Annotated in this window: 431 protein-coding genes, 4 tRNA genes, 4 pseudogenes and 2 riboswitches (2 of these 441 running past the window's edge); of the genes and pseudogenes, 158 read left to right on the top strand and 281 right to left on the bottom strand. The window is 72.7% G+C overall.

Translation table 11 applies throughout. From position 1 onward, the window contains the following. The 4 genes in view from ABIH81_RS12685 to fdxA are tightly spaced (at most 5 nt apart) and all read right to left on the bottom strand, a layout consistent with a single transcriptional unit that may run on beyond the window. Window positions 1-362, bottom strand: the 5' portion of a protein-coding gene (locus ABIH81_RS12685; protein ID WP_349880433.1) for an SIMPL domain-containing protein. The gene continues 280 nt to the left of window position 1, outside the view; only the first 362 of its 642 coding nucleotides appear in the window; the start codon lies at window positions 360-362; its stop codon lies beyond the left edge, outside the window. A 5-nt stretch (window positions 363-367) separates the two neighbouring features. Continuing rightward, window positions 368-1,417 carry a prephenate dehydrogenase/arogenate dehydrogenase family protein gene (locus ABIH81_RS12680; RefSeq protein ID WP_349880432.1) on the bottom strand — a complete coding sequence of 350 codons (1,050 nt, stop codon included), beginning with the start codon at window positions 1,415-1,417 and terminating at the stop codon, window positions 368-370. Then, on the bottom strand, window positions 1,386-2,495 hold the full coding sequence (dapC, locus tag ABIH81_RS12675; protein ID WP_349881081.1) for a succinyldiaminopimelate transaminase: 1,110 nt from the start codon (window positions 2,493-2,495) through the stop codon (window positions 1,386-1,388). The genes ABIH81_RS12680 and dapC overlap by 32 nt, the downstream gene beginning before the upstream one ends. Beyond that, window positions 2,492-2,818 (bottom strand): ferredoxin, encoded by a 327-nt coding sequence (gene fdxA, locus ABIH81_RS12670; protein WP_007464872.1) that lies wholly within the window; start codon window positions 2,816-2,818, stop codon window positions 2,492-2,494. Before fdxA ends, dapC begins: the two co-directional genes overlap by 4 nt. 79 nt (window positions 2,819-2,897) lie before the next feature. Between fdxA and ABIH81_RS12665 the strand changes: the two genes are divergently transcribed. Next, entirely contained in the window at window positions 2,898-3,899 is a 1,002-nt protein-coding gene (locus tag ABIH81_RS12665) for a GNAT family N-acetyltransferase (protein WP_349880431.1), read from the top strand. A gap of 12 nt (window positions 3,900-3,911) precedes the next feature. Here the strand turns inward: ABIH81_RS12665 and ABIH81_RS12660 are convergent, their stop codons facing one another. The 3 genes from ABIH81_RS12660 to mshB all read right to left on the bottom strand — a co-directional run bounded on the left by ABIH81_RS12660 (window position 3,912) and on the right by mshB (window position 5,877). After that, window positions 3,912-4,376 carry a hypothetical protein gene (locus ABIH81_RS12660; RefSeq protein WP_349880430.1) on the bottom strand — a complete coding sequence of 155 codons (465 nt, stop codon included), beginning with the start codon at window positions 4,374-4,376 and terminating at the stop codon, window positions 3,912-3,914. Between the two features lie 86 nt (window positions 4,377-4,462). Next, window positions 4,463-4,957, bottom strand: a complete 495-nt coding sequence (locus tag ABIH81_RS12655) for a hypothetical protein (protein ID WP_349880429.1) — start codon at window positions 4,955-4,957, stop codon at window positions 4,463-4,465. After that, window positions 4,954-5,877, bottom strand: a complete 924-nt coding sequence (gene mshB / locus ABIH81_RS12650; protein ID WP_349880428.1) for an N-acetyl-1-D-myo-inositol-2-amino-2-deoxy-alpha-D-glucopyranoside deacetylase — start codon at window positions 5,875-5,877, stop codon at window positions 4,954-4,956. Before mshB ends, ABIH81_RS12655 begins: the two co-directional genes overlap by 4 nt. Before the next feature lie 85 nt (window positions 5,878-5,962). Here mshB and ABIH81_RS12645 point away from each other — a divergent pair, with 85 nt between their 5' ends. After that, entirely contained in the window at window positions 5,963-8,107 is a 2,145-nt protein-coding gene (locus ABIH81_RS12645; protein ID WP_349880427.1) for a prolyl oligopeptidase family serine peptidase, read from the top strand. Between the two features lie 88 nt (window positions 8,108-8,195). Here the strand turns inward: ABIH81_RS12645 and ABIH81_RS12640 are convergent, their stop codons facing one another. From ABIH81_RS12640 to ABIH81_RS12620, 5 genes are all read right to left on the bottom strand, one after another. Further along, window positions 8,196-9,938 carry an ABC transporter substrate-binding protein gene (locus ABIH81_RS12640; RefSeq protein WP_349880426.1) on the bottom strand — a complete coding sequence of 581 codons (1,743 nt, stop codon included), beginning with the start codon at window positions 9,936-9,938 and terminating at the stop codon, window positions 8,196-8,198. A 108-nt stretch (window positions 9,939-10,046) separates the two neighbouring features. Next, window positions 10,047-11,033, bottom strand: coding sequence for an ABC transporter permease (locus ABIH81_RS12635; RefSeq protein WP_013288442.1), 987 nt, complete (start codon window positions 11,031-11,033; stop codon window positions 10,047-10,049). A gap of 11 nt (window positions 11,034-11,044) precedes the next feature. Then, entirely contained in the window at window positions 11,045-12,052 is a 1,008-nt protein-coding gene (locus ABIH81_RS12630) for an ABC transporter permease (RefSeq protein WP_349880425.1), read from the bottom strand. After that, entirely contained in the window at window positions 12,049-13,071 is a 1,023-nt protein-coding gene (locus ABIH81_RS12625; protein ID WP_349880424.1) for a dipeptide ABC transporter ATP-binding protein, read from the bottom strand. The genes ABIH81_RS12630 and ABIH81_RS12625 overlap by 4 nt, the downstream gene beginning before the upstream one ends. Then, window positions 13,068-14,168 (bottom strand): ABC transporter ATP-binding protein, encoded by a 1,101-nt coding sequence (locus ABIH81_RS12620; RefSeq protein ID WP_349880423.1) that lies wholly within the window; start codon window positions 14,166-14,168, stop codon window positions 13,068-13,070. The genes ABIH81_RS12625 and ABIH81_RS12620 overlap by 4 nt, the downstream gene beginning before the upstream one ends. 240 nt (window positions 14,169-14,408) lie before the next feature. On the opposite strand from ABIH81_RS12620, the gene ABIH81_RS12615 reads away from it, so the two are divergent. The 6 genes from ABIH81_RS12615 (at window position 14,409) to ABIH81_RS12590 (ending at window position 21,968) form a co-directional block, all read left to right on the top strand. Next, window positions 14,409-14,957: a Uma2 family endonuclease gene (locus tag ABIH81_RS12615; protein ID WP_349880422.1), complete on the top strand. Its 549-nt coding sequence runs from the start codon at window positions 14,409-14,411 to the stop codon at window positions 14,955-14,957. 68 nt (window positions 14,958-15,025) lie between these two features. Next, window positions 15,026-16,462: a TldD/PmbA family protein gene (locus tag ABIH81_RS12610; RefSeq protein ID WP_349880421.1), complete on the top strand. Its 1,437-nt coding sequence runs from the start codon at window positions 15,026-15,028 to the stop codon at window positions 16,460-16,462. Then, complete coding sequence (locus tag ABIH81_RS12605; protein ID WP_349880420.1) at window positions 16,459-17,889, top strand: metallopeptidase TldD-related protein; 1,431 nt, start codon at window positions 16,459-16,461, stop codon at window positions 17,887-17,889. Before ABIH81_RS12610 ends, ABIH81_RS12605 begins: the two co-directional genes overlap by 4 nt. Before the next feature lie 227 nt (window positions 17,890-18,116). Further along, a complete protein-coding gene (locus ABIH81_RS12600; protein ID WP_349880419.1) occupies window positions 18,117-18,938 on the top strand; it encodes a hypothetical protein in 822 nt (273 codons plus the stop codon). Between the two features lie 10 nt (window positions 18,939-18,948). Next, a complete protein-coding gene (locus ABIH81_RS12595; protein ID WP_349880418.1) occupies window positions 18,949-20,862 on the top strand; it encodes a fumarate reductase/succinate dehydrogenase flavoprotein subunit in 1,914 nt (637 codons plus the stop codon). Next, entirely contained in the window at window positions 20,862-21,968 is a 1,107-nt protein-coding gene (locus ABIH81_RS12590) for a succinate dehydrogenase/fumarate reductase iron-sulfur subunit (RefSeq protein ID WP_349880417.1), read from the top strand. The genes ABIH81_RS12595 and ABIH81_RS12590 overlap by 1 nt, the downstream gene beginning before the upstream one ends. Before the next feature lie 107 nt (window positions 21,969-22,075). On the opposite strand, the gene ABIH81_RS12585 is transcribed toward ABIH81_RS12590, so the two are convergent. Next, window positions 22,076-22,516, bottom strand: a complete 441-nt coding sequence (locus tag ABIH81_RS12585) for a (deoxy)nucleoside triphosphate pyrophosphohydrolase (RefSeq protein ID WP_349880416.1) — start codon at window positions 22,514-22,516, stop codon at window positions 22,076-22,078. Window positions 22,517-22,700: 184 nt separating this feature from the next. Between ABIH81_RS12585 and ABIH81_RS12580 the strand changes: the two genes are divergently transcribed. The 7 genes from ABIH81_RS12580 (at window position 22,701) to ABIH81_RS12550 (ending at window position 27,182) form a co-directional block, all read left to right on the top strand. After that, window positions 22,701-23,009, top strand: a complete 309-nt coding sequence (locus tag ABIH81_RS12580; protein WP_018784696.1) for a 4a-hydroxytetrahydrobiopterin dehydratase — start codon at window positions 22,701-22,703, stop codon at window positions 23,007-23,009. 32 nt (window positions 23,010-23,041) lie between these two features. Then, entirely contained in the window at window positions 23,042-23,404 is a 363-nt protein-coding gene (locus ABIH81_RS12575; protein ID WP_334467291.1) for a PH domain-containing protein, read from the top strand. A gap of 22 nt (window positions 23,405-23,426) precedes the next feature. Then, window positions 23,427-24,140: an ElyC/SanA/YdcF family protein gene (locus tag ABIH81_RS12570; RefSeq protein ID WP_349880415.1), complete on the top strand. Its 714-nt coding sequence runs from the start codon at window positions 23,427-23,429 to the stop codon at window positions 24,138-24,140. A gap of 207 nt (window positions 24,141-24,347) precedes the next feature. Further along, a complete protein-coding gene (locus tag ABIH81_RS12565; RefSeq protein WP_349880414.1) occupies window positions 24,348-25,079 on the top strand; it encodes a class I SAM-dependent methyltransferase in 732 nt (243 codons plus the stop codon). Between the two features lie 176 nt (window positions 25,080-25,255). Beyond that, window positions 25,256-25,615, top strand: coding sequence for a GntR family transcriptional regulator (locus ABIH81_RS12560; protein WP_349880413.1), 360 nt, complete (start codon window positions 25,256-25,258; stop codon window positions 25,613-25,615). Beyond that, window positions 25,612-26,490 carry an ABC transporter ATP-binding protein gene (locus ABIH81_RS12555; protein ID WP_349880412.1) on the top strand — a complete coding sequence of 293 codons (879 nt, stop codon included), beginning with the start codon at window positions 25,612-25,614 and terminating at the stop codon, window positions 26,488-26,490. The genes ABIH81_RS12560 and ABIH81_RS12555 overlap by 4 nt, the downstream gene beginning before the upstream one ends. Next, the gene (locus ABIH81_RS12550; RefSeq protein ID WP_349880411.1) at window positions 26,487-27,182 is read left to right on the top strand and encodes an ABC transporter permease; all 696 of its coding nucleotides are present in this window, start codon (window positions 26,487-26,489) and stop codon (window positions 27,180-27,182) included. Before ABIH81_RS12555 ends, ABIH81_RS12550 begins: the two co-directional genes overlap by 4 nt. 72 nt (window positions 27,183-27,254) lie before the next feature. Here the strand turns inward: ABIH81_RS12550 and ABIH81_RS12545 are convergent, their stop codons facing one another. Continuing rightward, window positions 27,255-27,818: a dihydrofolate reductase family protein gene (locus tag ABIH81_RS12545; protein ID WP_349880410.1), complete on the bottom strand. Its 564-nt coding sequence runs from the start codon at window positions 27,816-27,818 to the stop codon at window positions 27,255-27,257. 65 nt (window positions 27,819-27,883) lie between these two features. Continuing rightward, window positions 27,884-28,147: a hypothetical protein gene (locus tag ABIH81_RS12540; RefSeq protein WP_349880409.1), complete on the bottom strand. Its 264-nt coding sequence runs from the start codon at window positions 28,145-28,147 to the stop codon at window positions 27,884-27,886. 295 nt (window positions 28,148-28,442) lie between these two features. Between ABIH81_RS12540 and ABIH81_RS12535 the strand changes: the two genes are divergently transcribed. Then, window positions 28,443-28,838 (top strand): hypothetical protein, encoded by a 396-nt coding sequence (locus tag ABIH81_RS12535; RefSeq protein WP_349880408.1) that lies wholly within the window; start codon window positions 28,443-28,445, stop codon window positions 28,836-28,838. A gap of 21 nt (window positions 28,839-28,859) precedes the next feature. Here ABIH81_RS12535 and ychF read toward each other — a convergent pair whose 3' ends face one another. From ychF to ABIH81_RS12520, 3 genes are all read right to left on the bottom strand, one after another. Next, window positions 28,860-29,945 (bottom strand): redox-regulated ATPase YchF, encoded by a 1,086-nt coding sequence (ychF, locus tag ABIH81_RS12530; RefSeq protein WP_349880407.1) that lies wholly within the window; start codon window positions 29,943-29,945, stop codon window positions 28,860-28,862. Window positions 29,946-30,006: 61 nt separating this feature from the next. Beyond that, complete coding sequence (locus tag ABIH81_RS12525; protein WP_349880406.1) at window positions 30,007-30,750, bottom strand: peptidase E; 744 nt, start codon at window positions 30,748-30,750, stop codon at window positions 30,007-30,009. Between the two features lie 30 nt (window positions 30,751-30,780). Further along, the gene (locus ABIH81_RS12520; protein ID WP_349880405.1) at window positions 30,781-31,293 is read right to left on the bottom strand and encodes a MarR family transcriptional regulator; all 513 of its coding nucleotides are present in this window, start codon (window positions 31,291-31,293) and stop codon (window positions 30,781-30,783) included. Between the two features lie 92 nt (window positions 31,294-31,385). On the opposite strand from ABIH81_RS12520, the pseudogene ABIH81_RS12515 reads away from it, so the two are divergent. Continuing rightward, window positions 31,386-32,159, top strand: a pseudogene (locus tag ABIH81_RS12515) (EamA family transporter); the annotation flags it as partial. 140 nt (window positions 32,160-32,299) lie between these two features. On the opposite strand, the gene ABIH81_RS12510 reads toward ABIH81_RS12515, so the two are convergent. Next, a complete protein-coding gene (locus tag ABIH81_RS12510) occupies window positions 32,300-32,764 on the bottom strand; it encodes a hypothetical protein (RefSeq protein WP_262015854.1) in 465 nt (154 codons plus the stop codon). Between the two features lie 242 nt (window positions 32,765-33,006). Here ABIH81_RS12510 and ABIH81_RS12505 point away from each other — a divergent pair, with 242 nt between their 5' ends. The 5 genes from ABIH81_RS12505 (at window position 33,007) to valS (ending at window position 41,525) form a co-directional block, all read left to right on the top strand. Beyond that, window positions 33,007-34,458 carry an AlkA N-terminal domain-containing protein gene (locus ABIH81_RS12505; RefSeq protein ID WP_349880404.1) on the top strand — a complete coding sequence of 484 codons (1,452 nt, stop codon included), beginning with the start codon at window positions 33,007-33,009 and terminating at the stop codon, window positions 34,456-34,458. Beyond that, window positions 34,455-34,967 (top strand): methylated-DNA--[protein]-cysteine S-methyltransferase, encoded by a 513-nt coding sequence (locus tag ABIH81_RS12500; protein ID WP_349880403.1) that lies wholly within the window; start codon window positions 34,455-34,457, stop codon window positions 34,965-34,967. Before ABIH81_RS12505 ends, ABIH81_RS12500 begins: the two co-directional genes overlap by 4 nt. A 37-nt stretch (window positions 34,968-35,004) precedes the next feature. Next, window positions 35,005-36,825, top strand: a complete 1,821-nt coding sequence (locus ABIH81_RS12495; RefSeq protein ID WP_349880402.1) for an ABC transporter ATP-binding protein — start codon at window positions 35,005-35,007, stop codon at window positions 36,823-36,825. Between the two features lie 155 nt (window positions 36,826-36,980). Further along, a complete protein-coding gene (locus tag ABIH81_RS12490) occupies window positions 36,981-38,813 on the top strand; it encodes an ABC transporter ATP-binding protein (RefSeq protein ID WP_349881080.1) in 1,833 nt (610 codons plus the stop codon). Window positions 38,814-38,960: 147 nt separating this feature from the next. Then, window positions 38,961-41,525, top strand: a complete 2,565-nt coding sequence (valS, locus tag ABIH81_RS12485) for a valine--tRNA ligase (RefSeq protein ID WP_349880401.1) — start codon at window positions 38,961-38,963, stop codon at window positions 41,523-41,525. A 117-nt stretch (window positions 41,526-41,642) separates the two neighbouring features. Here valS and ABIH81_RS12480 read toward each other — a convergent pair whose 3' ends face one another. From ABIH81_RS12480 to ABIH81_RS12460, 5 genes are all read right to left on the bottom strand, one after another. Continuing rightward, entirely contained in the window at window positions 41,643-42,080 is a 438-nt protein-coding gene (locus ABIH81_RS12480) for a hypothetical protein (protein ID WP_349881079.1), read from the bottom strand. A 150-nt stretch (window positions 42,081-42,230) separates the two neighbouring features. Further along, complete coding sequence (locus ABIH81_RS12475; protein ID WP_013288490.1) at window positions 42,231-42,941, bottom strand: ABC transporter permease; 711 nt, start codon at window positions 42,939-42,941, stop codon at window positions 42,231-42,233. Then, window positions 42,941-43,900 carry an ABC transporter ATP-binding protein gene (locus ABIH81_RS12470; protein ID WP_349880400.1) on the bottom strand — a complete coding sequence of 320 codons (960 nt, stop codon included), beginning with the start codon at window positions 43,898-43,900 and terminating at the stop codon, window positions 42,941-42,943. Before ABIH81_RS12470 ends, ABIH81_RS12475 begins: the two co-directional genes overlap by 1 nt. Beyond that, window positions 43,897-44,775: an ABC transporter permease subunit gene (locus tag ABIH81_RS12465; RefSeq protein ID WP_349880399.1), complete on the bottom strand. Its 879-nt coding sequence runs from the start codon at window positions 44,773-44,775 to the stop codon at window positions 43,897-43,899. The genes ABIH81_RS12470 and ABIH81_RS12465 overlap by 4 nt, the downstream gene beginning before the upstream one ends. Next, window positions 44,768-45,682, bottom strand: a complete 915-nt coding sequence (locus tag ABIH81_RS12460) for an ABC transporter ATP-binding protein (RefSeq protein ID WP_349880398.1) — start codon at window positions 45,680-45,682, stop codon at window positions 44,768-44,770. Before ABIH81_RS12460 ends, ABIH81_RS12465 begins: the two co-directional genes overlap by 8 nt. A 329-nt stretch (window positions 45,683-46,011) precedes the next feature. On the opposite strand from ABIH81_RS12460, the gene cysC reads away from it, so the two are divergent. The 3 genes from cysC to galT all read left to right on the top strand — a co-directional run bounded on the left by cysC (window position 46,012) and on the right by galT (window position 49,570). Then, entirely contained in the window at window positions 46,012-47,541 is a 1,530-nt protein-coding gene (cysC, locus tag ABIH81_RS12455) for an adenylyl-sulfate kinase (RefSeq protein ID WP_349880397.1), read from the top strand. A 170-nt stretch (window positions 47,542-47,711) separates the two neighbouring features. Next, entirely contained in the window at window positions 47,712-48,500 is a 789-nt protein-coding gene (locus tag ABIH81_RS12450; RefSeq protein ID WP_349880396.1) for a DeoR/GlpR family DNA-binding transcription regulator, read from the top strand. Beyond that, the gene (galT, locus tag ABIH81_RS12445; protein ID WP_349880395.1) at window positions 48,497-49,570 is read left to right on the top strand and encodes a galactose-1-phosphate uridylyltransferase; all 1,074 of its coding nucleotides are present in this window, start codon (window positions 48,497-48,499) and stop codon (window positions 49,568-49,570) included. The genes ABIH81_RS12450 and galT overlap by 4 nt, the downstream gene beginning before the upstream one ends. A gap of 312 nt (window positions 49,571-49,882) precedes the next feature. Here galT and ABIH81_RS12440 read toward each other — a convergent pair whose 3' ends face one another. Next, complete coding sequence (locus ABIH81_RS12440) at window positions 49,883-51,100, bottom strand: NADP-dependent isocitrate dehydrogenase (RefSeq protein WP_120573189.1); 1,218 nt, start codon at window positions 51,098-51,100, stop codon at window positions 49,883-49,885. A gap of 139 nt (window positions 51,101-51,239) precedes the next feature. On the opposite strand from ABIH81_RS12440, the gene ABIH81_RS12435 reads away from it, so the two are divergent. After that, window positions 51,240-52,049: an MBL fold metallo-hydrolase gene (locus ABIH81_RS12435; RefSeq protein ID WP_349880394.1), complete on the top strand. Its 810-nt coding sequence runs from the start codon at window positions 51,240-51,242 to the stop codon at window positions 52,047-52,049. Window positions 52,050-52,098: 49 nt separating this feature from the next. On the opposite strand, the gene mdh is transcribed toward ABIH81_RS12435, so the two are convergent. Next, window positions 52,099-53,049: a malate dehydrogenase gene (gene mdh / locus ABIH81_RS12430; RefSeq protein WP_349880393.1), complete on the bottom strand. Its 951-nt coding sequence runs from the start codon at window positions 53,047-53,049 to the stop codon at window positions 52,099-52,101. 98 nt (window positions 53,050-53,147) lie between these two features. Then, window positions 53,148-54,011 (bottom strand): bifunctional methylenetetrahydrofolate dehydrogenase/methenyltetrahydrofolate cyclohydrolase, encoded by an 864-nt coding sequence (locus ABIH81_RS12425; RefSeq protein ID WP_349880392.1) that lies wholly within the window; start codon window positions 54,009-54,011, stop codon window positions 53,148-53,150. 391 nt (window positions 54,012-54,402) lie between these two features. Here ABIH81_RS12425 and ABIH81_RS12420 point away from each other — a divergent pair, with 391 nt between their 5' ends. The 5 genes from ABIH81_RS12420 to ABIH81_RS12400 all read left to right on the top strand — a co-directional run bounded on the left by ABIH81_RS12420 (window position 54,403) and on the right by ABIH81_RS12400 (window position 60,123). After that, window positions 54,403-56,001 carry an ABC transporter substrate-binding protein gene (locus ABIH81_RS12420; protein WP_349880391.1) on the top strand — a complete coding sequence of 533 codons (1,599 nt, stop codon included), beginning with the start codon at window positions 54,403-54,405 and terminating at the stop codon, window positions 55,999-56,001. Between the two features lie 89 nt (window positions 56,002-56,090). Further along, on the top strand, window positions 56,091-57,029 hold the full coding sequence (locus ABIH81_RS12415; RefSeq protein WP_349880390.1) for an ABC transporter permease: 939 nt from the start codon (window positions 56,091-56,093) through the stop codon (window positions 57,027-57,029). Window positions 57,030-57,047: 18 nt separating this feature from the next. Next, window positions 57,048-58,004, top strand: a complete 957-nt coding sequence (locus ABIH81_RS12410) for an ABC transporter permease (protein ID WP_349880389.1) — start codon at window positions 57,048-57,050, stop codon at window positions 58,002-58,004. Window positions 58,005-58,073: 69 nt separating this feature from the next. Then, a complete protein-coding gene (locus ABIH81_RS12405) occupies window positions 58,074-59,111 on the top strand; it encodes an ABC transporter ATP-binding protein (RefSeq protein WP_349880388.1) in 1,038 nt (345 codons plus the stop codon). Continuing rightward, a complete protein-coding gene (locus tag ABIH81_RS12400; protein WP_349880387.1) occupies window positions 59,095-60,123 on the top strand; it encodes a dipeptide ABC transporter ATP-binding protein in 1,029 nt (342 codons plus the stop codon). Before ABIH81_RS12405 ends, ABIH81_RS12400 begins: the two co-directional genes overlap by 17 nt. Window positions 60,124-60,344: 221 nt before the next feature. Here the strand turns inward: ABIH81_RS12400 and ABIH81_RS12395 are convergent, their stop codons facing one another. From ABIH81_RS12395 to purN, 3 genes are all read right to left on the bottom strand, one after another. Next, window positions 60,345-60,731, bottom strand: coding sequence for a hypothetical protein (locus tag ABIH81_RS12395; protein WP_349880386.1), 387 nt, complete (start codon window positions 60,729-60,731; stop codon window positions 60,345-60,347). Between the two features lie 144 nt (window positions 60,732-60,875). After that, on the bottom strand, window positions 60,876-62,450 hold the full coding sequence (purH, locus tag ABIH81_RS12390; protein WP_349880385.1) for a bifunctional phosphoribosylaminoimidazolecarboxamide formyltransferase/IMP cyclohydrolase: 1,575 nt from the start codon (window positions 62,448-62,450) through the stop codon (window positions 60,876-60,878). Then, window positions 62,447-63,067, bottom strand: coding sequence for a phosphoribosylglycinamide formyltransferase (gene purN / locus ABIH81_RS12385; protein WP_349880384.1), 621 nt, complete (start codon window positions 63,065-63,067; stop codon window positions 62,447-62,449). Before purN ends, purH begins: the two co-directional genes overlap by 4 nt. A 180-nt stretch (window positions 63,068-63,247) precedes the next feature. Between purN and ABIH81_RS12380 the strand changes: the two genes are divergently transcribed. Together ABIH81_RS12380 and ABIH81_RS12375 are read left to right on the top strand one after the other, a co-directional pair. Continuing rightward, window positions 63,248-63,544, top strand: a complete 297-nt coding sequence (locus tag ABIH81_RS12380; RefSeq protein ID WP_349880383.1) for a CD225/dispanin family protein — start codon at window positions 63,248-63,250, stop codon at window positions 63,542-63,544. Between the two features lie 35 nt (window positions 63,545-63,579). Next, window positions 63,580-64,134 (top strand): hypothetical protein, encoded by a 555-nt coding sequence (locus tag ABIH81_RS12375; RefSeq protein WP_349880382.1) that lies wholly within the window; start codon window positions 63,580-63,582, stop codon window positions 64,132-64,134. Between the two features lie 72 nt (window positions 64,135-64,206). Here the strand turns inward: ABIH81_RS12375 and ABIH81_RS12370 are convergent, their stop codons facing one another. Then, complete coding sequence (locus ABIH81_RS12370; RefSeq protein ID WP_349880381.1) at window positions 64,207-65,493, bottom strand: DUF6350 family protein; 1,287 nt, start codon at window positions 65,491-65,493, stop codon at window positions 64,207-64,209. Between the two features lie 158 nt (window positions 65,494-65,651). Here ABIH81_RS12370 and ABIH81_RS12365 point away from each other — a divergent pair, with 158 nt between their 5' ends. After that, the gene (locus ABIH81_RS12365) at window positions 65,652-65,921 is read left to right on the top strand and encodes a DUF4190 domain-containing protein (RefSeq protein WP_349880380.1); all 270 of its coding nucleotides are present in this window, start codon (window positions 65,652-65,654) and stop codon (window positions 65,919-65,921) included. A 56-nt stretch (window positions 65,922-65,977) separates the two neighbouring features. On the opposite strand, the gene sucD is transcribed toward ABIH81_RS12365, so the two are convergent. From sucD to ABIH81_RS12350, 3 genes are all read right to left on the bottom strand, one after another. Continuing rightward, entirely contained in the window at window positions 65,978-66,865 is an 888-nt protein-coding gene (sucD, locus tag ABIH81_RS12360; protein ID WP_349880379.1) for a succinate--CoA ligase subunit alpha, read from the bottom strand. Between the two features lie 2 nt (window positions 66,866-66,867). Then, on the bottom strand, window positions 66,868-68,046 hold the full coding sequence (sucC, locus tag ABIH81_RS12355) for an ADP-forming succinate--CoA ligase subunit beta (protein WP_349880378.1): 1,179 nt from the start codon (window positions 68,044-68,046) through the stop codon (window positions 66,868-66,870). A 442-nt stretch (window positions 68,047-68,488) separates the two neighbouring features. Next, on the bottom strand, window positions 68,489-68,893 hold the full coding sequence (locus ABIH81_RS12350) for a cobalamin B12-binding domain-containing protein (protein WP_349880377.1): 405 nt from the start codon (window positions 68,891-68,893) through the stop codon (window positions 68,489-68,491). 400 nt (window positions 68,894-69,293) lie between these two features. On the opposite strand from ABIH81_RS12350, the gene ABIH81_RS12345 reads away from it, so the two are divergent. Both ABIH81_RS12345 and ABIH81_RS12340 read left to right on the top strand, forming a co-directional pair. After that, on the top strand, window positions 69,294-70,004 hold the full coding sequence (locus tag ABIH81_RS12345) for a M23 family metallopeptidase (protein WP_349880376.1): 711 nt from the start codon (window positions 69,294-69,296) through the stop codon (window positions 70,002-70,004). 251 nt (window positions 70,005-70,255) lie between these two features. Beyond that, window positions 70,256-71,023, top strand: a complete 768-nt coding sequence (locus ABIH81_RS12340; protein WP_349880375.1) for a M23 family metallopeptidase — start codon at window positions 70,256-70,258, stop codon at window positions 71,021-71,023. Window positions 71,024-71,076: 53 nt separating this feature from the next. On the opposite strand, the gene ABIH81_RS12335 is transcribed toward ABIH81_RS12340, so the two are convergent. The 3 genes from ABIH81_RS12335 to pcrA all read right to left on the bottom strand — a co-directional run bounded on the left by ABIH81_RS12335 (window position 71,077) and on the right by pcrA (window position 75,577). After that, window positions 71,077-72,516 (bottom strand): hypothetical protein, encoded by a 1,440-nt coding sequence (locus tag ABIH81_RS12335; RefSeq protein WP_349880374.1) that lies wholly within the window; start codon window positions 72,514-72,516, stop codon window positions 71,077-71,079. Next, window positions 72,513-73,043 carry a SigE family RNA polymerase sigma factor gene (locus tag ABIH81_RS12330; protein WP_233586163.1) on the bottom strand — a complete coding sequence of 177 codons (531 nt, stop codon included), beginning with the start codon at window positions 73,041-73,043 and terminating at the stop codon, window positions 72,513-72,515. The genes ABIH81_RS12335 and ABIH81_RS12330 overlap by 4 nt, the downstream gene beginning before the upstream one ends. Before the next feature lie 104 nt (window positions 73,044-73,147). Continuing rightward, entirely contained in the window at window positions 73,148-75,577 is a 2,430-nt protein-coding gene (gene pcrA, locus ABIH81_RS12325; protein WP_349880372.1) for a DNA helicase PcrA, read from the bottom strand. A 289-nt stretch (window positions 75,578-75,866) separates the two neighbouring features. On the opposite strand from pcrA, the gene ABIH81_RS12320 reads away from it, so the two are divergent. Further along, complete coding sequence (locus ABIH81_RS12320; RefSeq protein WP_349880371.1) at window positions 75,867-76,220, top strand: chorismate mutase; 354 nt, start codon at window positions 75,867-75,869, stop codon at window positions 76,218-76,220. Between the two features lie 84 nt (window positions 76,221-76,304). On the opposite strand, the gene ABIH81_RS12315 is transcribed toward ABIH81_RS12320, so the two are convergent. The 7 genes from ABIH81_RS12315 to ABIH81_RS12285 all read right to left on the bottom strand — a co-directional run bounded on the left by ABIH81_RS12315 (window position 76,305) and on the right by ABIH81_RS12285 (window position 84,658). Continuing rightward, window positions 76,305-77,321 (bottom strand): dipeptide ABC transporter ATP-binding protein, encoded by a 1,017-nt coding sequence (locus ABIH81_RS12315; RefSeq protein ID WP_349880370.1) that lies wholly within the window; start codon window positions 77,319-77,321, stop codon window positions 76,305-76,307. Next, entirely contained in the window at window positions 77,314-78,342 is a 1,029-nt protein-coding gene (locus ABIH81_RS12310) for an ABC transporter ATP-binding protein (RefSeq protein ID WP_349881078.1), read from the bottom strand. Before ABIH81_RS12310 ends, ABIH81_RS12315 begins: the two co-directional genes overlap by 8 nt. A 25-nt stretch (window positions 78,343-78,367) precedes the next feature. Then, window positions 78,368-79,351 carry an ABC transporter permease gene (locus ABIH81_RS12305; protein WP_349880369.1) on the bottom strand — a complete coding sequence of 328 codons (984 nt, stop codon included), beginning with the start codon at window positions 79,349-79,351 and terminating at the stop codon, window positions 78,368-78,370. Window positions 79,352-79,426: 75 nt separating this feature from the next. Further along, on the bottom strand, window positions 79,427-80,353 hold the full coding sequence (locus ABIH81_RS12300) for an ABC transporter permease (RefSeq protein WP_252449641.1): 927 nt from the start codon (window positions 80,351-80,353) through the stop codon (window positions 79,427-79,429). A gap of 144 nt (window positions 80,354-80,497) precedes the next feature. Then, window positions 80,498-82,141: an ABC transporter substrate-binding protein gene (locus ABIH81_RS12295; protein WP_349880368.1), complete on the bottom strand. Its 1,644-nt coding sequence runs from the start codon at window positions 82,139-82,141 to the stop codon at window positions 80,498-80,500. A 587-nt stretch (window positions 82,142-82,728) separates the two neighbouring features. Next, window positions 82,729-83,406 (bottom strand): response regulator transcription factor, encoded by a 678-nt coding sequence (locus ABIH81_RS12290; protein ID WP_302905363.1) that lies wholly within the window; start codon window positions 83,404-83,406, stop codon window positions 82,729-82,731. 1 nt (window position 83,407) lies between these two features. Then, complete coding sequence (locus ABIH81_RS12285) at window positions 83,408-84,658, bottom strand: PspC domain-containing protein (RefSeq protein WP_349881077.1); 1,251 nt, start codon at window positions 84,656-84,658, stop codon at window positions 83,408-83,410. Window positions 84,659-84,834: 176 nt separating this feature from the next. Here ABIH81_RS12285 and ABIH81_RS12280 point away from each other — a divergent pair, with 176 nt between their 5' ends. From ABIH81_RS12280 to ABIH81_RS12270, 3 genes are all read left to right on the top strand, one after another. Then, on the top strand, window positions 84,835-86,676 hold the full coding sequence (locus ABIH81_RS12280; protein ID WP_349880367.1) for a PspC domain-containing protein: 1,842 nt from the start codon (window positions 84,835-84,837) through the stop codon (window positions 86,674-86,676). Beyond that, window positions 86,673-87,110 carry a hypothetical protein gene (locus ABIH81_RS12275; RefSeq protein WP_349881287.1) on the top strand — a complete coding sequence of 146 codons (438 nt, stop codon included), beginning with the start codon at window positions 86,673-86,675 and terminating at the stop codon, window positions 87,108-87,110. Before ABIH81_RS12280 ends, ABIH81_RS12275 begins: the two co-directional genes overlap by 4 nt. A gap of 154 nt (window positions 87,111-87,264) precedes the next feature. Then, a complete protein-coding gene (locus tag ABIH81_RS12270; protein ID WP_349880366.1) occupies window positions 87,265-88,512 on the top strand; it encodes a phosphatidylserine decarboxylase in 1,248 nt (415 codons plus the stop codon). A gap of 57 nt (window positions 88,513-88,569) precedes the next feature. Here the strand turns inward: ABIH81_RS12270 and ABIH81_RS12265 are convergent, their stop codons facing one another. From ABIH81_RS12265 to ABIH81_RS12255, 3 genes are all read right to left on the bottom strand, one after another. Then, complete coding sequence (locus ABIH81_RS12265; protein WP_349880365.1) at window positions 88,570-89,484, bottom strand: CDP-alcohol phosphatidyltransferase family protein; 915 nt, start codon at window positions 89,482-89,484, stop codon at window positions 88,570-88,572. A gap of 345 nt (window positions 89,485-89,829) precedes the next feature. Continuing rightward, window positions 89,830-90,741 (bottom strand): NUDIX hydrolase, encoded by a 912-nt coding sequence (locus ABIH81_RS12260; RefSeq protein WP_349880364.1) that lies wholly within the window; start codon window positions 90,739-90,741, stop codon window positions 89,830-89,832. A 144-nt stretch (window positions 90,742-90,885) separates the two neighbouring features. Beyond that, window positions 90,886-91,833, bottom strand: a complete 948-nt coding sequence (locus ABIH81_RS12255) for an NUDIX domain-containing protein (protein WP_349880363.1) — start codon at window positions 91,831-91,833, stop codon at window positions 90,886-90,888. A gap of 144 nt (window positions 91,834-91,977) precedes the next feature. Here ABIH81_RS12255 and ABIH81_RS12250 point away from each other — a divergent pair, with 144 nt between their 5' ends. Further along, window positions 91,978-92,343: a PspC domain-containing protein gene (locus ABIH81_RS12250; protein ID WP_349880362.1), complete on the top strand. Its 366-nt coding sequence runs from the start codon at window positions 91,978-91,980 to the stop codon at window positions 92,341-92,343. A 6-nt stretch (window positions 92,344-92,349) separates the two neighbouring features. Here the strand turns inward: ABIH81_RS12250 and guaA are convergent, their stop codons facing one another. Both guaA and ABIH81_RS12240 read right to left on the bottom strand, forming a co-directional pair. Further along, complete coding sequence (guaA, locus tag ABIH81_RS12245; protein ID WP_349880361.1) at window positions 92,350-93,906, bottom strand: glutamine-hydrolyzing GMP synthase; 1,557 nt, start codon at window positions 93,904-93,906, stop codon at window positions 92,350-92,352. 119 nt (window positions 93,907-94,025) lie between these two features. Then, the gene (locus ABIH81_RS12240) at window positions 94,026-95,708 is read right to left on the bottom strand and encodes a GMC family oxidoreductase (RefSeq protein WP_349880360.1); all 1,683 of its coding nucleotides are present in this window, start codon (window positions 95,706-95,708) and stop codon (window positions 94,026-94,028) included. 141 nt (window positions 95,709-95,849) lie between these two features. On the opposite strand from ABIH81_RS12240, the gene ABIH81_RS12235 reads away from it, so the two are divergent. Next, window positions 95,850-96,950, top strand: a complete 1,101-nt coding sequence (locus ABIH81_RS12235) for an LCP family protein (protein WP_349880359.1) — start codon at window positions 95,850-95,852, stop codon at window positions 96,948-96,950. Window positions 96,951-96,954: 4 nt separating this feature from the next. On the opposite strand, the gene ABIH81_RS12230 is transcribed toward ABIH81_RS12235, so the two are convergent. The 4 genes from ABIH81_RS12230 to guaB form a co-directional block, all read right to left on the bottom strand. Continuing rightward, the gene (locus ABIH81_RS12230; protein WP_349880358.1) at window positions 96,955-98,412 is read right to left on the bottom strand and encodes a M1 family metallopeptidase; all 1,458 of its coding nucleotides are present in this window, start codon (window positions 98,410-98,412) and stop codon (window positions 96,955-96,957) included. A gap of 89 nt (window positions 98,413-98,501) precedes the next feature. Further along, the gene (locus tag ABIH81_RS12225; RefSeq protein ID WP_349880357.1) at window positions 98,502-99,896 is read right to left on the bottom strand and encodes a M1 family metallopeptidase; all 1,395 of its coding nucleotides are present in this window, start codon (window positions 99,894-99,896) and stop codon (window positions 98,502-98,504) included. 97 nt (window positions 99,897-99,993) lie between these two features. Further along, window positions 99,994-101,112 carry a GuaB3 family IMP dehydrogenase-related protein gene (locus ABIH81_RS12220; RefSeq protein WP_013288539.1) on the bottom strand — a complete coding sequence of 373 codons (1,119 nt, stop codon included), beginning with the start codon at window positions 101,110-101,112 and terminating at the stop codon, window positions 99,994-99,996. Window positions 101,113-101,141: 29 nt separating this feature from the next. Then, complete coding sequence (gene guaB / locus ABIH81_RS12215; RefSeq protein WP_349880356.1) at window positions 101,142-102,704, bottom strand: IMP dehydrogenase; 1,563 nt, start codon at window positions 102,702-102,704, stop codon at window positions 101,142-101,144. 197 nt (window positions 102,705-102,901) lie between these two features. Between guaB and ABIH81_RS12210 the strand changes: the two genes are divergently transcribed. After that, on the top strand, window positions 102,902-103,306 hold the full coding sequence (locus tag ABIH81_RS12210) for a DUF5319 domain-containing protein (RefSeq protein ID WP_349880355.1): 405 nt from the start codon (window positions 102,902-102,904) through the stop codon (window positions 103,304-103,306). Between the two features lie 12 nt (window positions 103,307-103,318). On the opposite strand, the gene ABIH81_RS12205 is transcribed toward ABIH81_RS12210, so the two are convergent. After that, on the bottom strand, window positions 103,319-104,137 hold the full coding sequence (locus tag ABIH81_RS12205) for a response regulator transcription factor (protein WP_349880354.1): 819 nt from the start codon (window positions 104,135-104,137) through the stop codon (window positions 103,319-103,321). 252 nt (window positions 104,138-104,389) lie between these two features. Between ABIH81_RS12205 and ABIH81_RS12200 the strand changes: the two genes are divergently transcribed. Beyond that, on the top strand, window positions 104,390-104,773 hold the full coding sequence (locus ABIH81_RS12200; RefSeq protein WP_120574131.1) for a WhiB family transcriptional regulator: 384 nt from the start codon (window positions 104,390-104,392) through the stop codon (window positions 104,771-104,773). Between the two features lie 158 nt (window positions 104,774-104,931). On the opposite strand, the gene ABIH81_RS12195 is transcribed toward ABIH81_RS12200, so the two are convergent. From ABIH81_RS12195 to groES, 3 genes are all read right to left on the bottom strand, one after another. Beyond that, a complete protein-coding gene (locus tag ABIH81_RS12195; RefSeq protein WP_349880353.1) occupies window positions 104,932-106,614 on the bottom strand; it encodes a sulfite oxidase in 1,683 nt (560 codons plus the stop codon). Window positions 106,615-106,737: 123 nt separating this feature from the next. Further along, a complete protein-coding gene (gene groL, locus ABIH81_RS12190) occupies window positions 106,738-108,384 on the bottom strand; it encodes a chaperonin GroEL (protein ID WP_349880352.1) in 1,647 nt (548 codons plus the stop codon). A 70-nt stretch (window positions 108,385-108,454) separates the two neighbouring features. Further along, window positions 108,455-108,769 (bottom strand): co-chaperone GroES, encoded by a 315-nt coding sequence (gene groES, locus ABIH81_RS12185; protein ID WP_018222648.1) that lies wholly within the window; start codon window positions 108,767-108,769, stop codon window positions 108,455-108,457. A gap of 254 nt (window positions 108,770-109,023) precedes the next feature. Between groES and ABIH81_RS12180 the strand changes: the two genes are divergently transcribed. The 6 genes from ABIH81_RS12180 to ABIH81_RS12155 all read left to right on the top strand — a co-directional run bounded on the left by ABIH81_RS12180 (window position 109,024) and on the right by ABIH81_RS12155 (window position 115,449). After that, window positions 109,024-110,223 carry a methyltransferase domain-containing protein gene (locus ABIH81_RS12180; protein ID WP_349880351.1) on the top strand — a complete coding sequence of 400 codons (1,200 nt, stop codon included), beginning with the start codon at window positions 109,024-109,026 and terminating at the stop codon, window positions 110,221-110,223. A gap of 55 nt (window positions 110,224-110,278) precedes the next feature. Next, window positions 110,279-110,758, top strand: coding sequence for a Cys-tRNA(Pro) deacylase (gene ybaK / locus ABIH81_RS12175; protein ID WP_349880350.1), 480 nt, complete (start codon window positions 110,279-110,281; stop codon window positions 110,756-110,758). Between the two features lie 205 nt (window positions 110,759-110,963). Further along, window positions 110,964-112,067: a substrate-binding domain-containing protein gene (locus tag ABIH81_RS12170; RefSeq protein WP_349880349.1), complete on the top strand. Its 1,104-nt coding sequence runs from the start codon at window positions 110,964-110,966 to the stop codon at window positions 112,065-112,067. Window positions 112,068-112,169: 102 nt separating this feature from the next. After that, entirely contained in the window at window positions 112,170-112,979 is an 810-nt protein-coding gene (locus tag ABIH81_RS12165) for an ATP-binding cassette domain-containing protein (protein WP_349880348.1), read from the top strand. Further along, window positions 112,976-114,235: an ABC transporter permease gene (locus ABIH81_RS12160; RefSeq protein ID WP_349880347.1), complete on the top strand. Its 1,260-nt coding sequence runs from the start codon at window positions 112,976-112,978 to the stop codon at window positions 114,233-114,235. The genes ABIH81_RS12165 and ABIH81_RS12160 overlap by 4 nt, the downstream gene beginning before the upstream one ends. Window positions 114,236-114,264: 29 nt before the next feature. Beyond that, window positions 114,265-115,449 carry an ROK family protein gene (locus ABIH81_RS12155; protein ID WP_349881076.1) on the top strand — a complete coding sequence of 395 codons (1,185 nt, stop codon included), beginning with the start codon at window positions 114,265-114,267 and terminating at the stop codon, window positions 115,447-115,449. 51 nt (window positions 115,450-115,500) lie between these two features. On the opposite strand, the gene ABIH81_RS12150 is transcribed toward ABIH81_RS12155, so the two are convergent. Next, window positions 115,501-115,824: a hypothetical protein gene (locus ABIH81_RS12150; protein ID WP_349880346.1), complete on the bottom strand. Its 324-nt coding sequence runs from the start codon at window positions 115,822-115,824 to the stop codon at window positions 115,501-115,503. 160 nt (window positions 115,825-115,984) lie between these two features. Next, a complete protein-coding gene (locus tag ABIH81_RS12145; protein ID WP_349881075.1) occupies window positions 115,985-116,764 on the bottom strand; it encodes a transposase family protein in 780 nt (259 codons plus the stop codon). Window positions 116,765-117,149: 385 nt separating this feature from the next. Here ABIH81_RS12145 and ABIH81_RS12140 point away from each other — a divergent pair, with 385 nt between their 5' ends. Further along, window positions 117,150-117,887: a DUF4142 domain-containing protein gene (locus ABIH81_RS12140; RefSeq protein ID WP_349880345.1), complete on the top strand. Its 738-nt coding sequence runs from the start codon at window positions 117,150-117,152 to the stop codon at window positions 117,885-117,887. Window positions 117,888-117,937: 50 nt separating this feature from the next. Here ABIH81_RS12140 and ABIH81_RS12135 read toward each other — a convergent pair whose 3' ends face one another. The 6 genes from ABIH81_RS12135 to tsaB form a co-directional block, all read right to left on the bottom strand. Then, entirely contained in the window at window positions 117,938-119,707 is a 1,770-nt protein-coding gene (locus tag ABIH81_RS12135; protein ID WP_349880344.1) for an ABC transporter ATP-binding protein, read from the bottom strand. After that, a complete protein-coding gene (locus tag ABIH81_RS12130) occupies window positions 119,704-121,410 on the bottom strand; it encodes an ABC transporter ATP-binding protein (RefSeq protein WP_349880343.1) in 1,707 nt (568 codons plus the stop codon). Before ABIH81_RS12130 ends, ABIH81_RS12135 begins: the two co-directional genes overlap by 4 nt. A 70-nt stretch (window positions 121,411-121,480) precedes the next feature. Next, window positions 121,481-121,735, bottom strand: a complete 255-nt coding sequence (locus ABIH81_RS12125; RefSeq protein WP_349880342.1) for a hypothetical protein — start codon at window positions 121,733-121,735, stop codon at window positions 121,481-121,483. A gap of 17 nt (window positions 121,736-121,752) precedes the next feature. Then, window positions 121,753-122,799 carry a tRNA (adenosine(37)-N6)-threonylcarbamoyltransferase complex transferase subunit TsaD gene (gene tsaD, locus ABIH81_RS12120; RefSeq protein ID WP_349880341.1) on the bottom strand — a complete coding sequence of 349 codons (1,047 nt, stop codon included), beginning with the start codon at window positions 122,797-122,799 and terminating at the stop codon, window positions 121,753-121,755. A gap of 5 nt (window positions 122,800-122,804) precedes the next feature. Beyond that, window positions 122,805-123,248, bottom strand: coding sequence for a ribosomal protein S18-alanine N-acetyltransferase (gene rimI, locus ABIH81_RS12115; RefSeq protein ID WP_349880340.1), 444 nt, complete (start codon window positions 123,246-123,248; stop codon window positions 122,805-122,807). After that, entirely contained in the window at window positions 123,245-123,922 is a 678-nt protein-coding gene (gene tsaB / locus ABIH81_RS12110; RefSeq protein WP_349880339.1) for a tRNA (adenosine(37)-N6)-threonylcarbamoyltransferase complex dimerization subunit type 1 TsaB, read from the bottom strand. The genes rimI and tsaB overlap by 4 nt, the downstream gene beginning before the upstream one ends. 171 nt (window positions 123,923-124,093) lie before the next feature. Between tsaB and ABIH81_RS12105 the strand changes: the two genes are divergently transcribed. Then, window positions 124,094-124,819: a helix-turn-helix domain-containing protein gene (locus ABIH81_RS12105; protein WP_349880338.1), complete on the top strand. Its 726-nt coding sequence runs from the start codon at window positions 124,094-124,096 to the stop codon at window positions 124,817-124,819. Here ABIH81_RS12105 and ung read toward each other — a convergent pair. The 5 genes from ung to ABIH81_RS12080 all read right to left on the bottom strand — a co-directional run bounded on the left by ung (window position 124,808) and on the right by ABIH81_RS12080 (window position 129,796). Then, on the bottom strand, window positions 124,808-125,509 hold the full coding sequence (gene ung, locus ABIH81_RS12100; RefSeq protein WP_349880337.1) for a uracil-DNA glycosylase: 702 nt from the start codon (window positions 125,507-125,509) through the stop codon (window positions 124,808-124,810). The genes ABIH81_RS12105 and ung overlap by 12 nt on opposite strands. 53 nt (window positions 125,510-125,562) lie before the next feature. Then, window positions 125,563-126,045, bottom strand: coding sequence for a tRNA (adenosine(37)-N6)-threonylcarbamoyltransferase complex ATPase subunit type 1 TsaE (gene tsaE, locus ABIH81_RS12095; protein WP_349880335.1), 483 nt, complete (start codon window positions 126,043-126,045; stop codon window positions 125,563-125,565). Beyond that, window positions 126,042-127,127 carry an alpha/beta hydrolase gene (locus tag ABIH81_RS12090; protein ID WP_349880334.1) on the bottom strand — a complete coding sequence of 362 codons (1,086 nt, stop codon included), beginning with the start codon at window positions 127,125-127,127 and terminating at the stop codon, window positions 126,042-126,044. The genes tsaE and ABIH81_RS12090 overlap by 4 nt, the downstream gene beginning before the upstream one ends. After that, complete coding sequence (alr, locus tag ABIH81_RS12085) at window positions 127,124-128,242, bottom strand: alanine racemase (RefSeq protein ID WP_349880333.1); 1,119 nt, start codon at window positions 128,240-128,242, stop codon at window positions 127,124-127,126. The genes ABIH81_RS12090 and alr overlap by 4 nt, the downstream gene beginning before the upstream one ends. A gap of 84 nt (window positions 128,243-128,326) precedes the next feature. Continuing rightward, entirely contained in the window at window positions 128,327-129,796 is a 1,470-nt protein-coding gene (locus ABIH81_RS12080; RefSeq protein ID WP_349880332.1) for an NAD(P)H-hydrate dehydratase, read from the bottom strand. 216 nt (window positions 129,797-130,012) lie between these two features. Between ABIH81_RS12080 and ABIH81_RS12075 the strand changes: the two genes are divergently transcribed. Both ABIH81_RS12075 and ABIH81_RS12070 read left to right on the top strand, forming a co-directional pair. After that, on the top strand, window positions 130,013-130,315 hold the full coding sequence (locus ABIH81_RS12075) for a type VII secretion target (protein WP_349880331.1): 303 nt from the start codon (window positions 130,013-130,015) through the stop codon (window positions 130,313-130,315). Beyond that, a complete protein-coding gene (locus tag ABIH81_RS12070; RefSeq protein ID WP_349880330.1) occupies window positions 130,312-131,934 on the top strand; it encodes an alpha/beta hydrolase in 1,623 nt (540 codons plus the stop codon). Before ABIH81_RS12075 ends, ABIH81_RS12070 begins: the two co-directional genes overlap by 4 nt. Window positions 131,935-132,064: 130 nt before the next feature. Here ABIH81_RS12070 and glmS read toward each other — a convergent pair whose 3' ends face one another. Then, window positions 132,065-133,978, bottom strand: coding sequence for a glutamine--fructose-6-phosphate transaminase (isomerizing) (gene glmS / locus ABIH81_RS12065; RefSeq protein WP_349880329.1), 1,914 nt, complete (start codon window positions 133,976-133,978; stop codon window positions 132,065-132,067). 272 nt (window positions 133,979-134,250) lie between these two features. Between glmS and ABIH81_RS12060 the strand changes: the two genes are divergently transcribed. Genes ABIH81_RS12060 through ABIH81_RS12050 form a run of 3 tightly spaced genes read left to right on the top strand, consistent with a single transcriptional unit; the run spans window position 134,251 to window position 137,556 of the window. Further along, on the top strand, window positions 134,251-135,234 hold the full coding sequence (locus ABIH81_RS12060; protein ID WP_349880328.1) for an MmpS family transport accessory protein: 984 nt from the start codon (window positions 134,251-134,253) through the stop codon (window positions 135,232-135,234). A 31-nt stretch (window positions 135,235-135,265) separates the two neighbouring features. Next, window positions 135,266-136,453, top strand: a complete 1,188-nt coding sequence (locus ABIH81_RS12055) for a pyridoxal phosphate-dependent aminotransferase (RefSeq protein WP_349880327.1) — start codon at window positions 135,266-135,268, stop codon at window positions 136,451-136,453. Further along, entirely contained in the window at window positions 136,450-137,556 is a 1,107-nt protein-coding gene (locus ABIH81_RS12050; RefSeq protein ID WP_349880326.1) for a beta-eliminating lyase-related protein, read from the top strand. The genes ABIH81_RS12055 and ABIH81_RS12050 overlap by 4 nt, the downstream gene beginning before the upstream one ends. 40 nt (window positions 137,557-137,596) lie before the next feature. Here ABIH81_RS12050 and ABIH81_RS12045 read toward each other — a convergent pair whose 3' ends face one another. Then, complete coding sequence (locus ABIH81_RS12045) at window positions 137,597-138,202, bottom strand: PadR family transcriptional regulator (protein WP_349880325.1); 606 nt, start codon at window positions 138,200-138,202, stop codon at window positions 137,597-137,599. Between the two features lie 98 nt (window positions 138,203-138,300). Here ABIH81_RS12045 and ABIH81_RS12040 point away from each other — a divergent pair, with 98 nt between their 5' ends. Genes ABIH81_RS12040 through ABIH81_RS12030 form a run of 3 tightly spaced genes read left to right on the top strand, consistent with a single transcriptional unit; the run spans window position 138,301 to window position 144,724 of the window. Continuing rightward, entirely contained in the window at window positions 138,301-141,135 is a 2,835-nt protein-coding gene (locus ABIH81_RS12040; protein WP_349880323.1) for an FtsX-like permease family protein, read from the top strand. 2 nt (window positions 141,136-141,137) lie between these two features. Beyond that, a complete protein-coding gene (locus ABIH81_RS12035) occupies window positions 141,138-141,884 on the top strand; it encodes an ABC transporter ATP-binding protein (protein ID WP_349880321.1) in 747 nt (248 codons plus the stop codon). Between the two features lie 14 nt (window positions 141,885-141,898). Then, window positions 141,899-144,724, top strand: a complete 2,826-nt coding sequence (locus tag ABIH81_RS12030; RefSeq protein ID WP_349880319.1) for an FtsX-like permease family protein — start codon at window positions 141,899-141,901, stop codon at window positions 144,722-144,724. 65 nt (window positions 144,725-144,789) lie between these two features. Here the strand turns inward: ABIH81_RS12030 and glmM are convergent, their stop codons facing one another. From glmM to ABIH81_RS11995, 7 genes are all read right to left on the bottom strand, one after another. After that, window positions 144,790-146,145, bottom strand: coding sequence for a phosphoglucosamine mutase (gene glmM / locus ABIH81_RS12025; protein WP_349880318.1), 1,356 nt, complete (start codon window positions 146,143-146,145; stop codon window positions 144,790-144,792). A gap of 115 nt (window positions 146,146-146,260) precedes the next feature. After that, a complete protein-coding gene (gene rpsI / locus ABIH81_RS12020; RefSeq protein ID WP_018784602.1) occupies window positions 146,261-146,725 on the bottom strand; it encodes a 30S ribosomal protein S9 in 465 nt (154 codons plus the stop codon). 20 nt (window positions 146,726-146,745) lie between these two features. Continuing rightward, entirely contained in the window at window positions 146,746-147,189 is a 444-nt protein-coding gene (gene rplM / locus ABIH81_RS12015) for a 50S ribosomal protein L13 (RefSeq protein WP_018784601.1), read from the bottom strand. A gap of 209 nt (window positions 147,190-147,398) precedes the next feature. Then, window positions 147,399-148,766, bottom strand: coding sequence for a nitrate/nitrite transporter (locus ABIH81_RS12010; protein WP_349880317.1), 1,368 nt, complete (start codon window positions 148,764-148,766; stop codon window positions 147,399-147,401). 123 nt (window positions 148,767-148,889) lie between these two features. Beyond that, window positions 148,890-149,183: a type II toxin-antitoxin system PemK/MazF family toxin gene (locus tag ABIH81_RS12005; protein WP_030269379.1), complete on the bottom strand. Its 294-nt coding sequence runs from the start codon at window positions 149,181-149,183 to the stop codon at window positions 148,890-148,892. Continuing rightward, window positions 149,173-149,430 carry a DUF6364 family protein gene (locus ABIH81_RS12000; protein WP_349880316.1) on the bottom strand — a complete coding sequence of 86 codons (258 nt, stop codon included), beginning with the start codon at window positions 149,428-149,430 and terminating at the stop codon, window positions 149,173-149,175. The genes ABIH81_RS12005 and ABIH81_RS12000 overlap by 11 nt, the downstream gene beginning before the upstream one ends. Window positions 149,431-149,504: 74 nt before the next feature. Beyond that, entirely contained in the window at window positions 149,505-150,200 is a 696-nt protein-coding gene (locus ABIH81_RS11995) for a class I SAM-dependent methyltransferase (protein ID WP_349880315.1), read from the bottom strand. Between the two features lie 147 nt (window positions 150,201-150,347). On the opposite strand from ABIH81_RS11995, the gene ABIH81_RS11990 reads away from it, so the two are divergent. Genes ABIH81_RS11990 through ABIH81_RS11970 form a run of 5 tightly spaced genes read left to right on the top strand, consistent with a single transcriptional unit; the run spans window position 150,348 to window position 157,870 of the window. Then, on the top strand, window positions 150,348-152,456 hold the full coding sequence (locus ABIH81_RS11990; protein ID WP_349880314.1) for a molybdopterin oxidoreductase family protein: 2,109 nt from the start codon (window positions 150,348-150,350) through the stop codon (window positions 152,454-152,456). Next, on the top strand, window positions 152,453-153,925 hold the full coding sequence (locus ABIH81_RS11985) for an FAD-dependent oxidoreductase (RefSeq protein WP_349880313.1): 1,473 nt from the start codon (window positions 152,453-152,455) through the stop codon (window positions 153,923-153,925). The genes ABIH81_RS11990 and ABIH81_RS11985 overlap by 4 nt, the downstream gene beginning before the upstream one ends. Continuing rightward, on the top strand, window positions 153,922-156,438 hold the full coding sequence (gene nirB, locus ABIH81_RS11980; RefSeq protein ID WP_349880312.1) for a nitrite reductase large subunit NirB: 2,517 nt from the start codon (window positions 153,922-153,924) through the stop codon (window positions 156,436-156,438). The genes ABIH81_RS11985 and nirB overlap by 4 nt, the downstream gene beginning before the upstream one ends. Next, entirely contained in the window at window positions 156,435-156,782 is a 348-nt protein-coding gene (nirD, locus tag ABIH81_RS11975; RefSeq protein ID WP_349880311.1) for a nitrite reductase small subunit NirD, read from the top strand. The genes nirB and nirD overlap by 4 nt, the downstream gene beginning before the upstream one ends. Next, window positions 156,782-157,870, top strand: a complete 1,089-nt coding sequence (locus ABIH81_RS11970; RefSeq protein ID WP_349880310.1) for a uroporphyrinogen-III synthase — start codon at window positions 156,782-156,784, stop codon at window positions 157,868-157,870. Before nirD ends, ABIH81_RS11970 begins: the two co-directional genes overlap by 1 nt. Before the next feature lie 12 nt (window positions 157,871-157,882). Here the strand turns inward: ABIH81_RS11970 and ABIH81_RS11965 are convergent, their stop codons facing one another. The 4 genes from ABIH81_RS11965 to ABIH81_RS11950 form a co-directional block, all read right to left on the bottom strand. Further along, a complete protein-coding gene (locus ABIH81_RS11965) occupies window positions 157,883-158,500 on the bottom strand; it encodes an ATP/GTP-binding protein (protein ID WP_349880309.1) in 618 nt (205 codons plus the stop codon). Further along, a complete protein-coding gene (locus ABIH81_RS11960; RefSeq protein WP_030501578.1) occupies window positions 158,481-158,843 on the bottom strand; it encodes a DUF742 domain-containing protein in 363 nt (120 codons plus the stop codon). The genes ABIH81_RS11965 and ABIH81_RS11960 overlap by 20 nt, the downstream gene beginning before the upstream one ends. A 62-nt stretch (window positions 158,844-158,905) precedes the next feature. Beyond that, window positions 158,906-159,313: a roadblock/LC7 domain-containing protein gene (locus tag ABIH81_RS11955; RefSeq protein WP_013288588.1), complete on the bottom strand. Its 408-nt coding sequence runs from the start codon at window positions 159,311-159,313 to the stop codon at window positions 158,906-158,908. Next, window positions 159,310-162,336 carry a sensor histidine kinase gene (locus tag ABIH81_RS11950; RefSeq protein ID WP_349880308.1) on the bottom strand — a complete coding sequence of 1,009 codons (3,027 nt, stop codon included), beginning with the start codon at window positions 162,334-162,336 and terminating at the stop codon, window positions 159,310-159,312. Before ABIH81_RS11950 ends, ABIH81_RS11955 begins: the two co-directional genes overlap by 4 nt. Before the next feature lie 447 nt (window positions 162,337-162,783). Between ABIH81_RS11950 and ABIH81_RS11945 the strand changes: the two genes are divergently transcribed. Continuing rightward, complete coding sequence (locus ABIH81_RS11945; protein ID WP_349880307.1) at window positions 162,784-163,965, top strand: ABC transporter substrate-binding protein; 1,182 nt, start codon at window positions 162,784-162,786, stop codon at window positions 163,963-163,965. Between the two features lie 168 nt (window positions 163,966-164,133). On the opposite strand, the gene ABIH81_RS11940 is transcribed toward ABIH81_RS11945, so the two are convergent. Further along, window positions 164,134-164,916, bottom strand: coding sequence for an ABC transporter permease (locus tag ABIH81_RS11940; RefSeq protein ID WP_349881074.1), 783 nt, complete (start codon window positions 164,914-164,916; stop codon window positions 164,134-164,136). Between the two features lie 151 nt (window positions 164,917-165,067). Further along, on the bottom strand, window positions 165,068-166,096 hold the full coding sequence (locus tag ABIH81_RS11935) for an ABC transporter substrate-binding protein (RefSeq protein ID WP_349880306.1): 1,029 nt from the start codon (window positions 166,094-166,096) through the stop codon (window positions 165,068-165,070). 284 nt (window positions 166,097-166,380) lie between these two features. Here ABIH81_RS11935 and ABIH81_RS11930 point away from each other — a divergent pair, with 284 nt between their 5' ends. From ABIH81_RS11930 to ABIH81_RS11915, 4 genes are all read left to right on the top strand, one after another. After that, window positions 166,381-167,163 (top strand): ABC transporter ATP-binding protein, encoded by a 783-nt coding sequence (locus tag ABIH81_RS11930; protein ID WP_349880305.1) that lies wholly within the window; start codon window positions 166,381-166,383, stop codon window positions 167,161-167,163. Window positions 167,164-167,165: 2 nt separating this feature from the next. Further along, on the top strand, window positions 167,166-168,116 hold the full coding sequence (locus tag ABIH81_RS11925; protein ID WP_349880304.1) for an LLM class F420-dependent oxidoreductase: 951 nt from the start codon (window positions 167,166-167,168) through the stop codon (window positions 168,114-168,116). Next, entirely contained in the window at window positions 168,113-168,421 is a 309-nt protein-coding gene (locus ABIH81_RS11920) for a cupin (RefSeq protein WP_128137578.1), read from the top strand. The genes ABIH81_RS11925 and ABIH81_RS11920 overlap by 4 nt, the downstream gene beginning before the upstream one ends. A 74-nt stretch (window positions 168,422-168,495) precedes the next feature. Then, the gene (locus tag ABIH81_RS11915) at window positions 168,496-171,087 is read left to right on the top strand and encodes a hypothetical protein (RefSeq protein ID WP_349880303.1); all 2,592 of its coding nucleotides are present in this window, start codon (window positions 168,496-168,498) and stop codon (window positions 171,085-171,087) included. A gap of 46 nt (window positions 171,088-171,133) precedes the next feature. On the opposite strand, the gene thiC is transcribed toward ABIH81_RS11915, so the two are convergent. The 7 genes from thiC to thiE all read right to left on the bottom strand — a co-directional run bounded on the left by thiC (window position 171,134) and on the right by thiE (window position 177,063). Continuing rightward, entirely contained in the window at window positions 171,134-172,726 is a 1,593-nt protein-coding gene (gene thiC / locus ABIH81_RS11910) for a phosphomethylpyrimidine synthase ThiC (RefSeq protein ID WP_349880302.1), read from the bottom strand. Between the two features lie 17 nt (window positions 172,727-172,743). Next, on the bottom strand, window positions 172,744-173,532 hold the full coding sequence (gene thiD, locus ABIH81_RS11905) for a bifunctional hydroxymethylpyrimidine kinase/phosphomethylpyrimidine kinase (protein WP_349880301.1): 789 nt from the start codon (window positions 173,530-173,532) through the stop codon (window positions 172,744-172,746). An 82-nt stretch (window positions 173,533-173,614) separates the two neighbouring features. Beyond that, window positions 173,615-174,280, bottom strand: coding sequence for a thiamine phosphate synthase (locus ABIH81_RS11900; RefSeq protein WP_349881073.1), 666 nt, complete (start codon window positions 174,278-174,280; stop codon window positions 173,615-173,617). A 62-nt stretch (window positions 174,281-174,342) separates the two neighbouring features. After that, window positions 174,343-175,116 carry a thiazole synthase gene (locus tag ABIH81_RS11895; protein ID WP_349880300.1) on the bottom strand — a complete coding sequence of 258 codons (774 nt, stop codon included), beginning with the start codon at window positions 175,114-175,116 and terminating at the stop codon, window positions 174,343-174,345. 5 nt (window positions 175,117-175,121) lie between these two features. Then, entirely contained in the window at window positions 175,122-175,322 is a 201-nt protein-coding gene (thiS, locus tag ABIH81_RS11890) for a sulfur carrier protein ThiS (RefSeq protein WP_349880299.1), read from the bottom strand. Continuing rightward, entirely contained in the window at window positions 175,313-176,443 is a 1,131-nt protein-coding gene (thiO, locus tag ABIH81_RS11885) for a glycine oxidase ThiO (RefSeq protein ID WP_349880298.1), read from the bottom strand. The genes thiS and thiO overlap by 10 nt, the downstream gene beginning before the upstream one ends. Further along, the gene (gene thiE / locus ABIH81_RS11880) at window positions 176,437-177,063 is read right to left on the bottom strand and encodes a thiamine phosphate synthase (RefSeq protein WP_349880297.1); all 627 of its coding nucleotides are present in this window, start codon (window positions 177,061-177,063) and stop codon (window positions 176,437-176,439) included. Before thiE ends, thiO begins: the two co-directional genes overlap by 7 nt. Then, window positions 177,058-177,169: riboswitch (TPP riboswitch) on the bottom strand. It overlaps the preceding gene by 6 nt. A 118-nt stretch (window positions 177,170-177,287) precedes the next feature. Between thiE and ABIH81_RS11875 the strand changes: the two genes are divergently transcribed. Next, window positions 177,288-178,199, top strand: coding sequence for a DUF559 domain-containing protein (locus ABIH81_RS11875; protein ID WP_349880296.1), 912 nt, complete (start codon window positions 177,288-177,290; stop codon window positions 178,197-178,199). A gap of 272 nt (window positions 178,200-178,471) precedes the next feature. Here ABIH81_RS11875 and ABIH81_RS11870 read toward each other — a convergent pair whose 3' ends face one another. The 4 genes from ABIH81_RS11870 to ABIH81_RS11855 are packed head-to-tail and all read right to left on the bottom strand — an operon-like array spanning window position 178,472 to window position 182,602. Continuing rightward, window positions 178,472-179,443, bottom strand: a complete 972-nt coding sequence (locus ABIH81_RS11870) for an aldo/keto reductase (protein WP_349880295.1) — start codon at window positions 179,441-179,443, stop codon at window positions 178,472-178,474. 38 nt (window positions 179,444-179,481) lie between these two features. Further along, window positions 179,482-180,279, bottom strand: coding sequence for a nucleotidyltransferase domain-containing protein (locus ABIH81_RS11865; protein ID WP_349880294.1), 798 nt, complete (start codon window positions 180,277-180,279; stop codon window positions 179,482-179,484). Beyond that, window positions 180,276-181,955, bottom strand: coding sequence for an ATP-binding cassette domain-containing protein (locus ABIH81_RS11860; protein WP_349880293.1), 1,680 nt, complete (start codon window positions 181,953-181,955; stop codon window positions 180,276-180,278). The genes ABIH81_RS11865 and ABIH81_RS11860 overlap by 4 nt, the downstream gene beginning before the upstream one ends. A 41-nt stretch (window positions 181,956-181,996) precedes the next feature. Beyond that, the gene (locus ABIH81_RS11855; protein WP_349880292.1) at window positions 181,997-182,602 is read right to left on the bottom strand and encodes a methyltransferase; all 606 of its coding nucleotides are present in this window, start codon (window positions 182,600-182,602) and stop codon (window positions 181,997-181,999) included. 125 nt (window positions 182,603-182,727) lie between these two features. Between ABIH81_RS11855 and ABIH81_RS11850 the strand changes: the two genes are divergently transcribed. Beyond that, window positions 182,728-183,951: a hypothetical protein gene (locus ABIH81_RS11850; protein WP_349880291.1), complete on the top strand. Its 1,224-nt coding sequence runs from the start codon at window positions 182,728-182,730 to the stop codon at window positions 183,949-183,951. A gap of 7 nt (window positions 183,952-183,958) precedes the next feature. Here the strand turns inward: ABIH81_RS11850 and truA are convergent, their stop codons facing one another. The 62 genes from truA to ABIH81_RS11540 all read right to left on the bottom strand — a co-directional run bounded on the left by truA (window position 183,959) and on the right by ABIH81_RS11540 (window position 230,306). Continuing rightward, window positions 183,959-184,792, bottom strand: coding sequence for a tRNA pseudouridine(38-40) synthase TruA (gene truA / locus ABIH81_RS11845; RefSeq protein WP_349880290.1), 834 nt, complete (start codon window positions 184,790-184,792; stop codon window positions 183,959-183,961). Between the two features lie 70 nt (window positions 184,793-184,862). Further along, window positions 184,863-185,423, bottom strand: a complete 561-nt coding sequence (gene rplQ, locus ABIH81_RS11840; RefSeq protein WP_349880289.1) for a 50S ribosomal protein L17 — start codon at window positions 185,421-185,423, stop codon at window positions 184,863-184,865. Window positions 185,424-185,457: 34 nt separating this feature from the next. Continuing rightward, on the bottom strand, window positions 185,458-186,480 hold the full coding sequence (locus tag ABIH81_RS11835; protein WP_013735931.1) for a DNA-directed RNA polymerase subunit alpha: 1,023 nt from the start codon (window positions 186,478-186,480) through the stop codon (window positions 185,458-185,460). Between the two features lie 92 nt (window positions 186,481-186,572). Then, window positions 186,573-187,199, bottom strand: coding sequence for a 30S ribosomal protein S4 (rpsD, locus tag ABIH81_RS11830; RefSeq protein ID WP_120573092.1), 627 nt, complete (start codon window positions 187,197-187,199; stop codon window positions 186,573-186,575). A 14-nt stretch (window positions 187,200-187,213) separates the two neighbouring features. Continuing rightward, window positions 187,214-187,621: a 30S ribosomal protein S11 gene (gene rpsK / locus ABIH81_RS11825; protein WP_013288613.1), complete on the bottom strand. Its 408-nt coding sequence runs from the start codon at window positions 187,619-187,621 to the stop codon at window positions 187,214-187,216. A gap of 18 nt (window positions 187,622-187,639) precedes the next feature. Then, window positions 187,640-188,020 (bottom strand): 30S ribosomal protein S13, encoded by a 381-nt coding sequence (gene rpsM, locus ABIH81_RS11820; RefSeq protein ID WP_013288614.1) that lies wholly within the window; start codon window positions 188,018-188,020, stop codon window positions 187,640-187,642. 211 nt (window positions 188,021-188,231) lie between these two features. Next, entirely contained in the window at window positions 188,232-188,345 is a 114-nt protein-coding gene (rpmJ, locus tag ABIH81_RS11815; RefSeq protein WP_012184307.1) for a 50S ribosomal protein L36, read from the bottom strand. Between the two features lie 90 nt (window positions 188,346-188,435). Continuing rightward, window positions 188,436-188,657, bottom strand: coding sequence for a translation initiation factor IF-1 (gene infA, locus ABIH81_RS11810; RefSeq protein ID WP_007073013.1), 222 nt, complete (start codon window positions 188,655-188,657; stop codon window positions 188,436-188,438). A 231-nt stretch (window positions 188,658-188,888) separates the two neighbouring features. After that, complete coding sequence (locus tag ABIH81_RS11805) at window positions 188,889-189,413, bottom strand: DUF1707 domain-containing protein (RefSeq protein WP_349881072.1); 525 nt, start codon at window positions 189,411-189,413, stop codon at window positions 188,889-188,891. A 92-nt stretch (window positions 189,414-189,505) separates the two neighbouring features. After that, entirely contained in the window at window positions 189,506-190,357 is an 852-nt protein-coding gene (map, locus tag ABIH81_RS11800) for a type I methionyl aminopeptidase (protein WP_349880288.1), read from the bottom strand. 96 nt (window positions 190,358-190,453) lie between these two features. Then, entirely contained in the window at window positions 190,454-191,107 is a 654-nt protein-coding gene (locus tag ABIH81_RS11795; RefSeq protein WP_128137052.1) for an adenylate kinase, read from the bottom strand. After that, window positions 191,108-192,436 (bottom strand): preprotein translocase subunit SecY, encoded by a 1,329-nt coding sequence (secY, locus tag ABIH81_RS11790; RefSeq protein WP_349880287.1) that lies wholly within the window; start codon window positions 192,434-192,436, stop codon window positions 191,108-191,110. It lies immediately after the preceding gene. A gap of 236 nt (window positions 192,437-192,672) precedes the next feature. Further along, the gene (gene rplO / locus ABIH81_RS11785; protein WP_018784561.1) at window positions 192,673-193,116 is read right to left on the bottom strand and encodes a 50S ribosomal protein L15; all 444 of its coding nucleotides are present in this window, start codon (window positions 193,114-193,116) and stop codon (window positions 192,673-192,675) included. Further along, entirely contained in the window at window positions 193,116-193,298 is a 183-nt protein-coding gene (gene rpmD / locus ABIH81_RS11780) for a 50S ribosomal protein L30 (protein WP_013473693.1), read from the bottom strand. Before rpmD ends, rplO begins: the two co-directional genes overlap by 1 nt. Beyond that, entirely contained in the window at window positions 193,298-193,912 is a 615-nt protein-coding gene (rpsE, locus tag ABIH81_RS11775; RefSeq protein ID WP_088987583.1) for a 30S ribosomal protein S5, read from the bottom strand. Before rpsE ends, rpmD begins: the two co-directional genes overlap by 1 nt. 33 nt (window positions 193,913-193,945) lie before the next feature. Then, on the bottom strand, window positions 193,946-194,335 hold the full coding sequence (gene rplR, locus ABIH81_RS11770) for a 50S ribosomal protein L18 (protein WP_013288622.1): 390 nt from the start codon (window positions 194,333-194,335) through the stop codon (window positions 193,946-193,948). Beyond that, window positions 194,332-194,874 carry a 50S ribosomal protein L6 gene (rplF, locus tag ABIH81_RS11765; RefSeq protein WP_013288623.1) on the bottom strand — a complete coding sequence of 181 codons (543 nt, stop codon included), beginning with the start codon at window positions 194,872-194,874 and terminating at the stop codon, window positions 194,332-194,334. Before rplF ends, rplR begins: the two co-directional genes overlap by 4 nt. Before the next feature lie 16 nt (window positions 194,875-194,890). After that, window positions 194,891-195,298, bottom strand: a complete 408-nt coding sequence (rpsH, locus tag ABIH81_RS11760; protein WP_013288624.1) for a 30S ribosomal protein S8 — start codon at window positions 195,296-195,298, stop codon at window positions 194,891-194,893. A 98-nt stretch (window positions 195,299-195,396) separates the two neighbouring features. Then, entirely contained in the window at window positions 195,397-195,582 is a 186-nt protein-coding gene (locus tag ABIH81_RS11755) for a type Z 30S ribosomal protein S14 (RefSeq protein WP_007465272.1), read from the bottom strand. 1 nt (window position 195,583) lies between these two features. Beyond that, window positions 195,584-196,153: a 50S ribosomal protein L5 gene (gene rplE, locus ABIH81_RS11750; protein WP_018784556.1), complete on the bottom strand. Its 570-nt coding sequence runs from the start codon at window positions 196,151-196,153 to the stop codon at window positions 195,584-195,586. Next, window positions 196,153-196,473 (bottom strand): 50S ribosomal protein L24, encoded by a 321-nt coding sequence (gene rplX, locus ABIH81_RS11745; protein WP_013288626.1) that lies wholly within the window; start codon window positions 196,471-196,473, stop codon window positions 196,153-196,155. Before rplX ends, rplE begins: the two co-directional genes overlap by 1 nt. Beyond that, complete coding sequence (gene rplN / locus ABIH81_RS11740) at window positions 196,470-196,838, bottom strand: 50S ribosomal protein L14 (protein ID WP_007073026.1); 369 nt, start codon at window positions 196,836-196,838, stop codon at window positions 196,470-196,472. The genes rplX and rplN overlap by 4 nt, the downstream gene beginning before the upstream one ends. Before the next feature lie 98 nt (window positions 196,839-196,936). Continuing rightward, complete coding sequence (gene rpsQ, locus ABIH81_RS11735) at window positions 196,937-197,212, bottom strand: 30S ribosomal protein S17 (protein ID WP_030501606.1); 276 nt, start codon at window positions 197,210-197,212, stop codon at window positions 196,937-196,939. Continuing rightward, window positions 197,209-197,445 carry a 50S ribosomal protein L29 gene (rpmC, locus tag ABIH81_RS11730; protein WP_013288628.1) on the bottom strand — a complete coding sequence of 79 codons (237 nt, stop codon included), beginning with the start codon at window positions 197,443-197,445 and terminating at the stop codon, window positions 197,209-197,211. The genes rpsQ and rpmC overlap by 4 nt, the downstream gene beginning before the upstream one ends. Beyond that, on the bottom strand, window positions 197,445-197,870 hold the full coding sequence (gene rplP, locus ABIH81_RS11725; protein WP_007465292.1) for a 50S ribosomal protein L16: 426 nt from the start codon (window positions 197,868-197,870) through the stop codon (window positions 197,445-197,447). Before rplP ends, rpmC begins: the two co-directional genes overlap by 1 nt. Before the next feature lie 3 nt (window positions 197,871-197,873). Then, window positions 197,874-198,761 carry a 30S ribosomal protein S3 gene (rpsC, locus tag ABIH81_RS11720; protein ID WP_013288629.1) on the bottom strand — a complete coding sequence of 296 codons (888 nt, stop codon included), beginning with the start codon at window positions 198,759-198,761 and terminating at the stop codon, window positions 197,874-197,876. Continuing rightward, window positions 198,761-199,210, bottom strand: a complete 450-nt coding sequence (rplV, locus tag ABIH81_RS11715) for a 50S ribosomal protein L22 (protein ID WP_018784552.1) — start codon at window positions 199,208-199,210, stop codon at window positions 198,761-198,763. The genes rpsC and rplV overlap by 1 nt, the downstream gene beginning before the upstream one ends. Window positions 199,211-199,250: 40 nt before the next feature. Continuing rightward, window positions 199,251-199,532: a 30S ribosomal protein S19 gene (gene rpsS / locus ABIH81_RS11710; protein ID WP_007073032.1), complete on the bottom strand. Its 282-nt coding sequence runs from the start codon at window positions 199,530-199,532 to the stop codon at window positions 199,251-199,253. A 12-nt stretch (window positions 199,533-199,544) separates the two neighbouring features. Continuing rightward, a complete protein-coding gene (rplB, locus tag ABIH81_RS11705) occupies window positions 199,545-200,384 on the bottom strand; it encodes a 50S ribosomal protein L2 (RefSeq protein ID WP_013288631.1) in 840 nt (279 codons plus the stop codon). 12 nt (window positions 200,385-200,396) lie between these two features. Next, complete coding sequence (rplW, locus tag ABIH81_RS11700; RefSeq protein WP_013288632.1) at window positions 200,397-200,699, bottom strand: 50S ribosomal protein L23; 303 nt, start codon at window positions 200,697-200,699, stop codon at window positions 200,397-200,399. Then, on the bottom strand, window positions 200,696-201,361 hold the full coding sequence (gene rplD / locus ABIH81_RS11695; RefSeq protein WP_349880286.1) for a 50S ribosomal protein L4: 666 nt from the start codon (window positions 201,359-201,361) through the stop codon (window positions 200,696-200,698). The genes rplW and rplD overlap by 4 nt, the downstream gene beginning before the upstream one ends. Further along, window positions 201,358-202,023, bottom strand: a complete 666-nt coding sequence (gene rplC / locus ABIH81_RS11690) for a 50S ribosomal protein L3 (RefSeq protein ID WP_120573086.1) — start codon at window positions 202,021-202,023, stop codon at window positions 201,358-201,360. Before rplC ends, rplD begins: the two co-directional genes overlap by 4 nt. A gap of 11 nt (window positions 202,024-202,034) precedes the next feature. Beyond that, window positions 202,035-202,343, bottom strand: a complete 309-nt coding sequence (gene rpsJ, locus ABIH81_RS11685) for a 30S ribosomal protein S10 (protein WP_007073037.1) — start codon at window positions 202,341-202,343, stop codon at window positions 202,035-202,037. 355 nt (window positions 202,344-202,698) lie between these two features. Continuing rightward, window positions 202,699-203,892, bottom strand: a complete 1,194-nt coding sequence (gene tuf / locus ABIH81_RS11680; RefSeq protein WP_282311368.1) for an elongation factor Tu — start codon at window positions 203,890-203,892, stop codon at window positions 202,699-202,701. A gap of 223 nt (window positions 203,893-204,115) precedes the next feature. Next, complete coding sequence (gene fusA / locus ABIH81_RS11675) at window positions 204,116-206,212, bottom strand: elongation factor G (protein ID WP_128137685.1); 2,097 nt, start codon at window positions 206,210-206,212, stop codon at window positions 204,116-204,118. A 75-nt stretch (window positions 206,213-206,287) separates the two neighbouring features. Then, on the bottom strand, window positions 206,288-206,758 hold the full coding sequence (gene rpsG, locus ABIH81_RS11670; RefSeq protein WP_013288637.1) for a 30S ribosomal protein S7: 471 nt from the start codon (window positions 206,756-206,758) through the stop codon (window positions 206,288-206,290). Between the two features lies 1 nt (window position 206,759). Continuing rightward, on the bottom strand, window positions 206,760-207,134 hold the full coding sequence (gene rpsL, locus ABIH81_RS11665; protein WP_007465318.1) for a 30S ribosomal protein S12: 375 nt from the start codon (window positions 207,132-207,134) through the stop codon (window positions 206,760-206,762). 499 nt (window positions 207,135-207,633) lie between these two features. Next, window positions 207,634-208,005, bottom strand: a complete 372-nt coding sequence (locus ABIH81_RS11660; RefSeq protein WP_349881071.1) for a hypothetical protein — start codon at window positions 208,003-208,005, stop codon at window positions 207,634-207,636. A 350-nt stretch (window positions 208,006-208,355) separates the two neighbouring features. Next, window positions 208,356-208,724: a hypothetical protein gene (locus ABIH81_RS11655; protein WP_349880285.1), complete on the bottom strand. Its 369-nt coding sequence runs from the start codon at window positions 208,722-208,724 to the stop codon at window positions 208,356-208,358. Between the two features lie 97 nt (window positions 208,725-208,821). Continuing rightward, window positions 208,822-212,709, bottom strand: a complete 3,888-nt coding sequence (locus ABIH81_RS11650; RefSeq protein WP_349880284.1) for a DNA-directed RNA polymerase subunit beta' — start codon at window positions 212,707-212,709, stop codon at window positions 208,822-208,824. Between the two features lie 80 nt (window positions 212,710-212,789). Continuing rightward, on the bottom strand, window positions 212,790-216,221 hold the full coding sequence (locus ABIH81_RS11645; RefSeq protein WP_120573083.1) for a DNA-directed RNA polymerase subunit beta: 3,432 nt from the start codon (window positions 216,219-216,221) through the stop codon (window positions 212,790-212,792). 576 nt (window positions 216,222-216,797) lie between these two features. Further along, entirely contained in the window at window positions 216,798-217,184 is a 387-nt protein-coding gene (gene rplL / locus ABIH81_RS11640) for a 50S ribosomal protein L7/L12 (protein WP_135242078.1), read from the bottom strand. A gap of 53 nt (window positions 217,185-217,237) precedes the next feature. Next, window positions 217,238-217,783, bottom strand: coding sequence for a 50S ribosomal protein L10 (gene rplJ / locus ABIH81_RS11635; RefSeq protein WP_018784544.1), 546 nt, complete (start codon window positions 217,781-217,783; stop codon window positions 217,238-217,240). A 316-nt stretch (window positions 217,784-218,099) separates the two neighbouring features. Next, window positions 218,100-218,789 carry a hypothetical protein gene (locus ABIH81_RS11630; protein WP_349880283.1) on the bottom strand — a complete coding sequence of 230 codons (690 nt, stop codon included), beginning with the start codon at window positions 218,787-218,789 and terminating at the stop codon, window positions 218,100-218,102. After that, the gene (locus tag ABIH81_RS11625; RefSeq protein ID WP_349880282.1) at window positions 218,786-219,562 is read right to left on the bottom strand and encodes an ABC transporter ATP-binding protein; all 777 of its coding nucleotides are present in this window, start codon (window positions 219,560-219,562) and stop codon (window positions 218,786-218,788) included. Before ABIH81_RS11625 ends, ABIH81_RS11630 begins: the two co-directional genes overlap by 4 nt. A gap of 82 nt (window positions 219,563-219,644) precedes the next feature. After that, window positions 219,645-220,361 carry a 50S ribosomal protein L1 gene (gene rplA / locus ABIH81_RS11620; protein ID WP_349880281.1) on the bottom strand — a complete coding sequence of 239 codons (717 nt, stop codon included), beginning with the start codon at window positions 220,359-220,361 and terminating at the stop codon, window positions 219,645-219,647. Between the two features lie 83 nt (window positions 220,362-220,444). Beyond that, entirely contained in the window at window positions 220,445-220,876 is a 432-nt protein-coding gene (gene rplK, locus ABIH81_RS11615; protein WP_013288647.1) for a 50S ribosomal protein L11, read from the bottom strand. 185 nt (window positions 220,877-221,061) lie between these two features. Further along, entirely contained in the window at window positions 221,062-221,784 is a 723-nt protein-coding gene (gene nusG, locus ABIH81_RS11610; RefSeq protein WP_073828961.1) for a transcription termination/antitermination protein NusG, read from the bottom strand. A gap of 35 nt (window positions 221,785-221,819) precedes the next feature. After that, window positions 221,820-222,212: a preprotein translocase subunit SecE gene (secE, locus tag ABIH81_RS11605; RefSeq protein WP_349880280.1), complete on the bottom strand. Its 393-nt coding sequence runs from the start codon at window positions 222,210-222,212 to the stop codon at window positions 221,820-221,822. Between the two features lie 214 nt (window positions 222,213-222,426). After that, window positions 222,427-222,499 (bottom strand) — tRNA-Trp (locus ABIH81_RS11600). Window positions 222,500-222,626: 127 nt separating this feature from the next. Then, window positions 222,627-223,019: a MaoC family dehydratase gene (locus ABIH81_RS11595; RefSeq protein ID WP_349880279.1), complete on the bottom strand. Its 393-nt coding sequence runs from the start codon at window positions 223,017-223,019 to the stop codon at window positions 222,627-222,629. A gap of 4 nt (window positions 223,020-223,023) precedes the next feature. Next, window positions 223,024-223,470 (bottom strand): MaoC family dehydratase N-terminal domain-containing protein, encoded by a 447-nt coding sequence (locus ABIH81_RS11590; protein ID WP_282311378.1) that lies wholly within the window; start codon window positions 223,468-223,470, stop codon window positions 223,024-223,026. Window positions 223,471-223,589: 119 nt separating this feature from the next. Continuing rightward, complete coding sequence (gene rpmG / locus ABIH81_RS11585) at window positions 223,590-223,757, bottom strand: 50S ribosomal protein L33 (protein ID WP_013288652.1); 168 nt, start codon at window positions 223,755-223,757, stop codon at window positions 223,590-223,592. A 130-nt stretch (window positions 223,758-223,887) separates the two neighbouring features. Continuing rightward, window positions 223,888-223,960 (bottom strand) — tRNA-Met (locus ABIH81_RS11580). 25 nt (window positions 223,961-223,985) lie between these two features. Next, window positions 223,986-224,058, bottom strand: a tRNA-Thr gene (locus ABIH81_RS11575). 97 nt (window positions 224,059-224,155) lie between these two features. Then, on the bottom strand, window positions 224,156-226,678 hold the full coding sequence (locus tag ABIH81_RS11570) for a bifunctional diguanylate cyclase/phosphodiesterase (RefSeq protein ID WP_349880278.1): 2,523 nt from the start codon (window positions 226,676-226,678) through the stop codon (window positions 224,156-224,158). Window positions 226,679-226,728: 50 nt separating this feature from the next. Further along, window positions 226,729-226,866, bottom strand: a complete 138-nt coding sequence (locus tag ABIH81_RS11565) for a hypothetical protein (protein ID WP_162959301.1) — start codon at window positions 226,864-226,866, stop codon at window positions 226,729-226,731. An 867-nt stretch (window positions 226,867-227,733) separates the two neighbouring features. Continuing rightward, on the bottom strand, window positions 227,734-228,270 hold the full coding sequence (locus tag ABIH81_RS11560; protein WP_349880277.1) for an HNH endonuclease signature motif containing protein: 537 nt from the start codon (window positions 228,268-228,270) through the stop codon (window positions 227,734-227,736). Between the two features lie 377 nt (window positions 228,271-228,647). Beyond that, a complete protein-coding gene (locus ABIH81_RS11555) occupies window positions 228,648-228,965 on the bottom strand; it encodes a hypothetical protein (protein ID WP_349880276.1) in 318 nt (105 codons plus the stop codon). A gap of 80 nt (window positions 228,966-229,045) precedes the next feature. Further along, window positions 229,046-229,891 carry a DUF6338 family protein gene (locus tag ABIH81_RS11550; RefSeq protein WP_349880275.1) on the bottom strand — a complete coding sequence of 282 codons (846 nt, stop codon included), beginning with the start codon at window positions 229,889-229,891 and terminating at the stop codon, window positions 229,046-229,048. Window positions 229,892-229,927: 36 nt separating this feature from the next. Continuing rightward, entirely contained in the window at window positions 229,928-230,101 is a 174-nt protein-coding gene (locus ABIH81_RS11545) for a hypothetical protein (RefSeq protein ID WP_349880274.1), read from the bottom strand. A 121-nt stretch (window positions 230,102-230,222) separates the two neighbouring features. Then, window positions 230,223-230,306: transfer RNA gene (locus ABIH81_RS11540), tRNA-Tyr, on the bottom strand. Between the two features lie 147 nt (window positions 230,307-230,453). Between ABIH81_RS11540 and ABIH81_RS11535 the strand changes: the two genes are divergently transcribed. Beyond that, window positions 230,454-230,948: a YajQ family cyclic di-GMP-binding protein gene (locus ABIH81_RS11535; protein ID WP_349880273.1), complete on the top strand. Its 495-nt coding sequence runs from the start codon at window positions 230,454-230,456 to the stop codon at window positions 230,946-230,948. A gap of 52 nt (window positions 230,949-231,000) precedes the next feature. Here ABIH81_RS11535 and ABIH81_RS11530 read toward each other — a convergent pair whose 3' ends face one another. Then, on the bottom strand, window positions 231,001-232,194 hold the full coding sequence (locus ABIH81_RS11530; RefSeq protein ID WP_349880272.1) for an epoxide hydrolase family protein: 1,194 nt from the start codon (window positions 232,192-232,194) through the stop codon (window positions 231,001-231,003). Between the two features lie 180 nt (window positions 232,195-232,374). Between ABIH81_RS11530 and ABIH81_RS11525 the strand changes: the two genes are divergently transcribed. After that, entirely contained in the window at window positions 232,375-233,754 is a 1,380-nt protein-coding gene (locus ABIH81_RS11525) for an MFS transporter (RefSeq protein ID WP_349880271.1), read from the top strand. Between the two features lie 77 nt (window positions 233,755-233,831). On the opposite strand, the gene ABIH81_RS11520 is transcribed toward ABIH81_RS11525, so the two are convergent. The 8 genes from ABIH81_RS11520 to ABIH81_RS11485 form a co-directional block, all read right to left on the bottom strand. Beyond that, window positions 233,832-235,091: an MFS transporter gene (locus ABIH81_RS11520; protein ID WP_349880270.1), complete on the bottom strand. Its 1,260-nt coding sequence runs from the start codon at window positions 235,089-235,091 to the stop codon at window positions 233,832-233,834. A gap of 137 nt (window positions 235,092-235,228) precedes the next feature. After that, complete coding sequence (gene htpX / locus ABIH81_RS11515) at window positions 235,229-236,107, bottom strand: zinc metalloprotease HtpX (RefSeq protein ID WP_349880269.1); 879 nt, start codon at window positions 236,105-236,107, stop codon at window positions 235,229-235,231. A 148-nt stretch (window positions 236,108-236,255) separates the two neighbouring features. Next, window positions 236,256-237,722 (bottom strand): NADH-quinone oxidoreductase subunit N, encoded by a 1,467-nt coding sequence (locus tag ABIH81_RS11510; protein WP_349880268.1) that lies wholly within the window; start codon window positions 237,720-237,722, stop codon window positions 236,256-236,258. Then, window positions 237,719-239,224, bottom strand: a complete 1,506-nt coding sequence (locus tag ABIH81_RS11505) for an NADH-quinone oxidoreductase subunit M (RefSeq protein WP_349880267.1) — start codon at window positions 239,222-239,224, stop codon at window positions 237,719-237,721. The genes ABIH81_RS11510 and ABIH81_RS11505 overlap by 4 nt, the downstream gene beginning before the upstream one ends. Continuing rightward, entirely contained in the window at window positions 239,221-241,146 is a 1,926-nt protein-coding gene (locus ABIH81_RS11500) for an NADH-quinone oxidoreductase subunit L (protein ID WP_349880266.1), read from the bottom strand. Before ABIH81_RS11500 ends, ABIH81_RS11505 begins: the two co-directional genes overlap by 4 nt. Next, the gene (gene nuoK, locus ABIH81_RS11495) at window positions 241,143-241,511 is read right to left on the bottom strand and encodes an NADH-quinone oxidoreductase subunit NuoK (RefSeq protein ID WP_349880265.1); all 369 of its coding nucleotides are present in this window, start codon (window positions 241,509-241,511) and stop codon (window positions 241,143-241,145) included. The genes ABIH81_RS11500 and nuoK overlap by 4 nt, the downstream gene beginning before the upstream one ends. Continuing rightward, a complete protein-coding gene (locus tag ABIH81_RS11490; protein WP_349880264.1) occupies window positions 241,508-242,032 on the bottom strand; it encodes an NADH-quinone oxidoreductase subunit J in 525 nt (174 codons plus the stop codon). Before ABIH81_RS11490 ends, nuoK begins: the two co-directional genes overlap by 4 nt. Then, window positions 242,029-242,619, bottom strand: coding sequence for an NADH-quinone oxidoreductase subunit I (locus ABIH81_RS11485; RefSeq protein WP_349880263.1), 591 nt, complete (start codon window positions 242,617-242,619; stop codon window positions 242,029-242,031). The genes ABIH81_RS11490 and ABIH81_RS11485 overlap by 4 nt, the downstream gene beginning before the upstream one ends. A 104-nt stretch (window positions 242,620-242,723) precedes the next feature. Here ABIH81_RS11485 and ABIH81_RS11480 point away from each other — a divergent pair, with 104 nt between their 5' ends. Then, a complete protein-coding gene (locus tag ABIH81_RS11480; RefSeq protein WP_349880262.1) occupies window positions 242,724-243,299 on the top strand; it encodes a Uma2 family endonuclease in 576 nt (191 codons plus the stop codon). On the opposite strand, the gene ABIH81_RS11475 is transcribed toward ABIH81_RS11480, so the two are convergent. Then, window positions 243,280-243,702 (bottom strand): ester cyclase, encoded by a 423-nt coding sequence (locus tag ABIH81_RS11475; protein ID WP_349880261.1) that lies wholly within the window; start codon window positions 243,700-243,702, stop codon window positions 243,280-243,282. The genes ABIH81_RS11480 and ABIH81_RS11475 overlap by 20 nt on opposite strands. A gap of 118 nt (window positions 243,703-243,820) precedes the next feature. Between ABIH81_RS11475 and ABIH81_RS11470 the strand changes: the two genes are divergently transcribed. After that, on the top strand, window positions 243,821-244,858 hold the full coding sequence (locus ABIH81_RS11470) for a glutathione S-transferase C-terminal domain-containing protein (protein WP_349880260.1): 1,038 nt from the start codon (window positions 243,821-243,823) through the stop codon (window positions 244,856-244,858). A 34-nt stretch (window positions 244,859-244,892) separates the two neighbouring features. On the opposite strand, the gene nuoH is transcribed toward ABIH81_RS11470, so the two are convergent. Both nuoH and ABIH81_RS11460 read right to left on the bottom strand, forming a co-directional pair. After that, complete coding sequence (gene nuoH / locus ABIH81_RS11465; protein WP_013288672.1) at window positions 244,893-245,855, bottom strand: NADH-quinone oxidoreductase subunit NuoH; 963 nt, start codon at window positions 245,853-245,855, stop codon at window positions 244,893-244,895. 371 nt (window positions 245,856-246,226) lie between these two features. After that, window positions 246,227-246,793 (bottom strand): annotated as a pseudogene (locus ABIH81_RS11460) (NADH-quinone oxidoreductase subunit C); the annotation flags it as partial. Between the two features lie 103 nt (window positions 246,794-246,896). On the opposite strand from ABIH81_RS11460, the gene ABIH81_RS11455 reads away from it, so the two are divergent. Continuing rightward, entirely contained in the window at window positions 246,897-247,943 is a 1,047-nt protein-coding gene (locus tag ABIH81_RS11455) for a glucose 1-dehydrogenase (RefSeq protein ID WP_349880259.1), read from the top strand. An 18-nt stretch (window positions 247,944-247,961) separates the two neighbouring features. Here the strand turns inward: ABIH81_RS11455 and ABIH81_RS11450 are convergent, their stop codons facing one another. Together ABIH81_RS11450 and ABIH81_RS11445 are read right to left on the bottom strand one after the other, a co-directional pair. Next, a complete protein-coding gene (locus tag ABIH81_RS11450; protein WP_349880258.1) occupies window positions 247,962-249,278 on the bottom strand; it encodes a DUF2252 domain-containing protein in 1,317 nt (438 codons plus the stop codon). Between the two features lie 36 nt (window positions 249,279-249,314). Further along, window positions 249,315-249,875 (bottom strand): NADH-quinone oxidoreductase subunit B, encoded by a 561-nt coding sequence (locus tag ABIH81_RS11445; RefSeq protein WP_091426500.1) that lies wholly within the window; start codon window positions 249,873-249,875, stop codon window positions 249,315-249,317. 177 nt (window positions 249,876-250,052) lie between these two features. On the opposite strand from ABIH81_RS11445, the gene ABIH81_RS11440 reads away from it, so the two are divergent. Then, the gene (locus ABIH81_RS11440) at window positions 250,053-250,979 is read left to right on the top strand and encodes a hypothetical protein (RefSeq protein ID WP_349880257.1); all 927 of its coding nucleotides are present in this window, start codon (window positions 250,053-250,055) and stop codon (window positions 250,977-250,979) included. Between the two features lie 56 nt (window positions 250,980-251,035). Here the strand turns inward: ABIH81_RS11440 and ABIH81_RS11435 are convergent, their stop codons facing one another. The 3 genes from ABIH81_RS11435 to ABIH81_RS11425 form a co-directional block, all read right to left on the bottom strand. Further along, a complete protein-coding gene (locus ABIH81_RS11435) occupies window positions 251,036-252,613 on the bottom strand; it encodes a D-glucuronyl C5-epimerase family protein (protein ID WP_349880256.1) in 1,578 nt (525 codons plus the stop codon). Between the two features lie 105 nt (window positions 252,614-252,718). Further along, window positions 252,719-254,197, bottom strand: coding sequence for an aspartate aminotransferase family protein (locus ABIH81_RS11430; protein WP_349880255.1), 1,479 nt, complete (start codon window positions 254,195-254,197; stop codon window positions 252,719-252,721). Between the two features lie 44 nt (window positions 254,198-254,241). Further along, window positions 254,242-255,666, bottom strand: coding sequence for an MFS transporter (locus ABIH81_RS11425; RefSeq protein WP_349880254.1), 1,425 nt, complete (start codon window positions 255,664-255,666; stop codon window positions 254,242-254,244). Window positions 255,667-255,788: 122 nt separating this feature from the next. Here ABIH81_RS11425 and ABIH81_RS11420 point away from each other — a divergent pair, with 122 nt between their 5' ends. Together ABIH81_RS11420 and ABIH81_RS11415 are read left to right on the top strand one after the other, a co-directional pair. Further along, window positions 255,789-256,145, top strand: a complete 357-nt coding sequence (locus tag ABIH81_RS11420) for a hypothetical protein (RefSeq protein WP_349880253.1) — start codon at window positions 255,789-255,791, stop codon at window positions 256,143-256,145. After that, window positions 256,145-256,801: a nucleotidyl transferase AbiEii/AbiGii toxin family protein gene (locus ABIH81_RS11415; RefSeq protein WP_349880252.1), complete on the top strand. Its 657-nt coding sequence runs from the start codon at window positions 256,145-256,147 to the stop codon at window positions 256,799-256,801. The genes ABIH81_RS11420 and ABIH81_RS11415 overlap by 1 nt, the downstream gene beginning before the upstream one ends. A gap of 57 nt (window positions 256,802-256,858) precedes the next feature. Here ABIH81_RS11415 and ABIH81_RS11410 read toward each other — a convergent pair whose 3' ends face one another. After that, complete coding sequence (locus ABIH81_RS11410; protein WP_349880251.1) at window positions 256,859-257,170, bottom strand: MGMT family protein; 312 nt, start codon at window positions 257,168-257,170, stop codon at window positions 256,859-256,861. 13 nt (window positions 257,171-257,183) lie between these two features. Here ABIH81_RS11410 and proB point away from each other — a divergent pair, with 13 nt between their 5' ends. After that, complete coding sequence (gene proB, locus ABIH81_RS11405) at window positions 257,184-258,341, top strand: glutamate 5-kinase (protein ID WP_349880250.1); 1,158 nt, start codon at window positions 257,184-257,186, stop codon at window positions 258,339-258,341. 74 nt (window positions 258,342-258,415) lie between these two features. Then, entirely contained in the window at window positions 258,416-259,657 is a 1,242-nt protein-coding gene (locus ABIH81_RS11400; RefSeq protein WP_349880249.1) for a glutamate-5-semialdehyde dehydrogenase, read from the top strand. A gap of 30 nt (window positions 259,658-259,687) precedes the next feature. On the opposite strand, the gene ABIH81_RS11395 is transcribed toward ABIH81_RS11400, so the two are convergent. The 6 genes from ABIH81_RS11395 to ABIH81_RS11370 form a co-directional block, all read right to left on the bottom strand. Then, window positions 259,688-260,947: a hypothetical protein gene (locus ABIH81_RS11395; protein ID WP_349880248.1), complete on the bottom strand. Its 1,260-nt coding sequence runs from the start codon at window positions 260,945-260,947 to the stop codon at window positions 259,688-259,690. 181 nt (window positions 260,948-261,128) lie between these two features. After that, window positions 261,129-262,376, bottom strand: a complete 1,248-nt coding sequence (gene moeZ / locus ABIH81_RS11390) for an adenylyltransferase/sulfurtransferase MoeZ (RefSeq protein ID WP_349880247.1) — start codon at window positions 262,374-262,376, stop codon at window positions 261,129-261,131. Between the two features lie 41 nt (window positions 262,377-262,417). Next, window positions 262,418-263,239 carry a DUF3152 domain-containing protein gene (locus ABIH81_RS11385; protein WP_349880246.1) on the bottom strand — a complete coding sequence of 274 codons (822 nt, stop codon included), beginning with the start codon at window positions 263,237-263,239 and terminating at the stop codon, window positions 262,418-262,420. Between the two features lie 78 nt (window positions 263,240-263,317). Further along, window positions 263,318-264,181 (bottom strand): DUF3152 domain-containing protein, encoded by an 864-nt coding sequence (locus ABIH81_RS11380; protein WP_349880245.1) that lies wholly within the window; start codon window positions 264,179-264,181, stop codon window positions 263,318-263,320. Window positions 264,182-264,186: 5 nt separating this feature from the next. Continuing rightward, entirely contained in the window at window positions 264,187-265,185 is a 999-nt protein-coding gene (locus ABIH81_RS11375; protein WP_349880244.1) for an alpha/beta hydrolase, read from the bottom strand. 40 nt (window positions 265,186-265,225) lie between these two features. Then, window positions 265,226-268,069, bottom strand: a complete 2,844-nt coding sequence (locus ABIH81_RS11370; protein WP_349880243.1) for a hypothetical protein — start codon at window positions 268,067-268,069, stop codon at window positions 265,226-265,228. A 149-nt stretch (window positions 268,070-268,218) separates the two neighbouring features. On the opposite strand from ABIH81_RS11370, the gene ABIH81_RS11365 reads away from it, so the two are divergent. Next, the gene (locus ABIH81_RS11365) at window positions 268,219-268,857 is read left to right on the top strand and encodes a TetR/AcrR family transcriptional regulator (RefSeq protein ID WP_216929952.1); all 639 of its coding nucleotides are present in this window, start codon (window positions 268,219-268,221) and stop codon (window positions 268,855-268,857) included. A gap of 65 nt (window positions 268,858-268,922) precedes the next feature. Then, entirely contained in the window at window positions 268,923-269,150 is a 228-nt protein-coding gene (locus ABIH81_RS11360) for a DUF3107 domain-containing protein (protein WP_013288692.1), read from the top strand. 45 nt (window positions 269,151-269,195) lie between these two features. On the opposite strand, the gene ABIH81_RS11355 is transcribed toward ABIH81_RS11360, so the two are convergent. Beyond that, window positions 269,196-269,852, bottom strand: coding sequence for a ferritin-like fold-containing protein (locus ABIH81_RS11355; protein ID WP_349880242.1), 657 nt, complete (start codon window positions 269,850-269,852; stop codon window positions 269,196-269,198). Window positions 269,853-270,135: 283 nt separating this feature from the next. Here ABIH81_RS11355 and ABIH81_RS11350 point away from each other — a divergent pair, with 283 nt between their 5' ends. Together ABIH81_RS11350 and ABIH81_RS11345 are read left to right on the top strand one after the other, a co-directional pair. After that, window positions 270,136-271,794, top strand: a complete 1,659-nt coding sequence (locus ABIH81_RS11350; RefSeq protein ID WP_349880241.1) for a DEAD/DEAH box helicase — start codon at window positions 270,136-270,138, stop codon at window positions 271,792-271,794. Window positions 271,795-271,985: 191 nt separating this feature from the next. Next, window positions 271,986-273,134, top strand: a complete 1,149-nt coding sequence (locus tag ABIH81_RS11345) for an SAM-dependent methyltransferase (RefSeq protein WP_349880240.1) — start codon at window positions 271,986-271,988, stop codon at window positions 273,132-273,134. Window positions 273,135-273,146: 12 nt separating this feature from the next. Here ABIH81_RS11345 and ABIH81_RS11340 read toward each other — a convergent pair whose 3' ends face one another. Further along, window positions 273,147-273,578, bottom strand: a complete 432-nt coding sequence (locus ABIH81_RS11340) for a hypothetical protein (protein WP_349880239.1) — start codon at window positions 273,576-273,578, stop codon at window positions 273,147-273,149. A gap of 180 nt (window positions 273,579-273,758) precedes the next feature. Here ABIH81_RS11340 and ABIH81_RS11335 point away from each other — a divergent pair, with 180 nt between their 5' ends. After that, a complete protein-coding gene (locus tag ABIH81_RS11335; RefSeq protein WP_349880238.1) occupies window positions 273,759-274,178 on the top strand; it encodes a helix-turn-helix transcriptional regulator in 420 nt (139 codons plus the stop codon). 29 nt (window positions 274,179-274,207) lie between these two features. Here the strand turns inward: ABIH81_RS11335 and ABIH81_RS11330 are convergent, their stop codons facing one another. The 4 genes from ABIH81_RS11330 to ABIH81_RS11315 all read right to left on the bottom strand — a co-directional run bounded on the left by ABIH81_RS11330 (window position 274,208) and on the right by ABIH81_RS11315 (window position 279,577). Beyond that, entirely contained in the window at window positions 274,208-275,329 is a 1,122-nt protein-coding gene (locus ABIH81_RS11330) for a hypothetical protein (protein WP_349880237.1), read from the bottom strand. After that, complete coding sequence (locus ABIH81_RS11325; RefSeq protein WP_349880236.1) at window positions 275,322-275,552, bottom strand: heavy-metal-associated domain-containing protein; 231 nt, start codon at window positions 275,550-275,552, stop codon at window positions 275,322-275,324. Before ABIH81_RS11325 ends, ABIH81_RS11330 begins: the two co-directional genes overlap by 8 nt. A gap of 108 nt (window positions 275,553-275,660) precedes the next feature. Continuing rightward, window positions 275,661-277,781, bottom strand: a complete 2,121-nt coding sequence (locus tag ABIH81_RS11320) for a DEAD/DEAH box helicase (RefSeq protein WP_349880235.1) — start codon at window positions 277,779-277,781, stop codon at window positions 275,661-275,663. Then, window positions 277,778-279,577: a BTAD domain-containing putative transcriptional regulator gene (locus ABIH81_RS11315; RefSeq protein WP_349880234.1), complete on the bottom strand. Its 1,800-nt coding sequence runs from the start codon at window positions 279,575-279,577 to the stop codon at window positions 277,778-277,780. Before ABIH81_RS11315 ends, ABIH81_RS11320 begins: the two co-directional genes overlap by 4 nt. Window positions 279,578-279,718: 141 nt before the next feature. Here ABIH81_RS11315 and ABIH81_RS11310 point away from each other — a divergent pair, with 141 nt between their 5' ends. Continuing rightward, the gene (locus ABIH81_RS11310; protein ID WP_349880233.1) at window positions 279,719-280,546 is read left to right on the top strand and encodes a hypothetical protein; all 828 of its coding nucleotides are present in this window, start codon (window positions 279,719-279,721) and stop codon (window positions 280,544-280,546) included. A 58-nt stretch (window positions 280,547-280,604) separates the two neighbouring features. Here the strand turns inward: ABIH81_RS11310 and ABIH81_RS11305 are convergent, their stop codons facing one another. The 8 genes from ABIH81_RS11305 to ABIH81_RS11270 form a co-directional block, all read right to left on the bottom strand. Further along, complete coding sequence (locus ABIH81_RS11305) at window positions 280,605-281,357, bottom strand: SDR family oxidoreductase (protein ID WP_349880232.1); 753 nt, start codon at window positions 281,355-281,357, stop codon at window positions 280,605-280,607. 134 nt (window positions 281,358-281,491) lie between these two features. Further along, window positions 281,492-282,601 carry a branched-chain amino acid ABC transporter permease gene (locus tag ABIH81_RS11300; RefSeq protein ID WP_349880231.1) on the bottom strand — a complete coding sequence of 370 codons (1,110 nt, stop codon included), beginning with the start codon at window positions 282,599-282,601 and terminating at the stop codon, window positions 281,492-281,494. Continuing rightward, window positions 282,598-283,488, bottom strand: a complete 891-nt coding sequence (locus ABIH81_RS11295; protein ID WP_013288704.1) for a branched-chain amino acid ABC transporter permease — start codon at window positions 283,486-283,488, stop codon at window positions 282,598-282,600. The genes ABIH81_RS11300 and ABIH81_RS11295 overlap by 4 nt, the downstream gene beginning before the upstream one ends. Beyond that, complete coding sequence (locus ABIH81_RS11290) at window positions 283,485-284,219, bottom strand: ABC transporter ATP-binding protein (RefSeq protein WP_349880230.1); 735 nt, start codon at window positions 284,217-284,219, stop codon at window positions 283,485-283,487. Before ABIH81_RS11290 ends, ABIH81_RS11295 begins: the two co-directional genes overlap by 4 nt. Beyond that, window positions 284,216-284,959, bottom strand: a complete 744-nt coding sequence (locus ABIH81_RS11285; protein ID WP_349880229.1) for an ABC transporter ATP-binding protein — start codon at window positions 284,957-284,959, stop codon at window positions 284,216-284,218. The genes ABIH81_RS11290 and ABIH81_RS11285 overlap by 4 nt, the downstream gene beginning before the upstream one ends. A 3-nt stretch (window positions 284,960-284,962) precedes the next feature. Continuing rightward, the gene (locus tag ABIH81_RS11280; RefSeq protein WP_349880228.1) at window positions 284,963-286,165 is read right to left on the bottom strand and encodes a substrate-binding domain-containing protein; all 1,203 of its coding nucleotides are present in this window, start codon (window positions 286,163-286,165) and stop codon (window positions 284,963-284,965) included. A gap of 216 nt (window positions 286,166-286,381) precedes the next feature. Next, window positions 286,382-286,627, bottom strand: a complete 246-nt coding sequence (locus ABIH81_RS11275) for a hypothetical protein (RefSeq protein ID WP_128136765.1) — start codon at window positions 286,625-286,627, stop codon at window positions 286,382-286,384. Beyond that, the gene (locus ABIH81_RS11270) at window positions 286,624-286,926 is read right to left on the bottom strand and encodes a DivIVA domain-containing protein (RefSeq protein WP_349880227.1); all 303 of its coding nucleotides are present in this window, start codon (window positions 286,924-286,926) and stop codon (window positions 286,624-286,626) included. Before ABIH81_RS11270 ends, ABIH81_RS11275 begins: the two co-directional genes overlap by 4 nt. Before the next feature lie 283 nt (window positions 286,927-287,209). Between ABIH81_RS11270 and ABIH81_RS11265 the strand changes: the two genes are divergently transcribed. Beyond that, window positions 287,210-287,437 carry a winged helix-turn-helix domain-containing protein gene (locus tag ABIH81_RS11265; RefSeq protein ID WP_013288708.1) on the top strand — a complete coding sequence of 76 codons (228 nt, stop codon included), beginning with the start codon at window positions 287,210-287,212 and terminating at the stop codon, window positions 287,435-287,437. Between the two features lie 340 nt (window positions 287,438-287,777). Here the strand turns inward: ABIH81_RS11265 and ABIH81_RS11260 are convergent, their stop codons facing one another. Further along, the gene (locus ABIH81_RS11260) at window positions 287,778-288,896 is read right to left on the bottom strand and encodes a glycerophosphodiester phosphodiesterase (RefSeq protein ID WP_349880226.1); all 1,119 of its coding nucleotides are present in this window, start codon (window positions 288,894-288,896) and stop codon (window positions 287,778-287,780) included. A 106-nt stretch (window positions 288,897-289,002) separates the two neighbouring features. On the opposite strand from ABIH81_RS11260, the gene ABIH81_RS11255 reads away from it, so the two are divergent. After that, window positions 289,003-290,337, top strand: coding sequence for a potassium transporter TrkG (locus tag ABIH81_RS11255; protein ID WP_349880225.1), 1,335 nt, complete (start codon window positions 289,003-289,005; stop codon window positions 290,335-290,337). Next, window positions 290,327-290,995, top strand: a complete 669-nt coding sequence (locus ABIH81_RS11250) for a TrkA family potassium uptake protein (RefSeq protein ID WP_349880224.1) — start codon at window positions 290,327-290,329, stop codon at window positions 290,993-290,995. Before ABIH81_RS11255 ends, ABIH81_RS11250 begins: the two co-directional genes overlap by 11 nt. A gap of 98 nt (window positions 290,996-291,093) precedes the next feature. On the opposite strand, the gene ABIH81_RS11245 is transcribed toward ABIH81_RS11250, so the two are convergent. The 7 genes from ABIH81_RS11245 to ABIH81_RS11215 all read right to left on the bottom strand — a co-directional run bounded on the left by ABIH81_RS11245 (window position 291,094) and on the right by ABIH81_RS11215 (window position 299,861). Next, window positions 291,094-292,716, bottom strand: a complete 1,623-nt coding sequence (locus tag ABIH81_RS11245; RefSeq protein WP_349880223.1) for a serine/threonine-protein kinase — start codon at window positions 292,714-292,716, stop codon at window positions 291,094-291,096. 71 nt (window positions 292,717-292,787) lie between these two features. Further along, complete coding sequence (locus ABIH81_RS11240) at window positions 292,788-294,320, bottom strand: fused MFS/spermidine synthase (protein ID WP_349881070.1); 1,533 nt, start codon at window positions 294,318-294,320, stop codon at window positions 292,788-292,790. Between the two features lie 60 nt (window positions 294,321-294,380). Beyond that, complete coding sequence (locus tag ABIH81_RS11235) at window positions 294,381-295,418, bottom strand: hypothetical protein (protein ID WP_349880222.1); 1,038 nt, start codon at window positions 295,416-295,418, stop codon at window positions 294,381-294,383. Window positions 295,419-295,602: 184 nt separating this feature from the next. Continuing rightward, on the bottom strand, window positions 295,603-296,412 hold the full coding sequence (locus tag ABIH81_RS11230) for an inositol monophosphatase family protein (protein ID WP_349880221.1): 810 nt from the start codon (window positions 296,410-296,412) through the stop codon (window positions 295,603-295,605). Further along, window positions 296,405-296,857: a response regulator gene (locus ABIH81_RS11225; protein ID WP_349880220.1), complete on the bottom strand. Its 453-nt coding sequence runs from the start codon at window positions 296,855-296,857 to the stop codon at window positions 296,405-296,407. The genes ABIH81_RS11230 and ABIH81_RS11225 overlap by 8 nt, the downstream gene beginning before the upstream one ends. Beyond that, window positions 296,854-298,605: an ATP-binding protein gene (locus ABIH81_RS11220; RefSeq protein ID WP_349881069.1), complete on the bottom strand. Its 1,752-nt coding sequence runs from the start codon at window positions 298,603-298,605 to the stop codon at window positions 296,854-296,856. The genes ABIH81_RS11225 and ABIH81_RS11220 overlap by 4 nt, the downstream gene beginning before the upstream one ends. A gap of 62 nt (window positions 298,606-298,667) precedes the next feature. Further along, a complete protein-coding gene (locus tag ABIH81_RS11215) occupies window positions 298,668-299,861 on the bottom strand; it encodes a fused response regulator/phosphatase (RefSeq protein ID WP_349880219.1) in 1,194 nt (397 codons plus the stop codon). Between the two features lie 310 nt (window positions 299,862-300,171). Between ABIH81_RS11215 and ABIH81_RS11210 the strand changes: the two genes are divergently transcribed. From ABIH81_RS11210 to ABIH81_RS11200, 3 genes are all read left to right on the top strand, one after another. Next, window positions 300,172-302,550: a M28 family peptidase gene (locus tag ABIH81_RS11210; RefSeq protein WP_349880218.1), complete on the top strand. Its 2,379-nt coding sequence runs from the start codon at window positions 300,172-300,174 to the stop codon at window positions 302,548-302,550. A gap of 114 nt (window positions 302,551-302,664) precedes the next feature. After that, window positions 302,665-303,375, top strand: a complete 711-nt coding sequence (locus ABIH81_RS11205; protein ID WP_349880217.1) for a hypothetical protein — start codon at window positions 302,665-302,667, stop codon at window positions 303,373-303,375. A 447-nt stretch (window positions 303,376-303,822) separates the two neighbouring features. Further along, entirely contained in the window at window positions 303,823-305,055 is a 1,233-nt protein-coding gene (locus ABIH81_RS11200) for an IS701 family transposase (RefSeq protein ID WP_349880216.1), read from the top strand. A gap of 113 nt (window positions 305,056-305,168) precedes the next feature. Here ABIH81_RS11200 and ABIH81_RS11195 read toward each other — a convergent pair whose 3' ends face one another. Further along, window positions 305,169-305,585, bottom strand: a complete 417-nt coding sequence (locus tag ABIH81_RS11195; RefSeq protein ID WP_349880215.1) for a hypothetical protein — start codon at window positions 305,583-305,585, stop codon at window positions 305,169-305,171. Between the two features lie 933 nt (window positions 305,586-306,518). Here ABIH81_RS11195 and ABIH81_RS11190 point away from each other — a divergent pair. Next, complete coding sequence (locus tag ABIH81_RS11190; protein WP_349880214.1) at window positions 306,519-307,421, top strand: hypothetical protein; 903 nt, start codon at window positions 306,519-306,521, stop codon at window positions 307,419-307,421. Between the two features lie 54 nt (window positions 307,422-307,475). On the opposite strand, the gene tcmP is transcribed toward ABIH81_RS11190, so the two are convergent. Both tcmP and ABIH81_RS11180 read right to left on the bottom strand, forming a co-directional pair. Further along, window positions 307,476-308,591, bottom strand: coding sequence for a three-Cys-motif partner protein TcmP (gene tcmP, locus ABIH81_RS11185; RefSeq protein ID WP_349880213.1), 1,116 nt, complete (start codon window positions 308,589-308,591; stop codon window positions 307,476-307,478). 69 nt (window positions 308,592-308,660) lie between these two features. After that, a complete protein-coding gene (locus ABIH81_RS11180; RefSeq protein ID WP_349880212.1) occupies window positions 308,661-309,419 on the bottom strand; it encodes a phage Gp37/Gp68 family protein in 759 nt (252 codons plus the stop codon). A 2,951-nt stretch (window positions 309,420-312,370) separates the two neighbouring features. Here ABIH81_RS11180 and ABIH81_RS11175 point away from each other — a divergent pair. Beyond that, window positions 312,371-312,757: a hypothetical protein gene (locus tag ABIH81_RS11175; protein ID WP_349880211.1), complete on the top strand. Its 387-nt coding sequence runs from the start codon at window positions 312,371-312,373 to the stop codon at window positions 312,755-312,757. A 252-nt stretch (window positions 312,758-313,009) separates the two neighbouring features. Here ABIH81_RS11175 and ABIH81_RS11170 read toward each other — a convergent pair whose 3' ends face one another. From ABIH81_RS11170 to ABIH81_RS11160, 3 genes are all read right to left on the bottom strand, one after another. Further along, a complete protein-coding gene (locus ABIH81_RS11170; protein ID WP_013288724.1) occupies window positions 313,010-313,264 on the bottom strand; it encodes a Smr/MutS family protein in 255 nt (84 codons plus the stop codon). 59 nt (window positions 313,265-313,323) lie between these two features. Continuing rightward, window positions 313,324-313,686, bottom strand: coding sequence for a tetratricopeptide repeat protein (locus ABIH81_RS11165; RefSeq protein ID WP_018787684.1), 363 nt, complete (start codon window positions 313,684-313,686; stop codon window positions 313,324-313,326). Window positions 313,687-313,773: 87 nt separating this feature from the next. After that, window positions 313,774-314,544, bottom strand: coding sequence for an ROK family protein (locus ABIH81_RS11160; RefSeq protein WP_349880210.1), 771 nt, complete (start codon window positions 314,542-314,544; stop codon window positions 313,774-313,776). Between the two features lie 85 nt (window positions 314,545-314,629). On the opposite strand from ABIH81_RS11160, the gene ABIH81_RS11155 reads away from it, so the two are divergent. The 3 genes from ABIH81_RS11155 (at window position 314,630) to ABIH81_RS11145 (ending at window position 317,854) form a co-directional block, all read left to right on the top strand. After that, the gene (locus tag ABIH81_RS11155; RefSeq protein WP_349880209.1) at window positions 314,630-316,267 is read left to right on the top strand and encodes an ABC-F family ATP-binding cassette domain-containing protein; all 1,638 of its coding nucleotides are present in this window, start codon (window positions 314,630-314,632) and stop codon (window positions 316,265-316,267) included. Window positions 316,268-316,305: 38 nt separating this feature from the next. Beyond that, on the top strand, window positions 316,306-316,623 hold the full coding sequence (locus ABIH81_RS11150) for a hypothetical protein (RefSeq protein WP_349880208.1): 318 nt from the start codon (window positions 316,306-316,308) through the stop codon (window positions 316,621-316,623). A 505-nt stretch (window positions 316,624-317,128) separates the two neighbouring features. Continuing rightward, on the top strand, window positions 317,129-317,854 hold the full coding sequence (locus ABIH81_RS11145; RefSeq protein WP_349880207.1) for a methyltransferase domain-containing protein: 726 nt from the start codon (window positions 317,129-317,131) through the stop codon (window positions 317,852-317,854). A 90-nt stretch (window positions 317,855-317,944) separates the two neighbouring features. On the opposite strand, the gene ABIH81_RS11140 is transcribed toward ABIH81_RS11145, so the two are convergent. Continuing rightward, entirely contained in the window at window positions 317,945-318,955 is a 1,011-nt protein-coding gene (locus ABIH81_RS11140) for a LacI family DNA-binding transcriptional regulator (RefSeq protein ID WP_349880206.1), read from the bottom strand. A 150-nt stretch (window positions 318,956-319,105) separates the two neighbouring features. On the opposite strand from ABIH81_RS11140, the gene ABIH81_RS11135 reads away from it, so the two are divergent. Genes ABIH81_RS11135 through ABIH81_RS11120 form a run of 4 tightly spaced genes read left to right on the top strand, consistent with a single transcriptional unit; the run spans window position 319,106 to window position 323,790 of the window. Then, on the top strand, window positions 319,106-320,617 hold the full coding sequence (locus ABIH81_RS11135) for an alpha-N-arabinofuranosidase (RefSeq protein ID WP_349880205.1): 1,512 nt from the start codon (window positions 319,106-319,108) through the stop codon (window positions 320,615-320,617). Between the two features lie 37 nt (window positions 320,618-320,654). After that, entirely contained in the window at window positions 320,655-321,986 is a 1,332-nt protein-coding gene (locus tag ABIH81_RS11130) for an ABC transporter substrate-binding protein (protein ID WP_349880204.1), read from the top strand. 6 nt (window positions 321,987-321,992) lie between these two features. Beyond that, complete coding sequence (locus ABIH81_RS11125) at window positions 321,993-322,955, top strand: sugar ABC transporter permease (protein WP_349880203.1); 963 nt, start codon at window positions 321,993-321,995, stop codon at window positions 322,953-322,955. Window positions 322,956-322,965: 10 nt separating this feature from the next. Further along, on the top strand, window positions 322,966-323,790 hold the full coding sequence (locus ABIH81_RS11120; protein ID WP_252448425.1) for a carbohydrate ABC transporter permease: 825 nt from the start codon (window positions 322,966-322,968) through the stop codon (window positions 323,788-323,790). Window positions 323,791-323,888: 98 nt separating this feature from the next. Here ABIH81_RS11120 and ABIH81_RS11115 read toward each other — a convergent pair whose 3' ends face one another. After that, window positions 323,889-325,382, bottom strand: coding sequence for an amino acid permease (locus ABIH81_RS11115; RefSeq protein ID WP_349880202.1), 1,494 nt, complete (start codon window positions 325,380-325,382; stop codon window positions 323,889-323,891). Window positions 325,383-325,652: 270 nt separating this feature from the next. Here ABIH81_RS11115 and ABIH81_RS11110 point away from each other — a divergent pair, with 270 nt between their 5' ends. Both ABIH81_RS11110 and ABIH81_RS11105 read left to right on the top strand, forming a co-directional pair. After that, entirely contained in the window at window positions 325,653-327,317 is a 1,665-nt protein-coding gene (locus ABIH81_RS11110; RefSeq protein WP_349880201.1) for a family 10 glycosylhydrolase, read from the top strand. A 160-nt stretch (window positions 327,318-327,477) separates the two neighbouring features. Then, window positions 327,478-328,020 (top strand): phospholipase, encoded by a 543-nt coding sequence (locus ABIH81_RS11105; RefSeq protein WP_349880200.1) that lies wholly within the window; start codon window positions 327,478-327,480, stop codon window positions 328,018-328,020. Between the two features lie 154 nt (window positions 328,021-328,174). On the opposite strand, the pseudogene ABIH81_RS11100 reads toward ABIH81_RS11105, so the two are convergent. Together ABIH81_RS11100 and ABIH81_RS11095 are read right to left on the bottom strand one after the other, a co-directional pair. Further along, a pseudogene (locus ABIH81_RS11100) lies at window positions 328,175-330,934 on the bottom strand (adenylate/guanylate cyclase domain-containing protein); the annotation flags it as partial. A 155-nt stretch (window positions 330,935-331,089) separates the two neighbouring features. After that, window positions 331,090-331,305: a zinc ribbon domain-containing protein gene (locus ABIH81_RS11095; protein WP_013288739.1), complete on the bottom strand. Its 216-nt coding sequence runs from the start codon at window positions 331,303-331,305 to the stop codon at window positions 331,090-331,092. Between the two features lie 38 nt (window positions 331,306-331,343). Here ABIH81_RS11095 and ABIH81_RS11090 point away from each other — a divergent pair, with 38 nt between their 5' ends. The 3 genes from ABIH81_RS11090 to ABIH81_RS11080 all read left to right on the top strand — a co-directional run bounded on the left by ABIH81_RS11090 (window position 331,344) and on the right by ABIH81_RS11080 (window position 336,902). Further along, window positions 331,344-332,453: a murein transglycosylase gene (locus ABIH81_RS11090; protein ID WP_349880199.1), complete on the top strand. Its 1,110-nt coding sequence runs from the start codon at window positions 331,344-331,346 to the stop codon at window positions 332,451-332,453. A 67-nt stretch (window positions 332,454-332,520) separates the two neighbouring features. Then, window positions 332,521-333,537 (top strand): GNAT family N-acetyltransferase, encoded by a 1,017-nt coding sequence (locus ABIH81_RS11085; RefSeq protein WP_349881068.1) that lies wholly within the window; start codon window positions 332,521-332,523, stop codon window positions 333,535-333,537. 92 nt (window positions 333,538-333,629) lie between these two features. Beyond that, window positions 333,630-336,902 carry a lamin tail domain-containing protein gene (locus ABIH81_RS11080; protein WP_349880198.1) on the top strand — a complete coding sequence of 1,091 codons (3,273 nt, stop codon included), beginning with the start codon at window positions 333,630-333,632 and terminating at the stop codon, window positions 336,900-336,902. 32 nt (window positions 336,903-336,934) lie between these two features. On the opposite strand, the gene ABIH81_RS11075 is transcribed toward ABIH81_RS11080, so the two are convergent. The 6 genes from ABIH81_RS11075 to ABIH81_RS11050 form a co-directional block, all read right to left on the bottom strand. Further along, entirely contained in the window at window positions 336,935-337,573 is a 639-nt protein-coding gene (locus tag ABIH81_RS11075) for a helix-turn-helix transcriptional regulator (RefSeq protein WP_349880197.1), read from the bottom strand. 451 nt (window positions 337,574-338,024) lie between these two features. Beyond that, a complete protein-coding gene (hemB, locus tag ABIH81_RS11070) occupies window positions 338,025-339,008 on the bottom strand; it encodes a porphobilinogen synthase (protein WP_349880196.1) in 984 nt (327 codons plus the stop codon). Between the two features lie 13 nt (window positions 339,009-339,021). Then, window positions 339,022-340,602, bottom strand: a complete 1,581-nt coding sequence (locus ABIH81_RS11065; RefSeq protein ID WP_349880195.1) for a uroporphyrinogen-III synthase — start codon at window positions 340,600-340,602, stop codon at window positions 339,022-339,024. Further along, window positions 340,599-341,585 carry a hydroxymethylbilane synthase gene (hemC, locus tag ABIH81_RS11060; protein WP_349880194.1) on the bottom strand — a complete coding sequence of 329 codons (987 nt, stop codon included), beginning with the start codon at window positions 341,583-341,585 and terminating at the stop codon, window positions 340,599-340,601. The genes ABIH81_RS11065 and hemC overlap by 4 nt, the downstream gene beginning before the upstream one ends. Next, the gene (locus ABIH81_RS11055) at window positions 341,582-342,955 is read right to left on the bottom strand and encodes a glutamyl-tRNA reductase (protein ID WP_349880193.1); all 1,374 of its coding nucleotides are present in this window, start codon (window positions 342,953-342,955) and stop codon (window positions 341,582-341,584) included. The genes hemC and ABIH81_RS11055 overlap by 4 nt, the downstream gene beginning before the upstream one ends. Further along, on the bottom strand, window positions 342,952-343,722 hold the full coding sequence (locus tag ABIH81_RS11050) for a redox-sensing transcriptional repressor Rex (RefSeq protein ID WP_349880192.1): 771 nt from the start codon (window positions 343,720-343,722) through the stop codon (window positions 342,952-342,954). The genes ABIH81_RS11055 and ABIH81_RS11050 overlap by 4 nt, the downstream gene beginning before the upstream one ends. 389 nt (window positions 343,723-344,111) lie before the next feature. Between ABIH81_RS11050 and ABIH81_RS11045 the strand changes: the two genes are divergently transcribed. Both ABIH81_RS11045 and ABIH81_RS11040 read left to right on the top strand, forming a co-directional pair. Beyond that, the gene (locus ABIH81_RS11045) at window positions 344,112-345,416 is read left to right on the top strand and encodes a sensor histidine kinase (protein WP_349880191.1); all 1,305 of its coding nucleotides are present in this window, start codon (window positions 344,112-344,114) and stop codon (window positions 345,414-345,416) included. A 102-nt stretch (window positions 345,417-345,518) separates the two neighbouring features. Then, complete coding sequence (locus ABIH81_RS11040; protein ID WP_349880190.1) at window positions 345,519-346,175, top strand: response regulator transcription factor; 657 nt, start codon at window positions 345,519-345,521, stop codon at window positions 346,173-346,175. A 9-nt stretch (window positions 346,176-346,184) separates the two neighbouring features. On the opposite strand, the gene ABIH81_RS11035 is transcribed toward ABIH81_RS11040, so the two are convergent. The 3 genes from ABIH81_RS11035 to ABIH81_RS11025 are packed head-to-tail and all read right to left on the bottom strand — an operon-like array spanning window position 346,185 to window position 348,771. After that, window positions 346,185-346,826 carry an HAD hydrolase-like protein gene (locus tag ABIH81_RS11035; RefSeq protein ID WP_349880189.1) on the bottom strand — a complete coding sequence of 214 codons (642 nt, stop codon included), beginning with the start codon at window positions 346,824-346,826 and terminating at the stop codon, window positions 346,185-346,187. Window positions 346,827-346,850: 24 nt separating this feature from the next. Continuing rightward, window positions 346,851-347,105: a glutaredoxin family protein gene (locus ABIH81_RS11030; protein ID WP_013288752.1), complete on the bottom strand. Its 255-nt coding sequence runs from the start codon at window positions 347,103-347,105 to the stop codon at window positions 346,851-346,853. Further along, window positions 347,095-348,771 (bottom strand): AMP-binding protein, encoded by a 1,677-nt coding sequence (locus ABIH81_RS11025; RefSeq protein WP_349880188.1) that lies wholly within the window; start codon window positions 348,769-348,771, stop codon window positions 347,095-347,097. Before ABIH81_RS11025 ends, ABIH81_RS11030 begins: the two co-directional genes overlap by 11 nt. A gap of 495 nt (window positions 348,772-349,266) precedes the next feature. Between ABIH81_RS11025 and ABIH81_RS11020 the strand changes: the two genes are divergently transcribed. The 3 genes from ABIH81_RS11020 (at window position 349,267) to ABIH81_RS11010 (ending at window position 352,377) form a co-directional block, all read left to right on the top strand. Further along, window positions 349,267-350,238 carry an ECF subfamily RNA polymerase sigma factor, BldN family gene (locus tag ABIH81_RS11020; protein ID WP_349880187.1) on the top strand — a complete coding sequence of 324 codons (972 nt, stop codon included), beginning with the start codon at window positions 349,267-349,269 and terminating at the stop codon, window positions 350,236-350,238. 290 nt (window positions 350,239-350,528) lie between these two features. Beyond that, complete coding sequence (locus ABIH81_RS11015; RefSeq protein WP_349880186.1) at window positions 350,529-351,386, top strand: DUF5667 domain-containing protein; 858 nt, start codon at window positions 350,529-350,531, stop codon at window positions 351,384-351,386. A gap of 112 nt (window positions 351,387-351,498) precedes the next feature. Continuing rightward, window positions 351,499-352,377 (top strand): HAD-IB family hydrolase, encoded by an 879-nt coding sequence (locus tag ABIH81_RS11010; RefSeq protein ID WP_349880185.1) that lies wholly within the window; start codon window positions 351,499-351,501, stop codon window positions 352,375-352,377. A gap of 6 nt (window positions 352,378-352,383) precedes the next feature. On the opposite strand, the gene ABIH81_RS11005 is transcribed toward ABIH81_RS11010, so the two are convergent. From ABIH81_RS11005 to ABIH81_RS10960, 10 genes are all read right to left on the bottom strand, one after another. Then, window positions 352,384-353,241 carry a lysophospholipid acyltransferase family protein gene (locus tag ABIH81_RS11005; RefSeq protein ID WP_120574119.1) on the bottom strand — a complete coding sequence of 286 codons (858 nt, stop codon included), beginning with the start codon at window positions 353,239-353,241 and terminating at the stop codon, window positions 352,384-352,386. A gap of 326 nt (window positions 353,242-353,567) precedes the next feature. Then, window positions 353,568-354,641, bottom strand: a complete 1,074-nt coding sequence (locus ABIH81_RS11000; RefSeq protein ID WP_349880184.1) for an NAD-dependent epimerase/dehydratase family protein — start codon at window positions 354,639-354,641, stop codon at window positions 353,568-353,570. A gap of 121 nt (window positions 354,642-354,762) precedes the next feature. Then, window positions 354,763-354,864: an AURKAIP1/COX24 domain-containing protein gene (locus ABIH81_RS10995; protein WP_007465623.1), complete on the bottom strand. Its 102-nt coding sequence runs from the start codon at window positions 354,862-354,864 to the stop codon at window positions 354,763-354,765. A gap of 221 nt (window positions 354,865-355,085) precedes the next feature. Then, a complete protein-coding gene (locus ABIH81_RS10990; protein ID WP_013288759.1) occupies window positions 355,086-355,295 on the bottom strand; it encodes a helix-turn-helix domain-containing protein in 210 nt (69 codons plus the stop codon). Between the two features lie 215 nt (window positions 355,296-355,510). After that, window positions 355,511-356,695, bottom strand: coding sequence for an ABC transporter permease (locus ABIH81_RS10985; RefSeq protein WP_349880183.1), 1,185 nt, complete (start codon window positions 356,693-356,695; stop codon window positions 355,511-355,513). Continuing rightward, a complete protein-coding gene (locus tag ABIH81_RS10980; protein WP_349880182.1) occupies window positions 356,692-357,585 on the bottom strand; it encodes an ABC transporter ATP-binding protein in 894 nt (297 codons plus the stop codon). Before ABIH81_RS10980 ends, ABIH81_RS10985 begins: the two co-directional genes overlap by 4 nt. Further along, window positions 357,582-358,976: an efflux RND transporter periplasmic adaptor subunit gene (locus ABIH81_RS10975; protein ID WP_349880181.1), complete on the bottom strand. Its 1,395-nt coding sequence runs from the start codon at window positions 358,974-358,976 to the stop codon at window positions 357,582-357,584. The genes ABIH81_RS10980 and ABIH81_RS10975 overlap by 4 nt, the downstream gene beginning before the upstream one ends. Before the next feature lie 29 nt (window positions 358,977-359,005). Next, entirely contained in the window at window positions 359,006-360,712 is a 1,707-nt protein-coding gene (locus ABIH81_RS10970) for a hypothetical protein (protein WP_349880180.1), read from the bottom strand. A 175-nt stretch (window positions 360,713-360,887) separates the two neighbouring features. Next, on the bottom strand, window positions 360,888-361,457 hold the full coding sequence (locus ABIH81_RS10965; protein WP_349880179.1) for a TetR-like C-terminal domain-containing protein: 570 nt from the start codon (window positions 361,455-361,457) through the stop codon (window positions 360,888-360,890). Continuing rightward, a complete protein-coding gene (locus ABIH81_RS10960; protein WP_349880178.1) occupies window positions 361,450-362,244 on the bottom strand; it encodes an alpha/beta hydrolase in 795 nt (264 codons plus the stop codon). Before ABIH81_RS10960 ends, ABIH81_RS10965 begins: the two co-directional genes overlap by 8 nt. A gap of 76 nt (window positions 362,245-362,320) precedes the next feature. On the opposite strand from ABIH81_RS10960, the gene ABIH81_RS10955 reads away from it, so the two are divergent. Continuing rightward, on the top strand, window positions 362,321-362,725 hold the full coding sequence (locus ABIH81_RS10955) for a VOC family protein (protein WP_349880177.1): 405 nt from the start codon (window positions 362,321-362,323) through the stop codon (window positions 362,723-362,725). A 1-nt stretch (window position 362,726) separates the two neighbouring features. Here ABIH81_RS10955 and ABIH81_RS10950 read toward each other — a convergent pair whose 3' ends face one another. Further along, complete coding sequence (locus tag ABIH81_RS10950; protein WP_318335822.1) at window positions 362,727-363,647, bottom strand: proline dehydrogenase family protein; 921 nt, start codon at window positions 363,645-363,647, stop codon at window positions 362,727-362,729. 117 nt (window positions 363,648-363,764) lie between these two features. Between ABIH81_RS10950 and ABIH81_RS10945 the strand changes: the two genes are divergently transcribed. The 3 genes from ABIH81_RS10945 to ABIH81_RS10935 are packed head-to-tail and all read left to right on the top strand — an operon-like array spanning window position 363,765 to window position 365,794. Beyond that, window positions 363,765-364,040, top strand: coding sequence for a hypothetical protein (locus tag ABIH81_RS10945; protein WP_349880176.1), 276 nt, complete (start codon window positions 363,765-363,767; stop codon window positions 364,038-364,040). Window position 364,041: 1 nt separating this feature from the next. Next, on the top strand, window positions 364,042-365,208 hold the full coding sequence (locus tag ABIH81_RS10940; RefSeq protein ID WP_349880175.1) for a glutathionylspermidine synthase family protein: 1,167 nt from the start codon (window positions 364,042-364,044) through the stop codon (window positions 365,206-365,208). 19 nt (window positions 365,209-365,227) lie between these two features. Next, a complete protein-coding gene (locus ABIH81_RS10935; RefSeq protein ID WP_135242188.1) occupies window positions 365,228-365,794 on the top strand; it encodes a CGNR zinc finger domain-containing protein in 567 nt (188 codons plus the stop codon). A gap of 52 nt (window positions 365,795-365,846) precedes the next feature. Here ABIH81_RS10935 and ABIH81_RS10930 read toward each other — a convergent pair whose 3' ends face one another. Together ABIH81_RS10930 and ABIH81_RS10925 are read right to left on the bottom strand one after the other, a co-directional pair. Next, window positions 365,847-366,653, bottom strand: coding sequence for a sugar phosphate isomerase/epimerase (locus ABIH81_RS10930; RefSeq protein WP_349880174.1), 807 nt, complete (start codon window positions 366,651-366,653; stop codon window positions 365,847-365,849). A gap of 75 nt (window positions 366,654-366,728) precedes the next feature. Continuing rightward, complete coding sequence (locus tag ABIH81_RS10925) at window positions 366,729-367,673, bottom strand: Ppx/GppA phosphatase family protein (RefSeq protein WP_349880173.1); 945 nt, start codon at window positions 367,671-367,673, stop codon at window positions 366,729-366,731. A gap of 74 nt (window positions 367,674-367,747) precedes the next feature. Here ABIH81_RS10925 and ABIH81_RS10920 point away from each other — a divergent pair, with 74 nt between their 5' ends. Further along, entirely contained in the window at window positions 367,748-368,554 is an 807-nt protein-coding gene (locus ABIH81_RS10920; RefSeq protein WP_349880172.1) for a hypothetical protein, read from the top strand. Between the two features lie 54 nt (window positions 368,555-368,608). Here ABIH81_RS10920 and ABIH81_RS10915 read toward each other — a convergent pair whose 3' ends face one another. The 3 genes from ABIH81_RS10915 to ABIH81_RS10905 form a co-directional block, all read right to left on the bottom strand. Beyond that, window positions 368,609-369,184, bottom strand: a complete 576-nt coding sequence (locus ABIH81_RS10915; RefSeq protein WP_349878857.1) for a hypothetical protein — start codon at window positions 369,182-369,184, stop codon at window positions 368,609-368,611. Window positions 369,185-370,334: 1,150 nt separating this feature from the next. Next, entirely contained in the window at window positions 370,335-371,018 is a 684-nt protein-coding gene (locus ABIH81_RS10910; protein WP_030272198.1) for a response regulator transcription factor, read from the bottom strand. 21 nt (window positions 371,019-371,039) lie between these two features. Then, the gene (locus ABIH81_RS10905; RefSeq protein ID WP_349881067.1) at window positions 371,040-372,212 is read right to left on the bottom strand and encodes an ATP-binding protein; all 1,173 of its coding nucleotides are present in this window, start codon (window positions 372,210-372,212) and stop codon (window positions 371,040-371,042) included. 320 nt (window positions 372,213-372,532) lie between these two features. Here ABIH81_RS10905 and phoU point away from each other — a divergent pair, with 320 nt between their 5' ends. Beyond that, entirely contained in the window at window positions 372,533-373,177 is a 645-nt protein-coding gene (gene phoU, locus ABIH81_RS10900; RefSeq protein WP_349880171.1) for a phosphate signaling complex protein PhoU, read from the top strand. 106 nt (window positions 373,178-373,283) lie between these two features. On the opposite strand, the gene ABIH81_RS10895 is transcribed toward phoU, so the two are convergent. Next, on the bottom strand, window positions 373,284-374,051 hold the full coding sequence (locus ABIH81_RS10895) for a phosphoglyceromutase (RefSeq protein ID WP_349880170.1): 768 nt from the start codon (window positions 374,049-374,051) through the stop codon (window positions 373,284-373,286). A gap of 152 nt (window positions 374,052-374,203) precedes the next feature. Between ABIH81_RS10895 and ABIH81_RS10890 the strand changes: the two genes are divergently transcribed. Both ABIH81_RS10890 and ABIH81_RS10885 read left to right on the top strand, forming a co-directional pair. Further along, window positions 374,204-375,529: an MFS transporter gene (locus ABIH81_RS10890; protein ID WP_349880169.1), complete on the top strand. Its 1,326-nt coding sequence runs from the start codon at window positions 374,204-374,206 to the stop codon at window positions 375,527-375,529. Window positions 375,530-375,609: 80 nt separating this feature from the next. Continuing rightward, window positions 375,610-376,860 carry an MFS transporter gene (locus ABIH81_RS10885; RefSeq protein ID WP_349880168.1) on the top strand — a complete coding sequence of 417 codons (1,251 nt, stop codon included), beginning with the start codon at window positions 375,610-375,612 and terminating at the stop codon, window positions 376,858-376,860. A 380-nt stretch (window positions 376,861-377,240) separates the two neighbouring features. Here ABIH81_RS10885 and ABIH81_RS10880 read toward each other — a convergent pair. Further along, a pseudogene (locus ABIH81_RS10880) lies at window positions 377,241-377,600 on the bottom strand (hypothetical protein); the annotation flags it as partial. On the opposite strand from ABIH81_RS10880, the gene ABIH81_RS10875 reads away from it, so the two are divergent. Beyond that, window positions 377,512-378,345, top strand: coding sequence for a hypothetical protein (locus tag ABIH81_RS10875; protein ID WP_349881286.1), 834 nt, complete (start codon window positions 377,512-377,514; stop codon window positions 378,343-378,345). The pseudogene ABIH81_RS10880 and the gene ABIH81_RS10875 sit on opposite strands and share 89 nt — an antisense overlap. Window positions 378,346-378,487: 142 nt before the next feature. On the opposite strand, the gene ABIH81_RS10870 is transcribed toward ABIH81_RS10875, so the two are convergent. Both ABIH81_RS10870 and mshA read right to left on the bottom strand, forming a co-directional pair. Further along, window positions 378,488-379,021, bottom strand: a complete 534-nt coding sequence (locus tag ABIH81_RS10870) for a YbjN domain-containing protein (protein ID WP_349880167.1) — start codon at window positions 379,019-379,021, stop codon at window positions 378,488-378,490. 45 nt (window positions 379,022-379,066) lie between these two features. Continuing rightward, window positions 379,067-380,428 carry a D-inositol-3-phosphate glycosyltransferase gene (gene mshA, locus ABIH81_RS10865; protein ID WP_349880166.1) on the bottom strand — a complete coding sequence of 454 codons (1,362 nt, stop codon included), beginning with the start codon at window positions 380,426-380,428 and terminating at the stop codon, window positions 379,067-379,069. 171 nt (window positions 380,429-380,599) lie between these two features. Between mshA and ABIH81_RS10860 the strand changes: the two genes are divergently transcribed. Together ABIH81_RS10860 and ABIH81_RS10855 are read left to right on the top strand one after the other, a co-directional pair. Beyond that, on the top strand, window positions 380,600-381,364 hold the full coding sequence (locus ABIH81_RS10860) for an SDR family oxidoreductase (RefSeq protein WP_349880165.1): 765 nt from the start codon (window positions 380,600-380,602) through the stop codon (window positions 381,362-381,364). A 56-nt stretch (window positions 381,365-381,420) separates the two neighbouring features. Further along, on the top strand, window positions 381,421-382,203 hold the full coding sequence (locus ABIH81_RS10855; RefSeq protein ID WP_349880164.1) for a class I SAM-dependent methyltransferase: 783 nt from the start codon (window positions 381,421-381,423) through the stop codon (window positions 382,201-382,203). A gap of 489 nt (window positions 382,204-382,692) precedes the next feature. Here the strand turns inward: ABIH81_RS10855 and ABIH81_RS10850 are convergent, their stop codons facing one another. Then, complete coding sequence (locus tag ABIH81_RS10850; RefSeq protein ID WP_349880163.1) at window positions 382,693-383,784, bottom strand: UDP-N-acetylmuramate dehydrogenase; 1,092 nt, start codon at window positions 383,782-383,784, stop codon at window positions 382,693-382,695. Between the two features lie 70 nt (window positions 383,785-383,854). On the opposite strand from ABIH81_RS10850, the gene ABIH81_RS10845 reads away from it, so the two are divergent. The 7 genes from ABIH81_RS10845 to ABIH81_RS10815 all read left to right on the top strand — a co-directional run bounded on the left by ABIH81_RS10845 (window position 383,855) and on the right by ABIH81_RS10815 (window position 391,413). Continuing rightward, window positions 383,855-384,610, top strand: coding sequence for a maleylpyruvate isomerase family mycothiol-dependent enzyme (locus tag ABIH81_RS10845; protein ID WP_349880162.1), 756 nt, complete (start codon window positions 383,855-383,857; stop codon window positions 384,608-384,610). A 178-nt stretch (window positions 384,611-384,788) separates the two neighbouring features. Continuing rightward, window positions 384,789-386,096 (top strand): extracellular solute-binding protein, encoded by a 1,308-nt coding sequence (locus ABIH81_RS10840; RefSeq protein ID WP_349880161.1) that lies wholly within the window; start codon window positions 384,789-384,791, stop codon window positions 386,094-386,096. A 70-nt stretch (window positions 386,097-386,166) separates the two neighbouring features. Further along, window positions 386,167-387,156: a sugar ABC transporter permease gene (locus ABIH81_RS10835; protein WP_349880160.1), complete on the top strand. Its 990-nt coding sequence runs from the start codon at window positions 386,167-386,169 to the stop codon at window positions 387,154-387,156. Further along, complete coding sequence (locus tag ABIH81_RS10830; protein ID WP_121683310.1) at window positions 387,153-387,986, top strand: carbohydrate ABC transporter permease; 834 nt, start codon at window positions 387,153-387,155, stop codon at window positions 387,984-387,986. Before ABIH81_RS10835 ends, ABIH81_RS10830 begins: the two co-directional genes overlap by 4 nt. Further along, on the top strand, window positions 387,983-389,356 hold the full coding sequence (locus ABIH81_RS10825) for a GH1 family beta-glucosidase (protein ID WP_349880159.1): 1,374 nt from the start codon (window positions 387,983-387,985) through the stop codon (window positions 389,354-389,356). The genes ABIH81_RS10830 and ABIH81_RS10825 overlap by 4 nt, the downstream gene beginning before the upstream one ends. A 19-nt stretch (window positions 389,357-389,375) precedes the next feature. Then, a complete protein-coding gene (locus tag ABIH81_RS10820) occupies window positions 389,376-390,383 on the top strand; it encodes a LacI family DNA-binding transcriptional regulator (RefSeq protein WP_349880158.1) in 1,008 nt (335 codons plus the stop codon). Window positions 390,384-390,507: 124 nt separating this feature from the next. Next, window positions 390,508-391,413: a GNAT family N-acetyltransferase gene (locus tag ABIH81_RS10815; RefSeq protein ID WP_349880157.1), complete on the top strand. Its 906-nt coding sequence runs from the start codon at window positions 390,508-390,510 to the stop codon at window positions 391,411-391,413. Here the strand turns inward: ABIH81_RS10815 and ABIH81_RS10810 are convergent. Next, the gene (locus ABIH81_RS10810; protein ID WP_252448369.1) at window positions 391,406-391,924 is read right to left on the bottom strand and encodes an O-acetyl-ADP-ribose deacetylase; all 519 of its coding nucleotides are present in this window, start codon (window positions 391,922-391,924) and stop codon (window positions 391,406-391,408) included. The two genes, ABIH81_RS10815 and ABIH81_RS10810, sit on opposite strands and share 8 nt — an antisense overlap. Before the next feature lies 1 nt (window position 391,925). Further along, window positions 391,926-392,717 carry an EI24 domain-containing protein gene (locus ABIH81_RS10805; RefSeq protein ID WP_349880156.1) on the bottom strand — a complete coding sequence of 264 codons (792 nt, stop codon included), beginning with the start codon at window positions 392,715-392,717 and terminating at the stop codon, window positions 391,926-391,928. Between the two features lie 103 nt (window positions 392,718-392,820). On the opposite strand from ABIH81_RS10805, the gene ABIH81_RS10800 reads away from it, so the two are divergent. Next, the gene (locus ABIH81_RS10800) at window positions 392,821-393,810 is read left to right on the top strand and encodes a YafY family protein (protein ID WP_349880155.1); all 990 of its coding nucleotides are present in this window, start codon (window positions 392,821-392,823) and stop codon (window positions 393,808-393,810) included. On the opposite strand, the gene ABIH81_RS10795 is transcribed toward ABIH81_RS10800, so the two are convergent. Further along, the gene (locus tag ABIH81_RS10795; protein ID WP_349880154.1) at window positions 393,801-394,715 is read right to left on the bottom strand and encodes an SDR family oxidoreductase; all 915 of its coding nucleotides are present in this window, start codon (window positions 394,713-394,715) and stop codon (window positions 393,801-393,803) included. The two genes, ABIH81_RS10800 and ABIH81_RS10795, sit on opposite strands and share 10 nt — an antisense overlap. A gap of 76 nt (window positions 394,716-394,791) precedes the next feature. Here ABIH81_RS10795 and ABIH81_RS10790 point away from each other — a divergent pair, with 76 nt between their 5' ends. Then, window positions 394,792-395,463 (top strand): nucleotidyltransferase domain-containing protein, encoded by a 672-nt coding sequence (locus ABIH81_RS10790; RefSeq protein WP_349880153.1) that lies wholly within the window; start codon window positions 394,792-394,794, stop codon window positions 395,461-395,463. 9 nt (window positions 395,464-395,472) lie between these two features. Here the strand turns inward: ABIH81_RS10790 and ABIH81_RS10785 are convergent, their stop codons facing one another. The 5 genes from ABIH81_RS10785 to ABIH81_RS10765 form a co-directional block, all read right to left on the bottom strand. After that, window positions 395,473-396,210, bottom strand: a complete 738-nt coding sequence (locus tag ABIH81_RS10785) for an alanyl-tRNA editing protein (protein WP_349880152.1) — start codon at window positions 396,208-396,210, stop codon at window positions 395,473-395,475. 11 nt (window positions 396,211-396,221) lie between these two features. Beyond that, window positions 396,222-397,109 (bottom strand): alpha/beta hydrolase, encoded by an 888-nt coding sequence (locus ABIH81_RS10780; protein ID WP_349880151.1) that lies wholly within the window; start codon window positions 397,107-397,109, stop codon window positions 396,222-396,224. Further along, window positions 397,106-397,420, bottom strand: coding sequence for a DUF2516 family protein (locus ABIH81_RS10775; RefSeq protein ID WP_013288803.1), 315 nt, complete (start codon window positions 397,418-397,420; stop codon window positions 397,106-397,108). Before ABIH81_RS10775 ends, ABIH81_RS10780 begins: the two co-directional genes overlap by 4 nt. A gap of 72 nt (window positions 397,421-397,492) precedes the next feature. Further along, the gene (locus ABIH81_RS10770; protein WP_349880150.1) at window positions 397,493-398,203 is read right to left on the bottom strand and encodes a hypothetical protein; all 711 of its coding nucleotides are present in this window, start codon (window positions 398,201-398,203) and stop codon (window positions 397,493-397,495) included. Then, the gene (locus ABIH81_RS10765) at window positions 398,200-398,817 is read right to left on the bottom strand and encodes a helix-turn-helix transcriptional regulator (protein WP_349880149.1); all 618 of its coding nucleotides are present in this window, start codon (window positions 398,815-398,817) and stop codon (window positions 398,200-398,202) included. The genes ABIH81_RS10770 and ABIH81_RS10765 overlap by 4 nt, the downstream gene beginning before the upstream one ends. A gap of 113 nt (window positions 398,818-398,930) precedes the next feature. Between ABIH81_RS10765 and ABIH81_RS10760 the strand changes: the two genes are divergently transcribed. After that, window positions 398,931-399,728 carry an alpha/beta hydrolase gene (locus ABIH81_RS10760; protein ID WP_349880148.1) on the top strand — a complete coding sequence of 266 codons (798 nt, stop codon included), beginning with the start codon at window positions 398,931-398,933 and terminating at the stop codon, window positions 399,726-399,728. A gap of 26 nt (window positions 399,729-399,754) precedes the next feature. Here ABIH81_RS10760 and ABIH81_RS10755 read toward each other — a convergent pair whose 3' ends face one another. The 4 genes from ABIH81_RS10755 to ABIH81_RS10740 form a co-directional block, all read right to left on the bottom strand. Next, window positions 399,755-400,714, bottom strand: a complete 960-nt coding sequence (locus tag ABIH81_RS10755; RefSeq protein WP_349880147.1) for an asparaginase — start codon at window positions 400,712-400,714, stop codon at window positions 399,755-399,757. 94 nt (window positions 400,715-400,808) lie between these two features. After that, window positions 400,809-401,651, bottom strand: a complete 843-nt coding sequence (locus ABIH81_RS10750) for a 3-keto-5-aminohexanoate cleavage protein (RefSeq protein ID WP_349880146.1) — start codon at window positions 401,649-401,651, stop codon at window positions 400,809-400,811. A gap of 112 nt (window positions 401,652-401,763) precedes the next feature. Beyond that, window positions 401,764-402,873: a folate-binding protein gene (locus ABIH81_RS10745; protein WP_349880145.1), complete on the bottom strand. Its 1,110-nt coding sequence runs from the start codon at window positions 402,871-402,873 to the stop codon at window positions 401,764-401,766. Then, complete coding sequence (locus ABIH81_RS10740; protein ID WP_128137825.1) at window positions 402,870-403,277, bottom strand: Fur family transcriptional regulator; 408 nt, start codon at window positions 403,275-403,277, stop codon at window positions 402,870-402,872. Before ABIH81_RS10740 ends, ABIH81_RS10745 begins: the two co-directional genes overlap by 4 nt. Window positions 403,278-403,368: 91 nt before the next feature. Between ABIH81_RS10740 and ABIH81_RS10735 the strand changes: the two genes are divergently transcribed. Beyond that, a complete protein-coding gene (locus tag ABIH81_RS10735; protein ID WP_349880144.1) occupies window positions 403,369-404,232 on the top strand; it encodes an aminotransferase class IV in 864 nt (287 codons plus the stop codon). Window positions 404,233-404,315: 83 nt separating this feature from the next. On the opposite strand, the gene ABIH81_RS10730 is transcribed toward ABIH81_RS10735, so the two are convergent. Then, window positions 404,316-404,906 carry an FABP family protein gene (locus ABIH81_RS10730; protein WP_120572922.1) on the bottom strand — a complete coding sequence of 197 codons (591 nt, stop codon included), beginning with the start codon at window positions 404,904-404,906 and terminating at the stop codon, window positions 404,316-404,318. Between the two features lie 55 nt (window positions 404,907-404,961). After that, window positions 404,962-405,066 carry a small membrane protein MtfM gene (mtfM, locus tag ABIH81_RS10725; protein WP_013288813.1) on the bottom strand — a complete coding sequence of 35 codons (105 nt, stop codon included), beginning with the start codon at window positions 405,064-405,066 and terminating at the stop codon, window positions 404,962-404,964. Between the two features lie 23 nt (window positions 405,067-405,089). Between mtfM and ABIH81_RS10720 the strand changes: the two genes are divergently transcribed. The 3 genes from ABIH81_RS10720 to ABIH81_RS10710 all read left to right on the top strand — a co-directional run bounded on the left by ABIH81_RS10720 (window position 405,090) and on the right by ABIH81_RS10710 (window position 407,990). Further along, on the top strand, window positions 405,090-405,452 hold the full coding sequence (locus ABIH81_RS10720) for a DsrE family protein (RefSeq protein ID WP_349880143.1): 363 nt from the start codon (window positions 405,090-405,092) through the stop codon (window positions 405,450-405,452). 79 nt (window positions 405,453-405,531) lie between these two features. Continuing rightward, window positions 405,532-405,915 (top strand): SCP2 sterol-binding domain-containing protein, encoded by a 384-nt coding sequence (locus ABIH81_RS10715; protein WP_349880142.1) that lies wholly within the window; start codon window positions 405,532-405,534, stop codon window positions 405,913-405,915. Further along, complete coding sequence (locus tag ABIH81_RS10710; protein ID WP_349880141.1) at window positions 405,912-407,990, top strand: glycogen debranching N-terminal domain-containing protein; 2,079 nt, start codon at window positions 405,912-405,914, stop codon at window positions 407,988-407,990. The genes ABIH81_RS10715 and ABIH81_RS10710 overlap by 4 nt, the downstream gene beginning before the upstream one ends. A 2-nt stretch (window positions 407,991-407,992) precedes the next feature. Here ABIH81_RS10710 and ABIH81_RS10705 read toward each other — a convergent pair whose 3' ends face one another. From ABIH81_RS10705 to ABIH81_RS10675, 7 genes are all read right to left on the bottom strand, one after another. After that, window positions 407,993-408,844 carry a hypothetical protein gene (locus ABIH81_RS10705; RefSeq protein ID WP_349880140.1) on the bottom strand — a complete coding sequence of 284 codons (852 nt, stop codon included), beginning with the start codon at window positions 408,842-408,844 and terminating at the stop codon, window positions 407,993-407,995. Between the two features lie 54 nt (window positions 408,845-408,898). Further along, the gene (locus tag ABIH81_RS10700; RefSeq protein ID WP_349880139.1) at window positions 408,899-409,951 is read right to left on the bottom strand and encodes a hypothetical protein; all 1,053 of its coding nucleotides are present in this window, start codon (window positions 409,949-409,951) and stop codon (window positions 408,899-408,901) included. Between the two features lie 130 nt (window positions 409,952-410,081). Further along, complete coding sequence (locus ABIH81_RS10695) at window positions 410,082-410,420, bottom strand: DUF1416 domain-containing protein (protein ID WP_349880138.1); 339 nt, start codon at window positions 410,418-410,420, stop codon at window positions 410,082-410,084. After that, on the bottom strand, window positions 410,420-411,268 hold the full coding sequence (locus ABIH81_RS10690; protein WP_349880137.1) for a sulfurtransferase: 849 nt from the start codon (window positions 411,266-411,268) through the stop codon (window positions 410,420-410,422). Before ABIH81_RS10690 ends, ABIH81_RS10695 begins: the two co-directional genes overlap by 1 nt. 206 nt (window positions 411,269-411,474) lie before the next feature. Beyond that, window positions 411,475-411,552, bottom strand: a complete 78-nt coding sequence (locus ABIH81_RS10685; RefSeq protein WP_310503780.1) for an Ms5788A family Cys-rich leader peptide — start codon at window positions 411,550-411,552, stop codon at window positions 411,475-411,477. Window positions 411,553-411,655: 103 nt separating this feature from the next. Continuing rightward, complete coding sequence (locus ABIH81_RS10680; protein ID WP_349880136.1) at window positions 411,656-412,438, bottom strand: DUF2993 domain-containing protein; 783 nt, start codon at window positions 412,436-412,438, stop codon at window positions 411,656-411,658. Between the two features lie 79 nt (window positions 412,439-412,517). Continuing rightward, window positions 412,518-413,567, bottom strand: coding sequence for a hypothetical protein (locus ABIH81_RS10675; protein WP_349880135.1), 1,050 nt, complete (start codon window positions 413,565-413,567; stop codon window positions 412,518-412,520). A gap of 246 nt (window positions 413,568-413,813) precedes the next feature. On the opposite strand from ABIH81_RS10675, the gene ABIH81_RS10670 reads away from it, so the two are divergent. The 7 genes from ABIH81_RS10670 (at window position 413,814) to pstB (ending at window position 420,890) form a co-directional block, all read left to right on the top strand. Then, window positions 413,814-414,533, top strand: coding sequence for a response regulator transcription factor (locus ABIH81_RS10670; RefSeq protein ID WP_349880134.1), 720 nt, complete (start codon window positions 413,814-413,816; stop codon window positions 414,531-414,533). Window positions 414,534-414,683: 150 nt separating this feature from the next. Further along, the gene (locus tag ABIH81_RS10665; protein ID WP_349881066.1) at window positions 414,684-415,538 is read left to right on the top strand and encodes a polysaccharide deacetylase family protein; all 855 of its coding nucleotides are present in this window, start codon (window positions 414,684-414,686) and stop codon (window positions 415,536-415,538) included. A gap of 67 nt (window positions 415,539-415,605) precedes the next feature. Further along, window positions 415,606-416,544 (top strand): mycothiol synthase, encoded by a 939-nt coding sequence (mshD, locus tag ABIH81_RS10660; protein ID WP_349880133.1) that lies wholly within the window; start codon window positions 415,606-415,608, stop codon window positions 416,542-416,544. 233 nt (window positions 416,545-416,777) lie between these two features. Then, complete coding sequence (pstS, locus tag ABIH81_RS10655) at window positions 416,778-417,881, top strand: phosphate ABC transporter substrate-binding protein PstS (protein ID WP_349880132.1); 1,104 nt, start codon at window positions 416,778-416,780, stop codon at window positions 417,879-417,881. 41 nt (window positions 417,882-417,922) lie between these two features. Further along, on the top strand, window positions 417,923-419,008 hold the full coding sequence (gene pstC, locus ABIH81_RS10650; RefSeq protein WP_349880131.1) for a phosphate ABC transporter permease subunit PstC: 1,086 nt from the start codon (window positions 417,923-417,925) through the stop codon (window positions 419,006-419,008). Next, complete coding sequence (gene pstA, locus ABIH81_RS10645; RefSeq protein ID WP_349880130.1) at window positions 419,005-420,093, top strand: phosphate ABC transporter permease PstA; 1,089 nt, start codon at window positions 419,005-419,007, stop codon at window positions 420,091-420,093. Before pstC ends, pstA begins: the two co-directional genes overlap by 4 nt. A gap of 20 nt (window positions 420,094-420,113) precedes the next feature. Then, window positions 420,114-420,890, top strand: coding sequence for a phosphate ABC transporter ATP-binding protein PstB (gene pstB, locus ABIH81_RS10640; RefSeq protein ID WP_349880129.1), 777 nt, complete (start codon window positions 420,114-420,116; stop codon window positions 420,888-420,890). Window positions 420,891-420,964: 74 nt separating this feature from the next. On the opposite strand, the gene ABIH81_RS10635 is transcribed toward pstB, so the two are convergent. Then, on the bottom strand, window positions 420,965-421,792 hold the full coding sequence (locus ABIH81_RS10635) for an NUDIX hydrolase (protein WP_349880128.1): 828 nt from the start codon (window positions 421,790-421,792) through the stop codon (window positions 420,965-420,967). A gap of 149 nt (window positions 421,793-421,941) precedes the next feature. Between ABIH81_RS10635 and ABIH81_RS10630 the strand changes: the two genes are divergently transcribed. Beyond that, complete coding sequence (locus ABIH81_RS10630; protein ID WP_349880127.1) at window positions 421,942-422,529, top strand: DinB family protein; 588 nt, start codon at window positions 421,942-421,944, stop codon at window positions 422,527-422,529. Window positions 422,530-422,590: 61 nt separating this feature from the next. Next, window positions 422,591-423,559: a Gfo/Idh/MocA family oxidoreductase gene (locus ABIH81_RS10625; protein ID WP_349880126.1), complete on the top strand. Its 969-nt coding sequence runs from the start codon at window positions 422,591-422,593 to the stop codon at window positions 423,557-423,559. Window positions 423,560-423,607: 48 nt separating this feature from the next. Here ABIH81_RS10625 and ABIH81_RS10620 read toward each other — a convergent pair whose 3' ends face one another. The 3 genes from ABIH81_RS10620 to ABIH81_RS10610 all read right to left on the bottom strand — a co-directional run bounded on the left by ABIH81_RS10620 (window position 423,608) and on the right by ABIH81_RS10610 (window position 426,343). Beyond that, on the bottom strand, window positions 423,608-424,612 hold the full coding sequence (locus tag ABIH81_RS10620; protein ID WP_349880125.1) for an inorganic phosphate transporter: 1,005 nt from the start codon (window positions 424,610-424,612) through the stop codon (window positions 423,608-423,610). A gap of 4 nt (window positions 424,613-424,616) precedes the next feature. Beyond that, window positions 424,617-425,243 carry a DUF47 family protein gene (locus ABIH81_RS10615; protein WP_091047092.1) on the bottom strand — a complete coding sequence of 209 codons (627 nt, stop codon included), beginning with the start codon at window positions 425,241-425,243 and terminating at the stop codon, window positions 424,617-424,619. Window positions 425,244-425,392: 149 nt separating this feature from the next. Next, on the bottom strand, window positions 425,393-426,343 hold the full coding sequence (locus tag ABIH81_RS10610; protein WP_349880124.1) for a PPK2 family polyphosphate kinase: 951 nt from the start codon (window positions 426,341-426,343) through the stop codon (window positions 425,393-425,395). A gap of 190 nt (window positions 426,344-426,533) precedes the next feature. On the opposite strand from ABIH81_RS10610, the gene sigJ reads away from it, so the two are divergent. Beyond that, on the top strand, window positions 426,534-427,487 hold the full coding sequence (gene sigJ, locus ABIH81_RS10605; protein ID WP_349880123.1) for an RNA polymerase sigma factor SigJ: 954 nt from the start codon (window positions 426,534-426,536) through the stop codon (window positions 427,485-427,487). Window positions 427,488-427,493: 6 nt separating this feature from the next. Here the strand turns inward: sigJ and ABIH81_RS10600 are convergent, their stop codons facing one another. After that, window positions 427,494-428,000, bottom strand: a complete 507-nt coding sequence (locus ABIH81_RS10600) for a DUF402 domain-containing protein (RefSeq protein WP_349880122.1) — start codon at window positions 427,998-428,000, stop codon at window positions 427,494-427,496. Window positions 428,001-428,124: 124 nt separating this feature from the next. Between ABIH81_RS10600 and ABIH81_RS10595 the strand changes: the two genes are divergently transcribed. After that, window positions 428,125-430,272, top strand: coding sequence for an ATP-dependent DNA helicase (locus ABIH81_RS10595; protein ID WP_349880121.1), 2,148 nt, complete (start codon window positions 428,125-428,127; stop codon window positions 430,270-430,272). A gap of 53 nt (window positions 430,273-430,325) precedes the next feature. Here ABIH81_RS10595 and ABIH81_RS10590 read toward each other — a convergent pair whose 3' ends face one another. After that, on the bottom strand, window positions 430,326-431,609 hold the full coding sequence (locus ABIH81_RS10590; RefSeq protein ID WP_349881065.1) for an AI-2E family transporter: 1,284 nt from the start codon (window positions 431,607-431,609) through the stop codon (window positions 430,326-430,328). A 172-nt stretch (window positions 431,610-431,781) separates the two neighbouring features. Between ABIH81_RS10590 and ABIH81_RS10585 the strand changes: the two genes are divergently transcribed. Together ABIH81_RS10585 and ABIH81_RS10580 are read left to right on the top strand one after the other, a co-directional pair. After that, on the top strand, window positions 431,782-432,129 hold the full coding sequence (locus ABIH81_RS10585) for a co-chaperone GroES (RefSeq protein WP_120572899.1): 348 nt from the start codon (window positions 431,782-431,784) through the stop codon (window positions 432,127-432,129). A 99-nt stretch (window positions 432,130-432,228) separates the two neighbouring features. Beyond that, window positions 432,229-432,396, top strand: coding sequence for a hypothetical protein (locus ABIH81_RS10580; protein ID WP_349880120.1), 168 nt, complete (start codon window positions 432,229-432,231; stop codon window positions 432,394-432,396). 27 nt (window positions 432,397-432,423) lie between these two features. Here the strand turns inward: ABIH81_RS10580 and ABIH81_RS10575 are convergent, their stop codons facing one another. Next, window positions 432,424-433,953: a PrsW family glutamic-type intramembrane protease gene (locus ABIH81_RS10575; protein WP_349880119.1), complete on the bottom strand. Its 1,530-nt coding sequence runs from the start codon at window positions 433,951-433,953 to the stop codon at window positions 432,424-432,426. A gap of 23 nt (window positions 433,954-433,976) precedes the next feature. Beyond that, a riboswitch (SAM riboswitch) is annotated at window positions 433,977-434,099 on the top strand. 45 nt (window positions 434,100-434,144) lie between these two features. Between ABIH81_RS10575 and ABIH81_RS10570 the strand changes: the two genes are divergently transcribed. Beyond that, on the top strand, window positions 434,145-435,407 hold the full coding sequence (locus tag ABIH81_RS10570; protein ID WP_349880118.1) for an aminotransferase class V-fold PLP-dependent enzyme: 1,263 nt from the start codon (window positions 434,145-434,147) through the stop codon (window positions 435,405-435,407). An 86-nt stretch (window positions 435,408-435,493) separates the two neighbouring features. On the opposite strand, the gene ABIH81_RS10565 is transcribed toward ABIH81_RS10570, so the two are convergent. Further along, complete coding sequence (locus tag ABIH81_RS10565; RefSeq protein ID WP_349880117.1) at window positions 435,494-436,747, bottom strand: FUSC family protein; 1,254 nt, start codon at window positions 436,745-436,747, stop codon at window positions 435,494-435,496. Window positions 436,748-436,816: 69 nt separating this feature from the next. Between ABIH81_RS10565 and ABIH81_RS10560 the strand changes: the two genes are divergently transcribed. Then, complete coding sequence (locus ABIH81_RS10560; RefSeq protein ID WP_349880116.1) at window positions 436,817-437,452, top strand: metal-dependent phosphohydrolase; 636 nt, start codon at window positions 436,817-436,819, stop codon at window positions 437,450-437,452. Here ABIH81_RS10560 and ABIH81_RS10555 read toward each other — a convergent pair. Then, complete coding sequence (locus ABIH81_RS10555; protein WP_349880115.1) at window positions 437,378-437,710, bottom strand: DUF4031 domain-containing protein; 333 nt, start codon at window positions 437,708-437,710, stop codon at window positions 437,378-437,380. The genes ABIH81_RS10560 and ABIH81_RS10555 overlap by 75 nt on opposite strands. Window positions 437,711-437,743: 33 nt before the next feature. Between ABIH81_RS10555 and ABIH81_RS10550 the strand changes: the two genes are divergently transcribed. Beyond that, window positions 437,744-439,144 (top strand): FAD-linked oxidase C-terminal domain-containing protein, encoded by a 1,401-nt coding sequence (locus tag ABIH81_RS10550; protein WP_349880114.1) that lies wholly within the window; start codon window positions 437,744-437,746, stop codon window positions 439,142-439,144. On the opposite strand, the gene ABIH81_RS10545 is transcribed toward ABIH81_RS10550, so the two are convergent. Next, window positions 439,141-439,638 (bottom strand): hypothetical protein, encoded by a 498-nt coding sequence (locus ABIH81_RS10545; protein WP_349880113.1) that lies wholly within the window; start codon window positions 439,636-439,638, stop codon window positions 439,141-439,143. The two genes, ABIH81_RS10550 and ABIH81_RS10545, sit on opposite strands and share 4 nt — an antisense overlap. A 66-nt stretch (window positions 439,639-439,704) precedes the next feature. Then, a complete protein-coding gene (locus tag ABIH81_RS10540; protein WP_349881064.1) occupies window positions 439,705-441,522 on the bottom strand; it encodes a glycerol-3-phosphate dehydrogenase/oxidase in 1,818 nt (605 codons plus the stop codon). Between the two features lie 68 nt (window positions 441,523-441,590). Here ABIH81_RS10540 and ABIH81_RS10535 point away from each other — a divergent pair, with 68 nt between their 5' ends. From ABIH81_RS10535 to ABIH81_RS10525, 3 genes are all read left to right on the top strand, one after another. Next, entirely contained in the window at window positions 441,591-444,005 is a 2,415-nt protein-coding gene (locus tag ABIH81_RS10535; protein WP_349881063.1) for a S8 family serine peptidase, read from the top strand. A 43-nt stretch (window positions 444,006-444,048) separates the two neighbouring features. Then, window positions 444,049-444,975: a GNAT family N-acetyltransferase gene (locus tag ABIH81_RS10530; protein WP_349880112.1), complete on the top strand. Its 927-nt coding sequence runs from the start codon at window positions 444,049-444,051 to the stop codon at window positions 444,973-444,975. A gap of 71 nt (window positions 444,976-445,046) precedes the next feature. Further along, window positions 445,047-445,289 carry a hypothetical protein gene (locus tag ABIH81_RS10525; protein ID WP_349880111.1) on the top strand — a complete coding sequence of 81 codons (243 nt, stop codon included), beginning with the start codon at window positions 445,047-445,049 and terminating at the stop codon, window positions 445,287-445,289. 70 nt (window positions 445,290-445,359) lie between these two features. Here the strand turns inward: ABIH81_RS10525 and groL (ABIH81_RS10520) are convergent, their stop codons facing one another. The 3 genes from groL (ABIH81_RS10520) to ABIH81_RS10510 all read right to left on the bottom strand — a co-directional run bounded on the left by groL (ABIH81_RS10520) (window position 445,360) and on the right by ABIH81_RS10510 (window position 448,908). Next, window positions 445,360-446,982, bottom strand: a complete 1,623-nt coding sequence (gene groL / locus ABIH81_RS10520) for a chaperonin GroEL (protein ID WP_349880110.1) — start codon at window positions 446,980-446,982, stop codon at window positions 445,360-445,362. Between the two features lie 274 nt (window positions 446,983-447,256). After that, window positions 447,257-448,594 (bottom strand): hypothetical protein, encoded by a 1,338-nt coding sequence (locus ABIH81_RS10515; RefSeq protein WP_349880109.1) that lies wholly within the window; start codon window positions 448,592-448,594, stop codon window positions 447,257-447,259. A 110-nt stretch (window positions 448,595-448,704) separates the two neighbouring features. Then, a complete protein-coding gene (locus ABIH81_RS10510) occupies window positions 448,705-448,908 on the bottom strand; it encodes a cold-shock protein (protein WP_013288855.1) in 204 nt (67 codons plus the stop codon). Window positions 448,909-449,126: 218 nt separating this feature from the next. Here ABIH81_RS10510 and ABIH81_RS10505 point away from each other — a divergent pair, with 218 nt between their 5' ends. After that, window positions 449,127-449,642, top strand: a complete 516-nt coding sequence (locus ABIH81_RS10505; RefSeq protein WP_349880108.1) for a GNAT family N-acetyltransferase — start codon at window positions 449,127-449,129, stop codon at window positions 449,640-449,642. A 63-nt stretch (window positions 449,643-449,705) separates the two neighbouring features. Here the strand turns inward: ABIH81_RS10505 and paaN are convergent, their stop codons facing one another. Both paaN and ABIH81_RS10495 read right to left on the bottom strand, forming a co-directional pair. Next, window positions 449,706-451,379 carry a phenylacetic acid degradation protein PaaN gene (paaN, locus tag ABIH81_RS10500; RefSeq protein WP_349880107.1) on the bottom strand — a complete coding sequence of 558 codons (1,674 nt, stop codon included), beginning with the start codon at window positions 451,377-451,379 and terminating at the stop codon, window positions 449,706-449,708. A gap of 52 nt (window positions 451,380-451,431) precedes the next feature. Then, window positions 451,432-452,027 carry the 3' portion of a GNAT family N-acetyltransferase gene (locus tag ABIH81_RS10495; protein WP_349880106.1) on the bottom strand. 424 nt of this gene lie beyond the right edge of the window, so the window shows 596 of its 1,020 coding nt (coding positions 425-1,020); the start codon falls outside the window, past its right edge; it ends in the stop codon at window positions 451,432-451,434.

Below are 452,027 nucleotides of genomic sequence, written 5' to 3'. Positions count from 1 at the left end.
GACCACACCGGCCCGGCCACCTCGACCTGCTCCTGGTCGGCCAGGCGGAGCATCAGGTCACCGAGCACCGTGAAGTCGGTGGTCGTCACGGTGGTGCTCACGCTGCCCTGATAGGCCACCACCCGGTCGCCGGAGCGCTTCGTCACCGGCCAGACCCGGACCTGGCCGGTCTCGCGGCGCTCCACGGCCGGCTCCGCCGCGTCGAGCAGCGCGCGCACCGCGGCGGCCCGTTCGGCCAGCCGGGTCAGCGTGGTCTCCCGGTCCCGGTCCCGCGCCACCGCCGTCACCGTGAACCGGGCCAGCTCGGGAGCCACCTCCCGGTACGCCTCACCGCGTACCGCCACGACCGGTGCGTCCGCCATGCCGCTCAGCCTAACGGCGGGGTGGCCGGCAGGTGCCCCGTGTAGGTGACCGCCCCGGCCGCCTCCCGGACCTCGCTCAGGTGGCCGCCCGCCGCGCCCAGCGCCCGCAGGTACGCCAGCTCCCCCACGTGGCCGGCGGCCGCCGGGAACTCCCGCCGGTGCGCGGTGAACGCGCGCGCCCGCAGCGTGGAACGGACGTCCCGCCCCTCGGCGAACCGGTCGGCCAGCGCACCGGCGTCGCCGTCGCGCAGCGCCTCGGTCAGCTCGTCCAGGAACGCGCCGAGCGCGTCCAGCTCGGCGAGCACGCGGTCCCGGTTGCCGAGCAGCATGTTCGCGGTCCGCTCGGGCGGCCCGCCGGCGACCCGGGTGCCGTCGGAGAAGCTGCCGGCGGCGAGTGTCAGCACCGCGTCCCGCAACGCCGACCGGTGCACGGTGCCGGCCAGCGCGCCGGCCAGCACGTGCGGTACGTGCGAGGCGAGCGCGGCGGCGCCGTCGTGCTCCGGGGCGGACATCGGCACCACCCGGGCGTGGAAGACGTCCACCAGCAGCACCGCCAGCCGCCGGAACGCGCCCAGGCCGATCGGCCCCGGGCAGAGCACCCAGGCGGCGCCGTCGAGCAGGTCCGAGCCGGCCGCAGCCGCTCCGGCCCGGTCCGCGCCGGCCATCGGGTGGCCCGGCACGAACCGGTGCCCGAGCCCCTGCACGGTGGCGGCGGTGCTCACCTCGGCCTTGACGCTGCCCACGTCGGTGAGCACGCAGCCGTCGTCGGTCACGGCGGCGACCCGGGCCAGCGTCGCCGGCAGCGTGGGCAGCGGGCCGCAGAGGAACACCACGTCCCGTCCGGTGACCGCCTCCTCGACCGTGTCGGGCGCCTCGACGCCCCGGTCGCGCACCTGCCGGCGGGCGCCCGGATCGGGATCCCAGCCGGCGACGTCGAGCCCGGCGTCGCGCAGCCGCAGCAGCACCGAACCGCCGATCAGGCCGGTGCCGACCACCGCCGCCCGCGCCAGCCCGCCCGCCACGTCATGCCCCGGCGAGCCGTCCGGCCACCGCATCCACGTGCTCGTCGGACTCGGTGAGGGCCACCCGGACGTGCCGCGCGCCGGCCGGGCCGTAGAAGACACCGGCGGCCACGAGGATGCCCCGGCGGGCCAGCCGGTCCACTGTCTCCCAGCAGTCCTCGTCCCGGGTGAGCCAGAGGTAGAGCCCGGCCTCCGAGTGCTCGACGGTGAAGCCGGCGCCGGTGAACGCCGCGCGCAGCTTCTCCCGCCGGACGCGGTAGCGCTCCCGCTGGGCGTCGGCGTGCTCCTGGTCGCCGAGCGCGGCCACCATGGCGGCCTGCACCGGGGCCGGCACGATCAGGCCGGCGTGCTTGCGGATCTTGAGCAGCTCGGCCACCAGCGCCGGGTCACCGGCGACGAATCCGGCCCGGTAGCCGGCCAGGTTGGACCGCTTGGACAGCGAGTGCACCGCCAGCACGCCGTCGTACGAGCCGCCGCACACCTGCGGCGAGAGCACCGAGACGGGCTCGGCGTCCCAGCCCAGCGGCAGGTAGCACTCGTCGCTGGCGACCACCGCACCGCGCTCGCGTGCCCACTCGACCACCTTGCGCAGGTGGGCGGCGGGCAGCACCCGGCCGGTCGGGTTACCCGGCGAGTTGACCCAGACCAGGCGGACCCGGGGATCCGGGCCGAGCGCGGTCAGCGAGTCGGTGCGTACCGTTGTCGCGCCGGCGAGCCGGGCCCCGTCCTCGTAGGTCGGGTACGCGACCGACGGCACCACGACCACGTCACCGGGGCCGAGCCCGAGCAGCGTGGGCAGCCCGGCCACCAGCTCCTTGGAGCCGATCGTCGGCAGCACGCCCAGGCCGTCGACGCCCGCGCCGCAGGCCCGCGCGACCCAGGCCGCGATCGCGTTCCGCAGGGCGGGCGTACCGGCGGTGAGCGGGTAGCCCGGCGCGTCGGACGCGTCGGCCAGGGCCTGCCGGATCAGGTCTGGCACCGGGTCGACCGGCGTGCCCATCGACAGGTTGATGAGACCGTCCGGGTGCGCCGCGGCCGTGGCGGCCGCGGCGTCCAGGGTGTCCCAGGTGAAGTCGGGCAGCCGTGCCGAGACCGGCGTGAGCCGGTTCAGTGGCCCTCGCCGCGCGGCGGCTGCGCGGCGACGAAGGTGGCGTCCTTCTCCACCTTGCCGATCTTCGAGGCGCCACCGGGCGAGCCCAGATCCTCGAAGAACTCGTAGTTGGCCCCGGTGTAGTCCTTCCACTGCTCCGGGACGTCGTCCTCGTAGAAGATCGCTTCCACCGGGCAGACCGGCTCACAGGCACCACAGTCGACGCACTCGTCGGGGTGGATGTAGAGCATCCGGTTGCCCTCGTAGATGCAGTCGACCGGGCACTCCTCGATGCATGCCTTGTCGAGCACATCCACGCACGGCTCGGCGATGATGTAGGTCACCGGTCTTCTCCTCCGCAAGACTCGTCGCGATCAACCGCAACGGTAAGAGCCTAGTATCTCGCCGGGGAGGGGGTCGATCGTGCTCCGACAGCAGGACGTGGGACACCGGATCGTGGTCCGCCGGATTGTGGGGATTCGCGAGGGCCGCACGCTGTTCTCCGACGCGCTCGGCGAGCTCGTGGAGCTGAGCGAGACCCACATCACCCTGTCCACCGACGCCGGGCCGCTGCGCGTACCGGTGGCCGAGGTGCACCGGGCCAAGCGGGTGCCGCCGGCCCGCCGGCCCACCGCCGCCGCCGTGGTCGCGCTGGAGCTGGCCGCCGACGAGGCGTGGCCCGCACCGGTACGCGGACGGCTCGGCGACTGGCGGCTGCGCTGGGCCGACGGCTGGACCGGGCGGGCGAACAGCGCGCTGCCGGTCGGCGACCCGGACCGTCCGCTGCCCGCCGCGCTGGACGCGGTGCAGCGCTGGTACGCCGAGCGCGGCGGGCCCGCCCTGGTGAACACCCCGCTGCCGCTGGCCGCCCCGGTCGGCGCGGAGCTGGACGCGCGCGGCTGGACGTCCCGGCCCCCGGTGCTGGTGCAGACCGTCCCGCTGCGCACCCTGACCACGCCACCGGCCGCCGCGGCGCTGCCCGCCGCTGCCTCGCCTCACGCTGCCGCCTCCGCCGACCCGCCGCCGGTGACGCTCGCGGACGGGCCCGCCGACGACTGGCTGGCGATCGCCGCCGGCCGCAAGGGCGGGCTGCCGGACGCCGCCCGGCAGGTGCTCACCGGGACGCCCCGGGTCCGCTTCGCCGAGCTGCGCGAAGACGGCCGGCTGCTCGCGGTCGGGCGGGGCACGGTGACCGGCGGGGGCCGCTGGCTCGGCGTCAGCCTGCTGGAGACGGTGCCGCAGGCGCGCCGCCGGGGGCTCGCCGCCGCTGTCGTACGCGCCCTGGCCGGCTGGGGCGCCGCCGAGGGCGCCACCCACGCGTTCCTCCAGGTCGAACAGAGCAACACCGGCGCCGTGGCGCTCTACCGGGGGCTCGGCTTCACCACCCACCACACCTACCTGACCCGGGTCGCCCCGGCGGCCTGAGCGGCGCTCCGGTCAGCGCCGGACGATCTTGCGGGGCCGGGTGCGCTTCATCTCGGCGTACCGCTTGAGCTGGCGGGACCGGTAGTCCCGGCCGAGCGCGGTCAGGATCAGGTAGCCGACCAGCACGCCCGCCCCGGTGGCCGCGAGATAGAGCCAGATCTGGGCGAAGAAGAGGCCCGCGCCGCCGCCGAACGGGTTCTCCCCGACCAGCAGCGGACCGACGAACACGGTGAGCGCCAGCGCGACCGCGACGGCGGCGGCCAGGTCGCCGGCCCAGCGGACCAGCGGCCGGTCGGCGCCCCACCGGAACGCGGTGCCGGCCAGGATCAGCCCGATGACCAGGAACATGGCGAGCGAGACGCGGCCGGATGCGGTGTCGTCGTCCGGGAACGCGAGTTTGATGACCAGCCGGGCCACCACGTTCACCCCGAACAACGCGGCCGCCAGCACGCCTACCGCACGCCACCGCTGAGCCATCGCACGCCTCCCGCCGTACCGCCCGCTCCCTCGGCGGGCCTCCTGGCAGGAATGTCTACCACCGCGAGCTGTGCGGCGTCAGCACCTCACCGTGCGTCCGGTGGTGTCACCAGGTGGCGGAAGCCCAGTACCGCGAACGTGACCGCGCCGGCCACGATCAACGCGAGGCCGAGCACGTTGTCACCGGCGAGCGCCAGATCGCCCTCCACGGTCCGGAAACCTCCCACCACGATCACCAGGAACCACGGCAGCGCGCCGAGCGTCACCGCCCAGCGCGTACCCGTCGACCGGTGGGCGAACCGGCCCAGCAGCACCGTCGTCGCCACCACGGCGACCACCCCGGCGGCCACCAGGCCGACCCCGAGAAGCGCCCGCAGCCCGCCGGAGCGGCCCTGCACCGTCTCCCAGGCCCAGGTCGCGAAGATCAGGTCGAGCAGCGCCAGCAGGACGCCGGCCCAGACCGTCACGACGCCGCCGGCCACCCGCAGCGCGCGGTCGAGCACCCGCTCCGCCGGGCTCGGCGTCGCGGCCGTCGGCGGCTGCTCGGGGAGGGTCGACACGGGTACGGCCGGCAGCGTCACCGGAGACCGGCCGCCGCGACCGGGGACCGCTGCGTGCCGTCCAGGGCGATCCCGGCGAAGAGGTCGTCCTCCCAGCCGTACGGGCCGGCGCCCGGGCCCTTCTCGCCGACCGCGAGCGTGAAGTACTCGACGCCCATGAACTCGCCGCCGAAGTTGCCGGCGATCGAGTAGAGCCAGGAGTCGGCCGGGATCTGGGTGGCGTGGGCACGCATCGCCGCCTCCTTGGCGGCGTGCTGGTCGGTGCCGTCGATCCGGGCGGCGATCTCCGCGTCCGGCGTGCCGAACGGCAGCTCGTCGGCGCTTTCGATGCCGGCGAACGGGTTGTCCGAGGACTCGGTGAACGTCTCCAGGCCCGCGTCGAGCACGCTGCGCGGCATGGCCGTCCAGTAGACCTTCGCCGGGGCGATCCCCTCGGCCGCGGCCAGCTCCACCGCCCGCATCGCCACCCGGTGCGCCTGGATGTGGTCGGGGTGGCCGTAGAAGCCGTCCGGGTCGTACGTGACGAGCACCTGGGGGCGGACCTCGCGGATGACCTCCACCAGGTACCCGGCGGCGACGTCCAGGTCGGCCTGCCAGAACGCCCGCGGGTGCTCGTTGGTGGTCAGGCCCATCATCCCGGAGTCGCGGTAGCGGCCCGCGCCGCCGAGGAACCGGTGGTCGGTGACGCCGAGCGCGGCGCAGGCGGCGGCCAGCTCGCCGATCCGGTAGCCGCCGAGCTGGTCCGCCTCGGCCGCGCAGAGCTGGGCCAGCGCCGGGACGTGGATCTCGCCCTCCTCGCCCAGCGTGCAGGTGACGAGCGTGACGTGGGCGCCGGCGGCGGCGTAGTGCGCCATCGTCGCGCCGGTGCCGATCGATTCGTCGTCGGGATGCGCGTGGACCAGCAGGAGGCGCCGGTCGGGCAGGGTCGTCACGCCCGTCACTCTAACCGGCGGTCCTGCCCGCTCGACGGTGATGCGTCCGCCCAGGTCGGCCACATCACCCCCGGCGCCCGCCTACTCTGCAGGCGTGGACTTTCCCGAGCTGGCCGCCCGTACCCGTCGGTTCAGCCACGGGGCGCCGCGCGCCGTCGCCGTCGCGGGCGACGGCGCCCGGGTGATCTTCCTGCGGTCCGCGGGACCGGAGGACCCGGCCGACGCGCTCTGGCTGCTCGACGTCGACAGCGGCGAGGAACGACTGGTCGCGGACCCGGCGGTGCTGCTGGGCACCGACGCCGAGCCGGCCCGCCTCGCACCAGGCGAGCGGGCGTTGCGCGAGCGGTTGCGGCTCAGCTCCGGCGGCATCGGCTCGTACGCGCTGGACTCGGCCGGCCGGGTCGCCGCGTTCGCGCTGGCCGGGCGGCTGTTCCGGGCCGACCTGGTGCACCGCGACGTGGTCGAGGTGGCGGCCGTCGGGCCGGTGATCGACCCGCGGCCCGACCCGGCCGGCCAGCGGCTGGCGTACGTCACCGACGCCGCCGAGGGGGTGCGCCGGGGCCAGTTGCGGGTGGTGGAGCCGGACGGTACGGACAACCTGCTCGCCGGTGAGGACAGCGGCGTCACCTGGGGGCTGGCCGAGCACATCGCGGCCGAGGAGTTCCACCGCTACCGGGGGTACTGGTGGGCGCCGGACGGCCGCAGCGTGCTGGCCGCCCGGGTCGACGAATCCCGCCTGGAACGCTGGTACCTGCACGACCCGGCCGACCCGGCGAGCCCGCCGACGTCGCTCGCGTACCCCGTGGCGGGTGGGCCGAACGCGGAGGTCAGCCTGCACCTGCTCGACCTCGACGGCGGCTGGGTCGACGTGCACTGGGACCGGGAGACCTATCCGTACCTGAGTTCGGTGGACTGGACCGAGGGCGGCCCGCTGATCACCGTGCTGCGCCGCTCGCAGCAGCACGGCCTGGTGCTCGCGGTGGACCCGCGTACCGGGGAGACGCAGGTGCACGCCGAGCTGGCCGACCCGCGCTGGGTGGAGCCAATCCCCGGCACCCCGGCGCACCTGCCCGACGGGCGGGTGCTGGTCGGCGGCGAGCTGGCCCACGACGGGTACGACGCGCGCTGCCTGTTCGCCGACGGCACGCTGCTCACCCCACCCTCGCTGTACGTGCGGCGGGTGGTCGGGCGGCTGCCGAACGGCCCGAACGCGGCGGCGGACCTGCTGGTGGAGGCGAGCGAGGGCGAGCCGAGCCAGCGCCACCTCTACCGGGTGCGGACCACTGTCGGCGGCGGCATGGACGCCCGCCGGATGGGCAGCGACCCGGGCTGGCACACGGCCTCGATCGGCGGATCCACGCTGGCGGTGGGCATCGCGTCGCTGGAGCACGCCGGGGTCCGCTGGCGGGTGTGGCACGGCGACCGAGAGGTGGCTGAGCTGCGCTCGTTCGCCGCCACCTGCTCGTACGCACCGCGGCCGACGATGGTCCGGGTGACCGACCGGCGGCTGCCCAGCGCGGTGCTCTACCCGGTCGAGCACGTCAAGGGCACCCGGCTGCCGGTGCTGCTGGACATCTACGGCGGCCCCGGCCACCAGGAGGTCGTGGCGGCCCGCAGCGTCTGGCTGGAACGGCAGTGGTGGGCCGAGCAGGGCTTCGCGGTGGTCACCATCGACAACCGGGGCACCCCGGGCATCGCGCCGTCGTTCGAGAAGGCGATCCACCGCCGGGTCGCGGACGTGGTCCTGACCGACCAGGTGGACGCGCTCACCGCGCTCGCCGACAAGCACCCGGATCTGGACCTGGAGCGGGTGGCGGTACGCGGCTGGTCGTTCGGCGGCTGGCTGGCCGGGCTGGCGGTGCTGCGCCACCCGGAGTTGTTCAAGTGCGCGATCGTCGGCGCGCCGGTCACCGACTGGGCGCTGTACGACACCGCGTACAGCGAGCGCTACCTCGGCATGCCGGACGACGGGATGGACGTCTACGCCCACCACTCGCTCGTCGAGCTGGCCGCCGAGCCGCTCGGCGACCCGGCGCAGGCCCGGCCGATGCTGCTGGTGCACGGCCTGGCCGACGACAACGTGCTCGCCGCGCACACGCTGCGGCTGTCGGCGGCGCTGCTGGCGACGGGCCGCCCGCACGCGGTGCTGCCGCTCACCGGCGCGAGCCACCTGGCCGCCGGCGGGGTGTCCGAGCGCCTGCTCCGGCTGGAGCTGGACTTCCTCCGCCGCTACTTGTAAGGAAGGGCCCCCTTTTAACGCCTGCGGTAGAGGAAGGGCCCCTTGTTAACGCGAGGCGTTAACAAGGGGCCCTTCCTTCACCTACGGGCTACTGCTTGACGTACGCGTTGACGAAGTTCGGGTAGCCGAACACGGAGGAGATGAACACCCCGCCCGCCTTGGACCCGTGCACGTTGTACGCCACGTCCACGTAGAGCGGCACCACCGGCGCGTGCTCCTTCATGATCCGCTCGTCGAGCTTGCCCCACTCCGGGCCCTGCTCGGACGGCGGCAGCGCCAGGATCCGGTCCATCTCGGCGTTGATCGCGTCGTCGTTGAAGTACGACTGGTTGCTGTTGCCCTCGGCCTTGATGGTCCGGCCGTCGTAGAGCACCGGCAGGATCGACGCGCCGCTGGGCCAGTCCGCCGCCCAGTTACCGATGTACAGGTCCCAGGGGTTGTTCTTCTTCTTGACCTCGTCCAGCTTCGCGTCGTCCGGGATGTTCCGGACGGTGATCTTGAAGCCGACGCGCTCCAGGTTGCCCTTGAGCTGGACCGCCTCCGCCTGCTCGGTCGTGTTGTCGGCGACGCCGAGGACCAGCTCGGGCGTCTGGCCGCCGAGCAGCTCCTTGGCCTTCTCGACATTCCCGTTGGCGCCCGCCGGGTACGCGTCGTACGCCTTGTAACCGATGGTCGACGGCGGCATCAGCGTGGTGATCGGCTGCGCGACGGTCTGGCCGCCGAGCGCCTTGACCAGGCCCTCGCGGTCGATCGCGTAGTTGAGCGCCTGGCGGATCTTCAGATCCTTGACCCGCTGGGTGTTGATCACGAGCTGGTTGGCGCTCGGGGTCGGGGACAGCAGCGTGCGGGACTTCAGCGCCGGGTCACCGGCCACCTTGGCCACGAGCGAGGCCGGCACCGAGTTGAACGCCAGCGCGCTCTGGTCGGCGCCGTTGTCCGCGATCACCCGGTTGTTGGCGGCGTCAGCGGTCGGCCCGAAGCTCCAGACGAACTGGTCCGGGTACTGGTGCCGTACCGGGTCGGTCTTCGCGTCCCAGTTCGGGTTGCGGTCGAGCGTGAGCTGGACCCCGACCTGGTTCTTGGCGATCTTGTACGGGCCGGACGAGAACGGCTTCTGGTCGAGGTTGACCCCGGTGTCCTTCTCCGGCTTGAGCGGTGCCGTGGTGGGCAGCGAGACCGCGAACGGCAGGTCGCAGCGGGGCTTGGCGAACTCGAAGCGCAGCGTCTTGTCGTCCGGCGTGGTCAGGCCCGGCGGCAGCGACGTCTTGTTCTTCTTGAAGTCCCACTTGGTGTCGTACTGCGGGGTGTCGGCCAGCCACTCCTGAATGTAGGTGGGGCCGCCGGTGAGGTCCGGGTCGAAGGAGCGGGCGATGCCGTACGCGATCTCCTTGGAGGTGATCGGGCTGCCGTCCTCGAACTTCACCCCGTCCTTGATCGTGAATTCCCAGACCTTGCAGTCGTTGTTGACGTTCTTGCCCGGGGTCTCGGCCAGGTCGCCCACCAGGACCAGGCCACCCTTGCCGTCGTCCTTCCAGGTGGTCAGGTAGCGGGCGAAGAGCGGGTTGGCCATCAGGCCGGCGAACGAGTACGTCCGCTGCGGATCGAGGTGGGAGATGGGGGTCTCCCGGATGATGGTGAACGTCCCGCCCTTGGTCGCGCCGTCGATCTCGGCGGCCGGTCCCTGCGAGTCCTTGGGGTCGGTCGCGATGACCCCGGTCTGCTGCCGGTTGGTGTCCACCTTGGTGCCTTCGCCCGTGTTCTCCGAGCAGGCACCGAGTGCCACAACCAGTGCGATGGCACCGCCAGCGGCGGCCGCTGCGCGTGGTCGCATGTCCTACCTCCTCCACCCGTTCGCCGAGCGCATCCGCCGACGTCCCGAGGATCGTAAAGAAGAAAAACTACGAGTTGGGTAACAGTTGTCGATAAATTTCGTCGCGGTTCAGCCGAGCCGTACCCGCGGGTCGATCACCGCGTAGAGCAGGTCCACCACCACATTCGCCAGCACCACGAAGACCGCCGCGATCAACACGGTCGCCATGATCGTCGGCAGGTCTCCCGAGCGGACCGCGTCGACAGCGGTACGCCCCATCCCGTTCAGACCGAATGTCGTCTCGGTGATCACCGTGCCGCCCAGCGCCCCGCCCACGTCCAGACCGGCGATCGTCACCACCGGCGTGATCGCGGCGCGCAGCGCGTGCCGGCCGTACACCTTGCGTTTGGCCAGGCCCTTCGCCCGCGCGGTCCGGACGAAGTCCTCCGACAGCGTCTCCAGCATCTGCGCGCGGGACAGTCGCGCGTAGATCGCGGAGAAGAGGAACGCCAGCGCCACCCAGGCCAGCACCAGCCCGCTCGTCCATTTCAGCGGGTTGTCGAACAACGATGTGTAGCTCGGCACCGGCAGCAGGCGAAGGTTGTAGACGAAGACGATGAGCAGCACCGCGCCGACGAAGTAGAGCTGCAACGAGGCGCCGGTGAGCGAGAAGCCGATCGCCGCCCGGTCCAGCCAGCTGCCCCGGCGCAGCGCCGAGAGCATGCCCAGGCCGACGCCGAGCAGCAGCCAGAGGATCGCCGCCGGGATGACGATGCTCAGCGTCACCGGCAGCACCCGGGCGATGGTGTCCGAGACCGCCTCGTTCGACACGTACGACCAGCCGAGGCAGGGGGCGTCGCACCGGCCGCCCTGGGCGCTGCCCAGATCCCGGCCGGTGAAGATGCCCTTCATGTAGCCGGCGTACTGGCTGATCAGCGGATCACGCAGGCCCAGTTCCTGGCGGACCCGCTCCAGTCGCTCCGGGTTGCAGTTCTTCGGGCACATGCCGGTGACCGGGTCGCGGGGCAGCGCGAAGAACATCAGGAAGCTGAGCACGCTCACCGCGAACAGCGTGAGCGCGGCGGACAGCAGCCGGCGGATGAGGAATCGCGTCATGGACCGGCCTCCTACCGGGACGACTTCGGGTCGAGCGCGTCGCGCAGCGCGTCACCGAAGAGGTTGAAGGCGAACACGAGCGCGAAGATGGTGATGCCCGGGAAGAAGACGTACGCCGGGTCGGTCTGCAGGTAGTCGAGGCTGCGGTAGATCATGCGGCCGAAGCTCGGCGTCTCGTCGGTCAGCCCGACGCCGATGAACGACAACGCGGCCTCGCTGGTGATGTACTGCGGCACCGCGAGCGAGAAGGCGACCAGGATCGGCGCCCAGGCGTTCGGCAGCAACTGGCGGAACAACATGTGCCCGAGTCCCGCGCCGCTGGCCCGCGCCGCCTCCACGAACTCGCGTTCGCGCAGCGCGATGATCTGACCCCGGACCAGCCGAGCCGTGCCGGTCCAGCCGAACAGGGCGAAGATCGCGATGAGCACACCGATCTGGAAGTACGCCGGCACGGCCTCGCGCTGACCGTAGAAGCGCAGCGCGACGGTCGGCATCAGGGCCAGCGCGATGATCAGGAACGGCATGGCCAGGGTCAGGTCGGTGATCCAGTTGATCACCGTGTCCAGCCAGCCGCCCAGGTAGCCGGCGAGCGTTCCCAGCGTCACGCCGATCACCGCGGTCAGCACGGCGGCGGCGAACGCGATGAACAGCGACGTCCGCAGCCCGTGCACCATCCGGATGAAGATGTCCCGGCCGAGACCGGGCTCCAGCCCGAACCAGTGCTCCCCGGTCACGCCGCCGGCGTAGCCCAACGGCATGCCGTAGCCGTCGAGGCGGTTCTGGAACTGCTCCTTCGGCCCCACCCCGTACAGCGCCTCGATGAGTGGGACGGCGAGCGCGACGAGCACGAAGAACGCCAGCAGGCCACCGCTGATCAGCGCGGTGCGGTCCCGCTTGAGCCGCGCGAGGGCGAGCTGGCCGGGTGACCGGCCGACGAACTCCTTCTTACCGCTCTCGTCGCCCTCACCGGGGGACTCGATCTCGGCGAGCGCGACGCCCTCGACCGGCGACAGGCTCATTTCGACACCTCCACGGGTTCGCCGGTGGGCACGCCGACCGGTCCGCTCTCCGGGTAGTGGCAGGCGGTTTGCTGTTCGCCGCCGTCGCGGGTGACGAGCGCGGGTTCTTCGGTGGCGCACCGGTCGGTGGCTTTCCAGCAGCGGGTGCGGAAGCGGCAGCCGGATGGTGGGTTGAGTGGGGTGGGGACGTCGCCGGTGAGGCGGATGCGTCCGGCGGGGCCGAGGGTGGTGACGTCCGGGATCGCCGACAGCAGCGCCCGGGTGTAGGGGTGCTGGGGGCGGGTGTAGATGGTGTCGCGGTCGCCGATCTCGACGATCGTGCCGAGGTACATGACGGCGACGCGGTGGCAGAAGTGGCGGACGACGGCGAGGTCGTGGGCGATGAACACGAACGCCAGGCCGAGGTCGTGTTGCAGGCTGCGGAGCAGGTTGACGACCTGCGCCTGGATGGACACGTCGAGGGCGGAGACGGGTTCGTCGGCCACGATCAGCTTCGGCTTCAGGGCGAGGGCGCGGGCGATGCCGATGCGCTGGCGTTGCCCGCCGGAGAACTCGTGCGGATACCTGTTGTAGTGCTCCGGGTTCAACCCGACCAGTTCCAGCAACTCCTGCACCCGGTGTTTCACCCCGCCGGGTGGGGTGATGCGGTTGACCTGCAACGGCATCGCCACGATCCGCCCGACCGTGTGGCGGGGGTTCAGCGACGCGTACGGGTCCTGGAAGATGATCTGCAGATCCTGCCGCAACCCGCGCAGCTCACCACGTTTCGCGTGGGTGATGTCCCGCCCCGCGAAGCTGATACTGCCGGCGGTGGGTTCCAGCAGACGCACCAGCATCCGCCCGGTCGTGGTCTTCCCACACCCCGACTCCCCCACCAACCCCAGCGTCTCCCCCGGCCGAACGTCGAAGTCCAGCCCGTCCACCGCCCGCACCGCACCCGTGGCACGCAGGCCCTGCCGGACCGGGAAGTGCTTGGTCAGCCCGCGCACCGACAGCAGCGGCTCGGTCTCGGTGCTCATCGGGCCACCCCCACCTGCGCGACCTCGTCGCGGTAGATCCGCTCCCGCGCGGCGACCGGCAGATGACACGCCACCAGATGCCCCGAGCCCGCCGGAACCAGCTCCGGAACGTCGGTGCGGGACCGGTCGCCGTTCACGTCGGCCCACCGGCACCGCGGATGGAACGCGCACCCCGACGGAAGGTTGATCAGCGACGGCGGGTTGCCCGGGATCGGCACCAGGTCCGCGTCCGCGTCGCCGTGCAACGACGGCACGCTCGACAACAACCCCCACGTGTACGGATGCTGCGGCGCCCGCAACACCCGCTGCACACTCCCGTGCTCCACCGCCCGGCCGGCGTACATCACCAGCACGTCATCAGCCACCTGACTGACCACACCCAGATCGTGGGTGATCAACACGATCGCCGACCGGAACTCGGCCTGCAGATCGGCCAGCAGGTCCAGGATCTGCGCCTGCACCGTCACATCCAACGCCGTCGTCGGCTCATCCGCGATCAACAGATCCGGATCGTTCACCAACGCCATCGCGATCATCGCCCGCTGCCGCATCCCACCCGAGAACTCGTGCGGATACTGATCGAACCGCCGCCCCGGCTGCGGAATCCCCACCCGGCCCAGCATGTCCACCGCCCGCGACCGCGCCTCCCGCTTCCCCGCCCTCGGGTGATGCACCCGGTACGCCTCAGCGATCTGCCGGCCCACCGAGTAGTACGGATGCAACGCCGACAACGGATCCTGAAACACCATCGCCATGTCCCGGCCCCGCAGCCGCCGCACCCCCTCCTCACCCAACCCGACAAGCTGACGCCCACCCACCCAGATCTCCCCCGAGATGGCCGTGCGCTTCGCGTTGTGCAGGCCGAGGATCGCCAACGACGTCACGCTCTTACCGGACCCGGACTCCCCCACGATCCCCAACGTGCGACCCCGCTCCACCGCGAACGACACCCCGTCCACGGCCCGCACCACACCATCCTCGGTGTCGAACCGCACCCGCAGATCCCTGACCTGGAGATAGGGCCCGTCGCCGGATCGCTGCTCCGGCACCTCCGGGCGGTCCGGCTCCCCGGACGGCACCGCCTCCGACCTGCCCATTGACCGCCTCCCCTTCGGTGATGAAGAGAACCTACAGCAAACCCTTGGAGGCGAAAATAAGCTACATCGAGCGGTCTGTCAGCGGTGAGAGCGTAACGACTCGGTCTCCCGTCCGCACGCCCCTCACCTGGGACATTCACGGCCACGATTGGGCATCTCGGCCTCGTCGTCGCACCCGGGGTGCGACCATGGTCCCGGTGACGAAGGGACGATTCCTGTCGGCACGAGGTGGAGGCGACCATGACAGCGGCGGTGTTCGGCCACGACGGCCCGTGGACCGAAGAGGAGTACCTCGCCCTCGGCGAGACGCGGCAACGCGTCGAACTCTTCGACGGGAGCCTGCACGTGACACCGGCACCGACTCCGCGGCACCAGCGAATCCAGCGGAACCTCGGCAATCTGCTGGAGGCCGCGGCCCAGCACGCCGGCCTGGAACTGCTGGAGACGGTGAACGTCCGGCTCCGGCCAGGCCGCATACCGATTCCCGACCTGGTCGTCACCGAGTCGATCGACTTCGACGAGCCGATGATCGAGGCGCGGGACGTGCGGCTCGTGTGCGAGGTCATCTCGCCCGGCAACGCGGCGACCGACAAGGTGCTCAAGATGCACTACTACGCCGCCGCGGGCATCGAGTGGTACCTGCTGGTGGAGCAGGAGACCGGCACGCTGCACCTCCACCGGCGGCAGGGCCGGCACTACCGGGAGGTGTCGGTGACCAAGCCCGGTTCCGTGCTGGAGCTGACCGAGCCCGTCCGGGCCACGATCCGGCCGGAGGAACTCGTCCCCTGACGGATGCCGGTGCGCTCGCCTAGGGTCGGGCGCATGAGCGAGCGTCAGCAGGGCAGCGGAGTGCCGGGATGAGCGAGTTCGACGCGGCGACCGCCGCCGTCCAGGCCGCCCTCGACGCGGGCGCCCGGTACGCCGACGCCCGGGTCATGCACCGCCGCTACGAGTCGATGTCGGCCCGCAACGGCGACATCGAGGAGCTGAGCCAGGACGAGAGCATCGGGCTGGGCGTACGCGGGCTCGTCGGATCGGGTTGGGGCTTCCACGCCGTACCCGATCTGTCCGACGCCGCGGCCCGCGACGCCGGCCGTCGCGCCGCGGCGATCGCCACCGCGAGCGCGCGGGTTCCCGGCCCGCCGATCGACCTGGTGCCGGTCGAGGCGACGGTGGCGACCTGGGCCTCGGACTGCGCCGTCGACCCGCTCGGCGTGCCGCTGTCGGACAAGGGCGACCTGCTGGTCCGCGCCACGGCGACGATGCGTGAGCACGGCGCCGACCTGGCCGAGGGGCTGTACCAGATCTGGGACACCTCGAAGTGGTTCGTCTCCAGCGAGGGCCACCGGATCGACCAGCGCATCCGGGAGTGCGGTGGCGGCATCTCGGCCACCTCGATCGGTGACGGCGAGACCCAGCGCCGGTCCTACCCGAGCTACCGGGGGCAGTACGGCACCACCGGCTGGGAGCTGGTCACCTCGCTCGACCTGGCCGCGCACGCCGCCCGCATCGCCGAGGAGTCCCGGGAGCTGCTCACCGCGCCGCTCTGCCCGGCCGGCGAGACCGACCTGATCCTCGGCGGCGAGCAGCTCGCGCTGCAGATCCACGAGTCGGTCGGGCACGCCATCGAGCTGGACCGCATCCTCGGCTGGGAGGCGGCGTTCGCCGGCACATCCTGGCTCGACCTGGCCCGCCTCGGCTCGCTGCGCTACGGCTCCGAGCTGATGAACGTGACGATCGACCCGACCATCCCGGGCGCGCTCGGCAGCTTCGGCTTCGACGACGAGGGCTCCCCGGCGGTCGCCCGGGACGCGGTCCGCGAGGGGCGGTGGGTCGGGGTGCTCGCCGGCCGGGGCTCGGCCGCCGTCGCCGGCCTGGACTACGGCGGCAGCGTACGGGCCGACGGCTGGGCCCGGCTGCCGATGGTACGGATGACGAACGTGGGCCTGGAACCCGGCCCGCACACGCTCGACGAGATCATCGCGGCCACCGACCACGGGGTGCTGATGGACATCAACCGGTCCTGGTCGATCGACGACAAGCGGCTCAACTTCCAGTTCGGCTGCGAGGTCGGCTGGGAGGTGAAGAAGGGCCGCCGGGGGCGGATGCTGCGCAACCCCACCTACACCGGCATCGGTCCGGTCTTCTGGCGCTCGATGGACATGCTCTCCTCGGAGACGGTCGCCTGGGGCACGCCCAACTGCGGGAAGGGGCAGCCCGGGCAGGTCGGGCACACCGGCCACCCGGCCGCGCCGGCCCGGTTCCGCGGCGTCCGGGTGGGGGTGCGGGCATGAAGCGGAGTGCCGGCATGAGCGCCGAGCTGGAGATCGCCACCGGGGTGGTCGACCTGGTCCGGCACACGGCCGGTCCGGCCGCCGAGGCCGAGGTGCTGGTGACCCGCTCCGATCTGGCGCTGACCCGGTTCGCCAACTCGTTCATCCACCAGAACGTGTCCGAGAGCGGCGTCGCCGTACACCTGCGGTTGCACGTGGACGGGCGGACCGCGACCGGCAGCGGCACCCGGGTCGACGCCGACGGCCTGGCCGCGCTCGTCGAGCGGACCCGGGCCGCGGCCCGGCTCGCGCCGCCCGACCCGGCGTGGCCGGGGCTGACCGCGCCGACGCCCGTGCCGTCCGGCCCGGCAGTCGACGAGGCCACCGCGTTCGCCTCGCCCGGCGAGCGGGCCGAGCGGGTACGCGCGTTCGTGGACGCGGTCGAAGGGCTGGAGGCGGCCGGCTACTGCCGCACCGCGTACCGGTCGGGGGCGTTCGCCAACTCGGCCGGGCACACGGCTGTGGGCCGGGCGGCCGAGGCGGCGATGGACGGCATCGCCCGCGCCGGCGGCGCGGACGGGGTGGCGCGGCTCTGCGCGGACCGGCTGGCCGATCTCGACGGCGCGGCGCTCGGCGCCCGCGCGGCGGCGAAGGCACGCGCCGCGGCCGACCCGGTCGAGCTGCCGCCCGGGCACTACGAGGTGGTGCTCGAACCGGCGGCCGTCGCCGACCTGCTGCAGAACCTGGCCTGGTACGGCTTCAACGGCAAGCGGTACGCCGAACGGCAGTCCTTCGCCGAGCCGGGCACGGCACAGTTCGACCCCGCGGTGACGCTGGTGGACGACCCGCTGCACGCCAGCACGCTGCCGTTCGACCTGGAGGGCACGCCCCGGCGGGCGTTGCCGCTGGTCGAGAACGGCGCCACCAGCGCGGTGGCGTACGACAGGCGCGGTGGCGCCGAGGCGGGCACCGGGTCCACCGGGCACGGCATGCCGGGTAGCGCGACGTTCGGGCCGATCCCGCACAACATCCGGCTGCCGGCGGGCACGAGCGACACGGGCGTGGCAGGCGCGGCCGTCGCCGCCGGACCGGTGAGCGCGGGCGTGACCGGTGCGGTCGGCGACCCGGACACCGCCGCGCTGGTGGCCGGTATGCGGCGCGGGCTGCTGGTCAGCGACTTCTGGTACACGCGGGTGCTGGACCCGAAGCAACTCGTGGTCACCGGGCTGACCCGCAACGGGGTGTGGCTGGTCGAGGACGGCGTGCCGACCCGCGCGGTACGCGACTTCCGGTTCACCGAGTCGTACCCCCGGGCGCTGGGGCCGGGCCGGGTGCTCGGCCTGGGCCGGACCGCGGTCCGCCAGCCGCACCGCGTGGACGGTTCCTGGTACGAGGCACCGGCGCTGCGGCTGTCCTCCTGGCACTTCACCGGCGGCGCGTCCGGGTGACCCGGCGCGCCGCCGGGCGCGTCACGCCACCGGTCGGCGCACCGTTCGACCGACGCACCACATTGATCATGAACTGACTCTTTCCAAGCTGCGGGACACACGGGACACTGCGTTGCGCGGCCGGGCCGTGAAGATCGGCGTAACGTGTGTCACTTAGCCGCACCGGTTCGCCGGTGTGGCCTCGCGCGTGCGCAGGACGTGACAGTGACGTCAGGGAGATGACTCGAATGACAACTACGTCGGCCAGGACGCCGAGACCGCAGCCGCGGGGAGGGCGGGCACGCGCCGCCATCGCGGCGAAGACGTTGCGGACCGACCGATGGTGGATCGCCCCGCTGCTCACCGTGGTGGGGCTCAGCGCGTGGGTCATCTACGCGACGGTCCGGGTCTTCATGCACAAGTGGTACTGGGTGGAGCAGTACCACTACCTGACGCCGTTCTACTCCCCCTGCGTCACCGACCGCTGTGTCGAGGGCTCCTCGCACTTCGGCCAGTTCCTGCCCGGGTGGTGGATCATCCCGGACGCGGCCCTCACCCTGCCGTTCCTGCTGCTGTTCCGCCTGACCTGCTACTACTACCGCAAGGCGTACTACCGGTCGTTCTGGCTGTCGCCGCCGGCCTGCGCGGTGCCGGACGGGCACCAGTCGTACAGCGGCGAGACGCGGTTCCCGCTGCTCGGGCAGAACCTGCACCGCTACTTCTTCTACGCCGCCGCGATCATCTCGCTGATCAACACCTGGGACGCGATCCTGGCCTTCCACTCCCCCGAGGGCTTCGGCTTCGGCCTGGGCAACATCATCCTGGTCGGCAACGTGGTGATGCTGTGGGCGTACACCATCTCCTGCCACTCCTGCCGGCACATCATCGGCGGACGGCTCAAGCACTTCTCCAAGAGCCCACTGCGCTACAAGGCGTGGACCGGGGTGTCCTGGCTGAACGTCCGGCACATGCAGCTCGCCTGGATCACCCTGGGCACCCTGGCCCTCGCCGACTTCTACGTGATGGCGGTCGCCGCCGGCTGGTTCAACGACCTGCGGTTCATCAACTGAGAGCCTGGACATGACTGAGACGCGAATCGAACGACACCACTATGACGTCGTCGTGATCGGGGCCGGTGGCGCCGGCCTGCGCGCGGCGATCGAGGCCCGGCTGGCCGGCAAGAAGACCGCGATCATCTCGAAGTCGCTGTTCGGCAAGGCGCACACGGTGATGGCCGAGGGCGGCGCCGCGGCCGCGATGGGCAACGTGAACTCGCGCGACAACTGGCAGGTGCACTTCCGGGACACCATGCGCGGCGGCAAGTTCCTCAACAGCTTCCGGATGGCCGAGCTGCACGCCAAGGAGGCGCCGCAGCGGATCTGGGAGCTGGAGACGTACGGTGCCCTGTTCGACCGCACCAAGGACGGGAAGATCTCGCAGCGCAACTTCGGCGGCCACGAGTACCCGCGCCTGGCGCACGTCGGCGACCGGACCGGCCTGGAGCTGATCCGCACGCTCCAGCAGAAGATCGTCTCGCTCCAGCAGGAGGACAAGCAGGAGTTCGGCAGCTACGACGCACGGATCCGGGTCTTCTCCGAGACCACGATCACCGAGCTGCTGCTCGACGGCGACCGCGTCGCCGGGGCGTTCGGCTACTACCGCGAGTCCGGCGAGTTCGTCCTGTTCGAGGCGCCCGCGGTGGTGCTGGCCACCGGCGGCGTCGGACGGTCCTACAAGGTCACCTCGAACTCGTGGGAGTACACCGGCGACGGCCACGCGCTGGCGCTGCGCGCCGGGGCGACGCTGATCAACATGGAGTTCCTCCAGTTCCACCCGACCGGCATGGTCTGGCCGCCCTCGGTGAAGGGCATCCTGGTCACCGAGTCGGTACGCGGCGACGGCGGCGTGCTGAAGAACTCCGAGGGCAAGCGGTTCATGTTCGACTACGTCCCGGACGTGTTCCGCAAGCAGTACGCGGAGACCGAGGAGGAGGCGGACCGCTGGTACACCGACCCGGACAACAACCGGCGTCCGCCGGAGCTGCTGCCCCGCGACGAGGTCGCCCGCGCCATCAACAGCGAGGTCAAGGAAGGCCGGGGTACGCCGGCCGGCGGCGTCTACCTGGACATCGCCTCCCGTAAGTCGGCCGACGAGATCCGCCGCCGCCTCCCGTCGATGTACCACCAGTTCAAGGAACTGGCCGACGTCGACATCACCAAGGAGCCGATGGAGGTCGGCCCGACCTGTCACTACGTGATGGGCGGCGTCGAGGTGGACCCCGACTCCGGAGCGGCGCACGGCACGGTGCGCGGGCTCTACGCCGCCGGTGAGGTGTCCGGCGGTATGCACGGCTCCAACCGGCTCGGCGGCAACTCCCTGTCCGACCTGCTGGTCTTCGGCAAGCGCGCGGGCGGGCACGCCGCCACGTACACCGATCAGCTCACCACCCGCCCGGCGGTTTCGGTGGCGGCGGTGGAGGCGGCGGTGGAGACGGCGCTGGCGCCGTTGCAGCGGGACACCGGCGAGAGCCCCTACCAGCTCCAGCAGGACCTCCAGGCCGTCATGGGGGATCTGGTAGGAATCATCCGGCGCGAGAGTGAGCTGGCCGACGCGCTCGGCCGGCTGGCCGAGCTGCGGGAGCGGGTGGCGAAGGTGAGCGCGGCCGGGGGCCGTCGCTACAACCCGGGCTGGCACCTGGCGCTGGACCTGCGCAACATGCTCGTGGTCTCGGAGTGCACCGCGAAGGCAGCGCTGGAGCGGCAGGAGTCGCGCGGCGGGCACACCCGGGAGGACTACCCGGCGATGGACCCGAAGTGGCGGCGGGTCAACCTGGTCTGCGCGCTGGACGGCGACACGGTCCGGCTCACCCACAAGCCGGTACCGAGGATGCGGCCGGAGCTGATCGGGCTGTTCGACCGGGCCGAGCTGGCCAAGTACCTGACCGACGAGGAACTCGCCGAGTTCGACGCCCTCACCGAGGAGGCGAACAACTGATGGGAAGTAAGCGCCAGTTCCGCATCTGGCGGGGCGACGAGACCGGCGGCGACCTGAAGGACTACACGGTCGAGGTGAACGAGGGCGAGGTGGTCCTCGACGTGATCCACCGCCTCCAGGCCACCGAGGCCCCGGACCTGGCGTGCCGGTGGAACTGCAAGGCCGGCAAGTGCGGCTCCTGCTCGATGGAGATCAACGGCAAGCCGCGGCTGGGCTGCATGACCCGGATGTCGACGTTCGAGGAGTCCGAGACCGTCACGGTCACCCCGCTGCGCACCTTCCCGGTGATCCGGGACCTGGTCACCGACGTCTCGTTCAACTACGAGAAGGCCCGGGAGACCCCCGCGTTCGCGCCGCCGGCCGACGTGGCCCCCGGCGACTACCGGATGCAGCAGGTCGACGTCGAGCGCTCGCAGGAGTTCCGCAAGTGCATCGAGTGCTTCCTGTGCCAGAACGTCTGCCACGTGATCCGTGACCACGAGGAGAACAAGCCGGCGTTCTCCGGTCCCCGGTTCTTCATCCGGGCGGCCGAGCTGGACATGCACCCGCTCGACGCACGCACCGACCGCGGGGAGTACGCGCAGTCGGACATGGGACTCGGACTCTGCAACATCACCAAGTGCTGCACCGAGGTCTGCCCCGAGCACATCAAGATCACCGACAACGGGATCATCCCCATGAAGGAACGGGTCGTCGACCGCAGGTACGATCCCCTTGTGTGGCTCGGTAACAAGATCTTCCGGAGGGGTCAGGTGCCTCAGACCAGCGCGACCAGCGGGCATTCGAGCGGTGCCGTCACGTCCGGAGGGACGCACGGCGGGGCGCTCGCGCACGGCCGCGGCTCCTCGTCCGCCGGGGTGCACTCGCACGCCGGCGGCTCGCACGACAGCACCGCGGAGCGTCAGGCCCAGCAGGGCGTCAACTGGCACCGGGAGGTGCCGCACCCGACCGCCCCGGCGGTGGACGCCAACGGCAAGCTGCCGCTGACCGAGCTGACGTTCAACAAGGCCGCCGCGCCGTCGCCGTTCGGCGACGACGTGACGTTCCCGCTGCCGCCGGAGCACCTCAACTTCGCTCACCCGCAGCAGGACGAGCCGAAGCACTGAACACCAGCGCGACGACGACGGGGGCCAGCGGCACGAGCCGCGGGCCCTCGTCTCGTTTCCGCCCGGCTGTCCGGTTCGCCGGACGGCCCGGCCCGCGCCGCGGTCGTTCAGGGGACGTCGAGCAGCGGGCGCAGTGCGGCCACGATCGGCACGTCGGCGGGCAGCCAGTCGACACTGTCCAACTCGGTGGCGGAGAGCCAGCGCAGCTCGGCGTGCTCCAGCGCCTTCGGCTCGTCGCCGTGCAGCAGGCGGGCGGCGTAGACGCGCAGCACGGACCGGCCGTGCGCCATCCGTACGTCTCTGCCGACACGCGCGCCGACCGCCACCCGTACGCCCAGTTCCTCGGCGCACTCCCGGGCCAGCGCGTCGGTCTCGGCCTCGCCCGGCTCGACCTTTCCGCCCGGGAACTCCCAGCGCCCGGCCACCTCGGGAGGCGCGGAGCGCTCGCACGCCAGCACCCGGCCACCCTCGATGATCGCCGCCCCGACGACCACCCTCGGCTCCCGCCGGTCGGCCTGCCCGCCTCCGCTAACCCGTTCGGTCCGCACGGGCCACCAGCGTGCCAGATCAATCGGCGGTTTGGGTAGCTGCGTCGGCCGTCAGGTCAGCAGAACACGGAAGTGTGGGCGTGGACACACCATCTGAGCGGCGAGAGACTAGAGGGCGTCGACTGGGACACGGGATGGCGACGATTTGGCCACAAGCCGGCAACGACGCCTGGGAGGTGCGGTGATGCGCGTGCTGTTCAGCGGCCGGGCGAAGCACGACTACCTCAGCGACGCACTGGCCCTGCTGTCCGGATGGACGCGCGAGGGCGAACAGATCCGCCGCACGATCGTCCTCGACGACACCCAGCACGCCGCGCTCACCGAGCGGGTGGCGGTGGTTGCCGACGCGTTGCGGCTGCGCCCCGAGATCAGCCGCCGGGCCGACCGTACCCAGATCAGGCTCGGGCACGGCGACGGCGAGCCGCTCACCGAGGGTGAGGTGCTGCTGGCCGCACGCATCGAGGACGCGGTCCGCGCGGTCACCGAGCCCTGATCCACTGGCACGCCCCGCCTACCCTCGGGTGCATGTCTGGCCCCACGTACGACCGCAAGGAACAGTTCCAGCAGATCCAGAGCGGGTTGCTGCCCGGTGAGCAGATCATCGCCGTCTACGACGCGGTGGGCACCGGCACCGGCTTCATCGGCCTGACCGACCGGCGGGTGATCATCCAGGACCGCTCCTTCGTCGGCAAGCGGTACGCGATCACCAGCATCCCGTACTCGAAGATCACCAGCGTGAGCGTGGTGAGCAACAAGTCCTGGGGTGGTTCGTTCTTCTCCACCGGGTCCATCGCGGTGCACGTCGGCACGCACACCTACGAGGTCGAGTTCCGGGGCGCGCAGAAGAGCCACCACGTGCACAACGTGATCCTGCAGTACATCTCCTGACCCGCCTGGCACAATCGCCGCCATGCGAGGGCTGACGGCGCGATGGCGGGCCTGGCGGGGCGACCATCGGCGGGCCGTACGCCTGCTCCGCCGCCTCCTGGTGCTCGCCACGGCCGCCGTGATGCTGCTGGGCGCGGCCACGATCGCCAGCGTGACCTGGGTCCGCGACGCCGCCGAGGGACATGTGTTCGACGCCGCGGACGTGCCCGAGACGCCGGTGGCCCTGGTGCTGGGCACCAAGGTGGAGCCGGACGGCACGCCGTCGCCGTTCCTCGCCGGCCGGCTGGAGATCGCCCGCCAGTTGTACGCCGCCGGCAAGGTCCAGGTGCTCCTGCTCTCCGGCGACCACATGGACTGGGACTACGACGAGCCGGACGCGATGCGGCGCTGGCTCGTCGCCCGGGGCGTCCCGGCGGAGAAGACGGTCCTGGACCACGCCGGGTTCGACACGTACGACTCGTGCGTCCGCGCGCACCGCGTCTTCGGGGTCCGGCGGGCCACAGTGGTCACCCAGTCGTTCCACCTGCCGCGCGCGGTGGCGCTCTGCCGGGACGCCGGCATCGAGGCCGTCGGCGTCGGCGACGACACCGCCCGCCGGTACGCCGACCAGTGGCGGATCAGCTCCACCCGGGAGTACGGGGCGTGCGTCAAGGCCGCCGTGGACGTGCTCACCGGGCGTGACCCGGTGCACCTCGGCCGCCGGGAGACCGGAGTGGACGACGCGCTGCGGGCGTAATCCGGTTGTCTCCCCGGCACGGCTGCTGATCTGCTGGACCCCTCGAAGCCGACCGGAGGGAGCACCGCCATGCCGAACGCTGCGAAGCCCAGCCGATCCGTCGTCACCTCATCCGAAACGAGGCTTCGTCTTGTCGTACCCCATTCCGGCGGAGGTCACTGACCTCGCGCCGCGTCGCGTCCCTTCCGCCCGGCGGGAGGGCGCGTGATGTCCGTCTTCGACGATCCCGGCCTGTTCGGCCGGCTCTGGGCCGCCACCTACGACGGCCCCGGCAATCCCGACCCGGCCCCGGCTGTCGACTTCCTCGCGCCGCTGGCGCAGGGCGGTCCGGTGCTCGAACTGGCGGTCGGCACCGGCCGGGTGGCCCTGCCGCTGGCCGCCCGCGGCCTGGCCGTGGAGGGCGTCGAGGCGTCCCCGGAGATGGTCGCGCACCTGCGCGCCAAGCCGGGCGGCGCGGACATGCCCGTCACCATCGGAGACATGGCGGACGTCCCGGTCGCCGGGCCGTACCGTCTGGTCTTCCTGGTGTTCAACACGCTGTTCAACCTGGTCTCGGAGGAGCGCCAGGCGGCGTGCTTCCGCAACGTCGCCCGGGTGCTCGCGCCCGGCGGGGCGTTCGTCATCGAGACCTTCGTGCCCGACCCGGCGGACTTCGACCGGGACGAGCAGGTCCAGGTGCGGGAGGTGACCGAGGACTCGGCCACCATCCGCGTGCACCGGTACGACCGGGCGGCGCAGACGTTCGTGCGGCAGACCGTCACGTTCGACGCCTCGGGCGTGCACCTCAAGCCGTTCGCCATGCGGTACGCCTGGCCGGAGCAGATCGACGAGCTGGCGGAGCGGGCCGGGTTGCGGCTCACCGAGCGGTACGCCGACTGGGACCGGTCGCCGTTCGACGCGGACAGCCGCTCGCACATCTCCGTCTACCGGCGCCGGTAGCGGTCCCGTCGAGGGCCGAGGCATCCCGTCTCGGCCCTCGACCTGCACCCGGCGGGCTCTTGCCGGACATCACCCCCTCAAGCCGCGCGCTTCCCGGCGCCCATGCGGAGGCACTTGACGGTTCGGGTGGCCGGGTGCGATGGTTAGTTACATGAGTAATGAACCGAAGAACCGGGATGGATGACGGGCGGCCGATCTTCGTCCAGATCGCGGAGCTGATCGAAAACTCGGTCATCGACGGGACGCTCGCGGAGGAGACCCAGGTGCCGTCGACGAACGAGCTGGCGGCGTTCCACCGGATCAACCCGGCGACCGCCGCCAAGGGGATCAACCGCCTGGTCGATGACGGGATTCTCTACAAACGCAGGGGGATCGGAATGTTCGTGGCAACGGGGGCCGTCGAAACACTCCGGGAACGCCGCCGGCGCGAGTTCTCCGACCAGTACGTGCGGCCCCTCATCGAGGAGGCACGCAAGTTGGGCATCGGCACCGAGGAGCTGAAGAAGCTCATCGAGACAGGGGAGGAACAGCGATGAGCGTCGTGGCGGCAGCCGGCCTCACGAAGCGGTTCGGTGAGGTGACCGCTCTCGACGACGTCACCTTCACGTTGACGGGTAACAAGATCTACGGCCTGCTCGGCCGCAACGGCGCCGGCAAGACGACCCTGATGCAGCTGATCACGGGCCAGCAGAACCTCACCGGCGGCGACCTGACGCTGTTCGGCGAGCGCCCGTACGAGAACGAGCGGGCACTGTCGCGGGTGGTCTTCATCAAGGAGAGCCAGACCTACCCGACCGCCTACCAGGTCCGGCACGTCCTGAGCCTGGCGGGGCGGCTGTTCCCCAACTGGGACGAGGACTTCGCGCAATCTCTCGTGGACGACTTCGACCTGCCGCGGAAGCGCAACGTGCGCAAGCTGTCCCGCGGCATGCTGTCCGCGCTGGGCGTGACGATCGGCCTGGCCGCACGGGCGCCGCTGACCTTCTTCGACGAGCCGTACCTCGGTCTCGACGCGGTCGCCCGGCAGCTCTTCTACGACCGGCTGCTCGCCGACTACGCCGAGAATCCGCGCACTGTCGCGCTCTCCACCCACCTCATCGACGAGGTGGCCGACCTGATCGAGCACGTGTTGCTGCTCGACCGCGGCAAGCTGCTGCTCGACGCGCCCAGCGACGAGTTGCGCGGAGAGGTGATGGAGGCGTCCGGCCCGGCCGGGGCGGTGGACGAGTTCGCCGGCGCGCACCGGGTGCTGCACCGCGAACAACTCGGCGGCACGGTCCGCGCGTCGTTGCGCGGGTCGTTCGACAACGCCGAACGGATGCGCGCCAAGAAGCTCGGCATCGACCTGGCGCCGGTGTCGCTCCAGCAGGCCGTGGTGCGCCTGACGACGGAAAGGACGATGACCCGATGACTCGCATCCTCGACGTCGCCCGGATGCACACCATCGCCTGGGTCGGCCAGTTGGCCTGGCCGTGGGGCATCATGGCCATCTCGCTCGGCGTCAACCTGCTGATCTTCGACTCGATCGACGAGGCGGCGCCGGGCAAGAACACCACCGGCGGCCTGGTGAGCCTCTACATCGTCTGCGCGATCGTCGCCGCCGCCTCGATCAGCCAGGTGTTCCCGTTCGCGCTCGGAGTGGGCGTCACCCGCCGCACCTTCTATCTCGCCACCGTGCTGGTCAACGTGGTGCAGGCGGTCGTGTACGGCGTACTGCTCTACCTGCTCAACCTGATCGAGGGTGCCACCGGCGGCTTCGGGACCGAGCTCCGGTTCTTCCGGATCCCGTACATCGACGTCGACAACGGGCTGTTGCAGATCGCCGTCTACGCGGTGCCGTTCCTGTTCCTGAACTTCCTCTCCGTCCTCGCCGCCGTCTGGTACGTCCGGTTCGGCATGAACGGCCTGCTCGGCGCCGGCGCGGCCCTGATCCTGGTGACCGGCCTGCTCGTCGCGTTGATCACCTGGCAGGGCTGGTTCGACGACATCTGGGAGTGGCTGAGCAGCCAGCACCAGATCAGCCTGCTGGTGGGATGGCCCGCTCTGCTGGCGGCGGCGTCCGCAGTCGGGGGCATGGCGGCCATCCGCCGGGCGAACGCCTGACGGTTACGCACACCGCGACCGCCGGCCGCGAGACGCGGGCCGGCGGTCGTCTGTGCGATGGTTGCCGGCCTCTCAGCGCCTGGTCTCGTACCTCGTCAGGAGCACGCCGCCAGGGAACGTCCGGGTCTCCACCAGGGCCAGGTTCACCCAGTCGTCGAGGGTCGTGAAGAACGGCTTACCGCCACCCACCAGGACCGGATGGGTGACGAGCACGTACTCGTCGATCAGCCCGCCCCGCATGGCCGCCGCGGCGAGGGTGGCGCCACTGATGTCCATCGGACCACCGTCCTCGGCCCTGAGCCGGCTGATCTCGGTGACCGCGTCGCCGGTGACCAGGCGGGTGTTCCAGTCGACCGGCCTGGTCGTCGAGGAGAACACCACCTTCGGCATGTCCCGCCAGCGGCGGGCGAACTCGGCGTGCGCAGGTGTGACGTCCGGCTGCTGATCGGCGGTCGGCCAGTGTGAGCTCATCGCCTCCCACAGTCGCCGCCCGTAGAGCGCCGTGCCTGTCGCCCCCACCCGGTCGGACCACCACTGGAACAACTCGTCGCTCGGCGCACCCCAGCCGAGGTCGTCACCGGGCGCGGCGACATAGCCGTCCAGGCTCAGGTTCATGGCGAAGGTCAGTTTGCGCATGCGTCAGCCTCCCGTGAGTCGGTACTCGGCGTACAGACCAGCAGTGCCCCCATCCTGGCGGAGACTCAGGTGCCGTCCTTGCCGCTTGCCCCTCGCCGCTCCTCGCGCCACAACTCGTGCCCACGCATCAACCATCCAACCCAGAACACCGTGAACAGGATCAGGAAGCACGCGAACAGCACGATGGCGAGCACTGCCGCGATCGGCTGGAACCGCCCTGCGTCGCCGTTCCATCCGCTCGCCGCAAGGGTTCCGAGGCCGCCACAGGCGATCATGGAGATGAGCAGGCTCGGCCGGTCAACCGGGTGAGGCTCACGGGACAGACGCAACTCGGCTCCTTGGTCAATGCCACACGAGACGTCCACGCACGGCCGCCTCCGATGGCCTGCATCGTTGCAGCACCAAGACAGAGATCAAAGACCCGGAACCGGCGTACACGTCGACTCGCCCGTCGCCCAGCAGGCCGGCACTGCCAGACGTGCCTGTCGTCTGTCCGGCAGTTCGGCCAGGCTCCCTGCTGAGCAGCAACGCAACCGGAGTCGACGCCGGCATTGCTGGGCTCGCCCCCTCTTGACCGCTGTCTCGGGCCCGCTTCGCGGGTAGCGCCGGCCGACCAACTCGGGGATGATCATCCTCATGTCGGAGCAGGATCTAGCCGGAACCTGGCGTCGCATCATCCGCGGGGACAGCAAGTCCTGGGTCGTGTTCGCCCACGGCACGTGCGTCGTGCTACCAGATCCCGGACCCAGCGCTGACCTCGCCGCTCAGGCCGTCGACATCCTGCGCGAGTACGGGCCCGTCCACGCCGGCTCACCTGCTGGAGACTTCGGCACCATCACCCTCGATCCCGGTCCCGGCTGGGTGGTCTACGGCCACCACAACGACGTGCTGACCTACGTGGGGCCCGACGAGATCTCCGACAGCAGCGACCTGGCCGTTGGTCTGTACGGACGCCGCAAGCGAGACCAGGACGGCCATGAGCTTGACGTGGTACACGTCGAGGACAAGCGGCCCCGGTGAGTCAGGGCGGCGCTTCCGCCGTCAGACGTTGAAGCGGAACTCCACCACGTCGCCGTCCTGCATGACGTACTCCTTGCCCTCGATCCGGACCTTGCCGGCGGCCTTGGCCGCCGCCATCGATCCGGCCTCGACCAGGTCGGCGTAGGAGACCACCTCGGCCTTGATGAAGCCGCGCTGGAAGTCGCTGTGGATCACCCCGGCGGCCTCCGGCGCGGTCGCGCCGACCGGGACGGTCCAGGCCCGCGCCTCCTTGGGGCCGGCCGTCAGGTACGTCTGGAGCCCGAGCGTCCGGAAGCCCACCCGGACGAGCTGGTTCAGGCCGGGCTCGGACTGCCCGATCGACTCCAGCAGCTCGCGGGCCTCCTCCTCGGGCAGGTCCACCAGCTCGGACTCGATCTTGGCGTCCATGAAGACCGCCTCGGCGGGCGCGACCAGGCCGCGCAGCTCGTCGAGGAACTCGGCGTTGCCCAGCTCGGCCTCGTCGACGTTGAAGACGTAGAGGAACGGCTTGGTGGTGAGCAGGTGCAGCTCACGCAGGTGTTCCAGCTCGACCTTCGCGGCGGCGGCGCCCGCGTACAGGGTGACGCCGTTGTCGAGGACCTCGACCGCCTTCTTGGCTGCCTCGACGGCGGCGGCCCGGTCCTTGCGGAGCTTGGCCTCCTTCTCCAGCCGGGGCAGCGCCTTCTCCAGCGTCTGGATGTCGGCCAGGATCAGCTCGGTGTTGATCGTCTCGATGTCGTCGGCCGGGGAGACCTTGCCGTCGACGTGCACCACGTTCGGGTCGGAGAAGGCGCGCACCACCTGGCAGATCGCCGAGGCGTCCCGGATGTTGGCGAGGAACGCGTTGCCCCGGCCCTGCCCCTTGGAGGCGCCCCGGACCAGGCCGGCGATGTCGACGAACGAGACCGGCGCCGGCAGCACCTTCTGCGAGGAGAAGATCTCGGCCAGCGTGGCCAGCCGCTCGTCGGGCAGCCCGACCACGCCGACGTTGGGCTCGATGGTGGCGAACGGGTAGTTCGCGGCGAGCACGTCGTTCTTGGTCAGCGCGTTGAACAGGGTGCTCTTGCCCACGTTGGGCAGGCCGACGATGCCGATGGTGAGACTCACGACGAACCAGCTTACGCGGTTCGCCGCTCGCGCCGGGCAGGCAGGTCCGCGAAGCCGGTCACTACGACGCCGCGGACAGCAGGCGCGGCTCGATCCGGGCCTCCCGGACGGTGCCGTCCTCGGCGCGGATCAGCTCGTACGCGGCCACGCCGGGCCGGTCCGCCACCGCCTCGGCCAGCCGGGTGCCCCGGTAGATCAGTCCCACCCCGTCGTCGGTGCAGTGGCTGGCCGGCAGCGTGCCGTCGGCGACCAGCCGGTGCATCAGCGGGCGGCGCTGCTCCTCGCTGTCGTAGTGCACGCCGTTGCCGTACGGGAGCCAGCCCAGCCCCTCGGTGAAGGGCCGCAGCGCCGGTCCGTAGCTGTCGGTGGCACCGCCGGTGTGCCAGCAGATCGAGCCGGCGGAGACGCCGCCGAGCACCACGCCGGCCTGCCAGCACTCGTGCAGGATCTCCGGCAGGCCGTGCACCCGCCAGACCGCGCAGAGGTTCGCCACGCTGCCGCCGCCGACCCAGACCATGTCCTGCGCGAGCAGGTGCGCCCGGATGTCCTCGACGTTGGGCATCGGGTGGAGCGCCAGGTGGGAGGCGCGGAACCGGGTGCCGGCGAAGGCGCCGTAGAAGACGGTGAACCCGGTCGGCTGGTCGCCGGTGGCCTGGCCGAGGTAGCAGACGCGGGGCGTGTCACCGGCCCCGGCCAGCTCGGCCATCAGGTCGAACAGGGCGCTGGGCCGCGCGTCCCAGGGGCCACGGCGACGGCTGGCGAAACCCATGCTGGTGGCGACGATCGTCGGTTCGGTGGCGGGCACGGGTGTCCTTCCGGGCGGCGGCGGTGCCGATCATTGTGCCGGATCCGCGGGCCCGGCCTCGGCCGCTGCGAGCAATGCGCGCAGCAGATCGGCCAGCCGGTCCTGGTCGGCGGGCGGCAGCGCGTCGAGGATCCGCCGCTGCACCGCGAGCCCCGCCTCGGCCGACTCCTCCACCACCCGGCGACCGGTGTCGGTGAGTGTGACCCGCAGCGCCCGCCGGTCGTCCGGGTCCGGCGAGCGCCGCACCAGGCCCGCCCGTTCGAGGCGGTCGAGCCGCCCGGTCATGCCGCCGGAGGTGAGCATCAGCGAGGCGGCGAGCGCCTTCGGCGCCAGCGTGTACGGCGAGCCGGAGCGCCGCAGGGCGGCCAGCACGTCGAACTCGCCCCGGCCGATGCCCCAGCCCGCGTACACCTTCTCCTGGCCGTCGCCGACCAGCCGGGCCAGCCGGTAGATGCGGCCGAACACGGCCATCGGCTCGGGCCGCATCCCGGGCCGTTCCCGCCGCCACTGCTCGACGATCGCGTCCACCTCGTCGCCTGTCACGGCTGCCGATTGTGCCGCACGTCCCACTTCCGCTTTTCGTTCGGGCCTGATTAGCTTAGCGCTAAGATACTTAGGGGTGAGAAGAGGCTGCTATGAACCGCCGCTGGACCGACGTCGCGCTCACCGCCGCCGCGCCCATCACCTGGGGAACCACCTACCTGGTCACCGCCGAACTCCTTCCCCCGGACCGGCCGCTCTGGGCCGGGGCGATCCGCGCCCTTCCGGCCGGTCTGCTGCTGCTCGCACTGACCCGCCGACGACCACACGGCCTCTGGTGGGGGCGGGCCGCCGTGCTCGGCGCGCTGAACATCGGGGTGTTCTTCCCACTGCTGTTCCTCGCCGCGTACCGGCTGCCCGGCGGCACCGCCGCCGTCCTCGGCGCCGCGCAGCCGCTGCTGGTGGCGGTGCTCACCGTCGCGCTGCTCCGCGACCGCCCCACCCGGCCGGCGCTGGTCGCCGCCGTGGCCGCCCCGCTCGGCGTCGCCCTCGTGGTGCTGCGTCCGGGCGCCGGCCTCGACCCGCTCGGCGTCGCCGCCGGACTGGCCGGCGCCGTGGCGATGGCCGCCGGACTGGTGCTCACCCGCCGCTGGGGCCGGCCGCCCGGAGTGGGCGTCCTCGCCGCCACGAGCTGGCAGCTCGTCGCCGGTGGCCTGATGATCGTGCCGGTCGCCGCCGCCGTCGAGGGCGCGCCGCCCGTGCCCGACGGGCCGGCCCTTCTCGGGTACGCGTGGCTCGGGCTGGCCGGCACCGCGCTGGCGTACGTGCTGTGGTTCCGGGGCGCGGCGCGACTGCCGGTGTCCCGCGTGTCGGTGCTCGGCGCGTTGAGCCCGCTCACCGCAGCGGCGCTCGGCTGGGTGGTGCTCGGCGAGGCGCTGGACCCGATCCAGCTCACCGGTTTCGCGGTGGCGGTGGCGGCGATGGTGCTCGCCCAGATGCCGGGCCGGTCGCCACGTCCGCAGCCGGCCGGCGACGCGGACAGCCCGGCGGCGGCCGGGTGGCGGCGCGGTCAGCCGGCCCGCAGCCGACGCCAGTCGTCCGGCCACGCCTCGGCGGCGACGCCCTCGGGCAGCACACCGGCCGGTAGCTGCGCCGCGGCAGCGAGCGGCAGCGTGAACCGGTGCGCGGCGGCGGGCCCGGCCGCGTACGACCGGTCGAGCAGCCACCGCACCTCGTCTGCAGTCCAGCCCAGGCCGGAACGGGCGGCGATCTCGCGGACCAGCCGCAGGCCGACCCGGGTGTCGTCGTCGTAGAAGCGCATGCACCAGTGATGCGCCCACATGCCGAGCGCGCGCAGCCCGTCCGGGTCGAGGGAGCCGGCCAGCCGCCCGCAGGCGGTGTCCGCGAAGGGGCGGCCGGGGTCACCGGCCCGGTCGCGCTCGATCGCGCCGTACGCGGCCGGCGCCACCACCCGCATCCGCTCGTAGAAGCCCTCCACCACCGCGGCGTCCAACGGTGCTCGCCCCGATCGCATCAGCGGACACCCCGCCCGGCCACGCTCGCCATGCCCCGCACCTCTTCTTGAGTTGGTGGCGGGACGCTACCGACCACTTACGACACTTTCTCGGATCCACCGGCCATGATCCACGCCACCTCGGCGGAGTGGCGGTGTCCCGGGGCTCGGGACACCGCCACTTCCCCGGGCTGGCGCGACTGCCGCACGTCACGTCCGAATCCCGCCAGCCGAGCCCGGGAGCTGCGAGGCAGGATCGTGGCATGGAGCTGGACTTCGAGCGGTGCTACCGAGCCGTCGACAGCCGCGACCCGCGGTTCGACGGCTGGTTCTACACCGGCGTGACGTCGACCGGGATCTACTGCCGGCCGTCCTGTCCGGCGATGACACCGAAGCGGCAGAACGTCCGGTTCTTCCCGTCCGCCGCCGCCGCGCAGGGAGCCGGGCTGCGGGCGTGCCGCCGGTGCCGGCCGGACGCGGCACCGGGCTCACCCCAGTGGGACGTCCGGGCCGACCTGGTCGGCCGCGCCATGCGGCTGATCGCCGACGGCGTGGTGGACCGGGACGGGGTGCCCGGCCTGGCCACCCGGCTGGGCTACACCGAGCGGCACCTGCACCGGATGCTCCGGGCCGAGCTGGGCGCCGGGCCGCTGGCGCTGGCCCGGGCCCAGCGCGCGCAGACCGCCCGGATCCTGATCGAGACCACCGGCCTCGGCCTGGCCGAGGTGGCCTTCGCCGCCGGGTTCGGCAGCGTCCGGCAGTTCAACGACACGGTCCGCGAGGTCTACGGCGGCACGCCGTCCGAGCTGCGGGCCGGCCGACGTGGCCCGGCCGCGGCCACCGGGGCGGGCACGCTCTCGCTGCGGCTGGCTCACCGGCCGCCGCTGCACGCGGGCGCGCTGCTGGACTTCCTCGCGCTGCGCGCGCTACCCGGCGTCGAGGTGGTCCGCGACGGCACCTACCACCGTGGGCTGCGCCTGCCGCACGGTCCCGCCACGGTGGCGCTGACCCCGGCCGACGGCCACGTGGCCGCGACGCTGCGGCTGGCCGACATGCGTGACCTGGCCCCCGCGGTGGCCCGCTGCCGCCGCCTGCTCGACCTGGACGCCGACCCGGTCGCGGTGGACGCCACCCTGGCCGCCGATCCGGCGCTGGCCCCGGCGGTCGCGGCCGAGCCCGGCGTCCGGCTGCCGCACGCGGTCGACGGTTTCGAGCTGGCCGTCCGCGCCGTCACCACCCAGCAGGTCTCGCTGACCTCGGCGCGGACCACGCTCACCCGCCTGCTCGCCGCCACCCGATCCGCCGGCGGGGCGGGCGCCGACGACCCGGCGGACGGCCTGGTGGCGTTCCCCGGTCCGGCGGAGGTGCTCGCGGCGCCGGACACGGCGTTCCGGATGCCGGCGGCACGCCGCGAGACGATCCGGGCGCTGGCCCGCGCGGTCGCCGACGGCGAGCTCGACCTGGAACCCGGAGGCGACCGGGAGGAGGCGATACGACTACTCGCCGGGGTGCCCGGCGTCGGCCCGTGGACCACCGGCTACCTGGCCATGCGCGCACTCGGCGACCCCGATGTCGCCCTCACCACCGACCTGGGCGTACGCCGCGGCGCAGCAGCGCTCGGCCTGTCCGACGACCCGAAGACCCTGTCCGCGTACGCCGACCGCTGGCGCCCCTGGCGGTCGTACGCGACCATCCGACTCTGGAGAGCAGCATGAGCACTGTGGACAGCACCGTCATCGACACCCCCGCCGGCCCGTTGAGCGTGCTCGCCGGCCCGACCGGGGCGGTACGCGCGGCGGGCTTCACCGCCGACCCGGCGGCCCTCATGCCGTTGATCCACCCGAGCCTGCGCGGCGAACTGCGCGAACGGGCCGACCTCGGTCCGGTGACCGCCGCCGTGCGGGCCTACCTGGACGGTGACCTGGCCGCGATCGACGCGGTCGCCGTCGAACAGCACACCGGCGGCGCATTCCTGACGCACGCCTGGCAGGTGCTGCGCGACGTGAAGCCCGGCGACCCGGTCACCTACACCGGGTTCGCCGCGCTGGCCGGGCGGCCGGCCGCGATCCGGGCCGCCGCGGCGGCCTGCGCACGCAACGCCGCCGCGCTGTTCGTGCCCTGCCACCGGGTGCTGCGCACCGACGGTTCGCTCGGCGGCTACCGCTGGGGGCTGGACGTGAAGAAGTGGCTTCTCGGGCATGAGGGACGGGTGACGGCTAGCTGACAGCCGGACTGTCACCCCCGGCCGCTACCGTCGGGTAGTGCCCGCGTCCAGCGACGGCAACCCCGCGGCGCATACCGGCGCCCGGTCCCAGCCGCTGCGCAACCTCTGGCGGCTGCGGCCCTACCTGCGCCCGTACGCGATGGAGTTCGCCTGGCTGCTGGTCGCGGCGCTGGCGGCCACCGCGGCGAGCCTGGCCGTTCCGCTCGTGGTGCAGCGGGTGGTCGACGGGCCCGTGGCCCGGCACGACGAGGCCGGGCTGGTCCGGCTCGGCGCCCTGGCGCTGCTGCTCGGCGTGGCCGAGGCGGTCCTGATCTTCATCCGCCGCTGGACGCAGTCGTCGTCCTCGGTGGGCATGGAGGCCGCCATCCGCGCCGACATCTACGCCCACCTGCAACGGCTTCCGGCCGGCTTCCACGACCGCTGGCAGTCCGGCCAGTTGCTGTCCCGGATCACCAGCGACCTCTCGGTGATCCGGCGGTTCCTCTCCTTCGGACTGCTGTTCCTGGTGCTCAACCTGGTCACCTACGCGGCGGTGGTGGCGCTGCTGATCGGGCTGCACCAGTGGCTGGGGCTGCTGGTCGCGGCGAGCGCCGTACCGCTGTTCCTGATCAGCCGCCGCTTCGCGCGCCACTACCACGCGGCGTCGCGCCGCATGCAGGACCAGCAGGGCGACGTCGCCACGCTGGTCGAGGAGACCGCGCTGGGGTTGCGCACCATGCGGGCGTACGGGCGCGGGCCCGAACTGGCGGCCCGGTTCGCCGTCGGCGCGCGCCGGCTGCACGACACCGGGATCGGCAAGGCGCGGCTGCTGGCCCGTACCTCCGCGCTGTTCGACCTGGTGCCCAACCTGACGCTCGGCGCGGTCCTGGTGGCCGGCGCCGCGGCCGTCGCCGAGGGCGTGCTGTCCATCGGGGAGTTGGTCGCGTTCGTCAGCCTCCAGCTCATGCTGATCTGGCCGGTGCAGTCACTGGGCTGGATCATCGCCAACGGCCAGGAGGCCGCGACCGCCGCCGACCGGATCCAGGAAGTGCTGGACACACCACCGACCATCGTGGACGCGCCCCACGCCCGGCCGCTCGACCGGGGTGAGGTACGCGGCCGGCTCCGCTTCGAGGGGGTCGTCTTCCGCTACCCCGGCACCTCGGCGCCGGCGCTGCGCGGCCTGGACCTGACCGTCGAGCCGGGCGAGACGATGGCGCTCGTCGGCGCCACCGGCTGCGGCAAGAGCACGCTGCTGTCGCTCGTCCCCCGGCTGCACGACGTGACCGGCGGCCGGATCACCCTCGACGGGCACGACGTGCGTGACCTGCGGCTGGACTCGTTGCGCCGACTCGTCGCCGTGGCGTTCGAGGAGCCGACGCTGTTCTCCATGTCGGTCTGGGAGAACCTCACTCTGGGCCGTCCGGACGCGAGCGAGGACGATGTCCGCGCCGCGCTGACGCTGGCCCAGGCGGAGTTCGCGTACGAGCTGCCGTGGGGACTGGCCACGCGGGTCGGTGAGCAGGGGCTGTCCCTGTCCGGCGGGCAGCGTCAGCGCCTCGCGCTGGCGCGTGCGGTGCTCGGCCGGCCCGCGGTGCTGGTGCTCGACGACCCGCTCTCCGCGCTCGACGTGCACACCGAGGCGCTCGTCGAGGCGGCGTTGCGCCGGGTGCTCCGGGACACCGCCACCACAGCCCTGCTGGTGGCGCACCGCCCCTCGACCGTGGCGCTGGCGGACCGGGTGGCGTTGCTCGACGACGGCCGGATCGTCGCCGTCGGCACCCACTCGGAATTGCTGGCCCGCATACCCGCCTACCGGGCGGTGCTGTCCGCCGAGCCGGAGCGACGGAGCGACGGCGCCGGCCTGGTGCGCTCGTGACCGGCCACGCGCCGCGGATACCCCGCCCCCGCGGCGCGCGGCGCGACACCGGTGCACGCACCGACAGCGGCCGGAACGCACCGCACACGACCGGCGCCGCGGGCACACGCGACGAGCGCAGCGCCGGGACGACCGGCGCGTGCGACGACGGCGACCTGTCCCGGTGGCGGGGACGGGCCACCGACCCGGACGCCGACCGCAGCCGGGCCGAGGACTCGTCCCCGGCGGCGGTGACCCGGCTGCGTGCCCGCAGCCGGCTCCTGCTGCGGCGGCTGCTGCGCCCGCACCGGCGTGCGCTCGGACTGGCGGTGGCGTTGCTGCTGGCCCAGAACGCCGCCGCGATGTCCGGGCCGTACCTGGTCATGCTCGGCATCGACCGGGGCATCGGGCCGCTGCGGGCCGGTGATCCCGGCCCGCTGATCGCTGTCGCCGCCGCGTTCGTGGTCGCGACCGCAGTCGAGTACGCGGCCCGGCGCGCGTTCCTCACCCTCGCCGCCCGGATCGGCCAGGCCGTCCTGCTCGACCTGCGCCGCCGGGTGTACGGGCACTTCCTCCGCCTCGACGTCGGGTTCCACGAGCGCTACACGTCGGGCCGGATGGTGTCCCGGCTGACCAGTGACCTGGAGTCGATCGCCGAACTGGTCGACGGAGGCATCGACAAGCTGGTGATGGCCGGGCTGTCCGTGCTGTCCGTGGCGGGCATCCTGCTCTGGCTGGACCTGCCGCTGGCGGCGGTGACGCTGCTCGCGTTCCCGTTCCTGTTCGTGCTGTCGCGCTGGTTCGCCCGCGCCTCGGCCGGGGCGTACCGGCGCACCCGGGAGGCGGTGGCGCTGGTCATCGTGCACTTCGTCGAGTCGCTGCGCGGGATCCGGGCCGTGCAGGCGTACCGGCGGGAAGACCGCAACGACCACATCTTCGGCGCGGTGAACGACGACTACCGGCGTTCCAGCCTGCGCGCGTTCCGGCTGATCGCGATCTACTCGCCGGGCATCCGGCTGATCGGCAACCTGACCGCGGCGGTGGTGCTCGGGTACGGCGGCTGGCGGGTGCTGGGCGGCGGCGTGGAGGTGGGCGTGCTCGCCGCGTTCCTGCTCTATCTGCGCCGGTTCTTCGAGCCGATGGAGGAGTTGAGCCAGTTCTACAACTCGCTCCAGTCGGCGACCGCCGCCCTGGAGAAGCTGGCCGGGGTGCTGGACGAGCGCCCGGCGGTGGCCGAACCGGCGCGGCCGGTGCCGCTGCCGGCCGGGCCGCCGCGCGGGGCGGTCACGTTCCGCGCGGTCTCCTTCGGCTACCGCCGCCGGACGCCGATCCTGTCCGGCCTGGACCTGACCGTGCCGCCCGGGCAGACCGTGGCGTTGATCGGGCCGACCGGTGCCGGGAAGTCCACGGTCGCGAAGCTGGTGGCCCGCTTCCACGACCCGGACGCGGGCGCGGTCCGGCTGGACGGGGTGGACCTGCGCGACCTGGCCGACGCCGAGCTGCGCCGGGCGGTGGTGCTGGTGACCCAGGAGACCCACCTGTTCAGCGGTTCCGTGGCCGACAACATCAGATTCGGCCGGCCGGACGCCGACGACGGGGCGGTGGTGGCCGCCGCGCGGGCGATCGGCGCGCACGACTTCATCGCCGCGCTGCCCGACGGGTACGGCACCGACGTGCACCGCCGCGGCGGCCGGCTCTCCGCCGGGCAGCGGCAGCTCGTCGCGTTCGCCCGGGCGTTCCTCGCCGACCCCCGGGTGCTGATCCTCGACGAGGCGACCTCGTCGCTCGACGTGCCGACCGAGCGGCTGGTGCAGCGTGCCCTGCACAACGTGCTGCGGGACCGCACCGCGCTGGTGATCGCCCACCGGCTCTCCACAGTCGAGACGGCCGACCGGGTGCTGGTGCTCGACGACGGCCGGATCGTGGAGGACGGCCCACCGGCCGAGCTGATCGCCGCCGACGGCCGCTACGCCGCCCTGCACCGCCAGTGGCGCGACTCCCTCCTCTAGCCCTTTGACACCCACCGATCTTGCACTTATGGCCCACGAGACGCCCGATAAGCGGCTAACGCCGGGGCAGCAAGCGCAAGATCAGCGAGGACGCGCAGGGTGGGGAAAGTCGTGGAGTGGGGCGGACGGGCTGCCTACCATCGGCTGATGACCGACACGACGAGGAGCGCCCGCGGCGGCGTCCCCGAGCGTCCGAGCCTGGACGGCCTCGAGGAGACCTGGGCCCGCCGCTGGCAGTCCGACGGCACGTACGCGTTCGACCGCACGAAGGAGCGGCCGGACGTATACGCGATCGACACTCCCCCGCCGACCGTGTCGGGCGAGCTGCACATGGGACACGTGTTCTCGTACACGCACACCGACACGGTGGCCCGGTTCCAGCGGATGCGCGGACGCACCGTCTTCTACCCGATGGGCTGGGACGACAACGGGCTGCCCACCGAGCGCCGGGTGCAGAACGTCTACGGCGTGCGTCCCGACCCGGCGCTGCCGTACGACAGGGACTGGCGCCCGCCCGCCGCGCCGGTGGACGACGCGGCCCGGAAGAACCCGACGGCGATCTCCCGGCGCAACTTCATCGAGCTGTGCGAACTGCTCACGGTGGAGGACGAGAAGGCGTTCGAGGCGCTGTGGCGGCGGCTCGGCCTGTCGGTGGACTGGTCGCTGACGTACACCACTATCGGGTCGGCGGCCCGCGCGGCCAGCCAGCGCGCGTTCCTGCGCAACCTGGCCCGGGGCGAGGCGTACCAGGCCGAGGCGCCGACGCTGTGGGACGTCGGGTACGGCACCGCCGTCGCGCAGGCGGAGCTGGAGGACCGGGAGCGGCCCGGCGCGTACCACCGGCTGCGGTTCACCGGGCCGGACGGCCGCGAGGTGCTGATCGACACCACCCGGCCGGAACTGCTGCCGGCCTGCGTGGCGCTCGTCTGCCACCCGGACGACGAGCGGTACGCGGACCTGGTCGGCACGTCCGTGCGTACCCCGGTCTTCGGGGTCGAGGTGCCGGTGCGCGCGCACCCGCTGGCGGACCCGGCCAAGGGCACGGGCATCGCGATGGTCTGCACGTTCGGTGACCTGACCGATGTGACCTGGTGGCGTGAGCTGCGGCTGGACACCCGCGTGGTGATCGGCCGGGACGGGCGCCTGCTGCCGGAGCCGCCGGCCGGCGTGCCGGCGGAGCCCTACGCGGCGCTGGCCGGGCAGACCGTCAACGGCGCCCGGCGGACGCTCGTGGAGCTGCTCGCCGACGCGGGCGACCTGGTGGGCGAGCCGCGGCCGATCACCCACCCGGTGAAGTTCTACGAGCGCGGCGACCGGCCGCTGGAGATCGTCTCGACCCGGCAGTGGTATCTGCGCAACGGCGGCCGGGACGCCGGCCTGCGCGAGGAGCTGCTGGCCCGGGGCCGGGAGCTGCGCTGGGTGCCGGAGCACATGCGGCACCGGTACGAGCACTGGGTGGGCGGCCTCACCGGTGACTGGCTGGTCAGCCGGCAGCGGTTCTTCGGCGTGCCGGTGCCGGTGTGGTACCGGCTCGACGACGCTGGCGAACCGGACTGGTCCCACCCTCTCACACCGGACGAGGCGATGCTCCCGATCGATCCGACGAGCGAGCCGCCGCCAGGATACGACGAGTCGCAGCGCGGCGAGCCGGGCGGTTTCACCGGCGACCCGGACGTGCTGGACACCTGGGCCACCTCGTCGCTGACCCCGCAGATCGTCGGCGGCTGGGAGACCGACCCGGACCTGTTCGCCCGGGTCTTCCCGATGGACCTGCGCCCGCAGGGGCACGACATCATCCGGACCTGGCTGTTCGCCACCGTGGCCCGGTCCCACCTGGAGCACGGCGCGTTGCCCTGGCACACCGCGGTGCTCTCCGGCTGGATCCTCGACCCGGACCGCAAGAAGATGTCGAAGTCCAAGGGCAACGTGGTCACGCCGATGGCGCTGCTGGAGCAGAACGGGTCCGACGCGGTCCGCTACTGGGCCGCCAACGGCAAGCCGGGCATGGACCTCGCCTTCGACCCGGCCCAGGTCAAGGTGGGGCGCCGGCTGGCGACCAAGCTGCTCAACGCGTCGCGGTTCGCGCTCGGGCTGGGCGCCGCCGACGCGCTGCGGGCCGCGGCGACACAACCGCTGGACACCGCGATGCTCGCCGAACTGTCCGGTGTGGTCGCGACGGCGACCACCGCCTTCGACGGGTACGACCACACGGCCGCGCTGATGGCCACCGAAGCGTTCTTCTGGCGGTTCTGCGACGACTACATCGAGCTGGTGAAGGAGCGCGCCTACGGCACCGGGCCGGCGGCCGACTCGGCCCGGGCGGCACTGGCGACCGCGCTGTCGGTGCAGTTGCGCCTGTTCGCGCCGGTGCTGCCGTTCGTCACCGAGGAGGTCTGGTCGTGGTGGCGGTACGGGTCGGTGCACCGCGCGCCCTGGCCGACCACGTACGAGGTGGGCCGCGCGATGGACGCGCCGGGTGACCCGGAGCTGCTGCGGCTGGCCGCGGACGCGCTGGGTCAGGTGCGCCGCGCCAAGTCGGAGCGGAAACTGTCGATGAAGGCGGACGTGCCACTGGCCGAGGCGCTCGGACCGGCGGCGGTGCTCGACCAGCTCGGCACCGTCGCCGACGACCTGCGGGCGGCGGGCCGGATCGCGAAGCTGGACCTGCTGCCCGACCGCACCACCGAACTGGTCGTCGCCTGCGCGTTCTGAACCGCCGCACGGCGGCCGGATGTAAGGAAGGGCCCCTTCTTAACGCCTGGCGTTGTAGAAGGGGCCCTTCTTAACACCCCGGAGGGCCGACCGGGCCGGCCCCTCGGCGTGCATGCCTCACTCGGCCGCGCAGGCCGCCTTGAGCTTGTCCCGGGCGGCGGTCAGATCCGCCTTGCTCGGCGCCTTGCCCGGCGCCTTGGCCCAGGTGTCGGCGAGGTCGGTCATCTCGGTGGCGACCCCCCTCACCGCGGCGTTGACCTCGTCGCTGCTGGTGAAGGCGTGCGTGTAGAGCGTGGCCGCGCCCGCCGAGTACTGGGCGCTGACCGCCGAGTGGCCGGCCGGCGGGCCGATCTTCTCCGCCTCGGCCACCTCCTTCAGGGCGGCCGTGATGTCCTTCTCCGCCTTCGCGCAGGTCGTCCGGGTGGCGTCGTCGAGGCCCGCCGGTGCCGGCGTCACCGGCGGCACGGACGTGGCGGCGGGGGCGGAGGGTGCCGCCGGGCCGGCGGAGGGCTTGTCGTCCCCGTCGCCGCAGCCGGACATGACGATCATCACCACCGCGGCCGGAGCCAGCAGGGCGAGTCGAGCTGAACGCAATGTGTTCTCCCCGTGTCGGTGTTGTGGCCGCCGCAAACTAGCAGACCGGACACGGCGGGGCGGAACCCGTTTTCCGTCGCTAACGCCGGAAAACGGGTTCCCCTCCCGGGTTCAGCTCGTCTCGCCGGCCACGCTGAACGAGCGCAGGCGGTCGATCGCCAGCACCGTGAACCCGACCGCCACCAGGGCGGTGAGCACCGCCGCGACCGGCACCGAGACGGTGGTGCCGAGCAGCGGCGTCGGCGCCATCCGGTCGGCCAGGGCGATCACCCACTGCTGGATCGACAGCACCCGGGTGCCGCCGACGAACCGGCCCAGCAGCCCTTCCCAGATCAGCACGTAGACCAGGCCGAGCAGCACCGGCCTCCGGGTCACCAGGCTGAGCGCCAGGAACAGCGCCGAGTACGCCAGCGCGCCCGCCGCCGAGGCGGCGACGAGCGCCAGTCCGAGGCGTACCGAATCGGCGAGCACGCCCGCGACGTAGATCGGGACGCCGACGGTGACCGCTGTGACTCCGGCCGCGACCGCCAGCTTCGGCAGCACGATCTGCCAGCGCGGCAGCGGCTTGGTGAGGATGTGCACGACGGTGCCGTCGTCGATCTCCGCGCCGAGCACGCCGGTGCCCACGATCAGCGCCACGACCGGCAGCACCACCGCGAGGCCGAGGCCGACGAGCACGGGCGGTCCCCACTGGCCCGGGTCGACGCCGAGCGACCGGCAGAGCACCGCCAGGCCGATCAGGACCAGCGGCAACGGCAGCAGCATGAGGAACCGGCTCCGGCCGAACAGGCCGCGCGCGGTGATCCAGGTGACTGTCGACATCATGCCTCCACCAGATACGAGAAGACGCTCTCCAGCGACTCGTCCTCCGGCAGGAGCTGCCGGACCCGGATGCCGTGCCGGAGCGCGATCCGGGGCAGTGCCCGGGTGAACGCGCCGTAGTCGCCGGCCTTGACGGTCAGGCCGGCACGGTCCAGCTCGACGCCGGAGACCGACGACTCGGCCATCAGCGCCACCGCCAGCGCCCGGTCGTCCGTGGAGCGCACCGCGAACACGTGCGGCCGGTTGGTCATCAGGCGGCGGATGGTCCGGTAGTCGCCGGAGGCGGCGAGGCGGCCGGCCACCATCACCTGGACCGTGCCGGAGACCTGCTCGACCTCCTCCAGGATGTGCGAGCTGAACAGGATGGTCCGCCCCGCGTCGCCGAGCCGGTGCAGCAGCGCCATCATGTGCAGCCGCTGGCGCGGGTCCATCCCGTTGAACGGCTCGTCGAGCAGCAGCACCTGCGGGTCGTGCACGAGCGCGGCGGCGACCCGGGTGCGCTGCCGCATGCCCTTGGAGTAGGTGCCGATCCGCCGGGTCTGCGCGTCTTCCATCTCGACCAGCTCGATCGCCCGCCGGGTGGCGGCCTCCGGGTCGGGCAGCCGGTGCAGCTTGGCGCTGGCGAGCACGAACTCGTACGCGCTGAGGAACGTGTGCACCGCCTCGCGCTCGCTGACCAGGCCGAGCCGCCGGTAGACGGCGGGGTTGCGCCAGGTCGGCTCCCCGTCCAGCGTCACAGTGCCACGGGACGGGGACAGGAAGCCCGCCATCATGTGCAGCAGCGTGGTCTTCCCGGCGCCGTTGGGACCGAGCAGGCCGGTCACGCCGGGGCCGAGCCGCATGGTGACGTCGTTGACCGCCACCACGTTGCCGTACCAGCGGGAGACGCCCGCCAGGTCGAGCGTGCTCGTCGCGGCGGCGGGCGCACCGGCCGTCGACTGGGTGCTGATCGCCGTCATCGGGCGGCCACCTTCCGGTATCGCAGGAGCAGCAGGCTGACGCAGGCCGCGACCAGCAGCACGGCGACCGCGGCGTACACCGGCCCGAAGTCGCCGATCGGCATGCCACCGCGTCCCTGGGTCAGCCGGTCACCGAGGGCCCAGTTGCCCACGCCACCGACGAGCGTCGGCGGGGAGGCGAGGAAGGCCAGCTCGTTGACCGTGGACGACGGCAGGATGGACAGCACGCCGACCACCGGCGTGGTCATCAGGAAGACAGCCACGATGCCGCCGGCGGCGAACGCGCGCTTGCCGGTGAGCGAGGCGACCAGCAGGGCGATCGAGGCGAACACCACCGCCCAGAGCCCGGCGTAGAGCAGCCCGGGCAGCAGGTCGAGCAGTTCGTCCCACACCCCGCGTACGCCCCGGTTCGTGGTGAACGCGGCGCCGAGGAACATCACCAGCTGCGGGCCGCCGAGCAGCAGCCACAGCGCGGTGACGAGCGCCAGCAGCTTGGACAGGGCGTAGTCGCCGCGTGGCAGCGGCCGGGAGAAGTACAGCGGCAGCACGCCGCTGCGCAGGTCGCGGGAGACCAGCTCGGGCGCGGCCACCGCGGCGAAGAAGATGACCAGCCAGCTCATCGCGTCGGCGAACTGGGCGTACGTCATCACCACCTCGCCGATCTGGCTGCGTACCGCGGTGACCCCGGCGGCCACCACGGTGACCACGGAGACCACCAGCCACGGGAAGATCTTGGCCTTGGCGCTGCGGCCCAGCCCGAAGACGGTACGCACGCCGTGCAGGTAGAGCGCGCCGAAGACCTGCCGGCGGCCGAGCCGCGGACCGGTGTAGCGCTGGTAGCCGATGTCGTGGATGACCCCGGTCGCGTCAGACATGGCTGGGCTCCCTCGCGGCGAAGAGTTCGGCCACCCGGTGCCGCCGCTGGTCCAGCCGGTGCAGCGGCAGGTCCAGCTCGGCGACCGCGCCGAGGATCTGGTCGTAGGTGGCGTCGTCGGCGAGCGGGACGAGCAGCAGCCGCCCGTCGCGGGTCACCGGCAGGTCGAGCGCGGCGAGCCGGGTGGCCAGTTCCTCGGTGCCCTCGCTCACCTCGACGGCGAGCACGTCGGTGGCGGTGGTCATGGCGGACACCCGGTCGGCGCGCAGCAGCCGGCCGCCGTCGATGGCGACGAGCGTGTCGCAGATCCGCTCCACCTCGCCGAGCAGGTGCGAGCAGACCACCACCGAGATGCCGAACTCGGTGCCGATCCGGTGGATCAGCGCGAGCATGGCGTCCCGGCCGGCCGGGTCGAGGCCGTTGGTCGGCTCGTCGAGCAGCAGCAGATCGGGATCGTGTACGAGCGCCTGGGCGAGCTTGACCCGCTGCTTCATGCCGGTGGAGTAGCCACCGACGGCCCGGTGCCGCTCCTCGTGCAGACCGACGTGGCGCAGCGCCTCGGAGGCCCGTTCCCGGGCGACGGTGCGCGGCAGCCCGCTGATCCGGCCCAGGTGGGTGACCAGCTCGGCGGCGGACAGGTCGGGCGGGAGGGCGTCGTGCTCGGGCATGTAGCCGACCCGGGCGCGGACCGCGGCCGGGTCGGTGGTGGGGTCGAGGCCGAGCACCTGTACCCGGCCGCTGGTCGGCGGGAGCAGACCCAGCAGGATCTTGATCAGCGTGGACTTGCCGGCGCCGTTCGCGCCCACCAGCCCGATGATCCCCGGCTCGACCGACACGGTGAGGTCGGCCAACGCGGTGACCCGGCCTCCGTACGTCTTGGTCAGCGACTCGGTCGCGAGCAGTGTCACGCCGTTCAGCGTAGAACTCGGGTGCCGGGCCGGAGCCCTTCCTGACCCCTGCGATCCCCTGATCCTCGGCCGGCGCAGCCCCTAGGTGGCGGGAGCGGGGTGGCGACCGCTCGGGGGCCTGCCGCTCGTGGTGTCTGCTCGGCCGGTCGGCGCGCGCAGGCAGCCGTTCGCACGATCGACCGGCCGCGGCCCGCCGGTGAGGATTCGGTGACCCCGGTTCGTCCTCGGCGCGGTCGCCGGACACGCGATCACCGGGAGGACGGGTGGCGCTCTCGACCGATCGCCGGTGGGCTGCGAAACTGTGTGCCGGCCGGCGAGTTGGGGGTTCGATGAGCAACGGGTGGCTGCTGCCCGAGGACGTTCTGCGGGATGCGCCGTCGTACGCGCCCAGACCCGCTGAGCTGGCCGATCTCCAGTTGTTGCTGAGCGGGGCGTACGCACCGCTCACCGGTTTCATGAGCCGGGCCGACCTGGCCTCGCTGAACCGGCGCGGCCGGCTGGCCGACGGCACGCCGTGGCCGGTGCCGGTGACGCTCCAGGTGCCGGCGGCGCTCGCCGACGGGCTGGACCCGGCCGACCCGGCCCGCCGGGCGGTGGTGCTCACCGACGGCGAGGGCGCACCGGTGGCGGCGATGGACGTGACCGACGTCTGGCCGGGCCGCGAGGGCATGGTGGGTGTCGGTGGCACGGTGCGCCGCCTGGGCGACGGCGGCCACGGGCCGTTCCAGCGGCTGCGGCGCGGCCCCGACGAGGTACGCGGGCTGCTGCCGCCGGGCCGGGTGCTCGGCGTGTTCGCCGACCGCCCGCTGCACCGGCCGCAGCTGGCGCAGATCGCGCACGCGGCCCGTACGCTCGGCGCGCACCTGCTGGTGATGATCCCGGTGGGCGAGGAGTCGATCGGCGGCCTGCCGGCCGAGGCGCTGGTGCGCAGCGTGTTCGCCGCCCGCGACCGGATGCCGCCGGCGACGCTCGTGGCGGTGCCGCTGGCCCGGCGGCGCGACGAGATCAGCGACGCGCTGCTGCGGGCCCGGGTCGCCGCCGCGTACGGGGTGACCCACCTGCTCTCCACCGAGGGCATGCTCTCCGGCGCCGGCCTGCGCGTGCTGGTGCCCCGCGAGCTGGCCTACGACAACCGGGACGGGCAGTGGCGCTGGCGCGAGGACATCCCGCCGCGCAACCGGCGGCTGGCGCTGAGCACACGCGAGATCGACGACCTGCTGGACCGGGGGTTCCCGCTGCCCGAGTGGCACACCCCGCCGGCGGTGGCCAAGGAACTGGCGCGGGCCCGCCCGCCGCGGCGGCACCGGGGCCTGGTGATCTTCCTGACCGGCCTGTCCGGCTCGGGCAAGTCGACGATCGCCCGAGGGCTGGCCGACGTGCTCCGCGAGCAGGGCGACCGCACGATCACGCTGCTCGACGGCGACGTGGTGCGGCGGGAACTCTCCGCCGGGCTGGGGTTCAGCAAGGCCGACCGGGATCTCAACGTGCGCCGGATCGGCTGGGTGGCCGCCGAGATCGCCCGGCACCGGGGCGTCGGCATCTGCTGCCCGATCGCGCCGTACGCGGCGGCCCGTGCCACCGCCCGGGAGATGGCGGAGACGGCCGGGGCGGGTTTCCTGCTGGTCCACGTGGCGACGCCGCTGGCGGTGTGTGAGCAGCGCGACCGCAAGGGCCTGTACGCCCGCGCCCGGGCCGGCCTGATCACCGGGATGACCGGCATCGACGACCCGTACGAGGAGCCCACCGACGCCGACCTGGTGGTGGACACCTCGGATCTCAGCGTCGAGGAGGCCATCGGCAAGGTGATGGAGCACCTGACCGAGACCGGCTGGGTGGAGCCCCGCCTCCAGCCAGCCTGACCGCCGGCCGCGTCCCGGCACCCCCAGCACCTCGACCGCCGTCGTCCGGCCTTCCGGACGGCGGCGGTCTCGCGTCACCCCTGGCTGCGCGGTAGTGTTCGCCTTTGTTGGAACACGTTCGACCGCGTGGAGTGCCCGCGTGGCCGGTGAGGCGCGGAGGTGAGCCGGGGATGCTGGCGCGGCAGCGGCAGACGGCCATCCTGGAACGACTACGCCGCGCCGGCGGCGTCCGGGTCACCGAGCTGGCCGCCGAGTTCGGCGTCTCCGACATGACCATCCGGCGCGACCTGGACACGCTGCACGAGCAGGGCCTGCTCGCCAAGGTGCACGGGGGCGCGACGCCCGCCGGTACCGGTTCGACCGACGAGCCCGGCTTCCACGCCAAGTCCGTCCGCCAGTCCGCGGAGAAGGCCGCCATCGCCGGGTACGCCGCGGGGCTGGTCCGGCCCGGCGCCGCGATCGCGCTCTCCGCCGGCACCACCACCGCCGAGCTGGCCCGGCGGCTGGTGGACGTGCCCGGCCTGACAGTGGTCACCAACTCGCTGCCGGTGGCGGAGGCCCTGCACGTCGGTGGCCGGCCGGACCAGACGGTGGTGCTCACCGGCGGTGTCCGCACGCCGTCGGACGCGCTCGTCGGCCCGCTCGCCGTGGCCGCGATCGCCGCGCTCCACCTGGACCTGCTCTTCCTCGGCGTGCACGGGATCAGCGAACGGGCCGGTTTCACCACGCCCAATCTGATGGAGGCGGACACGAACCGGGCGCTCGTGGCAGCGGCGGACCGGCTGGTCGTGCTCGCCGACCACACCAAGTGGGGCACCGTCGGCATCTCGTCGATCGTGCCGCTGGACGCGGCGGACGTGCTGGTCACCGACGACCGGTTGGCACCCGAGGCCCGGCGGGTACTCGACGACAGGGTGGGTGAGCTGGTGACGGTGCCCACGACGAGGGGGGCGGAGTGAAGCGTACGCAGATCGCGCTGGCCGACGGCCGTGAGCTGATCTACTTCGACGAGCGGGACGACGCGGTCCGCGACCAGCCGGACCGGCGCGACCTGCCCCCTCCCCCGCCCGCCTCGCAACTGCGGTACGACCCGCTGACCGACGAGTGGGTGGCGGTGGCGGTGCACCGGCAGACCCGCACCTTCCTGCCCCCGGCCGACCAGTGCCCGCTGTGCCCGTCCCGGGGCGAGCGGCACAGCGAGATCCCGGCGCCCGACTACGACGTGGTGGTCTTCGAGAACCGGTTCCCCTCGCTGAGCCAGCGGGTGGCCGACGAACCGGCCGAGATCACGCCGTTCACCCCGGTACGCCCCGGGCGCGGCAGGTGCGAGGTGGTCTGCTTCACCGACGACCACAACGCCTCGTTCGCCCGGCTCTCCCCGCGGCGGGTCCGGACGGTGCTCGACGCGCTCGCCGACCGCACCACGGCGTTGAGCGCGCTGCCCGGCGTGGAGCAGGTCTTCCCGTTCGAGAACCGGGGCGTGGAGATCGGGGTGACGCTGCACCACCCGCACGGGCAGATCTACGCGTACCCGTTCGTCACCCCGCGCACCCGTACCATGCTGGCCGCCGCACGGCGGCACGCCGACCGCACCGGGGGCAACCTCTACGCCGCCGTGCTAGCCGCCGAACGCGCCGCCGGGGAGCGGGTGGTGGCGAGCAACGAGCACTGGACCGCGTACGTCCCGGCGGCGGCGCGCTGGCCGTTCGAGGTGCACGTGGCGCCGCACCGGCCGGTGCCGGACATCCCGGCGCTCGACGACGCCGAGCGGGACGCCTTCGGGCCGCTCTACCTGGATCTGCTGCGCCGCTTCGACGGGCTGTTCGACCTGCCCATGCCGTACATCGCGGCCTGGCACCAGGCGCCGGTACGCATCGACCGGGAGCTGGGCCACCTGCACCTTCAGCTGTTCAGCATCCGGCGGGCCAAGGACAAGCTGAAGTACCTGGCCGGGTCGGAGTCCGGCATGGGCGTGTTCATCAACGACATCGCCCCGGAACGCGCCGCCGAACTGCTCCGCGCCGCATGAAAGGAAGGGCCCCCTATTAACGCCTGCGGTAGAGAAAGGGCCCCCTCTTAACAGCCGCGGCCCGAACATGGGGCGCGGGGGGCCCGGGACAGGACCCCCCGCAGGGAAGGGACGGCTGGCTGCGCTCAGCAGCCTCGAAGGTCGGCCGGCCGACGCGCGGCCACGGCCCACCTTCCTGGACGCGACTGGCATCTCGTCCACTCTGTCAACGAGGGCGCACCGAACGAGGTCACGCCGTCTCGACCGGCCTGAGGTGTTAAAAAGGGCCCCTTCTACAACGCGAGGCGTTAAGAAGGGGCCCTTCCTTGCACGTCAGGCGGCGAGCTTGCGCGCCAGGTTCTCGTCGAGCGCGTTCATGAACTCGTCGGTGGTCAGCCACGGGGCGTCCCGCGAGATGAGCAGCGCGAGATCCTTGGTCATCTGGCCGCCCTCGACGGTGTCCACGATGACCTTCTCCAGCGTGTTCGCGAACTCGGTGACCGCCGGGGTGCCGTCCAGCTTGCCCCGGTGGGCCAGGCCCCGGGTCCAGGCGTAGATCGAGGCGATCGGGTTGGTCGAGGTCTTCTCGCCCTTCTGGTACTGCCGGTAGTGCCGGGTGACGGTACCGTGCGCGGCCTCGGCCTCGACGGTGCGGCCGTCCGGGGAGAGCAGCACCGAGGTCATCAGGCCGAGCGAGCCGAAGCCCTGCGCGACGGTGTCGGACTGCACGTCACCGTCGTAGTTCTTGCACGCCCAGACGTACCCGCCCTCCCACTTGAGCGCGGCGGCGACCATGTCGTCGATCAGCCGGTGCTCGTAGGTGAGGCCGGCGGCGTCGAACTCGGCCTTGAACTCGTTCTCGAACACCTCGGCGAAGATGTCCTTGAACCGGCCGTCGTACGCCTTGAGGATGGTGTTCTTGGTGGACATGTAGACCGGGTAGTTGCGGTCCAGGCCGTACCGGAACGAGGCGCGGGCGAAGTCCCGGATCGACTCGTCGTAGTTGTACATGCCCATGGCGATGCCGCCGCCGGGGAAGTTGGCGACCTCCATCTCCATCGGGGTGCCGCCGTCGGCCGGGGTGTAGGTGATCGTCACCGTGCCCGGGCCGGGGACGACGAAGTCGGTGGCCTTGTACTGGTCGCCGTGCGCGTGCCGGCCGATGATGATCGGCTTGGTCCAGCCCGGGACGAGCCGCGGCACGTTCGACATGATGATCGGCTCGCGGAAGACCACGCCGCCGAGGATGTTGCGGATGGTGCCGTTCGGCGACCGCCACATCTTCTTCAGGCCGAACTCCTCCACCCGGGCCTCGTCCGGGGTGATGGTGGCGCACTTGACGCCGACGCCGTGCTCCTTGATGGCGTTGGCGGCGTCGACCGTGACCTGGTCGTCGGTGGCGTCACGGTGCTGGATCGACAGGTCGTAGTAGTGCAGGTCGACGTCGAGGTAGGGCAGGATCAGCTGCTCCCGGATCTGCTTCCAGATGATCCGGGTCATCTCGTCGCCGTCGATCTCCACGACCGGGTTGTTTACCTTGATCTTCGCCATCGGCCGGCGCTCCTCTCGGGGGACACGTGCTCAAGCAGTACGAGCGTACTGGAAACTGGCCGGCAGTCCCCAGGCGGCCCGGGTGGACCGCCGGGAAAGCGGGCTGCGCCGCGCCGCGGCCCGCTGGCATCATCGGCCGATGCCACGCAGCCGCACCCTCGGGTCTATCACGGTCACCGCGCTCTCCGACGGCGAGGGGCCCTTCTTCCAGCCCCGCGGCGAGTCGTTTCCCGATGCCACGGAGGCGCACTGGCAGGCGGCCGACCGGCTCGACCCGGGTGCCGTCACCGGCGACGGCCGGTGGTGGCTGCGGTTCCGCGCGTTCGCGGTGCGGGCCGGCGACGGGCCGGTCACGCTGGTCGACGCCGGGATCGGCCCGGCCGGCTCGCTCGCCGCGAGCTGGGCGCCGGTGCCGGGCCGCCTGCCGGCCGAGCTGGCCGCCGCCGGGATCGACCCGGCCGACGTACGCACGGTGGTCCTCACCCACCTGCACACCGACCACGTGGGGTGGGCCGGTCCGCTGTTCCCGAACGCCGATCACCTGATCCAGCGCGCCGAGGTGGACGCGCTGGAGCTGTTCCACCCGGAACTGCCGGCCCGGCTGCTGACGCCGTTGCGCGCCGCCGGCCGGCTGCGGGTGGTCGACGGCGGGACGCCCCTCACCCCGGGGGTACGGCTGCTGCACACGCCCGGGCACACGCCGGGTCACCAGTCGGTGCTCGTCGAGGCGGACGACGACCGCCTCCTGATCACGGGCGACCTGCTGGTGCACGCGGTGCAGCTGGTCGACCCGGACCTGGCGTACGCCCACGAGGAGGACCCGGACACCGCCCGCCACTCCCGCACGAGCCTGCTGTCGACCCTCTCCCCCACAGTCCTGGCCACCCCCCACCTGACCGCCCCCTTCACCCCCCACCCACCCCGAGTGGGGCCCGGGCGGGGACGGTGAAGGGCCCGCCGGCGGAAGCCGGCGGGCCCTTCGAAGCAGTGGTCGGGCGTCACATGCTGGCGACGTCGCCCTGCTTGGCGCGGACGGCCTCGGCGGCCGCCTTCAGCGCGGCCAGCTCGTCGGCGTCCAGGTCGGTCTCGACGATCCGCTTCACGCCCTCGGCGCCGATCTCGGCCTCGACGCCGAGGTAGACGCCGGAGATGCCGTACTCGCCGTCCACCCAGGCGCAGACCGGCATGACCTCGCCGGAGTCCTCGGCCACGGCCTTCGCCATCCGGGCCGCCGCGGCGGACGGGGCGTAGTACGCGGAACCGGTCTTGAGCAGCGCGACGACCTCGGCGCCACCGTTGCGGGTCTTGACGACCAGCTCCTCGATCTGCTCGGCCGGCATGACGTCACGCAGCGGCTTGCCGTTCACGGTGCTCTTCGACGGCACCGGGACCATCGTGTCGCCGTGCGAGCCGAGCGTCAGGGTCCGTACCGACTTCACCGGTACGCTCAGCGCCTCGGCGACGAAGTTGGTGAAGCGGGCGGTGTCCAGCATGCCGGCCTGGCCGAGCACCCGGTTCTTGGGGAACTGGGTGGCGAGCTGGGCCAGCGCGGTCATCTCGTCGAGCGGGTTCGACACCACGATGACGACGGCGTTCGGGGCGTACTTGGCGACGTTCTCGGAGACCTGCCGGACGATCTTGGCGTTGGTCTCCAGCAGGTCCATCCGGCTCATGCCCGGCTTGCGCGGCAGGCCGGCGGTGATGACGACGACGTCCGAGCCCTCGATGGCCTCGTAGCCCTCGCCGTTCGGGCCGGTGGTGACGCCGACGACCTTGGTCTCGAAACCCTCGACCGCGCGGGACTGGTTGAGGTCCAGCGCGAGACCCGCCGGCTTGCCCTCCACGATGTCGGTGATGACGACGGTGTCGAAGACGTCGTACTCGGCCAGGCGCTGTGCGGTGGTGGAGCCGTAGAAGCCGGCGCCGACGACAGTGACCTTCTTACCCATGGTCGTCCCACTCCCTGATACCAGTCGGTTTTCCGGACCGTATCAGCCATCCTGGCACCGATCGGGCCAGGGGCGGACGGTTATGACCTGGGTGGGTGTCAACCCGCCCGCTCGGCCCGTTCGACCACGTTCGTCAGTAGCATCGCCCGGGTCATCGGGCCGACGCCGCCGGGCATCGGCACCAGCTTGCCGGCGACCTCGGCCACCTCCGGGTCCACGTCGCCGGTGTAGCGGCCCTTGCCGTCCTCACCGATGACCCGCGTGATGCCGACGTCGACCACCGTCGCACCCGGGTCGACCATGTCGGCGGTGAGCAGGCCGGGCACCCCGGCGGCGACGATGACGACGTCGGCGGCGCGGGTGTGCGCGGCGAGGTCGAGCGTGCCGGTGTGGCAGAGCGTCACGGTGGCGTTCTCGCTGCGCCGGGTCAGCAGCAGGCCCAGCGGGCGGCCGACCGTGTTGCCCCGGCCGACCACGGCCACGTTCGCGCCGCGCAGCGGCACGTCGTGCCGGCGCAGCAGCTCCACGATGCCGCGCGGGGTGCAGGGCAGCGGCGCGTCGTACCCGAGGACGAGCCGGCCCAGGTTGACCGGGTGCAGCCCGTCGGCGTCCTTGTCCGGGTCGATCGACTCCAGCGCGCGCTGCGTGTCGAGGTGCTCGGGGAGCGGGAGCTGGACGATGTAGCCGTGGCAGGCCGGGTCGGCGTTCAGCTCCGCGAGCGCCGCGTCGAGCTGCTCCTGGGTGGCGTCGGCCGGCAGCGCGACACGCAGCGAGGCGATGCCGACCTCGGCGCAGTCGCGGTGCTTGCCGTTGACGTACGCCTGGGACCCGGGGTCCTCCCCGACCAGCACCGTGCCGAGGCCGGGGGTGATGCCGCGTTCCGCGAGCGCCTTGACCCGGGCCCGTAGCTCGTCCTTGATCTCCGCCGCGGTGGCCTTGCCGTCCAGGATCGTCGCCGTCACGTCGTGATCGTCTCACGCCCGCGGGCGGGCCCGGACGACGACGGCCGACGATCACGCTGCGCAAGGTGGTTCAACTCACTGAGAGTGAGCAGTCACTGTGACGTGGCGGCCCGGGCGCACCCGGACAGGCAGGGACCGGACAGGCGCGCCAGACGCCCCAGATGCTCCCGGCCATGCCCTGACCCGTCCACCGGCGACGAGGAAAAGCCCAGGAAGAGGCGGGTTCTAGCACGCACGGGCGGCAGCGGCAACGTTCGCCGAACACGATCCGTCATCAGTTGACCACGCACTAGTTGCCGACGGGCCGGATCGCGACCTACCGTTACCGCTCGTTGCGCAGAGTCACCCAGCGCCGGGACGGCCGCGCAGCGTGAGGAGATGAGGAGACTCCATGCGTGTTCGTAGGCTCGCGGCCTGGGCCGCGCTCCCGCTCGCGGTGACGCTCGGCCTGACGGCCTGCGGCTCGGGCGGTGGCGGCGGCGGTGCCGGCGACTCCGACGCGGCCGTGCGGATCGAGATCGCCGAGCCGCAGCACCTCGTGCCCACCAACACCAACGAGACGAGCGGCTCCCAGGTCCTGTCGGCCCTGTTCAGCCCGCTCGTCGACTACGACGAGGCGAACAAGCCGCACGAGGTGGCCGCCGACTCGGTGACGACGTCCGACAACAAGGTCTGGACGATCAAGCTGAAGCCCGGCTACACGTTCCACAACGGCGAGAAGGTCACCGCCGACAACTACATCGACGCCTGGAACTACGGCGCGTACGCGCCGAACGGCCAGAACTCCAGCTACTTCTTCGAGAAGGTGGCCGGCTACGACGACCTGCAGGGCGAGAGCCCGAAGGCGACGACGCTCAGCGGCCTGAAGAAGGTCGACGACCTGACCTTCACCGTGACGCTCAGCCAGCCGTACGTGGACTTCAAGTCCATGCTCGGCTACACCGCCTTCTACCCGTTGCCCAAGGCGGCCTTCTCCGCCCCGGGCGTGCTCGCCGAGGGCTACGAGCAGGCGCCGATCGGCCAGGGCCCGTTCAAGATGAAGGGCGACTGGCAGCACGACGCCAAGGTCGAGGTGGAGCGCTACGACGCGTTCCCGGGCCGGCAGCCCAAGGTCGGCGGCGTCGAGTTCCGCATCTACCAGCAGCCGACCGCCGCGTACGCGGACGTGCTGTCGGACAACCTCGACGTGATCAAGACGATCCCGACCGAGAACCTGTCGACCGCCGCGACCGACCTGGGCGACCGCTTCCAGCAGAGCCCGGCCTCGTCGCTGCAGGTGCTGGCCTTCCCGACGTTCCAGGAGGAGTTCAGCAAGCCCGAGGTGCGCAAGGCGATCTCGATGGCGATCGACCGGGACGAGATCACCAAGTCGATCTTCAAGGACTCGCAGCAGCCGGCCCGCTCGTTCGTCTCCCCGGTGGTCGCCGGTTACCGGGAGAACACCATCGGCACCGCGGGCGCGTTCGACCCGGTCAAGGCCAAGGCCGTGTACGAGGCCGCGGGCGGCCCGAAGAAGATCGAGCTGTCCTACAACGGCGACGGCGGCCACAAGGACTGGATCGACGCCACCTGCAACCAGCTCAAGGCCAACCTGGGCGTGGACTGCGTCGGCACCGCCGAGCCGAAGTTCGCGGACCTGCTGACCAAGCTCAAGCAGAAGCAGTCGGTCGGCCTGTTCCGGATGGGCTGGGTCATGGACTACCCGTCGATGGAGAACTACCTCGGCCCGCTGTACAGCACCACCGGCTCGTCGAACTACTACGGCTACAGCAACCCGGAGTTCGACAAGCTGCTCGCCGAGGGCGCCCGGGCGGCGACCGAGGACGAGGCGATCAAGAAGTACCAGGCGGCGGAGGACCTGCTCGCGCAGGACATGCCGGTGATCCCGCTGCGGTACGGGCAGAACAACTTCGGCCACTCGACCAAGGTCAAGAACGTCCACGTGGACCTCTTCGACCGGGTGGACCTGCTGAAGATCGAACGCGCCTGACACCCCGCTGACGGGCCGGGCCACCCCCACCGGGTGGCCCGGCCCTCGCATTGGCACGCATTTCGCCCTGTTTCGGCAGACTTGCCAGCATGCTCCGCTTCATCCTGCGGCGACTGCTCCAGATGGTCCTCGCCTTCTTCGGGACCACTCTGATCGTCTACGCGCTGATGTTCGCCGGGCAGGGCGACCCGATCCAGGCCCTCGCCGGGGAGCGGCCGGTGACCGCCGCGCAGCGGGCCTACCTGACCGAGAAGTACCACCTGGACGCGACAGGCGTCGGCGGCTTCTTCTACCGCTACTTCGACTACCTGGGCGGCCTGGTCCAGGGCGACCTCGGGGAGTCGCTGACCGGGCGGCAGATCAGCGACATCCTCGCCGCCGCCTGGCCGGTCACCGTGAAGCTCGCCGTGATCGCGATGGCCGTGACGGTGATCTTCGGGGTCACCGCGGGCGTGCTCGCGGCGATCCGGCGCTCCGGCGTGTTCGACCACGCCACGCTCGTGCTCACCCTGCTGGTGCTCGGCATCCCCACGATCGTGCTGGCCCCGCTGGCCCAGTACTTCCTCGGCGTCCGGTGGCCGGTCTTCCCGCCCACCGCCGGAGCCCAGCCGTCCTTCTACGCGCTGCTGCTGCCCGGCATCGTGCTCGGCTCGCTGTCCCTGGCCACCGCGCTGCGGCTGACCCGTACCTCGGTGACCGAGAACCTGCGCGCCGACTACGTCCGGACCGCCCGCTCCAAGGGCCTGCGGCGACGCCGGATCGTCGGCGTGCACGTCCTGCGCAACTCGCTCATCCCGGTGGTCACCTTCCTCGGCGTCGAGCTGGGCAACCTGATGGGCGGCGCGATCATCACCGAGGGCGTGTTCAACGTCCCGGGCGTCGGCTTCAACCTGTTCCGCGGCATCCGCACCGAGGACGGCCCGCTGGTGGTCGGCATCGTCAGCGTGCTCGTCGTGGTCTACCTGCTGTCCAACCTGGTGGTGGACGTGCTCTACGCCGTCCTCGACCCGAGGATCCGCTATGAGTGAGCACAGCGAGGTGCGGCCGTGAGCGACTTCGAGACGGTGGCGGCCACGGAGAACCAGGCCGCGCGGCGCGGCGTCTCCGGCGAACCGGGCACGCCGGGCCGGGCCGGGCGGCCGGACCGGGCCCGCAGCCTGGCCGGTGACGCCTGGCGGGACCTGCGCCGCAACCCGGTCTTCTGGATCAGCCTGCTCCTGGTGGTGCTGGTCGCCGCGATGGCCGTGGCGCCCGGGCTGTTCGCCGCCAACGACCCGCGTGACTGCCTGCTGTCGCGGCAGCACGCCGGGCCGTCCGGCGGGGCGATCTTCGGGTACGACTTCCAGGGCTGCGACACGTTCGCCCGGGCGGTCTACGGCGCCCGCGCCTCGCTGCTCGTGGGTGCGTTCTCCGCGCTGATCACCGGCGTGATCGCGCTCGTCGTCGGCATGCTCGCCGGCTACTTCGGCGAGTGGGTCGACGCGGTGCTCTCCCGGGTGATCGACATCGTGCTCGGCATCCCGCTGCTGCTGGCCGCGATCGTCCTGCTCAAGCGCGTCAGCACGAGCGGCGACACGGTACGGCTGCTCGCGGTGATCCTCGTCCTGGCGCTGCTCGGGTGGACCACGGCGGCCCGGGTGGTCCGCTCCTCGGTGATCACCGCGCGGGAGCAGGACTACGTGGCGGCGGCCCGGATGCTCGGGGCCGGCAACGGCCGGATCATGTGGCGGCACATCCTGCCGAACGCGCTCGCACCGGCCATCGTGGTGCTCACCATCGCGCTCGGGTCGTTCATCGCGGCCGAGGCGACGCTGAGCTTCCTCGGCATCGGGCTGAAGGCGCCGACCATCTCCTGGGGCATCGACATCGACGCCGGCCGGGTGCACATGCGGGAGTCGGCGACGCCGCTGCTCGTGCCGTCGACGTTCCTCGCCCTGACCGTGCTCGCCTTCATCATGCTCGGCGACGCGATCCGCGACGCCTTCGACCCGAAGCTCCGGTGACCACCCCATGCGAGCGCGAGGAGTGAGCGCAGCGAGCCCCGCAGTCGCGAGCGAAAGGCCGGCACAGCCATGACCCAGTCGTCGGTCCGGCCCACGCCGGCCTCACCCACCCCGCCCGGCGGGCACCTGCTGGAGGTACGGAACCTGCACGTCGAGTTCCGTACCCGCGACGGCGTGGCCCGGGTGATCAACGGGGTGACGTACCACCTGGACGCCGGTGAGACGCTCGCGGTGCTCGGCGAGTCCGGCTCCGGCAAGTCCGTCACGGCCCAGGCGATCATGGGCATCCTGGACACCCCGCCCGCGTACGTGCGCGCCGGGCAGATCCTCTACCAGGGGCGGGACCTGCTCACCCGGCCGGAGGAGGAACGCCGGCAGATACGCGGCGCCGAGATCGCGATGATCTTCCAGGACGCGCTGTCGGCGTTGAACCCGGTCTTCCCGGTCGGCTGGCAGATCGGCGAGTCGCTACGCGAGCGGGCCGGGATGTCGCGCGCCGACGCGCGCAGGCGCACCGTCGAACTGATGGACCTGGTCCGGATCCCGGCCGCGGCGAAGCGCCTCGGCGACTACCCGCACCAGTTCTCCGGCGGCATGCGGCAACGCGTCATGATCGCCATGGCGCTGGCGCTGGACCCGAAGGTGCTGATCGCCGACGAGCCCACCACCGCGCTGGACGTCACCGTGCAGGCCCAGATCATGGACCTGCTGGCCGACCTGCGCCGCGACCTCGGCATGGCGCTCGTCCTGATCACCCACGACCTGGGCGTGGTCGCCGGTGTGGCGGACCGGATCGCGGTCATGTACGCGGGCCGGATCGTCGAGCACGCCGACGTGCACGCGCTGTACCGGGCGCCTGCCCACCCGTACACGAAGGGGTTGCTGGAGTCGATCCCGCGCCTGGACGTGCGCGGCCAGGCGCTGTCCAGCATCCGCGGGCTGCCGCCGAACCTGATGGCGATCCCGTCCGGCTGCCCGTTCCACCCCCGGTGCCCGTACGTCCAGCAGGTCTGCGTGGACGAGGTGCCGCACGACCTGGTGCTCGGCGACGGGCGGACCAGCGCGTGCCACTTCGCCCAGGAGGTGCACGATGACCGCGACGGCTGAACCCGCCAAGGTGCGCGGCGAGACGATCCTCGCCGTCGACCAGCTGGTCAAGTACTTCCCGATCAGTCAGGGCGTGCTGTTCAGGAAGACCATCGGCCAGGTCAAGGCGGTCGACGGCGTCTCGTTCGAGCTGCGGCGCGGCGAGACGCTCGGCGTGGTGGGCGAGTCCGGCTGCGGCAAGTCCACGCTGGCCCGGCTGCTCATGCGCCTGGAGACGCCCACCGCCGGGCGGGTCACGCTGGAGGGGCGCGACCTGCTCCGGGCCACCGGGGCGGACCTGCGCCGGTTGCGCCGGAACATGCAGATGGTGATGCAGGATCCGTACACCTCGCTGAACCCGCGGATGACCGTCGGCGACATCATCGGCGAGCCGTTCGAGATCCACCCGGAGGCCGCCCCGAAGCGCAGCCGGCGGCAGCGGGTGCAGGAGCTGCTGGACGTGGTCGGGCTCAACCCGGAGCACGTCAACCGGTACCCGCACCAGTTCTCCGGCGGTCAGCGGCAGCGCATCGGCATCGCCCGGGCGCTCGCGCTGCGGCCCGAGATCATCGTCTGTGACGAGCCGGTGTCGGCCCTCGACGTCTCGATCCAGGCCCAGGTGATCAACCTGCTCGAACAGCTCCAGGACGAGCTGGGGCTGTCGTACATCTTCATCGCCCACGACCTGTCGGTGGTGCGGCACATCTCCGACCGGGTCGCGGTGATGTACCTGGGCCGGATCGTGGAGATCGGCACCGAGGAGCAGATCTACCAGCGTGCGACCCACCCGTACACCCAGGCGCTGCTGTCGGCGGTGCCGGTGCCCGACCCGGAGGCCCGCGACCGGCGGACCGTCATCCGGCTCACCGGCGACGTGCCCAGCCCGGCCGAGCCGCCGTCCGGCTGCCATTTCCGGACCCGCTGCTGGAAGGCCGAGGAGGTCTGCGCGACCCAGGATCCGCAGGCGGTGCCGCGCGCGGCGGACCCGCACCCCAGCGCCTGCCACTTCGCCGAGGTACGCACCGAGGCGTGACGACGAAGGCCCCGTCCCCCGGAGGAAGAGGGGGCGGGGCCTCCGATGCGGGCACGCGCGCGGAAGGCGGACCCGGGACGAACCCGAGGCGGACCCGGCGGCGTGAGGCGTGCCGCCGTACCGGTGGACGGCGGCTCGCGGCGGAGACCGCCGGGTCGACGCGGCGGGTTCCGGTGCGGCGCGAGCGCGCGTCCCGGTGCGGGCTGCGGGTTCGGTGCGGCTCAGGCGGCCGGCGGGGCGCGCGCGGCGAGCGGGCCGCGCGGCGGCAGCGGCACGACCGGCGGCCGGGGCGCGGGCACGACGGGCTCCGGCAGGGCCGGGCCGGCCACGCGCGGGAGCGCGGCCGGGGCCAGGTCGTCCGGTCCGTCGGCGTAGCCGAGGCCGCCGCCCTGGTCGTGCCACGGCCCGGCGGCACGCTCCGACCAGGAGATTTCGGGGTACGCGGCACGCAGCGCGACCGGGCTCGTTCCGCCCGCCGAGGCGGCGGCCGCAACGGGCGCGGCGGCGAGCGCTTCGACGACCGCGGCGGGTGCGGCGGCCGGTCCCAGTCCGGCCAGGACGAACGCCAGCGTGACGACGACGGCGGTCAACCGGTCGCGAACGCGCATGGCACACCTGCCGGGCTCACAGACAGCGGAGACGCTCGATCGTCGCCGCACACACGCTAGCAACCGCCTCCGGCGGCGGGCAACGGCACGACGTCCGGGTGCGTCCGCCGTGCGGACGGCTGACGCACCCGGTGGCCGGACTCGTCAGTGGAAGAAGTGCCGGGTGCCGGTGAGGTACATGGTCACGCCGGCCGCCTTGCAGGCCGCGATGGTCTCCTCGTCCCGGATCGAGCCGCCCGGCTGGACGATCGCCCGCACCCCGGCGTCGATGAGGATCTGCGGGCCGTCGGCGAACGGGAAGAACGCGTCCGAGGCGCAGACCGAGCCACGGGCCCGCTCGTCACCGGCCCGGCTGACCGCCAGCCGCGCCGAGTCCACCCGGTTGACCTGGCCCATGCCGACGCCGACGGTGGCGCCGTCGCGGGCCAGCAGGATCGCGTTGCTCTTGACCGCGCGTACCGCCCGCCAGGCGAACGCCAGGTCGCGCAGGGTCGCGGAGTCGGCCGGGTCGCCGGTGGCGAGCGTCCACCCGGACGGGTCGTCGCCCGGCGCGTCGACGGCGTCCCGCGTCTGCACCAGCACGCCGCCGCTGACCTGCCGCCACTCCGCCGGTCGCACGGCGAACGCTGGTGCCCGCAGCAGCCGGATGTTCTTCTTGGCCCGCAGCACCTCCAGCGCGCCCTCGTCGAAGCCGGGCGCCACGAGCACCTCGGTGAAGATCTCCGCGACCTGCCCCGCCATCGCCGCGTCGACCGGCCGGTTCACCGCGATCACGCCGCCGAACGCGGAGACCGGGTCGCAGGCGTGCGCCTTGCGGTGCGCCTCGGCCACGTCCGCGCCGACCGCGATGCCGCACGGGTTGGCGTGCTTGATGATCGCCACCGCCGGCTGGTCCGGGAAGTCGTTGGCGGCCCGCCAGGCGGCGTCCGCGTCGACGTAGTTGTTGTAGGACATCTCCTTGCCGTGCAACTGCTCGGCCTGGGCCAGCCCGGCCGGCGCGCCCGGGTCGGTGTAGAGCGCCGCCGCCTGGTGCGGGTTCTCGCCGTACCGCAGCACCGCCTGGCGGCGCAGCGCCAGCCCGGCGAACTCCGGCCAGCCGTCCTCGGCCGGCGACACGGTGGTGGCGAACCAGTCGGCCACCGCGACGTCGTAGTCGGCGATGTCGGCGAACGCGCGGGCCGCGAGCGCCCGGCGCCGGGCCGGCGTGAAGCCGCCCTCGGCGAGCGCGGCCACCACCGCCGGGTACGCGGCCGGGTCGGTCACCACCGCCACCGAGGCGTGGTTCTTCGCCGCGGCCCGCACCATCGCCGGACCGCCGATGTCGATCTGCTCCACGCACTCGTCGGCGTCGGCGCCGGAGGCGACAGTGGCCTGGAACGGGTAGAGGTTGGAGACCAGCAGGTCGATGCCGGCGATGCCGTGCTCGTCGAGCTGCGCGGCGTGCGCGTCCTTGCGCAGGTCGGCGAGGAGGCCGCCGTGGATCTTCGGGTGCAGCGTCTTGACCCGCCCGTCGAGGATCTCCGGGAAGCCGGTGACCTGCTCGACCGGCGTCACCGGCACCCCGGCCCCGGAGATCGTCGACGCGGTGCTCCCGGTCGACACGATCTCCACGCCGGCCTCGTGGAGGGCGCGGGCCAGCTCGGCCAGGCCGGTCTTGTCGTAGACGCTGACCAGCGCGCGCCGGATCGGGCGGCGGCCGGCGTCCTCAGTGGCGTTCACGGGATGGTGACCTTTCTGCCGGTGATCGTCCAACCTTCACGGACCAGGCGGCCGACCTGCTCGACGAGCTGGCGGCGCTCGGCGGACTTGATGCGCTCGGTGAGCGTGTCCTCGTCGTCGTCGGCGTGCACCGGCACGGCGACCTGGGCCACGATCGGGCCGGTGTCCATACCGGCGTCGACGAAGAACAGGGTGGCCCCGGTGACCTTGACGCCGTACGCCAGCGCGTCGCGGGGGCCGTGGATGCCGGGGAACGCCGGCAGCAGCGTGTTGTGCGTGTTGAGGTAGCGGTCGCCGAACGCGGCCAGGAACTCCGGGCCGACGAGCTTGAGGAATCCGGCGCTGATGACCAGGTCGGGCCGGTGCTCGGCGACCCGGGCGGTGAGCGCCTTGTCCCAGTCGGCGCGGGTGGGGTGGTCCTTGACGCGCTCGACGAAGGACGGCACGCCTGCCGTGGCGGCCCGGTCCAGGCCGGCGATCCCGTCCCGGTCGGCGCCGACGGCGACCACCCGGGCGCCGTACCCGGGGTCGGCGGTGGCGTCCAGCAGTGCCTGGAGGTTGCTGCCGGAACCGGAGACGAGGACGACGAGGCGGGCGACGGACGCGGGCTCGGTCACCGGGCAACCCTATCGGGCAGGTCAGGCGGCCCGGCCGCGGGGCGGCGGCTCATCGGGTGACCTCCCCGGTGGCGTGATCGCGGTACGCTGCCGGTCGCCCGGTGTCCGGCCCCGTGCCCGGCCCGCACCCCCACGAAGAAGCCGGCACGTCGCGTGCCGCCGGACCGAGGAGTACTTCGCATGCAGCCCGGATACCCCCCGCAGCAGCCGCAGCAGATCGACAACAACATGACGATGTCCATCGTCGCGATCTTCCTGTTCTGGCCGCTCGCGATCCCGGCCATCATCAACGCGTCGAAGGTCAACCCGCTGATCCAGCAGGGTGACTACGCGGGCGCCCAAGCCGCCGCCGCCGAGTCCAAGAAGTGGTCCAAGTGGGCCCTCATCGTCGGCCTGATCTGGATCGCCGTCCTCGTGGTGGGATGTTGCCTCCTCAGCGGCCTGGCTGGTCTCGCCGGCAGCAGCGGCACCAACTGACCGACAACCCGAACCGACCTGAGGAGCACCCAGACATGCAGCCCGGTTACCCCGGACAGGACCCGTACGGCCAGCAGCCGAACCAGGATCCGAACGCTCAGCCGCACGACCCGTACGCCCAGCCGCCGCAGGCCCCGCAGTACGGCCAGCAGCCCCAGTACGGGCAGCAGCCGCAGTACGGCCAGCAGCCGACCTCGGGCCAGCCGTACGGCCAGCCCACGTCGGGTCAGCCCGCCTACGGCCAGGACCCGTACGCCCAGCAGCAGCCGTACGGCGCCGCGCCGCAGTACCCGGGCGCCGGCTACCCGGCCGGGGCGGGCCAGGCCCCGAACAACACGCTGGGCCTCGTGTCCATGATCCTCGGCATCGCCTCGATCCCGATGGTCTGTTGCTTCTACCTCGGCATCCCGCTGGGTATCGCCGCGGCCGTCACCGGCTACCTGGGCCGCCAGAAGGCCGCGCAGGGGCTCGCCAACAACGACGGTCAGGCCAAGACCGGTCTGATCTGCGGCGCGATCGGCGCCGGCCTGGGCATCATTCTGATCATCCTGGGCATCGTCGCCAACGTCAGCCTGCCGGCCCAGCCCTGATCGTCCCCGTCCAGGGGCGTCCACCGACCGGTGGGCGCCCCTGACGCGTCTGTCGGCCTCGGCGGCGGCGCGTCAGCGGGTGCGGGTCAGCGTGCGGGTGGCGGCGGCGCCCAGCGCCGCGCCCACCCCGATCACGAGCGTGGCCACCGCGGCCACCGCCCACGGCGACGGCCCGATCTCGGCCAGCCGGCCACCGCCGAGCGACCCGCCGGAGGCCGCCGCGAACAGCCCCAGCAGCGCGCCGGCTACCGGTCCGGCGAGCACGGCCGGCACCAGCAGCGCCGGCCAGCCCACCTCGGCGCGTTCCTCGGCCGCCGCGCGCAGCAGCCGCCGGGCCAGCAGCCAGCCGGCCGCCATCGCGGCCAGCACCGGCACGGCCAGCAGCGCGCCACCCAGCCCGTCCATCGGGCCACGCGGCAGGCCGGCCAGCAACGGTACGGCCGGCAGCGCGCCGACTGAGACCTCACTCGTACGGACGGCGGTGTCGGTGCCGACCGCGAAACCGGGACCGAGCAGGTAGCTGGCCGACCATGCGGTGGCGTTGGGCGCGTAGGCGAGGCTGACCAGGGTGATGCCCGCCTGACCGGCCACCCCGGTCCGGTACGCCCCGATCATGTCGGCCGCGTCGCCGCCACCGGTGGCCACCGCGAGCCCGGCCGCACCCGCGCCCGCGCCGCACAGCAGCAGCGCCGCGACCAGTCCGGTGCGCAGACCGTCGCGCACCGGCGGCGGGCAGCGCGCGGCCAGCAGCGCCCACACGCCTGTGTTCCGGAGCGCGCCGACCAGGGCGGCCGGTACGCCGAACGCGGCGAACGTGAGCGCGGCGGTGACCGGGGAGACCCGCAGGCCGCCCGCGTCGACAGCGAACGCGGCGAGCGCGCCGAGCAGCGCGTACCCGATGCCGACCGCGACCGCGACGGTGAGTGCCTGGCGGGGCGAGCCGGCCCCGCGCGCGCCGACGGCCCGGCTGACGTGCACCCCGGCGCGGGTGAGCCGCCAGACGGCGAGCGCGCTGAGCGCGAGCGGCGCCAGGCCGAGTGGACCGGCGGTGGTCTGCAACGGCACCCCGTGCCCGAGCAGCCAGCCGGCCAGGCCGGCGCGCAACGCGCCGCCGAACGATCCGGCGTCCTCGCTGAGCTGGGCGAGGCCCAGCACGGCGGAGACCGGCAGCCAGGAGGTCAGCGCCGCCCAGAGCGCGGCCACCCCGGCGGCGACCGGCAGCGGGGCCCGGCTGCGGGGCTCCTCGCCCGATCGGGGCGCGGGCACCCGCGGGGCCGGGCGGGCACGGCCGGGCGGCCGGGCACCGGCGGGGGGACCGGTGGCCGGACGGCGGGGCTGGTCAGGGGTGACGCGTGACATCGTGTCTACTCTGGCACGCCGCGCGGAGGACGGCAGTCCGATACCGGGTCGGCAGCGTGGCGAGTTCGCCGAACCCCGGTCCCGCGGCGGTGATCCGGTCTAGCCTCGGCCTCAGACGCGACCGTTCCCGTCGCGGTGCCGACCGCTCGGAGGATGCCGTGCACGCTCCGTTTCCGCCGCCCCCGCCGCCACCGGCCGTCGGCCGGGACCGGACCACGCTCTGGGGCGTCCTCGGCATCGTCTTCGGCCTGTTCTGCTGCGGCATCCTGGGCATCGTCTTCGGCGCGCTGTCGATCCGCGACGCCCGGCGTAACGGCAAGTCGCAGTTGCTCGGCTGGCTGGCCATCGCGTTCGGTGTGATCAACATCGTCGCCAGCGCCATCGTGCGCGCCCGGGGCAACTCGTACTACCCGTACTGGTACCGGTGAACGCGAGGGGGCCGACCGGTCACCCGGTCGACCCCCTCGGCACGTCGTTCGGCCGCTCAGCGGCCGGACATGATCTCCCGCATCAGGTTGGCGGTCTCGGTCGGGGTCTTGCCGACCTTGACGCCCACCGCCTCCAGCGCCGCCTTCTTGGCGTCGGCGGTGCCCGCCGAGCCCGAGATGATCGCGCCGGCGTGACCCATGGTCTTGCCGGGCGGGGCGGTGAAGCCGGCGATGTAGCCGACCACCGGCTTGGTGACGTTGGCCTTGATGAACTCGGCCGCCCGCTCCTCGGCGTCGCCGCCGATCTCACCGATCATGACGATGGCGTCGGTCTCCGGGTCCGCCTCGAAGGCGGCCAGGGCGTCGATGTGGGTGGTGCCGATGATCGGGTCACCGCCGATGCCGACGCAGGTGGAGAAGCCGATGTCGCGCAGCTCGTACATCATCTGGTAGGTCAGCGTGCCGCTCTTGCTGACCAGGCCGATCCGGCCGGAGCCGGTGATGTCGGCCGGGATGATGCCGGCGTTGGACGCGCCCGGCGAGGCGATGCCCGGGCAGTTCGGGCCGATGATCCGGGTGTGCTCGCCCTGGGCCCGGTTGTACGCCCAGAACGCGGCGGTGTCGTGCACCGGCACGCCCTCGGTGATCACCACGGCCAGGTCGATGCCGGCGTCGATCGCCTCGACCACAGCGGCCTTGGTGAACTGCGGCGGTACGAAGATGACAGTGACGTCAGCCCCGGTCTCCTTCATCGCGTCCGCCACGGACGCGAAGACGGGCAGCTCGGTGCCGTCGAAGTCGACAGTGGTGCCGGCCTTGCGCGGGTTGACACCGCCGACCACGTTGGTGCCGGCGGCGAGCATCCGCCGGGTGTGCTTGGAACCCTCGGAACCGGTCATCCCCTGCACGATGACCTTGGAGTCCTTGGTCAGCCAGATAGCCATTGTCAGACCCCCGCAGCTGCCAGCTCGGCGGCCCGCTCGGCCGCGCCGTCCATGGTGTCGACCCGCTGGATCAGCGGGTTGGCCGCGCCGTCGAGGATCGCCCGGCCGGCCTCGGCGTTGTTGCCGTCGAGGCGCACGACGAGCGGCTTGGTGGCCTTCTCGCCGCGCTGCTCCAGCAGCGCCAGCGCCTGCACGATGCCGTTGGCGACCGCGTCGCAGGCGGTGATGCCGCCGAAGACGTTCACGAAGACGCTCTTGACCGACGGGTCGGACAGGACGATCTCCAGGCCGTTCGCCATCACCTCGGCGCTCGCGCCGCCGCCGATGTCGAGGAAGTTGGCCGGCTTGACGCCGCCGTGCCGCTCGCCCGCGTACGCGACCACGTCGAGCGTGGACATGACCAGGCCCGCGCCGTTGCCGATGATGCCGACCTCGCCGTCGAGCTTGACGTAGTTGAGGTCCTTGGCCTTCGCGGCCTGCTCCAGCGGGTCCACCGACGCCTGGTCGACCAGGGCCTCGTGGTCCGGGTGCCGGAACGCGGCGTTCTCGTCCAGGGTGACCTTGGCGTCCAGGAGCAGCAGCTTGCCGTCCTTGGTGGTGGCCAGCGGGTTCACCTCGACGAGCGTGGCGTCCTCGGCCACGAACGCCTGCCACAGCTTGACCGCGACCTCGACGACCTGGTCGGCGATCTCGGCCGGGAAGCCGGCCGCGCTCACGATCTCGCGCGCCTTGGCCTCGTCCACGCCGGTGTTGGCGTCGATCGGGGCCTTGACGACCTTCTCGGGGGTCTCGGCCGCGACCTGCTCGATGTCCATACCGCCGGCCACGCTGGCGATGCAGAGGAAGGTGCGGTTCGCCCGGTCGAGCAGGTACGAGAAGTAGTACTCCTCGGCCACGTCCGCGGTCACCGTGATCATGACCTTGTGGACGGTGTGACCCTTGATGTCCATGCCGAGGATCTCGGTGGCCCGGGCCACCGTCTCCTCCGCGCCCTCGGCCAGCTTCACGCCGCCGGCCTTGCCGCGGCCACCGACCTTCACCTGCGCCTTGACGACCACCCGGCCGCCGAGGCGTTCGGCGATCGCGCGGGCCTCCTCCGGGGTAGTGGCGACGCCGCCGGCGAGCACGGGCAAGCCGTGCCGCTCGAACAGGTCCCGCCCCTGGTACTCGTACAGGTCCACGATTGCGCGTCCCGTCCCGTCTCCGCGGCGCGCCGTCGCGCCGCCACCAGCTTCGGAAAATCAGTTTGACGCCTGTCATCAGATGAGACAGGCCATTTGCCGCAGCCTAACGAGATGGGAACGGGCGGCAACCGAGCGGGTGCGGGGTGTGCGGTAATGCACAGGCCGGGGTCGGCCGGGCCGAACGCGGCCACGCCGGCGTCAGCCGTCCGGGGGATGTCCGGGCCGGGGCGTAACCGCCTGCCGGGGGCGTCGTTGAGTGTGATGTCGGCGCGCTGGTCAAGCGCGGCGACGGGAGCGGCCGATGCCCTGTCGGTCGAGGGGTGGCGGCGGGGCATCGTGCATAGAGGGGCCGGGCGTGTGAGGGGTGCGTCCGGCCCCTCCCCCGTGCCCGGAGCCGGAAGCGCAGGGCCGGAAGCGCAGGAGCCGGGAACGCGGCGGGTCAGGCGACCGGCTGGGCGACGTTCTCCCGCACCCACTCGACGATCGACCCGGTGGTGGCGCCCGGGGTGAAGATCTTCGCGACGCCGAGCCGCTCCAGCTCCGGGATGTCGGCCTCGGGGATGATGCCGCCGCCGAACACCACGATGTCGGTGGCGTCGCGCTCGGCGAGCAGTTCGACGACGCGCTTGAACAGCGTCATGTGCGCACCGGAGAGCACCGAGAGGCCGACCGCGTCCGCGTCCTCCTGGATCGCGGTCTCGACGATCTGCTCGGGCGTCTGGTGCAGGCCGGTGTAGATGACCTCCATGCCGGCGTCCCGCAGGGCGCGGGCGACGACCTTCGCGCCCCGGTCGTGGCCGTCCAGGCCGGGCTTCGCGACGACGACCCGGATACGAGAGCTCATCTGCGCACACCTTTCACCGGCACTCCTGACCTGAACGAACGGTAACCCGGCCGGGCGAGAGGCGGGAAGCCGGGCCGGACCTTCCCACGTACGAGCCGCCCCCTACCGCCCACCCGGGTACGCGGAAAGCCGGACACCTCCGCCGTTCGGTCACTGTCCGCGACGAATGGGCAGTCGACAGGCATCCGACCGGCAGCACGAGATATGACAAGGTCGGATGGAATTGGACATAACGAACCAGCAGTTCGGCGCTTCGGCTTGTGACAGGAGTGGCGGTTGGCTAACGTGTCCACGGTTGTCATCAGGTCCACGGACGGGTGACGACGCGACACCGGAGGTTCGGCCGAGCTTCACCGAACGGTCCGGAGTCGCATCGGATCCCCGACAACGGAGGGTGTGCGTGCGCCAGCGCCTGTCGTCTGAGCCCGATCGCTATCGCGGCCGCCGCCGCGTACCCACCCCCCCGCGGAGCCGCTACGCCGCGGTGGTCACCACTGCGTTCGTCGGCGCCGGCATCGTCGCCATCGGCGCGAACGCCCTCCCCGACGCCAAGAGCGTCAACCCGTCGGTCCTCGACGAGCTCCGGCAGGCCTCGGTCGCCAGCCAGGACGCCGCCGACCGCGGCAAGAGCGCGGACACCGCCTCCCGTTCCGACCGCACCGACAGCAAGGCCGCCGAGCAGGACCCGTGGCTCCTGCCGCTGCACGGCTACGACTTCAAGTCCCCCTACGGCATGCGCTGGGGCAAGCTGCACACCGGCATCGACCTGGTCGCCCCCGAGGGCACGCCCTACAAGGCGGTCCACGCCGGCACTGTCACCAAGGCCGGCTGGTTCGGCGGCTACGGCTACGCCGTCATCGTCAAGCACTCCGACGGCAGCGAGGCCATCTACGGCCACTCCTCCGCGGTGACGGTCAAGGAGGGCCAGGAGGTGAAGGCCGGCGACCAGCTCGGCCTGGTCGGCAACACCGGCCACTCATACGGCTCCCACCTGCACCTGGAAATCCATGTCAAGGGCCAGCCGCAGGATCCGGTGGCGTTCCTCAAGGATCGCGGAGTGGACATTCAGCTCGAAGTCGAGGCAGTTTACAGCGACGTAGCCGCTTCCTGACGCTCCGTGCCGCCCCGTCACCGCCCGGACCGCACGGTCCGGGCGGTTTCGTCTGCGCCGATGTCTGCCAGGTCACACCGACGGATGTGAGCGGACGCACATCGACAGGTGATCGTCTCTTCGCCCGAACCGGCCGCCCGGTGTGAAACCGGACGCGCCGTGCCTACCGCTGCCACCGCTGCCGCACCCCCGATACCCGCTGCGACCTGCGCCGACACCAGTATTTCGAGGTCACGTGCCCCTCGAAACCGATGAAGGATCCCGTGCAGCACAGCAGCCCCACCCCGGACAACGCTCCCGCCCGGCACCGGCGCCCGCGCCGCGCCCGGCGCACCGTTTACGTGGTCACCGGCGCGGTGGCCCTGCTCGGCCTCGGCATCGGTGGCGCGGTCGTCACCACCGCCCCGTCCGAGCCCACGCCGGCCGCGGTCGACCTCGGCATGGCGGCCCGCGCCGACGACGCCGCCCGCGCCGACCGCTCGGGCCGCGAGCCGGTCACCCCGTCCGCCGCACCGGCCAGCCCGTCGCCGAGCGCGAGCGCGACCAGCCCGGCACCGAAGAAGACGGCGACTGCGAAACCCAAGCCGAAGCCGAAGAAGAAGACAGTGGCGAAGAAGCCGGCCTGGGTCATCCCGATGAAGGGCGCCGACATCACGTCCTGCTACGGGCCCCGCTGGGGCACCCAGCACGCCGGTATCGACTTCGCCATGCCGGCCGGCACGCCGATCCACGCCGCCGCGGCGGGCACCGTGGTCAAGGCCGGTGACGTGGGCGACGGCTACGGCATCTCGGTCTTCATCGACCACCACAACGGCTACCTGACCCACTACGCCCACCAGAGCCGGCTCGCCGTCGGCGTCGGTGACACGGTCAAGGCCGGTCAGGTCATCGGGTACGAGGGCTCCACCGGCGACTCCACCGGCCCGCACCTGCACTTCGAGGTGCACCAGGGCGCGATGTGGAACCAGATCGACCCGGCGCCGTTCCTGCGTGCCCGGGGCATCGGCGTGGCCTGCTGACGCGGGTGATCCATCGGCGTGGCCGAGCCGTCTCCGGCTCGGCCACGCCTGCGTCAGGGGGTCACCCGGGTGGCCGGGCTGTCGCCGGGCACGCCCGACATTTCCGTCTCGACCGGCGGCACCGGAGTGGCGCCGAGGACGCTGCCGTCGGTGGCGTACGCGGTGAGGGTGGCCGGCTGGTCCGGCGGCACCCGGGTGGTGCCCAACTTCGACGCGTCGAGCGCTACGGCGACCGGAGGTGCGCCGCCGACCGTGACCGTGACCCGCGCCGCGTCCGGCGGGGCGATCACCCGCACCTGGCCGGTGGGCGGACGGGTGCCGCCGTCGGCCCGGATCCGCCAGCCGATCGGCCGCCGGTCGGCGCCCTCGGCCGGCAGCAGCAGCCGCAGGTCGACCCCCCAGCCGGTGCGGTGGTCGCCGTGCATCGCGTACGCGATCACCCCGCCGCCTGCGGGCTGCACGGTGAGCAGCGCGGCGGGCCGGCCGCCCTCGGTGCCCGACCACAGCACCCGTACCGTCGTCCCGGCCACCGGGAGCCGGCTGTCGAGAAGCGCCCATCCGGCGACGTCGCGCAGGTCGGCGTCGGCCATCGGCGTGCCTCTGGCGCCCCGCCGGGCGGCGGTGAGCAGGACGTCCATCTCCCGCGCGGTCGGGTCGATCCCCGCGTACGGGCCGCCGCCCAGGCCGCCCTGGAAGAGCACATGGTTGTCGTCGCCGACCCGGACGACGGGTTCGTGCCGCAGCGGCCCGGGAGGCAGGACGGCGAAGCCGACCCCGCTGCCGTCCGCCCGCGCGATGTCCTCGTACTCCAGCGTTCCCCTCGGCGTGTACCGAGGGTCGCCACTGATCGTCACGGTGGAGCCCGGGGGCCCGACGACGACCGCGAATGCGCCCCCGTCCGGACCGGCCTGCATCAGCGTCATGACCGGGTCGTCGGCGGCCTCGCTGTGACCGGCGTAGCGCATCTGCCCGGCGTCGGCACCGGCCGGGCCCGCGTACCAGACCAGCGTCTCCTTGGTGAGCAAGCCGAACCGCAGCGGCACCGCCACCAGTGCGACCCGCCGGCCCGGCCGGTCACTGCCGTAGAGCAGACGGATCCGGTCGCGATCCCCGACCTTCCAGAAGCCGTCCGTCTTCGAGCCGCCCGGTGCGGTGGGGCGGCCCATCGCCGGATCGGCGCTGATCCGCTCCCGTAGCGTGTCCAGCCAGGCCCGGTCGCCGGCGAGCGCGCCCCGGGGCGGCGCGTCGAGCAGCGCCGCCGGGGCAGCGGCGACCGCGATGCCGGGCGCCCAGCCCGGGAGGGGCACCACGTTGGACTGGACCCCGACGAGCGCGGCCACGACCGCTGCCACAGCCACCCGGATCAGCCGGTTGCGCCGGTGCCGTCGCTCGCGCCGGGCGAACCCCGGCCACGGGTCCTCGGGTACGCCGACACCGTGCGCGGCCTGGCACAGCGCGGGACCGAGCGTCGAACGGGCGAAGTTCTCGGTCATGCCGGATCCTCCTGGAGCCGTACCGGGGACGCAGGGGCGGGCGGGGCGAACTCGACCCGCAGCCGGGCCAGCCCGCGCGACGCCTGGCTCTTCACCGAGCCGACGGAGCAGCCGAGAACCCGGGCGGTGTCCGCCTCGCTGAGGTCCTCGAAGTAGCGCAGCACCAGAACGGCCTGGGTTCTGGGCGGTAGCCGGCGCAGCGCGGCGAGCAGCAGTCGCCGCTGCTCCACCTGCGCGTACGCGTCAGGCACCGGCGCGCTGTCGGAGGTCAGCAGCGGCACCTCCAGCGGCCGCCGCCGACGCCGCCACGAGATGGCCGTGTTGACCATCGCCCGGCGCACGTAGACCTCGGGCGCGTCTCTGCGCAGCACCCTCCCCCAGCGCCGATGGGTCTTCTCCAGCGCCGACTGGACCAGGTCCTCGGCTGTCCCCCGGTCGCCGGTCAGCAGGTAGGCGGTGCGGACCAGCCGTCCCCACTGTGCTTGGACGAACAGCCGGAACTGTTCGTCGTCCTCGTCGCGACTCACGCCACCTCCAGGTCGCATCCGTCTCGCGTCCACGAGCGGATGCAGGGTGAGACGCGATCGGTGACGTCCGGGGTTGAGTGCGGGCGGTCAGGACCGCCCGACGCTCAGAGCTTGTCGATCGGGGCGTGCCGCAGCACCAGCCACATGGTCTGGTCGCCGAAGTCGATCTGGGCCCGGGCGCCCGGCCCGGCCCCCTCCACCGCCAGCACCCGGCCCAGGCCGTACCGCTGGTGGTTGACCCGGTCTCCGACGGAGACCTTCGGGGCCTGCTTCAGCTCGCTCGCGGTGGCCAGGCGGCTGGCGTCCACGCCCAGCCGCTTCGCCAGCTCGGTCGCCTTGGGCGTGCCGCCGGCGAAGCCGCCGCGGCCCAGCCGGTCGGCCCGGCCGCCGACGCCGCCGCCCCCGCCACCCCACGAGGTGTACGACCCCTCGCTGCGCTCCCAGCGGACCAGCTCCGTCGGCAGCTCCTCCAGGAACCGCGACGGCGGGTTGTAGGCGGGCGCACCCCACGCCGACCGGGTCACCGCGCGGGACAGGTAGAGCCGCTGGCGGGCCCGGGTGATGCCCACGTACGCCAGCCGCCGCTCCTCCTCCAGCTCGCGGGTGTCCCCGAGCGAACGCAGGTGGGGGAAGACGCCGTCCTCCAGGCCGGTCAGGAAGACCACCGGGAACTCCAGGCCCTTGGCGGTGTGCAGCGTCATCAGGGTGACGACGCCCTGATGAGGCGCGGCGTCGTCTGCCTCGGCGCCGTCAGGCGCCGAGCCCGGTGACGCAGGGATCTGGTCGGCGTCGGCGACGAGCGCCACCTGCTCCAGGAAACCGGCGAGCGTGGCCCGCTCGTCGTCGGCGCCGAGCGCCTCGATCCGCTCGGTGTACTCCCGCGCGACGCTCACCAGTTCCTGGAGGTTGTCCACCCGGCCGGCGTCCTGCGGGTCGAGGCTCTCCTCCAGCTCGGCCAGGTAGCCCGAGCGGGTCAGCACCGCCTCCAGCACCTCCTCCGGCGTGCCGGTGTCGGCCAGCTCCCGCGCCGCGTCGAGCAGCGCGACGAACTCGGCGATGCCGTTCGCCGCCCGGGTGGAGATGCCGGGTGCGTCCTTGGCCCGGCGCAGCGCGGCGCCGAAGGAGATGCGGTCCCGCGCGGCCAGCGCCTCCACACACGCCTCGGCCCGCTCGCCGATGCCCCGGCGCGGGGTGTTGAGGATCCGGCGCAGGCTGACCGTGTCGTCGTCGTTCACCACCGCGCGCAGGTACGCGAGCGCGTCGCGGACCTCCTTGCGCTCGTAGAAGCGCACCCCGCCGACCACCTTGTAGGGCAGCCCGACCCGGATGAACACCTCCTCGAACACCCGGGACATGGCGTTGGTGCGGTAGAACACCGCCACGTCACCCGGGCGGGTCTCGCCGTCGTCGACCAGCCGGTCGATCTCCCGGGCCACCCAGTCGGCCTCGGCGTGCTCGGTGTCGGCGACGTACCCGACGATCTGCTCGCCGGACCCGGCGTCGCTCCACAGCCGCTTCGGCTTCCGGGAGGTGTTGCGGTCGATCACCGCGTTGGCCGCGTTGAGGATGGTCTGGGTCGAGCGGTAGTTCTGCTCCAGCAGGATCGTGCGGGCGTCGGTGAAGTCCCGCTCGAACTCCAGGATGTTGCGGATGGTCGCGCCGCGGAACGCGTAGATCGACTGGTCGGCGTCACCGACCACGCACAGCTCGGCCGGCGGGATCCCCTCGGTCCCGGACACCAGCTCCTTGATCAGCACGTACTGGGCGTGGTTGGTGTCCTGGTATTCGTCCACCAGCACGTGCCGGAACCGGCGCCGGTAGCTCTCCGCCACGTGCGGGTGCGACTGGAGCAGGTGCACCGTCGTCATGATCAGGTCGTCGAAGTCCAGCGCGTGCGCCTCGCGCAGCCGCCGCTGGTAGAGCGTGTACGCCTCGGCCAGCGCCCGCTCGTTCGGCCCCTTGGCCCGGCCGGCGAACTCCTCCGGGTCGACCAGCTCGTTCTTCAGGTTCGACACCTGGGCGGCCAGGCCCCGGGCCGGGTAGCGCTTCGGGTCCAGGTCCAGCTCGCGGGCGACCATCTGCATCAGCCGGCGCGAGTCGTCGGCGTCGTAGATCGAGAACGTCGACTTCAGGCCGGCGTGCTCGTGCTCGGCCCGCAGGATGCGTACGCAGGCGGAGTGGAACGTCGAGACCCACATGAGCCGGGCGCGCGGGCCGACCAGCGCGGCCACCCGCTCCTTCATCTCACCGGCGGCCTTGTTGGTGAACGTGATCGCGATGATCTCGCCGGGGTGCACGTCGCGGGCGGCGAGCAGATAGGCGATCCGGTTGGTCAGCACCCGGGTCTTGCCGGAGCCGGCGCCGGCCACGATCAGCAGCGGGGAGCCGGCGTGGGTCACCGCGTCCCGTTGGGGGCCGTTCAGGCCGTCGAGGAGGGCGGCCGGATCCGACCCGGCGCCCCCGGGACGGCGCGGCGGGGTCGGCCGGGACTCCGGCGCGGGCGGGGACGCGGGAATGTCGAAGAGAGGATGCATCGCAGTCCGAGTCTATGCCGCCGGGCGGACACTTCCCCGCCCGCGCCGCCGCTGCGCGCACGCCGTCACGTCTCACCTGTTGGTGCGTCTTCTTGCGCGCCCGCCCAGGTGGTCGGCATACTCGACGACGTGTTCGATCAGCGCTTCTACTTTTACTACGGCACCGGGAGTCCGGCAGCCGTGGGTCGCGCCTGATCACAGACCTACGAAACGCCCCGGGCTCCCCAGAGCCCGGGGCGTTTTCGTTCCGGGATCCGGGTACCGGGCCCGAGCCCCGAGAGGGACGACGATGATGACTGACGTGGTGGAGTCCAGCGGCAGCCTGGCGCGGCACGACCGGCCGGCCGGCGGCGAGCCGACCGGGGCCGCGGCGGCCCGGACCGGCACCGACGACGCGGCGGCGGCGGAGCGGATCGGTGAGATCCGGCGGCGGATCGACGAGATCGACCGCACCCTCATCGCGCTCTGGCAGGAGCGGGCCGCGCTCTCCCAGGAGGTCGGCGCGACCCGGATGGCGTCCGGCGGAACCCGGCTGGTGCTCTCCCGCGAGCGGGAGATCCTGGAGCGGTTCCGGTCCGAGCTCGGCGCGGACGGCACCCAGCTCGCGCTCCTGCTGCTGCGCGCCGGCCGTGGCCCGCTGTGACGTCCGCGCGGACGCGGTGACGCCCACGGAGACGACGAACCGCCTGCCGGTGTCGTAACGACACCGGCAGGCGGTCCGGTTGGATCAGGCCACCTCGTGGGTGACGACGATCTCCCGCTTCTCCGCGAAGTGGCAGGCGCTCGGGTGGTCCGAGCCCGGCCGGATCTGGAGCAGCGGCACCTCCTGGGCGCAGATGTCCTGCGCCTTCCAGCACCGCGTGCGGAACCGGCAGCCCGAGGGCGGGCTGACCGGCGACGGCACGTCGCCCTGGAGCCGGATGATCGCCTTGCTCTCCCGCACGGTCGGGTCCGGCACCGGCACCGCCGACAGCAGCGCCTGGGTGTACGGGTGGGTCGGCCGCTCGTAGATCTCGTCCTCGGTGCCGATCTCCACCATCTTGCCCAGGTACATCACGGCGACCCGGTCGGAGAGGTGCCGCACCACCGACAGGTCGTGGGCGATGAAGACGTACGACAGCCCGAACTCGGCCTGGAGCTTCTCCAGCAGGTTCATCACCTGGGCCTGGATCGAGACGTCCAGGGCCGACACCGGCTCGTCGCAGACGATCACCTCGGGCCGCAGCGCCAGCGCCCGGGCGATGCCGATGCGCTGCCGCTGACCGCCGGAGAACTGGTGCGGGTACCGGTTGATGTGCTCCGGGTTGAGGCCGACCAGGTCGAGCAGCTCCTTGACCTTGCTGCGCCGGCTGCCGCGCGGGGCCACCTCGGGGTGGATCTCGAACGGCTCGCCGATCAGGTCACCCACCGTCATCCGGGGGTTCAGCGAGGTGTACGGGTCCTGCATCACCAGCTGGATCTGCCGGCGCAGCCGCCGCAGCGCGCCACCGGAGAGCTTGGAGATGTCCTGGCCCTTGTAGAGCACCTGGCCGCCGGTCGGCTTCTCCAGGTTCATCAGCACCCGGGCGAGCGTCGACTTGCCGCAGCCGGACTCGCCGACCACGCCGAGCGTCTCGCCGGCCTTCAGCTCGAACGAGACACCGTCGACCGCCTTGACGTGGCCGATGGTCTTCTTGAACACCACGCCCCGGGTCACGGGGTAGTGCTTGACCAGGTCACGAACCTCGATGATGTTCTCAGTCACGGTTCACCAGCTCCTCGGCGAAGTGGCAGGCGCTGGCCCGGCCGTTGCCCAGTTGCAGCAGCGGCGGGACCTTCTCCCGGCACACCGGCTGCGCCATCGGGCAGCGCGGGTTGAACGCGCAGCCCGGCGGGATGTTCATCAGGTTCGGCGGGAGGCCCTTGATGGTCCGGAGCTCCTGCCCCTTCTCGTCCATCCGCGGGATCGAGTTGAGCAGGCCGAGCGTGTACGGGTGTCCCGGCTTGCGGTACAGGTCGTAGACGTCGGCTTCCTCGACGATCCGCCCGGCGTACATGACCGCGATCCGGTCCGCGACGTCGGCGACCACGCCGAGGTCGTGGGTGATCAGGATCATGCCCATCTGCCGTTCCCGCTGGAGTTCGCCGAGCAGGTCCATGATCTGGGCCTGCACCGTCACGTCCAGCGCGGTGGTCGGCTCGTCGGCGATCAGCACCTCGGGGTCCAGCGCCAGCGACATGGCGATCATCGCGCGCTGCCGCATACCGCCGGAGAACTGGTGCGGGTAGTTGCTGAACCGGCCCTTGGCGTTGGGGATCTTCACCTGGTCGAGCATCTCGATCGCGCGCTTCTTGGCGTCCGAGCGGCTCATGCCGCGCCGGATGCGGAACTGCTCGGCGATCTGGAAGCCGACTGTGAAAACCGGGTTGAGGGCCGAGAGCGAGTCCTGGAAGATCATGGCGATGCCCTCGCCCCGGATCCGCCGCCGCTGCTCGGGGGACATGGCGAGCATGTCCTTGCCGTGGAAGCGGACCTTTCCACCGGTGACGAAGCCGGGCGGGGTGTCCAGGATGCCCATGATGGTCTGCGCGGTGACGCTCTTGCCGGAGCCGGACTCGCCGAGCACGGCGAGGGTCTCCCCCGCGTCGACGTGGTACGTGACTCCGTTGATGACCTTGGCGACGCCGTCCCGGGTACGGAACTCCACCCGCAGGTCGTCGACCTCGAGCAGGCGGCCCGAAGGGCGGCCGGATCCGTCGGCGCCCGCCGCGGACTGCTCGGACACGAGAATGTCGGACAAGTCAGTTCCCCTATCGGAGCTTCGGGTCGAGGGCCTCGCGGACCGCCTCGCCGAGCATGACGAAGCTCAGCACAGCGGCGACGAGGAACGCGGCGGGGAAGAACAGCAGGTACGGCGAGACCCGGATGTAGTTCTGCGCCTCGCTGATCATGATGCCCCAGGAGACGACCGGGCTCTTCAGGCCGATGCCCAGGAACGAGAGCGTGGCCTCCGCGCCGATGAACGAGCCGACCATGATCGTGCCGTAGACCAGCAGCGGGGCCAGGCAGTTCGGCAGCAGGTGCTTGAGGATGATCCGGCCGGTGCCGGCGCCGAGCGCGCGGGCCGCGACGATGTAGTCGGCCTCCTTGGTGGCGAGCACCGAGGAGCGCATCAGCCGCATCACGACCGGCCAGCTCAGCACGCTCAGGGACAGGATGACCAGCCCCATGATCGTCCACTCGCCGTTGTCGGTGCCGGACCCGTTGAACGTGGTGAGGATGACGATCGCGCCGAGCACGAACGGCAGGCCGAAGAAGATGTCCGCGATTCGGGACAGCAGTGCGTCCACCCAGCCGCCGCGGTAGCCGGCGATGATGCCCATCGTGCCGCCGACGACCAGCGTCAGGACGGTGGAGACCACCGCGACCACGATCGAGGCGCGGGCGCCGTAGATGACCCGGGCGTAGACGTCGCGGCCCTGCACGTCGTAGCCGAACCAGGCGGCCGACGACGGCTCGACCCGGCTGCGCTCCAGCGTGCCGTTGACCGCGTCGCCGGAGGTGAACAGCCAGGGGAAGGCGGCCATCACGAGGAACACCACGATGATCGTCGCCGAGATCCAGAACAAGGGCTTGCGGCGCAGGTCGATCCAGGCGTCGCCGAGCAGACCGCGGGGCTTCTGCTGCTTGGCGCTCTCCGGGAGGCCGGCGTTGGTGGGGGCGCCCGAACCGGCCTCGGTGGGCATGGTCGCGGGCGGCGTCGTCACGATCGACGCGGTATTCGGGTCACTCATGCCCGCACCTCGCTGCGCTCGGCGCGGGCGTGGTTACCCGCGCAGACTGCTGGGACGATTCGTTCGCTGCGGCGGTCACTCATAGCGGATCCTCGGGTCGAGGGCGGCGTAGAGCAGGTCGACCACCAGGTTCATCACGAGATAGACGAGCACCAGCACCACCACGATGCCGACAACGGTAGCGCTCTCCTTCGTGACGATCGAGCGGAGCACCTGCCGGCCGATGCCGTTGATGCCGAAGATGCCCTCGGTCACGATCGCGCCACCCATCAGGGCGCCGAGGTCGGTGCCGAGCAGCGTGACCACCGGGATGAGCGAGTTGCGCAGCAGGTGCACGCCGACCACGCGGCGCATCGGCAGGCCCTTCGCGATCGCGGTGCGGACGTAGTCGGCACGCCGGTTCTCGGCGATGCTCGTACGCGCCACCCGGGCGATGTAGGCCATCGATGCGCTTCCGAGCACGAAGCCCGGCACGATCAGTTCGCTGAACCGCATCTCGTTGGACACGGTCGGGTTGATGATGCCCCACTTCACACCGAGCAGCCACTGCAGCACGAAGCCGATGACGAAGACCGGCAGGGCGATCAGGAAGAGGGTGGACACGAGGACCAGGTTGTCCAGGAAACCGTTGCGCCGCAGACCGGTCAGGATGCCCGCGCCGAGACCGATCACGGCCTCGATGGCGAGGGCGACCACCGCCAGCTTCAGGGTGTTCGGGTACGACGTGGCGATGATGTCGCTGATCTCGCGACCGCCGAACGTGATACCGAAGTCCCCCTGCACGAGGTTCTTCATGTAGCTGGCGTACTGCACCCAGATCGACTCGTCGAGGTTGTACTTCTCGGTCATCATGGCCCGGTAGTTGGGCGGGCAACCGCGATCGCCGCACTTGCCGGCGAAGGGGTCACCGGGCACGGACCAGACGAGCCAGTAGATCAGGAACGTCGTGCCGATGAACACCGGCACGAGTTGCAGCAGCCGTCTCAAGAGATAACGGCCCATGGGGTGGTCCTCCAGACAGGGAGCGCCGGCTAGGCCGGCGCGGCGGCGACAACATGCGAGGGGTTCGTTGTACACCCCCTCGCGGAACGGCCCCGGGTCGGGCTCACCGGTAGGCGAGCCCGACCCGGGGTCAGACCGTTCGGATCAGAGCTCGACCGAGGTGATGTCGAGCTCACCGACGTTGGTCAGCTCCACCTTCTTGATCTTCTCCGAGTGGCCGGACTGCTGGCCACCGAAGTAGATCGGCATGGAGGGGACGTCCTGGTCGATCAGCTTGACGGCCTCAGCGAACTTCTTGTGGGCCTCCTCGATGCTGGGGGCCGCGGTGGCCTCCTTGGCGAGGGCGTCCACCTGCGGGTTGCTGTACTTGCCGTCGTTCGAGGAACCGCCGGTGACGTAGAGCGGGTTGATCCAGTTCTCGACGTCCGGGTAGTCCTGCTGCCAGCCGGCCCGGTAGGCGCCGGTCATCTTGTAGGCGTTGATGTTGGCGCGGAAGACCGCGAAGGTCGGCACGCCGACGGCAACCGCGTCGATGCCCAGGTTGGTCTTGATCTGCTGGGCGACGGCCTCCATCCACTCCTTGTGGCTGGCGTCCGCGTTGTACGACAGGGTCAGCTTGCCCTGGAAGCCACCGGCCTCGGTGAGGAGCTGCTTGGCCTGGGCCACGTCGAACTTGCAGGAGGTGCAGTTGCCCGGCTCGGCGCCCGGGGTCAGCGGGTTGGCCCAGCTGTCGGCCGGCTTGCGGGTACCGAAGAAGATCTTGTCGGTGATCGACTGCCGGTCGATGGACAGCGAGATCGCCTTGCGCAGCTTCGGGTTCTGGAAGCGCTTGTCGTAGATCGGGAAGGCGATGATGCCGGTCGACGGGGTGGTCGAGGACAGAGCCCGCTCGCCCAGGTCGGTCTTCCACTTCTCGCCGGCCAGCGCGGAGACCGGAACCTGCTGCTGGAAGTCCAGGTTGCCGGCGAGCAGGTCGTTGTACGCCGCCGTGTCGTCCTGGTAGATCTTGACGGTGACGTCCTTGATCTTCATCTTGTCGCGCAGGCTGTAGTCGTCGAAGCGGGTCAGCTTGATCTCGACGTCGTCCTGCCAGGAGACGAGCTTGACCGGGCCGTTACCGATCGGCTTCTTGCCGAAGTCAGCCGGGGTGGACGAGAAGAACGCGTCCGGCAGCGGCACGAAGGCGCTGTAGCCGAGCTTGGTCGGGAACACGGCGGTCGGCGCGGTGAGCGTGACCTCGAAGTTCCAGTCGTCGACGACCTTCAGGCCGGACATCTCCTTGGCCTTCGGCTCCGGGGCCTTCTGCGGGCCGTCCGGGCCGTCCGGGTCCTCGGTGTAGACCTCGTCGAAGCCCTGGATGTCGGAGAAGAAGGAGGCGTTCTGCGCGCCGTTCGGGCCGTAGGCCGCCCAGTTCCAGGCCTTGACGAAGCTCTCGGCCTTGACGGTGGTGCCGTCGTGGAACTTGGTGTTCTGCTTGATCTTGATCTTGAAGACCTTCGAGTCGGTCGTGTCGATCGACTCGGCGAGCAGGTTCTGCGGCGCCCCACCGTTGTTGGGGTACTCGACCAGACCGCTCCACATCCAGTCGATGATCGCGCCACCACCGGTCTCGGTGGTGTTCGCCGGAACCAGGGGGTTCTCCGGCTGGGTGCCGTCGATGACGATCGCGCCGTCGCTGCTGGCGCCGGCGTCGCCACCGTCGTTGTTCCCGCTGGAGCAGCCGGACGCGACGAGCGCGAATGCCGCGCCCACCGCGAGCGCGCCGCTCGCCCGCTTCGAGACTCTCATTCCGAGGGGCCTCCTCTTTCTTAACCTGGTTCCGTCGTGAGTTTCACGCACGTCTTGGGGGTGACACCACCGGCGACCCGAACCGCAGGACGCCGGTTTACCGCAGAGGAATTCGGGACACCCCAGGGGTACCGATCCGCCGGGCGCCACACCCTGGACGAGACACCGCGCAGGGTCGGCGGCCACGCGGCGGCGCGAAAGACGGCGTCACGTGGTCGGCAGGCCCGACGAGATGCCTCACACCGGGGGGTGAGGTGCTGCCACTGTGACACCAACCGGCCCTTTCCGTGAAGGTGCCGTTATCAAGCCGTTAGTTGGTCGCCACGTTGCCGATACTTGAGAAAAGATCACAAAGTGTACGGACGATAGGGCCCTGAACAGGCAAGACGGGCACAGAGAGGTCGACGGATGTCCCTGCGAACGCGGGGTTGTGAGGTTCACCGCGCAGGCCTCGGCGACTCTCGCGGGCGCACGACTGCGGCGTTTTTTGTCCGTCCGGATGATGCCATGCCGACTGAGCGGGCAGCAACGGGGCCCCTGGGGTACGAGGCCGCCGTGGCCCCGCCCCCCGGAGCGGGCGTGGAGTCCTAGACCAGCCGGCGGTCGGCGGCCCAGCGGGACAGCTCGTACCGGTTCGACATCTGGAGCTTGCGCAACACGTTGGAGACGTGCGTCTCGACCGTCTTGATCGAGATGTACAGCTCCTTGGCGATCTCCTTGTACGCGTACCCCCGGGCCAGCAGCCGCAGCACCTCGCGCTCGCGGTTGGTGAGCTGGTCCAGCTCGGGGTCGGCCACCGGCGCGTCCGGCCGGGAGGCGAACGCGTCGAGCACGAACCCGGCCAGCCGCGGGCTGAACACCGCGTCGCCGTCGGCCACCCGCCGGATCGCGTCGGTCAGCTCCTCCGGTGAGATCGTCTTCGTGACGTACCCCCGCGCGCCGGCGCGGATCAGGCCGATCACGTCCTCGGCGGCGTCGGAGACGCTCAGTGCCAGGAACCGCACCTGCGGGTGGGTACGCCGCATCGCCTCCAGCACCGCGCGACCGCCGCCTTCGGGCATGTGCACGTCGAGCAGCACCACGTCCGGCGCGGTGGCCGCGATCCGGGTCACCGCCTCGGCCACCGAGCTGGCCTCGCCGACGACCTCCACCCGCGCGCCCAGTTCGGCGCGGACGCCGGCCCGGAACATCGCGTGGTCGTCGACGAGGAACACCCGCAGCGGCCCGCGCGGCGCCGTACCCTCGACCGGTTCCTGCTCGGACATGTCACTTGTCCCTTTCCGCCGTGGAGCCGGAGCCGCTGATCGGCAGGATCAGCCGGACCTCGGTCCCTTCCCCCGGCTCGGACCGGATCTCCGCCCGGCCGCCGTGCCGCTTCATCCGTCCGATGATCGAGCCCCGGACGCCGTGCCGGTGATTCTCCACCGTATCCGGGTCGAAGCCCTTGCCCCGGTCCCGGACGAACACGCTCACCTGCTCCGGCTCCACCTCGGCGTACAGCGACACGGTCTGCACACCGGCGTGCCGGGCCGCGTTGACCAGGGCCTCCCGGGCGGCGGCCACGATCGCGCCCACCCGCTCGTCGGTCTCCCGGTCGCCGACCACCACCACCTCGACGGTGATGGCGAACGTGTCCTCCACCTCGGCGGCGGCCTGCTCCAGGGCGGCCGCGAAGCGCTCGGTGGGCGAGGCGGCCGGCTTGTAGAGCCAGTTGCGCAGCGAGCGCTCCTGACCGCGGGCCAGCCGCTGCACCGTCTTGACGTCGCTGGCGTTGCGCTGGATCAGGGCCAGCGTGTGCAGCACCTGGTCGTGCACCATCGCGGCCAGTTCGGCGCGCTCCTGCTCCCGGATGCGGCCCTCCCGCTCGGAGCGGAGCTGGTTCCAGGTGCGCCAGAGCACCGGACCGGTGACCACACCCACGCCGGCCAGCCCGACCAGCGCGAAGATCACGCCGTTGAGCACCGCGTCGAAGTTCTGCGCCGGCGAGTAGACGGCCGCCACACCGATGATGCCGACCGCGACGAGCACGCCGCCGCCGATGAAGCGCAGCACGAACGCGCGCCTGTCGCTCTCCTCCACCACCGCGCCGAGCCAGGGCACCGGCGAGTCGCCCCACTGCCGGCGACGCTCCGGGGCGGACTGGTGCCAGATGACGCCCGCGCCGACCGCGATGATCGCCACCAGCCAGCCGGCGGTGCCGGCCGCGCCCACCGAGTTGAACGCGACCACCTGGAGCAGCAGGACACCGAGCCCGATCACCACGAACGGCAGCAGCTGGGCGAGGTCGCGGCGGGGCGGGACGGCGGTGTCGCCGGGGCGGGGCGGGACCACCGCCCAGAAGGCGGCGTAGAGCAGCAGCCCGAGCCCGCTCAGCCCGAGCAGCACCATGAACGCCACGCGTACCCGCAGCACCGGGATGCCCAGGTGCTCGGCGATGCCCGCGGCCACCCCGGCGGCCAGCCGGTGGTCGGTGGCCCGGTAGAGGCGCGGGGCGTGCGGGGCGGGGGTGCTGCTGATCGGAGGCTCCCAGGTCGAGGCGGACACGCCGGCGGCGCCGACGCTCAGATCGTCACACGGCCGCGACACCCGGGACCACGGGGACGCCCCGGAGTTTCACCGGCGGCGGATCTCAGGGTGGGGTCAGGGTCGGGTCCGGAGGCTGTTCGGGCGGCCGGGGCAGCAGTATCGAAGGCATGAACGAGGACGCTGCCCGTCCGCCCCGCCCCTGGGCGGCAGCACAGGACGCCCCGCCGCCCCCGCCGGGAACGGCGCCCACCACCGACCAGGCGACCCCGCCGCCCGGCGGCGGCACGCCGTTCGCCGGTCCGCCACCCGGTGGGTACGCCCCACCGCCCGGCGCCGCCGGCTTCACCACCCGGTACGGCCTGGTACGCCCCCGCGAGGGCCGCTACCTGGCCGGGGTGTGCGCCGCCATCGGCCGGGCCACGAACACCGACCCGGTGCTGTGGCGCGTACTGCTGGCCGTGCTCGGCTTCTTCGGCGGCATCGGGATCATCGTGTACGTCGCCGGCTGGCTGATCATCCCCGGCGAGGGCGACACCGCCTCGCCGGTGGAGGCCATGCTCGGCCGGGGCCGCTCCAGCATGTCCCCGATCACGGTGATCGTGCTCGGCATCGTGGTGGCGCTCGGCTTCGCCTACGTCGTCACCGACGGGTTCCGGGCGATCCTGCTCGGCGCGGTGATCCTGGTCGGCGGCGCGCTCCTGCTCAACCGCGAGCAGCGTGGCGCGGCGCCGCGACCGGCTCAGCCGGCGCCCCCGCACGGTCACCCGCCGGGCCCGGTGCCACCGGTGGCCTGGCCCGCGCCATCGGCGCCGGCGCCGGGCACCTGGACCGCGGCTCCCCCCGCGGCACGGTGGACCGGCACGCCCGCCGGACCGGTACACCCCGGGGCGGCGCCGTCCAGCGGCCTGCCCGCCGAGCCCGGCTACCCACCGGCGTCCGCATCCGAGCCCGGCTACCCACCGGTGTCCGCGTCCGAGCCGGGCTACCCGCCGGCGTCGCCTTCCGAGCCGGGGCACCCGGCGACGTCCGACGCGGAGCGCGAGCCGGGGCACCCCGGGCCCGCTACCGGCTACCCGACGCTGCCGGCGCCGGGCTGGCCCGCCGCGGCCGGCACCCGGCCGGGCCCGTCCGAGCCGACGACCGTCGCGATGCGGCAGGTGACCGGCCCGGTCGCCGACACCGCCACCTGGCCGGCCTACGGCGCGAACCCGGCCTGGCCGGGGGCACGGGACGCGGGCGCCCGGCTGGACGAGCCGGCCGCCGTGCCGCCGCCCGCCCCGGTGGGCGCACCGCTGCCGCCCGGCGGTTACCGGCCACCGTTCGCCCCGCACGGCCCGTACGCCGGATCGCCGCCCGTCCCGCCACCGGTCCGGCCGCCGCGACCGCCGAAGCGGCCCAAGGAGCGCTCGCCGCTCGGCGCGATCACGTTCTCGCTGATCTTCCTGGCGCTCGGCGTGGTGGCCATGCTCGACCTGCTCGACGTCTTCCCGGTCGGCGCCGCCGGCTACTTCGCCGCGGTGCTCGCGACCATCGGCCTCGGTCTGCTCGTCGGCACCTGGTTCGGCCGGGCGCGCTGGCTGATCGCCCTGGGCCTGGTGACAGCGGCGGCGCTCGGCATCGCCACAGTCGCCGAGTCCTACGACCGGGTACGCGGCATCGACGGCAACGTCACCTGGGCGCCGACCGACCTGCGCGACCTGGCCGACCGGTACGAGAACAACCTCGGTGACGCGACGCTCGACCTGCGCGGGATCGACTTCGACAAGCAGGACGTCCAGGTGACCGTCGACGTCAACCTCGGCAACGCGACTGTGGTCGTACCGCCGAACGTCGACGTGACCACAGTGGCCGACGTGAACGCCGGCGACGCCACGGTCTTCGGCCGGCGCAGCGGCGGGCTCGGCGGCCGGCAGTGGGAGACCACCGACGCGGGGGCCGACGGTCCCGGTGGCGGCAAGCTGCGCCTCTACGTCCACGTGAACGCCGGCAAGCTGGAGGTGACCCGGTGAAGGCACACCGTACCGACATCGTGTCGTTCGCTTTCGGACTCGTCTTCCTCGGCCTGTCCGTCTGGTGGCTGCTGGCCCGGATCCTCGGCCTCTCCGTACCCCCGGTCGGCTGGTTCCTGGCCGGCGGGCTGGTGCTGATCGGACTGCTCGGACTGCTCGGCGCACTGCGCTCGGGCCGCGCCCCGGAGCAGCCCGCGCCGCAGTCCGCGCCGGAGGTCACGGTCTCGGCGCCGTACGGCTCCCCCGCCGCCGGCGCCGAGACGGCCGGTGGCCCGGAGACGGCCGGTGGCGCGGAGAAGCCCGACGGCGCCGACGAGCGGGCCACCGAGGCCACCACCGACTCCTCGGAGCCGGCCACCCGCGAACTGCCGCCACTCGATCCGCCGGCCGGCGAGGCGGCTCCGCAGCGCCGTACGCCGGGGGATCCGGCCTGACCGCGCCACTGCGGCACCCTTCGGACGCGGCCTATGCTGGTCGGCGGAGACCTCGTCTCCGCCGGCCGGCCCGCGCCCCCGACACGCCGGAGCCACCGGTCGGGTCGCCGGAGCCGCCCCGTCCGTTCGCTATCTCGTCAGGAGCCCGTCCGACATGACCCAGTCCCCCGCCGTGCGCGTCACCGGTCCCTCCGGTGCGGTCCGCATCGGCGAGCGCGCCGCCCGCACGCTCGTCAGCGAGTTCGCCCGGCGTAACGACCCGAAGGCCGGCCTGCTGGTCGGCGCGACCCCGGAGTCCGCGGTGCTGGCCGCCGCGATCGAGGCGCTGCTCCCCGGTGACCGGCTCACCGTGGTGCCGGCGGAGGGCGCCGCGGCGGCCGCGCTGCGCGAGCACGTCACCGCGCAGGGCCGCTGGGTCGCCGACCGGGTACGCGTGGCCGACACGCTCGCCGAGGCGGACGCCGCCGCGGTGGTGGTCGTCGCCGAGCCGTTCACCGGCACCGCGGAGGAGGCTCGCGCCGCTGTCGACGGGCTGGCGAAGTACCTCGCCGAGGGCGCGGTGCTGAGCGTCGCCGCGCCGCTGTTCCGCACGGAGGGCGCCGACGGCGAGCTGGACCGGCAGGGCGTGCTGCACGGCGTGCGCACCGACCTGGTGCTGCGCAACACCCCGCCGGTACGCGTGCACCACCTGCGGTTCACCCCGGCGCCGGTCGCGCTCGCGGCCTCGCTGTCCCCGGCGTACCGGCCGTCGAGCGTGCCGCTGACCCGGGGCATGCACATCGACTCGAACGGGGTGGCCGCGGCCGGCATCACGCTCGGCCTGGCCGCCCTGGCCCGGGCCGCGCGGCCGAAGTCGAAGCTCTGGCTGCTGCCGGCGCTGGCCGCCGCGCCGGTGGCCGCGTTCTTCCGCGACCCGGAGCGGGACGTGCCGGAGGACCCGTCGGCAGTCGTCGCCTCGGCGGACGGTCAGGTGCTGTCCGTGCAGCGCCTCCAGGACGAGCGCTTCGGTGACGGCGAGTGGCTGCGGATCGCGGTCTTCCTGTCGGTGCTGGATGTGCACGTCAACCGCGCCCCGGTGGCCGGCAAGGTGGTCGACTACTTCGTCGCCGACGGCGGGTTCGTCAACGCCATGAAGCCGGACGCCGAGCACAACGTGGCGGCGTACACGGTGCTGGACACCGACCACGGCACCGTGGTGGTGGCGCAGCGCACCGGGCTGATCGCCCGCCGGATCGTGCAGCGGGCACCAGTCGGTTCGCTGCTGGCCCGGGGTGAGCGCTTCGGCCTGATCCGGTTCGGCTCGCGTACCGACGTCTACCTGCCGGCCGACGCCGCGGACCCGCTCGTCGGTCCGGGCGACAAGGTGGTCGGCGGCGCGACGGTGATCGCCCGCTGGCGCTGAGCGCCGGACACGAAGAAGGGGCGCCGCTGCGGCGGCGCCCCTTCTTCGTTGCCAGGGTCAGGCGGTACGGCGCTGGTGCAGCCAGAGCAGCGGCCCGCTGACCAGGTAGCCCACCACCACGAGGGCGAACGTGAGCCGGATGTCGACGAGCGCGCCGATCACCGGGGCCAGCCAGAGCCACGGCGGCAGCTTCAGCAGCCGGGCGAGCTTCGCGTACGGGAAGCTGGAGACCATGGCGAAGGCGAGCAGCGCCACGCCGGCCACCATGACCAGACCGGAGACCGGCACGCCGATGGCCACGGTCAGGGCGAGCACGGCCGCCGCCATGGTGGTCGGCACGCCGCAGAAGAAGCGGCCGTCCTTCGGCGAGACGTTGAACCGGGCGAGCCGGATCGCGGCGCAGGCGGCGACGAGCGCGCAGGAGACCGCGGCGGCCGCCGGCGGCACCGAACCGGCCAGCGAGGCGTAGACCACGACCGGCGCGGCGAGGCCGAAGGAGCACATGTCGGCGAGCGAGTCCATCTGCGCGCCGAACGGGCTGGCCACACCGAGCTTGCGGGCCAGCGCGCCGTCGAGGCCGTCGAACGCGACGCACGCGATCAGGCAGACCGCGGCGATCTGCACGTCACCGCGCATGGCCAGGAAGATGGCCAGCATGCCGAGCATGAGGCTGCTCAGCGTGCACGCGTTGACGAGCGCGAACTTGGCCCGGCGGGCGGCGGTGCGCTCACCCGGCAGGAGCGGGATCGACATCGCCGGGGACTCGTCGTCGACCGGGGCGGCCGGCGCGAGCGCCGGGCTGATCGGGCGTACCGCCTCGATGTCGGTGTCGAGCCGGCCGTAGCGGAGGCGCTGGCGGTCGGCGTAGCGGTGGTCGGGGGTGACCAGGTCGGTCCCCGAGACGGCCGCGCCGTCCCGGCGGCCCACCCGGACCAGCAGCACCTGGCGGGCGAACGTACTGCTGCGGCGCAACCTGCCCGCCCAGCGACGCCCTGCGGGGCGCGGACTGTCAGTCGTACGACGCCGGCGCCATGGGGCTCTCGGCACGTTTCCTCCATCACCGGATCGGCTGGCCGCCCACTGCGGGGCGGGTGTCCGGCTGTCTCGTGCCGGACCTTTCGGGTCCGGCAGCCCTTTTGCGGAGTACACCATTGCACAGGGGACAGGGGCTTGGCGATAGCTGCCGGCGGTACTTATATCTCCCTTAACCGCGCGAACCGCCCACTCATTCCCATCTCGGGCCTCAACGCCCGTTTTCGTCGGTCAGCCGTACTCCCGACTGTACCGGAGGCCACCCAGGGCGGCTCGGTGAGCGATTCAGCTCACCCGCTGCCCGGTGGCCCGGGCCGCGACGTCGGTCATCGACAGGGCCGTGACCTGCTCCGGGGCGAACCAGGCGGCCCGTGCGGTCGAGCCGCCGGCCAGCTCGGTCACCACGGCGTCGGTCGGCGCGTCCACGCGCACCCGGTAGATCACCCGGACGCCGTGCCAGTCCAGCGGGCGGCCCTCCGGACCGAGCGCGGCCGGGTTGTGCAGGTTGTCCACGGCGATCAGGTCGACCACCCGGCCCAGTTGCCCGGCCTCCTCGACCAGCTCGCGCAGCAGCCCGGCGGCCGGCTGCTCGCCGTGGTCGGTGCCGCCCCCGGGCAGGTGCCAGCGGCCCGCCCCCGGATAACCGTCGGCGATCATGGTGAGCAGCACCCGGTCGGCGGGGTCGGTGACCAGCCCGTACGCGGCGAAGCGCTGCCGCCGGTCGACGGCCGGTCCGGCCGGCTCGCCGGGCAGCGCCCGGGGCAGGTCGGCCGGCAGCGGAGTCACCGGCAGGCCGAGCAGCTCGGCGGTGAACGGCATCAGCGGCCGGGCGGCGGCCTCCTCGGGCGTGAACCAGCCCACCTCGTCGCTGCCACCGGCCGGCTCGGGTCGCAGCCGCCCGCCACGTGCCTCCAGGTCGAAGATCAGCCGATCGGTGTGCAGCACGATCCCCAGGGCGGCGAACGCGGCCACGTCGGCCACCGCGGCCCGGATCGCGCCCGGCGCCACGGTCAGCCCGGTCTCCTCGGCGAACTCGCGTACCACGGTGTCGGCCGGGTGCTCCGCGTGCTCGACGCCGCCGCCGGGAAACTGCCACACCCCCGGGTACGGGCACCGCGCCGAGCCACGCGCCAGCAACACCCGCCCCTCGGAGTCCCGCAGCACCCCGTACGCCCCGACCCGCCGCCGCTGCTCCACAGCACCCTCCCCCGCCCGCGCGCCCCCGCGCACTCCCCGCGCCCCACTCCGTCGATCATGAGGTTAGCGGTACCGAGGCGGACATTTCGCGCCGTCAACTTCATGATCGCCGGGGCGGGCGCCCGGGTGGGGCGGGGGTGGGGGTTAGAGGAGGTGGGCGGCCTGGACTGCTTCGGCTGTCACCTCGGTGAGGCGGTCGGTGGGGAGGGCGCCGAGTTCCTCCCGACGGAACCAGCGGGCCTCGCAGGTGGAGCCGCCGATGTCCGCCACGGTGGGCGGCGCGGGCTGGTCGACCACCACCCGGTAGAAGGCGCGTACGCCGTGCCAGTCGATCGGGTAGCCCTCCGGGCCGAGCGAGGCGGCGTCCCGGTGACTGGCCACCCCGAGCAGCTCGACCAGACGGCCGGTCTGGCCGGTCTCCTCGACCAGTTCCCGGATCAGCGCCGCACCCGGCTGCTCGCCGTAGTCGGTGCCGCCGCCGGGCAGGTGCCAGCAGCCGGCGCCCGGGTAGCCGTCGGAGACCCGGGTCAGCAGCACCCGCTCCTCCGGGTCGGTCACCACCGCGTACGCGGCGAAGCGCTGCGCCCGGTGCAGCCCGTCCGGGCCGGGGACGGCGTAGAACGACGGGAACTCGGGCACCTCCTCCGGGACGATGTCGTCGGTGGAGGTGGGCAGGCCCAGGGCACGCGCGGTGAACGACCGCAGCGGCAGCCCCCGGGCCTCGTCGAGGGTGAACCAGCGGGCCAGGTCGGTCGGGCGGTCGACCCGCTCGGTGAGCGTCCCGCCGCGGACCGACACGGTGTAGAGGAGCCGGTCGGTGTGGATCGTGATGCGCCGCTCGGGCAGCGCCCGCATGTCGGCGAGCACGTCCTGGAGGCCGGCGACCGCCACCGAGAGCCCGGTCTCGGCCGCGGTCTCCCGTACGACCGTGTGTTTGGGGTCCTCACCGTGGTCGACAGCTCCTCCGGGGAGCGACCAGGTGCCGGGGGTGCCGGAGCGCTCCGATGCGCGGACCAGCAACACTCGGCCGTTCGAATCAGCACAAACTGCGTATGCCGCGATCCTGCGGAGCGGCTCCAGCGAGGTGGTCACGGGAGCAAATTCTCCCCGGAGCGGGTTACCGACATCGAAAAGAGTCAGATTCCTGACTCTTGGCTGGCGCCTCAGGGATGGGTCAGGGTAAGTGTCCGGGCGGTCACCGAGGTCGGCCGCCACGGTGCCCGGGACCGTTGACACATGACCTTCCCGAACCCCTCCCAGGCCCCGTACAAGCAGCTCCGCCGGCCGGTCAGCGACCGCATGATCGCCGGTGTGGCGAGCGGCCTCGGCCGCTACTTCGCCGCCGACCCCACGCTGATCCGGGTGATCTTCGCGACCGCCACGGTGCTCACCGGCGGGCTCGCCGCGCTCGCGTACCCGATCATGTGGTTCCTGATGCCCGAGGAGCCGGCCGGCGCGCCCGCCTGGCCGCACCCGCCGGGCACCGCGCCGGGCTGGCCGCCGGTCCCGCCGGCCGCACCGGTCCCGCCGGCTACGCCCCAGCCCGGGGCCGGACCGCAGACGCCGCCGCGGCCGGACGCCGGAGCGCCGCCCGCGGCCTGAGCGGCGTCACTCCCACTCGATGGTGCCCGGCGGCTTGCTGGTCACGTCCAGCACCACGCGGTTGACCTCGGCGACCTCGTTGGTGATCCGGGTGGAGATCCGGGCCACCACGTCGTAGGGCAGCCGGGACCAGTCGGCGGTCATCGCGTCCTCGCTGGAGACCGGACGCAGCACCACCGGGTGACCGTAGGTGCGCCCGTCGCCCTGCACCCCGACGCTGCGCACGTCGGCCAGCAGGACCACCGGGAACTGCCAGACGCCCCGGTCCAGGCCGGCCGCGGACAGCTCCTGCCGGGCGATCAGGTCGGCCTTGCGGAGCACGGCGAGGCGCTCCTCGTCGACCGCGCCGATGATCCGGATGGCCAGGCCCGGGCCGGGGAACGGGTGCCGCCACACCATCGCCTCGGGCAGCCCCAGCTCCAGGCCGATCGTGCGGACCTCGTCCTTGAACAGCGTGCGCAGCGGCTCGACCAGGGAGAACTTCAGGTCCTCGGGCAGGCCGCCGACGTTGTGGTGGCTCTTGATGCTGGCGGTGCCGGTGCCGCCGCCGGACTCCACCACGTCCGGGTAGAGCGTGCCCTGCACCAGGTACTCCACGTCGCCGTGCGCGGCGATCTCCCGAGCGGCGGCCTCGAAGACGCGGATGAACTCCCGGCCGATGATCTTGCGCTTCTGCTCCGGGTCGGTCACCCCGGCGAGCGCGCCGAGGAACCGCTCCCGCGCGTCGACCACCTTGAGCTTGATGCCGGTGGCCGCCACGTAGTCCTTCTCGACCTGCTCGGCCTCACCGGCCCGCAGCAGCCCGTGGTCCACGAACACGCAGGTGAGCTGATCGCCCACGGCGCGGTGCACGAGCGCCGCAGCGACCGCCGAGTCGACGCCGCCGGAGAGGCCGCAGATGACCTCCTTGTCGCCCACCTGCTCGCGGATCCGGGCCACCTGCTCGTCGATGATGTTCGACGGCGTCCAGGTCGGTTCGACGCCGGCGATGTCGTACAGGAAGCGGGTGAGCATCTCCTGGCCGTGCGCGGTGTGCCCGACCTCCGGGTGGAACTGCACGCCGGCCCGGCGGCCCGCCAGGTCCTCGAACGCGGCGACCGGGGCCCCCGCCGACTCGGCGGTGACGGTGAAGCCGTCCGGGGCCTCGGTGACGCAGTCGCCGTGGCTCATCCAGACCGGCAGGTCGGCCGGCAGGTCGCGCAGCAGCACACCGGGCTCGGTCAGGCGCGGGCGCAGCGGGGTGCCGCCGTACTCGCGGTTGCCGGTGCGCGCGACGGTGCCGCCGAGCGCCTGCGCCATGGCCTGGAAGCCGTAGCAGATGCCGAAGACCGGCACCCCGGCGTCGAACATCCCGGCGTCGATCTGCGGGGCGCCCGGTGCGTAGACGCTGGACGGGCCACCGGACAGGATGATCGCGGCCGGGTTCTTCGCCAGCATCTCGGACACCGGCATGGAATGCGGGACGATCTCCGAGTAGACCCTCGCCTCGCGGACACGGCGCGCGATGAGCTGGGCGTACTGGGCTCCGAAGTCCACCACGAGGACGGGGCGAGGCGTGCTCATGTGCGCAAAGCCTACCGACAGTCACCGGCCGCGCGGACGCGCCCCGGCGGTGTGGCGGGGTGAATGTGTTAACAAGGGCCCCTTCCTCTACCGGAGGCGTTAAGAAGGGGCCCTTCCTTTCACCGCAGGGCGGCGGGGGCGTGCGCGGGGACGGCCGGCCGCCGCGGCGGGACCGGCTCGACCCGGGTGTACGGCGACCCGAGCGCCGGGCGGGGGTCCGCCTCACCCTTGTTCGGCCAGTACGACATGGCCCGCTCGGCCTGCGCGGTGATCGTCAGCGACGGGTTGACGCCCAGGTTCGCCGAGACCGCCGCGCCGTCGGCCACGTGCAGCCCCGGGTGGCCGTACACCCGGTGCCAGGGGTCGATGACGCCCTCGTCCGGGGTGGCGCCGATCACCGCGCCGCCGAGGATGTGCGCCGTCATCGGGATGTTGAACGGCTCGGTGACCGCCCCGCCGGGGGTGCCGCCGATCTCCTCGGCGAGCAGCCGCGCCGCCGTGTTGCCGGCCGGGATCCAGGTCGGGCTGGGCGCGCCGTGGCCGGGGCCGGAGACCAGCCGGCCCTTGCGGTAGCGGGTGGTCAGCGAGTTGTCGACCGACTGCATGACGAGCGCGATCACGGTGCGCTCGGACCAGCGGCGTACCGACAGCATCCGCGCCGCCAGCGCGGGCTGCCGGACGATGCTGCCCAGCCAGCGCCGGGCCCGGCGGGGACCGCCGTCGACGAGCAGCGACTGGAGCAGGCCCATCGCGTTGGAGCCCTTGCCGTAGCGGACCGGCTCGATGTGGGTCTGCGGGTCGGGGTGGAACGAGCTGGTGATCGCCACTCCCTCGGTGAAGTCGAGGCCGCGCCGGCGGGCCGCGCCGGGCGCCACCGAGGCGCCGAGGATGGCCTCGGAGTTGGTCCGGGTCAGCTCGCCCAGCCGGGGCGAGAGCGCCGGCAGCGCGCCGGTCGCCTTCATCTCGTGCAGCAGCCGCTGGGTGCCGAGCGCGCCGGCCGCGAAGACCACCTGGTCGGCGTGGATCACCTCACGCCGCTTGCGCAGCCAGGCGCCGGTGCGCTCGGTGTGCACCGCGTAGCCGCCGGCCGGGTCGGGGCGGACGGCGGTCACAGTGGTCAGCGGGTGCACCTGCACGCCGAGGCGCTCGGCCAGCCAGAGGTAGTTCTTCACGAGCGTGTTCTTGGCGCCGTGCCGGCAGCCGGTCATGCACGCTCCGCAGTGGCTGCACCCGGTGCGGTCCGGCCCGGCCCCGCCGAAGTACGGGTCGGCCACCCGCTCGCCCGGGCGCCCGATGTGCACCCCGACCGGCGTCGGGTGGTAGGTGTGCGCCACCCCCATCCGCTCGGCCACCGCGCGGACGGCCTGGTCCGCGCGGGTGTCGATCGGGTACGTGGTGACGCCGAGCATCCGCTTCGCCTGGTCGTAGTGGCGGGCCAGCTCGTCGCGCCAGTCGGTGATGTCCCGCCACTGCGGGTCGGCGTAGAACGCGTCGAGCGGTTCGTAGAGCGTGTTCGCGTAGACCAGCGATCCACCCCCGACCCCGGCGCCGGAGAGCACCAGCACGCCGCCTCCGGCCTTGCGGTCGGCCGAGCGCAGCAGCGTGATCCGCTGGAGCCCGAAGCAGCCGAGCCTGGGCGCCCAGAGGAACCGCCGCGCCCGCCAGGACGTACGCGGGAACTCGTCGTCGGCGAAGCGCCGCCCCGCCTCCAGGACGCCCACCGTGTAGCCCTTCTCGGCCAGCCGGAGCGCGGTGACGCTGCCGCCGAAGCCCGAACCGATGACGACCACGTCGTAACGCATGAACGCATCATTACCGACCGGTAGCTATGGCGCCAGCGAGTGTTTTTCGCAGATCATGCAGAGCGCTCGATTCGCCGGGATTCCCGCCGCTGCAACCTCCGGCGGCCCTCAGCGCGTCGAACTCCACGGGGAGGAAAGAACGTGACGAGACGACGCCTGCTGGGCCTGGCCGCACTGGTGGCGGCGCTGCTGGTGGCCACCGGAGCGGTGGTGACCACCCGGCTCGTGGCGAACCGCCCGGCCGCCCCGGCCGCCGGCCCGACCACCGCGCCCCCGGCGTCGCCCACACCCGCCCCGACCACCGCCAGCCCGGCGCCGCCGCCCGGCGCCGACCTGAAGGGCCCGCTCAACCTGCTGCTCGTCGGCGTCGACACCCGGGTCAGCATCCCCGGCTGGGAGCCGCACGCCGACGCCGTGCTGCTGCTGCACGTACCCGCCGGGCTGGACCGGGCGTACCTCTTCTCGCTCCCCCGCGACCTGGTGGTGGACATCCCCGCCTACCCGAAGGCCCGCTACCCGGGCGGGCGGACCAAGCTCACCCACGCGATGAGCTACGGCAGCCGGGTGCCGGGCGACAAGGCCCACCCCAGCACCGCCCAGGGGTACGAACTCCTGCGCACCACCGTCTCCCGCTACACCGGGCTGCGCATCGACGCCGGGGCGGTGATCACGTTCGGCGGCTTCGACAAGCTGGTGGACACGCTCGGCGGGGTGGACCTCTACGTCGACCAGCGGGTCGCCTCCCGGCACCGCCGCCCGGACGGCACCATGCGGACCCTGACCGGCGGCGGGTACATCGGGCCGCAGATGGTCTACGAGAAGGGCACCCGGCACCTGACCGGCTGGCAGGCGCTCGACTACGCGCGGCAGCGCTACACCGCGGGCGGCGACTACACCCGGCAGCGGCACCAGCAGCAGCTTCTCCGGGCGCTGGCCCGCAAGATCCTCGACCAGGGCACCGCCCGCGACCCGCAGCGGGTCGAGCAGGTGGTGGCCGCGCTGGGCAAGACCCTGGTGTACGCCGGGGGCGGCCGGAAGCTGATCGACTTCGCGTACGCCCTGGGTGGCCTGCCGGCCGACCGGCTCACGCTCGTCGTGCTGCCCGGCGCCGGGGTGAGCAGCGGCGGCGCCTACCGGGGTGAGCAGCTCAAGCCGCTCGGCCGCGACTTCCTCACCGCGCTGCGCGGCGGGCGGGCCGACGCGTTCCTGGCCGCCCACCCGTCGCTGCGCGTCAAGAACTGACGCGCTACAGCGGCTTCGGGGCGGGCGGGCGCTCGGTGCCGTACAGCCACGGGTCGAAGACCTTCGCCAGCTTCTTGCCGGAGATCCGCTCGGCCAGCGCCACGAAGTCCGCGGTGGTGGCGTTGCCGTTCTTCTGCTCCGCGGCCCAGGTGCGCAGGATGGTGAAGAACGCGGTGTCGCCCACCGCCACCCGCAGCGCGTGCACGGTCATTCCGCCCCGGTCGTAGACCGAGCGGCTGAACAGGTTCGCGACGCCCGGCTTGCCCGGCGGCGTACGCCACACCTGACCGCCGGCGTTCGCGTACTTCTGCTCGAACGTACGCTGCACGGTGGTCGAGCCGCTGTGCTCGGCCCACAGCCACTCGGCGTACGTGGCCAGCCCCTCGTTGAGCCAGATGTCCTGCCAGCGCTGGATCGACACGCTGTTGCCGTACCACTGGTGGGCCAGCTCGTGCGCGACCACGCCGGTGTTGTCGCCCTGCCGGAAGAAGCTCGCGGAGTAGACCGGCCGGCTCTGCGTCTCCAGCGCGTACCGGATCCGCTCGTCGGCGATCACCACGCCCCCGTACGAGTCGAACGGGTACGGCCCGAAGACGCTCTCCAGGTAGTCGGCGACCTCGACGGTGCGCGCGATGGACCGGTCCGGCGCGCCCTGCGCCACCTGCGTGGTGACCGCGCTGTAGACCGGCCGCCCCTTGTGCTGCCCGGTGGTGACCCGGAACTTCCCGATCGCCACAGTGGTCAGGTAACTGGCCGTCGGCGCGGTCTCCGACCACTTCCAGGTGGTCCAGGCGCCGCTTGCCGACTTGCCCTTCGGCACGCCGTTGGAGACCGCCGTCAGTCCCTTCGGGACGGTGATCTCCATGTCGTAGGTGGCCTTGTCCGACGGGTGGTCGTTGACCGGGAACCAGGTGCTCGCCGACTCCGGCTGACCGAGCGCGATCGCCCCGTCGCCGGTGTGCAGCCAGCCGCCCTCGCCCAGCACCTCGTTCCGCAGCGGCTCCGGCCGGCCGTCGTACCGGATCTCGGCGGTGAACCCGTTGCCGGAGGTCAGCCCGATGGCCGGGGTGACCACCAGTTCGTCCTCGCTACGGCTGTGCCGGGCGGCGGCGCCGTCCACCGTGACCGATCGGACGGTCAGCCCGGCCAGGTCCAGGTTGAACGCGGACAGGTCGGCGGTCGCCGTGGCCCGCAGCGTGGTGGTGCCGCTGAGCTTGTCGGTGTCCGGGTCGTAGCGCACCTTGACGGTGTAGTGCGCGACGTCGTACCCGCCGTTGCCGTAGCTCGGGAAGTACGGATCGCCGGCGCCGGCCGCGCCCGGTGCGAAGCTGCGCGAGGTCGCCGGCGCCGGGCCGGCCGGGGACGACGGGCCCGGGTCCGGCTCGGCCGAACCGCAGCCGGCCACCAACAGGGTGCCGCAGGTCAGCAACCCGAGCCGTCGTCGTGCGCCGCGCCGCGTCATCGCCTCGATCCCTCCCGGGGCCCGTTCGGCGGCCCCGCCCACGGGCCGCTCCGACCGCGGCAGCCTACCCAGCGGCGGTCACGCGTGCGTCACGGCAGTCCCGGCGGCGTGCCACCGACCAGCCAGGCGTCCAGCAGCGCCCGCAGCGGCCGCCCGGACGTGCGTTCGGCGTATCCGACGAAGTCGGCCGTGGTGACGTTGCCGTCGCGGTGCTGCGCCAGCCAGCCGCGCAGCACGCGGTAGAACGTCTCGTCGCCCAGCGCGCGGCGCAGCGCGTGCACCGCGAGCGCGCCCCGCTGGTAGACCGCGTCGCCGAACATCCCGGCCCGGCCCGGGTCGACTGTGGGCTTCGACCAGTCGGTGGCCGCGTAGCGCTCGACGACGGTCTGCGCCACGGTCCGCCCGCCGTCGTGCTCGGCCCAGAGCCATTCGGCGTACGTGGCGAAGCCCTCGTTGAGCCAGATGTCGCTCCACCGGGCAACCGAGACGCTGTCGCCGAACCACTGGTGGGCCAGCTCGTGCGCGACCACCTCGGTGTTCGGCCGGTCGCCACGGAAGAACGCCGGCCCGTAGACCGGACGGCTCTGCGTCTCCAGCGCGTACCGGATGCGTTCGTCGGCGACCACCACGCCGCCGTACGCCTCGAACGGGTACGGCCCGAAGCGCGTGGCCAGGAAGTCGGCGACCTCGCCGGTGCGGGCCACCGACGCGGCGGCCGGCCCGTCCGCGGGCAGCGCCGCGGCGACCGCGGTGACGATGGGCTTGCCGGCGTGCGTGCCGCTGCTGACCCGGTAGTCGCCGATCACCAGCGTGCTCAGGTAGCTGGCCATCGGCGCGCGCTCGGCCCAGCGCCAGGTGGTCCATCCGCCGCTGGACGTCTTGCCCTCCGGCACGCCGTTGGACAGCGCGGCCAGGCCGTCCGGCACGGTGACCGCGAGGTCGTAGGTGGCCTTGTCCGACGGGTGGTCGTTGACCGGGTACCAGGTGCTCGCCGACTCCGGCTGGCCGAGCGCGATGGCGCCGTCCGGTGTGGCGTGGAAGCCGCCGTCGCCGAGTTCGGCGTTCGGCAGCGGTTGCGGCACCCCGCCGTACGTCACCTCGACCGTGAACCGCCGCCCGGACGGCAGCCCGCCCGCCGGGGTGACGATCAGCTCGGCGCCGTCGTGGCGGTGCTTCGCCGCCCCGCCGTCCACCCGCACCCGCTCCACGTCCAGCCCGGCCAGGTCGAGCTGGAACCGGGACAGCGCCCGGGTGGCGGTGACGGTCAGCGTCGCGGTGCCGGTGAGCCGGTCGCCGGCCGGGTCGTAGCGCACGTCCAGCGCGTAGTGGCCCACGTCGTAGCCGCCGTTGCCGGCCCCCGGCACGTACGGGTCACCGGCGTCCGCCGCGCCCGGCCGGAACCCGCTCTCGTCGCCGCCGGTGCACCCGCTCAGCGCGAGCGCCGCCGCCGCCAGCCCTGCCGCCCAGACCCGCCCCCGTCTCACCCGGCGAGCCTAGACGCGCGACGGCGCGGGCGGGGCCGGAACACGTCCGTGCCGCCGCCCGCGCCGTCATGCCGTGCTCAGCGGTGCTCAGCGGTGCTCAGCGGTCGAGGACCAGCCCGACCTTCTGGAACTCCTTCAGGTCGCGGTAGCCGCACTTGGCCATCGCGCGGCGCAGGCCGCCGAAGAGGTTGAGCTGGCCGTCCGGCTCGTCGGCCGGGCCGAACAGCAGCTTCTCCATCGAGCCGAGCGGCTCGCCGGCCACCTCGAACGCGCCCCGGGGCAGCGACGGGTGGCTGGCCGCGGAGTGCCACCAGGCGCCGCCGGCCGGCGCCTCCTCGCAGAGCGACAGCGGCTCGCCGAGCATCACCGCGTCCGCGCCGCAGCCGAGCGCCTTGGCGATGTCGCCGGAGGTCTGCATGTCGCCGTCGGCGATCAGGTGCACGTACCGGCCGCCGGTCTCGTCCAGGTAGTCGCGGCGGGCCGCGGCGGCGTCGGCGATGGCGGTGGCCATCGGCACCCGGATGCCGAGCACCGACTCGGTGGTCGACCAGTCGTCGCCGCCGATGCCCACGATCACGCCGGCCGCGCCGGTACGCATCAGGTGCAGCGCGGTCTTGTAGTCGGTGCAGCCGCCGACGACGACCGGCAGGTCCAGGTCGGCGATGAACTCCTTGAGGTTCAGCGGCTCGTCGGTGGTGGAGACGTGCTCGGCCGAGACGAGCGTGCCCTGGATGACCAGGATGTCGACGCCGGCGTCGAGGATCACCGGGGCCAGCGCCAGGGTGTGCTGCGGGGAGACCCGCACCGCCACCGTGCCGCCGCCCTCGCGCAGCTCACGCACCCGCTCGGCGATCAGGTCGGGCCGGATCGGCTCGGCGTAGACCTCCTGGAGGCGCTTGGTCGCCCGCGCGTCCTCGCCGAGACCGGCCAGCTCCTCCAGGATCTTGGCCGGGTTCTCGTACCGGGTCCAGAGGCCCTCGACGTTCAGCACGCCGAGGCCGCCGAGCTGGCCGAGCCGGACCGCCGAGGCGGGGCTCATGGTCGCGTCCGAGGGGTGCGCGACGCACGGGATGCCGAACTGGTACGCGTCGAGCTGCCACGCGGTGGAGACGTCGTCGACGTCCCGGGTGCGGCGGCTCGGCACGATGGCGATGTCGTCCAGGTGGTAACCGCGCTGCGCGGTCTTGCCCAGCCCGATCTCGACCACGTCACGCATGGGGACTCCAGGTGGTTGGGGGTGGTGGTTCAGCGGGAGTGGTAGTTGGGCGCCTCGACGGTCATCTGGATGTCGTGCGGGTGGCTCTCCTTGAGCCCGGCCGCGGTGATCCGGATGAGCTGGCCACGCCGGTGCAGCTCCGGGATGCTCTCCGCGCCCACGTACCCCATCGCGGCGCGCAGCCCGCCGATGAGCTGGTGGGCGACCGCGGACAGCGGCCCCCGGTACGGCACCTGGCCCTCGACGCCCTCCGGGACCAGCTTGTCCTCGGCGAGCACGTCCTGCTGGAAGTAGCGGTCCTTGGAGTAGGACTTGCCCTGGCCGCGCGACTGCATCGCGCCGAGCGAGCCCATCCCCCGGTACGCCTTGTACTGCTTGCCGTTGATGAAGATCAGCTCGCCGGGGCTCTCCTCGCAACCGGCCAGCAGGCTGCCGAGCATCACGGTGTCGGCGCCGGCGACGAGCGCCTTGGCGATGTCGCCCGAGTATTGGATGCCGCCGTCACCGATCACCGGCACGCCGGCCGGGCGGGCGGCGCGGGCCGCCTCCATGATCGCGGTGATCTGCGGTACGCCGACCCCGGCCACGATCCGGGTGGTGCAGATGGCGCCCGGGCCGACGCCCACCTTCACGCCGTCCGCGCCGGCCTCGACGAGCGCCTTCGCGCCCGCGTACGTGGCGATGTTGCCGCCCACGATGTCGATGGTGACGTCCCGCTTGAGCCGGGCCACCATCTCCAGCACGGCCCGCTGGTGGCCGTGCGCGGTGTCCACGATGACGACGTCCACGCCGGCGTCGACGAGCGCGCGGGCCCGCTTGTAGCCGTCCTCGCCCACGCCGACCGCGGCGGCGACCCGGAGCCGGCCCGCGTCGTCCTTCGTGGCGTTCGGGTACTGCTCGCTCTTGGTGAAGTCCTTGACCGTGATCAGGCCGCGCAGCTTGCCGCTCGCGTCCACGATCGGCAGCTTCTCGATCTTGTGCTGGCGCAGCAGGCCGAGCGCCTCGTCCTTGCTCACGCCGACCGGGGCGGTGATCAGCGGGGTGCGGGTCATGATCTCGCGCACCGGCGTGGCCGGGTCGGAGACGAACCGCATGTCGCGGTTGGTGACGATGCCGACCAGCTGGCCCTGCCCGTCCACCACCGGCACGCCGGAGATGCGGTAACGCCCGCAGAGCGCGTCGACCTCGCGCAGCGTGTCGTCGGGGCTGGCGGTCACCGGGTTGGTGATCATGCCGGACTCGGAGCGCTTCACCAGGTCCACCTGGAGCGCCTGGTCCTCCACGGAGAGGTTGCGGTGCAGCACGCCGATGCCGCCCTGACGGGCCATGGCGATCGCCATCCGCGCCTCGGTGACCGTGTCCATCGCGCTGGACAGCAGCGGCACGGTCAGCTCGATGTTGCGGGTGAGGCGGGTGCGGGTGTTGACGCGGCTGGGCACGACGTCCGACTCGCCCGGCTGGAGCAGTACGTCGTCGAAGGTCAGCCCGAGCGGCACCACCCGGGCCGAACCGGCCGGCAGCTCGGGCAGATGACCACCCAGCTCCCCGCCGTCGGTGCCGGCCGGGATCTCGGTGCTGGGCGAATTCTCCACGATTGCTCCCCTGAGCTGGTCGATCGGGCTGCAGCGAGGCGGCGCGCGGGGGCACCGGCAGGCGCCTGGTGACGGCGCGTCGCCTCATCGTACCCACTTGCCCGTCCCGGCCCGGGCAGCGGCGGGCCCGAGGGTAGGCCGGGCCACAGCACGGGCTCGGGCGGGCTTTCCGGCGGCTCGGGGTCTACGGTGAGGGGGTGCACGACGAGCCCATCGACCCGTTCAACGGCGACCCGGCCGATCCGGCTGCCGGCCTGCACGACCCCGGCGACGACGACGCGCTCGACCCGCTGACCGAGGTCGAGCGCCAGGACGTCCTGGAGGATCTCGCCGACCTGGAGATCTACCAGGCGTTGCTCCAGCCGATCGGCGTGCGCGGCCTGGTGATCGAGTGCGAGGACTGCCGCGAGCCGCACTACTTCGACTGGGACCTGCTCCGCGGCAACCTGCGCCACCTGCTCAACTCGGGCCGTCCCCGGGTGCACGAGCCGGCCTACGACCCGGACCCGGACCACTACGTGAGCTGGGACTACGCCCGCGGCTACGCCGACGGCGTGCACGACACGCTCACCGAGGGCACCGACGACTCCACGCCGGAGTGATGCCCGCGCGGGTCAGGCGACCAGGCCCGCCCGGAATCCGGCCGCCACGGCGTGCGCCCGGTCGCGCGCGCCGAGCTTGCGGAACAGCCGCCGGGCGTGCGTCTTGACCGTGTCCTCGGAGACGAACAGCTCCCGCCCGATCTCCGCGTTGCTCTTGCCCTCGGCCATCCCGAGCAGCACCTGAAGCTCCCGCTCGGTCAGCCCGATCGCGCTGCGCGGCGTCCGCGCCGGCCGCTGGGCCGCACCGGCCCGGGGCGGTTCCGCGCCGTCGGCCGCCGCCGGGTCGTCCGGGTCCTCACCCCGTTGCACAGGCACCACCGTGGGCAGGCCCGCGGCGTCCACCGGGGCCGTCGCCGGCCAGCCGGGCCCACCCTGGGTACGCCCCGGCGCCGCCGGCCGGGTCGGCCCGCCCACCGCCGCCGCGTCCCGGGCGGTGTCCGCCACCCGGTGCCGGTTGCTCCGGCCGGGGGCGGAGAGCAGCAGCAGCGCCTTCGCGACCGCGCTCGTCAGGTCGTGGTCGGCGTTCTGGATCAGTCCGCGCGCCCCGGCGCTGATGGTGGCCGCCGCCGACTCCGACTCCTCGGCGCCGAGCAGCAGAACCGCTGCCTGCGGGGCGCGAGCGAGCACCCGCCGGACGAAGCCGGCGCTGTCCGGGCGGGTCAGGGCGGTGTCGGCGAGCACCACGTCCACCGGACGCTCGGCGAGCCGCAACATCACCTCCGGATCGGAGACGGCCGTCCGGACGACGCCGGACAGCCCGAGCCGCGCCGCCGCGGAGGTCAGATGCTGGGCCGCCAATGGTGTCCGAACGCACACAAGAACACTACGCACGGTGGTCTCCTCTCCGACTCAGAGCAGACCATGCGGAGGTGAGGCCGGGAGGGGGTTCCGGTCAATCATCCGAACTTTTCCGACAGATGGGGCATATGCCGCCGAGTGTCCGAGGTTTTCGATCACAGATGTGTGAGGCGCGGACCGCTCGGGTACCGAGGGGTTCATCCGGAACCGGCATCCCGCGCGGACCGCCGCCCGGTAGCTGGCCACGAACATTCTCCGCGGTGCCGCGCGGGAGGAGGGGTGCTGATGTCGAACGTACGTAGGCTGCCTGGACCGATCGACGAGCTCTGGGACTGGCAGCGGCTCGGAGCCTGCCGTGGCCGCGACAGCGCGCAGTTCTTCCACCCGGACGGCGAGCGCGGCTCCTCCCGGCTGCGCCGCGAGACCGGCGCCAAGTCGGTCTGCCGCGCCTGCCCGGTACGCGCCGAGTGCGCCGCGCACGCGCTCTCCGTCCGCGAGCCGTACGGCGTCTGGGGCGGCTTCAGCGAGTCCGAGCGGCTGCGGCTGCTCGCGCTCGGCTGGGAGGACCTGGCCGACCGCCGGCAGACCCGGGTGGACATCGCCCGGCTGGAGGCGCGCCTCGGCCGGCCGCACAACACCGCCGTGCCGGACCAGCGCAAGGTCGCCTGACCGGTTTCACGACCCCCGACGCCGCGCCCCGGACCCCCGGGGCGCGGCGTCGTCTCGTGGGGCCCGTTCTACAAATCAGGACACCCGTAGATCTTGGAAGCTCTGCGCCCCTATGGGGGCCTTTTCGTACCAAGATCTCTTTCGCGAGCGGCAGGTGATCAACCGGCGGTGACTCTTACGGTGTGCCATCCGGTCGCGCCGTCGGGGGCGACCGGGGCGGGTTGTTCCGTCTGGGTCTCGCCCGTCGTGTCGGTCGCCCGGACCTGGAGCGTGTGCTCGCCCGGCGTCGCGTCCCACCGCCAGGACCACTGCACCCAGGTGTCAGCCGACACCGCAGGCGCCAAGGTCGCCTCCTGCCAGGGGCCGCCGTCGACGCGTACCTCGACGCGGCGGATGCCGCGATGCTGCGCCCACGCCACACCGGCCACCGTCACCGGGCCGGCGGCCGGGCGGCTGCGGGGCCGGGGCGTGTCGATCCGGGACTGCGTCTTGATCGGGCCCTGCGCGGACCAGCCGCGCGGCACCCAGTACGCGTCGAAGTCGGCGAAGCTGGTCAGCTCCAGCTCGGTGAGCCACTTGCAGGCCGACACGTACCCGTAGAGGCCGGGCACCACCATCCGCACCGGGAAGCCGTGTTCGATCGGCAGCGGCTCGCCGTTCATGCCGACCGCGAGCAGCGCGTCCCGCCCGTCGCGCAGCACCGAGGTGGGCGTACCGCAGGTCCAGCCGTCCACCGCGCGGCCGACCACCTGGTCCGCGCCGTCGGCCGGGCCGGCCTCGTCGAGCAGTTCCCTGATCGGTACGCCGAGCCAGCGCGCGTTGCCGATCAGGTCGCCGCCCACCTCGTTGGAGACGCAGGCGAGCGTCACGTACCGCTCGACCATCGGGCGGGCCAGCAGGTCGTCGAAGCTCAGCTCGATCGGGTTGCGCACCCGGCCGTGGATGCGCAGCCGCCAGGTGGCCGGGTCGACCTGCGGCACCACGAGCGCCGTGTCGATCCGGTAGAACTCCCGGTTCGGCGTGACGTACGGCGCGAGCCGGGGCAGCGACAGGTCGGCTCCGGCCGGCACCTGCGGGGCGGGCGCGGCCGGGGCGGGCAGCGTCACCGCCTCCCGGGCCGCTGACACGCCGCGACGGCCGGCCAGCCAGTGCCCGCCCAGCCCGGCCACCGCCGCCGCGCCGGTCAGCAGCCCGGCGCCCCGCAGGAACCGCCGCCGGGACTCCGCGTCGTCGTCGTGCCGGACCGGCTCCCAGCCGCCGGGGGTCTCCCCCTCGCGGGCGAGCGCGGCGACCGCCGGGGGCGGGGCGGACGGCTGCGTGGCGCGAGGTGCCCGATCGCCGCCCGCCGGGTCGGCCACGACGCGCTCGGCCGGATCGGTCCCGGCCCGCTGCCGGCGTCCCGGATCGGCGCTCAGCGGTCCGGCCACGAAGGTCCAGAGGGTCAGCGCGCCGAGTCCGCCGCCGACCAGGGAGGGCAGCGCGTCGAACGCGTTCGCACCGGACCGGGTCAGGGCGGCGGCGACGCCGAGCACCGTGAACGCGGCGACGCCGGCCAGGCCGATCACCAGCCGCCGGGCCGCCGCCAGGCCGAGCAGCGCCCCGAACGCGGCCAGCAGCAGCGCGGTCCCGACCAGCAGGGCGATCTTGTCGTACGTGCCGAAGACGTCGATGGCGAACTGCTTGAGCGGCTCGGGGACCAGGTCGACGACGAGTCCGCCGACGGCGACGAGCGGAGCGGACCGGGGACCGGTCAGGACCGCCACGGGTTCGGCGGTGCCGAGTGCCACCACGGCGGCGACGACACCGGCCGTCGCCGCGCGGCGGCGGGAGAGGGTGCTCACGGCGTCCAGTCTGGTCGACCCGCCGGGCCGGCTGCCAATGTCGTCAGCGTTCCGTAAGCAGATACGCGTCAGGGCACACCACCGGGTCGGCGGTGTGCCCTGACGTCGGGCGTACTCCTCGGGTCAGAAGCCCGGGCCGTGCTGGTGGCCGTGACCGTGCGAGTGGCCGTGGCCACCGGCGGCGGCCGGCTCCGGCTCGGCCGGCTTCTCCACCACGAGGCTCTCGGTGGTGAGCAGCAGGCCGGCGATCGAGGCGGCGTTGCTGACCGCGTTGCGGGTCACCTTCACCGGGTCGATGATGCCGGACTTGGCCAGGTCGACGTACTCGCCGGTGGCGGCGTCGAGGCCGTGGCCCCAGTCCCGGCCGACGACCTTCTGCACCACCACGTAGCCGTCGTGACCGGCGTTCTGGGCGATCCAGCGCAGCGGCTCGACGAGCGACTTGCGCACGATCGAGACGCCGACCTTCTCGTCACCGGTGAAGCCCAGGTCGTCGTCGAGCGCCGGCAGGATCTGGGCCAGGGCGGCGCCGCCACCCGGGACCGTGCCCTCCTCGACCGCGGCCTTGGTCGCGGCGATGGCGTCCTCGATGCGGTGCTTGCGCTCCTTCATCTCGACCTCGGTGGCCGCGCCGACCTTGATCACGGCGATGCCGCCGGAGAGCTTCGCCAGCCGCTCGGCCAGCTTCTCCCGGTCCCACTCGGAGTCGGAGGCCTCGATCTCCTTGCGGATCTGCGCGACCCGGTCGGCGACCTCGGAGGCCTGCCCGCCACCGTCGACGATCGTGGTGTTCTCCTTGTCGACCACGACGCGGCGGGCGGTGCCCAGCACCTCCAGGCCGACCTGGTCGAGCTTGTAGCCGAGCTCCGGGGCGACCAGCTCGGCGCCGGTCAGGATCGCCATGTCCTGGAGCATCGCCTTGCGGCGGTCGCCGAAGCCGGGGGCCTTGACCGCGCAGACCTTGACGGTCTTGCGGAGCGCGTTGACCACGAGCGTGGACAGGGCCTGGCCCTCGACGTCCTCGGCCACGATGAGCAGCGGCTTGTTGTTCTGGAGAACCTTCTCCAGCAGCGGCAGCAGCTCCTCGATCGCCGAGATCTTCTGGGTGGTGATCAGGATGTACGGGTCCTCCAGGACCGCCTCCTGCGCCTCCAGGTCGGTGACGAAGTTCGGCGAGATGAAGCCCTTGTCGAACTGGAGACCCTCGGTCACCTCCAGCTCGGTGGTGAGCGCGGAGCCCTCCTCGACGGTGATGACGCCGTCGCGGCCGACCTTCTCCATCGCCTCGGCGATCAGCTCGCCGATGGCGGCGTCCTGCGCGGAGACGGTCGCGACGTGCGCGATCGACTCCTTGCCGGCGACCTCGACGGCCTTGCCGAGCAGCGCCTCGGAGACCTTGGCGGCCGCCGCGTCGATGCCGCGCTTGAGGCCGGTCGGGTTGGCGCCGGCGGCCACGTTGCGCAGGCCCTCCCGGACCATCGCCTGGGCCAGCACGGTGGCGGTGGTGGTCCCGTCGCCGGCGACGTCGTTGGTCTTGGTCGCCACCTCCTTGACCAGCTGCGCGCCGAGGTTCTCGTACGGGTTGGTGAGCTCGATCTCCTTGGCGATGGTCACGCCGTCGTTGGTGATCGTGGGCACACCGAACTTCTTGTCCAGGACGACGTTGCGCCCGCGCGGGCCGAGGGTGACCTTGACCGCGTCCGCGAGGGCGTTGACACCGTGCTCGAGCAGGTGCCGGGCGTCGTCCGAGAAGCTGAGGATCTTCGCCATCAGTATCCCTTCGAAGCGACGTTGCCCCGGCCCGGCGAGCCGGACCGGGGCAACGACACTGATCGGTTGCTTACTTCTCGATGACCGCGAGGACGTCACGGGCGGAGAGCACCAGGTACTCCTCGCCGGCGTACTTGACCTCGGTGCCGCCGTACTTCGAGTAGAGGACGGTGTCGCCGACCTTCACGTCGATCGGCACGCGGTTGCCCTTGTCGTCGATCCGGCCCGGGCCGACAGCGAGGACGGTGCCCTCCTGCGGCTTCTCCTTGGCGGTGTCGGGGATCACGATGCCCGAGGCGGTGGTGGTCTCGGCCTCGTTCGCCTGGACCACGATGCGGTCCTCGAGCGGCTTGATCGCAACCTTGGTCGCGGTAGTCACGGGCATACCCTCCCGGGTACTTGGTGTCGTTGCCGGCCGGCATGCCGACCAGCGTCAATCTGCCACATGCCACCGGGCGGGGCCGTCGTCGCGGGTGCCGGTCCGCCTGGCGCTCAACCCCCGGGCACGAGGCTCGGGTGTTGGCACCCTCAGGGTGAGAGTGCTAATCGCAGGTTATTCCTCGGCTAGCACTCCGTCAAGGAGAGTGCCAACGCGTCGCCCTCCGTGTCGCGCCGGAACCGGGCCGGGAGAATGAGCGCGTGGATCTCGACCAGCTCGCCGCGCTGCGTACCCCCGAGGGGTCGGCGGCGCTCGCCGCGGCCGGGCGGGTGGCCGGCGGCGACCCGCTGGCGGCGGCCGCCGCGCTGCGCTCGGCCGGCATCCCCGGCGGGCTCGCGGCGGCGGCGCTCACCCAGGCGGAGCTGCGCCGCCGGGCGGCCGGCAAGTTCGGCGCGGCGGCGGCCGGGATGTTCCTCACCCGGGCCGGGCTGGAGCAGGCCACCCGCCGCGCGGTCGCCGACCGGCGCGCGGCACGGCTGCGCGCCGCGGGCGTGACCACGCTGGCCGACCTGGGGTGCGGCCTGGGAGCCGACGCGCTCGCCGCGGCCCGCGCCGGCATCCGGGTGTACGCGGTGGAGGCCGACCCGGTGACCGCCGCGATGGCCGCCGCGAACGCCGGGGCGGCCGGGCTCGCCGGTCTGGTGACGGTCGAGCACGGTGACGCCACGGCGTTCGACGTGACCGGGGTCGACGCGGTGTTCTGCGATCCGGCGCGGCGGCGGGCGGGCACCGGGCGGCGCGTCTTCGACCCGAACGCCTACTCGCCGCCGTGGGACTTCGTCACCGGCCTGGCCGCGCGGGTGCCGCGCACCGTCGTCAAGGTGGCGCCCGGGCTGGACCACGCGCTGATCCCGGCCGGCGCCGAGGCGGAGTGGGTGAGCGTGGACGGCGATCTGGTCGAGGCCGCGCTGTGGTGCGGCGAGCTGGCCGAGATCCCGCGCCGCGCCACGGTGCTGCGGGAGCGCGACGACGCGGTATCGCTCCTCACCGGCACGGGCGCACAGGAGGCGCCGGTGGGACCGGTCCGGCGGTTCCTCTACGACCCGGATCCGGCGGTGGTACGCGCGCACCTGGTCGCCGAACTGGCCACCGACCTCGACGCCACGCTCGCCGACCCGTCGATCGCCTACCTGTACGCCGACGAGGCCCGGCCCACCCCGTTCGCCCGCTGCCTGGAGATCACCGACGTGCTGCCGTTCTCGCTGAAGCGGCTGCGCGCCCTGCTGCGGGAGCGGCGGGTCGGCCGGGTCGAGATCCGCAAGCGCGGGTCGGCGCTGGAACCGGAGAAGCTGCGCCGCGACCTGCGGCTGTCCGGCGACGAGGCGGCCGGTCTGGCGCTGACCCGGGTCGCCGGCGATCCCACGGTGCTCGTCTGCCGGCCGGTTCCGGCCGGCGGTTGACCCCGGCTCACGTCTCCGGCTCGCGGTGTCGCGGCGCGCGGGTTAGCTTGAGCCCGTGGCGGGCCCTGGCACTCCGGCGATCGCGTTGCTGAGCAAGCGGAAGATCGCCCACAGCACCCACACCTACGACGTCTCGCCGGACGCGCCGAACTACGGCGCGCTCGTCGCGACCGCGCTCGGGGTGGCGCCGGAGCGCGTGTTCAAGTCGCTCGTCACCGAGGTCGACGGCGGGCTGACGGTGGCCGTGGTGCCGGTGACGGGCGAGCTGGACCTGAAGGCGCTCGCCGCCGCGGCCGGCGGCAAGCGGGCCACGATGGCCGACCGGCCGACTGCCGAGCGGGCGACCGGATACGTGCGCGGCGGCATCAGCCCGCTCGGGCAGCGCAAGCGGCTACCGACTGTCATCGACGCCTCCGCGCTGGCGCACCCGACGGTGTACGTCTCGGCGGGTCGCCGGGGGTTGCAGGTGCAGCTCGCGCCGACGGATCTGGTGGCGCTCACCGGGGCGACGACGGCAGCGATCGCCGCCGCCTGAGCGGGTTCGTGACGGCGCCGGTGGGAGCGTTCCCGGAACACGTTCTCCGGGCGGTGTCCTGCGGGTGACAACCGCGTTGCTGAATTGTTACCGCCGCCAACAAAACTTCTGACCTCGGCAGTCTTGCGGGGCACGGGAGGCGGGGAATACGTTGCCGGACACAACAAAACATCACCACTCCCCCACCTCCGAAAGGACCCTGCACATGCGCAAGGGCTTCCTCACCTTCGCGGCCGTCGGTCTCCTCGCGACCGGCAGCATGGCCGCCTGCGGCGACAACGGCGGTTCGTCCGACGAGGCCGGCGGCTCCAACGCCAAGAAGCCGAAGATCGGCGTGATCCTGCCGGACAGCAAGTCCTCCGCCCGCTGGGAGGGCGCGGACCGCAAGTACCTGGAGGCGGCGTTCAAGGCCGCCGGCGTCGACTACACGATCCAGAACGCCCAGGGCGACAAGTCCGCCTTCTCCACCATCGCCGACGGCATGCTGACCAGCGGCGTCACCGCCCTCATGATCGTCAACCTGGACTCCGGCACCGGCAAGGCCGTGCTGGAGAAGGCCAAGTCGCAGGGCGTAGCCACGATCGACTACGACCGGCTGACGCTGGGCGGCTCGGCCCAGTACTACGTCAGTTTCGACAACGAGGCGGTCGGCAAACTCCAGGGCGAGGGACTGAGCAAGTGCCTCACCGACAAGGGCGCGCAGAAGCCGAAGATCGCCTACCTGAACGGCTCCCAGACCGACAACAACGCCACACTGTTCAAGAACGGCTACGACTCGATCCTGAAGCCGAAGTTCGACGCGGGTGAGTACACGAAGGGCCCGGACCAGAACGTCCCGGACTGGGACAACGCGCAGGCCGGCGTGATCTTCGAGCAGATGCTCACCCAGGAGAAGGGCAAGATCGACGGCGTGCTGGCCGCCAACGACGGTCTGGGCAACGCGGCCATCTCGGTGCTGAAGAAGAACCAGCTCAACGGCAAGGTGCCGGTGACCGGTCAGGACGCCACTGTCCAGGGTCTGCAGAACATCCTCGCCGGTGACCAGTGCATGACGGTCTACAAGGCGGTCAAGAAGGAGGCGGACGCCGCCGCCGAGCTGGCCATCGCGCTCGCCAAGGGTGAGCGGAAGGACACCGGCCAGACGGTCAAGGACCCGGAGGGCGGCCGGGACGTGCCGTCGGTGCTGCTGGAGCCCAAGGCCATCTACAAGGACAACGTCAAGGACGTGGTGGCTGACGGCTACGTCACTAAGGAAGAGCTCTGCACCGGTGCCTTCGCGAAGCTCTGCACCGACGCCGGCGTGAGCTGACCCACCCGCCTCAGGCGGCGCCGCCCGGCACGGGTTCTCCGTGCCGGGCGGCGCCCGCGCCGGACGGGATCCGAGACCTCCCTCCGCCCAAAGGAGAACCCCGTGTCCGCAACCCCCCTGCTGGAGCTACGCGGGATCGACAAGAGCTTCGGTCCCGTCCAGGTGCTGCGTGACGTCGCCTTCGCCGCGCACCCCGGCGAGGTGACCGCACTCGTCGGCGACAACGGCGCCGGCAAGTCGACCCTGGTCAAGTGCATCAGCGGCATCCACCCCACCGACGCCGGCGAGTTCCTCTTCGACGGCAAGCCGGTGAGCATCAACAGCCCGCGCGACGCCGCCGCACTCGGCATCGAGGTCGTCTACCAGGACCTGGCGCTCTGCGACAACCTCGACATCGTGCAGAACATGTTCCTCGGCCGGGAGAAGCGCAGCGGCATCGTGCTCGACGAGCCGACCATGGAGCAGATGGCCGCCGAGACGCTCGCCGGCCTCAGCGTGCGCACCGTGAAGTCGCTGCGCCAGCACGTGGCCAGCCTCTCCGGCGGCCAGCGGCAGACAGTCGCCATCGCCAAGGCCGTGCTCTGGAACAGCAGGCTCGTCATCCTGGACGAGCCGACCGCCGCGCTCGGCGTCGCGCAGACCGCCCAGGTGCTGGAGCTGGTGCGCCGGCTGGCCGACAACGGCTTGGCCGTGGTGCTCATCTCGCACAACATGAACGACGTCTTCGCCGTCTCCGACCGGATCGCCGCGCTCTACCTCGGCCAGATGGTGGCCCAGGTCAAGACCAGCGATATCACCCACTCGCATGTGGTCGAGCTGATCACCGCGGGCCGTTCCGGCAACCTCGGGCTCGCCACCGAGTCCGGCAACGGCACCGAATCCGCCGACACAACCTCGGGAGCGCTCCGATGACCGCCACCGCCGTAAAGAAGGAAGGACCGGCCGCCGTCACGCCCGCAAACACCGTTGGCGCCCACGTCCGCAACTACCTCGCCCGGGTGCGCGGCGGCGACCTGGGCGCTCTGCCCGCGGTCATCGGCCTCGTCGTGCTCTGCGTGGTGTTCACCATCGTGCGCCCGGTCTTCTTCTCCGCGGGGAACTTCGCCAACCTCTTCACCCAGGGCGCCGCAGTCACCGTGATCGCCATGGGGCTGATCTTCGTGCTCCTGCTCGGCGAGATCGACCTCTCCGCCGGCTTCGCCAGCGGCGTCTGCGCCGGAATCCTGGCGAACGTGGTCAGCGTTCTCGGCTACCCGTGGTACGTCGCCGTCCTCGCGGCCCTGGTCACCGGTGTGCTGATCGGTCTGATCCTCGGATTCCTGGTTGCGAAGGTGGGCATCCCGTCGTTCGTGGTGACCCTTGCCGGCTTCCTCGCGTTCCAGGGCGTGGTGCTGCTGCTCATGAAGGAGGGCAGCAACATCTCGATCAGCGACGACGTGATCGTCGGCATCGAGAACGGCCGCATCGCGCCGGCCATCGGCTGGCTGCTGGCCGCCGTCGCGATCCTCGGCTACGCCGTCGCCCAGCTACTGCGCCACCGCAACCGGCTCTCCCGGGGTCTGGTGACCGAACCGGCAGCCGTGATGGGCGCCCGGATCGGCGGGCTGGCGCTACTGATCGTGCTCGCGGTCTACGTGCTCAACCAGGAGCGCAGCATCAACCCGTTGATCACGTCGAACAAGGGCATGCCGGTGGTCGTACCGATCGTCGCGCTTCTGCTGGTGTTCTGGACGTTCGTGCTCAACCGTACGGCCTACGGCCGTCACCTCTACGCAGTCGGCGGCAACGCCGAGGCGGCGCGACGGGCCGGCATCAACGTGGACCGGCTCAAGATCTCGGCCTTCGTGATCTGCTCGGGCATGGCAGCTGTCGGCGGAATCATCGCCGCCAGCCGGGACCGGTCCGTGGATCCCAACACCGGTGGTAGCAACGTGCTCCTCTACGCAGTCGGCGCCGCCGTCATCGGCGGCACCAGCCTCTTCGGGGGCAAAGGCCGCATGATCAACGCGGTGCTGGGCGGCGCGGTGGTGGCTGTCATTATCAACGGTATGGGACTGCTCGACCTCAGCTCCGGGCTGAAGTTCATCTTCACCGGATTGGTGCTGCTCCTCGCCGCCGGCGTCGACGCGCTTTCCCGGCGACGTTCTGCCGCGACCGGTACCCGCTGATCCCGGTTATCGACACGATGGCAGTGGCAATGCGCGCGGGCCCCAGTCAGGACGAGATTCGTCGGCAGAACCTGGGCGCATTGCTCCGCTATGTACACGTCCACGGCGCCACCACCCGGGCCGAGCTGACCACCGCGCTCGGCCTCAACCGCAGCACCATCGGCGCGCTGACCGCGGACCTGGCCGGCGCCGGTCTGGTCAGCGAGGGGACGCCGAAGGAGACCGGCCGGGCCGGACGACCGTCACTCGTCGTCCGGCCCGAGTCGGAGCGGGTCTACGCGTACGCGTACAGCGTCGAGGTGGACCGGCTGCGGGCCGCGCGGGTCGGGCTCGGCGGTGAGGTGCTCGACCGCCGGGAGATGGACCGGCCGCGCAACCTGGTCGCCGGGGAGGCCGCTCCGCTGCTCGCCGGCGCGGTCAAGGAGATGCACCAGTCGGTGCCGACGGACGCGATCTGCGTGGGCGCCGGGCTGGCGGTCTGCGGCATGGTCCGCCGGGAGGACGGGCTGGTCCGGCTCAGCCCGACCACCGGCTGGGTGGACGAGCCGATCGGTGCCGCGCTCGCCGTCGAGCTGGGGATAGACGTACCGATCACGGTGGGCAACGTGGCCGACGTCGCCGCGTACGCCGAGCACGCCCGGGGCGCGGCGGTCGGCTGCGACAACGTCATCTACCTCTACGGCGACGTCGGCGTGGGCGCGGGCATCATCGCCGGGGGCCGGCGGCTGAGAGGGCACGGCGGCTACGGCGGCGAGGTCGGCCACATGGTGGTGGTCCGCGACGGGGTGCGCTGCGACTGCGGCCGGCGCGGCTGCTGGGAGACCGAGATCGGCGAGCACGGGCTGCTGCGCGCCGCCGGCCGGTCCGAGGCGCGTGGCCGGGACGCCCTGCTCGCCGTCTTCGACGCCGCCGACCGCGGTGACGCCCGCGCCCAGATCGCAGTAAGGCAGGCCGGCGACTGGCTCGGTTTCGGCGTCGCGAACCTGGTGAACATCTTCAACCCGGAGATGGTCATCTTCGGCGGCACCATGCGTGACCTCTACCTGGCCTCCGCGGCGCAGGTACGCAGCCGGCTCAACTCGAACGGGCTGCCCGCGTGCCTGGAGCACGTGCGGCTGCGTACCCCGAAGCTCGGTGACGACGCGGCGCTGATCGGCGCCGCGGAGCTGGCGTTCGAACGACTCCTCGCCGACCCGCTTTATGCCGCGCAATGATGGGCGGACGGGAAACTATTCCCGCCCGCCCATCAAACAGACTCAATCAACTTAGCCACACTGAATCTGGTAAACATTCCAGCGTTCGCTATTGACAATCTTCTTCCACATGCTCGTGACTTCCCCACGACGGTCCCACACCTCATACAAGCCCGTCACCTCTTCAAGCATCCAGACTTTACACCCCCTGTAAATGCGAACCGCGTCGGTGTCGTAGTACTTGGGGTAGCTGGCCGTCGTTTTTCCGGGCGGCAACTCGAAGTCGGCGGGCCATTTGGTACTCGAACCCACATAGTCCACGCAGTCGGTCAGCGTATCCTGGTAGCGGGGAGTCGAACTACTGTAGCACCAATTGTTGGTCACTCGTACGTTCATGCTACTGGTGTTCCTTACAACGCCGCCGCAGTACGCCGTGCTGCAGGTCCCCATTGTCGTAACATCCCCGTCGGGAGTCTTAGCTGAAGCAGTTGCAGGAACCCCCGCTAAGGGACGTCTCGTAACTCGATGAAGGCGTTGCCCGGCACCGGAATGGCGGTCAGCCCGCGAGGGCGATGTTGTGCAGGTTGGCGATGCCGGAAGCGGCATCGGCCAATGTACGGGCGGCGCGGCGGTAGTCACGCAGGATCTTCCAGCACTTCATCCTGGCCAGGGCGTGTTCGACCTGCGCCCGGACGGTGCGGTGCTGGGCATTGAGGTCTTCCTTCCAGGCCGGTAGCTCGCTGCCGTCGGCGGGCTTGCGGTACGGGATGATCACCTCGGGGTTGCCGCGGTAGGCGCCGTCGGCCATGACCGGCCGCCCGGCGAGTTTCTGGTCGATGCCTGAGGTGCGGTAGACGATCGTGTCGTTGCGGTTGCCGGGCTGTGGGTCGCCGACGGCGATGACCAGGCGGGTGCTGGCGTCGATGGCGACCTGCAGGTTGGTCGAGTAGCGGTAGTTCTTGCTCGGCGCGGCCAGGCGGTGGTCCCGGGTGGGCACGAGGGTGCCGTCGACGATGGCGATCTGGTCGACGGGCCGCCGCCGCACCGGGGCCAGGGCTAGCAGGGGGGCGAGGGTGTCGATGACCCGGTGCGCGGCCGAGTGTGAGACCCCGAACAGCGGGCCGATCTGCCGCATGGTCAGATTGGTGCGCCAGTAGGTGGCCACCAGCAGCACCCGATCGGCGAGGTCGAGGGCCCACTGCCGGCCCGGCCGCCCATCGGCGATCGTGTCCCCGCCACGTTCGGCGACCAGGCGGACCAGCTTGCGGAACTGGGCGGGCTGCAGTCCGGTGAACGGGAAGATCCACTCCGGACGGGCTGAGGTGATCACCTGCACCATGGCATCTTCGGTGATCGTCCTCAAAGGATGGCCACCGGGTTACGAGACATCCCTTAGTCCCACAAACACAACAGCACCAAGGCCGACGGCCAGCATTCTTCGGAACATCTTCACAAGCGCCTCCTTATATCGACATCCGACACGCTAACAGGGCGCCATAGAAACATCAAGGTTCATTGACAGTGCACGGAGGCCGGATCCTTACCCATTGGATAGGCGTGCGGTCCTGCGCGGCCTCGGCCGGCTGCATCGTCACGCTCAAGACACCGAACCTGCCGCATGATGAACCGAATGGCGCCCGTGCCCGTATCAGAGTCAGGGGAGGCCGCAGCCGGCTGCACCGCCGCAACGTTGGGTACCGGACCGAGGAGGCACCGCAACCATGGCATCGCTGGAATCCGCACGCCGCAAGCTGGCGCACCGGGTGGTACTGCTGCTCGCCGCGCTGGGCGCGGGGATCGGCGTCGTTCCCGGGACGGCGCAGGCCGCGCCCAACCCCGGCGTGCAGATGAACGCCGCCGACATGACGCTGCTCAACGGCGTACGGCTGGCCGGGCTGTGGGAGATGCCGGCCGGGCAGATGGCGGCCGAGAAGGGCCAGTCCGCCCGGGTACGCGAGGTCGGCGCGGAGATCGCCAAGCAGCACGCGGAGCTGGACCAGCTGGTGGTCGAGGCGGCCAACAAGCTCGGCGCCATTCTGCCGACGGATCCGACGGCCGAGCAGCAGGGGTGGCTGACCGAGATGCGGAACGCCACCGGCGCCCGGTTCGACCAGATCTTCGTCACCCGGCTGCGGGTCGCCCACGGCAAGATCTTCCCGGTGATCGGCGCGGTCCGGGCCAGCACCCGCGACCCGATCGTGCGCAAGCTGGCCGAGGACGCCAACACGTTCGTCAACGACCACATGACCATGCTGGAGAGCACCGGGCTGGTGCGCTGGCAGCAGTTGCCGCCGGCCGCGCTGCCGCCCGCGCAGAGCGACTCGCTCGTCGCCGCCGCCCAGGCCAACGTGGGCAGCGGTGGCGGGCTCCAGGTCGGCACCGGGGTGGTGTGGGCGGTGTTCCTGATCGCACTCGGCACCGGCGGGTACGCGACCTGGCGGCTGACCCGCCGTTCGTGACCCGGCCGTCGAACGGGCCCCGGCATGTCGCCGGGGCCCGTCTCGCGTCCTCAGCCGTGCCAGGAACGCCACAGCGCGGCGTACGAGCCACCGGCCGCGACCAGCTCGTCGTGTGATCCCAGCTCGGTGATCCGGCCGTCGGCGACCACCGCCACGCGGTCCGCGTCGTGCGCGGAGAAGAGCCGGTGCGCGATCGCGATGACGGTACGGCCCTGAAGCACCGCCGCCAGCGACCGTTCCAGGGCCCGGGCCGCCCGCGGGTCGATCAGCGAGGTGGCCTCGTCCAGCACCAGCGTGTGCGGGTCGGCGAGCACCAGCCGGGCCAGCGCGAGCTGCTGCGCCTGCGCCGGGGTGAGCGGGTGGCCGCCCGCGCCGACCGTCGTGCCGAGCCCGTCCGGCAGGGCCAGCGCCCAGTCCAGCGCGTCGACGGCGGCCAGCGCCGCGCGTACCCGCGCCGGGTCGGCGTCCGGCCGGACCATCGCCACGTTGTCGGCGAGCGTGCCGATGAACACGTGGTGCTCCTGGCTGACGAGCGCGACATGGGTACGCAGCTCGGCCAGGGGCATTCCGGCCAGCGGCCGTCCGTCCACTGTCACAGTGCCGGCGTTCGGCGCGTGCACGCCGGCCAGCAGCCGGCCCAGCGTCGACTTGCCCGCCCCGGACGGGCCGACCATCGCCAGCCGCTCCCCCGGCCGGGGTTCCAGCGTCACGCCGTGCAGCACGTCGTGACCCGGGCGGTACGCGTACCGGACGTCGTGCGCGGCGAGCCGGCCCGTGCCGCCCGCACTTCCCGCAGCGGCGGCGCGCTCGTCCGGCGTGGCGAATGCCTTGGCGCGCTCGTCCGGCTCGGCGGCCACCCCGAGCAGCCGGGCCAGCGAGGCGCCGCCGACCTGGAACTCGTCCAGCCAGCCGAGCAGCCGCTCGATCGGGTCGGTGAGCTGCTGGGCGTAGAGCGTGGCGGCGGTGACCTGACCGAGGCTGGCCCAGCCCTTCAGGTGGAACCAGCCGCCGATGAGCAGGGTCGCCACCATCGGCACCAGGTAGCCGAACTCGGCCACCGGCCAGAACACGGTCCGCAGGTAGAGCGTGTAGCGCTCGGCCGCGTACGACCGGCGGATGTCCGCGTCGCCGCGAGCCCGGCGGCGGGCCGCCTGGCGCAGCGCCTCGGTGGTCCGCGCCCCCTCGACCGTCTCGCTGATCCCGTCGGTGATGTCCGAGTAGGCGGCGTTCTCCCGCAGGTAGCCCTGCGGCGCGCGGCGCAGGTACCAGCGGGTGCCGGCCCACAGCACCGGCACCGCCAGCAGACTGGGCAGCGCCAGCAGCGGGCCGGTCAGCACCAGCGCGCCGAGGATCAGCAGCACGGTCAGCGCCGCGATGAGCGTCTCCGGCCCGGCGAACCGGACCGTACGGGACAGCGCGGCGACGTCCCGCGAGGTGCGGGTGAGCAGGTCGCCGGTGCCGGCCCGCTCGACTGTGGCCAGCGGCAGCGCGAGCACCCGGTCGACGAACTCCTCCCGCAGCTCGGCGAGCACCCGCTCACCGAGCCGGGCCGAGGCCAGGTGCGCGAAGCGGACCAGCACCGCCTGCACCACCACGAACGCGGCGATGGCCGCCAGGACCCGGTCCACTGTCGCCGCGGCGATGCCCTGGGAGATCCCCTCCACCAGGTCGCCGAGCAGGCGCGGGGCGACGAGCCCGGCGCCCGCGGCGAGCGCGTGCAGGCCGAGCGCGGCGGCCAGGCCACGCGGGTGACGGCGGATCAGCTCGCGCACGTACCGGCGGACCTGGGCGATGTCGGCGACGGGCAGCGCGTTGCTCATCGGTCCTCCTCCCGGCTCACCGTGGCGGCGTAGCGCGGCTCGGCGGCGAGTAGTTCCTCGTGCCGGCCCTCGGCGACGACCTTGCCGTCCTCCACGAAGACCACGTGGTCGGCGTGACCGAGCACCAGCGGGCTCGTGGTGCAGACGAGCGTGGTGCGGCCGTGGCGGGCCGGGCCGAGCCGTTCGGCGATGCGCGCCTCGGTGTGCGCGTCCACCGCGCTGGTCGGCTCGACCAGGATCAGCGTCTCCGGGTCGGCGACGAGCGCGCGGGCCAGCCGCAGCCGTTGCCGCTGCCCGCCGGAGAACTCCCGGCCGCGTTCGGCGACCTCGCCGTCCAGGCCGCCGGGCAGCGCCTCGACGATGTCGGTGGCGCTCGCCGCGTCCAGCGCCGCCGCCACGGCCCCGGGCTCGGCCCGGTCGTGCGGGTCCAGCTCCGTGCGCAGCACGCCGCTGAACAGCTGCGCGTCGTTGTCGGCCACCAGGATCCGCTCCCGCACCGTCGCCAGCGCCACGTCCCGCAGCGGTACGCCGTGCAGCGTGACGTCGCCGTCGGCGTACCGGCCGAGCCGGTCGGCGATCTCGGTGGCGTCCTGCGCGGTGGCGGCGGCCAGCGCGGTGAGCCGGCCCGGTCGCAGCACCAGCCCGGAACGTACGTCCGCCAGCTCGCCCGGCCCGGCCGGCACCGGCACCGGGGTGGCCGGGTCGGTGAACTCCGGCGCGAGCCGCAGCAACCGGACCACCCGGCGGGCCGCGACGTGTCCCCGGGTCAGCTTGTCGGCCGCCTCGGTGAGGTTGCGCAGTGGGCTGACCAGGAACGCGGTGTAGCCGTAGAACGAGACCAGCTCGCCGGCGCTGATCTCGCCGCGCAGCGCGAACCGGGCGCCCAGCCAGGTCACCAGCACCACGAAGACGCCGGGCAGCAGGATCTGCGCGGCCTGCAGCAGCGACTCGACCCGGGCCACCCGCAGCCCGTCCGCGCGCAACGCCTGGGACCGTTGCCGGTAGCGCTCGGACAGCACCGGCTCGCCGCCGACTCCGCGCAGCACGCGCAGGCCGGAGACGATGTCGGCGGCCCGGGCGGTGAGCCCGCCGGTCGAGTCCCGGTACGCGGCCTGCTGCCGGTGCAGCGGTCGGATCAGCAGCGCCACGAGCGCCATCAGCAGCGGCACCCCCAGCACCACCACGAGGCCGAGCGGCTGGGAGGCGCTGAGCAGGATCACCGCGACGGTGACGATGGCGACCACCGAGCCGGCGCCGCGGGCGGTGATGTCGATGGCGCCGCCGATGTGCTCGATGTCGGCGGTGCCGATGCTCACCACCTCACCCGCCGCGACCCGCCGGGGCAGCGCGGCGCCGAGCCGGTTGGTGGCGTCCACGGTGACCTGCACGGTGCGGTAGGCGGCGCCGAGCCAGTTGTGCACCGCGCAGCGGTGGCGCAGGATCCCGGCGACGGCCTGCACCAGGCCCAGTCCGAGCAGGACCAGCCCCCAGCGCACCAGCGCGTCCGGGTCGCGCTGGGCCAGGCCGGCTTCCACGGCGCGGCCGAGCACGGCCGGCACCAGCGCCTGGGCCAGCATCCAGATCACGCCGAGCGCGAGACCGGCGCCGAAGATGACGGGTTGCCGCCCGGCGAGCCACACGAGGTATCGGGTGGCCGACCGCGCGTCGGGGGTGCCGGGATCACCGGCCGGTGAGAAGCGCATGGCCCACCGACGCTAGGTGCCGGGGCGGCCCGGGCGCCAACCAATTCCGGCGCTCGTGACCAGCCTCGCGTCAGCGGTCGACCTGGGTGAAGTCCCAGCTGTGCGGTGGCCGGGCGATCAGGCGCGCCGGCGGCTCGGGCAGCTCCCGGGGGTTGTACCGCCACTTGGAGATGACCACGAGCCGGTGGTCGGTGGAGGAGAACACCTCGCTGGAGACGTGCATGGGGTCGTGCTCGAACTCGGGCAGCGCGGTCTCGCAGACCCAGGTGATCAGGTCGGCGAAGCCGTACGGCTCGGCCCTGGCCTCCCACATCCGGACGATCATGTCGGTCCCCTCCCCGCTCACACGCTGACCACTGTCAGCGGCATCGCCGAGTCGGCCGGCAGGTCCAGCCGGCTCGGCGCGACGCCCGCGGCCACCAGGTGGGAGCCGAGCGCGGCCACCATCGCGCCGTTGTCAGTGCAGAGCTTCGGCCGGGGCGTACGCACCCGGATGCCGTGCTTGCCGGCCCGCTGCTCGGCCATCGCCCGCAGCCGCGAGTTGGCCGCCACCCCGCCGCCGATCACCAGCGTGTCGATGCCGCTGCTGCGGCAGGCGTCGATCGCCTTGCCGACGAGCACGTCGCAGACCGCCTCCTGGAAGGACGCGGCCACGTCGGCGACCGGGACCGGCTCACCGGCCCGCTGCCGCGCCTCCACCCAGCGGGCCACCGCCGTCTTCAGGCCGGAGAAGGAGAAGTCGTACCGGTGCCCGGCCAGGTCCTTCGCGGCGGTCAGCCCGCGCGGGAAGGCGATCGCCGCCGGGTCACCGGCGCGCGCCTCCCGGTCGATGTACGGCCCGCCGGGGAACGGCAGCCCGAGCAGCCGGGCCACCTTGTCGAACGCCTCCCCGGCCGCGTCGTCGATGGTGGCGCCGAGCGGCACCACGTCGCGGGCCAGGTCGTCGACGCGCAGCAGCGAGGAGTGCCCGCCGGAGACCAGCAGCGCGATGGCGGGCTCGGGCAGCGGGCCGTGTTCGAGCGTGTCCACCGCGACGTGCGCGGCGAGGTGGTTCACGCCGTACACCGGCTTCTCCGCCGCGACCGCGTACCCCTTGGCGGCGGCGACCCCGACGAGCAGCGCGCCGGCCAGGCCCGGCCCGGAGGTCACGGCGATGGCGTCGATGTCGGCGATGGTGACGCCGGCTTCGCGCAGTGCCCGGTCCATGGTCGGCACGATGGCCTCCAGGTGGGCGCGGCTGGCCACCTCGGGCACCACGCCGCCGAACCGGGCGTGCTCCTCGACGCTGGAGGCGAGCGCGTCGGCGAGCAGCGTGTGCCCGCGCACGATGCCCACGCCGGTCTCGTCGCAGGAGGTCTCGATGCCGAGGATCAGGGGTTCGTCAGCCATGCGCGTCAGTCCTCGTTGCGCTGCATGACCAGCGCGTCGGTGTTGCTCGGTTGGTAGTAGCCGCGCCGTACGCCGATCGGCTCGAAGCCGTACGTGGCGTAGAGCCGTTGCGCCGGCGCGTTGTCCGCGGCGACCTCCAGCAGCGTGCTGCGGGCGCCGCGCCGGGCCGCCTCGGCGAGCAGCGCCTCCAGCAGCAGCCGGCCGATCCCCCGGCGCTGGGCGTCCCGGCGGACCGCGACGTTCTGCACCCACGCCTCGTCGGGCGGGGACACGGCCAGCCCGGCGTAGCCGAGCACGGCGCCGTCGTCGTCGGTGGCGACCAGGTAGAACTGCCCGTTGGCGAGTTCGTTCCAGAACATCGCCGCCGACCACTGCTCGGCACCGAACAGGTCCGCCTCGATGGGCAGCACCTCGTCGATGTGCCACCAGCGGAACCGGCCCAGCCTCATGGCAGGACCGGCTTGTGGCCGGTGGCCGCGACCGCGTCCGGGCGACGCAGGTAGAGCGGGGTGAGCGTCTCGCCGGGCGCGCCCGCGCGGATCCGCGGCGCGGCGAGCCGGGCCAGCGCCAGCGGGTCGGGGTAGCGCGGCTCGGCGCGCACCGGCAGCCCCAGCACGTCCGCGTACCGGTGCGCGCCGTCGCCGACCGCGACGGTGACCGCCAGGTCGCGCGCCCGCTCCGCGACCACCGCCGGGGCCGCCACCTCCGGGCCGGCCAGGCGCTGGCCGGCGCCGTCGTAGACGGCCCAGTAGATCTCCCGGCGCCGCGCGTCGCTCGCCGCCAGCACCGGCTCGCCGGCGGCCGCCGGGTGGCCGAGCCCGTCCAGCGAGCAGACGCCGTACGTGGGTACGCCGAGCACCTGACCCATGGTGGCGGCGGTGACCAGCCCGACGCGCAGCCCGGTGAACGGGCCCGGGCCGAGGCCGGCGACGATCGCGGCCAGGCCGGCGGGCCGCGCGGCGACGTCCGCCAGCACGGCGTCGACCTGCGGCGCGAGCAGCTCGCCGTGGGCGCGGGCGTCGACGGTGCACCGGGACGCCCGGAGCGCGACGCCGTCCGCCGAGACCTCGGCCAGGGCCGCGGTCACAGCGGGCGTCGAGGAGTCCACCACGAGTACGAGCACGGTAAGCCAGCCTAGCCGTCCGCTCCGCCGCCCCTGGCACGCCCTCGCCGCTCGCCCGGTCACGGTGCGTAGCGCCCGGAACTGAGGAGAAGACTTGAGAGCCTTATGCCTCTGGGTCATAAATATGACTCAGAGGCATAAGGCCCAGAGAGGAACTGTCATTCTCCGGAGATGACGGAGAGTCGCCTCGTTCGGGAGGTCGCCCGGACCCTGCGGCACGAACGCGAACAGGCGGGGCTCACCCAGCAGGCGCTGGCCGCCCGGTCCGGGCTCAGTCAGGCCGCCATCGCCCGGATCGAACGCGGCGACCGGCTGCCGAGCCTGACCACCGCGGAACGCCTGCTCGCCGCGCTCGGACGGCAACTGCGGATCGAGGTCGAGCCGCTGGACAGCCATCTGGACGCCGCGCTGGACGAGATGGCCGGGATGGTGCTCGCCGAGCGGCTCGAAGATCTCCGGCTGGACCGGATCACGGACGCCCTGGGCGACCTCCCGTACGTGCTGTCGGGCGGCATGGCGGCCCTGTTGCAGGGCGCGCCGCTGCCGGTGGACGCGGTCGAGATCGCGGTGCGCTGGCGGGACTCGCCGCAGTTCAGCGCGCTCCTCGATCGGGTCCACGCGCAGCGCTGGAACGCCCGATGGCAGGTGTGGGGCGGCATTCACACGGAGCCCGAGGAGCCGGGCGAGCATCGCTGGCGGACCCGCTACGGCGAGCTGCGGGCCCGGATGTGCGACGAACTGCCCGAGCCCATCGAGGTCCGCCTCGGTGAACGCACGTACCCGGTCGAGCCGCTGGTCGAGGTGGAGGTGACCGACCGGCGCACGGCCGAGCTGCTGCGCCGGCACCGCCGGCGCCTCGCCGGTGGCGGCGAGGCGCCGGACGGGTCAGCCGGCTGAGCGCTCCCAGTCGACGGTGGGCAGCCCCGCGTCGGCCAGCGCCTTGTTCGCCGCGCTGAACGGGCGGCTGCCGAGGAAGCCGCGCGGGTTCATCGGGCTGGGGTGCCCGGCCTCCAGCACCACGTGCTGCGGGTTGGTCACGAGCGCCGCCTTCTTGCGTGCGTAGCCGCCCCACAGCAGGAAGACCACGCGCTGGTCGAGCGCGTCGAGCGCCCGGATGGTGGCGTCGGTGAACTCCTCCCAGCCGCGGTTGGCGTGCGAGCCGGGGGTGGCCTGCCGCACCGTCAGCACCGAGTTGAGCAGCAGGACGCCCTGCGCGGCCCAGCCGTCGAGGTTGCCACTGCGCGGCTTCGGCACGCCCAGGTCCTCGCCCAGTTCCTTGAAGACGTTGCGCAGCGACGGCGGCACCGCCACCCCCTCACGCACGCTGAAGCTCAGCCCGTGCGCCTGGCCCGCCTTGTGGTACGGATCCTGCCCGAGGATGAGCACCCGGGTGTCGGCCGGGCCACACAGCCGGTAGGCGGAGAAGAGATCCTCCAGCGGCGGGAAGACAGTCGCGGTCGCGTACTCCCGGGCGACGAACTCGGCCAGCGCCGCGGTGCGGGCCGGGTCCAGGTGGGGGGTGAGCGCCTCCCGCCACGGCTCGGGCAGGAGTGCCATCAGGTCGAGGGCGGGGGCGTCGTCGGGCATCGGCAACCTTTCGCAGTCGTCCCCGGGACTCTAGGCAGCGGGTACGACAGCGCTCAGCCGAGGGTGTCCAGCCGGGCCGCCCAGTCGCCGCCGACCGGTTCCAGCGTGACCGCCCGGGTGTCGTCGTCGCGGCGGTCGATGCGTACCCGCAGGTGCGCGTCGACCAGCTGCTCGACCATCCCCTCGCCCCACTCCACCACGGTGACCGCCTCGTCCACCGAGGCGTCCAGGTCGAGGTCGTCGATCTCCGCGCGCGGGTCGGCGGCCGCACCCAGGCGGTACGCGTCGGCGTGCACGAGCGTCACCCGGCCGCCCCGCTCCGGGTCCGGCCGGTGCGTCCGCGCGATGACGAAGGTGGGCGAGGTGATGTCCCCGAGTACGCCGAGGCCGGCGCCGATGCCCTGGGTCAGCGCCGTCTTGCCGGCCCCGAGCGGGCCGCTGAGCAGCAGCAGGTCTCCGGCGCGCAGCACACCGGCCAGCCGCCGCCCGAACTCGTGGGTGTCGTCGACGGTCTTCAGCTCCACGACCACTGTCATAGCGAATCCAGGAACCTCTCCAGCGCCGCGTTCACCTCGTCGGCGTGCTCCAGCATCACCACGTGCCCACTGTCGTTGATCTTCACGAACTCGGCGTGCGGCAGCCGCCGGACGATCTCCTCGGAGTGCGTCACCGGCGTGATCATGTCCTTGTCCCCCACGATCACCAGCACCGGCGTGCCGGCCAGCGCAGCCAGCGCCGGGAACCGGGAGTGGGTGGCGATCGTGCGCAGGTAGCGGGTGACCGTGTCCGCCGAGGTGCGCGAGTTCATCATCTCGACGTACGACACCAGGGCCGGGCTCGGCTTCGAGGTGCCGAAGCCGTACTTGCGGGTGAGCAGCCAGGCCACGTTCGAGGTCGACCGGCGTGCCCGGTCGATCACGGTGCCGCCGTACCGGGTGGCGTTGCTCATCATGTAGAGCACCGGCGATCCGACGCGGCCGAGCAGCGCGGGCGCCACCAGCTTGGTCTCCGCCGCGAGGCCGCCCGAGGTGGCCATCAGCACGGTGCCGACCACGCGGTCACCGAACATCTCCGGGTACAGCTCGGCCAGCGCCATGATCGTCATGCCGCCCATGGAGTGCCCGACCAGCACCAGCGGGCCGTCCGGGGCCACCTCGTCGAGCACCCGGCGCAGCGTGTGGCCCAGCGCGGTCAGGTCGTACTCGCCGCTCTCCAGCCGGCCGGAGTGGCCGTGCCCCGGCTGGTCGTACGCGACCACCCGGTAGTCGCCGCGCTCGGCGAGCCGCTTGCGCTGGAAGTGGAACGTGCCCATGTCCAGGCAGAACCCGTGCACCAGCACCACCGTCGGGTGCCCGGCGACCGGGCGGGCCGGCTCGACCACCTCCACGTGGATGTCGGTGCCGTCCGGCATCTCCAGCCGGTACGCCTCGTCGTAGCGCTGCTCGCCGAAGACCTCGTCGGCGTACCGGTCGGTCGGGTCGTTCTTGAGCCGGCGGACCAGCACCCGCTCGCTGACCACGCCCGCCGCGAGCCCGGCGGCGGCCACGCCGACGGCGGCGCCGACCAGCCCGGCCACCTTGCCGGCGGCGGTACGCGGTCGCGGCAACCGGACGCTCATGCGCGCTCGCCGTCGTAGACGCGGGGCACGCGCACGCCACCTAAACGGGTCACGATCTCGTAGTTGATGGTGCCGACGGCCTCGGCCCAGTCGTCGGCGGTGGGCTCGCCGTCCGCGCCGCTGCCGAACAGCGTCGCCACGTCGCCGTCGGCCACCTCGTCGTCGCCGCAGTCGACCACGAACTGGTCCATGCAGACCCGCCCGGAGATGGTCCGGCGCTTGCCGGCGAGCTGCACCGGCCCGGTGTTGGAGGCGTGCCGGGGCACCCCGTCGGCGTAGCCGAGCGGCACCACCGCGAGGTTGGCCTCCTGCTCGGTGAGGTAGGTGTGGCCGTAGGAGACGCCGGTGCCGGCCGCTACCCGTTTGGTGAGCATCACCCGGGCGCGGGCGGTCATCGCCGGACGCAGACCGAACTGCTCGCCCGCGACCGGCGACAGGCCGTACACGGCGATGCCGGGACGGACCAGGTCGAAGTGGGTGTCCGGCCGGGTCAGCGTGGCGGCCGAGTTGGCCAGATGCCGGTAGCGCGGGCGCAGGCCGGCGCGCGTCACCATCTCCAGCCCTTCCTGGAACACGGCGAGCTGGCGGTCGGTGGTGGGGTGGCCGGGCGAGTCCGCGTACACGAAGTGGCTCCACACTCCGACCACCTCGACCAGGCCGTCCGCCTGGGCCTTCGCGGCGGCCTCCAGCAGCGCCGGCCAGTCGGCGACGGTGGCGCCGCCCCGGGCCAGCCCGGTGTCGATCTTGAGGTGCAGCCGGGCCGGACGGTCCGCCCGCCGGCTCGCCTGGATCATCTCGTCGAGCTGGGTGAGGCTGGCACAGCCGAGGTCGACGCCGACAGTGATCCCGTCGTGCAGCGGCAGCCCGGGGCTGAGCAGCCAGGCCAGCACCGGTGCGGTGATGCCGTCCTCGCGCAGCCGCAGCGCCTCGTCCAGCGTGCAGACGCCGAGCTGGTCCGCCCCGGCGTCGAGCGCCGCGCGGGCCGCCGGCACCATGCCGTGGCCGTACCCGTCGCCCTTGACCACCGCCATCAGCTCGGCGCTGGTGCCGGCCTTGAGCCGGGTCACGTTCTCCCGGATCGCGTCCAGGTCGACGCGCACCTCCGACTGCCACATGTCCTCAGCCTACTTCCGTCAGTGATCATCATGGCCGTGAGTCGTGCGTGCGGTGCCCGTCGCCACCGGGGGACGCCGCCCGGATCAGCCCAGCCGGGCCAGTACCGGACGCAACGCCGCGGCCACGTCGGGCGCGGTCACCGGACCGCCGCGCGCCGCCTCCCGGCCGGCCAGCCCGTGCAGGTACGCCGCGGCGGCGGCCGCCCGTTCCGGGGCCAGCCCGGCGGCGAGCAGCGAACCGAGCAACCCGGCCAGCACGTCGCCGGTGCCGCCGGTGGCCAGCACCGGGGTGCCGGTCGGGTTCACGTACGCGCGGCCGTCGGGCGTGCCGATGACCGTGCGCTCGCCCTTGAGCAGCACCACCGCGTTCATCCAGGCGGCCAGCCGCAGCGCGGCGGCGAGCCGGTCCTCCCCCGGCATCTCGCCGCAGAGCCGGGCGTACTCCCGGTCGTGCGGCGTCACCACGATCGGCGCGTCCCGGCCGCGCAGCCGGTCGGCCAGCTTGCCGTCGACGAGCAGCGTCAGCGCGTCCGCGTCGAGCACCACCGGCACCGGCGCGGCGAGCACCGCGCGCAGCTCGGCGGCGGAGTCCTCGCCGGTGCCGAGCCCGGAGCCGCAGACCCACGCCTGCACCCGGCCGGCGTCGGCGACCCGGCCGGTGGCGATCACCGACGGGTGCTGGTGCAGCACCTCGCCCCGGGCGCTCCCGGCGTAGCGGACCAGGCCGGTGGGACCGGCGAGCGCCCCGGCGACCGAGAGCACCGCGGCGCCCGGGTAGGTGGCCGAGCCGGTGGCCACGCCGACCACGCCCCGGGAGTACTTCTCCGACGACGCGCCCAGCGCCGGCCACCAGTCGGCCACGTCCGCCTGCTCGATCACCTGGAGCGCCGGTGTGCCGCGCAGCCACGGCGTCAGCCCGATGTCGACCAGCTCGACCTCTCCGGCCAGCTCGGCGGCCGGGCCGACGACCAGGGCCGGCTTGAGCGCGCCGAAGGCGACTGTCACGTCGGCGCGGACCGCCCGGGGCCGCCCGGCGTCGGTGAGCGGAACGTGGCCGGTGTCGACTGCGACGCCGCTCGGCACGTCGACCGCGACCACTGTGGCGGGCCTGCCGTCGCGCCCGTGCTGCCCGGTCAGGCTCGCGGCCAGCTGCTCGGCCGTCTCCCGCAACCCACCGGTGCCGCCGATGCCCACGATGCCGTCGAGCACCAGGTCGACCACCGCTGGCGGCCGGTCGGCCACGCGCCCGCCGGCGGCGCGCAGGGCGGCCAGGCCCTCGGCGTGCGCCCGGCCCGGCGTCAGGAGCAGCGCGGTCACCGCCGCGCCCCGGCGGGCCAGGTGCGCGCCCGCGAGGAGGGCGTCGCCGCCGTTGTCGCCGGACCCGGCGAGCAGCAGCACCCGGGCGCCGTAGACGCCGCCCCGGTCGGCCAGCAGCAACGCGCAGCGGCGGGCCAGGCCGGCCGCGGCCCGCTGCATGAGCGCGCCGGCCGGAAGGGTGGCCATCAGGCCCGCTTCCGCCGCGCGAACGTCCGCGACACGCCACACCTGTCTCATGCCACCCCGCCCCGCTCGTCGCGCCGGCTCAGCTTCCGCCCGCGGCTGCCCCGATCACGGCCTCACCCTACCGGCGGTACGCGCCGGGGACCGGCTGGCGGACCGGCCCTGTGGATAACCCGGGACGTTGTCCACAGGGGTCGGCGACCACCGCCGGGCGCCGCCTAGCGTCCCGGTGTCCGGGGCCGGCCGGTGGCGCCGGGCGAGGGAGGTCACGTGGTGGAGAGACCGTTCGACGTCGACCCGGAGTTGCTGCGCACGGTGGCGCGCGAGCTGGCCGACGACGCGTACCGGCTGGCCCGCGGACCGGGCGCGGCACCGGAGTCGTTGCTGGTGGCGGCGCCGGACGGCTGGCGATCCGCTGTCGCGCTGGCCGACCTGGAGTCGGCGGTGCGGCGCTGGTCCGGCGCGCTCGGCGCCCGGGTGGCCGACACCGCTCAGGCGTTGCGCAGCGGGGCGGACGGCTACGAGGCGGTCGACGAACGCGCCGCCCGCCGCCTCACCGGACTGCTCCGGTGAGCGGCGGTCCTCCCGACGCGGCGGACCTGCCGGTCGGCTACGCACAGCTCTGGCGGGCCGACCCGGGCGCCTGGTCCACCGCGGGGGCGGCGTGGCGGGGCCTCGCCGCGCCGGTACGGCAGCGTGCCGACGCGCTGACCGCCCGGATCGGCGCGCTCCGGCCCGGGTGGTCGGGCGCGGCCTCGGCGGCGGCGCAGCGGCGGATCGGGGATCTGCGCACCGGCCTCACCGACGTGCTTCCCGCCCTGGTCGAGGTCGACCAGGTGCTCGCCGAGTTCGGCGCCCGGCTGGGCGCGGCGAAGGCCCGGCTCGGCGCCGAGGTGGCCCGCGCCGAGTCCGGCGGCCTGCTCGTCGACCGCACCGGCGCGGTCCGGCCCGACCCGGCGCGGCCGGTGACGCGGACCGGGCCGGCCGTGGTCCACGCGCGAGCCGGCATCCGGGGCGCGCTGACGCTCGCCGGCGCCGCCGACCGGGAGGCGGCCGGCCGGCTGGCGGAGCTGACCACCGCCGCGGTACGCGGCTGGGTCAGCGTCCCGCCCGCGTGGCGTCCCGGGCCCGGTGCCGGGCCGGCCGAGGTGAGCCGCTGGTGGGCCGGTCTGAGCGCGGCCGAGCGGCGCTGGCTGGTGGGGCGGGAACCGGGCCGGATCGGGCGTCTCGACGGGCTTCCGGCCGCCGCCCGGGACCAGGCGAACCGGCTGCTGCTCGGCGACCGGCGGGAGCAGTTGCTCGTGCGGCGGCTCGCGCTGCGGCACCCGCTTCCGGCCGGGCCGCTGGAGGCGTCCCGGCGGGTCCGGCTCGCCGCTGTCGAGGCGGCGCTGCGCGGGCTGGACGGGCTCGGCGAGCGGCTGGCCGCGGGCGAGGCGCCCCGGGCGTACCTGCTGGGGTTGGATCCGGCCGGCGACGGCCGAGCGGTGGTGGCGCTCGGCAACCCGGACCGCGCGTCCTCGGTGCTCACCTACGTCCCGGGCATGACCTCGGACCTCGCCGACGCGCCGGCCGAACTGGGCCGGGCGGCCCGGGTGTTGCAGCGGTGCGCGGCGCTCGGGCCGGTCGAGGAGGTGGCGGCGGTGCTCTGGCTGGACTACGACGCGCCCGGTTTCCTCACCGAGGCGGCGGGCACCCGGCAGGCCGAGGACGCCGGCCCGGCGCTGCACCGGTTCCAGGAGGGGCTACGGGCCGCGCACGAGGGTCCACCGGCCCGGCAGACGGTGCTCGGGCACAGCTACGGCTCGCTCGTGGTCGGCGCCGCCGCCCGCGACCACGGGCTGGGCGCGGACGCGCTTGTCTTCGTCGGTTCGCCCGGGGTCGGCGTGGACCACGCCGCCGACCTGCGGATGCCCGCCGGTCAGGTCTGGTCGTCGACCGCGCCGGACGACGTGATCCGGCTGGCCCGCCCACCGGACGAGCTGGCCCGCCGCGCGCTGCTCGCGGGCACGCCGCTCGGCCCGGCGCTCGCCGTGCTCGACGGGCACGGCGAGCGGCTCTGGTTCGGCGCCGACCCGAGCACGCCGGGCTTCGGCGGCCGGCGCTTCCCGAGCGCGCCGCGCGGCCACACCGGCTACTGGGATGCGGACAACCCGGCGCTGGACGGCATGGCCCGGATCGTGCTGGGCCGGTGACCCGCCCGCGCCCCTCCGGCGGCCGCCCGGCGATCGGCCGAGGCCATCCGGCGGCCGGCCGCGAGGCAGGCCGGAGACGACGCGGTCCCTCCGCCCGGTGGACGGGCGGAGGGACCGTGGACGAGATCGGCTACTCGACGGTGACCGACTTGGCCAGGTTGCGGGGCTGGTCGACGTCGTGACCGCGGGCGGCGGCGATCTCGGCGGCCAGCACCTGCAACGGCACTGTGGTCACCAGCGGCGCCAGCAGCGTCGGCGTACGCGGCACGTAGATCAGGTGGTCGGCGTAGCGGACCACCGCCTGGTCGCCCTCCTCGGCGATCACGATGGTGCGGGCGCCGCGGGCGCGTACCTCCTGGATGTTGGAGACGACCTTGTCGTGCAGCATGCCCCGGCCGACCGGCGACGGCACGATGCAGATGACCGGCGTGCCCTTGTCGATGAGCGAGATCGGGCCGTGCTTCAACTCGCCGGCGGCGAAGCCCTCGGCGTGCATGTACGCCAGCTCCTTGAGCTTCAGCGCGCCTTCGAGCGCCACCGGGTAGCCCACGTGCCGGCCGATGAACAGCACGGTCGGCTCGGACTTCAGCTCACGCCCCAGCTCGCGGACCGGCTCGATCCGGTCCAGCAGCTCGCGCAGCTTGGCGGGCATCTCCTGGAGCTGGGCCACCACGGCGCCCACCTCGTCGGCGAACTTGATGCCGCGCACCTGGGCCAGGTGCAGTCCGATCAGGTAGCAGGCCACGACCTGGGTGAGGAACGCCTTGGTGGAGGCGACAGCGATCTCCGGGCCGCCGTGGGTGTAGAGCACCGCGTCGGACTCGCGCGGGATGGTGGAGCCGTTGGTGTTGCAGATGGCCAGCACGCGGGCCTTCTGCTCCTTGGCGTGGCGCAGCGCCATCAGCGTGTCCATCGTCTCGCCGGACTGCGAGATCACCACGATCAGCGTGGACCGGTCCAGCACCGGGTCGCGGTAGCGGAACTCGCTCGCCAGCTCCACCTCGCAGGGGATGCGGGTCCAGTGCTCGATCGCGTACTTGGCGACCAGGCCGGCGTGGTAGGAGGTGCCGCACGCGACGATGAAGATCTTGTCGATGTCGCGCAGGTCCTGCTCGCTGAGGCGGACCTCGTCGAGGGCGATCTCGCCGCTCTCGGTGAGCCGGCCCAGCAGCGTGTCGGCGATGGCCTGCGGCTGCTCCTCGATCTCCTTGAGCATGAACCAGTCGTAGCCACCCTTCTCGGCGGCCGACGAGTCCCAGTCGATGTGGAAGTCCTTGCCGCTGGCCGGCTGACCGTCGAAGTCGGTGATGTCGATGGTGTCCGGGGTGATCAACACGATCTGGTCCTGCCCCAGCTCGACCGCGTCCCGCGTGTGCTCGATGAACGCGGCGACGTCGCTGGCCAGGTAGTTCTCGCCGTCGCCCCGGCCCACCACCAGCGGCGAGTTGCGCCGGGCGCCGACCACCGCGCCGGGGATGCCGGCGTCGACGGCGAGCAGCGTGAACGCGCCCTCCAGGCGCGCGCAGACCACGCGCATGGCGGCGGCGAGGAGCTGCGGGCTGTCGGTCTCGCCGGCCGAGCGCAGGTCGGCCAGCGCGCGGGCGATCAGGTGCGCGGCGCACTCGGTGTCGGTGTCGCTGGCGAACTCGACACCCTCGTCCTCCAGCTCGGTGCGGAGCTTCGCGAAGTTCTCGATGATGCCGTTGTGGATCACCGCGACGCGGCCGTCCGGGGAGAGGTGCGGGTGGGCGTTGCGGTCGGTCGGGCCGCCGTGCGTGGCCCACCGGGTGTGGCCGATGCCGGTGGTGCCGTCGCCGATGCCGATCGGGCTGGCGGCGCAGTCCTCGGGGTTGCCGGCCGCCCGCTCGGAGAGGACCTTCTCCAGGTTCGCGAGCTTGCCGGCCTTCTTCTCGGTCAGCAGCTCGTCCTCGCAGACCACGGCGACACCGGCCGAGTCGTAGCCGCGGTATTCGAGACGCCGCAGTCCGTCAAGCACGATGCCGAGCGCCGGGCGCGCACCGGCGTAACCCACGATTCCACACATGGTCCGCAGCTTAACCGAGTTTCGCTCATCGTGCGTGCTCGGAAAGCCGGTTAACGATCATTGAATTTGAGCGAACCGAACGCCAGGGTTGCCATTACCGGACAAACCACCATCCAGGTTGTTCCGCCCGTCCGGACCGGTACGGGACGCGCCGCGCGGACCGCCGGCCGGGACCGCACGGCTGGCCGCCACCGCCTACATTGAGGCCGGGCGCCGTCCCCCGGGCCCACCGTTCCGCGGTCGTCCGCGCCGTACCCCTGTGAGCTGAGCCGATGTCCGAGACGACCCCCGCCCCCGAGCCGGCCTCCGGACCGAGCGACCCCGCCGCGCCGGCCACGCCGCAGCCCTCCACCTGGACGCCGCCGGACCCGTTGGCCGCCCCGCAGCCGTGGACGCCACCCGCGCCGTGGTCGCCGGCCCCGGCGCCGAGCCCCTGGGCCGCACCCGGAACTGAGAGCGCGTCCGGAACCGACCCGGCCACGTCCCCCGGCGGCACGGGCCGGCCGGTGGGCGAACCGGGGTGGGCGGCTCCGGCCGACCCGGCCGCCACGCCGCGCCCGGCCGTCCCGCCGGCCTCCGGCGATCCGCAGCCGTCGGGTGTCCCGGGCCCGCCCGGTTGGCCGTCCCAGCCCGGCACCCCGGACGCACCCGGCTTCCCGGCACAGCCGGGCTGGACACCGGGCGCCTACCCGCCCGGCCCCTACCAACCCGGTGCCTACCCGCCCGGGCCCTACCCGCCGCCGTACGCGTATCCGGGCATGCCGCCACGCCGCAGCGGAAGCGGCTGGGCGGCCGGCCTGGTGATCGGCATCGTCACCGTCCTGGCACTCATCGTCTGCGGCTGCGTGGGGCTGTCCTTCCTCGGCAGCACCCTGGACGACCGGGCGGCCTCCGGCGAGCGGTACGACGGGCCGATCTACGGTGAGCCCGACGGGTGGGCCGACGAGCCGAGCGCGCCCCCGGCGAGGCCGGCCACCACCCCGTCCGGCGGGCCCGGCCGGTTCACCGTCCGGTACGAGGTGACCGGCTCCGAGGGCGAGGCGGAGGTGCAGTTCTACGACGCGAATGGCGACTTCCACCAGCTCGACTCCGTGGACTCCCCCTGGCGGCTGAGGTTCACCACAAGCGACCGTGAGCGGGTCCAGATCGTCACAAGCGCCGGACGCGCTGGTCAGGTGACCTGCCGGATAACCATCGACGGCAAGGTCGTCTCGACGAACTCGGGAAGATGGGGCGTGGCCTGCTTCGGCTGGTGAGGACTCGGCGGCGGGCCGTAGGCTGGCCGCCGTGACGACGACCGATCCCCTGGTGGCCCGGATGCGGCCGTTCGGCACCACCGTCTTCACCGAGATGTCCGCGCTGGCCGTGCGTACCGGCGCGGTCAACCTCGGACAGGGCTTCCCGGACACCGACGGCCCGCCGGAGATGCTCGCCGCCGCGGCCGAGGCGCTGTGCACCGGCCACAACCAGTACCCGCCCGGTCCGGGGATCCCCGCGCTGCGCGCCGCCGCCGCCGAGCACCAGCGCCGGTTCTGGGGCCTGGAGTACGACCCGGACGGCGAGATCGTGGTGACGGCCGGCGCCACCGAGGCGGTCGCGGCGAGCATCCTCGCGCTCTGCGAGCCGGGTGACGAGGTGATCTGCTTCGAGCCGTACTACGACTCGTACGCCGCCTCGATCGCGCTGGCCGGGGCGGTCCGCCGCCCGGTGACGCTGCGTCCCGGCGCCGACGGCCGGTACGCGTTCGACCCGGCCGAGCTGCGCGCCGCGTTCGGGCCGCGTACCCGGATGGTGCTGCTGAACTCGCCGCACAACCCGACCGGCAAGGTCTTCACCGCCGACGAGCTGGCGGCGGTCGCCGAGCTGTGCCGGGAACACGACGTGTACGCGGTCACCGACGAGGTCTACGAGCACCTCGTCTACACCGACGCCGCCGGGCCGCACCTGCCGCTGGCCGGGTTGCCGGGCATGCGGGAGCGGACGCTGCGCATCTCCTCCGCCGGCAAGACGTTCTCCTGCACCGGCTGGAAGGTCGGTTGGGTGAGCGGGCCGGCACCGCTGGTCGCGGCGGTGCTGCGGGTGAAGCAGTTCCTCACGTTCGTCAACGCCGGCCCGCTCCAGCCGGCCGTGGCGGTGGCCCTCGGCCTGCCCGACGCCTACTTCACCGGGTTCCGGGACGACCTGCAACGCCGCCGGGACCAGCTGGTCGCCGGGCTCGCCGACGCCGGTCTCGGTGTCCTCCCGCCCGAGGGGACATACTTCGTCACCGCCGACATCGGCACGCTCGGCGGCCGGGACGGGGTGGAGTTCTGCCGGTCCCTGCCGGAGCGCTGCGGCGTGGTGGGGGTGCCGACGCAGGTCTTCTACGACGACGTGGAGGCGGGCCGCCGGCTCGTCCGGTTCGCGTTCTGCAAGCGGCCGGAGGTGCTCGCCGAGGCGGTGACCCGGCTGCGCCGGCTCCGGGAGGACGGATGAGCGACGGACACGCCGAACGGCTGCGGCGGCTCGCCGCCCAGCGCGGCTGCGACACGATGCTCTCCGGCGTACGCCCGACGTCGGTGCGGGAGCAGCTCGCCGCGCTCGGCGCGGTGGCCGGTGACGACCTGCCCGACCTCTACGGCGAGGGCGGGCCGGTGGCGGAGCTGGAGCTGCGCGTCGCCGAGCTGCTCGGCGCGGAGGCCGCCGTGTTCTTCCCCTCCGGCACGATGGCGCAGCAGGTGGCGATGCGGCACGGGGCGGAGCTGACCGGCCGGGCCGGGGTCGGGCTGCACCCGCTCAGCCACCCGCTGGTGCACGAACGCGACGCGTGCGCGCTGCTCGCCGACGTACGCGCGGTGTCGACCACGGCCGCCCCGCGTAACCCGACGGCCGCCGAGGTCGCCGCGCTCGACGAGCCGATCGGCACGCTCTTCCTGGAGCTGCCGTTGCGGGACGCCGGGTTCGTGCTGCCGACCTGGGACGAGCTGGTCGCCGTGGTCGCGGCGGCCCGGGCCCGGGGCGCCCGGGTGCACTTCGACGGCGCCCGGCTCTGGGAGTCGACCGTCCACCTCGGCTACTCGACGGCCGAGATCGCGGCGCTGGCCGACAGCACGTACGTCTCGTTCTACAAGTCGCTCGGCGGCCACTCCGGGGCGGCGCTGGCCGGGGACGCGGAGTTGGCCCACTACGCGCGCGCCTGGCGGCACCGCTACGGCGGCACGCTGTTCCAGCAGTGGCCGGCGGCCCTGGCCGCGCTCGCCGGGCTGGCCCGGGAGCTGCCGCAGCTGCCCGGGCACGTGGGGCACGCGAAGGTGGTGGCCGAGGCGTTGGCCGCCCTGCCCGGCGCCCGGGTCCACCCGACGCCGCCGCACACCCACCAGTTCCGGTTCTGGCTGCCGTACCCGGCGGCGGCGCTGAACGCGGCGAACCTCGCCCTGGCCGAGGAGGAGCGGGCGTGGTTCGTCGGCGGCTGGCGGGACACCGAGGTGCCCGGGCTGGCGCTGGCCGAGGTGACGGTGACCGGCCCGGCGCGGGAGTTGGACCCCGACGGGATCCTCGACCTGGGCGGCCGTTTCCTCCGCCGGGTCGGCTCCGACTGACCTCGGCCTGACGGCCCGCGGAGCGCCGCGGGCCGGACGGTCAGCCGGCGGAACGCGCCGGGCCGGGGTCCGCGGCCGGCGTCGCCGGGTGCGACCGGTCGCTCGCCAGCGCCCGGAGCGCGGCGCCCCCGTCGGCGAGCAGCGCCGCCTCGGCGTCGTCGACGAAGGCGAGATCCGCCTCGACGTGCCGGACGGCGGCGGAGAGCAGCAGCCGGACCACCGAGTCCTCGGAACGGCGGCGCAGCGTGTCGAGGTTGCGCAACTCCCGCAGCAGGTGGGCGCGTTGGTTGGCGAGCACGGTCCGGACGACCGCGGCCTCGCCGGTCCGGGCCGCCGCGGTGACCTTCAGGAAGAAGTCGTCCCGGAAGCCGCCGCTGCGCGGGCTGGGTTCGGCGAGCCAGCGGTCCAGCTCGGTGCGGCCGGCCGGCGTGATCTCGTAGACCACCCGGTCGGGCTTCACCGGCTGGGCGTGCCGCTCGGCGACGACCTGCCCGTCCCGGGACAGCCGGTCGAGGATCTGGTAGAGGTGCCCGATGTTGAGCGGACCCCACTGTGGACCGACGGCCGCCTCGAAGGCGCCCTTGAGCTCGTAGCCGTAGCTGGGACCACGGGCGAGCAGGGCCAGGACCGCGTGCTGGATCGCCACCGTCTCCTCCGATCCGGTTCCGGACAGGCACCCGTGCGGGGCCTTGCATTGTCACAATGTATCGCGCACAGTGTGGTCAGCACACGGGGAGGCGCGACATGTTCCACGTCATCTGGGGGCAGCTTCGTGGCCGTGCGGGACGGTCGGTGGCGCTGCTGGCCGGCGTGCTGGTGGCCACCACCGGCTTCGTCGTCCTGACCGGCGCCACCACCACCTCGCGGCTGGCCGTCACCGGCGCCGTGGAGCGCGACACCCGCGCCGCCTACGACATCCTGGTCCGTCCGCAGGGGACGCGCACGCCCCTGGAGGCCGCGCGCGGACTGGTGCGGCCCAACTACCTCTCCGACACCTACGGCGGCATCACCACGGCGCAGTACGAACAGGTCAGAGCGGTCGCCGGAGTGGACGTGGCCGCCCCCATCGCGATGATCGGTTACTCGACCTCGGCGGTGCCGCTGCGGCTGGACCTCACCGCGGCGGTCGACCGGTCCCTCGACCGGCAGGTGATCCGGGTCGAGCCCACCTACCTGGCCGAGCGCGGCCTGTCCACCGCGCCGGGCAAGCCGCGGTACGTGTACGTGACCACACACCCCCTCATCCATCCGATGGTCGATCCGGAGCACCTGGACGAGCTTCGCTACACCGACGGCCGGCGCTACCCGGTGGACGAGGTCTGCGGATCGGTCGCGCGGGAAGTGCAGCCGGACGGCAGCAGCCGGCCGATCTGCGACCCGCAGCGCGGCGCCCTGATCGGCAACCGTGGCGCGCTCTCCGAGCGGGACAACTGGTGGATCGTCCCGGTCCGGCTGCTGCCGGACGGCCGCTTCGAGGCGGAGAACCGCGTGCTCGCGGAGAACGGCGACGCCGCGACGGCGATCTCCGACCGGCTGACGCTGACCGAGCCGGTCACCGTGCCGTTCCTGCTCGCCGCCGTGGACCCGGACGCGGAACAGCGCCTCGTCGGCCTCGCCGGCGCCGTGACGACGGGCCGCCCCCTGCGGGCCGGCGACGCGGTGGACGAGAAGCTGCTCGGCACCGCGCTCAACCGGTCGGTTCCGGTGCTGGCCACCAGCCGCCCCTATCTCGACAGCGAACTGCGAGCCACGCTCACCCGGCTGCCCGCCGCCCGCCCGGCCGGAATGCCGGCCGTCGACCTGGAGCAGGGGCTCCGGCGGGCAACCGGCACACCGGCGGGGGTGGCCCGGGCGAACCTGGCGGACGCCTACCGCAGCCGCCTCGCGGCGGGAGTCTCCGACCAGGGTGGCTGTTGTCGCGGGCAGCTCCAGACCATCACGCAACCCGGCCCCGTGGCCTACGAGGAGCGACCCGGCGGCGAGCTGCGCGCCACCGGAGTGCCACCGGCCGCACCCGAGGTCTTCGGCGACGTTCGCGAATTCAGCTGGCTGCCCCGCCCCTGGCTCACCGAGGACGTCGGGGCGCGGACCCTGCGCCGGCTTCCCCTGCCCGGCGGCGGCGCGGTCACCCCGTTCCGCCAGTGGCGGGCGGTCGGCGTGTTCGACCCGGAGAAGCTCACCGGCTTCAGCGACGTCGGCACGGTGCCGCTGGAGACGTACGAGGCGCCGGTGGCCGGGGGCGCCGACAACCGCAGCCGGGCCGCACTGGGCGACCGGCCGCTGGAGCCGAGTGGCAACCCGGCCGGCTACCTGTCCGCGCCGCCGTTGCTGCTGACCAATCTCACCAGCGCGCGCCAGCTGCTGGACGGCGCCGGCACGACGCAGCGCACCGCGCCGATCAGCGCGATCCGGGTCCGGGTCGCCGACGTGCACGGCTACAGCGAGCGCTCCGCCGAACGGGTCCGGCTGATCGCCGAGCGGATCACCCAGGCCACCGGCCTCGACGTCGACATCACGCTCGGGTCCTCGCCCGCGCCGCAGACCGTGGAACTGCCGGCCGGCGCGTTCGGCCGCCCCGCCCTGAGCCTGACCGAACGCTGGTCGGCGCTCGGGGTCGCCTCCGTGATCACCGAGGCGGTGGACCGCAAGAGCGCCGCGCTCTTCGTCCTGGTGCTGGTGGTCTGCGTGCTCTTCCTCGGCAACGCGGTCTCCGCCGCGGTCCGGGACCGGCGCCCCGAGCTGGCGGTGCTCGCCTGCCTGGGCTGGCCCGCCCATCGGATCGGCGCGCTGGTCCTCGGCGAGGTCGCCGCGCTGGGTCTCGCCGCCGGTCTCCTCTCCGTCGGCCTGGCGCTTCCGCTCGGCGCGGCCCTGGACATCGGCGTCGACTGGCGGCGGGCGCTGGTCGCCGTACCGGTGGCCCTGCTGCTGGCGCTGGTCGCCGGCGTGGCGCCGGCGCTGCGAGCCGCGCGCGCCCACCCGGCCGCCGCGTTGCGCCCGCCGGTCGCCGGTGCCCGTGGGGTACGCCAACCCCGGACCCTGCCCGGCCTGGCGCTGGTGAACCTGATGCGGAGCCCCGGCCGCACCATGCTGGGCGCGGGCGCGCTGGCCATCGGGGTGGCCGCGCTGACCCTGGTCGCCGCCACCACGTACGCGTTCCGGGGTGCGATCGTGGGCAGCCTGCTCGGTGACACGGTGTCGCTCAGCGTGCGAGGCGCGGACGCCCTCGCGGCGGTGGCCACCGTGCTCCTCGGGGCCGCCGCCGTGGCCGACGTGCTCTACCTGAACATCCGCGACCGGGCCGCCGAACTCGCCACGCTGCGGGCGACCGGTTGGACCGACGCGGCGCTGGGCCGCCTGGTCGGCTACGAGGGCTTCGTCATCGGCACGCTCGGCGCGGTCGGCGGCGCCACCCTCGGGCTCGGCGGGGCGGCCCTGGTGGTCGGCCAGGTGCCGACCGGCCTGGTGACCGTGGCGGCGCTGGTCGCCTCGGCCGGTGTGCTGGTCACCTGCCTGGCGGCGCTCGTCCCGGCCGCGCTGCTGCGCCGCCTACCCACCGCACGACTGCTGGCAGAGGAGTGACCATGGACCCGACGACGGGCAGTACGGTACGCATCGCCGGGCTGGTCCGGCAGTTCCGCAGCGGTCCCGAGCGGCTCACCGCCGTCGACGACGTGTCGCTGGAGATCGCGGCGGGGTCGGTGGTGGCGCTGACCGGCCCGAGCGGCTCGGGCAAGTCCACGCTGCTGCACCTGATCGGTGCGATCGAGCAGGCCGACCGGGGCGCGGTGACCGTGGACGACGTGGAGGTCACCGCGCTGCGCCGGGCGGCCCTGGCCCGCTACCGGCAGCGGGTCGGTTTCGTCTTCCAGCGCTACCACCTGCTGCCGGCGCTCACCGTGCTGGACAACGTGATCGCGCCGGTGCTGCCGCGCCGGGGCCGGGCCGACCACGCGGCCCGTGCCCGCGAACTGCTGGACGCGGTGGGCCTCGCCGGCCGGGAACGGGCCCTGCCGGCGGAGCTCTCCGGCGGCCAGCAGCAGCGGGTGGCGATCGCCCGGGCGTTGATGGGCGAGCCCCGGCTGCTGCTGGCCGACGAGCCGACCGGCAACCTGGACTCGACCACCGGTGGCCAGATCCTGGACCTGCTGCTCGACCTGCGCGACCGGCACGGGATGACGATCCTGCTCGCGACCCACGAGCCGGCGATCGCCGCCCGCTGCGACCGCCTGGTCCGGCTCGGTGACGGACGGGTCGTCGAGGACGTGGACCTGACCGACGGGGAGGATCCGGCCGACACGTTCGACCGTGCCTCCCGACTGCGTCTCTGACCGAGGGAGCACGCGTGTTCCGATTCGTCTGGCGACAGCTCCGTGGGCGTGCGGGCCGTTCGGTGGCACTGCTGACCGGCGTCCTGGTGGCCACCACCGGTTTCGTCGTCCTCACCGGGGCGACCACCACCTCGCGGCTCGCCGTGATCGGCAGCCTCGAACGGCACACCCGCGCGTCCTACGACATTCTCGTGCGTCCCGCGGGCAGCCGCACCCCGCTGGAGGCGCAGCGCGGGCTGGTCCGTCCCAACTACCTGTCCGGCCTCTTCGGCGGCATCACCACGGCCCAGTACGACCAGGTGAAGGCGCTTCCCGGGATCGAGGTGGCCGCGCCCATCGCGATGCTCGGGCACGCCGACCAGATCATCAGCGGCTCACTCGACCTCACCGGGGCGGTCGACCCGTCCCTGGACCGGCAGGTCATCCGAATCGACCTGACCTTCGACACGGACCGTGGCCGGTCGGTCGGGCGGGCCGTACCCCGATACCTCTACCTCACGAAGCACCCGTTGATCCGTCCGGACTTCTCCGGGCCGCCCGGCCGCAAGCTCCGGTACACCGACGGCAGCGAGCACCCCGTCGACGCCTGCGGCCGGGAGTTCGCGGTCCCGTACGAGGTCCAACCGGACGGGCGCTCACTGCCGGTCTGCGACCCGCTGGCGGTGGCGACCGACGGCGCGGCCGGATCGACCATGTCCGAACTCGACATGACCTCGCTCAGCGCGGCCCACCTGCGACCGGACGGGCGGTTCGAGTTCGGCCCGGCCCGCCGGGGGATGCCACCGGCGCCCACCGACCGGCTGCTGCTCCCGGTGGGGGTCAGTGTCGCGCTGCTGCTCGCCGCCGTCGACCCGGTGGCCGAGGACCGGCTGGTCGGACTGAACGGGGCGATCCAGGACGGCATCCCACTGCCGGCGGACCGCCGGCCGGCCCGGGTGGACTATTCCTCGTGGGGTCAGGCCACCGAGTTCCCGGTCCTGGCCACGAGCCGCCCGTTCGTCGACGGGTCGGTCACGGCGACGTACCGCCAGCTCGTGCCCTCCGGGATAGCCGGCCTGCCGGCCGCCACGGTCGGCGCGGCCCTGGCCACGCTCCCCGGCACGGCCGCCGGCGGCGGGCGGGAGGACTTCGCCGACCGCTACCTCGGGGACATCCGGAACCTGATCGAGCGTCCCGGGGAGTGCTGCGGCGGCGTGCTCGACCTCGTGTTGCAGGCGGGCCCGGTCGACTACGACGAGGGACCGGACGGCGTCCTGCGGCCGCGGACGGTCACTGTCGACCCGTCGGTCTACGGCTCCGAGTTCGTGATCCGGCGGCAGCGGTCCTGGCTCGCCGACGACCGGTCGTTCCGGCTGCTCAACCAGGTGCCGACGAGCATCGGCGATGAGGCCCTCTCCCACAGCTGGCGTCCGGTCGGCACGTTCGACCCGCTCCGGTTGACCGGATTCGACGACCTGTCCCGGGTGCCGCTGGAGACCTACGAGCCACCGACCGTCGAGGGCGCCGACGACCGCACTCGGCAGGCGCTGGGTGACCGGCCGCTGCTGCCCAACGGCAGCCCCGGCGGCTACCTCTCCGCACCGCCGCTGCTGCTCACCAACCTGGCCAGCGTGCCGGACCTGCTGGTCGGCGCTCCCGCCCGGCAGCGCAAGGCGCCGATCAGCGCGATCCGGGTGAGGGTGGCCGACGTGGACGGCTACAACGAGCGCTCGGCCGAGCGGGTCCGCCTGATCGCCGAACGGATCGCCACCACCACCGGCCTCGACGTGGACATCACCCTCGGGTCCTCGCCCGCGCCGCAGACCGTGGACCTGCCCGCCGGCGCCTTCGGCCGCCCCGACCTGCGGCTGACCGAGAACTGGTCCGCCCTCGGCGTCGCCTCGGTCATCACGAAGGCCGTCGACCGCAAGAGCGCCGTGCTGTTCGCGCTGGTCCTCGTGGTCTGCGCGCTGTTCCTCGGCAACGCCGTCACCGCCGCCGTCCGCGACCGCCGCGCCGAACTCGCCGTCCTGGCCTGTCTCGGCTGGTCGGCACGCCGCATCGGCGCGCTCGTCCTCGGCGAGGTCGCCACGCTCGGCCTGGCCGCCGGGCTGCTCGGCGTCGGCCTCGCCGTCCCCCTCGGTCGCGCCCTCGGCATCGACGTCGAGTGGGACCGCGCGCTGCTCGCCGTGCCGGTGGCGCTGCTCCTGGCCCTGGTCGCGGGTCTGACACCCGCGCTGCGGGCCGCCCGCGCCCACCCCGCCGCCGCGTTGCGCCCGCCGGTGGCCGCCGCCCTCCGCGCCCACCGCACCCGGACCGTCGCCGGAATGGCAGTGGTCAACCTGGCCCGCGTCCCCGCGCGCACGGTGCTCGGTGCCGCCGCCCTCGCCATCGGCGTCGCCTCACTCACGGTGGTCGGCGCCGTCGCCTACGCCTTCCGCGGCGCGATCGTCGGCAGCCTGCTGGGCGACACGGTGTCGCTGGACGTACGCGGCGCGGACACCCTCGCCGCCGTGGCCACGGTGCTCCTCGGCGCGGCCGCCGTCGCGGACGTGCTCTACCTGGACGTCCGGGACCGCGCCACCGAACTGGCCGCCCTCCAGGCCACCGGCTGGACCGACGGCGCGCTCACCCGTCTCGTCGGCTACCAGGCCCTGTTCCTCGGCGGCCTCGGCGCGCTCAGCGGCGCCGGCCTCGGGCTCGGCGGCGCCGCCTGGCTCGTCGGTGACCTGCCTGCGGCGCTGGTCACCACCGCCGCCCTGGCCGCCCTGGCCGGTGTGCTGGTCACCTGCCTGGCCGCGCTCGTTCCCGCCTACCTGCTGCGCCGCCTACCCACCGCGCGGCTCCTCGCCCAGGAATGACGGCGGCCGCGCGGCCAGGCGCCCAGGAACGACGCCGGCTGCGCGGCCGCTCGGGCCGGATCCGGTCAGGCGACCGGGCTGGCGGTGCGGACCTGCTCGGCGATGCGCTCGGCGACCGCACGGGCGGTGGCCTCGGTGGCTGCCTCCACCATGACCCGCACCAGCGGCTCGGTGCCGGAGGGGCGGAGCAGCACCCGGCCGGTCTCGCCCAGCTCGGACTCGGCCCGCTCGACCTCGGCGCGGACCGCCGGCGCGGCGGCGCCCACGGTACGGTCGCCGACCGACACGTTGATCAGCACCTGGGGCAGCTTGGTGACCACGGACGCCAGCTCGGCCAGGGACGTGCCGGTGGCGGCCATCCGCGCCATCAGGTGCAGGCCGGTCAGCACGCCGTCGCCGGTGGTGGCGTACGCGGGCAGCACGATGTGGCCGCTCTGCTCGCCGCCGAGCGCCAGGCCGGAGGCGCGCAGCTCCTCCAGCACGTACCGGTCGCCGACCTTGGTCTCGACCAGCCGGATGCCGTGCTCGGACATGGCCAGCCGGAGACCGAGGTTGCTCATCACGGTGGCGACCAGGGTGTCCTGGGTCAGCTCGCCGGCGTCCCGCATGGCCAGCGCGAGGATCGCCATGACCTGGTCGCCGTCGACCTCGTCGCCGTCGGCGGTGACCGCGACGCAGCGGTCGGCGTCGCCGTCGTGGGCGATGCCGAGGTGGGCGCCGTGCTCGACCACGGCGGCGCGCAGCGCGTCGATGTGGTTGGAGCCGCACTCGTCGTTGATGTTGAGCCCGTCCGGCTCGGCGTGGATGGCGATCACCTCGGCGCCGGCCTCCCGGTAGGCGACCGGTGCGACGTCGGCCGCCGCGCCGTTGGCGCAGTCGACCACGACCTTGATCCCGTCGAGGCGGTGCGGCACGGTGCCGACCAGGTGCTGCACGTAGTGGTCGGCGCCGTCGAGCAGGTCGTGCACCCGGCCCACGCCGGCGCCGATCGGGCGCTTCCAGGCGGTGGTGGCGTTGGCCTTCACCGCCTCCTCGATCCGCATCTCGATCTCGTCGGGCAGCTTGTGCCCACCGGCGGCGAAGAGCTTGATGCCGTTGTCCGGCATCGGGTTGTGCGAGGCGGAGAGCATCACGCCCAGGTCGGCCTTGGCCTCGGCGGTGAGGAACGCCACCGCCGGGGTGGGCAGCACGCCGACCCGGACCACGTTGGCGCCGGCGCTGGTGAGCCCGGCGACCACCGCCGCCTCCAGCATCTCGCCGCTGGCCCGGGTGTCCCGGCCGACCACCGCGAGCGGCGGATGGCTCTTGTCGGTCTCGGCCAGCGTGTGGGCCGCGGCCACCGCGACCGCCAGCGCCAACTCCGGGGTGAGATCCGCGTTCGCCCGCCCGCGTACGCCGTCCGTGCCGAACAACCGGCCCATACCCGCCAACCTCCGTGGAACTGCCGTTGAGAGGAGAAACGCGGAACGGCCGGTCCGCCTCCCGGTAGGGGAAGCGAACCGGCCGTCCGTCAGAAGTACAAGACGCTTGTGGTGATCAGCGCTTCGAGTACTGGGGAGCCTTGCGGGCCTTCTTGAGGCCGTACTTCTTGCTCTCCTTGACCCGGGCGTCACGGGTCAGGAAGCCGGCCTTCTTCAGGGCCGGGCGGTCGTCGGGCTCGCTGACGATCAGCGCCCGGGCGATGGCGAGCCGCAGCGCGCCGGCCTGGCCGGTGGTGCCGCCGCCACGCAGGTTGGCGATCACGTCGAACGCCTCGGGCTTCTCGGCGGTGACCAGCGGGTCCTTGATGAGCTGCTGGTGCACCTTGCTCGGGAAGTAGGCCTCGAGGTCACGGCCGTTGCAGGTGATCTTGCCGGTGCCCGGGACGATCCGGACCCGGACGATGGCTTCCTTGCGCCGGCCCACGGTCTGGATCGGGCGGTCACCACGGGGCGCGCGCGCGACGGGCGCCGGCGCCTCGGTGGCCTCGGGGGCGACCTCGGTGGCGGTGATGTCGGTCATGCTGCTTCCTTCGCCCGCGCTCACTGCGCGATCTGCTTGATCTCGAACGGCACCGGCTGCTGCGCGGTGTGCGGGTGCTCGGCACCGGCGTAGACCTTCAGCTTCTTGAGAATCTGACGGCCCAGCTTGTTGTGCGGGAGCATGCCCTTCACGGCCAGCTCGATGGCCCGCTCGGGCCGCTTGGTCAGCAGCTCGTCGTAGCCGACCCGCTTCAGACCACCCGGGTAACCGGAGTGGCGGTAAGCGACCTTGGTCTGGCGCTTGTTGCCGGTCAGCGCGACCTTGCCCGCGTTCACGATGACGACGAAGTCGCCCGTGTCGACGTGCGGCGCGAAAGTCGGCTTGTGCTTGCCACGCAGGAGCGTGGCGGCGTGGGTCGCCAGGCGGCCCAGCACGACATCAGAGGCGTCGATGACGTGCCACTGACGCTCGATCTCACCCGGCTTCGGGCTGTACGTACGCACAGGTCTACCTTGTCTCGTCGTCGGTCTGGGGTCGCGCGCCGAGGTGACCAGGAGTTCCCAGCCGGACCAGCGCGCACGAACGACCAAGCGTACCTGATGCGGCACGCCTAAGAATGTCGTACAACAGCAGGCAACGATACCCGGCCGCCCGGCGGCAGGTCAAAACGGGGTCGCACCACGCGTGGCCTGCGGGTTCGCCATGGTGCAGGTCACACGCCGGCCAGCGTACGCGGCCCGGGACGCAGGTAGACCACCCAGGTCACCAGAAAGCAGAGCGCGTACCAGCCGATGAAGGCCAGGTAGGCGGCGTCCGCCGTGCCGGAGGCCAGGAACGACTGCCGGAACGCCACGTTCACCAGCACCCCGCCCGAGGCGCCGACCGCCCCGGCGATGCCGATCACCGCGCCGGCCAGCCGCCGGGCCCGCCGCTGCGCCGCCTCCGGGTCGCCGGTCAGCTCGCTCTCCGCGACGGCCCGGGCCCGGAAGATCGCCGGGATCATCTTGTACGTCGAGCCGTTGCCGATGCCGGAGAAGACGAACAGCGCCATGAACCCGGCCAGGTAGAGCGGGAACGACCGCTCCCGGGCGGCGTACAGCACCAGCCCGGCCCCGGCCGCCATCGCCACGAAGTTCCAGAACGTCACCCGCGCCCCGCCCAGCCGATCGGCGAGCTGACCGCCCACCGGCCGGATCAGCGACCCGATCAGCGGGCCGAGGAAGGTCAGCCAGGCCGCGTCGACGGGCGTCGGGAACCGGTCGTGGAACTGGAGCTGGAGCACCTGGCCGAAGGCGAACCCGAAGCCGATGAACGAGCCGAACGTGCCCACGTACAGCAGCGACATCACCCAGGTGTGCGGGTCGCGGGCCGCCGCGCGCAGCGCGCCCGGCTCGTTGCGCGCCCCCGGCACGTTGTCCAGCCAGCGGGCCGCGGCCAGCGCGGCCAGCACGATCAGCGGCAGGTAGACCGCCGGCACGAGCCGGGGGTACGCGGCGCCGGCGGTCGCCAGCACCGCCAGCCCCACGAGTTGCACGGCCGGTACGCCCAGGTTGCCGCCGCCGGCGTTGAGCCCCAGCGCCCGGCCCTTGAGCCGCTCCGGGAAGAACAGGTTGATGTTCGCCATCGACGAGGCGAAGTTGCCGCCGCCGACGCCGGACAGGCAGGCGAGCACCATCAGCGTGGCGTACGACACCCCGGGCTCGATCAGCACGGCCATCGGCACCGCCGGCACGAGCAGCAGCAGGGCGCTCACGACCGTCCAGTTCCGGCCGCCGAAGCGGGCCACTGCCAGCGTGTACGGCAGTCGCAGCACCGCACCCAGCGCGGCCGGTACGGCGGTGAGCAGGAACTTCCCGGCCGGGTCGATGCCGTACTCCGGGCCCAGGAACAGCACCGTGACGGACCAGAGGCTCCACACGGAGAAGCCGACGTGCTCGGCGAAGATCGAGACGTACAGGTTGCGCCGGGCCACCCGGGCGCCGCCGGCCGCCCAGAACGCCGGATCCTCCGGCCGCCATTCGGTGAGCCGGCCGGTGGTGGTGGCCGGCGGCGTCGTGGGTGCGGAAGCGAGCGTGCTCACTGACGGACTCCTCCTCGTCGATGACGAGGCGACGCTCTCAGCCCGTGGTTTCCCCGGCGTGCCCCGCACGCGTCGGACCGGCAACGGAGATCGCACGGCCGCCGGACGGCGCCGGTGAGACGGTCACAGCTCCTGGAGGATCCGCAGCGCCCGGCCGACCCGCTGCATGGTCTCGGTGTCGGCCACGTCCACGCACTCGGTGAACCACTTCTTCATCGGCGAGGAGATCCGGTCGGGCATCACCACGTACGCGCCCATCGGCACGGCCAGCGGCGAGTCGCGCAGCAGCGACTCCTCGACCACCTCGGCCACGATCACGATGGGTACCGCCGTGGCGTTGTAGACGTCGGAGCTGATCACCAGACCGAACCGCTCCCGGGCGCCGGAGATGCGCCAGACCTCGCCCCTACGCAGCACGTGGACGCCCGCCGAACAGGGCGTCGTCGACGAGCACGGCCTCCTGGGCGTCGGCCAGGGCGGCGGATTCCAGGTCCAGGCCGGCCCGGCCGACCGCGTCGGCGTGCGCGGTGAACACCTCGCGCAGCGCCTTCTCCCGGGCGGCCTGGTCCATCCAGGCGGAGAGGGAGAGCCCTTCCCGCTTGGCGAACCGGCGCGCCTCCTCGATCGTCTCGTCGGAGAACGACAGTGTCACCTTGGCGGTCATGCCAGGAAGACTACCCATCGGTATGACCACCAGTCATCCTCGTCCCCGCGGATCGCGGAATCGGGCACGGCGTCTCAGGGACGCCTGCCGCCGAAGACCGCGAAGCGCCACTCCTTGAAGAAGCAGTCCACGTCCACCAGTCCCGCCTCCGTCAGCCACCGGCACTGCTCGGCCACCGGGGCCGGCCGGTCGTGCCGCATCCGCTCCCGGGCGGCGGCGATCTCCTCGGTATCGGAGCCCAGCTCGGTGATCCGTGCCGTCCACACCTCGTCGTAGCGGCGGTCCAGCGCCGGGGTCGGCCCGGCCACCTGCTCGGCGTTGACGAACACCCCGCCGGGGACCAGCGCGTCGGCGGCCCGCCGGTACAGCGCCCGCTTGCCGGAGTCGTCGAGGTGGTGGATGGCCAGCGCGGACACCACCGCGTCGTACCGGCCGGCGGGCAGCGGGCCGACCAGGTCGGCGTGGACCGTACGGTGCGGCACGCCACGTTCTTCCAGGTGCCCGGCGGCCACCGCCAGCATGCCGGGGGCGCCGTCCACGAGCGTCAGGCGGACGCCGGGGACCGCCGCGGCGACCAGCAGGGACAGCAGGCCGGTGCCCGCGCCCAGGTCCAGCACCTCGGGGGTACGCCCGGCGGCGAGCGCGGCGCGCAGCGGGGGCACGGCCACCTCGACAGCGGTGCCGTAGAAGGCGTTGAAGCAGGGCACCAGCCGGCGCCGGGCCTGGTCGTAGCTGCCGGCCACCGCGTCGAAAGCGTCCGCCACGCCCATCGCAGTCTCCCGTTATTTGAGACAGATTTCCCATATTGTAAACCTCGCGGAGAGCCACGTCACCTCCGTGCGGTGTGAAGCGCTCGTGACAGGACCGAAACAGAGCAGACCCGGACCGGAAACCGCCCGACGGCACGCTTTTCCGACATGACAGACGGTGCACGCACGGCGACGCGAACGGAGTCAGGCCCCGTCGAGGCCGCCACGCACTGCCCGTACTGCGCCTTGCAGTGCGGCATGGTGCTGCGCGCCACCGGCGACGGTGTCGAGGTCGCCGCCCGCGACTTCCCCACCAACCGGGGCGGGCTGTGCCAGAAGGGCTGGACCGCCGCCGACCTGCTCGACCACCCGGACCGGCTCACCACCCCGCTGCTGCGCGACCGGCCCGGCGGCGAGCTGCGGCCGGCAACCTGGGACGAGGCGCTCGGCCGCGTCGCCGCCGGGGTTCAGGACGTGCAGCACCGCCACGGGCCGGACGCGGTGGCCGTCTTCGGCGGCGGCGGGCTCACCAACGAGAAGGCGTACGCGCTCGGCCGCTTCGCCCGGGTGACGCTGCGGACCCGGCACATCGACTACAACGGGCGCTGGTGCATGTCGTCGGCCGCCGCGGCCGGGAACCGGGCGTTCGGGATCGACCGGGGACTGCCGTTCCCGCTCGCCGACCTCGGCCGCGCGGACACGCTGCTGCTGGTCGGCGCGAACCCGGCCGAGACCATGCCACCGCTGATGCGGCACGTCGCCGAACTGCGGGACCGCGGCGGCCGGCTGATCGTGGCCGACCCGCGCGCCACCGCCACCGCCCGCCAGGCCGACCTGCACCTGCAACCCCTGCCCGGCACCGACCTCGCGGTGGCGAACGCGCTGCTGCACATCGCGCTCACCGAGGGCTGGCTGGACCGGGCGTACGTCGCGGAGCGGACCACCGGCTTCGACGAGGTCCGGCGGACGGTGGCCGGCTACTGGCCGGCGGAGGTGGAACGACTATCCGGCGTGCCGGTGGCCGACCTGTACGCGACTGCCCGCGCGCTGGCCACAGTGGACCGGGCGGTCGTCCTCACCGCGCGGGGCGCCGAGCAGCACGCCAAGGGGGTCGACACGGTCACCGCCTTCATCAACCTGGCGCTCGCCCTGGGCCTGCCCGGTCGTCCCGGTTCCGGCTACGGCTGCCTGACCGGGCAGGGCAACGGGCAGGGCGGCCGGGAGCACGGGCAGAAGGCCGACCAGCTCCCCGGCTACCGGCGTATCGACGACCCGGCGGCCCGGGAGCACGTGGCCGGGGTGTGGGGCGTCGACCCGGACACGCTGCCCGGGCCGGGGGTTCCGGCGTACCAGCTCCTCGACGCGCTCGGTACGCCGTCCGGCGCGCGGGCGCTGCTGGTGTTCGGTTCCAACCCGGTCGTGTCCGCGCCCCGCGCGGCGCGGGTCGAGTCCCGGCTGCGCGCCCTGGACCTGCTCGTGGTCGCGGACTTCGTCCGCTCCGAGACGGCCGAGCTGGCCGACGTGGTGCTGCCGGTCGCCCAGTGGGCCGAGGAGGACGGGACGATGACCAATCTGGAGGGCCGGGTGCTGCGCCGCCGGGCGCTGCGCGAACCACCTGCCGGAGTCCGTACCGAGCTGGAGATCCTCGCCGCGCTCGCCGGACGGCTGACCGGCGGGACGCCGCTGCCGGCCGACCCGCGCGAGGTCTTCGCGGAGCTGGGCCGGGCCTCGGCCGGCGGGCCGGCCGACTACGCCGGGATCACCTGGGACCGGATCGACGCCGACACCGGCGTTTTCTGGCCCTGCCCGGACCGGGACGGCCCGGACACGCCCCGGCTGTTCGCCGACCGCTTCCCCACCCCGGACGGCCGGGCCCGGTTCCACGCCGTGACCCACCGGCCGGCCGCCGAGCCGGTGTGCGCCGACTACCCGCTGCACTTCACCACCGGCCGGGTGCTCGCGCAGTACCAGTCCGGCGCGCAGACCCGGCGGGTGGCCGCGCTGCGCCGCGCCGCGCCGGGCGGCTTCGTCGAGCTGCATCCCGACCTGGCGGCACGGATCGGCGTGACCGAGGGGGCACCGGTACGCGTGGTCTCCCGCCGGGGTGAGCTGCGCGCACCGGCCCGGCTCAGCACGGCGATCCGGCCGGACACCGTCTTCGCGCCGTTCCACTGGCCCGGCGCGCAACGCGCCAACTCGGTCACCAACGACGCTCTCGACCCGGTCTCCGGGATGCCCGAGTTCAAGATCTGCGCGGTCCGGGTGGAGCCGGCATGAACGAACGCATAGTCGTCGTCGGCTACGGCATGGCCGGCGCCCGGCTCGCCGCCGAGCTGCACGCGCGCGGCGGGGACCGGCGGATCACAGTGCTCGGGGCGGAGCCGCACCGCGCGTACAACCGGATCATGCTCTCCACGCTGCTCGCCGGACGCATCGGCGAGCCGGACGTGGAGCTGGTCGAAGCCGTCGGGCCGGGGGTCGAGGTCCGCACCGGCGCGGCGGTCACCGCCGTGGACCGGGCCGCCCGGGAGGTGGTCACCGACGACGGCGGCCGGCACGGGTACGACCACCTGGTGCTCGCCACCGGCAGCCGGGCCGTGGTGCCGCCGCTGCCGGGCCTCGCCCCGCTGCCCGAGCGGGTCGTCCCGTTCCGCACGCTCGGCGACTGCCGGCGGATCCTCGCCGCCGCCGAGGGCGCGCGGCGCGTGATCGTGCTCGGCGGCGGGCTGCTGGGTCTGGAGGCGGCCCGTGGGCTGGCCGCCCGGGGCCTCGACGTGACTGTGGTCCACCCGGTCGGGCACCTGATGGAACGCCAGCTCGACCCGCCGGCCGGCGCGGTCCTCGCGGGCACGCTCGCCGGCCTGGGCGTCCGGTCCCGGCTCGGGGTGCCGGCGACCGCCGTGACCGCCGGCGCCGACGGCGTCCGCCTGCACCTGGGCGACGACGAGACGCTCGCCGCCGACCTGCTGGTGCTCTGCTGCGGGGTGCGCCCCGACACCGCGCTCGCCGTGGCGGCCGGGCTCGCCGTCGAGCGGGGCGTGGTGGTGGACGACCGGATGCGGACGAGCGATCGGCGGATCTCGGCGATCGGCGACTGCGCACAGCACGACGGGACGCTGACCGGGCTGGTCGCACCGGCCTGGGCACAGGCCCGGGTGGTGGCCGACGTGCTGACCGGAGCGGACACGCTGGCCCGCTACCGGCCCCGCCCGGCGGTGACCCGGCTCAAGGCGGCGGGCATCGACCTGGCCGCGATGGGCGACGTGGCCGGCAGCGGCGACCCGGGCGGGCCGGTCGAGGAGCTGACCTTCGCCGACCCGGCCCGGGGCACCTACGCCCGGCTGCGCATCCGGGACGAGCGGCTGACCGGCGCGATCCTGCTCGGCGACAACCCGGCGGTCGGCACCGTGGTGCAGCTGTTCGACAGGGGCGCGCCGGTGCCGGCGGACCGGCGCTCGCTGCTGCTCGGCCGGGCGTTCGGCGAGGCGCCGGCCGGACCGGCCGCGTCACCGGCGCTGATGCCGGACGCCGCGACCGTGTGCCGGTGCAACGACGTGAGCAAGGGCGCGCTGGTGGCGTGCTGGCGGGCGGGCGCCCGGACGGCGGCGGCACTCTCCGCGGCGACCCGGGCCGCCACCGGCTGCGGCAGCTGCCGGGACGCGGTGGCCGGCATCGCCGGCTGGCTCGCCGAGGCGGACCCGCCCACAACCGACGAGGTACGCGAGACGGTGGAGGTCATGTCATGAGCGAGCGGCTGGTGGTCGTCGGCAACGGCATGGTGGGGCAGCGCTTCGTCGAGGCGCTGCGGGCCCGGGACACCGACGGGCGGTGGCGGGTCACGGTGCTCGCCGAGGAACGGCGTCCGGCGTACGACCGGGTGCGGCTCTCGGCCGTCTTCGACGGGGTGGACGCCGACGAGCTGACGGTGCACACCCCCGACGCCGGAGTGGACCTGCGCCTGGGCGAGCCGGCCACCGGCGTCGACCGGGCACGGCGGGTGGTGACCACGGCGGCCGGTGAGTACCCGTACGACGCGCTGGTGCTGGCCACCGGCTCGTACGCCTTCGTGCCGCCGGTCGACGGCACGGACCTGCCCGGCGTCTTCGTCTACCGGACGCTGGACGACCTGACCGCGATCCGGGAGCACGCCCGGGGCCGCCGTACCGGCGCGGTGATCGGCGGCGGGCTGCTCGGGCTGGAGGCGGCGAACGCGCTGCGGCTGCTCGGGCTCGCCACGAGCGTGGTCGAGTTCGCGCCCCGGCTGATGCCGGTGCAGGTGGACGAGGCGGGCGGCGCGATGCTCCGGCGGTACGTCGAGGAGCTGGGCGTCACGCCGTACCTCGGGGTGGCCACCACGGCGCTGCGTCCCGGACCGGACGGCACGGTGGCCGCGCTCGACCTGGCCGACGGGCGCACGCTCGACGCGGAACTGGTGGTGGTGGCCGCCGGGATCCGGCCGCGCGACGAGCTGGCCCGGGCGGCCGGGCTGCCGCTGGGCCCGCGCGGCGGCGTGCTGGTGGACGCGGCCTGCCGGACCGCCGACGAGCGGATCTGGGCGGTCGGCGAGTGCGCGGCGGTGGACGGCGTCTGCCACGGGCTGGTCGCGCCCGGGTACGCCACCGCCGAGGTGGTCGCGGACCGGCTGCTGGGCGGCGGGGCGACGTTCCCCGGCGCGGACACCGCGACGAAACTCAAGCTGCTCGGCGTGGACGTGGCCTCCTTCGGTGACGCGCACGGCGTCACCCCCGGCTGCCTCGACGTGACGTTCACCGACCCGGCCACCCGCTCGTACGCGAAGCTGGTCCTCTCCGACGACGCGCGGACGCTGCTCGGCGGCGTGCTGGTCGGGGACGCGAGCGCGTACCCGGCGTTGCGGGCCAGTGTCGGCGGGCCGCTGCCCGCTCCCCCGCTGGCGTTGCTGGCGCCGGCCGGCGGCGCGGGCGCCGGTGCGTTGCCCGCCACCGCGCAGGTCTGCTCCTGCAACGCGGTGACCCGGGCCGACCTGGACGCGGCCATCGCCGCCGGGGCGGCCGACGTGCCGGCGTTGAAGGCGTGCACCCGGGCCGGTACGAGCTGCGGCTCCTGCGTGCCGATGCTCAAGCAGTTGCTGGACGTCGCCGGGGTACGCCAGTCGACGGCGTTGTGCGAGCACTTCGACCACAGCCGGCAGGAGCTGTTCGACCTGATCCGGGTCCGGGGCATCCGCACGTTCTCCCGGCTCGTCGCCGAGCACGGGCGCGGGAGCGGATGTGACATCTGCAAGCCGGTGGTGGCCTCCATCCTGGCCTCGCTCGGCACCGGGCACGTGCTCGACGGCGAGCAGGCGTCGCTCCAGGACACCAACGACCACTTCCTGGCCAACCTGCAACGCGACGGCAGCTACTCGGTGGTGCCCCGGATACCCGGCGGGGAGATCACCCCGGAGAAGCTGATCGCGATCGGCGAGGTGGCGCGCGACTTCCGGCTGTACACGAAGATCACCGGCGGGCAGCGGATCGACCTGTTCGGCGCCCGGGTCGACCAGTTGCCGCAGATCTGGCGCCGGCTCGTCGACGCGGGCTTCGAGTCCGGCCACGCGTACGGCAAGGCGCTGCGCACTGTGAAGTCCTGCGTGGGCGACACCTGGTGCCGCTACGGCGTACAGGACTCGGTGGGGCTGGCCGTCGCGCTGGAGCTGCGGTACCGGGGCCTGCGCGCGCCGCACAAGCTCAAGTCGGCGGTCTCCGGCTGCGCCCGGGAGTGCGCCGAGGCCCGGAGCAAGGACTTCGGCGTCATCGCCACCGAGAGCGGCTGGAACCTGTACGTCGGCGGCAACGGCGGTTTCCGGCCCCGGCACGCCGACCTGTTCGCCACTGATTTATCCACAGAAGCACTGATTCGACTAATCGATAGATTTTTAATGTATTACATCCGCACCGCCGACCGGTTGCAGCGCACCGCCGCCTGGGTCGAGGCCATGGACGGCGGCCTGGACCACCTCCGGTCGGTGCTCGTGGACGACTCGCTCGGGCTCTGCGCCGACCTCGACGCGGCGATGGCCCGGCACGTCGCGAGCTACTCCGACGAGTGGCGCGGCGTCCTGGAGGATCCGGACCGGCTGCGCCGCTTCACCTCCTTCGTCAACGCGCCCGAGGTGCCCGACCCGTCCATCACGTTCACCCAGGAGCGGGGCCAGCCGGTGCCGCCCCGGGGCGCGCCCCCGGACGGCGGACACCGCCGCCAGCCCGTCGTGCTGGGCCTGCCGGAGGTACGCCGATGAGCCCCGTCGTCACGCTGGACTGGACCCCGGTCTGCCCGCTCGACCGGCTCGACCGCGGCCGGGGTGTGGCCGCCCTCGTCGACGGCGTACAGGTGGCGGTCTTCCGCACCGCGAACGGCCTGTACGCGGTGGACAACCTCGACCCGGTCGGCGGCGCGTACGTCATGTCCCGGGGCCTGGTCGGCAGCCGGGGCGGGGTGCCCACGCTCGCCTCGCCGCTGCACAAGCAGGTCTACGACCTCACCACCGGGCGGTGCCTGGACCTACCGGGCGTGACGCTGCGCCGGCACCCGGTGCGCTGCCGGGACGGCCTGGTCGAGGTGCGGTTACGGCAGGAGGAATGATGCGGGACGAGCTGGCCGGCTTCACCATCGGCGTCACCGCCGACCGGCGGCGCGACGAACTGGCCGCGCTGCTCCAGCGGCGCGGGGCGCGGGTGGTGCTCGCCCCGGCGCTGCGGATCGTCCCGCTGGCCGACGACACCGACCTGCGTGAGGCCACCCGGGCCTGCCTGGAACATCCGCCGGACGTGCTGATGGCCAACACCGGCATCGGCATGCGCGGCTGGCTGGAGGCGGCCGAGGGCTGGGGGCTGGCCGAGCCGCTGCGCACCATGCTCGCCGGAGCGTACGTGGTGTCCCGGGGCCCGAAGGCGACCGGCGCGATCCGCGCCGCCGGGCTGCGCGAGCACTGGTCCCCGGAGTCGGAGAGCTGCGAGGAGGTGATCGAGCACCTGGTCCGGCGCGGGGTGGCCGGCCAGGTGGTGGCGATGCAACTGCACGGCGAGCGGCAGCCCGAGTGCGCCGACGCGCTGGTGGCGGCCGGCGCCACGGTGATCGAGGTGCCGGTGTACCGGTGGGCGCCGCCGGCCGACCCGGCACCGCTGCACCGCCTCATCGACCTGGTGGCCGGGCGTCTCGTCGACGCGGTCACGTTCACCTCGGCCCCGGCGGCCGAGGCCCTGCTGCGGGCGGCCGGGGACCGTACCGAGACGGTGCTGGAGGCGCTGCGCGGCGACGTGCTGGCCGGGTGCGTCGGCACCGTCACCGCCGAGCCGCTGGTCCGGCGGGGGGTGCCGGTGAGCGCGCCGAGCCGGGCCCGGCTGGGCGCCCTGGTCCGCACCATCGTCGAGGAGCTGCCCCGGCGCACGGTCTCGGTGAAGGCGGCCGGGCACGTGCTGACGCTGCGCGGGCACGCCGCGGTGGTGGACGGGGAACTGCGTCAGCTGGCGCCGGCGCCGATGGCGGTGCTGCGGGCGCTGGCCGCGTCGCCCGGGAAGGTGCTCTCCCGCACCGCGCTGCTGCGTACGCTGCCGCGCGGCGCCGACGAGCACGCGGTGGAGATGGCTGTCGCCCGTCTGCGGGCCGGGCTGAAGGCGCCCCGCGTGGTGCAGACGGTGGTCAAGCGGGGGTACCGCCTGCGGGTCGACTGACCCGCAGGCGGTTCAGCCGACCGAGGCCGGGTAGCCGTGCTCGGCCTGGAGGCGGAGCATGGCGTGCTCCACCACCGTCACCAGCACCTGCTTGACCGAGTCCCGCCGCCGGGCGTCACACAGGACCATCGGCACGTCCGGGGAGATCGCGAGCGCCTCCCGGATCTCCTCCATCTCGTAGTGCGGCGCGTCGTCGAAGCGGTTCAACGCCACGACGTACGGCAGCTTGCGGTTCTCGAAGTAGTCCAGCGGCGCGAACGCATCGGTGATCCGGCGGGTGTCCACGAGCACCGCCGCGCCCACCGCGCCCCGGATGATCTCGTCCCACATGAACCAGAACCGGGTCTGGCCGGGCGTGCCGAACAGGTAGAGGATCAGGTCGTCGGCCATCGTGATACGGCCGAAGTCCATGGCGACCGTGGTGGTCTCCTTGCCCGGCACCTTCGACGGGTCGTCGATGCCCACGCCGGCCGCGGTCATCAACGCCTCGGTGGTCAGCGGCTGGATCTCGGAGATCGCCCCGACGAGCGTGGTCTTGCCCACGCCGAAGCCACCCGCGATCACGATCTTCGCGGAGATGATCTCCCGGCCGCGGTTCACCCCGTCGGGGTCATAGTTCGCGAAGTCCACTTAGCACCCTTCCAAGCAGGTTCATCCGCGCCGCGAAACCCGTCGCGGGAGCGGCAGTGTGTAGCGTCAGCAGGCCCTCGGCCACCATGTCGGCGACCAGCACCCGGGTGACGCCCAGCGGCATCCGGGTGTAAGCGGCGATTTCCGCAAGCGACTGCGCCCGGCCCTCACAGACCGAGGAGATGCGGTACTTGTCGTGCCCGGCGAAGCGCGCCTCGGCCGACTGCGTAGGCGTGCTCGACAGCACCGCTTCGAGCGCGATGTTCTGCAACGGCTCGGTGCGGCCCCGGGTGACCGCGTACGGTCGCACCAGCGCGCCACGTGGATCACGTCGCGGTTCCATCTCGCGATCACCTCCCCTCGTTCGGAGCCGCACCGGCTCCGGTCATCAGCTCCCCGGTCCGATCAGGACCGGACCGCGTCTCGCGGCAGCGGAACCAGTGCCTGGCCGACCCGCTCCACCAGCAGCGCCATCTCGTAACCGACCTGGCCGACGTCGCAGCTGCGCGCCGCGAGCACGGCCATCGACGAGCCGTCGCTGATGGACATCAGGAACAGGTAGCCGCTGTCCATCTCGATGACGGTCTGCAACACCCCGCCGGCGCTGAACATGCGCGCCGCGCCCTCGGTGAGGCTCACCACGCCGGAGGTGATGGCGGCGAGCTGGTCGGCCCGGTCGCCGGGCAGGTCCCGGGAGGAGGCGAGCAGCAGCCCGTCCGCGGACACCGCCACCACGTGCGCGATGCCCGCGACGCTGTCGGCGAAGTTGGTGAGAAGCCACCCCATGTCCTGCATGGCCGCCGGCCTGTTCATCGGTTCGTCTCCTTGGTCGAGGTGCTGTTCTGGTCGGCGCCGGCCGTACGGCCCCGCTGGACGCCACGGTGGTAGGCGGAGAGCAGACCGCGTACCTCGTCCGGCGTGCGCCGGCTGCGGTCCCGGCCGCTCTTCGGCTCTATCCCACCGGGCACGAGCTGGGCCTGCGGCACCCGCTTGGGCAGGCCGGAGCGGGTGGTGCCGCCGGTGGTGGGCTCCGCGGCACGGCTGGCCCGCGACCAGCCCTCGTCGGCCGCCGTACGCCAGGCCTCCGGGTCGATCGACGGCGCCGGCGCGGGCGCGGGCTCGGCGACGGGTGGCGCCGGGGGCGGCGTCGCGGCCGCCGGCGGCGTGGACGGAACCTCCGGCGGGCTGTACGCCGGCGGGATGGTCAGCCCCGACGCCTGGGCCCCAGGGGTGCGGGTGGGCAGCTTCGGACGAGCCGGCTCCGCGGGGGGCGCCACCGCCGGCTGTGCCGGCGCGGGCGGCTCGTCGAACGTGGGCCGGGTGAAGATCGTGGTCTCGTCCTCTCCGTGCGAACGGAACCAGACCGCCTCCATCTCCCGGAATATCGGCGCCTCGGCCCGCTGCTCGGGCCGGGCCACCGCCGGCGCCGCGGCGAACGGCTGGTAGGCCGGAGGTGCGGCCTGGGTCGCAGGTTGCGCGGCCTCGGCACCCGGCGCCCGCTTGGGCAGGGGGTCGAGCGCGGGGTACGCCACCGTCGGTCCCCCGGCCGACCAGCCCGCTCCGGAGACCGAAGCCGGCGCGGTCGCGGGCGCCGCGGCCACCGGGGCGGGCGCCGCCACCGTCGGCAGCGCGCCGGTCGCCCCACCCAGGTGTACGGCGGGCGTGGTGTCGCGCGTCTCGCCGGGCGTCTGCCACCTGGACGGCGGGGCGGTGGTCGCCCCGCGCCACTGGTCGGCGAGCGTCGCGGTGGCCGCGCCCCGCCCGGCACCGGCCAGCGCGTCGGCGGCGCCGGCCTGGCTGAGCGGCGACTGCTCGACGGCGAGCGGCTGACGCGGCCGGGTCAGCGGGGCCTGGCCCCGGTTGGCCGGCAGCACCACTGTCGAGTTCGGCAGCGTGACCTGGGCGACGGTGCCGCCCTCGACGTTGCGGCGCAGCTCGACGCGGATCCCGTAGCGGGAGGCGAGCCGGCTCACCACGGCCAGACCCATCAGCCGGAACGCGGCCACGTCGACGGTCGGCGGCGCGGCCAGGCGCCGGTTGAGCGAGTCGAGCTGGTCGTCGCTGAGGCCCAGGCCCCGGTCCTCGATCTGGATCAGCACGTAGTCGCGGATCCGGCGGCCGTCGGCCACCACCGTGGTGTTCGGCGGCGAGAACCGGGTGGCGTTGTCGAGCAGTTCGGCGACCAGCCGGACGACGTCGTTGACGGCGTGCGACGCGACCGAGATGTCGGTGTCGACGGTGCCGAACTCGATCCGGTTGTAGAGCTCGACCTCGGACTGCGCGGCGCGCAGCACGTCGACCAGGAGCGCGTCGTCGCGACGCGGCACGGCCGAGTCGGCGCCGGCGAGCACCAGCAGGTTCTCGTCGTTACGGCGCATCCGGGTGGCCAGGTGGTCCAGCTCGAACAGCTGCGCCAGCCGCTTCGGGTCCTCCTCGGAGCGCTCGATCGCGTCCAGCTCGCCGATCATGCGGTCGACCAGGGTCTGCGAGCGCCGGGCCAGGTTGAGGAACATCGCCGAGACGCTCGTCCGCAGCGCGGCCTGCTCGGCCGCGACCCGGACCGCCTCCCGGTGGACCACGTTGAAGGCCACAGCCACCTGACCGACCTCGTCACGGTTGCTCAGCTTGATCGGATCCCGCACCTGCTGGACGATCTCGTCCACGCCGCCGTCGCCGATGGCGTTGACGTTCTGGAGCCGGCTCACCGCGTCCGGCAGGTCGTGGTTGGCCACGGCGAGCGCGCCCTCGCGCAGCCGGCGCAGCGAGTCGTTGAGCGAGCGGGCGAGCACCACGGCGAGCGTCACCGCGACCGCGAGCGTGAGCAGCACGAGCAGGCTCTCCACGATCGCCTGCCGGATCACGTCGGCGCGTACCTCGTCGGCGTCGGCCAGCATCTCGTCCAGGAGCTGGATCTCGGCCCACCGCATCAGGTCGTCGACCGCGCCGATGGCGGCGGACGCCTCGTCGCGGGTGACCAGTGAGGGACGCTCGATCGACCGGGAGATGTCGCCCGCGACCCGGTCGGCGAGCTGGACGGCGTCACCGGAGACGGTGCGGTCCACCAGGGCCCGCTGGCTCGGCGTCGCGGTCCGGGAGAAGGTGAGCAGCGCCTCCTGCTGACCGGTGAGCGTGGCCACGAAGGACGAGAACTGCTCCTCGTCGATCTGGCCGCCGTCGAGGGCCGTGAAGGCCACCGCCTGCTCCTCGGCCACCTCGGCCTTCGCGCGGGCGAACGCGGCCACCGCGCGGCGGGCGTCGGCCAGGCTCTCCGCGCCCGGCTGCTGGGCCAGCGCGTCGCCGTACGCGACCAGGTCGTCCAGCACGATGCCGTAGCGCAGGCTCGCCTCGGCCACCGGCATCTGCAACCGGTCCAGCACCTCCTGGCGGGTGCCGTTCAACGTGGACAGGTGTGCGTCGATCACCTTGAGCTGGTTGCTGATCGCGCCCGGCACGTCGCCGAGCTTGCCGCGCTCCTCCTGGTACGCCGCGATGCGCTCGTCGGTCTGGCGCACCCGCAGGTTGTACGCGTCCGGCTTCTGGTTCGGGTCGGCCAGGAAGACCGCCGCCGCCATCCGCTCCTTGTGCAGGTCCTGGGTGAGCGCCGAGACGTCGACCGACACCGCGCTCAGCGACCGGACCCGGTCCGCCTCGTACGCGCCCTGACCGACCGAGACGAGTCGGATAGTTGCCAGTGCAATGACAGCCGCGACCGGAACGACCAGGATGAGGGCGAGCTTGGAGCGGATCCGCGCGTCGCGCAGCCTGGGCAGGCGCCGGCGCCGGTTCCGCTGTTCGGCGTTGGGGCTCCCGGGCAGGGTCGTAGGTCCGGTGCTCACGACATCGCCTCCGTCGTTTCTTCCACGCGCGACCCGCTGACCCGTGCCTGGTGCAGCGGCCAGCGCCACGCGCGGCACGGCCGCGATTTCATCAGACGAGATCCTGTTTGGGAAGCCGCAGTGAGGCAGGAAACGGTCGCGGCCGACGCAACCCGGGATCCGATCACCTAATACCTTCTTTTCTCCGACCCCCTGAACAGGGGATGTCACTCCAGAGTGGTCACGCGCATCTGTGCAGTAATTGTCGGTTAATGTTTCGTGTCCCCAGCATGTGGGATGACCGTCCCGAAACAGCACTCGACATCCCCGCTTGACCACAGGCCCCGGCATTGGCAAGGTTTTGCAGGCTTCGCGCACACCGTACGGCAAACCAATCCCGTTCCTCCACTGAGGACGGACGAGCGGCGGTGATCGGGCGTCGGCCCGCGCCGCACCTGGAGGACTGAGTTGAGCCCCATCCGCTCCGCGAGCATCGCGGCGCTCGCATCGGCCGTGCTGGCCACCACGCTCACCGGCTGCGGGATCGGCGGGGAACCGCAGGACACCAGCCCGATCGTGATCGCCGCCGACCTGGAACTCTCCGGCGCGTCGGCGCCGGTCGGCAAGGTCTACCAACGGGCTCTGCAACTGAAGGTCGAGCAGTTGAACGCCTCCGGCGCACTGGGTGGCCGGAAGATCGATCTGCGGGTCAAGGACAACCGCTCGGACGCTGCGGAATCCTTGCGGAACATCAATGATTTCAGCGGTGACTCACGTGTGAGCGCCGTCATCATGGGCGGTTGCAACGAATGCGCCGTCGGCGCGGCCCGAACGATCGGTGAGAAGCGCATTCCGACGATCGCGCTGGGGTCGTCGAGCGCCATCACCGAGCCGGTAGCCGAGCGCCGATATGTCTTCAAGCTCGCCCCGAACGCCACCGACAGCGCCGCCGCCCTCGCCGGCGAACTGAACCGGCGCAACATCCGCAAGGTGGCGTTGCTGCACAGCGCCGAGGGTTACGGCCAGGAAGGGCTCGCCGCCCTGCGCCGCGAACTGAGCAAGACCCCGGTCAAGCTGGTCGGCAACGAGTCGGTGCGCACCACCGACACCGAGGTCGGCACGCAGATCAACGGGCTGATCGCCCGCAAGCCGCAGGCCCTCGTCCTGTGGACCACGCCGGAGCAGGCGACGCTCGCCGCCACCACCGCCCGGCAGAGCAAGTTCCGCGGCTCGCTGTTCTTCGACGCCACGGCCGCCGGCGACCTCTTCCTGGGCCCGACCGCCCGCTCCACGGAGGAGGCCACGCTGATCTTCACCCAGACCATGGTGATCGACGACGTGATCGCCACCACCCCGGCGAAGGCCGCGCGGCGGCAGTGGTTCCAGGACTACACCGCCCGGTTCGGCGGCTACAACGGCTTCTCCTCGTTCGCGGCGGACGCGGTCCAGTTGATCGCCGACGCCGAGCAGCGGGCGGGCGGCGAGCCGGGCAGGGTCGACCGGGAGGCGCTGCGCGACGTGCTGGAGACCTCGCAGCTCGACGGGCTGTCCGGGCCGATCCGGATGACGCCGGACAACCACTCCGGGCTGATGCCGCAGGCGTTGACGACGCTGGTGGCTAGGGGTGGTCGCTGGCGGCTCGCTGGCTGATCGCTTCTCGCTGTTGGGGCGTGGCCCCACCGCAGCCGGCTCCGGGCGGTCAAGCTTGATCCCTGCGCCGGTTGCGGTGGGGCCACGCCTGTCGTGGTCGGCAGCCACCCGTGGGTTGATGTCTTCTTCTGGGTTCTCGGTCGACGGCGTGTTCTCTTGTCGAGGGTGTCAGCGGGCTGAGGTGGTGGCGCGCACCCAGGGCAGGGCCAGGCGCTCGGCCAGGCTCAGAGCGGCGTAGAGCACGATGCTCATCAGCGCCACCAGCACGATCGCCGCCCACGCGGTCGCGGTGTCGCCGACGCCGTTGTACTGGAGGATCTGGTAACCCAGGCCCGGGCGGTCGGAGTAGAACTCCCCGATCACCGCGCCGATCGCGGCGAGCGGCATGGCCACCTTGAGCCCGACGAAGATCTGGGGCAGCGCCGCCGGGAAGCGCACCTTGCGGAACGACTGCCACCACGAGGCGTTGAGCGACCGGCCCAGCTCCGCCAGGTCCGCCGGGGTGGTGGTCAGCCCGGTCGCGGTGGAGAGCACGATCGGGAAGAAGCAGAGCAGGAACACCATGGTCAGGATGGGTTTCTGCCCCCAGCCCACGGCTACCACGAGCAGCGGCCCGAACGCGATCTTCGGGACCGCGTTCACCGCCACCAGCAGCGGCGCGAACATCCGCTCCACCCGGCGGGAGGCGGCCAGCGCCATCCCGATCAGCACCCCGGCCACCGACGAGAGCACGAAGCCGAACAGGGTCATCCAGGTGGTGATGCCCAGCGCGGGCAGCAGCACCTCGGTGGTGCCGGCGAGGGACTTCCCCACCGCCTGCGGCGGGGGCAGCGCGGCCGGGTGCACCAGGTTCAGGCCCGAGGTGACCAGCCACCAGGCCGCCACCGCGATCACCAGTCCCAGCGCGGGCAACCCGGCCGCCGCCGGGCGTACGGCGATCCCGCGCCGGATCGCCGGGCGCGGCGGCGCCTCCGGCCGGGCCTCGGTCGACTGTGTCAACGTGTCCTCCTCTCTGCGCCGGTCGGTGTGACCGGCACGCGAAGGGGGTGCGCCCCACCGGGGTGTCCGGCGGGTCGCACCCCCGTTGGCCCGAGCGGACCGGTCAGGCCTTCGGCGCGAGGTTGAAGTCGATGAGCTGGTCCGGGGTCAGGTTCTGCTTGAGCGCACCGGCGCCCTGGAGCAACGCGATGCTCTTGGCCACCCGGCCGCTGTCCAGCGTGCCGAGCGCGGTGCCGGAGTTGCTCGACCGGACGTACGCGGCCATCAGCTGAAGCTCGGCGGAGGCCGCGGCCGGGACGGCGGCCGGCACGTTCTTCTTCAGGATCTCGGCCGCCTCGTCCGGGTTGGCCAGCGAGTACTCCAGGCCCTTGAGCAGCGCGGCGGTGAACTTCTTCACCATCTCCGGCTTCTCCTTGGCGATCTTCGAAGACGTGATCAGCGCGTTGCCGTAGAGGTCCTGCATCACGTTGCTGTACGGCAGGACGACCGGCTTCTTCTTGGTCACCGTCTCCACCGTCGGCTGGCCGACGACGAACTGGCCGATGCCGTCCACGGAGCCCGAGCCGAGCATGCCGATGAGGCCCTGCGCCTCACCGTTGACCCAGGTCACCTTGCTGCCGTCGATGCCGGCGAGCCGGGCGTACGTCGGGAAGAGGTTGCGCACGACGGACGTCGGGGTGTCGGCGAGCTTCTTGCCCTCGAGGTCCTTCGGGGTGGCGATGTTCTTGCCCTCGACCGTGACGATCGCGGCCATGGTGCGCTGCTGGATCGCGGCCACCGCCACGAAGTCCTTCGCCTGCCCGTTGCCGAGCTGGAGGATGCCACCGGTCAGGTCGATCGGGCCGAAGTCGGCCTGGCCGCCGGTGATGGTCTGGATGACGGAGCCGGTGCCCTGACCGGGCTTGATGTCGACGTCGAAACCGGCCTCCTTGAAGAAGCCCTTGTCCTTCGCCACCCAGGCGTAGGAGTCACGCCCGAAGTTGCCGAAAGAGGTGAGGTACGTCACCTTCTCCAGCGCCGCGCCGTTGCCGCCGCCGCTCTCGGACTTGTCCGAGTCGCTGCTGCAGCCGCCCACCAGGGCGAGGGCGGTGGCCAGAGCCGCGGCGGCGACCGTACGGGTCAGCCTTCTCATCAGTGCACCATGTCCTTTCCGACCAGGACTTCTTCGCCGGTCGGGTCGTGGGTCCGACGGGGTCGGCAGGTGAGTTCGGCCGACTGGACCGTCGTGAGGGGACTCTTCGCGCGCAACAGCGTACGAGAAGGCAGATGACGTGCCGCCGCCGTCCCGGTTGCGGAACGGAAACGAAGTTGCGTGACGGAAAGCGGACTGACGTCCACCCCGGACAGTGCTATAAGCACGGTCCGCTACGCTAGCCCGGCTCGCGTTAGGGACGACGTGGAAGGGAGCCGGCGGAGATGATCCGACTGTCCGGGGTGTCCCGCACCTTCGACGGCCGTTCGGGGCGGGTGGAGGCGTTGCGCGGCATCGACCTCGACGTCGCCGAAGGCGAGTTCGTCGCCGTCCTCGGCCGGTCCGGCTGCGGCAAGTCCACGCTGCTGCGCATGATCGCCGGCCTGCTGCCGGTCACCGGCGGTGAGATCACCGTGGGCGGTACGCCGATCACGAAGCCCCGCCGCGACGTGGCGATGCTGTTCCAGCGGCCGGCGCTGCTGCCCTGGCGCTCGGTGCTGGACAACGTGCTGCTGCCGGTGGAGATCTTCGGCTGGCGCCGCGCCGAGCACCGCGACCGGGCCCGCAAGCTGCTGGAGATGGCCGGGCTGGGCGGCTTCGAGAAGCGCCTCCCGCACGAGCTGTCCGGCGGCATGCAACAGCGCGTGTCGCTGTGCCGGTCGCTGATCGGCTCGCCCCGGGTGATGCTCATGGACGAGCCGTTCTCCGCGCTCGACGCGCTCACCCGTGAGGAACTCTCCGGCGAACTCCAGCGGGTGCACATGGAGACGAAGGCGACGATCGTCTTCGTCACCCACTCGATCGACGAGGCGGTGCTGCTCGCCGACCGGGTCGTCGTGCTCAGCCCGCGCCCCGGCCGTATCCGCCAGGTGGTCGAGGTGAACGTCCCCCGGCCCCGCACGCTGGGCCGCCACGAACACCTGGCCGACGTCGCGCGGATCAGCGCCGAGCTGCACGAACTGCTGATGGAACGGGACGCCCCGGGCGTACCCGTGGGAGGACGGTGACCATGCGGGTCTCGGTGTTCACCGAACCCCACCGCGGAGCGGACTACGACGACCAGCTCCGGTTCGCCCGGCTGGTCGAGGAGACCGGCTTCGAGGGCTTCTTCCGGGCCGACCACTACCGGGCCATGGGGGACGAGCCGGCGCTGCCCGGCCCCACCGACGCCTGGCTGACACTCGCCGCGCTGGCCCGGGAGACCTCCCGGATCCGGCTCGGCACGTTGGTCACGTCCGCCACCTTCCGGCTCCCCGGGCCGCTGGCAGTCATGGTCGCCCAGGTCGACCGGATGAGCGGCGGCCGGATCGAGCTGGGCATCGGCGCCGGATGGTACGAGCGCGAGCACACCGCGTACGGCATCCCGTTCCCGCCGGTGAGCGAGCGCTTCGACCGGCTGGCCGAGCAACTGGAGATCGTCACCGGGCTGTGGCGCACCCCGTCCGACGAGACGTACAGCTTCACCGGCGAGCACTACCGCCTGGTCGACGCGCCCGCGCTGCCCAAGCCGGTGCAGCAGCCCGGCCCGCCGGTCATCGTCGGCGGCCGGGGACCGAAGCGCACCCCCGAACTGGCCGCCCGCTACGCCGACGAGTTCAACATGCCGTTCAAGAGCGTGGCCGAGACCGCCGCCGCGTACGAGCGGGTGCGGGAGGCGTGCGACCGCGCCGGGCGGGACGCCTCCGGCCGCGCGCCGCTGACGCTCTCCGCCGGCATCGTGGTGGCGATCGGGCGCACCGACGCCGAGGCGCAGCGCCGGGCCGCGCCGCTGCACGTCACGAGCGCGCTGCCGCCGGAGGACCCGGTGGTCGGCTCCCCCGCCCAGCTGGTCGACCGGATCGGCGAGTTCGCCGCGATCGGGGCCACCCGGGTGCACCTGCGCCTGATCGACTTCGACGACCTCGACCACGTGGAGCTCATCGCCGCCGAGGTGCTCCCCCGACTGGACGGACCGCGATGACCGAACTCTCCGCCGGCCTCGAACTCGGCCCGGTGGGCCAGGAGATCGTGTACGAGAACGACCGGGTACGCGTCTGGCACATCCGGCTGGAGCCGGGTGAGCGGCAGCCGCTGCACCGCCACGACCACCCGTACCTGGTGGTGGCGATCCAGGGCGCCAAGAACGTGGTGCAGACGATCGACGGCACCACCATCGACGCCGACGAGCCGACCGGCGGCGTGGTCTACCGCGACCCGGGCGCGGTGCACATGCTCACCAACGTCGGCGACACCACCTACCTGGCGCGCCTGGTCGAGCTGAAGTAGCCGCACCGGCAGGTTCGCCGCGCCGCGCGGCGGCAAGGTGGCGATCGGGGGCACCGGGCCGTAACGTGCCCGACATGGCCTTTCGGACGTGGGGCAGGCTGCTGCTCACGGCGCTCGGGGTGAGCGTGCTGGCCGGGGCCGGCCAGTTGGGCATCGCGTACGGCTTCGGAGTCGTACGCCTCGACGGCGCGTTCGTGGACGTCTCGGCCAACCGGTGGCCCGCCCAGCTCGTCTGGGTGGGCTGGTTCGCCGCGGTCGCCACGGTCGCCGGAGCCGTCCTCACCGAGCGCTTCGCCCGCCGCGACGACGATCAGGGCGGCACCACCGAACTGCTCTCCATCGCCGGCGTGAGCGCGCTCGGCGCGATGGTGGTCGCACCGCTGTGCATGCAACCGGCCCGCGCGGCCGAGCTGGGCGGATCCGTCGACCCGGTCTGGGCCGCCGGCATCTGCGCCGCCCTCGGCGCGGTGGTCGGAGCGGGCGCCGCGATCGCCGTACTGCTCAAGCCGCCGTTCGGCTGGGGCGTGGCGATCACCGCCGGGATCGTCTGGCTGATGGCGCTGCTGTCCGTCGCGCCCACGATCGTCTCCAGCCACCCGCTGGCCACGGTACGGCTCGGCGTCCTCGAACCCTCCTGGCTGGATCCGGAGGCGGCGCAACGCCTGTCCATGCTGCTGCTGCCGGTGCTCGCGCTGCTGGCCGGAGGGGCGGTCGGCGTACTCGCGCGCCGGGCCCAATGGCCGCCGCTCGTCGGCGGCGCGGCCGGCGCGGCCGGCCCGGTGCTGGTCGCGTTCGCCTACCTGACCGCCGGTCCCGGCTCGGCGACCGACCGCTACCAGGTCGCGCCCTACTACGGCGCGCTGATCGCCGTGGTCGCCGGTGCGCTCGGCTCGACCGCCACCACTGTGCTGCCCCGGCCGCTCACCGCCACCGGTGATCCCGACGCCGTCGAGGCCACCGACATCCTCGCGCCGCTGCCGCACTCGTCCACTCCGGGCGTCCCGGCCGTCCCGCCAACGCCTCCGGTGACCAGCGGCGCCGCCGCACCGGCGCACTGGAACTGGCCGGAGTCCGGTGGCTCGGCCACGGTGCCGGCACCGGGCGGTACCGATCTTCCCGCCGCCGATCAGCCGGCCGTCGCCGGGCAGCCGCCGGGCGACCGTCCGTCCGTCGTCGACACGAGCCACGGCCAGCCCATGCCGGGCCTGCTGCCCCCGGGGCGCCGGACCTCGGCCATCGACGTCCTCGCCGCGAGCCGCCCCGACCCGGTCCCAGGCACGGGCACGGGCACGGGCACGGGCACGGCACATACGGACAGCACCGGCGAGGCGGTCACCACTGATCGCACAGCGACCACTGATCGCGCGCCCACCGGCGACCGCTCCTCCGGCACCTCCACCGCCGCTGCGTCCGGGCCGGTGACCGGCATCCCGGCGGACAGCGAGACCGTCTCCGCCACCGCCCCGGGTGCCGGGTCGGAGGCCGGGACGGACGATGCCGCACCGGAAGCGGCGGCGACCGCGCCACGGGTGACGCGGCCGCGCCGTAGCCGCGCCAGCCGGTCCGGCGGCACGACCGACGGATCGACGTCACCCGCCGACGGCACAGCAAGCCGCGCCGCGGACGCCACCTCGAAGGACGCGTCATCCGCCACCGGCGGCGCCGTCGAGGGCCACGTTCCCGGCCCGCGTACGGACAGCGGCGCCCTCGCCGGACCGGTCCCGGCCGACGCGGACAGCGACACCCCCGCCGCGCCACCGGCCGACTCCACCGCCGGAACCGGCCGCCCCACCCGCTCCCGGCGCCCCCGCACCCCGAAGGCCGGACCGCGCGCCGGCGCCCCCGCCTCCCCCGAGTCCGGCCCGGCCGACGCCGCGACGACGACGCCGAGCGGGCAGGCCGACGATGCGCCGACGACGCCGAGCGGGCAGGCCGACGCCGCGACGACGGCGAGCAGCCCGGCTCCCCGCACCGACTCCCCCACCGGGGACGTCGCATCGTCCGGGCGTACCGGACGCAGCTTCTTCTTCGACGACCCGGCGCCGGCCCCGTCGCCCCGGCTCCGGTTCCCGATGTTCGAGGACGTCACCGGAGCGCCGGGCGAGGTACGCCCGGCCTGGCCGATCACACCGGCCGCCCGCCCCCACCGCGCCACCACCGAACCGGACGCACCGGCCCGGGACGGCGCGGAGGCGAACGTCCCGGCCGAGCCGGCGCCGCGCCCCCGCCACCGGGGCCTGCCCGAGCCGGGTGCGAGCACCGGCTGGGACGCGCTCGCCACGAACGCCCGTCCCGCCGGGCCGCTGTCCCGGCCGGAGGCAGGGACCGCAGGGCCGGTCGCCCGGCCGGAGCCGGAGACGGCCGTACCGGCCGAGGCCGGTGCGGCTCTGCCGGAGGCCACCTCGGCGGCGACCGAGACGGACTCCCGGCACGGACGGCACGCCGAATCGGACGACGCCGACGCGCCCGCCGGGAAGTCGAAGCCGCTGCGCGGTCTGTTCCGCCGCAACCGGGGTGCCAAGGGCGACCCGGAGCCGGCCGACCGTACGGCCGGGCCCGGCGACGCGGCCGACGACGAGTACGTGGACTGGGTCGCCGGTCTCGCCTCGGACGACAACGCCGACGACGCCCGCTCGCTGCGTACCGGACGGCACCACCGCGACTGAACGGCGGCCGGGGCGGGCCGGAACGCACGGCCCGCCCCGGCCCCGCTCACGCCAGCGGCAGGTAGACCCGTGACCCGGAGGCGACGAACTCCTCCGACTTGCCGCGCATGCCTCGCGCCGCGTAGTCCTTCAGCTCCTGGGTGATCTTCATGGAGCAGAACTTCGGCCCGCACATCGAGCAGAAGTGCGCGGTCTTGGCGGGCTCGGCGGGCAGCGTCGCGTCGTGGTACGCCCGCGCGGTCTCCGGGTCGAGCGCCAGGTTGAACTGGTCGGACCAGCGGAACTCGAACCGGGCCTTGGACAGCGCGTCGTCCCACGCCTGCGCGCCGGGGTGCCCCTTGGCCAGGTCGGCCGCGTGCGCCGCGATCTTGTACGCGATCACGCCCGCCTTCACGTCGTCGCGGTCGGGCAGCCCGAGGTGCTCCTTCGGGGTGACGTAGCAGAGCATGGCGGTGCCGAACATGCCGATCATCGCCGCGCCGATCGCGGAGGTGATGTGGTCGTACGCGGGCGCGACGTCGGTGGTCAGCGGACCGAGCGTGTAGAACGGCGCCTCGTGGCACCACTCCTGCTGGAGGTCCACGTTCTCCTTGATCTTGTGCATCGGCACGTGCCCGGGGCCCTCGATCATCACCTGCACGTCGTACTCCCAGGCGACCTTCGTCAGCTCGCCGAGCGTGCGCAGCTCCGCGAACTGCGCCTCGTCGTTGGCGTCCGCGATGGACCCGGGGCGCAGGCCGTCGCCGAGGGAGAACGTGACGTCGTACTTCGCGAGCAGCGAACACAGCTCCCGAAAGTTCGTGTAGAGGAAGTTCTCCTCGTGGTGCGCCAGGCACCAGGCGGCCATGATCGAGCCGCCCCGGGACACGATGCCCGTCACCCGGTCCACCGCGAGCGGCACGTACGGCAGCAGCACCCCGGCGTGCACAGTCATGTAGTCGACGCCCTGTTCCGCCTGCTCGATCACCGTCTCGCGGAACACCTCCCAGCTCAGCTTCACCGGGTCGCCGCCGACCTTCTCCAGTGCCTGGTAGATCGGCACGGTGCCGATCGGCACCGGCGCGTTCCGCACGATCGCCTCGCGCGTGGAGTGAATGCGCTTGCCGGTGGACAGGTCCATCACGGTGTCCGCGCCCCACCGGGTCGCCCAGGTCAGCTTCTCCACCTCCTCGGCCACCGACGAGGTGACCGCCGAGGTACCGATGTTGGCGTTGACCTTCACCAGGAACGCCTTGCCGATGACGGCCGGCTCGCACTCGGGGTGGTTGACGTTCAGCGGCAGCACCGCCCGACCGGCCGCGATCTCGTCCCGGACGAACTCCGGCGCCACCGACTCCCGGATCGCCACGAACTCCATCTCCGGCGTGACGATCCCGGCCCGGGCGTACGCGAGCTGCGTCGGCCGCTTCCCGTCCACCCCCGCCAGCGGCGTGCCGGCGCCGCGTACCGGGGCGACGTCGCCGCGCTCGGCGATCCACGGCCCGCGCAGCGCGGGCAGCCCCACCTCCGGGTCGGAGCCGGGACCGGAGGTGTCGTAGAGCCGTACCGGAGGGTTGTCCCCGGTCAGCGTCACCTCGGCGAACGGCACCCGGATGTCCGGGCGTGACCCTTCCACGTACACCTTGCGACGTGCCTGCATGACAGCCTCCCTGTCGCTCATGCGGACCAGCCGAAGTGGTCCAGCGGGCCGCGTCCCGCGCCCAGCTCCCAGGTCCGCGCGCCGGTCAGCGCGCGGGTGACGTACTCCTTGGCGGCGGCCACCGCGACCGGCACCGCGTCGCCCGCGGCCAGCCGGACCGCGACGGCGGCCGAGAACGAACAGCCGGTGCCGTGGTTGTGCCGGGTGTCCACCCGGGGCGCGCGCAGCAGCCGCGTGCTTCCACCGCCCGCGAGGACGTCGACCGACTCGCCGTCGGCGTCCACGTCGCCGCCGGTCACCACCACGAACGCCGGGCCGCGCGCCGCCAGCGCCTCCGCCGCCGCGACCATCTCCTCCACGGTGCCCACCGGGCCTCCGGTGAGGGCCGCGGCCTCCGCGCAGTTCGGCGTCGCCACCTCCGCGTACGGCAGCAGCCGCTCGACCGCCTCCACCACGCCGAGCCGGTGCCCGCTCGTGGCGACCAGCACCGGGTCGACGACCAGGTGGGGCAGCCGCCCGGCGCGGGCCGCCTCGGCCACCGCGTCGGCGACCGCCGGGGTGCCGAGCATCCCGCTCTTCACGGCCCGGACGTCGAAGTCGCCGAGCACGCTGTCCATCTGGTCGCGCACGGTCTGCGGGGGCAGCGGCAGGACGGCGTCCACGCCCCGGGTGCTCTGCGCGGTGACGGCGGTGAGCACGCTCGTGCCGTACGCCCCGAGCGCGGCGAACGTCTTGAGGTCGGCCTGGATGCCTGCTCCCGCTCCGGAGTCGGATCCGGCGATCGTGAGGATCGTGCTTGGCGTCACTGCGTTCCTTCTCCGGTGGTTGCGGTTGAGAGCTGCGGCCCACCGTGCCCACTCCGGGCGGTCAGGCTTGATCCCTGCGTGGTCACGGTCGGCCGCAGCCCTTCTCGTGCGGGCCTTCGTCGGATCGCGCGGGGTGGGTGCGCGCCACACGGGTGGCCGCCTCCTCGAAGGCTCTGCCCAGCGTGGTGGCGGTCTCGGTGGGGTCCGGGGCGCGCATGATCGCGCCCAGCACGGCTACTCCGGTCGCGCCCGCCTCGACGCATGCGGTGACCTGATCCGGGGTTTCGATGCCGCCGAGGGCGAGCACCGGGACCGGGCTGGCGTCCACCAGCGCGGCGAGTCCGGCCGCCCGTAACGCCGGGCCGTAGCCGGGCTTCGTCCGGGTCTCGTGGACCGGGGACAGGGTCACGTAGTGCTCGGTGGTGAGCCGGGCCAGCTCGGCGGTGTCGTGGCAGGAACGGCCGACCAGCCCGACGGCGGGCGGCGGGTACGGGCCGGCGGCGCTCAGGTGCACCGCGTCCCCGTCGAGCGGGTCCGGCCCGGCCACGACGAGCGTGCCGCCTGCCTCGGCGAGGACCGCGCGCAGGTCGGCGGCGAGCGCGAGGCGCTCGGCGCGGGGCAGGTCCTTCTCCCGCAGCACCACCCACCGCACTCCCCCACCCACCGCCGCCGCCACCACGTCGACGAGCGCCCCCCGCGCCACCCGCCGATCGGTGAGCACCACGACTCCGGTCGGCTTCCGACGGATCTTGGTACGTGGCCGCCCGTCCAGGGGCGCGCGCGTACCAAGATCCGCAACACGTGAAGCGGTCACAGGTCGGGCCGTCCCTCATCGGGCGTGGAGGCCAGCGCGTGGAAGCGGCGGGCGATCCGGCCCGCGCCGTACGCCAGCCGCCCGGCCTCGACCGCGTACCGCATCGCCGTGGCCATCGCCACCGGGTCGGCGGCCCGGGTCACGGCGCTGGCCAGCAGCACCGCGTCGCAGCCCAGCTCCATCGCGAGCGCGGCGTCGGAGGCGGTGCCGATGCCCGCGTCGAGCACCACCGGCACGTCGACGGCCTGCCGGATCAGCCGGATGTGGTGCGGGTTGCCGATGCCCAGCCCGGAGCCGATCGGCGACCCGGCCGGCATCACCGCCGCGCACCCCACGTCGGCCAGCCGCCGGGCCAGCACCGGATCGTCCGAGGTGTACGGCAGCACCGTGAACCCGTCCGCCACCAGTTCCTCGGCGGCGCGCAGCAGCTCCACCCCGTCGGGCAGGAGCGTGCGCTCGTCGCCGATCACCTCCAGCTTCACCCAGTCGGTGTCGAACGCCTCCCGGGCCAGGTGCGCCGTCTTCACCGCCTCCACAGCGGTCCGGCAGCCGGCCGTGTTCGGCAGCAGCCGTACACCGCACCGCTCCACCAGGTCCAGCAGGCCGCCCGACCCGCCGGGCGTGGTGTCCACCCGGCGCAGCGCCAGCGTCACCAGCTCGGTGCCGGAGGCGCGGATCGCCTGCTCCAGCACGTGCAGGTTGGCCGCGCCGCCGGTGCCGAGGACGAGCCGGGAGCCGAACGTGACCCCGCCGATCTCCAGCGTGGACATCCGCCTCACCCGCCCTGCGTGGCGCTGAGCACCTCGACCCGGTCGCCGTCGCGCAGCACGCTCTCCGGCCAGCCGCCGCGCGGCACCACCTCGCCGTTCACCGCGACCGCGAGCCCGCGCTCCCGGTCGGTGACGGTGCGGATCACCTCGGCGACGGTGACGCCGTCGGGCAGCGTCCGGCCGGTGCCGTTGACGATCAGTTCCACGTGTGCTCCTTCCCGAAGCGGTCCGGGGTGAAGGGGGCGAGCGCGGGATCCGGCTCGCCGGTGACGATCAGCTCGGTGACCAGGTCCGCGGTGACCGGGGTGAGCACGATGCCGTGCCGGTGGTGCCCGGTCGCGGCGAGCACGCCCGGCTGCCCGGGCAGCGGCCCGATGATCGGCGCGTTGTCGGGCGTACCGGGGCGCAACCCGGCCACGGCCTCCACCAGCTCGTACTCGACGAGTTCCGGCACCAGCTCCGCGGCGGCGCGCAGCAGCGTCAGCACGCCACCGGCGGTGACCTCGGTGTCCGCGCGCTCCTCGACGGTCGCCCCGACCACGACCTCACCGCTGTCCCGGGGCACCAGGTAGACCGACTCGCTGTCCGCGTACCCCCGGATCACGTGCCGGAAGCCCGGCGGACCGCCACCGGGTGCGCGCAGCCGCAGCACCTGGCCCTTCACCGGGCGGACCGGCAGGCCGGTCAGCGCCGCCGCGCCGCATCCGGCCGCGACCACCGTCACGCGGGCGTCCACCTCGGACAGCGCGCCGACGCGGGCCGGGCGCAGCTCCACGCCGGCGCGCTCCGCGGCCGTGCGCAGCGCCGCGACCAGCCGCCGCGGGTCGACCTGGTGGTCGCCGGGTGCCACCGCGCCGCCGCGCACGCGCGGCGCCAGCGCCGGCTCGCGGTCGCGCAGCTCCGAGGGGCGCAGCGGCGTGATCGGCAGTCCCAGCCCCCGCTGGTACGACCACAGCCGCCCCGCCTCGGCCAGGTCGTCGGCGGTGAGCCCGACGACGAGCGTGCCCTCGGTACGGTGGCCGATGTCGGCGCCGCTCGCCCCGGCCAGCTCGGCGGCGAAACCGGGCCAGCGGGCGGCGGACTCGACGAGCAGCGCGGTCAGCTCGTGCTCACCGAAGTACGCCTCGGCGACCGGCGACAGCATCCCGGCGGCCACCGACGAGGCACCCGACCCAGGCCGGTCATCGTGCACCACCACGCGCAGTCCGCGTTGCGCGCACCGCCACGCGATCGCCCACCCGATCGGCCCGCCCCCCACCACCGCCACGTCGGTAAGGAAGGGCCCCCTCTTAACGCCTCCGGTAGAGGAAGGGCCCCCTTTTAACACGTCAGCGCCCGCAGCAGCTCGGCGGTGGCGTGCGCGGGATCGGCGGCCAGGCTGAGCGCGCCGACCACCGCCACCCCGTACGCCCCGGCGGCCCGCAGCGCCGGCACGCTCGCGGCGGTCACCCCGCCGATCGCGATCACCGGCACGCGCACCGCCTCGGCGACCGCGCGTACCCCGTCGGGGCCGATCGGTTCCGGCAGGCCGGACTTGGTGGTGGTGACGTGACACGGGCCCACGCCCAGGTAGGTCGCGCCCGCGTCCACCGCCGCGCGGGCGCCCACCGGCTCCCGTGCGGTCGCGCCGAGCACGGCCTCCGGGCCGAGCACCCGGCGCGCGGCGGCCACCGGCAGGTCGTCCGCGCCGACGTGGCCACCGGCGGCGTCCACCGCGAGCGCCACGTGCAGCCGGTCGTTGACCAGGCACCGCGCCCCGTACGGCCGGCACGCCTGGGTCACGCGGCACGCCAGCTCGTACGCCTCCCGGTCGGTGGCGTCGTCCTCCACACGCACCTGCACGACGAGTTCGGCGCCCGCCACGGGCAGGGCGGCACGCAGCACGGCTAACGGGTCACGCCCCGGCCGGGTGTCGGTGATGAGATGCAGTCGTCCCAGGGACAGCACGGCAACGCTCCTCCCTGCGCCGGCATTACCCGGATCAGGTTCGACGGTCGGGGGCTCCCAGCCCCCCTCTCAGCCCGGTCCACACCGGGCTCCCGTGGGTCACTTGCGGCCTACCGTACGACGCCTCCCGCCCGTACGGAAGCCCGGGTGAGGTTTTTCCCAGGAACCGTTCACCTGCCGTACCGGGGCGACGGGTGACCGTCTCGTCACGACACGCTGCCGGGATGCCCGTTCCCGCCCGTGTCCCGCGCCGCCTGGCGATCCTGCCGTTCCGGGGCGGCCGTGCCGTCTCCGGAGGGCTGCTCACCTGGACGATGCTGCGCGGGCCGACGTGGATCCGCCTGCTGCCGGACGTGTACGTGCACCGGGACGGATACCGCGCCGACGACCACCGGATGTGGTGCGAGGCGGTGGCGTTGCGCCTGCCGCCGGGTGCCGTGCTGGCGGGACGCAGCGCCGCCTGGTTGTCCGGCGCGGACGTGCTCACCCGCGACGCGCCGGTCACAGTGCTGCTGCCGACTGCCGCTCGACTGCGCCCGCACCCACGGTTGCGGGTGGTCCGGTCGCCGCTGCCGGAGCGGGACCGCACCCTCGTCGGCGGGCTGCCGGTCACCACCGGGCTGCGTACCGCGTTCGACCTGGGTCGGCAGGGCTCACTCGCCGAGGCGCTGGTCGCCGTCGACGCGCTGCTGCGTCGACGGGTCGTGCGGCTGCCCGTCCTGCGGGCCTACGCCGCCGACCGGCCGGGCTGGCCGGGCGCTCCGCTGTTGCGCGAGGTGCTGGCGATGGCCGAGCCGCAGAGCGAGTCCCCGATGGAGACGCGGCTGCGGCTGCTCCTCCTCGACGCCGGCCTCGGCCCGCTCACCGCCCAGCACGAGGTGCACGCCGGTGGGCGCTTCGTGGCCCGGGTGGACCTGGCCTGGCCGGCACTCCGCCTCGCGGTCGAGTACGACGGCGACCACCACCGCGAACGGGCGCACTTCCGGCGGGACGTGGCGCGCCTGAACGCGCTCCGCGCGGCCGGCTGGGTCGTGCTCCGGTTCACCGCCGACGACGTGCTACGCCGTCCGGACGCCACAGTCGCCCTGGTGCGCCAGGCCCTGGCAGAACGTCGCGCCGCCGCAGCAGACCACTGAACCGTGCCCGCCGCCCGCCGCCTGCCCGCCGCCCGCCGCCTGCCGGGCTGCCTGCCGCCTGCCGCGCTGCCCGAGCACCACGGGCGTCAGGCCCGCACGCAGACACCTATGGCGTTCCACTCGTCGTCAGAATCAGCCGCGAGTGGAACACCATGGGTGTCTCGAGGCCCTTTTGGCACCCATGGTGTTCCACTCGTCGTGAGCGCTGCCTCTGGGTGGAACGCCATGGGTGCCCGACGCGCGGGGCGGGCGCGTTGGTGCGGCAGGGGCTGTCAGAGGATGGCGTCCAGGGCGTCCAGGGCGTCCAGGTCCTCGTCGGTGGGCTGCCAGGTGCCGGCTTCGGCGTTGGCCCTCACCTGCTCGGGGGTCGTCGCGCCGGCGATCACCGACGTCACCGCGGGACGGGCCGCCAGGCCGCCGATCGCCACCTGGAGCATGCTGATCCCGCGCTCGGCCGCGTACGCCTCGATCGCCTCGATGACGTCCCAGCGCGCGGCGGCCAGCCGCTCGGCGTACCGGCCGCCACCGGCCAGGCGGCTGCCCGCCGGGGGCGCCTCGCCCCGCTTGTACTTGCCGGTGAGCAGCCCGTTGGCGAGCGGGAAGAACGGCAGCATGCCCAGGCCGAACCGCTCGCAGGCCGGGATCACCTCGTCCTCCACCGCACGCTCCAGCAGCGAGTAGTGGTTCTGCGCGGAGATGAACCGGGTACGCCCCTGCGACGACGCGGTCCAGTCGGCGTCGGCGATCTGCCACCCGGCGAAGTTGGAGTTGCCCAGGTAGCGCACCTTGCCGGCGGTCACCAGGTCGTCCAGCGCGGCGAGCGTCTCGTCGATCGGAGTGCCCGGGTCGGGCTCGTGCATCTGGTACAGGTCGATGTGGTCGGTGCCGAGCCGGCGCAGCGACGCCTCGACCGCGCGGGCGATGTAGCGGCGGGCGCCCCGAGCGCCGTGGTCCGGCCCGTTCGCGCCGTTCATGTCCATGCCGAACTTGGTGGCCACCACCACGTCGTCACGGCGGCCCTTGAGCGCCTGGCCGAGCAGTTCCTCGGAGGCGCCCTGCGGTTCACCGTAGATGTCGGCGGTGTCGAAGAAGTTGATCCCGGCGTCGAGCGCGGCGTCCACCACCGCCCGGGTGCCGTCGAGATCGAGTTTGCGGCCGAAGTTGTTGCAGCCGATACCGACCACTGACACCACGAGCCCGGAGTCGCCCAGCCGGCGATAGGTCATCTCACTCACGAGATCCACCCTATGCCCGCTCACCGGGCGCTCACCGGGCGAGCACCTCAGCAAAGCACCTCGGCGGCCAGCACCCGGGCGGCACCGATCGTCGCCGCCAGTTCCTCGGGGGTACGCCCCACCGCGCCGAGCAGGGCCTGCGCCCGCTCGGCGAAGCCCGGCGGCGCGCCCGGCAGGCGCCCGGCGGAGGCGATCATGCCCTTCTCGTTGACCAGCCACCGTCCGGCCCGGCCGTGCAGCGCGTGGACCAGCACCCCGACCACCCGGAACAGGCAGCCCGCCACGTAGCCGGCGTCGCCCCCGGCCGCACCCTTGGCCGCTCCGTCGAGGAGCAGCCCGGTCTCCCAGCCACCGGCCACCAGCGCGGCGCCGAGCGCGGGCGGGTAGCCAGCGGTCTCGGCGCGCAGCGCGGTCAGCTCGCCGGTCGGGTCGCCGAGCACCCGTGAGAGCGCCACCTCCCCGGCGTACGCGTGCGAGTAGAAGCCGAGCGGATGCCCGGCCTGCACCTCGACCGTGTAGCGGCCGGCCCGGCAGTCCGCCCAGACCCGGTGCACCCGGTCCAGGTCGCGGTAGATCCAGTCCACGGCCACCCCGCCGACCCGCAGCCAGCCGCCGCCGTCGACCCACGGTCCCCAGCCGCCCGGGGCGGTGAGGTCCACCGGCCCGTCGGCGATCGAGGCGGCCACCGCGCGCAGCCCGGCCAGGTCGGGCGTACCCCGGTAGTAGAGGCCCAGGTCCCAGTCGGAGTCGGGCCGGTGGTCGCCGCGGGCGCGGCTGCCGCCGAGCGCCACCGCGACCACGCCGTCCACCGCGCACAGCCGGTCGGCCAGGTCCTGGTCGATCACCCCACGTCCCAGACCGGCTCCGGCGTCTCCACCACGTCGCCGTCGCCGCGGAACAGCACGAACCGGTCGAAGGTACGGGTGAACCACCGGTCGTGTGTCACCGCGACCACCGTCCCCTCGAACGCGGTCAGCCCGGCCTCCAGCGCCTCGGCCGAGGCCAGGTCGAGGTTGTCGGTGGGCTCGTCGAGCAGCAGCAGCGTCGCCCCGGACAGCTCCAGCAGCAGCACCAGGAACCGGGCCTGCTGCCCGCCGGAGAGCGTGCCGAACCGCTGGTCGCCCTGACCGGCCAGCTCGTACCGGGACAGCGCCGCCATGGCCGCGTGCCGGTCCATGCCGGCCCGGTGGTCGTCGCCGCGCCACAGCACCTCGACGAGCGTCCTGCCCATCAGCTCCGGCCGGTCGTGGGTCTGCGAGAAGTGCCCGGGCCGGACCCGCGCGCCGAGCCGGACCACGCCGCCGTGCGCGACGGGCGCGAGCGCGGCGGCGCCGTCGACCGGGGTGTTGCCCGGCTCCGGGTCGGTGCCGCCCCGCGCCAGCAGGCGCAGGAAGTGCGACTTGCCGGTGCCGTTCGCGCCCAGCACCGCGACCCGGTCGCCGTACCAGAGTTCCAGGTCGAACGGGTACGTCAGGCCGTCCAGCTCCAACTGCTCGGCGATCACCGCGCGCTTGCCGGTCCGCCCGCCGGTCAGGCGCATCCGGATGTCCTGGTCCTTCGGGGGTACGGGCGGCGGCCCGGCCTCCTCGAACTTGCGCAACCGGGTCTGCGCGGCCTGGTAGCGGGAGGCCATCCCGTCGTTGTACGCGGCCTTCTGCTTGTACATCAGCATCAGCTCGCGCAGCTTCTGGTGCTCCTCGTCCCAGCGTTTGCGCAGCTCGTCCAGGCGGGCGTGCCGGGCCACCCGGGCGGAGTGCCAGCTCGCGAAGCCGCCCGGGTGCACCCAGGCGCTGCCGCCCTCCACCGCGACGACCCGGTCGGCGGTCTGCGCCAGCAGTTCCCGGTCGTGCGAGACGTAGAGCACCGACTTGCCCGACTCGCGCAGCCGCGACTCCAGCCAGCGTTTGCCGGGTACGTCGAGGAAGTTGTCCGGCTCGTCGAGCAGCAGCACCTCGTCCGGGCCGCGCAGCAGCAGCTCCAGCGCGAAGCGCTTCTGCTGGCCGCCGGACAGCGTGCGTACCGGGCGTTCCCGGGCGCTGTCCCAGGGCAGGTCCAGCACGATGGTGGCGACGGTGTCGAAGAGGACCTCGGCGTCGTACCCCCCGGTCTCGCCCCACGCGGCGAGCGCCTCGGCGTACGCGAGCTGGGTCTTGGCGGCGGCGGAGCTGTACTTGCCGCGGACCTCGGCCGCCCGCATGGCCGCCTCGGTCTCGGCGACCCGCCGCCCGGCGTCGCGCAACGCCGGCGGCGCCAGCGACAGGGCCAGGTCGGCGAGCGTGGACTCGTCTCCGATCATGCCGATGAACTGCCGCATCACGCCCAGCCCACCGGAGCGGGCGATCGCCCCGGTCTTCACCGGCAGGTCGCCGGCGACCATCCGCAGCAGCGTGGTCTTGCCGGCGCCGTTCGGACCGACCAGCGCCACCTTGGCACCCTCACCGACCCGGAACGACACGTCGCTGAACAGCTCACGCCCGTCCGGGAGGATGTGCCCGGCTCCTGCCACGTCCACGTATCCCACGCGGGCATCCTGCCCGAGCCGGGTGCGTGGACGACACCGGATTACCGGGTGACCCGCAGCACCCGGTAGCCCTTCTGGCTGGCGTGCCGCTCGACCGACCAGCCCTGCTCGACCAGCCAGCGGTGCAGCGAGTCGCCGCCGAGGTGCCGGGCGACGACCAGCCAGGCCACGCCGTCCGGAGCGAGGCGGGGCAGCCAGCGCAGCAGCAGGCCGTGCAGTTCCGCCTTGCCGATGTGGATCGGCGGGTTGGACCAGATCTGGGTGAAGGTGACGTCGTCCGGCAGCTCGTCCGGCGCGACGGCGCGCACCCGGTCGGCGGCGCCGACCCGGGCCGCGTTGGCGGTGGTGAGGGCGCGGGCGCGCTCGTTGACGTCCACCGCCCAGACCGTGGCCTTCGGCGCGACGGTGGCCAGGACGCAGGTGATCGGGCCGAAGCCGCAGCCGATGTCGAGCAGCGCGCCGGTGACGTCGGCGGCCGGCAGGTCGGCCTTGCGCAGCAGCACGGCGGTGCCCGGGTCGAGCCGGTCGGCGGAGAAGACGCCGCCGGCCGAGGCGAGCGTGTAGTCGCGCCCGGCGACTGTGAACTCGACCTCGCGCGGGCGGGCCGGGGCCGAGGGTTCAGCGGTGAAGTAGTGGTCGCCGGTCACGCCCGCATTCTCGCACCGGGCCGGAGCGGTTCCGGCGACGGTGTCACGGGTGGGGTCGGACGCCACTCCGCCAGAATTTCCCGATATTACCCCTGAAAGGGACAATCAGCCCTACTCTATGCCACATGGTGTATCGGTACGAGTCCGACGAGGACGCCTTCCTGGAGTACCCGACGCCCGGGTCGGCCCCGAACGGGCCCGCAGCCGCGACGCCCCCGCCCGCGGGTCCGTCACGCTCCCGCTTCCCCACGCCGTCGCTGCCCCGGCCGCCCCGGCCCACCGCGCAACCGGCGCTGCCGCCGCCCGGTGCGGCCGAGCACCAGGCGTTGCCACCGACCGGACCCGGCGAGCAGGCGGCGGCCGACGACGCCCGCGCCCCGGCTCCGGCGCCCCCGGCACCGACACCGGGACGTCCCGCGCCACCCCGGGAGCCCTCCCCCGTGCCGCAGCCCGCGCCGCCCATGCCGGCACCGGTACCGGCGGCGGCGAACCGGCCGACAGTGCCCATCCCGGCCAGTTCGACCGCCCGCGCCGCCGACGTCTCCGAGCTGCCCCGGACCCGGCGCGCCGAGCGCCGCGGCGGCGGCCGGTTCTGGCAGACGCTCGTCGGCGGCGCCGCCGTACTGCTCCTGCTCTCGCTCACCGGGCTCGCCGTCGCGGCCCTGCTCGACGAACGCACCACCACACCGCCGGCCGGCCAGCCGACCCCGCAGCCGACCGAGTCGAGCACCCCGTCCGGCGGCACCGACCTGGACTCCCGGGACACCGACCAGGCGGCGCTCACCGCCAAGGAGGTCTTCCCGGCCAAGGATCTCGTGGTCACCGACGGGACGCCGGCCTACCGGGTGCTCAAGACCCAGGCCAGCACGAAGTGCGAGGTCGCGGCCACCGGCGAGATCGCCGACCTGCTGGTCCGGCTCGGCTGCAACCAGGTCGTGCGGGGCACGCTGCGCTCCCCCGACGGCGACCACCTGATCACCGCCGGTCTGTTCAACCTCACCGACGTGGCCACCGCCCAGCGGGTACGCGACCGCATCCGGCCGCTGCTCGACGCGCGCCAGGGACGGTTCCCGGGCATGGCGGCGGGCGACGGCACCGAGTCGGTGGAGAAGGCCGCGGCGCGGGTCGCCTGGCAGGTACGCGGACACTACGTCGCCTTCTGCCTGGTGACCCGCGCCGACGGGGAACGCATCGGGAGCGACGACGCGACCGTCCGCGAGATCATGTACGACCTGGTCGAGCTGCACCTCAACCGGGGTGTGCTGGACCGTCGTGCGGCCGCCGGCACGGCCGGGCAGCCCGACGCGGACTCGGCCGAGGACAGCGCCGGCCAGCGGGGCACGGACTGAGCCGGGCTCAGCCCTCGGCCACCGGCACCCGCAACCGGCGGGTCAGGTCGGCACGGCGGGCGTACTCGGCCGGGTCCGCCGGGTAGCCCACCTCGACCAGGGCGAGGCCGTGCGCGGGCGCCACAGTCACCTCGCTGGAGCGCTCACGCCGGGTCAGCAGGCCGGCCGGCCACTGGACCGGCCGCCGCCCGTCGCCCGCGACCAGCATCGCCCCGACCAGGCTGCGCACCATGTTCTGGCAGAACGCGTCGGCCTGCACGGTGGCGACCAGGATCCCGTCCGGGTCGCGCCGCCAGTCCAGCCGGGTCACCTCGCGCAGCGTGGTCGCGTTCTCCTTGCGCCGGCAGTACGCGGCGAAGTCGTGCTCGCCCACCAGCCCGGCGGCGGCGGCGTTGAGCGCCGCCAGGTCCAGCGGCTTCGGCCAGGCCAGGGTGTCCCGGCGGCGCAGCGGCTCGGCGCCCCACGGGGCGTCGGTGACCCGGTACTCGTAACGCCGGAACGTGGCCGAGAACCGGGCGTCGAAGTCGGCGGGCACCTCGGTCATCGCGCGCACCCGCACATCAGGCGGCAGGAGCCGGGCCAGCCGGCGCAGCAACCGCCCCTCGTGCTCCCGCCACACCGCGGCCGGCAGGTCGAGGTGGCAGACCTGCCCGGTGGCGTGCACCCCGGCGTCGGTACGCCCGGCGACTGTCAGGCCGGTCGCCGTGCCGGCGCCGAGCACCAGGTCCAGCGTCTGCACGAGCACGCCCGCCACGGTGCGCCGGGTCGGCTGGGGCGCCCAGCCGGAGAAGTCGGTGCCGTCGTACGAGACGTCCAGCCGCAGCCGGGTCCGCTCGTCCACCTCGTACCTCCTGTCGACGGCGACGGGCCCGGCACCCCCGAGGGGATGCCGGGCCCGGTCGAGCCTGATCTCAGGCCTTGTCGTTCTCGGTGACCTCGTCGCTGTCCTCACGGGCGGCGGCGGTGTCACCCGACGCGGAGACCGGCGCCTCGGCGTCCTGGTCACCGGCGCTGGAGCGCGGGGTCTCCTCGGCCGGGGCCAGGGCCTCGACCTTGTCCTGCTGGGCGGCCTTGCGGGCGGCGGTCTTCTTGTTCGCCTTCGGCTCGGCGACCTGAAGCTCCTCCACCAGCTCGATGATCGCCATCGGAGCGGCGTCACCCTTGCGCGGACCGGTCTTCACGATCCGGGTGTAGCCACCGTTGCGGTTGGCGTACCGGGGCGCGATCTGGTCGAACAGGGCGTAGACCACGTCCTTGTCCTTGACGACGCCCAGCACCCGGCGGCGCGAGGCGAGGTCGCCGCGCTTGGCCTTGGTGATGAGCTGCTCGGCCAGCGGACGCAGCCGCCGGGCCTTCGTCTCGGTGGTCTGGATCTTGCCGTGCTGGAACAGCGCGGTGGCCAGGTTGGCCAGCATCAGCCGCTCGTGCGCGGGGCTGCCGCCGAGGCGGGGGCCCTTGGTGGGCGTGGGCATGCTTGGTGCTCCTCAGGTGTGGCGGCAGCGCGGACTAGAGCTGCTCGGTCTCGCGGTAGTCGTCGGTGTCGTAGTCCGCCTCGCCGAAGGCGTCCACGACGTGCGCCGGGTCGAAGTTCGGAGCCGAGTCCTTCAGCCCCAGGCCCATCCCGGCGAGCTTCATCTTGACCTCGTCGATCGACTTCTGACCGAAGTTGCGGATGTCGAGGAGGTCGGCCTCGGTACGCCCGATGAGCTCACCAACGGAGTTGATGCCCTCGCGCTTGAGGCAGTTGTAGGAGCGGACGGTGAGGTCCAGCTCCTCGATCGGCAGGGCGAGGTCCGCCGCCAGCTGGGCGTCCTGCGGGGACGGCCCGATGTCGATACCCTCGGCGGTCTCGTCCAGCTCCCGGGCCAGCCCGAACAGCTCCACCAGCGTCGAGCCGGCCGAGGCCAGCGCGGTACGCGGGCCCATCGACGGCTTGGTCTCGACGTCGATGATCAGCCGGTCGAAGTCGGTCCGCTGCTCGACACGGGTCGCCTCGACCCGGTACGTCACCTTGAGCACCGGCGAGTAGATCGAGTCGACCGGGATCCGGCCGATCTCGGCGCCGGCCTGCTTGTTCTGCGCCGCCGTGACGTAGCCGCGACCCCGCTCGACGGTCAGCTCCATGTCGAGCCGGCCCTTGCCGTTGAGGGTGGCGAGCTTCAGGTCCGGGTTGTGCACCGAGACACCGGCCGGGGGCTGGATGTCACCGGCGGTCACGTCGCCCGGGCCCTGCTTGCGCAGGTACATGCTGACCGGCTCGTCGTGCTCGGAGCTGACGCACAGCTCCTTGATGTTCATGACGAGCTCGACCACGTCCTCCTTGACACCGGGGATCGTGGTGAACTCGTGCAGCACACCGTCGATCTTGATCGAGGTGACCGCCGCACCCGGGATCGACGACAGCAGCGTACGCCGCAGCGAGTTGCCCAGGGTGTAGCCGAAGCCGGGCTCCAGCGGCTCGATGGTGAACCGGGAGCGGGTCTCGTTGATCGACTCCTCGGAGAGGGTCGGTCGCTGGCTGATGAGCATGGTGTCTCTTCTCTTCCGGGGCGCCCGCCATATGACGCCCGCCAAACTGTTCCGGTGGCCCGCCCGGACGGACGGGCCACCGCAACGAGCCCTTACTTGGAGTAGAGCTCGACGATCAGCTGCTCCTGGACCTGGGTGTCGATCACCTGGCGGGCCGGGAGCGAGTGCACGAGGATCTTCATCTGGCTCGGGATGGCCTCCAGCCACGCCGGAACCGACCGCGAACCGGCCTGAGCCTGCGCCACCAGGAACGGGGTGAGCTCCTTGCTCTTGCCCCGGACCTCGATGATGTCGTGCTCCTTGACGCGGTACGACGGGATGTCGACCTTCTTGCCGTTCACCGTGAAGTGGCCGTGCTTGACCAGCTGACGGGCCATGTCCCGGGAGCTGGCGTAGCCGGCCCGGTAGACCACGTTGTCCAGCCGCGACTCGAGGATCTGCAGCAGGACCTCGCCGGTCTTGGCCTCCTTGCTCACGGCCTCTTCGTAGTAGCCGCGGAACTGCTTCTCCAGCACGCCGTAGACACGACGGGCCTTCTGCTTCTCACGGAGCTGGAGCAGGTACTCCGTCTCCTTCGTGCGGCCGCGGCCGTGCTGCCCGGGCGGGAACGGCCGGGACTCGAACGGGCACTTCGGACCATCGCACTTGCTGCCCTTGAGGAACAGCTTCATCTTCTCCCGCCGGCAACGGCGGCAGTCAGCACCGGTGTAACGAGCCATCTCTCTCTAACCTCTCAGACCCGGCGACGCTTCGGCGGACGGCACCCGTTGTGCGGCTGCGGGGTGACGTCGGAGATCTGCCCGACCTCGAGGCCCACGGCCTGCAGCGAACGGATGGCGGTCTCCCGGCCGGAGCCGGGGCCCTTGACGAACACGTCGACCTTGCGCATGCCGTGCTCCATCGCGCGACGCGCGGCGGCCTCGGCGGCGAGCTGCGCGGCGAACGGAGTCGACTTGCGGGAGCCCTTGAATCCGACCTGGCCGGAGGAGGCCCAGGAGATGACCGCACCGGTCGGGTCCGTGATGGACACGATGGTGTTGTTGAAGGTGCTCTTGATGTGCGCCTGCCCGTGGGCGACGTTCTTGCGTTCCTTGCGCCGGACCTTCTTGACGGCGGCTCCGGCACGAGCCTTCGGTGGCATAAGTCTGTGCGCTCCTAGTTACTTCTTGCCGGGCTTCTTCTTGCCGGCCACGGTCCGCTTCGGGCCCTTCCGGGTCCGCGCGTTGGTCTTGGTGCGCTGGCCACGCACGGGCAGACCGCGACGGTGCCGGATACCGGCGTAGCAGCCGATCTCGACCTTGCGGCGGATGTCAGCGGCGACCTCGCGGCGCAGGTCGCCTTCAACCTTGTAGTTGCCCTCGATGTGGTTCCGGAGCTCGACGAGCTCCTCGTCCGTGAGGTCCCGAACGCGCTTGTCCGGCGAGATGCCGGTCGCGGCGAGCGTCTCCAGGGCGCGGGTACGACCGACCCCGAAGATGTAGGTGAGCGCGATCTCCATCCGCTTCTCGCGGGGGAGATCCACGCCGACTAGACGTGCCATGTGCGGGCGTACTCCTCGTGATGTTGTGGCGGAGGTGTGGACCCGTCCCACCCCGCTACCGGCCGTCCCTGTCCTTCCGGCGTCAAGAACGCCGGCGACCGGGATCGGTCGCTGCCCAAGCGGGCCCCGGCCTCCGACCGGGGGTCAACCACGAGGGGGTACGCGCTGCGCACCCGACCGCGGCTGGGACGAGCTGGTGATGTGTGGGGCGTCAGCCCTGGCGCTGCTTGTGGCGCGGGTCGGTGCAGATGACCATGACCCGGCCGTGCCGGCGGATCACCCGGCACTTGTTGCAGATCCTCTTGACGCTCGGCTTGACCTTCACGGTTGCCTTACTTCCCATCTGGCCCGGAGCCGCGGCGGTGCGCGATCCGGACGTCGAAGACGGACACGGGTCTCCCGGCCGCCGTCAGGCTTACTTGTAGCGGTAGACGATGCGCCCGCGGGTCAGGTCGTACGGCGAGAGTTCGACGACGACCCGGTCCTCCGGCAGGATGCGGATGTAGTGCTGCCGCATCTTGCCGCTGATGTGAGCGAGCACCTTGTGGCCGTTCGCGAGCTCCACCCGGAACATGGCGTTCGGCAGGGGCTCGATGACCCGACCCTCGATCTCGATGGCTCCGTCTTTTTTCGGCATGTCCTCCGCTGTCCTGACGTCGGTTACTCCGGACGGCCCACAACGTCTTACACGGGCGAACTGACCAAGATCAGAAACCCGCGCCAGCCGCGGCTCCGACTCCCACCGAAGCGCTGGGTGGGCATGGCGGAGTGGACGCTGTGCGCCGATCAGAAAGTGTACGCCGACCCGCACGTGCTCGCCAAACCGACCGGCGTGACAGTCACCCGGACGGCTCGGATATGACGCAGGTCACGTCTCCGGCAGCTCCCGCTTCGCCCGCCGGCGGGCCTCCCGCTCGACCTGCTTGCGCCGCCGGCGCTCGGCGTCCTTCTCCGGCGCCCCGTGGGCCAGCCCCTGGATCGTCTGGTAGAGCACCACGGCGCCCCACGGGCCGAGCACCCAGATCGGCCAGTAGTCGTCGAACTCGATCTCACCCTCGCCGAGCTGGGAGACGAACCAGACCGCGGTGAGGATCAGGGCCACCTTCAGCCAGGGCCCCCAGACCCCCAGCAGCCAGGCGTTGCGCGCGCTCACCGCCGCCGGGCCCGGGTCGGCCACCCCGCTCCTCCCGGTCGCGCGCGGAGCCGGCAGGGAGTTCTCCGCCGGTCGGGGGCCGGGCAGGTCGGTCAGCAGCTCGTCCAGCTCGCCGTAGGTCTTCGACCCGTACGCCCGGCGCAGCCGGTCGTCGTACTCGTGCAGGTCGAGCCGGCCCTCGTTCAACGCCGCCCGGAGTCGCTCGGCGGTGGCCTCCCGGTCCGCGTCGGCCGCCCGCATGCGGTTGCGCTCCTCCATGGGAGCAAGCATGTCACCCGATCGCCAGCGCGGCACGGCGTGCGCCGGTCATCCGGCGCGGCCGGGGCCCTCGATCAGGCCGGGGAGTCGACAGACGTCTGCCGCGCGGTCACCAGGTCGCCCAGGCGGGCCCGTCCGCCGTCCTCGGCGGTCAGCACCCACACGCCGTCGTCCAGCAGCGCCATCGAGTGCTCGACGTGCACCGCCATCGACCCGTCCCGGGTCACCACGGTCCAGCCGTCGGCCAGCTCGACGGTACGCGGCGAGCCCATCGTGATCATCGGCTCGATCGCGAGCGCCAGGCCCGGCACCAGGCGCGGCCCCTTGCCCGGACGCCCGTGGTTGAGCACGTGCGGGTCCTGGTGCATCTCGGTGCCGATGCCGTGGCCGCCGTAGCCGTCGACGATGCCGTACCGGCCGCCCCGGCGGACCGCGTTCTCGACCGCGTGGGAGATGTCGGTGAGCCGGCCCTTGCCGGAGGCCGCCCCGCGCGCGGCGGCGGCGATCCCGGCCCACATGGCGTCCTCGGCCACCGCCGTCATCCTCAGCAGGGCCGGGTCGACCTCGCCGACCGGCACCGTGACCGCCGCGTCGCCGTGCCAGCCGTCCAGCACCGCGCCGCAGTCGATCGAGATCAGGTCACCCTCGCGCAGCACCTGAGCGGGCGACGGGATGGCGTGCACCACCTGCTGGTTGACCGAGGAGCAGATCGACGCCGGGAAGCCGTGGTAGCCCTTGAACGACGGCACGGCGCCGGCCTCGCGGATGGTCGACTCGGCGATCACGTCCAGGTCGGCCGTCGACACGCCCGGCGCCACCGCCTCCCGCATCCGGCGCAGGGCGCGGGCGACGACCAGACCGGCGGCCCGCATCAGCTCGATCTGCTCGGGGGTCTTCAGCTGGATGTCCAGCTGGGGACGGCGCATGGTGGTGGTTACCTTTCGTCGCGCGTACGCGGAGCAGCGGGGCACGTCGCGCGTACCCCGCTGTTCGCACTCTATCCGCCGGGCGGCGGTGGGACCTCAGCCGCCGTACGAGCGCAGCGCGTCGATGGCGCGGACGGTGACGTCCTCCACCGGGCCGGTCGCGTCGATGCCCACCAGCTTGCCCTGGGCGCCGTAGTAGTCCACGAGCGGCGCGGTCTTCTCGGCGTACTCCCGCAGCCGGGCGGCGATGGTCTCCGGCTTGTCGTCGTCACGCTGGAACAGCTCGGCGCCGCAGCGGTCGCAGACGCCCTCCCGGCTCGGCGCGTCGAACTCGACGTGCCAGATCTTGCCGCAGCCCCGGCAGGTGCGCCGGCCGGACAGCCGCCGGATCACCTCGTCGTCGTCGACGACCAGTTCCAGCACCAGGTCCAGCGCGGTGCCGAGGTCGGCGAGGAGCTTGTCCAGCGCGGCGGCCTGCGGCGTGGTCCGCGGGAAGCCGTCGAGCAGGAAGCCCTCGCTCGCGTCCGGCTCGGCGAGCCGGTCCCGCACCATGTTGATGGTGACCTCGTCCGGGACCAGCTTACCGGCGTCCATGTACCGCTTGGCCTCGACGCCCAGCGGCGTGCCCTGGGAGACGTTCGCCCGGAAGATGTCACCGGTCGAGATCTTCGGCACCGAGAGGTGCGCGGCGACGAACTCCGCCTGTGTGCCCTTGCCCGCGCCCGGCGGGCCAACCAGAACGAGTCGCATCTACCGCAGGAACCCTTCGTAGTTCCGCTGCATGAGTTGGCTCTCGATCTGCTTCACGGTCTCCAGACCGACGCCGACCATGATGAGCACAGCGGTGCCGCCGAACGGAAAGTTCTGGAACTGCTGGTTGTCGAGCCAGATGAAGAAGAAGTTCGGCAGGATCGCGACGACGCCCAGGTAGAGCGCGCCCGGCAGGGTGATCCGGCTGAGGATGAAGTCGAGGTACTCGGCGGTCGGCTTGCCGGGGCGGATGCCCGGCACGAAGCCGCCGTACTTCTTCATGTTGTCCGCGACCTCGGTCGGGTTGAACGTGATCGACACGTAGAAGTACGTGAAGAAGATGATCAGCAGGAAGTAGATCGCGATGTGCTCCGGCGCGCTCGCCTTCACGATGTGGTTCTGGATCCACGCCTGGACCTTGCCCGGGTCGTTCTGATCGAAGAACTGGAGCGCGAGCTGCGGCAGGTAGAGCAGCGACGAGGCGAAGATGACCGGGATGACACCCGCCTGGTTCACCTTCAGCGGGATGTAGGTCGACGTGCCGCCGTACATCCGCCGGCCGATCATGCGCTTGGCGTACTGCACCGGGATGCGGCGCTGCGCCTGCTCGATGAACGTGACCGCGGTGATGACCACCAGCACCAGGGCGATGACGAGGAGGAACATCCCCCAGCCCTTGGTGGTCTTGATCTTCCAGCCCTCGCTGGGGAGCCGGGCCGCGATCGAGGTGAAGATCAGCACGGACATGCCGTTGCCGACGCCCCGGTCGGTGATCAGCTCACCGAGCCACATCACCACGCCGGTGCCGGCGGTCATGGTCATGACCAGGATGGTCAGGGTCAGCCAGTTCGGGATGCCGGTGCCCTCGGGCACGATCGGGAACTGGTCGCACTGGTTGTTGAACAGCTGGCCGGACCGGGCCAGCGCCACGAACGCCGAGGCCTGGAGGACGCCCAGGCCCAGCGTCAGGTAGCGGGTGTACTGCGTGATCTTGGCCTGCCCGGCCTGGCCCTCCTTGCGGAGCTGCTCCAGGCGCGGGATCACCACCGTCAGCAGCTGGAGGATGATCGACGCGGTGATGTAGGGCATGATGCCCAGCGCGAAGACCGAGAGCTGGAGCAGCGCGCCACCGGAGAAGAGATCCAGCAGGTTGAGCACACCCGTGCTGCCACCCTGGATCGTGTCGAGGCACTTCTGCACGTTGCCGTACGAGACGCCCGGGCTGGGCAGCGTGGCGCCCAGCCGGTAGACCGCGATGATGCCTACTGTGAACAGCAGCTTCTTGCGCAGGTCAGGCGTACGGAACGCACTGAGAAAGGCGGACAGCAACTTCTTCCTCCTGCGCGACGCGGGCCGCCGGTGACGAGTCCCTGGCGGGGCGGGGTGGTGCCGGGCGGCATGCCCGGTATCCATGGCTGGGAACGGACTCTAACAGTCCGATCCCGGTCCGGGCAGATGTGCCCGGCTACATAAAACGAATCCGATGTTACCCGGCGCACACGTGGCCGGTAGACCATGGCGCCCGCCCAGTTGCGAACAACTGAGCGGGCGCCGTGGACATCGCCTTACAGCTCGGTGACCGAGCCACCGGCGGCGGTGATCTTCTCCTTGGCCGACGCGCTGAACGCGTGCGCCGAGACCTGGAGAGACACGCCACCGAGGTCGCCGGTGCCGAGCACCTTGACCGGGTGACCCTTGCGGACCGCGCCGGCCTCGACCAGCTCGACCGGGCCGACCTGGCCGCCGTTCGGGAACAGCTCGGCCAGCCGGTCCAGGTTGACCACCTGGAACACGACCTTGAACTTGTTCTTGAAGCCCTTCATCTTCGGCAGGCGCATGTGGATGGGCATCTGCCCACCCTCGAACGCCGGCGAGATGTTCTTCCGGGCCTTGGAACCCTTGGTACCGCGACCGGCGGTCTTGCCCTTCGAGCCCTCACCGCGACCCACGCGGGTCTTGTCGGTCTTGGCACCCGGAGCCGGACGCAGGTGGTGCACCTTGATCGTCATTACTCGACCTCCTCGACCTTCACGAGGTGGTTGACCGTGAAGATCATGCCGCGGATCTCCGGCCGGTCCTCCTTGACCACCACGTCGTTGATCCGCTTGAGACCGAGCGAACGCAGCGAGTCACGCTGGTTCTTCTTGGTCCCGATCTCGGACCGGACCTGGGTGACCTTCAGGCGTGCCATCAGGACGCCACCCCCGCCCGCGACGCCAGCATGGCGGCCGGCGCGACGTCCTCGACCGGCAGACCACGACGGGCCGCGACCTGCTCCGGGGACTCGAGCCCCTTCAGGGCCGCCACCGTGGCGTGCACGATGTTGATCGGGTTGGACGAGCCGAGGCTCTTGGAGAGCACGTCGTGGATGCCCGCGCACTCCAGCACGGCACGCACCGGACCACCGGCGATGACACCCGTACCGGCGGAGGCCGGCTTGAGCAGCACCACACCGGCCGCGTCCTCGCCCTGCACCGGGTGCGGGATCGAGGCGCCGATGCGCGGCACCTTGAAGAAGTGCTTCTTGGCCTCCTCGACACCCTTGGCGATCGCCGCGGGCACCTCCTTGGCCTTTCCGTAGCCCACACCGACGGTGCCGTCGCCGTCGCCCACGATCACCAGGGCGGTGAAGCTGAAGCGACGACCACCCTTCACGACCTTGGCGACGCGGTTGATCGCGACGACCCGCTCGAGGTGCGGGGTCTTCTCGACGGGCGCGTTTCCGCGGCCGCCCTCACGGCGGTTGTCGCGGCGACCACCCTCGTTGCCACCGGACCCGCCGCCACGGCGCTGTTGACCTGGCATCAGCAGCCTTCCTTCTCTCTCGTGACGGGGTTTCTAGAACTCGAGCCCGGCTTCGCGGGCGGCGTCGGCAAGCGCGGCGACACGCCCCGCGTACCGGTTGCCACCGCGGTCGAAGACGACCTTCGAGACGCCGGCGGCCTTGGCGCGCTCGGCGAGCAGGGCGCCGACCTTGCCGGCCAGGGCGCTCTTGTCGCCCTCGGCGCCGCGCAGCGAGGCGTCCATGGTCGAGGCCGACGCCAGGGTGTGACCCTTGGTGTCGTCCACGACCTGGGCCACCACGTGGCGCAGGGAGCGGGTGACGACCAGGCGGGGACGCTCGGCGGTGCCGCTGACGTTCTTGCGGACCCGGAAGTGCCGACGCGCACGCCCGACGGCACGCTTGGCGGCGACGCCGCGGCGGCGCTTGAGCAGCGTGGCGCTCACTTCTTACCTGCCTTTCCAGCCTTGCGGCGGATGACCTCGCCCTGGTACTTCACGCCCTTGCCCTTGTAGGGCTCCGGCGGACGGATCTTCCGGATGTTGGCGGCGACCTCGCCGACCTGCTGCTTGTCGATGCCGGCCACGTGGAACAGCGTCGGCTTCTCGACCGTGAAGGTGATGCCCTCCGGCGCCGGCACCAGGACCGGGTGCGAGAACCCGAGCGCGAACTCCAGGTCCTTGCCCTTGGCGGTCACGCGGTAACCGGTGCCGGCGATCTCCAGGCTCTTGCGGTAGCCCTCGGTCACACCGACGATCATGTTGGCCACCAGCGTACGGCTCAGGCCGTGCAGCTCCTTGGCCTTGCGCTCGTCGTTGGGCCGGTTGACGTGCAGCTCGCCGTCCTCGCCCCGCTCCGCCGTGATCGGCTCGGCCAGCACGTGGCTCAGCTCGCCCTTGGGGCCCTTGACCTTGACGGTCCGGCCGTCGATCGTGATGTCGACGCCGGCAGGCACCGGGATCGACTTACGTCCAATACGCGACATTTCTACCTGTCTCCCGTTACCAGACGAAGGCGAGGACTTCCCCGCCAACGCTCCGCTTGCGGGCCTGCCGGTCGGTGAGCAGTCCCTGGGACGTCGAAATGATCGCCACGCCCAGCCCGCCGAGCACCCGCGGGAGCCCGTCCGACTTGGCGTACACCCGGAGACCGGGCTTGGACACGCGCTTGATGCCGGCCAGGCTCCGCTCGCGGTTCTGGCCGTACTTCAGCTCGACGACCAGTCGCTTGCCGACGGCGCCCTCCTCGGGCTCCTCGACCGACCAGGTGGCGATGTAACCCTCGGCCTTGAGGACCTCGGCGATGTTCGCCTTGATCTTCGAGTACGGCATCGTCACCCGGTCGTGGTACGCCTGGTTGGCGTTACGCAGACGCGTGAGCATGTCTGCGATCGGGTCGGTCATCGTCATGAAAACTCGTCAACCTTTCTCGCCGGGGTTCCCCGGGCCAGGCCCGGGGCCTACGGCGAAGAGACAGTTCAGCTGACGCGCCGGAGCGCGCCGGGCTATTACCAGGAAGCCTTGGACACGCCGGGCAGCTCACCGCGGTGGGCCATCTCCCGGATGCACACCCGGCAGAGACCGAACTTGCGGTAGACCGCCTTCGGACGCCCGCACCGCTGGCAGCGGGTGTACGCGCGAACCGAGAACTTCGGCTTCGCGGCCGCCTTGATGATCAGCGCCTTCTTGGCCATCTCAGTTCTCCTTGAACGGGAAGCCCAGGAGCTTGAGCAGCGCCCGGCCCTCGTCGTCGGTCGTGGCGGTCGTGACCACCGTGATGTCCATGCCCCGCTGGCGATCGATCTTGTCCTGATCGATCTCGTGGAACACCGACTGCTCGGTCAGACCGAACGTGTAGTTGCCGTGCCCGTCGAGCTTGCGCCCGTCCAGGCCGCGGAAGTCACGGATACGCGGCAGCGCGATCGAGAGCAGCCGGTCCAGGAACTCCCACATCCGGTCGCCGCGCAGGGTGACCTTCGCGCCGATCGGCATGCCCTCGCGGAGCTTGAACTGCGCGATGGACTTGGTGGCCCGCCGGACCTGCGGCTTCTGGCCGGTGATGGTGGCCAGGTCGCGGACGGCCCCGTCGATCAGCTTGGCGTCGCGAGCGGCCTCGCCGACACCCATGTTGACGACGATCTTGACCAGCCGCGGCACCTGCATCGGGTTGGCGAACTCGAACTGCTTCTGCAGCTCGGCCACCACCTCGTTGCGGTACCGCTCCTTGAGGCGCGGCAGGGTCTTGGTTTCGGTAGCCGTGGTCATCAGAGGTCCTTACCGGTGCTACGCGCGATGCGGACCTTCTGGCCGTTGTCGTCGATCCGGTAGCCGACGCGGGTCGGCTTGCCGTCGGAGTCCAGGACCATCACGTTCGAGACGTGGATCGGGGCCTCCTGGGTGACGATGCCGCCGGTCTTGGCGCCACGCTGGGTGGTGCTGATACGGGTGTGCTTCTTGACCCGGTTCACGCCCTCGACCAGGACCTTGTCCTGCCGCGGGTAGGCCGCGATGACCTTGCCCTTGGCACCCTTGTCCTTGCCGGCGATGACGACGACCGTGTCGCCCTTCTTGACCTTCACGGTCACAACACCTCCGGCGCGAGAGAGATGATCTTCATGAACCGCTTGTCCCGCAGCTCCCGGCCCACCGGGCCGAAGATACGGGTACCGCGCGGGTCCCCACCGTCCTTGATGATGACGGCGGCGTTCTCGTCGAAGCGGATGTACGACCCGTCCGGCCGCCGCTTCTCCTTGGCGGTCCGAACGACGACGGCCTTGACGACGTCGCCCTTCTTCACACCGGCACCGGGGATCGCGTCCTTGACGGTCGCCACGATGACGTCGCCGATGCTCGCGTAGCGCCGACCGGAGCCGCCGAGCACCCGGATGCACAGGATCTCCCGGGCACCCGTGTTGTCGGCGACGCGCAGTCGCGACTCCTGCTGAATCACGTCTATCTCCTATGTCTGCCGGTTCTCCGGCCGCTCGGGGCGGCCGGAGCCTGGCGGAACCTGCGCCCGACCGAGACCCGGCCGAGCTCGAGCCTTCGCTACTTGGCCTTCTCGAGGATCTCCACGAGCCGCCAGCGCTTGGTGGCGGACAGCGGCCGGGTCTCCATGATCAGGACCCGGTCGCCGATGCCGGCCGAGTTCTGCTCGTCGTGCACCTTCAGCTTGCTCGTACGGCGCATGATCTTGCCGTACAGCGCGTGCTTGACGCGGTCCTCGACCTCGACCACGACGGTCTTGTCCATCTTGTCGCTGACCACGAGGCCCTCGCGAACCTTGCGGCGGGCCCGCGCGGGGGCGGTGGTGTTCTCACTCATGATGCAGTCACCTCAGTCGGCGCGGCCGAGAGACCCAGCTCACGCTCACGCATGATCGTGTAGATCCGGGCGATCTCCCGACGGATGACCTGCAGCCGCCGGTTGTTGTCCAGCTGCCCGGTTGCGGCCTGCACGCGGAGGTTGAACAGCTCCGCCTTCGCCTCGCGCAACTTCGTGACCAGCTCCTCCTCGGAGAGCTCACGCAGCTCGGAGGGCTTGACGCCCGCTGCCATCAGGATTCACCCACTTCGCGCGTAACAATGCGGCACTTCATCGGGAGCTTGTGGATCGCGCGACGCATCGCCTCTCGCGCGATCTGCTCGTTGGGGAAGGACATCTCGAAGAGAACCCGCCCCGGCTTCACGTTGGCGACCCACCACTCGGGCGAACCCTTACCGGAACCCATCCGGGTCTCGGCCGGCTTCTTGGTGAGGGCCTGGTCCGGGAAGATCGTGATCCAGACCTTGCCGCCACGCTTGATGTGGCGGGTCATCGCGATACGCGCCGACTCGATCTGGCGGTTGGTCACGTACGCCGGCTCGAGAGCCTGGATCCCGAACTCGCCGAACACCACCCGGTTACCACCCTTGGACGCGCCACTGCGGTCCGGGTGGTGCGGCTTGCGGAAGCCCTTCGGGGGCTTGCGCGGCATCAGCATCTGTCAGCCCTCCTGCTGCTGTTCTGCCGGCTGGTTACCGACCGGAGCCGAGGCGGCTGCGGCGACAGCGCTGCTGTCGACCGGCTCACCGGCCGGCGTCTCCGCCTGCTGCGCGATGGTCGTCGCGGCAGCCCGGCCGGCCTCGGTGCCACCGGCGGTCGTACCGGACGAGCCCGAGCGGCCACGGCGCGGCCGGTCCGGCCGGTCGCCACGGTCACGGCGCGGGCCGCGCGACGGGGCGGCCTCGGCCGGGGCCTCGCGGCCCGGGACGGCGTCGCCCTTGTAGATCCAGACCTTCACGCCGATCCGGCCGAAGGTGGTACGGGCCTCGAAGAAGCCGTACTCGATGTTGGCCCGCAGCGTGTGCAGCGGAACCCGGCCCTCGCGGTAGAACTCGGTCCGGCTCATCTCGGCGCCGCCCAGACGGCCCGAGACCTGAACCCGGATGCCCTTGCAGGCGGGGTTCTTCATGGCGGACTGCATCGCCTTGCGCATGGCCCGACGGAAGCTGACCCGGCTGGACAGCTGCTCGGCGACGCCCTGGGCGACCAGCTGCGCGTCCGACTCGGGGTTCTTCACCTCGATGATGTTCAGCTGGACCTGCTTGCCGGTGAGCTTCTCCAGCTCGCCGCGGATCCGGTCGGCCTCCGCACCCTTACGGCCGATGACGATGCCCGGCCGGGCGGTGTGGATGTCGACGCGGACCCGGTCGCGGGTGCGCTCGATGTCGACCTTGGAGATGCCGGCGCGCTCGAGGCCCTTGGACATCATCCGGCGGATCTTGACGTCCTCGCCGATGTAGTCCTTGTAGAGCTTGTCCGCGAACCAGCGGGACTTCCAGTCGGTCGAGATGCCGAGCCGGAACCCGGTCGGGTGAACCTTCTGACCCATTACTCGGCACCCTCCGTCGTGCTCTGCTCCTCAGCGGCCGGCTTGGCCGGAGCGGCCTTCTTCGCCGACTTCTTCGGCGCGGCCGGCGCAACCGCCTCGACCGCCACGGTGATGTGGCAGGTGCGCTTGCGGATCCGGTACGCCCGGCCCTGCGCACGCGGCCGGAACCGCTTCATGGTCGGGCCCTCGTCGACGAACGCCTCACTGACGAGCAGCGCGTCGGGGTCCAGCCGCTCGTTGTTCTCCGCGTTGGCGATCGCGCTCGCGAGCACCTTGTACACCTGCTCGCTCGCAGCCTGCGGCGCGAACTGCAGCACCGTGAGCGCCTCCTTCGCGGGCAGGCCGCGGACGAGGTTGACCACCCGGCGCGCCTTCATCGGCGAGATGCGCACGTGCCGCGCAACCGCCCGCGCGCCCGGAAGCACCGGAGCGTCGCCCTTTCCTGGCATCGCTGTAACCCCTTGTTCCTCTATCCGTATGCCCGCGGCGTCAGCGCCGGCGGCTCTTCCGGTCGTCCTTCTCGTGACCCTTGAACGTGCGGGTCAGCGCGAACTCGCCGAGCTTGTGCCCGACCATGGCCTCGGTCACGAAGACCGGGACGTGCTTACGTCCGTCGTGCACGGCGATCGTGTGACCCAGCATCTCCGGGATGATCGTCGAGCGGCGCGACCAGGTCTTGATGACGTTCTTCGAGCCCTTGTCGTTCTGCGTCTCCACCTTCTTGAGCAGGTGGTCGTCGACGAACGGGCCCTTCTTCAGGCTGCGAGGCATGTCTTATCTCCCTCAGCCGCGCTTACGCGTGGCGTAGCGGCGGCGGACGATCAGCCGGTCGCTCGGCTGGCCCTTACGACGGGTGCGGCCCTCGGGCTTACCCTGCGGGTTGACCGGGTGGCGACCACCGGAGGTCTTACCCTCACCACCACCGTGCGGGTGGTCGACCGGGTTCATCGCGACACCACGGACGGTCGGGCGCTTGCCCTTCCACCGCATACGGCCGGCCTTACCCCAGTTGATGTTCGACTGGTCGGCGTTGCCGATCTCGCCGATGCTGGCGCGGCAGCGCACGTCCACGCGCCGGATCTCGCCGGACGGCATGCGCAGGGTCGCGTACGCGCCCTCACGGCCGAGCAGCTGGATGCCGACGCCGGCCGAGCGGGCCAGCTTGGCGCCGCCGCCCGGACGCAGCTCCACGTTGTGGATGGTGGTACCGACCGGGATGTTGCGCAGCGGCAGGTTGTTGCCCGGCTTGATGTCGGCGCCCGGACCGGACTCGACGCGGTCGCCCTGCTTCAGGTCCTTCGGCGCGATGATGTAGCGCTTCTCGCCGTCGGCGTAGTGCAGCAGCGCGATGCGCGCGGTGCGGTTCGGGTCGTACTCGATGTGGGCGACCTTCGCCGGCACGCCGTCCTTGTCGACCCGCTTGAAGTCGATCAGACGGTACTGACGCTTGTGGCCGCCACCGTGGTGCCGCGTGGTGATCCGGCCGTGGGCGTTGCGTCCGCCCTTCTTCGGCAGCGGAGCCAGCAGCGACTTCTCAGGCGTCGACCGGGTGATCTCGGCGAAGTCGGCAACGCTCGAGCCACGCCGGCCCGGCGTCGTCGGCTTGTACTTACGGATAGCCATTGTCTACACCCCTCAGCTGACCGGGCCGCCGAAGGCCTCGATACGGTCACCGTCAGCCAGCTTCACCATCGCGCGCTTGGTGTCCTTGCGCTTGCCGAACCCGGTACGGGTCCGCTTGCGCTTGCCCTCGCGGTTGAGCGTGTTGACCGTCAGGACGCGGACGTTGAAGATCTGCTGGATAGCGATCTTGATCTCGGTCTTGTTCGCGTCCGGGTGCACCAGGAAGGTGTACCAGTTGCGGTTCAGCTCGCTGTAGCTCTTCTCCGAGACGACCGGCGCGACGATGACGTCACGCGGATCGGCGATCGTGCTCACTTGCCATCCTCCTCGGTGGTCTCGGCGGGAACGCCCAGGAACTCGTCCAGGGCCTCCTTGGTGAAGACCACGTCGTCGGCCACCAGCACGTCGTAGGTGTTGAGCTGGCCGGCCTCGATCAGGTGCACCCGGCTGTCCTGCGCGTTGCGCAGGTTCCGCAGCGACACCCAGTTCAGCTCGTCGGTGCTGCTCAGCACGACCAGGACCCGACGGGCCTGGGTCAGCTTGGTCAGCGTGGCCAGGGCCGCCTTGGTGGACGGCTTCTCGCCGGAGACGAACGCCTCGACGACGTGCACCTGGCCGGCGCGGGCCCGGTCGGAGAGGGCGCCACGCAGGGCGGCGGCCTTCATCTTCTTCGGGGTGCGCTGGCTGTAGTCGCGCGGCACCGGGCCGTGGACCACGCCACCGCCGGCGAACTGCGGCGCGCGGGTCGAGCCCTGGCGGGCACGACCGGTGCCCTTCTGCTTGTACGGCTTCTTGCCTCCACCGGAGACCTCGCCGCGGGTCTTCGTCTTGTGCGTACCCTGACGGGCCGCCGCGAGCTGGGCCACCACGACCTGGTGCATCAGGGCGATGTTGGCCTGCGCGTCGAAGATGTCGGCCGGCAGCTCGACGGAGCCGCTCTTGGCGCCTTCGACGTTGATGACGTCAACGGTGGTCACTTGGCCGCACCGCCCTTCTTCACCTTCGCCTTGGCCGCGGTGCGGACCAGGACCAGCGCGCCCTTCGGGCCGGGGATGGCGCCGCGGACGAGCAGGAGGTTGTTCTCGGTGTCGACCGCCTGGACGGTCAGGTTCTGGACGGTGTAGCGCACGCCACCCATCCGGCCCGCCATCCGGGTGCCCTTGAAGACGCGACCCGGGGTCGCGCAGGCGCCGATCGAGCCGGGCGAGCGGTGCTTGCGCTCGACACCGTGGCTGGCACGCAGACCGTGGAAGCCGTGCCGCTTCATCGGGCCGGCGTAGCCCTTGCCCTTGGTCTTGCCGGTCACGTCGATCACGACGCCGGCCGGGAACTCCTCGACCGTGACCTCCTGGCCCGGCGCGTAGTCCGCGGCGTCGGAGGTGCGCAGCTCGACGATGTGCCGGCGCGGCGCGACGTCCGCCTTGGCGTAGTGGCCGGCGACCGGCTTCTTGACCTTGCGCGGGTCGATGACCCCGTACGCCAGCTGGACCGCGGAGTAGCCGTCCTTGTCGGCGCTACGAACCTGGCTCACGACGCACGGGCCGGCCTGAACCACGGTCACGGGCACAACCTTGTTGTTGTCCCAGACCTGGGTCATGCCGAGCTTGGCGCCCAGGATCCCCTTGACTTGCCTGTCCATTTGTCCGGTCCCTACAGCTTGATCTCGATGTCGACGCCAGCCGGCAGGTCGAGGCGCATGAGCGAGTCGACCGTCTTCGGGGTCGGGTCGATGATGTCGATCAGACGCTTGTGCGTACGCATCTCGAAGTGCTCGCGCGAGTCCTTGTACTTGTGCGGCGAGCGGATGACGCAGAAACGGTTGATCTCCGTGGGCAGCGGCACCGGGCCAGCGACCTGCGCCCCGGTACGCGTCACCGTCTCGACGATCTTCCGAGCCGAGGAGTCGACGACCTCGTGGTCATAGGCCTTGAGCCGGATGCGGATCTTCTGTCCCGCCATGGTGGCTTCTGTTCCTTCTCTCGATGCCGCTGTGTTGCGGGCGCCTGTACCGGCTGGCACAGGCCCACTTCCGCCGACCCCCGCGGTCGGGCGTGTCGCGCCCGTGGGCCAGGCTCCGCCCCGGGACTCCGGAGCGATTCTCTGACCACGCGGTGGGTCATGGCGCCGATCGCGGGGACCGCGACCTGGACGCCGCGCGAGGGTGGTTGACCGCCGATGGCGACCAACCACCCTACGCGAGACAGTCTGACTCCCGGAGGTCCAGCGTCAACCGGACGCAGGTGACCGACTGTCGTTACGCAACCTGACTAGTATGCCGCACGACCGGCGGCAACGCTAATCGGGGTTACCCAGCTCACTTGATGATCTTGGTGACGCGACCCGCGCCGACCGTACGACCACCCTCGCGGATCGCGAACTTCAGGTTCTCCTCCATGGCGATGGGCTGGATCAGCTTCACCGTCATCGAGGTGTTGTCGCCCGGCATGACCATCTCGGTGCCCTCGGGCAGCGTGACGACGCCGGTGACGTCCGTGGTCCGGAAGTAGAACTGCGGGCGGTAGTTCTGGAAGAACGGGGTGTGCCGGCCGCCCTCCTCCTTGGAGAGGATGTAGACCGTCGCCTCGAACTCCGTGTGCGGGGTCGTGGTGCCCGGCTTGACGACGACCATGCCGCGCTCGACGTCCTCGCGCTTGATGCCGCGCAGCAGCAGACCGACGTTCTCGCCCGCGCGGGCCTCGTCGAGCAGCTTGCGGAACATCTCGATGCCGGTGCAGGTGGTCTTCATCGACTTCTCACGGATGCCGACGATCTCCACCTCCTCGTTCGGCTTGAGGATGCCGCGCTCGGCGCGACCGGTGACCACGGTGCCGCGACCGGTGATGGTGAAGACGTCCTCGATGGGCATGAGGAACGGCTTCTCGGTCTCGCGCTCCGGCTGCGGGATCGCGGTGTCCACGGCGTTCATCAGGTCCAGGAGCTTCCCGGTCCACTCCGGGTCGCCCTCCAGGGCCTTCAGCGCCGAGACCCGGACGACCGGCAGGTCGTCACCCGGGTACTCCTGCGAGGAGAGCAGCTCGCGCACCTCGAGCTCGACGAGCTCCAGCAGCTCCTCGTCGTCGACCATGTCGCTCTTGTTGAGCGCCACGACGATGTACGGCACACCGACCTGACGGGCCAGCAGCACGTGCTCGCGGGTCTGCGGCATCGGGCCGTCGGTCGCCGCCACCACCAGGATCGCGCCGTCCATCTGCGCGGCACCGGTGATCATGTTCTTGATGTAGTCGGCGTGACCGGGGCAGTCGACGTGCGCGTAGTGACGCGCCTCGGTCTGGTACTCGACGTGCGCGATGGAGATCGTGATGCCGCGGGCCTTCTCCTCCGGCGCCTTGTCGATCTCGTCGAACGGCGTGTACGGGTTCAGGTCCGGGTACTGGTCGTGCAGGACCTTGGTGATGGCCGCCGTCAGCGTCGTCTTACCGTGGTCGATGTGACCAATGGTGCCGATGTTGACGTGCGGCTTAGTCCGCTCGAACTTCGCCTTCGCCACTGGTGTCCTCCTGTGGACTTTCTTGGTTCGTTCGCCCCGGCGCGCCGTTCGGCGCTTAGGACTCTGTCGACAGCCTTTCCGGCCGGAAGGCCGGAGAGCTTTTGTGGGTTCTGCGGCGATGAAGCCTACAGGCCCGGTCTCACGCAATCCGATCGAGGTGGCCGCGGGCGGGAGAACCCTCCCGCGACCGCCCTCGCGTCATCGGATCAGCCGAGGGTGAGTGTCACTCACCCGTCGACTTGGCGATGATCTCCTTGGCCACCGAGGCCGGAACCTCGGCGTAGGAGTCGAACTGCATGCTGTAGCTAGCCCGGCCCTGGGTCTTCGACCGCAGGTCGCCGACGTAGCCGAACATCTCCGACAGCGGCACCAGAGCCCGGACGACGCGAGCGCCGCTGCGCTCCTCCATCGCCTGGATGATGCCACGCCGGGAGTTGAGGTCGCCGATGACGTCACCCATGTTCTCCTCAGGAGTGGTGACCTCAACGGCCATCATCGGCTCGAGGAGAGCGGGGTCGGCCTTGCGGGCCGCCTCCTTCATCGCCATCGAGCCGGCGATCTTGAACGCCATCTCCGACGAGTCGACCTCGTGGTACTGGCCGTCCACCAGGGTGAGCTTGACGCCCACCAGGGGGAAGCCGGCGAGGATGCCGTACTGCATGGCGTCCTGCGCGCCCGCGTCCACCGAGGGGATGAACTCCCGGGGGATGCGGCCACCGGTCACCGCGTTGGCGAACTCGTACGTCGGGGCGTCGTTGCCCAGCGGCAGCGGCTCCACGCTGATGATCACGCGGGCGTACTGGCCGGAACCACCGGTCTGCTTCTTGTGGGTGTACTCGACCTTCTCCACCTTGCGGCGGATGGTCTCGCGGTACGCCACCTGCGGCTTGCCGATGTTCGCCTCGACGTTGAACTCGCGGCGCATCCGGTCGACCAGGATGTCCAGGTGCAGCTCGCCCATGCCGGAGATGACCGTCTGACCGGTCTGGTCGTCCAGCTTGACGCGGAAGGTCGGGTCCTCCTCGGCCAGCCGCTGGATGGCGGTGCTGAGCTTCTCCTGGTCGGCCTTGGTCTTCGGCTCGATGGCCACCTCGATGACCGGCTCCGGGAAGGTCATCGACTCCAGGATGACCGGGTTCGCCGGGTCGCACAGGGTGTCACCGGTGGTGGTCTGCTTCAGACCCTGCACCGCGATGATGTCGCCGGCCTGGGCGGAGCTGCGCTCCTCCCGCTTGTTGGCGTGCATCTGGTAGATCTTGCCGATCCGCTCCTTGCGGTCCTTGGTGGAGTTGATCACCTGAGAACCGGACTCGAGCGTGCCGGAGTAGATCCGGACGTACGTCAGCTTGCCGAGGTGCTTGTCGGTCTGGATCTTGAAGGCCAGGCCGGAGAACGGCTCGGAGACCGAGGGCTTCCGCTGCAGCGGGGTCTCGCCGTCGGTGGCCGTACCCTCGATCGCCGGGATGTCCAGCGGCGAGGGCAGGTACGCGACGACCGCGTCCAGCATCGGCTGGATGCCCTTGTTCTTGAAGGCGGTACCGGTGAGGACCGGGTTGGCCTTGCCGGCGATGGTGGCCCGGCGGATGGCGGCCTTGATCTCGTCGACCGAGATCTCCTCGCCCTCGAGGTACTTCTCCATCACCGAGTCGTCGACGTCGGCGAGGGTCTCCATCAGCTTCTCGCGCCACTCGGCGGCCGAGTCGGCGAGGTCGGCCGGGATCTCCTCGACCGCGTAGTCCTCACCCTTCTGGGTCTCGCCGCGCCAGGTCAGCGCACGCATCTCGACCAGGTCGACCACGCCGATGAAGTCGGACTCGGCGCCGATCGGGATCTGGAGGACCAGCGGGGTGGCGTTGAGCCGGTCGATCATCATCTGCACGCAGCGGAAGAAGTCGGCGCCGGTCCGGTCGAGCTTGTTGACGAAGCACATCCGGGGGACGTTGTACTTGTCCGCCTGCCGCCAGACGTTCTCCGTCTGGGGCTCCACGCCGGCCACGCCGTCGTAGACCGCGACCGCACCGTCCAGAACACGCAGCGACCGCTCGACCTCGACCGTGAAGTCGACGTGGCCGGGCGTGTCGATGATCTGGATCGTGTGGCCCTTCCACTCGCACTTGGTGGCGGCGGAAGTGATGGTGATACCGCGCTCCTGCTCCTGCTCCATCCAGTCCATGACGGCGGCGCCCTCGTGGACCTCACCGATCTTGTACGTGATGCCGGTGTAGAACAGGATTCGCTCGGTGGTAGTGGTCTTACCGGCATCGATGTGGGCCATGATGCCGATGTTGCGTACGTTGGCGAGCGCGTCTGCGGCGGCCACTTCAATCCCTACTTATCGTCGTCTCGACACAACTGGTGGCGGTTCCGGCGCCGGTGGGCGCCGGAACCTCAGGTGTTACCAGCGGTAGTGCGCGAAGGCCTTGTTGGACTCGGCCATCTTGTGCGTGTCCTCGCGCCGCTTGACGGCGGCGCCGAGGCCGTTGCTCGCGTCCAGCAGCTCGTTCATCAGCCGCTCGACCATGGTCTTCTCGCGCCGGGCCCGGGAGTAGGTCACCAGCCAGCGCAGACCGAGCGTGGTCGCACGGGACGGCCGGACCTCGACCGGAACCTGGTAGGTGGCGCCACCGACACGGCGGCTGCGCACCTCGAGGGTCGGCTTGACGTTGTCCATCGCGCGCTTGAGCGTGACGACGGGGTCGGTGCCGGACTTCTCGCGGCAGCCCTCCAGGGCGGCGTACACGATGCGCTCGGCGAGCTGACGCTTGCCGCGCAGCAGGATCTTGTTCACCAGCTGGGTGACCAGGGGCGAGTTGTACACCGGGTCAGCGACCAGCGGCTTCCGCGGAGCGGGTCCCTTACGCGGCATGTCAGCTCTTCTCCTTCTTCGCGCCGTAGCGGCTGCGAGCCTGCTTGCGGTTGCGGACACCCTGGGTGTCCAGCGAGCCGCGCACGATCTTGTACCGCACGCCGGGGAGGTCCTTCACACGACCGCCGCGCACGAGCACGATCGAGTGCTCCTGGAGGTTGTGGCCGACGCCCGGGATGTAGGCGGTCACCTCGATCTGGCTGCTGAGCTTGACACGAGCGACCTTGCGCAGCGCCGAGTTCGGCTTCTTCGGGGTGGTGGTGTACACGCGGGTGCACACGCCGCGCCGCTGGGGAGACCCCTTGAGCGCCGGGGTCTTGGTCTTGGTCGTCTTGGCCTGACGGCCCTTTCGGACCAACTGCTGAATGGTGGGCACCGGGTTTCTCCGCTCCCTTCGGCCGCTGCGAGGCGACCGCGCCGTCTGCTCCAGCCGTCCGGATGGGCGGCTCTCCTACATTCCAACCAGGGCCGCCTGACGGCACCCCAGCACCCGCGGTCGGGCGTGTCGCCCGAGTCACGGTCCCGGTGCCGGCCGCTGACGCGTCGTACCGGAGTTGTGGTCTTGGTGGTGCGACCGCGCGATCACCGGCTGACCGGGTCCAGCGCACGCACGCATTGCCCGGGCGAGCCCGGGCACAAGGGGAAAGAGTACCTACCACAGCCGCGCCGGTCAAAACGGATGGGTCGGGAGCGACCGCTCCGCGGTCCGCCGCCCGGTCTCCGGGTCGCCGATGCGCCAACGACGGGCACCTACAGTGACAAGTGTACCGGCTCGTCCGCCACGCGACCCGGCGGCCCCGACACCACCCGGCCTTCGGGCACCCGGACATACCGCTCATCCCAGGTCACCGGCCGCAGGCGTCCCGGCGAGGGCCTCACGTGATCTGCACCACCAGGGCCAGGGCGAGCCCGATCAGGCCGAAAAGCACCCCCACCGCGCCGCAGGAGATCCCCGCGACGGCCAGGCGGGCGCCGGTGAACCGGACCGACGGCGGCGGCGCCGGCCGCCGGATCTGCCGCCGGGCGAGCAGCCCGGCCACCACCGCGCCGACGCCGATCAGCCCGCCCAGCACGGTGAACGCGCCCGCCACCCAGGCGCCACCGAAGTTCCGGCCGGCGAGACCGACGCACAACACCAGCAGCGACACCCCGATCGCGGCGATCCCCGCGACGAGCGACCCGATGGCCAGACCCGAGGTGACCGGCGGCACGTCGAGGTGGACCACACCGAACGGCGTACCCGGCACCGCGTCGACCCGCTTCGGCGGCCGCGGCGCCTCGGCCGGCGGCGGCGGGAACGCCGGACCGCCGTGCGGACCCCAGCCGCCGTGGCCGGGCGCGCTCGCCGGCACCGGCCACCCGCCGCCGTGCGCCGCCGGATTCCCCGGGTACGCCCCGTACGGCCCCGGCTGGTACGCCGGCGCGGACGCGGGACCAGGCGGGTACGGCCCGGGGCGGGTCGGGTCGCCTCCCGGCGGAACCGGTTCCGTCACGGGGTCCTCCTGTCCACACACGCCCGCCGCCTGGCGGACACCGGCCAGGCTACCGTCGCCGATCACCGTCGGGTGGGCGGGCACGGGCCCGCTCCCCCACCTGGTCAGTCGAAGTTCGGCGCGAAGTCGTGGCCGAACGAGGCGTCCGCGGCCCGGACCACACCGATCACCACCGCCGCGACCACCGCGGCGGCGGTCAGCACCAGCCCGGTCCGCGCCATCTGCTCGCCGCGCCGCAGCCAGTCCGCGCCGGTGAGATAACCACCCGAGGCGTACGCCTCGCGGCGCGCCTGCCGGGCCAGCATGAGCGCGATCGTGGCCGGCACCGCGCCGCCGAGGAACAGGCCGGTGAGCGCGCCGATCAGCCCGAGCGCGAAGACGGCGCGGGCCTTGGTGGAGCGGACCGGCTCCGGATCGTGCGGATGGCGGTACGCCTGCGGCACGACGGGCGCCGGCCCGGGCACGGTCGTCATGCCCTCCATCATGCCCCGGATCCGGTCCCCCGGTCCCGGCACTCCGGACGCGACGAGGCCCCCGGCGGATGCCGGGGGCCTCGTCGTCTTCTACTGCTTAGCGGTACGACCCGAAGTCGAAGTCGTCCAGCGGAACCGCCTGGCCGCTGGCCGGCCCGAAGCCGTAGTCGGTCTCCGGGTAGCCGGTCATCGAGTAGACCTTGGCCTTCGCCTCCTCGGTCGGCTCGACCCGGACGTTGCGGTACTTGCTGATGCCCGTACCGGCCGGGATGAGCTTACCGATGATCACGTTCTCCTTGAGGCCGATCAGCGAGTCGCTGCGGGCGTGGATCGCCGCGTCCGTCAGCACCCGGGTGGTCTCCTGGAAGGAGGCCGCCGACAACCAGGAGTCAGTGGCCAGCGAGGCCTTGGTGATACCCATCAGCACCGGGCGACCGGCAGCGGGCTCGCCACCCTCGCCGACGAGCCGGCGGTTCTCCGACTCGAACAGCGCCCGGTCGACCAGCACACCCGGCAGGAACTCGGTCGAGCCGGAGTCGATGACCGTCACCCGCTTGAGCATCTGGCGGATGATGATCTCGATGTGCTTGTCGTGGATGAGCACACCCTGCGAGCGGTAGACCTCCTGGACCTCCTGGGTCAGGTGGACCTGGACCGCGCGCGGGCCGAGGATGCGCAGCAGCTCGTGCGGGTCGATGGTGCCCTCGGTGAGCTTCTCGCCGACCTCGACGTGGTCGCCGTCGTGCGCCCGGAGCCGGACCCGCTTCGAGATCTTGTCGTAGACGATCTCGTCGCTGCCGTCGTCCGGGATGACGACGATCTTGCGGGACCGCTCGCCGTCCTCGATCCGGATGCGACCCGGGGTGTCGGCGATGGGCGCCTTACCCTTCGGCACCCGGGCCTCGAAGATCTCCTGGACACGGGGCAGACCCTGGGTGATGTCCTCACCCGCGACACCACCGGTGTGGAAGGTACGCATCGTCAGCTGCGTACCCGGCTCACCGATCGACTGGGCGGCGATGATGCCGACCGCCTCGCCGACGTCCACGGTCTTGCCGGTCGGCAGCGAGCGGCCGTAGCACGCACCGCAGACGCCCAGCTTCGACTCGCAGGTGAGGACGCTGCGCACCCGCACCGTCTCCGTCCCGGCGGCGACGATCGCGTCCACCAGGATGGAGTTGATGTCCTGGCCGCGGTGGGCCACCACGGTGCCGTCCGGCCCCTTGATGTCGTCGGCCAGCGTCCGGGCGTGCACGCTGGTCTCGGCGTGCTCGTGCACGACCAGCTTGCCGTCGATCCGCTCACCGATCTGCATCGGGATGGCACGGTCGGTGCCGCAGTCCTCCTCGCGGATGATGACGTCCTGCGAGACGTCCACCAGACGCCGGGTCAGGTAACCCGAGTCGGCGGTACGCAGGGCCGTGTCCGCGAGACCCTTGCGGGCACCGTGCGTGGAGATGAAGTACTCCAGCACGGACAGACCCTCCCGGTAGCTGGCCTTGATCGGCCGCGGGATGATCTCGCCCTTCGGGTTGGCCACCAGACCACGGATCGCCGCGATCTGCCGGAGCTGGAGCAGGTTACCGCGGGCACCCGAGTTGATCATCTTCCACAGCGGGTTCTCCTGCGGCAGCGCGGTGTCCATCTCCTTGGCGACCTCGTTGGTCGCCTTGGTCCAGATCTCGATGAGCTCGCCGCGGCGCTCCTCGGCGGTCATCAGACCACGCTGGTACTGCTTGTCGATCCGGTCGGCTTCCTTCTCGTACCGCTCCAGGATCTCCCGCTTGCGCGGCGGAGCGATGACGTCCTCCATGCCGATGGTGACGCCGGACCAGGTGGCCCAGTGGAAGCCGGCCTCCTTGAGCCCGTCCAGGGTGGCCGCCAGGGCCACCTTCGGGAACCGCTCGGCGAGGTCGTTGACGATCGCGGAGAGCTGGCCCTTGCGGATCTCGTAGTTCACGAAGCGGTAGCCCGGGGGCAGCGTCTCGTTGAACAGGACCCGGCCGAGCGTGGTCTCCACCGTCACCGGCTCGCCCTCGGTCCAGCCCTCAGCGGGGGTCCAGGGCTCGGCGCCGGCGCCGTTGTCCACGCCGACGACGTCACGCAGCCGGATCCGGACCGGAGCCTGCAGGTGCAGCTCGCCGTTGTCGTACGCCATCCGCGCCTCGGCGTCCGAGCTGAACGCCCGGCCCTCGCCCTTGCCCCCCGGAGTGAGGTGGGTGAGGTGGTAGAGACCGATGACCATGTCCTGGGTGGGCATGGTGACCGGCTTGCCGTCGGCCGGCTTGAGGATGTTGTTCGACGACAGCATCAGGATCCGCGCCTCGGCCTGGGCCTCGGCGGACAGCGGCACGTGGACCGCCATCTGGTCACCGTCGAAGTCGGCGTTGAACGCGGTGCAGACCAGCGGGTGGATCTGGATGGCCTTGCCCTCGACCAGCTGCGGCTCGAAGGCCTGGATGCCCAGACGGTGCAGGGTCGGCGCGCGGTTCAGCAGCACCGGGTGCTCGCCGATGACCTCTTCCAGCACGTCCCACACGACCGGCCGCTGCCGCTCGACCATCCGCTTGGCGGACTTGATGTTCTGCGCGTGGTTGAGGTCGACCAGCCGCTTCATCACGAACGGCTTGAACAGCTCCAGCGCCATCTGCTTGGGCAGGCCGCACTGGTGCAGCTTGAGCTTCGGGCCGACCACGATGACCGAACGGCCGGAGTAGTCGACGCGCTTGCCCAGCAGGTTCTGGCGGAACCGGCCCTGCTTGCCCTTGAGCATGTCGGACAGCGACTTCAGCGGCCGGTTACCCGGGCCGGTGACCGGACGACCGCGACGGCCGTTGTCGAACAGCGCGTCGACGGCCTCCTGGAGCATCCGCTTCTCGTTGTTGACGATGATCTCGGGCGCACCGAGGTCGATCAGCCGCTTGAGGCGGTTGTTCCGGTTGATCACACGCCGGTACAGGTCGTTCAGGTCCGAGGTCGCGAAGCGGCCACCGTCGAGCTGCACCATCGGGCGCAGGTCCGGCGGGATGACCGGGACGCAGTCCAGCACCATGCCGAGCGGCGAGTTGCGGGTGTTCTGGAACGCCGCGACGACCTTGAGCCGCTTGAGCGCCCGGATCTTCCGCTGGCCCTTGCCGGAGCGGATGGTCTCGCGGAGGTTCTCCGCCTCGGCCTCCAGGTCCATGTTCTGGACCAGGGCCTTGATCGCCTCGGCGCCCATGCTGCCGGTGAAGTACTCACCGAAGCGGTCGCGCAGCTCGCGGTAGAGCAGCTCGTCGGTGACCAGCTGCTTCGGCTCCAGCTTGCGGAAGGTGTCGAGGACCTCGTCGAGGCGGTCGATCTCGCGCTGGGCCCGGTCGCGGATCTGGCGCATCTCGCGCTCTCCGCCCTCCTTGACCTTGCGCCGGACGTCCGCCTTCGCGCCCTCGGCCTCCAGCTCGGCCAGGTCGGCCTCCAGCTTGGCGGCCCGCTTCTCGATCTCCGAGTCGCGGCTGTTCTCGGACTGCCGCTTCTCGGCCAGGATCTCGTTCTCGATGGTCGAGAGGTCGCGGTGACGCGCTTCGGCGTCCACGCTCGTCACGACGTACGAGGCGAAGTAGATGATCTTTTCGAGGTCCTTCGGGGCGAGGTCCAGCAGGTAGCCCAGCCGGCTCGGCACGCCCTTGAAGTACCAGATGTGGGTCACCGGAGCGGCCAGCTCGATGTGACCCATCCGCTCCCGGCGAACCTTGGAGCGGGTCACCTCGACGCCGCAGCGCTCGCAGATGATGCCCTTGAAGCGGACCCGCTTGTACTTACCGCAGTAGCACTCCCAGTCCCGCTGCGGACCGAAGATCTTCTCGCAGAAGAGCCCGTCCTTCTCCGGCTTGAGGGTGCGGTAGTTGATGGTCTCGGGCTTCTTGACCTCGCCGTGGGACCACTGACGGATGTCGTCAGCGGTGGCGAGGCCGATGCGCAGCTCGTCGAAGAAGTTGACGTCGAGCACTATGTCCCCTATGTCGTCGTCTGTACTGCTAGCTAACGAGTGGGATCCGGGGCAGGGTGACCCTGCCCCGGATCACCACCTCAGACCTCTTCGACCGAGCTCGGCTCGCGCCGGGACAGGTCGATGCCCAGCTCCTCCGCCGCCCGGAACACCTCGTCGTCGGTCTCGCGCATCTCCAGGGCCACACCGTCGCTGGAGAGCACCTCGACGTTGAGGCACAGCGACTGCAGCTCCTTGAGCAGCACCTTGAACGACTCCGGGATGCCCGGCTCGGGGATGTTCTCGCCCTTGACGATCGCCTCGTAGACCTTGACCCGGCCCAGGACGTCGTCGGACTTGATGGTCAGCAGCTCCTGCAGGGCGTAGGCGGCGCCGTACGCCTGCATGGCCCAGCACTCCATCTCACCGAAGCGCTGGCCACCGAACTGCGCCTTACCACCCAGCGGCTGCTGCGTGATCATCGAGTACGGGCCGGTCGACCGGGCGTGGATCTTGTCGTCGACCAGGTGGTTGAGCTTCAGGATGTAGACGTAGCCGACCGCGATCGGGTCCGGCAGCGGCTCGCCGGAACGACCGTCGAACAGCTGCGCCTTACCCGTGCGCCCGATCAGCTGCTTGCCGTCCCGGTTGGGCAGGGTCGACGCCAGCAGACCGGAGATCTCCTCCTCGCGGGCACCGTCGAAGACCGGAGTGGCCACGTTGGTGTCCGGCTCGGACTCGTGCGCCTCGATCGAGCGGAGCTGACGCTTCCACTCCTCGTCGTCGCCGTCCACGCTCCAGCCGGTCTTGGCCACCCACCCGAGGTGGGTCTCCAGGACCTGGCCGATGTTCATCCGGGACGGCACACCGAGCGGGTTCAGCACGATGTCGACCGGGGTGCCGTCCTCCAGGAACGGCATGTCCTCGATCGGCAGGATCTTGGAGATGACGCCCTTGTTGCCGTGGCGGCCCGCGAGCTTGTCACCGTCCTGGATCTTGCGCTTCTGGGCCACGTAGACCCGCACCAGCTCGTTGACGCCCGGGGGCAGCTCGTCGCCGTCCTCGCGAGAGAAGGTACGCACACCGATGACCGTGCCGGTCTCGCCGTGCGGCACCTTCAGCGAGGTGTCCCGGACCTCGCGCGCCTTCTCACCGAAGATCGCGCGGAGCAGCCGCTCCTCGGGGGTCAGCTCGGTCTCGCCCTTCGGCGTGACCTTGCCGACCAGGATGTCGCCGGGGACGACCTCGGCGCCGATCCGGATGATGCCGCGCTCGTCGAGGTCGGCGAGCATCTCCTCGCTGACGTTCGGGATGTCGCGGGTGATCTCCTCCGGGCCCAGCTTGGTGTCCCGGGCGTCGACCTCGTGCTCCTCGATGTGGATCGAGGTGAGCACGTCCTGCTGCACGAGGCGCTGCGACAGGATGATCGCGTCCTCGTAGTTGTGGCCCTCCCAGCACATGAACGCCACCAGCAGGTTGCGCCCGAGCGCCATCTCGCCCTCGTCGGTGCACGGACCGTCGGCGATGACCTGGCCGGCCTCGACGCGGTCACCCTCGAAGACGACCGGCTTCTGGTTGACGCAGGAGCCGGCGTTGGAGCGGCGGAACTTGTGCAGCAGGTACGTCCGGCGGTGACCGTCGTCCTGGTGGACCGTGATGTAGTCCGCGCACAGGTCCTCGACCACACCGCCGACCTCGGCGACGACGACGTCGCCGGCGTCCACGGCCGCGCGGTACTCCATGCCCGTACCGACCAGCGGGGCCTCGGCCTTGACCAGCGGCACCGCCTGACGCTGCATGTTCGCGCCCATGAGCGCGCGGTTCGCGTCGTCGTGCTCCAGGAACGGGATCATCGCGGTGGCGACCGAGGTCATCTGCCGCGGCGACACGTCCATGTAGTCCACGGCGCCCGGCGCGACGTCCTCGGTCTCACCGCCCTTACGGCGGACCAGGACGCGGTCCTCGGCGAAGGTGCCGTCCGACTTCAGCGGGGCGTTGGCCTGCGCCTTGACGAACCGGTCCTCCTCGTCCGCGGTCAGGTAGTCGATCTGGTCGGTGACCCGGCCGTCGATGACCTTCCGGTACGGCGTCTCGATGAAGCCGAACGGGTTGACCCGGGCGAACGTGGACAGCGCGCCGATCAGGCCGATGTTCGGGCCTTCCGGCGTCTCGATCGGGCACATCCGGCCGTAGTGGGACGGGTGCACGTCCCGGACCTCGAAGCCGGCCCGCTCGCGGGACAGACCACCCGGGCCGAGCGCGCTCAGCCGGCGCCGGTGGGTCAGGCCCGCCAGCGGGTTGGTCTGGTCCATGAACTGGGACAGCTGCGACGTACCGAAGAACTCCTTGATCGCCGCCACCACCGGGCGGATGTTGATCAGGGTCTGCGGCGTGATCGCCTCGACGTCCTGGGTGGTCATCCGCTCGCGGACGACCCGCTCCATCCGGGAGAGACCCACCCGGACCTGGTTCTGGATCAGCTCGCCCACGGTACGCAGGCGACGGTTGCCGAAGTGGTCGATGTCGTCGGCCTCGTAGCCCTCCTCACCGGCGTGCAGCCGGCAGAGGTACTCCACGGTGGCGACGATGTCGTCCTCGGTCAGCGTGCCGGTGGTGATCGGCACGTCCAGCTCGAGCTTCTTGTTGAACTTGTAACGCCCGACCTTGGCGACGTCGTACCGCTTCGGGTTGAAGAAGAGGTTGTCGAGCAGGGTCTGGGCGTTCTCACGGGTCGGCGGCTCGCCAGGGCGGAGCTTCCGGTAGATGTCGAGCAGGGCCTCGTCCTGCCCGGCGATGTGATCCTTCTCGAGCGTGGTCATCATCAGCTCGGACCAGCCGAACTTCTCGCGGATGCGCTCCGCGGACCACCCGATGGCCTTGAGCAGGACGGTGACGGCCTGCCGGCGCTTGCGGTCGATGCGAACGCCGACCGTGTCGCGCTTGTCGATGTCGAACTCCAGCCAGGCACCCCGGCTCGGGATGACCTTGACGCTGGAGAGGTCGCGGTCGGAGGTCTTGTCCGGCTGCTTGTCGAAGTAGACGCCCGGCGAGCGGACGAGCTGGCTGACCACGACGCGCTCGGTGCCGTTGATGATGAAGGTGCCCTTCGGCGTCATCATCGGGAAGTCACCCATGAACACCGTCTGGCTCTTGATCTCGCCAGTGGTGTTGTTGGTGAACTCCGCGGTCACGAACAGCGGCGCGCAGTAGGTCAGGTCCTTCTCCTTGCACTCCTCGATCGAGGCCTTGACCTCGTCGAAGCGCGGAGCCGAGAAGGAGAGCGACATGGTGCCGGAGAAGTCCTCAATGGGACTGATCTCGTCGAGGATCTCCGCGAGACCCGAGCGTGCGTGCGGGTCGTCCGCCGACCGGCCCTGCCAAGCCTCGTTGCCGACGAGCCAGTCGAAGGACTCGTTCTGGATGGCGAGGAGGTTGGGGACCTCGAGGTGTTCGGTGATCCGACCGAAAGAAACTCGGCGGGGCGCGAATGCGCTCGACGTACGACTGGTCTTCGCAGGGCGGGAAGCTGCCAAGATGCGTCCTTCCGAGGACCGGTGCTGCAGAACGGCTGGTACGCGTGCACTCCAATGACCCCACCAGAAATATCCACAATCGGACATTTCCGAGCAGGGGTCAAGTCGGAAGGCAGCGCAAACTAGCAGTGTAGCCGAGAGGCTAACCGCTGTCCAGCCCACCCCGCAGGTCGTCGCGGAACAAGCCCTGGGACCTCGGAAAACCGGGTCGACCGGGCCGCTCGGAACGCGACGCTCCTGCCGGTCCGCTCGGGTGCACCGGCGGCGGTGCTGCCGTTGCACTTACCCGAGAGGCGGCCGTTGCAAGCGCGGAAGGTCTTGCTGATGTTCAGCGTGCCTGGCGGGCCCGTGCCGCGTCAAGGGCCGGTTACCGCTCGGGGTGTCTTTCCCACCGACGGGCTACCGGCAGACGCCGCTGACCGGCCGATGAGAGGACGCTGTACGCCCAGCTCACGCCGTTCCCGGCGGGTGGCACCAACACGGCGGGCGGCGACCCGGTCTCCCGGATCACCGCCCGCCGCGACGCGGTGTGCCCCGGCTCACGTGAGCCGGACGCGCGTCAGGTCAACCGCAAGGTCACTTGAGGGTGACCTTGGCGCCCTCGCCCTCGAGCTTGGCCTTGGCCTTCTCGGCGGTCTCCTTGTTGGCCTTCTCCAGGACGGCCTTCGGAGCGGCCTCGACCAGATCCTTGGCTTCCTTGAGGCCCAGGCCGGTCAGCTCGCGCACGACCTTGATGACCTGGATCTTCTTGCCACCGTCGGCGTCGAGGATGACGTCGAACTCGTCCTTCTCCGGCTCGGCCTCGGCGGCCGGGGCACCCGGACCGGCCGGGCCGGCCATGGCGACCGGAGCGGCGGCGGTGACCTCGAAGGTGTCCTCGAACTGCTTCACGAACTCAGAGAGCTCGATCAGCGTCATCTCCTTGAACGCGTCGAGCAGCTCTTCGGTGCTGAGCTTCGCCATGTCTGGCGTCCTTTCTCAAGTGAAAACTAAGAACGTGGGTGCGCCGGGTGGCCTCAGGCCGCCTCGGCGCCCTCCTTCTCGCGCTTGTCCTGCAGGGCAGCCGCCAGACGCGCGGTCTTGGCGAGCGGAGCCTGGAACAGGGCCGCGGCCTTGCTCAGGTTGCCCTTCATGGCGCCGGCCAGCTTGGCCAGCAGCACCTCGCGGGACTCCAGGTCGGCGAGCTTCGTGACCTCGGCCGCGGAAATGGCCTTGCCCTCGAAGACACCGCCCTTGATGACGAGCTTCGGGTTGGCCTTCGCGAAGTCGCGAAGCCCCTTCGCCGCCTCGACGACGTCGCCCGAAACGAAAGTCAGCGCGGTAGGACCGGAGAACAGCTCGTCGAGGCCGGAGATGCCCGCATCGGCCGCGGCACGCTTGGCCAGCGTGTTCTTCGCGACCGTGTAGCTGGTCTCCTTGCCGAGCGAGCGCCGCAGCTGGGTGAGCTGCGAAACCGTGAGCCCGCGGTACTCGGTCAGCACGGTCGCTCCCGCGTTGCGGAAGCTCTCGGTCAGCTCGGCGACGGCCGTGGCCTTGTCGGCCCGGATCGGCTTGTCCGCCATGTCCCTCCTCTCTCGTTGCTCGGAGCTGGTACGCCGGCGGCGAGCCGAGGCTCGACGACGGCGGCGGAGGCATCACGACAACGAAAAAGCCCCGGCGCAGGGCGCACGGGGCGAGGGCCGGGGACACGGGCACAGTCGGCGGACCGTGCGTGACACCGAGTTTCGCTTACCGCCCTGCGCGGGTCGCCCGTCGTCGCGGAACCTTCGACCGTGCCGGAGCACGGTGACCAGCGGTCTCTGGGTGGAACTACCGCACCAGGTTACGCGACGTGCGCCGCAGCACCAAATCGCCGGGCGTGCTCCCGGTCACCAGGGCTCACGCCCGGGTGCGCCGCGCCCAGGCGTAGCCGGCCAGCGCCACCGCCGTCCATGCCACCGCCCAGCCGGTGAGCAGCAGACCGGACCCGGCCGCGACCGGCCCGGTGACCGCCCGCGCGGTCGCCATGACCGGCGGGACCACCCACGGCGCGACCGAGCCGGAGAGCCCGAGCACCACGACCCCGACCGCACCGGTGACCAGCACGGCCACCCCGTAGCCGGCGCTGCGGGTCACGGCCCGGCTCGCCAGCGCGCCGAGCGCCACCGCCGCGGGCAGGGCGAGCAGGTGGGCCCAGAGCCCGAGCGCCACCCCCGCGAGCACCGGCCGCTCCCCCGGCGCGACGGTCGCGGTGACCCCGCCGAGCGGCCACGGCAGCGCCAGCGCGAGCAGCACCACGGCGAGCCCGGCCACCAGCGCCGCGAGCAGCCCGGCCGCCCGTTCCCGGGCCGGCCCGACCACCGCCCGCGCCATCCGGCGCTGCACGTCGGGTTCCACGTCCAGCAGGATCTTGGTCTGCCAGGCCAGCACCGGGAACAGCACCACGGCGGAGACGCCGTATGCCTCCGCCGGCCGGGCCCGGCCACCGCCGTAGAGGACGCCGAGGACGAGCAGGCCGGCCAGCACCGGCGCCAGCGCCCGTCCGGTACGAAGGAAGCCGGTCAGCCGCAGGCGGACCAGCGCGATCACCGGGCCACCTCCGGCGCCGGGGGCGTGGCGGGAGGCGGCACGGCGTGTTCGCGTACCCGAAGGATCTGGTGGCCGTCGGCGCGCAGGCGGGCGACGGTGGCGGCCAGCCCGGCGGCTGGCACCGCCAGCTCGACCACGGCGACGGCCGCACCGCCCGGCGGCGCCTCCTCGGTCACCGTGCCGTCGGTGACCGACAGGTGCCGGGCACCCGGCAGCCGGACCGTCTCGCCCCGGTGGTCGCTCACCAGCACCGTGCCACCGTCGGCCAGCACCTCGCCGATGATCTCGGGGACCGACTCGCGGGCGGTGGCGTCCAGCCCCTCCCACGGCTCGTCGAGCACCAGCAGGCCGGGCGGGCGCAGCAGCGCCTGCGCCAGGCCGACCTTCTGCGCGGTGCCCTTGGACAACCGCGGCAGGCGGACGTCGTGGAAGCGGGTCAGGCCCAGTCGCTCCACCCAGTGGCGCACCGCCCGGTCGGCGGCGGGGCCGGGCAGGCCGGCGACGCGGCCCATGGCGGACAGGTAGGCCCCGACGGTGAACGGCTGGTCGGCGGGAAAGCGCTCCGGCACCCAGCCGACGACCGGCGGCCGGCCGGCCACCCGGCCCCGGCTCGGGCGCAGCACCCCGGCGGCGAGCTGGAGCAGCGTGGACTTGCCGGCGCCGTTGCGGCCGAGCACGACCGCTGCCTCACCGGGACCGACCGCGACGTCGACCTGCCGCAGCACCCACGGGCCGTGCCGGTGGTAGCGGAGCCAGACGCCGTCGAGCCGCATGCGCCCGAGCGTGCCACACCGGACGAACGAATGGGGCCCCGCCACGACGTGGTGGCGGGGCCCCGTTCGGGAGTACGCGTGCTCAGCCCTCGGCCGAGCCCTCCTGGAAGTTCTTCACGACCTTCGGGTCGACCGGGACGCCCGGGCCCATGGTGGTGGTGAGGGTGACCTTCTTGAGGTACGTGCCCTTGGCCGCGGACGGCTTGGCCCGCAGCACCTCGTCCAGCACCGCGGCGTAGTTGTCCACCAGCTGGGTCTCCGAGAAGGAGGCCTTGCCGATGATCAGGTGCAGGTTGGAGTGCTTGTCCACCCGGAAGGTGATCTTGCCGCCCTTGATGTCCGAGACGGCCTTGGTGACGTCCATGGTCACGGTGCCGGTCTTCGGGTTCGGCATCAGACCGCGCGGGCCCAGGATCCGCGCGATCCGGCCGATCTTGGCCATCTGGTCGGGCGTGGCGATCGCCGCGTCGAAGTCCAGCCAACCGCCCTGGATACGGGCGACCAGCTCGTCGGTGCCCACCTCGTCCGCACCCGCGGCGACGGCCTCCTCGGCCTTCGCGCCGGCGGCGAAGACGATCACGCGGGCGGTCTTACCGGTGCCGTGCGGCAGGTTGACCGTGCCGCGGACCATCTGGTCCGCCTTGCGGGGGTCGACGCCGAGGCGCATCGCGACCTCGACCGTGGCGTCGAACTTGACGTTGGTGGTCTCCTTGGCCAGCTTGACGGCCTCGACCGGGGTGTAGAGCTTCGACCGGTCGATGACCTCGGCGGCCTTGCGGTAGCTCTTGCTGCGCTGCATTTCTGGTGACTCCTGTGGTCTCTGGCGGGCGCGCGGCACTCGCGGCCCTCCCACGAACAGATCGGGTGGAGCGGGTACCGAGGTCAGTCGGCGACGGTCAGGCCCATCGACCGGGCGGTGCCGGCGATGATCTTCTCGGCCTGGTCGATGTCGTTGGCGTTGAGGTCCGCCATCTTCTTCTCGGCGATCTCACGCAGCTGGGCGCGGGTGACCGAGCCGACCTTCTCCTTGTGCGGAACGCCCGAGCCCTTCTGCACGCCGGCGGCCTTGATCAGCAGCCGGGCGGCGGGCGGGGTCTTCAGCACGAAGGTGAACGTGCGGTCCTCGTAGACGCTGATCTCGGCGGGGACGATGTCGCCCCGCTGGGACTCGGTCTGCGCGTTGTAGGACTTGCAGAACTCCATGATGTTCACGCCGTGCTGGCCGAGCGCGGGGCCGACCGGCGGCGCCGGGGTGGCCTGGCCCGCCGGCAGCTGAAGCGTGAACGTCTTGACGAGCTTCTTCTTCGGAGGCATGTCTCTTCCTGGGGCTTGGAACTGGGATTCTCCGCCGCCCGCGGGCGCGCACGGTCAGCGCGATGCGGAGGGCCGACGTTAAAGGGTAGCGCAAACCTCTACCGAGTTTTCGCCGAGGTAGGCGCGCTCGTGAAACGGCGCACCGGCGGCCGACCAGTGAGGCCGACCGCCGGTGCCGACGTACGTCAGATCTTGGCGACCTGGTTGAAGTTCAGCTCGACCGGGGTCTCCCGGCCGAAGATCGACACCAGCACCTTGAGCTTCTGCTGGTCGGCGTTGATCTCGCTGATCGTCGCCGGCAGCGACGCGAACGCGCCGTCGGTGACGGTGACCGAGTCGCCGACCTCGAAGTCGAGGACCTTGACCTCGGGCTTGGCCTTCTTCTGCTCGGTCTCGACCGCCGGGGCCAGCCACTTGAGCACCTCGTCGAGGCTCAGCGGCGCCGGCCGGTCGGCCCGGTCGGTCGCGCCGACGAAGCCGGTGACCCCCGGGGTGTTCCGGACGCAGGAGTAGGACTCGGCGGTCAGCTCCATCCGGACCAGGATGTAGCCCGGGAAGACCTTCGCCTGGACCTGCGACCGCTTGCCATTCTTGACCTCGACCTCTTCCCGGGTCGGCACCTCGACCTGGTAGATGAAGTCCTCCATGTCGAGGGAGGTGATCCGGGTCTCGAGGTTGGTCTTGACCTTGTTCTCGTAGCCGGCGTACGAGTGCACCACGTACCAGTCGCCGGGCGCGTAGCGCAGCTTCTGGCGCAGCTCGGCGACCGGGTCGAAGTCCTCGTCCGGGGCCGGCTCGGTGGTCGGGAACTCCGGCTCGCTGGCGGCCTCGACCGACTCGTTGTTGGCCGCCGTCGCCACCGTGGACTGCTCGTCCGGGGTTCCGGCGGTCTCGTCGTACTCAGGCACGCTCGCTCACTTCCGTCAGTATCGCTGTCCGCAGGTCAGCTGGACTCGCCGAAGACCCACAGCACCGCCTTGGCGAAGCCGTAGTCCAGGCCGGCCACGATCGCCAGCATCACCGCCACGAAGGTGACCACCACAGCCGTGTAGGTCAGCAGCTCCTTGCGGGTCGGCCAGATGACCTTACGCAGCTCTGCCACGACCTCGCGGAAGAACCGCGCGATGCGGGCGAACAGCCCGATCCGCTCGCTGTCCTTGCGGGTCTTCCGGCCCTCGGCCGGCTCGGCCTGCGCCCGCTTACGGGTCGCGGTGCCGCCCCGGGCGACCGGCTCGTCCGCGTCGGTGGCGTCGTCGTCGGCCACGCCGTCGACGGTCGCGTCGTCGTTCAGACGCTCGTCGCCGTCGTCCTCGCCGCGGCGCTTGCTCTCGGCCACTTCGCCCTCCGTGCGGGATATGGGGTCGCACGCCGAGCGGCGTGCGCGGCGTGTTGGTCACGCCGGCCGGACCAACCGTCCCGCGACGGGCCGCGGCCGGCGGACCGGCCGGGAGGGCCCGAACGCCTCGGAACCACCCCACCGATGCCACCACCACGGGCCGGACGCCACCGGTGAAGGCGGCGCGACCCACGGAACGGTCAGGCCTGAGGCGCAGGGGTGACAGGACTTGAACCTGCAGCCTGCGGTTTTGGAGACCGCTGCTCTGCCAATTGAGCTACACCCCTGTGCGGCAACTCACCTCCACCCGGACACGCTGTGCCGAGCGGGGGTCACTTGCCCCACGGCGGACCAGTGTACGGGTAGTCGTGCGACTTTCCCAACCGGTCTGCCCCTCGCGCGTCGGGCGGACCCTCAGCGCGTCGTGCGGATCAGTGCCCGAGCCTGCGACAGCACCTTCTCACCCTGGCAGGTGGCGGTGACGTCGAGCCTGGTCAGGCCCGCATCGGTGACCTCCTTGACGACCGCTGACACCTCGATCTCGGTGCCCTCGTCGGTGTCCGGGACGACCACCGGGCGGGTGAACCGGACGCCGAAGTCGACCACCGCGTCCGGCGCGCCGGCCCAGCCGGCCACCGCCCGGCCGACCAGGGCCATGGTGAACATGCCGTGGGCGATGACGCCCGGCAGGCCGACGCCGGTTGCGGTGCGGTCGCTCCAGTGGATCGGGTTGAAGTCGCCCGAGGCGCCCGCGTAGCGGACCAGGTCCGCGCGGGTCACCCGGTACGTCTGGGTGGGCAGCTCCATGTCCTCAGGCCTCCCCGCGTACGACGATCTTGGACCAGACGGCGACCACCGGCTCACCGTCCACGGTGCTCACGTCCGTGCGGGTGGTCAGGAAGCCGTGCCCGCCCCGGGTGGTGACCTCCTCGATGGTGTTCACGCACACCAGCTCGTCCCCGGCCACCACCGGCCGGGTGTACGCGAACCGCTGGTCGCCGTGCACCACGCGGCTGTAGTCGACGCCGAGCGCCGGGTCCTCGACGATCTGTCGGCTGGCCGACATGGTGACGACCACGGGGAACGTCGGCGGCGCCACCACGTCGGGGTGGCCGAGCGCCCGGGCCGCCTCCGGGTCGTGGTGGGCCGGGTCGGTGGCGCCGACGGCGGTGGCGAACTCGCGGATCTTTTCTCGGCCCACCTGGTAGGGGGCGGTCGGCGGGTACGTCCGGCCGACGAAGGACGGGTCCAGGGACATGCCGCCGAACCTACACGGAAAACACGAACGCCGATCCGCCCGGTCGGGCGGCCCGGAGGCCACCCGTCAGGTGGATCGGCGTTCGAGAAGCTGCTGCGAGCCGGCTGCGCCGGCCGTGATCAGCGGGTCTCGCGGTGGACGGTGTGCTTGCCGTCCCGGGGGCAGAACTTCTTCAGCTCGATGCGGTCCGGGTCGTTACGGCGGTTCTTGCGCGTGATGTAGTTGCGCTCCTTGCACTCCACACACGCCAAAGTGATCTTCGGCCGGACATCGGTCGCCTTCGCCACGGCGGAGTGCCTTCCTCGCTCACGGATAACAACTACGGCGTGTCAGCGTACGTGCTGACGACGCGGACATGCAAAGTGGGCGCCTATGGCGCCCATCCCACCGGCCACCGGGGCGGGCCCGGAGGACGAGTAGCGGTGGCCGGACTTGAACCGGCGACACAGCGATTATGAGCCGCTTGCTCTGCCATCTGAGCTACACCGCCGTGGCGGGTCCAGCCGGACCCTCTGAGCCCCCTTACGGAATCGAACCGTAGACCTTCTCCTTACCATGGAGACGCTCTGCCGACTGAGCTAAGGGGGCCTGCTCGATCACCCCCGGGGGGTGTCGCGCAGAGGAAACAGTACACGACCGCGTCGCGGAGGTGAAATCGGATCCCCCAGGTGCGTGTCCGCCCTGGTCAGGGCACCACTCGCAGGCGCGGCAGCTCCCCCGCGGCCACCGTCTCCGGGTCGACCTGGGCACCGAACCAGGCCTCCAGCCGCTCGTACGGCAGAGGGCGGCTGAACAGGAAGCCCTGGCCGATCTCACAGCCGATGTCCTGGAGCAGCTCCAGCGTCAGCTCGCTCTCCACACCCTCGGCCACCACCGCCAGGCCGAACTGCTGCGACAGCGTCACCACCGCGTTGACGATCGCCAGGTCGCCCGGATCGGTCGCCATGCCCTGCACGAACGACCGGTCCACCTTCACCTCGTGCACCGGCAGCCGGCGCAGTTGCGCGAGCGACGAGTTGCCGGTGCCGAAGTCGTCGACCGAGAGGCGGACACCGAGGTCACGCAGGCTGCGCAGGGTGGGTATGGGACGTTCGGTGCCGTCCAGGACACCGGCCTCGGTGACCTCCAGCGTCAGCCGTTGCGGCGGTACGCCGTACTCGGCCAGCAGATCGCGTACCAGCGCCGGGAAGTGCTGGTCGGTGAGCGTACGCGCGGCGAGGTTGACCGCGACGGACAGCGGCTGTTCGCCGTGGCTCCAGTCGCGGCTGCGCCGCAGGCTCTCCCGGAGCACGAACTCGGTGAGCCGGCCGAGCTGGCCGGTGTGCTCGGCCACCGCCACGAAGTCGTCCGGTGCGACACTGCCGTGCGCCGGGTGCTCCCACCGGGCCAGGCACTCCACGCCCACCAGGCGGCGGTCCCGCAGCGTGACCTTGGGCTGGAAGTAGACCTCCAGCTCGCCGTCGTCCAGCGCCCGTTGCAGGTCGCCGGCGAGGCCGAGCCGGCGCAGCGACCGGGACTCCAGCGCCGGGCTGTAGAGCTGCACGCTGCCCGGTACCGACTTGGCCGCGGTGGCCGCCAGGTCGACGCGTTGCAGCAACGCCACCGCGTCGCTGCCGTGGTCCGGGTGGACGGCCACCCCGACGACCGTGTCCACGTCCAGGGTGAGCGCGTCGAAGACCATCTCGTCGCGGATCTGCTCCCGCAGCTGGGCCGCCAGCTCCAGGGCCGCCTCGGTGCTCTCCAGCCGGAGCGTCACCAGGAACTCGTCCCCACCGGCCCGGCCGACGAGCGCCGAGGAGGGCGCGCAGGAGCGCAGCCGCTCGGCCACCTCGACCAGCACCTTGTCGCCCGCGGCGTGGCCCAGCGACTCGTTCACCTGACGGAGCCGGTCGACGTCGAAGAGCAGCAGCGCCACCACCTCACCCGGTGCGCGGATCTTGACCGCCTCCGATACCGACGAGGTGAGGCGCCGCCGGTTGGGCAGACCGGTGAGCGCGTCGTGGTCGGCGTCGTGCCGCAGCCGGTCGACCAGGCGGGAGTTCTCCAGCGCCACCGCGGCGTGCGCGGCCACCGTCTCGAAGACGGGGATGTCACCGGGGGCGAAGTGGCCGATGTCGCTGAGCCGGTTGGTCACCTCGAGCGTGCCGATCACGGCCTGTCCGGAGCGCAGCGGCACCACGATGGCGTCCTTGACCCGCTCCTCCCCCGCGGCCTGCCGCAACGCGGGATCGCCGCCGAGCCAGCGGCCGATCGAGAGGGTACGGCCCTTCTTGCGCACCTGCTGGCGCAGGCTCGCCGGGGTGGGCGCCAGGTCCAGCAGGCCCGGCGTGTCCACCCGGGCGGTGAGCAGCACCTCGGGATGCCGGCCCTGGGCGGGCAGCCAGAGCGTCGCGTACTCGGCCTGCATCAGCGCGCGGACCCGGTCGAGCAGGATGTCGGCGAGCGACCGCTCGGTGCCGGAGGCGAGAAGACGGGTGAGCTCGTACATCCCGGCCAGCGTCCGGTGCTGGCGGAAGAACTGGGAGTAGGAGCGGTAGACCAGGACCAGCCCGCTGAAGAGGGCGGCGAGCAGCAAGGCCGACCACCACGTCGTCTTCAGGGCGATCAGGACGAGCAGGCCGATCGCCACGTTGATGGCGGCGGTGAGCAGAGCGGTCGGCATGCTGCGCAGCGCGTCCCGCCCGGCCTGCCAGCCCTGGAGCAGCACGTGCACACCGACCACGCTCACGAGGCTGACCAGCGTGACCACGCAGACGGCGAGGAAAAGGGAGCCCCACGTCCCCGGTCCGACATTTTTCAGCGGCGGCAGTGCCAGGAGTACGAGGCCAGCCAGCGACGTGGCGGCGGCGGCCTTGGCGACGTTGAACCAGAGCTTCGCCGCACCGAAGCGATGCGAGGCGCTCCAGATCAGCACCGAGAGCGTGTAGATCAGTACGACGCTCAACGGGGGCAGGAAGAAGAGCGCCACGATGAGTGGCACCTCGGTGAGCGTCACGCCCACCGACTGACGCCGGACGTAGACGTTCAGCACCGCGAAGCTGATCCCCGCCATGACGACGAAGAACACGAAGGCGAGCGGCCACTTGCCGAACGGTTGATCGGCAACCAGCGCGACGCAGGTGCTGCAGACCACCGCCAGCAGAGCCAGAGGGGCAGTGACTAGCCAGGCACGTTCCGTCGACCTACGAGGTCGGCCCTGGCCTGCCATGCCCCTCCTACCCGAGACGCCGTCCGCCGGGCGGCGGACGGCTCGATGATTCAGCGTGGGGCGTCCATCGTCCAGACGATGTCGGCGAGTTGCGCGCTACCGGTGCCGGGGATGATGCCGAAGGCGCCTGCGATGGCGGCGAGCACGAGGAGCGAGCCAAACAGCCGGCCCAGCGTTCGACCAGACATGATTGCTCCTGTCGGGAGATTGCCACAGGGATGGTGAAGGTTTCCCGATCGTGCCACAAGCCCGAGGGGCAGAAAAGCGGAGAGGGCCCGCCCAGCCCGAGTAGCTGTCAGGTTCCGCCGTTCGGCCCGGCCGCCCACGACACGCAGCCAGGTCATGGGGGTGAAGGGACGTCAGGCGCGTTCGTCCATTGCGGATTCCCACCTTCACCCACGAAGGGGATCAAGTCACGCGAAACCCCACACCACCAACCCTGGGTCGCCCGGCCGGCTCAACCTGGCCGGTCCGTCCGGTGGGTCACCACCGGACCCGCGGGCATTGACCACCATACCTGCCCGTGTGATGAACGCCAGAGGATGATTCCCTCATTCATGCCGGAACCGCCCAGGAGGCGGCGCCGGGTGGCCTCTGCCTTCGGCATCCGTCTACCTGAGCATGTCCGCCTCGCCGGTGTCCGGGTCGACCGCCACGCTGAGCTTGAAGTGTCCCCGGGCTTGGGCCTCGCCACGGGGGACGAAGTCGACGACAAGCAAGCGCTCGGTTCCGCGGAGTCCTCGTACCTGAGCTTCGTACGGCTCGGAGATCTGCCAGTCGTTGAGATGGAACCCGCCTCGGGGCGTGCCGATCAAGGCGGCCCCCAAGCGGGCCGGGCCGGCCCGGCCCGGCCAACTGGCGACCTCCGACCGGCATCGGCCGGGCCGACCAGCCACACTTAGGAGTCGCAGGCTCGGAAGGCCTCGGGGCTCCGCCCCGAACCCCGGCCCTCCTCGGAGATCAGCCGCAGATCCCCTCATCTGGCACCACAAGGCCTACCAGCCGCGCCGGACGGGGAGGCTGGTCGGTCTACGACTGCCCGACGAGGAGATCCGCTAGGAGTCCTCAGAGTCAGCGGCAGGTTCGACAACCTCGGCGTTCCTCCACCTCTGGACGAAGGTGCGGCCAGTATCGGTGAGCGTGTACCTCACGGCCTGCGGAACGCCCATGATCTCCACCTGCATTCCGTGATCGGCAACGCGTGTGAGAAGCCCGTCGCGCAGTAGGTACATCAGGAGGATGTCGAACGTGCCAGGGAACTGAACATAGCCATTGAGATGACCTGACGTGGCGAAGAGTTCAAGCACACGTCGTTCGACCTCCCCGTAACGGTTGTTCAAGACGGCGAGGTTCGCCTTGTACTGATGCAAAGACTTCCGGTCAATCTGCCCGGCGGTCTTACGCGCATGACAGTTCGCACATAACACGATCATGTTCGCGAACTCGTGGCGTTGGACTTTGGCCCAGTCCTCGATGTGCTCAAGCTGAAGTGGTGTGGGTTGCCTACACGTTGGGATCGCACACCGATGCCCCGCCTCGACAAGAAGATCCCTGCGCAACTGCGCAGGGACGGCAGGCCGTCCTTCCGCCATCAACGACTCCAATCATCGGTGCTCTGCCACCAATACGTGGCTAGGGCCGCCCGTCTCTGAGCCGCATCGTAGGGTTTCCCTACGACAGGACTCGTCCAGCCGGCGATGGCCACAGGTACAGCGATCCGTACAGCCGAGACCGCCGGCTGGCGCCGACGCTGCCTGACAACCACACGCGGGCTGACCAGGGCCACAATCACCTGACCAGCCGTCCGCGATCTTCTTCTAATCCCAACGCCGGTCCAGGCCGCCGGCGCCGACGCTTGACAGCTGCCACTGAAACTCGGCTGGTAAGGCGCTCCACCTTGTCCCCGTCCAAGGGAGGCTGGAAGGTCTGCGACTGCCCGACGAGGAGACCCTTTCAACTACCGCCATGACTACCTGACCCGCAGGTCTTGGCGAGCCACCTTTTCGAACTCCAACTCGGCCGCCGTTAGGCGGTCACGGGTCAGCTCCTTGCCGCCGAGAGCCACGTCTAGCAGAGCGCCAGCAGCAGCAACTACGCGTGCAGGCGCCAGCATCCGGATCTGGGCGAAACACAGCCTGATGGCCTCCGTCAGCTCGCGGATCTGCTCCTCCGGCTTCGGATCCCCCGCCCAACGCGACTTTTTCGGGTCCATTAGGAAGTTGGCTAAGTCAGGGGTGTGAAGCGCAAACCGCGCGTAGACAGCTCTCTTGTCGTCATGCAGCCTCATGAGCCGCTCGTGCCGGCTCTGAGACAAGCGCAGAAGAAGTTGCGAGCTAGCACCCACCACGGCACCGCCGAGCGTTCCCGCTACTGGGATGCCGATCTCCCACCACGACGCCACCGACTCACTCTCCTCGCCACGACTGCGATGTAGGGTAGGTCCGCGCCGCTACCCGACGCACAGACTGACTGGTCACCGTTTGAGGTCTCGCTCGGGTTCACGCGGGTCGCGTCTGGCGGTCCCACCCTGCGCCCTTCCAGGTCCTCGCCTTCGGGGAAGTGCTTCACGTCGAGGCGCACGATATGGCGTGCGGAGACGACGGAGAACTGCGCGTCGAGTGGCGTCGTAATGCCATCCTTCGACCTGACCGACAACGGCGCGGAGAGCAGGATCTCCCTGTCCTCCTTCTCCTCGAAGGCCGGGTTGAAGGTGTAGACCCGTCCCTGGATGTAGCTGCCGTCGTCCAGCTGAGCGCCGACGAGGATCGGACCTGGATCTTCCTCGTCATACATATGCATGACCGTGTACCAGGCAGACACCGTTTCAATGTCGGTGCGCTTGGAGCCAGTCACCCAGCGCAGAACGCGCGAACGACGGATCGACCTACTGCGCCGCACCACCCGGGGATCAGCGGCCACGAGGCCGACCAGGATCGCCGCAGCGAGGACAGAGATCGACCACCACGCCAGGTTGACGTGATGATCCCTTGCATATCCAAACGGGTCACGTACCAGCCCTCGCACGTTGACCGTGTGCGTCGGGGCCACCGCCCTCAGGGCGGCGTAGAGCAAGCCAGCGGTGGCGAGGCACAGCACACTGGCAAAGACGACCCTCAGGGATTCCCGGAAGGCCGAGAAGGGGCGGTTGGGGGTTGTCCGCTCGTGACGCAGGACGTATGCGAACCCAGGCGCTAGAAGTGCCACGAAGAGCACGAGGCCGAGGAGCGTAGAGGGCACCACCTCGGACCGCTACTCCTTCATCTGCTTTGGCTGGCTGTCAGACGCCTGCGGAGTGGTCTTGGCCGGCCGCGGCGGCTTCTGGGCCGAGACCACCATCTGCTGCCCGCCACGCTCGGAGAACTCGCCCGTCCTCCGCCTGGCGACCGGCTCCTGACCGGTCTGCCGCTCCCGCCCCTCGGCCATCTCACCCTCCTGGTTCGTGCCCGATCGGCCGGACTAGCACGGCTAGTCAAGGTCAACAACAGGTGGAAACGACGAAGGCCCCTGATCAGCGTTTCCGCAGGTCAAGGGCCTTGCCATTCCCTGGTGGCGGGTAGAGGATTCGAACCTCTGAAGCTTTCGCGACGGATTTACAGTCCGCTCCCATTGGCCGCTCGGGCAACCCGCCAGGGCACACTGCCGCGTCGCAACGCGGCAGCGGAAGCAAGGATAGCGGTTGCCCCCGGCACTGCCGCAACCGGGTACCGTCAGGAGGTCCCGCGCTGGTCAGCGCGGGACGGACCAGGACAGACCGCCGGACAGCAGGAGCATGAGCATGGCAGCGAACCCGTCGTTCGACATCGTGAGCAAGGTCGACCGGCAGGAGGTCGACAACGCCGTCCGCCAGTCGGAGAAGGAGCTCGCGACGCGGTTCGACTTCCGCGGCACCGGCGCGGAGATCTCCTGGTCGGGCGAGGAGGCGATCAGCCTCCAGGCGGAGACCGAGGAGCGGGTCAAAGCCGCGCTGGACGTCTTCAAGGAGAAGCTGGTCAAGCGGAACATCTCGCTGAAGTCGCTCGACGCCGGCGAGCCCCGGCAGTCGGGCAAGATCTTCAAGATCGACGCCAAGGTGGTGCAGGGCATCGACTCGGACAAGGCCAAGGCGATCAGCAAGAAGATCCGCGACGAGGGCCCGAAGGGCGTGCAGGCGCAGATCCAGGGCGACCAGCTCCGCGTCACCGGTAAGAAGAAGGACGATCTCCAGGCCGTCATCGCCCTGCTCAAGGGTGAGGACTTCGGGCTGGCGCTCCAGTTCACGAACTACCGGTGAGCACGACCGTGTCGTGGCCGGTGACCGGCCCGGTCACCGGCCACGACGCGGGTCAGCGGCCCCGCAGCGGCCGGAACGCGGCCCGCATCTCGGCCGCGAACAGCTCCGGCTCCTCCCACGCGGCGAAGTGCCCGCCCCTGTCGACCTCGTTGAAGTACGCGACGTCGGGGTAGACCGCCTCGACCCAGCTGCGCGGCGCCGCCCAGATCTCGTCGGGGAACGCGGTGAACGCGACCGGCACCTTGACCGGCGGCGGGGCCTGGCCGGCCTCCCTGGCGGCGGCCAGGAACCGGCCGGACTCCCAGTACCACCGGGCGGACGAGGCGCCGGTGCCGGTCAGCCAGTAGAGCGTGATGTTGTCGACGACGCTGTCGCGGGTGAGGCCGCCCACGGGCGTGCCGTCGACGAACGCGCGGGAGATCTTGTAGTAGCTGTCGGTGTCGTGGTCGAGCATCCAGGCGGCCAGCCCGACGGGTGAGTCCAGCAGCGAGTAGCCGATCGTCTGCGGCCGGGTGGTCTGCTCCAGGAAGTAGCCGAACCCGTCCGTCGTGAACAGCTGGAGCGCGTCGTGCGCGGCGCGTTCCTGCTCGGTCGTCGCCGGCAGCTTGTCCTTGAGGTCGATCGCCCCGGCGAGCAGGTTGACGTGGACGCCGAGCAGCCCGTCCGGCCCCTGGCGGGCCATCGCATCGGTGACGGCGGCGCCCACGTCGCCGCCCTGCGCGACGTAGCGGGTGTAGCCGAGGCGGCGCATCAGCTCGGCCCAGGCGGCGGCGATGCGGCCGTTCTCCCAGCCGGGTTCGGTCGGCGCGCCGGAGAAGCCGTAGCCGGGCAGGGACGGCAGCACCAGGTGGAAGGCGTCCTCGGCGGTGCCGCCGTGGGCGGTGGGGTCGGTGAGCGGATCGACGACCCCGAGCAGCTCGACCACCGAGCCCGGCCAGCCGTGCGTCATGATCAACGGCAGTGCGTCCGCGTGCTTCGACCGTACGTGGATGAAGTGGATCTCGACGCCGTCGATGGTGGTGGTGAACTGCGGCAGGGCGTTCAGCCTCGCCTCGCCCGCGCGCCAGTCGTGCTCGTTCCTCCAGTAGTCGGCCAGCGCCTGGACGGTCGCCAGCTGCACACCCTGAGAGCGGTCGTCGACCAGCTCTCGGCTGGGCCAGCGGGTGGCCGCGACCCGGCGGTGCATATCGGCGATGGCGTCGTCCGGCGTGTCGAGCCGGAAGGGGCGGATGTCGTCGGTGGCCATGGCCTGCACCTTTCGCATCGAGTGGATGGGCACGGAACACCGGCGGGTAGCGATCAGTCTGGCAGGGGCCCGACGGGCGGGGGCCGGAATGCCGTTGCGCGGCCCCCGCCGTCTCCGATTCCTTCTGCCGTCAGGCAACTTCCTTGGGGTACGGGCCGGGTATGAGGTCGGGTGGGAGCCATGACGCCCGCGATGTTCCTCCCCTATCGCCCGGTGCTCGGTCAACCGGTACTGCGCCGGCTGCTGCCCGGGCTCGCGACATCCGCTCTGGGTGACGGGCTTGCCCTGGTCGCGGTGACGTGGCTGGCTCTGCAACTCGCCCCCGCCGGGCAGCGCGGCACGTGGACGGCGTTCGCGGTGGCCGCGTACACGCTGCCGGGGGCCGCCGGCACGCTGCTGCTCGGGCGGTGGCTGGGTGAGCGGAGCGGGGCGCAGCTCGCCGGCTGGGACGCGACGGTGCGGGCGGTCGCCCTGGGCGCGATTCCGGTCGCCCACCTCGCCGGGGTGCTGGACGTCGGTCTGTACGTCGCCCTGCTCGCGGTGTCCTCGCTGCTGCACCCGTGGGGGTCGGCCGGCCGGTTCACGCTCGTGGCCGAGCTGCTGCCGCAGCGGCACCACCTGGCCGCGAACGCGCTGCTCGGGGTCTTCGGCCAGGCCGCGACGATCGTCGGCCCGCCGCTTGCCGGTCTGCTCATCGCCTGGGTGGGCGCGGTGTGGGTGATCGCCGTCGACGCCGCCAGCTTCGCCGTGCTGGCGGTCAGCTACCGCCTCGTCGTCCCGGCGGTCCGCCGGGCAGGCACCGTCCGCCACGAGGACGAGGGCCGCCACGAGAACCCGACGGCCGGACCGTCGCGTGCGTCGGGGTTCCGGATCATCGCGCGGGACCGGTCGCTGCTCGGCCTGCTGTCGCTGTCCTTCGCGTTCTTCTTCCTCTTCGGCCCGTTCTACGTGGCCATGCCGGTGTACGTCACCGACGACCTGCACGCCTCCGCCGCGACGCTCGCGGCCTACTACACCGCGTTCGGCGTCGGCTCGCTGCTCGGCGGGCTGCTCACGGGTCACCTGCGGCGATGGCCGCTGCGGACCACGCTCGCCGGCATCGTCGCGCTGTTCGGCGCCGCGCTGCTCCCGCTCGGCCTGGGGGCGCCGGTCGTCCTGTCGCTGCCCGCGTTCGTGCTCGCCGGCCTGGTCTGGGCGCCCTACCAGCCGACCGCGACGGCGCTGTTCCAGCGCCGCGCCGGCACCGTGGACCTCCCCCGCGTGCTGTCCGCAAACGGGGCGGTCACCGTGCTGGCGGTACCGCTGGGCACGATGCTCGGCGGTCCGGCGACCGCGCTGCTCGGGGCACGCCCCACGCTCCTGGCGTGCGCGGTGGCGATCCTCGCGCTGGGTCTGGTCGCCGCGACGGCCGCCGCGCGCCCCGGGGCGGGGTCCGCGAGACCGACCGGGCCGCAGGCGACGGGCCCGCACGACCCGCCCGGCCCGCCCGATCAGCAGGGCCGGGCGAGCGCGCCGGAGCGCCGGCCGGATCGTCGTGTCGGTGCTGCCGGCGCGGGGTGAGGACCCGGCGCCGATCCGGGCCGCCGTGGAGAAGCTGCCCGGAGTGGAGCGGGTGGTGACCGCCGACGGGTGGGCGGTCAGGCGGCGAGCGACTGCTCGGCGCGTACCGCTATGGCCTCGGCCCGGGCGATCGGGCCGCCCGGCAGCGCGGCGACCGCGGCCCCGACGGCGACCGCCACCCCGGCGAAGACGAACGCCCACGAGACGCCGCCGGCGTGGTCGATGATCAGGCCCGCGATCGAGCCGCCGGCGGCGCTCGCCGCGACCGACATGGTCACCACCCAGGTGTACGCCTCGTTCAGCATGCCGGCCGGGGTGATCCGCCCGACGAGCGTGTTCTCCAGCGTGAGCGCGGGGGCGATGGCCGCACCGCCGAGCACCAGCGCGACGCCGAGCGCGGCCGGTCCGGGCATCACCGCGAAGACGGCGAAGCTGGCCGCGACGGTGCCGAGCAGCCAGGCGAACTGGCGGGTCATGTTGGCGGCGGGCTTGCGTACGCCGAACCAGAAACCACCGATGGCGCTGCCGATGCCCCAGACGGCGAGCAGCACGCCGGCCAGGCTCTCCGGGTCGGCGGCGCCGGAGTTCCCGGCGAAGGCCGGGACGATGACGCCGGAGGCGCCGAACGCGATGCCGAGGCTCGCCACGCAGAGCAGCAGCGCGGGGAAGCCGCCGAGCCGCAGCGGGCCGAGTCCCCGCGCGTGGTGCTCGCGCGCGTGCGGGCGCCAGCCGCGCATGACCCGGCCGAGCGCGACGGTTGCGGTGCCGACCAGGGTGACCACCGCGGCGCCGACGAGCGCGGCGGAGGCGTCGGCGAGCAGCACGAAGCCGGCCACCAGCAGCGGGCCGATCACGAACACGACCTCGAACAGCGTGGTTTCGGCGGCGAGCGCGGTGTTGCGCAGGTGCGCCCGGCCGGTGGCGGGGGCGGTGAGGTCGTTCCAGGCGCCCCGGATCGCGGCGGTCAGAGGCGGGTACGTGGCTCCGGCGACGCCCGCCGCCAGGTAGATCAGTCCGAGGTTGCCGCTGTCGGAGCGGGTGGCGACGAGCAGCCCGATCAGGGCGAGCGGGTGGGCGAGCGCGGTGACCAGCAGGACGGGGGCGGGACCGGCCCGGTCGGCGATCCGGCCGGCGACCGGGCTGAGCGCGGCACCGGAGAGCGCGTAGATGCCGCCGGCGACGGCGGCCAGGGAGTACCGGCCGGTGACCTGCTCGACGACGAGCAGCAGCGCCAGCGGGGTCATGCCGATCCCGAGCCGGCCGATGATGCCGGGGATCAGCAGCATCGGCGCGCCGGGGATCCGCCAGACGCCCTGGTACTGGCGCAGTGCGGCCACGGTCGACCTCCGAGGGAGTAATGAGTGGGAGACGTTTCGACCCTAACGGCGCGACATGATCGCGGGAAACGCATTGTGCCCGGACACACCACCGCGCCCGCGTCGCGGGACGCGGGCGCGGTGGGGAGTACGGCGGGTCAGCGCTGGAACTGCACCGGCCCGGAGTTGCCGGCCATCTGCTCCAGGCGGGCCACCCGCTGCTCCATCGGCGGGTGGGTGGCGAACATCGCGGCGATGCCGCCGCCCCGCTTGAACGGGTTGTCGATCATCAGGTGCGCGGTGCTGACGAGCTGGCCCTGCGGCGCGAGCGGGCGGGCCTGCGTACCCCTGTGGATCTTGCGGAGGGCGCTGGCCAGGGCCAGCGGGTCGCGGCTCAGCTCGGCGCCGGACTGGTCGGCCTGGAACTCCCGGCTCCGGCTGATCGCGAGCTGGATCACCGTGGCGGCGATCGGGCCGAGGATCAGCGTGAGCAGCAGCACGGCCGGGTTGGGGGCGTCCTCGTCGTCGGAGGAGCCCAGCGGGATGAACCAGGCCAGGTTGGCCAGCAGGGTGATGATGCCGGCCAGGCCGGCCGCCACGCTGGAGATCAGGATGTCCCGGTTGTAGACGTGGGACAGCTCGTGGCCGATCACGCCGCGCAGCTCCCGGTAGTCCAGGATCTCCACGATGCCCTGGGTGACGCAGACCGCCGCGTTCTTCGGGTTACGACCGGTGGCGAACGCGTTGGGCTGCGAGGTCGGGCTCACGTAGAGCCGGGGCATCGGCTTCCCGGCCAGCGTGGAGAGCTCCCGCACCATCTGGTACAGCTCGGGGAACTGTGCCTCGCTGACCGGTTGCGCCTTCATCGAGCGCAGTGCGAGCTTGTCGGAGTAGAAGTAGGTGACGCCGTTCATCAGCAGCGACACGACGACGGCGATGACGAGACCGCCGCTACCGCCGAACCAGTAGCCGACCGCGAGGATCAGCGAGGTCAACAGGCCGAGCAGCGCTGCGGTCTTGAGACGGTTGTGATGCACGATCTCTCCTTCGGTGCACGGGCCCTTGCGGAGACCCGCTGACCGGTTCAACACACCGGTACCCGGCAACCATCCGGCTCATGACTGAAAGTTGGCTGGATGTTGCTGTGCGCACGCTGAAGCGGTCGCCCATCCGGGCAGGAACCGGTCAGCGCGCCGCCACGTCCAGCACGAACTGCGGTGCGAAACCGATCACCACCGCCGCGGCGGTGGCCACGCCGAGCACCAGCACCACGGTCCGCGCGGGCCGGACCGTCGCCGCGCCGGCGGGCGTCGCGTAGAGCGACGCGGTGACCCGCAGGTAGTAGGCCAGGCCGATCACCGCGTTCAGCGCCACCACGAGCGCCAGCCATCCCGCGTGCCCGGCCAGCAGCGCGCGTACCACTGTCACCTTGGCGAACAGCCCGGCCAGGCCCGGCGGCAGCCCGGCCAGCCCGATCAGCGCCAGCGCGAACGCGCCGCCCACCCAGGGGTGCCGCCGCGCCGCGCCGCGCAGGTCGGCGAGCGGGCCGCCGTCGCCGTCCGCCGGGCGCAACGCCACCACCGCGGCGAACGCGGCCAGCTCCAGCAGCACGAAGAAGATCGCGTACGCGACGGCTGCCGCGTACGCGCCCGCCCGCGCGTCGCCGGTGCGGCCCGCGGTCAGCGCCAGCGCGCCCAGCGGTGCCAGGATGTACCCCGCCTGGGCCACCGACGACCACGCGAGCAACCGCACGGTACGCCGCTGGCGCAGCGCCACCAGGTTGCCGACGGTCATGGTCAGCACCGCCAGCGCTGCCAGCACCGGCCCGGTCAGGTCACCCGGCAGCGCCCGCTGCACCACCGCCAGCAGCGCCACCACGCCACCGAGCTTCGAGGCGGTCGACAGGTACGCGGCCACCGGCAGCGGCGCGCCGTCGTACGTGGCAGGGGCCCAGGCGTGGAACGGCACCGCGGCGACCTTGAACGCCAGCCCGGCCACCACCAGCGCCACCGCGACGCCTGTCAGCGGCAGATCGGTCAGGTCGTCGCGGGCGGCCAGGGTGGCGCCGAGCCGGTCCAGGTGCAGCGTGCCGGTGACCGCGTAGAGCAGCGCCGCGCCGAGCAGCGTCACGGTGGTGGCGACCACGCTCACCACGAAGAACGTCACCGCCGCCTCGGCACCGGCGAGGCTGTCCCGGCGCAGGCCGACCAGCACGTACAGCGGCAGCGTCAGCGTCTCCAGCGCCACGATCAGCGTGATCAGGTCACCGGCGGCGCCGAGCACCACGCCGCCGGTCATCGCGCAGGCGAGCAGGAAGCAGTACTCGCCGACCGGGGTACGCCCGGCGCGCAGCAGCGGGCCGGACAGCGCCAGCACGCCGAGCGTGAGCAGCGCGATCACGGCCCCGACCACTGCGGCCCGCCCGCCCCACATCCAGGAGCAGTCGTCGCCGACGCAGAACGTGCGCCGGGTGCCGGCCGCGCCGACGAGCGCCGCGCCGGCAGCCGTACCGGTCGCGCCGAGCGCCGCCACGGCGACGGTGGCGGCGGGACGCGCCACCAGCAGGTCGACCAGGAGCACCAGCACGGCGGTGCCGGCGGCCAGGTACGCGGGCAGCATCGCCACGTTGTCGACGGTCTGCACCAGGCTCATGGGACGACCCCCAGCAGCGCCTCCACCGGACCGGAGGCGTACGACAGCACGAGCGCCGGGGCCAGGCCGACCGCGAGCGCGAGCAGCACCAGCGGCGCCCAGGCGGTCAGCTCCGCCCCGGCCAGCCCGGGTGCGAGCCCCGCCACCGCCGGGCTGGGCCGCCCGTGCGTGACCCGGCGCAGCAGCCGCAGGAAGTACGCGGCGGTGAGCGCCCCGCCCAGCGCGGCGAGCACGGCGAGCGTCAGCCAGAGCGGGCCGCCCCGCTGCACGGCGGCGACCACGGCGAACGCCTCACCCCAGAACCCGGCCAGGCCGGGCAGGCCCAGCGAGGCCACAGCCGCGAACCCGAGCAGCCCGGCCAGCCGGGGCGCGGTCTCCCGCAACCCGGACAGGTCGGCCAGCGAGCCGGTGTGCGCACGGTCCTTGACCGCGCCGGCCAGGAAGAACAGCAGGGCGGTGATGACGCCGTGGGCGATGTTGCCGATCAGCGCGGCCTGGATTCCGGTGGCGGTGAGCGTGGCGACGCCGAGCAGCACGAAGCCCATGTGCCCCACGCTGGAGTACGCGATCAGCCGCTTCAGGTCGTCCTGCGCCAGGCAGACCAGGCCACCGACCAGGATCGCGGCGACGGCGAGCACGCCGAGCACCGGCGCGGCCCAGCGGGCACCCTCCGGGGCCACGCCCACCGCGACCCGGATCAGCCCGTACGTGCCCATCTTGAGCAGCACCCCGGCGAGGATCACGCTGCCGACGGTGGGCGCCTGGGTGTGCGCGTCGGGCAGCCAGGAGTGCAGCGGCCAGAGCGGACTCTTCACCGCGAACGCCAGCGCCAGCAGCGTGAACGCGGCGAGCTGGGTGCCCCGGGACAGCCCGGCGCCGCCGGTGAGCGTGACCAGGTCGGCGGTGCCCGCGGCGGCCACCACCACGTAGACGCCGACGAGCAGCAGCACCGAGCCGAACAGCGTGTAGAGCGCGAACTTGCGGGCCGCGCGTCGCCGGTCCGTGCCGCCCCAGCCGGCGATCACCGCGTACATCGGCAGCAGGACGACCTCGAAGAACAGGAAGAACAGCACCAGGTCGAGCGCAAGGAACGTGCCGAGGATGCCCACCTCGACCACCAGCAGCAGCGCCACGAGCGCCCGCCCGCTGCCGCCGCCGGACGGCACCCGCCACAGCGTGTACGCGCAGCAGAGCAGCGTGAGCAGCGCAGTCAGCACCACCAGCGGCCAGGAGATCCCGTCCACGCCGAGGTGGAAGCGCAGGTCGAGCCCGGGCACCCACGGCAGGTCGACCTGGTGCCACGGCTGCACCGCCGGGCGCGGCCCGTACCCGAACCAGCCGTGGTCGCCGCCGACCAGCGGCAGCGTCGCCAGCAGCGTCAGCGCGGCGGCGACGGTGCCGGCCACCCGGCCGGCCCGGTCACCCGGCACGGCGGCGGTGGCCAGCGCGCCGAGCGCCGGGACCGCGACCACGGCGACCAGCAGGACCTGCCCGAACGTCATGAGGTCACTCCGATCAGCGCGACCGCGAGGCCGATCAGCAGCGCGCCGGCCAGCACGCCGGCCGCCGCGCGCGGCAGCGCCGCCCGGTGCAGCGCGGCCAGGCCGCCGCCCACCTCGACCGCCGCCCGGCCGCTGCCCTCGACCAGCCCGTCCACGCCCAGTTCGTCACCGGTACGCACGACCCGCGCCAGCGCGCCCGCCGGGCGTACGACCAGGGTGTGCTGCACGTCGTCGAGCCGGAACGCCCGGGCGAAGACCGGCCGCAGCGGACCCAGGAAGCGGGCCGGGTCGGCGGCCGGATCGCGGCGCCAGCCGGCCCAGGCGACGCCCGCGCCGACGAGCAGCAGCAGGAACGGCAGGATCAGGTTCGGCGCGAGGTGCACCAGCTCGACCGCCTCGCCGGTGTCGTCGCCGGGCACCCGCAGCCGGTCGGCGAACCAGGGCGCGAACGCGGCCAGGCCGAGCAGCGCGGCCGGGACCGTGAGCAGCAGCACCGGCCGGCGCAGCAGCGCGGGCGGGTCGTGCGGGCGCAGCAGCGGCGTGCGGGTCGCGCCGAGGAAGGTGCGCAGCAGCAGGCGGGTCGCGTACCAGGCGGTCACCGCCACCCCGGCCAGCCCGGCCAGCCAGACCAGCCAGCCCACCCAGGCGGGCGTCGGCCCGGCGCCGTCGAGCGCGGCCGCCTCGGCGGCGGCGAGCACGCCGTCCTTGCTCCAGAAACCCGAGAGCGGGGGTACGCCGGCGAGCGCGCCCAGGCCGACCACCATGCACCAGAACGTCACCGGCATGGGAGTACGCAGGCCGCCCATCCGGGACATCAGCGTGGTGCCGACGGCGTGGATCACCGCACCGGCGGCGAGGAACAGCAGCGCCTTGAACGCGGCGTGGGTGAGCAGGTGGAACAGCGCGGCGGCGGGCGCGCCGACCGCGAGTGCGCCGGTCATGTAGCCGATCTGGGACACGGTCGACCAGGCGAGCACCCGCTTGATGTCGTCCTGCGCGGTGGCGGCGAACGCGCCGAGCAGCATCGTGACCGCGGCCATCACGCCGAGCACGGCGAGCGCGGCCGGGGCGCGCTCGAACAGCGGGAACAGCCGGGCCACCGCGTACACCCCGGCCGCGACCATGGTGGCGGCGTGGATCAGCGCGGACACCGGCGTGGGACCGGCCATCGCGTCCGGTAGCCAGGTGTGCAGCGGGAACTGGGCGCTCTTGCCCGCCACGCCGGCGAGCAGCAGCAGGCAGGCGGCGGTGAGCGTGCCGGTGCCGTAGTCGTGGGCCAGTACGTCGGCGATCCGGAAGCTGCCCGCGCCCACGCCCAGCAGCGCGATGCCGAGCAGGAAGCCGACGTCACCCACGCGGGTGACCAGGAACGCCTTCACCGCCGCGCCGGGTGCCTCGGGCAGCCGCCGGTCGTGGGCGATGAGCAGGTACGAGCAGACGCCCATCACCTCCCACCCGACCAGCAGCATGATCAGGTCGCCGGACACCACCACCGTGAGCATGGCGGCGGTGAAGAGGCTGAGCTGGGCCGCGTACGGCGGGTACCGGTGGTCGACGTCCACGTCGTCGTGCGGGCCCCGGCGCAGGTAGCCGATCGAGTAGACCTGGACGGCCAGCGCCACAGCCGCCACAGCGGTGGCGACGAGCACCGCCACGCCGTCCAGCCGCAGGCCCAGCGTGACCCGCAGCCCGCCCAGGTCGATCCAGGTGGTGGACGCCTCGACCGGGGCGTCCACGCGGACCAGCAGCGCCAGCGCGGCCAGCAGCGACACGGCCGCCCCGGCCACGCCCAGCGCGACAGCCGACCGCCGGGCCGACGCCCGGTCCTGGCGCGGGGCGGGCGGCAGCAGCAGGCCGAGCAGCCCGGCGACGAGCGGCGCGGCCGGCAGCACCGCCGCGAGCCACAGCGTCGGCGTGCTCACCGGACCGCTCCTTCCGCATCCGGCCGCCCGGACGTCGGGCCCGCCGCCACCGCCGGCGCCGGCTCGGCCAGCGGTACGTCGTCGACCGTGACGCTGGCGCGCAGCCGGTAGAGCTGGAGCACGATGGCGAGCCCGACGCCGATCTCGGCGGCGGCGAGCACGATCACGAACAGCGCGAACACCTGCCCGGAGTGCGGCAGCACGGCCTTGACGGTGGTGTCGGCGGTGACCAGCACCAGGTTCACCGCGTTGAGCATCAGCTCCACCGCCATCAGCACCAGGACGGCGTTGCGGCGGCGCAGCACGCCGTACACGCCGAGGCCGAACAGCAGCGCGGCGGTGACGTACGGGATGACCGGCCTCACCGGCGTCCGCCCTCGTCGGCGGCCGGGCGGCCGATGTCGGGGCGGGAGAGCACGATCGCGCCGACCAGCGCGGCCAGCAGCAGCACCGACAGCACCTCGAACGGCAGCACCCAGGAGCGGAACACCTGCTCGCCGAGGCGTTCGGCGGTGCCCGCGGCGGGCAGGTCCACCCGGGACCAGCGGAACGCGTCGATCAGCAGCACGGCCAGGCCCAGGCCGCTGCCGCCACCCACGAGCGCGGCGGCCCAGCCCGGCCGGTCCAGGTCGTCCGACGGGCCGATCGGCGCGCGGGTCAGCATCACCGCGAACAACAGCAGCACCACCACCGCGCCCACGTAGATGAGCACCTGCACCCAGGCCACCAGCTCGGCGGTCAGCACCAGGTAGTCACCCGCGAGCGCGCCCAGGCACACCACCAGCCACAACCCGGCCCGGACCAGATGACGGGTGGCGACCACCAGCGCACCCGCGCCCACCGCCACCGCGCCCAGCGCCAGCAGCAGGACGTCCGCACCGGTCATGAGGCAGCGCCTCCGCCCGGATCGGTGGGGGCGTCGGGGCGTACCCGGGAAGGAGCCGGACGGGCCGACGGACCCGCCGCCTTCCGGGCGGCGGTGGTCTCCTCCTTGGAGGGGTCGCCGAGCGGGTCGTGGGCCGGCGGCGGCGGCACGGTGGCCATCCACTCGCCCAGGTGGTCCTTGTCGTGCAGCAGATCCTTGATGTCGTACTCGGCGTACTCGAACTCGGGCGACCAGTAGAGCGCGTCGAACGGGCAGACCTCGACGCAGATGCCGCAGTACATGCAGAGCGAGAAGTCGATGTCGAACTTGTCGAGCACGTTGCGCTGGCGGGGGCGGGCGGCGCCGGGCACCGCCACCTCCTCCTTGTGCGAGTCGATGTAGATGCACCAGTCCGGGCACTCGCGGGCGCAGAGCATGCAGACCGTGCAGTTCTCCTCCAGCAGCGCGATCACGCCGCGGGACCGGGGCGGCAGCTCGGGCTCGACGTCCGGGTACTGCTGGGTGGTCGAGCGGCGGGTCATCGTCTTCAACGTGACCGCCAGGCCCTTCACCAGGCCCCCGCCGGGCACTCCACCGTGCTCGCTCATGCCGCCCATCCTGCCCTGTGGCCCGGGCGCGCGCGACCACCCCCCGACTCTTGGCGGCGGTATCGTGAGCGCGGGGAGAACGACGCACCGGGAAGGGCTCACCGATGACCGCCGCGCTGGAGAGCGACTACCCCCCCGAGGGCGGGTGGACGACAGACGATCTGGACGCGCTGCCGGAGGACGGTCGCCGCCGCGAACTGCTCGATGGAGTGCTGCTCATGTCCCCCTCCCCCACCCGCATGCACCAGAGCATCGCGATGCTGCTCGGCGTCGCGCTCGACGAGGACTGCCCCGACGGGTACGACGTGACCCAGGGGGTGGAGGTGCGCATCAACCGCACCCGCTCCTTCATCCCGGACGTCCTGGTCACGACCTCGGCTGCCGCCGCGCGCGAGCCGTCCCGGTACGAGCCGCACGAGGTGGCGCTCGCCGTGGAGATCGTCTCGCCCAGCACCCGGTCCATCGACCGGGTGCTCAAGCCGGCCCTCTACGCGCAGGCCGGGATCCCGTTCCACTGGCGGATCGAGATCGAGGACGAGGACATCGTCGTCTACACCTACAAGATCGATCCGGTACACGAGGTCTACACGGAGACCGGCCGGTGGACGAAGTTCGTCGACACCGGTGAGCCGTTCCCGGTGAACCTGCCGATCAGCCGGATCACGCCTCGCCGGGTGTGAGCGGGGGCAGCATCTCCACGCCGAGCTGCTGGAGCACCTGGAACAGCTCGTTGACGCTCCACACGTCCACGATCCGGCCCTCGTCGTCGAAGCGCAGGAACGTCGCGCCCGAGTAGCTGACCACGCGGCCGGTCGGCGGCACCGGGCCGAACTGGCCGGCCTGGGTGCCGGCGGCCCGCCAGCGCACCGCGACCCGCGTACCGGTCGCCACCACCTCGACGATCTTGTAGCGCAGGTCGGGGAACGACGCCCGCCGGTCCCGGTGCCAGGCCAGCATCGCCGCCGGGCCGGTGCCACCGAGCCCCGGGCAGTCCGGTGCCACCAGCTCGTACGCGCTCTCCTCGCGCCCCGCGTTCCACACGTCGGCGACGAAACGCCGGGCTGCCGCCTCCACATCGGTCACGGCGGGCAGCCTATGCCCCTCTCCGGGGCGCTCGCCCTGCCGGTCTCCGGGGCGCTCGCCCTGCCGGGAGCCGCCGGAGCGACCATGATGGGAGCGAAGAGCGAACTCGGAGGTGGGTGTGGGCAGCGACGACCTGGACCGGACCGGCGGCAAGTACGTGGAGCCGGGTGGCGAGTTCACCCGGGACCAGCGCTACATCGCCACCCGGATCACCGCCGACGGGCGGGACGGGTGGCCGGTGGAGCCGGGCCGCTACCGGCTGGCGGTCAGCCGGGCCTGCCCGTGGGCGAACCGGCTGATCATCGTCCGGCGCCTGCTCGGGCTGGAGGACGCCATCTCGATGGCCGTGGCCGGGCCCACCCACGACAAGCGGAGCTGGACGTTCGACCTGGACCCGGACGGCAAGGATCCGGTGCTGGGCATCGAGCGGCTGGCCGACGCGTACTTCGCCCGCTTCCCCGGCTACGAGCGCGGCATCACCGTCCCGGCGCTCGTCGACGTGCCCACCGGGCAGGTGGTGACGAACGACTACGCCCAGATGAGCCTGGACCTGTCGACCGAGTGGACGGCGTACCACCGCCCGGGCACGCCGGACCTCTACCCGGAGCCACTGCGCGGCGAGATCGACGAGGTCAACGCGGTCGTCTTCGCGGACGTCAACAACGGCGTCTACCGGTGCGGCTTCGCCGGCAGCCAGGAGGCGTACGACAAGGCGTACCACCGGCTGTTCGACCGGCTGGACTGGCTGAGCGAGCGGCTGGCCGGTCAGCGGTACCTGGTCGGCGACACGATCACCGAGGCGGACGTGCGGCTGTTCACCACGCTCGTCCGCTTCGACCCGGTCTACCACGGGCACTTCAAGTGCAACCGGCAGAAGCTCAGCGAGATGCCGGTGCTGTGGGCGTACGCCCGGGACCTGTTCCAGACTCCCGGCTTCGGCGACACCATCGACTTCGACCACATCAAGCGGCACTACTACGAGGTCCACCGGGACATCAACCCGACGGGCATCGTGCCGCTCGGCCCCGACCTGAGCAACTGGCTGACCCCGCACGGGCGGGAGGAGCTGGGCGGCCGCCCCTTCGGAGACGGCACCCCACCCCCGCCCCCACCCGAGCCCGAGCGCGTAGACCCGGCCCACACCCCCGTGCCCTGACCCACCCCCGCCGCCCCCTCCCCCGCAGGGCGGGCTAGAGGGCCAGGCGGACTGCGGCGGTCAGGACCAGCTGGGCCAGGGCCAGGGGGACCAGGACCAGCCAGCAGAGGCGCTGGAGCTGGTCCTCGCGCAACCTCGGATAGCTCACCCGCAGCCAGATGATCACGAAGGCGACGGCGAAGACCTTGAGCAGCGTCCACAGCCAGCCGAGCTGCGCGTCGGCGAACGGCCCCTGCCAGCCGCCGAGGAACAGCACCGTGGTCAGCGCCGCGATCACCACGATGCCCACGTACTCGGCGAGCAGGAAGAACGCGAACCGCAGGCCGGTGTACTCGGTCATGTAGCCGAAGACCAGCTCGGAATCGGCCACCGGCATGTCGAACGGCGGACGGCGGATCTCCGCCAGCCCGGCCACGAAGAAGATCACCATGGCCGGCGCCTGCCACAGCAGCCACCACGGCTGCCACGCCTCCACGATGCCCGGCAGGCTGAGCGTGCCCGCCGCCATCGCCACCGAGGCGGCGGCCAGCACCAGCGGCAGCTCGTACCCGAGCAGCTGGGCCGCGCCGCGCAGCCCACCGAGCAGGCTGTACTTGTTCGCCGACGCCCACGCGGACATGAGCACGGCCAGCACGCCGACGCCCACCACGGCGAGCACGAAGAACAGGCCGATGTCCAGCGGCTGGGCGACCAGGTCACCCGGGCCGAGCGGGATGACGAGCAGCACGAGCAGGTACGGCACCAGAGCCACCGCGGGCGCCAGCCGGAACACCGGCCGGTCCGCGTCACGCGGGGTGACGTCCTCCTTCTGCACGAACTTGATCCCGTCGGCGACCAGTTGCGCCCAGCCGTGGAAGCCGCCCGCGTACATCGGGCCCAGCCGGCCCTGCATGTGCGCCATCACCTTGTGCTCGGCCTGACCCACGATCAGCGGCAGCGTGAGGAACGCGACGAGCACGCCTGCCACGCGCAGGACCAGCTCCAACCAGTCCGGCATCAGTTCTCCCCCGCCGCGTCGGGCTCCGGCTCCTGGCGGGGCGGACCGGTCGGCCGTTCCCCCGGCAGCGGCCGGCCCAGCGGACCGGCCTCACCGGCCGCCGACGTAGCGGCGGACCCCGGCCCGGCCTCGCCGGAAGCGGGCGGCTCCGGAGCCTCCCCGGCAGCCGGCCGCGCCGCACCCTCCCCGGCGGCCGGCCGCGCCGGCCCCCCGCCGGGAGCAGCAGGCCGCGCGGGACGCTCGCCAGGAGCTGGCCGCGCCGGACGCTCCCCGGAAGCTGGCCGCGCCGGGCGCTCGCGGGCCGGGCGCGCCGGCGTACCCCCTCGGGGGCCCTCACCGGCGCCGGCCGCACCGGCCGGCGTGGGCGTCGTGCCCCACTCCCCCGGCGCGGGCACGCCCGGCGGCCGGACGGGCCGGCGGCCGCCGCCCGCCTCCGACTCGCCCGGTTCCTTCGCGCCGGGCCACGGCTTGGCGACCCGGGAGGCGAGGACGAACTCCTTGCGCAGCGGGTGCCCCTCGAACTCCGGCGGCAGCAGCAGCGGTCGCAGCTCGCCGTGGCCGGCGAAGTCGATGCCGAACATCTCGTGCGTCTCGCGCTCGTGCCACGCGGCGCCGGGGAACAGGTCGACCACCGACGCGACCACCGGCGTGTCCCGAGGCACCCGGGTGCGCAGCAGCAGCCCGTGCCGGTGGCGGACCGACCAGAGGTGCAGCACCACGTCGAAGCCGTCGGCCAGCTCGTCCACCGCCGACAGCCAGTCCAGGAAATCAAGACCCAGCTCGGCGTCGTCGCGCGCCGCGCGCACCGCGTCCGCCCAGCTCGCCGGGGGTACGTCGACGGTGGCGCGGGCGTACCCCTGACCGCCGGAGACGGACGCGGTGGCCTCGACGGGCGCGAGCAGCGCGACCACTCGCCGGCCGACCTCTTCCGGAGTCATGCGCTGATCCTATGGCCGACGGCTGCGGACCGGGTCGGGCCGCCCGTGCCGGGATCGCCGCTTTGCCGGGCGGGCGGCGGCAGCACGCGGAAAGATGAGGTCCGTGCGCGCTGTGACTGTGACCCCCGGTGTCCCGGATTCGCTGCGACTCGTCGAGGACTGGCCCGAGCCGCCGCCCGAGGAGGGCGCGATCCTGGTCGAGGCGCTGGCGGTGGGTGTCTGCGGCACCGACCACGAGATCGTCGCCGGCGAGTACGGCGAAGCGCCGCCGGGCCAGGAGCGGCTGGTGCTCGGCCACGAGTCGCTGGGCCGCGTGCTGGACGACCCGACCGGCACGTTGCACACCGGCGACCTGGTGGCCGGCGTGGTCCGCCACCCCGATCCGGTGCCCTGCGCGAACTGCGCGGTGGACGAGTGGGACATGTGCCGCAACGGGCAGTACACCGAGCACGGCATCAAGGCGCTGCCCGGTTTCGCCCGGGAACGCTGGCGGTTGCAGCCCAAGTTCGCCGTCGGCCTGGACCCGGCGCTCGCGTCGGTGGGCGTGCTGCTGGAGCCGACGAGCGTGGTGGCGAAGGCGTGGGACCACATCGAGCGGATCGGCCGCCGGGCCGAGTGGCAACCGATGACGGTGCTGGTCACCGGCGCCGGGCCGATCGGGCTGCTGGCCGCGCTGCTGGGCAGCCAGCGGGGGTTGTCGGTGCACGTGCTGGACCGCAACACCACCGGGCCGAAGCCGGAACTGGTCCGGGCGCTCGGGGCGACGTACCACACGGTGACGGTGCCCGAGCTGGACATGAAGCCCGACGTGGTGATCGAGTGCACCGGCGCGCCCACCGTGGTGCTGGACGCCATGTGCAAGGCCGCGCCGACCGGCATCGTCTGCCTGACCGGTGTGTCCAGCGGCGGCCGGACCATAGACTTCGACGCCGGGGCGCTCAACCGGGAGCTGGTGCTGGAGAACAACGTGGTGTTCGGCTCGGTGAACGCCGGCCGGCGGCACTGGGAGATGGCCGCCGAGGCGCTCGCCCAGGCCGAACAGTCGTGGCTGACGTCGCTGATCACCCGCCGGGTGCCGCTGTCGAACTACCGCGAGGCGTACGCGTCGGCCGGCGATGACATCAAGGCGGTGCTGGACTTCACGCAGTGAGCGCGGCGCCCGGCCCTCTCAGATGCCGGGTAGGCGGCCGTTGCGGAACAGGTCCACGAAGAGCTGGTGGTCCTCGCGCGCCCGGATCCCGTACCGGTGCCCGAAGTCGACCAGGTAGTCGACGAACGCCTCCGGGCCGGCGTCGACGACCGCGACGATCGCCTCCTCGGTGGAGTAGTCGACCAGGTCGTGGCTGGACTCGTCGTCGGCGACCGAGTGCATCCGGGCCACCGCCCGGCCCAGGTCGGTGAGCACGCCTGCGAGTTCCTCCGGCTCGTTCACGTCGGCCCAGTCCAGGTCCGCCGCGTACGGGGACACCTCGGCCACGAGCTGCCCGACGCCGTCCAGCTCGGTGAAGCCCAGCCACGGGTCGGCGTGCGCCTGCAACGCGCGCTGCGACTCGGCGGTGCGGTGCCCCTGGTGCCGGAAGTACGACCGGACGCGCTCGTCGTCGATGTACCGCGCCACGGCCGGCACCTGCGCCTGCTTCATGTAGATGACGACGTCGTTCTCCAGCGCCTGGGTGTGCCCCTCCAGCAGCAGGTTGTACGACGGCAGCCCGGCCGACCCGATGCCGACGCCCTTGCGCAGCACCACGTCCTTGATGGCCGCGGCGACCGGGCGCTTCCGGGTGGTCGAGTCCGGCAGCGTGTGCAGGTAGTCGGCGAACGCCGCGCAGACCTTCTCCCGCGTGGCGTCGGCGATCTCGTGCACGCCGTCGCCGAGGGAGAACCGGCGCTCGTAGTTGTCGATCGTGGTCTGCGCGGCGAGCAGGTCCACCCGGGTGTTGAGCCGCGCCTGCTGGAGCACCCGGCGCAGCACGCCGTCGGCGTTGTCGAGCGTGATCGAGCCGATCGCGTCGTCCCCGCCCGCGGCGATGGCCCGCAGTTCGGCCAGGTACGACCGGGCGAAACCGGTCACCAGCTCGCCGATCACCCGGTCGGAGAGCGCCTTGGCGTAGCCGAGCAGCGCCACGCTGGCGGCGAAGCGCTTCAGATCCCAGGTGAACGGCCCGACGTACGCCTCGTCGAAGTCGTTGACGTTGAACACGAGCTGCCCGGAGGCGTTCATGTAGGTGCCGAAGTTCTCGGCGTGCAGGTCACCGTGGATCCACACCCGGCTGGTCCGCTCGTCGAGGAACCGGTCGCTGCCGAAGTCGCCGCGCTGGTCGGCGTAGAACAGCGCGGCGCTGCCCCGGTAGAAGGCGAACGGTGACGCCGCCATCTTGCGGAACTTGCGGCGGAACGCCGCCGGGTCGGTCGCCATGGACGCGCCGAACTCCTCGGTCAGCACGTCGATGATGAATGCGGAGCGCTCCTCCGCGAGGTCGGTCATGAGCCGCAGGCTAGCCCCGCGCCGCCACCTGGCGGTTCAGCCGACCGGCGGACGTACCGGGGGTGCGGTGAGCGCCTCGACCGGCCGCGCCACCGCGTCCGCCGGCGAGGCGAGCGCGTCGGGGCGGGGCACGCCACCGACGCCCGACTGCTCGGCGGCGATCTTCTCCTGGAGGCGGAGGATGCCGTGCAGCAGCGCCTCCGGGCGGGGCGGGCAGCCGGGCACGTACACGTCGACAGGGATGAGCTGGTCGACGCCCTTCGTCACCGAGTAGGAGTCCCAGTACGGGCCGCCGCAGTTGGAGCAGGCGCCGAACGAGATCACGTACTTCGGCTCGGGCATCTGGTCGTAGAGCCGCTTGACCGCCGGGGCCATCTTGTCGGTGACGGTGCCGCTGACCACCATCAGGTCGGCCTGCCGGGGCCCGTGGGCGAACGGGATCACGCCGAGCCGCATGAAGTCGTGCCGGCCCATGCTGGTCGCGATGAACTCGATGGCGCAGCAGGCCAGGCCGAAGTTGAAGACCCAGAGCGAGTAGCGGCGGCCCCAGTTCAGCACGAACCGGATCGGCTCGCCGAGCACGGCCGGCACCTGCATCTCTGGCCTCCCTCGCAGAACTCCGAGGTGCCAGTCAACCACAGCGCCCGCGACCGCGTTCCGGTGTCGTACCCCCGACAGGGCACCCGGGCAACGGCGCCCGGTGCCGGCGTGTGTCACCACTGTCGGGCGGACGGAGCCACCGCCGCCCACCACGGGGATCACGGAGGACCTGTCATGACCACACGGACCACCCGAGTGGCCGCCGCGCTGCTCGCCGGGGCGGCGGCGCTGTTCGCGCCGGCCGCGCCCGCCGCCGCGGCCGGCGGCACCGCGGCGCGCCTGACCGTCGACACCGGGACGCTGGTACTGACGCCGACCGACAAGGGGTACGTCGGGACGCTGACCACGACGATCAGCAACCGGGGCCGGGCCGACGCCACCGCCGGCCTGCGCATCACCGAGCCGGCCGGTGGCTCCTTCATCGGCCTCGACAACGGCTCGCCCTGGTTCACGGTGGGGATGGAGCAGAACCGCCGGGTCGTCGAGAGCTACGGCGGCCGGGTCGCGGCCGGCGGAAGCGTGACCCTCCGCCTGGACTTCCAGGTCTGGACGACCGCGCGCGCCTACCCGATGACCGCGCTGGGCGGCTCGGTCGCGGTGGTGCCGGACGGCGGCACCCGGGTGTCGGACCGGGACTCCTTCCGGACCGTGTTCCGGTCCACCTCGGGCAGCGTCCGCAACCCGCGGGTCTACCGGCAGGCCACCGAGACGGACCTGACCATCCGCGGTGGCGACGTGACGCTCACCCGCCGGGCCGACGGGGCCCTGCTGGGCCGGATGCCGGTGACCGTGCGTTACGGCAACGACGCCCCGTCGTTCCGGCTCGACGTGCGGGCGAGCCTGCCCGCCGGGGTCGAGGTGTGGGCCACCGACCCGCAGGACCTGCCCAGTTTCCCGGACTGGTTCGACGTCCCCGGCGGCCGGTTCATGCCGGGCGAGGAGCGCACGTTCGACGTCGTCCTCCGGGCGCCTGCCGGCACCCCGGCCGGTGAGCTGGGCAGCGGTTCGTTCACCGTGCAGGCCGTCTACGCGAACGAGCCGGTCGCCGACGTCGACCCGGCGGACGACACCACGACGTTCGACATCCGCGCGACCGACTGAGCCACCGGACAGAGCGGCCCGCCCGGAGTCCGGGCGGGCCGACTCGTTGCTCAGGCTCAGGTGAACGCCAGTCCGGTGGTGTGGGGCAGCCAGTAACCGACGTACGCCCCGGCGGTGACCTGGTAGCTGAGCTGCCCGTTCACCCAGGCGGTGGCACCCAGCGGCGCGACCGAGGCGGCCGAGAACGTGAGCCGCTTGGAGCCGGTCACGTTGCCCGCCGCGTCGTAGGCGTACCCGGTGTAGGTGCCCGGCTGGAAGGAGAGCGTCCGGGCCGGGTTGTAACGGTGCTCGACCGCCTTGCCGAGCAGGACGCGCTGGCCGTACGCCTCGGGGACGAGGTAACCGGCGAGCGCGCCGTTGGCGATCTGGTAGTAGATGCCCCGCCCGTACACGCGGACCCGCTGGCTCGCCTGGGCGCCGGAGGCCCGGGCGAGCTTGAGCGACTTCTGGCTCCGGACGGCCCCGGTGCTGGAGAAGGTGTAGCCGACGTGGGTGCCGGCGGCGCACGACACGGCGCCGTTGACGGCGGGCGCCGGGTAGTCCGAGCGCAGCAGGTACGCGTACGTGGCGAAGGTGGCCGAGGTGGTCATCTCGTAGAGCTTCAGGTTCTGCGCGGTGTGGACCTGGTGGTACTTCACGTGCGGTTGCGCGCAGCCCATCGAGTACTTGCTGGCCCACCGGGTGACCCGGAAGTGGGTCGGCACGTACCGCCGGACGGTGCTCGCCGCGCCGTCGAAGACCGCGACCGCCCGCTCGTCGCCGGTGAGCCGCCAGTAGTCGTACACGCCGTAGAGGGCGAAGATGTGCCCGTTGAGAACCCGTTCTCCGGTGGTGCCGAAGGTCACCGGGTACTCCTCCAGCCACAGGTAGCCGTTGGGGTCGACCCAGCTCGCCCAGGGCGCGTTGGCGACGACCGGCAGCGTCAGGCTCAGGAACGTCTGGTCCGCCGCCGTCCGCCACTTCGCCTCGCCGGTGATCTCGGCGAGGCCGACGAAGAGGCTGAGCATCTCGCCCTGTGCCATCCCGCTGTACCAGGGGGCGCGCAGCAGCGGGCGGCCCGCGCAGCGGCTCAGGTCGAAGTCGTACGGGTACCACCAGGCGCCCCGCGACTCGACCCGGCGGTCGATGTTGCGCTGGGCGTTGGCGACGGCCCGGTCGAGGAACCGCTTGTCGCCGCTGATCCGGTAGGCGGCCAGGTTGCTCAGGCCCCACTGCGCCTGGCCGACCGGGTGGTTCCAGGTCTTCCCGGCGAAGCTGAACATGCGGACGCCCTGCGCGTCGTGCAGTCCCCGGTCGACGAGCGGCGCCGGGTTGCTGTTCGTGGGCTGGGCGGCGAGCGGCAGCGGCTTCGGCAGGTGCCCGTCGCGGGCGTACGTGGCGGCGGCGGTGACCCCGCTCGCCCGTGCCCGCCGCTGCTGTTCCTTGGTCTTCGCCACGTCCCGCGAGGGCAGCTGCGGCACGCCGTCGGCCAACGGGTCGGGCGCCCATCCGGGGTCCACGACGGACACGTCGGCGCTGCGGTCCGGGCCGGGTGGCGCGGCCGGGGCGGTACCGGCCGGCGCCAGGCCGACCATCGCGCCGGCCGCGACCACTGCGACGAACCGGCGGACAGGTGGAGACTTAGCGGTGATCATGGCAACACTCCCCGTGTCATCGATGTCCCTGATGCTAGGCAGGTACGGACACGGGCCCCGGGCACCGAAGCGCCCGACTTTGCCGCCGAACGGACGAGTGCCCCGTCACCAGGCCGGGCGCTGGAGCAACCCGACGAACTCGGCGAGCAGCCGTTCCCGCAGCCGCGCCGGGGCGGCGTCGAGCAGCGTGTTCACCACCGCCATCCGGTCCGGCACACCGGCGCCGCCGGCCAGGCCGAGTCCGTCGGCCAGCCCGGCCACCAGCTCGGGGGTGAGCGCCTCCGGCGTGAGGCTGCCGGCCAGCGCCAGCAGTTCCGGCGGCAGCACGACCGGCCCGGCGGCGCGGGCCGCCGCGACCGCCTCGGCCAGGGCCGGGCCGAACTCGGCCACCCGGGGCGCCACCGCCGCGGTCACCGTGAGGTGGACGCTGGCCGGCAGATCGGCGTACGTGAGCTGGGGCTGGGTGTGCCAGCCACGCGCGGTCAGCTCGTCGACGAGCACGAACAGGTCGAGCCCCGGATCGTCACTGGTGAAGCAGACCACTGTGGTCTCCGGTTCGGCCATCAGCCGCAGTCCGCCGGTGGCCCGTACCGCGTCGGCCAGCCCGGCGACCGCGTCCCGGGTCGCGGCGGCCAGCCGCAGGTAGCCGTCCGCGCCGAGGTGGCGGAGTGTGGCGTACGCGGCGGCGATCGGCCCGCCGGACCGGGTCGAGGCGATCACCGGGTTGACCATCGTGTACCCCGGCCAGTCCGCGTACGCGAAGAACTGCGGGGCGCGCAGCGCCGGATCGCGGTGCAGCAGCACCGAGACGCCCTTCGGCGCGTACGCGTACTTGTGCAGGTCGACCGAGATCGAGGTGACACCCGGTACGGCGAAGTCGAACGGCGGCACCGGCGCGCCGAGCCGGCGCAGCCAGGGCAGCGCCCAGCCGCCGAAGCAGGCGTCCACGTGGCAGCGCACCCCGGCGGCCTGCGCGACGGTGGCGATCTCGGTCACCGGGTCGACCACCCCGTGCGCGTACGACGGGGCGGACGCCACCACCAGCACGGTCTCCGGGCGGATCGCGGCGGCCACCGCGGCCACGTCCGGGCGCAGCGTCACCGGGTCGACGGGCACGGTGTCGAGCCCGACCCGCAGGTAGTGCGCCGCCTTGGCGAACGCGGCGTGCGCGCTCGCCGGCACCACGATCCGCGGCTCGGTCAGGCCGGGGCGGGCGTCCCGGGCCGCCTTGACGGCGAGCAGCAGCGATTCGGTGCCGCCGCCGGTGACGCTGCCGACCACGTCCGGCGCGCCGGTGCCGGGGCCGCCGCCGAGCAGCCGGGCGGCGGCGCCGACGAGCGCGTTCTCCATCGCCAGCAGCGACGGGAACGCGGTCGGGTCGAGGCCGTTGACGTGCGCGCTCTCCGCGTACGCGGCCTGCGCCAGCGCGTCCAGCCCGGCCACGCCGGGGTCGTAGACGTACGCGAACAGCCGCCCCCCGTGCGTCGGACGGTCGGCGGCCCGCAGCGCGCGGATCTCGTCGAGCACGTCTGCCGCGGGCATCCCCCGCGCGGGCAGCACGCCCACGCCTGCCGTGTCGGTCATCGGGTGGTTCCTCTCGTGGACGGGCCGGGCGGACGGTGCGGTGCTCACGCCCGCGCGGCCGGCGCGGCGCCGTCGGCCTCGGGTGCGGCGCCGGCCGATGTGGTGGCCCCGGACACGGTGGCCCCGGGCACGGTGGCCCCGGGCGCGGCGGCCAGCTGGGCCGGGGTCAGGGTGTAGCCGCGCAGCAGCACCAGCGGGATCGCCACCAGCAGGGCGGGCAGCACGGTGAAGCCGAGCAGCACGCCGAGCCGTGCCGTGTCCGACTGGACGGCGGCGGTCCCGGTGGACGAGGAGACGTAGCCGGAGAGCTGGAGCACCAGCCCGTAGATGCCCGGCCCCAGCGCCAGCCCGAACGTCTCCCCTGCGGTCCACAGCCCGGTGAACACCCCGGCCTGCCGCCGCCCGGTGCGCGCGGTGTCGTACCAGATGCAGTCCGGCAGCATGGCCAGCGCGAAGACCTGCTGACCGGCGTACCCGACGCCGATCACCGCGACCACCGCGTAGGCCGCGGCGGCGGGCAGAGCGGGCGCGGCGACCAGGGCCAGCGCTCCCGCCGCGAAGATCAGTGACGCGGCGACCAGCGACGCCCGCTTGCCCAGCCGGGCGCCGGCCCGGGACCAGAGCGGCATGACCAGCAGCGCGGGCGCGACGAAGCAGGCGAACAGCAGCGTCGGGCCGCTGTCCGGCTCGCGCAGCACCTGGTCGGCGAAATACTTCACCCCGGCCAGCACGGTGGCCACCCCGGCGGACTGGATCACGAAGCAGATCAGCAGCACCCGGAACGGCCGGTTGCCGGTGGCGACAGCGAGCTGCGCGCGCAGGCTCGGCTCGCTCTCCCCCACCGTCCCGGTCGGCGCGGACCGGGTGCCGAGGAACACGCCGACGGTGCCGGCGACGATCAGCGCGGCCACGAACAGGCCCATCCACCGGTGGCCGGGAACCCCGTCACCGCCCGCGGTCACCACCGCCGGGGCCACCGCGCCGGAGACCAGGATGGCCAGCGCCAGCACCGCGATCCGCCAGGTCATCAACCGGGTACGCTCCGCCGGGTCGGCGGTCAACTCGGCCGGCATGGCCACGTACGGCACCTGGAAGAACGCGAACGCGGTGGCTGTGGCCAGGAACGCCAGCGCCACGTACGCGGCGGCGGCCGTCCCGTTCGCGAACGGCGCGGCGAAGATCGAGGCGAACAGCACGGCGAGCGCCAGCCCGCCACCGAGCAGGTACGGACGGCGGGCGCCCCAGCGGGAGCGGGTCCGGTCGGAGATGCGCCCGGCGACCGGGTTGACCAGCACGTCCCACGCCTTCGGCAGCAACACCAGCAGCGCGGCCAGCCCGGCGGCGACGCCGAGCGTGTCGGTGAGGTACGGCAGCAGGAGCAGCCCGGGCACGGTGCCGAACGCGCCGGTGACCAGGGAACCCAGCGCGTACCCGAGGTGCACCCGGCGGGGCAGGCCCGAAGCTGTCATGGAGCCGAATGCTACTCACGTTATGGCCCGGGTCACATCCCCTCCTCCGGCGCCGGCTGTTCGATGCCACAGTCGCTCGCGAGTCGCGGCGAGCCGCAGGTCGGCACGGCTACGCTGTAGGCATGGACCCGGCCCGATCCGTCCGCAGCTCGCGGGCACCGTACGAGGCCCGTCCCGGCCGTCGTGCGGTCGTGGTCCCCGAGCTGAGCGAGTTGCAGGGCCCTGTCGCCGGCGTCGTCGAGCTGCCCCACCGGCTGTTCTGGCAACCCGACCGGCACGTCGACCTCGACGTCCCGGGCCTGCTCGCCTGGATGTACGAGACAGTGCTCACCGAAGCCGTTCATCCCGACGAGCTGCGCACCTGGCTGCACGGCCCCACCCTCATCCGACTGTGGCCCGAGCTGTACGTGCCCCGCGGTGTCCGCCGCGCCTGGGAAGAGAGCCACCCCGTGCTGCGCGCCCGGGACGTCGCCGCCTGATGTCACCGGCGCCGGACCCGTTCCAGCACGAGGTCGCCCGTATCGCGCTCGCCGTGGCCGGCCGGCACGGCTTCGCCCTCGCCGGCGGCCAAGCCCTCATCGCCCACGGCATCGGCGCCCGCCCCACCGAGGACGTCGACCTGTTCACGGATGTCGATGGTGGGGTAACCGCCGCCGCCGAGCTGGTGCGCGCCACCCTGCTCGATGCCGGTTTCCAGGTCGATACCATCGCCGAGCCCACCGAGCTGGACGACGTCTTCTACGGCTTCGAGCACGACATGACCGAGTTCGAGGTTCGCCGCGACGACCGGACCGTGCGGCTGCAGCTCGTACGCTTCGCGCGCAGCGTCAGCCCGATAGTGCTCGACGTCGGGCCGGTGCTGCACCTGGACGACGTGATCGGCACCAAGGTCGCCGCCATGGTCACCCGCGCCCAGCCCCGCGACTACATCGACGTCGCCGCCTCCCTCGGCCGCTACAGCAGGAACGACCTGCTCGACCTCGCACGGCGGGCCGACCCGGCGCTCACCGACGAAGAGTTCCAGGACGCGCTACAGCGCCTCGACCGCCTGCCCGACACCGTCTTCGCGCTCTACCGCCTCACCCCGGATCAGATCCGCGACCTCCGCCGCGCGTTCTCGGACTGGCCGCGATGACGGGCCCGGTTCGGCGCCGTCGCGATTGAACGCCCGGCCGCATCCGACGCGGTCGGGTCACCCCTCCTCCGGCGACCAGGACGCCGCCGCCAGGTCCACCCGGTCGCCGCGCAACGGGCAACCCTCGGCGAGCAGCCGCTCCCGGGCCTTGCGCTCGTGACCCGGCGGCAGCCGGCCCGCCGCGTTCACCACCCGGTGCCACGGCACCCCGCCACCGTGCCGCGCCATGATCGAGCCGATCAGCCGCGGCGACGCCCGCCCCGAGCGCTCGGCCAGCGCGTCGGCCACCGCCCCGTACGACATCACCCGTCCCGGCGGGATCCGCTCGACCAGCGCCAGTACCGCCTCGACGTACTCGTCAGGTGTCACGAGCTGCCACGATATGGGAACGCGCCGCGGCCCCGCCGACCGCAGCGCGCAGAATGGGCGGGTGCGCGAAGCAGTCACCTCGGCCCGGCGGATCGTCGTCAAGATCGGTTCGTCCTCGCTGACCACCTCGACCGGCGGCCTCGACGACGCCCGGGTCGACGCGCTCGTCGACACGCTCGGCGGGCTCGCCGCCTCCGGACGCGAGGTGGTGCTGGTCTCGTCCGGCGCGATCGCCGCCGGGCTCGCCCCGCTGCGGCTGCCCCGGCGCCCGCGCGACCTGGCCACCCAGCAGGCCGCTGCCAGCGTCGGCCAGGGCCTGCTGATCGGCCGGTACGCGGCCGCGTTCGCCCGGCACGGCCGCACCGTCGGGCAGGTGCTGCTCACCGTGGACGACGTGACCCGGCGGGCGCACTACCGCAACGCGTACCGGACGCTGCGCAAGCTGCTCGACCTGCGCGCCGTGCCGATCGTCAACGAGAACGACACGGTGGCCACCGAGGAGATCCGGTTCGGCGACAACGACCGCCTGGCCGCGCTCGTCGCCGCGCTCGTCGACGCCGACCTGTTGGTGCTGCTCTCCGACGTCGACGCGCTCTGGACCGGCGACCCGGCCCGCTCCGGCAGCACCCGGATCATCGAGGTGCACGGCGAGGGCGACCTCGCGGGGGTGGACGTCGGCGGCGCCGGACGCGCCGGGGTGGGCACCGGCGGCATGGTGACGAAGGTCGAGGCGGCCCGGATCGCCACCGGCTTCGGCATCCCGGTGGTGCTCACCGCCGCCCCGCTGGCCGCGCCGGCGCTGGCCGGTGAGCCGGTCGGCACGTACTTCCACCCGAGCACCCGCCGCCCCGCCGCCCGTCTGTTCTGGCTGGCGCACGCCACCGCCCCCCGCGGCCGGCTGCACCTCGACCCGGGCGCGGTGCAGGCGGTGGTCGGCCGCCGCAAGTCGCTGCTGCCCGCCGGCATCACCGCCGTCGACGGTGCGTTCACCGCCGGCGACCCGGTGGACCTGGTCGACACCGCGGGCGCGCCGGTGGCCCGGGGGCTGGTCAACTACGACGCGGTGGAGCTGCCCGGCCTGCTCGGCCGGTCCACCGCCGAACTCGCCGCCGCGCTCGGCCCGGCGTACGAACGTGAGGTCGTCCACCGCGACGACCTGGTCCTGCTGTAAGGAAGGGGCCCTTCTTAACAGACGTCTGTTAAGAAGGGGCCCCTCCTTGAACCCCGTCCGAAGGAGTACGCACGATGAGCGTCGTCGAGCAGGCCCGGCGAGCCCGGGACGCGGCGGAAGCCCTGGCCACTGCCACCCGTACCGTCAAGGACGCCGCGCTGCACGCGATGGCCGACGCGCTCGTGGCGCGTACCCCGGAGGTGCTGGCGGCGAACGCGGCGGACCTGGCGGCCGGGCGCCAGGCCGGGCTGTCCGCGGCCATGCTGGACCGGCTCGCGCTCGACGAGGGCCGGGTGGCGGCCATCGCCGACGCGCTGCGCCAGATGGCCGCGCTGCCCGACCCGGTGGGTGAGGTGGTACGCGGCTCGACGCTGCCGAACGGCCTGGAGCTGCGCCAGGTGCGGGTGCCGTTCGGTGTGGTCGGCATCGTCTACGAGGGCCGGCCGAACGTGACAGTCGACGCCGCCGGGATCTGCCTGAAGTCCGGGAACGCGGCGCTGCTGCGCGGCTCCTCGTCGGCCGCCAACTCCAACGCGGCGCTGGTCGCGGTGCTGCGCGACGCGGTCTCCGGCTCCGGGCTGCCGGCGGACGCGGTGCAGCTGCTCGACTCCAGCACGCGCGACTCGGTCAAGGAGCTGATGCGCGCGCGCGGCCTGGTCGACGTGCTGATCCCGCGCGGTGGTGCGTCGCTGATCCGCGCCGTGGTCGAGGAGTCGACGGTGCCGGTGATCGAGACCGGGGTGGGCAACTGTCACGTCTACGTGGACGCCGCCGCCGACCTCGGCAAGGCGCTGGCGATCACGCTGAACGCCAAGACCCAGCGGCTGTCCACCTGCAACGTCGCCGAGTCGCTGCTGGTGCACCGCGACGTCGCGGACGCGTTCCTGCCGGCCGTGCTGGCCGCGTTCGCCGAGGCCGGGGTGACCGTGCACGGCACGCCCGCTGTCGCCGCCCACTCCGACGCCGTGGTGCCGGCCACCGAGGAGGACTTCGGCACCGAGTACCTCTCCGCCGACATCTCGGTCGCCGTGGTCGACTCGCTCGACGCGGCGGTCGCGCACATCCGCCGGTACGGCACCGGCCACACCGAGGCGATCGTCACCGACTCGCAGCGCGCGGCCCGGGAGTTCGTGGCCCGGGTGGACGCCGCCGCGATCATGGTCAACGCGTCCACCCGGTTCACCGACGGCGGCGAGTTCGGGTTCGGCGCGGAGATCGGCATCTCGACGCAGAAGCTGCACGCGCGCGGCCCGATGGGCCTGCCGGAGCTGACCAGCACCAAGTACGTGGTCACCGGGGACGGCCACCTGCGCTGATCCGAACCCGGCCGGTCCGGCTCCCGCCGATCAGGCGATCTGGAGTGGGCCGTCGCCCGCCGTCGCGGTCGGGCCGCCCGGCAGCGCGGTCGGGCCGCCCGGCAGCGCGGTCGGGCCGCCGGGCGGCGGGTCGGCCGGGACGGTGCCGGTGTGCAGCAGCGCCGACATCTCCCCGGCCGAGGGTGGCGCGGCGAGCGGCGGGAGCCCCGGGGACACCGGAGCGGCGGGCGGCACCAGCGGTGGAGGTACAGGCGGCAGGTCCGTCGGCGACGCGTCGGAGGCCGTGTCGCCCGGCAGACCGGGCGCGACGCTCCACGCGGACCAGGCGACCGGCCCGGCGCCCGAGCCGGGCGGCGTGTCGGCGGCGGGAGGATCGGCCGGCGGCCGGCGCGAGGCCGGTACGGCGGGCATCTCGGCGGTCCGCGGCACCACGAACGGCGCTCCGGACACCGGGGCCTCGGGCGTGTTCGGGCGGCACGCGCGGATCGCCCGCAGCGTGGTGTGCACGTCGAACTGGTGGCCGTCGTCGCTGTCCCAGCCGCCGTCGCTGCGCTGGGTCTCGGCGAGCCGCCTGCGCGCGGAGACCAGCAGCCACTGCTCCTCGCCCACGTCGACCCGGCGCAGCGTGGCGGCCAGCCAGGCCACGTCGGCCGGGGACATCCGGGGCACCCGGTCGGCCAGCACCGCCTGGATGCGCGCCGACTCGTAGTACATCTGCTGGCGGTGCAGCACCGCGGCGGCGAGCCAGCCGGCGGGCAGGAAGGACGGCCAGCTTCCGTCCGGGGCGAGCTGCGCGGCCAGCGCCTGCGCCGCCGCCTGCACCACACCGGCGTACGCGCCGCCGACCCGGTGGTCGAGCGGCCCGGCGGCCCGGGCGTCGAGTCCGGCCACCGTGAGCCAGAACCCGGCGCTGGCGGTCTGGTAGAGCCGCGCCTCGGGGTCGCCCGGGATGGCCCACTCGGGGGCGAGCCCGGCCAGCGAGGGATCCTCGTCCCACCCGCCGTCGGGCAGTTGCCGGGCGGCCAGCCAGTCCAGGGCGTGCCGGGCGGCCGGGCGGCCCAGCGCGCCGAGGTCGTCCAGCTCGGCCAGGCGGAAGCAGGTCGCGTCGACCGAGGCGACCTCACCGTCGAGGACGGCGGGCCAGCCACCGCCCGGCGCCTGCCCGGCCTCGGCGGCGTCGAGCACGTCGGGCGGCACCGGAGCGCCGGAACGCAGCCGGGAGAGGCGGGCGCGGTCCACCGCGTCACCGTGAGCGACGACGAATCCGATCGCCGCATCCAAGTCGACCACGGCACCGACGGTACTGGCGCGGCCGAGGTTACGCCTCGGTAGCTCGGCCAGGGCCGGTACCGCCCACCGGCCCTTGAGAGCATCCGCCGGTGGGTTGCGCGACCGGGCGTTCGCCCACGCCAGGGGGCACGGAAAGCGCGATGGGCCCGCCCGGGACGCCGGGCGGGCCCATCGACACGACTCAGTACGAGGGCAGCGACGGGTCGATCTGCTTGACCCAGGAGAGCACGCCGCCCTGGACGTGCACCGCGTCGGAGAAGCCGGCCGCCTTCAACGCGGCCAGCGCCTCGGCGGAGCGGACGCCGGACTTGCAGTGCAGCACGATCTGCCGGTCCTGCGGGAACTTCGCCAGCGCCTCGCCGGACAGGATCTCGCCCTTGGGGATGAGCGTCGAGCCGGGGATCCGGACGATCTCGTACTCGGCGGGCTCGCGCACGTCGACCAGGAAGACGTCCTTGCCGGAGTCCTGCCAGTCCTTCAGCTCCAGCGCGGTGATGGTCGAGTCGACCACCGCCTCCTGCGCCTCGTCGGAGACCGCGCCGCAGAAGTCCTCGTAGTCCTCCATCAGGTCGGTGAGGGTCGGGTTCTCGCCGCAGAGCACGCAGTTCGGATCCTTGCGGACCTTGATCTTGCGGTAGCTCATCTCCAGGGCGTCGTAGACCATCAGCCGGCCGACGAGCGGCTCACCGATGCCGGCGAGCAGCTTGATCGCCTCGTTGACCTGGATCGACCCGATCGACGCGCAGAGCACGCCGAGCACGCCGCCCTCGGCGCAGGACGGGACCATGCCGGGCGGCGGGGGCTCCGGGTAGAGGCAGCGGTAGCAGGGGCCGTGCTCGGCCCAGAACACCGACGCCTGGCCGTCGAAGCGGTAGATCGAACCCCAGACGTACGGCTTGCCGAGCAGCACGGCCGCGTCGTTGACCATGTAGCGGGTGGCGAAGTTGTCGGTGCCGTCGACGATCAGGTCGTACCGGGAGAAGATGTCCCGGACGTTCTCCCGGTCCAGCGCGGTGTTGTGGATCTCCACGTTGACCAGCGGGTTGATCTCGCGGATCGACGCCGCGGCGGACTCGGCCTTGGACCGGCCCACGTCGGAGACGCCGTGGATGACCTGGCGCTGGAGGTTCGACTCGTCAACGGTGTCGAAGTCGATGATGCCGAGCGTGCCGACACCGGCCGCGGCCAGATAGAGCAGGGCCGGCGAGCCGAGGCCACCGGCGCCGACACAGAGCACCCGGGCGTTCTTCAGCCGCTTCTGCCCCTCCACCCCGACGTCCGGGATGATCAGGTGGCGCGAGTAGCGGCGGATCTCGTCTACGGTCAGCTCGGCGGCGGGTTCGACGAGCGGGGGCAACGACACGGTGGACTCCCCGGGATCGGCGGTGTGACCGCGCCATTGTCGCTCGCCCGGACGGGGATCGGCCATGATGAGGGACACTCGGCCCGAACTGCGGGACCGGGAATAACTCAGAGGCCGTCGGTGGGCTCGCCGGAGTACCGCATCCCGCCGACGTACGGCCAGGCGTTGGGCAGGCAGCCGTCCAGCCCGTACGTCTGCTGCTGCATCACCGGGGCGGGCGCGCCGGGCTCGGGGCACGCCTGGTGCAGCTCGCCGAACTCGTGCCCGACCTCGTGGTTGATCACGTACGTGCGGTAGACCTCCAGCGGGGCGCCGTAGCCGGGCACGGCCGTCATCCACCGGGCCAGGTTGAGCACGACCCGGCCGGGCAGCCGGCAGGAGGTGTACCGGTCGGTGCGCAGGCCGCCCTCGGCGCACATCCGCTCCGAGGTGACCGGGGTGGCGAGGTAGACGGTGAAGTCGGCCGCGGCCGCCTCGGGCACCCGCTGCACCCGCAGGTCGCCGGAGGCGATCCAGCTGCGCGGGTCGCCCAGTACCGCGTCCACGGTGGCGGCGAACTCGTCGGCGTCCTGGCCCGTACCCTGCTCGACCTCGACCCGGTAGCGGCGCAGCGGGCCCTCCTGTCCGCGTACCGGAGACCGGCCCTGGGCCACCGCGAACGTGCCGGGGCCGGCGGTGGGGTAGCCGGTCGGCGCCGCGGCCGGGACGTCGGCCTCGGCGCCGCGCGCCAGCGACGGTTCGGCGGCGAGCGACGTCCCGCCGTGCCCTGGCGACGGCGCGTTCAGCCGGGTGATGCCGACGGCGCCGCTGACGGCCGCGAGCAGCATCGCCAGCACCAGCACCGAGCGGCGGCGCCGTCGCATCCGGCGCAGGGTGGGACGCTCGGGTGGCGGCGCGGCAGGGTTGTCGTAAGGGGACGACGACGTCATGACCTCAGCGTGTCATGCAATTCGGGCATTTAGCTGCTTTTGCCGCCTATGCCGCGAATATTCTTCACGAACCGGCGCTCAGAGGGCCGGCCCGGTGTACCGCTTCCCGCCCACGTAGGGCCACGGGTTCGGCCGGCAGCCCTTGAGGAACAGCGTCTGCTGCTGCATCACCGGCGCTGCCCGGCCCGCACCGGGACACCCCTCGTGCCGGTGCCCGAGCTGGTGGCCCACCTCGTGGTTGACCACGTAGAGCCGGTACGTGTCCAGCGGCATCCCGGCCGCGACCAGGTGCGGCGCCGAGGTCCGCCACCGGTCCAGGTTGATCACCACCTTCCCCGGCACCCGGCACGACGTGTACGGCACCCCACCCACCCGGATGTCGATCCCGCCCGCCCCGCACAGCCGCCCGGCCGTGTCGCGGGTGGCCAGGTAGATCGTGAAGTCGTACCGGTCGTCCGGGCCGACCCGCTGCAACCGCAGCTCGCCGCCGTCGACCCAGCTGCCCGGGCCGGCCAGGGCCCGCTGCACCGCCTCACCGAAGGCGCGGACCTCCTCGCCGGAGCCGTTCTCCACCGCCACCCGGTAGCGGCGCAGCGTCCCCGCGCGGCCGAGCACGCCGCTGGTCCGCTCGTCGTACGCGAAGCTGCCCCGGCCCTTCGCCGGCCCCGGGCCGGACAGCGTCAGCACCGGCGCGGCCGGCGCGCTGGGCGTCACCGGGGGCGGCGGCGAGACGCTCGGCGTGGACGGCGCCGGCGTGGGGGCCGGAGGCTGGGCGACGAACCCGTCGGTGATCCGAGTCCCCGCGCCCGCCGACGGCAGTTGCACCGCCACGCCGACACCGACCGCGGCGGCGGCAGCGAAGGCGCTGACCACGAGCGCGGTGCGCCAGTGACGGAACGAGGAACGGGAGCGGGCGGCACGTGGAGGGCGGGAGCTGGGCATCCGGCTCAGCCTGCCATGTCACGCTCCGTTCCGCTCTCCCCCATGCTGGTGGTGAGCGACGGTTTCGCCTCGGCGAGCAGGCCGAGCACCGCCCGCGCCACGGTCCGGGGCACCTCCAGCTGGGCCACGTGCCCGACGCCGTCGAGCATCAGCAGCCGGCTGTCCGGGATGACCCGGGCCGCCTGCGGCGCCACCCGCACGTCGACCAGCCGGTCCTGCCGCCCGCCCACGACGAGCGTGGGCGCCCGTACCGCCGCCGCCTGCCGCCAGAGCGCGCCCTCCCCCGGCAGGTACGAGCGCAGGAAGCTGCCGACCAGGCCCCGGAACGTCCGCACGTACGCGGCGGCGTAGTGGGCCGCCTCGTACCGGACCCGGATCTCGTCGATCGCCTCCTGCCGGCGCTGATCGCTGATCCGGGTCAGGTCCGCCACGCACGCCTCCATCACCTGCTGCGCGGTCACCTCCGGGCTGAACTGGGCCAGCCGCCAGGCGGCCAGCCGTTCGCCCCGGGGGATCGCCAGCAGCGGGAGCATCCGCCCCTGCAACGAGCGCCGGAAGTCGAGGAACGGCAGGGCGGGCGAGACCAGGGTGAGCGTGCGGACCAGGTCGGGGCGCAGCGCCGCCACCCGGACCGAGATCGCGCCGCCGAGCGAGTTGCCGAACAGGTGCACCGGCCCCCGGTCGCTGTGCTCGATCCAGCGGATCACCCGCTCGGCGAAGGCCGGGATGGTGTAGCGCGGCCCGGGCTCGCTGCGCCCGAACCCGGGCAGGTCGATCGCCTGGCCGTCGAGCCGGTCCGCGAGCAGGCCGGCCAGGTCGGTCCAGTTCTGCGCCGACCCGCCGAGGCCGTGCACGTACAGCGCGGGCTCCGCGCCGGGACCGGTGGCCGGGGTGTCGCGGACGTGCACGAGCGTGCCGTCGAGGCGTACGTGCCGGCCCGGCCAGGGCGGCGGGACGTGGTGTGCGGGAAGGCTGTGCTCCGGCCAGAGTGCGGCACGCTTCATGTCTCCAGTCTTCCCCGCACGGGCCCTACCGCACACCGGCTCAGGAGAGCAGCGCCTCCAGCCGCCGGTTCACCGCCGCGAGCGTGGCCCGCACGACCGCCTGCCGGGGATCGCCGGCCACCAGCGCCGAACCGGCCAACTGCTCCACCCAGCCGTCGCAGACCAGCAACACCACCACTGTCGCGACCTCGCAGTTGCCGAACGGCACCACGGCGGCGTGCTCCACGAAGCACCGGCCCCGCTCACCGGCCGGGACGCCCCGGCCGAGCAACTCGTCCACCGCGGCGGCCGCGGCCACCGCGCAGAGCCGCAGCACGTACCCGTCGACCGCCGGGCCGGTCGCGTGCCCCTCGGCCGTCCGGTCGCCCGCGACCAGGCGGACCTCGGTGGTGGCGTCCAGGCCGAACGTGCTCACCAGGACGTGCTCGATCACCACCCGGGGCCCCGGCACGCCGCCGGTGTCCAGCGGTCGCGACGGCGCGGTCTCCGTCGTGGTCATCTGCCCGCCGGAGTACGACGTACCGAGCGTGACCGGGCTGCCGGTGGACATGCCGGTCGGCGCGGCGGCCAGCGACGTCTCGTCCACCGCGGCCCGGCCCCGGTGAGTGGCCTGCCGGCGGCGGCGCGGCGGCTCGTCACCGTCGCCGGGCGCCTCGGCCGGGCGCGTGGCGCGGTCCGCGCCGAACCGCGCGTCGCCGGAACGGTTCGCGGCCGGACGCGCCACACCGGTCCGCGCCGGCATCTCGTCCCCGCCCGTCTCGTCACCGGTACGGGGCGCCGGGGTACGGGCGTCGCCCGGCTCGGACTGCGCGGCACTGGTCTCGCCCGGAGCGGACTGCGCCCCGGGCGCCCGGGTCTCGCCCGCGCGGGTCTCACCGGAGCGGTCCAGCCGGGCCGACCGGCGGCGCAGCGGGGCCGGTGGCGGCACGGCGGGTGCGCCGGGCAAATTCTGCGGGGCGGCGGCCAGGCCCATCCGCTCCTGGAGCAGCCGGGCCACCAGGCGGCTCACCTCGGCCGGGTCCGCGCCGTCGGCCAGGTCGAGCCGGAGGCTGTGCGCGCCGGCCGGGGTACGGCGCAGCGCGGCGTCGCGTACGCCCGCCACCTCACGGACCGCGTCGAGGATCGCGTTGACGTCGAAGCCCTCCGGCCGCTCCCGCAGTGGCGCGGGTTCGTCGTCGCGGCGCAGGTGGGTGGCTATGCGGGCGAGTTCGGGGGTCTCGGCGGACGGTTCCACTGCCGGCGGCTCCGGCACGACGGGCACGTCCGGTTCCGAGGGGACGCGCTGCGGCAGCACTGGGGACGGTTCCTCCGGTCGGGGCTCGGCGACCGCGTCGGCGGCCGGCACCGGTTCCGGTGCGGACCGACGGGCCGCGTAGGGAGGGGCGCTCGTCGGGTGGGGCGCGGGTGTGCGGTCGAAACGCGGCGTGCCGCTCGTGGCGGGCACGCCTGAGGTCGGCGGGAAGGTGGCAGCCGCTTCGGCGGGCGGGGCCGGGGCGTATCCACCGGCCGGGGCGGGCGGGGCGCTGGCCGGCGCGGGACCGGCGGGCGTGCTCAGCGGGGCGACCGGCACCGGTGGCCCGGCCCAGGAGGGCCGCTCGTAGCCGTGCGGCGCTTCGGCGTCGCTCCGGGGCAGCCGGAACGGCCGGGTCGCCTCGGGCGCCGGCTCCGGCGCGGCCGGCGGCTCGTACCGGCGCGCCGGGTCGGGCCCGGCACCCGGCTCGTACTGCCGGGACGCCTCGGACTCGGCGGACGGCGGGTACTGCCGCGTCGCCTCCGGTCCCGGGGCCGGCTCGGCGCGCAGCGGCTCGTACGGCCGTACCGGCTCGGGCCGGGGTGGCTCGTAGGCGGCGGGCGGCTCGACGCGGGCCGGCTCGTACGGCCGCACCGGCTCGGGTGCCCACTCGGCCGCGCGGTCCTCGCGGGCGGTGCGGTGGGCGGCGCTGTCGTCCTCCCACTCCCGCCGCTCGGCGGCGGGCTCCTCGGCGCGGCGGGCCGGCGGCTCCTCGGTGCCTCGGACCGGCGGCTCCTCGGCCCGGCGGGCCGGCGGCTCGTCGGTGCGGGCCCACGGCGGGGCCCAGCCGTCACCCCAGCTCGGGCGGTTCCAGGACGGCCCCGACCAGTCCGGTTCGGTGGCCCTCGGGTCGTCGGCCGCCGGAATCCCGGCCGCGGCCCGCGGCTCGGCGGTGGCCGCCCGGCCCTCGGGCGGGTGGACCTCGCCCGGTGCGTGCTCCGGCCGGTTCGCGGCCGGCGGCTGAGTGACGGGCCGGTCGGCCCAGCCCCGGGACAGCGACGGGGTGGATTCGGTGTTCGGCGCGTGGAAGCCCGGCGGCACCTCGAAACCGGAGGCGGCGGCGCCGACCGGCGGAACCTGGAGCGCCGGGGGCGCGGAGGTCGGCCCGCTCTCGGCCCAGCGCGGGGCCCGGGCGGCCGGGTCGTCGGCGGCGTGCCGGGAACCGGCGGCCTCCCCCGGGTCGGCCGGCTGCTCGATCGTCGGCGCCGGGCGCGGGGCCGGTACGGCCAGCCGTTCGCCGTCGGCAGTCCGGGGCGGCTCGTCCGCGGGCGGGGCACTGACCGGCGCCTGGCGGGTCACTGGCGACTCCTCCCCGGCGTGGTGCACGCCGTTGACGTGGCGGCCGTTGACGCGGCCCGGTTCCGGCGCGGAGTGGCCGGGCAGCGGGGCCGGCAGGTCGCCGTGCCGGGGCGAGGAGGCGGCCCAGCCGCCGAGGTCGCCGTAGGGCCAGCCGCCGGGCGCCGGGGCGCCGCGGGACCAGCCGTTCGGCGGGGGCGCCCAGCCGCCGCCGGTACGGGCCGGTTCGTCCCGCTGGCCCGTCCCGTCGCCGTGCTCTCCCGGGGTGGCGGCTCCGGGTTGCCCTGTTTCACTCACCGCGCGCTCCTTGGTCGCCCCCGCTGAGGCTACCGTGTGGTGACAGTGGCGATAAGTTACAGCGGCGGGCCAATTCCGCGACGGGTTCACGAACCCGGACCGGTTCGGGTGATACGTGCCGGCTCGTACGCAGATACTCGGAGGATCCGATGACCGCAGTGGGGAACGGTGCACAGACCGCCGGTCGGCCCACCCGTCTGCCCCGCTCGGCGCGCCGTAAGCAGCTGCTCGCCGCCGCCCAGGAGGTGTTCGTCGCGCAGGGCTACCACGCCGCCGCGATGGACGACATCGCCGAGCGGGCCGGTGTCTCCAAGCCGGTGCTCTACCAACACTTCCCCGGGAAGATGGAGCTCTACCTGGCGCTGCTGGACACGCACTGTGACGCGATAGTGGCCAAAGTGCAGGACGCGATGAGCGGCACCAACGACAACAAGGAGCGCGTCGGCGCCGCGGTGCGCGCGTACTTCGACTTCGTCGACCACGAGAGCGAGGCGTTCCGGCTGGTCTTCGAGTCGGACCTGCGCAACGACCCGGCGGTGCGGCAGCGGGTGGAGCGGGTCGAGCAGGGCTGCATCGCGGCCATCACCGACACGATCATCTCGGACACCGGGGTCAGCCGCTCGCACGCCGAACTGCTCGCCTCGGGCCTGGTCGGCGCCGCCGAGACCGCCGCCCAGTTCTGGCTCGCCGGCGGCCGCCAGGTGCCCAAGGCGGAGGCCGAGGCGCTGGTCGCGGCCCTGTCCTGGCGCGGCATCGCCAGCTTCCCGCTGCAAGGTGAGTCAGCCTGAACATCGGGCCGCCGGATCGGATAGCCTTCCCACGGTGGCTTTTTCGCCCCAGTTGAGGAGGCACAGTGGAGGTCAAGATCGGCGTGCAGTACGCGCCGCGGGAGCTGGTCCTGGAGAGCGCGCAGTCGCCGGCCGAGATCGAGCAGATCGTGACCGACGCCTTCGCCAAGAGTGAGGGCACCCTCTCCCTGACCGACGAGAAGGGCCGGCGCGTGATCGTGCCGGTCGGCAAGGTCGCCTACGTCGAGATCGCCGAGGCGTCGCCCCGCGCGGTCGGGTTCACCGTTCGCTGATTCCCGTGGCACCGGCCGCCGTGGCGGGCCTCCCGCCACGGCGGCTCAGTTGTTCAACCCGACCGCTGTCATCCGCGCGGCGTGCGCCTCGGTCAGCCGGCGCAGCAGCCTCGGCACGTCCCCGCCGGTCCGCCCGATCAACGCGACGAGCGCGCCCCGGTCGGCGGCGGCCACCCGGCCCGCCTGGGACAGCGCCTCACCGAGCAGCCGCCGCGCCCACATCGACAGCCGCCCGGCCGCCCGGGGATCGGCCTCGATCGCGGCCCGGATCTCCGCCGCGGCGAACTCGGCGTACCGGGAGTCGTGCAGCACGTCGAGCAGCAGCGCCCGGTCCGGCCCGGCCAGGCCGTCGGCGATCCCGCGCAGGAAGCCGTCGGTGATCGCGTCTCCCACGTACGCCTTCGTCACCGCCTCCGCCCAGTCCCGCGGCTCGGTCGAGTCGTGGTACGCCCGCAGCGCCTCGACGTAGGGGGCCATCGCCTCCTCCGGGGTGACACCGCAGGCGGCGAGCCGGTCGGTGAGCCACCGGTAGTGCGCGATCTCGGCGGCGGCCATCTCGCTGAGCGCGGCGCGGCGGCGCAGGTCGGGCGCGAGACGCGCGTCGGCGGCGAGGCGGTCGAACGCGAGCAGTTCGCCGTAGGCGACGAGCCCGAACAGGTCGTTCGCGGCCGGGTCGGGGGCGGCGGGGCCGGGGGCGGACATCAACGCAGGCTACCGGCGCCGCCCCTGTGACTCAAGTCACAGGGAACCGCCCCGCGCGCACGGCCACCACCTGGGAATCGGGACGGCTCAGGGGCCGTTCAGGTAGGATGAGACAGTTGCCGTGGGCACCGATTCGGTCACTTGCTGATCAACGCCGGTCCCCGACGCGCGTGCGGCCCGGTCCGGCTCGGCGAAATCGCCCCTGACCGCGTGGCCCGCGCCACACCAGATCGCGCCCTGAGGACATGAGGGGCGCACCACGAGAGGGCACCCCCAAATCCATATGAGCGAGCAGATTTCCGGCCAGCCACTGGCCCCCACCGCTCCGGTCCCCCCGGAGGCACCCACGTTCGCCGCGCTCGGTGCGCGGCAGGAGACCGTCGAGGCGCTGGCCGCCGCCGGCATCACCCGCGCCTTCGCCATCCAGGAGTACGCGCTGCCGATCGCGCTGCGCGGCGTCGACCTGATCGGGCAGGCGCCGACCGGCACCGGCAAGACACTCGGCTTCGGCATCCCGCTGCTGGAGCGGGTCTTCGCCCCGTCCGAGGGCAGCGACGGCGTCCCGCAGGCGCTCGTCGTCGTACCCACCCGTGAGCTGGGCATCCAGGTCGCCAAGGACCTCGACGCCGCCGGCCGTACCCGGGGTGTCCGGGTGCTGCCGATCTACGGCGGCGTGGCGTACGAGCCGCAGATCGAGGCGCTGCGCAAGGGCGTCGAGATCCTGGTCGGCACCCCGGGCCGCCTGATGGACCTGCAGAAGCAGAAGCACCTGCGGCTCGACCGCGTCCGCGCGCTCGTCCTCGACGAGGCGGACCGCATGCTCGACCTGGGCTTCCTGGACGACGTCGAGAAGATCCTGGCCATGCTGCCGGAGGACCGGCAGACCATGCTGTTCTCGGCCACCATGCCGGACCCGATCGTCGCGCTGTCCCGGCGCTTCCTGCGCCGCCCGGTGACCATCCACGCCGGGCACACCGCCGAGACCGGCCCGTCGCCGCAGACCCAGCAGCTCGCGTACCGCACGCACTCGCTGAACAAGGTCGAGATCGTGGCGCGCATCCTCCAGGCCGAGGGCCGCGGGCTGACCATGATCTTCACCCGTACCAAGCGGGCCGCCGACCGGGTCGCCGAGGATCTCGACTTCCGCGGCTTCGCCGTCGCCGCCGTGCACGGTGACCTCGGCCAGGGCGCGCGCGAGCGGGCGCTGCGGGCGTTCCGGGCCGGCAAGATCGACACGCTGGTCGCCACCGACGTGGCGGCGCGGGGCATCGACGTCACGGGCGTCACGCACGTGATCAACTACGACTGCCCCGAGGACCAGGACACCTACACCCACCGCATCGGCCGTACCGGCCGGGCCGGGGCCACGGGCGTCGCGGTGACGTTCGTCGACTGGGACGACATGCCCCGCTGGCGGATCATCGACAAGACGCTCGGGCTGGACATGCCCGAGCCGCCGGAGACGTACCACACCTCCGCGCACCTCTACACGGACCTGGACATCCCGACTGACATCAGCGGCACGCTCCCGACCGCCGAGCGCACCCGCGCCGGCCTGTCCGCCGAGGTCGAGGAGGACCTGGGCGGCGTCGGCCGGTCGCGCCGGGGCGCGCGGCGCGGCGACAGCCGGGGCCGCGAGCGCGGCGACCGCGACCGTGGTCGTGGCCGGGGCGGCGAGGGCGGTTCGTCCGCCGGTTCGCCCGCCGCACAGGCCGACGCCGGGGACGACGAGACCCCGCGTACGCCGCGCCGGCGGCGTCGTCGCCGGGCCGGTGAGGCGGTGGCCGGTGAGCCGACCGCGGTGATCAGCGCCGAGGGCGCGGCCGAGACCGCCGGCGCACCGCAGCCCACGGAGGGCGAGGCGTCCACCAAGCCACGGCGCCGTCGCCGTCGCCGCAGCGGCAGCACCGGCGCACCCGCCGAGGCCACGAACGCCGACTGACGACCACCACGGATACGGCCTCCCGGACCCCGGTCCCGGAGGCCGTCCCCATCCCCGCCCCTCCTTGCGACGATCATGAAGTTGACGCCGCGACACGCCGTGTCCGGTGCCGCCAACTTCATGATCGACCGGGCCGGGGCCGGGCGGGCGGGAGCGCGGGAGCGCGGGGAGAACACGAGAGGTAGGCACTGATGCCGGAAGCGTTGGACTCGGCTCTGGCCGAGGTGCGGGCGTTGCTGCTCGCGCCGGGGCTGACCCGCGCGGTCGCCGCCGGGCGCCGTCGTGGGCAGCGCCCCTCGGTGGTACGCGCGGAGCTGCGCCCGGTCACGCTGAAGGCCGGTCCCCGGTTGCAGATCGCCGTCTCCGACGGATCACGGCCGCACACCCGCAACGTGGCACCGGGCACGGAGGCCGGCGCCGCAGTCGACGAACTGCTCGCCGAACCGTTCGGCAACTGGCACGTCGAGACCGCAGACGCCACGCTCCAGCTCCGGGTCACCAAGTCCGGCGAGGCGCAGGTACACCGGGCGGCGGCCAGCCGTCCGGCGCCCGAGCCGGGCGGGCACGATCGTGCCAAGGAGTGGCTGCTCGACCCCGGTGATCCCCTGTTCCGGGAGATCGGCGGCTCGGCGGCCAAACGCCGCCAGGTCGACGCGTTCCTGCGCGCGCTCGCGGCCACGCTGCCCGACGACCTCACCGGTCCGCTGCGGGTGGTGGACCTGGGCTGCGGCAACGCGTACCTGACCTTCGCCGCCTACCGCTACCTCGTCCAGCGCGGCCTGGACGTGACGCTCGTCGGGGTGGACGTCCGGGAGGACCAGCGCCGCCGCAACACCGAACTGGCCGAGCGGCTGGGCTGGGCCGGCCGGGTCGGGTTCGTGGCCGGCACCATCGCCGAGGCGCCCGTCGAACCGGCGCCCGACCTGGTGCTGGCGCTGCACGCCTGCGACACCGCGACCGACGAGGCGCTGGCCCGCGCGGTGCGCTGGGGCGCACGCTGGGTGCTCGCCGCGCCCTGCTGCCACCACGACCTGGCCGCCCAGCTCCGGGCCGGTCAGGCGCCCGCGCCGTACGAGCTGCTGACCCGGCAGGGCATCCTGCGGGAGCGGTTCGCCGACGTGCTCACCGACTCGCTGCGGGCCGCGCTGCTGCGCCTGCACGGCTACCGCGCCGAGGTGGTGGAGTTCGTCGACTCCCAGCACACGCCGCGCAACCTGCTCATCCGGGCGCGCCGGACGGCCGGTGCGCCGACCGACGGGCAGCGCGCGGAGTATCGCGAGCTGGTCGGCCAGTGGGGTGTCACGCCCCGGCTGGAGACGCTGCTGGCCGAGGCGCGCTGAGCGACGGCTGTCCTACCGCCCCCGGTCGCTCCGGTTGCGGTCGCCCCGGTCGAGCACCGACACCCGCTCACCGGCGCCCCGGTGCGGGGTCCGCTCACCGTCGTGCGACGCGCTCGGGAACGGCACCACCTTCCCGGGCTGCTCGGCGTTCCCGGCGGCGGCGAAGGCGTTCCACGAGATGTCGACGAGAAGCCGCTTCAGCTCGGCGTGCCGAACGGCCGCGTTGCGCTGCAGCGCCAGCCGCGCCCCGAGCACCACCGAGGCGAGCGTGGTGCAGATCGCACCGGTCGCGGCGATCAGGTGTACGCCGGTCGCCTCGTCACCGCGTACCGCCAGCAGCAGCAGCCAGATCCAGAAGCCGAGCGCGAACACCGCGGCCTTGGCCACGAAGAAGATGCTCACGGCGCCGGGGCGATGCGGTACGGGACAAACCGGCTCGGCCATGCTGTTCCTCCATCGACTGCCAGGATTCCCTCAGCGTAGTTGACCGGCGACAACTTTCCGTAGTCGGACGGTCCCGTGGACGGGACCTCCGGACCGATCAGTCAGTTACTTCTCCGGCCCGGCGTACTAGGCTCGGTGCGCGAGCCGGGCCACCGGAGGAAGGGGACAGATCCGCCAGGGATGGGTTCCGCAGACGTTTCGCCACAGATGGCCTTCGCGCGCTTCGTACGCCGGGCCATCGATGCGGCGCGCGAGGAGCGCGGCTGGACGGTGACCGACCTCGCCACCCACACCGGTGTCGGCCGCTCCACAGTGTTCCGCTGGCTGGCCGGCGACTGGCAGGACTACCCCGAACTCGCGAAGGTCCGCGGTTTCTGCGCCGCCCTCGACCTGCCCGTGGCGGCCGCGTTCCGTGCGCTGGGCCTGCCCGACGCGGGGTCGGTGCCCCGCCGCCGGGGCGCCGAGGACGGCCCGGTGGAGGCCGACGTGCGGGTGATCCTGGATCGGCTCGCCGACCCGAACGTGCCCGCCGAGGAGAAGCACCACATCCGCGATCTGCTCCGCTACCTGGCCCGCCGCCCGGTCCGCCGGGCCGGCTGACCCGCCCAGCCGGCGACGGCCCTCGAAACTCAGGCCACGGTCAGCGTGAACTCGGCGGTCCGCACCACGCCGCCGACCTGGAAGTCCAGGAACATGCGGTAGCTACCGGGCCCCGGCGCGGTGAGCCAGAACGTCACGTCGTCGCCGTCGCGCACCGGCTCCGGGTGGACGTGCAGGTAGCCGAGGTCGCCCTCGCGCAACGCCACCAGGTGCCCGTACGCCCCGAGGTACGGCTCCAGCGCCGCCGCCGCGCCGGCCGCGCCGGTGACCCGGAACCGCAGCGGCACCGACTTCCCCACGTCCGGAGTGCCGGCGTACCCGACGGTGAACCCGTCGACGGTGGCCGACGTGGCGGCGGCGGGCAGCGGCCGGGGCCGGTACGCGCCGGACGCGGTCAGGTCGGCGCCGAGCACCACGGCGACCTGGCGACCGTCGTCGGCGACCGCCGTGAAGTCCGCGTACATCCGCCAGGGGCCCGCCTCCGGCGGCGTGATCGGCACCGACCAGGTGCCGTCGGCGGCCATCGTCGGGTGCAGGTGCCGGTAACCGCTGAGGTCACGCCGGACCATGATCACGTGCATCGGCTTGTCGTGCACGACGGCGAACCGGGTGACCGCCCGGCGCTGGTCGTCGCGGATCTGGAAGCGCAGCTCACCGGCGCGGCCCGCGACCAGTTCGGTCGACGGCACGAGCGTGTAACCGGCCGAGGTGATCGACAGCCCGGTCGCGCCGTCGCCACCGCCCTGGGTGACTGTGGCGCCGTCGTGCGTGTGCGCGCCGGTCCCGGGTGAGTGGGCGTGCCCGCCGCCGTCGGCGCCCGTGGCGGCCCCGCCGGCCGTCGCGCCGCCGGGCCGGGCCGGGCCGGCCGGCGCGTTCATCCGCCCGAGGCCGAAGCCGAGCACGACGGCGAGCACCAGGCCGCCCACCACCAGGGCCAGCCGCAGCGTCTCCCGGTCCACCACGACGGGACCGGACGCACCCGCCCCGGCCGAGCCGTCCGCGCCGTCACCGGACCGCGTCGCGTGGCCGGGCAGGGCCTCCGCGTCGGACCGCGCCGCGTCGCCGGGCTGTGTCGCGGGAGCGTCGGAGCCGGCCTCGGAGTCGTCGGGGACGACGCCGGTGCCGGACGTGGCGGACGACGACTCAGGCACCGCCGCCGACCAGCTCGTAACCCGCCTCGTCCACTGCGGCACGCACGGACTCGGCGGACAGCGGCGCCGCGCTGGTGACCGTGGCGGCGCCGCTGGTCAGATCGATCCGGACCTCCTCGACACCGGGCAGCGCGGACAGCTCCTCGGTCACCGCCTTGACGCAGTGCGCGCAGGTCATCCCGGTCACGGTGTACGTCTGGACGACGGGTCGCTGCTCGGTCATGACCCCACGGTACCGCCGCCCGGGCGTGGGCCCGACGACGGTCCGCCGACGGTGGTGACGCTCGCATTCCGCCCGGCCCGGGAACTTTCCGCGCAGGCCGGGAACGGGTCAGCCGGCCACCGCGAGCGCCAGCGGCAGCACGTCCGGCGCGCCGGCCCGGCGCAGCAGCCGTGCCACCGTGCCCATCGTCCAGCCCGAGTCGACCAGGTCGTCCACCAGCAGCACCGGCCCGTCCAGCCCCGGCAGCGCGCCGGCCAGTTCGTCCGGCAGGCGGAAGGCGTCGTGCAGCGCGCGTACCCGCTGGGCGCTGTTGCCCCGCGGCCCGCCACCGCCGGACGGGCCGGCCGGGACGACCTGGCCGAGCAGCGGCAGCCGGCCCACGGCGGCGATCCGCTCGGCCAGCGAGCCGACCAGCAGCGGACGCGTCCGGGAGCCGACCGCGACCACGCCGGCCGGCCGCCGGGGCCACGGGTCGTCGCCGTGCGCCCACGCCTTCAGCACCTCGACCACAGCCGCCACCACGTCGTCGGGCACCGGGCCGTCCGGCGCCTCCGGCCCGGCCAGCCCGCGCAGCCGCCCACCCCACCCCAGGTCGGACAGGCGCCCCACGGCCCGGCCGGGCAGCGCCTGCTCCGCCGGGGGGATGCGGCCCTTCAGGGGTACGCCGACCGCCTCCAACCCGGTGGGCCAGAGCTTCTTCGGCGGAATCGGCACACCGGGGCGCCCGAGGAAGGTCTGCGCGGCGGTCAGCGCCTGCTCGGAGACCTCCGCGTCGAACAGCGGGCCGGCGCAGTTGTCGCACCGCCCGCAGTCCTGCGCACCGGTGTCGTCCAGCCCTTCCCGCAGGTAGCGCATCCGGCAGCCGGACGTCGAGGCGTACTCCCGCATGGCCCGCTGCTCGGCGGCGCGCGCGTCGGCGACGCGCCGCAACCGGGCCTCGTCGTAGACCCACGGCTCGCCGGTGGCGAGCCAGCCGCCGCGCACCCGGCGGACCGCGCCGTCCACGTCGAGCACCTTGAGCATCAGCTCCAGCCGGGCCCGGCGCAGGTCGACCACCGGTTCCAGGGCCTGGGTGGAGATCGGCCGTCCGGTGTCCAGCGCGGCGAGCACGGCGCGGACCTGCTCCTCGGGCGGGAAGGCGAGCGAGGCGAAGTACCGCCAGATGGCCGCGTCCTCCACGCCCGGCAGCAGCAGCACCTCGGCGTGCTCGACGGCCCGGCCCGCGCGGCCGACCTGCTGGTAGTAGGCGATCGGCGAGGGCGGAGCGCCCAGGTGCACGACGAAGCCGAGGTCGGGCTTGTCGAAGCCCATGCCGAGCGCGCTGGTGGCGACCAGCGCCTTGATCTTGTTGTCCAGCAGGTCCTGCTCGGCGGCCCGCCGGTCGGCGTCCTCGGCCTGGCCGGTGTAGGAGGCGACCGACCAGCCCCGGCCGCGCAGGAAGTCGGCCGTCTCGGTGGCCGCCGCCACGGTGAGCGTGTAGACGATCCCCGAGCCGGGGAGCCGGTCCAGGTGGTCGGCCAGCCAGGCCAGGCGGTGGGCCGGGCTCGGCAGATCGAGTACGCCGAGGCGCAGCGACTCGCGGTCCAGCGTGCCGCGCAGCACCAGCGCGTCACCGAGCTGCTCGGCCACGTCCTGGGTGACCCGGGCGTTGGCGGTGGCGGTGGTGGCGAGCACCGGCGTGTGCTCGGGCAGGTTGGCCAGGAACGTACGCAGGCGGCGGTAGTCGGGCCGGAAGTCGTGCCCCCAGTCGGAGACGCAGTGCGCCTCGTCCACCACGAGCAGCCCGGTGGTGGCGGCGAGTTTCGGCAGCACCCCGTCGCGGAAGTCGGGGTTGTTCAGGCGCTCCGGGCTGATCAGCAGCACGTCGACCGCACCGGCGTGGATCTCGGCGGTGATCTCGTCCCACTCGTCCAGGTTGGCCGAGTTGATGGTGCGCGCCCGGATGCCGGCGCGGGCGGCGGACTCGACCTGGTTGCGCATCAGCGCCAGCAGCGGCGAGACGATCACCGTCGGCCCGTGCTGATCGCCCTCGCGCAGCAGCGCGGTGGCCACGAAGTAGACGGCCGACTTGCCCCAGCCGGTGCGCTGCACGCAGAGCACCCGCCGCCGGTCGACCACGAGCGCCTCGATGGCCCGCCACTGGTCCTCACGCAGCCGGGCGTGGTCACCCGCCAGCCGCCGCAGCACCGCCTCGGCGCGCTCCCGGACAACCATCCGATCCTGGCTCATCCGGCATTTCTACCAGGGCCGGCCGACTCCGCCGGCGGACCGGGCGCCTGATGCGGCACCGCCGGCGGCAGGAAGATCAGCAGCTCGCGCAAGGAGTCCGTCGCCGCCGCCGGCAGCAGGCACCGCGAGGCCAGCTCCTCCATCGACGTGTACGGGCCGCGCATCCGCCGGTCGACCACCACATGCTGCGCCTGCGACCGGGTCAGTCCCGGCAGCCCGGCGATCACCTGGTCCGGCACCGAGTTGACGTCCACCAGTCCGCCGTCGTCGTACGCCCGGGGCAGGTCGGGGCGCCCGATGCGCAGATCCGCCCGCGCCGACGGGTACTGGTAGAGCAGGTAACGGGCGTACTCCCGGCGCAGCCGGTTGCGGTCGGCGTACGGCCGGCCACGCCAGAGGCCGCGCAGCCAGGCGAGCAGCCGGCCGTTGAGCAGCACCACATGCGGGACGCCCGCCACCCAGGTCGTCAGCCAGATCATGATCAGGGCGCCCTCGGGTCCGCTGACCTCCTCCGTCTCGCTGCCGCCGACGACCACCACGAACGTCACGGCGACGGTCAGGTAGTAGACCGCGGCGAGGACGTTGCCCCAGCCCCGCCGCCAGATCCCGTAGAGCAGCACCACCAGCCAGGTGAGCATGCCGAACGAGAACAGGGCCGTGAACGCACCGCCCACCGTCGCGACGACGCTCAACCACCCGGGTACACCGGCCGGACGCCTGGACGGCGGCACGGCGCCGAACAGCGGCGCGACAGGTGGCGTGGCCCAGGCCGGCAAGCCCGTCGGCGGCTCGCCCGGCCCGGCCGGGGGCGGCAGGAACGGACCACCCGGTTGCGCCGAGACAGTGAGCTGGACCGGAACGGTGAGCTGGGCCGAGACCGCGGCCGGGGCGGTGGGCGGAGGCGAGGGCTCGGCCGGGGCCGCGGGCGGCTGGGCGGTGGGTGCGTCGGGGACGGCCGGAAGCGGCTCCGGGTCGCCCGCCCACCCACCGCCGGGTGCGGGTCGCTCCGGGCGCGGCGCCTGCGGCAGGAGGGCCGGGTCGGCGCGCAGGATCCGCCGGTGCAGATCCTGGAGCGCCCCGCCCGGCTCGATGCCGTACTCGTCGCGGAGCAGCCCGGCGTAGTCACGGTAGGCGGCCAGCGCCTCGGCCTGCCGTCCGCTGCGGTGCAGCGCCAGCATGAGCTGGTGCCGCAGCCGTTCCCGGACCGGGAACTCGGCGACCAGCTCGACCAGCCGGCCGACCAGCTCGCCGTGCCGGCCGTCGGCCAGCTCCAGTTCGGTACGCGTCTCCAGCGCGACCGCGCGCAGCTCCACCAGCCGGTGCCGGGCCGTCTCGAAGTACACGCCGCCGAACCCGGTGAACGGCTCCCCCTGCCACAGCTCCAGTGCGGCGCTCACCTCGGCCAGCGCCTCCTCCGTACGCCCGGCCGCCTGTGCTGCCCGCGCCCGCTGCACGCCGCGCTCGAAGCGCGCCACGTCCACCGCCTCGGGCGGCACGCGCAGCAGGTATCCGGCGTCGGTGAGGGTGAGCACCCGGGCCGGCGTACGCGGCGACCGGTCGGGTTCCAGCATCCGGCGCAGACCGGCCACGTGCTTCTGCACCACGTTGAGGCCGTTCACCGGTGCCTCGTCCGGCCAGACCGCCTCGACGATCTGCCCGGTCGGCACGGGACGGCCCACGGCGAGCAGCAGCACGGCCAGCACGGCCCGCTGCTTGGCCGGGCCCAGATCGAGTGGTCGGCCGGCGTACCAGGCCCGCTGCGGGCCGAGGAGTTCGAAGCGCAGCGCCTCTGACATGCGAGTTTCCGCCCCCGTACCGACTGCCCCCGCCCACCGTGGCCGACGGCAGTCGGACGGCAGCATAACGGCAGCGGGAACGCCGTGACGGCAGGCGATACTTCCCCGGCAACAATCACCTGGGAAAGCGAGTCGAACACCATGACGCAGCGAATCGGTTCCGCCGCGAGCATCCGGCGGATCGCGGCTCTCGCGACGGCCGTGCTGGCCACCACCGTCCTGTCCGCGGGGTGCGGAACCGGGGACGCCTCCTCCGAGGGCACCGGAGCGGCGCCCAGCCCGTCGGCCGACCCGAAGGCGGCGCTGCTGGCCGCCGTGCCGGACGAGAAGGACCCGGCCTTCCGGTTCTCCACGGTCGAGGGCGGGGAGAAGTTCGACGGGTTGGTCGACCCGGCGACGCAGGGCCTCGAGTTGTCCATGTCGGAGAAGAGCCAGGACCCGGAGTTCACCATGGGGATGACCTTCCGCGTCATCGAGGAGGACATCTGGGTACGGGTCAAGATCACCGGCATGCCCGGTCTGCAGGACATGATGAAGCTGCCGAAGCGCTGGATGCTCCTGGACCGCACGAAGCTCGACGACGCCTCGGAGGTGCCGGTCTACCAGAACGCCGACCCGGCCAACACGGCCGCGGTCATCCGGACCGCGGAGACGGTCGAGGACCGCGGTAACGGCACGTACGGCGGGTTCGCCGACCTGACCGCGAACGCCGACATCCGCGCCAGCTTCAGCACCGTGGACGTGGACGCCCTCGGTGACGCGGCGAAGAAGGTGCCGTTCACGGCTGTGGTCGGGCCGGACGGGAACCTCGCGTCGCTGACCCTGGACGTGCCGGCCGCCGGCAAGCAGAAGGCGATGAAGCTGGTCGCCAAGTACTACGACTTCGGCAAGGCGCCGAAGATCAGCGCGCCGACGGGCGCGGAGGTGCAGAAGGCGCCGGCGTCGGCGTACGAGATGCTCAACGGCTGACCACGACGGACGCGCGAGGGGCGGTGGCCACACGGGGGGCCGCCGCCCCTTCCGCGTGTCAGCGGCCGAGCACGGAGCCGCCGTTGACGCCGAGCACCTGCCCGGTGACGTACCCGGCGGACGGGCCGACCAGGTAGCGCACGGCCGCCGAGATGTCGTCCGGCACACCGGCCCGGCCGACGAGCGTGGCGGCGACCCGCTTGGCGTGCCCCTCCGGCGTCATCCGGTCGCCGAAGAACTCGGTCTCGGCGACGTAGCCGGGGCTGACCACGTTCACGGTGATCTGTTCCGGGCCGAGCTGGGCGGCGAGGTCGTACGCCCAGCCGTGCAGCGCGGCCTTTGCGGCCGAGTACGGCCCGCCGCCACCGCGCTGCGCGGCGATCGAGCTGAGCAGGACCACCCGGCCGCCGGGGCGGCGCAGGGCGGGCAGCAGCGCCTCGGTGAGCAGGACGGCGGTCAGCACGTTGGCGTCCAGGTTGGCCCGCCACCAGTCCGCCACCCCGCCGAGCGAGTCGGCCGCCCCGCCGAGGTAGCCGCCGGCGTTGTTGACCACCGCGTCCACGGCGCGCTCTCCGACCGCGTCCACCACCGCGCCGACCTGACCCGGATCGGTCAGGTCGGCCGCGACAGCGGTGACCGCCCCGTCCCGCCCGCTCTCGTCACGGATCCGCCGCGCCGCCGATTCGAGCACGTCACCCCGCCGCCCCACGACGACAACGTCGAACCCGTCCCCGACGAGCCCACGCGCCACCGCAGCCCCGATCCCGGTCCCACCCCCACTGACAACCGCAAGCCGCCGCAGCTCCCCCATGACGTCTCCCTCCCCGCATCCCGTTCCCGCGTCCCCACCCCGGCCCTGTCCCGGGCGATCATGAAGTTAGCGCCATCGGACACGGCGTGTCGCGGCGTTAACTTCATGATCGACGGGGAGGGGCGGGGCGGGGGTCAGCGGGGGCGGCGGAAGGCGGTCCGGAGGGGGGTCAGGCGGGATCTCAGGCTGGCCAGGCCGCCGGGGAAGAAGTAGACGGCCAGGATGAAGACCGTGCCCAGGACGAACAGGGGCTGGCTCAGCGGATGGCTGAGGAACGCGGGCAGGCTGTTCACCGCCTCGCTGCTGCCGAACGCGGTGAGCCGGTGGTCCAGGTACATGTAGAGGACGCCGCCCAGCACCGGCCCCCACCGCGTACCGGGACCGCCGAGCACCACCATGACCAGCAGCGACAGCGTCAGCTCCGACGAGGTGATGTGCGGGCTGGCGCCGCCGACGATGAGCACGTAGACCACCCCACCGGCCGACGCGAGGCCGCCGGCCAGCGTGAACGCGACGAGCTTGAACCGGTACGGGTCGAGCCCGAGCACCCCGATCCGCCGCTCGTCGTCGCGCAGCCCGGCCAGCACCCGCCCGGTCGGCGAGGCGCTGACCCGGTGCACCACCAGGACCACGATCGCCAGGTACGCCAGCGCCAGCCAGTAGAGGTTCACCGTGTTGGTGACGCCCACGAGCGCCGCCGGCAGCCCGGAGACGTCGAGCGGCAAGCCCTCCTCGCCGCCGGTGAGGCCACCGAAGTCGCGGGCCACCAGGATCGCCCCGACCTGCGCGAACGCCAGCGTCACCATGGCGAAGGCGATACCGACCGTCCGCAGGGCCACCGCGCCGAGCAGCGCGGCGAGCGTGGTCCCGCCGACCACCGTCAGCACGGCGGCCTGCCACAGCGGCAGTCCGGCCTTGGTGACCAGGATGTCGGTGCCGTACACCCCGGCGGCGAAGTAGAGGGCGTGGCCGAAGGAGAGCATCCCGGTGCGCCCGAACAGCAGGTCGTAGCCGGCCGCGAGCCCGCCGAACACCAGGCAGATGGCGAGCAGTTGCAGCGTGCCCGGCGAGTTCAGTGGCCCTTCGAAGATCCCGGGCAGGTTCAGCGTGGAGTACGGCAGCACGGCCGCCACCACCAGCGCCACCAACGGCAGGTACGGACGCAGGCCGTGCCAGCGGGAACGCCCGGGGGTCAGTTCGTCGGGCACCTGCGCCGGAGGCGCGTCGACCACCGAGTTGGTCATGCGTGAGCCACCTTTCCGGCCAGGCCCTGCGGACGCAGCAGCAGCACCACGGCGAGCAGGCCGACCACGCACAGGTCGCCCAGCCCGGACGTGCCGTAGTAGTTGACGAACTGTTGCAGCAGCCCCACCGCGACCGCCGCGTACGCGGACCCGACCACCGAGCCCATCCCGCCGATCACCACCACGATGAACGCGAAGATCAGCAGCGAGCCGCCCTGCCCCGGTGAGACGGTGCCGAAGTAGACGCCACCGAGCGCGCCGGCCAGCGCGGCGGCGGCCCCGCCGATCGCGAAGACCAGCGTGAACGCCTTGCGCACGTCGATGCCGAGCGCTGTCACCATCTCCCGGTTCTCCACGCCGGCCCGGATGATCAGGCCGTACCGGGTCCAGCGCAGGAACGCCAGCAACGCACCGAGCACCACGGCGGCGGCGACGATCAGCAGCAGCCCGGCGTTCGGCACCTGGGCGCCGAGCACCGATGTGACGCCCCGGCTCCAGTCCGGGCGCGGGAACGGCCGCGGGTCGGCACCCCAGGTGGCCTGGAGCAGCGCCACCCCGGCCAGCGACAGGCCGACGGTGACGAGCACCTGTTCGATGGTGCGGGAGTAGAGCGGCCGGATCAGCACCAGCTCCACGAGCACCGCGACGAGCGAACCGGCCAGCACACCGAAGACGACAGCCAGCACGAAGCCGAACCCGTCCGGCCCGGCGCCGGGCAGGTTGCCCGCCGCCCACCACGTCGCGTACGCGCCGACGCCGAGGAACAGCCCGTGCGCGAAGTTGAGCACGTCGGCGAGGCCGAAGACCAGTGAGAGGCCGGAGGCGACGAGGAAGTACAGCGCCGCCAGGCCCAGCCCGGTCAGCGTCAGCAGGACCACCGTGTTCACGCGTGCACCTCCCCGGAACCGGAACCCACACCCAGCAACGACTTGGTCAGCGCGGTCTCCAGCAGCAGCTCCCGGGCGTCGCCGGTCCAGGCGACCTTCCCGGCGGAGAGCACCACCGCGTCGGTCGCCAGCCGCCGTACCACCGCCAGGTTCTGCTCGACCAGCAGCACCGGCACGGATTCCGCCACCCGTTCCAGCACCTCGGCCACCTCGGTCACCACCTTCGGCGCCAACCCCTTCGTCGGCTCGTCGACCAGCAGCAGCCGGTTGTCGTTCAGCAGCACCCGGCCGATCGCGAGCATCTGCTGCTGCCCGCCGGACAGCGAGCCGGCCCGTTGCCGTCCGCGCCGCTCCAGCTCCGGGAAGAGAGCGAAGACCTTGTCGTACGCGGGCGTGACGCCCCGCCGTTCGGCCAGCCGCAGGTTCTCCGCGACGGTGAGCGCGGCGAAGACGCAGCGGTCCTCCGGCACGTAGCCGAGGCCGTCGCGGACCAGCCGGTGGGTCGGGCGGGCCAGCAGGCTGCGCGCCCCCATGCGTACGCTGCCGCGCACCTCGCCGCCGCGCGGCGTCAGGCCGACGATCGCGCGCAGCGTGGTGGTCTTGCCGACGCCGTTGCGCCCGAGCAGCACCGTGACGCCGGTCGGCGCGACCTCGAACGACACCCCCTGGAGGATGTGCAGCCCGGCGATCCGCACGGACAGGTCCGCCACGGACAGGATCGGCTCACTCATAGCGACTCCCCCAGGTACGCCTCCTGCACGGTGGCGTTCGCCATCACCGTGTCCGGGGTGTCGCACGCCAGCAGCGCGCCGTGGTGCATCACGGCGATCCGGTCGGCCAGCTCCAGGATCACGTCCATGTGGTGCTCCACCATGAGCACCGCCCGGCCACTGTCCCCGGTCAACGACTTGATCACGCTGACCAGTTCGGGCACGTCCTCGGCGCTCACTCCGGCCATCGGCTCGTCCAGCAGCATCACCCGGGGCTCACCGGCGAGCAGCAGCGCGATCTCCAGCTTGCGCTTCTCGCCGTGGGCCAGGGTGCCGGCGAGCGCCGTACCCCGGTGGTGCAGGCCGACCCGGTCGAGCGCCGCGTCGGCGGCGGCGGCCACCTCCCGGTCGGCCGCCGCCCGCCGCCACAGCTTCATCGAGCCACCCCGGTGTGCCTGTACGGCGAGCCGGACGTTCTCCCGCACGCTCAGCGAGCCGAAGACCGAGGACGCCTGGAAGGTACGCCCCAGGCCGAGCCGGGCGCGCCGGTGCGGCGGAAGCGCGGTGATGTCCGCGCCGTCCAGCAGGACCGTGCCCTCGGTGGGCCGGCGCAGGCCGGTGATCAGGTTGAACAGGGAGGTCTTGCCGGCGCCGTTGGGCCCGATCACGCCGAGGAACTCCCCCGGCGCCAGATCGAGGTAGACGGAGTCGACGATGGCGACCTCACCGATCCGCCAGGTCAGACCGCGGGTGGCGAGCATGGGTCAGCCCTTCATCTGCGCGACCGGCGGCGCGCTCTCGTCACCGGTGAGCGACTTCTGGACGGTCGCCGTGAAGGTGGTGCCGCTGCCGGAGAGCTTGGCCTGGTACATCGGCTGGAGCAGGGCGTGGTCCTCGGCGCGGATCTTCATGGTGCCCTTGACGCCCTCGAACTCCCAGCCCTCCAGCGCCTTCACCATCTTCTCCACGTCGTCGCCGCCCTCCTGCACGGCACGGACGACCATCTGCGCGGCGGCGAACCCGTCCGGGTGGAACAGGTCGAGCGTGCCGCCCGGCACCTTCGCCTTCGCGGCCTTGGCGGCCTCGGTGTCGCTGGCCCCGTCGAAGTAGTGCGACAGGAACGAGATCTTGCTGCCGGCCGCGCCGAACGTCGGCCAGGAGGCGCGGATGTCCAGGCCGGTGACGACGGTGGTGGAGGCGAGGACGCCCTGCTGGTCGAGCGTCTGCCACATGGCGCCGGCGGTGGTGCCGGCCCAGGCGACGAAGAGCAGGTCCGGCTTGGCGGCCTTGATCTGGCTGGCGAACGGCGTGAACTCGGTGGCGCTGGCCGGGGCCCGGACGCTGCTCACGTTGGCGCCGGCGCCGCCGATCACGGCCTTGACGGCGGCCTCGTTGGCGTCGCCGAACGCGCCGTCCTGGGCGAACACCACGACCTTCTTGCCCGCCGCGTCGCCGATGAACGACCGGGCGGTCACCACGTCCTGCCAGGACTGCCGGCCGGAGCGGAACGTGTACTTGTTCGCGCCGGTCACCGCGTCGGTGGCGGCCGGGCCGGAGATGAACAGCACCTTGTTCTGCGCGGCGATCGGCGCCACCTGGAGCGCCACCCCGGAGGAGGTGGACCCGGCGATGATCTTCGTACCCTTGCCGATGAGGTCCTTCGCGGCGGACACGGCCTTGGCCGGGTCGCCCGCGTCGTCGGCCTCGGTCACCTCGATCGTGCGGTCACCGACCTTGCCGGTGCCCTTGGTGGCGAAGTCGACGCCGGCCTTGAAACCCTCGATGTACTGCTTGCCGTAGCTGGCGAGCGGCCCGGACTGGGAGTAGACCAGACCGACCTTGACCGGGGCGGCGTCGCCGCCGCCGGATGCGGTGTCCTGCGGGCTGCCACAGGCCGTGGCGGCCAGAGCGACCGCCACCGAGGTGGCGGCGGTAAGGAACACCCGTCGCGTGTGCCGGATCGTCATTGCGACTCCAGGTGAGGACAGGGGGAATGTCAGTTGTCGGCTCACGCTAGAAGTGACGTCACCCACGGGCTATGTGGTCGGCGCACACAAGTCCCCGTGACGGGGTGGCCGCTCGTTACAACGGCGGACATCACCACGTAACCGCACCGACTCGGGGTGGCCGCAGCCGCCAGGCACGGCACGCCGGGAATGTCGTCCCACGCCATCGCGCGCCGGTCACCGCCCGCCGCAGTCCCCGTCGTGGTCGGCCGCCCGTGCGCATCGTCGGCCACCGTCGCGCAGCCGGTCGCACCAGACCCAGTGGCGTACGGACTGCTCGTCCTCCCGTGACACGGTGGTCCCGGCGCGCTCCACGTCGGCCAGGAACCCGAGTGCCCGGCAGATGGCCCGCGCGAACGCCCGCGCGCCGTCGAGGTCGGCCGCGAGCACCGGCAGGTGTACGACGAACCGCTCCCGGCTCACCGCTGCGCGCCCGGCGTGAACCGGGACTGCCAGCTCTTGAGCGCCTGCTTGATCCGCGTGTTCTCCTCGGCGTACCGGGACGCGTCCCGCCGGGCCAGCGCCAGGTCACCCGCCACCCGGTAGAGGAAGGCGTGCACCTCCGCCGGGTCGAGCCCGTGCCGCACGGTGCGGAACCGCCGCTCGCGGATCTGCCCGACGCTCAGCGGGCGGCAGGAATCCGAGCGGTACCAGCCCTGGTTCGGCGGCCCTCCCTTGCCACGTCGCCGGGTTGGCTGGAACAGGTTGAGCACGTTACGCACGCCGATCCTCCTCACCGAGCCGTGGAGGCGGCCCGCCCGCAGACAGGGGACGCGGGCGGGCCGCCGGCCCCGAGACCGCAGCCCGTTCGGCGGTACGACCCCGGAGCCCAATCCGGGTCCGGCTCCCGAGGTTTGCCGAACCAACCGGAGCCGGACGCAGCTCAACCTACACCAGTATCTGGTTATGCGCGAGCCTCCACTCTCGACGCGCTGGACAACTTGTTGCAGTTACTTGTGCAGGTAGGGCAGGATCGGATTCGCCGAACCAACCGGAGTCCCCACCATGCCCACAGCAGAAGCACCGTTCCGCCGCATCGCCAACGACATCGCCGCGAAGATCAAGAGTGGTGAGCTGAAGCCGGGCGACAGGCTGCCCTCAACCCGCGAGTTGGCCGAAACTTACGGCGTCCACATGAACACGGCCTACCGTGCGATGTCGTTGCTGCACGATCGCGAGCTGATCACCGGCCAGCCCGGCCGAGGCACCTACGTAGCCGAACCCCCGAGCTGATCAACTCCACCACGCCGAAGCGGCGGCATCACCGCGCCCGGAAGCAGCCACTTCCCCGAAGTGGCGCCCGCCCCGCGCGACAAGCCCCGCCCACCACCGCCGACCACCGCCCGCCACCGCCGATCTTGGAGTTGTGGTGCCTAGGATGTCCGGATTAGGGCGCTCCGTGAGGTGCCACAACTCCAAGATCGACGAAGCGGGGCGAGATCTTGGTATGGAATGGCCCTTGGAGGGGCCGTTTCGTACCAAGATCTCGGGGGCGGCCGAGCGCGACGGGCCCGGGCACGCGGACGGGGTGCCCGCCGGAACGGCGAGCACCCCGTTTTTCAGCGGAGCAGGGTCAGCGGCCGGCTCGGGCGGCCACCGCCGTGTCGGGGTGGTCGCTGAACACGCCGTCCAGGCCCAGGTCGAGGAACAGCTCGTACTCGGACGTGATGTCACCACGCGCGTTCGGGTCGGTGCCGATGCGGAAGTCCGCAGGCAGGAACTGGTTCTCGGCCCGGAACGTCCACGCGTGCACCACCAGCTTCTGCCGGTGCGCGTCGCGGATCACCGAGGTCGGCGCGAGCAGCCGTCCGGCGGTGTCCCGGGGCACGATCAGGTTCTTGTTCAGGCCGACGCCGTCGGCGTACCGGGAGATCCAGGCAAGTCCCGCGGGCGTGGCCAGGTCCGCGTAGGTCCGCTTGTCGCCGCCCGCGACGAAGTCGTAGGGCGCGCCGCTCGCGTCCATGAGCTGCACCAGCCGTACGTCGATCATCTTGTCGAGCTTGCGCAGGTTGGCGGTCTCGAAGCTCTGGACGAACACCGGGTCGGCCCGGTGGGTGAGCCGGTTGCGGCGCAGCACCGCCACCAGCGGCTCCTCCAGCGGGCGGCCGATCGACGCGAAGTAGGTGGGGTGCTTGGTCTCCGGGTAGACGCCGATGGTCCGGCCCCGGGCCTTCGACTCGGCCCGCGCCAGGTCGATGACCTCCTGGAACGTCGGGATCTCGAACCTGCCGTCGAACGCGGTGTTCGCGACCCGCACCTGGGGCAGCCGCTCCTTGGCCCGCAGCGTCTTCAGCTCGGCCAGCGTGAAGTCCTCGGTGAACCAGCCGGTGACAGTGACCCCGTCGATGGTCTTCGTCGCCTTGCGGCCGGCGAACTCGGGGCGGGCGGCCACGTCTGTCGTACCGGAGATCTCGTTCTCGTGCCGCGCGACCAGGACGCCGTCCCTGGTCGAGACCAGGTCCGGTTCGATGAAGTCGGCGCCCTGGCGGATGGCGAGCCGGTAGGCCTCCAGGGTGTGCTCCGGGCGGTAGCCGCTCGCGCCCCGGTGGCCGATCACGATCGGCCGCTGGGGCGCGCGGGCCTGCTCGGCGCGGGTGTCCGGGCCGGCCTGGGCGGCCACGGCCGGCACCACCACTGCGGCCGCCGCGAGCAGCGCGCCGGCCACGCCGAGGGCGGAAAGGGTACGTCGCAACGCCGTCTCCTGTCGTCGATGGGTACGCACAGCAGACCGGGCGTGGTTGACCGCCAGTTGGTCGGATCCTGACCTGCCGGTGAATCTCCGGACGGAAAATGACGGGATGCGTCGCCTGCTCCGGAAGCCCGTACGGCTGGTGCCGTTGGGGTTCCTGGCGGTGATCCTGGTCGGCACCGGCCTGCTCATGCTGCCCTGGGCGACGAGCCAGCAGCGGTACACCCCGTTCGTCACCGCGCTGTTCACGTCCACGTCGGCGGTGTCGGTGACCGGGATGTCGGTGGCCGACACCCCGAGCTACTGGAACGGCTTCGGGCTCGCGATGATCACCGTCCTGACGCAGCTCGGCGGTCTGGGCATCCTGACCGGGGCGTCGCTGGTGATCCTGGCGGTGTCCCGTCAGCTCGGCCTGCGCAACCGGCTGCTCGTGCAGGCGGAGACCGCCGAGTTCGGCCTCGGCGACGTACGCCGGTTGCTGTTGCGCATCGCGGCCACGGTCTTCGTCACCGAGGCCCTGATGACGGCGGTGATCGCCACACGCCTGTTTCTGGCCTACGACTACCGGCCGGGCCGGGCGCTCTGGTCCGCGGTGTTCCACTCGGTCCAGGCGTTCAACAACGGCGGGTTCGCGCTCTACTCCGACGGCCTGATCGCGTTCTCCCGCGACGGCTGGGTGGCGCTGCCGCTCAGTTTCGGCGCGATCATCGGCGGGCTGGGTTTCCCGGCGCTGTTCGAGGCGGTACGCGAGTGGCGGCAGCCGGAGCGCTGGGCGATCGCCACGAAGCTGACCGTCTGGGGCAGCGTGGTGCTGACCGTCTTCGGCGTCGCCTACCTGCTGCTCGCCGAGTGGGGCAACTCGTTCACGATCGGCACCTACGACGTGCCGGGCAAGCTGCTGGCGTCGTTCACCCAGATCGCGTTGAGCCGTACCGGCGGCTTCGACGTGGTGAACGTCGGGCAGCTCACCGACGAGAGCTACCCCATGCTGATCGGCCTGATGTTCATCGGCGGCGGCAGCGCCAGCACCGCCGGCGGCATCAAGGTCTCCACGTTCTTCCTGCTCGGCTTCGCCATCTGGGCCGAGCTGCGGGGCGAGCCGGACACCACTGTCGGGCGCCGCCGGGTGGCCGCGGCCAGCCAGCGGCAAGCGCTGACCGTGGCGCTGCTGAGCGTGGCGCTGGTGGCCGGCGGGACGGTCGGCCTGATCGCGCTGACCTCGCACATATCGTTCTCGGCCGCGTTGTTCGAGGTCACATCCGCGTTCAGCACGACCGGCCTGACCGTCGGGGTGTCCGGCCAGCTCTCCCCGGCGGGCCAGTACGTGCTGACCGCGCTCATGTACATCGGCCGGATCGGGCCGCTCACGCTGGGCTCGGCCATCGCGTTGAACACCCGTCGACGGCTGTACCGCTACCCGGAGGAGCAACCCATTGTCGGCTAGACATCCGGAGGAGACCGGCATCGCGGTGATCGGCCTGGGCCGGTTCGGCGCGCGCCTGGCGGACTCCCTGTCCCGTCTCGGTCACGAGGTGCTGGCGATCGACCGCGACCCGAACCGGGTCCAGCACTGGTCGGCCGACCTCGAACGGGTGGTGCAGGCGGACAGCACCGAGGAGGTGGTGCTGCGCCAGCTCGGGCTGGCGGACTTCCGCCGGGTCGTGGTCGCGATCGGGGCGTCACTGGAGGCGAGCGTGCTCACCGTACTGGCGCTGGCCGAGCTGGGGATCGAGCAGATCTGGGCGCGGGCCACCTCGGAGAAGCACGCCAAGATCCTGCACTCGGTCGGCGCGCACCACGTGGTCTTCCCCGAGGCGGAGACCGGCGAACGGGTGGCGCACCTGATCGTCAGCCGGATGCTCGACTTCATCGAGTTCGACGACGACTTCACCATCGCCAAGATCAGGGTGCCGGCGCCGTTGGTCGGGCGGTCGCTGCGCGACATCGCCCCGCAGGACCGGTACGGCGTGATGGTGGTGGGCGAGAAGCAGCCGGGCCAGCCGTTCCGCTACGCCGGGCCGGAGACGGTGCTGACGCCGGACAGCGTGCTCATCGTGGAGGGCGGCATCTCCCAGGTGCAGCGCTTCTCCGCGCTGGCCTGACCGGAGCCGCTGGCCTGACCGGAGCCGCTCACCTGACTGTCAGTCCTTCTTCGGACCAGGCCCCTTGCCCTTGCCGTGCTCACCCCCCTTCGGCCGGTCTACTTTGCTTTTCCCTTCGGGCCCTCCTTGCCCTTGGGCGGCTTCGGCGCGGCCTTGGGCTTCGCCGGCTTGGCCTTCGCCGGCCCGCTCTTGGTGGTGGCCTTCGCGGTGGTCTTGGTGGCCGGCTTGACCGGCGTCGTCACCGGCGGCGCGGTGGTCGGCGCCGAGCCGGCGATGCCGGAGACCTGCACGCCGCAGGTGCTGTCGCCGAGCGTGAACTCGACCGGCAGCGTGTTGCTCCCGGTGTAGCGCCCGGCCAGCGTCAGCTTCGTCGACGCGCCGGGGGCCAGCGCCGGGTCCGTCGCCGGTGCGGCGATCGAGACGGTACGCCCCACCTGACGTGCCGTGGGCTGGGCCGTGGTGACCGTCTGCTTGCCGGGGAACGTGAAGTTCATCGTCCAGCCGCGCAGCTCAAGGTCGCTGGTGTTGGTGAGCGTCAGCTCGGCGGAGAAGTCCTTGCCGGTGTCGCGGCGCAGCGAGTAGTCGACAGCGCAGGGGATGGGCTCGGGCAGGCTCATCCGCGCCTCGGTCGGCTCCACCCCGCCGCTGGCCGGGCTGCGCGACGTCAGGCCCCACATGGTGGCGGTCACCGCGACCAGTCCGACGGCGGCCACGCCGGCCTCCACCTTGCGCCGCCGTGCCACCGCCCGCCGCGTGCGGGTACGCACCGCCGAGAACGGCAGCGCGTCCGTCTCCGCCGACCACGGCAGGATCGTGGTGCCCGCGTTCTCGGCGAGCGCCGGGTCCATCCGGCCGAACGCCGGTGACACCGGCACGATCGCCGCGATACCGGCCGCCTCGGCGAGCGTACGGGCCACCTCGGCGGTGGCCGGGCGGTCCTCGGGGCGCTTGGCCAGGCACCGCTGCACCAGCGCGGCGACCGGCTCGGGCAGCCCCGGCACCGCGGGCATCGGGTCCGGGTCGCGGTACATGTGCGCGCGCAGCATCTCGGTGGTGGTGCTGGCCTGCCACGGCAGACGGCCGGTGAGCATCCGGTAGAGCAGCAGCCCCACCGCGTACACGTCGGTGGCCGGCGAGACGTGGCCGTTGTCCAGCCGCTCCGGCGCCAGGTACGCGGGCGTGCCGAGCAGCGCGCCGTCCGGCCCCTTGTCGCTCTCCCCCACCAGCGCCGAGATGCCGAAGTCGACGACCTTCACCCCGGTCGGGGTCAGCATCACGTTGCCCGGGGTCACGTCCCGGTGCACCACGCCGCGCGCGTGCGCGGCGGCCAGCGCCGACGCGACCTCCGCGCCGATGGTCATGGCCTCCCGCCAGGGAAGCTGCCCGTCGCGGCCGAGCCGCCCGCTGAGCGGACCGCCGTCGACCAGCTCCATGACCACGTACGGCACGGTCAGGCCGACCTGCACGGACTCGCCGTAGTCGTACACGTTGGTGATGTTGGGGTGGCACAGCCGCGCGGCGGCCTGCGCCTCCACCCGGATCCGGTGCCGGAACGCCTTGTCACTGGCCAGCCGCGACGCCAGCACCTTGACCGCCACCTGCCGGCCCAGCACCTCGTCGTAGCCGCGCCAGACGACCGACATGCCGCCCGCACCCAGCTGCTCGACCAACCGGTATCGCTCGCCGAGGAGTTGCACGCCGTTCCTGACCGGTCCACCCATGGTCGGTCCTGTTGCCCGAAGTCGACCCCGGTACACCTCAGCGGTCGGAATCGGTCAGGAAAGTCACCCGTTCAGGCGGTCGCCAGCAGTTGGTCCACCGGCGCGTAGTCGTCGGTGAGCACCATCGCGTCGCCCACCCACCCGGTCACCGCCGCCTCGTCCATCAGCACGGCCCGCTCGGGCAGCAGCTTCAGCCCGGGCGGGATCGCGGCGAGCGGCAACGGTGCGTCCGAGGCGACGATCACGAAGTTGGAGCCCTGCTGCCCGTCGATCGCGCCGGGCGGAGCGATCAGCGCGACGTGCGCGAACTCGGCCTTCACGGTGGCCAGCTCGGCCCGGATGAACCGGCCCGGCGGGTAGTCGATGACGTTCTGCACGTAGATCCCGTCCGGGCGCAGCACCCGGCGGATGTCGGCGGCCATCTCCCGGGTGGCCAGGTGCCACGGCACCACCAGGTGGCCGAACGCGTCGCCGACGATGAAGTCGCGGCTGCCGGTCGCCTCGCCGCGCAGCAGCACCCGCGCGTCGCCCACCTCGGCACGCATCTGCGGGCCGGTACGCAGGCCCAGCTCACGCCGGTCCAGCTCGACCAGGCCACCGTCCAGCTCGAAGACCAGGTTGTCGGTGCCGGGCCGGGTCGCGGCCAGGTAGTGCGGCACGGTGAAGCCGCCGCCGCCCAGGTGCAGCGCGTCCATCGGCTGCTTCGCCGGCCGCGCCACGTCCGCGACCAGGCCGATCCACTGCGTGTACGCGTACTTGAGGTGGTTCGGCTCGTTCAGGTCGACGTACGAGTGCTCGGCCGAGTTGAGGTAGAGCGTGCGCCCCTGCGGCCACGACGGGTCCACCTCGACCCGGGCGCAGTGGTACGCGGTCTCCACGTCGCACGGGTTCGGCGCCGCGGCGGTGAGCCCGGCGGCGGCGAGGCCGAGCAGCGCCAGCGCGGCCTTGACCCGGCCGGGCGCGGACAGCCCGCTGGGCCCGGCCTGCCGGCGCAGCCAGAAGCCGAGCGCCAGCCCGGTCACGCCGAGCACGGCGGCCAGCCCCAGCACGATGACGGTGCTGGACAGCGCGGCCACCAGCACGAAGCCGGTGCCGAGCGTGGCGGTGATGCCGCCGAGCGTGCCGATGCCGGACAGCTTGCCCACCACCTGCCCGGTCCGGCGCAGGTCGGCGAGCTGGAGCTTCACCACGAGCGGGGTGATCCCGGCCAGCAGCGCGGCGGGCAGCAGGACGGTGAGCGCGGTCAGCAGGAGCACCGCGCTCGCCGCGCCACCGCGCAGCGCCTCACCGGCGTACCTGACGATCGGCAGCGTGACGGCGGTGGCGATGCCGGCCAGCACCAGCGCCGGGGCCAGCAAAGTGCGCGGGTCACGCCGGTCGGCGAGCCACCCGCCGAACCACGCCCCGTACGCGATGGCGGCCAGCGCCATGCCGATCACCGAGCTGGTCACCTGGAGGGTCACCCCGACGTACGGGCCGACCAGGCGCAACGACACGGTCTCCAGCACCAGCACGGCCCCGCTGGAGAGGAAGACGAGGAACGCGGCGAGCCCGTTGGGCAGGGCCCGGGGCGGAACCGGGGCGTCGGCCGCCGGTTCCGCCATGACGTCGGACGATGTGCTGCTCACCGTGGCGATGCTACGCAGCGCTCGCGGCGGGCCGGGTCAATACATCGAGATGTGAACATGGTTTGTGTGGTCCGCCGCCGGGCTGCCACCGCCGCTGTACGCCCGCCAGCCGGTGTTCGGCATCCAGATCTGCCGATACCAGATGACGTACATGATGCCGAGCCGGTTCGCGTTGTTCTTCGCCCAGGCGGCGAGGCTGTCGCCGTACGCCTTGTCGCCGCCGGTGGCGGTCTTGTCCTCGAATCCGCCGCTGGCGGCGGAGAAGTCGCAGGCCCGGCCCTTGGGGTGCTCGCCGCCGCCACCGCTGCGGTGACACGAGGCGTAGCGCTTGTATCCGGCCGACTTGGCCTGCTGGAGCATGTGCAGCGTGCGCGGCGTGATGCAGCCGGACGCGGGCGTCGGGTCGTCCACCGAGCAGGACTCCGACGGCCACGAGCCGTCCGAGTTGCGCGGCGCGGGCTTCGCCGACGAGGAGGTGCCGTTGAACCCGGACCCGGCGCCGGAGCTGACCTTCGCCAGCGCCACCTCGGCGTCCTTCTTCTTGCGGGCCTGCACCGCGACCTGCTTGGCCTGCTCGCGCACCTCGGCGTCGATGGCGAGCTTCGCCTCGGCCGCCTGCGTCTTCGCGTCGGCCAGCTCCCGCAGCCGCTTGCTGTCCCGCTGGGCCATCACGTCCAGCTCGGCCGCGCGCTTGAGGAAGTCGTTCGGGTCGGCGCTGGCGAGCAGCATCGACGTCGCGGTCAGCCGGCCCATCCGGTACGACTGCGCGGCGACCTCGCCGGCCTGCGCGCTGAGCCCGACGAGGCGTCCCTCGATGTCGGTGAGCTGGGCGGCGAGCGCCTTCTGCCGGCGCTTGGAGTTCTCCAGCTTGTTCTGGGCCTCGATGTGGCCCTTCGCCGCCGCCTCCAACGCCGCCCGCAACTGCTTGCTGCCGCCCTCGTTCGGGGCGTTCGGGCTGGGTACGGCGGCGGCCGGGCCGGCGGCCACGCCGGAGCCGAGCAGCACGGCCACCGCGGCGAACGCGGCGAGCAGCGACCGCCGGACGCGCCGGCCGGTAGGGCTGGTCCTGGGCACGTGTTGGTCCTTCCGTCGACCGCCGGCCCCCGTACACCGAGCGGCGTCTCCGCCGGCGCCGGACGGCGGCCTGCTGGCGGAGACCGCCGGTCACGATACCGGACCACGGGCGACACGCCAGGCCGGCGACGGCGTACGGCGCCCGACGTCGACGCAGCGTGCCGTGCCCGTCGCGCAGCGCCGCTCAACCGCCCAGCAGGGCGGCGCTCACCTCGTCCCAGATCTCCGGGCTGGCCGCGACGAGCAGTCCCCGGCCCTCGTCGGCCGGGTGGTAGTCGGCGCCGTCGAACCGGCGGGCCACGCCGCCGGCCTCGCGCACCAGCAACGTGCCGGGCGTGTGGTCCCACGGCAGGGTGCGCCAGAACAGCACGAACTGCTGCGCGCCGGTGAGCATGTCCAGGTACTCCCGGCCGGCGCAGTGCTGGCCGGGCAGCAGCTCACCGATGCGGCGCCCGCCCTCCTCCACCCGGCGGCGGAAGTCCGGCGGCAGGAACTTCGTCGCCGCCGTGCCGCGCAGCGCGCCCACCCGCGGCTCGGCCTGCGGCGCACTCAGCGACGCCCCGTCCAGCCGGGCGCCCGCGCCGAGCCGGCCCGCCGCCATCGTGCCGTCGAGCGGGTCGTACACCCAGGAGGCCACCGGTACGCCGTCGGTGAGCAGCGCCGCCATCAGCGCGAACGGCCGGCGGCCGGCGGCGAAGTTGGAGGTGCCGTCGACCGGGTCGACGAGCCAGACGTCGCCGCTGCCGCGCAGGTGCCGCAGCAGGCCGGGATCCTCGGCGACCGCCTCCTCGCCGACCACCACCGAGCCGGGACGCAGCCGCCGCAGGCCCTCGGAGATCAGCGCCTCGGCCTCGCGGTCGGCGACGGTGACCACCTCGCCCGGCGCCTTCTCGGAGATGTCGGACGCGTCGAGCCGGCGGAACAACGGCACGACGACCTTGGCCGCCGCCTCCCGCAGCAGCGTGCCGACGTCGTCCAGCAGCGGGTCAGCCACGCGGCGGCAGCTTGACCACGCTGACGAAGAACTCGTCGATCTGGCGGACCACCGAGATGAAGCGCTCGAAGTCCACCGGCTTGGTCACGTAGGCGTTGGCGTGCAGCTGGTAGCTGCGCAGGATGTCCTCGTCGGCCTGCGAGGTGGTGAGCACCACGACCGGGATCCGGCGCAGTTCCTCGTCCTTCTTGATCTCCTCCAGCACCTCCCGGCCGTCCCGGCGGGGCAGGTTCAGGTCGAGCAGGATCAGGTCGGGCGTCACCGCGTCCGTGTACCGGCCCTCACGGCGCAGGTAGGCGAGCGCCTCGGCGCCGTCGGAGACGACGGTGAGGCGGTTGCGGAGCTTGTGCTCCTCGAACGCCTCCTGGGTCATCAGCACGTCACCGGGGTCGTCCTCGACGAGCAGGACCTCGATCGGGCTCTTGCCGTCCGCGGGCGCGGTCATCCCACCGTCTCCTTCATGCCACCGTTTGTACCGTGTCGGTCCGCCTCCGCGGGCGGATCCTCGCGTGCCTCGCCGTCCGGCTGCCGCCCGGCGCCCGCCGGGTCACCGTCGGCGCCCTCGGCGGCCGGCGTCTCGGCAGGCTCCGCGCCGTCGTGGGCGTCCTCGTCCGCCGCGGCCTCCGCCGCCCGGGCGGCCTCGATGTCGGCCTCCAGCGCGGGCAGCGTGAACCGGATGGTGGTGCCCTCGTCGGCGTCGGTGTCCACCCAGACCCGGCCGCCGTGATACTCCACGATCTTCTTGACGATGGCCAGCCCGATGCCGGTGCCCGGGTACGCGTCCTTCGAGTGCAGCCGCTGGAAGATCACGAAGATCTTGTCGGCGAACTCGGGTTCGATCCCGATGCCGTTGTCCCGGCAGCTGATCTCCCACTCGCCGTCCACCAGCCGCGCCGAGACGTGCACCTTCGGCGGCACGTCGGGCCGGCGGAACTTCACCGAGTTGCTGACCAGGTTGACCAGCAGGTTGGTCAGCAGCGGCTCCTCGCCGCGGATGGTCGGCATCTCGCCCCAGGTCAGCTCCGCGTCGGCGTACTGCAACGCCGCCTCGGTCTGCCCGGCCACGTCGCCCATCACCTTGTTCAGGTCGACCTCGGTGAAGCCGGTGGTCAACCGGCCGATCCGGGAGAACGCCAGCAGGTCGTTGATCAGCCGCTGCATGCGCTGCGCGCCGTCCACCGCGAACGCGATGTACTGGTCGGCCCGCTCGTCGAGCTGCCCGGCGTAGCGCCGCTGCAGGAGCTGGCAGAAGCTCGCCACCTTGCGCAGCGGCTCCTGCAGGTCGTGCGAGGCGACGTACGCGAACTGCTCCAGGTCACGGTTGGAGCGGGTCAGCTCCTCGGCCTGCTTCTGCAACTGGCTGTTGACCCACTCGATGCGCTCCCGCGCCTCGCGTACCTCGTCCAACTCCCGGGCGATCTTCATCCGCATCTGGTCGATGTCCTCGGCGAGCCGGCGGAACTCCGGCGGGCCGGACCCCTCGATGCGGTGCCGGTAGTCGCCGTCGGCCACCTCACGCACCTGGCCGACCAGGTCGGCCAGCGGGCGGATCAGGATCCGGTCCAGCGAGAGCAGCATGACCACGCCGGCCGTCGTCACCACCAGCGCGGCGATGATCAGCAGCACGACCAGCGTGTTGCTCGTCGAGTTGACGCGGTCGGCGGTCTCCTGCCGGACGGTGAGGATCTCGTCCTGGAGCGTGTTCACCGACGAGCGGATGCCGTCGAACTGCTGCCGGGTCGCGTCGGTGATGAGCGCCTGGCCGGCCTCCGCGCCGTCGCGTTCGACAGTGGTGATCACCGGCTCGGCCACCTGGGTACGCCACTGCGCGCTCTGCTGCTCCACCACCGTCAGCGCGCGGCGCACGTCCGGGTAGTCGGCGGATAGGTCGCGGATCGAGGCGGCCAGGGTCTGCTCCCGCTTCACGCCCTCCTGGTAGGGCTCCAGGTCGCCGCGGTCGCCGTTCACCGCGTACCCGCGCACCGCGGTCTCCTGGTCGAGCAGCGCGCCCATCAGCTCCTGCGCCTGAACGCGCAGCGGACCGGTCTTGAGCAGCACCGCGTCGATGTTCTGCCGGTTCTTCGCGGCGACCGCGGCCTCCGCGGCGGCCAGCCCGAGCAGCAGCACCACCACCACGCCGAGCAGCGCGCCCACCCGCCGACGCAGGGTCCACCCCTGCTGGTACGCCTTCACCGGTTCCTCCCCGTTGCCCTTCACCGCATCATCGTCGTTCGCGACTGCGGGGCCCTCAGCGCTCACCGGCCGCTGCCCCGCGTGACCAGCAGCATCGCCACGTCGTCGGCCAGCGGGCCGCCGTTGATCTGCTCGGCGCGCCCGACCAGCCAGGCGGGCAGCTCGGCCAGCGGCACCGCCCGGTTCGCCGGGTCGGCGAGCAGCCCGGTCAGGCCCGGCACGTCGAGGCGTTCGTCCCCGCCGTCCACCCGGCCCTCGATCAGGCCGTCGGTGTACATCAGCAGGGACCAGTCGTCGGTGTCGAACTCCAGGTCGAAGGCGACCGGACGGCGCGGGCGTACGCCCAGCAGCAGCCCGCCCTTCGCCGGCACCGGCGCGACCTTCCCGCCGCTGAGCAGCAGCGGCGGCGGGTGACCGGCGAGGCGTACGGTGGCCCGCGCCGCCGCCAGGTCGAGCCGGGTGGTGGCCACCGTCGCGAAGATCTCCTGGAGGCGGCGCTCGCTCATCAGCACCTGCTCCAGCGCGGGCAGCACCTCGTCGTCCGGCACCCCGGCCAGCACCAGGGCCCGCCAGGCGACGCGCAGTTCGACGCCGAGCGCGGCCTCGTCCACGCCGTGCCCGCAGACGTCGCCGACGATCAGGTCGATCCGGTCCGGCCGGGTCTGCACCACGTCGTAGAAGTCGCCGCCGATCAGCGCGGCGTGCCGGCCGGGCCGGTAGAACGTGTGCACCGACACCTCGTCGGTGGTCATCAGCGGCTGCGGCAGCAGGCCGCGCTCCAGGCGGGCGGACTCGGCCTGGCGCAGCTCCACCTCACGCAACCGGCGGGCGTTCTCGTCGGCCCGCTTGCGCTCCACCGCGTACCGCAGCGCCCGGGTCAGCAGGACACCGTCGACCTGGCCCTTGACCAGGTAGTCCTGCGCGCCCTCGGCGACCGCGACGATGCCCAGGTGCTCGTCGGAACGACCGGTCAGCACGCAGACCGCCGCGCCGCTGGCCATCTCCAGCACCCGGCGCAGCCCGTCCAGCCCCTGCGCGTCGGGCAGGCCCAGGTCGAGCAGGACGCAGTCCACGCCCATCACCCGCTGCCGGGCCTCGCTGAGGCTCGTGGCCACCAGCAGGTCGATCATCGAGTTGGTCTCGGCGAGCAGCTCGCCGACCAGGAAGGCGTCGCCCTCGTCGTCCTCGACCAGCAGCACCCGCAGCCGCTCGCCCGGCGGTACGCCGCCGAGCAGCCCTGCCCCGCCGGACGGCACGTAGACGGCACCCGACGCGCCGGAACCCCGCTGCGGCCGGGTAACCGCCGCGAGTCGCGGGAGTTCGCTGGTGATGTCGGGCTCCTTCCGAATGCCCTGCTGATCCTGGCCCAGACAACAGTCGCACACAACGCGACCGTCACCGGTGCGGCGGAGCGTGTGACCGGTCCACTTCCACAGCGGCACGGTCGACCCACGATGTTACGCCGGGAGCGCTGTCACGCCCGCAGCGCACCGTCCGAGGACTGCCGCCGCAGCCCTCGGGGGTGCAGGATGATCCCCACCCCGTAGATCCACCCGAGGAGTCCCAGTGGGCGCACCCCCCACCCGCCCCGCCGACCGCGCGTTCACCAGGCCCCGCCGGCGGCTGACCGCCGCCGTCGCCGCGCTCGTCGCGCTGCTCGCCGTCGGGGCGGGCGTCCTGGTCGGCCTCTCCACCCCGGCGCCGCGTCCGGCGGACGCGCCCGAGGGCGAGTTCAGCGCCGGCCGGGCGTTCCGGAACGTCGAGGTGATCGCCGCCGAGCCGCACGTGGCCGGCAGCGCCGCCAACGACCGCGTACGCGAGCACCTGGTGGGCACGCTGCGCGGGCTGGGCCTTCAGACCGAGGTGCAGGACGCGGTGGCGCCCGAGGCCGGGCAGCTGTCCGGCGCGGCGGGCGGGGCGACGCTGGCCCGGGTCCGCAACGTGGTGGCCCGGCTCCCCGGCACCGACCCGACCGGGAAGGTGTTCCTGGTCTCGCACTACGACTCGGTGCAGACCGGGCCGGGCGGCAACGACGACGCCGCCGGCACCGCCGCGATCCTGGAGGTGGCCCGGGCACTCAGCACCGGCCCGCGCCCCCGCAACGACATCGTCTTCGTGCTCACCGACGCGGAGGAGGCGTGCCTGTGCGGGGCCGCCGGGTTCGCCGCCGACCACCCGCTCGCCCGCGACGGCGGGGTGGTGCTCAACCTGGAGGCGCGCGGCTCCACCGGCCCGGTGATCATGTTCGAGACGTCCCGGAACAACGCGAAGCTCGTGGAGATCTTCGGCAAGGCCGCGCCGCACCCGGTGGGCACGTCGTTCGCGGTGGAGATCTACCGCGCGCTGCCGAACGACACCGACTTCACCGCGTTCCTCGACCATCGCTTCGTGGGTCTGAACTCGGCCTACATCGACGGCGGGGCGATCTACCACACCCCGCTGGACGTGCCGGCCCGGATGGACCGGGGCAGCCTCCAGATGCACGGCGACAACACGCTCGGCCTGGCCCGCGAGTTCGGCCGTACCGACCTGGGCGACCTGCGCGCCGGCCACGACGACACCTACTTCCCGGTGCTCGGCGGGCTGGTCCGCTACCCCGGCTGGCTGACGCTGCCGCTCGCAGTGGCCGCGCTGCTCGCCGTCGGCGTCCTCGGCTGGCTCCTGCGCCGTCGCGGCCGGGCCACCGCCGGCACGCTCGCCGCCGGCTTCGGCCTGACCCTGGTACCCGTCGTCGTGGCGCCGCTCGGCGCGTGGCTGCTCTGGGCCGCGATCACCACGATCCGGCCCGGGTACGCCGAACTGCTCGACCCGTACCGCCCGGTGGCGTATCGGCTCGCCGTGGTGGCGCTCGCCGCCGCGGTGCTGTTCTGCTGGTACGCGCTGCTGCGCCGCCGGGTCGGCCCGGCCGCGCTGGCGTTCGGCGGGCTGGCCTGGCTGGCGGTCTTCGGTGTGCTGCTCGCCGTGGCGGTGCCCGGCGGGGCGTACCTGACGACAGTGCCGGCGCTGGCCGGCGCGCTCGCCGGGTTCGCGGCGCTCGCCACCCGGCGCGACGGCCCGTGGCCGGTGGTCGCGGTGACGCTCGCCGCCGCGGTGGCAGTGGTGGTCCTGCTGCCTCCGGTGGTGCTGCTGTTCCCGGCGCTCGGCATGGGCATGGGCGCGGTAGCCGCGCTCGTCGCGGTGCTGCTCGGCCTCGCCGTACTCCCGGTGGTGGACCTGCTGCACCCCCGGGCCGGCGGCCAGCGCGGCCTGCTCGCGCTGCGCGCACGCCGGCTCGGCGCGCTGCCCGCCGCGGCCGCCGCGCTGGCCGCGGTGGTGCTCGCCGGGGTCGGCCTCGCCGTGGACCGCTTCGACGCCGCGCATCCCGTGCCGACCCACCTGATGTACGCGCTGGACGCGGGCACCGGGAAGGCGGCCTGGCTCAGTCGCGAGGAGAAGCCGCAGCCCTGGACCGACGGCTACGTCGACGGCACGGTCTCGGTCGCCGACGACTTCCCCGGGCTGGGCGCCACCGAGCTGCGCGGCGGGCCGGCCACCGCGGCACCCCTGCCCGCCCCGAAGCTGGATCTGCTCTCCGACAGCCGTTCCGGTGACCAGCGCGTGCTGCGGGTACGGGTGGTGCCGCAGCGGCCGGTACGCCTGCTCACGCTGCACGTCGACACCAGCACCGCCACCGTGCGGTCCGCCTCGGTGGCCGGGCGGGACGTGCCGGTCGAGCCGGGCGACGGCAGGTGGGGGTTCGGGGTCGTGTTCCACGCCCCGCCGCCGGAGGGTGTCGAGGTCACGCTGACGCTCGCCTCTGCGGCCGGGCAGGTGAACCTGCGCGCGATGGACGCCAGTGACGGGCTGTCCTCCGTGCCCGGGTTCCGGCCCCGGCCGACGGGCGTGGGAGTGGTCGGGTCGCACAGTTCGGAGATGCTGGCGGTGGCGCGCACGTACCCGCTCTGACCGCTGCTTGATCGACACCACCTCGCCGAAGTGGCGGTGTCCGCTCGCCGGGATACCGCCACTTCGGCGTACTGGAGTGGATCAAGCTAGAGCGAGGCGGGCTAGGCTGACGGTGTGCCGACCGATGTGGAGCACGTCCGGCAGGCGTTGGCGATGTGGGAGGCTTTTCCCGTTCGCCGCGAGCCGCGTCCGATCGTGCTGACAGCGATGGGCGTCACAGCGCTCGACCGGCTGATGACGGACACCCAGTGGCGGGCGTCGTTCGACGCTCCCGGCGTTCCAGAGTCCGATCTGCCGCCGGAGCTCATGCCGCACGCCGTCAAGTACTGCCGTGACGTGCAGACCGGGGCGCAGAGACCGTTGGCGAACATCATCCGCGGGGACGGGCCGTTCGCCACCGATCGAGGTGTCCGCGAACTCCCGGCGTGGATGATGTACCCCGAGGACCGGCGATGGCCGTTCATCGCCATGGACCCGGACTTCGAACGTCGGATGACATGGCGGCCCCCCGGTGTGGGCGCCATTCATCACGAGGAGGCCGTGCTCGCGAACGATGGGCGTACCCTGACGTTCCGGTTCATCGGAACGCCCGCGCAATATGCCGACTACCCCGACGCCGTGGTGTACGAGACGGACACGGCGGTGCTCGTCGAGCCGGTGGAGGTCGCCCGCGACGGGAACGGCTTTCGACTGGCCTACGCCGAGGAGCGCGAGGTGGTGGTGCGCCTGGCCGCTCCGCTCGGCAACCGGGTCCTGGTCGGCATCGGGCACGGTCCCGGATCGACTACCTTCGGCTTGCCCATCACGGTGCTCACCGCGGCCTGACCGGGGGGCAGACGCGGGCGGCGCTACTTCCAGCGGAACTGGACGAACCGAGGAAGAACACGCCGTTGACCTGCGACGCTACGCCGACCCGAGATGGTGGGAACAGATCGGGCACAACCCGGCCGTCACCGGGCGATCGCCGGCCGAGCACCAGATAGGGCCGCGTCGACCAGGTTCCGCGTCCGGTCGATCGCTTCTGGCCACTCCCCCGCGTACGTGTTGAGGGTGATGATCGGCGTGGCGTGGGGCCAGCCCCGCTACACCGAATTTGGCCGCTCCCAGTCCTAGTACTCCAACGTCACTTGGCTTTGTCGTTGGGCGTGGCGTGGGCGTGAAGACGGCCACCGCGTTGATCATCGATGGTTTGTGAGGACAATCGAAGATCGTGCGGTGGCCGCGTGCCACAGCGTAGACCCCGCCGGGTGGCGGGTCATCCTGGACGAGGCGATGACGCGTGTCGCGGGCCGGTTCGTGCGGGCCGAGCCGCGGGCGACGGCCGGGCAGTTCGTAGAGGGGCTGCTGTCGGAGGCCGAACGAAAGACCTGCTGGTCGCTTGCGGAGCGGGCGGGTCACGGGGATCCACAGGCGATGCAGCGGCTGCTGCGCACGGCGGTGTGGGATGCCGACGCCGTCCGCGATGACGTACGTTCCTGGCTGATCGAGCAGCTCGGCCATCCCGACGCGGTGCTGGTGACCGACGAGACCGGGTTCTTGAAGAAGGGCGTGTGCTCGGTCGGGGTGCAGCGGCAGTACACCGGCACCGCCGGCCGGATCGAGAACAGTCAGGTCGCAGTGTTCCTGGCCTACGTGACACCTGCCGGGCGGGCGATGATCGACCGCAGGCTCTACCTACCCGAGACGACCTGGTGCGACCAGCCCGACCGCCTCGCCGCCGCCGGGGTCCCGGACGACGTCGAGTTCGCCACGAAGCCCGCTCTGGCCCGGCAGATGATCGCCGCCGCCCTGGAGGCCGGAATCCCGTTCGCATGGGTGACCGGGGACGAGGTCTACGGCGCCGACCCCGCCCTACGCGACAACCTGGAACACCGCGGGATCGGCTACGTCCTCGCGGTCGGCTGCGACCGACGCGTGGCGGTCAACGACGGCCGCACCCTGATCCGCGTTGACGACCTCGCCGAGCGGATCCCCACCGCCGAGTGGCAACTGCACAGCTGCGGACCCGGAGCGAAAGGTCCCCGCGACTACCTGTGGGCCTGGATCACCACCGCCACTGAGCCAGGTGAGCACCGGTGGCTGCTGATCCGCCGCAACCGCACCACCGGCGAGCTGGCCTTCTACCTGTGCTGGTCACCCCGCCCAGTGCCGCTGCACACCCTCGTGACCGTCGCCGGATCCCGCTGGAGCATCGAGGAGCTGTTCCAGACCGGCAAAGGCCAAGTCGGCCTCGACCACTACCAAGTCCGCGGCTGGACCGGCTGGCACCGGTTCATCACCCTGGCCATGCTCGCCCTGGCCGTCCTGACAACCCTCGCCGCTCAGCAACCCGACACCGACCCGGAAATCATCGCGCTGACCATCGCCGAGATCCGCCGACTCCTCAACGCCTTCGTCCTCACCGCATCACTCCCGCCAGAACACACCCTGCACTGGTCAATCTGGCGACGAACATCCCAAGCCCGAGCCCGCCGATCCCACTACCAGCACAGACAGGCCAAGTGACGTTGGAGTACTAGCCGGCCGCCGGCGTCTTCGCCGACCGGGGATGTGCGACGCAACCCTGCCAAGTGAGGTGCGACAGGTCTAGCAATCTAGGTGCGACGGGACGGTTACCGTCATTCCAGGCCGAAGTCGGCGGGCCTTTCGGCAGCTCTGGCTCTGAACGCCCTCGTCAGAGCCTCGTCTTGAGGGCCGAGGAGGGCCTCAAAATCATCGTGCCTGGACCCGGCGTGGCCGATGTCCAAGTCGTGCTCGATGAGGTCTGCCACCAGCTCGGCGAGGTCCGCCAACCCGAAGTAGCGCATCGCGTCCATGGCTCGCTTCAGACGGAAGGGCTCATTCACCTCGACAGCGAAGCCCAAGCCACCACCCATTGCTGAGTTGTAGACACGCAGCAGGTACGAAAGCTGCACGATGCCTCGCGGAGTACCCTCGGGAGCCTCGCCATCAGCGCCGTAGTCAGCTGCGTGGCTCCAGATGAGGTGTAGTTCGTCCAGGCCGGCGCGCCTCCACACATCCTCCACCTCATTCATGGCCGATCCGAGCCCCATGCGAGCGGCTTGCCTCATGAGTTGGACGTTGGATCACCGTCGCAGGGTATCGGGCGGGCAACCCTGTCGGTCGAGGCACGTCAACCAAGTTGAACCGCATGATCTGGCGCGATCAGCGCGCCGGTGTCGCAGCTCAGCTGGCGGACGCGCGTCGCGCCTGCCGACGGAGGACAGGCCGGCCGCCGGCGATGGCCGCCGGCGATGTTGTCGGCCGCCGGCCGGCGTGGGAGGACTTTCTGTACGTCTATCAAGGCGGCCCTGAACGGGCCGCACGCGCCGCCGCCTGGGCGCGCGTCCGTCGCTCCGCTGACGCTCCGACTCCGGCCACGCAACACGCCCGGCGGCTGGCGCGGACAGCGGAAAGCCCGAGGGGCCGCCGCAGACGCGATAGCGAGAAAGAGCAGTGAGATCGGTCGCCGGCAGCCGGCCGCGCCGCGCTTGAGCAGCGCGGCGCAGGTGACGCGTCGCCGGGTCCGCGCGGCAAGCCCCAAGCATGGGGGCGGTGTCCGCCGAGGGCATGCCGGTCGTCCGGGAGCCGGCTCCGCAGCCGCTCACGGTCAGGGCAACTGCTCACCTGGGAGGGGGAGGGGTGCCCGCCGGCGGCCAGCTCCGACCCCAGGAGCCGGCTCCGTACCGGTCGAGGTTAGGTCAACTGCGCCACTGTGGCGGTGTCCGTCGCGGGCGCGGCCCGTGACACGAGAGCCGACTCAGTCTGTTCCGGCGACGTCCGCGCGTACGTCAAGGTCCGCTTGACGTGGTGGGCCGAGCGGTGGCCCGCTCCGCTCAGGCGGATCGACGACAGGCAGAATGGTCCGACTCCGTGGCGATTTGCGCATTTCAGGTCGTGTATATGAAGCCCGGCTCGGCGCAACAGCGACGGTCTATGGTGGCACTCAACGCACTATCCTCGTTCGCGTGACCGACGCCGCTCCCGTGGATCCCCCTTCACTCGCCAAGCCAGCCCCCAGCAGGAGCCGGCTTGCTCTGATATTCAGCTGGCGGGCACTCCCTCCTCTGGTTGTCTTGGTATGCGCCGGCTTCGCGATCTGGCTCTGCGCCTTCTTCGTGCAACGTGCAGGTGACGCGGCCCATCCGCTCACTCAGCTTGAGCAGGCGCTCTTTGGACTCTTCACTCTCTTGGCCGGCGCTGGCCTGTCTTGGTTGACATCGGCCTACTACTCGGCCCAGCAGGCGCGCAGCCAATTTCAGCAGCTCGCTCGTCCTGCTCTGCGCCGGGTTACCACAGCGAGGGACTCGGCGGACGCCCTGCTAGTCGCCATCGACCGCCGCCGTACCGGCGGTCCCCAATCACAGCATGACCCACAGGAGCACCTCGCCAGCCTTTACGAGCTGGTGGAGCAGCATGCGCGGGTTTTGGATGATGCTATTGAGGACTGGCACGAGGTTCTGCCGGAAGACGTCCAGGCGGTCCATGCACAAGAAGCTCGGCGTTCCTACCTACTGCTGAACACCCGACTCGACGATGTGAACGCCAAATTGACATTAATGGCCGCCGCCATCGACGGCAAGACCAATACAGCGAGCATTGCAGAAGAGATCGCTGATCTGCGGGCGGAGGTAGCCAACCTTCGAAAGACTGCGCGCGTCAACAATGGCGGCCATATCGCACCCGATGGATCATTCATAACGCCGAGGGACCCCGGCAAACGGCGTGTAAGCGATACAAGAACGCTTAGGGTGAAAACTGGAAGTGAGGAAATGGTCAGGAGGCTACTAGATGACGTGGGGCAAACGAGGATCGGGGAAGTTCGGAAGGAGATGAAGAGCGAGGATGGTCCTGATGCTGCCGCCGGATGACAGCCCCTTCGAGGAAGGGGCCTGATTCGACTTGGAAGGGAGGCTAATTGCTTCCTAAAACAGGGCCATGGAGCCAGTACGCAACACTCGGGAGCTTCCGATAAGACGCTTTCCGGCGGGTTCGGCGGCGACGCTTCCTTCGTCTATCAGTAGCCGCACGGCGCTCAGTGTCTGACCGGGGCGGAAGATAGTCCCATGAAGGGTGAAACGGCGTAGCTCGTCTAGCGTGGTGACCTGTCCCGGGAGGGTGGTCAAGTGCTCCAAGATGAGCCGACGTAGCGGCCCAAGTTGCGGCTCGGGCCGGATGGGCAGGGTCTCCTGGTTCGGATCTCGGGGGTCTCGATAGCCGATGCCCTGGTAGGGGTCGACGCGCCAGATCGCATCCTTCATCTTCTCGAAACCCCTGTCAGAGTTCGTACCGAAGACGAGATAGAGAAGATTGTTGCGTTCGTCGGCCAATTCGAAGTCTAGTACGTACTGGAAACCGGCCTCATTCAGGACTCGGCGGTACTGCGCCTTGATGTATTCAGCTTTCTTTTCTTTGGGCTGTGCTTGAACATCACGCCATACCACTGGCCCGAACACTCTATCCCCGTAGTGTCTCGGGTTACTTGCGAACCGCCAAAACTGACTCGGCTGTATGGTTACGATTACCTCTCCTGCCTTACTTGCGGCAGTCCGCTCTAGGATCTCGAAATCAACCGCAGAGCCCCAGGTGTCGAGAATCAGTAGCAGTGGTTTATTCCAGACCCGGTGCTTATCAAGCAGGGGAAGGAGATCCTTTCGACAGTTGCCCTTTTGTGGATCGACCACTAGGCCACGAGCTGCAAGCTTTGCTCTGTCAAGCGTCCCGAGCTCTTTCAGGAGGAGGTCATTTAGATGGTCAACACGTAGCTGACTCTCGTCTAGGAGTAGAAAGCGACCCTCCCTGCCGGGCGCTGGTGGGGTTTTGCAGCCGAGGGCAGATCTGAGGGCGATGATTGGCGAACCGGGCGACCCATCCTTGTACTCACCTGGGCCCGAGAACCCTTCCGCGTAGGTAACCCCTTTAAAGCCGTAGGCCGACTGAAGCAGGATGGGGAACCAGGCATCGAAGTAACTGCGATATACGAGGTGCTTCGCGGCTGTGTGCGGGTCTTTGTCCCATAACACGTCGTCAGGCGTCGGCAAGGCTCCCCCTGTCTACGGTGCGCAGTTGTTCGGACACCGTATGGCATGAAGCCTTGATCGGCTACCCCGCTATCGGGCGGCTGACATGGCGGGGAGGTCCGGCATCTCGTCCCAGGTCTCGCCATCCAGGTCTCGACCGCCCGCCTTCGGCGTCCTGCCGCCCCACTGCTTGAAGAAGAAGGCGACGTCGTCCTCTCGGCACTGGTCACGGAGATCGCGGACCCATGCAGGGTCTACAGGCCGGGCGCCTACCCCTGACTCGCCTCCAGCGATGAGCCAATCGATGCCGCTCAGGTCGAGGGGGGTCACGGGGCCGAGAAGGGGCTCAGCAGAGATGAATCGGACTGCCGCCGGCACAGTCCTCAGGTCATCGATCCGGCCAACCTGAGAGGAGTCCTCCACGCTGACACCCATCCAGACGTTGCTGGGCCAGGTAAGCCGCGGAGCGAGCTTCGCTAGTCGAGAAGCCCGCTTAGTAAGTACCTGGTAGGTGTGCTGAGGGGTTGCCGCCATGACGTCAAAGACTTGCTCGACGAAGTCGAAGGGCACCCGGGCATGGAACAGGTCGCTCATTGAGTTGACGAACACGATCCGGGGCTCTCGCCACCGTAGGGGGAGAGCCAACTCGGCAGGGTGGGTGGCTACCCCGAAGCCAGGACCGGAGGTTCGTGGGTCACCATCCGTCTGATACTTGGGTGACCCCATGGCCTTCAGGCGCTTCGCAAGCGTCAGGGCGTAGCAGTGATCGCAGCCGCGCGAGATGCGATCACAGCCGGTCGTCGGGTTCCATGTGGCTTCGGTCCACTCGATGGAGCTCTTGTCTGCCATTGCCACACTCCCCGGCTGGTTGAGCCGATTCTGTCGAACAAACGTACGGATTGAAAGGTGTGGAGGCGATCTTTCTTGGCGGCCGGGCACGCGAGCCGGACGTACGCACCTGGCTCAACCAACTCGTAAGGGGCTGCATCAGACGCGGCTAGGCCGTCACCAGGCCGTCGGAGGTCGATCGAGAGTGACCAACGGCGACCAATGGTGACGACGTCCGCCCAGGTGGCAAGGCGTGGCCGAGTTAATGACCAGTCCAGCCGCAAGCGCCTTACCTGTAGTTGGTGAACTGATGGGGCTACCCGCGCGTTCCGTACGGCCACTCATCCTGTCTGGTCCAGGCCAGGAACGCCGATCCTGTCGCGTTGCAGCCGATGGCGTAGACAGTGGCCAAGATGCCAGAGGCGATCTTGCGAGCTGCTTCACCCATGGTCAACCTCCTCTTCCTTGCTCGTCCCGCTGAACGAGGGCGGCTCTTGCGGCCGTCTAGCAGGTGCTTCAGCAGGGGAGCGACGAAGGTAAGAAAACCAACGACTACGAACGTGAGACCCGCTTTGAACAGGCCGCCAGACCCAGACCAGACAGGACGAGGCCGACCGAACAAGTATACGCCGATCGAGGTTCGTCTCCCTGAGCGCGACAGTCGGCTAGGCCGTCGGCGGTAAGGCTGTCGACAGCAGCGCTGACAGCAACGCCGGCAGACAGCGGCACGCCCAGGAGGACCGTCGGGGACAAAAATCCAAGGATGCAGCCGTTGCTGGACGCGCGTACCGACGCGACGCACAGAGCTTGTAGGCGAGGCGTCGCGCTAGCTTGGCGGCGTGTCCTCAGACGCTGGCGGCTGCGCGGCCACTTCCTTGACTGGGGCTCGCCCTACTCCTACAGCAGCCGGAGATCAGGCTTCAGCTACTCCAGTGGTGGTGCTTTGGCTTGATGGCAGCCGGGATGCATCATGGAGGAATGGATGCTCGGGGCTCTCAACGCTGCGGGACGGAAGACCATCGTCTCCGTAGGCACGTCTCCGTGCTCGTGGCCTTGGTGCGAGCAGGTGCCACGACGACCTGCATGATGATCGTGTTTGCAGTGTCATCGATGTGCCAACGGCTTGCCCTCCGGCTGACGCTTGCTATCGCCCCCGTCGAGTCGCACTGGCGGGTTGGGACGCGCGAGTGAGCGCTCCCAGTCCTGTCCCACACCCCTGATGTGCCTGGCCTCGCTCCGCCAACGGGAGCGTGCGGATGTCGAGGCTTGGTTCGTGAGGAGTCCTCGTGTCTCGGCTGCAGAACGCGATCAAGCGCGTACTCAGCAAGTTCGGCGCCAAGAAACCCGATAGCGCAAGGGTCCATCCCCCGGTGGCACGACCGCTCAACGTGCCAGCTCTAACGCGCGAAGGGATCGTCAGAGGGGTGGTCGTGGGGACCGTCTCGTACTTCGTCCGACAGGCTCTCAGGCTGATCTTCGGCTGACTGCAGGGGAGACGTGAACCCTCACGTCTCCCCTGTCGGTCGACATTGTCTGCGGTCTGCTATCGCCACAAGACGGGCTGAACAGAGCTTGTAGCGATGCGTCAGGAAGTTAGGCAGCAAGAAGGCAGCGAGAGCGTCGACGCGGGTCGACCCCGAAGGTGAATCGATGACATACGGCACCTGCTCGCCGGCGCGCGACGCCACCATCTGGCAGTAGCCGTTAGCTTGTGTCCGCATCCCCCCAACGGGGGTCGTGTTGGGCCGCCGGCGAAACGGCTGTTGACAGCAACGCTGACAGCAACCAACCGCCTGCGGCGGGGCGGCAGATCCTGACGCGTCTCGGTACGCCAAGGAATGCAACCCAGCAACGCCTGTGAGGCGTCCCGAGTATCGGGGTCGCAGCTAATTGAGGCGGGAGTCCAGAACCGGGGGGAAGTGCTGGACCCCCGCGCCCATCAAGTTATTCGACTTGGGGAGAAGTCATTCGAAAGGTGGGCGCCCTTGCCCTTCCCCCAGCACTATGACGTGCTTTGACAGGCCGTACCGTTGCTTGGTACAACCAGCGCAGTACGCGGTCCGGATAGAGCCTCCTCCCGCCATCCGACGGGGTATTCGCCACCCGGTTCCGGCCTGACGGCGATGTGGCGCGTGGTGTGAGGTTGTTGGCAGTCCGGTAAGCGCAGCGGCAAGAAGCGCTCAGACGATGTGCACTCGCTCAACTTCCCCATCTGGATGAATCACCCTGATGCTTCCGCCGCCGCGCTTGCACAGTTCCTGGATCAGGACATACACCTGCAAAGCCCGGTTCACGGTGTCCGTCTTCGAATCTCCAGATTCCCTGCTTGCTCTCTCAAGAGCCTCGCTTGCGCGAGGAGTGAGGTTAACGGTAAGGCGCACTAGTTGACCTCCTGTGCCTGCACTCCCTGGCGGGAGATTGTCGGCCTTAGGCGTGTCGCGGCGCGGCGCCGGAAGGGAGGACACAGGGCCATCCTCGTGGGGGTGGGTACGGATGTGTTCTTCAGTGCCTGCTGGACGATCCAGGACACTCGTCCTCACTGGCATTGCCGGTTCATCCCCTTTCATACCCTTTCCTTGCTCGGATCGTGGCTGGGACTGGCGAGGTCACTCTCGGTGCCTCAGGGCGGCACAGCGAGGCGATGCACGCAAAGTAACATCTCGATCACCTCCATCGGTCGGATCGTACGGCACTTACGCGTCGGCAGTATGCATCTTTGCAGTATGGCTTGACTACCCCGAAACTGCCACCCCGGCGGGGATGACGCGGTAGGCTAGCTGATTTCACTCCCGAACCGTACAGCCAACCTGAGCGGTCCGCATCGTCCGGACGGACGACGTGCGCATGATCACCGTACGGGCGTACGAGCGATCGTCGTACCCGAGTTGTCGTCGGGTATGCGCCCCGGGGTACTCTCGGTGAGATTCGTCGGCGCACCAGGACGACCCCCGGAGGGTGACCGGGGTGGCGAGGTGATCAGTAACCTCCAGGAGGGGTTGAACATGGCGGAACGACCGCGGCAGCCGGAGCAGGTCGAGATGGACCTGACGGCGGAACCCGGGGAAGGCGTCCCAGGAGAACGGGCTGACCCCGTAATCCGGCGGAACACGGTCAACATCAAGATCTGGATCAGCAAGGTCCTGGGCCTGGAGCTCGACTTGGAGGAGTCGGAGACTAACGCCCGGACCTCAGCCGTGCTTCAGTACGCGATCATCACGCTGCTGACGATGGGCATGATCGCCCTCGTCTGGGCCATCAGCCGCAACGTGGTGCTCAGCATCGTCACCGGCACCGTGATCATGGTGGCCGGGATCGTCTTCGTGTGCACCACCCGCACACAAGCGGGCAAGCTGAGCTGATCAACGGCACGCCTCGGCAGGGCCCCGGGTTCTTGGACCCGGGGCCGTTTGCTGGCGTCGGGCCGGTCGGGCGGGCCGGCATGAGAGCAGAAGCTCACCGCCTCGCCAGCAATCCAAAGGTTCAGGGCCGGGCACAGAGCCGGCACAATCGAGCGCGAGTAACAGCGGAAGATGCCGAAAACCGATGGAAGCCGTTTCCGCACGTCAGGAGCCGTGTCGGGGGTGGCGCGGGAGATGGGGAAGCCGGGGCTCTTACTTCCAGCGGAAGTGCACGAAAAGCCGGCCGAAGTTCTTCGAGTCCTTCTCGACCCGGTGGTAGAGCTGCTTCACGTCCTTCTGGTCGAGGAAGCGCAGCACCTTCTTCTTCAGCGCGCCGGAGCCCTTGCCCGGGATGATCTCCACGAGCGTGGCCTTCTTCGCCACCGCCTCGTCCATGATCCCGCGCAGCGCGCGGTCGATGTCGTGGCCCTTGTTGTAGATGTCGTGGAGGTCGAGCTTGAGCTTCACGGTCCCATCCTAGGTACGCGGAAGGGCAGCCCACCCGGGCTGCCCTTCCGCGTGATCCGTCAACGACCGACCTTGCCCTCCACCCGGCGCAGAGCGGTGGCGTAGTCGGTGTTCGTCGAGTACATCGCGGCCGCGATGCGCAGGTGCCGCAGCGCGTCCACCGGCCGGTTCATCCGCTCCAGCGTGCGGCCGAGTACGTGGTGCGCGTAGTGGTCGCTCGGGTCGCGGTCGACCAGCTCGCGCAACTGCTCCTCGGCCCGGTTGAGCTGGGCCGACTGGAAGTAGGCGCGGGCCAGCAGCTGCCGGACCGAGGAGTTGTCCGGCTCCGCCTCGATGATCGGTTCGAGCAGCCGGGCCGCTCCGGTCGGGTCACCCGCTTCGAAGAACATGGTCGCCCGCCGGTACTCCGCCAGAAGATCCACTCGACCCACCTCCTCGTGTCGCGCCAGGCCCTAGGTCCGACGCTGGCACAACACCGGCGCGAGCGCGAGTGTTCCTGCGAGCGAAGATCAGGTGGTCGGGTCGTACCGGCCGCCGATCAGGTCCCAGGCCCGGACACCACCGACGATTCCGGCCGTGTTCGGGACGATCACCACGTCGTCGCCCATCCGGGCCACCTGCTCGGCCCGGATCAGCCGGGAGTTGCCGCCGCCGAGGTACAGCCGGTCCCAGCGGAACACCGGCCGCAGGCCGTCCACCACCTGCCGGATCCGCCGGGACCAGAACGCGTCACCGAGGCGCCGCCGTTCCGGCTCCCCCACGTACGTGTCGTAGGTGGTGTTCCACCGCACCGGCGCGTGCGACAGCTCCAGGTGCGGCGCCAGCATCCCGCCGTCGAACAGCGCGCTGCCCAGCCCGGTGCCGAGCGTCAGCACCAGCTCGCAGCCGGTCCCGGCGACCACGCCCGCGCCGTGTACCTCGGCGTCGTTGAGCACCAGCGCCGGCACGCCGAACGCCTCGGCCAGCGCGGTGCGCGCGTCGTACCCGGACCACTCGGCCACCAGCTCCGGGTCGACGCGGCTGCGCGGCCCGGAGCGGGTCACGTAGTGCGGGGTGGCCACCACGACGCCGTGCCGGATCATGCCGGGCATGCCGACGGTGAGCCGGTCCGCCGGGGGCAGGCGGGCGCCGAGATCCAGCAGCGTCTTGACGAACAGGCCGGGCGGCAACGGGTACGGCGTGGGCACGCGCAGCGGCCGGGCGCGCATGGTCCCGGCGGCGTCCAGCACGGAGGCCTTGATCCCGCCGCCACCGCAGTCGATCGCCAGTGTGGTCACCACGGCTGTGAGTCTCCCTCAGACCGATGCCGCCGCGAGCGCGGGTCACGGCAATCCGGATGCGCCCGCCGGTAGGCTCGATCACCTGATGAGCGCCACGTTGATCGCCAAGGACCTCACCGCCGGCCACGGTGACCGCATCCTCTTCGAAGACCTCGACCTCGTCGTCGCACCCGGCGACGTGGTGGGGCTGGTCGGGATCAACGGCGCCGGCAAGTCCACGCTGCTGCGTACCCTCGCCGGTCTTGCCCCCCGCGAGCAGGGCTCGGTCGCGCTGAGCCCGCCCACGGCGACTGTGGGCTACCTGCCGCAGGAGCCGGAGCGCCGGCCGGGCGAGACGGTCCGCGAGTTCCTGGCCCGGCGCACCGGGGTCAGCGCCGCGCAGGCCGCGCTGGACGCCGCCACCGAGGCGCTCACCGCCGGGGCGGCGGGCGCCGACGACGCGTACGCGAACGCTCTGGAACGCTGGCTCGACCTCGGCGGCGCGGATCTGGACGAGCGGGCCGCGCAGGTCGCCGCGGAGCTGGGTCTCGACGTCGGCCTGGACCATCCGATGACCGGCCTGTCCGGCGGGCAGGCCGCCCGCGCGGGGCTCGCGTCGCTGCTGCTCAGCCGGTACGACGTCTTCCTGCTCGACGAGCCCACCAACGACCTCGACCTGGCCGGGCTGGACCGGCTCGAACGCTTCGTCACCGGGCTGCGCGCCGGGACCGTGGTGGTCAGCCACGACCGCGAGTTCCTCACCCGCACCGTCACCCGGATCGTGGAGCTGGACCTGCACCAGCGGCAGGTCAACCACTACGGCGGTGGCTACGCGGCCTACCTGGAGGAGCGGGAGGTGACGCGCCGGCACGCCCGCGAGGAGTACGAGGAGTACGCCGACACGAAGGCCGGCCTGGAGGCGCGCGCCCACACCCAGCGGGCGTGGATGGAGAAGGGCGTCAAGAACGCCCGGCGCAAGGCCACCGACAACGACAAGATCGGCCGCAAGTACCGCGCCGAGTCGACCGAGAAGCAGGCCGCGAAGGCCAAGCAGACCGCCCGGCTGATCGAGCGGCTGGAGGTGGTCGAGGAGCCGCGCAAGGAGTGGGAGCTGCGGATGGAGATCGCCGCCGCGCCCCGCGCCGGCGCCGTCGTGGCCTCGCTCCGAGGAGCTGTGGTACGCCGTGGCGGCTTCACGCTCGGCCCGGTGGACCTCCAGATCGACTGGGCCGACCGGGTGGCGATCACCGGGGCGAACGGCTCCGGCAAGAGCACCCTGCTCGCCGCGCTGCTCGGCCGGCTCCCGCTGGACGAGGGACACGCCGCGCTCGGTCCGGGTGTGGTGGTCGGCGAGGTCGACCAGGCCCGGGGACTGTTCCTCGGCGATCAGCCACTGCTCGACGCGTTCGGCGCCGCCGTACCCGATCTGGCACCGGCGGACGTGCGGACGCTGCTGGCCAAGTTCGGGCTGCGCGCCGGCCACGTGCTGCGCCCGGCGGCGACGCTGTCCCCCGGTGAGCGGACCCGGGCCGCGCTGGCCCTGCTCCAGGGGCGGGGCGTCAACCTGCTGGTGCTCGACGAGCCGACCAACCACCTCGACCTGGCGGCGATCGAGCAGCTGGAGTCGGCGCTGGCGAGCTACCCGGGAACGCTGCTGCTGGTGACCCACGACCGGCGGATGCTCGACGCGGTGAGCGTGAACCGGCGGCTGCGCGTGGCGGACGGACGGATCGCCGAACACTGATCCGTGCCGACGGGCGCGCGCGGGTCCACAATGAGCGCATGCTCAAGTGGGAGTACGCGCTGCTGGTCCGCCGCCGCCAGGCCGCCGCCACCGACGCCGGGTGGGAGGTCGTCTTCATCTGGTACGGCCCGGACGGCTCCATGATCGACGTGACGCCGTACGGCGACACCGCGCTGGCCCACCTGAACCGGGCCGGTGACCAGGGCTGGGAACTGGTCGCGATGAGCGAGGACCCGTCGCTACCGGGCAACAACGAGTTGCACCGCTACCACCTCAAGCGCCCGAAGGCGGCCGCCGCCCAGCCCCGCCAGCGCATGCGCAGCTCCCGCACAGTCCGCCGAACCCTCTCCCCCTGACAGCCCTCCCTCCCTTCCTCCCGCCCTCCTTCCCTCCGCCCCGCTGATCTTGCAGTTGCCGCCCCTCACTTGTCCCCTTTGTGAGCTTGGTCCGGGCCACAACTCCATGATCGCGAAGGCTGACCGGGCGACCTCGCCATCTCCGCGCAGAACCCACCGCCGCCTCGGTGATCAAGGAGTTCGGGTCAGCTTCGCCCTCGAAACGGGACACAAACTCCTTGATCATCGGGGTGGGCTCGGGTCGCGGTAGATCTTGGAAGGAAAGTGCCCCCATAGGGGCCGGAATCTTCCAAGATCTCGGGTGCGCCCCGGTGATCAAGGACTTTGGGTGTCCGGGGGCGTCTTCTGCTGACACGAACTCCTTGATCACGGGCGGCGGAGCGGGGGCGAGGGCGGCGGCGGGCGGGGGCGGGGCGGGGGCGGGGGCGGGCCGGGGGTGGGAGGGGAACGGTGAGTGGGGGCATATTGGGGCGAAAAGGGGGTAACGGGCCGCCGGAGGTGGCGCATGGTGGCGATGGGGCAGACCGCGCTCTCGGGTGAGCGACTCCGGCAGACCGACGGCTTCCTCGCCGAGGCGTGGGCCGACATGGTCCGGTACGACGAGCGGCTGCGCGGTACGGCCGTCGAGGTGCGCTTCGACCGGGGCGTCGCACACCTGACCGGCGAGGTCGCCGACCCGGAACAGCTACGGCTGGTACGGGAGCTGATCGGCCGGCTGTCCGGCGTACTCGGGGTCTGGTGCCGGGTCACAGTGGCCGGGCGGGCGCCGGTGGTGGTCGACCTGGGCTGCGGTGCGACCAAGCAGTGGCCGGGCAACCTGGGGCTGGACATCTATCCGGCGCCGGGGGTGAACGCGGTCGCCAACCTGGCCGGCTCGCTGCCGCTGCGTGACGACTCGGTGGACGTGTTCTTCGCGGTGCACATCGTCGAGCACCTGATCGACTTCCTGCCGCTGTTCGACGAGTGCCACCGGGTGCTGCGGCCGGGCGGGGTGCTGCACGTGATGAGCCCCTGGTGGCGGCACGTCAACGCGGTGGCCGACCCGACCCACGTACGCCTGCTCGACGTGCAGACGTTCAAGGGCATCTGCGGTCAGCGCCCACCGGGTGCGCCGCGCTGGTATCCGCTGCACGTCGGCTGCGACGGCGCCTCGGTCTTCGCCGACCTGACCCCCCTGCCGGCAGACGCCCCCACCCCTGCCCCGTCCCACCTGGCCCGCTTCTTCGACTGACCCACCCACCCCAGGCCCACCCCGGACCCACCCCGTCGATCATGAAGTTGACGGCACTCAAGGAGATCGACATCGCCGCCAACTTCATGATCAACCGGCAGGAGGGGCGGACTCGCGCAGGGCCAGGTGGTGGGGGGCCACCAGCTCGCGGGGTGGGGAGTCTCGGTCGGGGCCCAGGCGACCCGCGAGCAACTCGACCGCGAGGCGGGCGATGCGTTCCTTGTCGGGGGCGACAGTGGTCAGCGTCGGGATCGAGAAGCGGCCGTCCTCGATGTCGTCGAAGCCGGCCACCGCGACGTCCTCGGGCACGCGCAGGCCCATCTCGTGCAGGGCGCGCAGCGCGCCGAGCGCGAGCGTGTCGTTGAAGCAGAAGACGGCGTCGGGGCGTACCCCTGTGGTGAGCAGGTGCCGCACGGCGGCCGCGCCGTCCGCACGATGCCAGGCCGGCGCGGGCGCCACCAGGCGGTCGTCGTACGCGATGCCGGCCTCGGCCAGGGCGGCGGTGTAGCCGGCCAGGCGAAGCCGGGCGCTGGCGCCCTCGGGGGTGCGCTGGGAGCCGATCGCGGCGATCCGGCGGCGGCCGAGCCCGATCAGGTGGGCGGTGATCTCGCGGGCGGCGGCCACGTTGTCGATCATGACGTGGTCGGCGGGGCCGTGGTCGACGCGTTCGCCGAGCAGCACCATCGGCAGGCCGGCCAGCGCGGCGAGGTCGTCGGCGGTGAGCGCGAGCGGGCTCAGGATCAGGCCGTCGATCATGTGGTCGCCGATACCGCTGGCGGCCTTGCGTTCCTGCTCGGAGCCGCCGCCGGTCTGGTCGATGAGGACGGTCCAGCCCTGGTCGGCGGCGGCGGTGACGACGTGCCGGGCCAGCTCGGCGAAGTAGGGGATGTCCAGCTCGGGCACGGCCAGCGCGATCACACCGGTACGCCCCTTGCGCAGGTTGCGGGCCGACAGGTTGGGCCGGTAGTTCAGCGCGGCGATGGCCTCCTCGACCCGGGCCCGGGTGTCGGCGCGCACGTGCTGGTAGCCGTTCACGACGTTGGAGACGGTCTTCACCGACACTCCGGCGCGCTCCGCGACGTCCTTGAGCCTGTGCCGCACTGCACTTCCTTCCGGTGAACGCTGGCCGCACTGTACCGCGCCACGACGACGTAACTGCCTCTTTACACGGGCGCTTACAACGTTGTAGAAACCAGTGACAGCGGAGTGACCGCAGTCACCCGCACCAGCAGCGAGGGAGAGGTTGGCATCGTGCCGAACGCGCAGCTCACGATCGATCCGGCGTTCCGGGTCGCGCCGGCGGACCGCCGGATCTTCGGTTCCTTCGTCGAGCACATGGGCCGCTGCGTCTACGGCGGGGTGTACGAACCGGGCCACCCGACAGCCGACCGGCGGGGCCTGCGGCGCGACGTGCTGGACCTGACCCGCGAGCTGGGCGTCTCCGTGGTCCGGTACCCGGGCGGCAACTTCGTCTCCAGCTACCGCTGGGAGGACGGCGTCGGCCCGGTCGGTGACCGCCCGCGCCGGCTCGACCTGGCCTGGAAGACCGTCGAGACCAACGAGTTCGGGCTGGACGAGTTCATGACCTGGGCGGCGGAGGCCGGGATCGAGCCGATGATGGCGGTCAACCTCGGCACCCGCGGCGTCACCGAGGCACTCGACCTGCTGGAGTACACCAACCACCCGGGCGGCACCCAGCTGTCCGACCTGCGCCGCAAGCACGGCGCCGAGCAGCCGTACGGGGTGCGGCTGTGGTGCCTCGGCAACGAGATGGACGGGCCGTGGCAGGTCGGGCACAAGACCGCCGACGAGTACGGCCGGCTCGCCGCCGAGACCGCCCGCGCGATGAAGATGATCGACCCGTCGATCAGCCTGGTCGCCTGCGGAAGCTCCGGCCGGGGGATGCCCACGTTCGCCGCGTGGGAGGCGACCGTGCTGGAGCACACCTACGAGCACGTCGACTACATCTCAGCCCACACCTACTACGACCCCTCGGACGGCGACCGGGCCAGCCTGCTCGCCTCCGCCGTCGACATGGACGCCTTCATCACCGAGGTCGTCGCCACCGCCGACCACGTGGGCGCCAAGCTGCGGCAGAAGCGCAAGCTGAAGATCTCCTTCGACGAGTGGAACGTCTGGTACCAGTCCCGCCTCCAGTCCGACCTGGACCGGCGCGGCTGGGTCGAGGCGCCGGCGCTGATCGAGGACGACTACACGGCCGTCGACGCGGTGGTGGTGGGCGACCTGCTGATCACCCTGCTCCGGCACGCCGACCGCATCGGCGTGGCCTGCCAGGCGCAGCTCGCCAACGTGATCGCCCCGATCCGTACCCGCAACGGCGGCCCGGCCTGGCGGCAGAGCATCTTCCACCCGTTCGCGCTGACCGCCCGGTACGCCCGCGGCACGGTGCTGCGGACCGAGCCCACCGGCCCCACCTACGAGACCCGGCGGTACGGCGACGTGCCCGCGCTGGACACCGTCGCCGTGCACGACGAGGAGACCGGCGGGCTGGCCGTCTTCGCGGTGAACCGCAGCTCGCAGGACGTCCCGCTCGACCTGGACCTGCGCGGCCTGCCCGGCCTGCGGGCCGAGGCGCACACCACGGTGGCGGCCGGAACCGACCCGGACGCCACGAACACCGAGGCGGACCCGGAGCGGGTGACGCCCCGGGACCTCACCACCCCCACTGTCGACGGCGGCCGGGCCTCCGTGCTGCTGCCGGCCACCTCCTGGAACCTGCTGCGCTTCGTGCCGGCGCTGTGACCGGCACATACTCCATCCCGTCCCCCAAGGAGTACCCATGATCCAGAACGAGATGAGCCGGCGGCGCCTGCTCGGGCTCGGCCTCGGGCTCGGCACGGCGGCCACGCTGACGCTGACCGGCTGCGGCGGCGGTAGCAGCTCCGACAGCTCCGGCGCGTCCGGCAACGGCGGCAAGGACTACACCGGCCCGAAGGTGGACCTGAAGCTCTGGAACGGCTTCACCGGCGGCGACGGTGACATCTTCAAGGCGCTCGTCCAGCAGTTCAACGGCGAGCACCAGAACATCGCGGTCAGCGTGATCACGTACCAGTGGGAGGACTACTACAGCAAGCTCCCCGGCGCGGTCTCCAGCGGCAACGGCCCGGACATCGCGGTCATGCACATGGACCAGCTCGCCACGTTCGCCGCCCGCGGCACGATCACCGAGCTGGACGACGTGGCGAAGGCGCTGGAGCTGAGCGAGGGCGACTTCGCCCCGACGGTCTGGCAGGGCGGCCTCTACAACGACAAGCGGTACGGCATCCCGCTCGACATGCACCCGCTGGGCTTCTACTACAACAAGGCGGTCATGCAGAAGGCCGGCCTGGACCCCGAGAAGCCGCCGGCGACCCGGGACGAGTACACCGCGGCACTCACCGAGCTGAAGAAGTCCGGCGTGCAGGGCTTCTGGGTCAGCCCGTTCCAGTTCACCGGCGGCATGACCTTCTACAGCCTGCTGCACCAGTGGGGCGGCACGCTCTTCGACGCCGAGGTGGCGAAGGCGACGTTCAACTCCGGCCCGGCGGTGGAGGCGTGCACCTGGCTGGTCGACCTGATCAAGCAGGGCCACTCCCCTGCCAACGTCGGCCAGGACGCCGACTACCTGGCGTTCAAGAGCGGCAGGAACGCGTTCACCTGGAACGGCATCTGGCAGATCAACGACCTGAAGAAGAGCCCGGACGTGCAGTGGGGCGTGGCACCACTGCCGCAGATCGGCAGCCAGAAGGCCGCCTGGGCGAACTCGCACAACTTCACCATCGTCAAGCAGCGCTCCGCCAACGCGAACAAGACCGCCGGTGCGAAGGTGTTCATCAACTGGCTGAGCCAGCACTCGCTGGACTGGGCCAAGGGCGGCCAGGTGCCGGCCCGCAAGGCGGTCCGCGAGAGCAGCGACTTCAAGGGCCTCACCGAGGTCAACGCGCTCGCCCCGGAGCTGGAGTACGCGGCGTTCCCGCCCGCCGCGCCGGGCCTCGGCGAGGTCATGCTGACCTTCTACAGCGCGTTCAACGAGGCGGCGCTGGGCAAGAAGTCGCCGAAGCAGGCGCTCGACGACGGCGTGGCCAAGGCGAACAAGCAGCTCGAGGACAACCGCAAGAAGTACGGGAACTGATCCGCCGTGGCGGACGTGATCGAGGCCGGGGCGGCGCGTGAGAACGCGCCGCCCCCGGCGGCGCCCACCCGCCGCCGGGGCGCGACGGAACGCGGCAACCGCGCGACCCCGTACCTCTTCCTCGCGCCGTACCTGATCCTGTTCGGCGTCTTCGGCCTGGCGCCGATCCTGTTCGGGGTCTGGATCAGCCTGCACCAGTGGGACCTGCAACTGCCCAACCGGCCGTTCACCGGGCTCGGCAACTACCGGGACCTGTTCTCCAGCGACTCGGCGATCTACGGGGACTGGTGGTCGAGCGTCCGGGCCACCGGGATCTTCACGCTGTTCTCCGTACCGCTGCTCGTGGTGATCCCGCTCGGGCTGGCGCTGCTGCTCAACCGCTCGTTCCCCGGCCGCACCTTCTTCCGGGCCGCCTTCTTCGCCCCGTACGTGCTGGGCGTGGCGGTGATCGGCCTGCTCTGGCGGTTCCTGCTGGACGCCAACCTGGGCCTGGTCAACCGGCTGCTCGGCGTGGTCGGGCTCCCCTCGGACACGCCCTGGGTGACCGACGTGCCGTGGGCCTGGATCTCGCTGGTCGGCGTGACCGTGTGGTGGACGTGCGGCTTCAACGCGGTGATCTACCTGGCCGGTCTCCAGGACATCCCGGCCGAGCTGTACGAGGCGGCCAAGGTGGACGGCGCGGGCGCCTGGGACCGGTTCCGCCACGTCACGATCCCCGGGTTGCGCCCGGTGATGCTGTTCGTCTTCACCACCACGATCCTCGCCTCGGCGAACGTGTTCGGGCAGGCGTTCCTGATCACCCAGGGCGCGCCGGGCGAGCAGACCCGGACCGTGGTCTGGCGGATCGTCGACGAGGGGCTGCGGGACTACGACGCCGGGCGGGCCGCCGCGATGAGCGTGTTCTTCGCGCTGATGCTGGCCGTGGTGAGCGTCGTCAACTTCCGGCTGTTCCGCTACCGGGAAGACTGAGGGCTACGACATGAGGAACATGCGCGCGGTGGCACGGTACGGCGTACTGCTGCTGATCACCGCGATCTTCGTGACCCCCCTGGTCTGGATGCTGCTGACCTCGGTGAAGACGTACGACGACGCGCAGCGGGTGCCGCCCGGCTGGCTGCCGGACCCGTTCTCCACCTACGGCTACGAGCAGATCGTCGACAACGCGGCGAACCCGGTGCTGCGCTGGTTCGTCAACAGCATGGCGGCGGCCACCCTGCACACGCTGCTGGTGCTGGTGACCGCGTCGATGGCCGCGTACGCGCTGGCCCGGATGCGGTTCCGCGGCCGCAAGGTGCTGTTCGCGCTGATCGTGGGCACGCTGTTCCTGCCGCCCACCTCGCTGATCATCCCGAACTTCATCATCGCCGAGCGGCTGAACTGGATCGACACGCTGACGGTGGTGATCGTGCCGGGCGCGGCCAGCGCGTTCGGCGTGTTCTTCCTGCGCCAGTTCTTCCTCTCCATCCCGGCCGAGCTGGAGGAGGCGGCGGTGCTGGACGGCGCGAACCACTGGCAGATCTTCCGCCGGGTGCTGCTGCCGCTGTCGAAGCCGGCCCTGGCCACGCTCGCGGTGCTGTCGTTCCTGACCAACTGGAACGACTTCCTCTGGCCGGTGTACGTGCTGTTCAGCCCGGAACGGCTCACCCTGCCGGCGGGCCTGGGCCTGCTCCAGGGCGCGTACGTCACCGACTATCCGGTGATCATGGCGGGCGCGGTGCTGGCGAGCGTGCCGGTGCTGATCCTGTTCGTGCTGGCCCAGCGGCACATCATCCAGGGCGTCTCCCGCAGCGGCCTGAAGGGGTGAGCGGGTAAGGAAGGGCCCCTTGTTAACGCCTCCGGTAGTAGAAGGGCCCCTTCTTAACGCCAGGCGTTAAGAAGGGGCCCTTCCTTCAGGGGCCCGCCTCAGGGGGTGGGGGCGGGCTCGGGGGTGTCCGGGTGCTCGCGCCGGGCCAGCCGGTTCTTGCGGTGGCCGTACCCGAAGTAGATGACCGCGCCGATCAGCATCCACGCGAGGAACCGCAGCCAGGTCTCCACCGACAGGTTCAGGCTCAGGTAGAGGCACGCCACGGCGGTGAGGATCGGCAGCACCGGCGAGAACGGCACCTTGAACGGCCGCTCCAGGTCGGGCCGGCGCTTGCGCAGGATCGGCACCGCGATGGCGACCAGCGTGAACGCGCAGAGCGCGCCGATGCTGACCAGGTCGGCCAGCGCCGACAGCGGCAGGAGACCGGCGAGCAGCGCCACCGCGATCGTCATGATCCCGGCGATCCGGTACGGGGTGCCCCAGCGCGGGTGCACCTTGGCGATGGCGGGCGGGATGAGCCCGTCCCGGGCGATGGCGAAGCCGATCCGGCCCATGGCCACCAGGTCGACCAGGATCACGCTGGTGAGCCCGGCGACGGCGGCGATGGAGACGAGCACCGCGGCCCAGCCGGCGCCGACCGCCCGGAACGCGGACGCGATCGGCGCACCCTCGTCGATCTCGGTGTACTTGACCATGCCGACCACGACCAGCGAGACGCCGACGTAGAGCACGGTGGAGATGAGCAGCGTGCCGAGCAGACCCAGCGGCAGGTCCCGCTTGGGCTTGCGGGTCTCCTCACCCAGGTTCGCCACGGCCTCGAACCCGGTGTACGCGAAGAACACCACGGCGGCGGCGGTGAGCACCCCGGCGAAGCCGAAGACGGAGGGCTCCAGCCCGAAGATGGCCTGGGTGACCGGTTGCTTGACGCCGTCGTCCCCGGCTCCGGCCGGCTCGGCGGACGGGATGAACGGGCTGAGGTTGGCCGCCTTGACGAAGAACACCCCGGCGATGATGACGAAGGCACAGATCGCCACCTTGACCAGCACGAGCAGGTTGGTGACCCGGGCCGACTCGCGGATGCCGACGATGGCGACCACGCCGAGCACCAGCACGATGCCGATCGCGCCGAGGTTGACGACGCTGCCCTCCTCGGCGAACCAGGTGCTGGGCAGGCCGAACAGGTCGGCGAGGTAGCCGGACCAGCCGCGGGCCACCACCGCCGCGCCGAGCGCGAACTCCAGCAGCAGGTCCCAGCCGATGATCCAGGCGACGATCTCGCCCATCGTCGCGTACGCGTAGGTGTAGGCGCTGCCGGCGGTCGGCACGCTGCTGGCCAGTTCGGCGTAGCAGAGCGCGGCGAGCAGCGCGACCAGGCCGGCGATGCCGAACGAGATCACCACGCCCGGCCCGGCGCTGTTGCGCGCCTCGACACCGGTGAGCGTGAAGATGCCGGTGCCGATCACGATGCCGATGCCGAAGCCCATCAGGTCGACCGCGCCGAGCCGGCGCCGCAGGCCCGGTCTGCCGTCCTCGCCGTCGGCGTCGCCCTGGGCGAGCACGTCCCGGATCGGCTTGGTACGCAGGACCGACATCTGATCATCTCCCCCGCCGTGTGGCCGCCACGGTGGCGGTCCGCCGGGCTAGCTACCCAGCCGTTTTCCGCTCCAACCCCGCATCGCGTGTCTCGGAATCGTCACGATCCGGCCGATCGGACGACACGGGACATCGATCGGCCGTCAGGGTCTTGCGCCGGGCACGGATAGATGAAAGTTTTCTACCGGAGGCATGGGTGGTGCGGCGAATCTTGCCGTGACACCCCGCCGCCGACCGTCCCCCCGGACCCGACGAAGGGACCGCACCGCATGAAGGCAACTCGGCTCGGAGCCGCCGCGCTGGCCGCGGCGCTGCTCGGCACGCTGGTCGCCGGCACGCCGGCGCAGGCCGCCCCCGGCGACACCGGCACCGCCACTTACCCCTCCACCGACTGCGTCACCGACCCGGCCACCCCCAAGCGCCAGTTCCGGGCCATGTGGATCGCCTCGGTGACGAACATCGACTGGCCCAGCAAGACCTCCTGGACCGCGCCGGACCAGGAGGCCAAGCAGAAGGCCGAATACCTGGCCTGGCTCGACCTGGCCCAGAAGCTCAACCACAACGCCGTCGTGGTCCAGGTCCGCCCGACCGCCGACGCGTTCTGGCCCTCGCCGTACGAGCCGTGGTCGGAGTACCTGACCGGCGTACGCGGCAAGAACCCCGGCTGGGATCCGCTGGCCTTCCTGGTCGCCGAGTCGCACAAGCGCAACCTGGAGTTCCACGCCTGGTTCAACCCGTACCGCGTCTCCATGCCCGCGCCCGGCGGCGCCGGCGCCGACCTGTCGCAACTGGCCCCGGACAGCCCGGCCCGCCAGCACCCCGACTGGGTCTTCGCCTACCCGCCCGCCGGCGTCGCCGGCAGCCGGCTCTACTACAACCCCGGCATCCCCGAGGTCCGCGAGTTCGTCCAGACCGCGATGATGGACGCGGTCAAGCGGTACGACGTCGACGGCGTGCACTTCGACGACTACTTCTACCCGTACCCGAGCGGCACCCACCAGGTGCCCGACGACGCGACGTTCGCGGCGTACAACCGGGGCTTCACCGACAAGGCCGACTGGCGGCGGGACAACATCAACCTGCTGATCCAGGAGATGAACGCCAAGATCAAGGCGGTCAAGCCGTGGGTGAAGTTCGGCGTCAGCCCGTTCGGCATCTGGCGCAACGCGTCGGCCGACCCGAACGGCTCGGACACCACCGGCTCGCAGTCGTACGACATCATCTCCGCCGACTCCCGCAAGTGGGTCAAGGAGGAGTGGATCGACTACATCGTGCCGCAGCTCTACTGGTACATCGGCCAGTACCCGGCCGCCGACTACGCCCGGCTCGTGCCGTGGTGGGCCGAGCAGGTGCGCGGCACGCGGGTGCAGCTCTACATCGGCCAGGCCGACTACAAGAGCGGTGACCCGGTGTACGGGTCGTTCTGGATGAACCCGCAGGAGCTGTCGAACCACCTGACGCTCAACCGGTCGTACCCGGAGGTGCTCGGCAACGTGCACTTCTCCGCGGTGCAGGTCCGGGCGAACCGGCTCGGCGCCACCGACATCTACGCCGCCGAGCACTACTCCCGCCCGGCGCTGGTGCCCACCATGACGCACCTGCCGCGCAAGCCGCTGCTGTTCCCGGTGGTCACCAAGGCCCAGCGGGAGGCGGACGGGGTACGCCTGAGCTGGCGTCAGCCGGCTGACGGCAAGGGCCCGCTCGGGACCGCCGCGTCGTACGCGATCTACCGGTTCGACGGGCACGGCCTGGCCGGGCGCTGCGACTTCGCCGACGCCTCGCACCTGGTCGGCACCGTCCGGGCCACCGACGGCGCCGTGCAGTCCTGGGTGGACACCACGGCGGCCGACGGCGCCCGGTACACCTACTACGTGACCGCGCTGGACCGGCTGGCGAACGAGAGCCCGGCGAGCCCGCCGCGCTTCGTGCGCTGACCCCTGACCGGATGCCCCCGGGCCGCCTCGCGCGGCCCGGGGCATTCGTCTGTTCAGGCGGATGTCAGCGAGCCGTTCCCCGGGGCATCGCCCCAGCTCACCCATTTGATCGACACTTGTCGACATCCGGAGATCCCGGCCACCACCCGCGGAGGTTCCCGTGTCCCGTCGCCTCGCCACCACCCTCGCCGCCGGAACAATCGCCCTGCTCACCATGCTCGGCCTGGCCACACCGGCCGCCGCGGCGGTGAGCACCGAGCAGAAGCTGTCCGTCCTGACCAGTTGGACGCAGACCAGCGCGTCCAGCTACAACGCCTGGAACAGCGCCCGGCAGAACCGGTCGCCCTGGACCGAGTACGGCTTCGACTGGTCCACCGACTACTGCTCGTCCAGCCCGGACAACCCGATCGGGTTCAACTTCAAGCTCTCCTGCTACCGGCACGACTTCGGCTACCGGAACCACAAGGCGATGGGCGTCTTCTCGTCCAGCAAGTCCCGCCTGGACAGCGCCTTCTACGAGGACCTGAAGCGGGTCTGCGCCACGTACAACGCGGTGGTCCGGCCCGCCTGCTACAGCCTCGCCTGGACGTACTACCAGGCGGTGAGCGTCTTCGGCTCGGTCGCCGCCGTGTCGCAGGCCGACCTCGACCGCGCCGCCCGGATGAAGGCCGACGCCGAGCGTCGCGCCGCCGCGCGCGCCTGACCCACCACGCGGGGAGTCCGCCGCCCGGCGGGCTCCCCGACGCGCCCGGCCGGTCGACCCGCCGCGCCCGGCCCGTCGTTCCGCGCGGCCGGCCGGCTCAGCCGGCTGTGCTGCGTGGCTCGAACGCCGGCCACGAACCCGGCTTCTGCGCGCCGAACCGGGGCGAGTCGGCGGCCAGGTCCGGGTGCTCGACGTGCAGCGCCAGCGCCGCCACCTCGTCCAGCCGCAGCCCCGAGCCGGCGCCGTAGGCGGCGTCGAACGCCTCGTCACCGAGCACCCGGCGCAGCTCCGTCTGCCGGGCCGACCAGTACGGGCCGTATATCCCCGGCGTGGCCCGCAGGTTCGCCCGGGTGGCCTGCGCCGCCCCGAACAGCCGGGCCGCGGAGAGCGCGTCCCCGGCGAGCGCGCAGCGCACCGCTATCGCGTTGATCGTGTCGCAGGCCCGGCCCAGATAGCCGTGACTCATCCGGGACCGCAACGCCACCAGCAGGTGCTCGTGCGCGGCGACCAGATCGCCCCGGGCCAGGGCCACCATGCCGAGCAGCATGTCCACCGACCGGCCGCCCCGCTCGGCCGGCCGGGCCGCCTCGACCGGGCGGGCCGCGGCGAGCAGGTCGGCCGCCTCGTCCAGCGCGCCCCGGCGCCAGAGCAGCTCGGCGAGGTTGTAGACGGCCAGCAGCGCGTCCCCCACCACGTCCTGCGCGTACGCCCAGTCGATCACCTCGCGGCAGACCCGCTCCGCCTCGGCGAACTGCCCCATGTCGACCAGGGGCGCGGCGCGCCCGGCCAGCACCCGGGCAAGCAGCCCCCGGTCGCCGGACTGCCGGGCCGCCGCCTCGGCCCGCTGCGAGTACCGCAGCTCCTCGCCGAACTCGCCGTCCGCGCCCGCGTGCAGCGAGTGCATGTGGTACGCGGCGGCCAGCTCGGCGTCCGGCATCACCTCGCCGGTCTCGGCGAGCCGGCCGTAGAGCCGGAACAGCCAGAGCCGCCCCTCCCGGGCCAGCCCGCGCTCCCGCCACCACTGGTCCAGGTCACCGGCCAGCGACAGGCCCGACCGGGCGCTGCCGCCGGTGGCGCACCAGCGCAACGCGGCCCGCAGTTCGTTCGCGAGCGGGTCGAGCGCGTACAGGGACAGTGTCACCGGGCGGCCGTCCGGTCCCAGGTGCGCCCGGTCCAGCGCGTGCCGGCACCAGGCCACGTGCCGGTCCCGGGCGCTCTGTTCCTCGCCCGCCTCGACCAGCCGCCGGGCCGCGTACGCCCGGATCGGGTCGAGCATCCGGTACGTGCTGCCGGAGGCGTGCGGCTCGGCCAGCACCATCGACTTGTCCACCAGCACCGAGAGCGGGTCGAGCGGATCCTCGTCGAGCAGCCACTGCACCGTCGGCAGGTCCACCGGGCCGGCGAACACCGCCATCCAGCGCAGCAGCCGGGCCGAGCGCGCGCCGAGCGTCCGGTACGACCACGTCACAGTGGCCTGGATGGTCAGGTGCCGCTCGCTCGCCGAACGCTGCACCGCCCGGGTCGCCGGGGTGGGCGGGGCGGCGCCGGTCGCGGCGGCCACCAGGTCCACCGTGTCCTGCTGGTTGCCGCTCCAGCCCGCCTCCACCGGGGGCGGTTCCGCCGTCTCCCGGCCGGCGTCGAGCGTGCCCAGCATGTCGTCCAGCCGCTCGGCCAGTTGCCCGGCCGAGAGCACCCGCAGCCGGGCCGCGGCGAGCTCGATGGCCAGCGGCAGCCCGTCCAGGCGGCGTACCACCCGGTGCAGGTCGGCCTGCTCGGCCGGCTCCGGCGCCCGTCCGCCCCGGGCCACGGCGGTACGGTCCAGCAGCAGCGCCACCGCGTCGCTCCCCACCCCGTCGGGCCCCTCGTCGACCGACAGCGGCGGGATCCGCCACACCACCTCACCGGGTACGCCGAACGACTCCCGGCTGGTCGCCAGCACCCGCACACCCCGGCCACCGGCCAGCAGCCGGCCGATCACCTCGGCCGACGCGGCGGTCTGGGCGTCGCAGGTGTCCAGCAGCACGAGCATCCGGCGCGGCGCCGCGTACTCGACGAGGGTGTCGACCATCGGCCGGCCCGGCTCGGGGCGGAGGCCGAGCACGGCGGCGATCTCGAACGCCACCAGCCCCGGGTCGGTCACCGCGGCGATGTCGACGAACCAGACGCCGTCCGGGTAGTCCTCGACGATCCCGGAGGCCAGCTCCACCGCCAGCCGGGTCTTGCCGGCGCCGCCCGCGCCGAGCACCGTCACCAGGCGGTACGCCTCGACCAGCCGCCCCAGCTCGGCGCGCTCGGCCTGCCGGCCGACGAACGAGGTGACCTGGGTGGGCAGGTTGTGCGCTGTCGCGTCGGCGGTACGCGGACGGGGGAACCGCCGCTCCAGCCCGGGCGCGACGAGCTGGAACAGCCGCTCCCGGTCGTCGAAGCCGCGCAGCCGGTGCAGCCCGAGGTCCAGCAGGGACACCCCGTCCGGCAGCGGGTCGGCGTGCTGGGCGGTGGCGGCCGAGCAGAGCACCTGCCCGCCGTGCGCGGCGGCGGCCACCCGGGCGGCCCGGTGCACCTCGGGGCTGGCGTACTCGCCGTCGCGGGGCTCGGCGTAGCCGGTGTGCAGCCCCATCCGTACCCGGGGGGTGGCGTCCGGGTTGGGCCAGTCGTGACCGGCGAGCGCGCGCTGCGCGGTCAGGCAGGCGCGGACCGCGGCGGCGGCGTCCGGGAACGCGAGGAAGAACGAGTCCCCCTCGGTCAGCAGCTCCGCCCCGTCGGTGCCGGCCAGGGTGTCGCGCAGCAGCCGCCGGTGCTCGTGCAGGACCGGGCGGTAGACCGGGCCGAGCATCCGGGCCAGCCGCGTCGAGCCCTCGATGTCGGTGAACACGAAGGTCACCCACCCGCTGGGGAGGTGGTGTGCTTGCGACATACGTCGAACCTCCGCCCGGTGACGTCGGGTTCATGCTGCCCTATGGTCGTGCCGTCACGCATCGTGAGAACGGCTGGGCAGATTCCGCCCCAAGGTGCCAAAAGATCACAGCGGCGGCAAGACCCCGATCGACCCGCGGGACGGGCGGCGGAAAGTCAGCAGCCGCAGGAGCCGCCGCAGCAACCGCCGCCGCTGGGAATCCCACCGCTCGGGGCGGAGCCGCCCCGGCCGGTGACGGCCACCGTGGACAGCAGTTTCACCGTGTCGGCGTGGCCCTGCGGGCAGGTGGCCGGCCGTCCGGCCTCGGCCATCGGGCGGTTGACCTCGAAGGTGTCGCCGCAGGCGCGGCAACGGAACTCGTACCTGGGCATGTCCCAAGCCTACGGCCGGGCCTGACGTCGTCACCCGGATGGGTGATACTCGACGGGTGGTGGACGGCGAACGGCGAGCGACGGCCCGGCCCCTGCGACCCGCCGCGCCACCCGACGACGCCACCCCGCTCGTCCCGCGTCCCCGGGGCGAGCGCGACGCCCTCCCCCCGAAGCCTCCCACCAGCGCAGATGCGGCGGCCGAGAGCGGCGGCCGGCGTCGGCGGATGCCCTTCGCGCACGCCGTCCGCACGCACCCGAGACAGCTCGCCGTCGGCGCGGCCCGGGCCACCCGTGCCTGGTCCCGGCGGCCCGGCGGGCGCACCACGCTGCCCGCGCTGTTCCTGCTCGCCCTGGTCGCCGCCGCCGCCACGGCCGGTGCGGTGGTCGTGCCGGCCGCGGTCGGCCGGCCGGAACCGGTCGCCGAGGCCACGCCGTCGCAGAGCGTGCCGCAGACCGCCGCGGCGCCCGCCACGCCCCCGCTGCCGGAGCTGACCGGTCTGCCCGGCACCACCGCACCGACCGGCACACCGCTGCCCGGCGCGACCACCGCCCCCGTGCTGCCCGCCGGGCGCCCGGCCGACGCGCTCGCCGGCTGGGCGCAGCGGGTCGGCGCGGTGACCGGCATCCCCGTGGTGGCGCTCCAGGCGTACGCGTACGCCGAGCTGGTGCTCGCCCAGACCAACCGCGCCTGCCAGTTGAGCTGGACCACACTGGCCGCCATCGGGTACGTCGAGTCGCGCCACGGCGCGGCCAACGGCGCCACACTGCAAGCCGACGGCCGGGCCCTGCCGGAGATCAAGGGACAGCCGCTGGACGGGCAGGGCGGCCGGTCCCGGATCCTCGACACCGACCAGGGAGCGCTCGACGGCGACCGCGTCTACGACCGGGCGCTCGGCCCGATGCAGTTCATCCCGACCACCTGGCAGGAGATCGGCGCGGACGCCGACGGCGACGGCGTGAAGAACCCGCACGACATCGACGACGCGGCGCTGGCCGCCGGGCTCTACCTGTGCAAGGGCGGCCGGAACATGACCATCCCGGGCGACTGGTGGGGCGCCATCCTCTCCTACAACGATGTGCGACGGTACGCCCAGGCCGTCTTCGACAAGGCCGACGAGTACGGCAGGCTCAGCCGCAACGTGAGGTGACCGCTCGCGTACATTCGCGGACTGAACCCTTCCCCCCGGCTGCCGTTGACGGCAAGCTAGACGGGTGATGGTGCGCGAGTGGGATCCCAGGACCGCGTCGTCCGCCGAGATCGCGTCCCTGCTGGACACGCTGAACGCGGTCCTGGCGGCCGATCTGCCGCAGGATCCGCCATGGCGGGAGAGCTCCATGCGGGAGTATCTGTCCGAGGTGATGCCCGGCGAACGGCGAATCTCGTGGGTCGCGCAGGACGACGCCGCCCCGGACGGCACGCCCGGTGCGATCCTCGGGCATGTGCACGTGCTGCTGCTCGGCGGGATCGGCGTGCTCGAGGTGCTGGTGCACCCGGCGATCCGGCGCAGCGGCATCGGCCGCGAGCTGGTGCGGGTGGCCGCCCGCCGGGTCTGGGACGAGGGCTTCCAGTCGATCGGCGTGGAGGTGGTCGGCGACACCCCGGCCGTGGCGTTCTACGAGTCGCTCGGCTTCACCCGCGACTACGTGGAGACCCGCAGCGTGCTCGACCTGCGCTCGGTGGACTGGCCGGCGCTCAGCGAGATGGCCGCCGAGGTCGGCGCGGGCTACCACGTGGAGTTCTGGCCGGGTGGCCCGCCGGACGAGCTCATCGAGGCGTACGCGCGGGCCAAGGCCGAGGTGCGCGACTCCGACGACGTGGAGCTGCGGCCCAGCTCCTACGACCCGGACCGGCTGCGCGACAGCCTCGCCACGCTGCACCGGCGCGGCATGAAGCCGTACATCGTGCTGGCGCTGCACGAGCAGACCGGCGAGGTGGCCGGGTTGACCGAGGTGGTGGTGCCGGCGCAGCACCCGACCCGGGCCGACCAGTACGACACGATCGTCGTCCACGACCACCGCGGCTACGGCATCGACCGGGCCATCAAGGCGCGGATGCTGCTGGAGCTGCGCTCGGCCGAGCCCGAGGTGGCCGAGGTGCAGACCTGGAACGCGCAGGACAACGAGTCGATGCTGAAGGTCAACGCCGAGCTGGGCTACCGCCCCGACCGCGACTGGTGCGAATACGGTGTGGACGTCGCCGAGCTGGTGCACCGGCTGGACAGTCACCGCTGAGCGTTCACCGGCCGGCCATCGAAGGGGCTGGACGGTGTACCCACGAGAGCCTTAACGTTCGTTAGTTCCTGTCCACCCATCGTGGAGGCCCCATGCGCCCGCGCCGCACCCTCGCCGCGCTCGCGACCACCGCCGCCGTCACCCTCACGGCGATCGCTGTCGCACCCACCGCGGCCAGCGCCGCGCCCACCGACCTGTTCATCTCGGAGTACGTCGAGGGGTCGTCCAACAACAAGGCCGTCGAGCTGTACAACGGCACCGGCGCCGCGATCGACCTGGCCGCCGGCGGCTACCAGCTCCAGCTCTTCTTCAACGGCGCCACCACCTCGACGAACATCGCCCTGACCGGCACCGTCGCCGCCGGTGACGTGTTCGTCTTCGCCGCCGCGGCGGCCGCGCCGGCGATCCTCGCCCAGGCCGACCAGACGTACTCGGGCTCGCTGTTCAACGGCGACGACGCGATCGTGCTGCGCAAGGGCGACACGGTGGTCGACTCCCTGGGTCAGGTCGGCGCCGACCCGGGCAGCGAGTGGGGCAGCGGGCTCACCAGCACGGCTGACAACACGCTGCGCCGGCTGCCCTCGGTGACCGCCGGCGACACCGACCCGGCGGACGCGTTCGACCCGGCCGCGCAGTGGGCCGGCTTCGCCACCGACACGTTCGACGGGCTGGGCAGCCACACCGTCGGCGGCGGCGGACCGGTCGACCAGCCGCCCACGCTGGCCTGCGGCGGGGCGCTGACGTTGTCGGCGGGCGCCACGGCGACCCGCGAGGTCACCGCTACCGACGCCGACGACACGGTCACCGACCTGGCGGTCACCTCGGTCGTGCCGGTGCCGGCGAGCGGCTCGATCAGCCGTACCGCGTTCACCCCGGCGACCGGGAACGGCGGCACGGCCACCGCGACGGTCACCGCCACCGGCCTGCCGGCCGGCAGCTACGCGGTCACCGTGACCTCCACCGACGCCGAGGGCGGCACCGCCACCTGCACGCTCACCGTGCAGGCCACCAGCGTGCTGTCGATCGGCGAGGTGCAGGGCCGCACCGCCGACGACGAGGACGGCCGCGTCGACCGGTCGCCGCTCGCGCCGGCCAGCGGCAACGGCACCAGCTCCACGCTGTACGACGTCCGCGGCGTCATCACCGGCAAGTCGCTGACCCGCAGTTCGGCCGGCGCCGAGCAGTGGGGCTTCTACCTCCAGAGCCGGCTCGGCGCCTCCGACGGCGACCCGCTGACCTCCGACGGCCTGTTCGTCTTCATGGGCTCGTTCACCACGCTGATCGGCGGGTACGCCCCGACCGTCGGCGACGAGGTCGTGCTGCGCGGCCGGGTCTCCGAGTACTTCAACCAGACCCAGCTCTCCGGCGCCTCGCTGGTCCGCAAGCTGGACTCCGGCCTCGACGTGGACACCGCGGTCCGGGTCGACGACGCGGTCCCGCCGGCCGAGGCGGCCGCCGCCGACCTGTTCTGGGAGCGGCACGAGGGCGAGCGGATGCGGGTACGCGCCGGCAGCGGCGTCTCGGCGCCCCGGCACATCTACTCCTCCACCGCCGACTCGGAGATCTATGTGCTGGACCGCGAGGATCCGGTGATGAAGCGGTCCGACCCGTACGCCCGGCGGGTGTTCCGGGACGCGCACCCGCTCGACGACATCCCCGGCACGCTGTTCGACAACGGCAACAACCAGCGCATCCTGCTCGGTGCCGGCGGCGTGAAGGCGACCGCCGGTGACTCCCGGGCGCTGCTGCCCGAGGCGCGCACGTTCGACACGCTCACCGAGGACGCCTACGGCTCCGTCTCGTACGCGTTCAGCAAGTACAGCGTGCAGCCCGAGCAGCTCACCCTGACCGGTGGCGCCGACCCGGCCGCGAACCACCCGCCGCAGCCGGCCGACCGCGGCGGCGAGGTCGCGATCGCCACGTACAACGTGGAGAACCTGTACGACTACCGCGACGACCCGTTCGACGGCTGCGACTTCGCCGGCAACACCGGCTGCCCCGGTGTCAGCCCGCCGTTCGACTACGTGCCGGCGAGCCCCGAGGCGTACGCCGCCCGGCTGGCCGTGCAGGCCCGGCAGATCGTCCAGTCCCTGCACAGCCCGGATCTGGTCCTGGTGCAGGAGGCCGAGGACCAGGACATCTGCTCGGTGGTCGACGGCGCGCTGGCCTGCGGCGACACCAACAACGCCGACGGCGCGCCGGACACCGTGCAGGAGCTGGCGCTCGCCATCGCGGCCAACGGCGGCCCGGCGTACGCCGCCGCGTACGACCGGACCGGCGCGGACGCCCGGGGCATCGCCTCGGCGTTCCTCTACCGCACCGACCGGCTGACGCTCGCCGAGGCGACCGCCGCGGACCCGCTGCTGGGCTCCGCCCCGACCGTCCAGTACCGCTCGGCGGCGCTGCCGTCCAACACCGACGTGCAGAACCCCAAGGCGTTCAACGCGGTGCTGCCGGCCGACGTGGACCGGTCGACCGGGGTGGACGGCAGCAACGTCTACACCCGCGCGGCGCAGGTGGCCCGGTTCACCGTGAAGGCCGGGCCCGGATCGACCGAGCGCTTCACGCTCTGGGCGGTCGCCAACCACTTCTCGTCCGGGCCGGACAGCCGGGTCGGGCAGCGCCGCGAGCAGGCCGCGTACGGGGCGGCGATCGTCCAGGCGGTCGAGGCGAGCGACCCGGACGCCCGCGTGGTGTACGGCGGCGACCTGAACGTCTTCCCCCGCCCGGACGACCCGATCGCCACCGCCCAGAACCCGGCCCCGTCGGACCAGCTCGCCCCGCTGTACGAGGCCGGGCTGCACAACCTCTGGGACGACCTGGTGAAGGACGCGCCCGCGTCGGCGTACTCGTACACCTTCAGCGGGCAGGCGCAGACGCTGGACAACCTCTTCGTCAACGACCCGATGCACGACGACCTGGTGCAGGTACGGACGGCGCACATCAACGCCGACTACCCCACCGACGCGCCGGAGCTGGGCGACCGGGGCGCCAGCGACCACGACCCGCAGGTGGCCCGGTTCCGGTCGCGCGCCTCGCTGCGGGTCGCGGACACCTCGGTCACCGAGGGCGACAAGGGCACCGGCACGATGACGTACACGGTCACCGTGTCCCGCCCGCTCTCCGAGCCGGCCCTGATCTGCGCGGCCACCTACGGCACCACAGCTCAGGCCGGGTCGGACTACGACCCGTACGTGGGCTGCCGGGTGCTGGCCGCGGGCCGGACCTCGCTGATGTTCCCGGTCACCGTGCGCGGCGACCGCAAGCGCGAGGCGGACGAGAAGCTCACGCTGTACGTGGCAGGGGTGCCGGGCCTGCGGCTCGCCGACCCGTCCGGCGTCGGGACGATCCTGAACGACGACTGAGCGGTGTGCCGCGCGGCGGCCCGTCGATTCGCTCATGGGCGGATCGGCGGGCCGTCGCGGTATCCGCACCGTTGCGGGTCGGGCGGGGGCGGCACGCTCCGGTACTTGGCCACCCGCACCTCCCACTGGCTGCGGCGGCGCAGCCAGTCCCGGACCTCACGATTCCGGTAGAAGGTCTCCGGCGGGCGGGCCAGCCCGTACCGGTCGGCCCACCACTCCCCCGGCTCCGGGTCGGTGATGACATCGAGGTGGGACGGGTACCGCCGCTCCGCGCCGTCACGCAGGTCGGCCCGGTCACGCATCGGCTTGAGCACCCGCCCGGCCTCGTCGACGACCACGAGCCGGAAGCCGGCCGTGCCGACGATGCGCGACAGCATGGTCAGGCTCGGCGTCAGGCTGCCCGCCTCGATCCGCCCGATCGTGCTCGGATGCACCCGGGCGAACCGGGCCAGCTCACGCTGGCTGGCGTCGGCCCGGCGACGCACGGCCCGGACGATCCCCGGCGCCGGGAACGGCACGTCGAACGGCTCGGTGAGCAGCGCCGGCCCGTCTGCCGCCGGCCCTTCTGGCGCCGTCGCGGCGGACGCCGTCGTGGCAGACGCCGCGCGTGCGGCGCCTGTGGCGGCGGTGGCGGAAGCGGCCTCCGGCCCGGTGTCGGCGATGTCTGTCACGCCGCCCACGGTCCCGGCTCCCGCACCGGCCCGGCAACCCCGCGCCCCGCCTCTGTGGAAAACCCGGGATACGGCGGCCAGCCCTACTCGGCACCAGCCGCCAGCACACACAGAGGGTGACCTTCACTCAGCGTTAAGCACCGAACTAAAGTCGGCGGCCCTGCGCGGTGAGCAAAGAGGACTTAAGCGGACACAAACCCCACGATCGCCGCAGCGGGGAGAACCACCTCGGCAGACTTTGCTCTGCAGCCATCGAGGCAGCGCCCACTCTTCGTGACAGTTGCGCCCATGGCTGCAGAGCAAAGTCGGCTAGAGGTGAAGTAGGTCGCAGGTCGGAATGTTGCGCTGAGTGACCAGCTCGGCTGTGGACAAGGCATCGCCGGCCACGGGAGCCGGGCGCGAGCCCGCAGCCGACATGCCGGCAGCGCGAGCGGCGTCGGCCGAGCGTCGGTCAGTAGCGCTGGCGCAGCAACTGGGCGGCCTCGACGGCCCAGTAGGTGAGGATGATCTGGGCGCCGGCCCGGCGGATCGAGGTGAGCGTCTCCAGCATCACGCGCTCCCGGTCGATCCAGCCGTTCGCGGCGGCGGCCTCGACCATCGCGTACTCGCCGGAGACCTGGTAGGCGGCGACCGGGACGTTCACCGCGGCCCGGACCGCCGACACCACGTCGAGGTAGGGCAGCGCCGGCTTGACCATCACCATGTCGGCGCCCTCGGCCACGTCCAGCTCGACCTCGCGCAGCGACTCGCGCAGGTTCGCCGGGTCCTGCTGGTAGGTGCGCCGGTCCCCCTCCAGCGCCGACTCCACCGCGTCGCGGAACGGGCCGTAGAAGGCGGAGGCGTACTTCACCGCGTACGCGAGCACCGAGACGTCCTGGTGCCCGGCGGCGTCGAGCGCCTTGCGGACCACGCCGACCTGGCCGTCCATCATCCCGGACGGCCCGACCACGTGGACCCCGGCGGCGGCCTGGGCCACCGCCATGTCGGCGTACGCGGCGAGCGTGACGTCGTTGTCGACCCCGCCGTCCGGCGTGAGCAGGCCGCAGTGCCCGTGCGAGGTGAACTCGTCCAGGCACAGGTCGCTCATCACCACCGTCGAGTCGCCGACCTCGGCGATCACGTCCCGGATCGCCGTGTTGAGCACGCCGGCCGGGTCGACGCCACCGGAGCCGGTCTCGTCCCGCGTCTCCGGCACCCCGAACAGCATGATCCCGCCGACCCCGGCCTGGACCGCCTCCGCGGCGGCCTTGCGCAGCGAGTCCCGGGAGTGCTGGAGCACCCCCGGGAGCGACGCGATGGCCCGCGGCTCGGTCAGCCCCTCCTTGACGAACATCGGCACGACCAGTTCGGCCGGGTCGACGCGGGTCTCGGAGACCAGCCGCCGCACGGCCGCGTTGCTACGCAGCCGGCGGGGCCGGATCTCGGGGTACGGCATGACGGGCCTCCTGTCAGCGGAACCGCAGGGCGGTCGGGCCCTGCACCTTGGAGCCCCGGCGCTGCTTCGCCGGCATGGCGGCGAGCTTCTCCCGCAGCTCGACGGCGTAGGCGGCGAGCGCCTCCACCAGGTCGGGCACCGAGGCGTGCGGCGGCTGCACGTCGACGCGCAGGCCGAACTCGGTGGCGGTCTCCGCCGTCTTGGGCCCGATCACTGCAACAACGGTCCGCGCGTGCGGCTTCCCCGCGATACCGACGAGGTTCCGCACCGTGGACGACGAGGTGAACAGCACCGCGTCGAACCCGCCCGACTTGATCGCGTCGCGGATCTCGGCGGGCGGCGGCGCCGCCCGGACGGTCCGGTACGCGGTCACGTCGTCGACCTCCCAGCCCCGCTCGGTCAGGCCGGCGGCCAGGGTCTCGGTGGCGATGTCGGCGCGCGGCAGCAGCACCCGGCCGACCGGGTCGAGGATCTCGTCGTGCGGCGAGAACTCGGCCAGCAGGCCCTCGGAGGACTGCTCCCCGGAGGGGATCAGCTCGGGCTGGATGCCGAAGGCGCGGACCGCCTCGGCGGTGGCGTCACCGATGCAGGCGATCTTCACGCCGCCGAAGTGGCGGGCGTCGAGGCCGTGCTCGGCGAACTTCTCCCACACCGCCCGGACCGCGTTCACCGAGGTGAAGATCACCCAGGCGTACCGGCCGTCGACCAGGCCCTTGACCGCCCGCTCCATCTGCGCCGGGGTGCGCGGCGGCTCGACCGCGATGGTCGGCACCTCGCACGGGATCGCCCCGTACGCGCGCAGCCGTGCGCTCATCACGCCGGCCTGCTCCTTGGTGCGGGGCACCAGCACCTTCCAGCCGTACAGCGGGCGGTTCTCCCACCAGCTCAGCTTGTCGCGGTCGGTGACGGCCGCGCCGACGGTGAGCACCACCCGGCCGGTGAAGCCGAGCGCCGCCGCGACGAAGGAGTCCACGCTCGACGTGGTGGTGTACTGCGTCTCGCCGGTACCGTCGCCGGTCACCCCGACCGGGGTGGTGCCGTCGACGCCGGCGGCCAGCAGGCCGTCCCGGACGGCGGCCAGGTCACCGGCGTCCACGGCGAGCGCCAGCGAACCCCGGGCGACGGCGGTGGCGAGCGCCTCGAAGTCCAGCGCGGTGACGTCCTCGACGTCGGCGGCGGTGCGTACGCCCGGCAGCGGGACACCCGCGTAGGTGGCCACGCCCTCGGCCTGGCCGACGCCCGGCACCACCTCGAAGTGCGCGGCGGTACGCGCGACCGCCCGCACCTCCTTGACCACCGAGTCGTGGCCGAACGGGTCACCGGCGACCAGGTGCACGGCGTTCTGCCCGGATCGGGCCGCGGAGATCAGCACCTTCGCCACGTCCCCCGGTACGCCCTCGGCAGGGCTGAACTCGGCGTCGGGCCGGGCCTGGGCGCGGACGTGCGCCAGGAGCGACTCGGGTACGCCCCGGTCGTAGACCACCTGGTCGGCCTCGACCAGGGCGTCCAGCGCCCGGCGGGTCAGCAGGCCCGGGTCGCCGGGACCGGCCCCGACGAATGCGATCTGGCCTACGGGCTTACGGGTGCGGGTCATTCTGTGCTCCCAAGTTGCTGGGTCCCCGGGCCGGCCTGTGCGTCCTGGCCGAGGATCGAGTCGGCGCCGAGTTCGAGGAGTTCGGCGGCGAGTGCCTTGCCGATCTCCGCCGCGTCGGCGGGCGTTCCGGTGCGGGACAGCCGGAGGTCACGGGTACCGTCCGGGCTGATCACCGCACCGCGCAGGTAGATCTCCTGATTGACGTCGCCCTCGTCGGTGGGCTCGCCCTCGGCGAGGACGGCGTACGCGGCCACGGGTGCGCTGCAGCCTGCCTCCAGGGTGGCCAGCAGCGCCCGTTCCGCGATGATCGCGGCACGGGACGGTGCGTGGTCGAGCAGCGCGAGCAGCTCGATCACGTCCTGGTCGTCGGCCCGGCACTCGACGGCCAGCGCACCCTGGGCGGGCGCGGGCAGCATGAGCATCGGGTCGAGCGTCTCGGTGATGGCGTCGGCGCGCCCGATCCGGTTGAGCCCGGCACGGGCCAGCACGACGGCGTCGAGGTCGGCGTCCGGGCCGAGCACCCGGCCGAGCCGGGTGTCGATGTTGCCCCGGATCGGGGTGACCTCCAACTGCATGCCCAGCGCGTGCAACTGGGCGATCCGGCGCAGCGCGCCGGTGCCGACACGGGCGCCGGGCGGCAGCTCGGCGAGCGTACGGCCGTTCGTGGCCACGAGCGCGTCGCGCGGATCCTGCCGGGGCGGCACGGCCGCCACGTGCAGGCCGGGCGCCGCCGCGGTGGGCAGGTCCTTGTACGAGTGGACGGCGAAGTCGATCTCGCCGGCGGTCAGCGCGTCGCGCAGCGCGGAGACGAACACACCGACGCCGAGCCGCTGCACCGGGGCGGTGGACCGGTCGCCGGCGGTCACCACCTCGACCAGCTCGACCGGCCGGCCGGTGGCCGCGGTGAGAGCCTCGGCGACGTGGCCGGACTGGGCCAGGGCCAGCGTGCTGCCCCGGGTACCGAGGCGAAGGGGGGCGGTCATCGCGCACCTCCGGTGGGCGGGACGTCGGCGGCGTCGAACGACGACCGGCCGTCGAGGTCGGTGGCGACCACGTCGGGAACGGTGTCGACCGGGGACGTCTGCGGAACGTCCAGGTCGAACAGTTCGCGCAGCAGCGCCGCGTACTGGTCGCCGCCGGGCTCGGCGGCGAGTTGGCGGACCCGTACGGTCGGCTGGTGCAGCAGCCGCTGCACCACCCGGTGCACGGTCCGGGCGACCTCGGCACGCTGGTCGTCGCTGAGGTCGGGCCGGCGCTGACCGAGCCGGCGCAGCTCGGTGGTGACGACGTCCTCGGCCCGGCCGCGCAGCGCGGCCACCGTCGGCGCGACGTCGGCGCCGCGCAGCCAGCTCAGAAACGCCTCGACCTCGCCGGTCACGATCCGGGCCACCTCGGCGGCGTCGGCCGCGGCCGGTCCGTCGGCGAGGACGGCGGCCATCCGGTCGATGTCGATCACCTCGACGCCGGGCAGCTCGGCGACGCCGGGCTCGACGTCGCGCGGGACGGCCAGGTCGAGCAGGACCAGCGGCCCGCGGTCGGCGTCCCGGCGGGCCAGCGCCCGGGTCACCACGTCGCGGGTCAGCACCGGCTCGGTGGCGGCGGTGGCGGCGACCACGACGTCGACATCGGCGAGCGCGGTGATCAGCTCGGCCATCGGCACGGCGGACGCGCCGTACGACTCGGCGAGCCGGACGGCACGGGCGGCGCCCCGGTTGGTCACGGTGAGCGGGCCGGCACCCAGCCGGGACAGCGTGGCCACGCCCAGCGAGCCCATCGCGCCGGCGCCGACCACCATGGCGGGCCGGCCGGCCAGGTCGCCGTCGAGCATCTCGGCGGCGAGGTCGAGGGCGGCGGTGACGACGCTCTGCCCGGCCCGGTCGATGTTGGTCTCGGCGTGCGCGCGCTTGCCGACCCGCAGCGCCTGCTGCATCAGCTCGTGCAGCAGGCGGCCGGCGGAGTCGGCGCCACCGGCGGAGTGGTAGGCGTCGCGGAGCTGGCCGAGGATCTGCGCCTCGCCCACCACCATCGAGTCGAGCCCGGCGGCCACCCGGAAGACGTGGTCCACGGCGGCGGCGTCGTAGTGCACGTAGAGGTGCGGGGCGAGCGCCGCCGGCTGGCAGCCGGCCTGGTCGGCCAGCACCGCGCAGATGTCGCCGAGCCCGCCGTGGAACCCGGAGACGGCGGCGTAGACCTCCACCCGGTTGCAGGTGGAGACCAGGACGGCCTCGGCGACGTACGGCTGGGCGATCAGGCGGTCCAGCGTGCGGGTGAGGTCGGCGGGCGGGACGGCCAGCTGTTCCAGGGTGGCGACCGGGGCGGTGCGGTAGGACGCGCCGACGACGAGCAGTTTCACGTGCCGATCGCCTCCTGGGTGTCGGTGGCCGCGAGTCCGCCGGGCAGGGCGGTGAGGGCGGACCCGCCGGTGGCGGGGAGCGCGGTCAGCGATGCCTTGCGGTGCTCGTGGAAGGACAGGATCTGCAGCTCGATGGCGAGGTCGACCTTGCGCACGTCGACCCCGTCCGGAACCGAGAGTACGCACGGCGCGAAGTTGAGGATGCTCGTCACGCCGACGGCGACCAACTGGTCGGCGACCGCCTGGGCGGCCGGGGCGGGGGTGGCGATGACGCCGATCGAGATCGACTCCTCGGCGACGACCTGGGGCAGCTCGTCGACGTGCCGTACGACCAGGCCGTTGATCTCTTCGCCGACGCGGGACCGGTCGGCGTCGAGCAGCGCGGCGATGCGGAATCCGCGGTTGGCGAAGCCGTCGTAGCCGGCCAGGGCGTGACCGAGATTACCCACGCCGACGAGCGCGACGGTCCGGCACTGGGTGAGCCCGAGCACCGAGGAGATCTGGTCGACCAGCAGCGCGACGTCGTAGCCGACGCCCCGGGTGCCGTACGAGCCGAGGTGGGACAGGTCCTTGCGGAGCTTCGCGGAGTTGACGCCGGCGGCGTTGGCGAGGCCCTCGCTGGACACCGTCTCGTGCCCGGCGTCGGCGAGCGCGTGCAGCGCACGCAGGTATTCCGGGAGCCGGGACACGGTCGCCTCCGGCAGGTCCGGAAGCGCCGGTACGGCACCGGTGCGACCGGGCGCGCCTGGTTGACGGTGCTGGCTCATGAGACTCCGTGCGGTGCGATCCTCGACCAGCGACGACGGCCGGTCGTTTCGGGACTCCCGCTGGCGACCGAGATTGCCGGCTGTGCTAGCAGGGCGCGTCGGAACTACAGAGTAGGTGTTTGTGAAGGGGTGCACAAATCGCGATCTTGAAAGCTCGCGACGCGCATTCACCTGCCCCTCCATTCCCGCAAGATCGATCAACCGCGTCTCTCGGCGGCGCGTGGCGATTATTGCTCAATCCAGACTTCCCTGACCAATCGCGCGGGGCCCGTAGCGCTCCGTGACCGGCGTGGCGAGGCGAGACTCACGTTTCCAGTAGGGAGAACCCCACCCCGAAGAGGCCAGCGTGCGGGATGGGTGGGCGGGTCCCGCGCCCATAGCCTCGAACCATGACCGCCGTACCACTCGCCACCGCGCCCACTCCGCTGTCTCCCGTCCGGGGGCTCCTGCGCCGCCTCGGCCGCGACACCACCTACGTACTGGTGGGCTTCCCGCTGGCGCTCGTCGGCTTCGTGCTGGCAGTGGTGGGGATCTCAGTCAGCGCCGGGCTGCTGGTGACCACGCTCGGGCTGCCGATCCTCGCCGGCCTCCTCTACGCGGCCCGCGGGCTGGCCGACATCGAGCGGCTCCGGCTCGCCGGGGTGCTGGACCGGCCCCGGGTACGCCCGGTCTACCGCAGGCCGGAGCCGGGCGCCGGGTTCTGGCGCCGGGTGTTCACCCCGATCCGGGACGCGCAGTCGTGGCTCGACCTGCTGCACGCGTTCGTCCGGCTGCTCGTGGCGCTGCCCACGTTCGTACTGCTGGTGGTCTGGTGGGTGCTGGCCCTGGGCGGCACGCTCTACATCACCTACGACTGGGCCATCCCGCGTGGGCCGGAGGACCAGGACCTGAGCCAGCTCCTCGGGATGGGCGACGGGCCGGGCGCGCGGATCGCCCTGAACACCGCGATCGGGCTGTTCGCCCTGTTCACCCTCCCGCTGGTGGCGCGCGGCTGCGCCCGCCTCCAGGCCGGGCTGGCGTACTCGCTGCTCACCGGCGTGGCCGAGATGCGGCAGCGGATCGTCACCCTGGAGGAGCAGAAGCGGGCCGCCGCCTCGGCCGAGGCGGTCGCGCTGCGCCGGCTGGAGCGCGACATCCACGACGGCCCGCAGCAGCGGCTGGTCCGGCTCGCCATGGACCTCGGCCGGGCCCGCCACCAGCTCACCGCCGACCCGGAGGCGGCCCGGCAGACGCTCGACGAGGCGGTCGCGCAGACCCGGGAGACGCTGGACGAGCTGCGTGCCCTGTCCCGGGGCATCGCGCCGCCGATCCTGGTCGACCGGGGCCTGCCCAGCGCGCTCGCCGCGCTCGCGGCCCGCGCCCTGGTGCCCACCGAGCTGACCGTGGACGACGACCTGGGCACCGCCGCCGGGCGGCTCGACCCGGGGCTGGAGAGCACCGCGTACTTCGTGGTGGCCGAGGCCCTGACGAACGTCTCGAAGCACAGCCGGGCGACCGCCTGCCGGGCGGAGGTCACCCGGAAGGTGGGCCGGCTGGAGATCACCGTCACCGACGACGGGGCCGGTGGCGCCCACCTGGCCAAGGGGCACGGGCTCAGCGGCATCGCCGACCGGGTCCGGGCGGCGGGCGGCACCCTGGAGGTGGACAGCCCGGCCGGCGGGCCGACCCGGATCCACGCCGAACTGCCGAGGTGACCCGGTTCGCCCGGACTCCGGGCCGTCGCGCGCCGGCGTGGCGCGCCCGGCATCCGGGTCGCCGGGCGGGCACGGGGTCCGGGCGTGATAGACACCGGACCCATGCGGGTGGTGATCGCGGACGACGCCGTACTGCTCCGGGAGGGGCTGGTCCGGCTGCTGACCGAGTACGGGCACGAGGTGGTGGCGGCCGTCGGTGACGGTGACGCGCTGGTCGAGGCGGTGGTGACGCACCGGCCCGACGTCTCGGTGGTGGACGTGCGGATGCCGCCGTCACACACCGACGAGGGACTGCGCGCCGCGGTGGAGGCCCGCCGCCGCGTGCCGGGCACGCCGATCCTGGTGCTGTCCCAGTACGTCGAGGTGTCGTACGCCGACGACCTGCTGGACACCGCGGGCGGGGCCGGCGGCGGGATCGGCTACCTGCTCAAGGACCGGGTCGCCGCGATCGACGAGTTCCTGGACGGCCTGGCCCGGGTGGCGGCCGGCGGCACCGTGCTCGACCCGGAGGTGATCAGCCAGTTGCTGGTCCGGCGGCGCCGCGACGACCCGCTGGCGTCGCTGACCCCGCGCGAGCGCGAGGTGCTGGCGCTGATGGCCGAGGGCCGCTCGAACACCGCCATCGCCCGGGCGCTCGTGGTCAGCGACGGCGCGGTCGAGAAGCACGTCCGCAACATCTTCACCAAGCTCGACCTGCCGCCGGACGCGACCACCCACCACCGCCGCGTCCTGGCCGTCCTGGCCCATTTGCGCGCCTGACCGGGCGGGTCAGGCGAGCGTACGGGCCAGTGTCACCGCCTCGGTGAGCGTGTCGGCGGCCGGGTGGCCGCTGCCGCGCAGCCGGTCCGGGTCGGACAGGCCCCCGGTGTAGAGGACGCAGCGGGCGCCGACCGAGGCGGCCGCGTCGGCGTCGTCGAGCGAGTCGCCGATCAGCACCGCCTCGTGCCCGCCCAGCCCCAGCTCGGCCAGGTGCTTCTCCAGCCACTCGGCCTTGCGCCCGCCGCCGACCGTGGCGCGCAGCCCGTCCACCCGGCGGAAGTGCGGGGTCAGCCCGTACGTGTGCACGGTCGGCACCAGCTCGTCGTGGAACCACATGGACAGCAGCGACTGGCTGCCCTCCCAGGACTCGATCGCGGTGGTGGCGTCGGCGGCCAGGGCGCAGGTGGTCAGCCCGGCCCGGTACGCGTCGTGGAAGACCCGGTCGAGCACTCCGAACGCCTCGGCGTCCACGGCCCGGCCGAGCATCTCGGCGTAGTAGTCGGCGATCGGCCGCCGGAACCGCACCCGGTGCTCGGCCGCGGTGACCGCCGGTCCGCCGGCGCTGGCGAAGGCGACGTTCGTGGCCTGGACCACCAGGTCGAGGTCGTCGAGGAGCGTTCCGTTCCAGTCCCACACGAGGTGGCGTCGCATACCCGTCACCCGAGCACCATAGTGCTAGAGCTGCGGCGTGGTCAGATCGCGCAGCAGCCGGTCCTCCTCGACCCGCCAGTAGCCGTGCTCCTTGCCGTCGAGCAGGACCACCGGCAGCCGGTCGCCGTAGTCGCGCTCCATCTCCAGGTCGCCGGTCACGTCCCGCTCCACCCAGCGGTCGCCGGTGACCGCCACCACCCGGTCGAGCGCGGCCTTCGCGTCGTCGCACAGGTGGCAGCCGGGCCGGGTGATCAGGATGAGCCTCGGGTCACTGGACATCGGATACCTCCGTGCGGATCTCGGTCGGCGACGCCGGCGACGGCACCGCGGGCGCCGGGCGCAGCTCGGTCTTGCGTACCTTCCCGATCGCCGAGTACGGCAGGCTGTCGACGAACTCGACGGCGGCCGGGCACTTGAACCGGGCCAGGTTACGTGCGCAGTGTGCGAGCAGATCGTCCGCTGTCACCGGCGGGCCGGCCGCCCGGACCACGTACGCCCGCACAGTCTCGCCGGTCCGCGGGTGCGGCACGCCCAGGACGGCCGACTCGGCCACCCCGGGGTGCGCCTGGAGCACCAGCTCCACCTCGTGCGGGTAGACGTTGAAGCCGTTGACCAGGATCAGCTCGCCGAGCCGGTCGACCAGGAACAGGTCGCCGTCGCCGTCGGCGTAGGCCACGTCGCCGGTGGGCCACCAGCCGTCCGGGTCCGGCCCGCCCCGCCCGTCCGGCCAGTAACCGGAGAACAGGTTCGGGCCGCGTACCACGATCTGCCCGGGGTCGGTGCCCGCCGGCTCGTCGGAGAGGTCCATCTCGTCCTCGTCGGGGGCGTCGGCGGGCACTCCGTCGCGCCACAGCTCGGTGCCGTCGGCCCCGGTCAGGCGCAGCCCGACGCCGGGCAGCGGGCGGCCGATCGAGCCCGGTTTCGGCTCGCCGCCGACGAGCGTCGAGGTGAGCACCGGCGCGGTCTCGGTGAGCCCGTAGCCGACGTGCACCGGGTGCCCGGTCAGCTCGGTGAAGCGTGCGCCGGCCGCGAGCGGCAGCGGCGCCGCACCGCACACCGCGACGCGCACGGAGGCGAGCGCCGCGGCCGGGTCACGCGCCGCCTCGGACCAGGTCAGGAACATCGACGGTACGCCGACGAGCACAGTGACCCGGTGCCGGGCGATGTCGTCCAGCGCACCGGCCGGGCCGGGCGCGTCGACGAGCACACCTGTCGCGCCGTGCCGCACGACGGCGCCGAGCGCGGAGTTCAGCCCGTACGCGTGGAACAGCGGGAGGGCGAGCAGCACGACGTCGTCGGGGCCGACCACCGGCGGTTCGATGCGGTCGACCTGGTCGTGGTTGGCGGCGAGCGCCCGGTGCGACAGCATCGCGCCCTTGGGCCGGCCCTCGGTGCCGGAGGTGTAGAGCAGGACGGCCAGGTCGTCGCCGGAGCGGGCCGGGAACCGGGCCGGCGCGTCGTCGCCGGCGACCGGCGGCGCGGTGTGCACGGCACGCAGCGCGGGCAGCTCGGCGGCGTCCACCCGCCCGGTCACCTCGGGCGCGCCGACCAGCACGGCGGCGCCGGAGTCGGCGAGCACGTGCCGCAGCTCGCGGGCGGTCAGCGTGGGGTTGACCGGTACGGCCACCAGGCCGGCCCGGAGCGCGGCGAGGTACGTGACCACGAAGTCCGGGGTGTTGCCGAACGCGATCGCCACCCGGGGCGGGTGGCCGGTTCCGTCGGCCGGCGGCGCGTCGGCCAGTAGCGCCCGGGCGGTGGCGGTGACCGCGTCGTCCAGCTCGGACCAGCTCAGCGTCCGGTCGCGCCAGTGCAGCGCGGCCCGGCCGCCCCGCTGCGCGGCGGCGTGGCGGAGCCGGTCGGCGAGGTTCGGCGCGGAGCTTTCGGCGGCGTCCTGCACGGTGGCTGAGTCTGGCACAGCCGCGTCCGCCGGGCCATGCCCGAACACCGCGCCGGGTCCGCCGCACGGGACTGCAATTGCCGTACGGTGGGATTCCTAGCCACGGGATGAGGATCTCCACCGATGCCGGGGCGGGCAGCCGTAGGCGACCCGGCCGCACCCCTCCCGCGACACGCCGAGCGAAAAGAAAATCGGCTCCGACCAGGACTTTCCACTGCGAACCAGGTTCCGGCGCGAAAGTCAACCACACACGACGGACAACGGGTCCGCCATGTGTGCGACCTGGCGGGAAATACTTCCGCTCTGTGTAACGGACTTGCCACGCGTGGGTGACGTTGGCCCTATCATCACTCGGGTCGGCTCACCCCATTTGCCGTGAGTCGACACCCCTCAGCCCGAGGAGGCCCCCGTGCCCGTGAGCGCATTGGACCAGCACCTCAAGGGGATCTGCCGCCCGCCGGCATGTCCCGACCCGGCCGTGCCCGACCGGGTGACACCCGGTCCTCCGGCGCGGTCACTGTCCGCTCAGCCTGGGGAGGCGCGGTGACCACCTTCGGTTACGCCGAACGACCGGCCGGCGTCACCGGCCCGGCACAGCGCAACCCGCTCAACGAGCGCGCGGACCCCGGCCCACGAGGCGCCGACGGCCAGCTCGCGGTACGCGGCGACGGGCGGCGGGTACGCAGCCGCGCGCACCACACGAACGAGGCACCGCCCCGCCCCGCGACCCCGGGCGGCAACGCGAAGCCCGCGACCGGCCGCCTGGGCAGCCCGGCCCGCCCGACCATGCCGGCCCAGGCACGGCGCGGCGACGCGGCGACCGGGGCCGAGCCGTCCGCCGCCGAGACCGCGGTCCTGCCGGCGGTGACCACCGGCGACACCGCCGTCCTGCCAGCCGTACCGGCCGCCGCGCCCGCCACCGGCTTCCCCAGCCGCCCCGACCCGTCCGACCCGGCCACCGAGGTGTGGACGCTGGTCGAGCGCGCGCAGGCAGGCGAGTCCGAAGCGTTCGGGCTGATCTACGACCGATACGTGGACACCGTCTTCCGGTTCGTCTACTTCCGGGTCGGCAACCGCCAGCTCGCCGAGGACCTCACCTCCGACACGTTCCTGCGGGCGCTCAAGCGGATCGGCAGCTTCACCTGGCAGGGGCGCGACCTCGGCGCCTGGCTGGTCACCATCGCCCGCAACCTGGTCGCCGACCACTTCAAGTCCGGGCGCTACCGCCTGGAGGTCACCACCGGTGACGTCCTGGACGCCGACCGGGAGGACCGCGGGCCGGAGGGCAGCCCGGAGGCGGCCGTGGTGGAGCACATCACGAACGTCGCCCTGCTGACCGCCGTCAAGCAGCTCAACCCGGAGCAGCAGGAGTGCATCGTGCTGCGGTTCCTCCAGGGCTTCTCGGTGGCCGAGACGGCCCGCGCCATGGGCAAGAACGAGGGCGCCATCAAGGCCCTGCAGTACCGGGCGGTCCGGGCGCTGGCCCGGCTGCTGCCCGACGGCTTCCACTCCTGAGCGGCAGACACACCCGTCCCCTCACCGGCGCACGCGCCGGGCGCTGTCGCGTGCCCGACGCCCCACGCAAGCCGATCACTCCCGGTGATTTCGCCGCCGCCCCAGCCGTAACCGGCGCCCGGCGCGGTCCGTTTCTCCGGGTGCGACCAGTGGTTGTCCCGGCGTCCCCCGGGCCACCCGGTCCGGCGGGTCAGGTCGGCCGTCCCGGTCGGCCCTGGGCCACACGCTGCCACCGGTCGCTGGTGACGACGACGGCCGCCCGGCCGTGACCAGCGAGAGGGGGTGCCGCGGTGGACAGCGACCTCTTCTCCCGTCGGCGAGCCGAGCGCTTCGCGCAACTCCTCGACGAGGCCAACGGCGGACGCCGGCACCACGTCCGGTCCAAGGCGGACGGTGAACTCACCGCACTCGTCGAGGTGAGCCGCCGGCTCACCGCCGAGCGGCCCGGCGTCGAGGTGGACGCCGAGTTCCGCACCGGCCTGCGGGCGATGCTCGTGGCCACCGCCGAACGCGAGGGCGTCGGCGTCCCGGCCAAGACCGGCACCTCCGGGGTACGCGGCGCGCTGCTGCCCGCCATCACCGGCCGCCGGGCGCGGGCCCGGGGCGCGATCCTGGTCGGCGTGGCCGCGGGTGCGGTCGCCCTGTCCGGCATCTCCGCCGCCAGCGAGAACGCGCTGCCCGGTGACGCCCTGTACGGCATGAAGCGCTCCACCGAGCGCGCCCAGCTCGCGCTCGCCAGCTCGGACATCAGCCGTGGGCAGCTCTTCCTCGACTTCGCCCGGACCCGGCTCGACGAGGCCGCCTCGGTCCGCGACGACCGGCTCGGTTTCAGCGCCGTCCTCGACGACATGGACGCGGACACCCGCCAGGGCGTACGCCTGCTGACCACGGTCGCCGCGCAGCGCTCCGACCCGGCGGCGCTGGACGCGGTGGACACGTTCCTGGCCGGCCAGCACCGGGTGGTCAGCGGCCTGCTCGACCGGCCCGACCATGCCGACCGGGACCGCACCCGCCGCTCGCTGGCCCTGCTCGACGCGGCCGGCAAGCGCGCCGACGCGCTCCGCGAGGCGATCGCCTGCGGGCTGCCCGCGCCGCAGGCCAGCGACACGCTCGGGCCCGCTCCGGCCACCTGCCCGGCCGACCGCTGAGCGGCGGACGCGTACCGCGCCACACTTCTCCCGGCGGACACCCGGCCGTCACACGGTGCCGGATACGCTCGACGCGGAGGGCGTACGCGGTCGTCGAGGCAGGGAGGTCGCCGTGGCCGGGAGCCGGAAGGTGACCGTCAGCACCGACGCGCACGGGCACACCGCGGGCTGGTCGGAGACCCCGTCGGCGCCGGCGACCACGGTCACGCCCGACCCCACCGCCGCCGCGTTCTTCGACGTGGACAACACGATGATGCAGGGCGCCTCGATCTACTGGTTCGCCCGCGGGCTGGCCGCCCGGAAGTACTTCACCACCGGAGACCTGGCCCGGTTCGCCTGGCAGCAGGCCCGGTTCCGGCTGCTCGCCACCGAGCACGCGGGCGACATGTCGCAGGCCAGGGAGGCCGCGCTCGCCTTCGTCCAGGGCTGGCGGGTCGACGACATGGAACGCCTCGCCGACGAGATCTTCGACGAGCTGATGGCGCCGCGCATCTGGGCCGGCACCCGTCGCCTGGCCCAGCGTCACCTCGACGCGGGCGAGCGGGTCTGGCTGGTCAGCGCCGCCCCGGTCGAGATCGGCCGGGTGATCGCGGCCCGGCTCGGCCTGACCGGCGCGATCGGCACGGTGGCCGAGGTGGCCGACGGCGCGTACACCGGCCGGCTGGTCGGTGACCTGATGCACGGGCCGGCGAAGGCCGAGGCGGTCACCCAGCTCGCCGCCGTGGAGGGGCTGGACCTGGCCCGCTGCGCGGCCTACAGCGACTCGGCGAACGACCTGCCGATGCTCTGCGCGGTCGGCCGCGCGGTGGCGGTGAACCCCGATCCGGCGCTGCTGCGGCAGGCCCGCGAGCGGGGCTGGGACGTGCGCGACTTCCGCACCGGACGGCGGGCCGTACGCATCGCCGTGCCCTCCACCGCGGCCGCCGGGCTGCTCGCCGGCGCGGTCACGGCCGGCCTGGCGCTGCACCGCCGCCGCCACCGCGACGCCTGAACCGGCTCAGGGGCCGAACGGGTCCGGCCGGCGTTCGAGCAGCTTGTGCAGCGTCTGCTGGATCGTCTCCCGCACCTGGTCGGCGAGGTTGAACACCACGAGCGGGTCGTCCGCCGCGTCGCGCAGGTGCGCGGTCGGGATCGGCGGGCAGAACTCGATCAGCCACTTGCTCGGCAGCGGCACCATGCCCAGCGGCCCCAGCCAGGGGAACGTCGGCGTGACCGGGAAGTACGGCAGTTTGAGCAGCCGGGCCAGCGGCTTGATGTCGGCGAGCATCGGATAGATCTCCTCGCCGCCGACGATCGCCACCGGCACGATCGGCGTACCGGTCCGCAGCGCGGCGGAGACGAACCCGCCCCGCCCGAACCGCTGGAGCTTGTAGCGGTCGGCGTAGAGCTTGCCGACGCCCTTGAAGCCCTCCGGGAACACGCCCACCAGTTCCCCGTTGCCGAGCAGCCGCTCCGCGTCCGGGTTGCACGCGACGGTGCCGCCGGTCTTGCGGGCTATCTCGGAGACGACGGGCATCCGGAACACCAGGTCGGCGCCGAGCAGCCGCAGGTAGCGGTGCGCCGGGTGCCGGTCGTGCAGCGCGGTGGAGAGGATCAGCGCGTCGAGCGCCACGGTGCCGGAGTGGTTGCCCACGACCAGGCCGGCGCCCTCGGCGGGCACGTGCTCGACGCCGGTGACCTCGGTACGGAACCAGTCCCGGTAGAGCAGCCGGACCAGCGGGTGCACGACCGCGTCGGTCAGGTCGGGGTCGAAGCCGAACTCGTCGACCTCGTAGTCACCGGCGAGCCGCCGCCGCAGGAACGCCAGTCCCTGGGCCACCTTGCGGTCCCAGTGGTCCCCCGGCCGGTCGGCCACCGCCGGGCCCGGCGGCGTGTCACCGGCCGGCGCCTCGTCCGCGGGGGCCTGCTGCGCGACCGCCTTCTTGGCGACGGCCTTCTTCGCCACGGCCTTCTTCGCGATCGTCTTCTTCGCCACCGTCTTCTTCGCCGGCTGGTGGGGCATGGCCGAACCCGGAGCGCCCGGCTCGTCGGCGGAGGTGTCCGGCTCGTCCGGCGGTGCGGCCGGGCGGGCGGACGGCGCGGTCACCCGCCGGTGCCCGTTGCGCCGCGCCGGCTCCGCGCCCGGATCCGGCACACCCAGCGGTACGTCGTAACGCGCGTCACGCCGCTCGTCGGGGCTGCTCACGAGCGCTCCCGCACCGACGCGCGGACCTGCCGGATGCTCTCCAGCACCAACTGCTCGGCGGCGGCGAGCTGGTCCCGGGTGACCACGACGCCGCCGTGGTGGGCGCGGATGAAGTCCTCGAACGCGGCGGCGGTCGAGCGGGGCGTGAAGCCGTACTCCCGCTCCAGTCGGCTGGTGTCCACCACCCGACCGTGCACGAAGAGGTCCACCTGGTCCAGGCCGTACCGGCCGATGCCCAGACTGCGGGCGATCGCGGCGACCCCGGCCAGGCCCGGTTCCAGCACCGGCACCGCCACCCGGCCGGCCCGGCGGATCGCCTGCGACAGCGACAGCACTCCCGGCCCGGCGACGTTGTACGTGCCCGGGTGGTCCTCGGCGACCGATCGGTGAAGCACCTCCAGCGCGTCGTCGAAGTGCACGAACTGCAGGCGCGGGTCGCGGCCGAAGACGGTGGGCACCACCGGCTGGGAGAAGTAGCGGGTGAGCGTGGTGTCGGCGGCGTACCCGATGAACGGCGCGAAGCGCAGCACCGTCGCGGTGACGTCGGGCCGGCGGCGGCGGAACCCGCGGACGTACCCCTCGATGTCGAGGATGTCGCGGCCGAAACCGCCGCGCGGCACCTCGCGCGGCTCGGTCTCCTCGGTGAAGACGGCCGGATCGCGGAACGACACCCCGTACGCGGCGGTGGACGAGCGGACCACGAGCTTGCGCAGCCGGGGCGCGCGCTGCGCGGCGGCGAGCAACTGCATGGTGCCGATGACGTTCTGTTCCTTCATCCCCGCCCGGCCGCCCTGCTGCGGGTCGGGGGCGGTGACGAGCGCCAGGTGCACCACCGTGTCGACGTCGAGGTCGAGCAGGAGGCCGCCGAGCGAGTCGAGGTCCAGGCGGATCCGTTCGACGTCGGAGAGCAGGTCGGTCAGCTCGGGGTTGGGTGGTGCCGGGTCGACCCCGATGACGCGCTCGATCCGCTCGTCGGCCGCGAGCCGGGCGGCCACGTGGGCGCCGAGCCAGCGACCGACCCCGGTGACGACGACGACCCCCGGGGCACCGGAGGTGTCACCGGGGGTCATGTCGTGCGCCTAGAGCGGCAGGCGGGATCGAGCCGGGACGTCCACGGCCTGATCACCTGAGCCTCCGAGGGTCGACAGTTTGGCAAGTGGTGCCGGGTGCCGGGCCAGAGCCCGGCCCCGGTCACTTGCCGAGACGGCGACGCTGGACGCGGGTCTTGCGCAGCAGCTTGCGGTGCTTCTTCTTAGCCATGCGCTTGCGGCGCTTCTTGACCACCGAGCCCATACGACAGCCTTTCGATGCAACGTGCGGGGCGGACCGGACGGCACCACCGCAGGTGGTGCCGTGAACCGCTTGCGGACAACGGACCGGACCGGCGTGGTGGGCAGGGCACACCAGAGAGCGGTCACGGTCGTGGCCCAGCCTAACCGGAGTGCGTCAGCAGGACCAACGCGCCCCCGTCGATGCCCCTTTTCGTCGCACTCGGCCGACCGGTGCGGCGAGGCTCAGGCGGACTCCTGGAAGGCGCCCCGGAGGTATTCGTGCACGGCGTGCTCGGGCACCCGGAACGACCGGCCGACCCGTACCGCGGTCAGCTCACCGCTGTGCACGAGGCGGTAGACGGTCATCTTGGAGACCCGCATGACCGTCGCCACCTCGGCGACGGTCAGGAACCTGACATCCGACAGCCGTGCGTCGGACTGCGACCCGGCCATGGCTCACCGACCCATTCCCGTGCCCGGCGCGTGTCACCGGGCAGGTGTTCCCGCCTCGGCGAGCGACGCGCGTGTAACCAGTACGGTAGCGGGACGGCTGTGACCTGCGCGATCCCTTCCACCCTTTGATCATGGCGAGACAGCCGTTCACCCGATGTCCACCAGGGCTTTTTCGCCCGGACGGGTGTCTCGTCCGATCCGGATGCCCGCTGCACCTACTCGGCGCGCAGCGCCACCACCGGGTCGAGCCGTCCGGCCCGCTGCGCCGGCACCACGCCGAAGACGATGCCGACCGCCGCGGAGACGCCGAACGCCAGCGCCAGCGACCACCAGGTGATCGCCGCCGGGATCGGCGAGAACGCGTCCACGAGCAGCGCGGTACCCACGCCCAGCGCCATCCCGGTCAGGCCGCCGACCGAGGTGAGCAGCACCGCCTCCAGCAGGAACTGCACGCCGATGTCGCGGGGACGGGCGCCCACCGCCTTGCGCAGCCCGATCTCGCGGGTCCGCTCGCGTACCGAGACCAGCATGATGTTGGAGACGCCGACGCCGCCGACCAGCAGCGAGATGCCCGCGATGGCGGCCAGCACACCGGTCAGTACGCCCAGGATGTCGCCGAGCACGCCGAGGATCTGCCGCTGCGTGACCGCGCTGAACTCGGTGTCCGGGTGCCGGCGGGACAGCTCCGCCACGATCCGGTCGCCGAGTTCGTCGATCCGCTCCCGATCCGGCGCCTTCACCGCGATGCCGTCGATGCGCTGGGTGCCCCACAGCCGTTGCGCCGCCGTCACCGGTACGTGCACCTCGTCGTCCCGGTCCACGCCGAGGCTCTGCCCGAGCGGGGCGAAGACGCCGATCACCCGGAACCGCACGCCGGCCAGCGTGACCTGCTGGCCGAGCGGGTCGCGGTCGGGAAAGAGCGCCCGGGCCACCGAGTCGCCGAGCACCGCCACCCGGCGGCTGGTGTCCACCTCCGCCCCGGTGAGGTAGCGGCCCCGCGACAGCGACCGGGTGAACACCGACGGGGTGGTCTCCAGGACTCCCTGCACGGTGGTGAAGTCGGACCGGTTGCCGGCTCGCGCGGTCGCGCCGGAGGCCACAGTGACGGCGACCCGGCCGGGGTCGCCGACCACCCGGGAGACCGCGTCCGCGTCGCTGAGGTCCAGCGGCGAGACCACCGGTGCGTTACCCACCTCGATCCGGCCCGGCACCACCAGCAGCAGGTTCGAGCCGAGCCCTTCGACCTGCTGCTCGACCTGCTGTTTCGTGCCGGTGCCGATGGCCACCAGGATCACCACCGAGGCCACCCCGATGATCACCCCGAGCATGGTCAGCAGGCTGCGCATCCGGTTGGCCCGCAGCGCGTCCGACGCCACCCGCCACGCCTCGGCCAGCCTCATCCGGCGTTCCCGCCGTCGTGCGGGAGGCGGCCCTCGACCCGAGGTCGCTCCTCGGCCCGCGGAAGGCGCCCGGTGGCCCTGGTGGCGCCACCGGGGCCACCGGGCGGGTGCCCCGGGCCGCTTCCGGACGCGGACCGGGGCTCCGCGCTGGGAGCGGGGTCCAGTGTCGCAGGTACGCCGGAGCCGTCCGACGGCGGTCGATCATGAAGGGTGTCGGACCGGATCAACCCGTCCCGTACCGCGATGCGCCGGTGTGCCCGAGCGGCCACCTCCTGGTCGTGGGTCACCATCACCAGCGCCACCCCGGACTCGGCGTTCAGCCGCTCCAGCAGCTCCAGCACCGCCTCGCCGGTGGCGGTGTCCAGGTTGCCGGTCGGCTCGTCGGCGAGCAGCACCGCCGGTTCGGTGACCAGCGCCCGGGCGATCGCCACCCGCTGCTGCTCGCCGCCGGAGAGCTGGTTGGGCCGGTGGTGCAACCGGTGGCCGAGCCCGACCCGGCCCAGCATCGCCGCCGCCCGCTCCCGCCGCTGCCGCGCCCCGACACCCCGGTAGACCAGCGGCAACGCCACATTGTCCACAGCCGACGTACGGGCCAGCAGGTGGAACGCCTGGAACACGAAGCCGATCGTCTCGTTGCGCAGCGTCGCCAGCTCCGGCGCGGTGAGCGTGGTCACGTCCCGCCCGCCGATCACCAGCCGGCCGCCGCTGGGCCGGTCCAGCCCGCCGAGCAGGTGCATCAGCGTCGACTTGCCCGAGCCGGACGGGCCGATCACCGCCACGTACTCGCCCTGGCCGATGGTCAGCGACACCCCGCGCAGCGCGGACACCGACACCCCGTCCAGCTCGTACGTGCGCCAGACGTCGACCGCCTCGATCGCCGGTACGGTCACGGCAGTTCCTGGCCGTCGCGCACCTGGTCGGCGCCGCGCACCACGACCCGGTCACCGGCCCGTACGCCGTCGACGATCTGCACCAGGTCCTGCCCCTGCACGCCGACGGTCACCGGCACCCGGTCGGCCCGGCCGTCGCGCAGCACCCAGACGGCGTCCCGCCCGTCGGCGGAGAACACCGCCGACGCCGGCACCGCCACCGCGTCGGTGGCCTCCCGCACCCGCAGGCGTACCACCGCGTTCATGCCCGGCCGGGGCGCCGGGGCGGCCTCGGCCTCACCGAGGCGTCCGGCACCGAGGTCGAGCCGGACCCGGTAGGTGACGCCGCCCCGGGCCGAACTGGTGGGCAGCACGTCGACCGAGCGCACCGTCGCGTCGTACGTCGCGCCGGTCACCGCGTCCAGCTCGACCGACGCGGGCACCCCGGCCCGGACCAGCAGCACGTCGGTCTCGTCCACCTCGGCGAGCAGGCCGAGCCGGCCGATGTCCACGACGGTGAACACCGGCGTGCCGGCGGTGACCCGGCCACCGGCTGGGATCGCGTCGTCCACCCCGGGCGGCGGGCCGCCCTGCCCGCCCGTGCCGAGCGCCGACGGGTCGAGGCCGGGCACCGCCGCGCCACCTGCCGCACCGAGCAGCCCGGCCAGGTCGGCCGGCGCCGCCCGGGTGCCGCCCGGCTGCACCACACCGGCGATCGGCGCGCGCAACGTCAGCGCGTCCACAGTCGCCTTCGCCAGGTCGTACGCCTGCTGGGCCTGGAGTCGTTGCGCGGCCGACAGCGCGCCGAGGGCGCTGTTCAGGCCGGCCACGCCGCGCTGCACCTGAGCGACCGCCCGGTCGGCGGCGCGGGCGGCCGACTCGTACTGCCGCTGCGCCGACTGGACCTGGAGCAGCAGCGCGGCGCGTACCTGCGGGTCGCCGACCTTGCCGGCGGCGGCGCGGGCGGCGGCGAACGCCTCGTCGGCGGCCCGGTCGGTGCCGCGCCGGCTGCCGCCCAGGTCGCCCGTGCCGGCGCCCCGCCCGGCCCGCTTCGCCGCACGCAGCGCGTCCCGCGCCTTCGCCAGGCGGTCCCGGGCCGACGGTGAGTCGATCACCGCGAGAACCTGGCCCCGGCTCACCCGCTGTCCCGGCTGGACCCGCAGGCGGGCCAGCGTGCCGTCGGCGGGTGCGGTGAGCGTGGCCGCGGCCCGCGCGGTGACGGTGGCCGGGGCGTCGATCACCTCGCTGACCGGCGCGCGGCCCACCTCGGCGACGGTGACCGCCGGGGCGTCGTCGCCGCAGGACGCGGCGGTCGTGCCGGTCAGCGCGACGACGGCGAGCACTGCGGTGACGAGACGGGGGCGGCGGGCCGCGGGCAGCCGCGGCGAGGGAGTGCGGGCCACCCGGCCCATGCTACGACCCGTCGACAGGCGTCGAGGTGTCAGCCGACGACGGCCCGGACGTAGCCGACGCAGTCGTCGTGCAGCATCGACCACGGGTCGCCGAACACCTCGTCGGCGGCCTGCTCCGGGGTCCGGCCCTGGTGCACCACGGCCCGGTAGAAGTCCAGCATCCGCTGCTCGCCGTACCTGTCGACCAGATGGCGTACGGCCAGATAGCCCACGCCGTACGCGCCGCCGACCCGGTCGTCGCTCGCGTCGTCGGCGGGCGCCACCGCGTCCAGCCGCCCGGACCACCCGCCGCGCAGCAGGTTCCGCACCTCGGACAGGCCGTCGTAGCGGTGCACGGGCTGCCCGTCGGCCCCGGCGTACTCGGCCAGCCCTTCCACCAGCCACCAGTCCGCGCGGTCGGCGTAGCCCCGGTCGGGCAGCGAGGCGGCGTGGGTCAGCTCGTGCCGAAGCAGGTCGTCGAGGCCGGCCGGGGTGACGATCTGGGCGTTGAGCACGACGTCGTGGCGTCCACCCCCGACACCCACCGCGTAACCGGCTGTCCACTTCGGCCGCCCGCCGCCGTACCAGCGCTGCCACTCGCCCTTCCCGGCGTAGTAGACGAGGTACCGGTCCGGCGGCCGGCCGCCGATCGCGTACCGGTCCGCGGCCCGGGCTGCGGTCTCGGCCTGGGCGAGCAGGCCGGGCAGCTTGCGCCGCTGGGCCGGCGTGGTGGCCACAACCACCCGCTTGCCGACCGCCACCGCCAGGTCGTTCGCCTGCCACGGCCGTACACCGGCCGGGTCCGCCCCGGACGGTTCCAGCGCGGTCAGCCGGGGTTCCGTCCCCGCCAGCCGCCAGCGCGCGCCCAGCTCCACGGTGCTCGGCGCGCAGTCCGGCACCACGAAGCAGTAGCCGACGGTCACCACGAACCGCCACTCCCCCGGCCGCCCGTCGACCGCCTCCGGCACCCCGTCGGCCGCCGGCCGCCAGGTGGTGACCCGCAGCGCCCGCAGCGCCGCGTACCGGCGGCCCAGCGCCGGCCGGGCCGCCGGCTCGGCGATCGCGAGGAAGCCGGCCCGGTCGGCGCCGACGAGCGCGGCGGCCTGCCGGTCCAGCAGCGCGAGCATCCGCTCGCCGAGCCGCCGCTGCGCCGCCGTGCCCGGGTCGTCCTTCGCGGCCGACCGCCCGGCCGCATCAGGTGCCGACTGCCGCAGGAGTACGCCGGGCACCGCGCCCGCCACCAGGCCGAGCGCCAGACCGAGCACGGTCCAGAGCGGCCACCGCCGCCGTGTCCGCACCGCCCGCGTCTGCTCGCCCACGTGCGCCAGGGGTACGGGGCACGGCGCAGGTACCGCGACGGGGTGCGGCGACTGACTCGTGCCCGCGACCGGGGACGCGACGGGGTGTGACGGCAGGCCAGTGTCCGCCTCGATCGCCCCGGCCGGGCGGGAGGGTGGGCCCGCGTCCGCCTCGATCGTCCCGGCCGGGCGCGGGGGCGGGCTGGCGTCCGCTGCCGGGTCGCCGGGATCGGGCGCGCTGTCGGCGTTCTCGCTCGACACGGGCGCGGGTTCGCCCTCGCCCGCCGGAGCGGCGACGGCGGGCCGGGGTGCGGCGTCGGCGCGGTCCGCCGACGGCGGTTCTGCGTCGGCGGCGTCCACGTCGGCGACGGGGACGGGGCCCGGGGTGGTGCTGTCGGTGGAACGAGGCTCGTCGCCGTCCGTCGTCCGGCCGGGAGGCTGCTCGTCGCCGTCGGTCACGGGCGAAGGGTACGACCAATCGGGCGTTCCGGGAAAGAGTCCCGTCACTGTTCCGCCGCGCTCCGAGATCTTGGTAGGAAAGTGCCCCCGGAGGGGCCGAATCCTTCCAAGATCTCTCAGATCGGGGCGCCGAGGGCCAGTTCCAGCAGGAAGATCACGCCGAGCAGCAGCGCCTTCATCGGTTCTCCCAGGAGCGGTAGGCACGGTCCAGGCCGGCGACGAGTTCGCCGAAGGAACGGTCGGTGTCGCGGGGCAGCCCGAACCCGCCCGCCGCCTCCAGCGCGACGAAGCCGTGCACGGCGGCCCGGAACATCCGGATGGCGTCGGTCGCGGCGTCGCCGTCGAGGCCGTACCCGAGCAGGATCGCCCGGACCGCGCCGACCGCGCGTTCTCCGGCGGCCAGGTGTTCGGGGTCGGCCGGGTCGGGCGCCCGCTGGGCGGCCGGGTAGCGGCCGGGGTGCTGCCGCGCGTACGCCCGGTAGGCGGCGGCGACGGCGCGCAACGCGTCGCCACCGGAGCGACCCGCGGCGGCGGTGGTGAGCACGTCGGCGATCTCGGCGGTGGCGAGCACGGCGAGCTTCTGGTGCAGCGCGTCCACGCCCCGGACGTGCTTGTAGAGGCTCGGCAGCGCGACGCCGAGCCGGGCGGCGAGCGCGGCCAGGGTCAGCCGGTCGTAGCCGGCCTCGTCGGCGAGCGCGGCGGCCTCCCGCACGACAGTCGCCGGGGTCAGACCGGCCCTAGGCATGTGCGGTCACCGCCAGGAACTCGACCAGGTCGGCGGCGGTGGCGTCGGGCCGGTCGGCGTGCGGGTAGTGCCCGGAGTCGGCGATCATGCGGGCCTCGGCGACGGCGAACAGTCGCCGCGCGGCCCGTGCCTCGGCGCCCGGGTCGGGGAAGTCCGGATCCTTCGTGCCCATCAGCACCAGCACCGGCCGGCGTACCTCGGGCGCCCGCGCGGTCCAGTGCGGGCCGACCGGCGCGATCACGCCGCGCACCGCGGCCATCCGGCCGCGCAGCTTGGCGACCAGCTCCTTGCGGTACACGGCGTCGTCCGCCGGGCGCCCGCACGGGAACAGCGTGCGGTGGAACAGCCCGAACAGCCGGGGACTACGGAGTACGGCTGCTTGCGCGACCCGCATCAGCGGGTTCGGCTTCGGGGTCCCGACGAACGGGCTGACCTGCACGATGCCGCTCACCAGCTCGGGCGCCTCGGCGGCGGCGAAGACCACCGCGGCGGCGCTGGACGAACTGCCGACCAGGGTGGCCGGCCCGCCGCCGAGCGCCCGCACCACGGCGAGCAGGTCGCCGCCGACCTGCTCGGGGGCGTACGTGGGCCAGTGCGGGCTGGAGTCGCCGTGCCCGCGTACGTCGGCCGAGGCGACCCGGTAACCGGCCGCGACCAGCCGGGGCGTCAGGTGCCGGAAGGCGGCCCGGTTCTCCCCCATGCCGTGCGAGAGGACCACGAGCGGCCCCGATCCGTGCACCTCGTACGCGATCGTGCCGCCGTCCCGCGCCACCTGGCTAACTGTCATAGCCATAAAGCTAATGTCATTAGCCAAGCCCGTCAAGCTTGACCTCAACCCGGGGTGAGGTCGCACGATCCCGGGCATGCCGATCACCGCCGACACCCACGTACGCCTCGCCCGCCCGAGCCGCGACCTCGCCGCCGCCGAACGGTTCTGGACGCAAGGGCTGGGCCTGGACGTGCTCTACCGGAGCGAGGGCGGTCACGCGGACGAGCACGATCTGGTGATGCTCGGCCTGCCCGGGGCCGGCTGGCACCTGGAGCTGGTCGGCGGCCCGACGCTCGCGGTCGAGCCGCGTCCCACCGGGGAGGACCTGTTCGTGCTCTACCTCGACGGCCCGGCCGACGACGAACTGGTCCCGAGACTGGAACGGGCCGGCGGGACCAGGGTCTCCGCCGGCCCGTACTGGGACAGGTGGGGTGTCACGTTCACCGACCCGGACGGCTACCGCCTCGTGCTGTGCACCCGGGCCTGGTCGAACGACTGACTCACTTCTTCGACAGCACCGCGCGGCCGAAGAACGCCAGGTTGGCCGGGCGCTCCGCGAGCCGGCGCATCAGGTACCCGTACCACTGGTCGCCGTAGGGGACGTACGTCCGCACCGTGTAGCCCTCGCCGACCAGGCGCTGCTGCTCCTCCGGGCGGATGCCGTAGAGCATCTGGAACTCGAACCGGCCCGGGTCGCGGTCGAACCAGCGCGCCCGGTCCTCGCCGATCGCGATCAGCCGCGGGTCGTGCGTGGCGAGCATCGGGTAGCCGTCGCCGGACATCAGCACGTTCATGCAGCGCACGTACGACTTGTCCACCTCGCGGGCGGACTGGTACGCCACCGACTCCGGCTCCTTGTACGCGCCCTTGCACAGCCGCACCCGCGACCCGGCGGAGGCCAGCTCCCGGCAGTCCGACTCGGTCCGCCGCAGGTACGCCTGGAGCACCGCGCCCGTACCCGGGTGGTCCTTGCGCAGCTTCGCCAGGATGTCCAGCGTCGAGTCGGTGGTGGTGTGGTCCTCCATGTCCAGCGTGACGGTGGTGCCCGCCGCGTCGGCCGCCGCGCAGATCGCCCGCGCGTTGTCGTACGCGAGCTGCTCGTCGAACATCTGGCCCAGCGCGGACAGCTTCACGCTGACCTCGGCGGCCGGGGTGAGCCCGGCGGCGGCGAGGCGGCTCAGCAGCGTGAGGTACTCGTCCCGGGTGGCGTTCGCCTGCTCCGGGGTGGTGGTGTCCTCGCCCAGGTAGTCGAGGGTGACCGCTTGGCCGTCGGCGACCAGCTCGCGGGTGGCGCGCAGCGCGTCGTCGGTGGCGGCGCCGGCGACGAACCGGCGGACGACGTCCCGGGTGAACGGGGCCGTCGCGACGAGCCGCTCCACCTGGGATGACCGGGAGGCGGCGAGGATGACGGAACGGAGCATGAGCCGAGCGTAACGCTCACCGCCGGGCCCCCGCCGGGTGCGTCCGAGGCCCGCTTCCTCCCACCCCCGGCCCGGGCCGGGCACCCCCGGCTGGCGGGGATCGGCTACAACGTTCACGTGGATCGACGACACCCCCGGCGCCGGCTCCGCTCGGCCTCCGTGCAGCTCGGCGCGCTGACCGCGCTGGCCCTCGCGCTCTCCGGCTGCAACAACGGTTACGACGACGACGATGACGACTGCGCGCTCGGGCCGGCCGGCGGGGGCGGCGACACCGTCGCGGTCGCCCTGCGCGTCCCGGCGCCGGCCACCACCGCGCGCGGCGAGCCCGCCCCGGCCGCCGCGCTGCCCGAGCGCGGCGGCTTCGGCACCCACCTCGCCTCCTGCGGCGGCTGACGTGCGCCGCGAGGCGAGCACGCCGCGCCCCGGCTGGGACGAGACCATCCGGGCCCAGGGCCTGGTGTACGTCGACACCGAGCTGCCCGACGGCGAGATCATGTCGTACTGGGACGAGACGGCGGCGTACTCGTTCACGCTCGACGAGGTGCTCCGGCTGGAGGAGGCGACGGAGGAGCTGCACCGGATGTCGGTGGCCGCCGCCGAGCACGTGGTGGCCCGCCGCCGGTACGCCGAGTTCGGCATCCCCGAGTGGGCCGCCGAGGCGGTCGCCCGCTCGCTGCGGGAGTCCCCGCCGACGCTCTACGGCCGGTTCGACCTCTGGTACGACGGCAGCGGTCCGCCGAAGATGCTGGAGTACAACGCCGACACCCCGACCGCGCTGGTCGAGGCGAGCATCGTGCAGTGGTACTGGCTGGAGCACACCCACCCGGACGCGGACCAGTGGAACAGCCTGCACGAACGGCTGGTCGGCGCCTGGGCCAAGATCGGCGCCGGGCTGCACGAGCCGCGGGCGCACGTGCTCTGGTCCTCCGAGGAGGAGTCGGGCGAGGACGAGATCACCGCCGGTTATCTGGCCGAGACGGCCCGCCAGGCCGGGCTGGACGTGACGCTCATGCCGATCCAGCGGGTCGGCTGGGACGGGCGGCGCTTCGTCGACGCCAACGACCGGCCGATCACCACCTGCTTCAAGCTCTACCCCTGGGAGTGGATGCTGGCCGAGCCGTACGGGCGGCCGGCGCTGGACCCGGGCACGCCCACCACCTGGATCGAACCGGCCTGGAAGCTGCTGCTGTCGAACAAGGCGCTGCTGGCGGTGCTCTGGGAGCTGTACCCGGGGCACGACTACCTGCTGCCCGCGTACCTGGACTCGCCGCGCGGCATGACCGGGTACGTGGCCAAGCCGCTGCTCGGCCGGGAGGGCGGCTCGGTACGCATCGTGACCGGCGACACGGAGATCACCAACCCGGGGATCTACGGCGACGAGGGCTTCTGCTTCCAGGAGTTCCGGGCGTTGCCCGAGTTCGAGGGCAACCGGACGGTGCTCGGGAGCTGGATCGTGGACGGCGAGTCGGCCGGCGTCGGCGTACGCGAGAGCGAGAGCCTCATCACTGACGGTTACGCGCGGTTCCTGCCCCACTACATCGACGCACCGCGTGTGCTCTGAGTCGTCTACCGTTGGTGTCGTGAACTTCGACGCGTACGCCCGGACCGGGGTCGAGCTCGTCAACGCCCGGCTGGACGACCTGGACGGCCTGCGGGCCGTCTTCTCGGACGAGCAGGGCTGGATGCGCGACGAGGTCGCGGAACGAGACCTGGCGATCTTCCGGCGGGCGCAGAAGCGCCTCCGGGACGTCTTCGAGTACGGCACCTCGGGCCGGGACGCCGACGCGGTCGCCGAACTGAACGCGCTGCTGGAGGCGTTCCCGGTGCAGCCGCGCATCTCCGGGCACGACTCCTCCGACTGGCACATGCACGTGACCAGCCGGGGCGCGTCGGTCTCCTCGGAATACCTGGCCGGCGCGGTCTGGGGCCTGTCGGTGTGGCTCTGCGAGTACGGCAGCGCCCGCTTCGGGGTCTGCGCCGACGACCGCTGCGGCAACGTCTACCTGGACACCTCGTCCAACTGCTGCCGGCGGTTCTGCTCCGAGCGCTGCGCCACCCGCTCCCACGTGGCAGCGCATCGGGCCCGCAAGCGGGCCGCGGTCGGCGAGCAGGCCGTCCCGGCGCAGCCGCTGTCCCCGGTGAGCTGACCTCCGGCGCTCCGGCCGCCCGTGCGCGGGCGGCCGGAGCGGCTCGTCCCGGTCAGACGTCGACCGGCGACGGCGCGGTCAGGTTGGCCCGGGCGAACTCCAGCGACTCCCGCAGGTCCGCCTCGCGGACCGCGCGACTCTTCGCGCCCCGGGTGGTCACCTCCACCGCGACCGAGCCGGTGAACCCCCGACCGGCCAGCGAGCGGAGCATCTCCGCGCAGGGCTGACCACCGCGACCGGGCACCAGGTGCTCGTCGCGCCCCTCGCCGGTGCCGTCGCCCAGGTGCACGTGCGCCAGCCCGGAACCCATCCGGTCGGCCATCGCCGTCGCGTCGGTGTGCGAGGCCGCGCAGTGCGACAGGTCCAGCGTGTACGAGGCGTACCCGATCTCGGTCGGATCCCAGCCCGGCGCGTACGGGACGAACTGTCGTCCGGCCATCCGCACCGGATACATGTTCTCCACGCCGAAGCGCACGCCGCCGAACTGCCCGGCGATGGTGTCGAGCCCGTCGGCGAAGGTGCGCGCGTAGTCGCGCTGCCAGGTGAACGGCGGGTGCACCACGACGGTCGGCGCCTCCAGCGTCTCGGCCAGCTCGGCGGCCTTGCGCAGCCGCTCCCACGGGTCGGGGCTCCACACCCGCTGGGTGACCAGCAGGCAGGGGGCGTGCACCGACAGCACCGGGACGCCGTAGTGCTCGGCGAGGCCGCGCAGCGCGCCCGCGTCCTGGCTGACCGGATCGGTCCAGACCATCACCTCGATGCCGTCGTAGCCGAGCTCTGCGGCGAGCTGGAACGCCGCCGCGGTCCGTTCGGGAAAGACCGAGGACGTGGACAGGAGCACCGGAACGCGGTAAGTCACGCCTCCGAGGGTAGCCCCAACCGCCAGCAGGCATCGGGACGAGCAACCGCAAAGTAACCCAGAGCGCTCGTACGGTCACATCGGCGCGAGCTGATCCAGCCGGCGCAGGATGACGCCCTCCCGCAGCGCCCACGGGCAGATGTCCACGCAGTCCACGTCGAGGCGGCGCATCACCGCCTCGGCCACCACCGCGCCCGCGAGGAGCTGGTGCGCCCGCTGCGCGCTCACCCCCTCCAGCTCGGGCAACTGGGCCGGCGGGATGTGCCTGATGAACCCGAGCACCTGCCGCAACCCGGTACGGGTCAGGCTGCGCCGCGCCCACAGACCCGCGCCGGAGGGCGCGGCGCCGGCCAGCCGGGCCAGCGTGCGGAACGTCTTCGAGGTGGCGACCGGACGCTCCCAGCCCACCGCTGCCAACTGCTCCGCCACCGGGTCGAGCTGCGCGTCCACGTACGCCCGCAGTTCCTCCACGGCCTCGGCCGACGGCGGCGCCGTGCCGGCCGGATCGACGGCGAGCCGCTCCCGGCTGAGCCGCCCCGCGCCGAGCGGCAGCGAGATCGCCACGTCCGGATGCTCGTCGATCCCCGCGGCCAGCTCCAGCGAGCCGCCACCGATGTCCATCGCCAGCAGCCGGCCGGCGGACCAGCCGAACCACCGCCGCACCGCCAGGAACGTCATCCGCGCCTCGTCCGCGCCGGAGAGCACCTCCAGGCGTACGCCCGTCTCGTCGCGGACGCGAGCCAGCACGTCGGCGGCGTTCGTGGCGTCGCGGACCGCGCTCGTGGCGAACGCCAGCAGATCCTCGGCGCCCAGCCCGTCAGCCGCCGCCCGGGCCATGCCGACCGCCTTGACCAGGCCGTCCGCGCCGCCGTCGGTGAGCGCGCCGTCCGGCCCGATCTGCTCGGCCAGCCGCAGCACCACCTTCTCCGAGTGCGCCGGCCAGGGATGCGCACCGTGGTGGGCGTCGACCACCAGCAGGTGCACCGTGTTGGAACCGACGTCGAGGACACCCAGTCGCATGGAGAAGACCCTAGGGCCAACACGTTTCGTCGGCTCGGCGGACGGGCGGGGTCACCGCGCGTACGCTGGTCCGAGTGACAGGGCAGATCGAGCTTCACGTGCTGGTGGACGACCCCGAGGACCCCCGCAGCCGCGAGGTCGGGCTGGACTTCCCACGGGAGTGGATCGAGTTCGTCGACCCGGCCGACGCGCAGCACGTCGTCCGCGCCGACCTGACCTGGCTGCTGTCCCGCTGGACGTGCATCTTCGGCCAGGGCTGCCACGGCATCATCGCCGGCCGCGCCGCCGACGGGTGCTGCTCGCACGGCGCGTTCTTCACCGACTCCGACGACGAGAAGCGGGTCCGGGCCGCGGTCAAGCGGCTGACGCCGGAGACGTGGCAGCACTTCCGGCGCGGGTTCAAGAACTGGACCGAGAACGACACGGTCGACGGCAAGACCCCGGCCCGGCGTACGGCCACCCGCGACGTCGACGCCCCGTGCGTGTTCCTCAACGACGCCGACTTCCCGGGCGGGGGCGGCTGCGCGCTGCACGCCCAGGCGCTGCGCGACGGGGTGCACCCGCTGGAGTACAAGCCGGACGTCTGCTGGCAGTTGCCGGTACGCCGCGACCAGGATTGGCACAAGCGGCCGGACAACACGAAGGTGCTGATCTCCACGCTCGCCGAGTTCGACAGGCGCGGCTGGGGCGCCGGTGGGCACGACCTCGACTGGTGGTGCACGTCCTCCACCGACGCGCACGTCGGCGCCGAGCCGATGTACGTCTCGTACGGCCCGGAGCTGACCGCGCTGATCGGCGCGCCCGCGTACGCGAAGCTGGCCGAACTCTGCGCCGCCCGGCAGCGCCAGGGTCAGGTCGCCCCGCACCCGGCAAGCGAGTGAAGGCCGGCACCCGTATCGGGTGCCGGCCTTCAGCTCTTGTCTTGCGTGTTGGTCTTACTTGTTCCAGTGCTCGGCTACCAGGTCGGCGGCCTGCTGTTCCCACTGGGCGTAGTGGTCCGGGTAGGCGGACACCTGGACGGTCTGGGCGGCCTTGGTCAGCGGCATGTCCTGCCAGCCGTCAACCTGCTTCAGACCCTTCAGGAACGCCATGGTGGAGTACTCGGGGTCGGTGATCTGCTCCACCGTGCCCCACCCGCTGGACGGGCGCTGCTGGAACAGGCCCTGCGAGTCGTGGTCGTTACGGTCACCGAGGTGGCCCAGGTTCTCCAGCTTCGACTCCTGCAACGCGGTGGCGATCGCCACGACCGCGGCACGCTCGTCCATGCCGGCCTTCTTCGTCGCGGCGATGATCGCCTTCACATTCGCGATCTGCTCGTCGTTCAGATCGATACGCGACTGCGCGCCCTGCACGCCGTGCGGGATCAGCTTGTCACCCTGCACGCTCACACTCACCGGCTTAGCCGCGTGGGTGGTCTCCGCGGCGTGGGCGGCGACCGGACCGGCGAACACACCACCGGTGAAAGCCAGACCAGCGATACCCAGGATGCTCTTACGCAGAATCGTGTTCATCAGAAATGCTCCATTCGGGGGTCGACGCACCCGGGGGCGGATGCGCGGGCACCGTCAGGCGCTCAAAGTCTTGGGGGGTCCGGCTGCTCGCGGGGCACCCGGGGGGTGCGTCGTCGCGGCGCCGGAAGCATGTCCAACGACCCGCCACCCGCCACCATTCCCGAGGCGGTGCACGCCGCCGGGAGCAGCGCGGGGTTCACGTCGCCGGAACCATGTTCAACGACCGGCGGCCCGCGATGATTCCCACAGGCAGCGCGACCCCGGTTCCGGGGGCTCGGCTGGTGCTCGGTCGTTCACCCGGTTACAACGCCACCCACCCACCAGCCATTCCGCCGCCAGAGTGCCGCCCACCACCCCCGAACCGGACACCCACCCACACAGCCCGGCACTACCGATGTCCCGACCTCGGGGGCGTCCCTCGGAACCGGACAGCCTCACCCACACGGGCCGCCACCAATCGACTCTCCGCAACGCGATGCGCCCCGCACCCTCCCACCAGCACCGCTGCGCCCGTAGCACCGCCCGTACCACTGCACTGCGCGGGCAGTCCGCCCACTCCCGCACGGTCGATCATGAGGTTAGCGGCGACAAAACGGACACCAGGCGCCGTCAACCTCATGATCGACACGACCCGACCCACCCCGGGCAGGACTGGCCCGGGGCGGGGGGCGCAGCGCCGTGGATCACCCACGCGATCTTGCAGCTTGAGCCCTCCGGGTGTCCCATTCGCGCGGTTTATGGGGCACCGAAGTGCAAGATCGGCGAGGGAGGGAGGGAGGGAGGGAGGGAGGGAGGGAGGGATCTGGGGTTGCTCCTGCCCGAAGGGCGGCGGATCTGCGCACCACCCGCCGCGGTGATCAAGGAGTTTGCGGCCAGCGGGAGGCGCGAGGAGTCCGCAAACTCCTTGATCAACCGGGTTGGGCGGAGCCTGGAGGGGCGCAGCCGGAGCGGACAGGTCCAGGGCACGGGGCAGGTCGGGTGGCCGGAGGGCTGGGCCGGCCAGGGCGAGGCCAAGATCCGACGCCCGACTCGGCGAGCTTGGAGTTGTGGCACCTCGCAAAGTGCCCAAAACGGGCATGCAGTGACGCCACAACTCCATGATCGGCGAGGCGGGGCAGCGGAGGGCGGGCCGAGGCGGCGCGGAGGGGGATCAGGGCTCGAACTTGTAGCCCAAGCCCCGGACCGTGACGATGTAGCGCGGTGCGGACGGCTCCGGCTCGATCTTGGAGCGCAGCCGCTTCACGTGCACGTCGAGCGTCTTGGTGTCGCCCACGTAGTCGGCGCCCCAGACCCGGTCGATCAACTGACCCCGGGTGAGCACCCGACCGGCGTTGCGCAGCAGCAGCTCCAGCAGCTCGAACTCCTTGAGCGGGAGCTGCACCCCGGCGCCGCCGACGGTCACCACGTGCCGTTCGATGTCCATGCGGACCGGGCCGGCCGCGAGCGTCGGCGCGCCCGTCTCGTTCGACTCGGCGCTCTGCCGGCGCAGCACCGCCCGGATCCGGGCGACCAGTTCGCGCGGCGAGTACGGCTTGGTCACGTAGTCGTCGGCGCCGATCTCCAGGCCGACCACCTTGTCGATCTCGCTGTCCCGCGCGGTGACCATGATGATCGGCACGTGCGAGCGCTGGCGGAGCTGCCGGCAGACCTCGGTGCCGGACATCTCCGGCAGCATCAGGTCGAGCAGCACGATGTCGGCGCCGGTCCGGTCGAACTCGGTGAGGGCGGCGGGGCCCGTCGCGGCGACGGAGACCTCGAACCCCTCCTTGCGGAGCATGTAGGACAGGGCGTCGGAGAACGACTCCTCGTCCTCGACCACCAGTACGCGGCTCAACGGGTGTTTCCTTTCCTGTGGTCAGACCTGCCGGAGCTCGGCCGGGCCGGCCTCGATCCCAGCGGAGGCGAGTGTCGTCTCCAGGTCGTCCGGGGGGCGTGCGGGCAGCCGGAGGGTGAACGTCGACCCCCCACCAAGAGTGCTCGACACTTCCACCCGGCCGCCATGGTTGCTGGCGATGTGTTTGACGATGGCCAGGCCCAGGCCGGTGCCGCCGGTCGCCCGGGAGCGGGCCTGGTCGGCCCGGTAGAAACGCTCGAAGATCCGGTCGACCTCGTTCGGGGCGATGCCGATGCCCTGGTCGGCCACGGCGATCTCGACGTGTTCCTCGGTGCCGGTGACTGTCACCCCGACCGTGGTGTCCTCGCCGGAGTAGGTGATCGCGTTCTCCACCAGGTTCGCCACCGCGGTGGCGAGTTGGCTGTCGCTGCCGTACACGGTCAGGCCCCGCTGCCCGTCGACGGCGATCTCCACCCGGCGGGCGGCGGCGGCGGTGCGGGTCCGGTCGACGACCTCGGCGAGCACCCAGTCCACCGAGACCGGCTCGGGGGCGGGCTGCGGTTCGGCGCCCTGGAGGCGGGTCAGTTCCAGCAGCTCCTGCACCAGGCGGCCGAGCCGGGTGGACTCGTGCTGGATCCGCTCGGCGAACCGCCGCGCCGCGACCAGATCCTCGGACAGGTCGGGCGCGCCGCCGGCGGCCGGCTCGGTGGCGTCGACGAGCGCCTCGGCGAGCAGTTGCAGCGCGCCGATCGGCGTCTTCAGCTCGTGGCTGACGTTGGCGACGAAGTCCCGGCGTACCCGCGCGAGACGGTGCGACTCGGTGACGTCGACCGCCTCGATCGAGATGTAGCCGGAGCCCAGTCCCATCGCCCGCAGGTGCACACCGAGCGGGTTGTCCCCGCCGCCGTCGCGGCCCCGCGGCAGGTCCAGCTCGATCTCGCGCCGCACGCCCGTGCGGCGGACCTGCCCGGCGAGGGTACGGATCAACGGGTGCGCCGCGATCGACCCCGGCGTCGCCCCGGCACGGAGCAGACCCATCGCCCGGGCGGCCGGGTTCACCAGCACCGGCACGTCGTCCGGGCCGAGCACCACCACACCTGCGCGCAGCGAGTCGATCGTCTTGCGGCCGAGCCCGGATAGGCCCCCCTGCTGGTCGTCCGGAATCGTCGTCCTCCCTGCGTCACGACGGAGGATCCCGCCGCCCCGCGACGCCCGGCGGCGCCGCCATTCGTCAACGGGCCCCGACAGCAGCGCCCCGGCGACCAGACCGGTCACCAGCGCTCCGGCCACCACGGCGGCCACCGCCCATTCCACCCGGCGATCGTAGGGTCATTGTTAACCCAGGGATCGGGCACAAAGGGACGAACCACTCTCGCTTTCGGCAAAGTTCACCTGCGGGCCCCGCGTCGTTCATCCGCGTTCACCCTGGTGCCGACCGTCCGGCCTAGCGTGGGGCGCGCACCTGCTCCTGCCGTACCCCGTGGGGTGGCGGCCGACGACCCCAGGAAGTGACGATGCGCGACGAGTTCCGGGCCGACCTGCAGATTGTCAGCCAGTTGCTGGTGGACATGGCCGAGGCGGTACGCGCGGCCATGCGGCAGGCCACCAAGGCGCTGCTCACCGCCGACCGGTCGGCCGCCGAGACGGTGATCGCGCGGGACGCCGAGATCGACGACCTCTACCGGCACGTGGAGGAGCGGGTCTGTGACCTGCTGGCCCGGCAGGCGCCGGTCGCCTCCGACCTGCGGGCGATGATCACCGCGTTGCACGTGGCCGCCGATCTGGAGCGGATGGGCGACCTGGCCGACCACGTGGCGAAGACGGCGCTGCGCCGGCACCCGTCCCCGGCGGTGCCGGCGGAGCTGCGGCCGGTCTTCACCGACATGGCGGGCATCGCCGACCGGATGGCCGAGAAGATCGGCGCCGTGCTGGCCAAGCCGGACGCCGACGTGGCCGCCGAGCTGGACAGCGACGACGACGCGATGGACGACCTGCACAAGAGCCTGTTCGGCGTGCTGCTCGGCGACGACTGGCCGTACGGGGTGGAGACGGCGATCGACGCGACGCTGCTGGGCCGCTTCTACGAGCGTTTCGCCGACCACGCGGTGAACGCGGGCGAGCACGTGGTCTACCTGATCACCGGTTCCACGTCCGCCTGACCCCGTGCCCTCGCGCAAGGAAGGGCCCCTTATTAACACTGAGTGTTAATAAGGGGCCCTTCCTCTACCGCAGACGTTAAAAGGGGGCCCTTCCTTACACCCAGGCTCAGCGGCCCTGGTTGGCGACCGCGGCGGCGGCGGTCTTCGCGGCCTCCGGGTCCAGGTACGTCCCGCCGAGCACCTGCGGACGCAGGTCGGGGTCCAGGTCGTACCGCAGGGGGATGCCGGTGGGGATGTTCAGCTTGGCGATCGCGTCGTCGGAGATCTGGTCGAGGTGCTTGACCAGGGCGCGCAGCGAGTTGCCGTGCGCGGCCACCAGCACCGTCCGGCCGGCCAGGATGTCCGGCACGATCGAGTCGTACCAGTAGGGCAGCATCCGGTCGACGACGTCCTTCAGGCACTCGGTGCGCGGCATCAGCTCGGTCGGCAGCAGCGCGTACCGGGGGTCGCCGACCTGCGACCACTCGTCCGCGTCGTCGATCGGCGGCGGCGGCGTGTCGTACGAGCGGCGCCAGAGCATGAACTGCTCCTCGCCGTACTCGTCGAGGGTCTGCTTCTTGTCCTTGCCCTGCAGGGCGCCGTAGTGGCGCTCGTTGAGCCGCCACGACCGGCGCACCGCGATCCAGTGCCGGTCGGCGGCGTTCAGCGCCAGCTCGGCGGTGCGGATCGCCCGGCGCAGCAGGCTCGTGTGCACCACGTCCGGCAGCAGGTCGTGCTCGCGCAGCAGTTCGCCGCCGCGCCGCGCCTCGGTCTCCCCCTTGGTGGTCAGGTCGACGTCGACCCAGCCGGTGAAGAGGTTCTTGGCGTTCCAGTCGCTTTCGCCGTGCCGCAGCAGGACCAGCGTCCCGACGGTGGGCCCCTCGCTCGCAGTCATGCCGATCATCCTGCCGTACGGCGCGGGCGGACACGCGGCGACCTGTGGTGACGACCACCACGTGGAAATCCTGATGACCACGGCTCCGGCCCGGCACTAGGTTGTAAGGCGTCTCAAAGAGGTCGGTCATTACCAAGCGGGGGGGCGCCGGGATGCGAACGGTACGGGGCTGGTTTGAGGACACGGCGGGTGGCCTGCCACGGACGTTCTGGTACCTGTGGGCCGGCACGCTGATCAACCGGCTCGGCTCGTTCGTCCTGATCTTCCTGGCCATCTACCTGACCCAGGAACGCGGCTTCTCCGCCTCCCAGGCCGGTCTGGTGATCGGCCTCTGGGGTGCCGGCGGCGCGGTCGGCACCACCATCGGCGGCACCCTGACCGATCGCTGGGGACGGCGGCCCACGCTGCTCACCGCGCACGTCGGCGCGGCGGGCATGATGGTCGCGCTGGGCCTCGCCCGTCCGCTCTGGGCGGTCGCCGTCGGCGCGCTGCTGCTCGGCGCGTTCGCCGAGGCGGCCCGCCCCGCCTTCGGCGCGATGATGGTCGACGTGGTGCCGGACAAGGACCGGCTGCGCGCCTTCTCGCTGAACTACTGGGCCATCAACCTCGGATTCGCCTGCGCCGCCGTGCTCGCCGGCTTCGCCGCCCAGGGCAGCTACCTGCTGTTGTTCCTGGTGAACGCGACCACGACGCTGGTGACCGCGCTGATCATCTTCGCCAAGGTCGGCGAGACCCGCGGCCCGGTCACCGCGCTCGGAGCCAAGGGGATGCCGGCGCCGGCCGGCGCGCTGCGCACCATCCTCGCCGACCGGGTGTTCCTCGGCTTCGTCGCGCTCAACCTGCTCGCCGCGCTGGTGTTCCTCCAGCACATCTCGATGCTGCCGATCGCCATGGGCGACTCCGGGCTCAGCCCGGCCACGTACGGCTCGGTGATCGCACTCAACGGCGTGCTCATCGTGGTCGGCCAGCTGTTCGTACCCCGGCTCATCAAGGGCCGCAGCCGCTCCCACGTGCTGGCGCTCGCGGCGCTGGTGATGGGCGCCGGGTTCGGGTTCACCGCGTTCGCCGACACGGTCTGGCTCTACGGCCTGACGGTGCTGATCTGGACCGTCGGCGAGATGCTCAACTCGCCGTCCAACGCCACCCTGATCGCGGAGCTGTCCCCGGCCGCGCTGCGTGGCCGCTACCAGGGCGTCTTCTCGCTGTCCTGGCAGCTCGCCGGCGCCGCCGCGCCGATCCTCGGCGGCCTGGTCCGCGAGCACGCCGGCAACAGCGCGCTCTGGTTCGGCTGCGCGGGCATCGGCGTCGTGGCGGCGGTCGCCCACCTGATCTCCGGGCCGGCCCGGGAGCGCCGCGCGGTCGCGCTGCGCGCCGTGGGCACGCCCGTCGCGCCGGTCACCGTCACCGCCTCCCCGGCGCCCGAGGCGGGCGAGGCCGGGGCCACCGCACCCGCCGCCCCGGTCCGGTCCGGTTCCTGAGTACGCCCCGGCGCGACCGCCCCGAGGCGGGTGGATACGGTACGGGACGGAACCGGTAAGGAAACCTTCCAGGAGGACGGGTGCGCGGCCTGCGGCGCTGGTGGGACGACACGGCCGGCGGACTGCCAGCCACGTTCTGGTACCTCTGGTCCGGCCTGCTGATCAATCGGGCCGGCGCGTTCGCGCTGCTGTTCCTGTCGCTCTACCTGACCGCCGCCCGGGACGCCCCGCCGTCGCTTGCCGGGCTGGTGGTCGGCGCGTACGGGATCGGTGGCGCGGCCGGGACGCTGCTCGGCGGCGTACTGGCCGACCGCTGGGGACGGCGGGCCACGCTGCTCGCCGCCCACCTGGCCGCCGCCGGGCTGATGGCGGCGCTGGCGTTCAGCACGCACCTGGCGGTGATCGCCGTGCTCGCCACGCTGGTCGGGGTGGCGCACTCGATGCCCAGTCCGGCGTTCGTGGCCGCCATCGTGGACGTGGTGCCCGAGGCGCGCCGCTCCCGCGCGTTCAACCTGCAGTTCTGGGCGTTCAACCTGGGCATGGCGGTGGCCTCGCTGCTGGCCGGCATCCTCGCCGAGGCCAGCTTCACGGCGCTGTTCCTGGTCGACGCCGGAGCCACGCTGGCGGCGGCGGTGGTGATCGCGTTGAAGGTGCCGGAGACGCTAACCCGGCGGCCGGCGCTCACGCCACGGGCGGCGGCGGGACGCCGTCCCGGGCTGCACACCGCGCTCACCGACCGCACCTTCCTGGTGTTCGTCGGGCTGACGTTCCTGCTGGCCGTGCTGACCATGCAGACCTCCACGATCATGCCGCTGGCGATGCGCGAGGACGGTCTGCGCCCGTCGGCGTACGGGCTGGTGGTGGCGCTCGGCGGGGCGCTGATCGTGGCCGGGCAGTTGTTCGTGCCCCGGCTCATCGAGCCGTACCGGAAGTCGAACGTGCTGGCCGTCTCCACCGGCCTGATGGCGCTCGGGTTCGGTGCGCTCACAGTGGCCGACGGGCTGCCGCTCTACCTCGGCGCCGCGGTGGTCTGGACGGTCGGGCAGATGCTCGCCGCGCCGCCCAACGCACAGATCAACGCGGACCTCGCGCCGCCCCGACTGCGCGCCCGCTACCAGTCGGTGTTCTACCTGACGTTCCCGGCTGCCTCATTCGTGGCGCCGGCGCTCGGCGGGCTCAGCCTGGAACACCTGGGCGAGCGGCACTGGCTGGTGGTGGGGGCACTCGGCCTGCTGGCCGCCGCCGGGCACCTGCTCGCCGGGCCGCGCCGGGAGCGGCGGGTGGCCGCGCTGCGGGCGGCGGCCGCGGAACCGGTCAGGTCCGCCCGCTGAAGGCTGGGGGAGACAACGGCAGAGCGCCCACCCCGACCCCCGTCGAGATGGGCGCTCTGACCGTACGCCCGGCGGCGGCGGGCGACACTCACCCCCGTAAGCGTCGCCCGCTCGCGCCGCCGGTTCCACGGGCGGCACCGTCCCCCAACGGTGTGCTCCACCCGATCTTCGCATCTCGCCTGCGCGGATCTGATCGATCCACCGCTCCCCCGAACGGAAACAAGCGTGACGCGGTGCAATAAAGTTAGTTCGCCCGGATTCCGGATTCAACTCAGATCGCTGTCTTGCCCGTCACAGCGTCCGTGTCGGAAACCCGGCTGTCCGTGCTGTCGTCCCTGGAATGGCAAACACCGGGTTCCCGTCGGCCATTCCCGCAAACCTCAGCCGTCCTCGCGATTCGGGTTCTCGGTCCGGAAGAAGTTGCTCTGCCGGCCGTCCCGCATCTGCTCCTGGTAGATCAGGTTCAGCCGCCGCAGGTCGAACGTGCGGAACCAGTCGTCCCAGGTGATCTCCCGGATCCGGCTGCTCTCCCGGTATCCGGGGATGTTGAACGTCAGCACCCCGGGCCGGCCCTCGCGCTCGGTGCCGGCGATGGTGGCGGGCTTCGCACCCCGCGCCCGCGCCCAGCGCTGGATCACCTCGTGGTTACGGGTGACCAGGCTCCGGCCCGGACGCTCCGGCCGGTCCGCGAGCGACGTGATGAGCTGCGACGATCCGATCGACCGGCTGGACGCCGGGCCACGGGTCGGCGCGGTCTGCGAGGCCGGCGCCTTCCGGGCCGGTGCCGCCTTCGCCCGCGACGGGGCCGCCTTGGCACGCGACGGAGCCGCCTTCGCCCGCGACGGAGCCGCCTTCGCCCGCGACGGAGCCGCCTTCGCCCGCGACGGAGCGGTCTTCGCCCTCGACGGGGCCGCCTTCGCCCGAGCGGGCGCGGCCTTCGCGCGGGAGGACGCGGCAGTGGCGCGCCCGGGTGCCGCCTTCGCGCGGGACGGGGCAGCCTTGGCGCGGGCCGTCGTCGCCCGCGACGAGGTCGCCTTGGCCCGAGCCGGAGCCGCCTTCGCACGCGCCGGAGTGGCCTTGGCCCGAGCCGACGTCGCCTTCGCGCGGGACGAGGTCGCCTTCGCCCGGGCGGGCGCCGCCTTGCGCGTACCCGTCGCCTTGGCCCTGGCGCCGGTGGCCCGTGCGGCCGGCGCGGCCTTGGCCGGCGACGTGGCGCTCCGGCGGGCCGACGTGGTCCGTTTCGCCGCCGTGGTCTTCTTCGCGGCGGCGCTCTTGCGGGTGGCCGACGGCCGGCCGGCCGGGCCGGTGCTCCGCCGGGCGGCGCCGCCCTCCCCGCGCATGGTCCGCGCCAGGGTCTTCACCAGTTCCGGCTTCCGCAGCGCGGAGATCCCGGAGACCCCGCGCCGCCGGAGCTGGCTGCGGATGTCGTCGACCTTCATCCGGGAGATCGCCGACTCCGACACCCCCGGGGTGTTCGGCGTCTGATTGCCGGTTTGCCGCTTGGTCCGGGTCGCAGTCGTGCCGCGACCTGAGCTGTTGCGCTGAGCCATGGGACACGCTCCTCGACAGTCCGTCCTCGGCCCGCGGTGGGTCCCAGTGCTCCGCACCGCGCGGGGCGGCATACCCGTCAGGAGGGCTCCGAACCTCCGGCGGGCGATCCGGCAGTGGCGGAGGGCTCGAAGAGGTGCGCGAACGCGGCCAGGTTCGCCGTCGACTCGCCGCGCTTGACCCGCCACTCCCACTCCCGGCGGATGGCAGTGCCGAAGCCGATCTCCAGCATGCTGTCGAACGACTCGTCAGCGTACGTCAGCACGGAACCGAGCAGCCGGTCCAGCTCGTCGGCGTCGATCCCGGCCAGGTTGACCCGCCCGGTCAGGTAGACGTCGCCGACGGAGTCGATGGAGAACGAGACGCCGTACATGCGGGCGTTGCGCTGGAGCAGCCAGGCCCACAGCTCCTCGCGGCGCTCGTCGGGCTGGCGCATCACGAACGCCTCGACCCGCAGCGCGTGCTCACCCACGATCAGGTTGCAGATCGTCTTGAGCTTGTGCGTGCCGGGCAGCGTCACCGCGTACGACGCCTCGCCGGTGGCCTCCCACTCCAGCTCACGCTCCGCGCAGACGGACTCGATCAGCTCGGCGACCTCACTCCTGCGGCTCATCGCACCCACTCTACGACCGGCCTACCGGGGCCGCCCGGTGGCGGATCACCAGGAGCACAGCAGGGCCGGGTCGCCGAGCCGCCGCGCCAGCCGGGCCCGGTGCTCGGTGATCGCCTCCCCGTAGACCGCGAGCAGGCCGGAGGCGGTGCGGTGCCAGGAGAAGTCCCGGGCGTGCCGCTCGGCCCCCCGGCCCAGCGCGGCACGGCGTACCCGGTCGGGCAGCAGCCGGGCCATCGCCCGGGCCCAGTCGGCCGGGTCGTGCCCGTCGATGAGCATGCCGCTGACGCCGTCGCGTACCGCGGTGACCAGACCGCCCACGGCGGCGGCCAGCACCGGCGTGCCGCACGCCTGGGCCTCCAGCGCGACCAGCCCGAACGACTCGTTGTGCGACGGCACCGCGACCAGGTCGGCGGCGCGGTAGAGAGCGGGCAGGTCCGCGCCGGTCTGCGGCGGGAGGAAACGGACCCGGTCGGCCACGCCGAGCGCGTGCGCGAGTTCGATCAGCGCGGTGGGCCGGTCCAGGCCGGTGCCGCTCGGCCCGCCGCAGATCACCACGGTCAGCTCGCCGGCCAGCGCCGGATCCCGCTCGCGCAGCGCGGCGGCGGCGCGGACCAGCACGTCCGGCGCCTTGAGCGGCTGGATCCGGCCGACGAACGCGACCACGTACCCGTCGGTCGGCAGGCCGAGCCGGCGGCGCGCGGCCCGGGTCGCGGCCTCCCGGTCGCCGGCGGCGGGCCGGAACCGGTCCAGGTCGACGCCGGGTTCCACGACCGCAACCCGATCAGGGGCGGCCGCGTACCGGTCGAGCAGGTCGCGGGCCTCGACCCGGGTGTTGGCGACCAGCCGGTCCGCCTCGGTGACCACCTGCTCCTCGCCGATCACCCGGGCCTTCGGCTCGGGACGGTCCCCGGCGGCGAGGCGCGCGTTCTTGACCTTGGCGAGCGTGTGCGCGGTGTGCACCAGCGGTACGCCCCAGCGCTCCTTGGCCAGCCAGCCGACCTGGCCGGAGAGCCAGTAGTGCGAGTGGATCAGGTCGTAGTGGCCCGGCGGGCGGGCCGCCTCGGCCCGCAGCACCCCGGCGGTGAAGGCGCAGAGCTGACCCGGCAGTTCCTCCTTGGTCAGCCCCTCCAGCGGCCCGGCGGTGACGTGCCGGACTGACACACCGGGCGCCACCTCGACCACCGGGGGCAGGTCACCGGCGGTGGCCCGGGTGAAGATCTCCACCTCGACGTCGGCCTCGGCCAGCCGCCGGGCCACCTCGAGGATGTAGACGTTCATACCGCCGGCGTCGCCCGTGCCGGGCTGGTGCAGCGGCGACGTGTGCACCGACAGGGTGGCGATACGGCGGGGACGCGGCCACGGAAGGGCACCTCGCTGACGACCGACACCGGTGTGCAAATCCGCCACGTCCGCTCCCTCTGTCACGGTTGATGCCGTCCCGCACGACCGGCGCTTCTCGGTCAACCCGTGTGCCGGATGTCATCTTCCCCATCGGGTTACGGAAATGCTTTCCGCCGGGTCCCGGGCGTGACGGACCTCATCCCGCCACCCGGCCCGGCGACGGGAGACAATGACCGGATGACTTCAGTCGCCATCGTCACCGGGGCGTCCAGCGGGATCGGCGCGGCCACCGCCCGCCGGCTCGCCGCCGAGGGGTTCCACGTGCTGGCCGCGGCCCGGCGTACCGACCGGCTGGCCGCGCTGGTCACGGAGATCGAGGCGGCCGGCGGCGCGGCGACAGCGGTGGCCTGCAACGTGACCTCGGACGAGTCGGTGGCCGGCCTGGCCGCCGCCGCCGAGGCCGCCCCCGGGCCGGTCACGCTGCTGGTGAACAACGCCGGCGGCGCCCGCGGCCTGGACCCGGTCGAGACCGCCGACGTGGGCGACTGGCAATGGATGTACGACGTCAACGTGCTCGGCACGCTGCGCGTCACCAAGGCGCTGCTCCCGGCGCTGGAGCGCTCCGGCGCCGGCACGATCGTGATCGTCAGCTCCACCGCCGGGCACGTGGTCTACGAGGGCGGCGGCGGCTACACGGCCGCCAAGCACGCGCAGACCGCGATCGCCGGCACGCTCCGGCTCGAACTGTGCGGGCGCCCGGTCCGGGTGATCGAGATCGACCCCGGCATGGTGAAGACCGAGGAGTTCGGCCTCGTCCGCTTCGGCGGTGACACCGACCGGGCCGAGGCGGTCTACGCCGGAGTCGCCGAACCGCTCGTGGCCGACGACGTGGCCGACTGCGTCGCCTGGTGCGCCACCCGCCCGCACCACGTCAACATCGATCAGCTCGTGGTCCGCCCGCTGGCCCAGGCCGCGCAGCACAAGGTGCACCGGACGTCGTGAAGCGCGAGGAGTGAGCCGGTCTTGCGAGCCCCGCAGTCGCTGACCCGGAGGCGCTGATGGAACGTCCGCTCGGCGTGGCCACCCGGGGCACCACGAACCCCAACCGGCTCCGGCGGGTGGACAACTGGATCGTCGAGACCTGCGGCGACACACTGCGCGCCGCCGCCGACCCGCTCGTGGTGGACCTGGGCTACGGCGCCACCCCGGTCACCCCGGTCGAGCTGCGTGCCCGGCTGGCGTCCGGGGTCCGCGCCGACGTGCGGGTGGTCGGCCTGGAGATCGATCCGGTACGCGTCGCCGCCGCCCGCCACGCCGCCGACCCACCCGGGCTGACGTTCGCCCGGGGCGGCTTCGAGCTGGCCGGACTGCGTCCCGCGCTGGTGCGGGCGTTCAACGTCCTCCGCCAGTACGACGAGAGCGAGGTGGCCGACGCCTGGCGTACGGTCACCGGGCGGCTCGCGCCGGGCGGGCTGCTGGTCGAGGGCACCTGCGACGAAGTGGGCCGGCTCGGCTCGTGGGTGCTGCTGGACGCCACCGGCCCGCGCACGCTCACCCTGTCGGCGAAGCTGATCACGCTGGAGACCCCGGCGACGCTCGCCGAGCGGCTGCCGAAGGCGCTGATCCACCGCAACGTGCCGGGCGAACGCGTCCACGACCTGATCGACGCGCTGGAGCACGGCTGGCGCTCGGCCGCCGGCTACGCCCCGTTCGGGCCCCGGCAGCGCTGGCTGCGGACGGTCGAGGCGGTGAAGGAGGCAGGCTGGCCGATCCAGGACACCCCGCGCGCGTGGCGCCACGGCTACCTCACGCTCCCCTGGCCCGCCGTAGCTCCGCGCTGACCCCCGCCCCGCCCGCCCCCCGCGCCGCCCCCGCCCCCCGCGCCGCCCCCGCCGCCTCACCCGCCGATCTTGGAGTTATGGCGCCTCGGATGCCCGGTTAGCCCGACTTATCAGGCGCCACAACTCCAAGTTCGGCAGAGGTTTCAGGGCGACGCGGGCGGGAGTTCCTCGTTCGGCTTGTTGCTGCGTCGAGCGCCGCCCATCGGGCGAGACTGGCGTTCCGCGAGGTGGGATCGGTGGAGATCTTGGTAGGAAAGGGCCCCTATGGGGGCCGTTTGGTACCAAGATCTCTCGGAGCCGGGAGCCGGGCAACCCCACTCCAAGATCGACGAAAACCGGACGTCCCCGGGGATCTCGACGAGCACTTCGTTGGTCTTGCAGTTGCTGCCCCGGCAAAGCGCGTGAGTCGGACATTCCCGGGGCCGTAAGTGCAAGATCGGCGGGGCGAGGGGGTCCGGGGGCGGGGCGGGGGCGGGGACGAGGGCGGGGTCAGATGGTGCAGTTGATGAGGACTGGCTCGGGGTGCAGGGTTACGCCGAAGCGGGACTGCACTCCGTCGCGGATCTCGCGGGCCAGCGCCACCAGCGCGGCCGTACTGGCGGTGCCGGAACGGTTCGTCAACGCCAGCGTGTGCTTGCTGGAGATGGCGACGCCCTCCGGGCCCGCGTACCCCTTGCCGAACCCGGCCTTGTCGATCAGCCAGGCCGCGCTGACCTTCACCGTGCCGTCGGCGCCCGGCCAGTGCGGCGGCTGTCCCACGTCGGCGGCGCGTTCCCGCACCTGCTCGAACACCTCGCCCGGCAGCACCGGGTTGGTGAAGAACGAGCCCACCGACCAGGTGTCCGGGTCGGCCGGGTCCAGCACCATGCCCTTGCCGGCGCGCAGCTTGCGCACTGTGGCGCGGGCGTCGGCGAGCGGCACCCGGTCACCGACCTCGACGCCGAGCGCCCGGGCCAGTTCGGCGTAGCGGACCGGGCCGGACAGCGGGGACCGGGTGAGCCGGAAGTCGACGGTGAGCACCACCCAGCGGTCGCTGTACTTGAAGATGCTGCCCCGGTAGACGAACCCGCAGTCCGCCGCGGCGATCCGCACCACCTCGCGGCGAGTCCGGTCGTACGCCTCGACGGCGACGATCGTCTCGGCCACCTCCTGGCCGTACGCGCCGACGTTCTGGATCGGGGTCGCGCCGGCCGACCCGGGGATGCCGGAGAGGCACTCCAGCCCGGACCAGCCCCGCTCGACGGTGGCGGCGACGAGGTCGTCCCACGGCTCGCCGGCTTCGACACGTACCGTGACGGTGTCGCCGTCCTCGGCGACGACCCGGAACCCCCGGGAGCGGACGAGCACGACGGTCCCCGGGAAGCCCTGATCGCCGATCACGACGTTGCTGCCGCCCGCCAGCACCAGCACGGCCTGCTCCCGGGCTTCCGCTTCCTGCACTTTCAGTACGATCTGGGCGGCGTCCCCGGCGATCTCCAGCCGCCCGGCGGGGCCGCCGAGCCGGAGCGTGGTGTAGCGCGCCAGGGTGGCCGGATCGGTCGGGTCACCGGCAGTCGCCGGTTCGGCGTAGACGTCTGACACGCCTTTCACCCTAGGCTGAGGGGTAGCCGGAGCACCCACTGGTGGCCCGGTCACCCCCGGGAGGATGGCGATGAGCAGACTGCACCACACGAAGGACTTCTGGATCGGCGCGCTGCGCACGGAGGGCCCCGCCTTCGCCGCGGCGGTGGCGGAGGCGCCGCCCGAGACACCCGTGCTGTCCTGTCCCGGCTGGACGGTGACCGATCTCGCTCATCACCTGACCCGCACGTACGCCTGGGCGGGCACCGTGCTGACCGCGGGCATCGCGACCCGTCCGGAGCGGCACGACCCGGAGCCGCCCGCGGGGCTGACCGCGGCGCAGTGGTATACGCAGGAGTACGAGCGGATCAGCGCGCTGCTGGAGGCGACGGATCCGGAGGCGCCGGCCTGGAACTTCGCGCCCCAGCCGAAGAAGGCCGCCTTCTGGCCGCGCCGGCTCGCGCACGAGACCGCCGTGCACCGCTGGGACGCCCAGCTCGCGATCGGTGCGGGTGATCCGATCGAGGCGAAGCTCGCGGCCGACGGGGTGAGCGAGGTGCTGGACACCTGGCTGCCGGCGGGACGACGGGTGCATCCCGGGCAGTGGCGCGGCGTGGTGCAGCTGAACGCGACCGATGCCGCGCAGGAGTGGTACCTGCGCTTGCGGGGTGAGGGGGTCGCGCTGCTGGACACCGCGACGATCCTCGACCACGACGACCACCACGCGCGGGCGCAGGTGGCCGGCACGGCGAGTGATCTACTGCTGGCGCTGATGGGCCGGATCAGCTTCGACGCGCTGGACGTGGCGGGCGACCGTACGCTGCTGGGCGGCCTGCGGGTCGGCTGACCGGACGGCACCGCGCGGAGAGGGGCGGCCTTCGCCCCTCTCCTTTCTTTTCGGACAGCTCTGAGAGCGCTCTCTTGACAAGGTCCACGACCCTCCACCACGCTGTCGTGAGAGCGCTCTCTTAGTTCCGGAACCGTCCTCCACCACCCGTTACGACGACCCGAGAGGTCAGGACAGCATGCTCACCTTCACGCGCCGCCGCCTGGCGGCGGTTGCAGTGGTCGCCGCCACCGCGTTGCTCGGCACCACCGCCTGCGGCGGCGGCGACGATGCCGCCGCCGACGGGCCGATAACGCTCACCGTCGACGTCTTCGGCCAGTTCGGTTACGCCGATCTCTACCAGGAGTACATGGCCAGCCACCCCGGCGTGAAGATCGTCGAGCGCGGCACCGGCGGCAACCTCGACGAGTACTCCCCGAAGCTCACCCAGTGGCTCGCCGCGGGCAAGGGCGCCGGTGACGTGGTCGCCATCGAGGAGGGCCTGCTCGTCGAGTACAAGGCCAACCCGCAGAACTTCGTCAACCTGCTCGACCACGGCGCGGCCGACCTGAAGGGCAACTTCCTCGACTGGAAGTGGAACCAGGGGCTCACCGCCGACGGCAAGCAGCTCATCGGCCTCGGCACCGACGTGGGCGGCATGGCGATGTGCTACCGCAAGGACCTGTTCGCCAAGGCCGGTCTGCCCACCGACCGGGAGGCCGTGTCCAAGCTCTGGCCCACCTGGCAGGACTACATCAAGGTCGGCGAGCAGTTCACCGCGAAGAAGACCGGCGCCTCGTTCCTGGACGCCGCGACGAACACCTTCAACACGATCCTGCTCCAGACCGCCGGCAACACCAGCGGCTACAGCTACTACGACACCAGTAACAACCTGGTCGTGGGCAGCAACCCGGCGGTGAAGCAGGCGTACGACACCACGATGGACATCATCGACTCGGGGCTGTCCGGCAAGTACGGCTCCTGGTCCGAGGAGTGGGTGTCGGCGTTCAAGCAGTCGAAGTTCGCCACTATCGCCTGCCCGGCCTGGATGACCGGCGTGATCGAGGGCAACGCCGGCGCGGGCGCCAAGGGCAAGTGGGACATCGCCCAGGTTCCCGGCAACGGCGGCAACTGGGGCGGCTCGTTCCTCGCCGTGCCGAAGCAGAGCAAGCACCAGGCCGAGGCGATCGAGCTGGCCAAGTTCCTGACCAGCGCCAAGGGCCAGATCGGCGCGTTCAAGGCGAAGGGCCCGCTGCCCTCGTCCCCGCAGGCGCTGGAGGATCCGGCGATCATCGACTCGAAGAACGCCTACTTCTCCGAGGCCCCGGTCGGCAAGATCTTCGCCGAGGGCGCCAAGAGCCTGAAGCCGGTCTACATGGGGCCGAAGAACCAGGCCGTACGCACCGAGGTCGAGAACGCGGTCCGCTCGGTGGAGCTGGGCAAGCGCTCACCGGAGCAGGGCTGGACCGACGCGGTCGCCAACGCCGAGAAGGCCGCCGCCAAGTAACCCGAGCAGCGCGTGCGGGCGGCCACCCGGCCACGGGGGCCGCCCGCACGGCGGAAAGGAGTCCCGGGTCATGGCCGTCCAGCTCGACGCCCGCCCGCCGGTCGCACCGGCACCCCGCCCCACCCGTCCCGGCCTGGGTAACCGGCTCAGCCGGCTCGACACCAAGTACTCGCCGTACCTCTTCGTCGCCCCGTTCTTCCTGCTGTTCGGCGTCTTCGGGGCGTACCCGCTGGCGTACACGTTCTGGGTCTCGCTGCACGACTGGGACCTGCTCGGCGCCGAGCATCCGTTCATCGGCTTCGACAACTACACCCAGTTGCTCGCCGACCCGGACTTCTGGCACTCCGTGGTCAACACGCTGGGCATCTTCGTGATCTCCACGGTCCCCCAGCTGCTCGCCGCGCTCTGGCTGGCCAACCTGCTCAACCGGCAGCTGCGCGCCCGTACGACCTGGCGGATGGCGGTACTGATCCCGAACGTCACCTCGACCGCCGCCGTGGCGATCGTGTTCGCGGTCCTGTTCGGCCGCGAGTTCGGCATGATCAACTGGCTGCTCGACCACGTCGGGATCAGCGCGATCGACTGGAAGGCGAACCGGTTCGCCGCCTGGGTCGCCATCTCCACGATGGTCGACTGGCGCTGGACCGGCTACAACGCGCTGATCTTCCTGGCCGCCATGCAGGCCATCCCCCGCGACCTGTACGAGTCGGCGTCGATCGACGGCGCCGGCCGGGCCCGGCAGTTCTGGTCGATCACGGTGCCGCTGCTCAAGCCGACGATCATCTTCGCGGTCATCATCTCCACCATCGGCGGCCTCCAGCTCTTCACCGAGCCCCGGATGTTCAACTCGGGCACCAACGCGATCCGCGGCGGCCCGCTGCGGGAGTCACAGACCGTGACCATGTACATGTTCGAGAACGCCTTCGCGCCGCACTACAACTTCGGCTACGGCTCCGCAGTCGCCTGGCTGCTGTTCGCGTTGATCGCGGTGGTCGCGGCGATAAACGTCCTGCTCCTGCGCCGGCTCGGCGGCGGCTCCCGCAAGGAGGTCTCCCGATGACCCGCCTCTGGTCGGCCAGCCGGCTCACCTACCTGGCGCTGACGCTCTCGGCCGTCCTGTCGATCTTCCCGATCTACTGGATGTTCGTGGTGGCCAGCCGGACCAGCGACACGATGGGCCAGGTGCCGCCGCCGCTCACCCCCGGCGGCAACCTCGGCGCCAACATCGCCCGGCTGTTCGACAACACCGACGCGTACTTCCTGACCGGCCTGATCAACTCGGCGATCGTGGCCACCACCGTCACGATCTCGGTGGTGTTCTTCTCCACGCTGGCCGGGTTCGCCTTCGCCAAGCTGCGCTTCCGCGGGCGCAACGCGCTGCTGCTGGTCATCGTCGCCACCATGATGGTCCCCACCCAGCTCGGCGTGATCCCGCTCTACCTGCTGATGACGAAACTGAACTGGAACGACCGGCTGCCCGCCGTGATCGTGCCGGCGCTGGTCACCGGCTTCGGCGTGTTCATGATGCGCCAGTACGCCGGCCAGGCGGTCAGCACCGAACTGATCGAGGCGGCCCGGATGGACGGCTGCAACACCGCGCGGATCTACTGGAACGTGGTGCTGCCGGCGCTGCGCCCGGCCGCCGCCGTCCTCGGCCTGCTCACGTTCATGACCACCTGGAACGACTTCCTGTGGCCGTACGCGGTGCTGAACGACCCGGAGAACCCCACGGTGCAGCTGTCGCTGCGGGCCCTCTCCGACGGGTACTACCAGGACATGTCGCAGGTGTTCACCGGCACGGCCATCGCCACGCTGCCGCTGTTGCTGGTCTTCGTCGTCTTCGGCCGCCAGATCATCGGCGGCATCATGGAAGGTGCGGTCAAGGCATGAGCGAACCGACGCTGCGATTCCCGGACGGGTTCGTCTGGGGCGGGGCCACCGCCGCGTACCAGATCGAGGGCGCCGCCCGCGAGGACGGTCGCGGCCCGTCGATCTGGGACACCTTCAGCCGTACGCCGGGCGCGGTGTTCCAGGGACACACCGGCGACGTGGCCTGCGACCACTACCACCGGTACGCCGGGGACGTCGCGCTGATGGCCGAGCTGGGACTGCGGGCGTACCGGTTCTCGGTGTCCTGGCCCCGGGTGCGGCCGGACGGCACCGGCCCGGTCGAGCCGCGCGGGCTCGACTTCTACGACCGGCTGACCGACGCGCTGCTCGACGCCGGCCTCGACCCGATCGTCACGCTCTACCACTGGGATCTGCCGCAGGCGCTGGAGGACCGGGGCGGCTGGACGGTCCGGGAGACCGCCGAGCACTTCGCCGAGTACGCGCTCGCCGTGCACGGCCGCCTCGGCGACCGGGTCCGCACCTGGACCACGCTCAACGAGCCGTGGTGCTCGGCCTACCTCGGGTACGGCTCCGGCGTGCACGCGCCGGGGCGCCGCGACGCCGGTGACGCGTTCCGGGCCGTACACCATCTGCTGCTCGGCCACGGCTTGGCGGCGCGGGCGTTGCGCGCGGCCGGTGTGGAGACGCTCGGGATCACGCTCAACCTGGCCGACGTGCAGTCGGCGGACGCGGGCAGCGCCGCGGACGCCGAGGCGGTCCGGCTCGTCGACGGCCTGCACAACCGGATCTTCCTGGACCCGCTCACCGGTGGCGGCTACCCGGCGGACGTGCTGGCCCACGTCAGCCGGATCGTCGCGCCGGACTTCATCAGGGACGGGGACGAGAAGCTGATCGCCGCGCCGCTGGACCTGCTCGGCCTGAACTACTACGCGCCCACCTACGTGGCCGGGCGGCCGGGCGGCGCGGGAGGCGACGCGTACCCGGGCACCGCCGGAGCGGTCGAGTTCCTGCCGCCGGCCGGACCGCTGACCGAGATGGGCTGGTCGATCGAGCCGGCCGGGCTGACCCGGCTGCTGGAACGCGTGGCGGCCGACCATCCCGGGCTGCCGCTGATGATCACCGAGAACGGCGGGGCGTTCCCCGACACCGACCTCGACGAGCGGGGCGGGGTGGCCGACGCCGACCGGGTCGCCTACCTCGACGGACACCTGCGCGCCGCGCACGAAGCCATCGCCCGCGGCGTCGACCTGCGCGGTTATCTCGTATGGTCGGTGCTGGACAACTTCGAATGGGCCGAGGGTTACCGGAAGCGGTTCGGGATCGTCCACGTCGACTACCTGACCCAGCGGCGCACACCCAAGCGCAGTGCCCGCTGGTACCAGGAGGTGATCGCCCGGAACGGGCTGTGACGAGGTGGTGGTTACGGGGATGACGACGGCACAGCGACCGACCCTGGAGGCGGTGGCCCGGCTGGCCGGCGTGTCCCGGGCCACCGTCTCCCGGGTGGTGAACGGCTCGACCACAGTCGCCGAGCCGATCCGGCAGGCGGTACGCCGGGCGGTCGAGGAACTCGGGTACGTCCCGAACCTCGCCGCCCGCAGCCTGGTCACCCAGCGGACCGACTCGGTCGCGCTGGTGCTGCCCGAGGCGGCCACCCGGGTCTTCTCCGACGACCAGGTGTTCCCGGGCATCATCCGGGGCGCGGCGCAGGAGCTGGAGGCGGCGGACAAGCAGCTCGTGCTGATGCTCGCCGGTTCGCCGGCCGGGCACGAACGGGTCGAGCGGTACACCACCGGCCGGCACGTCGACGGGGTGCTGTTCGCCTCGCTGCACGGCGAGGACCCGCTGCCCGGCCGGCTGGCCCGCCTCGGCATCCCGGTCGTGTGCAGCGGACGGCCGCTCGACGGCGCCGACGTGCCGTACGTCGACGTCGACCACACCGGCGGCGTGAGCACCGCGGTCCAGCACCTGATCGCGAGCGGACGGCGGCGGATCGCCACCATCGCCGGCCCGCAGGACATGGTCGCCGGAATCGAGCGGCTGATCGGCTACCGCAGCGCGATCACCGGCGCCGGGCTGCCGGAGCTGGTCGCGTACGGCGACTTCACCCGGGAGTCCGGCATCGCCGCGATGCGCGAGCTGCTCGCCGCCGACCCGGAACTGGACGCCGTGTTCGCCGCCTCCGACCTGATGGCGCACGCTGCCCTGCGTACGCTGCGGGAGGCCGGGCGGCGGGTGCCCGAGGACGTGGCGGTGATCGGGTTCGACGACATCGAGACGGCTGCCTACACCGAACCGCCGCTGACCACGGTGCGGCAGCCGATAGTGGAGCTGGGCCGGTCGATGACCCGGCAACTGCTGCGGATCGCCGCGGGCGAGGAGATCGAGCAGGCGCTGGTGCTGCCGACCGAGCTGGTGCTGCGCGAGTCCGCGTAAGGAAGGGCCCCCTCTTAACGCCTCAGGTAGAGGAGGGGGCCCTTCTTAACAGCCCGCCCGATACAGCCCGCCGCGCGCGTTAACCGGTCGCGGCGCGGGCGGCGACGGGTCTAGGGTCCGCCGAATGAGTGGAGCCGTGATCCGTCCCGCCCGCCCCGACGACGCGCCCGCCGTGGTGGCGTTGCGCGCGATCGTCTACCCGTACCTGGTTCGCGGCGTCGAGTCGACCCGCCGGATGATCGCCGAACCACCGGCCGGCGAGGACTGGGCGGCCTGGGTCGCCGAGGCGGACGGGCAGGTGATCGGCTGGGTGTCCGCGTACCGCAACACGCAGACCTCGACACCCGGCGTGGGCGAGATGGCCCTGCTGCACGTCCATCCGGAGCACCGCCGCCGGGGCACCGGCACCGCGCTGTTCGAGACCGCGCTCGACCACCTGCGGACGCTCGGGACCACCCGGGTGCTGACCCATGCGCGTACTGAGTCACTGCCGTTCGCGCAGCGGCACGGCTTCACGCCCAGCCGGGAGCTGCGCTACTCGGCGCTGGACCTGAGCACCGCCCCGCCGATGCCGCAGCCGCCTCCGGGCGTACGGCTGGTGTCCGCCGCCGGGCTCGACCCGCGCCAGGTGCACCGGGTCGACGCCGAGGCGTCCCGGGACGAGCCGGGCGACGTGCCGACGGACTCGCTCGGCTTCGACCTGTGGCTGCACGAGTGCTGGGACAACCCGGGACTGGACCGGGAGGCGAGCACGCTCGCCGAGGTGGACGGCGAACTGGTCGCGCTGAGCCTGGTCAAGCGGGACGGCGACCGGATGTGGTCGGACTTCACCGGCACGCTGCCCGCGTACCGGGGGCGAGGGCTGGCCCGGCTGGCCAAGCAGGCCGCCCTGCACACCGCCGCCGCGCGCGGGGTACGCACCGCGTACACCTCGAACGACGAGGCGAACGCGCCGATGCTGGCGGTGAACGAGCGGCTCGGCTACCGGCCGGTGGACAGCCAGTGGTCGTGCCGGCGCAAACTCACGTGAGCCCGGCTGCCACCCGCACCGCGGTGGCGTACGTGTCCGCGCCGAACAGCACCAGCCGGGCCTCGGTGACGTGCGCCGGGGTGGCCGCGTGCAGCACGGTGAGCGCCTGCGCCACCGCGTCCTCGACCGGCCAGCCGTAGATCCCGGCGGAGATCAGCGGGAACGCGATCCGGGTCGCGCCCAGCCCGTCGGCGACGCGCAGGCTGTTGGCGTAGCAGTCGCGCAGCAGCGCCGAGCGGTCCTCGCGCGGTGAGAAGACCGGCCCGACCGTGTGCACCACCCAGCGCGCGGGCAGGTTGCCGGCGGTGGTGGCGACGGCCTGGCCGGTGGGCAGCCCGCGCCCGTAGCGGGAGGCGCGCAACGCCCGGCACTCCTCCAGGATCGCCGGTCCGCCACGCCGGTGGATCGCGCCGTCCACTCCCCCACCGCCGAGCAGCGACGAGTTGGCGGCGTTGACGATGGCGTCGACCTGCTGCGCGGTGATGTCCCCCTCGATCAGGACGGTGTCCATCTCAGCTCTCCTCGATCGGCTGGCCCAGCGACCGGCGGGCCAGCAGCGCGGCCCCGGCGACGGCGGCCGGCATGACCAGCACCGCGCCGAGCGGGATCAGGAAGCACAGGAAGACCGCCACGCCGAAACCGAGCGCCGTCGGGCGGTCGGTCCGCAGCCGGGCCCGCCGGTCCGGCAGCCGCATCCCCCGCCGGTAGAACGGCGCGCCGACCAGCTCCAGCGCCAGGAACCAGCCACCCACCAGGGCACCGACCACCGGGACCACCGTCTGCCCCACCACCGGGATGAAACCGGCCGCGAACAGGGGTACGCCGATCAGCGCGGACAGCGCCACCAGGCGCAGCGAGTCGGCGAGGCTGCGCCGCAGCGAGGACCAGAACGGCACGTCCACCGCGCCGGGGGTGCCGCCGAGCCGGTTCTCGACCCGCTCGGAGATCGCCTCGTAGAACGGGTCACCGATGACCAGCGTGACGGCGGTGAACGTGAGCACCCCGACCAGCCCGGCGACCCCGACCACCGCCAGCCCGGCGGCGACCCGCAGCAGCCCGCGCCAGGGCGACGACCAGTCGTCGGCGAACGGGGTGAACCAGGCGGCCAGGTCGTCCACGAAGTAGAGCAGCGTGGCGAACAGGGCCACGTAGAGCGCGCCGGTGATCAGCGCCGGGATCACGCCGAGCAGCATCAGTTTCGGGCTGCGGACGTACATGCCGAAGCCGCGCAGCAGCAGCCCGGCGCCGCCGAGGAAGCGGGTGGCCGCGCCGGTGACCGGCGCGACGGTACGGGAGGCGTTCACGACGGCACAGCCTAGTGGGCTCGCGCACGAACCCGGCTTGTTAGGAGGGGCCCCCTCCAATCCGTATGCGTTAACAAGGGGCCCTTCCTTACACAATGGGTGTGTGCGTGCGTCCCGGCTGATCTCGCTTGTGCTGCTGCTCCAGTCCCGGGAGACGATGACCGCCGCCGAGCTGGCCCGCGAGCTGGAGGTGTCCGAGCGCACCGTCTACCGGGACGTGCTGGCGCTCTCCGCCGCCGGTGTGCCCGTGTACGCGGACCGGGGCCGGGCCGGCGGCTACCGGCTGCTCGGCGGCTACCGGACCCGGCTGACCGGGCTGAGCCGGGACGAGGCCGAGGCGCTGTTCCTGGCCGGGCTGCCCGGACCGGCCGGGGACATGGGACTGGCCGACTCGGTGGCCGCCGCCGAACTGAAGGTGCTCGCCGCGCTGCCGCCGAGCCTGCGGGACGCGCCCGCCCGCACCGGGCAGCGGTTCCACCTGGACGTGCCCGGCTGGTTCCGGGAGACCACGCCGCCGCCGGCACTCGCCGAGCTGGCCCGGGCGGTCTGGCGGGACCGGATGGTGGAGCTGCGCTACCGGCGCGGGGACCGGGAGGTGACCCGCACGCTGGCACCGTACGGGCTGGTGCTGAAGAACGGGATCTGGTACCTGGTCGGCCGGGTCGACGACGCCTGGCGGACGTACCGGGTGGACCGGGTGGTCGCGGTCGAGGTGGACGCCGACGGCTTCGACCGGGACGAGGACTTCGACCTCGGGGCGTACTGGCGGGAGCAGGCGGGCGCGTTCCTGCGCGAGCTGCTGCGGGAGCGGGTCACCGTGCGCCTCGGCCCGGGCGGGCTGCGGATGCTGCGGCACCTGGTGGACGCGCCGTTCGTCTACACCGAGGCGGTGGACGCGGCCGGGCCGCCGGACGAGCAGGGCCGGCTGGTGCTGCGGCTGCCGGTCGAGTCGGTGGACGTGGCGTACAGCCAGTTGCTGGCGCTCGGCCCGGAGGTGGAGGTGCTGGCGCCGCCGCGGTTGCGGGCACGCTTCGCCGAGGCGGCCCGCCGCGCGGCGGCGCTCTACACCGATCCGCCGCCGGGTCAGCGGTAGCCGTCCGGGTCGGCCGGCTTGCCCGGCTTGACCACCTCCTCGTAGTAGCGGGCCCAGTGCGGGCGGCTGCCGTCGACGTCGGTGAAGCCGTACACCTGGGCCAGGCCGCCGCTGTCCAGCGACTGCCCGTTCCAGCGGGCCCGGTCCGGGTCGGCGGCCAGGGCGGCGACCGCGCGCCCGACGAACGCCGGCGTCTCCGACATGACGAAGTGCGGCTCGGTCTTCGCGGCGTCGCGCCAGGTGGCCTCGGTGACGCCGTAGTGTTCGAGCATCGCCTCCGAGCGCAGCCAGCCAGGCGTGAGCGCGACAGCGGTGCAGCCGTGCGGGGCCAGCTCGTGCGCCTGGCAGAAGCCGAGCCGGTTCACCGACACCTTCGCCAGGTCGTAGAAGACCGACAGGCGGTACTCCCGGTCGTTGTGCTCCTTGGTGCCGTCGCCGATCTCGACCACCAGGCCGCCCGGGTTGCGGATCAGCAGCGGCAACGCGAAGTGGCTGGTGATGATGTGCGTGTCGACCGCCAGCCGCAGCGTGCGGAAACCGGCGTCGAGCGGCTGCTCCCAGACCGGCTTCTCCCAGGTGATCAGCGGGTCGGCGCCCCAGACGTCGTTCACCAGCACGTCGAGGCGGCCCTGTTCGGCGTCGATCCGCTCGACCAGGGCGCGTACCTGGTCGGGGTCGAGGTGGTCGACAGCCAGGGCGATCCCGGCGCCGCCGGCGGCGGTGACCAGTTCGGCGGTCTCCTCGATGGTCTCCGGCCGGTCCATCTCGGAGCGGCGGTCGCGGGTGGTGCGGCCGGTGGCGTAGACGGTGGCCCCGGCGGCGCCGAGCTGCACGGCGATCTGCCGGCCGGCGCCCCGGGTCGCGCCCGCGACGAGCGCGACCTTTCCGGTCAGTGGTGAGTTCATGGGATCACCGTGTCACCGATACCTGACAGCGGAAGTCCGGTTTCCCTCCAGACCCGGATGGGCGATCATCACCGGCATGCACCTGCTGCTGTCCGGGATCGTCGGCTCGGTCGCGTACGGGCTGGCCGGTCCCGGCTCGGACACCGACCGGATCGGCGTGTTCGCCGTGCCCACGGTCGCCTTCCACGGCCTGCGCCCGCCGCGCGAGTCGGTGGTGACCACCGAGCCGGACGTCACGTTGCACGAGGCGCGCAAGTACGCGCTGCTGGCGCTGAGCGGCAACCCGACCGCCACCGAGCTGATGTGGCTGCCCGGCGACTGCTACGAGACCCGTACCGGGTTCGGCGAGGAGCTGATCGCGATCCGGTCGGCGTTCCTGAGCGCGCCCCGGGTCCGCGACGCCTACCTCGGGTACGCCTCGCAGCAGTTCCGCAAACTCGCCGCCGCACCCGCGGACAGCGGCGGCCGGCGGCGCTCGGCGAAGCACGCCCGGCACCTGGCCCGGCTGCTGCACCAGGGCCGGGTGCTGTACGCGACAGGCGTGCTGGAGATCCGCCTCGCCGACCCGGACTGGTTCCACGCGTTCGGCGAGCGGGTCGCAGGTGGCGCGCTGGACGAGGCGCAGGCCCTGGTGGCGGCCGCCGAGGCGGAGTTCGGCCGGACCCGATCGTCGCTGCCGGAGCGCCCGGACGAGGAGACAGTGGAACGCTGGCTGCTCGCCGTCCGGGCGGCCCACCTGCCGCGCTGACCGGGTGGCTCAGTCCGCCAGGCGCACGCGTACCCGGCGGTTGGCCCGTCCCTTGCTCTCCACCTTGACCACCTGGACCTTGCCGATCTGGGCGGTGGAGGCGACGTGCGTACCGCCGTCGGCCTGCACGTCCAGCCCGACGATGTCGACGATCCGCACCTCCTGCTCCTCCGGCGGGATCAGGTTCGACTGGGTACGGATGATGTCCGGCAGGGCGAGCGCCTCGGCGCGCGGCAGCACCCGTACGGCCACCGAGCGATCGGCGGCCACCTCGGCGTTCACCAGTTCCTCGATACGGGCCTTGAAGTCCGGCGGCACCTCGGGGAGGTTGAAGTCCATCCGCGCCTCGCCCGGCTCCATGTTGCCGCCGGTGACGAGCGCGCCGAAGTCGCGGAACACCACCCCGCACAGCACGTGCAGTCCGGAGTGGGTGCGCATCAGCATGGTCCGGCGGGCGTCCTCCACCGCGCCGGCCACCTCGGTGCCGACCGGCGGCACCGGGTCACCCTCGGCCGGGATCAGCCAGAGGTCGTCGCCCTTGCGGGTGCCGACGATCCGGGTCTGTACGCCCTGCCAGAGCAGCACCCCGTGATCCGGCGGCTGCCCGCCGCCACCGGGGTAGAACGCGGACCGGTCCAGCACGACGCCCTGCTCGGGATCGGCCGCCAGCACCCGGCAGGTCCACTCGCGCAGGGTCGGGTCGGCGAGGTCGAGCCGGTGCGTACGGCCGTGGTGTGTGACGCCCATGGACGGCGACGTTACCCGTTCAGGAACTCCGAGACGCGCTCCCGCAGGTCGGCGCGCTCGGTCCAGAGCACGCCGGGCCGGTCGTACACGTGCAGTGTGGCGTTCGGGAGCGCGGCGGCGAGCCGTTCCGCGACGGCGACCGGGTGCAGGTCGTCCTCGGCGGCGGCGATGACCAGGGCCGGCGCGGTGACCGCGGCGAGCGACCCGGCGTCGTCGAGCGGGGCCTGGGCGGGCAGGTCGGCCAGTCCCGGCGCGAGCCCGTCGCGCAGCAGCTGGTCGAGCCGCTGCCGCAGGTACGCCCACCCGGCCGGGGTGTTGCGCACCGACGGCGGCAGTTCCAGCGACACCACGTCGGCCAGCGCCGAGGCGTCACCCTCGGCCACCGCGTCGAGCAAACCGGTGAGCCGGGCGCGCGCCACCTCGCCGCGCGGCGCGTCCAGCACGGCGGGCAGGAAGAAGACGAGCTTCTCGAAGCGTTCCGGGCTCTCCGCGAGCAGCCGGCAGAGCGCGCCCGCGCCGAGGCTGGCACCGAACGCCCGGGTCGCGCCACCCAGGTCGGCGACGGCTCGCAGGTCACGGGCGAGGTCCAGGTAGCTCCACGGCCCGGGCGGGGAGTCGGAGCGGCCGTGCCCGCGGAACTGGAAGAAGATGCGCCGCCCGGCCACCCCGCTGCCGAACGGGCGGGTGGTCGCGATGCCGCTGCCCAGCCCGTGCGCGAACACGGTGACCGGGTCACCGGTGCCGGTGACCAGCCGTTCCAGGCTCACCCCGTGCGGGGTGGCGACCAGCTCCGTCTCCGGCTCGGGCAGCGCGGGGCGCCCGGTCCGGGGCGCGCCGGGGCCGGGCCCCCAGGTGCGGGGACCGCCGTCCGGCGGCGGAGGCCAGCGGAAACCTCTCACCAGGACCCTCGGCCGTCGTGCAGATCTCGCAGGCCGGGCCGCACGTCGAGCAGGTAGATGAGACCGGCCGCGATGCCGATCAGTCCGAACAGGCTGATCGGCCCGAAGCCGAGCAGGGTCAGCAGCAGGCAGACCGCCAGGATGGCGACCCAGCCGCCCTTGGGCAGCGTGCCGAGCGCGGCGAACCCGTCGCCGCGCTGGGTGACCGCGTGCACCAGCGCCACTCCCTGTACGACCAGGGCGAAGACGAGCAGGATCAGCTGGATCACGTCTTGGACTGCGAACGCGAAGATCGGCGCGGCGATGGCCATGGGGGCAAGCTTATGCCGAGACCCCGGAAACGTCCGACAAGACGTTGTCCGGGGTCTCGGTGGAACTTCGGGTCACTCGGCGGCCGGGCGGGTCCGCTTCGTGGTCTTGGGCAGCTTCGCCGACGGGGTGGCCGGCTTGGCGGCGGCCTTCGTCGCGGTCGCCTTGGTGGCGCGGGTCCGCTTCACCGCGGCCGGCTTGGCGGCCACCGCCTCGGCCACCTCGGCCGGGGTGGGCACCTCGGCCGTCGCGGCGGCCTTCGGGGCGGTGTCGGCCTTCGGGGCCACGTCGGTGCCGGTGGCCTCGGTGGCCTCGATGTCGGCGTTCACCGTGTCGGCGGCCTCCAGCACCCCGGCGCCGACGACGCGCTCACCACGGGCGACCAGCTCGGCGTACGCGGCCAGCGCGCGCTCCTGCGCGGCGTGCGCGCCGGCCACCACGACGGCGGCGTTGCGGGTGGCGGCCTCGCGGAGCTTGTCCAGGTTCGCGGCCTCGCGCAGCTTGTCCAGGTTGGCGGCCTCGCGGAGCTGGTCGAGGTCGGTGGCGACGGCCCGCTCGCGCAGCCCGGTGGCGGTCTGGTTGGCGGTCTTCAGCGTCTCGGTGGCCTTCTGGCGCAGCTCGAAGCCGGTGACGACGGCCTTGCCGCCGAGGTCGGTCACGACCCGGGTACCGAGGCCGCTGACCACTGTGGGCAGCTTGCGCAGCTGCTCCAGGGCCAGCTCACCGGCGCCGGCGGCGGCGTAGAGGGGTGCGGGGATGCGGTTGGTCTTCGGCTGGGTGGTCATGACTGCTCCTCCTCGGCCGCACCGGCGGCCTTCCGGGCCGCCCGGCGGGCGGCCGTCTGCTCAGGGGCGGCGGTGGTCGGGGCGGGCGCGCCGCCCGCTTCGGTGACGGCTACCGATTCGAGGACCGCCTCGGTCGGGGTGCCCTCCGGCGTGACCGGACCGGTCGCGGCCGGCGCGACGGTGGCCGGGGCCTCAGTCGCGGCGGCCGTCTCGGTGGTCTCGGCCGTGGCGGCCGCTTCCGTCGTGGTGGCTGCCTCGGTCGCCTCGGCCAGGCGGGCGTTCTCGCGCCGGAACGTCTCGTAGATCTGGGTGAGCGACTGCTTCTGGGCCATGGTCAGCTCGGGGTCGACGGCGATCGCCGCGAGCACGCCCTGGCCCTCCTTGTCGTCTAGCAGCCCGGCACGCAGGTACATCGCCGGGGTGGAGACGCGTAGGGCGCTGGCGAGCTGCTGGAGCACCTCGGCGCTCGGCTTGCGCAGCCCGCGCTCGATCTGGCTCAGGTAGGGATTGCTGACGCCCGCCTGCTCGGCGAGCTGGCGCAGTGAGATCTTCGCGTTGCGCCGCAGGTCGCGAATGAACCCGCCGACATCGGGAAGGTCCTTGCTGGTGGCCATGACTCAACGCTAACCCGGGCCGCTAACTGCTGCAAGCAAAACGCTAGCCAGAGTTAGCAGGGTCACTGAAGGTGGGTTGCGGAGCCCATGTCCGGTCCGTACCGTCCTCCCACGTGACCAAGATCGATATCAACGGCGCCCAGCTCGCGTACGACGAGAGTGGGACCGGAACCGCCGTGGTGCTGCTGCACGCCGGCATCGCCGACCGGCGGATGTGGCGCGGGCAGATCCCGGCGCTCGCGCAGCGACACCGGGTGATCTCGCTGGATCTGCGCGGCTACGGCGAGTCGGAGCTGCCGCCCGCGCCGTTCGCCCACCACGACGACGTGATCGGGCTTCTCGACGCGCTGGGCATCGAACGCGCCGCGCTCGTCGGCTGCTCGTTCGGCGGCCGGGTCGCGGTGGACACCGCGCTCGCCTGCCCGGAGCGGGTCTCGGCGCTGGCGCTGTTCGGCGCGCCGGTCTCCGGCAACGAGTGGTCCGAGGAGACCGAGCAGCTCTGGGAGGAGCTGGTCGGTGACGTGGACCCGGAGGACTTCGCCGCCACCGCCGCCGGTGAGGTGCGGTTCTGGGTGGTCGGCCCGACCCGCCGCCCGGAGGACGTCGACCCGGAGCTGATCCGGTTCGCCGAGGAGATGGACCGCCGGGCGCTCGCCGCCGAGCAGGCGCTGAGCGCGATCGAGGTGGGCGAGCTGGACCCGCCGGCCATCGACCGGCTGGGCGAGCTGCGCGTACCGGTGCTCGTCGGCACCGGCGCCGACGACCTGCCCGACATCCGCCGCCTGGCCGACCGCATCGCCGACGAGGCCCCGAACGGCGTACGCCTCCCCGACGTGGCGAACGCCGCCCACCTGCTCCCCCTGGAGCGCCCCGCCGAGGTCAACACCGCCCTCCTGTCCTTCCTCCCCTGACCCTCCCTCTCCGCTCGGCGGGGGAGTTACCAGGTGGGGCGGATGGCGCCTACGGGGAGGCCGCCGCCGAGCAGGGGTGGCTCGGCGTACTCGGTGAGGATGGGGGCGCGCACGTTCAGGCGGGCCAGGGCGGACGCCAGGACGGGCATGCGGGCTCTCGCGGCGCCGTCGTCGATCTTCAGGGCCACGGCGCCGACCTCCGGGATCGCCGCCGCGATCACGCCCTCCGCGCCGATCTTGGCGAGCAGGCCGGGTACGCCGCGCATCAGCCGCGTGTCCTCCGCCTGGGTGCCGCCGACCAGTTCCGGGTACGCCCGCATCGCGTCCGCCACCGCCCGCTCGACGGTGCCCGGTTCGGCACTGACCAGCCGCAGGAACGCCCGGGCCAGCCCGGTCAGCGAGACGGCGAGCACGGGCGCGCCGCAGCCGTCCACCCCGACCGCCGCCGCCCGCTCGCCGGTGAACTCCTCGATCGTGGCGGCCAGGCGCTGCTGGAGCGGGTGCTCGGGGCGCCAGTAGCCGTCGAGCGGCCAGCCGGCGGCCAGGCAGGTACGCAGCATGCCGGCGTGCTTGCCGGAGCAGTTCATCAGCACCCGGGCCGGGCCGCCGCCGGCCCGCAGCACCGCCTCCCGGGCGGCCTCGCCGAACGGCAGGTCCGGCGGGCAGTGCAACGCCTCCTCGGTCAGGCCGGCGTCGCGCAGCAGCGCGGTGACCCGCTCGACGTGGAACTCCTCGCCCGCGTGGCTCGCCGCGACCAGCGCCACGTCGGCCGGAGCGGTGAGCGGCAGCCCGGCCCGGAGCATCCCGATCGCCTGCATCGGCTTGTTCGACGAGCGCGGGAAGATCGGCGAGGTGACGTCACCGGCTCCGGCGACCGGCTCACCGGCGGCGTCGAGCACCACCACGGAACCGCGGTGGACGCCCTCCACGAAACCGGACCGGACCACCTCGGCGAGCGGCACGCCGCCCTCGTACGTTTTTCCCACGGTATGGACCGTACCGAGGGGACGGACCCGGTTGGCGGCGGGGTGACCTGCGACGTCGGCCGGGGCGGTACGGGGCCGTCGCCGGTTGCGCCGCTTACCGGGCGGCGGCCGGGACGCCGAGCAGCGTACGGGCCTCGGCAGTGGTCAGCGGAGGACGCTGGGCGAGCTGGGCGAAGCCGACCGCCCGCGCGACGAGCTGCATGTTGGACTCCACCGGGCGCCCCTTGGCGTACGTGACCGTGTCCTCCATGCCGACGCGCAGGTGACCACCGGCCGACAGCGAGGCCAGCATCACCGGGATGGTGCTGCGCCCGATGCCGGTGGCCGAGAACGTGGTGCCCTCGGGCAGGTCGCGCAGCATCTGCTGGGCCGCCACCAGCGTCGCGGTGGTGCCCGGCATGCCGCCCGGCACCCCCATCACGAAGTCGACGTGCACGTGCCCGCCGTGCGGCAGGCCGTACTTGCCGAGCAGCCGCTGCAACGCGGTGAGGTGGCCCAGGTCGAAGATCTCGTACTCGGGGACGACGCCGCGCTCCTGCATGCGGGTGTGCAGGTCGACGATGAACTCCCACCGGTTGAGGAACACGTCGTCGCCGAAGTTGACGGTGCCCATGGTGCAGGAGGCCATGTCCGGCCCGGCGTCGAGGACCGCCAGCCGGGCGGACTCCGGGTCGGTCACCGCGCCGCCGGAGGAGAGCTGCACGATCAGGTCGGTGTTCTCCCGCAGCGCGGCCACGGTGTCACGCAGTCGCCCCTGGTCGAGCGTGGGGCGCGCGTCGTCGTCGCGGATGTGGACGTGGATCACGGCGGCGCCGAGCGCCTCGCACTCCTTGGCGGTCAGCAGCAGCTCGTCGAGCGTCACCGGCAGCGCCGGCACCTCCGCCTTCGCCGACTCCGCGCCGGTGGGGGCAACCGTGATCAACGTCCCTGTCGTCATGCCCCGGATCCTAGACCGGTGCCCGGCGCCGGGTCGACCGGAGGATTTCCGGTGTGGGCGGCGTTAAGAAGGGGCCCTTCCTCTACCGGAGGCGTTAATAAGGGGCCCTTCCTTACACGTCGATCGCGGCGGCGCTGTCACCGACCAGCAGGCGGGCGTCGTCGGGCGTGTTGCGCTTCAGGACGGCGAGCGCCACCTGGCCCAGCTCGTAGTGCTGCACGGCGGTGCCCACGAAGCCGACGGTCCGGCCGTCGAGCGTCACCGGCGTACCGGCGACGGGCGGCTGGTCGCTCGCCACGCCGTCGAGGTGCAGCAGGACGAGCCGGCGGGGCGGCTTGCCCAGGTTGTGCACCCGGGCCACCGTCTCCTGCCCCCGGTAGCAGCCCTTGTCCAGGTGCACGGCCGGTGCGATCAGGTCCACCTCGGCCGGGATCGTCCGGTGGTCGGTGTCCACGCCGGCCCGGGCCCGCTTGGCGGCCACCCGGATCGCCTCGTACGCCCACAGCCCGGCCACCGGCACCCCGGCGCCGCGCAGCTCCGCCACCACCTCGTCCATGGCGGCACGGGGCACGAGCAGGTCGACGCCGAGCGCCACCCGCCGGGCCCAGCCGCCGACGGGCAGCGGCTTGACGTCGTACACCACTGAGGGCCGTGCGGACAGCTCGCCGGAACGGAACTTCGGACCCGGCACCGCGGCCACGTCGGGAGCGGCCAGCCCGGTGACGCCGAGCGTGTCCAGCGCGCCGGGCGCCTCCGGCCCGACCAGCGACAGCAGCGCGTGGTCGACGGTGGCGTCGCGCGGGTCGACCTTGCTGAAGAACCGCATCTTCTCCAGGTATGACAAGAGGCCCCCGGTCATCCCCGGCTCGGTGTCCAGCCAGGTGGTCTGGCCGTCGTCGGCGACCATCGCGTGCTGCTCGACGTGCCCGTGCGGGGAGAGCACCAGCAGCTCGGTGCCCTGCCACGGTGCCAGCGCGGCCAGGTGCTGGCTGGTGAGCGTGTGCAGCCAGCCGATCCGCTCCTCGCCGGGCACCGCGACCACGCCCCGGTGCGAGCGGTCGACCAGGCCCACGCCGGTGGCCAGGAGCCGCTGCTCGCGCATCGGGTCGCCGTAGTGGGCGGCCACCGGGCCGACCCCCACCGCCCGGTGGGCCGGCTCCGGCTGGTCCCGGGTCTTGTCGTCGATGGCGTCGGTGGTCACCGCGCCCGCGATGTCGATCATGTGCGTTCCCCGTTCTGTGCGCAGCGGCCGCAGACCCCGAAGAGCGCGACATGCCCGATGTCGACCTTGAACCCGCGCTGCTCGTCCAGTTGGTCGGCGAGCGGGCGGAGCATCTCCGGGGCGATCTCGTCGATCGCCCCGCACTCCCGGCAGACCAGGTGGACGTGCTGGTGCTCACCGGCCGCGTGGTAGGTCGGCGAACCGTGCGACAGGTGCGTGTGCGTCACCAGGCCGAGCCGTTCCAGCAGCTCCAGCGTGCGGTAGATGGTGGTGATGTTGACTCCGGCCGCCACCTCGCGGACCGCGGTGTGCACCTGCTCCGGGGTGGCGTGCCCCAGATCCAGGACAGCCTGGAGCACCAGCTGCCGCTGCGCCGTCAGCCGCAGCCCGCGCGAGCGGAGCATTTCCGCGAGGGAGGATTCGGACACCCTTCGATCATAGTTCGGCCGCCGCGCCGGCCGGCCCGCCGCCGGGGTACGCCACTACGCTGCGCCAGTGGGGACGACACGGGTGGCGGTGCTCGGCCGGGGACTCGTACCGGCGGGTGAGCCGGTGTTGCGCGGCGACGACCGGGGCGTCCTGCACGGCGACGGCCTGTTCGAGACGCTGCACCTGCGCGACGGCCGCCCCTGGCTGCGCGAGGCCCACCTGGCCCGACTGCGGGCCGGCGCGGCGGCGATCGATCTGCCGCTGCCCCCGGACGCCGCGCTCGTCGAGCTGCTGGACGCGGTCTGCGCCGGCTGGCCCGCCCGGACCGAGGGCGCGCTGCGGCTGGTCTGCACCCGGGGACCGGAGGGCGGTGGGCCGCCCACTGTGTACGCCACGCTCGGCGAGGTGCCCGCGTCCGCCCGCCTGGCCCGGCGGGACGGGGTGACTGTGGCCACGCTGCCGCTCGGGGTGGCCGCCCGGTCCCGCCCGGAGCTGGGGTGGCTGCCGAGCGGAGTGAAGTCCACCTCGTACGCGCTGAGCACCGCCGCCCGGCGGTGGGCGCAGCGGACCGGCGTGGACGACGTGCTCTGGGTCTCGACCGACGGCTACGTGCTGGAGGGGCCCACCGCGAACGTGGTGTGGCGCAGCGGCGGCACGCTCTGCGCGGTCCCGGCGGCACAGACCGGAATCCTGCCCGGCGTGACCGCCGGTCACCTGCTGGAACGGGCCGCCGAGCTGGGCCTGACCGCCGCCGAGCACCTGCCCACGGTGCCCGACCTGCACGAGGCCGAGGCCATCTGGCTGACCAGCTCCCTGCGCGGCCCGGTAGAGGTCACCACCCTGAACGGAACCCCACGTCCGAGTTCCCCCCTCACTCCGCGCCTGCAAGCCCTCCTGAACTTCCCCCCACCCCCACCCCGTCGACCATGAAGTTTGCGGCGTCGGGTGCCCGATTTGTCGCCGTCAACTTCATGATCGCCGGGAACAACGGCGGGGCGGGCGCGGGGCGGCGGTCAGCCGGCCACCCGGGTCAGGCGGGCGGAGAGGTGCGGGCTCAAGGGCTGGCCCACGGCGGCCATCTCCTGGGCGTAGAGCAAAGCGCCCTCGACGATGCCGAACAGGCGGGCACCGGCGGTGACCTCCTTCGCCGTCGCGGTACGCACGACCGCGTCGGTGGCGAACTCGATCTGGGTGCCCTTGCGCTTGCCGATGTGCAGCTCCATCACGCCGGTCGGCGTGGTCATCAGCGCCTCCAGCTCGTCGGTCACCCGCTCACCGTCGAGCACCGGACGCCACCAGCCCACCTCACGGCCGGCGGGGCGGACCGGGCGGCTCTGCTCGTCCAGGATCCAGGCCCGCGACTCGTAGAACAGGAACGGCCGGCCGTCGTGGCTGATCCGGATCTCCTGCGCGTAGTCGAAGTCCTCGATCGTCGGGAACCCACCCCGGCCCCGGCCACGCCACACCCCGACGTACGGCAGCAGGCCGTCCAGGCTCGGATGCAGCTTCGGGCCGACGCGCAGGTCGTGGCTCTCCTCGTACGGGTACGGGTCGACCGGCGGCGCGTTCAACCACGGCGGCTGAAGCGGATTCTCACTATTCACAGCGCCACCTTCGTTCGCGACTGCGGGGCTCGCAAAACCGGCTCACTCCTCGCGCTCACCATTTACCTCTAGCGATTCGCACTGCGACATAGACCAGGCCACCGGCGAGCGCGCCCAGGCCGGCGACCAGCAGGCTGACGAACCCGATCTCGGTAACCATCCGGACCATCCTATGCTGGGGGCATGGCGCGCACTCTCGTCGTCAAGGCCACCGCCGGCGCGGACTCCCCGGAACGCTGCGCCCAGGCGTTCACGGTCGCCTCCACCGCAGCCGCGGCCGGGGTGGACGTCTCGCTCTGGCTCACCGGCGAGTCCACCTGGTTCGCGCTCCCCGGGCGGGCGGAGACGTTCGAGCTGCCGCACTCCGCGCCGCTCGGCGAGCTGCTGCACGTGGTCCTGACCACGGGCCGGGTGACCGCCTGCAGCCAGTGCGCGGCCCGGCGGAACATCGGCCCGGACGACGTCATCCCCGGCGTACGCATCGCGGGGGCCGCGGTGTTCGTCGAGGAAGCGATGGCCGAGGGCGCGCAGGCGCTGGTCTACTGACCAACCCGCCCGGGTTGTCCATTCTGCCCGGTGGGCCGATCCCGGCCCGACATGTCCGGATGCTGCCTACCATGCGAATGTGAGTGAGGCCATCCGACAGTTCTTCGCGTCGCTTCCGGCGCGCGCCGCGTCAGTGCTGAACAGCCCGATCGCCGGCACGCTCCAGATCGACCTGGCCGACGGCAACCGCACCGAACACTGGTACGTCACGCTGGCCCCCGGATCGGCCCAGGTGAGTCAGGAGCAGCAACGGCAGGCCGACAGCGTGCTCACCCTCTCCGGGGAACTGTTCGAGAAGCTGGTCACCGGCCGGGAGGCCGGAATGGCCGCGGTGCTGCGCAACGAGGCGACGTTCAGCGGGCACGTCGTGCTGTTCCTGGCGTTCCGCCGGTTCCTGCCGACCCTGCCCGGCGTACGGGATCCGCGGGACGCCGCCCGCGAACACGTCCGGCGGCTGGCGTGAAGGAGCGGGTCAGCATCCTCGACGGCAACACGTTCCTGGTCAGCGACTATCGCGGCAACATCCAGCCGTCGTACGACTTCCCCACCGGGCTGTTCTCCTTCGACACCCGGTTCCTCTCCACCTGGATCCTCACCCTCGACGGGGAACCCCTGCACGCGCTCTCCGTCGACGACTCGCTGTCGTACAGGACGCGGTTCTTCCTGGTCCCCGGCGAGCCGACGCACTACCTGGACGCCAAGGTCTCGGTGATCCGCAGCCGCGCGATCGGCGGCAGCCTGGACGAGGAACTGACCCTGCTCAGCCACTCCGAGCAGGAGATGGAGTTGCGGCTCCGGCTGGAGATCGGCTCCGACTTCGCCGACCTCTTCGAGATCAAGCACAAGCGGGACAAGAAGGGCACCACCACGCTCAGCATGGAGACGAACGCGCTGCGGCTGACCTACCGCCGGCAGGCGTTCCACCGCGAGACGCTGGTGACCAGCAGCGCGCCGGCCGAGGTCGACGAGAGCGGGATGACGTTCCGGATCCGGGTCGCCCCGCACGGCGAGTGGACCACCCGGCTGCACATCGACACGGTCATCTACGGCGCGCGGGGCGAGGACATCCGCGCCATCCTGCCGCTGGGCGGCCAGCGGACGGCGGCCGACATCGAGGCGGAGCAGAGCGAGCTGATCAGCCGGGCGCCGAAGCTGGGCTGCGACTGCGAGCCGCTGGCCGGGGCGTACCGGCGCAGCCTCAACGACCTGGCCGCCCTCCGGTACGAGTCGATCACGCTCGGCGTCCGGTTGCTCGCCGCCGGCCTGCCCTGGTTCATGACGCTGTTCGGCCGGGACAGCATCTTCACCTCGCTGCAGGTGCTGCCGTTCCTGCCCGAGCTGGTCAAGCCCACGATCGTCATGCTCGCCGGACTCCAGGGCAGCCGGGTCGACGACTTCCGGGACGAGGAGCCCGGCAAGATCCTGCACGAGCTGCGCTACGGCGAGACCGCCGGCTTCGAGGAGCAGCCGCACTCGCCGTACTACGGCGCCGCCGACACCACGGCGCTGTTCGTGATCCTGCTCGACGAGTACGAGCGGTGGACCGGCGACGCCGACCTGGTACGCAAGCTGGAGCACGAGACGCGGGCGGCGCTGACCTGGCTGGACACGTACGGCGACCTGCTCGGCACCGGTTACGTCTGGTACATGTCGCGGAACCCGGAGACCGGCCTGCCGAACCAGTGCTGGAAGGACTCGCCGGACGCCATCTCCTACGCCGACGGGCGAATGCCCGAGTTCCCCCGGGCCACGTGCGAACTCCAGGGGTACGCGTACGACGCGAAGCTGCGCGGCGCCCGTCTGGCCCGCACGTACTGGAACGACCCGACGTACGCCGACCGGCTGGAACACGAGGCGGCGGCGCTGAAGGAACGGTTCAACCGCGACTTCTGGATCGCGGACCGCGAGTACTACGCGCTGGCGCTCGACCCGCTGGGCCGCCAGGTGGACGCGCTCACCTCCAACATCGGTCACCTGCTGTGGAGCGGCATCGTCGACGAGGCCCGCGCCCCCGCCGTCGCCGCCCATCTGCTCGGCCCACGCCTGTTCTCCGGGTGGGGTGTGCGGACGCTCGCCGACGACCAGGTCCGGTACAACCCGGTCGGCTACCACGTCGGCACGGTGTGGCCGTTCGACAACTCGATCATCGCCTGGGGCCTGTGGCGGTACGGCTTCCGCCAGCAGGCCGGCCGGATCTGCGACGCTCTGCTCAGCGCGTCGCACTACTTCGACGGGCGGCTGCCCGAGGTGTTCGCCGGCTACGAGCGCGGCCTCACCGACTACCCGGTGGAGTACCCCACCGCGTGCAGCCCGCAGGCGTGGTCCGCCGGCACGCCGCTGCTGCTGCTACGGGTGATCCTGGGACTGGAACCGCAGGGCGATCACCTGATCATCGACCCGGCCGTGCCACCCGGGATGGGCCGGGTGGAACTGCTCGACATCCCGGGCCGCTGGGGCCGGGTGGACGCGCTGGGCCGCAGCCGAGAGCCGCACGAGGAACAGCCGTCGCCACCGGCGCTCACCCTGCCCGGCGGCTGACGTCAGGCCCGGCAGGGCGTGGTGACCGCCGCCCGGACCCGCTCACCGGCCCGCAGCGCCAGCACCGCCGGGTCGCCCGGGCGTGCGTACGCGTCGGCCGAGTCCACCACCGGCGCGGCGCCGACGCCGAACGCGGCGGCCAGCGACTGGTCGGCCGGCGCTGCGGCCTCGGACCGGGCCGTGCGGGCGGTCCCGCCACCCGGGCAGGGCGCGGTCAGCACCTGGACCGGCCCGGTCGCGCCGCCCCACCGGCCCAGCGCCGACGCCAGCACGGCCGACTCGGCGGCCGCGTCGGCGGACGGGGCCCGGTAGCCGGAGCCCGCCGGGCGGCAACCGGTGTCCGCGGTGAGCAGCACCCGGCCCGGGCCACCGGCCCGGCCCTCGACCGCGACGAACTCGCCCGCGTCGGCGCGCAGCAGCGGTTCGCCGTCGAGCGTCGACACGCCGGCCCGCCAGCCCGACGGCAGCCGGTCGGCGATGCCGCGCAGCACCTCGCGTACGTCGTCGCCGCCGATCGCCACCTCGACGCCGCGCTGCAGCGTGGCGCCGTCGTCCATCGGCGTGATCCGGCAGCCGCGCTCCAGCCGGTCCGGCAGGAGCGCCGGTACGCCCGCGGTGCCGACCGCGGCGGTCAGCTCGCCGATCGCCCGGTCCACCACCGGGCCGGCCTGGTCCAGCGACCGCTGCTCCTTGACCGTCGGCGCGTCGGTGCGCACCGACCACCAGGTCAGACCCGCGAGCAGCACGGCCCACGCCACGGTGGCGACCGTCAGCCAGCGCAGCCGGCGTCGGCCGCCGGGGCCGGGCCGGCCGGGCGGGGTGGGCGGGGCGTAGCCCGTCTCGACGGCAGTCACCCGGCCATGGTGTCACGGACGGGCGAGCCGCCCGGCCGCGCCTCGGCACCTCGCTCAGACCGGCTCCGACCGGCGGGACAGCAGCCACAGCAGGTAGAAGGGGCGCTGCCGCAGCTCGCCGCGACGGTCGGCGTACTGGTCGGCGGCGAGCACGGCGGAGAAGAACCCGCCCGCGCCCAGCATGCCGAGCACCGGCGCCAGATGGGTGCCCTCGACCGCCACCAGCGTCGCCGCGACAGTCGCCACCGCCGCTCCTGCGGCCTGCACGGCCGAGCGCCGGGCCACCCGGGCGACCTCGGCCCGGGCCGCCCGCACCCCCTCCTGGATCTCCGCGTCGAGCTTCACGAGCTGTACCAGCGCGCGGTCCGGGTCGGTGTCGACCTCCAGCATCCGGCCCCGCAGGTACGCCTGGGTCGCGGCGAGCGCGTCGCCCTCCTGGGTCAGGATGGCGCAGTAGTCCCGCAGCGACGTGCCCTCCAGCATCGGCAGGTCGAGCTGGAGCAGCGGGGTGACCAGCCGCGCCTTCACCGGATCCCCGCTCGGCACGTCGACGACCCGATGCCCCTTGACGATCAGGTCGAGCGTGCGGTCCGGGTTGTCGCCCAGCTCGATCCGGCCTGATGTGTCGAACAGCGACGAGGTGGACTGTGCGTCCGGCGCGCGCGACTCCAGGTGGCTGCGGCGGAAGGTCTGCGGGAAGTAGACCAGCTGGCCCAGCTCCAGCAGCGGCGCGCAGTCCCGCAGGTACGCGCCGAGGCGGCCCAGGTCGTCGCACTCGGCGAAGAGCTGGTCGATCCGGATGTCCTCGTACCGGCAGCGCGGGCCGCAGCGATCCGGATCCTCGCCGCACCTCTTGCAGATCTCCCGGTGGGCCAGATAGCAGTGCTCGCCGCCCGGCTGGGACAGGACCAGCTTGGCCGTGACGAGCGTGGCCCGCTTGGTGAGGAACGACAGATCGGTGTCGAGGCTGGCCACCGAGACGTCGAACGGGCGCCGCCGGCCGGACGCGTCGGTGCGCTGGAGTTCGCGGACGACCTCCTCGCCCCGGTTGCCGTCGATGAAGTCGATCAGATAGCGGCGGGCGTGGGCAGCGGCGTCGTCGGGCACCTGATCCCCCTCCGGCGCGTCCGGGGCGCGCCGCCGTCCAGACTGCCAGCCACGGTCGGGACGCACAGTCGCCGGAACGGCTCGTGGCCCGCCACCCGGGTGGGCGGCGGGCCACGATCTCCAGCGTGGGTCAGGCGGTGACCGAGACGGTCACCTCGTTGATCCCGCGGGCCGCGGCCACGGCGGTGTCGCCGTTGCCGTGGCGGGACAGGGCCCGCAGCGTCCACGAGCCGGGCGCGGCGAAGAACCGGAACTGCCCGGCCGCCGACGTCACCACCTCGGCGGTGAACTCGCCGGTCGAGTCGAGCAGGCGCACGTAGGCGCCCGGCACGACCTCACCGGACTCGGCCAGCACGCGGCCGGTGATGACTGTCTCCTTCTCCAGGTCCAGGCTCGCCGGGAGGGGGGCGGACTGGTCCGGCGCGGCGCAGCCGGCGGCAGCCGTCGAGGCGGCGGAGGCGGCGGTCATCAGGCCTCCCCCGGCTCGTCGCCGAGCGCCACCGGCACGCCGACGAGCGAGCCGTACTCGGTCCAGGAGCCGTCGTAGTTCTTCACGTTGCGGTGCCCGAGCAGCTCCTGGAGCACGAACCAGCTGTGCGAGGAACGCTCGCCGATCCGGCAGTACGCGATCGTCTCCTTGCCGTCGTCCAGCCCGGCGTCGGCGTAGATCTTGCGCAGCTCGTCGTCGGACTTGAACGTGCCGTCCTCGTTGGCCGCCTTCGACCACGGGACGCTGATCGCGGTCGGGATGTGGCCGGCCCGCTGCGCCTGCTCCTGCGGCAGGTGGGCGGGGGCGAGCAGGCGGCCCGCGAACTCGTCGGGGCTGCGCACGTCGACCAGGTTCTTGGTGCCGATCGCGTCGACCACCTCGTCGCGGAACGCGCGGATCGAGGTGTCCGGCTCCTGCGCGACGTACTGCGTCTTCGGCCGCTCCACCGCGTCGGTGACGAGCGGACGGGCGTCCAGCTCCCACTTCTTGCGGCCGCCGTCGAGCAGCTTCACGTCGCGGTGGCCGTAGAGCTTGAAGTACCAGTACGCGTACGCGGCGAACCAGTTGTTGTTGCCGCCGTACAGGATCACGGTGTCGTCGTTGGCGATGCCCCGGTCGGACAGCAGCGCCTCGAACTGGCTCTTGTTGACGAAGTCCCGGCGGACCTGGTCCTGGAGGTCGGTGCGCCAGTCGAGCTTGACGGCACCGGCGATGTGCCCGGTCTCGTAGGCCGAGGTGTCCTCGTCGACCTCGACGAAGACGACGCCGGGGGCGCCGAGGTTCTTCTCGGCCCACTCGGCCGAGACGAGTGCGGTGTCGCGACTCATCAGATCACTCCCTGGTGAGGATGGTTTGGTGAGCCTGCGCGTGGAGATCGATGTCGATGGTTGTCGCACCACACGCGGACCCTGAGCTAGGAACGGATCACGGGTACGTGCGACGGCGCCGCTGCCGGGCGTTGAGGGAGGGGAACCGGGAAAGGTTCGTGGACCCTGGGTGACCGCCGTTCAGGCGGCCGGAGACAGCCCCGCCGTCAGATGACGGGGCGACACAGGCAGGTGGCCACGCGGCACAGGTCGACCGCGCGCCGTTTGGTGAGGTGGGTCCCCATGGGCAGGGAGGTTACCAGCCGAGGCGACAGCTGCCACCAGGCCGACCAGCATCCGGGACGGCAGGGTGGCATTCAGCCGGCGGAGTTGACGGCAGGCCGGCTTTCAGCCGGCGGAGTTGATCGGCACGTTCGCCGCGTCCGCCGTGACCACCAGGCCCTCCGGCCTCGGTTCGACCTTGCGCAGGTTGAGCTGGAACGGCAGCTCCGGCAGCGGCACGTCGATCGAGATGCCCTGCGCGTACCGGGTCAGCGCGGCCCGTGCCAGCGGCACGTTCGGCAGGCCGTCCGCGGTGAGGTCGTTGAAGCGCAGCGCCACCTTGTTGCCGGCCACCGTGACGTCGGCGGTGCCGTTGACGGTGAGCTTGATGCCGAGGACGTCCACCGGGGCGGTGACGGCGAGCTTGCCGTTGCGCTCGCCCAGCATCAGCCCGGGCCGGTCCAGCAGCTTGGCCAGGCTCTCGTAGGTGACGGTGCCCCGCCCGTCCACGCTCTCGGCCACCACGTCGCCCCGGCCCGAGCGCAGCGTGTCCAGCGAGGCGGTCACGTTGCGCGCGTCCACGTCGAGCTTCGGCACCTCGACCGCGTCGCCCTGCACGTCGCCGCGCACGTCGGTGAGCTGGATCGAGATGCGCTCGTACCGGCCGTCGAGCACCTGGGTGAGGAAGGGGAAGCCACCCACCTCGACCTGCGGCGCGGCGGACTGCGCGTCCTGCTTGGCGATCTCCTGCCGGACCTGGTCGGCGATGGCGCGCTCGGCCACGCCGGCGGCGACCCGGTCGGCGACGACGAGCAGACCGGCCAGCACCAGCAGCAGGACGAGGAAGCCGATCAGCACCTTCCGGCCCCGTCGCCGGGGTCGGCCCTCCGCCGGATACGCCTCTGCCACGCCGCCTCCAGTCCTCGCCGCCGTCACCGCGCCTCGCGGCGCAACCGTACTTACCCGAGGCGAATCTTCCCCAACCGCGTCAGAGGAACAGCACGCACATGGCGTACGCGGCGGGCGCGGCAAGCGCGAACCCGCCCAGCGGCCCCTGCATGTGCCGGGCCACCCACATCGTCGGCGGTTCACCGGCCATCAGCCGGCCCGCCTCGGCGTACCCCACCGCGAGGTCGGCCAGGACGGCGGTGGCCGCGCTGACCACCCCGACCAGGGCGGCGCTGGTCGGGGTGAAACCGACCAGGTAGCTGCCGAGGACGGCGCTGGTGAGCGTGCCGAGCATGGCGCCGACGACCACGCCCGCCGCGCCGCGCGGCACCTGCGGGGCGAGCCGGGGCCACGGCGCCACCGCGTCGGTGAGCCGGGCGACGAGCAACGCCACCCCGGCGGCGGTGAGGCAGACCGTGATGGCCTGGGTGCCCTTGGGGATCCGGCTGAGCACGACGAGCGTGCCGAAGGCGACCACGCCCACCACGATGAGCAGGGTGCCGCCGAGCGAGTCGGTCACCCGGACCCGGTCCACCCGCCGTACGAGCTGCCCCAGCACGGCGAGCAGGAAACCGGCCGCGGCGGCGTAGCCGAGCGGGGCCAGGCCGGCGATGTCCGACTGCACGGCGGCGACGTCGGCGATCGCCGCCGTCGCGGCGCTGACGAGCGCGACGACGAGCAGCGCGGGCGGCCGCATGGCCATCGTCCAGGCCAGCACGAACAGCAGCTGGACGCCGAAGATGATCGCGGTGAACGGCAGCCGGTGCCCCGGGCCCGAGGTCTGCGCGCCCAGCACCAGGCCGACGCCGAGCAGCGCGGCGAAGCCGGCCACGGTGAGCGCCAGGGGGCGGCGGACCGGGACCGGAGGCACCTCCTCCTCGGGCTCCTCGTCGGACTCGTCGTCGGGACGCCGGCCGGGGCCGCCCTTGCGCAGCCGGCGCGGGCCCTTGCGTTCCGGCCGCTCGCCCTCCTCCTCGGCGGGGCCGGTACGCGGGGCAGGCGGGTAGCCACGGGCGGGGCCGGACGGCCCGGCGGACGGGTCGTCGGCCCACGGTTCACGACCGATGTCGCGCGAGGTGGAGGGAAACACGCCCCGATCGTGCCAGACCCGGGCGGCTCGGCGGAGGTCCCGGTTTCGGCGACGTTAAAACCTGCGCCGCGATCGAGGGCAGAAAGGGCAAACGGTAAATCGCACGAAGGTGACGGCCGGTCCATCGGTTACGCTCAGGCCGTTACCCGCCCGTCGACGACGCCGGGACCCACGCAAGTTCACAGTGCCGCCCCCCACCCGGGCGTGTCGCTGGTCGCGCGCGGCCGGAAGGCCGCCGGGACGGAGGTGATCGTGGAGCTCCTGCTGCTCGTGACCGCGCGGGCCGGCGAGCCAGCGGCGGTGCTGCCGGCACTCGACCTGCTGCCGCACTCGGTTCGCACCGCACCCCGCGACGTCCGCACGCTGGTCTCCGGCCCGACCCCGGACGCCGTCCTGGTGGACGCCCGCTCCGAGCTGAGCGAGGCGCGCGCCACGTGCCGGATGCTGCACGCCACCGGGCTCGGCGTACCGCTCGTCGCGGTCGTCACCGAGGCCGGGCTGATCGCGCTGAACGCGGACTGGGGCGTCGACGACGTGATCCTGGCCGGCGCCGGGCCGGCCGAGGTGGAGGCCCGCCTGCGGCTCGCGGTCGGCCGGCTCAGTAACGCCACCGCGGGCGCCGGCGGCTCGATCCGGGCCGGCGAGCTGAACATCGACCCGGACACGTACGCCGCCAAGCTGAAGGGCCGGCCGCTCGACCTCACGTACAAGGAGTTCGAGCTGTTGAAGTTCCTGGCCCAGCACCCGGGGCGGGTGTTCACCCGGGACCAGTTGCTGCGCGAGGTCTGGGGCTACGACTACTTCGGCGGCACCCGGACGGTGGACGTGCACGTACGGCGGCTGCGCGCCAAGCTCGGCTCGGAGTACGAGTCGATGATCGGCACCGTCCGCCAGGTGGGCTACAAGTTCGTCGTCCCGCCGTCGCGCTCGCTGCCGGAGTCGGAACCCGCCCCGCTGCCGGTCTGACCGCCCACGCTCCACCCCGCTAGAGGGCACTTTTCTTGTATGCCCTTTTTGCCCGATCAGTCAGCCATATCCTGGCTGCCGGAATTGTCGGGCTAAGGGGGCAGCGGTGCGTGCGGTGAACACGGGGGCGACGAACGGCCGGTGCCGCTGATGCGGGGCTCGACGCTGCGCGCCGCCGGGCTCGTGACCGTCGTGCTGGCCGGCCTGCTCGGGTCGGCGTTCGCGCTGGGCCGCAGCCTGGTGCCCGACCCGCATCCGTCGGCCGCCGGAGTCGCCACCACGCTCAACGGGCCGCGTTACGGCGAGCAGCCACCCAGCACCGACTTCCCGGGTGGCACGGCCAGCGCCCGGCCGAGCCCCGACGCCGCGCCGGACGCCGCCCCGGTCGAGCCCGGCGGGGCCGGTCCGTACGGAACCCTGGTCACCACCGGCTCGTCCCGGGTCGCGCTGACGTTCGACGACGGCCCCGATCCCCGCTGGACCCCGCAGGTGCTCGCGCTGCTGGCCCAGTACGGCGTGAAGGCGACGTTCTGCGTCGTCGGCGAGAACGTCGAGGCCCACCCGGATCTGGTCCGGTCGATCGTGGCCGAGGGCCACACGCTGTGCAACCACTCCTGGAACCACGACATCGGCCTGGGCAAGCGATCCCCGGCGACGATCCGGGCCGACCTGCTGCGCACCAACGACGCGATCCTGGCCGCCGTGCCCGACGCGCAGATCGCGTACTACCGCCAGCCCGGCGGGGCCTGGACGCCGTCGATCATGTCGGCCTGCGCCGACCTGAGTCTCACCCCGCTGCACTGGAGCGTGGACCCGTCGGACTGGCGGGCGCCGGGCGCGCTCGCCATCGAGACGAGGATCCGCACCCAGATGGGGCCGGGGGCGATCGTGCTCATGCACGACGCGGGCGGGGACCGTTCCGGCACCGTCAGCGCGTTGCAGCAACTCCTGCCCGAACTGCTGGCCCGGTTCGAGTTGGAGCCGCTGCCCGTCGGCCGCCCGTGACGAGCGCCACCGATCGCCGTCGTCGTCCGGCGCGAACCGCGGCCCGCCGGCCGCTACCGTGACTCAGATGAGCAGCACCGAGCCGACGAGTGGTCCCGCGGCCGACGGGATCGACCGGGCGGACCGGCTGACGCCGGACGAGGTCGCCGAGGTGCTGGCGCTGGCCCGCGCCGCCGGTGACGCCGACGGCGCCGACCCGCTCGACGAGCACGTGCTGCTGCGGCTGCGCGACCCCGAGGCGCCCGCCGTGCACCTCACCGCCCGGACCACCGACGGCACCCTGACCGGGTACGCGCACCTCGACACCACCGCCCCGGCCGAGGGCGTCGGCGTGGAGATGGTCGTGCACCCGGCGTACCGGCGCCGGGGCTCCGGCCGGGCGCTGGCCCGTGGCGTGGTGGCCGCCGCGCCCGGACCGCTGCGCGCCTGGGCGCACGGCGACCACCCGTCAGCCGCCGCGCTGGCCGTCGACCTGGGCTTCTCCCGGGCGCGGGTGCTCTGGCAGATGCGCCGTCCGCTCACCGCCGAACTGCCGGCGCCGGTCGTGCCGGACGGCGTGACGCTGCGCGCGTTCCGTCCCGGCGAGGACGACGAGGCCTGGCTGGCGGTGAACAACGCCGCCTTCGCCCAGCACCCCGAGCAGGGCAAGTGGACGCTCGACGACCTGCGGGTCCGCATCGCCGAGCCGTGGTTCGACCCGGCCGGGTTCCTGCTCGCCGTCGACTCCGCCACCGGGCGGCTGCTCGGCTTCCACTGGACGAAGGTGCACGAGCGGCCGGGGTCGGCCCGGATCGGCGAGGTCTACGTGCTGGGCGTCGACCCGTCCGCGCACCGGGGCGGGCTCGGCCGGGTGCTCACCGCCGCCGGCCTGACCCACCTGCGCGACGAGCGCGGGCTGGACCGGGTGATGCTCTACGTGGACGAGAGCAACACCGCCGCGGTCGCGCTCTACGAGCGGCTCGGCTTCGCGCGCTGGTCCGCGCACGTCAACTACCAGCTCGGCTGAGCGCTCGCCGGCGCGGGAAAATCGCCACAAAGGCGATGCCGGGCTGCTAGTTCACGAAATGGACAGCCCCGCCTCAGCGTACGGCCACCTCGTCGGCCGGACGTGTTCACCGCGCGTTCACTTACGTCCGGCGAACCGTCCACCTGGCCCTCCTACCTTTCGTGTCAGCCGGTCAGCGCCGGCCCCCGGCACTCCGGGCGACCTGACCAAAGACGTGAAGGGAAACCCCTGAAGTGAAGCTCCAGCGGCACGGCGCCATCGCCTGTCTCGCTCTTACCGCGGTTCTCGGTCTCAGCGCCTGCGGCTCGGACAACAACGAGCCGGCCGGCGCCTCCGCCTCCGGCTCCGCCGCCGCGGTGGACTGCGCCACGGGCACGCTGAACGCGCAGGGCTCCTCCGCCCAGAAGAACGCCATGGCCGAGTGGATCAAGGCGTACCAGCAGAAGTGCTCCGGCACCACGATCAACTACGAGCCCAGCGGCTCGGGCGCCGGCATCCAGGCCTTCATCGCCGGCACCGCCGACTTCGCCGGTTCGGACTCCGCCCTCAAGCCCGAGGAGCAGCCGCAGGCCGACGCCAAGTGCACCGGCGGCCAGGCGCTCAACCTGCCGATGGTCATCGGCCCGGTCGCTGTCGTCTACAACGTCGGCGGCGCGGACAACCTTCAGTTCAGCCCGGCCACCCTGGCGAAGATCTTCGCCGGCAAGGTGACCAAGTGGGACGACCCGGCGATCAAGGCCGACAACCCGGACGCCAAGCTGCCGTCCACCGCGATCCAGGCGGTGCACCGCTCCGACGAGTCGGGCACCACCGACAACTTCACCAAGTACCTCTCCAAGACCGCCGAGGCGGACTGGACGCTCGGTAACTCCAAGGCGTGGAAGGCCCCGGGCGGCGTCGGCGCGGCCAAGTCCGACGGTGTGGCCAGCAAGGTCAAGAGCACCGACGGCACCATCAGCTACGTCGAGTGGTCGTACGCCGAGAACTCCGACCTGAAGATGGCGAAGATCAAGAACGGGAACGGCGAGTTCGTCGAGCTGACCGGGGACTCGGCCGGCAAGACCATCGCCGGCGCCAAGTTCGAGGGTCAGGGCAACGACCTGAAGATGTCGATCGACTACAACACCAAGGAGGCCGGGGCGTACCCGATCGTCCTGGCGACCTACGAGATCGTCTGCAGCAAGGGCCTCGCCGCCGACAAGCTGCCGCTGATCAAGGGCCTGCTCGGCCACGCCGCCAGCGCCGAGGGGCAGAAGGAGCTCGTCGAGCTGGGCTACGCGCCGCTGCCCGAGACCGTCCGCACCAAGGTCGAGGCCGCGGTCAAGAGCCTCTCCTGACGCTCTGACCGACACCTCCTCAACACGAAGCGAGCGAGCAGATGGGTGACACCCCTCACCGCTCGGCCCACGCCGGCACCGGCGGGAACCCCGTGGCCACGAGCCACGAGCGACCCGCCGGTGCCTCGGCGCGTGTGGCCGAGCGCCCCGGTAACCCGGGCCGCCCCGACGGTGGCCTCGGTGGCGGCGGCGCCCTCCCCCGGGCCCGCGCCTTCGGCGCGGAACGGGCGTTCCGCGGCCTGACCCTGGCCGCCGGCACCACGGTCCTGGTGGTCATCGCGGCCATCGCGATCTTCCTGATCGCCAAGGCCGTCCCGGCGCTGCGGGCCAACACCGAGTCGTTCTGGACGTTCGAGGGCTGGTTCCCGAACGACGACCCGCCGCAGTTCGGCATCGGCGCGCTCGCCTTCGGCACGGTCCTGAGCTCGCTGCTGGCGCTGCTCATGGCGGTGCCGGTCGCGCTGGGCATCGCCCTGTACCTGTCGCACTACGCGCCCCGGCGGCTCGGCAACGCCCTGGGCTTCCTGATCGACCTGCTGGCCGCCGTGCCGAGCGTGGTCTTCGGCCTCTGGGGCCGGGACTACTTCGCCCAGCCGGTGGCCGACCTGTCCACCTGGCTGAACAGGTACTTCGGCTGGATCCCGATCTTCGGCGACGGCCCGTACGGCAACTCGATCCTGCTCGGCTCGGTGGTGCTCGCCATCATGGTGCTGCCGATCGTCACCTCGCTGTCCCGCGAGGTGTTCCGGCAGACCCCGACCGCGAACGAGGAGGCCGCGCTCGCGCTCGGCGCCACCCGCTGGGAGATGATCCGCACCGCGGTCCTGCCGTACGGGCGGCCCGGTGTCATCGCCGCGGTGATGCTCGGCCTGGGCCGGGCACTGGGCGAGACCATCGCGCTGGCACTCACGCTCGGCTCGACGTACGCCATCTCGTTCAACATCCTGCAGAGCGGCGGCAACTCGATCGCCGCGAACATCGCCAACCGGTTCGCCGAGGCGAACGACACCGGCCGGGGCGCGCTCATCGCCTCCGGCCTGGTGCTGTTCGCGATCACGCTGATCGTCAACATCACCGCGCGGGCGATCATCTACCGGCGGCGCGAGTTCACGGAGTCGGCCGCATGACCACTACCCTCACCCCCCGCCGCCCGCGCCCGCCGGCCCAGCCGGCCACGCTGCGGGCGAGGCGGCTTCCCGCGTACGCCGCTCCGGCCATCGCCGTCGCGGCGCTGCTGCTCGCGGCGGCCCTGGTGTACGGCGCCGGCATCGGCGGCCCGGTCCTGGTCGTGGTGGTCGGCGCGCTGCTCTACCTGGCCGGTCTCTTCGTCGCGGCGAACGCGGTGGAGGGCCGCCGGTCGGCCCGCAACCGGACCTGGAGCGCGCTGATCCACTCCGCGTTCGTGCTCGCGGTGCTGCCGCTGGCCTCGGTGGTCTGGACGCTGGTCAGCAAGGGCTCCGAGCGGCTGGACGCGAACTTCTTCGGCACCTCGATGAACAACATCGGGTCGCGGGACGCGAACGGCGGCGCGTACCACGCGATCGTCGGCACGTTGCAGCAGGTGGGCATCGCCACCCTGATCACGGTGCCGCTCGGCGTGCTCTGCGCGATCTACATCGTCGAGTACGGCCGGGGCCGGTTCGCGTTCACCATCCGCTTCTTCGTGGACGTGATGACCGGCATCCCGTCGATCGTCACCGGCCTGTTCGTGCTGGCCTTCTGGGTGCTGATCGTCTCGCCGTGGTTCAACGACGGCCGGCCGGGCTTCTCCGGCTTCGCCGCCGCGCTGGCGCTGAGCGTGCTGATGCTGCCCACTGTGGTCCGCTCCACCGAGGAGATGCTCCGGCTGGTGCCGGCGCCGCTGCGCGAGGGCGCGTACGCCCTGGGCGTGCCGAAGTGGAAGACCATCCTGCGGGTCGTGCTGCCGACCGCGCTGCCCGGCATCGTCACCGGCATCATGCTCGCCATCGCGCGGGCCGCCGGCGAGACCGCGCCGGTGCTGCTCGTCGCCGGCGGCGGCGCGGCGATCAACTTCAACCCGTTCGAGAACAACCAGTCGTCGCTGGCCCTCTTCGTCTACCAGCAGGCCGGCGAGGCGTCGAAGTACTCGCCGGCACGGGCGTGGACAGCGGCGCTGACCCTGGTCGCCCTCGTCCTCGTCCTCACCGTCGCGGCGAAGCTGCTGGCCCGTCGTAACCGGCTCGGCCGATGAATCCCGGAGGTACCGCCACCATGGCCAAGCGCATCGAAGCCACGAACGTGACCGCCTACTACGGCGGGTTCAAGGCGATCGAGAACATCAACCTGACCGTCGAGCCGAAGACCGTCACCGCCCTGATCGGGCCGTCCGGCTGCGGCAAGTCCACGTTCCTGCGGTCGATCAACCGGATGCACGAGGTGCTGCCCGGCGCCCGGGTCGAGGGCAGCCTCACCATCGACGACCAGGACATCTACGACCGCGACGTGGACGTCACGGCGGTCCGCCGGATGATCGGCATGGTCTTCCAGCGGCCGAACCCGTTCCCCACCATGAGCATCTTCGAGAACGTGGTGGCGGGCCTGCGGCTCAACGGTGTACGGCGCAAGTCGATCCTGGAGGAGGCGGCCGAGCGGGCGCTGCGCTCGGCGAACCTGTGGGACGAGGTGAAGGACCGCCTCGGCAAGCCCGGCGCGGGCCTGTCCGGCGGTCAGCAGCAGCGGCTCTGCATCGCCCGCACCATCGCGGTCGAGCCGCAGGTGGTGCTGATGGACGAGCCCTGCTCGGCGCTGGACCCGATCTCCACGCTGGCCATCGAGGATCTGATGTTCCAGCTCAAGGACAAGTTCACCATCATCATCGTCACGCACAACATGCAGCAGGCCGCCCGGGTGTCGGACCGGACCGCCTTCTTCTCGATCGAGAAGACCGGCGACCCGGGCCGCCTGATCGAGTACGACAACACCCAGAAGATCTTCAGCAACCCGGCCCAGAAGAAGACCGAGGACTACATCACGGGCCGCTTCGGCTGAGGTGGTGTAAGGAGGGGGCCCCTGTTAACGCCTCCGGTAGAGGAAGGGGCCCCTCTTAACACCGCCGGCCGAGGTCAGCGCAGCAGGAAGCGCGGCTCGGCGCCGTCCAGTCCCTCGATGTGGGGCAGGATCGGCGTACCCGGGTCGCGCTCCGCCGCGGCTCGGGCCACGCCGGGGAGGTCGTCGGCGGCGGCCACCTCGGCGAGCGTGACCATGGTGGGCGGCAGCATGGTCAGCTCGCCGGCCTCCGCCCGGGCCAGGGCGTCCGCCGGGCGCAGCCACAGCGTGTGGTCGGCCTCGCCGGAGACGTCCCGGGTCCGCTGTCCCTCGGGCAGCAAAGCTACGAAGAAGTACGTGTCGAAGCGGCGCGGCTCGAACTCGGGGGTGATCCACCGGCTCCACGGCAGCAGCAGGTCGGACCGGAGCGTCAGGCCGCGACCGGCCAGCAGGTCCGCGAAGCCGACCCGCCGTCCCTCCAGATCCTGCCGGGCCGTCTCCCAGTCGTCGCCGCTCACGTCGCCGACCACCGTGTCGGGGTCCGGGCCGGCGAGCAGCACGCCCGCCTCCTCGAAGACCTCGCGGGCGGCGGCGCACACCACCGCCTGGGCGGCGGCCGGGTCGAGCCGGAGCCGCCGTCCCCACGCCGCCGGCTCCGGGCCGGCCCAGCCGAGGTGCGCCTCCGAGTCGGAGCGGTCCACCCCGCCGCCGGGGAAGGCGTACATGCCGCCGAACGTCATCGCCGCCACCCGGCGGATCATGTAGACCTCGAACCCGTCGCCGGCCGGGCGGAGCAGCAGCACGGTGGCGGCGACCCGGGGCACGGCCGGTACGGCGCCCTCGGCCCGGAACCGGCGGGCGTGCTCCACCAGGGCGGGGGGTGCGGCGAAGCCGTCGATCGTCATGCGCCGAGCCTAGTTCCCGCCCGGCGGCCCGGCCCGGGGCGGCCGGGCGCGGGTGCACGCCGCCGCACCCGGTCGTGCGCCGCGAGACCGCCGGCTCGCCGCCGGCACGGGGCAGCGCCCGCCGTCCCCGCCTGGCAGGGTCGTGACCTGTGATCGACGATTTCGCCAAGGAATACCTGCACAACGACCTGCGCCAGATCCGCGAGGCGATGCTGTGGAAGCTCGACGGGTTGTCCGAGTACGACGTACGCCGTCCCCTGACCGCGTCCGGCACCAACCTGCTCGGCCTGGTCAAGCACCTGGCGGTCGGGGAGGCCCGATACTTCGGCGAGGTGTTCGGCAGGCCGTTCCCGGAGCCGTTGCCCCGGTGGGACGACCCGGATCCGGACGGCACCGACATGTGGGCGAGTGAGCACGAGACCCGCGAGGACGTGATCGGCCGCTACCGGCGGGCGGCCGAGCACGCGGACGCGACGATCGACGCTCTCGCCATCGACGCACCCGGCCACGTGCCGTGGTGGCCCCGCCCGGACGTCAAGCTGCTCAACATCATGGTCCACGTGCTGACCGAGACCGGCCGGCACGCGGGGCACGCCGACATCCTGCGCGAACAGCTCGACGGCTCGACCGGGGCCTGGGCCGAGTACGCGCACCTGGAACCCGACCAGCCGACGCTGACCGCGCGGCGGGCGATGATCGAGCGGGCCGCCCGCGCCGCCGCCGACGCCCGCGGCTGAGCCGTCCCGACGGGTGGATCACCTTGCCGACCCCGGAGCAGGAAGGGATAGCGTGCCGGGCATGACGCGTTGGGGAATCCTGGCCACCGGAAACATCGCCGCCCGCTTCGCCGAGGATCTGCGGCTGGTGCCGGACGCCGAACTGGTCGCGGTCGGCTCCCGTACCCGGGAGAGCGCCGAGCTGTTCGCGCGCCGGCACGACGTGCCGCGGGCGTACGCCTCATGGGCGGAACTGGCCGCGGACCCGGACCTGGACGCGATCTACGTGGCCACCCCGCACGCGGCGCACCACGAGGCGGCGCTGGCGTGCCTGGCCGGCGGCAAGGCCGTGCTGGTCGAGAAGCCGTGCACGCTGGACCTGCCGACCACCACCGAGCTGGTGGAGACGGCCCGCGACCGGGGCCTGTTCCTCATGGAGGCCATGTGGATGCGGACGAACCCGCTGATCCTGCGTGTGCTGGAGCTGATCCGGGACGGCGCGATCGGTGAGGTGACGCACGTACGGGCGGACTTCGGCGTGGCCGGCCCGTTCCCGCCGGAGCACCGGATGCGGGCCCGCACGCTCGGCGGCGGCGCACTGCTGGACCTCGGCGTCTACCCGCTGAGCCTGGCCCACCTGGTGCTCGGCGTGCCGCAGCACGTGCAGGCGTGGGCCAAGCTGACCCCGGAGGCGGTGGACGAGAACACCGGCATGGTGCTCGGCTGGGACTCCGGCGCGGTGGCGACGCTCAGCTGCGGCATGGTCGGGGCGACAGCGATCACCGCGTCGATCACCGGCACGACCGGCCGGATCGACCTGCCCGAGCTGTTCTTCCGGCCCGCGCACGTGGTGCTGCACCGGGCCGGCGCCGAACCGGAGACGATCCCGGCGGACCTGACCGGCGGCGGCTACCAGTACGAGGCGATCGAGGTGCAGCGCTGTCTGGCGGCCGGGCTGACCGAGAGCCCGCTGGTGCCGCACGCCGCCACGCTCGAGGTGATGGGCCTGCTCGACGACATCAAGGCCCGGATCGGCGTCTCCTACGCGTGAGGGGTTCCCCGCCACGGCGGGGAACCCCTCGACGTCAGCGTGCGGAGATCAGAACAGGGGCCGGACCAGCAGGTACGCGAGGCAGGCGATCGCGGCGGCGGCCGGGAACGTGATGATCCAGGCGATCACGATGTTGCCCGCCACGTTCCAGCGCACCGCGGAGAGCCGTTTCGTCGCGCCCACACCCATGATCGCCGAGGTGATCGTGTGCGTGGTGGAGATCGGCGCCTTCAGCACCAGCGCGTTGAAGTAGAGCACCGCGCTGGCCACGGTCTCGGCCGCGAAGCCCTCCGCCGGGCCGAGGTCGATGATCTTCCGGCCGAGCGTACGGATGATCCGCCAGCCGCCCGCGTACGTGCCGGCCGCCAGCATCGCGGCGGAGGTCCAGAAGACCCAGCCCGGGATGTGCGTCTTGCTCTCCTGGAAACCGCCGGTGTAGAGCGCGAGCACGATGATGCCCATGGTCTTGGCGGCGTCCTGCATGCCGTGGCCGACCGACATGGCGGCGGCGGACGCGGTCTGCGCCCACCGGAAGCCACGGCTGAGCTTGCCCGGCTGGCCCTTCCGGAACAGCCACATGATCCCCAGCATCACCAGGAAGCCGAGGATCAGGCCGACCACCGGCGAGAGCACCATCGGGATGAGGACCTTCTCGATGATGGTGCCCCACTGGACGATGCCGTCGGCGGCGAACAGGGTGGCGCCGACCAGGCCGCCGAAGAGGGCGTGCGAGGACGAGGACGGCAGGCCGAAGTACCAGGTGATCAGGTTCCAGATGATCGCGCCGAGCACGCCGGCGAAGACCACGCCGAGGCTCTCCACCCCGGTCGGCAACGTCACCAGCCCGTCGCCGACCGTCTTGGCCACCCCGGCGCCGAAGTGCGCGCCGACGAAGTTGCCGACGGCGGCCAGCGCGAGCGCGATCCGGGGGGTCAGCGCGCGGGTCGAGATGCTGGTGGCGATCGCGTTCGCCGCGTCATGGAAGCCGTTCGTGTAGTCGAACGCCATGGCGACCACGATCACCGCCAGCACGGCGATGAGTTCGGGTGTCACTGGATCAGGACTCCTTGACCGCGATGGTCTCGACGGTGTTGGCCACGTGCTCGAAGGCGTCGCAGGCGGCCTCCAGTTCGTCGGCCACCTCCTTCATCTTCAGCACCGTGAGCGCGTCGTACTCGCCGGAGAAGAGACGGACGAGCAGCATCCGGTACGCCTGGTCGCCGTCGTTCTCGAGCCGGTTGCACTCGATCCAGTAGTCCTCGAGATCCTTCATCGACTTCAGCCGGGGCATCGCCTCGGCGGTGAGCTTGGCCTGCTGGTCGAGCACGTTGACCAGCTCGTGCAGCTCGCGCGGGAGCGCCGGCAGCTTGGTCAGGCCGTACAGGTAGAGCAGGTTGCCGACCGCCTCCAGGTGGTCCATCACGTCGTCGAGCAGCGAGCCCAGCCGGTAGATGTCCTCCCGGTCGAACGGCGTGATGAACGTGGAGTTGATCTTCTTGTACAGCTCGTGCGTGATCTGGTCGCTGTCGTGCTCGATGTCGGTCAGCCGCTCGCTGATCGACTGCACGTCGGCGCCGGGCAGGCCCAGCTCGTTCAGCAGGTCGGTCCCCTTCACCAGGTTCTGCGCGGCCCTGGTGAAGAGCTCGTAGAAAGCGCCCTCGGTGGGACGGAAGGAAAACTTCACAGCACGGACCTCGTCGTGTCGGTGGAAGGGTGGCCGTCGCCCCCCGGGCGTCTGCTCTGCGCATGCTAGGGACCGCTTCGAACCCACTTTCGATCGGCCCACCCCTGGTCAGGCCCGATTCACCGCTCGTTCACCTTCCGTTCACCTGATCACTGACGGCGCTGGCTCCGTAACCGGTCACGCTCCCGTTCGACGTCGAAATCGGCAGGCGGATACCCCAGATCCAACCCGTCGAACGTCTCCCGCAGCAGGTGGGCGACCGCCCAGTCCCGGTACCACTTGCGGTCCGCCGGCACCACGAACCACGGCGCCGCGTCCGTGCCGCACCGCTCCAGAACCTCGTCGTACGCGCCCTGGTATTCGCCCCAACGTGCCCGGGTGTCCAGATCGCTCGGGTTGTACTTCCAGAACTTCGTCGGGTCGGTCAGCCGCTCCATCAGCCGCTCGCCCTGCTCGGCGTACGAGATGTGCAGCATGACCTTCACCACTGTGACCGCCTGCTCGGTCAGTTCCCGCTCGAAATCGTTGATGATCGCGTACCGGGACCGCCAGGTCGCCTCGTCGACCAGCCCTTCGACGCGGGCGATGAGCACGTCCTCGTAGTGCGAGCGGTTGAACACGCCCACGTACCCGGGCGGCGGCAGCGCCCGGCGTACCCGCCACAGGAAGTCGTGCCGCAACTCCTCCTCGGTCGGCGGCCCGAACGAGCGGATGTGCAGCCCGAGCGGGTTCATCGCGCCCGCCACCCGCTTGACCGTGCCGTCCTTGCCACCGCAGTCCATCGCCTGGAGCACCAGCAGCACCCGGCGCGGCCGGTCGCCGCCAAGCCCGGCGTCCGCCTGCGCCGGCGCGCTGGTGGCGCTGCCCGGTCCGGCGGCGCCCTGCGCCGAGGCGTACAGCATCTCCTGCTGCCGCCCGAGTTCCGCGCCGATCAGCTCGACCTGGGCCCGCGCCCACTCCTTGCGCGCGGGTCCGTGGCCGGCCGCCGCCGGCAGTCCCGGCGTCGACCGGGGGTCGATCGCCTCCAGATCCACCGCCCCGGACACCACCCGAAGCAACTCCCGCATCGGCCCGCCCTCGGGCCCCACGACCTCACTCATCCCCCGATCCTCACCCCCAGAGCCCTTCCCCGCCCGCCCCGCCCTCCCCGCCCTCCCCGCCTCACCCCGCCGATCTTGCGGTTGCGGTCCCTGGCACGCCCGGAAAGCACCGTTTGCCGGGGCGGCAAGTGCAAGATCAGCGGGGGTGGGCGGGGTGCCGTGACGGGGGCCGGGGCGGGAGAATGGGTGGGTGGACGAGCTTGCGGGGGAGTTCGAGGCGGAACGCGGGCGTCTCCTGGCTGTGGCGCAGCGGATGCTCGGCAGCCGCAGCGAGGCCGAGGACGCGGTGCAGGAGACCTGGCTGCGCTTCGCCGGCGCGCTGAGCGAGCCGGAGGAGCGCGCCCGCGTACGCGACCTGCGGGGCTGGCTCGTCACCACCTGCTCCCGGATCTGCCTGGACGTGCTCCGCTCCGCCCGGGTGCGCCGGGAGGCGTACCCCGGTCAGTGGCTCCCCGAGCCGGTGGTGACCGCGGTGCCGGCGGCGGACGGGTTCGCGCCCGACCCGGCCGAGCGGGCGGTACGGGCCGACCAGCTCGGCACCGCGCTGCTGGTGGTGCTGGAACGGCTGACGCCGGAGCAGCGGGTGGCGTTCGTGCTGCACGACGTGTTCGCGGTGCCGTTCTCCGACGTGGCGGACGTGCTCGCGGTGACGCCGGAGGCAGCGCGTCAGCTGGCGTCCCGGGCCCGGCGGGCGGTACACGGGCCGGACACGCCCCGGCACAGCGCCGACATCGCCGAACAGCGGCGGGTGCTCGCCGCGTTCGCCGCGGCGGTGGAGTCGGGTGAGCTTGAGCAGTTGGTCCGCGTGCTCGCCCCGGACGTCGTCTCGATCGGCGACGCCGGCGGTCACTTCCCGGCGGGACGCCGGCCGGTGGTCGGCGTCGACCCGGTCGCCCGCCTGCTCCTCGGTCTGTACGGCCAGGCCCGGCAGCGGGGTGGTATGCGCGGCAGGCCGGTCCTGGTGGACGGCACGCTCGGGTGGCAGTCGGAGTTCCTCCACCGGGACGGGCGGACCATCCAGATGGTCACCTCGTTCGCCGTCCACGAGGGGCGGGTCACCGGCGTGTTCAACCAGCTCAACCCGGACAAGGTGAGCGACCTGCCGCCGCTGGGGCCGGACGCCGTCTGGCCGCCGCGCTGGTGAGCCGGCTCAGACCACCAGCGCCAGCCACTTCCGGTACGACGTGGCGAACGGCTCGGTGCCGTCGCCGAGCGCGCCGAGCAGCCAGCGGGACGCGGCCTCGGCCTCGGTGACCACGTCGTCCGGGTAGCCCCAGCGAGCCCGGTGCAGGGCGAACTCGTCCTCGTCACGCAGCTCGACCAGGCCGGTCTCACGGCGGCGCACCACGTCCAGGTCGAGGTCGATCAGGTGGACCGTCTCCTCGCCCTCCCAGCGGGCCGGGGTGGCGATGTCGCAGTAGACCTCGCTGGTGCGCGGCGGCGGGTTGAACATGCCGGTCCACCAGCCGTGGTGGGGCACCAGCAGGACGAACGGGATCTGCTCGACCGACGGGCGGCCGTGGTAGACGGACTCGGTGCCGGCGGGCACGCCGAGCCAGACGCCGAGGTCGTCCTCGGCGAGCCGGCGGGCCGGGTAGTCGCGGTGGGCGCTGCCGTCGTACTTGCGGTAGATCACGCGGACCACGTCGCTCGGCATGCCTGGCACCCTAACCGATTCCGGCCACGCCACGCGATCGGGAGGTAACCGGACGCGACCCGCCGTCCCGCCACGCCGCCGGAGCGGCCGGACCGCCGTCGGTGCCGGCGGGTACGGTCGCACGGTGACCCCGTCCCGCACCGCCACCGGCCCGGCCGTCCCGAAGAAGCGCCGCAGTGGCCGCGCCGGTGCCGGGGAACTGCTGGCCGCCGCGGTGGGCGCGGTACCGGGCGGCGCGGCCCGGCCGGGTCAGCAGCAGATGGCCGAGGCGATCGAGCGCAGCATCGCCTCCGGCGAGCACCTGCTGGTGCAGGCCGGCACGGGCACCGGCAAGTCCCTGGCCTACCTCGCCCCGGCGCTGACCGTGGACGGGCCGGTGGTGGTCTCCACCGCCACGCTGGCGTTGCAGTCCCAGCTCGTCGAGCACGACCTGCCGAGGCTGGCCGACGCGGTCGAGCCGGTGCTGGGCCGCCGTCCCACCTTCGCCGTGCTGAAGGGCCGCCACCACTACCTGTGCCTGGCCCGGTTGGACAGCTCGGTCGAGGACGAGCCGGACGACGCGCTGTTCGACGCGCCGCGCTCCGGCAACGGCGGCGGCACCAAGTGGCTCGGCGAGGCGGGCCGGCTGGGCAAGCAGGTGCAGCGGCTGCGCGACTGGGCCGAGGAGACCGCCACCGGCGACCGGGACGAGCTGGACCCGGGCGTGGACGACCAGGTGTGGCGCAGCGTCTCCATGCCGGCCCGGGAGTGCGTGGGCGCTAGCCGCTGCCCGTTCGGACAGGAGTGCTTCGCGGAGGCGTCCCGGGCGCGCGCCCGCGAGGCCGACATCGTGGTCACCAACCACAGCCTGCTCGCCGTCGACATGCTCGCCGGGCGGCACATCGTGCCGCCGCACAGGCTGCTCGTGGTGGACGAGGCGCACGAGCTGGCCGACCGGGTCTCGTCGGCCGCCCAGGCCGAGCTGGTGCCGGAGCTGATCGACAGGTCCACCCGGCGGGCCCGGCCGCTGCTGCGCCCCGACGTGGCCGAGCGGCTCACCGAGGCCGGTGACGCGCTCGCGGTGGGGCTGGCCGAGGCGCCGGCCGGGCGGCTCACCGCCGGTCTGCCGCCCGCGCTGCGCGAGGCGTGCACGCTGCTGGACTCGGCGACCCGGGCCGCGCTGGAGGGGATCGGCGACGTGAAGGCCGACGACCCCGACCCGGTACGCAAGCAGCAGGCCAAGGCGGTGCTGGACGAGCTGTCCACCACCGCCCAGCGGCTGCTGGAGGAGGCCGACCACGACGTCGCCTGGGTCGAGAAGCCGGACAACGGCAGTCGCCGGGCGCTCGTGGTGGCGCCGCTGTCGGTGGCGGGCACGCTCGCCACCCACCTGTACGACGAGCGCACGGTGGTCGCCACCTCGGCGACGCTGGCGCTGGGCGGGCGCTTCGACACGGTGGCCCGGGCGCTGGGGCTGGACGCGCCGCCGCCCGCCCCGCCGTCCCCGGCCGCCGCCGCGCTCGCCACCGCTGCCGCCGCCGGCCGCGCCCCGGTCACGCCGCCGGTGGCCGCCACCGAGGGCAGCCGGGCGGCGATCGGCACCGTACCGGCGACCGAGGGGCCGGGCTGGAGCTCGCTCGACGTCGGCTCGCCGTTCGACTACGCCCGGCAGGGCATCCTGTACGTGGCGGCGCACCTGCCCCGCCCCAGCGTCTCCGGGCTGCCCGGACCGGCCGGTGAGGAGTTGCTGGCGCTGGTCGAGGCGCTCGGTGGTCGTACCCTCGGGCTCTTCTCGTCGCGACGGGCCGCGCAGCAGGCGGCGGAGCTGGTCCGCGCGCGGACCGACCTGCCGGTTCTTCTTCAGGGCGAGGAGGCGCTGCCGCTGCTGGTGCGCCGGTTCCGCGAGGTACGGGAGAGCTGCCTGTTCGGGGTGATGTCGCTCTGGCAGGGGGTGGACGTGCCGGGCGACGCCTGCCAGCTCGTGGTGATCGACAGGTTGCCCTTCCCCCGCCCGGACGAGCCGCTCGCGGCGGCGCGGGCGGCGGCGGTGGACGCCGGTGGCGGCTCGGGCTTCGCGGCGGTGAGCGTGCCGATCGCTGCGGTCCGGCTGGCCCAGGGCGTCGGCCGGCTGATCCGGGCCACCGGCGACCGGGGCGTGGTGGCGGTGCTCGACTCGCGGCTGGAGACGGCACGCGGGTACGGCCCGTTCCTGCGCCGCTCGCTGCCGCCGTTCTGGTACACCACCCGGCCGGAGGTGGCCCGGGGCGCGCTGGAACGGCTCGCCAAGAGCTGACGCCCGCGCCTCCCCGGGGCGGGGTGACGCGGGCGTCGGCGGGTCTTGCCGGGTCAGGGCGCCTGGGAGGCGACGACCACCGCGTCCGGCGGGGTGTCCGGCACGCTCCGCGCGGCGAGCCGGCGGACCGCGGTGTTGAGTACGGCGATCAGCGGCACCGCGACCAGCGCGCCGGCGATGCCTGCGAGCACGACTCCGGCGGCGATGCCGATGATCACGGCGAGCGGGTGGATGGCCACCGCGCGGCCCATGATCAGCGGCTGGAGCACGTGGCCCTCGACCTGCTGCACGCCGATCACCGCGCCCAGGATGATCAGGGCGGTGACCGGGCCGCTGTCGACGAGCGCCACCAGCACGGCCACCACGCCGGACAGGAACGCGCCGACGATCGGGATGAACGCGCCCAGGAAGACCAGCGCGGCCAGCGGGAACGCGAACGGGATGTCGAACAGCACCAGGAAGATGCCGATGCCGACCGCGTCGATGAAGGCCACCAGGACGGTGGCCCGCACGTAGGCGCCGAGCGTCGCCCAGGACGCGCGACCGGCGTCGTCGACCTTCCAGCGGGCGGCGACCGGCAGCAGCCGGACCAGGAACCGCCAGATGTTGTTGCCGTCGCGCAGGAAGAAGAACGTGGCGAACAGGACCAGGACGGTGCCGGTGAGCACCTCGGCGAGCGTGGCGGCGGTGCTTATCGCACCGCTGGTGAACCGCTCGGTGTTGCCGTTGATCCAGTTCTGCGCCTCGTCGATGTAGCGGTTGAGCTGACTGTCGGACAGGTGCAGCGGGCCGGTCTTGAACCAGTCCTGGATCTGCCGGACGCCCTCGGAGGACTTCTGGCTCAGCTCCGGTACGCCCTTGATGAACTCGTTGACCACCAGCGTGAGCGTGCCGACGACAGCGGCCAGGCCGCCGACCAGCACCACGGCGGTCGCCAGCGAGCGGGGAAGCCGGGCCCGGAGCAGCCAGCCGACCGCCGGGGCGAGCAGCGCGGAGAGCAGCAGCGCGACGGCCAACGGGATGATCACGATGCTGATGGTGCCGACGATCTTGAGCAGTGCCCAGGTCACGATGCCGATCACGATCAGGCGCCAGCACCACGCGGCGGCGATGCGCAGCGCGTGCGGCACCTCCGTGTCGTCCCGGCTGACCGTCGAGGAGTGCAACGCCGCCGGCGACCCGGCGCCCACGACCATCGCCTCCGGTGAGGCGGGCGGCCCCGGCGCGGCCGGCGAGGCCACTCCCGCGTCCCCGGCCTCCGCGGCCTCCGCTGCGGCCCGCCGGGTCCGGGCCGCCTCCCGGCCCGACTCGTACGCGCGGCGGAGCCGTCCACGCATCCGCTCGAAGCGGCTCAAGCGCACCTCCGGCAAAGTCAGCCCCACCAGGTCGCAGGGGGCACAGGATACGTCCGTACGCCCCACCCTAGGGCGACTCGGCCACACATTGCCCGCCCGGCGCTCTCGCCAACCACACGGGGATCGACCGACGGCCACGCGGTAGCGTCTTCGCGTGACCGCCGACCAGAGTCTCGACGCCGGGCTGCCGATACGTCTGCTGCACGACCGCGTGCTGGTGCGTACCGAGGGTGGCGAGGGGGAACGCCGCTCCACCGCCGGCATCGTGATCCCCGCGACGGCAGCCGTGGGCAAGCGGCTGGCCTGGGCCACAGCGGTCGGCGTCGGCCCGAACGTCCGCGCGATCGTGGCCGGTGACCGGGTGCTGTTCGACCCGGACGACCGCTCCGAGGTCGAGTTGCACGGACGGGCGTACGTGCTGCTGCGCGAGCGGGACGTGCACGCCGTGGCGGCCGAGCGGGTGGAGACCACCGCCGCCGGCTCCACCGGTCTCTACCTGTAGCTCTCACCTCCGGCGACGGGCCCGGCGCGGGTCGGCGCCGTTTGCGGCGCTGCCCGGCGGGAAGCCCAGGCACCTCAGCGCGCCCTGGGGAGGGACACCATGCCGGTAGTGATCAAGAAGATCCTCGCCTGGGGATTCCTCGCGTTCCTGATCTACTTCATGGCGTTCCGGCCGGACGGGGCGGCGCAGATGTTCAAGGGCATCGGCGCCGCGTTGATGGCCATCGCCCAGGGGCTCGGCGACTTCCTGACCGGCCTGATGAGCTGACCACCGCCGCCGACGAGCCGGCCGGCCTCAGCGCCCGGGGTGCCAGGGCGCGCCCGGGTCGTGCCAGCCGCCCGGTCCGTGGCCGGCGCCCGGGCCGCCCTGCCAGCCGGCCGGGCCGTAGCCGCCCGGGCCGTAGCCGCCCTGCGGGAAGGCGGGCGGCTGGGCCAGCACCACCGGGATCGGCACCACCGGGTCGTCCGGCGCCTCGACCGGGCGCTGCGAGCCGTCCGGGAACCGCAGGTGGTAGCGCTGACCGTCCCAGACCCCGACCGGCGCCTGCGGGTCACGACCGACGAAGAACGACCGGTACGCGGTGATCGCGTCCAGCAGCTCCCGTTCCTCCCGTGCCGTCCGCTCCCGCTCCTCCGGCTTGCGGTCCAGTCCCCGGCGCATCCCGTCCCGCAGCAGCGCCAGGCGGGTCGCGGCGAACTGGTAGCCGCGCATCGCGCGTACCCCGCCGTCACCGGCGACCCGTCGCGCCCAGGTGCGCGCCGCGTGCCGCCGGCCCAGGCTGCCCAGTGCCGCCACCTCGGGCGGGGTGAGCCAGCCCGCGCGTACGTAGTCGGGCAGCGTGCGCTCGGTGAGCCGACCCTCCCAGGCGCGCAGCCAGACCGCCAGACCGACCATCGCGAAGAAGATCGGCACCATCACGCCGATGTAGCCGTAGAGCACGATCACGGTCTCCCCGGTGGCCTGGGCCAGCGAGGGCAGCAGGTTCCAGGTGCCGTGCAGGATCATCGCCAGCAGCAGCCCGGCGAGCGGCGCGAGCACCCGTACCCGCCGGTCGGCGGTACGCGCGGCGACACCCAGCCCGACGCCGGTCATCGACGTGAACAGCGGGTGGGCGAAGCCGAACAGCAGGATCCGGACGATGAAGATCGCGATCACCTGCTGCGCGCCGGTGGCCGGGCCGTACTCGTCGGCGCCGGCACGGTAGCCGTGCCCGCCCAGGTAGAGGATGTTCTCCACCATGGCGAAGCCGACCGCGGAGAGCCCGCAGTAGACCAGGCCGTCGGTGATGCCGGAGAACTCCCGCCGCCGGAAGATCAGCACCAGGAGCGGACCGGCCGCCTTGGTCAGCTCCTCGATGAACGGCGCGACCAGCACCGCGGTCAGCGCGACCGGCAGCCCCCGGTCCTCGAACAGCCCCGCGCTGGCCGTGTTCACCAGCAGCGAGATCGCGGTGGAGACGAAGGCGCCCCAGGCGAAGCAGAAGATCAGATACTTCAGCGGCTCCGGTTCGTAACGGTCGAGCCAGAGGAAGCAGAAGACCAGCACCGGCACCGGCAGGATCGCCGCGATCACGCCGATCAGCAGCGCCTCGGCGCCCAGGCTCTCGCCGAGCGTGAACACCATGAACAGCGCACCGGCCGCGATCAGCAGCACCACACCGGCCAGCACCAGGAAGCGCCGCCAGCCGAGCCGGCGCAGCGGCATCCGGGGCGCCGGCGCCCCCGGCGGGGCGACGGGCGCGTGCGGTGGCGGCGGGGCTGCGCCGGGCGGGGTGTCGGCCATGCGGTCAGCGTAGTCACCCACGACCCACTGGTCCGGTCGCATCGTGACGGCTATGCTCCCGGACAGGTCACGAGCGCCAGCGTCAAGCCCCGGCTTGCTGGCCGGCAACCCTCGTCGAGGTTCGCGGTGGGGTGCCCCGGGTGATGACCGGGCCCGGTGCCGCTCCGCGCGCCGGGCAAGCGCGGACCCCGTCCCGGCACCCCTGGGGTCCCTGTGACCCGGGAGGCTCCGGCATGACCGTCACCCTCGTACCCTCGCTGCCCGTCCTGCCCGCGACGGTCCGGCCCGACCCGCTCGGCGTGCTCGGCGTACCGGGGGAGATCAACCTGGACCACGCCGCCAGCGCGCCGTGCGCGCGGGCCGCGGCCGACGCGGTGGCCGAGCTCCTTCCCTGGTACGCGAGTGTGCACCGCGGCGCCGGCGCGCTGTCGCGGCGCTGCACGCTCGCCTACGAGCGGGCCCGGCAGACCGTCGGCGACTTCCTCGGCGCCCGCCCCGGCGATCACGTGATCTTCACCCGGAACACCACCGACGCGCTGAACCTGCTGGCCCGGGCGCTGCCCGCCGGCACCACCGTGATCACGTTCGGCGGCGAGCACCACGCCAACCTGCTGCCCTGGCCGCGCGGCTCGGTACGGCTGCCGGTGCCGGACAGCCCGGCCGGCGCGGTCCGCTCCCTCGCGGCGGCGCTCGGCGAACTCGCACGCGACGCCCGGCCCGGCCTGCCCGTGCTGGTCGCGGTCACCGGCGCCGGCAACGTCACCGGCGAGTGCTGGCCGGTCGCCGAGCTGGCCCGGGTGGCCCACCGGCACGGCGCCCGCATCCTGGTCGACGCCGCGCAGCTCGCCCCGCACGCCCCGGTCGACCTGACCGCGCTGGACGTGGACTACGTGGCCCTGTCCGGGCACAAGCTGTACGCCCCGTTCGGCACGGGTGTGCTGGCCGGGCGCGCGGACTGGCTGGACGCGGCCCCGCCGTACCTGGCCGGGGGCGGCGCCACCAGCCACGTCGGCGCCGCGACGCACGAGGTGCGCTGGACGACCGGCCCGGCCCGGCACGAGGCCGGCACCCCGAACCTCCTCGGCGCGGTGACGCTCGCCGCTGTCTGCGAGGCGCTCGGGGCGGCCGACCGGGACGCGCTGCACGCCCGGGAACAGGCACTGCTGGCCCGGCTGCGTACCGGCCTGGCCGCGCTGCCGGACGTGGTGGAACTGCGCGTGTTCTCCCCCGAAGCGCCCCGGGTGGGCATCGTCAGCTTCGTCGTCGCCGGACGGGACTCCGCCGAGGTGGCCGCCCACCTGGCGAGCCGGCACCGGATCGGGGTACGCGACGGCCTGTTCTGTGCGCACCCGCTGACCCGGCGCCTGCTGGCCGAGGCCGCCGCCCGTACCGGCCGCACCGACCTGCCCCCGACCGCCCTGCGCGCCAGCCTCGGCCTGGGCACCACCGAGGCGCAGGTAGACGCCCTCGTAACCGCCCTGACCCACCTCCCCTAGCGCTCGCACCAGATCTTGGTACGGCCCCGCCCCCGTGGGGGCGCTCCCGTACCAAGATCTCCCCCAGCCCGCCCTCTGGGGCGGGGTCAGCCGACGGGTGGGGCTGTGGGGGGATGAGCTGCGGGGTTCTGGGCTGCGGGTTCGCCCGGACGGTTCTCGCCGAACGCCTGCCGTACCAGCCGGTTCGCCTCCTCCTGCTCGACCCCGGAGGCCACCATCAGGTCGCTCGCCGTGGTACGCACCTGGGCGATCACCACGCTGCCGGAGAAGCCGACCCCCTCGGCGTACGCCCGGCCGGCCTCGCTCACCGCGCGCAGCGACCGCTCGCGGGCCTCCTCGGGTTCCTGCCCGGCGGCGAACTCCTGGCGGAGCAGGCGTACCGCCTCGGCCAGGTGACCGATCGCGTCCGGCATCGGCTCGGGGACCGGTTCGGAGTCCTCGATGAGGGTGACCGCGCGGCGGATCAACGTGCCGCTGTTGCGCATGGCCCGGTCGATCGGGTCGGCCGCCTCGGCGTAGTGGGTCAGCTCGCTGCGCCGGTGCCACCGCGCCGGCGAGATGGTGATGGTCTCCTTGGCGCCCTCGATCGCCTCGGAGAGCGCGGCCAGTTCCTCCTTGTTCTCGCGCAGCCGGAACAGGGCCTGCTGGGCCGCGCCCCGGTCCTGCTTGCGCAGCGCCTCGGCGCACGCGTCGAGCTGGTCGGCGAGCAGGTCGAGTGCCGGCCGGGCCGCCCGGTTGATCACCCGTAGCGGGTTGAGCGGCAACAGGACGGCGGTGACCAGCAACGCGATACCGCCGCCGAGGAGCGCGTCGATGAAGCGGGGGAACTCCAGGTTCTCGGTGGACGGGCTGAGTGTCACGATCAGCACGGCGGTGGCCGCGGCCTGGATCACGATGGCGACGCTCGCGCCGGCGAAGATGGTCAGCAGGATGGCCGAGGTCACCACCAGCGCGAGCTGCCACGCGCCGGTGCCGAGGAAGTAGATCAGCGCGTCGCCGACGAGCACGCCGACCGCCACCCCGACGATCAGCTCGACGGTGCGCCGGAACCGCTGCCCCACCGAGGCGGCGAGCGTGCCCACAGCGGAGATCGGGGCGAAGACCGGCTGCGGGTTCTTCAGCAGCCGGTGCGAGATCAGGTACGCCAGGCCGGCGGCGAGCCCGGCCTGCAGCGCGAGGCCGAACGCGGTACGGACCCGGTGCAGCCGGTCGTGCAGCGTCGCCTTGCCCCGGTGCCGCAGTTCCTCCATCGCGGAGGCGATCCGCTGCCCGTCGCGGTCGGCCAGCCCTTCACGCAGGTTGCCGCGGCGCAGGAACTGCAGTCGTCCGTCCCGGGCCATGGCCGGTACTACCCGTACCGCCCCGGCTGAATCCCTCCGACCGGGCCGGAGTGGGGCAGACTGCATCCGATGGACGACCTGACGGCACGGTGGCGGGACGCGGCACGGGCGGCGGGCGCGACCGATCCGGCGGGAGTCGAGCGGGCTGGCGTCCGGCTGCTGGCGGGCTGGCGGGAGCCGCACCGGCGCTACCACGACGAGGCGCACCTGCGCGCGGTGCTCGACGTGGTCGACGCGTACGCCGGTCTGGCCCGCGACCCCGGCCTGGTCCGGCTGGCGGCGTGGTGCCACGACGCGGTCTACGACCCGCGCGCGGCGGGCGACGCCAACGAGCGGGCCAGCGCCGACCTGGCCGGCGAACTGCTGGCCGCCGCCGGGCTCCCGGCCGCGACGGTGACCGGGGTACGCCGCCTGGTGCTGCTCACCGCCGGCCACGCGGCCGGGCCGGACGACCCGGACGGCGCGCTGCTCTGCGACGCGGACCTGGCGGTGCTCGCCGCCCCGGCGGAGCGCTACGACAAGTACGCCGCCGCGATCCGCGCCGAGTACGCGCACGTGCCCGAACCGGACTTCCGCACCGGCCGGGCCGCGGTGCTGCGGCACCTGCTCGCCCTGCCGGCGCTCTACCGCCTACCCGAGCCGCACGCCCGCTGGGAGGCTCCGGCCCGGGCCAACCTGTCCCGGGAACTGGCCGGTCTCACCTGAGACGCGGTGCTTCGGGCGGCGCAGACCGGCGTCACGCAGCAGCCGGACGATCTCCCGCGAGGGCACGACCGTGGCGCCGAGCCAGACCGCCGCCCGGAACCGCTCGGCGGGCAGGTCGTAGTGGTCGCGGTCGAAGCCGCGCCGGGGCGCGCCGAGCATCTCGGCGAACGCGTGCAGCTCGGCGTACGAGACGTCGCTGATCAGGTGCGACCAGAGCCGGCCGCGCCAGGGCACGGCAGGCGGGTCCAGGTAGAGCACGGCAACAGACGGTACGCCGGTAGCCTTCCCGGCATGGCCGCCCATCCCCTCCTCGACGACCTGCGGGCCGCGCTCGGCGACGCCGCCGTACTGACCGACCCGGACCTGCTGGCCGGGCACGAGCGCGACGAGGCCGACCTGTGCGACTCGGGCACCCCGCTGGCGGTGGTACGTCCGCGCGACACCGACGAGGTGGTGGCGGTGGTCCGGGCGGCCGGGCGGCACGGCGTACCCGTGGTGCCGCAGGGTGCGCGGACCGGGCTGGCCGGCGCGGCGAACGCGGTCGCCGGCGCGGTGGTGGTGAGCACCGTGGCGATGGACGCGATCCGGGAGATCGACCCGGTCGGCCGGTTCGCGGTGGTGCAGCCGGGCGTGGTGAACGCGGCGCTCGCCCGTGCGGTACGGGAGCACGGCCTCTGGTATCCGCCGGATCCCGGCTCCTGGGAGTCGTCCACGATCGGCGGCAACGTGGCCACCAACGCCGGCGGCATGTGCTGCGTGAAGTACGGCGTGACCAGCGAGTACGTGCTGGGCCTGGAGGTGGTGCTCGCCTCCGGCGAGGTGCTGCGCACCGGGCGGCGTACCGCCAAGGGGGTCGCCGGGTACGACCTGACCCGCCTCTTCGTCGGCTCGGAGGGCACGCTCGGTGTGATCACCGAGGTGACTGTGGCGTTGCGTCCGGCCCCGGAGGAGTCACTGACCCTGGTCGCGGTCTTCCCCACGGTGGCGACGGCCGGCGGCGCGGTCGCCGGGATCGCCGGGCGCGGGCTCACCCCGAGCCTGCTGGAGCTGCTGGACCGGACGCATCTGCGGGCGATCGAGGCGTACCGGCCGATGGGTCTGCGCACGGACGCCGAGGCGCTGCTGCTCGCCGCGGTGGACACCGGCGCCCGGGCCGCCGACGACCTGGCCCGGCTGGCCGAGGTGTGCACCGCGGCGGGCGTCGACGAGGTCTACGCGGCCACCGACGCGACCGAGGCCGCGGCCCTGCTCCAGGCCCGGCGGCTGGCCCACCCGGCGATGGAGCGGTTCGCGGCCGAGACGTTCCCGGGCGGCAACGGCGGCCTGGTCATCGACGACGTGGCGGTGCCGCGCGGCCGGCTGGCGGAGCTGCTCGACGGGGTGGCCCGGATCGCGGAGGCGTGCCAGGTGCCGATCGGGGTGGTCGGTCACGCGGGCGACGGCAACATGCACCCGAACATCGTGGTCGACCGGGCCGATCCGGCGAGCCTGGCCCGGGGGCGACGGGCCTTCGACGAGATCATGCGGTTGGGGCTGGAGCTGGGCGGCACCTGCACCGGGGAGCACGGCGTCGGGCTGCTCAAGCGGGACTGGCTGGCCCGCGAGATCGGCCCGGTGGGCGTACGCGTGCACCAGGCGATCAAGGCGGCGCTGGACCCGGCGGGGCTGCTCAACCCCGGCAAGATCTTCTAGCTCTTGTCCTCGGCCGGTGTGGCCTGGGTGACGAGCAGCAGCACGTCGTAGGCCACCTTCGGCTTCGGCTCGCCCGGGCAGTCCTGGATGGTGACTGTCAGGTCGGGCGGCACGAGCAGCGTCGAGGTCAGCACGCCGATGCAGCCCTGCTTGTAGCCGCGGGCCTCGTCGGTCTCCTTCGCGATCGCCGGGTCCGCGAGCATCAGCTGGAGCCGCCGCGTCTGCTCCGGGCTCAGCGTGCCGGTGGCGTTCACGCCGTCACCGGCGCAGTCGCGGCACTGCCAGCGGCCCGACGGGTCCACCTCCAGGCTGCGGACCGGGCCGTCGCCGAGCCGCTGCACCAGGGAGACGCGTCTGCCGTCCGGTGTCGGACTGACCGCGCCCGCCGCCCCGGGTGTGGCGGCGCCCTCGGCCCGGCCGAAGGAGCAGCCGGTCAGAGCCAGCAGGACCACGACGCACAGGGCGGGGACGCGCAACCAGGATGGGCGAACCACGCCCGGAAACCTACACTTCCGTAGGTAGCGCGCACTACCGGCCGAGCGGTCCGAGTCGGGGATCCCCTACCTGGGGGAGGCCGGAAGTTCAACGCCCGGGCCGTCGGTGCCCCGGTCGGCGGCGAATCCGCGGACGTCGGGCGCGCCGAGGCGGGCCGCGTCGGCCGCGATGTCGTCCGGCATGAGCTGCGACTCCCGCTCGGCCAGCACCCGCGCCCGGTAGTGGGCGACCTCTCGGTCCCGGGTCGCCGCGTCCCAGCCGAGCACCGCGCCCATCAGCTCCGCGGCGTGCTCCGCCGACTCCAGGCCGCGGTGGCTGGTCTCGATCGAGATCCGGGTACGCCGGGTGAGCACGTCCTCCAGGTGCAGCGCGCCCTCGGCGCGGGCGGCGTACGTCACCTCGGCGGCGAGGTATTCCGGTGCGCCCGCCAGCGGCGAGCCGAGCAGCGGATCGGCGTCGACCAGGGCGAGCAGGTCGAGCGTGAGGGTGCCGTAGCGCTCCAGCAGGTGCTCGACCACCCCGACCGCGACCCCGTGCCGGCGGGCCAGGTCGGCCCGGTCCCGCCACATGGCGGCGTACCCGTCGGCGCCGAGCAGCGGCAGGTCGGCGGTACGCGAGGGGCGGGCCCGGCCGAGCCGGTGCATCGCGCGGTCGACCACGTCGGAGGCCATCACCCGGTAGGTGGTGTACTTCCCGCCCGCGACCAGCAGCAGGCCGAGCATCGGCTCCACCACGGCGTGCTCGCGGGAGAGCTTGGAGGTGGAGTCCGCCTCGCCGGCGAGCAGCGGGCGCAGCCCGGCGTAGACGCCCTCGATGTCGGCGGTGGTCAGCGGCCGGTCCAGCACCGTGTTGACCTGCGACAGCAGGTAGTCGATGTCGCTCGCGGTCGCGGCCGGGTGGGACCGGTCGAGTTGCCACTCCGTGTCGGTGGTGCCGATGATCCAGTGCCCGCCCCAGGGGATCACGAACAACACGCTCGTCGCGGTACGCAGGATCAGGCCGGTCTCGCCGACGATCGCCGAACGGGGCACCACGAGGTGCACCCCCTTGGAGGCCCGGACCCGCAGCTTCGGGCGCAGCCCGACGTCGTTGAGCATCCGCGACATGTCGTCGCTCCACACGCCGGTGGCGGCGATCACGGTGCGGGCGCGTACCTCGAACTCGGCGTCCGGCGAGCCGGCGGGCGCCTCCAGGTCGCGGACCCGCACGCCGGTGACCTCCCGGGCCTGACGGATCAGGCCGACCGCGCGGGCGCTCGTCACCACTGTCGCGCCGAGGCTGGCCGCGGTGCGCGCCAGCGTCACCACCAGGCGGGCGTCGTCGACCTGGCCGTCGTAGTAGCGGATCGCGCCGGCCAGCTTGTCCGGGCGCAGGCTGGGGAAGATCCGGCGGGTGCCCTCGCGGGTGAGGTGCCGGTGCAGCGGCATCCCGCGCCCGCCGCCGAACACCCCGGCGAACGCGTCGTACGCGGCCACGCCGAGGCCGTAGTAGGAGCGGCGGAAGAACCGCCGGGGCAGGTCACGCGCGCCGCCCTCGGCGGGCAGCGGCACCAGGATCGGCACCGGCCGGACCAGGTGCGGCGCGAGCCGCGTGGCGAGCAGGCCGCGCTCGGTCAGCGCCTCGTGGACCAGGTGGAACTCCAGCTGCTCCAGATAGCGCAGGCCGCCGTGGATCAGCTTGCTGGACCGGCTGGACGTGCCGGCGGCGTAGTCGCGGGCCTCCACCAGGGCGACCTTCAGCCCTCGGGACGCGGCGTCGAGCGCGGCGCCCGCTCCGGTCACGCCACCGCCGATGACCAGCACGTCGAACCGCTCGGCCCGGAGCCGGCGCAGGTCGTCGGCGCGGCGCTCGGCGGAGAGCCGGCCGGCCGTGGATCGGGACACACTCGGATCACGCACCAGTCAACGGTAACCGTCCCGGGCGCGTGGCGACACGGCCCGGCCGTACCGTGATGACCATGCTGACCGGCCCGCCGCTCGCCCCCGTACCGCCGCCGCCACCGCGCGAGACCGGTCCGTGGCCGGTCGTCGCGGCGGTGGCGACCGGGGTGTGGATCGTGCTGGTCACCGTGCCGGGCCAGATCACCGGCTGGCTGGTCGACCAGGTGGCGCTGGTGATCGGCGCGGACCGGCCGGTGGCGGGCTGGCCGGTGGTCGCGGTGGCCACCGTGCTGCTGGCCGGCGCTCCGGCGCTGGCGCTGGCGCTCGCGCCCCGCTCCCCCGCGCTGCGGGCGGCCGGCCGGGCCTGGACCGCCGCCGTGGTCGCGCTCGGCGCGACCACGCTGCTGCGGACGGTGCCGCCGGTGCATCACGAGGCGTACCTGGCCGCGCTCGCGGTGACCGCCGCGGCGCTCGCGCTCGTCGCCGTCCGTCTCGGCCGCGTCCGGCCGCCGGTCGTGGTGGACGCGGTCCCGGAGGGCCGGTTCGGGTCGGTGTCGCTGCTGGCGATCGCGGCCGGCCTGGCCGTGCTGCTGCCCTGGGCCTGGGTGGGCGGGCTCGGCGGGGCGCTGGAGACGCTGCTCGCCGGCCTGGCCGCCGCCGCGCTGGGCGCGCTCGCCGGGGCGCTTCTCGGCGCCGGTTTCTGGGCCGCGTTCGGGCCGGGTCCGGCCCGGCTGGTGCTGGTCGGCGGTCTGGTCGCGGGTGTGACGCTGACGCCGCTCGCGGCCGGCGCCGGGCAGTCGGGCGTGCAGTTGCCGGCGCTGGTCCTGCTGCCGCCGCTCGGTTTCGTGCTGGCCGCGCTGGAGGCGGCGGCCCGCCACGCGGGCCGCCCGGCCGGGCCCGCACCGGTGCGCCGGCTGGCCGGGCTCGCCCTGCTGGGGCCGCTCGCCTTCACCGACCCGGAGGAGATCAGCCTCCTGCTGTCCGCCACCCGCGACACGCCGTTCTGGGTCGCGGTGGGCACCGGCGTGGCGTTCGCCGTCGCGGTCGTCCTGGCCGTCGGGTACGGCGTGCTGCTCGCCCGGTCCCGCGCCCGCGCGCCCCGGCGCGCTCCGGCCGCGCTGGCCGCCGCCGCGCTGCTCGCCGCCGTCGCCGTGGTGTACGTCGTCCCCGGCCAGCCGGGTCTGTACGGCGAACGGCTGCTCGTGGTGCTGCGCGAGCAGGCCGACCTGACCGGTCTGCCGGCCGGGACGCCGGGCCGGGCCGGGCGGGACGCCCGGGCGACCGAGGTGTACCGGCGGCTGGTGGCCACAGCCGACCGCACGCAGGGCGACCTGCGCCGCACGCTGACCGGGATGCGGCTGAGGCCGACGCCGTACTACCTGGTGAACGCGATCGAGACGGACGGCGGGCCGGCAGTCCGGGCCTGGCTGTCCAGCCGCCCCGAGGTGGCCCGGGTGCTGGTCAGCCAGCGGCTGCGCCCGCTGCCGGCGCTCGCCCCGCAGGCGCGCGGCGACGCGCCGGCACCGGCCGGCCCGGCCTGGAACGTCTCGCTGATCGGCGCGGACCGGGTCTGGTCCGAGCTGGGCGTCACCGGTTCCGGCGTGGTGGTGGGCAGCTCCGACTCCGGGGTGGACAGCCGGCACCCGGCGCTCGCGGGCGGCTTCCGGGGCGGCGACGACTCGTGGTTCGACCCGTGGGAGGGCCGCCGTGCCCCGGCCGACCGGGGTGGCCACGGCACCCACACGCTCGGCAGCGCGGTGGGCCGGGACGGGGTCGGCGTGGCGCCGGGCGCGAGCTGGGTCGGCTGCGTCAACCTGGACCGCAACATGGGCAGCCCGGCCCGCTACCTCGACTGCCTCCAGTTCATGCTGGCCCCGTTCCCGCCCGGCGGTAACCCGCTCACCGACGGCCGTCCCGCTCGCGCCCCGGACGTGCTGACCAACTCGTGGGGCTGCCCGCCGGTGGAGGGGTGCGACCCGGGGGCGCTGCGACCGGCGACCGCCGCGCTGACCGCGGCGGGCATCCTGGTGGTGGCCGCAGCCGGGAACACCGGCCCGTCGTGCGGCTCGGTCGCGGACGCGCCCGCGCCGTACCCGGACGTGCTGACCGTCGGGGCGGTGGACCGGCAGCGGCGCGTCACCGAGTTCTCCAGCCGCGGCCCGGCGCCGGACGGTCAGGCCAAGCCGGACCTGGTCGCCCCCGGTGCCGCGGTGCTCTCCGCGATGCCGGGCGGCGGGTACGCCACCCTGGACGGCACCTCGATGGCCACGCCGCAGGTCGCGGGCGTGGTGGCGCTGATGTGGTCGGCGAATCCGGCGCTGGTCGGGGATCTGGACCGGACCCGGGCGATCCTGCGCGACACCGCGCAGCCGGTCGCGGCGCCTGCCGGGGCGGACGCCTGCGGCGGACCGCAGGACGTCTCCGGCGCCGGGCTGGTGGACGCGTACGCGGCGGTGCGCGCGGCCCGGTCCACGGCCACCGGTTAACAACCCTGTCCATTGGCCTGCCGATGCCCTAGGGTCGGCGTCCATGGACGTGGAGATCATCGAGCTGGGCCGGGACCGGCTGCCCGAGATGGTCGAGCTGTGCCGGCTGTCGCTCGACCTGCCGGAGGACGCGGCCGAGGCGTCAGCGGTGGTGGTCACCGTGGCGGATCGGGCCGAGGCCGGCCGTCCGGTGCTGCGCCTCGGCGCGGTACGCGACGGCGCGCTGGTGGGCGTACTCGTCGGGTCGCTGTCGGCGGCCGATCCGCGGCTCGGCCACGTCGACCTGGTCGCGGTGGCGCCGACGGACCGCCGCCGGGGCGTGGGCGGTGCGCTGCTGGCCGAGGCGGAGAGCCGGCTCGGCGCGCTCGGGGCGAGCGAGGTGCTGCTCGCCGGCAATCCGCCGCACTACGCCTGGCCGGGCATCGACGTGCGCTACACGCCGGCGGTCTGCGCCGCGCAGCGGCTCGGCTACCGGCAGGACCGTACCGCCTGGAACATGACCGCCGAGCTGACCGAGGGGTCGGCGGCGCTGCGCTCCACCGAGGCCACCGAGCAGCGGCTGGCCGGGCGGGGCGTGACGGTACGCCGTGCCGGTTCCGACGACCTGCCGGCGCTCGCCGCGTTCGCCCGGTCCACGTTCGGCGGCGCCTGGGACGGGGAGCTGGCCGGTTCGGTGGGGCGGCCGGACGCGGGTGTGCACCTCGCCGAGCGGGACGGCGAGATCCTCGGGTTCGCCGCGTACGGGTCGGCGCGGCCGAGCTGGTTCGGGCCGATGGGCACCGCACCGGCGGCGGAGGGCTCCGGGATCGGTGGCGTGCTGTTGCGCCGGTGCCTGCGCGACCAGGCCGCCGCCGGGATCACCGCTGCGCAGATCGGCTGGGTGGGGCCGGTGCCGTTCTACTCGAACGCGGCGGGGGCCCGGATCGAGCGGGTGTTCTTCCTCTACCGGAAAGCCATCAAAGGGGCATAGACGTCAATAGTGCCATTCGAGCTCCTTCGTCATCGACCGGGCTCTACGGTCGATGGCGAAGGAGGCGGTGCATGACCACGAATGACGAACGGGCCGAGGATCCGGCGGCGGGCCGACGCCCGGCCGACGAGCTTCCCGGCCAGCTCCCGTTCGACCGGCTCGACGTCGGCGACGCCGAACAGCTCGCCGAGCTGGCCGGTGCCGACGGGCCACCGGTGGAGGAGCTACGGCAGCCGGTGGACGAGCCGAGGCGGCCGCCACCGCCGTACGACCGGGCGCACAAGCGGCGCAACCAGCGCCCGCTGCCCACCTGAGCCCGATACGCGGAAAGGGGGCGGACCGCTGACGCGGCCCGCCCCCTTCGGCGTACTGGTGGAGCTGGACTCAGAAGTCCATCTCCCCGCCACCCGGACCAGCCGGGGCGGCCGGGGTCTTCTCCGGCTTGTCCGCCACGACGGCCTCGGTGGTGAGGAACAGCGCGGCGATCGAGGCGGCGTTCTGCAGCGCGGAACGGGTCACCTTGGCCGGGTCGATGATGCCCGCGGCCAGCAGGTCCACGTACTCGCCGGTCGCGGCGTTGAGGCCGTGACCCGGGTCGAGGTTGCGGACCCGCTCGACGACGACGCCACCCTCCATGCCGGCGTTGACGGCGATCTGCCGCAGCGGGGCGTCCAGCGCGATCTTGACGATCTGCGCGCCGGTCGCCTCGTCGCCCGCCAGGTCCAGCTTGTCGAAGGCGGTCTTGCCGGCCTGCACCAGCGCGACGCCACCACCCGGGACGATGCCCTCCTCGACGGCGGCCTTCGCGTTGCGGACGGCGTCCTCGATGCGGTGCTTGCGCTCCTTCAGCTCGACCTCGGTGGCCGCGCCGACCTTGATCACCGCAACGCCACCGGCCAGCTTGGCCAGCCGCTCCTGCAGCTTCTCCCGGTCGTAGTCGGAGTCGCTCTTCTCGATCTCGGCCCGGATCTGGTTGACCCGGCCCTGGATCTGCTCGGCGTCGCCGGCGCCGTCGACGATGGTCGTCTCGTCCTTGGTCACCACGACCTTGCGGGCGCGGCCCAGCATGTCGAGGCTGACGGCGTCCAGCTTGAGGCCGACCTCCTCGCTGATGACCTGGCCACCGGTGAGGATGGCGATGTCGGCGAGCATGGCCTTGCGGCGGTCACCGAAGCCCGGCGCCTTGACGGCGACCGACTTGAAGGTGCCGCGGACCTTGTTGACCACCAGGGTGGCCAGGGCCTCGCCCTCGATGTCCTCGGCGATGATCAGCAGCGGCTTGCCGGACTGCATGACCTTCTCCAGGATCGGGAGCAGGTCCTTCACCGACGAGATCTTGCTGTTGACGATCAGGATGTACGGGTCGTCGAAGACGGCCTCCATACGCTCCGGGTCGGTCATGAAGTACGCGGAGACGTAGCCCTTGTCGAAGCGCATACCCTCGGTGAGCTCGAGCTCCAGCCCGAAGGTGTTGCTCTCCTCGACGGTGATGACACCTTCCTTGCCGACCTTGTCCATCGCCTCGGCGATGATCTCGCCGACGCTCGGGTCGGCGGCGGAGATGGAGGCGGTGGAGGCAATCTGCTCCTTGGTCTCCACGTCCTTGGCGAGCTTCAGCAGCTCCTCCGAGACGTTGGCCACGGCCGCCTCGATGCCCCGCTTCAGGGCCATCGGGTTGGCACCGGCAGCCACGTTGCGCAGGCCCTCCCGGACCAGCGCCTGGGCCAGGACGGTCGCCGTCGTCGTGCCGTCACCGGCCACGTCGTCGGTCTTCTTCGCGACCTCCTTGACCAGCTCGGCGCCGATCTTCTCGTACGGGTCCTCGAGCTCGATCTCCTTGGCGATGCTCACACCATCGTTGGTGATGGTGGGGGCACCCCACTTCTTCTCGAGCACGACGTTGCGGCCCTTGGGGCCGAGGGTCACCTTCACGGCGTCGGCGAGCTGGTTCATGCCCCGCTCGAGGCCGCGGCGCGCCTCTTCGTCGAACGCGATCATCTTGGCCATACGGCGTTGTCCTCCTGGACACTCACGGGCCATCCGGATGCCCGGATGGGCCGTCTGGTGTACGCACCTTGGGGACGTCGTCACCTGGCGACGACGACGTCTCCTCGGTCGGGCCGGACAGCCCGCGACGACCGGCCTCGTACCGCTCCGGCATCCCTTCGGACACCGGCGCGACCGTGGCCCTACCGCCCCGACCTTCTGGCACTCACCGTACGCGAGTGCCAATGACTTGTTTAGCACTCTCCCTAGCCGAGTGCAAGCACGACAGCCCCGCTCAGCCGAGTTCCGCCGCCAGCCGGGCCGCGTTCACCGGGCCTTCCTGAGCCCGCTGTTCGGCGTACGTGACGACCAGCCCGACCTGCTGCGCCAGGTACGCCGGGGCAGCCAGCAGGGCGCCGAACACGGCGAACGCCACGGCGCCGACCGCCGTGCCGACGGACGTCATCGGCTCGACGCCGAACAGAGCCCCGCTGATCCCGCCCACGACCGCGTCCAGCACCGTCGCCGCGAAGAGGACCGCCATCACCAGCGCGACCCGGCCCAGCACCATGCCGAACCGGCTGTGGAACATCCGCCACGCCCGCCCGATCGGCTCCCGCCGCTCGAACAGGTAGACCGGACCGAACAGGGCCAGCGCGAACGCGGCGTAGAGGCCGGGCAGCAGACAGAAGCAACTGCCGATCATGACCAGCAGCGAGACCAGGAGCGTCCAGCCCCACAGGCCGAGGGCACGGCGCAGCCCGTACCGGAAGGCGGCGCCGAGCCCGGTCGGCTCACCGGCCGCCTGGCGGGCGACCACCCAGGTGCCGGCGGCCCAGCCCGCCGCCTGGAGCAGGCCGAAGATCAGCCCGGCGAACAGGAGCACACCGTAGAAGGCGAACATCTGCCCCCAGAATCCGGCCGGCAGCACCGGAGCACCGTCCGGGGCGGTCGCCAGCTCGCCCTCGGGGCTGAAGACGAGCGCGAGGACGCCGATCACCGCCGCCGGGACGACCTGCGTGAGCAGCACGATCGGCAGCAGTTGCCGCCAGCCGCGCCGCAGCGCGGCGGTGCAGCGGGCGAACCAGGGACCGATGCCCGCGTGCGGCGGGTTGACGAGCGGATCCTGCGGGTCGATGCCGGGAAACCAGCCGGCGTACGCACCGGGACCGGCCGGTACCGGGTACGCCGCACCGGGGACCGGGTACGCCGCACCGGGCGTCGGATGGCCCGGGTACGCGGGGCCGCCCCAGCCCGGCGGCGGGGTTCCCGGCGGCACGTTCCAGCCGTGCGGCGGGGTGCCCGGCGCGTTCCAGCCCTGCGGGGTGTGGCCGGGTGGGACGTCGCCCGGCGCGCTCCATCCGGGCAGGGCGCCCGAGGCGGGTTGGCCGGCCGGGTTCGGGGCGCCGGGCTGCGGGCTGTCGTACCCCGGCTGGTCAGGGACGACCGGCACGGGGCCGGTGTGACCGGCCCACGGGTCGGCGCCGGACGCGCCGGAGGCGGGCGTGGCCCCTCCGGTGGTCCCCGGCGGTCCCGGTGCCGGCTCGGCAGCAGGCGGCGGGGGCGCGGCCGGGTCGGCCGGGGGGCCGGACGCCGCCGGCTCGGTGGCACCCGACGGGGGCAGATCGGACATGGGCCCTCCTCAGCGACTACGGCTGGAACGGCTCATGATCTTCCATGGTGGTAGGCCGCACCGCAGCCCCCGGCCCGGGGTCCGGCCGCGGGAGCACCACCCGCCGCGGTTCAGGCGATGACGCGGACCCGCTCGGCCTGCGGGCCCTTCTGCCCCTGCGCGATCTCGAACTCGACCCGCTGACCGTCGTCGAGCGCCTTGTAGCCGTCCATCTCGATCGCGGAGAAGTGGACGAAGACGTCCTGCCCGCCGTCGACGGCGATGAAGCCGTAGCCCTTTTCGGCGTTGAACCACTTCACGGTGCCCTGTGCCACGGTGCACTTCCTCACTCTGCGCGGCGTTCCAACACCCGGAAGCCGGCGGACCGGCACCGGTGGCTCACCGATTCAGCGATCGGTGACGCTGAATTCAGTGACCGAAATCGCACGCTACACGAGGCGTGACGACGGCGCACGACCACAAATCGGGCATATTCCGGGGCGTACCCGGGCCTGTCGCACACCCGCGGCGGGCCGTCCGGTATGCATGCGGCATGACCAGCGCGACCACCACGACCACCGTCCGCCGGGTCCGGCCGACCGACGCCGCCCGGATGCGGGCGCTCCGGCTGGAGATGCTGGCCGACTCCCCGCTGGCCTTCCTGGAGACGGTGGCCGAGGCCGCCGCCCGGCCGCACGCGGAGTTCGCGGCCCGGGTCGCGGCCGTCTCCCGGGGCGACCACACCGCGCAGTTCGTGGCCGACCCGGGCGGCCGTCTGGTCGGCCACGCCGGCGGCACCGCGGCGCCGGACGAGCCGGGTCTGACGCTCGTCTACGCGGTCTACGTGACGCCGGCCCGGCGGGGCAGCGGCCTGCTGGCGGCGCTCGTCGACGAGGTGGCGGCCTGGTCGCGCGCCTGCGGACGGCCCGGCCTGATGATGGAGGTGGTGGTCGGCAACGACCGCGCCTACCGGGCCTATCAGAAGCTGGGCTTCGTGGACACCGGGGTACGGGTGCCGCACCCCCGGATCACCGGCCTGCACGAACTCCAGATGCGCCGGCCCGCCTGAGCCGGCGCGGCGTTAACAAGGGGCCCCTCCTCTACCGGAGGCGTTAAGAAGGGGCCCCTCCTTTCAGACGTGCCGGCGGCTCTGCACGATGCGGAACCGGTTGGCGACGTACGCGCCGTCGGTCAGCGCCGAGTTGGCCGCCGCGTTCGCGCCCGAGCCGTGGAAGTCGGAGAACGCCGCCGACTGGTTGACGAACACCCCGCCGGTCAGGTTGCAGGACAGGTGCACCCCGGCGTCGATCGCCGCCGCCTCGGCCGCGTCCAGCACCGCCTCGTCGGTGGAGTAGACGCCAGCGGTCAGCGCACCCTTCTCCCCCACCGTCTCGCGCAGGATGCGCAGGCTGTGCTCGGTGGAGTCGGTGGCGATGGCGAACGAGATCGGCCCGAACCACTCCCGCGAGTAGGTCGCGGTGTCGGACGCGTCCAGCTTCACCACAGTCGGCGTACGCACCACCGCGCCGGGGAAGGACGGGTGCTCGACGGTGCGCGACTCCAGCACCGGCTCGCCGACCTTGGTGACCTCCTCCAGCCGCTCCAGCACGCCGTCGTTGACGATCGCGCCGGTCAGCTCGACGCCCCGGGCCGGGTCGGCGGTCAGCTTGGCGACCGCGCCGGCGATCCCGGCGGCCACCTCGTCGAAGCTCTTGTGCCCCTGGTCGGTTTCGATACCGTCGCGCGGGATCAGCAGGTTCTGCGAGGTGGTGCACATCTGGCCGCTGTACAGCGTCAGCGTGAAGCCCAGGTTGCGGCAGAGCCCGGCGAAGTCGTCGGTGGAGTCGATCACCACCGTGTTCAGGCCGGCCTTCTCGGTGTAGACGGCGGCCTGCCGGGCGTTCGCCTCCAGCCAGTCGCCGTACTCGGTGGAGCCGGTGAAGTCGACGATCTTGACGGCCGGGTGCAGGGCCAGCGTGGTGGCGAGCTTCTCGCCGTCGGTCTCGGGGGCGAGCTGCACCAGGTTCGGGTCGAAGCCGGCCTCGGCGAGCACCTGGCGGGCGTACCTGACGGTGATCGCCAGCGGCAGCACCGCGCGCGGGTGCGGCTTCACCACCACCGGGTTGCCGGTGGCGAGCGAGGCGAACAGACCGGGGTACGAGTTCCAGGTCGGGAACGTGTTGCAGCCGATGACCAGCGCGACCCCGCGCGGCACCACGTGGAACGTCTTGGTCATCCGCAGCGGGTCGCCCTTGCCGGCGGCCTTCTCCCAGCCGGCCGTCCCCGGGTGGCGGGTCATCTCCGCGTACGCGTAGGCGACCGCCTCCAGCGCCCGGTCCAGCGCGTGCGCGCCACCGGCCTGGAACGCCATCACGAACGCCTGGCCGCTGGTGAACTGCACCGCGTTCGCCAGCTCGAACACGTTGCGGTGCAGCCGGTCCAGGACCTCCAGGCAGACACCGGCCCGGGCCTGCGGGCCCGCGTCGCGCCAGGCGGGCAGCGCGGCGTTCGCGGCGGACACCAGCTGGTCGGCGCCCGCGTGCGGGTAGCGCACGTCCAGCGCCACCCCGAACGGGCTGACCTCGGTGGCCACCGTGGTGCCGTCACCGGCCTGGTCGAGCGGGAAGTCCTCGCCCAGGTACGCCTCGAAGGCGGCCTTCCCGTCGGCGGCGGCGGTCTCGCCGTACACCCGGGGGCTGGGCGACTCGGGGTAGGCCGACCAGTACCCGCGCTCCGCGATGGCGGTCAGCGCCCGGTCGAGGGTCTCGCGGTGCCTGTCGTACAGGGGGTGCGGGGTCTCCGTCATGCCCGCCATCATGCAACAGGAAGGCACCAGATCAGTAGGGGCGTGTCACAACTCAGATCGTCAACTGCCAGTCGACGGAACCGGCGGCGGGGCGGAAGCCGAGCTGTTCGTTGATCCCGATCATGTGGCGGTTCGCCGCCGCGTTCCAGGTGTCGACGACCCGCAACGCCGGTTCGTGCGCCAGCGCGTACGCCAGGTTTCCGGCCTTGCAGAGCAGGCCGAGCCGGTGGCCGCGGTGGTCGGGGTCGACGATGGTGATCTCCTGCCAGGCGTGGTCGGTGCTGCCCGCGTCCAGGCCGAGCTGGGTCCAGCCGACCAGGCGGCCGGACGCCTCGTGCACCACGCCGGTGTTGTACCGGCGTACGCCCCGGGCATCAAGCGCCCGCTCCGCGTCCCGCATTCGCGCCGCGTCCATCTGCTCCGGCTCCCAGTCCAGCTCACCCATCGGCGCGTCGACCAGCAGCCGGCCCTGGAGGTAGGCGACGTCCGCGACGTACTCCTCGGGGGTGTGGTCGCGCCACCGCACCGGCCGGTATCCGGTCGCCGCGGCGCGGGCCCCGGCCAGCAGCGCGGACAGCCGGTCGCGGTCGAGCCCGGTCACGTCGAGGCGGCGGCGGACGTCGGCCAGCGCCGGTTCGGCGCCCATGG

This window comes from Micromonospora sp. HUAS YX12, from assembly GCF_040215685.1.
Lineage (GTDB): Bacteria > Actinomycetota > Actinomycetes > Mycobacteriales > Micromonosporaceae > Micromonospora > Micromonospora tulbaghiae.
The sequence above is the reverse complement of the archived record's forward strand: the minus strand, read 5'-3'. Positions and strand labels throughout refer to the sequence as shown.

Bases quoted from the DNA above. Each gene is read 5' to 3' on its own strand.
- ABIH81_RS10590 (WP_349881065.1), bottom strand. From the start codon at position 431,609: ATGCGTGGACGGCTCCGCCGCGCGTACGAGTCGGGCCGGGAGGCGGCC.
- ABIH81_RS11875 (WP_349880296.1), top strand. From the start codon at position 177,288: ATGCCCGTTCCCGCCCGTGTCCCGCGCCGCCTGGCGATCCTGCCGTTC.
- rplO (WP_018784561.1), bottom strand. From the start codon at position 193,116: ATGACGATCAAGGTGCACCACCTGCGTCCGGCTCCGGGTGCCAAGACC.
- ABIH81_RS12000 (WP_349880316.1), bottom strand. From the start codon at position 149,430: ATGACCGCCAAGGTGACACTGTCGTTCTCCGACGAGACGATCGAGGAG.
- ABIH81_RS10665 (WP_349881066.1), top strand. From the start codon at position 414,684: ATGCGGGGCTCGACGCTGCGCGCCGCCGGGCTCGTGACCGTCGTGCTG.
- ABIH81_RS10960 (WP_349880178.1), bottom strand. From the start codon at position 362,244: ATGACAGTTAGCCAGGTGGCGCGGGACGGCGGCACGATCGCGTACGAG.
- ABIH81_RS11045 (WP_349880191.1), top strand. From the start codon at position 344,112: ATGACCGCCGTACCACTCGCCACCGCGCCCACTCCGCTGTCTCCCGTC.
- ABIH81_RS12605 (WP_349880420.1), top strand. From the start codon at position 16,459: ATGAAGCGGAGTGCCGGCATGAGCGCCGAGCTGGAGATCGCCACCGGG.
- mdh (WP_349880393.1), bottom strand. From the start codon at position 53,049: ATGGGTAAGAAGGTCACTGTCGTCGGCGCCGGCTTCTACGGCTCCACC.
- ABIH81_RS12415 (WP_349880390.1), top strand. From the start codon at position 56,091: ATGCTCCGCTTCATCCTGCGGCGACTGCTCCAGATGGTCCTCGCCTTC.
- ABIH81_RS12155 (WP_349881076.1), top strand. From the start codon at position 114,265: ATGCGCGCGGGCCCCAGTCAGGACGAGATTCGTCGGCAGAACCTGGGC.
- rplP (WP_007465292.1), bottom strand. From the start codon at position 197,870: ATGCTGATGCCGCGCAAGCCCCCGAAGGGCTTCCGCAAGCCGCACCAC.
- ABIH81_RS12505 (WP_349880404.1), top strand. From the start codon at position 33,007: ATGGAGCTGGACTTCGAGCGGTGCTACCGAGCCGTCGACAGCCGCGAC.
- ABIH81_RS11240 (WP_349881070.1), bottom strand. From the start codon at position 294,320: ATGGCGGAACCGGCGGCCGACGCCCCGGTTCCGCCCCGGGCCCTGCCC.
- ABIH81_RS10745 (WP_349880145.1), bottom strand. From the start codon at position 402,873: ATGATCGACATCGCGGGCGCGGTGACCACCGACGCCATCGACGACAAG.
- ABIH81_RS11565 (WP_162959301.1), bottom strand. From the start codon at position 226,866: ATGTCTGGTCGAACGCTGGGCCGGCTGTTTGGCTCGCTCCTCGTGCTC.
- ABIH81_RS11555 (WP_349880276.1), bottom strand. From the start codon at position 228,965: ATGAGGCTGCATGACGACAAGAGAGCTGTCTACGCGCGGTTTGCGCTT.
- ABIH81_RS12130 (WP_349880343.1), bottom strand. From the start codon at position 121,410: ATGCGCTTCTCACCGGCCGGTGATCCCGGCACCCCCGACGCGCGGTCG.
- ABIH81_RS11245 (WP_349880223.1), bottom strand. From the start codon at position 292,716: ATGGGTGGACCGGTCAGGAACGGCGTGCAACTCCTCGGCGAGCGATAC.
- infA (WP_007073013.1), bottom strand. From the start codon at position 188,657: ATGCCGAAAAAAGACGGAGCCATCGAGATCGAGGGTCGGGTCATCGAG.
- ABIH81_RS12610 (WP_349880421.1), top strand. From the start codon at position 15,026: ATGAGCGAGTTCGACGCGGCGACCGCCGCCGTCCAGGCCGCCCTCGAC.
- ABIH81_RS12580 (WP_018784696.1), top strand. From the start codon at position 22,701: ATGCGCGTGCTGTTCAGCGGCCGGGCGAAGCACGACTACCTCAGCGAC.
- ABIH81_RS11895 (WP_349880300.1), bottom strand. From the start codon at position 175,116: ATGTCCACGCTGGAGATCGGCGGGGTCACGTTCGGCTCCCGGCTCGTC.
- ABIH81_RS11995 (WP_349880315.1), bottom strand. From the start codon at position 150,200: ATGGGCGTGGCGGACGCTTTCGACGCGGTGGCCGGCAGCTACGACCAG.
- ABIH81_RS12635 (WP_013288442.1), bottom strand. From the start codon at position 11,033: ATGACGCGATTCCTCATCCGCCGGCTGCTGTCCGCCGCGCTCACGCTG.
- ABIH81_RS11480 (WP_349880262.1), top strand. From the start codon at position 242,724: ATGACCGCCGCGCTGGAGAGCGACTACCCCCCCGAGGGCGGGTGGACG.
- sucD (WP_349880379.1), bottom strand. From the start codon at position 66,865: ATGGCTATCTGGCTGACCAAGGACTCCAAGGTCATCGTGCAGGGGATG.
- ABIH81_RS10820 (WP_349880158.1), top strand. From the start codon at position 389,376: ATGACGACGGCACAGCGACCGACCCTGGAGGCGGTGGCCCGGCTGGCC.
- ABIH81_RS11835 (WP_013735931.1), bottom strand. From the start codon at position 186,480: ATGCTCATCAGCCAGCGACCGACCCTCTCCGAGGAGTCGATCAACGAG.
- ABIH81_RS10845 (WP_349880162.1), top strand. From the start codon at position 383,855: ATGAGCAGACTGCACCACACGAAGGACTTCTGGATCGGCGCGCTGCGC.
- ABIH81_RS11625 (WP_349880282.1), bottom strand. From the start codon at position 219,562: ATGCGGCTCGACGGCGTCTGGCTCCGCTACCACCGGCACGGCCCGTGG.
- groES (WP_018222648.1), bottom strand. From the start codon at position 108,769: ATGCCCGTGACTACCGCGACCAAGGTTGCGATCAAGCCGCTCGAGGAC.
- ABIH81_RS12575 (WP_334467291.1), top strand. From the start codon at position 23,042: ATGTCTGGCCCCACGTACGACCGCAAGGAACAGTTCCAGCAGATCCAG.
- rpmD (WP_013473693.1), bottom strand. From the start codon at position 193,298: ATGGCACGCCTGAAGGTCACCCAGGTCCGGTCCGAGATCGGGACCAAG.
- rplQ (WP_349880289.1), bottom strand. From the start codon at position 185,423: ATGCCCACGCCCACCAAGGGCCCCCGCCTCGGCGGCAGCCCCGCGCAC.
- ABIH81_RS11180 (WP_349880212.1), bottom strand. From the start codon at position 309,419: ATGGCAGACAAGAGCTCCATCGAGTGGACCGAAGCCACATGGAACCCG.
- ABIH81_RS11805 (WP_349881072.1), bottom strand. From the start codon at position 189,413: ATGCGGGCGGCCGACGCGGACCGGGAGGCCACCGCCGAGCGACTCCGG.
- ABIH81_RS12620 (WP_349880423.1), bottom strand. From the start codon at position 14,168: ATGGGCAGGTCGGAGGCGGTGCCGTCCGGGGAGCCGGACCGCCCGGAG.
- rplK (WP_013288647.1), bottom strand. From the start codon at position 220,876: ATGCCTCCGAAGAAGAAGCTCGTCAAGACGTTCACGCTTCAGCTGCCG.
- ABIH81_RS11380 (WP_349880245.1), bottom strand. From the start codon at position 264,181: ATGCCCAGCTCCCGCCCTCCACGTGCCGCCCGCTCCCGTTCCTCGTTC.
- ABIH81_RS12250 (WP_349880362.1), top strand. From the start codon at position 91,978: ATGACCTTCCCGAACCCCTCCCAGGCCCCGTACAAGCAGCTCCGCCGG.
- ABIH81_RS12500 (WP_349880403.1), top strand. From the start codon at position 34,455: ATGAGCACTGTGGACAGCACCGTCATCGACACCCCCGCCGGCCCGTTG.
- ABIH81_RS10505 (WP_349880108.1), top strand. From the start codon at position 449,127: ATGACCAGCGCGACCACCACGACCACCGTCCGCCGGGTCCGGCCGACC.
- ABIH81_RS12060 (WP_349880328.1), top strand. From the start codon at position 134,251: ATGTCCGAGACGACCCCCGCCCCCGAGCCGGCCTCCGGACCGAGCGAC.
- rplL (WP_135242078.1), bottom strand. From the start codon at position 217,184: ATGGCGAAGCTCAGCACCGAAGAGCTGCTCGACGCGTTCAAGGAGATG.
- ABIH81_RS10870 (WP_349880167.1), bottom strand. From the start codon at position 379,021: ATGAGCCGCAGGAGTGAGGTCGCCGAGCTGATCGAGTCCGTCTGCGCG.
- ABIH81_RS11085 (WP_349881068.1), top strand. From the start codon at position 332,521: ATGGTGCGCGAGTGGGATCCCAGGACCGCGTCGTCCGCCGAGATCGCG.
- ABIH81_RS11325 (WP_349880236.1), bottom strand. From the start codon at position 275,552: ATGACCGAGCAGCGACCCGTCGTCCAGACGTACACCGTGACCGGGATG.
- ABIH81_RS10810 (WP_252448369.1), bottom strand. From the start codon at position 391,924: ATGGACACCGTCCTGATCGAGGGGGACATCACCGCGCAGCAGGTCGAC.
- ABIH81_RS12370 (WP_349880381.1), bottom strand. From the start codon at position 65,493: ATGTCACGCGTCACCCCTGACCAGCCCCGCCGTCCGGCCACCGGTCCC.
- ABIH81_RS11430 (WP_349880255.1), bottom strand. From the start codon at position 254,197: ATGACCGACACGGCAGGCGTGGGCGTGCTGCCCGCGCGGGGGATGCCC.
- ABIH81_RS11265 (WP_013288708.1), top strand. From the start codon at position 287,210: ATGCCCACAGCAGAAGCACCGTTCCGCCGCATCGCCAACGACATCGCC.
- ABIH81_RS11590 (WP_282311378.1), bottom strand. From the start codon at position 223,470: ATGTCCCTGGACCCGTCCTTCGTCGGCCGGACGTACCCGCCGACCGCC.
- ABIH81_RS10985 (WP_349880183.1), bottom strand. From the start codon at position 356,695: ATGAGGCTGGCCGAGGCGTGGCGGGTGGCGTCGGACGCGCTGCGGGCC.
- ABIH81_RS10565 (WP_349880117.1), bottom strand. From the start codon at position 436,747: ATGGCCCGGGACGGACGACTGCAGTTCCTGCGCCGCGGCAACCTGCGT.
- rpsC (WP_013288629.1), bottom strand. From the start codon at position 198,761: ATGGGTCAGAAGGTTCACCCGACCGGGTTCCGGCTCGGCATCTCGACC.
- ABIH81_RS10825 (WP_349880159.1), top strand. From the start codon at position 387,983: ATGAGCGAACCGACGCTGCGATTCCCGGACGGGTTCGTCTGGGGCGGG.
- ABIH81_RS11255 (WP_349880225.1), top strand. From the start codon at position 289,003: ATGCGTCGCCTGCTCCGGAAGCCCGTACGGCTGGTGCCGTTGGGGTTC.
- ABIH81_RS12630 (WP_349880425.1), bottom strand. From the start codon at position 12,052: ATGAGCCTGTCGCCGGTCGAGGGCGTCGCGCTCGCCGAGATCGAGTCC.
- ABIH81_RS12140 (WP_349880345.1), top strand. From the start codon at position 117,150: ATGGCATCGCTGGAATCCGCACGCCGCAAGCTGGCGCACCGGGTGGTA.
- ABIH81_RS10625 (WP_349880126.1), top strand. From the start codon at position 422,591: ATGACGCGTTGGGGAATCCTGGCCACCGGAAACATCGCCGCCCGCTTC.
- ABIH81_RS10690 (WP_349880137.1), bottom strand. From the start codon at position 411,268: ATGAGTCGCGACACCGCACTCGTCTCGGCCGAGTGGGCCGAGAAGAAC.
- ABIH81_RS11985 (WP_349880313.1), top strand. From the start codon at position 152,453: ATGAACGAACGCATAGTCGTCGTCGGCTACGGCATGGCCGGCGCCCGG.
- ABIH81_RS11065 (WP_349880195.1), bottom strand. From the start codon at position 340,602: ATGACCCGCACCCGTAAGCCCGTAGGCCAGATCGCATTCGTCGGGGCC.
- ABIH81_RS12600 (WP_349880419.1), top strand. From the start codon at position 18,117: ATGACAACTACGTCGGCCAGGACGCCGAGACCGCAGCCGCGGGGAGGG.
- ABIH81_RS10815 (WP_349880157.1), top strand. From the start codon at position 390,508: ATGAGTGGAGCCGTGATCCGTCCCGCCCGCCCCGACGACGCGCCCGCC.
- pstB (WP_349880129.1), top strand. From the start codon at position 420,114: ATGGCCAAGCGCATCGAAGCCACGAACGTGACCGCCTACTACGGCGGG.
- ABIH81_RS10770 (WP_349880150.1), bottom strand. From the start codon at position 398,203: ATGACCACCCAGCCGAAGACCAACCGCATCCCCGCACCCCTCTACGCC.
- ABIH81_RS12050 (WP_349880326.1), top strand. From the start codon at position 136,450: ATGAGCGACGGACACGCCGAACGGCTGCGGCGGCTCGCCGCCCAGCGC.
- proB (WP_349880250.1), top strand. From the start codon at position 257,184: ATGGGAACGCGCCGCGGCCCCGCCGACCGCAGCGCGCAGAATGGGCGG.
- alr (WP_349880333.1), bottom strand. From the start codon at position 128,242: ATGTGGCAGTCGGAGGTGCGCGTCGACCTGGACGCGATCCGGGAGAAC.
- rpsK (WP_013288613.1), bottom strand. From the start codon at position 187,621: ATGCCACCGAAGGCTCGTGCCGGAGCCGCCGTCAAGAAGGTCCGGCGC.
- rpsE (WP_088987583.1), bottom strand. From the start codon at position 193,912: ATGCCAGGTCAACAGCGCCGTGGCGGCGGGTCCGGTGGCAACGAGGGT.
- phoU (WP_349880171.1), top strand. From the start codon at position 372,533: ATGCGCGACGAGTTCCGGGCCGACCTGCAGATTGTCAGCCAGTTGCTG.
- rplE (WP_018784556.1), bottom strand. From the start codon at position 196,153: ATGACCACGGCTACCGAAACCAAGACCCTGCCGCGCCTCAAGGAGCGG.
- ABIH81_RS11110 (WP_349880201.1), top strand. From the start codon at position 325,653: ATGAAGGCAACTCGGCTCGGAGCCGCCGCGCTGGCCGCGGCGCTGCTC.
- ABIH81_RS10785 (WP_349880152.1), bottom strand. From the start codon at position 396,210: ATGGGCGTCACACACCACGGCCGTACGCACCGGCTCGACCTCGCCGAC.
- ABIH81_RS11535 (WP_349880273.1), top strand. From the start codon at position 230,454: ATGGCAGCGAACCCGTCGTTCGACATCGTGAGCAAGGTCGACCGGCAG.
- ABIH81_RS11155 (WP_349880209.1), top strand. From the start codon at position 314,630: ATGAGCGCCACGTTGATCGCCAAGGACCTCACCGCCGGCCACGGTGAC.
- ABIH81_RS12475 (WP_013288490.1), bottom strand. From the start codon at position 42,941: ATGTCGACAGTCACCTGGATCACCGCGCGCGGCCTGTTCGGCCGGAGC.
- ABIH81_RS12150 (WP_349880346.1), bottom strand. From the start codon at position 115,824: ATGAACGTACGAGTGACCAACAATTGGTGCTACAGTAGTTCGACTCCC.
- ABIH81_RS10840 (WP_349880161.1), top strand. From the start codon at position 384,789: ATGCTCACCTTCACGCGCCGCCGCCTGGCGGCGGTTGCAGTGGTCGCC.
- ABIH81_RS10570 (WP_349880118.1), top strand. From the start codon at position 434,145: ATGACCGTCACCCTCGTACCCTCGCTGCCCGTCCTGCCCGCGACGGTC.
- thiC (WP_349880302.1), bottom strand. From the start codon at position 172,726: ATGCAGGCACGTCGCAAGGTGTACGTGGAAGGGTCACGCCCGGACATC.
- ABIH81_RS11915 (WP_349880303.1), top strand. From the start codon at position 168,496: ATGGCCTTTCGGACGTGGGGCAGGCTGCTGCTCACGGCGCTCGGGGTG.
- ABIH81_RS12290 (WP_302905363.1), bottom strand. From the start codon at position 83,406: ATGTCCGAGCAGGAACCGGTCGAGGGTACGGCGCCGCGCGGGCCGCTG.
- ABIH81_RS10855 (WP_349880164.1), top strand. From the start codon at position 381,421: ATGGAACGTCCGCTCGGCGTGGCCACCCGGGGCACCACGAACCCCAAC.
- rplJ (WP_018784544.1), bottom strand. From the start codon at position 217,783: ATGGCGGACAAGCCGATCCGGGCCGACAAGGCCACGGCCGTCGCCGAG.
- ABIH81_RS11150 (WP_349880208.1), top strand. From the start codon at position 316,306: ATGCTCAAGTGGGAGTACGCGCTGCTGGTCCGCCGCCGCCAGGCCGCC.
- ABIH81_RS11935 (WP_349880306.1), bottom strand. From the start codon at position 166,096: ATGAGAAGGCTGACCCGTACGGTCGCCGCCGCGGCTCTGGCCACCGCC.
- ABIH81_RS12135 (WP_349880344.1), bottom strand. From the start codon at position 119,707: ATGAGCAACGCGCTGCCCGTCGCCGACATCGCCCAGGTCCGCCGGTAC.
- ung (WP_349880337.1), bottom strand. From the start codon at position 125,509: ATGCCCGACGACGCCCCCGCCCTCGACCTGATGGCACTCCTGCCCGAG.
- ABIH81_RS11420 (WP_349880253.1), top strand. From the start codon at position 255,789: ATGGACCCGGCCCGATCCGTCCGCAGCTCGCGGGCACCGTACGAGGCC.
- ABIH81_RS12590 (WP_349880417.1), top strand. From the start codon at position 20,862: ATGGGAAGTAAGCGCCAGTTCCGCATCTGGCGGGGCGACGAGACCGGC.
- guaA (WP_349880361.1), bottom strand. From the start codon at position 93,906: ATGAGCACGCCTCGCCCCGTCCTCGTGGTGGACTTCGGAGCCCAGTAC.
- ABIH81_RS11350 (WP_349880241.1), top strand. From the start codon at position 270,136: ATGAGCGAGCAGATTTCCGGCCAGCCACTGGCCCCCACCGCTCCGGTC.
- ABIH81_RS10525 (WP_349880111.1), top strand. From the start codon at position 445,047: ATGACCACGAATGACGAACGGGCCGAGGATCCGGCGGCGGGCCGACGC.
- cysC (WP_349880397.1), top strand. From the start codon at position 46,012: ATGAGCAACGGGTGGCTGCTGCCCGAGGACGTTCTGCGGGATGCGCCG.
- ABIH81_RS12450 (WP_349880396.1), top strand. From the start codon at position 47,712: ATGCTGGCGCGGCAGCGGCAGACGGCCATCCTGGAACGACTACGCCGC.
- ABIH81_RS11120 (WP_252448425.1), top strand. From the start codon at position 322,966: ATGAGGAACATGCGCGCGGTGGCACGGTACGGCGTACTGCTGCTGATC.
- rpsH (WP_013288624.1), bottom strand. From the start codon at position 195,298: ATGACGATGACCGACCCGATCGCAGACATGCTCACGCGTCTGCGTAAC.
- ABIH81_RS11920 (WP_128137578.1), top strand. From the start codon at position 168,113: ATGACCGAACTCTCCGCCGGCCTCGAACTCGGCCCGGTGGGCCAGGAG.
- ABIH81_RS11755 (WP_007465272.1), bottom strand. From the start codon at position 195,582: ATGGCCAAGAAGGCGCTGATCATCAAGGCGGCCGCGAAGCCGAAGTTC.
- rplV (WP_018784552.1), bottom strand. From the start codon at position 199,210: ATGCCAGGAAAGGGCGACGCTCCGGTGCTTCCGGGCGCGCGGGCGGTT.
- ABIH81_RS12535 (WP_349880408.1), top strand. From the start codon at position 28,443: ATGATCATCCTCATGTCGGAGCAGGATCTAGCCGGAACCTGGCGTCGC.
- ABIH81_RS12510 (WP_262015854.1), bottom strand. From the start codon at position 32,764: ATGCGATCGGGGCGAGCACCGTTGGACGCCGCGGTGGTGGAGGGCTTC.
- ABIH81_RS11340 (WP_349880239.1), bottom strand. From the start codon at position 273,578: ATGGCCGAGCCGGTTTGTCCCGTACCGCATCGCCCCGGCGCCGTGAGC.
- ABIH81_RS10995 (WP_007465623.1), bottom strand. From the start codon at position 354,864: ATGGGCTCGGTGGTCAAGAAGCGCCGCAAGCGCATGGCTAAGAAGAAG.
- ABIH81_RS12375 (WP_349880382.1), top strand. From the start codon at position 63,580: ATGCAGCCCGGTTACCCCGGACAGGACCCGTACGGCCAGCAGCCGAAC.
- ABIH81_RS12545 (WP_349880410.1), bottom strand. From the start codon at position 27,818: ATGCGCAAACTGACCTTCGCCATGAACCTGAGCCTGGACGGCTATGTC.
- moeZ (WP_349880247.1), bottom strand. From the start codon at position 262,376: ATGGCCGATCCCCGTCCGGGCGAGCGACAATGGCGCGGTCACACCGCC.
- ABIH81_RS11035 (WP_349880189.1), bottom strand. From the start codon at position 346,826: ATGCGACGCCACCTCGTGTGGGACTGGAACGGAACGCTCCTCGACGAC.
- rpmC (WP_013288628.1), bottom strand. From the start codon at position 197,445: ATGGCAGCGGGCGTCAAGCCCTCCGAGCTGCGTGAGCTCTCCGAGGAG.
- groL (WP_349880352.1), bottom strand. From the start codon at position 108,384: ATGGCGAAGATCCTCAGCTTCTCGGACGACGCCCGGCACCTGCTCGAG.
- ABIH81_RS10695 (WP_349880138.1), bottom strand. From the start codon at position 410,420: ATGACCGCCGCCTCCGCCGCCTCGACGGCTGCCGCCGGCTGCGCCGCG.
- ABIH81_RS12420 (WP_349880391.1), top strand. From the start codon at position 54,403: ATGCGTGTTCGTAGGCTCGCGGCCTGGGCCGCGCTCCCGCTCGCGGTG.
- ABIH81_RS12280 (WP_349880367.1), top strand. From the start codon at position 84,835: ATGAACGAGGACGCTGCCCGTCCGCCCCGCCCCTGGGCGGCAGCACAG.
- ABIH81_RS12320 (WP_349880371.1), top strand. From the start codon at position 75,867: ATGATGACTGACGTGGTGGAGTCCAGCGGCAGCCTGGCGCGGCACGAC.
- ABIH81_RS12400 (WP_349880387.1), top strand. From the start codon at position 59,095: ATGACCGCGACGGCTGAACCCGCCAAGGTGCGCGGCGAGACGATCCTC.
- valS (WP_349880401.1), top strand. From the start codon at position 38,961: ATGACCGACACGACGAGGAGCGCCCGCGGCGGCGTCCCCGAGCGTCCG.
- ABIH81_RS11955 (WP_013288588.1), bottom strand. From the start codon at position 159,313: ATGAACAGGCCGGCGGCCATGCAGGACATGGGGTGGCTTCTCACCAAC.
- ABIH81_RS10560 (WP_349880116.1), top strand. From the start codon at position 436,817: ATGGACGACCTGACGGCACGGTGGCGGGACGCGGCACGGGCGGCGGGC.
- ABIH81_RS12160 (WP_349880347.1), top strand. From the start codon at position 112,976: ATGACCGCCACCGCCGTAAAGAAGGAAGGACCGGCCGCCGTCACGCCC.
- ABIH81_RS11530 (WP_349880272.1), bottom strand. From the start codon at position 232,194: ATGGCCACCGACGACATCCGCCCCTTCCGGCTCGACACGCCGGACGAC.
- ABIH81_RS12680 (WP_349880432.1), bottom strand. From the start codon at position 1,417: ATGCGGTGGCCGGACGGCTCGCCGGGGCATGACGTGGCGGGCGGGCTG.
- ABIH81_RS11545 (WP_349880274.1), bottom strand. From the start codon at position 230,101: ATGGCCGAGGGGCGGGAGCGGCAGACCGGTCAGGAGCCGGTCGCCAGG.
- ABIH81_RS11310 (WP_349880233.1), top strand. From the start codon at position 279,719: ATGACGCAGCGAATCGGTTCCGCCGCGAGCATCCGGCGGATCGCGGCT.
- map (WP_349880288.1), bottom strand. From the start codon at position 190,357: ATGCGCCGTCCCCAGCTGGACATCCAGCTGAAGACCCCCGAGCAGATC.
- ABIH81_RS10535 (WP_349881063.1), top strand. From the start codon at position 441,591: ATGACCATGCTGACCGGCCCGCCGCTCGCCCCCGTACCGCCGCCGCCA.
- ABIH81_RS12380 (WP_349880383.1), top strand. From the start codon at position 63,248: ATGCAGCCCGGATACCCCCCGCAGCAGCCGCAGCAGATCGACAACAAC.
- rpsQ (WP_030501606.1), bottom strand. From the start codon at position 197,212: ATGAGTGAGAACACCACCGCCCCCGCGCGGGCCCGCCGCAAGGTTCGC.
- ABIH81_RS12305 (WP_349880369.1), bottom strand. From the start codon at position 79,351: ATGAGTGACCCGAATACCGCGTCGATCGTGACGACGCCGCCCGCGACC.
- nirB (WP_349880312.1), top strand. From the start codon at position 153,922: ATGAGCGAGCGGCTGGTGGTCGTCGGCAACGGCATGGTGGGGCAGCGC.
- ABIH81_RS12295 (WP_349880368.1), bottom strand. From the start codon at position 82,141: ATGAGAGTCTCGAAGCGGGCGAGCGGCGCGCTCGCGGTGGGCGCGGCA.
- ABIH81_RS11385 (WP_349880246.1), bottom strand. From the start codon at position 263,239: ATGACGTCGTCGTCCCCTTACGACAACCCTGCCGCGCCGCCACCCGAG.
- pstC (WP_349880131.1), top strand. From the start codon at position 417,923: ATGGGTGACACCCCTCACCGCTCGGCCCACGCCGGCACCGGCGGGAAC.
- rpsI (WP_018784602.1), bottom strand. From the start codon at position 146,725: ATGACCGACATCACCGCCACCGAGGTCGCCCCCGAGGCCACCGAGGCG.
- ABIH81_RS10740 (WP_128137825.1), bottom strand. From the start codon at position 403,277: ATGCTCCGCTCGCGCGGGCTGCGGCTGACGGCGCAGCGGCAGCTGGTG.
- ABIH81_RS11280 (WP_349880228.1), bottom strand. From the start codon at position 286,165: ATGACGATCCGGCACACGCGACGGGTGTTCCTTACCGCCGCCACCTCG.
- ABIH81_RS11345 (WP_349880240.1), top strand. From the start codon at position 271,986: ATGCCGGAAGCGTTGGACTCGGCTCTGGCCGAGGTGCGGGCGTTGCTG.
- mtfM (WP_013288813.1), bottom strand. From the start codon at position 405,066: ATGGTTACCGAGATCGGGTTCGTCAGCCTGCTGGTCGCCGGCCTGGGC.
- ABIH81_RS11300 (WP_349880231.1), bottom strand. From the start codon at position 282,601: ATGACCAACTCGGTGGTCGACGCGCCTCCGGCGCAGGTGCCCGACGAA.
- ABIH81_RS11510 (WP_349880268.1), bottom strand. From the start codon at position 237,722: ATGAGCCTGGTGCAGACCGTCGACAACGTGGCGATGCTGCCCGCGTAC.
- ABIH81_RS11095 (WP_013288739.1), bottom strand. From the start codon at position 331,305: ATGCCCAGGTACGAGTTCCGTTGCCGCGCCTGCGGCGACACCTTCGAG.
- rplF (WP_013288623.1), bottom strand. From the start codon at position 194,874: ATGTCGCGTATTGGACGTAAGTCGATCCCGGTGCCTGCCGGCGTCGAC.
- rplB (WP_013288631.1), bottom strand. From the start codon at position 200,384: ATGGCTATCCGTAAGTACAAGCCGACGACGCCGGGCCGGCGTGGCTCG.
- ABIH81_RS11560 (WP_349880277.1), bottom strand. From the start codon at position 228,270: ATGGCGGAAGGACGGCCTGCCGTCCCTGCGCAGTTGCGCAGGGATCTT.
- ABIH81_RS12555 (WP_349880412.1), top strand. From the start codon at position 25,612: ATGAGCGTCGTGGCGGCAGCCGGCCTCACGAAGCGGTTCGGTGAGGTG.
- hemB (WP_349880196.1), bottom strand. From the start codon at position 339,008: ATGCCGTACCCCGAGATCCGGCCCCGCCGGCTGCGTAGCAACGCGGCC.
- ABIH81_RS11225 (WP_349880220.1), bottom strand. From the start codon at position 296,857: ATGACCGCGCCCGCGGACGGCAAGAGCCCGATCGAGGTCCTGCTCGTC.
- ABIH81_RS10950 (WP_318335822.1), bottom strand. From the start codon at position 363,647: ATGCTCCGTTCCGTCATCCTCGCCGCCTCCCGGTCATCCCAGGTGGAG.
- ABIH81_RS12090 (WP_349880334.1), bottom strand. From the start codon at position 127,127: ATGAGCGTCCGGTTGCCGCGACCGCGTACCGCCGCCGGCAAGGTGGCC.
- ABIH81_RS10550 (WP_349880114.1), top strand. From the start codon at position 437,744: ATGGCCGCCCATCCCCTCCTCGACGACCTGCGGGCCGCGCTCGGCGAC.
- ABIH81_RS11485 (WP_349880263.1), bottom strand. From the start codon at position 242,619: ATGAGCGAGCACGGTGGAGTGCCCGGCGGGGGCCTGGTGAAGGGCCTG.
- ABIH81_RS10775 (WP_013288803.1), bottom strand. From the start codon at position 397,420: ATGGCCATCGCCGCGCCGATCTTCGCGTTCGCAGTCCAAGACGTGATC.
- ABIH81_RS11525 (WP_349880271.1), top strand. From the start codon at position 232,375: ATGACGCCCGCGATGTTCCTCCCCTATCGCCCGGTGCTCGGTCAACCG.
- ABIH81_RS11305 (WP_349880232.1), bottom strand. From the start codon at position 281,357: ATGGGGGAGCTGCGGCGGCTTGCGGTTGTCAGTGGGGGTGGGACCGGG.
- ABIH81_RS11425 (WP_349880254.1), bottom strand. From the start codon at position 255,666: ATGACAGCTTCGGGCCTGCCCCGCCGGGTGCACCTCGGGTACGCGCTG.
- ABIH81_RS12405 (WP_349880388.1), top strand. From the start codon at position 58,074: ATGACCCAGTCGTCGGTCCGGCCCACGCCGGCCTCACCCACCCCGCCC.
- ABIH81_RS11335 (WP_349880238.1), top strand. From the start codon at position 273,759: ATGGGTTCCGCAGACGTTTCGCCACAGATGGCCTTCGCGCGCTTCGTA.
- ABIH81_RS10835 (WP_349880160.1), top strand. From the start codon at position 386,167: ATGGCCGTCCAGCTCGACGCCCGCCCGCCGGTCGCACCGGCACCCCGC.
- ABIH81_RS12040 (WP_349880323.1), top strand. From the start codon at position 138,301: ATGTTCCACGTCATCTGGGGGCAGCTTCGTGGCCGTGCGGGACGGTCG.
- ABIH81_RS10600 (WP_349880122.1), bottom strand. From the start codon at position 428,000: ATGCCGAGCGACGTGGTCCGCGTGATCTACCGCAAGTACGACGGCAGC.
- ABIH81_RS11970 (WP_349880310.1), top strand. From the start codon at position 156,782: ATGCGGGACGAGCTGGCCGGCTTCACCATCGGCGTCACCGCCGACCGG.
- ABIH81_RS11415 (WP_349880252.1), top strand. From the start codon at position 256,145: ATGTCACCGGCGCCGGACCCGTTCCAGCACGAGGTCGCCCGTATCGCG.
- ABIH81_RS12465 (WP_349880399.1), bottom strand. From the start codon at position 44,775: ATGTCTGACGCGACCGGGGTCATCCACGACATCGGCTACCAGCGCTAC.
- rpsG (WP_013288637.1), bottom strand. From the start codon at position 206,758: ATGCCGCGTAAGGGACCCGCTCCGCGGAAGCCGCTGGTCGCTGACCCG.
- ABIH81_RS12440 (WP_120573189.1), bottom strand. From the start codon at position 51,100: ATGGCGAAGATCAAGGTAAACAACCCGGTCGTGGAGATCGACGGCGAC.
- ABIH81_RS12335 (WP_349880374.1), bottom strand. From the start codon at position 72,516: ATGACCGAGAACTTCGCCCGTTCGACGCTCGGTCCCGCGCTGTGCCAG.
- mshD (WP_349880133.1), top strand. From the start codon at position 415,606: ATGAGCAGCACCGAGCCGACGAGTGGTCCCGCGGCCGACGGGATCGAC.
- ABIH81_RS12395 (WP_349880386.1), bottom strand. From the start codon at position 60,731: ATGCGCGTTCGCGACCGGTTGACCGCCGTCGTCGTCACGCTGGCGTTC.
- ABIH81_RS11375 (WP_349880244.1), bottom strand. From the start codon at position 265,185: ATGAAGCGTGCCGCACTCTGGCCGGAGCACAGCCTTCCCGCACACCAC.
- ABIH81_RS12565 (WP_349880414.1), top strand. From the start codon at position 24,348: ATGTCCGTCTTCGACGATCCCGGCCTGTTCGGCCGGCTCTGGGCCGCC.
- ABIH81_RS10765 (WP_349880149.1), bottom strand. From the start codon at position 398,817: ATGGCCACCAGCAAGGACCTTCCCGATGTCGGCGGGTTCATTCGCGAC.
- ABIH81_RS12270 (WP_349880366.1), top strand. From the start codon at position 87,265: ATGACCCAGTCCCCCGCCGTGCGCGTCACCGGTCCCTCCGGTGCGGTC.
- ABIH81_RS11285 (WP_349880229.1), bottom strand. From the start codon at position 284,959: ATGCTCGCCACCCGCGGTCTGACCTGGCGGATCGGTGAGGTCGCCATC.
- ABIH81_RS10975 (WP_349880181.1), bottom strand. From the start codon at position 358,976: ATGGGCCGGGTGGCCCGCACTCCCTCGCCGCGGCTGCCCGCGGCCCGC.
- ABIH81_RS12640 (WP_349880426.1), bottom strand. From the start codon at position 9,938: ATGCGACCACGCGCAGCGGCCGCCGCTGGCGGTGCCATCGCACTGGTT.
- ABIH81_RS10750 (WP_349880146.1), bottom strand. From the start codon at position 401,651: ATGACGACAGGGACGTTGATCACGGTTGCCCCCACCGGCGCGGAGTCG.
- ABIH81_RS12230 (WP_349880358.1), bottom strand. From the start codon at position 98,412: ATGACGCGGCGCGGCGCACGACGACGGCTCGGGTTGCTGACCTGCGGC.
- ABIH81_RS12560 (WP_349880413.1), top strand. From the start codon at position 25,256: ATGGATGACGGGCGGCCGATCTTCGTCCAGATCGCGGAGCTGATCGAA.
- ABIH81_RS11090 (WP_349880199.1), top strand. From the start codon at position 331,344: ATGGGTGATACTCGACGGGTGGTGGACGGCGAACGGCGAGCGACGGCC.
- ABIH81_RS12470 (WP_349880400.1), bottom strand. From the start codon at position 43,900: ATGACGGCGATCAGCACCCAGTCGACGGCCGGTGCGCCCGCCGCCGCG.
- tsaD (WP_349880341.1), bottom strand. From the start codon at position 122,799: ATGGCTGACGAACCCCTGATCCTCGGCATCGAGACCTCCTGCGACGAG.
- ABIH81_RS11030 (WP_013288752.1), bottom strand. From the start codon at position 347,105: ATGTCCAGTGACCCGAGGCTCATCCTGATCACCCGGCCCGGCTGCCAC.
- ABIH81_RS10685 (WP_310503780.1), bottom strand. From the start codon at position 411,552: ATGGGGACCCACCTCACCAAACGGCGCGCGGTCGACCTGTGCCGCGTG.
- pstA (WP_349880130.1), top strand. From the start codon at position 419,005: ATGACCACTACCCTCACCCCCCGCCGCCCGCGCCCGCCGGCCCAGCCG.
- paaN (WP_349880107.1), bottom strand. From the start codon at position 451,379: ATGACGGAGACCCCGCACCCCCTGTACGACAGGCACCGCGAGACCCTC.
- ABIH81_RS11595 (WP_349880279.1), bottom strand. From the start codon at position 223,019: ATGGAGCTGCCCACCCAGACGTACCGGGTGACCCGCGCGGACCTGGTC.
- ABIH81_RS10575 (WP_349880119.1), bottom strand. From the start codon at position 433,953: ATGCGACCGGACCAGTGGGTCGTGGGTGACTACGCTGACCGCATGGCC.
- ABIH81_RS11050 (WP_349880192.1), bottom strand. From the start codon at position 343,722: ATGAGCCAGCACCGTCAACCAGGCGCGCCCGGTCGCACCGGTGCCGTA.
- ABIH81_RS11990 (WP_349880314.1), top strand. From the start codon at position 150,348: ATGACAGACGGTGCACGCACGGCGACGCGAACGGAGTCAGGCCCCGTC.
- rpsM (WP_013288614.1), bottom strand. From the start codon at position 188,020: ATGGCACGTCTAGTCGGCGTGGATCTCCCCCGCGAGAAGCGGATGGAG.
- ABIH81_RS11115 (WP_349880202.1), bottom strand. From the start codon at position 325,382: ATGTCGGTCCTGCGTACCAAGCCGATCCGGGACGTGCTCGCCCAGGGC.
- ABIH81_RS11490 (WP_349880264.1), bottom strand. From the start codon at position 242,032: ATGACCGGTGCGGACGTCCTGCTGCTGGCGCTGGGCGCGGTGGCGGTG.
- ABIH81_RS12125 (WP_349880342.1), bottom strand. From the start codon at position 121,735: ATGATCGTCCGGATGTGGGAGGCCAGGGCCGAGCCGTACGGCTTCGCC.
- ABIH81_RS12200 (WP_120574131.1), top strand. From the start codon at position 104,390: ATGTCGAACGTACGTAGGCTGCCTGGACCGATCGACGAGCTCTGGGAC.
- nirD (WP_349880311.1), top strand. From the start codon at position 156,435: ATGAGCCCCGTCGTCACGCTGGACTGGACCCCGGTCTGCCCGCTCGAC.
- ABIH81_RS11195 (WP_349880215.1), bottom strand. From the start codon at position 305,585: ATGAATGAGGTGGAGGATGTGTGGAGGCGCGCCGGCCTGGACGAACTA.
- ABIH81_RS10830 (WP_121683310.1), top strand. From the start codon at position 387,153: ATGACCCGCCTCTGGTCGGCCAGCCGGCTCACCTACCTGGCGCTGACG.
- ABIH81_RS12220 (WP_013288539.1), bottom strand. From the start codon at position 101,112: ATGCGTGACGTGGTCGAGATCGGGCTGGGCAAGACCGCGCAGCGCGGT.
- ABIH81_RS11365 (WP_216929952.1), top strand. From the start codon at position 268,219: ATGACCGCAGTGGGGAACGGTGCACAGACCGCCGGTCGGCCCACCCGT.
- ABIH81_RS11290 (WP_349880230.1), bottom strand. From the start codon at position 284,219: ATGAGTGAGCCGATCCTGTCCGTGGCGGACCTGTCCGTGCGGATCGCC.
- glmS (WP_349880329.1), bottom strand. From the start codon at position 133,978: ATGTGTGGAATCGTGGGTTACGCCGGTGCGCGCCCGGCGCTCGGCATC.
- ABIH81_RS12035 (WP_349880321.1), top strand. From the start codon at position 141,138: ATGGACCCGACGACGGGCAGTACGGTACGCATCGCCGGGCTGGTCCGG.
- ABIH81_RS12340 (WP_349880375.1), top strand. From the start codon at position 70,256: ATGAAGGATCCCGTGCAGCACAGCAGCCCCACCCCGGACAACGCTCCC.
- ABIH81_RS10610 (WP_349880124.1), bottom strand. From the start codon at position 426,343: ATGAGTGAGGTCGTGGGGCCCGAGGGCGGGCCGATGCGGGAGTTGCTT.
- ABIH81_RS11355 (WP_349880242.1), bottom strand. From the start codon at position 269,852: ATGTCCGCCCCCGGCCCCGCCGCCCCCGACCCGGCCGCGAACGACCTG.
- ABIH81_RS11440 (WP_349880257.1), top strand. From the start codon at position 250,053: ATGACCACACGGACCACCCGAGTGGCCGCCGCGCTGCTCGCCGGGGCG.
- ABIH81_RS10530 (WP_349880112.1), top strand. From the start codon at position 444,049: ATGGACGTGGAGATCATCGAGCTGGGCCGGGACCGGCTGCCCGAGATG.
- ABIH81_RS11655 (WP_349880285.1), bottom strand. From the start codon at position 208,724: ATGACGACCGTGCCCGGGCCGGCGCCCGTCGTGCCGCAGGCGTACCGC.
- ABIH81_RS12105 (WP_349880338.1), top strand. From the start codon at position 124,094: ATGACGGAGAGTCGCCTCGTTCGGGAGGTCGCCCGGACCCTGCGGCAC.
- nuoH (WP_013288672.1), bottom strand. From the start codon at position 245,855: ATGCCGGACTGGTTGGAGCTGGTCCTGCGCGTGGCAGGCGTGCTCGTC.
- ABIH81_RS11450 (WP_349880258.1), bottom strand. From the start codon at position 249,278: ATGACCGACCTCGCGGAGGAGCGCTCCGCATTCATCATCGACGTGCTG.
- rpsS (WP_007073032.1), bottom strand. From the start codon at position 199,532: ATGCCTCGCAGCCTGAAGAAGGGCCCGTTCGTCGACGACCACCTGCTC.
- ABIH81_RS10635 (WP_349880128.1), bottom strand. From the start codon at position 421,792: ATGACGATCGACGGCTTCGCCGCACCCCCCGCCCTGGTGGAGCACGCC.
- ABIH81_RS12595 (WP_349880418.1), top strand. From the start codon at position 18,949: ATGACTGAGACGCGAATCGAACGACACCACTATGACGTCGTCGTGATC.
- ABIH81_RS10890 (WP_349880169.1), top strand. From the start codon at position 374,204: ATGCGAACGGTACGGGGCTGGTTTGAGGACACGGCGGGTGGCCTGCCA.
- ABIH81_RS12300 (WP_252449641.1), bottom strand. From the start codon at position 80,353: ATGGGCCGTTATCTCTTGAGACGGCTGCTGCAACTCGTGCCGGTGTTC.
- ABIH81_RS11080 (WP_349880198.1), top strand. From the start codon at position 333,630: ATGCGCCCGCGCCGCACCCTCGCCGCGCTCGCGACCACCGCCGCCGTC.
- rplA (WP_349880281.1), bottom strand. From the start codon at position 220,361: ATGCAGCGCAGCAAGAGCTACCGCAAGGCCGCCGAGGTCATCGACCGG.
- ABIH81_RS10790 (WP_349880153.1), top strand. From the start codon at position 394,792: ATGCACCTGCTGCTGTCCGGGATCGTCGGCTCGGTCGCGTACGGGCTG.
- ABIH81_RS11040 (WP_349880190.1), top strand. From the start codon at position 345,519: ATGCGGGTGGTGATCGCGGACGACGCCGTACTGCTCCGGGAGGGGCTG.
- ABIH81_RS10925 (WP_349880173.1), bottom strand. From the start codon at position 367,673: ATGCGACTGGGTGTCCTCGACGTCGGTTCCAACACGGTGCACCTGCTG.
- ABIH81_RS11960 (WP_030501578.1), bottom strand. From the start codon at position 158,843: ATGGAACCGCGACGTGATCCACGTGGCGCGCTGGTGCGACCGTACGCG.
- ABIH81_RS11400 (WP_349880249.1), top strand. From the start codon at position 258,416: ATGAGCGTCGTCGAGCAGGCCCGGCGAGCCCGGGACGCGGCGGAAGCC.
- ABIH81_RS11445 (WP_091426500.1), bottom strand. From the start codon at position 249,875: ATGCAGGTGCCGGCCGTGCTCGGCGAGCCGATCCGGTTCGTGCTGAAC.
- ABIH81_RS11200 (WP_349880216.1), top strand. From the start codon at position 303,823: ATGACGCGTGTCGCGGGCCGGTTCGTGCGGGCCGAGCCGCGGGCGACG.
- rimI (WP_349880340.1), bottom strand. From the start codon at position 123,248: ATGAGGCTGGGCCGGTTCCGCTGGTGGCACATCGACGAGGTGCTGCCC.
- ABIH81_RS12350 (WP_349880377.1), bottom strand. From the start codon at position 68,893: ATGAGCTCTCGTATCCGGGTCGTCGTCGCGAAGCCCGGCCTGGACGGC.
- pcrA (WP_349880372.1), bottom strand. From the start codon at position 75,577: ATGCATCCTCTCTTCGACATTCCCGCGTCCCCGCCCGCGCCGGAGTCC.
- ABIH81_RS11850 (WP_349880291.1), top strand. From the start codon at position 182,728: ATGGTGTATCGGTACGAGTCCGACGAGGACGCCTTCCTGGAGTACCCG.
- ABIH81_RS11925 (WP_349880304.1), top strand. From the start codon at position 167,166: ATGCGGGTCTCGGTGTTCACCGAACCCCACCGCGGAGCGGACTACGAC.
- ABIH81_RS11315 (WP_349880234.1), bottom strand. From the start codon at position 279,577: ATGTCAGAGGCGCTGCGCTTCGAACTCCTCGGCCCGCAGCGGGCCTGG.
- rpsD (WP_120573092.1), bottom strand. From the start codon at position 187,199: ATGGCTCGTTACACCGGTGCTGACTGCCGCCGTTGCCGGCGGGAGAAG.
- ABIH81_RS10895 (WP_349880170.1), bottom strand. From the start codon at position 374,051: ATGACTGCGAGCGAGGGGCCCACCGTCGGGACGCTGGTCCTGCTGCGG.
- ABIH81_RS10580 (WP_349880120.1), top strand. From the start codon at position 432,229: ATGCCGGTAGTGATCAAGAAGATCCTCGCCTGGGGATTCCTCGCGTTC.
- ABIH81_RS11145 (WP_349880207.1), top strand. From the start codon at position 317,129: ATGGTGGCGATGGGGCAGACCGCGCTCTCGGGTGAGCGACTCCGGCAG.
- hemC (WP_349880194.1), bottom strand. From the start codon at position 341,585: ATGACCGCCCCCCTTCGCCTCGGTACCCGGGGCAGCACGCTGGCCCTG.
- ABIH81_RS12240 (WP_349880360.1), bottom strand. From the start codon at position 95,708: ATGCGTTACGACGTGGTCGTCATCGGTTCGGGCTTCGGCGGCAGCGTC.
- ABIH81_RS10515 (WP_349880109.1), bottom strand. From the start codon at position 448,594: ATGTCCGATCTGCCCCCGTCGGGTGCCACCGAGCCGGCGGCGTCCGGC.
- ABIH81_RS12615 (WP_349880422.1), top strand. From the start codon at position 14,409: ATGACAGCGGCGGTGTTCGGCCACGACGGCCCGTGGACCGAAGAGGAG.
- ABIH81_RS11435 (WP_349880256.1), bottom strand. From the start codon at position 252,613: ATGATCACCGCTAAGTCTCCACCTGTCCGCCGGTTCGTCGCAGTGGTC.
- ABIH81_RS10720 (WP_349880143.1), top strand. From the start codon at position 405,090: ATGGCGCGCACTCTCGTCGTCAAGGCCACCGCCGGCGCGGACTCCCCG.
- ABIH81_RS12570 (WP_349880415.1), top strand. From the start codon at position 23,427: ATGCGAGGGCTGACGGCGCGATGGCGGGCCTGGCGGGGCGACCATCGG.
- ABIH81_RS11000 (WP_349880184.1), bottom strand. From the start codon at position 354,641: ATGACCCCCGGTGACACCTCCGGTGCCCCGGGGGTCGTCGTCGTCACC.
- ABIH81_RS10990 (WP_013288759.1), bottom strand. From the start codon at position 355,295: ATGGCCGGGTCGCAGTCCGACGCACGGCTGTCGGATGTCAGGTTCCTG.
- rpsJ (WP_007073037.1), bottom strand. From the start codon at position 202,343: ATGGCGGGACAGAAGATCCGCATCCGGCTCAAGGCCTATGACCACGAG.
- tsaE (WP_349880335.1), bottom strand. From the start codon at position 126,045: ATGACAGTGGTCGTGGAGCTGAAGACCGTCGACGACACCCACGAGTTC.
- glmM (WP_349880318.1), bottom strand. From the start codon at position 146,145: ATGGGCCGGTTGTTCGGCACGGACGGCGTACGCGGGCGGGCGAACGCG.
- ABIH81_RS12435 (WP_349880394.1), top strand. From the start codon at position 51,240: ATGCCACGCAGCCGCACCCTCGGGTCTATCACGGTCACCGCGCTCTCC.
- ABIH81_RS10965 (WP_349880179.1), bottom strand. From the start codon at position 361,457: ATGCCTAGGGCCGGTCTGACCCCGGCGACTGTCGTGCGGGAGGCCGCC.
- ABIH81_RS12660 (WP_349880430.1), bottom strand. From the start codon at position 4,376: ATGGCTCAGCGGTGGCGTGCGGTAGGCGTGCTGGCGGCCGCGTTGTTC.
- ABIH81_RS11505 (WP_349880267.1), bottom strand. From the start codon at position 239,224: ATGACGTTCGGGCAGGTCCTGCTGGTCGCCGTGGTCGCGGTCCCGGCG.
- ABIH81_RS11795 (WP_128137052.1), bottom strand. From the start codon at position 191,107: ATGCGACTCGTTCTGGTTGGCCCGCCGGGCGCGGGCAAGGGCACACAG.
- rplC (WP_120573086.1), bottom strand. From the start codon at position 202,023: ATGGACAGGCAAGTCAAGGGGATCCTGGGCGCCAAGCTCGGCATGACC.
- ABIH81_RS10955 (WP_349880177.1), top strand. From the start codon at position 362,321: ATGCCGATCACCGCCGACACCCACGTACGCCTCGCCCGCCCGAGCCGC.
- ABIH81_RS10795 (WP_349880154.1), bottom strand. From the start codon at position 394,715: ATGAACTCACCACTGACCGGAAAGGTCGCGCTCGTCGCGGGCGCGACC.
- ABIH81_RS12550 (WP_349880411.1), top strand. From the start codon at position 26,487: ATGACTCGCATCCTCGACGTCGCCCGGATGCACACCATCGCCTGGGTC.
- ABIH81_RS12625 (WP_349880424.1), bottom strand. From the start codon at position 13,071: ATGAGCACCGAGACCGAGCCGCTGCTGTCGGTGCGCGGGCTGACCAAG.
- groL (WP_349880110.1), bottom strand. From the start codon at position 446,982: ATGGCCAAGATGATCGCGTTCGACGAAGAGGCGCGCCGCGGCCTCGAG.
- ABIH81_RS11930 (WP_349880305.1), top strand. From the start codon at position 166,381: ATGATCCGACTGTCCGGGGTGTCCCGCACCTTCGACGGCCGTTCGGGG.
- ABIH81_RS12170 (WP_349880349.1), top strand. From the start codon at position 110,964: ATGCGCAAGGGCTTCCTCACCTTCGCGGCCGTCGGTCTCCTCGCGACC.
- ABIH81_RS11320 (WP_349880235.1), bottom strand. From the start codon at position 277,781: ATGAGCCAGGATCGGATGGTTGTCCGGGAGCGCGCCGAGGCGGTGCTG.
- ABIH81_RS10860 (WP_349880165.1), top strand. From the start codon at position 380,600: ATGACTTCAGTCGCCATCGTCACCGGGGCGTCCAGCGGGATCGGCGCG.
- ABIH81_RS11570 (WP_349880278.1), bottom strand. From the start codon at position 226,678: ATGGCAGGCCAGGGCCGACCTCGTAGGTCGACGGAACGTGCCTGGCTA.
- ABIH81_RS12080 (WP_349880332.1), bottom strand. From the start codon at position 129,796: ATGAGACAGGTGTGGCGTGTCGCGGACGTTCGCGCGGCGGAAGCGGGC.
- ABIH81_RS11130 (WP_349880204.1), top strand. From the start codon at position 320,655: ATGATCCAGAACGAGATGAGCCGGCGGCGCCTGCTCGGGCTCGGCCTC.
- ABIH81_RS10915 (WP_349878857.1), bottom strand. From the start codon at position 369,184: ATGAACACGATTCTGCGTAAGAGCATCCTGGGTATCGCTGGTCTGGCT.